This window comes from Nonomuraea sp. NPDC049421 (assembly GCF_040677005.1).
GTDB classification, from domain to species: domain Bacteria; phylum Actinomycetota; class Actinomycetes; order Streptosporangiales; family Streptosporangiaceae; genus Nonomuraea; species Nonomuraea salmonea.
The window spans coordinates 1-440,050 of sequence record NZ_JBFAQA010000002.1 but is presented as its reverse complement, the minus strand read 5'-3'; the positions used below and the strand labels follow the sequence as shown (position 1 = coordinate 440,050).

446 protein-coding genes and 7 pseudogenes (1 of these 453 cut by a window edge) are annotated in these 440,050 nt (G+C 72.2%); 223 read left to right on the top strand and 230 right to left on the bottom strand.

The window, feature by feature from the left end; translation table 11 throughout:
- From AB0K18_RS05805 to AB0K18_RS05790, 4 genes are all read left to right on the top strand, one after another.
- On the top strand, positions 1–381 hold the 3' end of the coding sequence (locus AB0K18_RS05805; protein WP_364910379.1) for a carbohydrate ABC transporter permease. 492 nt of this gene lie to the left of the window's left edge; only the last 381 of its 873 coding nucleotides appear in the window; its start codon lies off the left edge, out of view; it ends in the stop codon at positions 379–381.
- A 30-nt stretch (positions 382–411) separates the two neighbouring features.
- Entirely contained in the window at positions 412–1,689 is a 1,278-nt protein-coding gene (locus AB0K18_RS05800) for an ABC transporter substrate-binding protein (RefSeq protein ID WP_364910376.1), read from the top strand.
- Between the two features lie 10 nt (positions 1,690–1,699).
- Positions 1,700–3,202: a glycoside hydrolase family 76 protein gene (locus AB0K18_RS05795; RefSeq protein WP_364910374.1), complete on the top strand. Its 1,503-nt coding sequence runs from the start codon at positions 1,700–1,702 to the stop codon at positions 3,200–3,202.
- A 179-nt stretch (positions 3,203–3,381) separates the two neighbouring features.
- Positions 3,382–3,816, top strand: a complete 435-nt coding sequence (locus AB0K18_RS05790) for a hypothetical protein (RefSeq protein ID WP_364910371.1) — start codon at positions 3,382–3,384, stop codon at positions 3,814–3,816.
- A gap of 62 nt (positions 3,817–3,878) precedes the next feature.
- Here the strand turns inward: AB0K18_RS05790 and AB0K18_RS05785 are convergent, their stop codons facing one another.
- The 4 genes from AB0K18_RS05785 to AB0K18_RS05770 form a co-directional block, all read right to left on the bottom strand.
- Positions 3,879–4,544 carry a response regulator transcription factor gene (locus AB0K18_RS05785; protein ID WP_364910368.1) on the bottom strand — a complete coding sequence of 222 codons (666 nt, stop codon included), beginning with the start codon at positions 4,542–4,544 and terminating at the stop codon, positions 3,879–3,881.
- Positions 4,541–5,689: a histidine kinase gene (locus AB0K18_RS05780; protein ID WP_364910366.1), complete on the bottom strand. Its 1,149-nt coding sequence runs from the start codon at positions 5,687–5,689 to the stop codon at positions 4,541–4,543. Before AB0K18_RS05780 ends, AB0K18_RS05785 begins: the two co-directional genes overlap by 4 nt.
- 77 nt (positions 5,690–5,766) lie before the next feature.
- Positions 5,767–6,171, bottom strand: coding sequence for a hypothetical protein (locus AB0K18_RS05775; RefSeq protein WP_364910364.1), 405 nt, complete (start codon positions 6,169–6,171; stop codon positions 5,767–5,769).
- 84 nt (positions 6,172–6,255) lie between these two features.
- Entirely contained in the window at positions 6,256–7,476 is a 1,221-nt protein-coding gene (locus tag AB0K18_RS05770; RefSeq protein WP_364910361.1) for an MFS transporter, read from the bottom strand.
- Positions 7,477–7,576: 100 nt separating this feature from the next.
- Between AB0K18_RS05770 and AB0K18_RS05765 the strand changes: the two genes are divergently transcribed.
- Positions 7,577–8,653, top strand: a complete 1,077-nt coding sequence (locus AB0K18_RS05765) for a DUF5937 family protein (protein WP_364910358.1) — start codon at positions 7,577–7,579, stop codon at positions 8,651–8,653.
- Here the strand turns inward: AB0K18_RS05765 and AB0K18_RS05760 are convergent.
- Positions 8,634–9,623 (bottom strand): hypothetical protein, encoded by a 990-nt coding sequence (locus tag AB0K18_RS05760; protein WP_364910355.1) that lies wholly within the window; start codon positions 9,621–9,623, stop codon positions 8,634–8,636. The two genes, AB0K18_RS05765 and AB0K18_RS05760, sit on opposite strands and share 20 nt — an antisense overlap.
- A gap of 174 nt (positions 9,624–9,797) precedes the next feature.
- On the opposite strand from AB0K18_RS05760, the gene AB0K18_RS05755 reads away from it, so the two are divergent.
- The 5 genes from AB0K18_RS05755 (at position 9,798) to AB0K18_RS05735 (ending at position 14,219) form a co-directional block, all read left to right on the top strand.
- Positions 9,798–10,934 (top strand): histidine kinase, encoded by a 1,137-nt coding sequence (locus AB0K18_RS05755; protein ID WP_364910354.1) that lies wholly within the window; start codon positions 9,798–9,800, stop codon positions 10,932–10,934.
- 1 nt (position 10,935) lies between these two features.
- On the top strand, positions 10,936–11,616 hold the full coding sequence (locus AB0K18_RS05750; RefSeq protein ID WP_364910349.1) for a response regulator transcription factor: 681 nt from the start codon (positions 10,936–10,938) through the stop codon (positions 11,614–11,616).
- Between the two features lie 147 nt (positions 11,617–11,763).
- Positions 11,764–12,675 carry a hypothetical protein gene (locus tag AB0K18_RS05745; RefSeq protein ID WP_364910348.1) on the top strand — a complete coding sequence of 304 codons (912 nt, stop codon included), beginning with the start codon at positions 11,764–11,766 and terminating at the stop codon, positions 12,673–12,675.
- Positions 12,676–12,746: 71 nt separating this feature from the next.
- A complete protein-coding gene (locus AB0K18_RS05740) occupies positions 12,747–13,442 on the top strand; it encodes a hypothetical protein (RefSeq protein WP_364910346.1) in 696 nt (231 codons plus the stop codon).
- 42 nt (positions 13,443–13,484) lie between these two features.
- Positions 13,485–14,219, top strand: coding sequence for an alpha/beta hydrolase (locus AB0K18_RS05735; protein WP_364910344.1), 735 nt, complete (start codon positions 13,485–13,487; stop codon positions 14,217–14,219).
- Here AB0K18_RS05735 and AB0K18_RS05730 read toward each other — a convergent pair.
- Together AB0K18_RS05730 and AB0K18_RS05725 are read right to left on the bottom strand one after the other, a co-directional pair.
- Complete coding sequence (locus AB0K18_RS05730; RefSeq protein ID WP_364910341.1) at positions 14,216–14,629, bottom strand: PPOX class F420-dependent oxidoreductase; 414 nt, start codon at positions 14,627–14,629, stop codon at positions 14,216–14,218. The genes AB0K18_RS05735 and AB0K18_RS05730 overlap by 4 nt on opposite strands.
- Positions 14,630–14,665: 36 nt before the next feature.
- Positions 14,666–15,631 (bottom strand): WYL domain-containing protein, encoded by a 966-nt coding sequence (locus AB0K18_RS05725; protein WP_364910338.1) that lies wholly within the window; start codon positions 15,629–15,631, stop codon positions 14,666–14,668.
- 96 nt (positions 15,632–15,727) lie between these two features.
- Between AB0K18_RS05725 and AB0K18_RS05720 the strand changes: the two genes are divergently transcribed.
- Complete coding sequence (locus tag AB0K18_RS05720; RefSeq protein WP_364910335.1) at positions 15,728–17,086, top strand: MFS transporter; 1,359 nt, start codon at positions 15,728–15,730, stop codon at positions 17,084–17,086.
- Between the two features lie 91 nt (positions 17,087–17,177).
- Here the strand turns inward: AB0K18_RS05720 and AB0K18_RS05715 are convergent, their stop codons facing one another.
- Positions 17,178–17,660 (bottom strand): Rrf2 family transcriptional regulator, encoded by a 483-nt coding sequence (locus AB0K18_RS05715; RefSeq protein WP_364910332.1) that lies wholly within the window; start codon positions 17,658–17,660, stop codon positions 17,178–17,180.
- A gap of 91 nt (positions 17,661–17,751) precedes the next feature.
- Here AB0K18_RS05715 and AB0K18_RS05710 point away from each other — a divergent pair, with 91 nt between their 5' ends.
- Both AB0K18_RS05710 and AB0K18_RS05705 read left to right on the top strand, forming a co-directional pair.
- Positions 17,752–18,945, top strand: coding sequence for an MFS transporter (locus AB0K18_RS05710; RefSeq protein WP_364910329.1), 1,194 nt, complete (start codon positions 17,752–17,754; stop codon positions 18,943–18,945).
- 1 nt (position 18,946) lies between these two features.
- The gene (locus tag AB0K18_RS05705; RefSeq protein ID WP_364910326.1) at positions 18,947–19,480 is read left to right on the top strand and encodes a GNAT family N-acetyltransferase; all 534 of its coding nucleotides are present in this window, start codon (positions 18,947–18,949) and stop codon (positions 19,478–19,480) included.
- Positions 19,481–19,515: 35 nt separating this feature from the next.
- On the opposite strand, the gene AB0K18_RS05700 is transcribed toward AB0K18_RS05705, so the two are convergent.
- Positions 19,516–20,535 (bottom strand): aldo/keto reductase, encoded by a 1,020-nt coding sequence (locus tag AB0K18_RS05700; protein ID WP_364910323.1) that lies wholly within the window; start codon positions 20,533–20,535, stop codon positions 19,516–19,518.
- 150 nt (positions 20,536–20,685) lie between these two features.
- On the opposite strand from AB0K18_RS05700, the gene AB0K18_RS05695 reads away from it, so the two are divergent.
- Positions 20,686–21,519, top strand: a complete 834-nt coding sequence (locus AB0K18_RS05695; protein WP_364910321.1) for a helix-turn-helix transcriptional regulator — start codon at positions 20,686–20,688, stop codon at positions 21,517–21,519.
- A gap of 89 nt (positions 21,520–21,608) precedes the next feature.
- Positions 21,609–21,995: a hypothetical protein gene (locus AB0K18_RS05690; protein ID WP_364910318.1), complete on the top strand. Its 387-nt coding sequence runs from the start codon at positions 21,609–21,611 to the stop codon at positions 21,993–21,995.
- 203 nt (positions 21,996–22,198) lie between these two features.
- On the opposite strand, the gene AB0K18_RS05685 is transcribed toward AB0K18_RS05690, so the two are convergent.
- The 3 genes from AB0K18_RS05685 to AB0K18_RS05675 all read right to left on the bottom strand — a co-directional run bounded on the left by AB0K18_RS05685 (position 22,199) and on the right by AB0K18_RS05675 (position 24,591).
- On the bottom strand, positions 22,199–23,392 hold the full coding sequence (locus AB0K18_RS05685; protein WP_364910315.1) for an FAD-dependent oxidoreductase: 1,194 nt from the start codon (positions 23,390–23,392) through the stop codon (positions 22,199–22,201).
- Between the two features lies 1 nt (position 23,393).
- Complete coding sequence (locus tag AB0K18_RS05680; protein ID WP_364910312.1) at positions 23,394–23,948, bottom strand: TetR/AcrR family transcriptional regulator; 555 nt, start codon at positions 23,946–23,948, stop codon at positions 23,394–23,396.
- Positions 23,949–24,270: 322 nt separating this feature from the next.
- Positions 24,271–24,591 carry a helix-turn-helix domain-containing protein gene (locus tag AB0K18_RS05675; protein ID WP_364910310.1) on the bottom strand — a complete coding sequence of 107 codons (321 nt, stop codon included), beginning with the start codon at positions 24,589–24,591 and terminating at the stop codon, positions 24,271–24,273.
- 159 nt (positions 24,592–24,750) lie between these two features.
- Here AB0K18_RS05675 and AB0K18_RS05670 point away from each other — a divergent pair, with 159 nt between their 5' ends.
- Positions 24,751–25,383, top strand: coding sequence for an NAD(P)H-binding protein (locus tag AB0K18_RS05670; protein ID WP_364910308.1), 633 nt, complete (start codon positions 24,751–24,753; stop codon positions 25,381–25,383).
- Between the two features lie 83 nt (positions 25,384–25,466).
- A complete protein-coding gene (locus AB0K18_RS05665; RefSeq protein ID WP_364910306.1) occupies positions 25,467–25,661 on the top strand; it encodes a hypothetical protein in 195 nt (64 codons plus the stop codon).
- Between the two features lie 243 nt (positions 25,662–25,904).
- Here the strand turns inward: AB0K18_RS05665 and AB0K18_RS05660 are convergent, their stop codons facing one another.
- Positions 25,905–27,434: a hypothetical protein gene (locus AB0K18_RS05660; protein ID WP_364910303.1), complete on the bottom strand. Its 1,530-nt coding sequence runs from the start codon at positions 27,432–27,434 to the stop codon at positions 25,905–25,907.
- Positions 27,435–27,694: 260 nt separating this feature from the next.
- Here AB0K18_RS05660 and AB0K18_RS05655 point away from each other — a divergent pair, with 260 nt between their 5' ends.
- Positions 27,695–28,225: a transposase gene (locus AB0K18_RS05655; protein WP_364910301.1), complete on the top strand. Its 531-nt coding sequence runs from the start codon at positions 27,695–27,697 to the stop codon at positions 28,223–28,225.
- 93 nt (positions 28,226–28,318) lie between these two features.
- Here AB0K18_RS05655 and AB0K18_RS05650 read toward each other — a convergent pair whose 3' ends face one another.
- From AB0K18_RS05650 to AB0K18_RS05640, 3 genes are all read right to left on the bottom strand, one after another.
- Positions 28,319–28,477 (bottom strand): hypothetical protein, encoded by a 159-nt coding sequence (locus AB0K18_RS05650; protein WP_364910298.1) that lies wholly within the window; start codon positions 28,475–28,477, stop codon positions 28,319–28,321.
- Positions 28,478–28,482: 5 nt separating this feature from the next.
- Positions 28,483–28,818, bottom strand: coding sequence for a hypothetical protein (locus AB0K18_RS05645; protein WP_364910295.1), 336 nt, complete (start codon positions 28,816–28,818; stop codon positions 28,483–28,485).
- A gap of 256 nt (positions 28,819–29,074) precedes the next feature.
- Positions 29,075–29,647, bottom strand: coding sequence for a TetR family transcriptional regulator (locus tag AB0K18_RS05640; RefSeq protein WP_364910292.1), 573 nt, complete (start codon positions 29,645–29,647; stop codon positions 29,075–29,077).
- 70 nt (positions 29,648–29,717) lie between these two features.
- On the opposite strand from AB0K18_RS05640, the gene AB0K18_RS05635 reads away from it, so the two are divergent.
- Both AB0K18_RS05635 and AB0K18_RS05630 read left to right on the top strand, forming a co-directional pair.
- The gene (locus AB0K18_RS05635; protein ID WP_364910289.1) at positions 29,718–30,608 is read left to right on the top strand and encodes an SDR family NAD(P)-dependent oxidoreductase; all 891 of its coding nucleotides are present in this window, start codon (positions 29,718–29,720) and stop codon (positions 30,606–30,608) included.
- Positions 30,605–31,444, top strand: a complete 840-nt coding sequence (locus AB0K18_RS05630; protein ID WP_364910287.1) for an SDR family NAD(P)-dependent oxidoreductase — start codon at positions 30,605–30,607, stop codon at positions 31,442–31,444. The genes AB0K18_RS05635 and AB0K18_RS05630 overlap by 4 nt, the downstream gene beginning before the upstream one ends.
- 170 nt (positions 31,445–31,614) lie before the next feature.
- Here the strand turns inward: AB0K18_RS05630 and AB0K18_RS05625 are convergent.
- From AB0K18_RS05625 to AB0K18_RS05605, 5 genes and pseudogenes are all read right to left on the bottom strand, one after another.
- Positions 31,615–31,767, bottom strand: a pseudogene (locus AB0K18_RS05625) (MarR family transcriptional regulator); the annotation flags it as partial.
- A 400-nt stretch (positions 31,768–32,167) separates the two neighbouring features.
- Positions 32,168–32,320, bottom strand: coding sequence for a hypothetical protein (locus tag AB0K18_RS05620; protein WP_364910284.1), 153 nt, complete (start codon positions 32,318–32,320; stop codon positions 32,168–32,170).
- A gap of 394 nt (positions 32,321–32,714) precedes the next feature.
- Positions 32,715–33,461, bottom strand: coding sequence for a glucose 1-dehydrogenase (locus AB0K18_RS05615; RefSeq protein ID WP_364910281.1), 747 nt, complete (start codon positions 33,459–33,461; stop codon positions 32,715–32,717).
- Positions 33,458–34,438, bottom strand: a complete 981-nt coding sequence (locus AB0K18_RS05610) for an alpha/beta hydrolase family protein (protein WP_364910279.1) — start codon at positions 34,436–34,438, stop codon at positions 33,458–33,460. Before AB0K18_RS05610 ends, AB0K18_RS05615 begins: the two co-directional genes overlap by 4 nt.
- Positions 34,435–35,358 (bottom strand): zinc-binding dehydrogenase, encoded by a 924-nt coding sequence (locus tag AB0K18_RS05605; RefSeq protein ID WP_364910276.1) that lies wholly within the window; start codon positions 35,356–35,358, stop codon positions 34,435–34,437. Before AB0K18_RS05605 ends, AB0K18_RS05610 begins: the two co-directional genes overlap by 4 nt.
- Before the next feature lie 88 nt (positions 35,359–35,446).
- Between AB0K18_RS05605 and AB0K18_RS05600 the strand changes: the two genes are divergently transcribed.
- A complete protein-coding gene (locus tag AB0K18_RS05600) occupies positions 35,447–36,382 on the top strand; it encodes a LysR family transcriptional regulator (protein WP_364910273.1) in 936 nt (311 codons plus the stop codon).
- A 263-nt stretch (positions 36,383–36,645) separates the two neighbouring features.
- Positions 36,646–39,526 (top strand): annotated as a pseudogene (locus AB0K18_RS05595) (Tn3 family transposase).
- Between the two features lie 166 nt (positions 39,527–39,692).
- On the opposite strand, the gene AB0K18_RS05590 reads toward AB0K18_RS05595, so the two are convergent.
- Together AB0K18_RS05590 and AB0K18_RS05585 are read right to left on the bottom strand one after the other, a co-directional pair.
- Entirely contained in the window at positions 39,693–40,367 is a 675-nt protein-coding gene (locus AB0K18_RS05590) for a response regulator transcription factor (RefSeq protein WP_364910270.1), read from the bottom strand.
- On the bottom strand, positions 40,364–41,701 hold the full coding sequence (locus AB0K18_RS05585) for a histidine kinase (RefSeq protein WP_364910267.1): 1,338 nt from the start codon (positions 41,699–41,701) through the stop codon (positions 40,364–40,366). The genes AB0K18_RS05590 and AB0K18_RS05585 overlap by 4 nt, the downstream gene beginning before the upstream one ends.
- Positions 41,702–41,919: 218 nt before the next feature.
- On the opposite strand from AB0K18_RS05585, the gene AB0K18_RS05580 reads away from it, so the two are divergent.
- Both AB0K18_RS05580 and AB0K18_RS05575 read left to right on the top strand, forming a co-directional pair.
- On the top strand, positions 41,920–43,047 hold the full coding sequence (locus AB0K18_RS05580; protein ID WP_364910264.1) for an alpha/beta hydrolase: 1,128 nt from the start codon (positions 41,920–41,922) through the stop codon (positions 43,045–43,047).
- An 18-nt stretch (positions 43,048–43,065) separates the two neighbouring features.
- The gene (locus AB0K18_RS05575; protein WP_364910261.1) at positions 43,066–43,992 is read left to right on the top strand and encodes a tyrosine-type recombinase/integrase; all 927 of its coding nucleotides are present in this window, start codon (positions 43,066–43,068) and stop codon (positions 43,990–43,992) included.
- A gap of 90 nt (positions 43,993–44,082) precedes the next feature.
- On the opposite strand, the gene AB0K18_RS05570 is transcribed toward AB0K18_RS05575, so the two are convergent.
- The 3 genes from AB0K18_RS05570 to AB0K18_RS05560 all read right to left on the bottom strand — a co-directional run bounded on the left by AB0K18_RS05570 (position 44,083) and on the right by AB0K18_RS05560 (position 45,927).
- Positions 44,083–44,280, bottom strand: a complete 198-nt coding sequence (locus AB0K18_RS05570; RefSeq protein ID WP_364910258.1) for a hypothetical protein — start codon at positions 44,278–44,280, stop codon at positions 44,083–44,085.
- A 230-nt stretch (positions 44,281–44,510) separates the two neighbouring features.
- Complete coding sequence (locus tag AB0K18_RS05565; protein WP_364910256.1) at positions 44,511–44,681, bottom strand: hypothetical protein; 171 nt, start codon at positions 44,679–44,681, stop codon at positions 44,511–44,513.
- Between the two features lie 214 nt (positions 44,682–44,895).
- Positions 44,896–45,927 (bottom strand): YafY family protein, encoded by a 1,032-nt coding sequence (locus AB0K18_RS05560; RefSeq protein WP_364910254.1) that lies wholly within the window; start codon positions 45,925–45,927, stop codon positions 44,896–44,898.
- A 170-nt stretch (positions 45,928–46,097) separates the two neighbouring features.
- Here AB0K18_RS05560 and AB0K18_RS05555 point away from each other — a divergent pair, with 170 nt between their 5' ends.
- Positions 46,098–46,547, top strand: coding sequence for a carboxymuconolactone decarboxylase family protein (locus AB0K18_RS05555; RefSeq protein WP_364910251.1), 450 nt, complete (start codon positions 46,098–46,100; stop codon positions 46,545–46,547).
- 172 nt (positions 46,548–46,719) lie between these two features.
- Positions 46,720–47,325 (top strand): YdeI/OmpD-associated family protein, encoded by a 606-nt coding sequence (locus AB0K18_RS05550; protein ID WP_364910249.1) that lies wholly within the window; start codon positions 46,720–46,722, stop codon positions 47,323–47,325.
- Between the two features lie 247 nt (positions 47,326–47,572).
- Here the strand turns inward: AB0K18_RS05550 and AB0K18_RS05545 are convergent, their stop codons facing one another.
- The 3 genes from AB0K18_RS05545 to AB0K18_RS05535 all read right to left on the bottom strand — a co-directional run bounded on the left by AB0K18_RS05545 (position 47,573) and on the right by AB0K18_RS05535 (position 51,832).
- Positions 47,573–48,775: a serine hydrolase domain-containing protein gene (locus AB0K18_RS05545; RefSeq protein ID WP_364910246.1), complete on the bottom strand. Its 1,203-nt coding sequence runs from the start codon at positions 48,773–48,775 to the stop codon at positions 47,573–47,575.
- Between the two features lie 176 nt (positions 48,776–48,951).
- Positions 48,952–50,478 (bottom strand): serine hydrolase domain-containing protein, encoded by a 1,527-nt coding sequence (locus AB0K18_RS05540; RefSeq protein ID WP_364910244.1) that lies wholly within the window; start codon positions 50,476–50,478, stop codon positions 48,952–48,954.
- 223 nt (positions 50,479–50,701) lie between these two features.
- Complete coding sequence (locus tag AB0K18_RS05535) at positions 50,702–51,832, bottom strand: FAD-dependent monooxygenase (RefSeq protein WP_364910241.1); 1,131 nt, start codon at positions 51,830–51,832, stop codon at positions 50,702–50,704.
- 119 nt (positions 51,833–51,951) lie between these two features.
- Here AB0K18_RS05535 and AB0K18_RS05530 point away from each other — a divergent pair, with 119 nt between their 5' ends.
- On the top strand, positions 51,952–52,848 hold the full coding sequence (locus tag AB0K18_RS05530) for a LysR family transcriptional regulator (protein WP_364910238.1): 897 nt from the start codon (positions 51,952–51,954) through the stop codon (positions 52,846–52,848).
- Between the two features lie 305 nt (positions 52,849–53,153).
- Here the strand turns inward: AB0K18_RS05530 and AB0K18_RS05525 are convergent, their stop codons facing one another.
- The 5 genes from AB0K18_RS05525 to AB0K18_RS05505 all read right to left on the bottom strand — a co-directional run bounded on the left by AB0K18_RS05525 (position 53,154) and on the right by AB0K18_RS05505 (position 57,183).
- Positions 53,154–53,357: a hypothetical protein gene (locus AB0K18_RS05525; protein WP_364910235.1), complete on the bottom strand. Its 204-nt coding sequence runs from the start codon at positions 53,355–53,357 to the stop codon at positions 53,154–53,156.
- A 48-nt stretch (positions 53,358–53,405) separates the two neighbouring features.
- On the bottom strand, positions 53,406–54,083 hold the full coding sequence (locus tag AB0K18_RS05520) for a response regulator transcription factor (RefSeq protein WP_364910233.1): 678 nt from the start codon (positions 54,081–54,083) through the stop codon (positions 53,406–53,408).
- On the bottom strand, positions 54,080–55,168 hold the full coding sequence (locus AB0K18_RS05515) for a sensor histidine kinase (protein ID WP_364910230.1): 1,089 nt from the start codon (positions 55,166–55,168) through the stop codon (positions 54,080–54,082). The genes AB0K18_RS05520 and AB0K18_RS05515 overlap by 4 nt, the downstream gene beginning before the upstream one ends.
- A gap of 10 nt (positions 55,169–55,178) precedes the next feature.
- A complete protein-coding gene (locus AB0K18_RS05510) occupies positions 55,179–56,564 on the bottom strand; it encodes an alpha/beta hydrolase (RefSeq protein WP_364910228.1) in 1,386 nt (461 codons plus the stop codon).
- A 286-nt stretch (positions 56,565–56,850) separates the two neighbouring features.
- Complete coding sequence (locus AB0K18_RS05505; RefSeq protein ID WP_364910226.1) at positions 56,851–57,183, bottom strand: hypothetical protein; 333 nt, start codon at positions 57,181–57,183, stop codon at positions 56,851–56,853.
- Between the two features lie 40 nt (positions 57,184–57,223).
- On the opposite strand from AB0K18_RS05505, the pseudogene AB0K18_RS05500 reads away from it, so the two are divergent.
- Positions 57,224–57,529, top strand: a pseudogene (locus AB0K18_RS05500) (TetR-like C-terminal domain-containing protein); the annotation flags it as partial.
- A 143-nt stretch (positions 57,530–57,672) separates the two neighbouring features.
- On the opposite strand, the gene AB0K18_RS05495 reads toward AB0K18_RS05500, so the two are convergent.
- On the bottom strand, positions 57,673–59,151 hold the full coding sequence (locus AB0K18_RS05495) for a carboxylesterase family protein (protein ID WP_364910224.1): 1,479 nt from the start codon (positions 59,149–59,151) through the stop codon (positions 57,673–57,675).
- Positions 59,152–59,245: 94 nt separating this feature from the next.
- On the opposite strand from AB0K18_RS05495, the gene AB0K18_RS05490 reads away from it, so the two are divergent.
- Complete coding sequence (locus AB0K18_RS05490; RefSeq protein WP_364910222.1) at positions 59,246–59,845, top strand: TetR family transcriptional regulator C-terminal domain-containing protein; 600 nt, start codon at positions 59,246–59,248, stop codon at positions 59,843–59,845.
- Between the two features lie 17 nt (positions 59,846–59,862).
- Here AB0K18_RS05490 and AB0K18_RS05485 read toward each other — a convergent pair whose 3' ends face one another.
- Positions 59,863–60,765: a LysR family transcriptional regulator gene (locus AB0K18_RS05485; RefSeq protein WP_364910219.1), complete on the bottom strand. Its 903-nt coding sequence runs from the start codon at positions 60,763–60,765 to the stop codon at positions 59,863–59,865.
- A 127-nt stretch (positions 60,766–60,892) separates the two neighbouring features.
- Here AB0K18_RS05485 and AB0K18_RS05480 point away from each other — a divergent pair, with 127 nt between their 5' ends.
- Positions 60,893–61,198 (top strand): DUF1330 domain-containing protein, encoded by a 306-nt coding sequence (locus AB0K18_RS05480; protein WP_364910218.1) that lies wholly within the window; start codon positions 60,893–60,895, stop codon positions 61,196–61,198.
- Between the two features lie 55 nt (positions 61,199–61,253).
- Entirely contained in the window at positions 61,254–61,460 is a 207-nt protein-coding gene (locus AB0K18_RS05475) for a hypothetical protein (protein ID WP_364910215.1), read from the top strand.
- A gap of 10 nt (positions 61,461–61,470) precedes the next feature.
- Here AB0K18_RS05475 and AB0K18_RS05470 read toward each other — a convergent pair whose 3' ends face one another.
- Positions 61,471–62,358 carry a haloalkane dehalogenase gene (locus AB0K18_RS05470; RefSeq protein WP_364910212.1) on the bottom strand — a complete coding sequence of 296 codons (888 nt, stop codon included), beginning with the start codon at positions 62,356–62,358 and terminating at the stop codon, positions 61,471–61,473.
- A gap of 116 nt (positions 62,359–62,474) precedes the next feature.
- Here AB0K18_RS05470 and AB0K18_RS05465 point away from each other — a divergent pair, with 116 nt between their 5' ends.
- Complete coding sequence (locus tag AB0K18_RS05465) at positions 62,475–63,329, top strand: MarR family transcriptional regulator (RefSeq protein WP_364910210.1); 855 nt, start codon at positions 62,475–62,477, stop codon at positions 63,327–63,329.
- An 18-nt stretch (positions 63,330–63,347) separates the two neighbouring features.
- Here AB0K18_RS05465 and AB0K18_RS05460 read toward each other — a convergent pair whose 3' ends face one another.
- The 13 genes from AB0K18_RS05460 to AB0K18_RS05400 all read right to left on the bottom strand — a co-directional run bounded on the left by AB0K18_RS05460 (position 63,348) and on the right by AB0K18_RS05400 (position 77,782).
- Positions 63,348–64,697 (bottom strand): carotenoid oxygenase family protein, encoded by a 1,350-nt coding sequence (locus AB0K18_RS05460; RefSeq protein WP_364910207.1) that lies wholly within the window; start codon positions 64,695–64,697, stop codon positions 63,348–63,350.
- A gap of 123 nt (positions 64,698–64,820) precedes the next feature.
- On the bottom strand, positions 64,821–65,444 hold the full coding sequence (locus AB0K18_RS05455) for an amino acid transporter (RefSeq protein WP_364910204.1): 624 nt from the start codon (positions 65,442–65,444) through the stop codon (positions 64,821–64,823).
- Positions 65,438–65,794: a hypothetical protein gene (locus AB0K18_RS05450; protein WP_364910201.1), complete on the bottom strand. Its 357-nt coding sequence runs from the start codon at positions 65,792–65,794 to the stop codon at positions 65,438–65,440. Before AB0K18_RS05450 ends, AB0K18_RS05455 begins: the two co-directional genes overlap by 7 nt.
- A gap of 14 nt (positions 65,795–65,808) precedes the next feature.
- Complete coding sequence (locus AB0K18_RS05445; RefSeq protein WP_364910198.1) at positions 65,809–67,353, bottom strand: arylsulfatase; 1,545 nt, start codon at positions 67,351–67,353, stop codon at positions 65,809–65,811.
- Complete coding sequence (locus tag AB0K18_RS05440) at positions 67,350–69,044, bottom strand: glycoside hydrolase family 13 protein (protein ID WP_364910195.1); 1,695 nt, start codon at positions 69,042–69,044, stop codon at positions 67,350–67,352. The genes AB0K18_RS05445 and AB0K18_RS05440 overlap by 4 nt, the downstream gene beginning before the upstream one ends.
- A complete protein-coding gene (locus tag AB0K18_RS05435) occupies positions 69,037–69,945 on the bottom strand; it encodes a dihydrodipicolinate synthase family protein (protein WP_364910192.1) in 909 nt (302 codons plus the stop codon). The genes AB0K18_RS05440 and AB0K18_RS05435 overlap by 8 nt, the downstream gene beginning before the upstream one ends.
- On the bottom strand, positions 69,945–71,555 hold the full coding sequence (locus AB0K18_RS05430; protein ID WP_364910189.1) for an FAD-dependent oxidoreductase: 1,611 nt from the start codon (positions 71,553–71,555) through the stop codon (positions 69,945–69,947). The genes AB0K18_RS05435 and AB0K18_RS05430 overlap by 1 nt, the downstream gene beginning before the upstream one ends.
- A gap of 26 nt (positions 71,556–71,581) precedes the next feature.
- Positions 71,582–72,376, bottom strand: coding sequence for an ATP-binding cassette domain-containing protein (locus AB0K18_RS05425; RefSeq protein ID WP_364910186.1), 795 nt, complete (start codon positions 72,374–72,376; stop codon positions 71,582–71,584).
- The gene (locus AB0K18_RS05420) at positions 72,373–73,389 is read right to left on the bottom strand and encodes an ABC transporter ATP-binding protein (protein ID WP_364910184.1); all 1,017 of its coding nucleotides are present in this window, start codon (positions 73,387–73,389) and stop codon (positions 72,373–72,375) included. Before AB0K18_RS05420 ends, AB0K18_RS05425 begins: the two co-directional genes overlap by 4 nt.
- The gene (locus AB0K18_RS05415) at positions 73,386–74,912 is read right to left on the bottom strand and encodes an ABC transporter substrate-binding protein (RefSeq protein ID WP_364910181.1); all 1,527 of its coding nucleotides are present in this window, start codon (positions 74,910–74,912) and stop codon (positions 73,386–73,388) included. The genes AB0K18_RS05420 and AB0K18_RS05415 overlap by 4 nt, the downstream gene beginning before the upstream one ends.
- 28 nt (positions 74,913–74,940) lie before the next feature.
- Positions 74,941–75,807: an ABC transporter permease gene (locus AB0K18_RS05410; protein ID WP_364910178.1), complete on the bottom strand. Its 867-nt coding sequence runs from the start codon at positions 75,805–75,807 to the stop codon at positions 74,941–74,943.
- Entirely contained in the window at positions 75,804–76,730 is a 927-nt protein-coding gene (locus tag AB0K18_RS05405) for an ABC transporter permease (protein WP_364375190.1), read from the bottom strand. Before AB0K18_RS05405 ends, AB0K18_RS05410 begins: the two co-directional genes overlap by 4 nt.
- A complete protein-coding gene (locus AB0K18_RS05400) occupies positions 76,727–77,782 on the bottom strand; it encodes a LacI family DNA-binding transcriptional regulator (protein WP_364910174.1) in 1,056 nt (351 codons plus the stop codon). The genes AB0K18_RS05405 and AB0K18_RS05400 overlap by 4 nt, the downstream gene beginning before the upstream one ends.
- A gap of 209 nt (positions 77,783–77,991) precedes the next feature.
- Here AB0K18_RS05400 and AB0K18_RS05395 point away from each other — a divergent pair, with 209 nt between their 5' ends.
- Positions 77,992–79,782, top strand: a complete 1,791-nt coding sequence (locus AB0K18_RS05395; RefSeq protein ID WP_364910171.1) for a glycosyl hydrolase family 28-related protein — start codon at positions 77,992–77,994, stop codon at positions 79,780–79,782.
- A gap of 5 nt (positions 79,783–79,787) precedes the next feature.
- Positions 79,788–80,792: a GDSL-type esterase/lipase family protein gene (locus AB0K18_RS05390; protein WP_364910169.1), complete on the top strand. Its 1,005-nt coding sequence runs from the start codon at positions 79,788–79,790 to the stop codon at positions 80,790–80,792.
- Between the two features lie 3 nt (positions 80,793–80,795).
- Here AB0K18_RS05390 and AB0K18_RS05385 read toward each other — a convergent pair whose 3' ends face one another.
- Both AB0K18_RS05385 and AB0K18_RS05380 read right to left on the bottom strand, forming a co-directional pair.
- A complete protein-coding gene (locus tag AB0K18_RS05385) occupies positions 80,796–81,737 on the bottom strand; it encodes a hypothetical protein (RefSeq protein ID WP_364910166.1) in 942 nt (313 codons plus the stop codon).
- A 36-nt stretch (positions 81,738–81,773) separates the two neighbouring features.
- Positions 81,774–83,792 carry an SUKH-4 family immunity protein gene (locus AB0K18_RS05380; protein ID WP_364910164.1) on the bottom strand — a complete coding sequence of 673 codons (2,019 nt, stop codon included), beginning with the start codon at positions 83,790–83,792 and terminating at the stop codon, positions 81,774–81,776.
- 99 nt (positions 83,793–83,891) lie between these two features.
- On the opposite strand from AB0K18_RS05380, the gene AB0K18_RS05375 reads away from it, so the two are divergent.
- The 5 genes from AB0K18_RS05375 to AB0K18_RS05355 all read left to right on the top strand — a co-directional run bounded on the left by AB0K18_RS05375 (position 83,892) and on the right by AB0K18_RS05355 (position 85,628).
- The gene (locus AB0K18_RS05375) at positions 83,892–84,158 is read left to right on the top strand and encodes a hypothetical protein (RefSeq protein ID WP_364910162.1); all 267 of its coding nucleotides are present in this window, start codon (positions 83,892–83,894) and stop codon (positions 84,156–84,158) included.
- Positions 84,159–84,222: 64 nt separating this feature from the next.
- Positions 84,223–84,435, top strand: a complete 213-nt coding sequence (locus tag AB0K18_RS05370) for a hypothetical protein (RefSeq protein WP_364910159.1) — start codon at positions 84,223–84,225, stop codon at positions 84,433–84,435.
- Between the two features lie 39 nt (positions 84,436–84,474).
- A complete protein-coding gene (locus AB0K18_RS05365; protein ID WP_364910156.1) occupies positions 84,475–84,711 on the top strand; it encodes a hypothetical protein in 237 nt (78 codons plus the stop codon).
- Positions 84,712–84,714: 3 nt separating this feature from the next.
- Entirely contained in the window at positions 84,715–85,158 is a 444-nt protein-coding gene (locus AB0K18_RS05360; protein ID WP_364910153.1) for a helix-turn-helix transcriptional regulator, read from the top strand.
- 20 nt (positions 85,159–85,178) lie between these two features.
- A complete protein-coding gene (locus AB0K18_RS05355) occupies positions 85,179–85,628 on the top strand; it encodes a VOC family protein (RefSeq protein ID WP_364910150.1) in 450 nt (149 codons plus the stop codon).
- On the opposite strand, the gene AB0K18_RS05350 is transcribed toward AB0K18_RS05355, so the two are convergent.
- Entirely contained in the window at positions 85,573–86,217 is a 645-nt protein-coding gene (locus tag AB0K18_RS05350; RefSeq protein WP_364910147.1) for a TetR/AcrR family transcriptional regulator, read from the bottom strand. The genes AB0K18_RS05355 and AB0K18_RS05350 overlap by 56 nt on opposite strands.
- Before the next feature lie 118 nt (positions 86,218–86,335).
- Here AB0K18_RS05350 and AB0K18_RS05345 point away from each other — a divergent pair, with 118 nt between their 5' ends.
- Positions 86,336–87,250 carry an NmrA family NAD(P)-binding protein gene (locus AB0K18_RS05345; protein WP_364910145.1) on the top strand — a complete coding sequence of 305 codons (915 nt, stop codon included), beginning with the start codon at positions 86,336–86,338 and terminating at the stop codon, positions 87,248–87,250.
- Positions 87,251–87,295: 45 nt separating this feature from the next.
- Here AB0K18_RS05345 and AB0K18_RS05340 read toward each other — a convergent pair whose 3' ends face one another.
- Together AB0K18_RS05340 and AB0K18_RS05335 are read right to left on the bottom strand one after the other, a co-directional pair.
- Complete coding sequence (locus tag AB0K18_RS05340) at positions 87,296–87,550, bottom strand: hypothetical protein (RefSeq protein WP_364910142.1); 255 nt, start codon at positions 87,548–87,550, stop codon at positions 87,296–87,298.
- A 4-nt stretch (positions 87,551–87,554) separates the two neighbouring features.
- Entirely contained in the window at positions 87,555–90,335 is a 2,781-nt protein-coding gene (locus AB0K18_RS05335; protein ID WP_364910140.1) for a BTAD domain-containing putative transcriptional regulator, read from the bottom strand.
- Positions 90,336–90,502: 167 nt separating this feature from the next.
- Here AB0K18_RS05335 and AB0K18_RS05330 point away from each other — a divergent pair, with 167 nt between their 5' ends.
- The 5 genes from AB0K18_RS05330 to AB0K18_RS05310 all read left to right on the top strand — a co-directional run bounded on the left by AB0K18_RS05330 (position 90,503) and on the right by AB0K18_RS05310 (position 94,537).
- A complete protein-coding gene (locus AB0K18_RS05330; protein ID WP_364572749.1) occupies positions 90,503–90,739 on the top strand; it encodes a hypothetical protein in 237 nt (78 codons plus the stop codon).
- Positions 90,740–90,881: 142 nt separating this feature from the next.
- Entirely contained in the window at positions 90,882–91,505 is a 624-nt protein-coding gene (locus AB0K18_RS05325; RefSeq protein WP_364910138.1) for a class I SAM-dependent methyltransferase, read from the top strand.
- A gap of 29 nt (positions 91,506–91,534) precedes the next feature.
- Positions 91,535–92,005 carry an SAM-dependent methyltransferase gene (locus tag AB0K18_RS05320; protein WP_364910135.1) on the top strand — a complete coding sequence of 157 codons (471 nt, stop codon included), beginning with the start codon at positions 91,535–91,537 and terminating at the stop codon, positions 92,003–92,005.
- Between the two features lie 76 nt (positions 92,006–92,081).
- On the top strand, positions 92,082–92,378 hold the full coding sequence (locus tag AB0K18_RS05315; RefSeq protein WP_364910133.1) for a hypothetical protein: 297 nt from the start codon (positions 92,082–92,084) through the stop codon (positions 92,376–92,378).
- The gene (locus AB0K18_RS05310; RefSeq protein ID WP_364910130.1) at positions 92,375–94,537 is read left to right on the top strand and encodes a prolyl oligopeptidase family serine peptidase; all 2,163 of its coding nucleotides are present in this window, start codon (positions 92,375–92,377) and stop codon (positions 94,535–94,537) included. The genes AB0K18_RS05315 and AB0K18_RS05310 overlap by 4 nt, the downstream gene beginning before the upstream one ends.
- Here AB0K18_RS05310 and AB0K18_RS05305 read toward each other — a convergent pair.
- Positions 94,497–96,659, bottom strand: a complete 2,163-nt coding sequence (locus AB0K18_RS05305) for an MMPL family transporter (protein WP_364910126.1) — start codon at positions 96,657–96,659, stop codon at positions 94,497–94,499. The genes AB0K18_RS05310 and AB0K18_RS05305 overlap by 41 nt on opposite strands.
- Before the next feature lie 137 nt (positions 96,660–96,796).
- Between AB0K18_RS05305 and AB0K18_RS05300 the strand changes: the two genes are divergently transcribed.
- Positions 96,797–97,363, top strand: coding sequence for a TetR/AcrR family transcriptional regulator (locus AB0K18_RS05300; RefSeq protein ID WP_364910123.1), 567 nt, complete (start codon positions 96,797–96,799; stop codon positions 97,361–97,363).
- On the opposite strand, the gene AB0K18_RS05295 is transcribed toward AB0K18_RS05300, so the two are convergent.
- From AB0K18_RS05295 to AB0K18_RS05240, 12 genes are all read right to left on the bottom strand, one after another.
- Entirely contained in the window at positions 97,338–98,471 is a 1,134-nt protein-coding gene (locus tag AB0K18_RS05295) for a thiopeptide maturation pyridine synthase (protein ID WP_364910121.1), read from the bottom strand. The two genes, AB0K18_RS05300 and AB0K18_RS05295, sit on opposite strands and share 26 nt — an antisense overlap.
- Positions 98,459–99,448, bottom strand: a complete 990-nt coding sequence (locus AB0K18_RS05290) for a lantibiotic dehydratase C-terminal domain-containing protein (RefSeq protein WP_364910119.1) — start codon at positions 99,446–99,448, stop codon at positions 98,459–98,461. Before AB0K18_RS05290 ends, AB0K18_RS05295 begins: the two co-directional genes overlap by 13 nt.
- The gene (locus AB0K18_RS05285; RefSeq protein WP_364910116.1) at positions 99,445–102,069 is read right to left on the bottom strand and encodes a lantibiotic dehydratase; all 2,625 of its coding nucleotides are present in this window, start codon (positions 102,067–102,069) and stop codon (positions 99,445–99,447) included. The genes AB0K18_RS05290 and AB0K18_RS05285 overlap by 4 nt, the downstream gene beginning before the upstream one ends.
- A gap of 120 nt (positions 102,070–102,189) precedes the next feature.
- Positions 102,190–102,369, bottom strand: a complete 180-nt coding sequence (locus AB0K18_RS05280; protein ID WP_355413690.1) for a hypothetical protein — start codon at positions 102,367–102,369, stop codon at positions 102,190–102,192.
- A gap of 42 nt (positions 102,370–102,411) precedes the next feature.
- On the bottom strand, positions 102,412–103,947 hold the full coding sequence (locus AB0K18_RS05275) for a SagB family peptide dehydrogenase (protein WP_364910114.1): 1,536 nt from the start codon (positions 103,945–103,947) through the stop codon (positions 102,412–102,414).
- Positions 103,948–103,970: 23 nt separating this feature from the next.
- Positions 103,971–105,875, bottom strand: coding sequence for a TOMM precursor leader peptide-binding protein (locus tag AB0K18_RS05270; RefSeq protein ID WP_364910111.1), 1,905 nt, complete (start codon positions 105,873–105,875; stop codon positions 103,971–103,973).
- A gap of 34 nt (positions 105,876–105,909) precedes the next feature.
- Positions 105,910–107,838: a hypothetical protein gene (locus AB0K18_RS05265; protein ID WP_364910108.1), complete on the bottom strand. Its 1,929-nt coding sequence runs from the start codon at positions 107,836–107,838 to the stop codon at positions 105,910–105,912.
- 142 nt (positions 107,839–107,980) lie between these two features.
- Positions 107,981–109,759: a hypothetical protein gene (locus tag AB0K18_RS05260; RefSeq protein WP_364910106.1), complete on the bottom strand. Its 1,779-nt coding sequence runs from the start codon at positions 109,757–109,759 to the stop codon at positions 107,981–107,983.
- 238 nt (positions 109,760–109,997) lie between these two features.
- The gene (locus tag AB0K18_RS05255) at positions 109,998–110,747 is read right to left on the bottom strand and encodes an SDR family oxidoreductase (protein WP_364910104.1); all 750 of its coding nucleotides are present in this window, start codon (positions 110,745–110,747) and stop codon (positions 109,998–110,000) included.
- A gap of 17 nt (positions 110,748–110,764) precedes the next feature.
- Positions 110,765–111,352, bottom strand: coding sequence for an NAD(P)H-dependent oxidoreductase (locus tag AB0K18_RS05250; RefSeq protein WP_364910101.1), 588 nt, complete (start codon positions 111,350–111,352; stop codon positions 110,765–110,767).
- A complete protein-coding gene (locus AB0K18_RS05245; protein WP_364910099.1) occupies positions 111,349–111,960 on the bottom strand; it encodes a DsbA family protein in 612 nt (203 codons plus the stop codon). The genes AB0K18_RS05250 and AB0K18_RS05245 overlap by 4 nt, the downstream gene beginning before the upstream one ends.
- Before the next feature lie 8 nt (positions 111,961–111,968).
- Positions 111,969–113,459 carry an MDR family MFS transporter gene (locus AB0K18_RS05240; RefSeq protein ID WP_364910096.1) on the bottom strand — a complete coding sequence of 497 codons (1,491 nt, stop codon included), beginning with the start codon at positions 113,457–113,459 and terminating at the stop codon, positions 111,969–111,971.
- A gap of 86 nt (positions 113,460–113,545) precedes the next feature.
- Between AB0K18_RS05240 and AB0K18_RS05235 the strand changes: the two genes are divergently transcribed.
- Together AB0K18_RS05235 and AB0K18_RS05230 are read left to right on the top strand one after the other, a co-directional pair.
- The gene (locus tag AB0K18_RS05235) at positions 113,546–114,289 is read left to right on the top strand and encodes a TetR/AcrR family transcriptional regulator C-terminal domain-containing protein (RefSeq protein WP_364910093.1); all 744 of its coding nucleotides are present in this window, start codon (positions 113,546–113,548) and stop codon (positions 114,287–114,289) included.
- A gap of 115 nt (positions 114,290–114,404) precedes the next feature.
- Entirely contained in the window at positions 114,405–118,115 is a 3,711-nt protein-coding gene (locus tag AB0K18_RS05230) for a WD40 repeat domain-containing protein (RefSeq protein ID WP_364910090.1), read from the top strand.
- On the opposite strand, the gene AB0K18_RS05225 is transcribed toward AB0K18_RS05230, so the two are convergent.
- Positions 118,076–118,963, bottom strand: coding sequence for a hypothetical protein (locus tag AB0K18_RS05225; RefSeq protein WP_364910089.1), 888 nt, complete (start codon positions 118,961–118,963; stop codon positions 118,076–118,078). The genes AB0K18_RS05230 and AB0K18_RS05225 overlap by 40 nt on opposite strands.
- A 75-nt stretch (positions 118,964–119,038) precedes the next feature.
- Positions 119,039–119,410, bottom strand: coding sequence for a hypothetical protein (locus AB0K18_RS05220; RefSeq protein WP_364910086.1), 372 nt, complete (start codon positions 119,408–119,410; stop codon positions 119,039–119,041).
- A gap of 89 nt (positions 119,411–119,499) precedes the next feature.
- Between AB0K18_RS05220 and AB0K18_RS05215 the strand changes: the two genes are divergently transcribed.
- Both AB0K18_RS05215 and AB0K18_RS05210 read left to right on the top strand, forming a co-directional pair.
- Complete coding sequence (locus AB0K18_RS05215; RefSeq protein WP_364910083.1) at positions 119,500–119,733, top strand: hypothetical protein; 234 nt, start codon at positions 119,500–119,502, stop codon at positions 119,731–119,733.
- Positions 119,734–120,160: 427 nt separating this feature from the next.
- Positions 120,161–120,766, top strand: a complete 606-nt coding sequence (locus AB0K18_RS05210; RefSeq protein ID WP_364910081.1) for a hypothetical protein — start codon at positions 120,161–120,163, stop codon at positions 120,764–120,766.
- Here AB0K18_RS05210 and AB0K18_RS05205 read toward each other — a convergent pair.
- The 3 genes from AB0K18_RS05205 to AB0K18_RS05195 all read right to left on the bottom strand — a co-directional run bounded on the left by AB0K18_RS05205 (position 120,741) and on the right by AB0K18_RS05195 (position 123,820).
- Positions 120,741–121,892 carry a hypothetical protein gene (locus tag AB0K18_RS05205; RefSeq protein ID WP_364910078.1) on the bottom strand — a complete coding sequence of 384 codons (1,152 nt, stop codon included), beginning with the start codon at positions 121,890–121,892 and terminating at the stop codon, positions 120,741–120,743. The genes AB0K18_RS05210 and AB0K18_RS05205 overlap by 26 nt on opposite strands.
- Positions 121,893–121,991: 99 nt before the next feature.
- Entirely contained in the window at positions 121,992–123,137 is a 1,146-nt protein-coding gene (locus tag AB0K18_RS05200) for a hypothetical protein (RefSeq protein ID WP_364910075.1), read from the bottom strand.
- Positions 123,138–123,229: 92 nt separating this feature from the next.
- Positions 123,230–123,820 carry a TetR/AcrR family transcriptional regulator gene (locus AB0K18_RS05195; RefSeq protein WP_364910072.1) on the bottom strand — a complete coding sequence of 197 codons (591 nt, stop codon included), beginning with the start codon at positions 123,818–123,820 and terminating at the stop codon, positions 123,230–123,232.
- 93 nt (positions 123,821–123,913) lie between these two features.
- On the opposite strand from AB0K18_RS05195, the gene AB0K18_RS05190 reads away from it, so the two are divergent.
- On the top strand, positions 123,914–124,888 hold the full coding sequence (locus AB0K18_RS05190) for an oxidoreductase (RefSeq protein WP_364910069.1): 975 nt from the start codon (positions 123,914–123,916) through the stop codon (positions 124,886–124,888).
- Here the strand turns inward: AB0K18_RS05190 and AB0K18_RS05185 are convergent.
- Positions 124,845–125,726, bottom strand: a complete 882-nt coding sequence (locus tag AB0K18_RS05185) for a helix-turn-helix transcriptional regulator (protein WP_364910067.1) — start codon at positions 125,724–125,726, stop codon at positions 124,845–124,847. The two genes, AB0K18_RS05190 and AB0K18_RS05185, sit on opposite strands and share 44 nt — an antisense overlap.
- A gap of 130 nt (positions 125,727–125,856) precedes the next feature.
- Between AB0K18_RS05185 and AB0K18_RS05180 the strand changes: the two genes are divergently transcribed.
- The 5 genes from AB0K18_RS05180 to AB0K18_RS05160 all read left to right on the top strand — a co-directional run bounded on the left by AB0K18_RS05180 (position 125,857) and on the right by AB0K18_RS05160 (position 129,360).
- The gene (locus AB0K18_RS05180; RefSeq protein ID WP_364910064.1) at positions 125,857–126,549 is read left to right on the top strand and encodes an SDR family oxidoreductase; all 693 of its coding nucleotides are present in this window, start codon (positions 125,857–125,859) and stop codon (positions 126,547–126,549) included.
- A gap of 32 nt (positions 126,550–126,581) precedes the next feature.
- Positions 126,582–126,902, top strand: coding sequence for a PadR family transcriptional regulator (locus AB0K18_RS05175; protein ID WP_364910061.1), 321 nt, complete (start codon positions 126,582–126,584; stop codon positions 126,900–126,902).
- On the top strand, positions 126,899–127,756 hold the full coding sequence (locus AB0K18_RS05170; protein WP_364910058.1) for a hypothetical protein: 858 nt from the start codon (positions 126,899–126,901) through the stop codon (positions 127,754–127,756). Before AB0K18_RS05175 ends, AB0K18_RS05170 begins: the two co-directional genes overlap by 4 nt.
- A gap of 234 nt (positions 127,757–127,990) precedes the next feature.
- A complete protein-coding gene (locus AB0K18_RS05165; protein ID WP_364910055.1) occupies positions 127,991–128,539 on the top strand; it encodes an RNA polymerase sigma factor in 549 nt (182 codons plus the stop codon).
- On the top strand, positions 128,539–129,360 hold the full coding sequence (locus AB0K18_RS05160; RefSeq protein ID WP_364910053.1) for a hypothetical protein: 822 nt from the start codon (positions 128,539–128,541) through the stop codon (positions 129,358–129,360). The genes AB0K18_RS05165 and AB0K18_RS05160 overlap by 1 nt, the downstream gene beginning before the upstream one ends.
- Before the next feature lie 418 nt (positions 129,361–129,778).
- Here AB0K18_RS05160 and AB0K18_RS05155 read toward each other — a convergent pair whose 3' ends face one another.
- Both AB0K18_RS05155 and AB0K18_RS05150 read right to left on the bottom strand, forming a co-directional pair.
- Positions 129,779–129,934: a hypothetical protein gene (locus AB0K18_RS05155; protein WP_364910050.1), complete on the bottom strand. Its 156-nt coding sequence runs from the start codon at positions 129,932–129,934 to the stop codon at positions 129,779–129,781.
- Positions 129,935–129,938: 4 nt separating this feature from the next.
- The gene (locus tag AB0K18_RS05150) at positions 129,939–130,223 is read right to left on the bottom strand and encodes a hypothetical protein (protein WP_364910048.1); all 285 of its coding nucleotides are present in this window, start codon (positions 130,221–130,223) and stop codon (positions 129,939–129,941) included.
- 46 nt (positions 130,224–130,269) lie between these two features.
- Here AB0K18_RS05150 and AB0K18_RS05145 point away from each other — a divergent pair, with 46 nt between their 5' ends.
- Positions 130,270–130,836: a hypothetical protein gene (locus tag AB0K18_RS05145; RefSeq protein ID WP_364910045.1), complete on the top strand. Its 567-nt coding sequence runs from the start codon at positions 130,270–130,272 to the stop codon at positions 130,834–130,836.
- Here the strand turns inward: AB0K18_RS05145 and AB0K18_RS05140 are convergent.
- Together AB0K18_RS05140 and AB0K18_RS05135 are read right to left on the bottom strand one after the other, a co-directional pair.
- Positions 130,808–131,296 (bottom strand): hypothetical protein, encoded by a 489-nt coding sequence (locus AB0K18_RS05140; RefSeq protein ID WP_364910042.1) that lies wholly within the window; start codon positions 131,294–131,296, stop codon positions 130,808–130,810. The genes AB0K18_RS05145 and AB0K18_RS05140 overlap by 29 nt on opposite strands.
- 147 nt (positions 131,297–131,443) lie before the next feature.
- Positions 131,444–132,349 (bottom strand): MBL fold metallo-hydrolase, encoded by a 906-nt coding sequence (locus AB0K18_RS05135; RefSeq protein WP_364910039.1) that lies wholly within the window; start codon positions 132,347–132,349, stop codon positions 131,444–131,446.
- A 93-nt stretch (positions 132,350–132,442) separates the two neighbouring features.
- On the opposite strand from AB0K18_RS05135, the gene AB0K18_RS05130 reads away from it, so the two are divergent.
- Complete coding sequence (locus AB0K18_RS05130) at positions 132,443–133,393, top strand: AraC family transcriptional regulator (protein ID WP_364910036.1); 951 nt, start codon at positions 132,443–132,445, stop codon at positions 133,391–133,393.
- Here the strand turns inward: AB0K18_RS05130 and AB0K18_RS05125 are convergent.
- Positions 133,350–134,099 carry a hypothetical protein gene (locus AB0K18_RS05125; RefSeq protein WP_364910034.1) on the bottom strand — a complete coding sequence of 250 codons (750 nt, stop codon included), beginning with the start codon at positions 134,097–134,099 and terminating at the stop codon, positions 133,350–133,352. The genes AB0K18_RS05130 and AB0K18_RS05125 overlap by 44 nt on opposite strands.
- Before the next feature lie 46 nt (positions 134,100–134,145).
- On the opposite strand from AB0K18_RS05125, the gene AB0K18_RS05120 reads away from it, so the two are divergent.
- The gene (locus tag AB0K18_RS05120) at positions 134,146–134,505 is read left to right on the top strand and encodes a hypothetical protein (RefSeq protein ID WP_364910032.1); all 360 of its coding nucleotides are present in this window, start codon (positions 134,146–134,148) and stop codon (positions 134,503–134,505) included.
- The gene (locus AB0K18_RS05115; RefSeq protein WP_364910030.1) at positions 134,502–135,341 is read left to right on the top strand and encodes a methyltransferase domain-containing protein; all 840 of its coding nucleotides are present in this window, start codon (positions 134,502–134,504) and stop codon (positions 135,339–135,341) included. Before AB0K18_RS05120 ends, AB0K18_RS05115 begins: the two co-directional genes overlap by 4 nt.
- Before the next feature lie 59 nt (positions 135,342–135,400).
- On the opposite strand, the gene AB0K18_RS05110 is transcribed toward AB0K18_RS05115, so the two are convergent.
- From AB0K18_RS05110 to AB0K18_RS05095, 4 genes are all read right to left on the bottom strand, one after another.
- Positions 135,401–136,636 (bottom strand): MFS transporter, encoded by a 1,236-nt coding sequence (locus AB0K18_RS05110; RefSeq protein WP_364910027.1) that lies wholly within the window; start codon positions 136,634–136,636, stop codon positions 135,401–135,403.
- Positions 136,633–137,691: a GNAT family N-acetyltransferase gene (locus AB0K18_RS05105; RefSeq protein WP_364910024.1), complete on the bottom strand. Its 1,059-nt coding sequence runs from the start codon at positions 137,689–137,691 to the stop codon at positions 136,633–136,635. The genes AB0K18_RS05110 and AB0K18_RS05105 overlap by 4 nt, the downstream gene beginning before the upstream one ends.
- Positions 137,688–138,422 carry a YqcI/YcgG family protein gene (locus AB0K18_RS05100; RefSeq protein WP_364910021.1) on the bottom strand — a complete coding sequence of 245 codons (735 nt, stop codon included), beginning with the start codon at positions 138,420–138,422 and terminating at the stop codon, positions 137,688–137,690. Before AB0K18_RS05100 ends, AB0K18_RS05105 begins: the two co-directional genes overlap by 4 nt.
- 89 nt (positions 138,423–138,511) lie before the next feature.
- Positions 138,512–138,661: a hypothetical protein gene (locus AB0K18_RS05095; RefSeq protein ID WP_364910019.1), complete on the bottom strand. Its 150-nt coding sequence runs from the start codon at positions 138,659–138,661 to the stop codon at positions 138,512–138,514.
- A gap of 39 nt (positions 138,662–138,700) precedes the next feature.
- Here AB0K18_RS05095 and AB0K18_RS05090 point away from each other — a divergent pair, with 39 nt between their 5' ends.
- Both AB0K18_RS05090 and AB0K18_RS05085 read left to right on the top strand, forming a co-directional pair.
- Positions 138,701–138,844, top strand: coding sequence for an AsnC family protein (locus AB0K18_RS05090; protein WP_364910016.1), 144 nt, complete (start codon positions 138,701–138,703; stop codon positions 138,842–138,844).
- A 32-nt stretch (positions 138,845–138,876) separates the two neighbouring features.
- A complete protein-coding gene (locus AB0K18_RS05085; protein WP_364910013.1) occupies positions 138,877–139,410 on the top strand; it encodes a MarR family transcriptional regulator in 534 nt (177 codons plus the stop codon).
- Positions 139,411–139,415: 5 nt separating this feature from the next.
- Here AB0K18_RS05085 and AB0K18_RS05080 read toward each other — a convergent pair whose 3' ends face one another.
- Positions 139,416–139,781 (bottom strand): SgcJ/EcaC family oxidoreductase, encoded by a 366-nt coding sequence (locus AB0K18_RS05080; protein ID WP_364910010.1) that lies wholly within the window; start codon positions 139,779–139,781, stop codon positions 139,416–139,418.
- Positions 139,782–139,870: 89 nt separating this feature from the next.
- On the opposite strand from AB0K18_RS05080, the gene AB0K18_RS05075 reads away from it, so the two are divergent.
- The gene (locus tag AB0K18_RS05075; RefSeq protein ID WP_364910007.1) at positions 139,871–140,515 is read left to right on the top strand and encodes a TetR/AcrR family transcriptional regulator; all 645 of its coding nucleotides are present in this window, start codon (positions 139,871–139,873) and stop codon (positions 140,513–140,515) included.
- Here the strand turns inward: AB0K18_RS05075 and AB0K18_RS05070 are convergent.
- Together AB0K18_RS05070 and AB0K18_RS05065 are read right to left on the bottom strand one after the other, a co-directional pair.
- Positions 140,465–140,686, bottom strand: a complete 222-nt coding sequence (locus AB0K18_RS05070) for a hypothetical protein (RefSeq protein ID WP_364910004.1) — start codon at positions 140,684–140,686, stop codon at positions 140,465–140,467. The genes AB0K18_RS05075 and AB0K18_RS05070 overlap by 51 nt on opposite strands.
- A 204-nt stretch (positions 140,687–140,890) precedes the next feature.
- Positions 140,891–141,442 (bottom strand): helix-turn-helix domain-containing protein, encoded by a 552-nt coding sequence (locus AB0K18_RS05065; RefSeq protein ID WP_364910001.1) that lies wholly within the window; start codon positions 141,440–141,442, stop codon positions 140,891–140,893.
- Positions 141,443–141,561: 119 nt separating this feature from the next.
- On the opposite strand from AB0K18_RS05065, the gene AB0K18_RS05060 reads away from it, so the two are divergent.
- Complete coding sequence (locus AB0K18_RS05060; protein WP_364909998.1) at positions 141,562–142,476, top strand: SDR family oxidoreductase; 915 nt, start codon at positions 141,562–141,564, stop codon at positions 142,474–142,476.
- Positions 142,477–142,775: 299 nt separating this feature from the next.
- Positions 142,776–143,741 carry a hypothetical protein gene (locus AB0K18_RS05055; RefSeq protein ID WP_364909995.1) on the top strand — a complete coding sequence of 322 codons (966 nt, stop codon included), beginning with the start codon at positions 142,776–142,778 and terminating at the stop codon, positions 143,739–143,741.
- Here AB0K18_RS05055 and AB0K18_RS05050 read toward each other — a convergent pair.
- From AB0K18_RS05050 to AB0K18_RS05035, 4 genes are all read right to left on the bottom strand, one after another.
- Positions 143,734–144,978 carry a hypothetical protein gene (locus AB0K18_RS05050; protein ID WP_364909992.1) on the bottom strand — a complete coding sequence of 415 codons (1,245 nt, stop codon included), beginning with the start codon at positions 144,976–144,978 and terminating at the stop codon, positions 143,734–143,736. The two genes, AB0K18_RS05055 and AB0K18_RS05050, sit on opposite strands and share 8 nt — an antisense overlap.
- Positions 144,979–145,098: 120 nt before the next feature.
- Positions 145,099–145,902, bottom strand: coding sequence for a class I SAM-dependent methyltransferase (locus tag AB0K18_RS05045; protein ID WP_364909989.1), 804 nt, complete (start codon positions 145,900–145,902; stop codon positions 145,099–145,101).
- Between the two features lie 9 nt (positions 145,903–145,911).
- Positions 145,912–146,367: a transcriptional regulator gene (locus tag AB0K18_RS05040; RefSeq protein WP_364909986.1), complete on the bottom strand. Its 456-nt coding sequence runs from the start codon at positions 146,365–146,367 to the stop codon at positions 145,912–145,914.
- A gap of 33 nt (positions 146,368–146,400) precedes the next feature.
- Positions 146,401–146,547, bottom strand: coding sequence for a hypothetical protein (locus AB0K18_RS05035; protein ID WP_364909983.1), 147 nt, complete (start codon positions 146,545–146,547; stop codon positions 146,401–146,403).
- Between the two features lie 287 nt (positions 146,548–146,834).
- Between AB0K18_RS05035 and AB0K18_RS05030 the strand changes: the two genes are divergently transcribed.
- The gene (locus AB0K18_RS05030; protein WP_364909981.1) at positions 146,835–147,527 is read left to right on the top strand and encodes a hypothetical protein; all 693 of its coding nucleotides are present in this window, start codon (positions 146,835–146,837) and stop codon (positions 147,525–147,527) included.
- Here AB0K18_RS05030 and AB0K18_RS05025 read toward each other — a convergent pair.
- Genes AB0K18_RS05025 through AB0K18_RS05000 form a run of 6 tightly spaced genes read right to left on the bottom strand, consistent with a single transcriptional unit; the run spans position 147,496 to position 155,686 of the window.
- Positions 147,496–149,244: a hydantoinase B/oxoprolinase family protein gene (locus tag AB0K18_RS05025; protein WP_364909978.1), complete on the bottom strand. Its 1,749-nt coding sequence runs from the start codon at positions 149,242–149,244 to the stop codon at positions 147,496–147,498. The two genes, AB0K18_RS05030 and AB0K18_RS05025, sit on opposite strands and share 32 nt — an antisense overlap.
- The gene (locus tag AB0K18_RS05020) at positions 149,241–151,286 is read right to left on the bottom strand and encodes a hydantoinase/oxoprolinase family protein (protein WP_364909975.1); all 2,046 of its coding nucleotides are present in this window, start codon (positions 151,284–151,286) and stop codon (positions 149,241–149,243) included. The genes AB0K18_RS05025 and AB0K18_RS05020 overlap by 4 nt, the downstream gene beginning before the upstream one ends.
- Entirely contained in the window at positions 151,283–152,176 is an 894-nt protein-coding gene (locus AB0K18_RS05015) for an LLM class flavin-dependent oxidoreductase (RefSeq protein WP_364909972.1), read from the bottom strand. Before AB0K18_RS05015 ends, AB0K18_RS05020 begins: the two co-directional genes overlap by 4 nt.
- Positions 152,173–153,138, bottom strand: coding sequence for an ABC transporter permease (locus tag AB0K18_RS05010; RefSeq protein WP_364909969.1), 966 nt, complete (start codon positions 153,136–153,138; stop codon positions 152,173–152,175). The genes AB0K18_RS05015 and AB0K18_RS05010 overlap by 4 nt, the downstream gene beginning before the upstream one ends.
- Positions 153,135–154,664 carry a sugar ABC transporter ATP-binding protein gene (locus tag AB0K18_RS05005; RefSeq protein WP_364909966.1) on the bottom strand — a complete coding sequence of 510 codons (1,530 nt, stop codon included), beginning with the start codon at positions 154,662–154,664 and terminating at the stop codon, positions 153,135–153,137. Before AB0K18_RS05005 ends, AB0K18_RS05010 begins: the two co-directional genes overlap by 4 nt.
- Positions 154,664–155,686: a sugar ABC transporter substrate-binding protein gene (locus tag AB0K18_RS05000; RefSeq protein WP_364909963.1), complete on the bottom strand. Its 1,023-nt coding sequence runs from the start codon at positions 155,684–155,686 to the stop codon at positions 154,664–154,666. Before AB0K18_RS05000 ends, AB0K18_RS05005 begins: the two co-directional genes overlap by 1 nt.
- 187 nt (positions 155,687–155,873) lie before the next feature.
- Between AB0K18_RS05000 and AB0K18_RS04995 the strand changes: the two genes are divergently transcribed.
- Positions 155,874–156,104 (top strand): hypothetical protein, encoded by a 231-nt coding sequence (locus tag AB0K18_RS04995; RefSeq protein WP_364909960.1) that lies wholly within the window; start codon positions 155,874–155,876, stop codon positions 156,102–156,104.
- On the opposite strand, the gene AB0K18_RS04990 is transcribed toward AB0K18_RS04995, so the two are convergent.
- From AB0K18_RS04990 to AB0K18_RS04980, 3 genes are all read right to left on the bottom strand, one after another.
- Positions 156,092–156,871 (bottom strand): MerR family transcriptional regulator, encoded by a 780-nt coding sequence (locus AB0K18_RS04990; protein WP_364909957.1) that lies wholly within the window; start codon positions 156,869–156,871, stop codon positions 156,092–156,094. The two genes, AB0K18_RS04995 and AB0K18_RS04990, sit on opposite strands and share 13 nt — an antisense overlap.
- A 39-nt stretch (positions 156,872–156,910) precedes the next feature.
- Entirely contained in the window at positions 156,911–158,101 is a 1,191-nt protein-coding gene (locus tag AB0K18_RS04985; RefSeq protein ID WP_364909955.1) for a cytochrome P450, read from the bottom strand.
- Between the two features lie 95 nt (positions 158,102–158,196).
- Positions 158,197–158,625 (bottom strand): MarR family winged helix-turn-helix transcriptional regulator, encoded by a 429-nt coding sequence (locus AB0K18_RS04980; protein ID WP_364909952.1) that lies wholly within the window; start codon positions 158,623–158,625, stop codon positions 158,197–158,199.
- Positions 158,626–158,720: 95 nt separating this feature from the next.
- Between AB0K18_RS04980 and AB0K18_RS04975 the strand changes: the two genes are divergently transcribed.
- The gene (locus AB0K18_RS04975; protein ID WP_364909949.1) at positions 158,721–159,173 is read left to right on the top strand and encodes a MarR family winged helix-turn-helix transcriptional regulator; all 453 of its coding nucleotides are present in this window, start codon (positions 158,721–158,723) and stop codon (positions 159,171–159,173) included.
- On the opposite strand, the pseudogene AB0K18_RS04970 reads toward AB0K18_RS04975, so the two are convergent.
- Together AB0K18_RS04970 and AB0K18_RS04965 are read right to left on the bottom strand one after the other, a co-directional pair.
- Positions 159,139–159,663, bottom strand: a pseudogene (locus AB0K18_RS04970) (prolyl oligopeptidase family serine peptidase); the annotation flags it as partial. The gene AB0K18_RS04975 and the pseudogene AB0K18_RS04970 sit on opposite strands and share 35 nt — an antisense overlap.
- A gap of 25 nt (positions 159,664–159,688) precedes the next feature.
- The gene (locus tag AB0K18_RS04965) at positions 159,689–160,681 is read right to left on the bottom strand and encodes a sugar-binding transcriptional regulator (protein ID WP_364909946.1); all 993 of its coding nucleotides are present in this window, start codon (positions 160,679–160,681) and stop codon (positions 159,689–159,691) included.
- Positions 160,682–160,922: 241 nt separating this feature from the next.
- On the opposite strand from AB0K18_RS04965, the gene AB0K18_RS04960 reads away from it, so the two are divergent.
- The 7 genes from AB0K18_RS04960 to AB0K18_RS04930 all read left to right on the top strand — a co-directional run bounded on the left by AB0K18_RS04960 (position 160,923) and on the right by AB0K18_RS04930 (position 166,843).
- The gene (locus AB0K18_RS04960; protein ID WP_364909943.1) at positions 160,923–161,186 is read left to right on the top strand and encodes a hypothetical protein; all 264 of its coding nucleotides are present in this window, start codon (positions 160,923–160,925) and stop codon (positions 161,184–161,186) included.
- Positions 161,187–161,299: 113 nt separating this feature from the next.
- A complete protein-coding gene (locus AB0K18_RS04955) occupies positions 161,300–162,298 on the top strand; it encodes a sugar phosphate isomerase/epimerase family protein (protein WP_364909940.1) in 999 nt (332 codons plus the stop codon).
- Positions 162,295–163,194, top strand: coding sequence for a transketolase (locus AB0K18_RS04950; protein ID WP_364909937.1), 900 nt, complete (start codon positions 162,295–162,297; stop codon positions 163,192–163,194). Before AB0K18_RS04955 ends, AB0K18_RS04950 begins: the two co-directional genes overlap by 4 nt.
- Positions 163,194–164,150: a transketolase family protein gene (locus AB0K18_RS04945; protein ID WP_364909935.1), complete on the top strand. Its 957-nt coding sequence runs from the start codon at positions 163,194–163,196 to the stop codon at positions 164,148–164,150. Before AB0K18_RS04950 ends, AB0K18_RS04945 begins: the two co-directional genes overlap by 1 nt.
- The gene (locus tag AB0K18_RS04940) at positions 164,143–165,669 is read left to right on the top strand and encodes an FGGY family carbohydrate kinase (protein ID WP_364909932.1); all 1,527 of its coding nucleotides are present in this window, start codon (positions 164,143–164,145) and stop codon (positions 165,667–165,669) included. The genes AB0K18_RS04945 and AB0K18_RS04940 overlap by 8 nt, the downstream gene beginning before the upstream one ends.
- The gene (locus AB0K18_RS04935; RefSeq protein ID WP_364909929.1) at positions 165,666–165,803 is read left to right on the top strand and encodes a hypothetical protein; all 138 of its coding nucleotides are present in this window, start codon (positions 165,666–165,668) and stop codon (positions 165,801–165,803) included. Before AB0K18_RS04940 ends, AB0K18_RS04935 begins: the two co-directional genes overlap by 4 nt.
- An 89-nt stretch (positions 165,804–165,892) precedes the next feature.
- Positions 165,893–166,843, top strand: a complete 951-nt coding sequence (locus tag AB0K18_RS04930; RefSeq protein ID WP_364909926.1) for a sugar-binding transcriptional regulator — start codon at positions 165,893–165,895, stop codon at positions 166,841–166,843.
- Between the two features lie 10 nt (positions 166,844–166,853).
- Here AB0K18_RS04930 and AB0K18_RS04925 read toward each other — a convergent pair whose 3' ends face one another.
- Positions 166,854–167,471, bottom strand: a complete 618-nt coding sequence (locus AB0K18_RS04925; RefSeq protein WP_364909923.1) for a maleylpyruvate isomerase family mycothiol-dependent enzyme — start codon at positions 167,469–167,471, stop codon at positions 166,854–166,856.
- 58 nt (positions 167,472–167,529) lie between these two features.
- Between AB0K18_RS04925 and AB0K18_RS04920 the strand changes: the two genes are divergently transcribed.
- Positions 167,530–168,144 carry a TetR/AcrR family transcriptional regulator gene (locus AB0K18_RS04920; protein ID WP_364909920.1) on the top strand — a complete coding sequence of 205 codons (615 nt, stop codon included), beginning with the start codon at positions 167,530–167,532 and terminating at the stop codon, positions 168,142–168,144.
- A gap of 4 nt (positions 168,145–168,148) precedes the next feature.
- Here AB0K18_RS04920 and AB0K18_RS04915 read toward each other — a convergent pair whose 3' ends face one another.
- The gene (locus tag AB0K18_RS04915; RefSeq protein ID WP_364909918.1) at positions 168,149–169,084 is read right to left on the bottom strand and encodes a LysR family transcriptional regulator; all 936 of its coding nucleotides are present in this window, start codon (positions 169,082–169,084) and stop codon (positions 168,149–168,151) included.
- 100 nt (positions 169,085–169,184) lie between these two features.
- Here AB0K18_RS04915 and AB0K18_RS04910 point away from each other — a divergent pair, with 100 nt between their 5' ends.
- A complete protein-coding gene (locus AB0K18_RS04910) occupies positions 169,185–170,372 on the top strand; it encodes an MFS transporter (RefSeq protein ID WP_364909916.1) in 1,188 nt (395 codons plus the stop codon).
- A gap of 85 nt (positions 170,373–170,457) precedes the next feature.
- Positions 170,458–172,884, top strand: coding sequence for a toll/interleukin-1 receptor domain-containing protein (locus AB0K18_RS04905; protein ID WP_364909914.1), 2,427 nt, complete (start codon positions 170,458–170,460; stop codon positions 172,882–172,884).
- A gap of 23 nt (positions 172,885–172,907) precedes the next feature.
- Here AB0K18_RS04905 and AB0K18_RS04900 read toward each other — a convergent pair whose 3' ends face one another.
- The 6 genes from AB0K18_RS04900 to AB0K18_RS04875 form a co-directional block, all read right to left on the bottom strand.
- Positions 172,908–173,438 (bottom strand): ATP-binding protein, encoded by a 531-nt coding sequence (locus AB0K18_RS04900; RefSeq protein ID WP_364909911.1) that lies wholly within the window; start codon positions 173,436–173,438, stop codon positions 172,908–172,910.
- A 58-nt stretch (positions 173,439–173,496) separates the two neighbouring features.
- The gene (locus AB0K18_RS04895) at positions 173,497–173,727 is read right to left on the bottom strand and encodes a helix-turn-helix transcriptional regulator (protein ID WP_364909908.1); all 231 of its coding nucleotides are present in this window, start codon (positions 173,725–173,727) and stop codon (positions 173,497–173,499) included.
- Positions 173,727–174,344: a DUF2975 domain-containing protein gene (locus AB0K18_RS04890; RefSeq protein ID WP_364909905.1), complete on the bottom strand. Its 618-nt coding sequence runs from the start codon at positions 174,342–174,344 to the stop codon at positions 173,727–173,729. Before AB0K18_RS04890 ends, AB0K18_RS04895 begins: the two co-directional genes overlap by 1 nt.
- Positions 174,345–174,420: 76 nt before the next feature.
- Entirely contained in the window at positions 174,421–174,930 is a 510-nt protein-coding gene (locus AB0K18_RS04885) for an SMI1/KNR4 family protein (protein WP_364909902.1), read from the bottom strand.
- Positions 174,927–175,676, bottom strand: coding sequence for an ABC transporter permease (locus tag AB0K18_RS04880; RefSeq protein WP_364909900.1), 750 nt, complete (start codon positions 175,674–175,676; stop codon positions 174,927–174,929). Before AB0K18_RS04880 ends, AB0K18_RS04885 begins: the two co-directional genes overlap by 4 nt.
- A complete protein-coding gene (locus AB0K18_RS04875; protein ID WP_364909897.1) occupies positions 175,673–176,377 on the bottom strand; it encodes an ATP-binding cassette domain-containing protein in 705 nt (234 codons plus the stop codon). Before AB0K18_RS04875 ends, AB0K18_RS04880 begins: the two co-directional genes overlap by 4 nt.
- 88 nt (positions 176,378–176,465) lie before the next feature.
- Here AB0K18_RS04875 and AB0K18_RS04870 point away from each other — a divergent pair, with 88 nt between their 5' ends.
- From AB0K18_RS04870 to AB0K18_RS04855, 4 genes are read left to right on the top strand one after another with little or no spacing between them, the layout of a single operon-like run.
- Positions 176,466–177,569, top strand: coding sequence for a sensor histidine kinase (locus AB0K18_RS04870; protein ID WP_364909894.1), 1,104 nt, complete (start codon positions 176,466–176,468; stop codon positions 177,567–177,569).
- Positions 177,566–178,213, top strand: coding sequence for a response regulator transcription factor (locus tag AB0K18_RS04865; RefSeq protein ID WP_364909891.1), 648 nt, complete (start codon positions 177,566–177,568; stop codon positions 178,211–178,213). The genes AB0K18_RS04870 and AB0K18_RS04865 overlap by 4 nt, the downstream gene beginning before the upstream one ends.
- A gap of 18 nt (positions 178,214–178,231) precedes the next feature.
- Complete coding sequence (locus tag AB0K18_RS04860) at positions 178,232–178,978, top strand: beta-phosphoglucomutase family hydrolase (RefSeq protein WP_364909888.1); 747 nt, start codon at positions 178,232–178,234, stop codon at positions 178,976–178,978.
- Positions 178,975–181,317, top strand: coding sequence for a glycosyl hydrolase family 65 protein (locus AB0K18_RS04855; protein ID WP_364909885.1), 2,343 nt, complete (start codon positions 178,975–178,977; stop codon positions 181,315–181,317). Before AB0K18_RS04860 ends, AB0K18_RS04855 begins: the two co-directional genes overlap by 4 nt.
- A 3-nt stretch (positions 181,318–181,320) precedes the next feature.
- Here AB0K18_RS04855 and AB0K18_RS04850 read toward each other — a convergent pair whose 3' ends face one another.
- Positions 181,321–182,613: an NB-ARC domain-containing protein gene (locus AB0K18_RS04850; RefSeq protein WP_364909882.1), complete on the bottom strand. Its 1,293-nt coding sequence runs from the start codon at positions 182,611–182,613 to the stop codon at positions 181,321–181,323.
- A 177-nt stretch (positions 182,614–182,790) separates the two neighbouring features.
- On the opposite strand from AB0K18_RS04850, the gene AB0K18_RS04845 reads away from it, so the two are divergent.
- The 5 genes from AB0K18_RS04845 to AB0K18_RS04825 all read left to right on the top strand — a co-directional run bounded on the left by AB0K18_RS04845 (position 182,791) and on the right by AB0K18_RS04825 (position 190,712).
- Complete coding sequence (locus AB0K18_RS04845; RefSeq protein WP_364909879.1) at positions 182,791–186,327, top strand: AAA family ATPase; 3,537 nt, start codon at positions 182,791–182,793, stop codon at positions 186,325–186,327.
- Positions 186,318–187,013 (top strand): hypothetical protein, encoded by a 696-nt coding sequence (locus tag AB0K18_RS04840; RefSeq protein ID WP_364909877.1) that lies wholly within the window; start codon positions 186,318–186,320, stop codon positions 187,011–187,013. The genes AB0K18_RS04845 and AB0K18_RS04840 overlap by 10 nt, the downstream gene beginning before the upstream one ends.
- Positions 187,010–189,610 carry an NACHT domain-containing protein gene (locus AB0K18_RS04835; RefSeq protein ID WP_364909874.1) on the top strand — a complete coding sequence of 867 codons (2,601 nt, stop codon included), beginning with the start codon at positions 187,010–187,012 and terminating at the stop codon, positions 189,608–189,610. Before AB0K18_RS04840 ends, AB0K18_RS04835 begins: the two co-directional genes overlap by 4 nt.
- 81 nt (positions 189,611–189,691) lie before the next feature.
- Complete coding sequence (locus tag AB0K18_RS04830) at positions 189,692–189,865, top strand: FAD-dependent oxidoreductase (protein WP_364909872.1); 174 nt, start codon at positions 189,692–189,694, stop codon at positions 189,863–189,865.
- Positions 189,866–189,920: 55 nt separating this feature from the next.
- A complete protein-coding gene (locus AB0K18_RS04825; protein WP_364909869.1) occupies positions 189,921–190,712 on the top strand; it encodes a hypothetical protein in 792 nt (263 codons plus the stop codon).
- On the opposite strand, the gene AB0K18_RS04820 is transcribed toward AB0K18_RS04825, so the two are convergent.
- Both AB0K18_RS04820 and AB0K18_RS04815 read right to left on the bottom strand, forming a co-directional pair.
- The gene (locus AB0K18_RS04820) at positions 190,684–191,082 is read right to left on the bottom strand and encodes an FAD-dependent monooxygenase (protein ID WP_364909866.1); all 399 of its coding nucleotides are present in this window, start codon (positions 191,080–191,082) and stop codon (positions 190,684–190,686) included. The genes AB0K18_RS04825 and AB0K18_RS04820 overlap by 29 nt on opposite strands.
- Positions 191,079–191,711, bottom strand: a complete 633-nt coding sequence (locus tag AB0K18_RS04815; protein WP_364909863.1) for a nuclear transport factor 2 family protein — start codon at positions 191,709–191,711, stop codon at positions 191,079–191,081. The genes AB0K18_RS04820 and AB0K18_RS04815 overlap by 4 nt, the downstream gene beginning before the upstream one ends.
- A gap of 108 nt (positions 191,712–191,819) precedes the next feature.
- Here AB0K18_RS04815 and AB0K18_RS04810 point away from each other — a divergent pair, with 108 nt between their 5' ends.
- Complete coding sequence (locus tag AB0K18_RS04810; RefSeq protein ID WP_364909860.1) at positions 191,820–192,395, top strand: helix-turn-helix domain-containing protein; 576 nt, start codon at positions 191,820–191,822, stop codon at positions 192,393–192,395.
- Positions 192,396–192,439: 44 nt separating this feature from the next.
- Here the strand turns inward: AB0K18_RS04810 and AB0K18_RS04805 are convergent, their stop codons facing one another.
- From AB0K18_RS04805 to AB0K18_RS04790, 4 genes are all read right to left on the bottom strand, one after another.
- A complete protein-coding gene (locus AB0K18_RS04805) occupies positions 192,440–192,994 on the bottom strand; it encodes a carboxymuconolactone decarboxylase family protein (protein ID WP_364909857.1) in 555 nt (184 codons plus the stop codon).
- A complete protein-coding gene (locus AB0K18_RS04800; protein WP_364909855.1) occupies positions 192,991–193,590 on the bottom strand; it encodes a helix-turn-helix domain-containing protein in 600 nt (199 codons plus the stop codon). Before AB0K18_RS04800 ends, AB0K18_RS04805 begins: the two co-directional genes overlap by 4 nt.
- Before the next feature lie 265 nt (positions 193,591–193,855).
- A complete protein-coding gene (locus tag AB0K18_RS04795; protein WP_364909852.1) occupies positions 193,856–194,008 on the bottom strand; it encodes a hypothetical protein in 153 nt (50 codons plus the stop codon).
- Positions 194,005–194,676, bottom strand: coding sequence for an NAD(P)-binding domain-containing protein (locus AB0K18_RS04790; protein ID WP_364909849.1), 672 nt, complete (start codon positions 194,674–194,676; stop codon positions 194,005–194,007). The genes AB0K18_RS04795 and AB0K18_RS04790 overlap by 4 nt, the downstream gene beginning before the upstream one ends.
- A gap of 113 nt (positions 194,677–194,789) precedes the next feature.
- Between AB0K18_RS04790 and AB0K18_RS04785 the strand changes: the two genes are divergently transcribed.
- A complete protein-coding gene (locus tag AB0K18_RS04785) occupies positions 194,790–195,371 on the top strand; it encodes a helix-turn-helix domain-containing protein (protein WP_364909846.1) in 582 nt (193 codons plus the stop codon).
- 185 nt (positions 195,372–195,556) lie between these two features.
- A complete protein-coding gene (locus tag AB0K18_RS04780; RefSeq protein WP_364909843.1) occupies positions 195,557–196,672 on the top strand; it encodes an FHA domain-containing protein in 1,116 nt (371 codons plus the stop codon).
- On the opposite strand, the gene AB0K18_RS04775 is transcribed toward AB0K18_RS04780, so the two are convergent.
- Positions 196,588–197,544 (bottom strand): serine/threonine-protein kinase, encoded by a 957-nt coding sequence (locus AB0K18_RS04775; RefSeq protein ID WP_364909840.1) that lies wholly within the window; start codon positions 197,542–197,544, stop codon positions 196,588–196,590. The genes AB0K18_RS04780 and AB0K18_RS04775 overlap by 85 nt on opposite strands.
- 41 nt (positions 197,545–197,585) lie before the next feature.
- Here AB0K18_RS04775 and AB0K18_RS04770 point away from each other — a divergent pair, with 41 nt between their 5' ends.
- The 4 genes from AB0K18_RS04770 (at position 197,586) to AB0K18_RS04755 (ending at position 200,814) form a co-directional block, all read left to right on the top strand.
- The gene (locus AB0K18_RS04770; RefSeq protein ID WP_364909837.1) at positions 197,586–198,761 is read left to right on the top strand and encodes a serine/threonine-protein kinase; all 1,176 of its coding nucleotides are present in this window, start codon (positions 197,586–197,588) and stop codon (positions 198,759–198,761) included.
- A gap of 62 nt (positions 198,762–198,823) precedes the next feature.
- Complete coding sequence (locus tag AB0K18_RS04765; RefSeq protein ID WP_364909834.1) at positions 198,824–199,162, top strand: hypothetical protein; 339 nt, start codon at positions 198,824–198,826, stop codon at positions 199,160–199,162.
- A 100-nt stretch (positions 199,163–199,262) separates the two neighbouring features.
- Positions 199,263–199,670 carry a YciI family protein gene (locus AB0K18_RS04760; protein WP_364909832.1) on the top strand — a complete coding sequence of 136 codons (408 nt, stop codon included), beginning with the start codon at positions 199,263–199,265 and terminating at the stop codon, positions 199,668–199,670.
- Between the two features lie 7 nt (positions 199,671–199,677).
- Positions 199,678–200,814, top strand: coding sequence for a DUF6596 domain-containing protein (locus AB0K18_RS04755; protein ID WP_364910498.1), 1,137 nt, complete (start codon positions 199,678–199,680; stop codon positions 200,812–200,814).
- Here AB0K18_RS04755 and AB0K18_RS04750 read toward each other — a convergent pair.
- Both AB0K18_RS04750 and vanY-N read right to left on the bottom strand, forming a co-directional pair.
- Positions 200,811–201,542 (bottom strand): VOC family protein, encoded by a 732-nt coding sequence (locus AB0K18_RS04750; RefSeq protein WP_364909830.1) that lies wholly within the window; start codon positions 201,540–201,542, stop codon positions 200,811–200,813. The two genes, AB0K18_RS04755 and AB0K18_RS04750, sit on opposite strands and share 4 nt — an antisense overlap.
- Positions 201,543–201,563: 21 nt before the next feature.
- Positions 201,564–202,124, bottom strand: coding sequence for a D,D-peptidase/D,D-carboxypeptidase VanY-N (gene vanY-N / locus AB0K18_RS04745; protein WP_364909828.1), 561 nt, complete (start codon positions 202,122–202,124; stop codon positions 201,564–201,566).
- Between the two features lie 211 nt (positions 202,125–202,335).
- Here vanY-N and AB0K18_RS04740 point away from each other — a divergent pair, with 211 nt between their 5' ends.
- The 3 genes from AB0K18_RS04740 to AB0K18_RS04730 are packed head-to-tail and all read left to right on the top strand — an operon-like array spanning position 202,336 to position 204,965.
- Positions 202,336–203,001, top strand: coding sequence for a response regulator transcription factor (locus tag AB0K18_RS04740; RefSeq protein ID WP_364571866.1), 666 nt, complete (start codon positions 202,336–202,338; stop codon positions 202,999–203,001).
- Positions 203,002–203,016: 15 nt separating this feature from the next.
- Complete coding sequence (locus tag AB0K18_RS04735) at positions 203,017–204,495, top strand: HAMP domain-containing sensor histidine kinase (protein WP_364909825.1); 1,479 nt, start codon at positions 203,017–203,019, stop codon at positions 204,493–204,495.
- Positions 204,492–204,965, top strand: coding sequence for a hypothetical protein (locus AB0K18_RS04730; protein ID WP_364909822.1), 474 nt, complete (start codon positions 204,492–204,494; stop codon positions 204,963–204,965). The genes AB0K18_RS04735 and AB0K18_RS04730 overlap by 4 nt, the downstream gene beginning before the upstream one ends.
- On the opposite strand, the gene AB0K18_RS04725 is transcribed toward AB0K18_RS04730, so the two are convergent.
- A complete protein-coding gene (locus tag AB0K18_RS04725; protein WP_364909819.1) occupies positions 204,913–205,881 on the bottom strand; it encodes a MarR family transcriptional regulator in 969 nt (322 codons plus the stop codon). The genes AB0K18_RS04730 and AB0K18_RS04725 overlap by 53 nt on opposite strands.
- A 168-nt stretch (positions 205,882–206,049) precedes the next feature.
- Between AB0K18_RS04725 and AB0K18_RS04720 the strand changes: the two genes are divergently transcribed.
- From AB0K18_RS04720 to AB0K18_RS04710, 3 genes are read left to right on the top strand one after another with little or no spacing between them, the layout of a single operon-like run.
- Entirely contained in the window at positions 206,050–207,654 is a 1,605-nt protein-coding gene (locus tag AB0K18_RS04720; protein WP_364909817.1) for a serine hydrolase domain-containing protein, read from the top strand.
- 32 nt (positions 207,655–207,686) lie between these two features.
- Entirely contained in the window at positions 207,687–208,277 is a 591-nt protein-coding gene (locus AB0K18_RS04715; protein ID WP_364909814.1) for a TetR/AcrR family transcriptional regulator, read from the top strand.
- Complete coding sequence (locus AB0K18_RS04710; protein ID WP_364909811.1) at positions 208,274–209,062, top strand: SDR family oxidoreductase; 789 nt, start codon at positions 208,274–208,276, stop codon at positions 209,060–209,062. The genes AB0K18_RS04715 and AB0K18_RS04710 overlap by 4 nt, the downstream gene beginning before the upstream one ends.
- Before the next feature lie 142 nt (positions 209,063–209,204).
- On the opposite strand, the gene AB0K18_RS04705 is transcribed toward AB0K18_RS04710, so the two are convergent.
- The gene (locus AB0K18_RS04705) at positions 209,205–209,654 is read right to left on the bottom strand and encodes a TetR family transcriptional regulator C-terminal domain-containing protein (protein ID WP_364909808.1); all 450 of its coding nucleotides are present in this window, start codon (positions 209,652–209,654) and stop codon (positions 209,205–209,207) included.
- On the opposite strand from AB0K18_RS04705, the gene AB0K18_RS04700 reads away from it, so the two are divergent.
- On the top strand, positions 209,653–210,675 hold the full coding sequence (locus AB0K18_RS04700) for an LLM class flavin-dependent oxidoreductase (protein WP_355413554.1): 1,023 nt from the start codon (positions 209,653–209,655) through the stop codon (positions 210,673–210,675). The two genes, AB0K18_RS04705 and AB0K18_RS04700, sit on opposite strands and share 2 nt — an antisense overlap.
- Before the next feature lie 78 nt (positions 210,676–210,753).
- Positions 210,754–211,413, top strand: coding sequence for a restriction endonuclease (locus tag AB0K18_RS04695; RefSeq protein WP_364909805.1), 660 nt, complete (start codon positions 210,754–210,756; stop codon positions 211,411–211,413).
- Positions 211,414–211,558: 145 nt separating this feature from the next.
- Here AB0K18_RS04695 and AB0K18_RS04690 read toward each other — a convergent pair whose 3' ends face one another.
- From AB0K18_RS04690 to AB0K18_RS04680, 3 genes are all read right to left on the bottom strand, one after another.
- Entirely contained in the window at positions 211,559–212,650 is a 1,092-nt protein-coding gene (locus AB0K18_RS04690) for a hypothetical protein (protein WP_364909802.1), read from the bottom strand.
- The gene (locus tag AB0K18_RS04685) at positions 212,643–213,236 is read right to left on the bottom strand and encodes an RNA polymerase sigma factor (protein ID WP_364909799.1); all 594 of its coding nucleotides are present in this window, start codon (positions 213,234–213,236) and stop codon (positions 212,643–212,645) included. The genes AB0K18_RS04690 and AB0K18_RS04685 overlap by 8 nt, the downstream gene beginning before the upstream one ends.
- A 99-nt stretch (positions 213,237–213,335) precedes the next feature.
- On the bottom strand, positions 213,336–214,199 hold the full coding sequence (locus AB0K18_RS04680) for a LysR family transcriptional regulator (RefSeq protein ID WP_364909798.1): 864 nt from the start codon (positions 214,197–214,199) through the stop codon (positions 213,336–213,338).
- A 95-nt stretch (positions 214,200–214,294) separates the two neighbouring features.
- Between AB0K18_RS04680 and AB0K18_RS04675 the strand changes: the two genes are divergently transcribed.
- Positions 214,295–214,843 (top strand): SDR family NAD(P)-dependent oxidoreductase, encoded by a 549-nt coding sequence (locus AB0K18_RS04675; RefSeq protein WP_364910495.1) that lies wholly within the window; start codon positions 214,295–214,297, stop codon positions 214,841–214,843.
- 57 nt (positions 214,844–214,900) lie between these two features.
- The gene (locus AB0K18_RS04670) at positions 214,901–215,656 is read left to right on the top strand and encodes an ABC transporter ATP-binding protein (protein ID WP_364909795.1); all 756 of its coding nucleotides are present in this window, start codon (positions 214,901–214,903) and stop codon (positions 215,654–215,656) included.
- A 278-nt stretch (positions 215,657–215,934) separates the two neighbouring features.
- Here the strand turns inward: AB0K18_RS04670 and AB0K18_RS04665 are convergent, their stop codons facing one another.
- Together AB0K18_RS04665 and AB0K18_RS04660 are read right to left on the bottom strand one after the other, a co-directional pair.
- Positions 215,935–217,149: a cytochrome d ubiquinol oxidase subunit II gene (locus tag AB0K18_RS04665; RefSeq protein ID WP_364909792.1), complete on the bottom strand. Its 1,215-nt coding sequence runs from the start codon at positions 217,147–217,149 to the stop codon at positions 215,935–215,937.
- Positions 217,142–218,485 (bottom strand): cytochrome ubiquinol oxidase subunit I, encoded by a 1,344-nt coding sequence (locus AB0K18_RS04660; protein WP_364909789.1) that lies wholly within the window; start codon positions 218,483–218,485, stop codon positions 217,142–217,144. Before AB0K18_RS04660 ends, AB0K18_RS04665 begins: the two co-directional genes overlap by 8 nt.
- A gap of 220 nt (positions 218,486–218,705) precedes the next feature.
- Here AB0K18_RS04660 and AB0K18_RS04655 point away from each other — a divergent pair, with 220 nt between their 5' ends.
- On the top strand, positions 218,706–219,464 hold the full coding sequence (locus tag AB0K18_RS04655; protein ID WP_364909786.1) for a hypothetical protein: 759 nt from the start codon (positions 218,706–218,708) through the stop codon (positions 219,462–219,464).
- Positions 219,465–219,542: 78 nt separating this feature from the next.
- Here AB0K18_RS04655 and AB0K18_RS04650 read toward each other — a convergent pair whose 3' ends face one another.
- Positions 219,543–219,692: an Arc family DNA-binding protein gene (locus AB0K18_RS04650; RefSeq protein WP_364909784.1), complete on the bottom strand. Its 150-nt coding sequence runs from the start codon at positions 219,690–219,692 to the stop codon at positions 219,543–219,545.
- Positions 219,693–219,729: 37 nt separating this feature from the next.
- On the opposite strand from AB0K18_RS04650, the gene AB0K18_RS04645 reads away from it, so the two are divergent.
- Together AB0K18_RS04645 and AB0K18_RS04640 are read left to right on the top strand one after the other, a co-directional pair.
- Complete coding sequence (locus tag AB0K18_RS04645; RefSeq protein WP_364909781.1) at positions 219,730–220,881, top strand: transposase; 1,152 nt, start codon at positions 219,730–219,732, stop codon at positions 220,879–220,881.
- A gap of 137 nt (positions 220,882–221,018) precedes the next feature.
- A complete protein-coding gene (locus AB0K18_RS04640; RefSeq protein ID WP_364909778.1) occupies positions 221,019–221,696 on the top strand; it encodes a hypothetical protein in 678 nt (225 codons plus the stop codon).
- Positions 221,697–221,698: 2 nt separating this feature from the next.
- Here the strand turns inward: AB0K18_RS04640 and AB0K18_RS04635 are convergent, their stop codons facing one another.
- Positions 221,699–221,824, bottom strand: a complete 126-nt coding sequence (locus tag AB0K18_RS04635; RefSeq protein WP_364909775.1) for a hypothetical protein — start codon at positions 221,822–221,824, stop codon at positions 221,699–221,701.
- Between the two features lie 131 nt (positions 221,825–221,955).
- Here AB0K18_RS04635 and AB0K18_RS04630 point away from each other — a divergent pair, with 131 nt between their 5' ends.
- Positions 221,956–222,687 (top strand): ABC transporter ATP-binding protein, encoded by a 732-nt coding sequence (locus tag AB0K18_RS04630; protein WP_364909773.1) that lies wholly within the window; start codon positions 221,956–221,958, stop codon positions 222,685–222,687.
- Entirely contained in the window at positions 222,684–223,400 is a 717-nt protein-coding gene (locus AB0K18_RS04625; protein WP_364909770.1) for a hypothetical protein, read from the top strand. The genes AB0K18_RS04630 and AB0K18_RS04625 overlap by 4 nt, the downstream gene beginning before the upstream one ends.
- Here the strand turns inward: AB0K18_RS04625 and AB0K18_RS04620 are convergent.
- Positions 223,397–224,290, bottom strand: coding sequence for an SDR family oxidoreductase (locus tag AB0K18_RS04620; RefSeq protein WP_364909768.1), 894 nt, complete (start codon positions 224,288–224,290; stop codon positions 223,397–223,399). The two genes, AB0K18_RS04625 and AB0K18_RS04620, sit on opposite strands and share 4 nt — an antisense overlap.
- 97 nt (positions 224,291–224,387) lie before the next feature.
- Here AB0K18_RS04620 and AB0K18_RS04615 point away from each other — a divergent pair, with 97 nt between their 5' ends.
- The 3 genes from AB0K18_RS04615 (at position 224,388) to AB0K18_RS04605 (ending at position 226,725) form a co-directional block, all read left to right on the top strand.
- On the top strand, positions 224,388–224,945 hold the full coding sequence (locus AB0K18_RS04615) for a helix-turn-helix domain-containing protein (RefSeq protein ID WP_364909765.1): 558 nt from the start codon (positions 224,388–224,390) through the stop codon (positions 224,943–224,945).
- Positions 224,946–225,014: 69 nt separating this feature from the next.
- Positions 225,015–225,872: a TrmH family RNA methyltransferase gene (locus AB0K18_RS04610; protein ID WP_364909762.1), complete on the top strand. Its 858-nt coding sequence runs from the start codon at positions 225,015–225,017 to the stop codon at positions 225,870–225,872.
- A 124-nt stretch (positions 225,873–225,996) separates the two neighbouring features.
- Entirely contained in the window at positions 225,997–226,725 is a 729-nt protein-coding gene (locus AB0K18_RS04605; protein WP_364909759.1) for an rRNA methyltransferase, read from the top strand.
- 40 nt (positions 226,726–226,765) lie between these two features.
- Here the strand turns inward: AB0K18_RS04605 and AB0K18_RS04600 are convergent, their stop codons facing one another.
- Both AB0K18_RS04600 and AB0K18_RS04595 read right to left on the bottom strand, forming a co-directional pair.
- Complete coding sequence (locus tag AB0K18_RS04600) at positions 226,766–228,079, bottom strand: MFS transporter (RefSeq protein ID WP_364909757.1); 1,314 nt, start codon at positions 228,077–228,079, stop codon at positions 226,766–226,768.
- A 60-nt stretch (positions 228,080–228,139) separates the two neighbouring features.
- A complete protein-coding gene (locus AB0K18_RS04595) occupies positions 228,140–228,592 on the bottom strand; it encodes a hypothetical protein (RefSeq protein ID WP_364909755.1) in 453 nt (150 codons plus the stop codon).
- A 371-nt stretch (positions 228,593–228,963) separates the two neighbouring features.
- Between AB0K18_RS04595 and AB0K18_RS04590 the strand changes: the two genes are divergently transcribed.
- From AB0K18_RS04590 to AB0K18_RS04560, 7 genes are all read left to right on the top strand, one after another.
- The gene (locus tag AB0K18_RS04590) at positions 228,964–230,010 is read left to right on the top strand and encodes a tripartite tricarboxylate transporter substrate-binding protein (protein ID WP_364909752.1); all 1,047 of its coding nucleotides are present in this window, start codon (positions 228,964–228,966) and stop codon (positions 230,008–230,010) included.
- A 2-nt stretch (positions 230,011–230,012) separates the two neighbouring features.
- On the top strand, positions 230,013–230,471 hold the full coding sequence (locus tag AB0K18_RS04585) for a tripartite tricarboxylate transporter TctB family protein (RefSeq protein WP_364571808.1): 459 nt from the start codon (positions 230,013–230,015) through the stop codon (positions 230,469–230,471).
- 21 nt (positions 230,472–230,492) lie between these two features.
- Positions 230,493–231,998 (top strand): tripartite tricarboxylate transporter permease, encoded by a 1,506-nt coding sequence (locus AB0K18_RS04580; protein WP_364909749.1) that lies wholly within the window; start codon positions 230,493–230,495, stop codon positions 231,996–231,998.
- 61 nt (positions 231,999–232,059) lie between these two features.
- Complete coding sequence (locus AB0K18_RS04575) at positions 232,060–232,818, top strand: NAD(P)-binding domain-containing protein (RefSeq protein ID WP_364909747.1); 759 nt, start codon at positions 232,060–232,062, stop codon at positions 232,816–232,818.
- Positions 232,819–232,877: 59 nt separating this feature from the next.
- Positions 232,878–233,435 (top strand): winged helix-turn-helix domain-containing protein, encoded by a 558-nt coding sequence (locus AB0K18_RS04570; RefSeq protein WP_364909744.1) that lies wholly within the window; start codon positions 232,878–232,880, stop codon positions 233,433–233,435.
- Positions 233,432–234,700 carry an MFS transporter gene (locus AB0K18_RS04565; protein ID WP_364909741.1) on the top strand — a complete coding sequence of 423 codons (1,269 nt, stop codon included), beginning with the start codon at positions 233,432–233,434 and terminating at the stop codon, positions 234,698–234,700. Before AB0K18_RS04570 ends, AB0K18_RS04565 begins: the two co-directional genes overlap by 4 nt.
- A gap of 154 nt (positions 234,701–234,854) precedes the next feature.
- Positions 234,855–238,301, top strand: coding sequence for a glycoside hydrolase N-terminal domain-containing protein (locus AB0K18_RS04560; protein ID WP_364909739.1), 3,447 nt, complete (start codon positions 234,855–234,857; stop codon positions 238,299–238,301).
- Here the strand turns inward: AB0K18_RS04560 and AB0K18_RS04555 are convergent.
- Entirely contained in the window at positions 238,270–238,698 is a 429-nt protein-coding gene (locus AB0K18_RS04555; protein WP_364909737.1) for a hypothetical protein, read from the bottom strand. The genes AB0K18_RS04560 and AB0K18_RS04555 overlap by 32 nt on opposite strands.
- Positions 238,699–238,717: 19 nt before the next feature.
- On the opposite strand from AB0K18_RS04555, the gene AB0K18_RS04550 reads away from it, so the two are divergent.
- Positions 238,718–238,933, top strand: coding sequence for a hypothetical protein (locus AB0K18_RS04550; RefSeq protein ID WP_364909735.1), 216 nt, complete (start codon positions 238,718–238,720; stop codon positions 238,931–238,933).
- Positions 238,934–239,003: 70 nt separating this feature from the next.
- On the opposite strand, the gene AB0K18_RS04545 is transcribed toward AB0K18_RS04550, so the two are convergent.
- Positions 239,004–239,399, bottom strand: a complete 396-nt coding sequence (locus AB0K18_RS04545; protein WP_364909732.1) for a VOC family protein — start codon at positions 239,397–239,399, stop codon at positions 239,004–239,006.
- A gap of 95 nt (positions 239,400–239,494) precedes the next feature.
- Between AB0K18_RS04545 and AB0K18_RS04540 the strand changes: the two genes are divergently transcribed.
- Both AB0K18_RS04540 and AB0K18_RS04535 read left to right on the top strand, forming a co-directional pair.
- Complete coding sequence (locus AB0K18_RS04540) at positions 239,495–240,463, top strand: YafY family protein (protein WP_364909729.1); 969 nt, start codon at positions 239,495–239,497, stop codon at positions 240,461–240,463.
- 146 nt (positions 240,464–240,609) lie between these two features.
- On the top strand, positions 240,610–241,437 hold the full coding sequence (locus AB0K18_RS04535) for an alpha/beta hydrolase (RefSeq protein ID WP_364909726.1): 828 nt from the start codon (positions 240,610–240,612) through the stop codon (positions 241,435–241,437).
- On the opposite strand, the gene AB0K18_RS04530 is transcribed toward AB0K18_RS04535, so the two are convergent.
- Positions 241,418–242,998, bottom strand: a complete 1,581-nt coding sequence (locus tag AB0K18_RS04530; protein ID WP_364909724.1) for a helix-turn-helix domain-containing protein — start codon at positions 242,996–242,998, stop codon at positions 241,418–241,420. The genes AB0K18_RS04535 and AB0K18_RS04530 overlap by 20 nt on opposite strands.
- Positions 242,995–244,065 carry a DUF917 domain-containing protein gene (locus AB0K18_RS04525; protein WP_364909721.1) on the bottom strand — a complete coding sequence of 357 codons (1,071 nt, stop codon included), beginning with the start codon at positions 244,063–244,065 and terminating at the stop codon, positions 242,995–242,997. The genes AB0K18_RS04530 and AB0K18_RS04525 overlap by 4 nt, the downstream gene beginning before the upstream one ends.
- 155 nt (positions 244,066–244,220) lie before the next feature.
- Here AB0K18_RS04525 and AB0K18_RS04520 point away from each other — a divergent pair, with 155 nt between their 5' ends.
- Positions 244,221–244,823 carry a helix-turn-helix domain-containing protein gene (locus AB0K18_RS04520; RefSeq protein ID WP_364909719.1) on the top strand — a complete coding sequence of 201 codons (603 nt, stop codon included), beginning with the start codon at positions 244,221–244,223 and terminating at the stop codon, positions 244,821–244,823.
- Entirely contained in the window at positions 244,820–246,073 is a 1,254-nt protein-coding gene (locus AB0K18_RS04515; RefSeq protein ID WP_364909716.1) for an MFS transporter, read from the top strand. The genes AB0K18_RS04520 and AB0K18_RS04515 overlap by 4 nt, the downstream gene beginning before the upstream one ends.
- On the opposite strand, the gene AB0K18_RS04510 is transcribed toward AB0K18_RS04515, so the two are convergent.
- The 6 genes from AB0K18_RS04510 to AB0K18_RS04485 all read right to left on the bottom strand — a co-directional run bounded on the left by AB0K18_RS04510 (position 246,060) and on the right by AB0K18_RS04485 (position 253,293).
- Complete coding sequence (locus AB0K18_RS04510) at positions 246,060–247,175, bottom strand: DUF917 domain-containing protein (protein WP_364909713.1); 1,116 nt, start codon at positions 247,173–247,175, stop codon at positions 246,060–246,062. The genes AB0K18_RS04515 and AB0K18_RS04510 overlap by 14 nt on opposite strands.
- Positions 247,172–248,236 carry a DUF917 domain-containing protein gene (locus AB0K18_RS04505; RefSeq protein ID WP_364909710.1) on the bottom strand — a complete coding sequence of 355 codons (1,065 nt, stop codon included), beginning with the start codon at positions 248,234–248,236 and terminating at the stop codon, positions 247,172–247,174. The genes AB0K18_RS04510 and AB0K18_RS04505 overlap by 4 nt, the downstream gene beginning before the upstream one ends.
- Before the next feature lie 5 nt (positions 248,237–248,241).
- The gene (locus AB0K18_RS04500; protein ID WP_364909708.1) at positions 248,242–249,801 is read right to left on the bottom strand and encodes a hydantoinase/oxoprolinase family protein; all 1,560 of its coding nucleotides are present in this window, start codon (positions 249,799–249,801) and stop codon (positions 248,242–248,244) included.
- A 35-nt stretch (positions 249,802–249,836) separates the two neighbouring features.
- Positions 249,837–251,165 (bottom strand): cytosine permease, encoded by a 1,329-nt coding sequence (locus tag AB0K18_RS04495; protein WP_364909705.1) that lies wholly within the window; start codon positions 251,163–251,165, stop codon positions 249,837–249,839.
- 139 nt (positions 251,166–251,304) lie between these two features.
- A complete protein-coding gene (locus AB0K18_RS04490; RefSeq protein ID WP_364909701.1) occupies positions 251,305–252,609 on the bottom strand; it encodes an aspartate aminotransferase family protein in 1,305 nt (434 codons plus the stop codon).
- Positions 252,610–252,645: 36 nt separating this feature from the next.
- On the bottom strand, positions 252,646–253,293 hold the full coding sequence (locus AB0K18_RS04485) for a TetR/AcrR family transcriptional regulator (RefSeq protein WP_364909698.1): 648 nt from the start codon (positions 253,291–253,293) through the stop codon (positions 252,646–252,648).
- 96 nt (positions 253,294–253,389) lie between these two features.
- On the opposite strand from AB0K18_RS04485, the gene AB0K18_RS04480 reads away from it, so the two are divergent.
- Positions 253,390–253,776: a nitroreductase family deazaflavin-dependent oxidoreductase gene (locus AB0K18_RS04480; protein WP_364909695.1), complete on the top strand. Its 387-nt coding sequence runs from the start codon at positions 253,390–253,392 to the stop codon at positions 253,774–253,776.
- Here the strand turns inward: AB0K18_RS04480 and AB0K18_RS04475 are convergent.
- Positions 253,761–254,036 (bottom strand): cupin domain-containing protein, encoded by a 276-nt coding sequence (locus tag AB0K18_RS04475; RefSeq protein ID WP_364909693.1) that lies wholly within the window; start codon positions 254,034–254,036, stop codon positions 253,761–253,763. The two genes, AB0K18_RS04480 and AB0K18_RS04475, sit on opposite strands and share 16 nt — an antisense overlap.
- 128 nt (positions 254,037–254,164) lie before the next feature.
- Between AB0K18_RS04475 and AB0K18_RS04470 the strand changes: the two genes are divergently transcribed.
- Positions 254,165–255,148 carry a helix-turn-helix domain-containing protein gene (locus AB0K18_RS04470; protein WP_364909690.1) on the top strand — a complete coding sequence of 328 codons (984 nt, stop codon included), beginning with the start codon at positions 254,165–254,167 and terminating at the stop codon, positions 255,146–255,148.
- A gap of 36 nt (positions 255,149–255,184) precedes the next feature.
- Here the strand turns inward: AB0K18_RS04470 and AB0K18_RS04465 are convergent, their stop codons facing one another.
- Positions 255,185–256,081, bottom strand: coding sequence for an alpha/beta hydrolase (locus AB0K18_RS04465; protein WP_364909688.1), 897 nt, complete (start codon positions 256,079–256,081; stop codon positions 255,185–255,187).
- A 96-nt stretch (positions 256,082–256,177) separates the two neighbouring features.
- Here AB0K18_RS04465 and AB0K18_RS04460 point away from each other — a divergent pair, with 96 nt between their 5' ends.
- The gene (locus AB0K18_RS04460) at positions 256,178–257,299 is read left to right on the top strand and encodes a helix-turn-helix domain-containing protein (RefSeq protein ID WP_364909686.1); all 1,122 of its coding nucleotides are present in this window, start codon (positions 256,178–256,180) and stop codon (positions 257,297–257,299) included.
- A gap of 54 nt (positions 257,300–257,353) precedes the next feature.
- Here the strand turns inward: AB0K18_RS04460 and AB0K18_RS04455 are convergent.
- A pseudogene (locus AB0K18_RS04455) lies at positions 257,354–257,821 on the bottom strand (class I SAM-dependent methyltransferase); the annotation flags it as partial.
- A 37-nt stretch (positions 257,822–257,858) separates the two neighbouring features.
- On the opposite strand from AB0K18_RS04455, the gene AB0K18_RS04450 reads away from it, so the two are divergent.
- Complete coding sequence (locus AB0K18_RS04450) at positions 257,859–258,290, top strand: MerR family transcriptional regulator (protein ID WP_364909684.1); 432 nt, start codon at positions 257,859–257,861, stop codon at positions 258,288–258,290.
- A gap of 3 nt (positions 258,291–258,293) precedes the next feature.
- Here the strand turns inward: AB0K18_RS04450 and AB0K18_RS04445 are convergent, their stop codons facing one another.
- Positions 258,294–259,091 (bottom strand): MBL fold metallo-hydrolase, encoded by a 798-nt coding sequence (locus AB0K18_RS04445; protein ID WP_364909681.1) that lies wholly within the window; start codon positions 259,089–259,091, stop codon positions 258,294–258,296.
- A 130-nt stretch (positions 259,092–259,221) separates the two neighbouring features.
- On the opposite strand from AB0K18_RS04445, the gene AB0K18_RS04440 reads away from it, so the two are divergent.
- From AB0K18_RS04440 to AB0K18_RS04425, 4 genes are all read left to right on the top strand, one after another.
- Positions 259,222–260,484 carry an NAD(P)/FAD-dependent oxidoreductase gene (locus AB0K18_RS04440; RefSeq protein ID WP_364909679.1) on the top strand — a complete coding sequence of 421 codons (1,263 nt, stop codon included), beginning with the start codon at positions 259,222–259,224 and terminating at the stop codon, positions 260,482–260,484.
- A 124-nt stretch (positions 260,485–260,608) separates the two neighbouring features.
- On the top strand, positions 260,609–262,114 hold the full coding sequence (locus AB0K18_RS04435; protein WP_364909677.1) for a PQQ-dependent sugar dehydrogenase: 1,506 nt from the start codon (positions 260,609–260,611) through the stop codon (positions 262,112–262,114).
- Between the two features lie 131 nt (positions 262,115–262,245).
- Entirely contained in the window at positions 262,246–262,845 is a 600-nt protein-coding gene (locus AB0K18_RS04430; protein ID WP_364909674.1) for a hypothetical protein, read from the top strand.
- A gap of 109 nt (positions 262,846–262,954) precedes the next feature.
- Positions 262,955–263,167: a hypothetical protein gene (locus AB0K18_RS04425; RefSeq protein WP_364909671.1), complete on the top strand. Its 213-nt coding sequence runs from the start codon at positions 262,955–262,957 to the stop codon at positions 263,165–263,167.
- Positions 263,168–263,170: 3 nt separating this feature from the next.
- Here the strand turns inward: AB0K18_RS04425 and AB0K18_RS04420 are convergent, their stop codons facing one another.
- From AB0K18_RS04420 to AB0K18_RS04390, 7 genes are all read right to left on the bottom strand, one after another.
- Entirely contained in the window at positions 263,171–263,548 is a 378-nt protein-coding gene (locus AB0K18_RS04420) for a hypothetical protein (protein ID WP_364909668.1), read from the bottom strand.
- Between the two features lie 110 nt (positions 263,549–263,658).
- The gene (locus tag AB0K18_RS04415) at positions 263,659–263,847 is read right to left on the bottom strand and encodes a DUF4236 domain-containing protein (protein ID WP_345405966.1); all 189 of its coding nucleotides are present in this window, start codon (positions 263,845–263,847) and stop codon (positions 263,659–263,661) included.
- A gap of 77 nt (positions 263,848–263,924) precedes the next feature.
- A complete protein-coding gene (locus tag AB0K18_RS04410) occupies positions 263,925–264,560 on the bottom strand; it encodes a response regulator transcription factor (RefSeq protein ID WP_364909666.1) in 636 nt (211 codons plus the stop codon).
- Positions 264,545–265,810 carry a sensor domain-containing protein gene (locus AB0K18_RS04405; RefSeq protein ID WP_364909663.1) on the bottom strand — a complete coding sequence of 422 codons (1,266 nt, stop codon included), beginning with the start codon at positions 265,808–265,810 and terminating at the stop codon, positions 264,545–264,547. The genes AB0K18_RS04410 and AB0K18_RS04405 overlap by 16 nt, the downstream gene beginning before the upstream one ends.
- A gap of 46 nt (positions 265,811–265,856) precedes the next feature.
- Positions 265,857–268,388, bottom strand: coding sequence for an FtsX-like permease family protein (locus AB0K18_RS04400; RefSeq protein WP_364909660.1), 2,532 nt, complete (start codon positions 268,386–268,388; stop codon positions 265,857–265,859).
- Entirely contained in the window at positions 268,385–269,152 is a 768-nt protein-coding gene (locus AB0K18_RS04395; protein WP_364909657.1) for an ABC transporter ATP-binding protein, read from the bottom strand. The genes AB0K18_RS04400 and AB0K18_RS04395 overlap by 4 nt, the downstream gene beginning before the upstream one ends.
- Positions 269,153–269,241: 89 nt before the next feature.
- Positions 269,242–269,886: a class I SAM-dependent methyltransferase gene (locus tag AB0K18_RS04390; protein ID WP_364909654.1), complete on the bottom strand. Its 645-nt coding sequence runs from the start codon at positions 269,884–269,886 to the stop codon at positions 269,242–269,244.
- Between the two features lie 109 nt (positions 269,887–269,995).
- Between AB0K18_RS04390 and AB0K18_RS04385 the strand changes: the two genes are divergently transcribed.
- Entirely contained in the window at positions 269,996–270,910 is a 915-nt protein-coding gene (locus AB0K18_RS04385; RefSeq protein ID WP_364909652.1) for a neutral zinc metallopeptidase, read from the top strand.
- A gap of 78 nt (positions 270,911–270,988) precedes the next feature.
- Here AB0K18_RS04385 and AB0K18_RS04380 read toward each other — a convergent pair whose 3' ends face one another.
- Entirely contained in the window at positions 270,989–271,291 is a 303-nt protein-coding gene (locus AB0K18_RS04380) for an STAS domain-containing protein (protein WP_364909649.1), read from the bottom strand.
- The gene (locus AB0K18_RS04375; protein ID WP_364909645.1) at positions 271,288–275,484 is read right to left on the bottom strand and encodes a SpoIIE family protein phosphatase; all 4,197 of its coding nucleotides are present in this window, start codon (positions 275,482–275,484) and stop codon (positions 271,288–271,290) included. The genes AB0K18_RS04380 and AB0K18_RS04375 overlap by 4 nt, the downstream gene beginning before the upstream one ends.
- Positions 275,485–275,781: 297 nt before the next feature.
- Between AB0K18_RS04375 and AB0K18_RS04370 the strand changes: the two genes are divergently transcribed.
- From AB0K18_RS04370 to AB0K18_RS04335, 8 genes are all read left to right on the top strand, one after another.
- A complete protein-coding gene (locus AB0K18_RS04370) occupies positions 275,782–276,138 on the top strand; it encodes an STAS domain-containing protein (protein WP_364909642.1) in 357 nt (118 codons plus the stop codon).
- A 101-nt stretch (positions 276,139–276,239) separates the two neighbouring features.
- Positions 276,240–277,103, top strand: coding sequence for an STAS domain-containing protein (locus tag AB0K18_RS04365; protein ID WP_364909640.1), 864 nt, complete (start codon positions 276,240–276,242; stop codon positions 277,101–277,103).
- Positions 277,103–277,483: an STAS domain-containing protein gene (locus AB0K18_RS04360; RefSeq protein ID WP_345405949.1), complete on the top strand. Its 381-nt coding sequence runs from the start codon at positions 277,103–277,105 to the stop codon at positions 277,481–277,483. The genes AB0K18_RS04365 and AB0K18_RS04360 overlap by 1 nt, the downstream gene beginning before the upstream one ends.
- Positions 277,480–277,881 carry an anti-sigma regulatory factor gene (locus AB0K18_RS04355; RefSeq protein ID WP_364909637.1) on the top strand — a complete coding sequence of 134 codons (402 nt, stop codon included), beginning with the start codon at positions 277,480–277,482 and terminating at the stop codon, positions 277,879–277,881. Before AB0K18_RS04360 ends, AB0K18_RS04355 begins: the two co-directional genes overlap by 4 nt.
- Positions 277,878–278,879 carry a SpoIIE family protein phosphatase gene (locus tag AB0K18_RS04350; protein WP_364909634.1) on the top strand — a complete coding sequence of 334 codons (1,002 nt, stop codon included), beginning with the start codon at positions 277,878–277,880 and terminating at the stop codon, positions 278,877–278,879. The genes AB0K18_RS04355 and AB0K18_RS04350 overlap by 4 nt, the downstream gene beginning before the upstream one ends.
- Entirely contained in the window at positions 278,876–280,555 is a 1,680-nt protein-coding gene (locus AB0K18_RS04345; protein WP_364909631.1) for an ATP-binding protein, read from the top strand. The genes AB0K18_RS04350 and AB0K18_RS04345 overlap by 4 nt, the downstream gene beginning before the upstream one ends.
- Positions 280,548–282,152: a fused response regulator/phosphatase gene (locus AB0K18_RS04340; RefSeq protein ID WP_364909628.1), complete on the top strand. Its 1,605-nt coding sequence runs from the start codon at positions 280,548–280,550 to the stop codon at positions 282,150–282,152. The genes AB0K18_RS04345 and AB0K18_RS04340 overlap by 8 nt, the downstream gene beginning before the upstream one ends.
- A 100-nt stretch (positions 282,153–282,252) precedes the next feature.
- Positions 282,253–283,686, top strand: coding sequence for an RICIN domain-containing protein (locus tag AB0K18_RS04335; RefSeq protein ID WP_364909626.1), 1,434 nt, complete (start codon positions 282,253–282,255; stop codon positions 283,684–283,686).
- On the opposite strand, the gene AB0K18_RS04330 is transcribed toward AB0K18_RS04335, so the two are convergent.
- Complete coding sequence (locus AB0K18_RS04330; protein ID WP_364909624.1) at positions 283,687–284,595, bottom strand: aminoglycoside phosphotransferase family protein; 909 nt, start codon at positions 284,593–284,595, stop codon at positions 283,687–283,689. It abuts the gene before it with no gap.
- Positions 284,596–284,709: 114 nt separating this feature from the next.
- Between AB0K18_RS04330 and AB0K18_RS04325 the strand changes: the two genes are divergently transcribed.
- The 3 genes from AB0K18_RS04325 to AB0K18_RS04315 all read left to right on the top strand — a co-directional run bounded on the left by AB0K18_RS04325 (position 284,710) and on the right by AB0K18_RS04315 (position 288,455).
- Entirely contained in the window at positions 284,710–286,677 is a 1,968-nt protein-coding gene (locus AB0K18_RS04325) for a serine/threonine-protein kinase (protein WP_364909621.1), read from the top strand.
- Between the two features lie 66 nt (positions 286,678–286,743).
- On the top strand, positions 286,744–287,196 hold the full coding sequence (locus AB0K18_RS04320; protein ID WP_364909619.1) for a MarR family transcriptional regulator: 453 nt from the start codon (positions 286,744–286,746) through the stop codon (positions 287,194–287,196).
- Positions 287,193–288,455, top strand: a complete 1,263-nt coding sequence (locus AB0K18_RS04315) for an MFS transporter (protein WP_364909617.1) — start codon at positions 287,193–287,195, stop codon at positions 288,453–288,455. Before AB0K18_RS04320 ends, AB0K18_RS04315 begins: the two co-directional genes overlap by 4 nt.
- Positions 288,456–288,513: 58 nt before the next feature.
- Here AB0K18_RS04315 and AB0K18_RS04310 read toward each other — a convergent pair.
- Both AB0K18_RS04310 and AB0K18_RS04305 read right to left on the bottom strand, forming a co-directional pair.
- Positions 288,514–289,088 (bottom strand): annotated as a pseudogene (locus AB0K18_RS04310) (cytochrome P450); the annotation flags it as partial.
- A gap of 45 nt (positions 289,089–289,133) precedes the next feature.
- Positions 289,134–289,286 (bottom strand): annotated as a pseudogene (locus AB0K18_RS04305) (LysR family transcriptional regulator); the annotation flags it as partial.
- A 143-nt stretch (positions 289,287–289,429) separates the two neighbouring features.
- Here AB0K18_RS04305 and AB0K18_RS04300 point away from each other — a divergent pair.
- Together AB0K18_RS04300 and AB0K18_RS04295 are read left to right on the top strand one after the other, a co-directional pair.
- The gene (locus tag AB0K18_RS04300) at positions 289,430–291,787 is read left to right on the top strand and encodes an FHA domain-containing protein (protein ID WP_364909614.1); all 2,358 of its coding nucleotides are present in this window, start codon (positions 289,430–289,432) and stop codon (positions 291,785–291,787) included.
- 241 nt (positions 291,788–292,028) lie between these two features.
- Complete coding sequence (locus tag AB0K18_RS04295; protein WP_364909611.1) at positions 292,029–292,922, top strand: sulfotransferase; 894 nt, start codon at positions 292,029–292,031, stop codon at positions 292,920–292,922.
- Here AB0K18_RS04295 and AB0K18_RS04290 read toward each other — a convergent pair.
- The 3 genes from AB0K18_RS04290 to AB0K18_RS04280 are packed head-to-tail and all read right to left on the bottom strand — an operon-like array spanning position 292,919 to position 295,487.
- Positions 292,919–293,530 (bottom strand): methyltransferase domain-containing protein, encoded by a 612-nt coding sequence (locus tag AB0K18_RS04290; protein ID WP_364909608.1) that lies wholly within the window; start codon positions 293,528–293,530, stop codon positions 292,919–292,921. The genes AB0K18_RS04295 and AB0K18_RS04290 overlap by 4 nt on opposite strands.
- A complete protein-coding gene (locus tag AB0K18_RS04285; RefSeq protein ID WP_364909606.1) occupies positions 293,527–294,183 on the bottom strand; it encodes a TIGR04282 family arsenosugar biosynthesis glycosyltransferase in 657 nt (218 codons plus the stop codon). Before AB0K18_RS04285 ends, AB0K18_RS04290 begins: the two co-directional genes overlap by 4 nt.
- A complete protein-coding gene (locus AB0K18_RS04280; protein WP_364909603.1) occupies positions 294,180–295,487 on the bottom strand; it encodes a hypothetical protein in 1,308 nt (435 codons plus the stop codon). The genes AB0K18_RS04285 and AB0K18_RS04280 overlap by 4 nt, the downstream gene beginning before the upstream one ends.
- A 129-nt stretch (positions 295,488–295,616) precedes the next feature.
- Between AB0K18_RS04280 and AB0K18_RS04275 the strand changes: the two genes are divergently transcribed.
- Positions 295,617–296,597, top strand: coding sequence for an NAD-dependent epimerase/dehydratase family protein (locus AB0K18_RS04275; protein WP_364909601.1), 981 nt, complete (start codon positions 295,617–295,619; stop codon positions 296,595–296,597).
- The gene (locus tag AB0K18_RS04270) at positions 296,594–297,256 is read left to right on the top strand and encodes a glycosyltransferase family 2 protein (RefSeq protein ID WP_364909598.1); all 663 of its coding nucleotides are present in this window, start codon (positions 296,594–296,596) and stop codon (positions 297,254–297,256) included. The genes AB0K18_RS04275 and AB0K18_RS04270 overlap by 4 nt, the downstream gene beginning before the upstream one ends.
- A 127-nt stretch (positions 297,257–297,383) precedes the next feature.
- Here the strand turns inward: AB0K18_RS04270 and AB0K18_RS04265 are convergent, their stop codons facing one another.
- Genes AB0K18_RS04265 through AB0K18_RS04250 form a run of 4 tightly spaced genes read right to left on the bottom strand, consistent with a single transcriptional unit; the run spans position 297,384 to position 301,021 of the window.
- A complete protein-coding gene (locus tag AB0K18_RS04265) occupies positions 297,384–298,232 on the bottom strand; it encodes an ABC transporter permease (protein WP_364909595.1) in 849 nt (282 codons plus the stop codon).
- A gap of 37 nt (positions 298,233–298,269) precedes the next feature.
- Positions 298,270–299,235 (bottom strand): ATP-binding cassette domain-containing protein, encoded by a 966-nt coding sequence (locus AB0K18_RS04260; RefSeq protein ID WP_364909593.1) that lies wholly within the window; start codon positions 299,233–299,235, stop codon positions 298,270–298,272.
- A gap of 46 nt (positions 299,236–299,281) precedes the next feature.
- Positions 299,282–300,097 carry an AraC family transcriptional regulator gene (locus tag AB0K18_RS04255; RefSeq protein WP_364909589.1) on the bottom strand — a complete coding sequence of 272 codons (816 nt, stop codon included), beginning with the start codon at positions 300,095–300,097 and terminating at the stop codon, positions 299,282–299,284.
- Between the two features lie 30 nt (positions 300,098–300,127).
- On the bottom strand, positions 300,128–301,021 hold the full coding sequence (locus AB0K18_RS04250; protein ID WP_364909586.1) for a TIGR03564 family F420-dependent LLM class oxidoreductase: 894 nt from the start codon (positions 301,019–301,021) through the stop codon (positions 300,128–300,130).
- Positions 301,022–301,114: 93 nt separating this feature from the next.
- Between AB0K18_RS04250 and AB0K18_RS04245 the strand changes: the two genes are divergently transcribed.
- Positions 301,115–301,660, top strand: a complete 546-nt coding sequence (locus tag AB0K18_RS04245) for a TetR/AcrR family transcriptional regulator (protein ID WP_364909583.1) — start codon at positions 301,115–301,117, stop codon at positions 301,658–301,660.
- A gap of 82 nt (positions 301,661–301,742) precedes the next feature.
- On the opposite strand, the gene AB0K18_RS04240 is transcribed toward AB0K18_RS04245, so the two are convergent.
- Positions 301,743–302,189: a DUF1801 domain-containing protein gene (locus tag AB0K18_RS04240; protein WP_364909581.1), complete on the bottom strand. Its 447-nt coding sequence runs from the start codon at positions 302,187–302,189 to the stop codon at positions 301,743–301,745.
- A gap of 52 nt (positions 302,190–302,241) precedes the next feature.
- Complete coding sequence (locus AB0K18_RS04235; RefSeq protein ID WP_364909578.1) at positions 302,242–302,697, bottom strand: carboxymuconolactone decarboxylase family protein; 456 nt, start codon at positions 302,695–302,697, stop codon at positions 302,242–302,244.
- Positions 302,698–302,872: 175 nt separating this feature from the next.
- On the opposite strand from AB0K18_RS04235, the gene AB0K18_RS04230 reads away from it, so the two are divergent.
- Together AB0K18_RS04230 and AB0K18_RS04225 are read left to right on the top strand one after the other, a co-directional pair.
- Positions 302,873–305,347 (top strand): tetratricopeptide repeat protein, encoded by a 2,475-nt coding sequence (locus AB0K18_RS04230; protein WP_364909575.1) that lies wholly within the window; start codon positions 302,873–302,875, stop codon positions 305,345–305,347.
- Positions 305,348–305,436: 89 nt separating this feature from the next.
- Positions 305,437–306,654 (top strand): cytochrome P450, encoded by a 1,218-nt coding sequence (locus tag AB0K18_RS04225; protein WP_364909574.1) that lies wholly within the window; start codon positions 305,437–305,439, stop codon positions 306,652–306,654.
- Between the two features lie 21 nt (positions 306,655–306,675).
- Here the strand turns inward: AB0K18_RS04225 and AB0K18_RS04220 are convergent, their stop codons facing one another.
- The 5 genes from AB0K18_RS04220 to AB0K18_RS04200 all read right to left on the bottom strand — a co-directional run bounded on the left by AB0K18_RS04220 (position 306,676) and on the right by AB0K18_RS04200 (position 311,135).
- A complete protein-coding gene (locus tag AB0K18_RS04220; protein WP_364910493.1) occupies positions 306,676–307,941 on the bottom strand; it encodes a cytochrome P450 in 1,266 nt (421 codons plus the stop codon).
- A gap of 41 nt (positions 307,942–307,982) precedes the next feature.
- Entirely contained in the window at positions 307,983–308,591 is a 609-nt protein-coding gene (locus AB0K18_RS04215) for an ATP/GTP-binding protein (RefSeq protein WP_364909572.1), read from the bottom strand.
- Entirely contained in the window at positions 308,572–308,910 is a 339-nt protein-coding gene (locus tag AB0K18_RS04210; RefSeq protein ID WP_364910490.1) for a DUF742 domain-containing protein, read from the bottom strand. The genes AB0K18_RS04215 and AB0K18_RS04210 overlap by 20 nt, the downstream gene beginning before the upstream one ends.
- A 122-nt stretch (positions 308,911–309,032) precedes the next feature.
- Positions 309,033–309,449 (bottom strand): roadblock/LC7 domain-containing protein, encoded by a 417-nt coding sequence (locus AB0K18_RS04205; protein WP_364573843.1) that lies wholly within the window; start codon positions 309,447–309,449, stop codon positions 309,033–309,035.
- A gap of 114 nt (positions 309,450–309,563) precedes the next feature.
- Entirely contained in the window at positions 309,564–311,135 is a 1,572-nt protein-coding gene (locus tag AB0K18_RS04200) for an ATP-binding protein (protein ID WP_364909569.1), read from the bottom strand.
- Positions 311,136–312,004: 869 nt separating this feature from the next.
- On the opposite strand from AB0K18_RS04200, the gene AB0K18_RS04195 reads away from it, so the two are divergent.
- A complete protein-coding gene (locus AB0K18_RS04195) occupies positions 312,005–312,778 on the top strand; it encodes a SigB/SigF/SigG family RNA polymerase sigma factor (protein WP_364909566.1) in 774 nt (257 codons plus the stop codon).
- 35 nt (positions 312,779–312,813) lie between these two features.
- On the opposite strand, the gene AB0K18_RS04190 is transcribed toward AB0K18_RS04195, so the two are convergent.
- The 4 genes from AB0K18_RS04190 to AB0K18_RS04175 form a co-directional block, all read right to left on the bottom strand.
- Positions 312,814–313,329 (bottom strand): XdhC family protein, encoded by a 516-nt coding sequence (locus AB0K18_RS04190; RefSeq protein ID WP_364909563.1) that lies wholly within the window; start codon positions 313,327–313,329, stop codon positions 312,814–312,816.
- Positions 313,330–313,370: 41 nt separating this feature from the next.
- Positions 313,371–314,162 (bottom strand): MerR family transcriptional regulator, encoded by a 792-nt coding sequence (locus AB0K18_RS04185; RefSeq protein ID WP_364909560.1) that lies wholly within the window; start codon positions 314,160–314,162, stop codon positions 313,371–313,373.
- 15 nt (positions 314,163–314,177) lie between these two features.
- Positions 314,178–315,536 (bottom strand): serine hydrolase domain-containing protein, encoded by a 1,359-nt coding sequence (locus AB0K18_RS04180; RefSeq protein WP_364909557.1) that lies wholly within the window; start codon positions 315,534–315,536, stop codon positions 314,178–314,180.
- Between the two features lie 61 nt (positions 315,537–315,597).
- On the bottom strand, positions 315,598–315,915 hold the full coding sequence (locus AB0K18_RS04175; RefSeq protein WP_364909554.1) for a winged helix-turn-helix domain-containing protein: 318 nt from the start codon (positions 315,913–315,915) through the stop codon (positions 315,598–315,600).
- A 223-nt stretch (positions 315,916–316,138) separates the two neighbouring features.
- Between AB0K18_RS04175 and AB0K18_RS04170 the strand changes: the two genes are divergently transcribed.
- Positions 316,139–316,504 (top strand): STAS domain-containing protein, encoded by a 366-nt coding sequence (locus tag AB0K18_RS04170; RefSeq protein WP_364909553.1) that lies wholly within the window; start codon positions 316,139–316,141, stop codon positions 316,502–316,504.
- A 2-nt stretch (positions 316,505–316,506) separates the two neighbouring features.
- Here AB0K18_RS04170 and AB0K18_RS04165 read toward each other — a convergent pair whose 3' ends face one another.
- The 3 genes from AB0K18_RS04165 to AB0K18_RS04155 form a co-directional block, all read right to left on the bottom strand.
- The gene (locus AB0K18_RS04165) at positions 316,507–317,661 is read right to left on the bottom strand and encodes a DUF3500 domain-containing protein (protein ID WP_364909551.1); all 1,155 of its coding nucleotides are present in this window, start codon (positions 317,659–317,661) and stop codon (positions 316,507–316,509) included.
- 321 nt (positions 317,662–317,982) lie between these two features.
- A complete protein-coding gene (locus AB0K18_RS04160; RefSeq protein ID WP_364909548.1) occupies positions 317,983–319,212 on the bottom strand; it encodes a phospholipase D-like domain-containing protein in 1,230 nt (409 codons plus the stop codon).
- Between the two features lie 214 nt (positions 319,213–319,426).
- Entirely contained in the window at positions 319,427–320,359 is a 933-nt protein-coding gene (locus AB0K18_RS04155) for a squalene cyclase (RefSeq protein ID WP_364909545.1), read from the bottom strand.
- A gap of 105 nt (positions 320,360–320,464) precedes the next feature.
- On the opposite strand from AB0K18_RS04155, the gene AB0K18_RS04150 reads away from it, so the two are divergent.
- The 4 genes from AB0K18_RS04150 (at position 320,465) to AB0K18_RS04135 (ending at position 323,950) form a co-directional block, all read left to right on the top strand.
- Positions 320,465–321,334 (top strand): alpha/beta hydrolase, encoded by an 870-nt coding sequence (locus AB0K18_RS04150; protein WP_364909542.1) that lies wholly within the window; start codon positions 320,465–320,467, stop codon positions 321,332–321,334.
- Between the two features lie 428 nt (positions 321,335–321,762).
- A complete protein-coding gene (locus tag AB0K18_RS04145; protein WP_364909540.1) occupies positions 321,763–322,182 on the top strand; it encodes a hypothetical protein in 420 nt (139 codons plus the stop codon).
- Positions 322,179–322,517, top strand: coding sequence for a transcriptional regulator (locus tag AB0K18_RS04140; protein WP_364909537.1), 339 nt, complete (start codon positions 322,179–322,181; stop codon positions 322,515–322,517). Before AB0K18_RS04145 ends, AB0K18_RS04140 begins: the two co-directional genes overlap by 4 nt.
- 164 nt (positions 322,518–322,681) lie before the next feature.
- Positions 322,682–323,950, top strand: coding sequence for a pyridoxamine 5'-phosphate oxidase family protein (locus tag AB0K18_RS04135; protein WP_364909535.1), 1,269 nt, complete (start codon positions 322,682–322,684; stop codon positions 323,948–323,950).
- A 16-nt stretch (positions 323,951–323,966) separates the two neighbouring features.
- Here the strand turns inward: AB0K18_RS04135 and AB0K18_RS04130 are convergent, their stop codons facing one another.
- On the bottom strand, positions 323,967–324,359 hold the full coding sequence (locus AB0K18_RS04130; protein WP_364909533.1) for a hypothetical protein: 393 nt from the start codon (positions 324,357–324,359) through the stop codon (positions 323,967–323,969).
- Positions 324,360–324,509: 150 nt separating this feature from the next.
- Between AB0K18_RS04130 and AB0K18_RS04125 the strand changes: the two genes are divergently transcribed.
- Entirely contained in the window at positions 324,510–325,001 is a 492-nt protein-coding gene (locus AB0K18_RS04125) for a hypothetical protein (protein ID WP_364909530.1), read from the top strand.
- A 52-nt stretch (positions 325,002–325,053) separates the two neighbouring features.
- Here AB0K18_RS04125 and AB0K18_RS04120 read toward each other — a convergent pair whose 3' ends face one another.
- Positions 325,054–325,728, bottom strand: coding sequence for a TetR/AcrR family transcriptional regulator C-terminal domain-containing protein (locus AB0K18_RS04120; protein WP_364909527.1), 675 nt, complete (start codon positions 325,726–325,728; stop codon positions 325,054–325,056).
- A gap of 284 nt (positions 325,729–326,012) precedes the next feature.
- Between AB0K18_RS04120 and AB0K18_RS04115 the strand changes: the two genes are divergently transcribed.
- The 4 genes from AB0K18_RS04115 to AB0K18_RS04100 all read left to right on the top strand — a co-directional run bounded on the left by AB0K18_RS04115 (position 326,013) and on the right by AB0K18_RS04100 (position 329,518).
- Positions 326,013–326,501: a DUF6326 family protein gene (locus AB0K18_RS04115; protein WP_364909525.1), complete on the top strand. Its 489-nt coding sequence runs from the start codon at positions 326,013–326,015 to the stop codon at positions 326,499–326,501.
- 155 nt (positions 326,502–326,656) lie between these two features.
- Positions 326,657–327,775 (top strand): sensor histidine kinase, encoded by a 1,119-nt coding sequence (locus tag AB0K18_RS04110; protein WP_364909522.1) that lies wholly within the window; start codon positions 326,657–326,659, stop codon positions 327,773–327,775.
- Positions 327,776–327,894: 119 nt separating this feature from the next.
- Positions 327,895–328,488, top strand: a complete 594-nt coding sequence (locus tag AB0K18_RS04105; RefSeq protein WP_364909519.1) for a response regulator transcription factor — start codon at positions 327,895–327,897, stop codon at positions 328,486–328,488.
- 64 nt (positions 328,489–328,552) lie between these two features.
- A complete protein-coding gene (locus tag AB0K18_RS04100) occupies positions 328,553–329,518 on the top strand; it encodes a hypothetical protein (protein WP_364909517.1) in 966 nt (321 codons plus the stop codon).
- Here the strand turns inward: AB0K18_RS04100 and AB0K18_RS04095 are convergent.
- Positions 329,511–330,107: a helix-turn-helix domain-containing protein gene (locus AB0K18_RS04095; protein ID WP_364909515.1), complete on the bottom strand. Its 597-nt coding sequence runs from the start codon at positions 330,105–330,107 to the stop codon at positions 329,511–329,513. The genes AB0K18_RS04100 and AB0K18_RS04095 overlap by 8 nt on opposite strands.
- Positions 330,108–330,215: 108 nt before the next feature.
- Between AB0K18_RS04095 and AB0K18_RS04090 the strand changes: the two genes are divergently transcribed.
- Positions 330,216–331,004 (top strand): oxidoreductase, encoded by a 789-nt coding sequence (locus AB0K18_RS04090; protein WP_364909512.1) that lies wholly within the window; start codon positions 330,216–330,218, stop codon positions 331,002–331,004.
- A 48-nt stretch (positions 331,005–331,052) separates the two neighbouring features.
- On the opposite strand, the gene AB0K18_RS04085 is transcribed toward AB0K18_RS04090, so the two are convergent.
- The gene (locus tag AB0K18_RS04085; RefSeq protein ID WP_364909509.1) at positions 331,053–331,994 is read right to left on the bottom strand and encodes an AraC family transcriptional regulator; all 942 of its coding nucleotides are present in this window, start codon (positions 331,992–331,994) and stop codon (positions 331,053–331,055) included.
- A gap of 74 nt (positions 331,995–332,068) precedes the next feature.
- Between AB0K18_RS04085 and AB0K18_RS04080 the strand changes: the two genes are divergently transcribed.
- A complete protein-coding gene (locus AB0K18_RS04080; RefSeq protein ID WP_364909506.1) occupies positions 332,069–333,082 on the top strand; it encodes an SDR family NAD(P)-dependent oxidoreductase in 1,014 nt (337 codons plus the stop codon).
- 11 nt (positions 333,083–333,093) lie between these two features.
- Here AB0K18_RS04080 and AB0K18_RS04075 read toward each other — a convergent pair whose 3' ends face one another.
- On the bottom strand, positions 333,094–333,549 hold the full coding sequence (locus AB0K18_RS04075; RefSeq protein ID WP_364909503.1) for a ClpX C4-type zinc finger protein: 456 nt from the start codon (positions 333,547–333,549) through the stop codon (positions 333,094–333,096).
- A 95-nt stretch (positions 333,550–333,644) separates the two neighbouring features.
- On the opposite strand from AB0K18_RS04075, the gene AB0K18_RS04070 reads away from it, so the two are divergent.
- The 4 genes from AB0K18_RS04070 to AB0K18_RS04055 all read left to right on the top strand — a co-directional run bounded on the left by AB0K18_RS04070 (position 333,645) and on the right by AB0K18_RS04055 (position 339,260).
- Positions 333,645–334,997 carry an alpha/beta hydrolase domain-containing protein gene (locus AB0K18_RS04070; RefSeq protein WP_364909501.1) on the top strand — a complete coding sequence of 451 codons (1,353 nt, stop codon included), beginning with the start codon at positions 333,645–333,647 and terminating at the stop codon, positions 334,995–334,997.
- A gap of 69 nt (positions 334,998–335,066) precedes the next feature.
- Positions 335,067–336,869 (top strand): serine/threonine-protein kinase, encoded by a 1,803-nt coding sequence (locus tag AB0K18_RS04065; RefSeq protein WP_364909498.1) that lies wholly within the window; start codon positions 335,067–335,069, stop codon positions 336,867–336,869.
- Between the two features lie 97 nt (positions 336,870–336,966).
- Entirely contained in the window at positions 336,967–337,857 is an 891-nt protein-coding gene (locus tag AB0K18_RS04060) for a TIGR03620 family F420-dependent LLM class oxidoreductase (RefSeq protein ID WP_364909495.1), read from the top strand.
- 26 nt (positions 337,858–337,883) lie between these two features.
- The gene (locus AB0K18_RS04055) at positions 337,884–339,260 is read left to right on the top strand and encodes an MFS transporter (protein ID WP_364909493.1); all 1,377 of its coding nucleotides are present in this window, start codon (positions 337,884–337,886) and stop codon (positions 339,258–339,260) included.
- Positions 339,261–339,502: 242 nt separating this feature from the next.
- On the opposite strand, the gene AB0K18_RS04050 is transcribed toward AB0K18_RS04055, so the two are convergent.
- Positions 339,503–340,000: a MerR family transcriptional regulator gene (locus AB0K18_RS04050; RefSeq protein ID WP_364910487.1), complete on the bottom strand. Its 498-nt coding sequence runs from the start codon at positions 339,998–340,000 to the stop codon at positions 339,503–339,505.
- Positions 340,001–340,419: 419 nt separating this feature from the next.
- Here AB0K18_RS04050 and AB0K18_RS04045 point away from each other — a divergent pair, with 419 nt between their 5' ends.
- The 5 genes from AB0K18_RS04045 (at position 340,420) to AB0K18_RS04025 (ending at position 344,343) form a co-directional block, all read left to right on the top strand.
- Positions 340,420–341,886, top strand: a complete 1,467-nt coding sequence (locus AB0K18_RS04045) for a SulP family inorganic anion transporter (protein ID WP_364910484.1) — start codon at positions 340,420–340,422, stop codon at positions 341,884–341,886.
- Between the two features lie 95 nt (positions 341,887–341,981).
- Positions 341,982–342,218, top strand: a complete 237-nt coding sequence (locus AB0K18_RS04040) for a hypothetical protein (RefSeq protein ID WP_364909490.1) — start codon at positions 341,982–341,984, stop codon at positions 342,216–342,218.
- Between the two features lie 371 nt (positions 342,219–342,589).
- The gene (locus tag AB0K18_RS04035) at positions 342,590–342,781 is read left to right on the top strand and encodes a hypothetical protein (RefSeq protein ID WP_364573774.1); all 192 of its coding nucleotides are present in this window, start codon (positions 342,590–342,592) and stop codon (positions 342,779–342,781) included.
- Positions 342,782–342,844: 63 nt separating this feature from the next.
- The gene (locus AB0K18_RS04030; RefSeq protein ID WP_364909487.1) at positions 342,845–343,735 is read left to right on the top strand and encodes an aminoglycoside phosphotransferase family protein; all 891 of its coding nucleotides are present in this window, start codon (positions 342,845–342,847) and stop codon (positions 343,733–343,735) included.
- Between the two features lie 32 nt (positions 343,736–343,767).
- The gene (locus tag AB0K18_RS04025) at positions 343,768–344,343 is read left to right on the top strand and encodes a GNAT family N-acetyltransferase (protein ID WP_364909485.1); all 576 of its coding nucleotides are present in this window, start codon (positions 343,768–343,770) and stop codon (positions 344,341–344,343) included.
- A 117-nt stretch (positions 344,344–344,460) separates the two neighbouring features.
- Here the strand turns inward: AB0K18_RS04025 and AB0K18_RS04020 are convergent, their stop codons facing one another.
- Positions 344,461–344,955 carry an SET domain-containing protein-lysine N-methyltransferase gene (locus tag AB0K18_RS04020; RefSeq protein WP_364909482.1) on the bottom strand — a complete coding sequence of 165 codons (495 nt, stop codon included), beginning with the start codon at positions 344,953–344,955 and terminating at the stop codon, positions 344,461–344,463.
- A gap of 22 nt (positions 344,956–344,977) precedes the next feature.
- On the opposite strand from AB0K18_RS04020, the gene AB0K18_RS04015 reads away from it, so the two are divergent.
- The gene (locus AB0K18_RS04015) at positions 344,978–345,574 is read left to right on the top strand and encodes a hypothetical protein (protein ID WP_364909479.1); all 597 of its coding nucleotides are present in this window, start codon (positions 344,978–344,980) and stop codon (positions 345,572–345,574) included.
- A 1-nt stretch (position 345,575) separates the two neighbouring features.
- On the opposite strand, the gene AB0K18_RS04010 is transcribed toward AB0K18_RS04015, so the two are convergent.
- A complete protein-coding gene (locus AB0K18_RS04010) occupies positions 345,576–346,259 on the bottom strand; it encodes an SDR family NAD(P)-dependent oxidoreductase (RefSeq protein WP_364909476.1) in 684 nt (227 codons plus the stop codon).
- Here AB0K18_RS04010 and AB0K18_RS04005 point away from each other — a divergent pair.
- Positions 346,258–346,659: a hypothetical protein gene (locus AB0K18_RS04005; protein WP_364909472.1), complete on the top strand. Its 402-nt coding sequence runs from the start codon at positions 346,258–346,260 to the stop codon at positions 346,657–346,659. The two genes, AB0K18_RS04010 and AB0K18_RS04005, sit on opposite strands and share 2 nt — an antisense overlap.
- A gap of 4 nt (positions 346,660–346,663) precedes the next feature.
- Here the strand turns inward: AB0K18_RS04005 and AB0K18_RS04000 are convergent, their stop codons facing one another.
- Positions 346,664–347,014, bottom strand: a complete 351-nt coding sequence (locus AB0K18_RS04000; protein ID WP_364909471.1) for an SgcJ/EcaC family oxidoreductase — start codon at positions 347,012–347,014, stop codon at positions 346,664–346,666.
- Between the two features lie 117 nt (positions 347,015–347,131).
- Here AB0K18_RS04000 and AB0K18_RS03995 point away from each other — a divergent pair, with 117 nt between their 5' ends.
- Together AB0K18_RS03995 and AB0K18_RS03990 are read left to right on the top strand one after the other, a co-directional pair.
- Positions 347,132–348,025: a LysR family transcriptional regulator gene (locus AB0K18_RS03995; RefSeq protein WP_364909469.1), complete on the top strand. Its 894-nt coding sequence runs from the start codon at positions 347,132–347,134 to the stop codon at positions 348,023–348,025.
- 145 nt (positions 348,026–348,170) lie between these two features.
- The gene (locus AB0K18_RS03990) at positions 348,171–348,365 is read left to right on the top strand and encodes a hypothetical protein (RefSeq protein WP_364909466.1); all 195 of its coding nucleotides are present in this window, start codon (positions 348,171–348,173) and stop codon (positions 348,363–348,365) included.
- On the opposite strand, the gene AB0K18_RS03985 is transcribed toward AB0K18_RS03990, so the two are convergent.
- Entirely contained in the window at positions 348,362–349,384 is a 1,023-nt protein-coding gene (locus tag AB0K18_RS03985) for a zinc-dependent alcohol dehydrogenase family protein (protein ID WP_364909464.1), read from the bottom strand. The two genes, AB0K18_RS03990 and AB0K18_RS03985, sit on opposite strands and share 4 nt — an antisense overlap.
- 162 nt (positions 349,385–349,546) lie before the next feature.
- Positions 349,547–349,921 (bottom strand): helix-turn-helix domain-containing protein, encoded by a 375-nt coding sequence (locus AB0K18_RS03980; RefSeq protein WP_364909463.1) that lies wholly within the window; start codon positions 349,919–349,921, stop codon positions 349,547–349,549.
- A 160-nt stretch (positions 349,922–350,081) separates the two neighbouring features.
- Between AB0K18_RS03980 and AB0K18_RS03975 the strand changes: the two genes are divergently transcribed.
- Positions 350,082–351,047 (top strand): NADP-dependent oxidoreductase, encoded by a 966-nt coding sequence (locus AB0K18_RS03975; RefSeq protein ID WP_364909460.1) that lies wholly within the window; start codon positions 350,082–350,084, stop codon positions 351,045–351,047.
- A gap of 141 nt (positions 351,048–351,188) precedes the next feature.
- Entirely contained in the window at positions 351,189–351,956 is a 768-nt protein-coding gene (locus AB0K18_RS03970) for a glucose 1-dehydrogenase (protein WP_364909457.1), read from the top strand.
- Positions 351,957–352,132: 176 nt separating this feature from the next.
- On the opposite strand, the gene AB0K18_RS03965 is transcribed toward AB0K18_RS03970, so the two are convergent.
- Positions 352,133–352,852, bottom strand: a complete 720-nt coding sequence (locus AB0K18_RS03965) for a VOC family protein (RefSeq protein WP_364909454.1) — start codon at positions 352,850–352,852, stop codon at positions 352,133–352,135.
- A gap of 100 nt (positions 352,853–352,952) precedes the next feature.
- Positions 352,953–353,540 carry a TetR/AcrR family transcriptional regulator gene (locus tag AB0K18_RS03960; RefSeq protein WP_364909451.1) on the bottom strand — a complete coding sequence of 196 codons (588 nt, stop codon included), beginning with the start codon at positions 353,538–353,540 and terminating at the stop codon, positions 352,953–352,955.
- A 70-nt stretch (positions 353,541–353,610) separates the two neighbouring features.
- On the opposite strand from AB0K18_RS03960, the gene AB0K18_RS03955 reads away from it, so the two are divergent.
- A complete protein-coding gene (locus AB0K18_RS03955; RefSeq protein WP_364909448.1) occupies positions 353,611–355,140 on the top strand; it encodes an FAD-dependent monooxygenase in 1,530 nt (509 codons plus the stop codon).
- Between the two features lie 22 nt (positions 355,141–355,162).
- On the opposite strand, the gene AB0K18_RS03950 is transcribed toward AB0K18_RS03955, so the two are convergent.
- On the bottom strand, positions 355,163–356,527 hold the full coding sequence (locus AB0K18_RS03950) for an APC family permease (protein WP_364909446.1): 1,365 nt from the start codon (positions 356,525–356,527) through the stop codon (positions 355,163–355,165).
- Positions 356,528–356,529: 2 nt separating this feature from the next.
- Positions 356,530–357,408 carry a carbon-nitrogen hydrolase family protein gene (locus tag AB0K18_RS03945; RefSeq protein ID WP_364909444.1) on the bottom strand — a complete coding sequence of 293 codons (879 nt, stop codon included), beginning with the start codon at positions 357,406–357,408 and terminating at the stop codon, positions 356,530–356,532.
- Positions 357,409–357,498: 90 nt separating this feature from the next.
- Here AB0K18_RS03945 and AB0K18_RS03940 point away from each other — a divergent pair, with 90 nt between their 5' ends.
- On the top strand, positions 357,499–358,218 hold the full coding sequence (locus AB0K18_RS03940; RefSeq protein WP_364909442.1) for a GntR family transcriptional regulator: 720 nt from the start codon (positions 357,499–357,501) through the stop codon (positions 358,216–358,218).
- Between the two features lies 1 nt (position 358,219).
- Here the strand turns inward: AB0K18_RS03940 and AB0K18_RS03935 are convergent, their stop codons facing one another.
- Genes AB0K18_RS03935 through AB0K18_RS03925 form a run of 3 tightly spaced genes read right to left on the bottom strand, consistent with a single transcriptional unit; the run spans position 358,220 to position 360,995 of the window.
- On the bottom strand, positions 358,220–359,344 hold the full coding sequence (locus AB0K18_RS03935; RefSeq protein WP_364909439.1) for a PQQ-dependent sugar dehydrogenase: 1,125 nt from the start codon (positions 359,342–359,344) through the stop codon (positions 358,220–358,222).
- Complete coding sequence (locus AB0K18_RS03930; protein ID WP_364909436.1) at positions 359,341–360,228, bottom strand: SDR family oxidoreductase; 888 nt, start codon at positions 360,226–360,228, stop codon at positions 359,341–359,343. The genes AB0K18_RS03935 and AB0K18_RS03930 overlap by 4 nt, the downstream gene beginning before the upstream one ends.
- Positions 360,229–360,257: 29 nt before the next feature.
- Positions 360,258–360,995 carry an SDR family oxidoreductase gene (locus tag AB0K18_RS03925; RefSeq protein WP_364909433.1) on the bottom strand — a complete coding sequence of 246 codons (738 nt, stop codon included), beginning with the start codon at positions 360,993–360,995 and terminating at the stop codon, positions 360,258–360,260.
- Positions 360,996–361,082: 87 nt separating this feature from the next.
- Here AB0K18_RS03925 and AB0K18_RS03920 point away from each other — a divergent pair, with 87 nt between their 5' ends.
- Positions 361,083–361,688: a TetR/AcrR family transcriptional regulator C-terminal ligand-binding domain-containing protein gene (locus AB0K18_RS03920; protein ID WP_364909430.1), complete on the top strand. Its 606-nt coding sequence runs from the start codon at positions 361,083–361,085 to the stop codon at positions 361,686–361,688.
- Between the two features lie 58 nt (positions 361,689–361,746).
- Here AB0K18_RS03920 and AB0K18_RS03915 read toward each other — a convergent pair whose 3' ends face one another.
- Positions 361,747–365,364, bottom strand: coding sequence for a LamG-like jellyroll fold domain-containing protein (locus AB0K18_RS03915; RefSeq protein WP_364909427.1), 3,618 nt, complete (start codon positions 365,362–365,364; stop codon positions 361,747–361,749).
- Positions 365,365–365,722: 358 nt separating this feature from the next.
- Here AB0K18_RS03915 and AB0K18_RS03910 point away from each other — a divergent pair, with 358 nt between their 5' ends.
- The 7 genes from AB0K18_RS03910 (at position 365,723) to AB0K18_RS03880 (ending at position 375,368) form a co-directional block, all read left to right on the top strand.
- Positions 365,723–366,751, top strand: a complete 1,029-nt coding sequence (locus tag AB0K18_RS03910) for a LacI family DNA-binding transcriptional regulator (protein WP_364909425.1) — start codon at positions 365,723–365,725, stop codon at positions 366,749–366,751.
- 77 nt (positions 366,752–366,828) lie between these two features.
- The gene (locus AB0K18_RS03905) at positions 366,829–368,103 is read left to right on the top strand and encodes an extracellular solute-binding protein (RefSeq protein ID WP_364909422.1); all 1,275 of its coding nucleotides are present in this window, start codon (positions 366,829–366,831) and stop codon (positions 368,101–368,103) included.
- 7 nt (positions 368,104–368,110) lie between these two features.
- Entirely contained in the window at positions 368,111–369,064 is a 954-nt protein-coding gene (locus AB0K18_RS03900; protein WP_364909419.1) for a sugar ABC transporter permease, read from the top strand.
- Entirely contained in the window at positions 369,061–369,879 is an 819-nt protein-coding gene (locus tag AB0K18_RS03895) for a carbohydrate ABC transporter permease (protein WP_364909416.1), read from the top strand. Before AB0K18_RS03900 ends, AB0K18_RS03895 begins: the two co-directional genes overlap by 4 nt.
- A gap of 17 nt (positions 369,880–369,896) precedes the next feature.
- Positions 369,897–371,810, top strand: a complete 1,914-nt coding sequence (locus tag AB0K18_RS03890) for a beta-L-arabinofuranosidase domain-containing protein (protein ID WP_364909414.1) — start codon at positions 369,897–369,899, stop codon at positions 371,808–371,810.
- A gap of 4 nt (positions 371,811–371,814) precedes the next feature.
- The gene (locus tag AB0K18_RS03885) at positions 371,815–373,512 is read left to right on the top strand and encodes a CBM35 domain-containing protein (RefSeq protein WP_364909412.1); all 1,698 of its coding nucleotides are present in this window, start codon (positions 371,815–371,817) and stop codon (positions 373,510–373,512) included.
- Between the two features lie 104 nt (positions 373,513–373,616).
- On the top strand, positions 373,617–375,368 hold the full coding sequence (locus AB0K18_RS03880) for a SpoIIE family protein phosphatase (protein WP_364909410.1): 1,752 nt from the start codon (positions 373,617–373,619) through the stop codon (positions 375,366–375,368).
- A 7-nt stretch (positions 375,369–375,375) separates the two neighbouring features.
- On the opposite strand, the gene AB0K18_RS03875 is transcribed toward AB0K18_RS03880, so the two are convergent.
- Positions 375,376–376,137, bottom strand: coding sequence for a class I SAM-dependent methyltransferase (locus tag AB0K18_RS03875; protein WP_364909408.1), 762 nt, complete (start codon positions 376,135–376,137; stop codon positions 375,376–375,378).
- Positions 376,138–376,281: 144 nt separating this feature from the next.
- Between AB0K18_RS03875 and AB0K18_RS03870 the strand changes: the two genes are divergently transcribed.
- The 3 genes from AB0K18_RS03870 to AB0K18_RS03860 all read left to right on the top strand — a co-directional run bounded on the left by AB0K18_RS03870 (position 376,282) and on the right by AB0K18_RS03860 (position 378,557).
- Positions 376,282–377,043, top strand: coding sequence for a helix-turn-helix domain-containing protein (locus AB0K18_RS03870; protein WP_364909406.1), 762 nt, complete (start codon positions 376,282–376,284; stop codon positions 377,041–377,043).
- A 72-nt stretch (positions 377,044–377,115) separates the two neighbouring features.
- The gene (locus AB0K18_RS03865) at positions 377,116–378,273 is read left to right on the top strand and encodes an erythromycin esterase family protein (protein ID WP_364909403.1); all 1,158 of its coding nucleotides are present in this window, start codon (positions 377,116–377,118) and stop codon (positions 378,271–378,273) included.
- A 53-nt stretch (positions 378,274–378,326) separates the two neighbouring features.
- Positions 378,327–378,557, top strand: coding sequence for a hypothetical protein (locus tag AB0K18_RS03860; protein ID WP_364909400.1), 231 nt, complete (start codon positions 378,327–378,329; stop codon positions 378,555–378,557).
- Here the strand turns inward: AB0K18_RS03860 and AB0K18_RS03855 are convergent.
- On the bottom strand, positions 378,542–380,341 hold the full coding sequence (locus tag AB0K18_RS03855) for a cytochrome c oxidase assembly protein (protein ID WP_364909398.1): 1,800 nt from the start codon (positions 380,339–380,341) through the stop codon (positions 378,542–378,544). The genes AB0K18_RS03860 and AB0K18_RS03855 overlap by 16 nt on opposite strands.
- Positions 380,342–380,395: 54 nt before the next feature.
- Entirely contained in the window at positions 380,396–380,770 is a 375-nt protein-coding gene (locus AB0K18_RS03850) for a MerR family transcriptional regulator (RefSeq protein WP_364909396.1), read from the bottom strand.
- 78 nt (positions 380,771–380,848) lie between these two features.
- Between AB0K18_RS03850 and AB0K18_RS03845 the strand changes: the two genes are divergently transcribed.
- The 3 genes from AB0K18_RS03845 to AB0K18_RS03835 all read left to right on the top strand — a co-directional run bounded on the left by AB0K18_RS03845 (position 380,849) and on the right by AB0K18_RS03835 (position 382,336).
- Complete coding sequence (locus tag AB0K18_RS03845) at positions 380,849–381,247, top strand: hypothetical protein (protein ID WP_364909393.1); 399 nt, start codon at positions 380,849–380,851, stop codon at positions 381,245–381,247.
- A gap of 20 nt (positions 381,248–381,267) precedes the next feature.
- On the top strand, positions 381,268–381,600 hold the full coding sequence (locus AB0K18_RS03840; protein ID WP_364909390.1) for a YnfA family protein: 333 nt from the start codon (positions 381,268–381,270) through the stop codon (positions 381,598–381,600).
- Positions 381,601–381,676: 76 nt separating this feature from the next.
- Entirely contained in the window at positions 381,677–382,336 is a 660-nt protein-coding gene (locus AB0K18_RS03835; protein WP_364909388.1) for a maleylpyruvate isomerase family mycothiol-dependent enzyme, read from the top strand.
- 60 nt (positions 382,337–382,396) lie between these two features.
- On the opposite strand, the gene AB0K18_RS03830 is transcribed toward AB0K18_RS03835, so the two are convergent.
- Positions 382,397–382,870: a hemerythrin domain-containing protein gene (locus tag AB0K18_RS03830; RefSeq protein WP_364909386.1), complete on the bottom strand. Its 474-nt coding sequence runs from the start codon at positions 382,868–382,870 to the stop codon at positions 382,397–382,399.
- 108 nt (positions 382,871–382,978) lie between these two features.
- Positions 382,979–383,128, bottom strand: a complete 150-nt coding sequence (locus AB0K18_RS03825) for a GPGG-motif small membrane protein (protein ID WP_345405630.1) — start codon at positions 383,126–383,128, stop codon at positions 382,979–382,981.
- 214 nt (positions 383,129–383,342) lie between these two features.
- Here AB0K18_RS03825 and AB0K18_RS03820 point away from each other — a divergent pair, with 214 nt between their 5' ends.
- Positions 383,343–383,747 (top strand): peptidase inhibitor family I36 protein, encoded by a 405-nt coding sequence (locus AB0K18_RS03820; RefSeq protein WP_364909383.1) that lies wholly within the window; start codon positions 383,343–383,345, stop codon positions 383,745–383,747.
- Positions 383,748–383,839: 92 nt separating this feature from the next.
- On the opposite strand, the gene AB0K18_RS03815 is transcribed toward AB0K18_RS03820, so the two are convergent.
- Entirely contained in the window at positions 383,840–384,412 is a 573-nt protein-coding gene (locus tag AB0K18_RS03815) for a dihydrofolate reductase family protein (protein WP_364909380.1), read from the bottom strand.
- Between the two features lie 101 nt (positions 384,413–384,513).
- Entirely contained in the window at positions 384,514–385,029 is a 516-nt protein-coding gene (locus tag AB0K18_RS03810; protein WP_364909377.1) for a hypothetical protein, read from the bottom strand.
- A gap of 56 nt (positions 385,030–385,085) precedes the next feature.
- Between AB0K18_RS03810 and AB0K18_RS03805 the strand changes: the two genes are divergently transcribed.
- Entirely contained in the window at positions 385,086–385,652 is a 567-nt protein-coding gene (locus AB0K18_RS03805; protein WP_364909375.1) for a TetR family transcriptional regulator, read from the top strand.
- Between the two features lie 27 nt (positions 385,653–385,679).
- On the opposite strand, the gene AB0K18_RS03800 is transcribed toward AB0K18_RS03805, so the two are convergent.
- Positions 385,680–387,971: a polysaccharide lyase 8 family protein gene (locus tag AB0K18_RS03800; protein WP_364909372.1), complete on the bottom strand. Its 2,292-nt coding sequence runs from the start codon at positions 387,969–387,971 to the stop codon at positions 385,680–385,682.
- 107 nt (positions 387,972–388,078) lie between these two features.
- Here AB0K18_RS03800 and AB0K18_RS03795 point away from each other — a divergent pair, with 107 nt between their 5' ends.
- The 4 genes from AB0K18_RS03795 (at position 388,079) to AB0K18_RS03780 (ending at position 391,426) form a co-directional block, all read left to right on the top strand.
- A complete protein-coding gene (locus AB0K18_RS03795; protein WP_364909369.1) occupies positions 388,079–388,864 on the top strand; it encodes a FadR/GntR family transcriptional regulator in 786 nt (261 codons plus the stop codon).
- A 248-nt stretch (positions 388,865–389,112) separates the two neighbouring features.
- Positions 389,113–389,343: a hypothetical protein gene (locus tag AB0K18_RS03790; RefSeq protein WP_364909367.1), complete on the top strand. Its 231-nt coding sequence runs from the start codon at positions 389,113–389,115 to the stop codon at positions 389,341–389,343.
- 28 nt (positions 389,344–389,371) lie between these two features.
- Complete coding sequence (manD, locus tag AB0K18_RS03785; protein WP_364909363.1) at positions 389,372–390,571, top strand: D-mannonate dehydratase ManD; 1,200 nt, start codon at positions 389,372–389,374, stop codon at positions 390,569–390,571.
- 96 nt (positions 390,572–390,667) lie between these two features.
- Positions 390,668–391,426, top strand: a complete 759-nt coding sequence (locus tag AB0K18_RS03780; protein ID WP_364909360.1) for an SDR family oxidoreductase — start codon at positions 390,668–390,670, stop codon at positions 391,424–391,426.
- Here the strand turns inward: AB0K18_RS03780 and AB0K18_RS03775 are convergent.
- Positions 391,423–391,821: a hypothetical protein gene (locus AB0K18_RS03775; RefSeq protein WP_364909357.1), complete on the bottom strand. Its 399-nt coding sequence runs from the start codon at positions 391,819–391,821 to the stop codon at positions 391,423–391,425. The genes AB0K18_RS03780 and AB0K18_RS03775 overlap by 4 nt on opposite strands.
- Before the next feature lie 123 nt (positions 391,822–391,944).
- Entirely contained in the window at positions 391,945–392,907 is a 963-nt protein-coding gene (locus AB0K18_RS03770) for a transcriptional regulator (RefSeq protein WP_364909354.1), read from the bottom strand.
- 96 nt (positions 392,908–393,003) lie between these two features.
- Between AB0K18_RS03770 and AB0K18_RS03765 the strand changes: the two genes are divergently transcribed.
- Positions 393,004–394,182 carry an MFS transporter gene (locus AB0K18_RS03765; protein WP_364909352.1) on the top strand — a complete coding sequence of 393 codons (1,179 nt, stop codon included), beginning with the start codon at positions 393,004–393,006 and terminating at the stop codon, positions 394,180–394,182.
- Here the strand turns inward: AB0K18_RS03765 and AB0K18_RS03760 are convergent.
- The 5 genes from AB0K18_RS03760 to AB0K18_RS03740 all read right to left on the bottom strand — a co-directional run bounded on the left by AB0K18_RS03760 (position 394,124) and on the right by AB0K18_RS03740 (position 399,040).
- Positions 394,124–395,593 carry a HAMP domain-containing sensor histidine kinase gene (locus AB0K18_RS03760; RefSeq protein ID WP_364909349.1) on the bottom strand — a complete coding sequence of 490 codons (1,470 nt, stop codon included), beginning with the start codon at positions 395,591–395,593 and terminating at the stop codon, positions 394,124–394,126. The genes AB0K18_RS03765 and AB0K18_RS03760 overlap by 59 nt on opposite strands.
- Positions 395,590–396,270 (bottom strand): response regulator transcription factor, encoded by a 681-nt coding sequence (locus AB0K18_RS03755; protein WP_364909346.1) that lies wholly within the window; start codon positions 396,268–396,270, stop codon positions 395,590–395,592. The genes AB0K18_RS03760 and AB0K18_RS03755 overlap by 4 nt, the downstream gene beginning before the upstream one ends.
- 90 nt (positions 396,271–396,360) lie before the next feature.
- Positions 396,361–396,879: a hypothetical protein gene (locus AB0K18_RS03750; RefSeq protein WP_364909343.1), complete on the bottom strand. Its 519-nt coding sequence runs from the start codon at positions 396,877–396,879 to the stop codon at positions 396,361–396,363.
- Positions 396,880–396,890: 11 nt separating this feature from the next.
- On the bottom strand, positions 396,891–398,021 hold the full coding sequence (locus AB0K18_RS03745) for an acyltransferase (protein WP_364909340.1): 1,131 nt from the start codon (positions 398,019–398,021) through the stop codon (positions 396,891–396,893).
- A 206-nt stretch (positions 398,022–398,227) separates the two neighbouring features.
- On the bottom strand, positions 398,228–399,040 hold the full coding sequence (locus AB0K18_RS03740) for an SGNH/GDSL hydrolase family protein (protein ID WP_364909337.1): 813 nt from the start codon (positions 399,038–399,040) through the stop codon (positions 398,228–398,230).
- Positions 399,041–399,139: 99 nt separating this feature from the next.
- Between AB0K18_RS03740 and AB0K18_RS03735 the strand changes: the two genes are divergently transcribed.
- On the top strand, positions 399,140–400,132 hold the full coding sequence (locus AB0K18_RS03735) for a pyridoxal-phosphate dependent enzyme (protein WP_364909335.1): 993 nt from the start codon (positions 399,140–399,142) through the stop codon (positions 400,130–400,132).
- Between the two features lie 17 nt (positions 400,133–400,149).
- Here the strand turns inward: AB0K18_RS03735 and AB0K18_RS03730 are convergent, their stop codons facing one another.
- From AB0K18_RS03730 to AB0K18_RS03720, 3 genes are read right to left on the bottom strand one after another with little or no spacing between them, the layout of a single operon-like run.
- Entirely contained in the window at positions 400,150–400,944 is a 795-nt protein-coding gene (locus AB0K18_RS03730) for an ABC transporter permease (protein ID WP_364909332.1), read from the bottom strand.
- The gene (locus tag AB0K18_RS03725; RefSeq protein ID WP_364909329.1) at positions 400,941–401,822 is read right to left on the bottom strand and encodes an ATP-binding cassette domain-containing protein; all 882 of its coding nucleotides are present in this window, start codon (positions 401,820–401,822) and stop codon (positions 400,941–400,943) included. Before AB0K18_RS03725 ends, AB0K18_RS03730 begins: the two co-directional genes overlap by 4 nt.
- Positions 401,819–402,175 (bottom strand): hypothetical protein, encoded by a 357-nt coding sequence (locus AB0K18_RS03720; RefSeq protein ID WP_364909326.1) that lies wholly within the window; start codon positions 402,173–402,175, stop codon positions 401,819–401,821. Before AB0K18_RS03720 ends, AB0K18_RS03725 begins: the two co-directional genes overlap by 4 nt.
- Positions 402,176–402,246: 71 nt before the next feature.
- Between AB0K18_RS03720 and AB0K18_RS03715 the strand changes: the two genes are divergently transcribed.
- Both AB0K18_RS03715 and AB0K18_RS03710 read left to right on the top strand, forming a co-directional pair.
- Positions 402,247–402,480 carry a hypothetical protein gene (locus AB0K18_RS03715; protein ID WP_364909323.1) on the top strand — a complete coding sequence of 78 codons (234 nt, stop codon included), beginning with the start codon at positions 402,247–402,249 and terminating at the stop codon, positions 402,478–402,480.
- Positions 402,477–403,625, top strand: a complete 1,149-nt coding sequence (locus tag AB0K18_RS03710; RefSeq protein WP_364909321.1) for a hypothetical protein — start codon at positions 402,477–402,479, stop codon at positions 403,623–403,625. The genes AB0K18_RS03715 and AB0K18_RS03710 overlap by 4 nt, the downstream gene beginning before the upstream one ends.
- Positions 403,626–403,780: 155 nt before the next feature.
- Here the strand turns inward: AB0K18_RS03710 and AB0K18_RS03705 are convergent, their stop codons facing one another.
- Positions 403,781–404,458: a TetR/AcrR family transcriptional regulator gene (locus AB0K18_RS03705; protein WP_364909318.1), complete on the bottom strand. Its 678-nt coding sequence runs from the start codon at positions 404,456–404,458 to the stop codon at positions 403,781–403,783.
- A 97-nt stretch (positions 404,459–404,555) separates the two neighbouring features.
- Between AB0K18_RS03705 and AB0K18_RS03700 the strand changes: the two genes are divergently transcribed.
- Positions 404,556–405,410 (top strand): SDR family oxidoreductase, encoded by an 855-nt coding sequence (locus tag AB0K18_RS03700; protein ID WP_364909315.1) that lies wholly within the window; start codon positions 404,556–404,558, stop codon positions 405,408–405,410.
- A 327-nt stretch (positions 405,411–405,737) separates the two neighbouring features.
- Here the strand turns inward: AB0K18_RS03700 and AB0K18_RS03695 are convergent, their stop codons facing one another.
- A complete protein-coding gene (locus tag AB0K18_RS03695) occupies positions 405,738–406,604 on the bottom strand; it encodes a sigma-70 family RNA polymerase sigma factor (protein WP_364909312.1) in 867 nt (288 codons plus the stop codon).
- Positions 406,605–406,686: 82 nt separating this feature from the next.
- On the opposite strand from AB0K18_RS03695, the gene AB0K18_RS03690 reads away from it, so the two are divergent.
- The 6 genes from AB0K18_RS03690 (at position 406,687) to AB0K18_RS03665 (ending at position 410,330) form a co-directional block, all read left to right on the top strand.
- A complete protein-coding gene (locus AB0K18_RS03690) occupies positions 406,687–407,136 on the top strand; it encodes a carboxymuconolactone decarboxylase family protein (protein WP_364909309.1) in 450 nt (149 codons plus the stop codon).
- Between the two features lie 62 nt (positions 407,137–407,198).
- Positions 407,199–407,465 carry a YciI family protein gene (locus AB0K18_RS03685; protein ID WP_364909307.1) on the top strand — a complete coding sequence of 89 codons (267 nt, stop codon included), beginning with the start codon at positions 407,199–407,201 and terminating at the stop codon, positions 407,463–407,465.
- Between the two features lie 119 nt (positions 407,466–407,584).
- Positions 407,585–407,893, top strand: coding sequence for a hypothetical protein (locus AB0K18_RS03680; RefSeq protein WP_364909304.1), 309 nt, complete (start codon positions 407,585–407,587; stop codon positions 407,891–407,893).
- 102 nt (positions 407,894–407,995) lie between these two features.
- Entirely contained in the window at positions 407,996–408,907 is a 912-nt protein-coding gene (locus AB0K18_RS03675; RefSeq protein WP_364909301.1) for an oxidoreductase, read from the top strand.
- Positions 408,908–408,947: 40 nt separating this feature from the next.
- Entirely contained in the window at positions 408,948–409,778 is an 831-nt protein-coding gene (locus AB0K18_RS03670) for a toll/interleukin-1 receptor domain-containing protein (RefSeq protein ID WP_364909298.1), read from the top strand.
- Between the two features lie 93 nt (positions 409,779–409,871).
- Positions 409,872–410,330: a hypothetical protein gene (locus AB0K18_RS03665; protein WP_364909296.1), complete on the top strand. Its 459-nt coding sequence runs from the start codon at positions 409,872–409,874 to the stop codon at positions 410,328–410,330.
- Positions 410,331–410,444: 114 nt separating this feature from the next.
- On the opposite strand, the gene AB0K18_RS03660 is transcribed toward AB0K18_RS03665, so the two are convergent.
- The 3 genes from AB0K18_RS03660 to AB0K18_RS03650 all read right to left on the bottom strand — a co-directional run bounded on the left by AB0K18_RS03660 (position 410,445) and on the right by AB0K18_RS03650 (position 414,797).
- On the bottom strand, positions 410,445–411,761 hold the full coding sequence (locus AB0K18_RS03660) for an AI-2E family transporter (protein WP_364909293.1): 1,317 nt from the start codon (positions 411,759–411,761) through the stop codon (positions 410,445–410,447).
- Positions 411,762–411,909: 148 nt separating this feature from the next.
- A complete protein-coding gene (locus AB0K18_RS03655; protein WP_364909290.1) occupies positions 411,910–413,736 on the bottom strand; it encodes a sugar-binding domain-containing protein in 1,827 nt (608 codons plus the stop codon).
- A gap of 23 nt (positions 413,737–413,759) precedes the next feature.
- Positions 413,760–414,797 (bottom strand): LacI family DNA-binding transcriptional regulator, encoded by a 1,038-nt coding sequence (locus AB0K18_RS03650; RefSeq protein ID WP_364909286.1) that lies wholly within the window; start codon positions 414,795–414,797, stop codon positions 413,760–413,762.
- Positions 414,798–414,980: 183 nt separating this feature from the next.
- Here AB0K18_RS03650 and AB0K18_RS03645 point away from each other — a divergent pair, with 183 nt between their 5' ends.
- Positions 414,981–415,994: a DUF4331 family protein gene (locus AB0K18_RS03645; RefSeq protein ID WP_364909283.1), complete on the top strand. Its 1,014-nt coding sequence runs from the start codon at positions 414,981–414,983 to the stop codon at positions 415,992–415,994.
- Positions 415,995–416,000: 6 nt separating this feature from the next.
- Here the strand turns inward: AB0K18_RS03645 and AB0K18_RS03640 are convergent, their stop codons facing one another.
- The 6 genes from AB0K18_RS03640 to AB0K18_RS03615 form a co-directional block, all read right to left on the bottom strand.
- The gene (locus AB0K18_RS03640; RefSeq protein WP_364909280.1) at positions 416,001–416,882 is read right to left on the bottom strand and encodes a carbohydrate ABC transporter permease; all 882 of its coding nucleotides are present in this window, start codon (positions 416,880–416,882) and stop codon (positions 416,001–416,003) included.
- Complete coding sequence (locus AB0K18_RS03635; RefSeq protein WP_355424502.1) at positions 416,882–417,736, bottom strand: sugar ABC transporter permease; 855 nt, start codon at positions 417,734–417,736, stop codon at positions 416,882–416,884. The genes AB0K18_RS03640 and AB0K18_RS03635 overlap by 1 nt, the downstream gene beginning before the upstream one ends.
- A gap of 170 nt (positions 417,737–417,906) precedes the next feature.
- On the bottom strand, positions 417,907–419,301 hold the full coding sequence (locus AB0K18_RS03630) for an extracellular solute-binding protein (protein ID WP_364909278.1): 1,395 nt from the start codon (positions 419,299–419,301) through the stop codon (positions 417,907–417,909).
- A gap of 155 nt (positions 419,302–419,456) precedes the next feature.
- The gene (locus AB0K18_RS03625) at positions 419,457–421,580 is read right to left on the bottom strand and encodes an alpha/beta hydrolase-fold protein (RefSeq protein WP_364909275.1); all 2,124 of its coding nucleotides are present in this window, start codon (positions 421,578–421,580) and stop codon (positions 419,457–419,459) included.
- Positions 421,581–421,764: 184 nt separating this feature from the next.
- Positions 421,765–422,781 (bottom strand): LacI family DNA-binding transcriptional regulator, encoded by a 1,017-nt coding sequence (locus AB0K18_RS03620; protein ID WP_364909272.1) that lies wholly within the window; start codon positions 422,779–422,781, stop codon positions 421,765–421,767.
- 96 nt (positions 422,782–422,877) lie between these two features.
- A complete protein-coding gene (locus tag AB0K18_RS03615) occupies positions 422,878–423,918 on the bottom strand; it encodes a substrate-binding domain-containing protein (RefSeq protein ID WP_364909269.1) in 1,041 nt (346 codons plus the stop codon).
- A 169-nt stretch (positions 423,919–424,087) separates the two neighbouring features.
- On the opposite strand from AB0K18_RS03615, the gene AB0K18_RS03610 reads away from it, so the two are divergent.
- Genes AB0K18_RS03610 through AB0K18_RS03595 form a run of 4 tightly spaced genes read left to right on the top strand, consistent with a single transcriptional unit; the run spans position 424,088 to position 428,837 of the window.
- Positions 424,088–425,395 (top strand): sugar ABC transporter substrate-binding protein, encoded by a 1,308-nt coding sequence (locus tag AB0K18_RS03610; protein ID WP_364909266.1) that lies wholly within the window; start codon positions 424,088–424,090, stop codon positions 425,393–425,395.
- A 28-nt stretch (positions 425,396–425,423) separates the two neighbouring features.
- The gene (locus AB0K18_RS03605; protein WP_364909263.1) at positions 425,424–426,323 is read left to right on the top strand and encodes a sugar ABC transporter permease; all 900 of its coding nucleotides are present in this window, start codon (positions 425,424–425,426) and stop codon (positions 426,321–426,323) included.
- A 16-nt stretch (positions 426,324–426,339) separates the two neighbouring features.
- On the top strand, positions 426,340–427,191 hold the full coding sequence (locus AB0K18_RS03600; RefSeq protein WP_364909260.1) for a carbohydrate ABC transporter permease: 852 nt from the start codon (positions 426,340–426,342) through the stop codon (positions 427,189–427,191).
- 23 nt (positions 427,192–427,214) lie between these two features.
- A complete protein-coding gene (locus AB0K18_RS03595; protein ID WP_364909257.1) occupies positions 427,215–428,837 on the top strand; it encodes a beta-xylosidase in 1,623 nt (540 codons plus the stop codon).
- Here the strand turns inward: AB0K18_RS03595 and AB0K18_RS03590 are convergent.
- Entirely contained in the window at positions 428,834–429,616 is a 783-nt protein-coding gene (locus AB0K18_RS03590; RefSeq protein WP_364909254.1) for a FadR/GntR family transcriptional regulator, read from the bottom strand. The genes AB0K18_RS03595 and AB0K18_RS03590 overlap by 4 nt on opposite strands.
- A gap of 135 nt (positions 429,617–429,751) precedes the next feature.
- On the opposite strand from AB0K18_RS03590, the gene AB0K18_RS03585 reads away from it, so the two are divergent.
- The 5 genes from AB0K18_RS03585 (at position 429,752) to AB0K18_RS03565 (ending at position 435,902) form a co-directional block, all read left to right on the top strand.
- Entirely contained in the window at positions 429,752–431,011 is a 1,260-nt protein-coding gene (locus AB0K18_RS03585) for an extracellular solute-binding protein (protein ID WP_364909251.1), read from the top strand.
- A 2-nt stretch (positions 431,012–431,013) separates the two neighbouring features.
- Entirely contained in the window at positions 431,014–431,910 is an 897-nt protein-coding gene (locus tag AB0K18_RS03580) for a sugar ABC transporter permease (RefSeq protein WP_364909248.1), read from the top strand.
- Positions 431,910–432,737 (top strand): carbohydrate ABC transporter permease, encoded by an 828-nt coding sequence (locus tag AB0K18_RS03575; RefSeq protein WP_355424471.1) that lies wholly within the window; start codon positions 431,910–431,912, stop codon positions 432,735–432,737. Before AB0K18_RS03580 ends, AB0K18_RS03575 begins: the two co-directional genes overlap by 1 nt.
- A gap of 35 nt (positions 432,738–432,772) precedes the next feature.
- Positions 432,773–433,864 carry a mandelate racemase/muconate lactonizing enzyme family protein gene (locus tag AB0K18_RS03570; RefSeq protein ID WP_364910481.1) on the top strand — a complete coding sequence of 364 codons (1,092 nt, stop codon included), beginning with the start codon at positions 432,773–432,775 and terminating at the stop codon, positions 433,862–433,864.
- 88 nt (positions 433,865–433,952) lie between these two features.
- Positions 433,953–435,902: a right-handed parallel beta-helix repeat-containing protein gene (locus AB0K18_RS03565; RefSeq protein WP_364909244.1), complete on the top strand. Its 1,950-nt coding sequence runs from the start codon at positions 433,953–433,955 to the stop codon at positions 435,900–435,902.
- Between the two features lie 231 nt (positions 435,903–436,133).
- Here the strand turns inward: AB0K18_RS03565 and AB0K18_RS03560 are convergent, their stop codons facing one another.
- On the bottom strand, positions 436,134–437,567 hold the full coding sequence (locus AB0K18_RS03560; RefSeq protein WP_364909241.1) for an MFS transporter: 1,434 nt from the start codon (positions 437,565–437,567) through the stop codon (positions 436,134–436,136).
- Positions 437,568–437,923: 356 nt separating this feature from the next.
- Positions 437,924–438,802 (bottom strand): MBL fold metallo-hydrolase, encoded by an 879-nt coding sequence (locus AB0K18_RS03555; RefSeq protein ID WP_364909238.1) that lies wholly within the window; start codon positions 438,800–438,802, stop codon positions 437,924–437,926.
- Between the two features lie 87 nt (positions 438,803–438,889).
- Here AB0K18_RS03555 and AB0K18_RS03550 point away from each other — a divergent pair, with 87 nt between their 5' ends.
- Positions 438,890–439,477, top strand: a complete 588-nt coding sequence (locus AB0K18_RS03550; protein WP_364909234.1) for an ABATE domain-containing protein — start codon at positions 438,890–438,892, stop codon at positions 439,475–439,477.
- Between the two features lie 183 nt (positions 439,478–439,660).
- On the opposite strand, the gene AB0K18_RS03545 is transcribed toward AB0K18_RS03550, so the two are convergent.
- Positions 439,661–440,050, bottom strand: a 390-nt coding sequence (locus tag AB0K18_RS03545) for an RICIN domain-containing protein (protein ID WP_364909231.1), incomplete at its 5' end; no start/stop codon positions are given.

Sequence of the window (440,050 nt, the reverse complement as noted above, 5' to 3'; positions counted from 1 at the left end):
TTCGCGGTGTTCATGATGCGGCAGTTCTTCCTGTCCCTGCCCAAGGACCTCGGCGAGGCGGCCCGCGTGGACGGCTGCCCCGAGTTCCGCATCTTCTGGAAGATCTACCTGCCGCTGTGCCGGCCCGCGCTGGCCACGCTCGCGGTGTTCACGTTCGTCGCGGGCTGGAACGGCTTCCTCTGGCCGCTGATCGTGCTCAACGACCCCGACATGAACACCATCCAGATGAGCCTGGCCGCCTTCTCCTTCAACCGGCAGACCGACTACGGGCCGCTCATGGCCGGATCCATCGTCGCGATGGCGCCCACGCTCCTGCTGTTCGCCTTCGCGCAGCGCCACCTCACCCGGGGCCTGGCCTTCACCGGCTCCGGCCTGCAATGACATGACTCTCACGAAAGGAATGAGCCGCCGATGCACGCGACCCTGACCAGGCGGCTGGCGGCCGCCGCCCTCGCCGTCGCGACGGTGATCACCACCGGCTGCGCCTCCTCCGGCACCACCTCCTCCTCAGCGGACAGGGTCATCAGGCTGAAATTCTGGGGCGACTGGTCGGGGGAAGGCGAGCAGCAGTTCAGGACGATGACCGCGGCCTTCAACAAGACCCACCCCAAGATCCAGGTCGAGTACGTCGTCCAGGAGGACATCCTCACCAAGTTCCTCACCGCCTCCACCTCGGGCCAGGCCCCCGACGTGATGTTCTGGGACCGCTGGCGCACCGCGAGCTACGCCCCCAAGAACGTGCTGCTCCCGCTCGACGACCTGCTCAGGAAGGACGGCATCCCCAAGGAGCGCTTCTACGGCGAGGCCGTGCGCGAGCTCACGCACGACGGCAAGCTGTACGGCCTGCCGCTCACGGTCGACGCCCGCGCGCTGTTCTACAACAAGGCCCACCTCAAGGAGGCCGGCATCGAGCCGCCGCGCACCTGGGACGAGCTGGAGAAGGCCGCGGTCAAGCTGACCAGGCGCGAGGACGGCAAGCTCGTACGGGCCGGGCTGTCCATGGACGACACCGGCCTGTTCAGCATGTACCTGCGCCAGGCCGGCGGCCAGATGGTCACCGACGACTGCTCCCGCACCGCCTTCAACGGCCCCCAGGGCCTGCGGACGCTCGACCTGTGGAGCCGGATGGTCAAGGCGGGCGTCTACCAGAGCGGCTTCGAGAAGGGGCTCGGCGAGGGCACCGACGCCTTCGCCACCGGCAAGGTCTCCATGATCCTGACCGGGCCGTGGAACATCACCACGTACAAGAAGTACGGCAAGGACCTCGACTTCGGCATCGTGCCGCCGCCGAGCGGGCCGCAGGGCGACCAGGCGAGCCTCATGGGCGGCTTCGGCCTGGTGATCCCGCGCGCCGGCAAGCAGCAGGACGCGGCCTGGGAGTTCGTCAAGTGGTGGACGGCCGAGAAGGACAACGCCATGTTGTGGGCCAAGACCAGCCTGAACATCCCCGGCAACGTCGAGGCCGCGCAGGATCCGTTCTTCTCCGGCGACCCGTTCTGGAAGCCCGTCATCGACACGCTGCAGTACGCCAAGATCCGTCCCGCCTGCGCCGGCTACCCGCCGATGGAGGAGGAGGCGGTCATCCCGAACCTCCAGCTCTTCATGGAGGGCAAGGTCAGCGCACAACAGGCCCTCGCCCAGGCACAGCAGCAGGGCGACCGGGTCCTGAAGGACAACAACCTCAACTAAGGAAGCGCCGGTGAGATCACGACTCGCGGCTGCCTGTGTCCTGTTGTCGGCAGCTCTCGTCCAACCCGTCCTGCCTGCTCAAGCCGCCGTCCGGCACGTCCCCGCGGACGCCGACGCCGCCATGCGGGCCTTCGTCGCGACCTTCTGGGACCCGGCGAAGAAGTACTTCTACACCAACAGCGACCGCCGCATCCACGAGCACGCGCACGGGCCGGAGGACGGCCTCTACACCGACTTCTGGTGGGAGGCGCAGCTGTGGGAGCTGGTGATGGACGCCTACGAGCGGACCCGCAGCGCCGAGTACCGCCGCATGATCGACGACGTCTACGCCGGGTTCGTCGCCGCCTATCCGGAGTTCGAGAACGACTTCAACGACGATCTCGGCTGGTGGGCGCTGGCGAGCGCGCGGGCGTACGAGATCACCCGCGACGCCAGGTACCTGAACCGGTCGCGGGAGCTGTTCGACCGCATCTGGGCCTTCCACGACTCGACGTACGGCGGCGGCATCTGGTGGCGCAGGAGCGTGCGCGACCAGAAGAACGTCGCCACCAACGCCCCCGCCGCGCTCACCGCCACCAAGCTCTACGCCGCCACCGGCGAGGCGAGCTACCTGGAGCGGGCGCGCGACCTGTTCGCCTGGATCAAGGCCAACCTCCAGGAGAACGGCCACGTGTACGACCACCTGGAGGGCTCCGGCACCCTCGTCAAATGGGACTTCAGCTACAACTTCGGCACCTACATCAGCGCCGCCGCCGCGCTGCACAAGGCGACCGGCGCCGCGTCCTACCTGGCCGACGCCCGCGCGGCGGCCGACTGGGTCACCACTTACCTCACCAACGGCGGCACGGTGATGCAGGAGGGCGTCAACGACGGCGGCGGGTTCAAGGCGCGGCTGATCCGCGGGCTCAACACGCTCGTCAAGGAGCACGGCCAGCGCCGGTACCTGCCGTTCCTGCAGCGCAACGCCACCCAGGCGTGGCAGCACCGCCGCAGGTCGGACGACCTGGTGGGGCCTGACTGGTCGGCGCCGGCGCCGAGCACGTACCTGCAGAGCCTGACCGCGGCCGCCGCCGTCAGCACACTGCAGATCGTCCAGCCGGACGGCAACGCCGGGCTCCAGCCCGAGAACGGCGTCTACGAGGCCGAGAACGCGGTGCCGGTCGGCATCGGCGGCGAGAGCAGCCAGCCCGGCTACAGCGGCCGCGGCTACCTGGCCGGCTGGAACAGCTCCGGACAGACGCTCACCTTCCACGTGAACGTCGCCTCCGCCGGGGCGCACAAGCTGACCTTCCGGTACGCCGCGGGGGCGGGCGACGCCACCCGCCGCGTCCTCGTGAACGGCGCCCAGGTCGCGGCCGGCCAGCCGTTCCCCTCCACCGGCGGCTGGGGCACCTGGAACACGGCCGTGCTGGACGGTGTCACCCTCGCCCGGGGATACAACACGATCCGGCTCGAGATGGGCTCGAACTTCCTCAACCTCGACCGCCTCGACCTCTCCGGCCCGGCCTCGTAGAAAGACGGTCACAGCGCCCGGCGTCGCGCTCCGCAAGGGCGCAGCCCCGGCGCTTCGCGGGGGTGCTCACCTGCGGCTTGGCGGACATACTTCGCGCATACCGGCGATCTTTAGCCTTTCAGGCGTTGTTCCGCGCAGCGGAGCACCGCACTTTCCCATCGACTGGCAAAGGATCACTCATGCCGAAGTTCTCCGCCCCGAAGACGCTCGTCACGGTCATCGGGGTCGCCGCCGCGCTCAGCGTCGTGGCGCCCGCGACGACCGCCTCAGCCGCCTCGGCCGGATGCCGCATCGCGTCGGGCAAGATCAGCACCAAGGACGGCAACGTCAGTTACCGGCTGGAGCTGTGCACCAACGGCTTCGGCAAGGGGAGCGGCACCGTGCGGGACACCAAGAGCGACGTCTGGACGTCCGTGGTCGAGGTCTCCTTCAAGAAGAAGAACGGCGACGAGATCGACGGCGGCTACAAGGAGGCCGGGCGGAAGAAGGGCACGAAGGACTTCAGCTTCTCCACCAGCCGCACCAACCTCGACCGCATCACCATCAGGGCCAAGCGCTGCCTGCCGGGCACGATCGTCTGCAACAACACCAAGACCTTCACGCTCTACCCCTGATCCTCGAGCGCCCGGTCCCGTGGCTGCGGACGGGGCCGGGCCGCACGCTCTGACGCCGCCGGTCACGTGCCGGGACGCACCAGGCCGCTCTCGTAGGCGAGGATGACCAGCTGGACCCGGTCGCGGACATTCAGCTTGGCGATGGCCCTGGTGATGTGGGTCTTGGCGGTGAGCGGGCTGATGACGAGGCGTTCGGCGATCTCGCCGTTGGACAGGCCGAGCGCCACGAGCCTGACCGCCTCCAGCTCCCGCGAGGTCAGGGCGGCCAACCGCCGGTCCGCGCCGGGCTCCGGGACCTGCCGGTGGGCGAACTGCTCGATGACGCGCCGCGTCACGCCCGGCGACAGCAGCCCGTCTCCCCCGGCGACGGCGGCCACCGCGCGGCGCAGGTCGGCGGGCTCGACCTCTTTGGTGAGGAACCCGCTGGCCCCGGCGCGCAGGGCGGCGAAGACGTGCTCGTCGGTGTCGAACGTGGTGAGGATGATGACCCGGCAGCCCGACGTGACCGGGTCGGTGACGATGCGGCGGGTGGCGGTGATGCCGTCGGTGCCCGGCATGCGGATGTCCATGAGGATCACGTCGGGGCGGGTGCGCGCGGCCAGGCGTACGGTCTCCTCGCCGTCCTGGGCCTCGCCGACGACCGTGATGTCCCGCGAACGGGCCAGCAGGCTGCGGAAACCGGCCCGTACGAGGGCCTGGTCGTCGGCGAGCAGCACCGTGATCGTCATGCCGTCGAGCCTGCGACAGGAAGCTCGGCCCGTACGGCGAAGCCGCCCCCGGGGACGGGCCCTGCGGTGAGCGCGCCCCCGAGTGCGCTCACCCGCTCGCGCATGCCGGACAGGCCGTGGCCCTCGGCGATCGCGGCGCCGTCGGGGACGCCGCGGCCGTCGTCGACGACCTCGACGGTGATCGCGTCCGGCCGGTGGCCGATCGTCACCGTGGCCGAGCCCGCCTCCGCGTGCTTGAGGGTGTTGGCGAGCGACTCCTGCACGATGCGGTGCACGGCGATGGCGGTCACGGCGGGGACGTCCGTACGGTCACCGTCCTCGTCGAGGCGCACGTCGAGCCCGCCCGCGCGGGCGTCGGCGATGAGCAGGTCCAGGGAGGCCAGGTCCGCCTGGGGCGCGGTGTCCTCCGGGCTGTCGCGCAGGACCGTGATGAGGGAGCGCAGGTCGGCCATCGCCCGGTTCCTGACGTCCTTGGCCACGCGCAGCGCGGCGGCGGCCTCCTCCGGGTCCTCCTCCAGGACGTCGGCGGCGACGTTGAGCTGCACGCCGACGACGGCCAGCGTGTGCGCGATGACGTCGTGGACCTCGTGCGAGACGCGCAGCCGTTCCTCGGCGGCGTGCGCGCGGCGGTCGGTCTCGCGCAGCCGCTCGCGCCAGCGCAGCGCGGCGGCGTAGGTGAGGCCCGCGGCGATGAGCAGCGCCAGCAGCACTCCTTCGCCTGCGACGTGGACGACGTAGCGGGTCAGGTTCCGGTCGATGACGATGCGCGCGTCGAACGCCGAGTACGCCAGCTGGGCCACGCCGACGGCGGCCACCCAGCGGACGCGGGGCGTGGTGGCGGCGGTGAAGTACGCGACCGCGGCCGGCCAGATCCACCCGGCGGGCGGCCAGTGCCCGGTGAGGTGATAGGCGAAGACGCCGGCGACCGACAGCAGCAGCACGGTCATCGGCCATCGGCGCCTGACCAGGAGGAGCCCTCCGAGGAACAGGCCGAGCGGGATCGTGCCGTCCCAGGGGTCGCGCACCCCGGTGGCCAGGGCGACGGCGACGAAGAAGACCAGGGTGAGGACGGCGAGCGTGATGTCGGTGATGCCGGCGAGGTGCCGGAGGGGCGCGGGTTCGCGGCGCGGGGGCGGCTCGGCCATGTGGGGGCTCATTCTCGAAGGTGACGGGTGAGCCGGCCGGGCGCCGGCCGGCTCTGGACGTGTCTACCAGTCCCGGATCAGACGTGGGTGACGAGCAGGGTCACGCCCGCCTCGCCGCCGCAGTCGACGAACACGGGACCGACCCCGTTGCCGATCTTGGAGTCGAGCTTCGCCTTGGCCACGAACCCCTTCGCGTCGTCCTTGACGATGCGGATGTTCCGCAGCACCGGGTTCTTCCTGTCGAGCCCGGCGAGCACGCCCTTGAGCCCCTTGCCGCCGCCGCAGTGACCGGTGATCGTCACCTCCTGGCCGCGCTCGGTGGTGGGGTTGGGGCTGACCTGGACCACGGCCCGCGCGCCCTTCGGCGGCTTGGGCGCGGCGGTCTGGGGACCCGCCTGGGCGCCGGCCGGTGCGCCGGCCACGGCCAGGAGACCCGCCGTCAGGCTCAGCCCGGCGATGGCGGTGGTCATTTTCCTGTTCATGCTGGTTCCTCCGGATTCTCGGCCGATCAATTCGACGAGCAACGCTAGGCCGGGCGGCGGTGGGAGCGCGTCGTCCGTCGATCGTCACTTGGCCGTGCTCCGTTCGCCGTACGCGCTACTGCGATCGGAGTAGTTCGCGACGGCGGAGGCGGACACGAGCGTCGCGCCGGCGAGGCCGCCCCAGAGCGCGGACGGGCCGTGGGCGGCGAGCGCGGTGATGACCGCCGGGGACACGGCGAGGCCGAAGCCCGTGGAGAGCTGGAAGCGGGCGAGGGCCCGTCCCATGACCTGCGCGGGGGTGGTCGCGGCGACGAGCGCGGTGGCGCTGCCGGCATACAGGATCTCGCCGATCGTGCAGACCACGGACACGAGGACGACGGCCGGCGCGCCCCAGCCGGGTCCCAGCGAGGTCGCCGCGAGAAAGCCCAGGTAGGACGCGGCGAGCACCACCCCGGACAGCGCCAGCACAGTGCGCCGCGAGAAGCGCGACGTCAGGACCGTCACCGGCACCTGCAACGTGATCACCAGCACGGTGTTGGCGACGTAGATGACGGCCGGCCACACCGGCGAGGCGTGCAACTGGGTGACGAGGACCAGCGGGAGCGCGATCTCGGGGACGTTGAGGCAGAAGGCGTAGATCACGTTGGCGGCCAGCAGGGCGGCCATCCGGGGTGCGGGCTCGTCGTTCCCGTCCGTGGCTTCGGCCGGCTCGGCGCGTACGTGCACCGACCACGCCAGCGCCGCCGCGGCGAGGTACGCGAGCCCGGTGACCACCGCCAGCACCTGCAACGCGGCGACGCCGCCCGCCAGGAACGCGGTCGCGATGAGCGCGCCGGCGCCCAGACCGGCGTTACGCAGCGAGCGGCCCGCCGCGAGGGCGGCGTCGCGGACCCGGCCACGCGCGACGGTCGTGATGAGGGCCGCGTGGGCGGCCGGCCACGCCTGGTTGCCGATGCCGAGGAACAGCGCCGCCGCCCCGAACAGCCAGGCGTTCCCCGCGGGCGTGGCCGTCAGCAGCGCCACGCCGAGCACCCGTACCAGCATCGACGCCGCCACGACCGTGCTGCGCGCGCCCCGGTCCAGCCACCGGCCGACCCCGGGCATGCACACCAGGCCCATGACGATGCCGGCCGTCATGGCGACGCCCGTCGCCGCCGCCGACAAGTGCAGCACCAGCACCCCGTACAGCAGCAGGAAGGGCCGCAGCAGGCCGGTGCCGAGCGCGTCCACGGCCAGGGCGGCGGCGTAGCGCGGGCCTCCCGAGGCGCGGATGAGGTCGCGCGGCTTGAGCGTGGTGGTCGCCATGGCGTCAACGGTGCGTCCCGTCGCCGGGCCGGCCCGCGACGATTGACGGAAACCGTCAACCGGTGCGGGGCCGCACCCGGCCACCGGCCATGATGGGGGGATGACGGTGCGGATCGACATCAGCGGCCTGCCCGCGGAGCGGCTGCGGTTCGCGGCCTCCCCGCTGGCCGAGCTGACCGCGATGCTGCACGTGCTCGCCGAGCCCGGGCACCACCCGCAGCTCGCCGGCTGGGCCGCGGACGTCTGGGCCGGGCTGCGGCCCGAGCTGGCCGAGCGGCTGCGGGAGGCGGAGTTCCTGTGGCGGTCCTCGCGCGCCGACTTCCTCGTCCCCGCCCGGCCGCGGCCGACGCTCGCCGAGGAGCTCGACGACGTGGACCTGATCGACGACGAGACGTACGTGACCGCCGCGCTCGTCACCACCTGCGGCAGCAACCGGGTGCACTTCGGCGCGCCGTCGCCGCTCACCGACGCGACCGCCCGCGAGCGGGCACTCGACCTGGCGCAGGCGCGCGGCGCGCTCCAGGAGGCCTTCGCGGAACGGCTGCTCGCGGACCCCGCCGCCGTCCGTGCCCGCGTGCGGCAGACCCTGGAGCAGTGCGCGGACGCCTTCTTCGACGCCGCCTGGGCGGACGCCGCCGTGCGACTCGCCACCGACCTGCGCCTGAAGAACGACCTGCTCAGCCGCCAGGGCATCGCGGCGGCGCTCGCCTCGGTCTCCGAAGCCCTCACCCTGGCACCCGGCGGCGACCGCATCGAGGTGGACAAGCTGCAGGACAACGCGACCACCGCGCGCGGCGGGCTCACGTTCCTGCCCACCGTCTTCGGCCACCCGCACCTCGTGGTGATCCACGCCCCCGGCTGGCAGCCGGTGGTCCAATACCCCGTGACACGCACGCCGCAGCCGGTCCCGCTGGACACGGTCACCCAGCGGCTGGAGGCGCTCGCCCACCCCGTACGCCTGCGGCTGCTGCGCACCCTGGCCCGCGGTCCCCATACGACCGGCGAACTGGCCGACGCCTGGGCGCTCACGCCCCCTGAGGTCTCCCGCCACCTCGCCGTGCTGCGCCGCGCCGGCCTGCTCATGTCCCGGCGCGACGGCCGTTACGTCCGCTACACCGTGAACGTCCCCGACCTCACGGCCCTGGGCAGCGACCTGCTCACGGCCGTCCTGCGCTGAGCGGCCTGCGGCGGCGGGCCAGCAGCGCCAGCAGGATCACCACGAGCAGGCCCAGTGCCGACAGCTCCAGCTTGTCGGTGAGGGTGGCGGCGTTGGCCGGCACGCCGAAGGCGGTGTGGCCGGTCAACGCCCCGCCGGCCAGGCAGACGCTGTGCCGGTCGGTCCACGCGGTGCTCGCCGTCCAACGGCGTACCAGCCGGCCGGCCACCACAGCGAGCAGCGCCGCGGCCACCATCGGCACCGCCACCCAGCCGCCGTGCGTGAAGGCGGGCTGATCCGCCCCGCCGAAGGGGAACAGCAGCGCCGGATAGCCGAACCCGGCCACCAGCCCGAGCGCTCCGGCCGTCCAGGGCACGGGGACGGGCGCTCGCGTTCGTCCGCCGGCCGGCACCCGCAGCGCCACCACCGCCAGCAGCACCACGGCGGCCACGCAGCCGACGAGCACCGTGGCGGGCGCCTGGTAGCCGGGGTCGATGGAGGTCGCCACCGTCACCCGCAGCAGCAGCCCGCCCAGCACGAACACGACCGCGGCCACGACGAGCCCGGTGCGCTTGAGGTAGGGCCGCTCGCGCAGCGACGGGACGGCCAGGTCGGTCAGCAGGATCGGCAGCGCCACACTGAACACCGCGTGATAGGGCAGGTTGAGCTCGGTGTAGGCGGTGTTCAGCCCGAGGAACCTGGGCGCCCAATCGGCCGCCCCGTACATGGTCGGGCTGCTGAGCGCCTGCAGCACCAGGCCCTCCTCGACGATGCCGTACGCCAGGCCGAGCAGCAGGATCGACGGCCAGCCCCCGCGGCGCCGTCGGACCAGCTCCCGGATCAGCACCGTGCCGGCGCCGTAGATCGGGATCCACAGCAGGAGCAGCCAGATCTGGCTGAGCGGTGGATTGCCCAGGGTCAGTTCTGCGACGACGGGAGTGACCACCGCCAGCAGCAACGCGGCACGCCGGCCGCCCTTCGGTTCGTCCATGAGGCCAGCGTGGCGGGCGGCCGGGCCCCGTCTCTGCCGGCGATCGGCCGGACCTGGGCAGCCCCGGTCGCTTTCCTCCCGGACCTCTGGCCGCCCGGTTGATGACTTTGGTCGGGGCCGCCGGTGACCAGGGTTGCTCACGCGGGGTGATGCGGCGAACTACGATCGGCGGTTGTGTTTCTGACCAGCGTGGACGACGAGCGGCCCGGCTGGGTCGTGAGCGTGACCGGTTTCGTGCCCGCCCTGGCCGGGGCGGTGGCCGTGGTCTGGGGCGACCTGGCGGGCGAGCTGGCGGGCGGCCTGCAGCCGGCCGTCGACCTGGTGGGCGGCGCGCTGGCCTGCGCGGGCGTGTGGTGGTGCCGCAGGTGGCCCGTCGGCGTGGGGCTGGCGGTGATCGCCATCTCGGTGGTCGCCGCGTCCGCGTCCGTGGCGGCGGGGATCGCCGCGCTGTTCGCCGCCCTCTACCGGAAGCCGCAGGTGGCTCTCGCGGTGGGTGCGGCGGGGGTGGCGGCGACGCTGGTCAGGTTCGCGCTGCGGCCGCCCGGCCTCGCGCCTTACCCGGTGTGGGCGCTGGTCGGGGTGCTGTTCGGGGCGGCGGTGACCGCGTGGGGGATGCTCGCGCGTACCCGCAGGGAGCTGGTGCGGTCGCTGGCGGAGCGGGCCCGCCGCGCCGAGGCCGAGCAGCGGCTGCGCGCCGAGGAGGCGCGCCGCGCTGAACGGCTCGGCATCGCCAGGGAGATGCACGACGTGCTCGCCCACCGGCTGTCGCTGCTGGCGGTGCACGCGGGAGCGCTGGAGTTCAACGCGGGCGCGACGCCGGGCGAGGTCGCGGAGACGGCCGGGGTGATCAGGTCGAGCGCCCGCCAGGCGCTGGAGGAGCTGCGGGAGGTCATCTCCGTCCTGCGCGACCCCGCGTCGCACACCGGGGAAACGGATCTTGGGGCGCTCGTGAAGGAGTCACGGCGGGCGGGGACGCGGGTCGAGCTGCGGGATCACGGCGTACGCCTGTCCGAGGCGCCCGGCGCGGTGGGCCGCGCGGCGTACCGGATCGTGCAGGAAGGGCTCACGAACGCGCGCAAGCACGCGCCGGGCCGGCCCGTCACCGTGCTCGTGTCGCACGCGGACGGCGAGCTGGTGGTCGAGGTGCGCAACCCGCTGCCCGGCGCCCCCGCCCCGCTGGCGCAGGCCGGGGCGGGGGCGGGGCTCGCAGGGCTTTCTGAACGGGCGGCGCTGGCCGGGGGCCGGATCGAGTACGGGCCGGCGGCCGAGGGCGCGTTCGTGCTGGCGGCCCGGCTGCCGTGGCCCGGCTAGCATGATCCGGGTGGGAGCCGACTCGAGCGCGCCGATCCGGGTGCTGATCGTCGACGACGACGCGCTCGTCCGCGCCGGGCTGACCCTGATGCTCAAAGGCGCCCCCGGCCTGCACATCGTCGGCGCCGTGGCCGACGGCAGCGAGGTCGAGCCCGCCGTCGCCGAGCACCAGCCCGACGTGGTGCTCATGGACATCAGGATGAACGGCCTCGACGGCATCGAGGCGACCAGGCGGCTGCGGGCCCGCGCGGGAGCGCCCGAGGTGGTGGTGCTCACCACGTTCGACGCCGACGAGCTGGTGTTCAGGGCGTTGCGGGCGGGGGCGAGCGGGTTCCTGCTCAAGGACACCCCGCCCGAGGGCATCGTGGACGCCGTACGCAAGGTCGCGGCCGGCGAGCCGACTTTGTCGCCGAGCGTCACCCGCACGCTCATCGCCCACCTGATGCCGGAAGAGGAGAACCGGCGGCGCGACGACGCCCGCGAGGTGCTGGCGCGGCTGAGCGAGCGGGAGCGTGAGGTGGCATTGGCGGTCGGCCGGGGGAAGCCGAACGCGGTGATCGCCGGTGAGCTGCACATGAGCGTCGGCACCGTGAAGGGCTACATCTCCCGCATCCTCACCAAGGCAGGGCTGGACAACCGCGTCCAGCTGGCCCTCATCGCGCACGACGCCGAGCTGGACTGATCACCTGGGCAGACGATCCGGCAGCAGCGCTCGCCGCCCGGGGCCGGATCGCCGGGCTCCCGGCCTCCTGGGTGCTTCCCGGCCACCGCGCGTGGCGGAGGGGGTCAGGGGCGCAACTTTTCGCGTACCAACAGCATCCGATAGATCATGAAATTTCGGACGTCACTCGCGGCACTCACCGTCACCGCCCTCGCGGCGACCGCCCAGCCCGCACTCGCCGAGGCGCCGGCCACCATCGCCTACGCGCAGCGCACGAAAGGCTGGGAAGTGGTGTTGACCAGCGGCAAGGTGGTGAAGGTGCCGCAGGCGCTGACCGCGGCGCCCAAGGACGCGGTCAACGCGGGAGCGCGGGCGCCGTTCCTCATCAGCGGCGACGGGCGGCACCTGTTCTACTACCGCACGAAGGACGGCCTGTTCGTGGAGCGGACCGTCCACGGCAAGGAGCGGGTGGTGGCCAAGGGCATCAAGGCGTACGCGATCGGCGAGGAGTGGCCGGTCGTGGCCCCTGACGGGAGCTATGTGATCATGCAGACCTCGGGGCCCGGCCTGAGCGACCTCACGAACCTGCGCACGCGCAAGACCATGGGACTGCCCGAGAAGACCGACGTGTGGGCCCTGCTCGGGTTCAGCCCGGACGGCGAGCGGCTGCTGCTGAGCGGCGAGCGGGTGTGCGTGTTCGACCGGGCACTGCGCTCCCGCCTGCGGCTCAAGACGCGGCTGTCGCCGAGCGCGCTCGCGGGCGACTACACCACCGCGGCCGTCCTGGTCGGCAAGCACCAGAAGTACCGGCAGCTACGCCTGCTGAACCTGCGCACCGGTCGCGCCGCCGGGGTGGTGAACGTGAAGCTGCCGCGCGGCCAGTACATCGACGACGTCGACTTCGACCGCTCCGACCGGCTGGTCGTGCGGTCGAAGACCGCGACGGGCGTGGCCGTCTACCAGGTCTCGCGCAAGACGGGCGCGGTGAAGCCGTTGAAGAAGATCAGGCGGCCGAACGTGGCGACGTGGGTGCTCCCCGGCGACGAGTCGTACGAACGGTGGACGGAGAAGCGTTCTTAGTGCCAGGACCACCCTCGATCCTCGCCCGTCCGCCCGTGCGCACGCCGGCCCGCGCCGGTTGGATCTTCACCATGACGAACGAGAGTTTTCCCGGCAGGTGGATCGAAGGCGTCGGCTTGGTCGCGGGGCCTGTGCTGGTGATGGGCGGGGTGCTGCTGAAACTCGGGTACGACGCGTTCTTCCCCGAGCAGCTCGCCGCCTTCGCCGGCAACCCCGCCCAGCTGACGGCCGCCTACAGCTGCTTCGCCGCCGGAGTCGTGCTGCTGGCGGCCGCCGTCCTGGGCCTGGTCAGGCGGATCGCCGCCACCCACCCGCTGCTCGCCCAGTGGGGCCTGGCCCTCACCCTGGCGGGGCTGTTCGCCCGCGCCTTCCACGCCGGCGTCTCCCATCTGGCCTTCCAGCTGGTGGACGTCCAAGGTCTGCGGACGGCCCAGCAGGCGATCAGCGAGCAGTACGGCTCCTTCCACATCTTCCAGACGATCAATCTGGCCACCATGGCAGGCTGGGTCGTCCTCGCCGCCGGCACGTGGCGCTCGGGCGCGCTCGGACGGGTGCAGTCGGTGGCCCTGGCGCTGATGGCGGCCATGCCGCTCGGGGTGCTCAAGGGCACCGGCGTGACGTCGATCATCGCCGCGGCCGGCCTGTGCGTCGCGCTCGTCCCGCTCGGCGTCAAGGTGCTCACGCGGGGACCGGCGCCCAAGTGGTGGACGTACCCCCTGGCCGCCGTCATCGCCGCCGGCGCCGCCCTGGTCAGCCTCGCGGGATAAATCGCTCGCCGCCCGCGCGGAATACCGATGTAATCCATTGCCATGCGCATCACCTCGGACACCGTGACCGACGGCATCCGCGAGCAGTCGTTCACCATGGGCGAGATCCCCGGGGTGCTGTGGACGCCCGCCGGCGCCTCAGGGCCCCGTCCGCTGGTCCTGATCGGGCACGGCGGCGGGCAGCACAAGAAGGGCTGGGAGGTCGTCTCCCGCGCCTTCCCTTACGTCACCACCTGCGGCTTCGCGGTCGCCGCGATCGACGCCCCTGGCACCGGCGACCGGCCCGAGCACCCGGAGATCCGGCGGCTCGTCGCGGAGATCCAGGAACGCGAGGCCGCCGGTCTGCCCTTCGGCCCGGCTTGGCCCGCACTGAACGAGACCGTGGCGGCGCAGCTCATCCCCGACTGGCGCACCACCCTGGACGCGCTGCGGGAGCTGGACCACGTCGGCGACCGGCATCCGGTCGGCTATTACGGCCTGTCGGCGGCCGGCGAGATGGGCATCCGCCTCGTCGCGGCCGAGCCCCGCATCACCGCCGCCGTCCTCGGCCTCGTCGGCAGCGACTGGCTCATCGACACCGCGGCGCGGATCACGATCCCGGTCGAGTTCCTGCTGCAGTGGGACGACGAAGGCAGTCCGCGCGCGTCGGTCATGAGGCTGTTCGAGGCGCTCGGCTCGGCCGAGAAGACCCTGCACGCCAACCCCGGCGGTCACTTCCGGGTGCCGGCCTTCGAGATCGACAGCTCGATCCGGTTCTTCACCCGGCACCTGACCTAGCGATGGACGGCCCGGCGGGCCTCGTACCAGGTCTCGCCGACCGGCTCGCCCGCCATGTTCCAGCTCCACGAGATCGTCGGGGTGATGCGCAGGTAATGGCCGGGCCCGACCATGCCCACCCGCTCCACCGGCCCGTCCGCCTCCCCGTAGACGCGGACGCCCCGCGCCACGAACGGGTTGACGGACACCATGTCGTCCACGACGAGGGAGACCTTCGTACGGCCCTGGCCGACGTTGCGGAACTTGCGGGTGTGCAGGACCGACTCCCCCGAACCTCCCACCCAGAACAGGCTCCCGTCGAACTCGAAGGCCACCGGAACCACGTCCGGCTGATCATCGGCTGAGACGGTGGCGAGCCTGGCGAGCGGCTGCGACTGCAGGAAAGCGATCTCTTCGTCAGTGAATGACACGACCCATCCCCTCGGACTGTGCAGGATCACGCCAGGCTAGCCGAGCCCTCTGACGATCCTGGCGCGCAAGGAGTGCAGGGCCTGGCGGAGTTCGGCCGGCTCGACGTCGGTGAGGTCGGCGTCGAAGGTGAGCAGCAGACCGGCGATGCCCGGCCAGGACCAGGCGCCCAGGGTGAGGCGGCAGGTGGTCTCCGTGACGGAGGTGACGATCGAGCCGCCGGGAGCGTAGCGGGCGACGGTGGCGGCGGGCAGCGCGAGGGTGGCCGAGCCCCGGCACGGCCAGTCGGCGAGGGCGTCGCCCCGGTCGGGCGCGGTCATGACGAAGGCGACGGGGTCGCCGTGCGGGATGTCGCGCCGGTCGAAGGGGGTGTGCGTGGGAGCATGCGCCTGGATGCGGTCCATGCGCATGGCTCGCCAGCGGCTGCCTTTCAGGTCGAAGGCGACCAGGTACCAGCGCGCCGCCCACACCACGAGGTCGTGGGGTTCGAGCGTGAGCGTGACGGGCCGCTCCCCGTCGCCGGTGTAGCCGACGCGTACGAGGTGCCGCCGGTTGATCGCGCTGCCCACCGCCCGGACGGTCTCGGCGTCGATCGGCGGAGCCGGGAACTCCCAGTAATTACGGGCCGCTGAGACGGTGAACGCCTCGGCGTGCAGGCGGCTGCGCGCGGGCATCGCCTGGTGCAGCGTGGCGAGCGCCCGGGCCGCGTTCTCCCTGATGCCGGACAGCACCGCGGGGACGGTCTGCAGCGCGACCGCCGTCGCGACGGCCTGCTCCTCGTCGAACACGACCGGCGGCAGCCGCGCGTCGGGGCCGAGCCGGTAACCGCCGCCCGTGCCGCGCACGGCCTCGATCTCGTACCCGAGCTCCCGGAGCGTGTCGATGTCGCGGCGGACGGTCCGCACCGACGTGCGGAGCCGGGCGGCGAGCTGCTCGGCGGTCAGGGTCGCGCCGATCCCGAAGATGGACAGCAGTTTGAGCGTACGCGCGGAGGTGGCAGCCATGGTTCTCCGATTCTCTCCCCAGTAGCGGCCACTCGGCGGCAACTATGTCCGCCATGGTTCCGGGTCATGACTGCTCATCGGACTTCGTCCGTACCCATGGCGGCACTGCTCGTGGTGCTGTTCGGGTCGTTCATGGACCTGCTCGACGCGACGATCGTCACCGTCGCCGCCCCGGCCATCTCGCGGGACCTCGGCGCCGACGACGCCCAGATCCAGTGGACGATCGCCGCCTACACCCTCGCACTCGGCGCGGGCCTGATCACCGGCGGCCGGCTCGGCGACCAGTACGGCCGCAGGCGGCTGTTCCTCATCGGCCTGGCCGGGTTCATGGTGACCTCGGCGCTGTGCGCGCTGGCCGCCGACCCGGCGATGCTCATCGGCATGCGGGCCGCGCAGGGACTCACCGGCGGCATCATGGTGCCGCAGGTGTTCGGGATCATCCGGGCCTCGTTCCCTCCGGAGGAGCGGGCCAAGGCGTTCGGCGCGTACGGGGCCGTCCAGGGTCTCGCCTCGGTCGCGGGGCCGCTGCTCGGCGGGCTGCTCGTCGAGGCCGACCTGTTCGGGCTGGGCTGGCGGACGATCTTCTGGATCAACGTGCCCGTCTCCGTCGTGGCCCTCGTCGTCGGCGCGAAGGTGCTGCCCGAGTCCCGCTCCGCCTCGACCGCGCGGCTCGACCTGGTGGGCGCGCTCCTGGCCGCCGCGGGCATCCTGCTCCTGCTGCTGCCGATCATCCAGTCCGAGACGTGGGACTGGGGCTCCTACGCGCTCCTTGCGGCCGGGGTCGTCGTGCTCGCGATCTTCCTCGCGTACGAGCGCCGCCTCACCGCCCGCGGCGCCGAGCCCGTCTTCGACCCCGCCCTGCTGCGCATCCGCGCCTTCACCGTCGGCCTGGCCGCTTCCGTGCTGTTCTTCGGCGGCATCGGGCCGTACTTCCTGACCCTCTCGGTCTACCTGCAGAACGGCACCGGCCGCACCGCCCTGGAGGCCGGCCTGGTGATCCTGCCGTACGCGCTGGGCTCGATGGTCACCTCCGGCCTCGGCGTCGCGCTGGCCGCCAGGGCCGGCAGAACGCTGCTGGTCGCCGGCTCGCTCACGATCGCGGCTTCGCACCTCGTCCTGTGGTACGTCGTCAAGGACGGGAGCGATCCCGGCTACTGGCTGCTCGCCCTGGCCCTGTTCGTCGGCGGTCTCGGGCTCGGGCTCGCGGCACCGATCCTCGTCAACGTGGTCCTGGCCGGCGTCCCAGGCCGCAACGCGGGCGCGGCGGGCGGCGTCCTGTCCACCGTCACCCAGCTCGGCGGCGCCGCCGGCATCGCCGTCCTCGGCACGGTCTTCTTCACCGCGGCCGCCGGCCCGGCCGGCTTCAGCCACGCCCTCGCCGTCGTCCTGCTCGCCTCGGCCGCGCTCTACCTGATCACGGCCGTGGTGATGCTGGCACTCCCGAAGACCGCTTAGAGGCCGGTGCCCCCGGCTGGTCGGTCGCCCGAATGCGCTCGATCAGGGCGTGCAGCCGTCGGGCGTCGCGGCAGCTCGGGGCGTGCCGGCTTCAGCTCCTGGTCGTGGTCAGCCAGCGGCGTACGTCGGACATGGCGGTGCCGTCGCTGTCGGCGTCGATGTCGGCGGCCAGGTCGGCGATGGAGATCTCGGCGAGCGCGCGTGACCAGGCGTCCTGGGCGGCGGCCATGGCGCGGGCGATCGCGCACGGTCGTGAGCACCGCTCGGCGGGGATGCCGAGCGGGCCGCGCTGCCTGATCTCGGCGCATCGGTACGCGGGCTCGTCCCCGTCGATGGCCCGCACCACCTCAAGGGCGCTGATCTCCGCGGCGGGCCTGGTGAGGGTGTAGCCGCCGACCTGCCCCATGGTGGAGCGGACGATCCCGGCCCGCGACAGCGCCTGCAGGTGCTTGGCCGTGTACGCCGGCGGCGTGCCGTGGAGTTCGGCCAGTCGTGCCGCCGGCACCGGTTCGTGGCTCTGGCTGAGCGTGACGCAGCTGTGCAACGCCCACTCCACCCCGCTCGACATCTTCATGTCTCCCACCCTACCCATCCCGGACAACTGATGTCCGAGTTGTGATATGAACTCGGATGGAAAACATCCGAGAAGAAGGGGCGGAGTGCCCATGACGCAGACAGCACGGCAATCCAGCAGCACCTCTCTGGGAGTGGCGGCCTTAGCGCTGTTCGTCGCGGCGGCGAACCTGCGACCGGCCATCGCGGCCGTCTCACCGCTCGTCGACCAGATCCGCGCCGACCTGGATCTGTCGGCGACCGGCGTGTCGCTGCTGACCACCGTCCCGACGCTGGCCATGGGCGTGTGCGCGCCGCTGGCCGCCTACGCGGGCCGCCGGTACGGCCTGCAGTCCGGCGTGCTCGCCGGGCTCGTGATCATCGCCCTCGCCACGGCGGCGCGCCTGCTCGGCGAGTCCACCTGGCTCCAGCTGAGCAGCGCGGCCATCGTGGGAGCGGGGATCGCCATCGCCCAAACCCTGCTGCCCGCCGTGGTCAAGACGCGCTTTGCCGCCCGCGCCGGGCTGGTCACCGGCCTCTACACCGCCGGGCTCGGCCTGGGCGGCGCGGTGGCGGCCGGAGTGAGCGCGCCGCTGGCCGACGCCCTCGGCTCCTGGCCCGGAGCGCTCGCGTCGTGGGCGGTGCTCGCGCTGGCGGGCATCGCGCTGTGGTCCGCCGCCAAGGGCTCCCTGAGCCTGGACGACGTCCCCGCCCCCGCCGGGCCCGTGACCCGGCAGATGCCCTGGCGCAGCGGCGTGGCCTGGCACATCACCATGTTGTCGGCCGTCAACTCCGCCCTGTACTACTGCGAGCTGGCCTGGGTGACGCCGCTGCTGCACGACGACGCCGGTCGCGACGCGGCATCAGCCGGGGGCATGCTGACCGTGATGATCTCCATTCAGGTCGTGGCGATGCTGGCCGTACCGGCGCTGCTGGGAGAACGCCGCGGCCCATGGGCGGGCCTGGCGCTCACGATGACGCTGACCGCCGCCGGCTTCCTGGGCCTGGCGTACGCGCCGGCCACCGGGACATGGGTGTGGATCGCGGCGCTCGGCGTAGGGCACGGCGGGCTGTTCACGCTGGTGCTGACCCTGCCCGTGCTGGCCGGCCGCGACCCCGGCGAGGCCGGGCGGATCAGCGCGATGGCGTTCTTCGTCGGCTACGGCTGCGCCGCGCTGGCCCCCCTCCTGGTGGGCGCACTGCGCGACGCCACGGGCGACTTCACCCTCGCCTTCAGCGTGCTGGGTGTGCTCGGCCTGCTCATGCTCGTGCCCATAGCCCGCCTGCGCCGCACCGTGGAGCGCTGACATGCAGGCCGACCGCGTGACCCTCGAACGTCTCACCGGCCAGGAGGCCCTGGCCCGCACCTCCCACCTGGCGAACGTCTACCGGGCCGCGTTCGGCGGCCCGCCCTGGCACGAGGACCAGCGCGCCGCCGATGCCTTCGCCGCACGCCTGACCGCAGACGCGCGACGCCCCGGATTCGCGGCGGTGCTGGCCAGTGGCGACGACGGCGAACCCGTTGGTCTCGGTACGGCATGGCGCACCCCCAGGCCCTTCCCCACGGGCCGTGCCTACGACCTCGTCCGCGCCGAACTCGGTGACGCGGTGGAAACGCTGCTGGTCGGAGCGGTGGAGGTGGACGAACTGGCCGTGCACCCGCACGCCCGCGGACAGGGCCTCGCGGGAGGAATCCTCGACCTCCTGTGCGGCCGTACCGACCCTTGCTGGCTGCTGACCGCTCCGCACGCGACCGCCGCGATCAGGCTCTACGAACGGCTCGGCTGGCGCCGCCTGACCGGGCCGAGGGCGACCATCGTGGTGTTCCTGCGTTCGCCGTAACGCACTCATCCCGAGCCTCCCGCCGGGGCCTCGGTTCAGGCTGCCGACCGGAGCCCGGCGGGACGACGCCGGAGAGCGGGGTCGAGCAACGCCGGGGGCTTGTACTCCTGGTCGAGCGCGGTGACGTCGGTGCCCGGCGGGACGATCTTGTCGATCCGGTCGAGGAGGTCGTCGGACAGCTCGACGTCGGCCCCTGCCACAAGGTCGTCGAGGTGCTCCATGGTGCGCGGGCCGAGGAGCGCGGCGGTGACACCCGGGTGGGCGATGGCGAACGCCATGGCCAGGTGCGTCATGGGCAGGCCGGTCTCCTGGGCGAGCGGGATGAGCTGTTCGACGACGTCGATGCGGCGCTCGTCCGACAGGTGGCGGGAGAACTGGACGCGTTTGAGGTCGTTCGCACCGCCCTTGCGCACCCGGCCGGTCAGCAGGCCCTGGCCGAACGGGCCCCACACCATGACGCCCATGCCGTACTCCTGCGCCAGCGGCAGCACCTCCCGCTCGATCCCGCGGTTCAGGATCGAGTACGGTGGCTGCTCGGTGCGGAACCGCTGCAGCCCGGCGCGTTCTGCCGTCCACTGCGCCTGGACGATCATCGAGGCGGGCGCGGTCGAGGTACCGATCACGCGCACCTTGCCCGCCCTGACGAGGTCGGTCAGCACGGAAAGGGTCTCCTCCAGGTCGGTGTCCGGGTCGGGCCGCTGGAGCTGATAGATGTCGATGTAGTCGGTGCCGAGCCGGCGCAGGGAGTTCTCGACGGCTGTGGTGATCCAGCGGCGGGAGGCGCCCTGCTGGTTCGGGCCCTCACCCATCGGCATGCCGACCTTCGTGGCCAGGACCACCTCGTCACGGCGGCCCTTCAAAGCTCTTCCGACGATGTCCTCGGAGTCGCCATAGCGGTCGGCGGTGTCGATGAGGTTGATCCCGGCATCCATCGCCTTGTGGATGATCCGGACCGACTCGTCCGGATCATTGCCCATCAGGCTGGCGAACATCAACGTGCCAAGCGCGTAAGGGCTGACCTTGATCCCGGTCCGGCCGAGGTTGCGATACTTCATGAACGTGCTCCTTGGGTCCCGGCGGCGAGTGGTCCCCGCCGGCCGGCACGTCCACCTTCCGCGGACGCGCGGACATCAACCAGTACCCGCCGCAACCGGTGGACCGGGAGTACCACGACGGGACGCCGGCGGTTGCCCGATACTGGGGAAATGACCGGTTCAACGAATCTTGGCAGGGCCCTGCACGCCTGGCGGGATCGTACGAAACCGGCCGAGGTCGGCCTGCCGGACGAGGGAGGCCGGCGCGCGCCGGGCCTGCGGCGTGAGGAGCTCGCCCAACTCACCGGCTTGTCCGTCGACTACATCGTGCGGCTCGAACAGGGCAGGGCGACGAATCCGTCTCCCCAGGTACTGTCCGCGCTGGCTCGGGCGTTGCGGCTGACGGCGGCGGAGCGTGAGCACCTCTTCGTACTCGCCGGTCAGGCGGTGCCGGGCCCCGGGCAGATCTCCGACCATGTGCCGGCCGGTGTCCAGCGCCTGCTGGACCGGCTGACCGGCACCCCGCTGAGCGTGTACGACGCCGCATGGAACCTCATCACGTGGAACCGGTTGTGGGCACTGCTGTTCGGCGACCCGCCCGCGGCACGCGGCTTCGCGAGGAACGCGGTGTGGTGGTCCTTCGTGGAACCGCCTGCCGGCTACCCGCAGGCCGTGAGCAGAGAGACAGGCCACCGCGCCGCCTTCGTCTCCGACCTGAGAGCGGCGTCGGCCCGCTACCCGAAGGATGCCGGACTGGCCGCACTGATCGACGAGCTCCGTACCCGAAGCGGCGACTTCACGGCGCTGTGGGACTCCGGCGTGGTAGGCGTGCACGAACCCCTGACCAAGACGGTCCGTCACGCCGGCGTCGGCGAACTCACCCTCGACTGCGACATCCTCGCGGCGCTCGGCGCCGACCTGCGGATCATGGCCTTCAGCGTGGCGGAGGGCAGCGAAACCGCCGAACGCCTGCGCCTCCTGGAGGTCGTCGGTGTCCAGCTCTGACGAACGTCGCCGCGTCCGGAACGGACAGGCGCTTGAGGTCGGGCAGATCAGGCCCTGACGCCCGGCGGCCCCTCACCCCCCAATGCCGCGTGCAGCACGGCCATGGCGGGCGCGCCGTAGGGGTGGCCTGGGGTCCGGGCGGCGTACGGGATCTCCGGTATGCGGTGGACGGCGAGGAGATCACCAGGTTCCGCGTCACCATCCCCGATCGGCGGTCCGGCCGCGTCCCTGACGCCCTGGACGCTGCCGCCCAGAATCTGCTCTTCGACCTGGACGACTCAGGTTGGCGTACGGACCCGGAGTTGCCGCCGGCTTGGACCGCCTTCGAGGGATGGTTCATCGCCCTCCAGGAAGGCGGGGGCGTGGAGGGCCACCTGGAAGGCCAGGAACCGCTCCCACCGGAATTCGCCACCCTCTATGCGTGGTCGCTCAACGGTTACCATCCCGCCTGGCGACCAGCATCACCTCAACACTGACACTCATCGGCAGGACCACCGGCAAGGAGATCGACCGCGAGTGGCTGGACGGCAGCCACCCCTGCATGTCCATCCCTTGGAAGAAGTGAGGCTCGTGGCGGCGCCCTTGCGCCGGCGGCCACGACCCACCGCCTACGCGGCACCGCCGGTACCTGGTCCGTCTCCCCTTGTGCACGTGAAGACGCGGAAGAGGATGGTGTCAGCTATGTGGCGATGTGCTCCGGACGGACGCCCATGCCGATGAAACGTCCCAGGACGTGGCGCAGCGGCGGCAGCGTTCGGAACGCTGTGAAGATCGGGGGCGCGTGCTGGGTGGTGTCGTCGCCCAGGTCCTTGGGATAGAGGTCGCGCAGGATGCCGAGCTGGAAGGCCTGGGTGATCCTCGCGGCGCGTTCTCTTCGTGCCTGCACCCGGGCCAGGTCGGCGTCTTGTGGTTCGCCGCCCCGGCCGAGAAGCGGGCCCAGCAGGTTGGCGGTGGCCACCGCGTCCTGCACGGCCAGGTTGATGCCCACGCCGCCCGCGGGCGACATGGCGTGGGCGGCGTCACCGATGCAGAGCAGCCCTGGCCGGTGCCAGCGTGTCAGCCGGTCCACCCGGACGCTCAGGTGGTGCACCGCCTCCCAGTCTTGGAGGTGTTCCACGCGGTCGCGCAGCGCGGGCGCCAGGTGCGCCACCCGCTCCTGGAACGCCGGCAGCCCCGCGGCCTTGAGCTCCTCGAAGGCGTCCGCCGGGATCGCGTAGGCCATCTGCCAGTAGTCGCCACGGTCGATGGAGATCAGTGCCCCCTTGCCGCCCTGGAAGAAGGGCACGCGGTCCTGTGGGCGGCGGGGCAGGTGGAACCACAGCACGTCCATGGGAGGCGAGGAGCTGACGGGGATGAGGCCGGCGCGGGCTCGTACGGTGGAGTGGCGGCCGTCGGCCCCGATCACCAGGTCGGCCCGCACCTCCACGGGGCCGTCCTCGGTGTCGGCCAGGACGCCGGTCACCCGCCCCTGGTCGGTGAGCAGTTCCGTGGCCCGGGTACGGCGCAGCAGCCGGAAGGACGGATACGCGGTGGCCTTGCCGGCCAGAAAGTCCAGCACGTCCCACTGCGGCATGAACGCGATGTAGGGGCAGCGCACCTTTAACCGGCTGAAGTCGGCGAAGGTGACGTCCCGGCCGCCCATGTTGACCGACACCTGCGGCATCTTGGTGTGCGGCAGGTTCAGGAACTCCTCGATCCAGCCCAGCTCCGCGATCAGTTCCAGGGTGGAGGGATGGACGGTGTCGCCGCGGAAGTCACGCAGGAAGTCCGCGTGCTTCTCCAGTACGATCACCTCCACGCCGTGACGGGCCAGCAGCAGCCCGGCCATCATGCCCGCGGGGCCGCCCCCGACGACACAACACTGTGCGCGCATCTCATCCTTCTTCCGGAAAAAGCAGCCCGACCAGGGCCGCAACGCTGACGGGGGTGCCCAGCCGCCGGTTGACGGCGACGGTGGCGAACAGGGTCCTGGCGGCCGTGACCGTGTCGTGCGGGCGCAGCTCGCCGGCATCGATCCGTTCGGCAAGGAAATCGCCGATGAGCCGCTGGCCCTCACCGACCAGCGCCGCCAGCGGCGCGCGGGCCTGGGCGGAGCTGAAGAACACGGCCATCAGCTCGGCGTTGTCGGCCAGCAGCCGATCGAACGCCTCCAGCAGCTCGGCCAGCACCACGACAGCCGGCCGGGTGTCGTGGTGCTGTACCCGCAGCTCCCGCAGCCGTGGCAGGAAGCCCCGCTCGGACAGCAGCGTCTCCACCATCGCCTCTTTGCTGTCGAAATAGCGATACAGCAGGCCAGGTGTCACCTCGGCGGCCTGGGCCACATCCTTGATGGTGGCCCCGTCCACGCCCTTGGCGGCGAACACCCGCAAGGCCGCGTCCAGCAGTTGCTCCCGGCGCCATACCGCCTGCTCGCTTCGAGTCCTTGCCACTACCCGCTCCTATTGAGTAAACGTTTATTCAACGTATCACGCAATTCGTCCTGTGGTACGGCACCGGGCGCTCGCGCGTTCGCGGGGTCACCACCTCGGGCGCGGCCTCGGGCCGGGATCAGCCCCATCCCCGGCAGGCCAGGGACGTGAACGGCACGGAGCCACCATGGTCATCTAGCTCGTCAACGTTCGATGGGCCGGGGCGTTCCTGGAGGATTCCGACGCGCCGACCTCGGTCGTCAACTTCGTGGCCGAGCAGCTCGGCATCGTGGATCCAGTACGTGAGGAGGTACACCGAGCGGACCAGGACGCGCTTCGACCATCAGCGGGAGATCCGGTGGTCGTAGGCTTCACGTGCCTTGAGCAGTTGGGGAAGATGGTTCTGTGCCCAGACGCGGCAGGCCGCGATCGGTTCGAGCAGCGTGCGGCCCAGCGGCGTCAGCTCGTACTCGACCCGGGGTGGGATCTCCAGGTAGGCGGTGCGGCTGATCAGCCCGTCGCGTTCGAGCGCGCGCAGTGTCTCGGTGAGCACCTTCGGCGTGATCCCGCGGAGCGGGGTGCGGATTTCAGTGAACCGGCGAGGGCCGTGCTCAAGGCAGATGAGGACCATCGCTGACCATTTCTCACCGATCCGGATCGGCATGACGCTGGATGGGCAGGCTGGGTCGAACATCTCAGGGTCGAGTGGCACAGTCACTATCCAGACGCTAAGTGAGTACCGTTGAAGTAACAAGTTCCTCGTGGATACCGTCTCGGAGCAGCGGCGGGTGGCCTTGCCCGCCGGAGAGAACGGATTATCCAGATGAACAAGATCGTTATTGTCGGTGCCGGTGGCAGGGCTGGCCGCGCGGCGGTTGCCGAGGCTCGCATGCGTGGCCACCAGGTCACCGCGGTGGTCCGTGATCCGGCCAAGTACGGCGACCTGGCGGCCGATGAGGTGGCGATCGTGGCGGGTGATGTCACGGACGCGGACAGCGTCGCCGCGGTCGCCGTCGGCCACGATGCTGCGATCAGCGCCGTCTATGACGTCGAGGCGTCGCCCGACAGCTTCTATGCCGGCGCGGCCACGGCCTTGCTGGACGGATTGTCCCGTGCCGGAGTCGGCCGGTTGCTGGTGGTCGGTCTCGCCACCCTCCTGGAGACCGAACCAGGGGTGCGGCTCATGGACACGGACGAATTCCCGCCCGAGTATCGGCCGTTCTCCGAGGGCCATGCCGCGGGACTGCAGGTTCTGCGCTCCACCGCCGGCAGCCTCGATTGGCTGTACGTCAGCCCCACCGGAAATTTCGACCACGACGGGCCACGAGTCGGCCGCTACCGGACCGGTGGCCCTGCGGGCACCGGCCTCATCTCCTACGCCGACTTCGCCATCGCCCTGCTCGACGAAATCGACACCCCCAAGCACCACCGCACCCAGATTGCTTTCACCAACTGACCCCACGGGCGAATCGGCGACCGACCAACGACTCAGCGGTGGCGGCACCCAGATCCCGGCCCACCACGTCGAGCGAACAAGCGATGAGTCAGGTCACTTCAGGAGACAGCCCCTTCCGCGAAGCAATCTGGCCGCATCCCGTCCTCCACGCCCAGCTCGGCCGCTCGGCCCGGCTCTGGATCGCGGCCCCCATCGTCGGCAGGATCACCGGCAAGGAGATCGACCGGGAGCGGCTGAACGGCAGCCACCCCCGCATGTCGATCCCTTTGAAGAAGTGAGGCTTGTGGTCGGAACACAGTTCCGGTGCCGCAACCACTCGACATCGAAACCGGCCTGCATCGACTCCGCGCGACAGAGCCGGCCGCACCGCATGAGGCCGGCCCGCATGGCCGCACTCGACAGAGCCGGCCGCAGCGCATCGAAATCGGCCCGCGTAACCGCACGCGGGCCCGGCCTGGCCGCTCTCGTGCCCGGCGTCGCCAGGAGGGGACGCCCGGTCGTACCCGACCCCGGGCACCCGCCTATGACGACCGCAGTTCCGCCGCCACCGCTCGTTCGCGCAGTTGCGCGGCCTCGCCCCGTACCGTCTCCAGCTCCGCCCGCAGATCCTCCAGCCGTACCCGCTCCAGCCGCAGCTCCGCCTGCGCCCGGTCGCGTTCCTTGACCGCCGCGTCCACGCGCGACCGCTCCCGCGACGTCAGCTTGCGCTCGCGCGTCAGCGCGGCGGTGCCTTCCTCCTCCGACGCCGCCAGCCGCTCGGCCAGTTGCTCGGCTTCGGCTGTGGCTCGGGCGGCGTCCTTCAGCGCCACCGCCCGGTCCCGCTCCGCCTCGGCAGCGGCACGTTCCGCGGTGACGGCGCGCTCGACCGCCCGTTCACGCTCCTGCACCGCCACCTCCTCCCGCGCCTTGGCGCGGGCGGCCTCCCGCTCGGCCTGCTCCCGCTCCCGTACGGCCGCCGCCGCCTCGTCCCGCGCCCGATCCCGCTCCTCACGCGCCGACGCCACATCCTCCTTCGCGCGTACGACCTCCGCCCGCGCCTCGTCCTTCACCCGCATGACCTGCGCGTCCGCCTCTTCCTGCGCCCGGGTGATCTGCGCCTGCGCCCGTTCCTCAGCCTGTACGACCTGCGCGTCCGCCTCCTGCCGCGCCCGCAGGACCTCGGCCTGAGCCTCCTCACGCGCTCGCTCGATCTCGGCCCGGGCCGCCTCCTGGGCTTGCGCGATCTCCACCCGAGCGCGTTCCTCGGCCTGCTCGACCTCGCTCCGGGCCGCCTCCTGAGCTTGCGCGATGTCCACCTGAGCCCGGTGCTCGGCCTGCTCGACCTCGGCTCGGGCGCGCTCCACGGCCTCGGCGGCCTGGGCCTGCGCCTCGGCGATCTGGCGGTTGGCCAGCTCGACGCGTTCGGCGAGCTCCTGGACGGCCTGGTCCCTGGCCAGCGCGTTCAGCTCCGCCTCACGAACCGCCTCAGCGGCGCGCCGCTCGGCCAGCTCAGCCCGCCGCTTGGCCTCCTCGGCAGTCTGCAGCGCCTGCCGTTCGGTGCTGGCCGCCTCTCGCAACGCCGCCAGCGCCTGCTCCCGCGCCCGCTCGGCGTCACCCAGCGCGGTCTCCCGCTCGCTCTCGGCCTCCTCCAGCCGCTGCCGCATCTCCGCCGTCTGCCGGCGGGCGTGCTCGGCCGCCTCGCGTGCCAGGCGTACCTGCTCGAACGCCTGCTCCCGCTCCGTACGCGCAATCGCCACCCGCGTATGCGCCTCGGCCTGCACCGCACTCAGCTTCGCCTCGACCCCGGCGGGGCTGAGCTCCTCGGCCAGTGCCTTGGCCAGCGGCTCGATGGCCGCCGCCAGCCCACTCTCCATCCGGTCGTACAGCTGCTCGGCCCTGGCCAGCGCCCCCTCAAGTCCTGGGGTGGCCCGCCGCAGCTCCCGCTCCCGCTTGGCCGCCGCCTGACAGTCCTTCTCCGGACAGTACGCCTTCGGCCGCCCTCTCCCCCGCCGCTGCTCGATCGGCGATCCACAGTGCTTACAAGGCGTTACGACACTGGTCTCCTCAGTCACCGAGCCAGCCTATCATTTTCGATTTTCCAGAAAATATAAATCAGAAAAGCAGTTCTGTTGCGTGCTGAGGATCCCGGATCTACTTGCGAGAAGGCAGAATTCCCGCAAGTAGCTATGGGTGAGTTTCCCGCTACGGTTCGCGCGAGGTCGCCGTTGTCTGTTCCCCCCTGCAGAAGGCTGAGCGAAGTCTCATGGAACCTGGACGCTCGTCTGCTCCTGCCTCAGGAACGGTGGCATGAAGACTTCCGGGCCAGCAGGGCGTGCCGTCTCACGGAAAGTCAGCGCGTGAGCAAGCGCTTCACAGGGGCTCTCCCCTGGGACGAGCCATCCGCCACACCCTTGCAGGGGGTTGGTCACCTCGTTGCAGGGTGCGACGTGGTGAGCTGACCGGTAAGGCGTGGGCACGCATCGAGCCGTTGCTGCCGGCTGTCGATGGCCGGGGACGTCCCTGGCGGGATCATCGGCAGGTGGTGGACAGGATCTGGTTGCGGCTGCGGACCGGTGCGCCGTGGCGGGACATTCCCAAGCGGTACGGGCCCTGGCAGACCTGCTTCAAGCGGTTCAAGCGCTGGGAACAGGACGGCACCTGGGCTCGGCTGCCGGAAGAGATGCAGGTCAAAGGACGACGCGATCGGCCAGGTCGAGTTCACCGTCAGCATCGACTCCACCATCGCCCGCGCTCACCAGCACGCGGCCGGCGCCCCTATAAGGGAGACGCCGGTGAGACGATCGATACCAAGCACTCGCAAAACCGGCATACGCTCGGACGGTCCCGTGGCGCGGATGGCTGAGGAGATGCACTCAGTGTGGGACAAGCCGTCCCAGCGATGTCTGCGAGCAGGTCCCGGCCGATCGCCGGGCGGAAGGACCGGGGCGCGGCGTGGTCAGTGGCCGTCTGATCCGGGGATATGGATTCCGGCGGCGCGGAGCTTGGCCTCGACGAGCATGACTCCCTGGGCTGCGGCCGACCCCTGCTCTTCGCCGTGGAGGGCGATCAGCTTGTACCGGGTCGCGGCCTCGGTGCCCGCTTGCAGGCCGATCACGATCTTCAGGTGTTCGGGGTTGGCGAGGAGTGGTCGGCCATGGCGGTGGCGAACTCGGCGATGCGTAAGTCGTCCAATTCCCAGGTCACGGCTTCGGTTGCGCGCTTGATCAAGGCGACGGAGCGGGTGTCGTCGAGGGCGTGCTCGACGTGGGTGAGGTGGTCGTCGAAGCCGTCGGGGACCAGGGCCTTGGCCAGGATCCAGCCTTCCCTCGTCGCCGCCACCTCGTCGGCGGGGAAGCCAAGGCGGGACATCCACTCCAGCAGCGTCACGGCGCGGTCGGACAGCAGGGCCCGGTCGCCGTCGGCGAGCCGGTGCAGCGTGTTGCGCCGCGCGGTCAACTCTTCTATCCGTTCGGTGAGCTGCCGCTCGACGTCGGCGAGCGCCGCTGCGAAAGCGCAGGACGCGGTTCGTGATCGTGCTTCCTGGTCGCCTAGTAGATCGTGGTCTACCGGCCGTGACAATTTCTCCGATCTTCGAGTGGCGTGTCCAGGGCGATGGGGCCGTCGCTCAATTCGGCGTGCCTCTCTTCGCACAATCCTGGGGTAGGCGTGGATGTCTCGACGACCTTCGTCTGGAAAGCCGATGCTGCCCGGATCAGGCGCCCGGGGCCGGGCAGCAAGCAGGGCGGGCGAGGGCGAAGGCCCGGTCGACGAGCTCAGCGCGCTCGGTCTTTCCGCCCAGGCGGTGCCACTCGCGGGACGCGGAGTCGAGGGCAGCCGCCGCGCAGGCCGTGACGAGTTCGGCGGCGAGGACGTCGAGCCCGAACTTCCGCTGGACGACGTCGGCGAACTGCCGTCGGATGTCATCACGTGTCTGGTGGAAGCGGGCACGCAACGCCGGCGTCGACGCGATTAGCCGGTGGCGTTCGTCGGTGATCTCTTGACTCCAGTCCCGCAGTACGGCATGCAGTGCCTCCCACGGTCCGAGGTCGGAGGGCTGCCCGGACAGCTCCTCGACGATGTCGTCGCCCAGCGCGCGGACACCCTCGAAGACCACGTCCTCCTTGGTGGGGAAGTAGCGGAAGAAGCTGCGTTTGGAGATGCCGGCTGCCTGGGCGATGTCCTCGACCGTGGTCTCGTCGAACCCGCGTGAGGTGAACAGCTCCATGGCCACGTCGGCGAGCTGCATGGTCACCGCTCGCCTGGTGCGCTCTCTCAATCCTGTCACGCAACCGAGTGTACACAGTGGCACCAGATGTATAAGCTGACACCAAGTGACAGAAATGGATGGAGATGTCATGCAGGAAAAGACCGTTGTGATCACGGGCAGCACCGGCGGGATCGGCAAGGAGATCGCCCGCGGCCTCGCCATGCGAGGAGCCTCGGTCGTCCTCGTCGGCTTGGACCCAGTGGAGGGCCGTCAGGCCATGACCGAGCTCAGACGAGACGCGGGACATGACCGGATCGAGGCGCTCGTCGCAGACGTCACCACCCTGGACGGCCTCGCCAAGCTGGCTTCGCAGATCGCCGAACGCACCGATCAGCTCGACGTTCTGGTCAACAACGTGGGCGTGAACCCGCCAGCCAGGCAGCTCACGGCCGACGGCGTGGAGAAGACCTTCGCCGCCCATGTGCTCGCGCCCTTCACCCTCACCCACCTGCTGCTGCCGCAGCTGCGCCAGGCAGGCAGCGCGCGGATCGTCAACGTCACCGGCGGGATACCCGGCGGCCCGATCGAGCGAGACAACCTGCAAGCAGAGAAGCGTTTCATGGGATGGACGTTCAGCCAGTACAACCACACCAAGACAATGACGATGGCGATGACCCATCGGCTGGCCACGGAACTGTCCGGCACCGGCGTCTGCGTCAACGTGGTCTACCCGGGGCACGGCTACACCCCGATGAACAGATCGACGTCGATCAAGGCGTTCCCGAAGCTTTACCGGCCCATCGCGCCCCTGGTGCTGAAGGTCATCGCGCCGCTGTTCCTTGCGGACCTGGCCAGGTCCGCCCGTCCGAGCGTCTACCTGGCCTCCAGCCCCGAGGTGGAGGGCATAACCGGCGCCTACTTCGACAGCAGCTGCCGCCACCGGCCGTGGCCGGCCAGCGTCCTCGATCCGCGCAACCGCAACGCCGTCTGGGACCTGTGCACCTCGTTGAGCCCGCAGAGCGTGGGAGGCAAGGCATGAGGACCGTCATCATCACCGGCGGCACCGACGGAATCGGCAAGGGCCTGGCCCTGCATTACCTGCGCCAGGGGGCGCGTGTCATAGCCGTCGGCAGCACCCCTGCCAAGGGCGAGGCATTCCTGGCAGAGGCCGCCAGCGAGAACGCCGCGTTCGTGCGCGCCGATCTCACCTCGGTCGCGGCGACCAAGGACCTTCTCGCCACGATCAAGGCCACGTGCGCCTCGCTGGACACGCTCGTCCTGTGCGCCCAGCGCTACCGGCTCTTCGGGTCCCGCGTCACCACCCACGAGGGTTTCGAGCACAGCTTCGCTCTGGCCTACCTCAGCAGGCACATCCTCAGCCACGGCCTGCACGACCTGATGACGCTCGCGCCCCGCCCCGTCATCATGAACGTGGGCACACCGGGCGTCCCCCTGGGCCGCATCCACTGGGACGACCTGCAACTGACCCGCCGCTACAGCGGCACCCGCGCCACGCTGCAGTCTTTCCGCGCCAACGACCTTCTCGGCATCGCTTTCGGCGAGTTGTACGGCGGTGCGGTCCGCTACGTCGGCTACAACCCCGGCGTCGTCTCGACCGGAATGCCTACGCACCTCCCCCCGCCGCTGCGTGCGCTGGTGAAGGCGACCTTCCCGCTGCTGGCCACCTCCGTCGCCAAAGCCATCACGCCCATGACGACTCTCCTGGACGATCCACCGGCCGAGGCCTTCAGTGCCTACTTCACCAAGCGCCGCCTCTCCCTCGACGGCAGCGCGTTCGACCGTGAGCAGGCGATACGCCTGCATCGCCTCACCCAGCGCCTGACAGACGCCACGGAGCCGATCCTGCCCAGCTGATCGCCCGCGGCCCGGCGATCTCCATATCGAGGGACCACCTCAAGGCGATCAGCAGCCGACGGGACCTGGTGCTCGCTACCCGGCGAGTGCCGGGCCCACCTCCCCGGGCAGACTCTCGCCATCGTCATCACACGCAAATAGACAAACGGCTCACCCGCTTCATCGCCGGGGGTTCGTTCCCGTTTGATGAGTCCCTGCTGTTCGAGGAAGGCGACGGTCTGTGAGAGCGGCGCGGGGCTGACGCCCAGCCGATGGCCCGATTCGGCGGCGGTGAGGTTGCCGGAGTCGGTGACGTACAGGCAGGCCAGCACCCTGGCCGTCATCCGGGGCATGCCCTGCTGTTCGAGGAGCGTGGCGAAGGATTCGGTGAGGTCCTGAACCGCCCGGGGATCGCGCCCATGGCTGCTGTCGGTGCTCGGGGCTGACACCCCGGCCGGCGCCCGCTTCGGCGTTGATGGCGCTCTTGCGCCGGGTCTTGCCCATGATGAGCTGAAGCGGGACTTCGGCGTCGCCGAGGTGGGTGGCGGCCTGTGGCGCAGGTGGTGCAGATCGAGACCGGCGTGCTTCTCCAGCAGGACGCGGGCGCGGTCGTAGCCCAGGCGGGCGCTGCCGGTGTGCGGGCAGATGTCGGCGGCCGCGGGGCGGCTCGGCAGGGACCGGGCGGCGTTCGGACAGGAACAGCGGGCCGTGCGTGCGCGTGCTGCCGTCCGGGAGGCGGAGCAGTCAGGGCAGGAGGTGGGCGGTGCCGCTGTCCCAGAACACCCACTCGATCGCGCCGCCCTTGGACCGGACAGGCGCCCGTCGATGCTCCAGGTCCAAGTCCTCGACGTCAAGCGCCAGGATCTCCGCGGCCCGAGCGGCGGTCTCGTACAGCATCCTCCACAGCGTCTTCTCGCGCAGCGAGATGTCGCGGCGGGACAGCAGCCGGTGGATGGGTGGTCCTGGCGACCGCGCGGGTCTCGTCGGGGCTTTCCTTGCGGCGTTCGGCCTCGGCTGGGACCGACGGGGCGGCCCAGTGCTTCTTGGTCTGGCACCAGGCGAGCCAGGAGGTGATGGCGGCGCGGCGTTCATGCCAGCCGCCCGGTGAGCTTGGTGCGCGGCGCGGCGCTCGCTGCGATGTACGGATAACGTGCCGGAGTCGCGCATCGCTCGGGGGAGGGGTTGTCCTGGTCGCCGCTCCACCGTGATCGCTCATGTACATGAAATAGGCAGTTATCGCGTACATGAGAGGAAAGATCAACCGCCCGATGTCTACGAGGGCCGGCGGTGATCAGGCAAGGATCGCATTCACGAGGCCGCCGTCGATGACCAGGTCCTGGCCATTGATGTAGGACGCCTCACGGGAGGCGAGAAACGCCACTGCTGTGGCAATCTCCTCCGGTTGCCCGAACCTCCCCGCCGCGATACGACCGGTGATGGCCGCAGTCTCCGTCTCGCTCAACGCCGCAGCGGGATACATCGGTGTGTCGATGTATCCGGGACTGATCGAGTTGACGCGGATGCCCCGGGGTGCGAGATCCGCCGCAAGGGTGCGGGCCAGGTTGTGCACGGCCGCCTTGGTAGCCGAGTACAGCGTGAGAATGCCGTTGCCGCGGTGCAGGGTCCAGGAGGCGTTGATGACAATGGAGCCGTTCTCGGCGATCAGCGGCAAGGCCTTCTGGATCGTGAAGAACACGCCTTTGAAGTTCACGTCGACGGTGTGATCGAAGTCGGTTTCGGTGATATCCCCGAAGGGTGCGAAGGCGCCCACTCCGGCGTTGGCGAAGACGACGTCCAGGCTGCCGAAGCGCGTCCTGATCGTGTTCATCAGGGCGTCCAGAGCCTTGAGGTCGGTTGCGTCCGCCACCACGCCGAGAGCGCGCGGGCCGAGCACGGCGGTGGCCTGGTCCACGCGTTGCCGGGTACGGCCGGTGACGATCACGTGGGCGCCCTCGGCGATGAGGCGGTGTGCGGCGGCCAGTCCCATGCCGCTCGTGCCGCCGGTGATCAGGGCGGCCTTGTCGGTGAGACGTGTCATGCGAGTGCTCCGGAGATCCAGTCGACGGCCATGGCCAGCCAGTCGGGGCGGGCGTTGCCGAGCAGGTGGTCGCCATGTGGCAGGGACACGTAGCGCCCGTGCGGTGCCAGGCAGGCCAGCGGCTCGCCGTTGGTCACGCCGGGGATGACGTCCTGGCCGCCGTCGATGATCAGCAGCGGGCAGGTGATCTGCGGGGCGAGGGCGGACAGGTCCACCTGGCCGGCGAAGCGGCGGGCCGCTTCTTCGCCACCGGCCCGCTGGATGAGGAGATCCCGCACGGGAGGTGGCAGGACGTCCCAGTGCAGCCGGAAGGGGCCACTGACGGTGACGGCGGCCGCGACGCGGCTCTCCCGGGCAGCGCTTTCTGCGACGTAGTAGCCGCCGAGGCTGAGCCCGACGAGTCCCACGTTCCGCGCGCCGAGTGTGTCGATGACCTGACCGATCACGTGGTGGTAGTCGGCGCGGACGGTGCTGGTGGCGGCGAGCGCGCCCTGTCCCGGCCCGTCCATGGCGAACACGGCCAGGCCCCGGCGCAGCAGGGCGGTGACGAGGTCGTGGAACTCCTCCTTGCCGGAGTCCAGCCCCGGAACCACCACCACCGTCGCGGCGGCATCGGCTGGGCCGCGCAGCCAGCCGGTGAAGCCCGGCCCTTCGATCCGGCGCGCCTGCGGCTCCAGCAACTCCAGCGCCCGCCTCATGGCCGTGTCGGCCTCGGCCGCCGCGAGCGCGTTCTGGCGGTTCGGTCCCAGGGTGGCGAAGTGGAACCAGCGCGCCGCCGCCCGGAGGTGCTCGCCCGCTGAGATCGCCGTGGCCGCCTGCCCGGCGCGCGCCAAGTGCTCGCGTGCGGCGCGCATGAAAGCCTCGCCCCACTGCTCCAGGTCCGTCAGTTCGCCGGTGACGCGCAGGTACTCGTGCGGGTCCAGCCCGGCTCCGGTGGCGCGTGACAGGTTGGCGGCGGCGAAGTCCGCGGCGCTCATCGCGATGCTCCGATCGTCAGGACGGCCTTGCCGCGGATCCGGCGTTCCCGCAGGTCGACTAGGACGTCGGCGGTCCGGCTCCAGTCGGCGGTGCGGCCGATCTCGGGGTGCAGCCGCCCGCCGGCCGCCAGACGTACCAGGGTGGCCAGGTCAGGACCGTACGGCGTGCCCGCGTAGTGGAAGTGCCGGATCACGGCGTTCTGCGGCCCGGCCAGCAGGTCGAAGAAGTTCACCGTCGCAGGGGTACGGCTGGCCTGCCCGAACCACACCAGCAGGCCGGCTGGCGCCAGCCGGGCCAGCGCGGCCGGGAGCGCGTTGCCGCCGGTGGACTCCAGCACCACGTCGAACGGCCCGTCCGTCTCGTCCGCGTCGTGCACGATCGCGGCGGCGCCCAGCTCGCGCAGGCGCGCGCCGCGCTCTGCCGTGGCGGTCACCGCGGTCACCTCCGCCCCGGCTGCGGCGGCGAGCTCGGTCAGGTAGTGGCCCACCCCGCCGGAGGCGCCGGTCAGCAGCAGTCGCCTGCCCGTCACGGCTCCGGCAGTACGAAGCAGCCGCAGCGCGGTGATCCCGGCCAGTGGAAGGGCGGCCGCCTGCACGGCGGCGAGCCCGTCGGGTAGGACGGCGATCGAGTGGGTAGGCACGGCCGCGTACTCGGCCCAGCCGCCCATGGGTGGATGGCCCACCACCCGGCTGCCGGCCGGTGGGCCCGAGCCGTCGGCAGCGGCCTGCACGACCAGTCCTGCGACGTCCTTGCCCGGCTGCAGACCGGGCTCCGGCGTTTCCAGCAGGAACGTCTCCCCCCGATTCGGGGAGAACGCCTCAACTTTGATCAGCACCTCGTCCGGGGCGGGCACGGGCTGAGCGGCCTGGGCGAACTCGACCGGCCGCGAGGCATCTCCCGTAGGGATCAATCTACGCATGCGGCCATGAAACCGGCGAGCGGATCGCCTGAGCCAACAACGGACGCGAGGAGCCGACAACCATAGGTTGTCGCCTATGGTGACAGCCGTGGACTTGGACCTGGCGCAGGTGCGCGCGTTCGTACAGGCGGCAGAAGAGCTGCACTTCGGCCACGCGGCCGAGGAATTGTCGATCTCCCAGCAGGCCCTGTCCAAACGGATCGCCCGCCTGGAGTCCACGCTCGGCAGGCGCCTGCTCGACCGCGGCGGCCAGGGGGTGCGCCTCACCGAGGCCGGCCAGCGTTTCTTGAAGCCCGCCCGGCAGGCGCTGGCCGCTGCCGACCTGGCCGTGGCGGCTGTGCTGGACACACACCGCCCGCTACGGATCGACGTGTGGGGCCACCTGTACGCGCCCATGCGCACCCTGGCCCAGGTGACGACCGGCGAGCCGCGGCTGGAACTGGGCCACGGCCGAGACCTGCCGTCGGTGATCACCGCGCTGCTGCACGGCGACATCGACGCCGCCTTCGGCCGCGTCCACGCGCCGCTGCCCGCCGGGCTGACCCATCGCCTGGTACGGCTGGAACCCGTGGACGCCATCCTCCACGTCGATCATCCGCTGGCGAACGCGCCCGCGATCCGTCCGGCGCAGCTGCGCGACGGCGTACTGTGGACCCCCGGCGCGCTCCACCGACTGGACTTCCTGCACCGCTTCGCCATGGCCTTCGGCATCCACCAGCACGCCGAAGGCACGAACCTGGGACTGGACCACTTCCTGGCCGATCTGGCAGCCGACATGCACCGCTTCAGCCTGCTGCCCGCAGACATTCCCCTCCCTCCGCACCCGGCGATCCGCTCGATCCCGCTGATCGACCCCACACCGCTGTACGCCTGGTCACTGCTCTGGCGCGACAACGGCGGCCACCCACTGCTGGACACCTTGACAAGCGCCTTCGTGACGGAGGCCGAGCACAACCGGTGGCTGGAACACGATCCCACCCGCGATTGGCTACCGAACGCCACAGCACGGACGCCAGCGCATTGACTGCATCATGAGGAGCCTGGTCGGCTGACGGGCCACGCGCGAGTAAAGGTGATCGCATAGTTAGTCGGCGGCGCAGAAACATGAGCTGGCGCCAGAACCATCGCACCGGCCCGCCCGGAGGTCCGCTCACGGGGGTGAGGAACCGGCGGACAGCCCTTGGCGCTGAGAAGGATCAAGAAGCACTTACGGCTGGAAGATCCTCACTTGTAACGCGTCAATCACTATGAGTTGATCGCGACCGATATGGCTCTACCGTGCGGGCTATGCCTGCGGAATTTCTGTCTGCCGAGCAGAGGGCCGCCTACGCCTCGTTCATCGAGGTGCCATCGCTGTCAGACCCGGAGAAGTTCTTCTTCCTGGACAGCTTCGACCGGAATGTGATCGCGCAGTCGAGGGCCGATTCTCACCGGCTGGGCGTTGCCGTCCAGATCGGGACCGTTCGGTATAAGGGGTTGTTCTTAGAGGATCCGCTGGCGGTGCCCTGGCCGGTGGTGGACTACCTGGCCGAGCAGCTGGGGATCGGTGACGCGTCGCAGGTCAAGAAGTATGCCGAGCGGCTCAAGACGACGTACGAGCATGCGTGGATGATCCGCGACGCCTACGGTTACCACACCCTTGATGACGCCAACAGCTGGAGCGAGCGGCAGCTGACGCGCCAGTTCCGGACCTTCCTGCACGGCCGGGCCTGGACACACGCCGAGGGGCCGGTGGCGCTGTTCGAGCAGTCGGTGGCGTGGCTGCGGCGGCATCGGGTGCTGCTGCCCGGGGTGACCGTGCTGGAACGCCTGGTGGGCAGCGTGCGGGAACGGGCCGACGTGCGCATGTACACCGTGGTGACCAAACAGGTGCACCGTGCCGATCCAAACCTGCCGGCCGCGTTGTCGGGTCTGCTGGTGGTGCCGGAGGGCTCGCGCATCTCGGAGTTGGAGAAGCTGCGGCAGGCGCCCAAGCGCACGTCGGGGACGGAGATGGTGAGGGCGCTGCAGCGGGTGGACAAGCTGGCCGCCTTCGGGCTGGGCCGGGTTGCGGTGTCGAAGGTACCGGTACGGCGGATGAAAACCCTGGCCAAGTACGGGGCAGGCAGCAAGGCGCCGGCCCTGGACCGGCTGATCGAGCCGCGCCGGACCGCCACGCTGCTGGCGGTCACCCGGAGCCTGGAAGCCGACGCGATCGACGACGCCCTCGATCTGTTCGCGCTACTGATGGCCACCCGGTTGATCAGCCCGGCCCGCCGCAAGTCCGCCGACGAACGCCTACGCGTGTTGCCCCGGCTCGAGCGGGCCTCCAAGCTGGTGGCCAAGGCCGGACGCGTCCTGGTCGACCAGCTCGACCTGATCGACCAGCAAGAAGCCACTGCTGCCCAAGGAGATCGACGCCGCGCTGGTGACCGCGTCGTGGAAGCGGGCGGTGTATGCCAACCCGGACCTGCCGCAGGGCGCGGTGGATCGTGACGCGTACGTCGTGTGCGTGCTGGAGCACCTGATGCGGGCACTGACGATCAGGGATGTGTTCGCCTCGCCATCGCTGCGCTGGGCCGACCCGCGCGCCCACCTGCTGGCCGGCTCGCAGTGGGAGGCGATCGCCGAGGACGTGCTGGCCTCCCTGTCGCTCACCGAACCGGTCGCGGAGCATCTGAACGGCAAGGTCCTGGCCCTGGATGCGGCCTGGAAGCAGATGGCCGCCCGTCTGGAGGAGGCGGGCGAGGACGCGCTGGTCTCGGTGGTGGCCCCGGCCGGCGGCGGGCGGGCCCGGCTGTCGGTGGAGAAACTCGGCGCGCTCCGCGAGAGCGAGTCGCTGGCCTGGCTACGGGCCACCTGCCAGGCCATGCTGCCCCGCATCGACCTGCCCGAGCTACTGCTGGAGGTGCACGCATGGACCGGGTTCCTGGACGCCTACGTGCACCTGGCCGATATCTCCACCCGCATGAACGACCTGCCGAGATCGCTGGTAGCACTAATGATCAGCGAGGCGTGCAACGTCGGATTGACGCCGGTGATCAAGGCCGGGGATGAGGCGCTGACCCGTGGCCGGCTCTCGCACGTGGACCAGAACTATGTGCGCGCCGAGACGCACGCCGCGGCCAACGCGATCCTGATCGCGCACCAGGGCAAGGTGCCGATCGTCGCGGCGTGGGGCGGTGGCTTGCTGGCGTCGGTGGACGGGCTGCGGTTCGTTGTCCCGGTTAAGACGATCAACGCCGGGCCCTCACCTAAGTACTACGGTTACAAAAGGGTCTTATGTGGCTCAACGCAGTCAATGATCAAGTTGCGGGAATCGGGCAGATGGTGGTGCCGGGGACGCCCCGCGATTCCCTGTACATCCTGGACTGCCTGATCAACCTGGACGCCGGGCCGAAACCCGAGGTGGTCACGACTGACCAGGCCAGCGACAGTGACATGGTGTTCGGGATCTTCTCCATGCTCGGCTACCGGTTCGCGCCCCGCTTTGCCGATCTGGGCGATCAGCGGTTCTGGCGGGCCGCCCTGCCCGACGGCAGCACCGGCGACTACGGGGTGTTGGAGGCGATTGCCCGGAACAAGCTGAACCCCAAGAAGGTGATCACCCAGTGGCCGTACATGCTCCGCGTCGCCGGATCGCTGGTGACCAACCAGGTACGCGCCTACGACCTGCTGCGCATGTTCGCCCGCCAGGGCAACCCGACTCCTGCTGGGGCAGGCGTTCGCCGAGTACGGCCGCATCGACAAGACGATGCACCTGCTCAGCATGCTGGACCCGATGGATTCCAGCTACCGCCGGAGCCTGGGCAAGCAGTTGTCGGTCCAGGAGTCCCGGCACCGGCTGGCGCGCAAGATCTGCCACGGCAACGCCGGCCGGATCCGGCAGGCATATCGGGAAGGCCAGGAGGATCAACTCGCAGCTCTTGGACTCGTCGTCAATGCCGTCGTTTTGTGGAACTCACGGTATCTGTCGGCGATCGTGGACCAGCTGCGCGCCCAGGGTGTGCCGGTCAAGGACGAGGACGTGGCGCGGCTGTCCCCGCTGGGCCACGCCCACCTCAACTGCCTGGGCCGCTACGCGATCGCTTCCTCGGCCCCGGACAAGGGCCTGCGGCCGCTTGGCACGGCGGCGTTGCCCAAGGCCAGCACCGGCAATGCCGCTGTCGTGGACGAGGACGGCGTCTGAAGCGCGGACCGTTCGAATCCCGGTGACGTGAAGTGCCCGCTGGTGAGAAGGTGTCTCGATCCCGCTAAGCGATCTTGGGACGGTGCAAAAGACCTTCCCTGTCAGAGGCTGTCACGTCCTGTGATCAGGAGCATGCTTGAAGTCGGTGGTCCGCCTCCGTGCACGGTCACGTCGCGCCCGGGGATACCAGCCCGGTCTCGTACGCGAGCACGACGGCCTGGACCCGGTCCCTGAGCCCGAGCTTGGCCAGGATACGGGCCACGTGGGTCTTCACCGTCGCCGGGCTGAGGGTCAGCCGTTCGGCGAGCTCGACGTTGCTCAGCCCGGTGGCCAGCAGCCGCAGCACCTCCAGCTCCCGCGCGGTCAGCTCCGACAGGTCACGGTGCGGGGCCGGAGGACCGGCGTCGTCCCGGCGGGCGAACCGCTCGACCAGGCGCCGGGTGATGGCCGGGGCGAGCAGGGCGTCGCCGGTGCGCACCAGGGTCACCGCGGCCACCAGGTGCTCGGGGGTGACGTCTTTGAGCAGGAAGCCGCTGGCCCCGGCGGCGAGCGCGGTGTAGACGTAGTGGTCGAGGTCGTAGGTGGTCAGGATGAGCACGCGGGTGCCGCCGGCCGCGTCGTCGGCGAGGATGCGCCGGGTGGCCTCGATGCCGTCCATGCGCGGCATCCTGATGTCCATGAGGACGACGTCCGGCCTGGTACGCCGGGCCGCCTCCACCGCCTCGGCGCCGTCTGCCGCCTCGGCCGTCACCTCGATGCCATCGGCGGCCAGGATCATCCGGAACCCGGTGCGTACCAGGGCCTGATCGTCGACGATGATCACGCGGAGAGAGTGGCTCATGAGGCTCGCCACGGTACACGGGCCAAGATCCGGTAGCCTCCCGCAGGGGTGTGTCCCGCGTTCAGGGTGCCGCCGTAGACGGCCAGCCGTTCGCGCAGCCCGATCAGCCCACGCCCGCCCGGGTGTGACGGGCCGCGCCGCGCACCGCCGGTGTCGGTGACCTCGATCTCCAGCCGGTCGCCCTCGTGGCGGATCGAGACGGACGCCGCCGCGCCCGCCGCATGCTTGATCGTGTTCGTCAGGGCCTCCTGGACCACGCGGTAGGCGGCCAGATCGACCCCGGCGGGCAGCGGGCCGGTCGGCAACGACAGCTCGACGTCGACCGGGATCCCGGCGGCCCGAACCCGGGTGACCAGCGCGTCGAGCTGATCGAGCCCGGGTTGCGGACCGGGCGGCCCGCTCTGCGCAACTTCGTTCTTCATCCCCCCGTGGCCCATGGCCTCGTTCTCGGTGGCCAGCAGGCCCATGACGTGACGGAGTTCGGACATGGCCGCCCGGCCGCCCGCCTCGATCGCGAGCAGCGCCCGCTTCGACTCCGCGGGCTCGGCGTCCATGACCTTGCGCGCCGCCCCGGCCTGGATCACCATCACGCTCACGTTGTGGGTCACGATGTCGTGCAGTTCGGCGGCGATCCTGGCTCGCTCCTCGTCGACGGCCGCGCGCATGGCCTCCGCCTGGGCCCGCTCGAGCGCGTCGAGGCGATCCCGGGCGGCCCGCAGCCGCCCCTGCCAGAAGCGGACGGCCACCGCCAGCGCCCCCGCCGCAGCCAGCACGACGATGGGGCCCAGCCAGGACGGCAGCGCGGGAACGACGTCCTGGAAGACCACGCCGGTCAGCACGGCCGCCGCCGCCAGCCCGCCCGCCGCCGCCAGCCGGTGACGGCTGTAGGCGAGCGAGCCGTAGGCGGCCACGGCGCAGGCGAGCACGGTGATCCACGTCGCGGCCTCGTGGGTGGCCAGCGCGGCGAGCACGACCATCCAGAAGGCGGCCAACGGGTACCGGCGCCGCACCGCCAGCGGCAACGCGGTCAGAACCACCAGCAGCGGGTGCGGCCCCTGCTCCGAGCCGGACCGCGGGCTCGGCGGGGCCGGGCTCACCGGCCGGGCGGGTGGCTCGGGACGCAGCCGCAGGGACACGGCCGTCGGCCCCTGCCGTCCCTCGGCGGAGGCGTCGTGCAGATCGGCCACCGCGGCCACCGCGAGCACGGTCAGCAGCAGCGCGAGCACGACGTCGGCCACCAGCGCTCCGCGTGACGGCCGGGCGCGCGCCTCCTCCGGACGCAACACCTCCCGCACATACTGCCGCCACATCCGCCGCCTTCGTTCCACCGTCATCGGGACATTGTCACGGCTGCGCGACCGGCCACGCATCCGTCTCGATGACGGCAGCGCCGTCCGCCGGGACTACATCGCAGGGATGACACCGGGCTCGGATCGTTCCTCGGAGCTACCCAGAATCGGCACGACGGCCGACGCGCCCGCCGCATGACCGCGCCTAGCGTCGTCCCGTCCGCGGACGACCGCGGCCTCTGGAGAAAAGGCGACACACACTGATGCATCTTGCGAGAACGACGGCCCTCGCCCTGGCCGGGCTACTCACCCTCACGGCCCCCACTCCCGCCGCCGCTGCGGCGCCGGCGGCACCGCGGCTGCCCGAGCCGACCGGCTCCCACGCGGTCGGCGTCACCTCCCTTCACCTGAAGGACGCCTCCCGGAGCGACCCATGGGTCCCGGCGGCAAAGTCGAGGGAACTGATGGTCTCCCTGTGGTACCCAGCAGCCGGGACGCGAGGCAGACAGCAGGCCCCGTACGTGACGTCGAAGGAGTCGGAACTGCTGATCAAGGACGCGGAGCTGCCCATCGCGCCCGACACGCTGAGCAAGGTGCGGACCAACGCCTTCACCGACGCCGTGCCTGCAGGCCGCAAGCACGACCTGCCCCTGGTGGTGCTCTCCCCCGGCCTCGGCTCCCCGCGCAGCTCACTCACCAGCCTGGCCGAGGACCTGGCCAGCAGAGGCAACGTGGTGGTCGGGATCGACCACACCTACGAGAGCGCCGCCACCGCCTTCCCCGACGGGCGGGTCACCACGTGCGTCGCCTGCGGGAACAAGGACCCGGACTTCGGGGAGCAGGTGGTCCGCAGCCGCGCGGCGGATGTCTCCTTTGTCCTCGACCAGCTCACCGGCGCGAAGCCGAAATGGCGGGGAGCCGCGCTGATCGACCGGTCGCGCATCGGGATGGCCGGTCAGTCCGTCGGCGGCGCGAGCAGCATCGCGGCCATGGTGCGCGACCAGCGCATCCGCGCCGGGGTCAACCTGGACGGCACCACCTTCGCCCCGATCCCCGAGCGCGGCCTGGCCCGGCCGTTCCTGTTCATGGGATCGCCGACGATGCACAGCCCCGGCGGCAAGGACGGGAGCTGGGGACGCGACTGGAAGAAGCTGACCGGCTGGAAGCGGTGGCTGGTGGTGACCGGAGCGGAGCACGCGTCCTTCACCGACGTCCCGCTGCTGGCCGAACAACTCGGCATCGACCTCGGGTTCGCCATGACCGGAGCCCGATCCGTGAAGGTCACCCGCACCTACGTCGCCGCCTTTTTCACCCGCCACCTCACTGGGAAGCCGCAGCCCCTGCTGGACAAGCCGTCCGCCCACTATCCCGAGGTGACGTTCGGCGGCTAGGCCCGATTTATCCAAGCCGTGGCTGGTGCACCAGCTCGGCCGCACCCACCCGCTCGCCCGCCATCTCGACAACTCCTCACCGACCTGGCTAACGCCGGCGCCTCCGCACACACCCGGCGCGCCTACCGCGGCGACCTGATCGCCTTCGCTGCCCACCACGGCGAGGAGATTGCCGAGCTGACCGCGATGCCCATTCGCGCCTACCTGGCCGAGCTCGCCGACCTATCGCCGGCCAGCCGCAAGGGCAAGCGCGCCGCCGTCGCCTCCTTCACCAAGTGGGCGGTCCGGCACGACCTGCTGCAGGCCAACCCGATGGACCGGATCGATACCGTCAAAGTCCCGAAGGCCCTGCCCCGTCCGGCCGCAGCCGCCGACGTGGCCAAGGTGCTGGCGGTGATCTGCTCGCGGCGGCCGCGCAAGGAGGTGCCGCTGGACCGGCTGCGGGATCGGGTGCTGTTCGAGACCGCCTACGTGTGCGGCGCCCGCGCCTCGGAGGTGCGCGGCCTGTACGTCGAGGACCTGGACCTGCGCCTGGACGACGAACACGTCCGCGTCCACGGCAAGGGCGGCAGCGTCCGCACCGTCCTGCTGGACGACCGCGGCTACGTCACCCTGCTCAAGCTCTACCTGGCCCGCGCCGGCTACGGCGCCGGGCCGCTGTTTCGCGCCTCCATCAACGGCCGCGGCGGTCCGCTGTCCTACGACGCCGCCCACCACCGCTGGCAGACCTACTGCGCGCAGGCCGGCGTCGAGATCGACATCCACCAGCTGCGCCACGCCCACGCCACCGAACTCATCAACGCCGGCGTCTCCATCGAGGCCGTCCGCCGCCGCCTCGGCCACGCCTCCACGGAGACGACGCAGCTGTACGCGCTGCTCGACGACAAGGTCGCCGACGCCGAGATCCGCGCCGCACGTCGACGCCGGGACCAGGAAACGCGCTAGGGATGCTTCGCAACCAAGAACAGCCTCAGCTCCCTGCAATCAAGATCCATCTGAGCGCCAACGGCTGTCCGCCGGTTCCTCGCCCCCGGCTCACGCCGCGGTGAGATCGAGCCGGGTCTCCATGTCCAGCCGGAACAGGTTGTAGGGGTTCACATAAGCCCAGAACAGCGAGCTGAGGGCTCGCCGGTCTTCCTCCGTCAGCTTGCCGACCCACTGCGGACCTCGCAGGACGGCCTGCAGGAGCTGGGTATCTACCTGAACACCAATGAGGACTACAGCAGGTGCCACCCGGCTCCGCCGTCGACTCTTCGGACGGCCCGGCGGAAGGTGTGTGCCGGTCGGGAGCGGGCTGCGGGTCCATCGGGGGCCTCGTGTCTGCTGGGGTCAGATCGGGTCAGGCGGGATTGGCAGGCGAGCGGAAGACGTTGTGCTGGGTGAGGTTCTCACCGACCTGGACGCCGTGGGCATGCCGCAGGTCCACCACGTACTTGCCGGTGGCGATAGACGGCTCATCGGCGTCATCGGGCCGGGGGGCGTCGCTCGTCGCCCCCGTTGTCGCCCGCGTCGGCGGGTGCGGGGACCGGTCGCCGGCCGTCGGCCGCCACCTGCGGGGTCTGCTGCTCGGCTGCTGTCGTCTCGGGCGGGGCGATGCCGGTCGGGATGCGGTCGGCGCGGGTCTGCGCGCGCAATAGCCATCACCGCGACCACGAGCCCGGCCGCGCCCAGCAGCATGCCGGTGAACATGCCGATCACGCTGGACCGCTGGTCCAATGTGTCCAGCAGTTGCGGGGGCAGGTTCAGCGGGTCGGCGAAGAACCACAGAGTCCCGACGCCAGAGAGCCGCCAGCACTACGAGCGCGATCCGCGAGTGGGGCCGAAAGTAGCGAACCTCGATTGAGACAGTCAAGATCGAATTCGCACTTCATGGTGCCGGCAACATCCGTCACTGCAGGTAGCCGTGTCGGCGATCGGCGGGTGTTTGCGTTCCTGGTTGTCGTTGAGGAGCTGTTGTGTGCGGGTGAGGAATGCCTGGCGGACCTCTTCTGGGTGCAGTATCTGGAGTGGTCGGCCGAGGCTGAGCAGGTAGCGGGCCAGGCCGTCGGCGTCTGGCCCGCCGATGTCGATGATCGTTGCGTCATCGCCGTCCGGGTGGTGGACGCCGACCGTTGGTGGTACCAGCCTGCGGGCCTCATCGGCCGGTACGTGCAGGCGGATGGTCACCCGCACCGGGTAGGGCCTCCGCGCGATGCCCGTGCTGATCATCTGTGCTGGGTCTGGCGGGTCGGGCGGGGCGGTGGCCTGCCCGGTGGCTGTGGCATCGATGATGCGGTCGGTACGGAAGGTGCGCCAGTCCTCTCGCATCAGGTCGTAGGCGAGGAGATACCAGCGGCGGCCGGTGTAGAGGAGCCGGTAGGGGTCCACTCGTCGGGTGGACGTCGTTCCGGCCCCGTCGCGGTAGGTCAACTGGGTGCGTTCGCCTCGCCGGCACGCGGTGGCCAGGTCGAGCAGCAGCGCCGGGGAGATCTGGTTGTCGTCGGGTCGTGCGGTGTGGGTGAACGCGGCGTCCAGCTCGCCGAGCCGGTCGGCGATCCTGGCCGGCAGTACCTGGCGTAGTTTCAGCAGCGCCGACAGGGCTGCCTGGTCGCTGCCGGAGACTCCGCTGAAGGCGGCGGTGCGCAGCCCGACAGCGACCGCGAGGGCCTCCTCCTCGTCGAGGATCAGTGGCGGAATGCTGGTTCCGGGCCCGAGGTGGTAGCCGCCCCATGGGCCCATCTCCGATTCGATGCCGTAGCCGAGTTCACGGAGCCGGGCGATGTCCCGGCGAACCGTCCGTTCGGTGATCTCCAGCCGGGCGGAAAGCTCAGCGCACGTCCAGGATTGCCGCGTTGACAGCAAAGACAGCAACTGCAGCAGCCGCGCCGAGGTGTTGACCATGACTCACAGTCTGCTCGATAACCAGGACCGTTTCTGACCGGGTCATACCGTAACGTCGCCGGCACGACCGAGAACTCCTCGGCCGAAAAATCCATGACGACGACCTCCGCCAAGGTGCGTTAGATGACGGAACCGGACGGGCCGAGGTAACCGATGAAGGAGCAACACTGATGGAAGCACGCATGAAGAGCGTGGCGAATTCCGACGTGATCACAGCGGTCCAGCATCTCCAGAAGGCGATCAACGCCGGTGGCGTCGACCCGCTCGTGCTCGAGCTGGTCCATCTGCGGGCCAGCCAGATCAACGGCTGCAGCCCGTGTGTGTTCGCCGGCGTCCAGTCGGCGAAGAAGCATGGAGAGACCGACGAGCGGCTGCACAACGTGGTCGCCTGGCGCGAGGCCCCGTTCTTCACCGAGCAGGAGCGGGCGGCGCTCGCGCTGACCGAGGCCGCCACCCGGATCCAGGACGGCGCGCCGGGCGTGACCGACGAGATCTGGGACGCCGCTGCCACCCACTTCGACGAGAAACAGATGTCGGCGATCATCTTGAACATCGCAATCACCAACTTCTTCAACCGCATCAACCACACGATCCGGGAGCCAGCCGGCAAGGCCTGGTGAAGGCGGACGGTCGTCATCCGTCCAGAGGGACGCGGTGGCGACGTGGCGAAGGACGAGATCGGCCGGCTCCACCGCCGGCCGATCCGGCGTCACTTACGGCAGTCCCCGGCCTGGGCTCCCGCCTTCGGGTGACCGCCGACAACCATCCCTTTGGATGATCATCAGGGGCACAATGACGATGAGCGACGAACTACTGGAACTGACCGTTACCGATGCCCGAGCCTGGCGGGAGTGGCTCAGCAAGCACCACGACAGCTCGGCAGGGGTGTGGCTGGTCCTCGCCAAGCAGAACACGACCCGGCCCACCAGCCTGACCTATGACCAGGCGCTCGACGAAGCCCTGTGCCACGGCTGGATCGACGGCCGGCTACGACGGCGGGATGAGATCACCTTCTGCCGGCGCTTCACCCCTCGCGGAAGGCAAAGTCCCTGGTCAGCGCGGAACGTTTCCCTCGTCACCCGTCTGATCGGCGAGGGGCGGATGCATCCGGCCGGAATGTCCGAGGTCCAACGCGCCAAGGCCGACGGCCGCTGGGACACGGCCTACGCGGGACAAGCCGGCATCGAGGTACCGGCCGACCTGGCCGCCGCATTGGCCGCGAACCCCCAGGCACAAGCGATGTTCGACATCCTCACCGCCCAGAACCGCTACGCCGTTCTCTATCGGATCACGAACGCCAAACGCGCCGAGACCCGAGCCCGCCGTATCACCCGGTTCGTTGACATGCTCGCCTGCGGCGAGACCATCCACCCACAAGAGCGCGCCCTCGGCAGGTGAACGCCGGACCACTCCTCTCCCCGCCTCGCTCCTCCACGCTCACGCGCATGGCGGCGCGGCGTCCGGCCAGAGCCGGAACCTTACCCAGCCCTCAAGAACCCATCATTGGCATGCTCCACGTCATCGTCGCGCTCACCCAGACCGGCCGGTAAGCACCAAGGGTTGGCGTGGCCCGGTTCGCGCTCTTCCTGAGGCACGAACGCACGGAGTTCACCCTCGAAGGCGTACCCGCGGTGCTCGGCCGCGCCTACTGAGACGGCCCGGCCTGCCCGGTGCAGAAGACCTGTTCCACGAGCGCGTCCACCAGCTTCTGGAAGTCCTTCGCCGGTCCTCTGGTGGCCTCGTCCACCCAGGTCACTGAGCCGGTCACGGTCGTCTTGCCGTCGGGCGAGCTGTACATCAGCGCCCCGTAGCCGTGCGGGGGGCTGCCGTTGTGCTGGTAGACGGTGCCGCAGCCCGGGCCCAGGTCCTGGACGAACAGTCCGAGGCCGTAGCCCATCTTGGGGTGCGGCGTGCGCATCTCGGCGAGCAGAGGGGCGGGCAGGAGCTTGCCGCCGTTCAGCGCGGAGATGAAGGTGTGCAGGTCACGGGTGGTGGAGATAAGGTCACCGGCGCCGGCCAGCAGGGACAGGTTCTGCCGGCTGATGTCGACCACCTGCTCCTGGCCGGCGGCGTCCTTGTAGCGGTAGTAGCCGTGGGCGTGCGGCCCGGGCAGCCGCGTCCGGTCACCCGGCACCGAAGTGTCATTCAGGCCGAGCGGCCGCAGGATGCGCCGCCGCAGTTCCTCGGCGTAGGAGCGGCCGGTGACCTTCTCGATCAGCAGCAGGGCCAGGGTGTAGTTGGTGTTGGTGTACTGCTGGTCGCTGCCCGGCTCGAACCGTAGTGGCTTGGACAGTGCCACCCTGACCAGTTCCTCCGGCCGGTAGGAGCGGAAGCGCTCGGGCAGCCAGGCGTCGCCGTTGGCGGAGATGCCCGGCACCCATGTCCCGTCGGGGTCGAGGTCGCCGGTGTAGTTGAACAGGCCGCTGGTGTGCCGCAGCAGCATCCGCACCGTGATCCGCCGGTCCAGGCCGAGCTCGGGCAGGTAGCCGGCCACGGGGACGTCCAGGGCGATCCTGCCCTCGGCCACCAGTTGCAGCACCAGGGTCGCGGTGAAGGGCTTGACGACGCTGCCCGTCCAGAACCGCCCGTTCGTGGGCGGCTTGGCGGCCTGGCCGAGCGCGCGTACCCCCGCCCTGCCGGTCCACTCGCCGCGCTCATCGTGCACGCGCAGCTGCACCCCCGTGAAACCGGCGTCGACGAACGCCTGCATGGCCTTCAGCAGCTCCGGGCGCTCCTCCCTGGCAGCGGCCTTCGGCCCGGTCGCGCTGCTGTCCGCGGTGGCCGGCCCGGGGGTGGCCGTCCCGGCCAGCAGCGCGGCGGCCAGCACTGTGATGGCTACGCGCCGCACGGCCTTGATCGTGGGTGGTGGGTGGGTTCTCATGGTTCCTCGTCTTCACTATCGTGCTCAGGGCGAACCGTTCGCCGGGCACTGCTGGGGTGGGCAGGCCGGGTGCCGGTAGGCGGCCGCGTGCTCGTCGGCTCGCCCGCCGACACGTCCCCGGCGTGCTTGGCGCTCAGGTCGGGCTACTGAGCCGGTCGGGTCTGCTCGTTGCCGAAGACTTCCGCGACGAGGCGCTGGGTCGCCTGCTGGAAGGCCGCTCCCAGGGACAGGGCGGCGTCGTCGACGTAGTTGAGCGCGGCGGTCAGGGTCTTGCTGCCGTCAGGGGTGCTGTACAGGAGCGCGGCGTGACCGGCCATGCCGCCGTTGTGGGTGATGACGGTGCCGCCGCCGGGCGCCTCCTGCACGAACACGCCCAGGCCGTAGCCGGCCTTGGCCTCCGGGGTGCACATCTCGGCCAGCAGCTCGGCCGGCAGCAGCTTGCCGCCCAGCAGGGCGGAGATGAACGTGTGCAGGTCACGGGTGGTGGAGATCATGTCCCCGCCGCTGGAGATCCAGGACGGGTTGTGCCGAGTGACATCGACTATCAGGGTCTGACCGTCCTCCTCGTAGCGGTAGTAGGCGTGCGCGTGCGGCTCGGGGATGTCCGTCTCGCCGGCCGGCTGGACGGTGCCGGTCAGACCGAGCGGCCCCAAAATCAGCCGGTGCATCTCCTCGGCGACCGGGCGGCCGGTGACCTTCTCGATCAGCAGGCGGGCCAGCACGTAGTTGGTGTTGGCGTAGCTCCAGTCGGTGCCGGGCTCGAACCGGGCCGGCTTGGACAGCGCCAGCCGGACCAGCTCTTCGGGCCGGTAGGTGTGGAAGCGGTTGTCCACCCACTCCTTGCCCGCGGGGGTGGCGGGGATTCCCGGCGCGAACGTGCCGTCGGGGTCGAAGTCGCCGGTGAAGTTGAAGATCCCGCTGGTGTGCTGCAGCAGCATCCGCACGGTGATGCGCCGGTCCAGCCCGAACTCGGGCAGGTAGTCGTCCACGGAGGAGTCCAGGGCGATCCGGCCCTCGGCGACGAGTTGCAGCACCACGGTGGCGGTGAAGGTCTTGGTGTTGCTGCCGATCCGCACATGCCCGTCAACCGGGGGCTCAGTGTTCTGGCCCAGCTCGGCCACTCCGGCGCTGCCGGCCCACTCACCCCGCTTGTCGTGCACGCGCAGCGACACTCCGGTGAAACCGGAATCGACGATCTCCTGGATGACCTTCTGCAGCTCCGGGCGATCCTGGGCGGCAGCGTCCGTCTGCACGCCCCTGCTGCCGGAGGTGGCCGAGGCGACGTCGAGGGCTTCGGTGATCTTGCGAGCCATCTCCGTCATGGCGGGGCCGGCTTCGCCCCTGGTGGTTGCCTCGACGGCGATCAGGACGGTGCGGCGGAAATCGCCGGCCTCGGCCGGATCCTGCCGCTTGAGCAGGGTCATGGCCGCTGTCAGGGCCGGCAGCACCTGGTCGGCGAGGTCGGCCACGGTCTTGCCGTACTTCACGCCCTTGGGCGCCTTGGCGAGCACATGACCGATGCGGCCGGTCGCCGATGCCAGGGCGACAGATCCTTCGGTGGCGGCCCGGTGCGCCGAGCCGGCGGCACCAGCCGCGGACATCAGCGACACGGCGCCCCACGCGGCGGTCTGCAGGGTGAGCCGGTCCTGCTCGGTAAGGGTGAGGGACATGGTGACGTATTCCTTCTGAAGGTGAAATCTCACATGAACGGACACATGATGGAAGGGTGTGCTGATGGCTAGCGGGGTCTGGATTCGAGGGGATACCGCCCGGTTGCCGTCCTGGCGTCGCCGCTGACATGGCAGCGTCTGGCCGGCGGTAAGCACGATGGCTGTCCGCGCCTTGGGGGAGCGCGCGCACGCCGGTGGGGACCGGGCCTTCGGTTGCCACCGGTCACGGCGGCCACTGTGCGGCGAAGCTGGGCGCGTAGTCCTTCAGCCTGACGAGGTGCGTGCGGGCCGTCGCCCGTGTGCCGGCTGCGGTCATGCCCGGCGCCTCCTGGGTGGGCATGCCCATGAAGAACCGGTCGGCGCCTTCGCGTCCTATCTGCTGGTGTTCGGCGACGAAGCCGCGCATCTCCCGCTCGTAGGCGGCGAACGCCGCCGGGTGCTCGCCGCCGGCGACGGCCAGTTCGCCGGCCAGGATGTAGGCGCCGATCAGCGCCTGGGAGGCGCCCAGTCCCGAGGTCTGCGCCGCGCAGTAGCCGGCGTCCCCGAGCAGCACCACCCGGCCCGAGGACCAGCGGTACATCTCCACCTGGGCGTTGGCGTCGAAGAAGAAGTCCTGCGCCCTGCTCATCTCCTCCAGCAGGAGCGGGATGGGCCCGCCTTCGCCGGCGAACTGTCCGGCCACGATGCGCTTGTGCTGCGCGACGTCGTCACGGTCGTAGGCCAGAGCTCCGGAGGTGAAGTGCAGCGCCGCGTACGCCTCGGCGTTGTCGCGGATTCTGAGGATGTCGGCCGCCTTGCCCGGCATGCCGGGAAGCCGGTCGAAGCCGGGCAGGCCGAGGTCGAGGGGAAGACCGAAGGTCGCCGTGTAGATGCCCAGGTGCCGGATGAACCGCTCGCGCGGCCCGAAGGCCAGCGAGCGGGTGCGCGAGTGCAGCCCGTCGGCGCCGGCCACCAGCGCGAAGCGGCGCGGCCGGCCGCGTTCGAAGGTGACCCGCACGCCGGCAGGGTCCTGCTCCACCGAGGCGATCGAGTCGCCGAGGATGTACTCCACCTCCTGGCGGGTGGCCTCGTACAGCGGGCCGATCAGGTCGGCCCTGAGGATCTCCAGGTGGTACGGGCTCCCGCGACGGTCCGCACGCGCCGCGCCGCCCGGCCGCGTGTTCAGCTCCTGGACCCGCTCCAGCAGGGCCATGCGATCCAGCACGTCCAGAGCCTCGCCGCGCAAACCCGCCACGCCCCCGCCCGCCCGCAGCCGAGGGGCCCGCTCGACCAGGGTGGGGGTGAAACCGTGATGGCGCAGCCAGTACGCCAGAGCGGTCCCCGCGAGGCCGGCGCCGGAAATGAGGACGTCCATCACCCTGCTCCCTCGAACCAACGAATCGTGCGCTTCGAGGATCAAGTACGGTGAGCACCCAGAACAATGATGAGTGCTGAAAGATCACCTTCAGCGGGAGTAAACGGAGCAGGTCAGGCGTGGAGCTGCGCGACATCGAGATCTTCCTGACCCTGGCCGAGGAACTGCACTTCGGCCGTACCGCCGCCCGGCTGTGCCTGTCGCCCGCTCGCGTCACCCAGGCGATCCAGAAGCAGGAACGGCAGATCGGCGCGCCACTGTTCGAGCGCACCAACCGCACGGTACGGCTGACACCGGTCGGGCGGCAGCTCCGCGACGACCTGCGGCCGCTCTACGCCGGGCTGAAGCACAGCGTGGAGCGCGCCCAGCTCGCCGGCCAGGGCATCACCGGCATCCTGCGTGTCGGCATGCTGCCCGCCAACGCCTACGACCTGCGCGCCTACTGGGACGTCTTCCGCCTCCGGCACCCGCAGTGGAGGCTGCGCGTTCAAAGCACCCAGTTCAGCGACTCCTTCGCCACGCTGCGCCGCGGTGACATCGACGTCCTGATCACCTGGCTGCCCATCGACGAGCCCGACCTCACCGTCGGACCGGTCCTGCTCGCCGAACCCCGGGTGCTGGCCGTCTCCACCGGCCACGAGCTCACCCGCCGTACCTCCGTCTCCCTGGAGATGGCCGCCGACTTCCAGCACCCGCACTCCGACACCCCGCCCGACTACTGGTACGACGCCTTCATCCCCCGCGAGACCCGTCGCGGCCGCACAATCGAGCGCGGCCCCGTGGTGCGGAACACCGAAGAAGCCATCACCCTCGCCAGCATGGCCGAGATCGTCGTGCTCTTCCCCTCCCACATGACCCGCTACTGGGCACGGCCGGACATCACCTACCTGCCCGTCACCGACATGGGCCCGCTGCCGTACGCGCTGGTGTGGCGCAGCAGCGAAACAACCAACGAACCCATCCGCGCCCTGGCCGAGGTCGTCCGCGACCTTGGCCCCCTCACGCCACAGAGCTGATCGCCGAACAACAGGGTGAACCCGGAAACGCCTCGCCAGACCGGACGTCATCAGGTTCAGCGCCCCTGGGAAGAGCCGCAGCACATTTCAGCCGATCGACGGCAGGGGGGACCGGCGAGGCGGCGTCGTCTGAGCGAACGTGAGCACGGGTATCTCCCACCGGTGGCGTAGCTGGCTACGGGCCGCTCGCAAATGTCACTCACATTGCGGGCGGACCGCCCGAGGAGGGCTTCGCCCGATGTCCGGACTGGCGGCGCTGACATCGGGTTGGCCCAGGCGACGGTGAACACGGTGAACGTTCGTGGTCACTGCGCCGGCGAGGAGCGCGTGGACGACCGGTCGGAGGCCGGCCGACTGCGCGATTCGGCGCGTACGTGGCCCACGGGCGGCAGCGCCTGCGCGAGCAGCGTCCGCCCGACGTGGTTGACCTCGATGTGGCCGCCCACGACGACGTCGGGCGAGCCGTCACCGTCGTCGTGGCCGTAGGAGTGGGTCGTAAATCGTGACAACCCCTGGCAGGCAAGGTCTTTTCGCCTCCTCCAAGCAACGTTGCACGATCACTCATGGGGATCGCGTACACCCTCTGAGTGGCGCGGTGCCAGGCCGTGCTCGTAGGCATAGATGACGGCGCGCACCCGCGTGGGCAGCCCGAGTTTGCGCAGCAGACTCGCGACGTGGTTCTTGACCGTGCCTTCCTCGATGGCCAGGGCTCGGGCCATCTGCGCGTTGCTCAGCCCGCGAGCCAGGTGCCGGAGCACCTCGAGCTCACGAGCAGTGAGCCGCTTGTGCGCGTCGGCGGGAGACGCGGGCGACAGGCTCGCGAATCGGTGGATCAACCGGGTGGTGACCTGAGGGTCCACCAGCCCGTGCCCGCGGTGCAGCGCTCGCACCGCCTCCAGGAGCAGTTCGGGGTCGCTGTCCTTGAGCAGGAACCCCGAAGCCCCCGACTGGAGTGCCCCGAAGAGGTACTCGTCGGTGTCGAACGTGGTAAGCGCCAGCATCCCCGGCGGAGCTTCGGTGCCGGCCAGTTGCCGGATCGCGGAGATCCCGTCGACGTACGGCATGCGCAGGTCCAGCACCACCACGTCGGGGCGCCGCCACAGCGCCTGGTGGACGGCCTCGGCTCCGTCGGCCGCCTCACCGACCACCTTGATGTCGGGCTCGCCGTCCAGCGTCACGCGCAACGCGTCACGTACGGCCGGCTGATCATCGGCGATCACCACTCGAATCGTCACGCCGCCCTCCTTGAACCGATGGGCCCGAACGGCACGACGGCCTCCACCTGCCAGCCGTGATCCTGCCCCGGGCCGGCCACGAACGTGCCGCCGTGTTGGTTTACACGCTCGCGCATGCCTCTGATGCCCCGCCCCTCCGCTCCGGCACGGCCGTGGCCGTCGTCGGTGATCGAGACCGTCACGGCGGCCGGGTCGCACACCACGTGCACGTCCACGTGGCCGGCTCCGGAATGGCGGACGGCGTTGGTGAGCGCTTCTTGTACGACGCGGTAGACCGTATGGCCGACAGCGGGCGGCGGCGTGATGCCGGCCCCGGCGCGGCGGACCGAGATCGGCAGCCGCGGGGTGGAGAGCCGCTCGGCCAGGTTATCGATCTCTTCCAGGTCCGGCCCGGTGGGTGCCTCACGTAGGGAGTCGAGAAGGGCGCGCACCTCGTTCAACGCGGTTGCGGACAGCTCGGCGATGGTGCCCAGGGCCTTGTCGGCGGTCTGCGCCTGGCCACGCAGTGCTCGGCGGGTGGCGGTGGCCTGCATGCGGATGGCGGTGAGGTGGTGGCCGACGCTGTCGTGGACGTCGCGGGCGAGCGCGGCGCGTTCCTCCGCCATGGCGCGGCGCGCCTCGGCGTGGTCGAGCCGTGCCGCCTGCGCGGCCCGCTCACCGTACAGCTGCAGGGCGAGGCCGATCGCGACCGGGGCGACACCCATGATGACCAGGTCGGTGACCACGGAAAGCCCCGCCTGTGCCCGCGGGATGAGCAGGCCGTAACCGGTGGTCCAGACGATGGACAGGCTCATCACCAGCCAGGCGCGGCGCGGCAGGCGAAAGGCCGCCGCGCCGAACATGACCATGGCCACCAGCCGGCCTTGCCACCCTGGGATCGCCAGCCCGAGCAGAGCTGTCGCCGCTGACAGCAGCGCTCCTGTCAGCGGAAGGCGGGCACGCAACGTCAGCGGCAGGGCGGCGGCGAGACTGGCACCCGCCAGGAGGGGCAGCTCAGGCCACGGTGGCGGCTCGCCGTCGAGTATGGCGAATGCGGTGAGCGCGGCCGTGGCCGCGAGCACGAAGAGTCCCTCTCTGGCGTACACAGCGGCAACGCTACTTCGCCGGTCCGCAGGAGGCGCCGCGCGGCGGCATCTGGCCCGTGGTCAGGTAGCGGTGTACGTGCTCGCGTACGCACGGGTGGCCGGAGAGGTAGAGCGCATGCCCGCCGATGGCCGGCAGGAAGCGGGCCCCGGGAAGCTGGGCGGCCAGCCGGCGGCCGTCCGCGGTCGGGGTGTTGTCGTCGTATTCGCCGCCCGCGATGAGCACGGGGGGCAGGCCGGGCGCCTTAATGGGGTGAGGCGCGTACGTCCTGGTCGGCGGGAGGCCGGCGCAGTGGTTGGCCATCAGCCACACGGCTCGCCACCCGATGTGGGGCGTATCGCGACGCAGGACGCTCTCCAGCTTCTTGACCTTTCCGTATCCGGGGTAGGGCAGATCCGCGCAGAGGATGACGCGCGACAGGTCGGGGTCCGGTGCTCCTTGCACCTTGGCGAAGAACGAGGCGTCGCCGGCCTGCGCCCGCGCGAGCCCGGCGGCCAGGCGCTCCCAGGTGGCCTCGTGGGTGAAGTGGGCGCGGGAGGCGATCTGGGTGTCGCTGATGCGTACGCCGGGACCGGCTTCGGGGGCGGGGATGGGCTCGCGGCGGGCCTCGGCCATCACCTCTTCCCAGACGGCCACCGGATCCTTGCCGTGCAGCGCGCAGGTGGCGGTGCTCTGGCACCAGGCGGCGAAGCGCTTGAAGTTGGCCTCCAGGGCCTTGGCCCGTGGCTTGAGCCAGGTGCGCAGGTCGGGGGTGGTGTGGTCGAAGACGCTGTCGAGATACATCCGGCCGACCCGGCGGGGGAACAACTCGGCGTAGGCCTGCCCGAGTACGGTGCCGTGTGAGTTGCCCAAGTAGGTCAGCTTGGCCTGTCCCAGTGCCTTTCTGATCGCCTCCATGTCGTGCGCGATCTGCCAGGAGTTGAGGCTTCCCGACAGCGGCCCGGCCTCTTCGGCGCATGCCTGCCCGAAAGCGCGGTTCTTCGCAGCGTACGCGTCGTATGCGTCCTTGTTCGGGAACACCCACTCGGTGGCGAACGGTGCGGAGATGGGGCAGTTGATCGCGCTGGACTTGCCGAACCCCCGCGGGTCGAAAATCACCACGTCGAACCATTTGGTCAGATCCGCAAAGGACTCCTTCGCCTGACGGAGAAGCGCGATCTGCTCGCCAGGCCCACCGGTGTTGACCAGCAGCACGCCCTTCTTGCCGGCCTGGTCCTGAGCGGACAGCTTCGCGAGACCGATCGTGGCCTTTCGCCCTGATCGGCGGGCCCAGTCGGCCGGCACCTGGATCTGTGCGCACTGCAGACCGTCCCCGCAGTCCTGCCATGACAGCGGCGTGGCCGAGACCGGAGCGACGGCGGTGACCGCGCCGACGACGAGTGAGGCAACGATGTTCATGCCGGAAGGATCGCCGGAGCCGCTCCGTCCACGCGTCCCCCTTTCTGCATATCTTTGCCGCGCCGCTGGACGACGGCACCCGCCGCGCCTACGCCGCAACGCCCACCTGGCCGCGCTCGACCACTTCTACGGCCACTGCGGGCTGGGCCCGGTCCAGGTCCGCCGCGGCACCCCGCCCAAGCTCGCCCCCAGGCGCTGGACGCCCGGGGGCAGAGGCGCTTCCTGCACGCCGTGGAGGCCCGCGGCGATGGCTGCGGTGAGCCTGTCAGGATCGAGGGCGGCAGCGTCAGGTGACGTTCGAGAACGGACGCGGTGGCGAAGGTGCGTCTCGCCGGCGAATGCGGACGTCTCGACGCGTTCGAGGTCGACGAGCTTTCAGAGTCCTGCGAACAGCGAGACCGCCCTCACCCGGCAGAATCGGCACGATATGCAGCTGGACCTCGTCGACGAGCCCCAGTGCGAGGCACTGTCGCGAGATGCTGCCTCCCAACGGACTGACCCGCTTGTTTCCGGCTGCCTGCTTGCCGGACTCGACCGCCTGATCGATGTCGTCGACCACGCAGGTATACGTGACGCCATCTTCGAGCGACACGGTCGCATGGGTGATCGTCTTCGCCATGTTCTGACCCTTCTCCTCACCTGACGTCGACCTCCTCACCAACCCACGTACGGGACTGGCTCTGGTGGGCGTGCTCACCGACACCCAGCACGACCCCGAGCTGGCCCGGTGCCTGCGCGACCGGCTGATCCATCCGCGCATCGAGGAGTTCCGCGCGCGCCTGCGCACAGCCCAGGACCACGGACAGCCGTCCCCCGACGCGGACCTGGACGTGGCGCACGACCTGCTGTTCGGGCCGATCTACGTCCGGCCCACCTTGCACCTCGGCATGCCCGCTCCGGACCATCTCACCGAGCTAATCGACAGCGCGATCCAAGGCGTGAACCGCGGCCCACGCCACGGTTGACGCTCAGCGCCGCCGTGGCCAGGCGAAATGAGCGACCTTCCCGGGTCCGGCTCGGGCGTCACCCCATCACCTTCGATGTCCATGATCCGGGCGAACCAGTGGACGCTCCCTACCTTGAGATCCCGCTCACGACATCCCCTGGATCAGGGGAGATCGAAGGGGGCCGGGAAGTGGCCTTCCCAGATCTGGCGGGATGCCTGTTCGGGGTAGGGCAGGGTCTTCGGCTCGGCGTCCAGGACGCGGGTGAGGTGCTCGCCCGGCCGGTGGGCGGGCCAGCCCGCGTCGCCGGTGGTGATGAAGCGGACCCATGCCTCCTGCAGTTCGCGGGAGAGCGCGACGGCTTCGGGCGTGGGCTTCTCGCCGATGAGCCGGGTGCCGACGGGGCTGTCCAGCGTGCCGAACGCCAGGGGCACGTCGAGGCTGTGGCAGGCGCCCAGGATGCCGCCGAGGGCCGGGGCGGCCCAGCACAGTTCGAACAGGTACGAGGTGCCGCCGGCTGCGGCGTTCGCCTCGGCCAGCTTCTGTGACGGCATGCGGAAGAGGGCGTCGGAGTACACCGTCTCCACCAGTTCCTCCGGGCCTGCCTGCGGGAACGCGGCACGGTAGGCCCGCGCGCCGTCCGGCTGCGGGGCGAGCAGTTCCAGGGCCGCGTCGGCGTCCTCCTCGGTGAAGGTGCCGTACCGTCCGCTCATGACGCTGAAGTACCGGAACTCGTCCCGGGTGTGGCCGACGAGCAGTTCGGTCCCGCTCGCGCGCCCGCCGGTGAACGCGGGCCAGGGCGTTTCCTGGAGGACCTCGCCGTCGACGACGGGACACAGGGCGGTGCCGGTCTCCGTGAGACGCCCCCAGCTCTCCCGGTGCGCGTCGAGGCCGGCGTTGAAGGAGGTGAGCTCCGCGGCCAGGTGCCAGGGGTCGATGTCGCGCAGGGCCTCGGCGGTGGGGGCCGCCGCGCCGAGCCGGTCCGCGAACGCGGCGGTGACCTGCCGGGCCAGCGCGGGGGTGCTGTGCAGTCCCGGCACCGAGTGGGCGATGGCCCGCCGGAACAGGCCGCGGGCTGACTTCATCGTCAGCAAGGCGGCGACCGAGCCCGCCCCTGCGGACACCCCGCCCACGGTGACCCGGCCGGGGTCGCCTCCGAAGGCTGCGATGTTGCGCTGCACCCACTCCAGCGCCGCGATCTGGTCGAGGAAACCGCGGTTGGGCGGCGCGTCGTCGAGGAACGCGAATCCCTCCGCGCCCACGCGGCAGTTGATGGTCACCACGACGACTCCCGCCTCGGCCAGCGCCGCCGGGTCGTACATCGGGTCGCTCGAGGCCGCCGAGAGGTAGCCGCCCACGGGGATCCACACCAGCACCGGCAGTCCCGCCGCGCCGGGATCCGGCGTGCCGACGTTGAGCGTCAGCCAGTCGCTGCCCTGCGGGGGCACGTCGATCGGCAGGGACAGCGGCACCACGGGGCCGAACTCGACCGCCGGTCTCGTCCCCTCCCAGCGCTGCGGCGGCGCGGGCGCGGCGAAGCGGAGCGCTCCTACCGGGGGCCGGGCGTACGGGATGCCGCGAAACACCGCGTGCCCCTGCCGCCGGCGCCCCTGCACCACGCCTTCTGTGGTCCGTACCTTCATCCGGCTCCTTCCCTCGCCTGGTTCCTGGGATATAGGTCAACTGTATTATGTCGACTGTATTGGAATGGTCTTGGGTACGAGGGAGCAGCCGGCGATGCCGAAGCAGGTGGATCACCGCGAACGCCGCGAAGCGATCGCCCGCGCACTGTGGCGGGTGGTGGAGCAGCGCGGCGTCACCCAGCTGACGATGCGCGTGGTGGCGCAGGAGGCGGGCATGTCGCTCGGGCAGCTGCAGCACTACTTCGGCTCCCGTACCGCCATGCTCTCCTTCGCCATGGACTTCGCGTCCGAGCAGACCTCAGTGCGCGTACGCCAAGGGCTGGAAAAGCTCGGTGACCGTCCGCACCCCCGTGACGTGCTGCGACTGACGCTCGCGGAAATGCTCCCCCTGCACGCCGACGCCCGCGCGACCAGCCGGATGAGCGCCGCCTACGTCCTGGAGGCGCTGCACGACGAGGCCGTGCACGAGCAGGCGCGCCGCGGCCTCGTCCAAGGGCGGGCCCTCGTCGAGCAGGTGGTCCGCCAGGCGATCGCCGACGGGCACATCGACCCCGGCCGCGACCCGGCGACCGAGACCAACCTGCTCCTCGCCCTCACCGGCTTCACCTCCCTGATCGAACTCGACGTGATCGAGCCCCAGGACGCGCTCGCCGCGATCGACGTGCATCTGGACCGGCTGTTCAGGAGTACGTGACCGTCTCGTCTTGCGCGTCAGCCCGGCAGCCAGTGCAGCTCGTGCGCCAGGGCTCTGGCGACGGCGCGGATGCGGCGGTGCAGCGGCGACTGCTCGCGTGGGAGGACCAGGTGGATCGTCAGGCTGGGCGCGCCGCGCAGCGGCCGCCAGGTGAGACCGGCCGGTTGCACCGCGACCGCCGCTTCTCCTGCCGGGGCGAGGGTGAGCCCGTCGCGCAGGTCGCGCTGGGACATGTCGTACGAGACCGCGGGCGTGTGGAAGCGCGGGTGCGGCCGGGCATCGTGGAACAGTGCGGACAGCTGATCGTGGATCACGGGGTTGGCCGCACGGTCCGGGAGCCTCAGCGGGTACGCGGCCGCGTCGGCGATCTCGATCTCCGGGTGTCCGGCCAGCGGATGGTGCTCCGCCAGCTGGACCCCGACGCGCAGACGCCGCAGCAAGTACCTATGGACGCCGCGGCCCGGTTGTTCGCCGCGGGTGATCCCGGCGTCGAGGCGGCCGTCCGCGACCGCCGGGGTGATCTCCGGTGTCGCCATCGGGACCGCGCCGATCTCGAGTCCGCTGGTGCCGCGCATCAGTCTGTCCACCAGGGCCGGTACCGTCTCGGCCCCGGCGCTGAGGCTGTAGCCGATGCGCAGCGCGCCCAGTTCGCCGGCGGCCGCGCTCCTGGCGGTGTCCCATGCCCGGTCCAGTGCCGCCAGCGCGGGGGGCGCGGCCTCCGCCAGAGCCGCACCTGCCGCGGTCAGTTCGACGCTTCGCGTGTTGCGGACCAGCAGGGGCGTACCGAGCTCCGACTCCAAACGGCGCATCCGGGCACTGAGAGCGGGCTGGGCGATGCCGATCCGTGCGGCCGCGCGCGTGAAGTTCAGCTCCTGCGCCAGCACCAGGAAGTACCGCAGGCTCACCGTGTCCGGCGCCACGAGCCCTCCCCCGCCGATTAATAACGATTCGTTCTGAGTCTAGCCCGAACTGGTCTTTCCCTCGGCCGCACATCAAGCCCTAACCTGCGCATATATCGATCGAGCTCTGACCAGAACAGGAGATTTCATGGCGAAGGGCTACTGGGTCAGTGTCTACCCCGACACTCCCGACCTTGAGCGGCTGACCACTTACGACAAACTGGCCGGTCTGGCCGTCCAGGCCGGGGGCGGGCGCAACCTTGCCCTCCTCCCGTCCCGTGGCGGTCGGATCGTCGCCCACGAGGCCGGAGTCACGCAACGCGTCGTTCTCATCGAGTTCGACAGCTTTGAGCAGGCCGTCGCAACGTACGAGAGCGAGGCGTACCAGAACGCGCTGGTGGCCCTCCCCGACGGCTTCGAGCGCGACTTCCGCATCATCGAAGGCGTCGACTGACCGGCTTGGCCCGAGGGAGCCGGGTTGCTCCGAGCTCGCAGGTGGCCTGACCACGATGGGACGATCCGACGAGACTGTCGCCGCCTACCAGCAGGCCGCCGACGATTTCCGCGGGGCCGCGTCCCGGTGGAGCAGCGCCGACGATCTCATGGCGCTGATCCACCGGGACGCGGCTCGCAGAGCCCGCAACCCCATCAAGACAGCCCTGACCAGGCTGCGCAGCGACCGACCGAGATCCCGCGGGAACGACGGCCCGGCCTGACGGCAGGCGATCACACCGACGGCGGGAGGAGGCGGTGGCGGTTCAACCAGCCGGCGATGGCCTGGCCGATGGCGTGGGGCTGGTCCTCGGGGGCCTGGTGGCCCGCAGGTCCGATGCCTTCGATTTCGAGGGCTGCGATGTTCTGGCGGGCCCAGTCCACGATCTGCGGGGAGGCGATGCCGACGCCGTCTTCGACCGTGAGGAGCAGTTTGGGCACCTCTGGGCTGGTGGCGAGCCATACGCCGTAGGCGTCCATGCGTTCGGCCACGTCAGCCGGTTCGCGGTCGAAGGGGATCTCGCGCGGCCACTGGAGCAGCGGGCGACGGGACGACGGGTCGGGGTAGGGCGCGCGGTAGACGTCGTGGTCGTACGGGCTGAGGCCGGTCTTGATGGCGAAGGGGTGAGGCAGGGCGTACTCGATGGCGGCGTTCTCCTCCAGCAGCAGCCGCTCGCCAAGGCCGGGGGTGCGCAGCGCTCGGGAATGGTCGATCACGTCCTGCGGCAGTTCGGCCCACATCTGCGGACGCAGGAACGTCTCCAGGAGGGCGATGCCGCGCACCTGCCCGGGGTGGCGGGCGGCGCGGTCCATGGCCAGCGCGCCGCCCCAGTCGTGGCCGACCAGGACGGCCTCCTCCAGCCCCATCGCTTCGAACCACGCGTCCAGGTAGCGGGCGTGGTCGGCGAAACGGTAGCCGATGTCCGGTTTCCCTGAGGCGCCCATCCCGATCAGGTCGGGGGCCAGGACCCTGGCGCGATCGGCGACGTACGGGATGACGTTGCGCCAGATATGGGACGACGTGGGGCTGCCGTGGAGGAACACCACAGGCCACTCCCCCTGCCCGGTCTCTTGGTAGGCGAGGTAGGAGTCGATGACGGCGACAGAATTCATGATTTTCAAGTCCTTCGCTGAGTTGCGCCTGGACTCTAGATCCGCATCATCCCAACTGTCAACACCCCAACTATTTATAAGACAACCGTCATCGGCAGAACGATCAGACTGCTAAGGTGAGGAGCGTGCCCGACCAGGTGAGCAACGTCGTAGACGACGAGTCAGGACCGCTGCACGCGACCATCGGCCATCTGGTGCGCCGCGTGTTCACCGCCGTCACCGCTCATGCCGTGCAGGACGGGCCGCAGTCGCGGGAGTTCGTGGTGCTCGACGTCCTCGCCGACGAGGACTCCCCCTCACAGCAGGATCTCGCCCATCGGCTCGGCATCAATCGCACGATCATGGTCAGGTTGCTCGACCGGCTCCAGGAGAAGGGCTACGTCGTCCGCACCCGCAACCCGGCCAACCGCCGCACCTACGTACTGTCGCTGACCGAAGCGGGCCGCAGCGCCCTGGACGGCATGCGCCACGCCGTCGCCGTCCGCGACGCCCGGCTCACCGGCGCGCTCACCGAGCATGAGAGGCGGCGCCTCACCACGCTGCTGACCACGATCGTCGCCGACGACGGGCCATCCGCCATCCGCAGCATCGAGCACCTGATAGCGCAAGCCCACTACCGGCTGCGGCGTCTCGGCGATCACCGGCTCGCGGCTTACGGCCTGCGCACCCGCCACTTCGCCCTGCTGCCGGCCCTGGACCGGCTCGGCCCCTGCCCGCAGGAGCAACTGGCGCGATACCTGCACCTGACCGAGCCGGCCACCGCCTCCCTCATCGACGAGCTGGTGCAGGCCGGCATCGTGTCCCGCGGCCAGGACCCGCACGACCGGCGCCGCTACGCCCTCCAACTCACCGACCTCGGCCGCGACCGCATCCCGGCGGTGCGTGAAGCCCTGGACGGCATGGAACGCGACCTCGACGGCCTCCTCGGCCCGGACGGCGCCCGGGAACTTCGCGCCCTTCTCACCAAGCTCTTGCCGTAAGCCTGCGATCCTCGATGCTCAGGCCGGGATCCAGTTGCCGTGGAAACCCGCGGGGATGCGTACCGGGACGTGCACCTCGGCGAGCGGGGGTGCGGCCAGGTCGGCGGCGTTGAGGATGGCCAGGTAGCTCGTACCGGCGCGCCGATCGTGCGCGAACGTCATCAGGTAGCCCTCGTTCTCACCGGTCCCGGCCCGGGGTACGAAGACGGCCTCGCCGCAGGTGTGGCCGGGAGGGAGACGGTGCACCGTCCGTTCGCCGCCGCCGGTGAGGTCGTAGGCGTAGATCTCCGACCGCTCGGGCTCGGCGTCCAAGGAGAAGCTCGTCGTGTAGCCGAAACGGTGGGGCAGTCCGAGCACCGAGTCGGCCACGCGGGGGTACTCACTGGGCGCGTCGTCGAGCGGCTCCTCGGTGACGGCTCCCGAGGTCAGGTGCAGCGTCCAGCGGTACACGACCGGGAGCCCGCCCTCCAGGTCGCCGGCACCGTCACGCCACAGCGTGGGGACGCGGGTGCCGATGACGGTGATCGTGTCGCCCTGGGGGTCCTCGAAGGCGTTCATGCTGTGCCACACGTAGCACGGGGCGACGTCGAACCAGCGTACGGGCGCGTCGTCGCCGGCCGTACGCGCCAGCACGCCGAACCTGGCGCGGTGCCCGTCGTCCCAGCGCCACGGCGGCCCGCCCGCCGCAACCTGCGCCGGGTCGAAGACGACCGGCAGGTCCATGAAGATCACGTGGTTCCGGGTGACGGCGAAGTCATGCATCATCGTCGCCCGCGGCACGTCCACGACCCGCGTCTGCACCACCTCGCCGGCGGCCGAGGCGCGGTAGTAGGTCAGGTACGGCGGGCGCATCCGGTAGCCGAAGAACAGCAGCTCACCGGTGATCGGGCAGGTCTTCGGGTGCGCGGTCATCGGGGTCCGCAAGGCGCCGTCGAAGGTGTGCGCCCCGATCGTGGCGAGATCCGGCGTCACCTCGTACGGGAAACCGCCCTCTTCCAGGGCGAACAGCCGGCCCGCGTGCGCGATCAGGTGGGTGTTGGCGGTGGTGACGCGGTAGTCGATCCGGCCGGTCTCCTGGTCGAAGGCGAGGGCGAAGCGGGACCGGCCGGGGTGGTCGTAGAGCGGGGTGCGTACGTACCGGTTGCGGTACCAGCGCGCCCTGCCGCCCTCCAGCGCGATGGTGTGGATCATGCCGTCACCGGCGAAGGAGTGCGGCGACCAGCCGGTACGCGGATTGGGCCCGTTGCGGAAGAACTGCCCGCTCAGCTCGGCCGGGATCGCGCCGACGACCTTGGACGGCTCCAGGGTCACCTCGTCGGCGACCGGTGCGTTGTTGCCCGCGAGATGCAGCGGCACGGTTTCGGACATGCTGGAGCTCCTGTCGGTGTGGGGTGGAGACGCCGACAACCGTGCCGGAGAAAGTCCGTGGATGACAGTCTTGTTCTTCCCGCCCGCCTCAGCCGACCGACGAAGCCGCAGGTGAGAGCAGCCTCAAAAACCCTGGCGTTCATGGCGCAGGCGCTCGCGCCAGGGATGCGTGCTGTGCGTCTTCTCCAGCGCCTCGTCCAGCCAGCATCGCTGCTCGTCGCTCAGCATCGGAAGGACCGTCTGGAAGTCGGTCTCGTCCTTCGGTCGCATGCCCTTGGACTTGTAGAGCAGCTGCACCTCCGGGGCGAGCCGCCGGAAACCGTCCTCCTCGATGGTCAGCCGGGCCAGCGGGCGGCGGATCCGAGGGTCACGCCGGTAGATCCATTCCTCTCCTTCGGTCTCGTCCAGCATGAGCTGGAACCGCCATGGCCCTTCCGGGTGCTCGCGGACCCAGATGTCGTGCGCCTGCTCGGGCAGCACCTCGTCCAGCGCCCACGGCCGCAGCGTCTGGGCCACGGCCGCGACGTGGACGTCCCAGCCGATCAACAACCGCCGCACGGCGAGCTGGTCCCGACGCGGCAACGCGATGTCCACGTCCCCATGGTCGCGATACGAATGCCCCACGGCCAGCTCGATCGCGTACCCGCCGGCCACCCACCACGGCGCCGCCAGCCCGCGCATCAGCGCGACGACCTCGCCGAGCGGAGCGGCGTCCCAGGGCCCCCACGGCGTCTCGATCCTCACCATCCGACAATCATGCTTGATCGCAACCCCCGTCCAAGGAAACCGAGAGGTATCGCCGTTCGCACGTCGCCGACGGGTCCCCTTGTTCCTCCTCCTGGCTTGCTCACGAGCGTGAACGACACCACACACGAGATTTGGTGGAAGCCGGGGCCGGAGCAAAGGTGCCCTTCAGATTTCGTCGAAGCAGCGCCGGAGAAGTTTACGTCCGCGTAAGCGGGGTCGCAGACGTAGGTCGCATGTGGGTGCTCGCTCTGGCTGTCGAGCAGGGCCTGCAGGGTCAGCCATTTCGCCTCGTCGCTGAAGTCGGTGCGCAGCACGAGGGAGGTCAGGTCGGCGGGTTGCGGAAGGGTCATGGAGATGATTCTTTTCAGCGGGGCAGGACGCCGACGCGGTCGGCCCACTGCTGGTACGCCTCGGCCAACTCCTCGGCGAGGGCAGGGTGGTGGGGGGCGAGGTCGGTCAGTTCGGAGCGGTCGGTGTCCATGTTGTAGAGCTCCCATGGTCCTGCGTGTTCGCGGACCAGTTTCCACGGGCCCTGGCGGACGGCGGCGTTGCCCAGGTGTTCCCAGAACAGCCACGCTTCGGAGACGGGCGTGCCGCGGAGGGCGGCAAGCATGGAGCGGCCCTCGTAAGGGGGGATCGCGTGGCCCCGGCGTTCTTCTGGGTACGCGGCGCCCGTGGCGTCGAGGAGGGTGGGCAGGACGTCGGTGAGCTGGAAGGGGGTGCGGATGATGCGGCCGCCGGCCAGGTCGCCCGCGGGCCAGTGCGCGATGAACGGGGTGGCGATGCCGCCCTCGTGGACCCATCGCTTGTAGAGGCGGAACGGGGTGTTGGACAGGTTGGCCCAGGCGGGGCCGTAGCTCGCGTAGGTGTTCTCCGGGCCGGGATCGATGCGGGGCAGGTTGCCGACGTGCAGGTCGGCGCCGTCACGGGTGCGGGCGGGGACGATGTGCCGTCTGGAGCGGAACTCCTCGGGGTCGCCGAGCGGGAGGATCTCGGCGCAGCCGCCGTTGTCGGACAGGAAGATCACGAGCGTGTCGTCCAGGACGCCGGAGACGGTCAGCTGGTGGAGGATGCGGCCGATGCCGCGGTCCATGCGCGCCACCTGGGCTGCGTACACCTGCATGCGGCGGGCCTCCCACGCCTTGTCCGGCGCCTCCGCCCAGGGTGGTTGCGCCGGGTCACGGCCGGACAGCGCCGATTCGGCTCCCAGCAGGCCTTCGGCGTGGAGCCGGTCGAGGCGGTGGGTGCGCAGGTCGTCCCAGCCGGCGGTGTAGACGCCGTCGTAGGCGGCGATGTCCTCTTCGGGGGCGTGCAGGGGCCAGTGGGGTGCGGTGTAGGCGACGTACGAGAAGAACGGGCGGGCGGCGGCGGCCTCCCGGCGGATGAACTCCACCGCGTGGCCGGTGATCGCGTCGGTGTAGAAGAAGCCCGGGTCGCGGGTTTCTGCGCTCGCGTCCGTCTCGCCCCGGTGGAGGGTCGCCGGGTCGTAGTAGCTGCCGCAGCCGCTGAGCGTGCCGAAGAAGTCGGTGAAGCCGCGGCGGGTGGGCCAGGACGGGTGTGGCTCCCACAAAGGGCCGCTCAGGTGCCATTTGCCGGACATGCCGGTGGCGTATCCGGCGTCGGCGAGCAGTTCGGCCACGGTGACGCAGCGGTCGCCGAGGCTGCCCGGATAGCCTCCCGGCCTGTTGCCGCCGGCCAGCACGCCGATGCCGGTCTGGTGCGGGTGCAGGCCGGTGAGCAGGGACGCGCGCGACGGGCTGCAGCGGGCCGTGTTGGCGAACTGGGTCAGCCGCACCCCCGACCGGCCGAGCCGGTCGAGGTTCGGGGTGCGGATCTCGCCGCCGTAACAGCCGATGTCCGAGTAGCCCAGGTCGTCGGCGAGGATCAGCACGATGTTGGGCCGCTTCATGGCATGCGGTCCAGCCGGGCGGCAGTGTCGGGCTCGAATGGCGTGCGGTTCAGCCGGGCGGCCGTGTCGGGCTCGAATGGCGTGCGCTCCAGCCAGGCGGCCGTGTCGGGACCGAGGGGGTCGCCGGGGGCGCGGGTGTCGCTGCGCAGGAGGGTCTTCGCGCCTTCGGGCAGCGGCACCTCGGCGGGGCCGAAGTTGACGACGCACTCGAAGCCGGGCCCGCGCCGGAAGCGCAGCACGGAGCCGTCCCGGCCGGTCCACCGCAGCTCCTGCGGGACGTCCAGCTCGCGCCGGAGCCGGAGCGCCCGCGCCACGAGGGTGTAGGTGGAGCCGGGGTCGTCGATCTGGACGGCCACCGACAGCCGCTCCCAGCCGGGCGGTTGCGGCAGCCACGGGTCGGCGGCACCGAAGCCGGCGCCGCCGGGCTCCGGGGTCCAGGGCAGCGGGATGCGGCAGCCGTCGCGTCCCCGGCGCAGCCCGCCGGAGCGCGTCCAGATGGGGTCGCGCAGGCGGTCGTCGGGGATGTCCAGGTGGTCGGGCAGGCCGAGCTCCTCCCCCTGGTAGAGGTAGGCGACGCCGGGCAGCGCCAGCATGAGCAGCAGCGCGGCCCTGGCGCGGCGGCGGCCGAGGTCCTCGTCCACCGGGCCCAGCTCGTGGCCGGACTTGCCCTGGTGTTTGCGGGTGTCGGCGCGGCCGTAACGGGTGACCGTGCGTTCGACGTCGTGGTTGGACAGCACCCAGGTCGGCGGCGCGCCGGACAGGGCCATGGTGGCGAGGGTGGAGTCGATCACCGCGAACAGGTCGCCGGCGTCCCACGCGGACTGCAGGAACGGGAAGTTGAACGCGGTGTGGAGCTGGGCGGGCGCCACGTACCTGGCCAGCCGTTCGGGGTCGGCCACCCAGGCCTCGGCCACGAAGATCCGGGGCGGGTCGTAGGCGTCGGCCAGCGCGCGCCAGTCCCGGTAGACGGTGTGCACCTCGTCGCGGTCGCGGTGCGGATGGTCCGGTACGTCGGTCAGGACGAGCAGGTCCTCCTCCCGGTATCCGAGGTCGGGGTAGCCGGGGTGCTTGACCAGGCCGGTGGCCACGTCGATGCGGAAGCCGTCCACGCCGCGGTCGAACCAGAAGCGCAGCAGGTCGAGGAACTCCGCCCGCACCTCGGGGTCGGACCAGTTGAGGTCGGCCTGGGTGGGGTCGAACAGGTGCAGGTACCACTGGCCGTCGGGCACCTGGGTCCAGGCGGGGCCGCCGAACGTGCTGCGCCAGTCGTTGGGCCTGACCCCGTCGGCGGGGCCGTCCATGAAGTGGTAGCGGGCGCGTTCCGGGGAGCCGGGCGGGGCGGCGAGCGCGGCCTGGAACCAGGGGTGCTCGGTGGAGGTGTGGTTGGGCACGATGTCGAGGATCACCCGCAGGCCGTGCCGGTGCGCCTCCGCGACGAGCTGCTCGGCCTGGCGTACGTCGCCGTACTCGGGGGCGATGGCGCGGTAGTCGGAGACGTCGTAGCCGCCGTCGTTGTTCGGCGAGGCGTACCAGGGGGTGATCCAGATGGCGTCCACGCCGAGCCCGGCCAGGTAGCCGAGGCGGCTGCGGATGCCGGCGATGTCGCCGATGCCGTCGCCGTCGCCGTCGGCGAAGGAGCGGATGTAGATCTGGTAGATGACCGCGTCGCGCCACCATGCGAGGTCACTCATGGGCGGCTCCGATCAGGTCGGGCTCGAACGGCGCCAGGAAGTCGCCCAGCGCCGCCAGCTCGGTGTGGTCCAGCGTGCGCAGCGGCGGCGCGACCGTGGCGGAGCACAGGCCGCGCAGGGCGAGCGCCGCCTTGACGACCGGGACGCCGGGGCGGATCCGGTGCACGGGCAGCAGCCGTTCGATGCGTTTCTGGGCCAGGGCGGCCCGCATGCCGTCGCCGGCCCGGTACGCGGCGACGAGGTCCAGGGCGACGCCCGGTGCGAGGTTGGCGATGCCGGGCGTGACCCCGTCGGCGCCGGCGGCCAGAGCGGCGAGCATCGCGCCTTCCGCGCCCTGGTTGACCCCGAAGTCGGGCCGCCGGCGTCTGACGTCGAGCCAGCGGCGCAGGACGTCCGCGTCGCCGGAGCTGTCCTTGACGGCCGCGACGTGCTCCATGTCGCCGACGGCCGCGATGGCGCCGGGTGAGAACGGCGCCGCGTACCGGGGGATGTTGTAGGCGATCACCGGCAGCGAGGTGGCGCGGCTCGCCCGGTAGTGCTCGACGACGTCGCGCTCGTCGTGGTGGAAGTAGCAGGGCGGGCTGAGGGCGACCGCGTCGCAGCCGGCGTCGGCGGCGAGCTCGGCCCGCGCGAGCGACTCGCGGGTGCCGGCGGCGGAGACGTTGACGATGACGACGCCGCCGGGCACGAGTGCGCGCCAGCGGGCGACGGCCTCGCGCAGGAACGGGCCGATCTCCCCCGTCTGGTGCAGCGGTCCTTCGCCGTTGGTGCCCAGCAGCATGATCTTCTCGATGCCCGCGGCGGCCAGCGCGCCGAAGTAGCGGACGCCGGCCGCGAGGGCGGGACGGCCGTCGGCCCCGATCGGGGTCACGGCGGGGACGATCACATCGGAGACGAACATCAGTACCCCTTGATCTCCGGCCAGGCCAGCTCGACGCCGTCGGCCTTCAGCGCGCTCTGGAACGCTCGCAGGTGCACGTCCTTGCGCCGGACGTCGTGCGGTTCCATGGTCTCCTTCAGGCAGTAGGCCACCAGCGAGGCGGCGGCCTCGCCGATGTTCCACTCGACGGGGTGCAGCCGGTAGCAGCCGTTGGTGATGTGCGTGGTGCCGATGTTCTTCCCGGCCGGCAGCAGGTTGCGCACGCGTACGGGCAGCAGCGCCCCGAGCGGGATCTGGAACGGGCAGCTGGGGACGTCGATGTAGTTGTCGCCGCCGGTGGAGGGGTGCAGGTCGATCCGGTACATGCCGATCCCGACCGTGTCGTCGTACGGGGCCGCGCCCGCCCCGCCGCGTACGGCGAGGGAGACGTCCTGTTCGACGACCGTGTACTCGGCTCTGATGCGGCGCGACTCGCGGATGTAGGGCGCGGCGGCGAAGCCGTCGGGGGTGTCCATGACGTCGGGCCGCAGCCGCAGGCCGGGCCAGCCGCGCCCGCCGTCCGGCCGCGGGGCCTCGGTCTGCAGCCAGTAGAGCATGCTCTGCGACAGCTCACGGGCGCCGGCGAGGTGGCGTTGCCTGTCCTGTTCGCTCACCCCGATGATCGGCCCCTCCACGTAGTCGATCATGGGCCAGTTGACCAGGGTCACGTCGCTGGTGACGAAGCCGGGCTCGTACTGCTCGCGGGCGACGGCCCGGCGGAACTCCCACAGCTCCCGGTCCCCGGGGTCCTGGCTCTGGTCGGCGAGCACAGGCCCTGAGGTGAGGTTGGGGGTGAAGGTGCGGGTCAGCGGCTCGCGCGTGCGGGGGTCCGGCGCGGTCAGCCCGATCTGGCCGCCGGGCCAGTAGTCCGGCCGGTACGCGCGCCAGTGGTCGTAGCGGGCCGGCCGGTCGATGACGTGGTCCTCCCCCTCCCGGTGGTCGATGGCGAACACCCAGGAGAAGGCCTGCATGTTGGCGGGCTGCGCGACGTCGGGCGCGCTCGGCTCCCCGGTGTCGTGCCGGGACTCGAAGCCGGTCACGTGCTCCACGTCCGCCAGCGGCAGCAGGTCGCCGAGCTCGGTGGCGTCCAGATAGTACGGAGCCGTGAGGTGCACCAGGCCCCCGTCCGCGCGCCGCACGGTCACGCCGCTGACGCGGTCGCCGGAGGTCTGCGCGGCCACCGGCCGCGCGCCGAGCAGGATGCGCAGCCGGCCGCTGCTCAGGTAGGGGTCGACGAGGGCGCGCAGCACCGCCCCGCTGACCCGCGGCTCGTGGCAGAGGGCGCCGACCCGGCCCAGCCCGGGATTCAGGTGGGGGTCGTTCCTGGCCGCCGCGGTGAGCGGGTACCACGTCCGGTAGTGGTCGCGGACCGCGTCGCGGTAGCGGCGGTAGGAGGCGGTGCAGCCGAACTGCTCGATCCACCTGTGCTCGTCCGGGGGCACGCCCTGGCTGGTGAACTGCCCGCCGATCCGGTCGCCTTCCTCGGTCAGCACCACCCGCAACCCGTGCCGCAGCGCCGCCAGCGCGGCGGCGACTCCACCGACACCGCCGCCGATGATGGCGAGGTCCGCGTCAGTGATCCGCGATTCCACCGTGTTCCCCCTGATCGCATGTGTGTTCACGCGCCCTCGAGGTCGAGGGCGGCTTCGAGCAGTTTCTTCGTGTACGGATGGCCGGGGCGGTCGAACAGGTCGTCGGCGGTCGCGGTCTCGACCAGGACGCCCCGGTTCATGACCGCCACCCGGTCGGCGATCTGCCTGACCACTCCGAGGTCGTGGGTGATGAAGAGGATGGCCAGGCCGCGGGCGGCGCGCAGGCCGGCCAGCAGCCGCAGGATCTGCGACTGCACCGACACGTCGAGCGCCGAGACGGCTTCGTCGCAGACCAGCAGCCGGGGGCGCAGGGAGAGCGCGCGGGCGATGCTGACCCGCTGGCACTGCCCGCCCGACAGGGCCGCGGCGCGCCGGTCGGCGACGCCGGGGTCCAGGCCGACGTCCGCGAGCAGCTCCCCGATCGCGGCGTCCCACGATGGGCCGTCCGGCGCGACCGAGGGGTGGGTCCGCCAGGTCTCGGAGATGATCGACCGGACGGTCATCCTGGGGTTGAGCGAGGCCGCGGGGTCCTGGAAGACCATCTGGATGGCCCGCCGGGTCGCCGGTGACCGCTTCGACACCGGGCCGATCGCGGCTCCGTCGTACCGGATCACGCCGTCCTGCGGGGCCTGCAGCCCGACGACGCAGCGGGCGACCGTGGTCTTGCCCGAGCCCGACTCCCCCACGATCGCCAGCGTCTCGTCGGGACGCAGGGCGAAGGAGACGCCGTCCACGGCGTTCGGCTTGCCGGCTCTGCGTTCCCTGCGGGAGTGGAAGTTGACCACGAGGTCGCTGACCTCGAGCAGGGCCGATGCGCTCATGTCTCCTCCGGGAAGTGGCAGGCGACCTGCCGGCCCGCGGCGACCTGCCGCATGCGCGGCACCTCGCTCGCGCACCGGTCCTGCGCCTTGGCGCAGCGCGGGTGGAACGGGCAGCCGCTCGGGCGTTCCGCCGGGCCGGCCGGACTGCCGGGCAGCGGTTCTGCGATGGCGGTCTTGCTGCGGACGGCGGGGACGCTCACGACGAGCGCCCGCGTGTACGGGTGCGCCGGCCGGTTGAGCACCTCGCGTCCGTCGCCGATCTCGCAGATCCGGCCGGCGTACATGACGACGACCTCGTCGGCGACGTGCGCCATGACCCGCAGGTCGTGGCTGACCAGCAGCATGGCCGTGCCCTCCTCGTCGCGGACGCGCCGCAGCAGGGCGAGGATGCGGGCCTGCACGGTGACGTCGAGCGCGGTGGTGGGTTCGTCGGCGAGGATCAGCTCGGGCGAGCCGGCCAGCGCCGTGGCGACCATGGCGCGCTGGCGCAGCCCGCCGGAGTACTGGTGCGGGTATTGGGCGTGCCGGGTCTGCGGGTCGGGGACGCCGACCCGGTCGAGCAGGTCGATGACGGTCCTGCGGACCTCTTTCCTCGGCATGCCGCCGCGCCGCAGGATCTCGCCGACCTGCCGGCCGATGGTCTGGGTCGGGTCGAGCGCGGCCTGGGGGTCCTGGAAGATCATGCCGATGCCGCGTCCGCGCAGCCGCCGCCGGCCCTGCTCGGTCATGGTGACCAGGTCGTCGCCGTGCCAGAGCATCCGTCCTGTGACCGCCGCGCCGGGCGGCAGCAGCCCGATGATCGCGGTCGCGGTCATGGTCTTGCCGCTGCCCGACTCGCCGATCAGCCCGGTGGTACGTCCAGCGGCCACGGTGAACGAGACGTCGTCCACCACGCGGACCGGGCCGTCCCTGCCCGGCAGGTCGATCGACAGGTGCTCGACGCTGAGCAGGGGCGCCGGCTGCGCGCCGCGTGCGGCCGGCGCCTGATCGGTCATGTGGGACGACCGGCTCATGATCCACCGTTGCCGATGCGGACGGTGGAGAAGTCCGGGGTCATGTCCGGCGGGATGGCCAGGCCCTGGACGGACTTGCTGCGGACGTACACGTTGCGCACGAACATGGGGTACATGCCGACCGCGTCATCCCAGATGATCGTGCTGGCCTGGGCGTAGAGTTCCTGCCGCTTGGCGTTGTCGCTGGTGGAGCCGGCTTCGGCGAGCAGCTTGTCGAGGTCGGGGTTGCAGTAGCCGGTGCGCTTGGCGGCGCAGGTGTAGAGCCGGCCGAGGTTGGTCGCCGCGTCGAAGCCCGCGGTGCCGAGCTGCTGGATGTTGAGGTCCCACTTGAGGGCCAGCAGGTCCTGCAGGAAGACGGCCGGCTCCTTCTGGGCCGGCTCCGCCTTGACGCCGATCTTGGCCAGGTCGCTGGCCACCGCGTCGGCGAACTGCTGGAACTGCGGCTGGGAGAACTGCATCTTGATCGTCTGCCCGTAGTCCCAGCCGGCCTCGTCGAGCGCCTTCTTGGCGGCGGCCGGGTCGTAGCGTACGGGGGTCTGCGGCGCGTAGCCGAGCACGCTGGGCGTCACCACCGAGTCCGCGGGCGAGCCGGTCTCGGGGAACAGGGATGTGATGATGGTGGGGAAGTCGACCGCCTGCCACAGCGCGCGCCGGACGGCGGCCTCCTTCAGTCCCTTGACCGAGCCGTTCATCCACATGGTGATGACGCCGTTGCCCGCGCTCTTCTCCACCACCAGGTCCGGGCTGCCCTTCAGGCCCGGCAGCTGGTCGTCGGGGACCGCCCACGTCATGGAGACCTCGCCGGTCTTCAGCGCGGTCATCTTCGCCGCCATCTCGCCGATGCTGCGCAGCTCCAGGCGGTTCAGCGCGGGCTTGCCCGCCCAGTAGCCGGGGTTGGGGGCCAGGACCAGGCTCTGGCCGGGCGTGAACTGCTGGACGACGAACGGGCCCGAGCCGATGGGCTTGGTCCAGCCGTCGTTCAGGTGCGCCTTCGGGGTGACGTAGAAGCTGATGAGCTTGCCGAGCAGCGCGGGGTCGGGGTCCTCGGAGGTGATGACGACCGTGCCGGCGTCGCCCTCCTCGGCCTTGTGACCGGCGTAGTTGGCGGCCATCGCGCCCTTGAGCTCCAGCACCCGCTCGAACGAGGCGACGACGTCGGCGGCGGTGACCGGGGTGCCGTCGGAGAACGTCACGCCGCCGCGCAGCTTGAACGTCCACTGCGTGGCGTCCTCGTTGGCCTCCCACGACTCGGCGAGCACGCCGTCGAACTCCCCCTTCCCCGACATCTTGATCAGCGGGCTGAAGATCGCCTTGGCGGCGACCTGGGTGCCGTTGTCCATGCCGGACGCGCCGTGCGGGTCGAGGTTCTCGATCGGGGTCCACACGGCGACGGACAGCTCCTGCGGCGCGTCACCGGCCGCGGTCGAGCCGCCGCCGGTGGTGGTGCTGCAGGCGACCAGCCCGACGAGGGAAAGTGCCGCGGCGGCGAGTGCCGCCGCACGACGAAGCCGTACGGGCCTCATGGGGTTCCTCCTGACCTTGCTGAGCTTGTCAGCGGCTCGAGCCGAGCCGCTGGGTGAGGTGGTCGCCGAGCAGGCCCGTGCTCACCACGAGGCCGGTCAGCGCCAGCCCGGGAAGTGCTGAGATCCACCAGGCGGTGTCGAGATAGTCCTTGCCGTTGGCGATGACCTGGCCCCAGGAGACGGTGGCCGAGGGCAGGCCGAGACCGAGGAAGCTGAGACCGGCCTCCGACAGCACCGCGCCGGCGAACTCGGTGGTCGCCAGCGCCGTCACGGGACCGATGACGAACGGGATGACGTGCCGGACGATCACGACCGGGGTGGGCACCCCGATCAGCCGCGCGGCGTCGACCCAGGGCCGCTCGCGCAGCGACAGGGTGATGCCGCGGGCCAGCCGGGCGAAGCCGACCCAGCCGGCCACCGACAGCGACAGCACCACGACCAGCATGCTGCGCTCGAAGAGGCCGGCGATGACGATCGCCAGCAGGATGCCGGGGAAGGCCATCAGGATGTCGATCAGCCGGGAGATCGCGACGTCGGTCCAGCCCGCCAGGTAGCCGGCGAGGGTGCCGAAGGCGAGCCCCACCGCGACGCAGGCGGCCACCACGCAGACGCCGATGATGATCGACGTCCTGGCGCCGTAGACAAGCTGGCCGAGCATGTCCCGGCCGGCCCCGTCGGTGCCGAGCAGGGCGAGCGTGCCGTCCGCCCGGGTGGCGCCGATCGGCAGCAGCCGGTCCGCGACGCTGGTCGCGACCGGGTCGTACGCGATCAGCAGCGGGCCGATCAGCCCGACCAGCAGGTAGCAGGCGAGCACGACCGTGGCGGCCGTGGCGACGGCGGGCGTGGAACGCAGGCGGACGGGCCACAGCCGGGGCCGTACGGTGATGGCGCTCATGCGCTCGCCCCCAGACGTACGCGCGGATCGAGCCGGGCGGCGATCAGGTCGGCGGCGACGTTGCAGCAGACCACGATGACCGCGATGAGCAGCACGGCGGCCTGCACGATCGAGTAGTCGCGGTTGGCGACCGCGGTCACCAGCAGCGAGCCGAGTCCCGGCCAGGTGAAGACGCTCTCCACGATCACCGCGCCGCCCAGCAGCGTGCTCACGTGCAGCGCGCCGACGGTCACCACGGGCGTCGCCGCGTTGCGCACCACGTGTCCCGTCACGACCTCGCGCGTGCTGAGCCCCTTGGCGTAGGAGCGCTGCACGTAGCTCTCGGCCATGGTGTCGGCCACGCTGCTGCGGGTGATCCGGGTGAGCAGCGCGGTGAAGGGGGCGGCGAGCGTGAGCGCGGGCAGCACGATGTGGGCCGGGGTGCCGGTGCCGGCGCTGGGCAGCAGCCGCAGCTGCAGCGCCATGACGAGGATCAGCATGATGCCGATCCAGAACGGCGGCATGGAGTAGAGGAACAGCGCGAGACCGGAGATGCCGCGGTCGATCCACCGGCCGCGGTAGGCGCCGGCCAGGGCGCCGAGCACGACGCCGGTCATCGCGATGAGGGTGGCCACCAGGGTCAGCTCGACCGAGGCGGGCAGGCGGGACAGCACCAGCTCGAACGCGGGCCGGCCGAAGCGGTAGGAGTCGCCGAAGTCGAGCGTGACCAGCTGGGTCAGGTAGTGCCAGTACTGCACCGGCAGCGGCTGGTCCAGGCCGAGCCTGGTCCTGGCGGCCGCCACCTCGGCGCTCGTGGCGTCGGGTCCGAGCAGCACCAGCGCCTGGTCGCCGGGGGCGATGCGCATGATGAAGAACACCAGCGTGGCGGCGCCGAAGATGATCAGGACGCCGGTGGCCGCGGTGCGCAGCGCGTACCGGGTCATCGGCGTACCACCCGGCTGATCGAGTTGCCGCGAACGTCGGTGCACGGCACCACCAGCTGCAGCGGCGTGCGTTCCGCGTCCTCCAGCAGGGTGACCAGCAGTTGCACGGCCGCGCGGCCGATCTCCACCCGGGGGATGCCGAACGACGTCCAGATCCTGGTGGCGGTGGGCGGCGGGGCGGAGCCCAGGAAGGCGACCGACAGCCGGTCGGGGATCCGCACGCCAGCGGCCTCGGCCGCGTCGGCCAGGGCGAGGCCGGTGGCGTTGTCCTCGGAGGGTTCGACGAGCACGGCCGTGACGCCGTCGTCCACCCAGCCGGTGACCCGGTCGGCGCCCATGTCGGCGGCGCCAGAGGAGTATTCGACCAGCAGGTCGTCCTCGTGCAGGCCCGCGGCCTCGGCGCCGCGGCGCAGCCCGAGCTCGCGGTCGTCGCCCGGCTCGGCGCCGTCGTCCTGCCGCAGGAGCAGGATCCGCCGGTGCCCGAGCGCGGCCAGCTCCTCGACGAGGGCGGCGGTGGGTGCGACGTAGTCGGGGGCGACGTAGGACAGCTCGGTGCCGTCGATGTCGCGCCGTCCGATGAAGACGAAGGGGAAACCCTCGTCGACCAGGTTCGTCAGGTCGTCGCGCGAGATGTGCCGGCCGAGCAGCACGCAGCCGTCGGCCTTCAGCAGCGCGTTGCGTCCTCTGGCGTAGACGCCGCCCTGGGCGTTGTTGGCGGAGGTGAACAGCAGCAGGTCGTAGCCGAGCCTGGCCGCCTCCTCCTCCACGCCGACCAGGAACGGGTGGTAGAAGTCGCGCTGGTCGACGGGGAAGACCGACTCGAACGTGTAGAGGCCGATGGTCTTGACGCTCATGCCGCGCAGCGCCCTGGCGGCGGGGTTGACGGCGTACCCGAGCTCCTCGATCGCCCGCTGCACGCGCCGGCGGGTCTCCTCGGCGACCGGCACGCCGGGGCGCTCGCTGAGCACGAGGGAGACGGTGGCCTGGGACACGCCGGCTCGCTGGGCGATCTCGACCTGGGTGGGGCGTCGTGGCCCCGCTCGTTTGCGCATGGGGATCCTGTTGGCTAATACGTAACGACTTCGCGGCACTCTAGACATCCGGCGACGGTTCCCACAAGAGGGAAATTCCACGAATGTTGCCGCCAGATGTCGAGATGTCGTCTGATTATCAGCATTTATTAGCTCTTGTGAGCCCCTGAGGCCGTCTGTACGATCCCCGATCAATACGTATCAACCCGCCCAGTCGGAGGTAAACGGCCATGCCCGAGTGGACCGATCGCCGAGCGCTCCTACGGATCGGCGGTGCGGCGCTCGGCGCCGCCGCGGCCACCGCGACGTTAGGTGCCGCACCCGCGGCCGCCGCGGACCCGGAGGACGTCATCACGCCCCAGCAGTTCGGCGCGCTGGCCGACGGGCAGCACGACGACACCGACGCCATCGAGCAGGCCATCAACGCCACGCTGACCAAGACCACCAGGATCGTCGTCTTCCCGCCCGGCACCTACCGCATCACCAGGACCATCGTCATCCCCGACGTGCCCGGCGAGTCCTTCAACCGCATCCAGCTGCGCGGCTACAGCACCATGACCAACCGCGCCTCGATCATCCAGGTGACGCACGACGGCGTCGGCATCGACGTACGCTGCTCGCTCGCCGCGATCTACGGCCTGGCCTTCGTCGCCCCCGCCAAGACCGAGCACAACGTGGCGCTGCGCTTCGCCGGCGAGGCCAACACCGACGACACCGACGCCGCGATCCTGGAGTGCACGTTCGTGTCGTTCAAGCTCGCCGTCGACCACGTCGGCCGCGGCCTGTACTTCTCCCACAACCTCGTCGCGCTCTGCACCACCGGCGTCAGCCTCGCCTGGCCCACCGAGGGCGTGGAGGGCGGCGGCGTCCACCTCCCGCCGTACGGGCTGCGCAAGTGGCTCATCACCAGCAACCACTTCCACAGCCCGTTCCAGGCCGTCGTCGCGCAGGGCGCGGAGAGCAGCGACTTCCGCGGCATGATCATCCAGGGCAACCTGCTCGACATCGGCCGGCGCCTGTTCATCGGCAGCATCTCCAACTCCACCATCAGCGGCAACGTGGTGGAGAACGCCGACAACGGCGCCATCATCGAGGTCACCGGCGGCGGCCACAACCTGACCATCGGCGACAACGTGCTCGGCGGGTTCGAAGCGCCGCAGGACAAGGGCACCCGCGCGATCCAGTTCTCCAGCGGCGTCAAGGCGCACAACGTCACCATCAGCGGGAACACCTTCAACTGGCTCAAGGGCACACCGATCCGCTTCGAGAACGACGCCGACAGGATCACCATCGCCAACAACTCCTTCGACAACTGGAACCTGTCCGGCCGGAACGACAACGCCGCGATCTCGGTGGCCGGGAAGGCGAGCGCGTTCAGCGTCATCGGCAACGTCATCTCGGCCGATCCGGCGAACCGGCCGCCGATCACGACCACCGGCGGGCTGCACGGCTCCCACGTGATCGGCAACGCCTGCGAGCGGGTGCCGCTGGTCGCGGGGCCCGTGGGAGCGGACTCGTTCGTCCAGGCCGCCCCCGGCAGGTTCAACCGGATGGAGGTGGCCGGGCCGCTGGGCGCGGCGGCGAAGGTGGTCAGCACCTCGACCGAACCGGTCAAGGTGGGCACGGACCGGTACGGCTCGTTCGTCGTGGAGGCCAGCAACGCCAACCCGGGCGTCAAGGGCGGGGTGCGGGTGGTGCCGGTCAACCAGTCGGGATCGGCCGCCACCGAGCTGCTCTGCTCGACCACCTCCACCAACGAGCTGGTGTCGATGGCGGCCAACGCCACCGGGCTGGTCCCGCCCGCCGACAACGCGCGTGACCTGGGCAGCGCCACGCAGCGGATGCGGACCGTCTACGCGCACCAGGTGGTCCTGGCCGAGCACACCCCCGGCAGCCTGCCGGACGCGGCCGGCCAGGCCGGCGGGATCATCCTGGTCCGCGACCCGAAGACGGGCAAGCGCGGCCTGGCGCTGTCCGACGGAGCCGCCTGGCGCAACGTCGTCCTCGGCCCCCAGGTCTGAGCGGCATGCGACCGATCCTGCTCACCCCCGGCGCCCGGCCGGGGGTCTGGCGGGGCGCCCTGGCCTGGACGGAGGAAGACGGCGGGTGGCAGCCGTGGCGGCTGCCGCCGGAGCGGATCGCCACCGCCCACGCGCCCGTCCTGGCCACGCGGGCCCGCATGCCGGCCGGCGTCCGCGCGGCCGTCCGTACCGACGCCGCCGCGCTGGAGCTGCGCACCTGGGCCGCGGCCGGCGACGTCACCTCGCTCGACGTCACGGTGGACGGCGCGCTGTGGCGGCGCACGGCATTGGCGGCGGGAGCTGCGACGAGCCACGTCGAGCTGCCGCCAGGCGCCAAGGCCGTCGAGGTCTGGCTGCCCCAGTTCGGCGAGGTCAGGATCGGTCCCCTCGTCCTGCACGGCGCGACGTACGCCACCGCGGCCCCCGGTGCAGGGCCGCGGTGGGTCACGTACGGCAGCTCGATCACGCAGTGCCGCTCGGCGGCCGGGCCGAGCGAGACCTGGCCCGCCCTGGTCGCGCGGCGGCTCGGCTGGGAGCTGACCTGTCTGGGGTTCGCCGGAGAGTGCCACCTCGACCCCGTCGCGGCCCGCGCCATCGCGCGCACGCCCGCGGACCTGATCTCGCTGTGCCTCGGCGGGAACGTCCACGGCTTCGCCAGCATGAGCGCGCGCACGTTCCCCGGCCAGGTGTCGGGATTCGTCCAGGCCGTCCGTGACGCGCACCCGTCGGTGCCGATCGCCGTGCTCACCCCGATCACGTCACCGCCCCGCGAGCGGCTGCCCAACCAGGTCGGGATGACCCGCGACGAGGTCCGCGCCGCCGTCGCGGACGCCGTACGGACGTTGCGGAGGTGCGGCGAGACCCGGCTCCACCTCATCGACGGCCCCGGCGTCCTCGGCCCGGGCGACGCCCACCTCCTGCTGGACGACGCCCTCCACCCGGACGCCGACGGCTACCGCCTCATGGCCGACCGCCTCACCCCCCGCCTGGCCGCCGTCGCCGCCCACTAGCGGTCAGGCGGGGCGCAGGAGGTCGCTGCGGCGGGTCAGCAGGCGGGCGCGGTCGGCCGTCAACTCGGTGCGGCGCTGCTCCAGGTAGGTGACGGTGCCGCGGGTCCACTCCGCCAGCTTCTTCACCCCGGTGCGGCTCTTCTCGATGCGCTGGTGCTTGATCGCGTCGAAGATGATGTTGTCGAAGAAGACGTCCACGAACCATCGCGTGTCCACCTTCGGCATCACCGGCCGCGCCGTGACGCCGACGTCGGCCAGCTCGCGGGAGAAGACGTCCAGCGCCCGCTGCGCGTGCCAGGCGGCCTGGTCGGCGCTGGTGAGCTTGCCGTGTTCGTAGGCGTCGAAGAGCAGGCCGCCGCCGAGCACGTCGAAGGTGGAGGCGTTCCTGGCGGAGTCGAGGAAGCCCAGCACGACGTCGAGGGCCTGGCGCGCGTCGCGCCCCGCCCGGTGGGCTTCCTCGCACTCGCGCAGGTCGGCTTCGACCTGGTCGAGCGCCGTGCCGAGGTCGGCCAGCTGCCGCGCGCGCGGATCGCCGCCGCGGATGAGCTGCTGCTCCTTCTCCGCCAGCAGCCGGGCGTGCTCCAGGGAGGCCGAAGCCAGCGCGGCGAGCTCCGCGTCGGCCGCCGCCGCGTCGGCCTCGAGCCGGGCGAGCCTGGCCCGGTGGCCGTCCACGCGTTCCCTGGCCACCAGCGCCTCGGCGCGCTCGCGCTCCAGGCGCTCCTCGCGGTTGCCCAGCAGGCGGGCCAGGACGGAGGACGGACCGCCTTCCAGCGGGGCGACGTCCCGCTCCTCCTGGGCCAGCGAGAGCTCCAGGTCCTTCAGGGTGGCGCGGACGTCCGCGACCTGCTGCCCGATGCTTTCGCGCAGGCGCCGGACGTGCTCGGCGCGGTGCATTCCGGCGGACGCGTCACGAAGCCGCTCGTCGAGTTCCCTGAGTACGGTCACACTCTGAGGACGAACGGGCCGCGCGTCGTGTTCCGTCTAGGTGAGGAGCGTGTAGTCCTCCAGCGCCGGCGGCCAGAGGGCGTCCTGGCCGACCATGGCCTCCGGCTCGTACGTGTGCAGCTCGAGCACGAGGTCGTCGGCGCACCAGTAGGCCGCCTCGCGGTGCGCGTCGCGGCCCTCGCACCACAGCCTGCGTTCCCGGTGGACGACGTAGACGAAGTAGGCGTACGACTCGACGCACCGGTGGGCGACGCGGGCGCTCTCCAAAGCTTCGTGCACCTCGTACACCAGGCCGGTGCGGCCGTCGAGGAAGAGGTACCAGGTGTCCATGGCGTCGAGCTTGAACAGGGCGCCGAGGTCGTCCGGCAGGCCCGGGCAGGCGCGCAGCTCGTCCAGGCCGTCGGACCAGTACTCGGACATCGGCCGGGCGAAACGGCGATGCTCGCCCGTCCAGTCGGGCTCGTGGAGGCCGCCGGCGGGCAGGCCGACCTCGGTCAGGAAGCGGCGGGTGGGCGCGTGCGCGATCGCGGGGTGGATCTCGCCGTCGTGCGGCCTGAAGACGCCGTCCTGGCCGTAGAGGTCGTCGAGCAGCCGGCGGGTGACTCTGGTCGCGGGGCGGCGGAGCGGCAGCGGGGTGACGGCGCCGGGCCCGCCTGCCAGGCGTTCGTGGTGGGCCAGGTGGCGCGTGAGGTAGTCGGGCGGGGACAGCTCGGCCGAGACCGGCCAGCCGCGCATGACGGCGGCCAGCTCCCCGTGGGCTTCGGCCGGCGGGGCGAGGATCTCGGCCAGGCAGGGCAGGCCGATGGCGTAGGCGGGCAGGCCGGGCTCGGCGAGAGGCAGCCGGGCGGCGGCCTCCGCGACGCCGCGGGCGGCGGCCTCCGGCTCGTCGCGGTGCCGGCCGCAGTGCAGCAGGCGCCACGTGTACGGGCCGATCGGGCCGAGGGCGAGGGCGAGGGTGCCGGCGGCGGCGCGGGCGTCCGGCGACAGGCCGTCCAGCCAGGCACGCGCCACCCGCCCGTCGATCGGCTGGTCAGGACCGGGATCGGCGCCCTCGGCCCGGGCGGCGAGCGCGGCGATGCCCGGCGAGGGGTAGACCTGGCCCGCGGTGAACGGCGAGCGCGGCACCCGCTCGGCGTCGTACCAGGCGGTGAAGGCGGCGCGGTCGGTGGCGCGCGGGTCGTCCAGGTCCAGCACGAACGCCGCCGGCCCGAGCCCTTCCTCGGCGTCGGGGCGGGTGAGCTCGACGAGCAGGCGGACGTGCGGGTTGACGGCGAGGGGAAGGACGAGCTCGGTGAACGCTCGTTCGGGGTCGTTGCCGCGGTGGGTGTCGGCCACGGTGACGAGCACGGGACGGTCGATGGCGTCCAGGCCGGCGCCGTCGAGCTTCAGCTGCCCGGCCAGGTCGCGTACGGCGTCGTCCGCGTCCATCCCGCGCAGGAGGATCGCCACCTCGTCCTGGCCTGGACAGCCCGACCAGTCCCAGACGCCGGAGTAGGCGAACCAGGACAGCAGCCGGGTCTTGCCGGCGGCGGGCGAGCCGGTGACGACGCAGACGCGCGGCCCGTAGGGGTCCTCGCGCCAGCGCAGCAGCGCGTCGGCGGCGGGGGCGCGGCCCGCGGTGACCTCGTCGCGGATGCCGCGCTCAGGACGCGGCTCCACCCAGGCGGGTGCGGCGGCCAGGTAGTCGGGGATCTCGCGCGGCCCGCCCAGCAGCTCACGGACGAATGTGGTGAGGGCCGCGTGGAAGCCGGGCATCAGCGCCGCGGGCTCGGCCCAGTCGTCCCGTACGCCGCTCACGCAGGGCTCGTCCCTGTGCCGCGCCAACTTCATGGGGTCGTCGTCGTGATCGTCGGCCAGCTCGCCCAGGTGCCCGAAGAACGCCTCCTGGATGGTGCGCAGCCTGCCGACGTGCTCGCGCAGCCGCGGCGTCTCCGCGTGCTCGCCGAGCGCGGCCAGCACGCCGTCGAAGTGGGCGATCCGCACGTCCGGCCAGGGCAGGCCGACGGCCAGGAACGCGCCGGACAGGCGGGAGGGGAGGTCGCGCGGTATGTCCATGATCCACCGAGTCTAGGGCGCGGCCGCGTCGCCGCCGTCGGACACTCGGCCGGCGGACACTCGGCCGGCGGGCACACGGCCGGCGGGCACACGGTCGGCATGGTCTCTGGCCAGACGATCACCGTTGACGGGTCGCCGGTCGCAGCGGTGGACGAGCGCTTCGCCGCCCGTGTCATGATCGCCGCCCCGGGCCGCGGCGAGGACATGAACGGCCCGGCGGCGCAGCCGTACGCCGCCCTCACCACCACCGGCTTCTCCGGCATGACGCCGAAGGTGCTCGCCGTCGTCGGCCGGGCGTGTCCGGTCCACGTAGCCGAACCGGTCACGAATCGAGAAGCGCCGCCTCCTGAGCCGCGCCTAGCGTGAGCTGCCAGAGAGCGCACGAGGTGCGCTCCGGCCTGAAGCCGCCCGTCCAGCAGAGGAGGTCTCGATGACCGGGAACACGTGGGTTCGGCAGACGCACCGCTGGCTGTCCATCGTCTTCACGGTGACCGTCCTGGCCGCCATCGTCGCCGGGGTCCTGGAGGTCGCCGAGTGGGTGTTCTACCTGCCGCTGCTCCCGCTCGCCCTGCAGATGTTCACGGGGCTGTACCTGTTCGCGGCGCCGTACGCCGCCAGGCGGCGCAGCCCCCGGGAGACCTGACCGGCCCGCGGCCGGCTCACGGCCTTCCTGACGAGGCCGGTGATCGTCTCGACGGCTTCGTCGCTCAGCTCGGTCACGGCGAAGGACGTGGCCGTCTTGCCGCCACGGCCGCTGGTCGCCTCCTTCCTCAGCTCCTCGGCACGTTCCTTGATCGCCCTGCGTTCTTCCTCGGAGAAACCGTCCGTGCTCATCACTGTCACCTGTCTGTTCGCCGTTGGTGGTTACGTGCTCATGACGCTGACCCTGCCGTACCAGCCGGCGCTTCTCGATTCTTGATCGATGGTGTCCATGGACGGCGGGCGTGCGCAGGCGCAACGGTTGCGCGACATCGTCGTGATCCGGCGGGTCCGCGACCGGATCGACCGCGAGTACGCCAAGCCGCTCAACCTGGAGGCGCTGGCCCGGGGAGCGCACCTGTCGGTCGGGCACCTGAGCAGGGAGTTCCGCCGCCTCTACGGCGAGTCCCCGTACGCGTACCTGATGACCCGGCGGATCGAGCGGGCGATGACGCTGCTGCGCCGCGGCGACCTGAGCGTCACGGACGTGTGCTTCGAGGTGGGCTTCTCCTCGCTGGGGACGTTCAGCACGAGGTTCGCCGAACTGGTCGGCGTGCCGCCGAGCGTCTACCGGCGTGACCAGTCCCAGGCCGCGGCGGGCATCCCGCCGTGCCTGAGCAAGCAGGTGACCCGACCGGTCAAGAATCGAGAAGCCCGCGCCCGGTGATCGTGCCTAGCGTGAGCGGCATGAACGTCAGCATCCAGCACACCTTCCTGCCCCACACCGACCCCGAGGCCGCGCTGCGTTTCTACCGCGACGTCCTGGGCTTCGAGGTCCGGGCGGACGCCGGTTACGAGGACATGCGGTGGATCACCGTCGGCCCCGCCGGGCAGCCCGGCACGTCCATCGTGCTGCATCCGCCGGCGGCCGACCCCGGCGTCACCGACGAGGAGCGCCGCACCATCCTGGAGCTCATCGCCAAAGGCGTCTACGCCGCCGTCACCCTGGCCACCGACGACCTCGACGGGTTCTTCGACCGCCTGCAGGCCGCGGGCGCCGACGTGGTGCAGGAGCCCATCGACCAGGACTACGGGGTCCGCGACTGCGCCTTCCGCGACCCCGCCGGCAACCTCGTCCGCGTCACCGGCGCGCCTTTTCCGGAACCGGCAGGCCGAGCCCGTCGCCCACGCTCATGATGAGCACTCCGGTCAGCGCCAGGGTGAGCAGCCGGTCGGCCTGGGCCGCCCCGTCGGGTTCGTGCTCAACGGCCAGGCAGATGGCGTTGACGAGGGTGAGCAGATCCGTGATGGAGACGTCGGGCCGTACGGCGTCCGCCCGGCATGCGCGGGCCAGCAGGTCCGCTCCCGCGTCGGTGATCATCGTGTGGCAGGTGGCGCCCAGGCTCGGATCGCCATCGTGGGCTGCGTCGTGGGCTCCCCGCATCAGCGAGGCGGCCAGGCCCCGGTTGGTCACGGCGTGCCTGGCGACGGCTCCCAGCCAGGTCGCCAGCGCCTGCCCGGGGTCGGGCTCGGCGGCCAGGCCGGCGGCGGTGGCGCACAGGGCCTCGACCTTGTCGCGGAAGACGGCCTCCAGCAGCAGTTGCCGGGAGGGGAAGTGCCGGTGCAGCGTGGCCGAGCCGACGCCGGCGCGCCGGGCGATCTCCTCCAGCGACGCCTCGGCTCCGTGCTCGGCGACGGCCTCGGCGGCCGCGGCCAGGATGCGGTCGTAGTTGCGGCGGGCGTCCGCGCGCATCGGACGTGTGGCCGTACGGCTGTGGGGCGGCATGTGTTCTCCGGCGGGCTTGCAAAAACGGGGTGGCCCTCCATATCGTACTCGCACAGAACCGGAGGGCCACCCCACTTAAGCGGGTGGTCTCCGCATGCCTTCCGTCTGGAGACACATCGTGAAGACCATCGTGGTGATGGGAGCCACCGGCCTTCAGGGCCGGGCCGTCACAGCACACCTGCTCGCCGGCGGCCACCACGTACGGGCGGTGACCCGCGATCCGGACGCCGCAGCCGCCCAGGCGCCGGCGCGGGCGGGCGCCGAGCTCGTCCGCGCCGACATGGACGACCCCGCCTCACTCGCCGCCGCCGCCGAGGGCGCCGACGGCCTGTTCAGCGTGCAGCCCACCGTCGGCTCACCGGGCACCCCGGCGGGCTTCTCGGCCGAGGACGAGGTCCGCTGGGGATGCAACGTCGCCGACGCGGCACACGCCGCCGGCGTGCGGCACCTGGTCTACGCCTCGCTCGCCGGCGCGGGCCGCCACGACACCGAGAAACTGCCGGCCAACACGATCAGCAAGTGGCGGATCGAACAGCACATCACCCGGCTGGGCCTGCCCGCGACCTTCCTGCGCCCGGTGTCGTTCATGGAGAACTACACCGGCGCCTACCACCTGCACGACGGCGCCGTGGCCACCGCGTTCGCCGCCGACACACCGCAGCAGGTCATGGCCGTCGACGACGTCGGCGCCTTCGCCGCGCTGGCCTTCGCCCGGCCGGGCGAGTGGATCGGCCGCGCGGTCGACCTGGCCGGCGACGAACTGACCCCGCGCCAGATCGCCGCCGCCATCTCCGAAACCGTCGGCCGGCCGCTGCCCTACGTCCAGATCCCCCTCGAGGCGATCGCCCGGCTCGGCGCGGACTTCGCCTACGCCTACACCTGGCTCAACGAGCGCGGCTACCGCGCCGACGTCGCCTTCACCCGCGCCCTGCACCCCGGCCTGATGGACCTGCGCACCTGGCTGCGGCGGACGGGAGCCGCCCAGATCGCCGCCTTCCTGGCCGCCCAGGAGGCCGCCGGGCAGAACTCATGAACGCCCTGGGCCGCCAGGCCGGCAAAGAAGCCGGCCACTCAGGCGTCAGTCGTTGTGGTACCCGCCGTCGGGCTGGTAGCCGCCGTCCGGGGTGGCGATGGAGGCTTCCCAGGGGAACTGGCGGGCGACGCCCGACGTCGCCGCTGCCGCCGTCCCGCCGGACAGCATCACGCCGGCGGCCAGCAGGCCCGCGATGGAGGTGGCGGTAGCGATCTTCTTGAGCATCTTCTCCCCCGTTTCTCCGGTCGTCTCCCGCAGAGTGTAGGAAGCCGTCGCCTGCCAGGGTGTGACCACGGGCACAGCCTCAGGGTGGAAGCAGTTTCCGCCGCACCCGCTCGCTCTCCGCGCGGCGGTGCTGGGCGTCGTACAGCGTCAGCGCCTTGCGCCAGGCGGCCCTGGCCTGCGCGGTGTGGCCGAGCGCGTGGTGGGTGTCGCCGAACGCCACCAGCGTGTCGGCGCTCTGCGAGGCGTTGCCGGTGCCTTCGCGCAGGTCGAGGCAGCGCCCGTAGTACTCAAGCGCGCGTTCGTAGGCGCCCTGGTGGAAGGCGAGCAGGCCGAGGCTGTCGAGGGTGGCCGCTTCGCCGCCGCCGTCGTGGTGGCGGCGGAAGAGGGTGAGTGCCTGCTCGCAGGCGTCGCGCGCGGCGTCGTACTCGCCGAGTTGCAGGCGGATCCAGCCGACGGCGCTGAGCGCGTTCGCCTCCCAGATCGCATCGCCCGCCTCGCGCTGCAGGCGCAGCGCGGTCTGGGCGTGGCCGAGCCCGCGCCTGGGCTGCCCGTGAACGCTCCACATCCAGCCGAACGTGTGGTGCACCTGGGCGAGCATGGGCCGGTCCTCGGCCTGGCCGAACAGCTCCAGCGCCCGGTCGAGGTGGCCGGCCGCCTCCTCGATCCGGCCGGCCGCGGCGTGGGCGTAGCCGGTGTGCCAGTGGACGACGGCGGTGGTGTACGGCAGGCGCAGCCGTTCGGCGGCGGCCAGCGCGATCTCCCAGGAGGTGAGCCGTTCGCGGGTGTAGGAGCGGCGCAGCAGGAAGGTGTTCATGCCCCAGGCGAGCTGCCACGCCTCGGCGTCCATGCCCAGCTCGGCGGCCAGGACCTGCGCCGGCAGCAGGCACGGCAGCTCGGTCTCGAACCAGGCCAGCGCGGCGGCGGCGTCGGCGAACACGTGCCGCCCCGCGCGCCGGGGAACGGCGGGCCGGTGCGGGTAGAGCGCCCGGTCCGCGGCGCAGGCGGTGTCGGTGTACGTCTCGACGAGCCGGGTCAGGGCTTGCCTGCGAACCTCGGCGGGCAGGTCGGCTTCGGCCCGTTCCGCGGCGTACAGCTGGATCAGGTCGTGCATCGAGTAGCGGCCGGGGGCGTGCTGCTGGATGAGGGTGGCGGTCTCCAGCATGGAGATCAGCGTGCGCGTCGCGGCGGGCGGGAGCCCGGCGAGTGCGGCGGCGGCGGGCAGGCCGATCTCGGGGCCGGGGACGGTGCCGAGCAGGAGGAAGAGCCGCGCGGCCGGCGGATCGAGCGCCGCGTGGGAGGAGGCGAACACGGCGCGCAGGTCCGCGCCGAGGTCGCCGGTCTGCAGGGCGTCGAGCCTGGTGGCGGGGTCGCGCAGCTCCCTGGCGAGGACGGCCAGGGGGAAGCCGGGGTGGGCGGTGGCGCGGGCGGCCAGCACCCCGAGCGCCAGGGGCAGGCCGCCGGTGTGCTTGAGCAGCACGGCGACGGAGTCGGGGTCGGCGGCCATCGTGTCGGGGCCGAAGTGGTGGGCGAGCATCCGGTGCGCCTCCTCGTCGGAGAAAGCGCCCAGCTCCAGCAGCCGGGCGTCGTGCGTGGTGTGCAGGCTCACGAGCCGGTTACGGCTGGTGACCAGGACGGTGCAGCCGGGCCGGCCGGGGATGAGCGGCGTCACCTGGGCGCTGTCCCTGGCGTTGTCCAGGACGATGAGCACGCGCCGGTCGGCCAGGACGGACCGGTAGAGCGCGGCCTGCGCCTCCTGCTCGCCGGGGATGACGGCGGGCGGCACGCCGAGCGCGGTCAGGAAGTGGCGCAGCACGGTGCCGGGCGGCACCGGTTCCTCGGCGGCGTCGAAGCCGCGCAGGTTCACGTAGAGCTGGCCGTCGGGGTAGCGGTCGCGGTGGGTGTGCGCCCAGTGCAGGGCGAGCCATGTCTTGCCGCCGCCGCCGGGGCCGCTGATCACGGTGACGCCGACGTGGCCGGTCTCGGCGCTTCGGCGGCGGTCGAGTTCGGCCAGCTCGTCGCTTCTGTTGGTGAACGAGGCGGGCGCGGCGGGGAGCTGACTGGGCACGGGGAGCGCGGGCGGCCCGTCCTGGCGGTGCGGCCGGCGCGGGTTGGCCTCGGAGCGCAGGATGCGGTGCTGCAACTGCTGGAGCTCGTCGGTGGGTTCCAGGCCGAGCTCGTCGACCAGCCGGTAGCGGAACTGGCGGTAGACCTCCAGGGCCTCGCTGGGGCGGCCGCTCTCGTACAGGGCCTGCATGAGCTGTTCGTGGAGGCGTTCCCTGAAGGGGGCCTCGCCTGAGAGCGCGCGTGCCTCGGTGACGACGTCGGTGGTCCTGCCCAGGGCGAGCAGCACCGACAGCCGCTCTTCCAGCGCGTCGAGCCGTAGCCCGTCGAGCCATCCGGCCTGCGTCTCGGCGTAGGAGCCGGTGATGCCGGCCAGCGGGGCGCCGCGCCACCAGCGCAGCGCCTCGTCGTAGTGGCCGAGCGCCTGTTCGGCCGGCGCCTGCCTGGCCAGCGCGATCTGGTCCTGGAAGCAGGCCAGGTCGAGCCTGGACGGGCCGAGCCGTACCAGGTAGCCGGGCCGTTGCGTGTGGATGACGTGGGCGCCGAGCGCCGCGCAGGCGCGCCGCACTTCCGACACCAGCGTCCTGACCCGGGAGGCCGCGCCGCTGGGCAGCGGCTCCGCCCAGATCGCCTCCGCCAGCCGCTGCGTGGAGACCACCCGGTCGGCCTGCAGCAGCAGCGCGGCCAGCAGAGCGCCCTGTCTGCCGGAGAAGGTGACCTTGTCGGCGCCCACTTCCAGCTGCACGGGGCCGAGCAGGCGGAACAGTATCGCCGGTGCGTCACCGTCCGGCTTCTCCATCAGCGATCCTCCCGTTTCACACCCTGCACGAGTGTACGGGCGCGAAGATCAGGAACCGTGCGGAAATCAGGCGGAAAACAGACACCTGATCTTTAGGCTCGCCTCGAAGTTCCGCAGATGGAGCCGCTCGCGATCCCCGCGGCTCCGCATCTCGAAAGGATTGGCGCATGAAGCTTGCCATGAGGCGCGTCTCCCTGGCGATGTCGACCGCTGTCGCTGCCGCCGCCATGACCGCTGTCCTCGCACCGGCGCCGGCTTCCGCGGAAGTGATCGTCCGCTGGTTCCCGTACACCACCGCGGGCGCGAAGTCGTGCAACAGCGCCGCCAACGCCGCCGGCCCCGAGTACTACTGCACCACGGTGAAGATCGGCTCCACGAAGATGTACGCCCTCGCCCGTCCGTAAGGGCGCATCTCCCCATCCCGATGCCCGTCCGGTCCGCGTGATCGGGCGGGCATCGGCATGTCACCGGGCTTGACTTCCTCCATCGCAAGAGTGTAACTCTAGAGCCCATTACTAGAGTTTAACTATAGTCATTGGAGGAACGATGACCCGGCACCATGCCGAAGAGGAGACCATCCACCGCACGCTGGAGCGCTACTACCGCAACGGCAAGGCTCCGTGGGACACCGGCGTGACCCCGCCCGAGCTGACCGACCTGATCGAGGGGCCGCGGAGCCTGCCGCCCGGCCGCGTCCTGGAGCTGGGCTGCGGCACCGGCACCAACGCCGTCTACCTGGCGCGGCACGGCTGGCAGGTGACGGGCGTCGACCTGGTCGCCGGCGCCGTCGAGCAGGCCAAGCAGAAGGCCGCCCAGGCGCAGGTGGCGGTGAAGCTGCTGCACGGATGCGTCACCCGCCTCGACGACCTCGACGCGGCGGGCCCGTTCGAGTTGTTCTTCGACCTGAGCTGCTACTGCGGCGTCGCGCTGCACCGCCGCGACGCCTACGCCGCCGGCCTCACCCGCCGCGCCGCTCCAGGGGCGCGGCTGCTGATGTTCGGGTACGGCCCCGAACCGGCCGGCGGCCCGGCCACTAAGATCGCGTCGTGGGCGGCCGGCGTCACCGCCGACGAGCTCCGCGCCAGGTTCGACGGCTGGGAGCTCCTCGACGTCACGCCGGGCACCAACCCGTTCCCGACCTTCTGGTTCACCCTGCGCCGCACCGCCTAGCGGCGCCCCCGACGCATAGGGAGAGCAGCATGACACCCGGCCCCGTGACCCTGCGACCGGTCGGCCGCGTGGTGGGCGGCCGCAGCGAGTGGGTCGAAGACGACTGGCACGACGTACGAGCGGTGATCCGGCTGGACGACTCCGCCTTCACCCCTTCGGCGGTGCTCGGCCTGGAGGACTTCTCCCACCTGGAGATCGTCTTCCTCTTCGACCGGATCGACCCCGCCGAGGTGCGCACCGACCCCCGTCCCCCACGGGGGAACCCGACGGCGGCGCCCGTGGGGATCTTCGCCCACCGGGGCCCGTACCGTCCCAACCGGCTGGGCGTCTCCCGCTGCAGGCTCCTCGCCGTGGACGGCCTTGACCTGCACGTCGCCGACCTGGACGCGCTGTCGGGCACCCCCGTCCTGGACATCAAGCCGTACCTGACCGAGTTCGCCCCCCGCCACCCGGTCACCCAGCCGGCCTGGGCGACCACGCTGATGAGCTCCTACTACTGACCGCGCGGGCTCAGCGCGCCAGCGTCACCTCCTCGGCGGCTGGACGTAACGGACGTGCTCGACCTGGCGGAAACCGTTGCGAGCCCAGAACGCGGTGGTCTCCGGCCTGCTCTCCACCAGGGCGAGCACCGGCTGCTCGCCTCTCGCCGCGGCCTCGGCGAAGACGAGCTCCTCGGCGTGCGCGAGCAGCGGCCGCGTGCCCGCGGCCGCGCTCGCCGGGAGCAGTCCCGGTGGTCATCGCGTCCTCGGCCCTCGGCTCGGCAATCGAGCGCCGCGTCTCGCTCCCGGCCTCGCGCTGTACGGCGGCCTCAAGGCGCTGCTCGGCGCGGGCGTGATCGGGCTTGAGGATCATGCCTTTAGGATCATGCGATGAGCGACATCCCCCCGATCGCCCGCGTGGACGTGGTCCGCGACGTTCTGCACGGTGTCACGCTCGACGACCCCTACCGGTGGATGGAGGCCGGCGGCGAGGAGTTCGACCACTGGCTCGACGGCCAGGCCCGCCACGCCGGCGCGTACCTGGACGGCCTGCCGGGCCGGGCGGAGCTGCTGGCCCGCATCCGCGAGCTCGGCGGCGCGCTGGCGCAGTACGCGAGCTTCACCCCGGCCGGGGAGCGCCTGTTCTACCTGGCGCGCGAACCGGACGCCCGCGTACCGGTCCTGATGGTCCGCGAGCCCGACGGGGCCACCAGGACGGTGTTCGACCCCGCCACCCTGCCCGGCGAGGCCCACCAGGCCATCGACTGGTTCGTGCCCTCGCCCGACGGCCGCCACGTCGCCTGCGCCGTCTCCGCCTCCGGGTCGGAGGAGGGCTCGATCCAGGTCCTCGACGCCGGCTCCGGCGCCGTCCTGGAGGCGATCCCGCCCACGGCCCGCTTCGCGTTCGTCAGCTGGCCGGACACCGGCTCGTTCGTGCACCACCGCTTCGACGCCGCGCAGGGCGCCCCGCCGGAGCGGCGCCGCCTGGACAGCCGCTCCTTCCTGCACAGGCTGGGCGAGGACCCCGCCCGCGATGAGGTGGTGCTGGCGCGCGGACTCAACCCCCGCATCGAGCTGACCCCGCGCGACCGGCCCTTCCTGGTGCTGCCGCCGCACGGCGCGTGGATGCTGGCGCTCGTCTCCCACAGCGCGCTCGGCCCCCAGACCAGCGAGCAGCTCAGCGACTGCTCCCTTTACGTGGCGCCACGCGCCGGGCTGGCCGACCCGGCGACCTGCCCGTGGCGGAAGGTCGCGGGCGTGGACGACGGCGTGACGGCCTTCGCCGTCGGCCACGACACCCTCTACCTGGTCTCGCAGCGGGACGCGCCCCGCTCCCGGGTGCTGGCCGTCCCGCTCTCCGGCCCGCTCGCCGCCCCCGACCTGGCGCGAGCCGAGGTGGTGGTGCCGGAGAGTGAGCGCGTGGTGGAGGCGGTGCTGGTGGCCGGCGACCGGCTGCTGGTGCGCGACCTCGACGGCGGCGTGCACCGCATCCGCGAGGTGCCCCTGTCCGGCGGGGCGCCGGCCGACGTGCCGCTGCCGGTGGAGGGCGCCGTCTGGGAGTGGGCCGCCCACCCGGAGCGGCCCGGGGCGCTGCTGCTGATCTCCGGGTGGACGGACGCGCCGCGCCTGTACCGCTACGACGGCGCCACCCTCGAGGCCACCGGGCCCGCGCTCCGCACCCCGGCCGGGTTCGGCGAGGTGTGCGCCCGCGTCCTGCGCGTGCCCGCCAGGGACGGCACGCGGATCCCGCTCACCGTCGTCCACCGCAAGGACCTGCGGCTGGACGGGAACAATCCGGCCCTGCTCACCGGGTACGGCTCGCACGGCGTGGCCGACCTGCCGTGGTTCCGTCCCGAGATGCTCGCCTGGTACGAGCGCGGCGGCGTCTTCGCCATGGCGCACCTGCGCGGCGGCGGCGCCTACGGCCGGCAGTGGCACGAGGCCGGGCGCGGCCCGCGCAAGGAGACCACGATCACCGACTTCGTCGACTGCGCCGAGCAGCTCGTCGCGCTCGGCTACACCCGGCCCGGCCTGCTCGCGGGCGAGGGGGTCAGCGCCGGCGGCATCCCGGCGGGCGGCGCGCTGGTGCGCCGGCCGGAGCTGTGGTCCGCCATGGTGCTGCAGGTGCCCACGGTGAACACGACACGGACCGAGTTCACCGAGAACGGGCCGATCAACGTGCCGGAGTTCGGCAGCGTCGCCACCGAGGAGGGTCTGCGCGGCCTGCTCGCCGCCGACGCCTGCCTGCGGGTGGAGTACGGCGTGCGGTATCCGGCGGTGCTGCTGACCGCCGGGCTCCGCGATGCGCGGGTGCCGCCGTGGCAGCCGGCGAAACTGGCCGCCCGCCTCCAGGCGGCCACGTCCTCGGGGCTGCCGGTGCTGCTGCGGGTGGAGGAGCACGGCGTGCACGGCGCCGGCGCGACCCGCGAGCAGGACCATGCGCTGCTCGCCGACGTGCTGGCCTTCCTGCTGCACACCGCCGCCCCGGTCAAGGATGCCGTCACGGGTGCCGTCACGGGTGCCGCCGGGCCGGGCGGCGGGGCCACCAGTTGAGCGGGCCGGCCAGCCGCATCAGGCTCGGCACCAGCACCGCCCTGATCAGCGTGGCGTCCACCAGCACCACGACGGCCATGCCGACGCCGAGCATCTGCACGAACGACACCGACGCGCCGGCGTAGGCGGCGAACGACAGCGCGAGGATGCCGCCCGCGGCGGTGATCAGCGGGGCGCCGTCACGCAGCCCGGCCACCACCGCCCGGCCGGTGTCGCCGGTCCTGTCGTGCTCCTCCTTGATGCGGGCCAGCAGGAACACCTCGTAGTCCATGGACAGCCCGTAGGCGACGCACAGCATGAGGATGGGGATGCTCGGGTCGAGCGAGCCCGTCGGCGTGAAGCCGAGCAGCCCCGACAGGTGGCCCTGCTGGAAGACCCACACCAGGGCACCGAACATGACGCCGAGGCTGAGCACGGTCAGCAGCGTCGCCTTGACCGGCAGCAGGACGCTGCGCGTCATCGCGAACAGCACGACCAGGCTCACGCCGAGCATGAGGGCCACCACCAGGGGCAGCCGGTCGACCACGGAGGCGCGGTAGTCGGCCAGCTCCGCCGGATAGCCGCCGGTCAGCGTCTCGAACGGCGCCGGGACGGCCCGTACGGCTTCGACCAGCTCGACGGGGTCGCCCGCGAGCGCCTCGGCGGACGCCACCACCGACAGCCACGTCCCCTCGCCGCGGAAACGGCCCGGCTCGCCCTCGCCCGTCCGCTGCCCGCCGGTGAAAATGCCGGCGGCGGAGTCGACCTGGGCGACGCCCGGCACGCGCGACAGAGCCACCGCGTACGCCGTCACGTCCCCGCCGAAGGGGCCCGCCGAGACGATCTGCACGGCGTCGCTCTCCTCGGCGGTGAAGGACTGCCTGATGATCTCCTGGGTCTGGCGGGGCGCGGCGTCCGGCGGCAGGATCCGGTCGTCGGCGACGCCGAAGCGCAGGCCCAGGGAGGGCGCGGCGAGCAGGAGCAGCAGCGCCGTGGCCGCGCCGCCGTACGCCAGGGGCCGCCGCATGACGCGGCCGGCCAGCGCGGCCCAGAACCCGCCCGCCCTGGCCGGCCGCTCGCGGCGCGGCAGCATGGCGCCGCCGGCGACGGCGAGCACCGCGGGCAGCACGAGCACCGCGGCGACGACGCCGCCGATGACCACGGCGATGCCGGCGTAGGCGAAGGAGCGCAGGAAGTCGAACGGCAGCGCGAACAGCACCGCCAGGGAGGCCGCGACGGTCAGGCCGCTGAACAGGACGGTGCGGCCCGCGTGCTCGACGGCCCCGGCCACCGCGGCGGCCCGCTCCCGTCCCGCGCGCACCTCCTGGCGGAAGCGGGCGATGACGAACAGGCTGTAGTCGATGCCCAGCCCGAGCCCCATGGCCAGGGTCAGGTTGAGCGCGAAGGTGGACACGCCGGTGTAGGCGAGCGGGATCCACAGCAGCGCCAGCCCGGCCGCCATGGCGAACACGCCGGCCAGGATCGGCGCGAGCGCGGCGGCGGCCCTGCGCAGGTAGAGCCAGAGCAGCGCGAACGCCAGCGGGAAGATCACCAGCTCGGCCCGGGTGAAGTCCTGCCTGGCCAGCGGCACGGTGGCGCGGAACACCTCCTCGCCGCCGCCGGAGCGCACCTGCAGCAGGCCGGTGCCGGCGGTGATCTCGGGGACCAGTGAGGGCAGCACGGTGGCGCGCACGTGTCCCGCGTCGCCGGGGATGCGGACGAGGATCAGCGCGTGCCGGCCGTCCCGGCTGCGCAGGGTGGCGGGCCGTCCTCTGCTCCAGTAGGACTCCACGCCGGCCACGCCGTCGTGGCGGGCCACGCGCCCGGCCAGCTCGCGGCCCTCCGCGGCGACGGCCGCATCGTCCACGGTTCCGGTGCGGGCCGTCACCAGGAAGATCATGTCGGGGCTGCCGGCGGCGAACCGTGCGGCCAGCTCGGCCGCCGCCCGGTCCGACTCCGACCCCGGCGCCTCGAACCTGGCCAGCGACAGCCGCGGCACCGCCCCCGCCGCCAGGGCCGCGGCCAGCACGAACAGCGCCAGGGCCAGCCCCAGTACGGCCCTGGCGCGTCGTACGAGCACGAAACCCAGCCGGCGCAGCGGCGGCGCGGCTCCGGCCGTCGCGCGCTCCGTGATCAGCACCACGTCCCACCCCCGAAAAGTCGGTAAACTACTCGTGTTTTGCTCGCCGACCCAGAAATACAAGTGAATGCTCGTATTTGTCAACGGGGGATGCCATGACTGAACGGCCCGTACGCAGACAGGCACGCGGCCTCAAACGCATGGAACAGATCCTCGACGCCGCCGAAGACCTCATCGCCGACATCGGCTACCCCGACCTGACCACCAACCAGGTCGCCGCCCGCGCCGGCATGTCACCCGGCTCGCTGTACCAGTTCTTCCGCAACAAGGACGAGATCCTCGACGGCCTCGTCACCCGCTACACCGACGGCCGCCTCGGCTTCTGGGCCGAACGCCTGGCCGCCGTCACCCCCGACATCCCCCTGGAAACCCTGGTCGACGGGCTGGTCGACGAGAGCGTCGCGTTCAAGACCCGCTCCCCCGCCTACTGGTCCCTGCTGTACGGCTCGGCCACCGGCGACCGGCTCGCCACCGCCTCCGCCCGGCTGCACGACGCCATCGCCGCCCAGGTCGCCGCCCTGCTGCGCCGCCGCTCCCCCGGCCTGGACCAACAGCGCGCGCTGCTCATGGGCACGATGGCCGTCGCCATGGTCAAGGCCGTGATGCCGCTGGCCTCCGCCGCCGAACCGGCACGCGCCGCCGACCTGGTCGCCGAGCTGAAACGCGCACTCACCGCCTACCTCAGGAACCCGCCGCGGACCCCGTGACGCCGGTGAAGCGGCGCAGCGCCTCCACCCCCGACACGCCGTAGACGTCCTCCACCGCGTCCGCCAGCAGGTGACAGGTCCTGAACCGGTCCAGCGGGGTGAGCCCGAGCCGCGTCAGATGCAGATACGTGTAGTTCAGCAGCACCCGATACCGGCGGAAGGCCGGGCTGCGGAAGATCGCCTCGTGGTAGGCCGGGTTGTCGAACACGAGCCGCTGCAGCTCGCTCGGCTCCCGATGCGGCGCGGCCGGCTCGCCCGGCCGGGCCGCGAACGCCTCACCGGGCTCGAGCGCCGGCTGCACCAGCCGGCCGTCGTCCATCATCGCCGCGATCCGCGGCCGGTAGCGCTCCAGCAGCGCCGCCCACTCCCGCACGAACGGCACCGCCGCCGCGCCCGGGTCGTCCAGGCAGGCCACGACATCGCGGACGCGCCCCGTCAGCGCCGCCCGCCGTTCGGCGAACACCCGCTCGAACGACGCGCGGGCCGCCGCCGGGTCGGCCGCCCACGTCAGGTACCCCTCGGCGTGCATCCGGAACGACAGGTAGCTGCGGTCGACGCGCTGCGAGGTGTGCGCGATGGTCAGCATCAGGCTCAGCGCCAGCCCCGTCTTGCCGTCCCGGCCCGCCCGCACGTGCTCCAGCATGTCGAACAGCAGCGGGGTCGCGTCGGTGTAGAACGCGGCCAGCAGCTCGGCCTCCTCGTCGGTGCCCAGGACGTGCCGGCGCGAGTCGTAGGCGGCGTCGCGGATGGAATTGTCCGGCGGCCACGGCGTCAGCGGGCCGCGCTCCTGCTCCCGCATCGCCATCAGCCGGTGCCTGGGCAGGCTCTCGGCCGGATCGAGCACCACCGTGGAGGGGTGCTCGCGCAGGTACGCGCCGACCACCTCCGCCACGCGCGGCCGCACCACCCGCTCCCACACCTCGGGCGCCGCCCTGACGTTGATCCGCAGGTGCGGGCCCTGCCGCCAGTGACGCAGCACGTACGCCTGCTCGATCTCGCCGCGCAGCCCCTCCAGCAGCGGGCGCACCGCGTCCAAAAGCAGGGCGTCCTTGTCGGGCGCGTGGTAGTAGACGTGCACGCAGTGCCAGACGGGAGTCAGGGGGACCACCTCCGGGAGTCGGCGAGGCCGGCCACGGCGCGGCCCGCCAGGAACGTCGTGTGCTGCTCGGCTCCGGCACGCAGCCCCAGCCGGTTGTGGAACAGATGAACGCACCGCATTAGGATCAGCGCCACCGTGCGCCGCTCGGGCGGCGCCGCCAGCGCGAGAGCCGCGTGCGGCGAACCCGGGTCGCGCGGCACGCACCGGCCTTCGGCGTGCAGCACGTCCAGCTCGTCGCGCAGGGCCCGCAGCGACGCCGCCCACGCGGCCAGCAACCCGCCGGCCGACTCCGGCCCCTCCCACAACCTGCGAGTCTGAGCGAGCAGCGCCTCCTTCCGCCGCCGCCAGTCCTCCTCCGCCCCGGCCGCCGCCGTGGCGGGGCCGCGCATGGCGGCGGCCAGGCGGTGGGCGGCCGAGGGCAGGTCGGGCTCGCACGCGGCGACCGCCATCGTCAGCGCGGCCAGCCCGATCGCGGTGCGGCGGCCCATGTCCGTGCCGGCGGCCAGCACCTCGAGGGCGAGGCGGCTGGAGACGGCGAAGTGACGCTCGGCGGCGGCCACGCAGGCGGCGTCACCGTACGCCTCGTACTCCGGCAGGTACCCGATGAACGCCACCGTGCCCGGCTCGTGCAGCCGATCGTCATAGTCGGTACGGCGCTCACCCCTGGCCATGGCGGCGGCGAACGCCCGGTAGGCGGCCGCGTCCACCGCCGGGGACGGATGGCCGGCAAAATGCGCCGCGGCACGCTCGCGTACCAGGTTGCGGACGTCCTGCTGGCGGGCGGGGTCGGGCACCTGCAGCCGCAGCCGCACGTGCTGGCCGCCCTCCCAATAACGCAGGAAGAAGGCGCGGCGGATCGTGCCGCAGGCCACCAGCTCCCGCGTCACCGGCCGCACCACGCCCGTGATCAGCGGGTCCAGGTCGCCGAAGTGGAACAGGTGCGCGCTGACCCACCGGTCCTCACCCGCGATCGGATGCGCCGTCATGACGCCGGCCTGGCGGACAGCTGGACGACGTACTCGGTGACCCGCGCGTCCTGACCGTAGCGGGGGGCCTGGGAGGGGTCGGGCAGGGCCTCCTCCAAGACCAGCAGCGCGCCCGGGTCGCGCAGCGTGCGCACGAAGCCGGTCAGCAGCAGCAGGTCGGCGACGTCCACGTACATGGGCTTGCGGTCCTTGCTGAGCAGCCCCGCCAGCAACCCCTGCCCCACGTCGACGACCCGGGCGAAGAAACGGCGCGGCACCCCGTGCCCGGCCAGCCACTCGGCCAGCCTCGGCAGGTACGCCGCCTCGCTCTCCCCCTTGGCCGGCACCGGGAACGCCCCGGCCCGCATCCGCCACGCCGCCCGCGCCACCGTCACCCGCCCCACGTCCATGCGCGGCCAGCACTCCACCACGCCCTCCTGCGGCGGCTCACTCCGGGTGCGGAACACCCAGCCGGGCACCATCGCCGTGGACGGCTCCCCGAACACCCGCACCAGGAACTGCAGCCACGGCGGCAGCCAGTACTGAGCCGTCATGCCCAGATGCACCGGCCTGACCGGCCGCCCGGACCCGTCCAGCAGGGTCAGGCGGTCGTGCTCCCGGTCGTAGCCGACGGTCAGCTCCGCCGGCGTCACCGCCGGCAGGCGCGCGTCCGGCGCGGTGAACGGGTGATCGAGCGCGACGTCCGCCGTGGCGGGCCGCACGTTGAGACCGCCGCCGGCCAGGCCCCGGCACTCGGCCACCAGCACGCCGCCCTGCGCCGCCCGCAGCTCCCCGACGGGCGGCGCCTCGCCGCCGGCCAGCGTGACCAGCCGGTGCAGCCGCGACAGGCCGCGCCCGTACCCGGCGGAGACCGAGTTGACGACGGCCCGCACACCCCCCGCGCCGGGCACCGCCTGCACGTAGCAGCAGATGGAGCCGGGCGGCCGCACGAAGCCCGGCCAGGTCTCCGCCAGCGCGGCCAGGCGGGCGGCCGTGAGATCCACCACCGGCACCTCGCCGTTCGTGCGTGGTCCGGTGCCGACCGGGTCCGGTGGCGTGGGGTCCGTGATGGGGCCCGCGCCGAGGCGGTCCCAGAAGCCGCGCCGCAACTCGGTCAGGCGCCGCAGACCGGCAGGCGGGTCGACGTCGGGCAGGGCGCGGGTGCCGGCGACCGGGTCGCGCAGCATCGCCCGCAGCAACCCGCCGCCCGCGCCAGGCGCGCCGCTGTGGACGTCGCGGTACAGGGCCATCGCGTGCAGGCGGCTGGTGGGGCCGTACCGGTCCACGAAGTACGCGGCGGCGGCGACCTTCACGGGCAGGTCGGGGTCGAACAGGCCCAGCAACCCGCGCAGCGCGTCGAGGTCGTCGCACACGCCCCGCCAGGCGGAGACGTTCAGCCGCCCCGCGACGCCGGGGATGACCGCGCTGTGCCACAGCAGGTTCTTCTCCGGCAGGGACGGCCCCGGCGGCAGCACCTCCCGCAGCGCCGCCCGTACCACGCCGGCGCTCCTCGCGGGCTCGGCCCGCAGCGCCTGCGCGACGCGGGAGACGGCCGGCGCGTACGGGGCCGGCCCATCGGCCGCCAGCCACGACGCCAGCTCCCCCATCGGATCAGGCCCCTGCTCGTCATACGGCGGCACATACTCCACAAGCCCCGCCTCGGCCAGCGGCTCGATCCCCGGGGCGGCGGCCAGCGTGGCGTCGTCCCGCCGCCGCACCCACTCCAGAGCCTGCCGCACCTGCGCCGTCGCGGGCACCGACGACAGCGGCTCCCCAGGCCCGGGGCTGAGGAACCAGACGCGCTCCCCGTCGTCGGCGGCGGACGGATTCACCCGCAGCCGAGCCCGCTCACGTACCCGCCGGTGCCGCGTCAGCACCGCCCACAGCGGGCGCAGGACCGCCCGGTCGAGCTCGGCCATGACCAGCCAGGACGGCTCACCGCCCGTGGCCACCGCCGGCCCGTCCGTCTCCCACCGGCCCAGCCCGCCGGCCGTGAACGTCGCGTACGGACTCGTCTTGACACTCGCCCTGGCCAGATAACGCGCCAGCCGCAACACCTCCTGCCGCTCCGGCGGCCGACCGGCCAGCCACGCCTCAAGCCGCTCGGCCAGCACCGCGCTGCCCTGCGCGAGCCCGTGCCGGAACCCGGCATCGGACACCGCCTCCTTGAGCACCGCCGTCTTCTCCCGCGCCTCCTCGGCGAGCACACCGGGAAGCGCCGCCCGCAACTCGTCGGCGCGCCGCCGCAACACCGTCCACGCCCCGATCCTCGCCGCGAGATCCGCCGGCAGCGCGCCCAGCACCTCGGCGGACACGGCCCGCCCGGCCAGGCGCCGGCCCGCGAACACCGCGCGCCGCAACGCCACCAGCCCGGCACGCAGCGGCCCCGCCGCCACACCGCCGATCACCTCGTGCAACGACTCCGACAGCTCCGCGCCCTCCCGCCGCAACCGGGACGACACGTCCGCCAGCTCGTCCACCAGCCGCCACGTACGCGTGCACCGCATCCGCTCCAGCCCCGCCACCGGCAGCCCCGCGACACGGACCGCGACAACGGGCGACAGGGCATAATCGGGGTCAGCGAGCCTTGAAGAGTCACCGTCCCCCGCGACGGGGACGGCGGCGTGCGCAATCTGGGTCAAAGGAAACGCGCTCCTCGAAGGGGTTCGTCAGGGGCCGAGGGCGCTCACGGCACGGGCGCCCTCGGCCCTGCTCGTCATCCCGGTGGCCGCGGCGGGCTCACCGGAGGACCGGCACCGGCGCTACAGCTCCGGAGCCCAGCAGCTCATCGCCGTCAGGTACGACGAGCAGTAGCCCGGGGACGACGACGCCCCGGTCTCGATGCTGCCGTGACCCTCGGCCACGATGGAGTCGGCCGACACGACGTCGATCGAGTCGACCTCCAGGCCACGCAGGTCGAGCTTCAGGTTCTCAGCGGACATGTGCACTTCTCCTTCTGGTGGTACGTATCCGTCGAAAAGGGGTCACGCTTGTGGGTCGGGCGGCATCACCTCCTGGCTGACGAGGCCGTGGATCGGGCGGGTCACCAAGGGCCCGCCGGTCGGTGGAGTGCCCATCACCAGGAACGACAGGCTCCTCAACGGGCCCGCCGCGAGACCGAGCACCTCGTCGGTGGTCCCGTTCGCGCCGTCGGAGTGGATCCGGGCGGCCAGGCCCAGCGCGGTGGCGGCCAGCGCCGCCCGCTGCACCATCAGGCCCGCCTCCATCTGCTGCATCCGGTACCAGCGGTCACCGAACACCGGCGCGCCCGCCACCGGGTCGCCCACCGGGATCAGGACGGCGGCCGCCCCGCGCAACGCCACCCGCGTGTTCGCCAGCAGAGGGCCGGCGGTCACCGCGTCGATCGGGATGGTCGCGGACGGCTCGTGCAGGGTGTGGCCGGCCGGGTCGTACCAGTAGGCACCGCACGGCAGGCCGTCCACCCGCAGCGACAGCAGGCACAGAGCCGTGGCGGCCGGGCCCTTCGCGGTGCCGGGCAGGTCGGACGGGTAACCGGCACAGGCCGCCCCCAGCACCGCGCCGAGCGCACCACCCGCCAGCGGGACCGGGCGGTAGCCGGCCAAGGGTGAGGCACGGCGTTCCCAACCGGCCTGGCGCGGCATGGGCGCGGGCTCAGGGGCCGGGCGGGCCGCACGCGCGGCCGGGCGGGGCGGGGCAGGCGGATCCGACGAGACAGGGGCTGCGAGCGTGCCCGCCCGGTGCAGGGCCGCGGCGAGCCCACCGGCAGGCATGGGCCGGGCAAGGGGCCTGCTCTCCTCCGCCGTCGGCCGCGACACCAGCTCATCGAGCGACGGCGGCTCAGCCCGCGAGTGCTTCGTGGACGGCAGGGACAGCGTGAGAGCGGCCAGGGTCGCTTCGCGAGCGCCGTCGAGACCGAGCAGCCGATCCACCTCGCCGTCCGCGAACCGCAGATGCGCCCGGCCCGCCACACCCAGCCGCTCGGCCACCGCCAGCGCCTGCGCGATCAGCACCCCGGTCTCCTGGCAGACCAGCCGGTAGCCGAAATCTCCGTACTTGAACATCGACCGCCAGAACACCGCCGACAGCACGACCACCACATCCGCCCGGCCACCACCGCCGAGCAGCCCGGTCAGCGCCGGGACATGGTCGCCGCCCCGGACCCGCTCCACAACGTGGTGCACCGGGTCGTAGTGGTACAACGCGGCGGGCAGGTGCGGCTCGCCCGCGGCCACGTACGCCTCGACCGGGTACAGACCCCCGCCCGACGGGGCGGGCCGGCCCGCGAGCAGCATCGGGGGCCGTCCCAGAGGCCGGCCGCCGTCGCCGAGGTGGTGGGACCAGACGATCCGGGTCAGGCCGAGCAAATTTCGCAGCAGCTCGCCCACCAGGTGGTTCCAGGGGAGCGGCACCCGTTCAGCGCCTGGGTAACGCTTGTGGCGGGTCGGGGCGGCGGCCCAGTCGATGTCCAGCGGGCGCCGCCTCCGCATGGCGGCCAGGTAACGGCCGGTGGCCGCGCCAGGCGCCGTAGTCGTGTGCACGCGGGCTTCCTCTCGGTGACCGGTCACGGGAACGGATGCGGGTAGGGATTCAGCTCGTCGGGACGCAGGTCGCGATCCCGATGACCGAGAAGCCTGGGCAGCGCGAGCAGCCGCGGCAGGCCGTGGACGCGCCGGTAGCGGTGACCGAACGTCATGGAGAGCGTCCCCGGCACGATGACCTTCGCCACGTACATGCCGGCCGCCCGCGCCTCGGGCGAGGTGATGTCCACGGCGATCACGTCCAGCCCGGTCGCCAGGTAACGACCGGCCAGCTCCGCCACGTCCGCGCAGAGATCGTCATGGCGGGGCCAGGCGGCCCGGGCCCTGATCTCCGGCAAGGACAGCGCGGGCCCGTCCACCGGCAGGAAACCCAGCCTGCCGGCCGCGTCCGGGTGGGCACAGGCGAGAGGATGGTGCTCCAGCAGCCGCACCTGGTCGGAGTCGGCCACCAGCCGCGCCGACGCCTCGGGGTCGTAGCGTTCGAGATGGCCGGCCAGCATGGGGCTCACATCCTCAAGCGCCCGGCGCAGCGCCCGTTCCGGGTCGAGGTGCGAGGCGGAGCCGCACAGCGCGTACGGACGGCCCGGCCCGCCCAGCGCGTCCACCGCCATCACCCAGAACACCGGCACCCGCTGCTCCATCAGCGCCGCGAACGCGTGCACGTCGTAGCCGAGCCGGTCACGAACCCGCTGGGCGAGCATCGGGATGCGCCGGTCCGCCGCCGAACCGAGGTCAACGCGCGGGACGGGCATCCGCGCGTACCAGGTGGCCAGCGCCGCGTCACGCTCGGCCACCTCCAGCAGCCCGTACAGCACCGCCTCCGCCGGATGACCGCCCAGGGCGCAGCCGTTGGAGCACTCGTAGGCGAAACCGAGGTCGTTCTTCGGGCGGGGCCCGAAGAACGCGTAGCTCTCCGGCACCAGCACCGGCGCGTCCCGGCCGAACGAGTACCCCCACACCCACGTCGTCGGACGCCCCGGGTCGAAACGGGTGAACAGGAAGCCCGGCTGGTCGTACCAGTCGTCCGGATACAAGCCCAGCGCACGCGGATCGAGCGCCCGATCGGCGACCTCGCTGTACGCGGCACGGACGGTGGTCCGGCGGCTGCGCGGATGAATGCCCGCGATCCGCTCCAGCGCCTCCGCCAGCGCGGTCGCCCGCGCCGAGGCGAAATCATCACTGCGGCCATAACCGTGATGGCTCTCGTGCTCGGTACGCGACGGGCTCAGCCGCGCCACCGCCATCGGCCCGCCACCGCGCTCCTGAGCCACCACCGCCTGCACGATGCCCGTCTCCACGTCCACGAACAACCGCTCCAGCCGCGCGCCGTCGATCTCCCCCACCCTGAACGTCCCAGGGTCCGGCTTCGGCGCCGGGCGCGGCACGTACCGTCCCGCCTCCGGCCCGTCGTCCGCCCGCCTGCCGCACTCGGGGCACAACGGATCCGGCAGGAACGCGTGCCGCCGCACCGCGCCGCTCGTCAGCCGCACCCGCAGCAGCGCGCCGACCGTACGCGCGGAGCCAGGATCGCGCCGCAACCGGCGCACCTCCTCGGCGACCAGCGCAGCCACCGTCCGCGACACCAGCGGCGTGAGCAGCGTCGTCGCCCGGGACTCAAGATCGCGGCCCCACTTCGCACGCAGGGCATCACGAGCCGGCGCATCAAGACGATTACCGGCCCGCCTACGCGCCACACACGTCGGACAACCCGGCCGGCCCGGACGCACAACCGGACCCACCAGCACCCACCCGGCCTCGACCCGCACCGGCAACCACGCCACGCCCCGCTCCGCCGCCAGCCTCGCCACCGCCGGATACGGCCGCACATCATCGGCATCACTCACCACGACGATCGCAGCCCCGGCCGGCTCGGCCGCGAGCGCCCGCCTGATCGCCGCACGCAGCCGCCCCTCCCCCAGGACGGTCACCAGGTCAGGATCCGCGACGGACCCCATGACCGCCTCAGCCATCGACCAGAACGACTCGGGCCACGAACGGCAACCGCCGCGACACCTCATCATCACCGTGCAGCGGCACCGCAACAGGCACCTTCCCGATCCGCCGCAACGCCCCGGCCATCACCCGGACGGCCTCCACCGGATCACCACCCGGCGGCCACAGGGGATGAATCCGCCCCCCAAGCGCTGGGGACTGCCACCGCAGCAGCAGCCGTTCCAGCCCGTCCCGGACCGCATCGGTGAACGTAGGACCGACGGACACCAGCACCTCCTGACCGGGAACCGCGAGCGCGACGGCGGGCACACCGAGCACGGCGGTGTGATCATGAACGTCCGGGCTCTCACCCGCGAGGGCAAGCTGCCGCATCAACGCCTCAACCTCAAAATCCTGCGGCGGCTCGATCAAGGTTGCCGTCCGAGCGGGTGGCGACGCGTCCGAGAGAAGATCCTCGCAGTGGGCCCGCAGACCGGCGGCCACCGCCTCCATCCAGCTCAACCCGGCACCGGTCCCGACCGGCGGCCGTGACGCGTTCTGCGGGGTGCGGAGGCCGGCGAAGCGCACGGTGCAGGGCAGGCCATCGGGCAAGGCCACCCCCCGGACCGCCCCCTCCCCATCAGGGCGCAGAGCCAGCACGCCGTACGTGGCCAGCGCGGCGAGCAGGCAACGCAACCGAGCCGTCCGCTGATCGGCGCCCCAGCCGAACACCTCCCGCGCCGGCGCCCAGCCGGGCAGCACACCGAACGGATCGGAGACCGCCGCCCGGCACACCGCCACCGGCGACTGCACCAGCGCCTGCTCATCCAGCATCCCGAGCACGCCCAGCCGGGAGTCGACCAGCTCGGCGGCAAGGGCGAGCACCCCGTCCACCTCGGCAGCGCCCACCGCCTTCTCCGCCGCAGGAGCCGCGGCGAGCGCCTCCGCCAGCTCTTCGACCGGATCAGAGCCGCCCCCTTGAACACGGGTGGCGCGGGGGTGAGCCAGGAAGCGGTGCGGAAGCGTGTCGAGGGTGCGCAAGTCCACCCGGATCAGCTCACGTTCCGAGCCCGTGTCGAGCCCCGTGACGCGGCTGAAGCAGGCCAGCGCCACGATGGCGGCCACCACCGCGGGCACCGGCCCCGTCAGCAGGTCCTCGCCGGGCGGGGCCGGGGACGCGGCGGGCAGGCCGGCGAGCCGGTGCCAGCCCGACTCGGCCGCCGTCTCCGAGGGCCGCCCCACCGGGCCGACCCAGACCTCCGCCGGGCGGACCAGCGCCTGCCCCAGCACGATCCCGGCCGCTTCGCAGGCTCGGGCCGCCGCCACCAGCTCATCGAGGTCCGCGCTCACCTGGAGCACGATGTCGGCGTCCCCGGCGATCGCCCGCATGTCGCCGGGCAAGGGCAGCGTACGTATCTCCTGGGCAGGATCACGGCGAGCGGCATCCGCGACCCGCCGCGCCCGCTCAAGCCCGCCCCGCTCACCGTCCTGCTCAGAGTCAGGGGCGATCACCGTGACGTGCCGCCATCCCGACCCCACGCACGCCTCCGCCAGCGCCTCCAGCAGCGGCCCCGAACCCACCAGCGCCAGCCGCGCGCGCCGGACCCGCTCGAAGCGCTCCTCCGGCGAGTCGAGTGCGTAGCCGATGAAGGCGATCTCCTCCGCGTACGCCCGCAGCTCCATCTCGCTCAGCCCATGGGATCGGGCCTGCCGGGCGTCCACCACGAAGCGCCACTCGGCGAGCTGCCCCACCAGCCGCTCGACCATGGTCTTCCGGTCGCCGGACAGGTTCGCGGTGAGCTCGCCCAGGGTGTGGTGACCGGTCAGCGCGGGGGCCAGCCGGAGGAGCCATGCGTACGCCTGCCGCCCGCGCAACGTGCACGCACCGTAGTCGCTGTGAACGTAGGCGCCGTCGGGGCATTCGACGAAGCGAACGTCGTCTCTAAGCTGCGGTCTCATCGCCGAATCGGCTTTTGGGAGCGCTCCCATGAAGTGGATATTACGAACGGAAAGCCTTTATGTAAACCCCATATCACCCCTTTAAAGGAAGCCGGATGCCGGTTATAATCCCCAATTCCCCTTCACCGTCACGGAATGTCACTTACCGAAAAAAGGAAGCCTTACGGATCGCGACCACGTACAGCACGAACGACGCCACAACGAGAACGACGATGACCGGAACCTGCAACGCAGCCGGAAGACCGAGAGGAAAGGTCCAGAAGGTACGACTAGGCGCACCAGTCACCAAATTGACCAGGGACAACACCGCGGACAACAACGGAGCCCACGCAGTCCCCAAGCACAAACCCACCAGCAACCTGCGCCGACCATGACCCGGCACCGCGACAACAACCCTCCCAGCCGAGGCGGACCGGCCAGTACGCAACCGAAACAACAACTCAGGCCCAGCCGCCTCCAACCGGCGATACGCCATCCGGCCGAACAACCACGCGCAACCCACCCCCATCACCACAGCAAGCGCCACACCCACCCACAGCAACACCACCACATCCAGCAGAAAACCGACGGCGACCACAGCGGCCGACGGCAACGCGCACACGACGATCAGACCGACCATCGCCCAAACCAACCCGACGATGTTCGGACCATCCGCAGCCGCATTACCCGTACGACGATGCGCATCCGGCATCCGCACCGGCGCCACCACCGACAACAACACCATGAGACCGGCACCCGCACCGAGCGCGACAGCCTGCACAGCCAGCGCCGGCGCCCACGCCCACGCAAGCCCCGACAAAGCCGTCCCCGCGACCGTGGCCACGACACTCAGCGGAGCCACCTTCACCAGCCACGCCACCTGCCGACCACGCACATCCGTCCGCTCCGCCCCCGGCCGCATCAAAGTCAGCCACAAAGCCGTGCCATCAGTGCTGAAAAGCGTCGCCGCGCCGGCCGCCGCCATCCACGTCACCACGACACCCGTCCACGGCAGATACCACGTCAGATCAACAGCCAGCGGCATCAAACACAGCGACAAGCCGAACGCCACCGCGAAATACCAGTGATAAGAACGCAACGTGTCCCGCGACCACTCCCGCAACTCCTTCGCCACGACCGCACCCAGCGGCGTCGCAGGCAACCGCGGCACCAAAAACCCGCCTCCCGCCGCACGCCGGACCCGCTCAGCCAGAACACCGCTCATACGCCGATCGAGCAACCGAGCCCAAGCCCCCAGCAACACGACGATCATCAACCCGAGCCCGGCCAACGCGCCGACACACACCAGCCAGTCAGCCCTCGCCGCCGCCTGCACCGCGACGACCCCCCACCCGGAGGGCAGAACCAGCAACCAACGACCGACGTCCACCTCAAAGCGCGCCAACGCGAGCGCGACGATACCGACGTTGGACGCCGCCGCGATGACCACCGCCCACGGCAACGCCACGAACGCGGCACCGAGCCGGGTACGCATCACCTCGCCCAGCAAACCCACGACCACCCGCGACGCCAGAACCACCAGCACGACCTGCGCAACCGCCGCAGGCACCGCGACCAGCCCGGCAACCACACCGAGCCGAGCACCGAACACCGCCAACGCCGCGAACGCCACCACAGTGACCACCGGCCCCGGCCCGGCGAACCCCGCGACCAGCAGCCCCCTGGCAAGCCCGCGCGCCGTCATCGGCAACCGGCTGAAGTACTCAGGACGCAGACCACCGTCACCACCACCGGTGAACAACGGCCCGACCAGCCACCCGAACGACCACCCGGCGAACGCGGCGGCGAGAACGTCCGCCGACGTCCCGAACACCCAAGTGGCGACGGCGAGAAGAAGCCCCGCCACCACACCGGCGACCAGCATGCCGTTCGTGACCCGCCACAACAGCAACAACCGCATCCGAGCCAGGACGACAGCCACGACAGCCCTCCCGTCACCGTGCTCCGCGCGGATACCACCACAATATGGCCCCATCACGCGGCCCGGCGGCCCAGCGGCTTGCCGCCCTTCCAAAGTGAACAGCGCCCGCCTCAGGAACTCCGACAACCAAGGGCAACCGCGGACGCGCCTTGGTTGTCGGAGACGGTACGGGCGAAGCCCGTGGATTTGTTATGACGGGTTTTGCAAAGATCCGGCGCCTTTACAAAGTAAGTTACGACTACATGGTCGTCCCGCCTGAGGCGTCGAGCCGGTGACCGGTGACGTAGCCGCTGTCGTCGGAGGCCAGGAAGGCCACGGTGCCGGCCACGTCCTCCGGCGTGCCCAGCCGGCCCAGGGGCGTCTGGGACGTCAGCCAGGCCAGCGCGGGGCCGACCAGCCGCCCTTCGTGCATGTCGGTGTCGATGACGCCAGGAGCGACGAGGTTGACCGTGATCCCCCGCGGCCCGAGCTGCTTGGCCAGGGCGACGGTCATGACGTCGAGCGCGGCCTTGGACATGGCGTAGTCGATCGCCCTGGGCATGGCCGCTCCCCTGGTCAGCATGGTGCCCACGGTGATGATCCGCCCGCCGTCGCGCAGCCGCGGCAAAGCCTGCTGGGTGATGAGGAACGGGGCGGTGGTGTTGACCGCGAACAGGCGCTCCAGGCCCTCCCGGGTGACGCCGTCGATCTCGCTCTGGTCGCCGAGGACACCCGCGTTGTTGACCAGGATGTCCAGCCCGTCGGCGTGCGCGTCGAAAGCGGCCCACAGGGCCTCTGCGTCGCCGGGCGCGCCCAGCTCGGCCTGGACGGCGAAGGCCTGCCCGCCGGCCGCTTCGACGGCGGCGACGGTGTCCTTGGCGGCGGCGTGGTTGGCGCCGTAGTGCACGGCGACCCGGGCGCCTTCGCGGGCCAGCCGGGTGGCGATCGCGCGCCCGATCCCCCGGCTCGCCCCGGTCACCAATGCCGTCTTGCCGGTCAATCTCGTCATGGGAGTGCCTTTCTGCGTCATGCGGTGTAGGGGGTGGCGGCCTTGGCGTCGCGCAGCACGCGCGCCCACCAGGTCACCTGGTCGAGGAGGGTCTTGGCGGCCGCGGCCGGGCCGACCGGGTCCTTCGGCTGCCCGTTGCCGTCGAAGCACTCCCAGGCGCCGTGGAAGCTGACGGTGTCGCGGGTGGTGACGGCGTGCAACTCGGCGAAGACGGCACGCAGGTGCTCCACCGCGCGCAGCCCTCCGGAGAAGCCGCCGTAGGAGACGAACGCCACCGGTTTCGCATGGAACTGCTGGTTGTGCCAGTCGATGGCGTTCTTCAGCGCGGCCGGATAGCTGTGGTTGTACTCGGGGGTCACCACCACGAACGCGTCGGCGGCCGCCAGGCGAGGGGTCAGTCCGCCCAGGGCCTCCAGCACCGGCGCCGGCGCGGCCGCCGACGGGGCCGCCCCGCCGAGCGGCACCTCGGCCAGGTCGATCACGTCGACGTCCAGGTCGGGGCGGGACGCGGCCTGGCCGGCGAACCAGTGGGCCACGGTCGGGCCGAAGCGGCCCTCACGGACGCTGCCGACGATGACGGCCAGCCGCAGCGGGTCGGTGATCATGTTTCTCCCTTCGTGGTGACGGCCTGTCGCAGGGCCGCCAGCAAGGTCGTCTCGCTCTGGGATCCGGTGAGCGGGGGCAGGTTCTCGATGAGGAAGACCGGAACGCCGGTGCTGCCGAGGCGGCGTACGCGATCAAGCCGGGCGCGCAGCTCGGCGGCGGGCACGTGACCGGTGGTGATGCCGATCTCGGCGGCCAGCCGGGCGAGCGTGGCGGGGTCGCCGACGTGCAACCCGTCGGTGAAGTGGGCGCGGAACAGGCGTTCTGCCATGAGCTCTGCCTTGCCCTGCAGGGCGGCGTCGGCGATGAGGCGGTGGGCGTCGAAGGTGCCGGTGGCGATCGCCTTGCCGTACTCCAGTCGCAGGCCCTCACCGGCCACGCGTTCCGCGAACGCGAGCGCGCCGGCGGCGGCTCGCGGGCCGAAGGTCTGCTCCAGGACCTCCAGCAGCGGACGCCCGCCGGCCGGCGCGCCAGGAGCGAGCTCGAAGGGCAGGAACTCGACCGTCACCGGCACGCCCTCGGCCCTGAGCCGGTCCGCGGCGCGGGTGAAGCGGGTGAAGCCGAGATAGGAGTGGACGCAGATGACGTCCATCACGAGATTGACTCTCATCAAGCGCCTCACGCCGCCGCGGGGGCGGGCTCGGCCGAAGGCGTACCGTCACGCAAGGGGACCTCGCGGATGAACCAGGCCAGGACGAAGGCGAGGGCGCCCAGCGTGGCGGCCCCCAGCGCCATGGCGTGGACGCCGTCGGAGACGGCGACGCGGACCGCCTCCCGCGCGGCCGGCGCGAGCCCGCCGAGCGCCTCGGGCGTCAGGGCGATCCCGTCTGCGGTCTGCGCGCCGAGGCGGTCGATGAGCGTGTCCTGCAGCCGGGCGGTGTAGAGGGCGCCCAGGGCGGCCACGCCCAGTGAGGCGCCCATGGTGTGCCAGAGGGTGACCGAGCCGCTGGCCGCCCCCATGTCGCGCGGCTCGGCGGTGTTCATGGTGATGATCGTGGTGGACTGCATCAGCAGGCCCACCCCGGCGCCGCCGATCAGCGTCAGCGCGGAGGCGAGCGCCAGGTCGACGCCGGGCCCCAGCGCGAGGAGCGCGAGCATCCCGGCCGTCACGGCGGCGCCGCCGAGGAGCGGGTAGATCCGGTAGCGGCCGGTGCGGCTGATCAGCCGTCCGCTGCCGATGAGCACGGCGACCATGCCGAGCATGGCGGGCAGGATCAGCAGGCCGCTGGCGATCGGTGAGGCGCCGTGGACGAGCTGCATGTACTGGGGCAGGAAGGTCGCGGCCACCACCATGCCGACCCCGCCGAGGAACCGGATGACCTGGGCGAGGGTGAAGTTGCGGTCGGCGAACAGGCGCAGCGGGACGATCGGCTCGGCCGCGCGCCGCTCCACCACCAGCAGGACGCCCACCGCCGCCAGCCCGATCAGCGCCAGGGCCAGGATCGCCGGCGAGGTCCAGGCGTACCGGGTGCCGCCCCAGCTCGCGACCAGGCTCAGCGCGACCAGGGCCACCGTCAGCAGCAGCGCCCCGAGGTAGTCGATGCGGGCCCTGATCCGCCGGGGCTCCAGCCGGATCGCACCGATGAGCAGCAAGGCGACCGCACCGATCGGCACGTTCACGAAGAACGCCCACCGCCAGCCCACGTCGGCGAACAGCCCGCCCAGCAACGGCCCCGCGATGAACGCGATCGGCATCATCACCCCGAACAGCCCCATCAGCCTGCCGCTGTGCCGGGGCGGCACCAGCTCACCGATCAGCGCCAGCGCGCCGGTCATCAGCCCGCCCGCGCCCAGCCCCTGCACCATGCGGAAGCCGACGAGCTGGATCATGTCCTGCGACATCCCCGACAGCGCGGACCCCAGCAGGAACACCGCGATCGCGGTCATGTAGACGGCCTTGCGGCCGTACAGGTCGCCGAGCTTGCCCCAGATCGGCGTCGAGGCGGCCATGCAGATCAGGTAGGCGGTGGCCACCCAGGAGAAGTACTCCAGGCCGCCGAGGTCCTTGATGATCGCCGGCAACGCGGGGCCGAGCATCATGCCGTCCAAGGGCGCTGTGATCATGCCCAGCAACACGCCGAGCACCCCCCAGCGGAGAGATCTGTCCACGCTTCCTCCAATTCGCGTACCTCGTACGAGAAATGGACCATAACCATTCAGGTACCATGTACGCAAATAGCGGCGGAGGGACGCGCATGGCCGACGAGGAAGTGACCAGCATCTGGATGCAGCCGGAGGTGCACGTACGCTCCGGCCCCGGGCGGCGCCCCGGCTACAGCCGCGAGCAGATCACCCGCACGGCCGTCCTGATCGCCGACGCCGAAGGCGTCGAGGCCGCCACCATGCGGCGGATCGCGGGCGAGCTGGGCACCGGCGCCATGTCGCTCTACCGCTACGTCCCCCGCCGCGACGACCTGTTCGACCTCATGATCGACCTGGCGATGGGCGAGATCGAACTCCCCGACGGCCCCTCAGGTGACTGGCGCGCCGACCTGACACTGCTGGCCGAACGCACCCGCGCCACCGGCCTGCGCCACCCCTGGCTGATCACGCTGCTCACCAGCCGCCCCACGCTCGGCCCCCACCTGCTGCGCGTGCACGAGTACGCGCTCGGGGCCTTCAACGGGACCGGGCTCGACATCGACGACGTCACCGGCTTCGCCGGCATGCTGGACGACTACGTCCACAGCGCGATCCGCCGCGAGATCGGCTGGCAGGAGGAGGCCCGCCGCACCGGCCTCGACCCCGAGCGCTGGAAGCGCGACTACATGGGCCCCTACGTCCGCCACGTCGTCGCATCCGGCGCCTTCCCCCTGTTCAACCGATCGATCCTCGACTCCCGAACCGCCCACCTCTCCCCCGAGGAACGCTTCAGGCAAGGACTCGACCGCATCCTCGACGCCATCGCCGCACTCATCCCCTCGCGTCACGCTCAGTGAGCGAAGAGGTCCTGCAGCACCACGACACGGCTCAGGGATGTCCCCGGCGGGTTGACGCCGACCGGTCACTGATCACGATGGAGTGGGGGCCGGACATCGGGGAGCGGGGAACGACATGACCGGACGTGGCAGGAACAGGGCAGGCCGGCCGGAACGCCCGGTTGATCCGGACTCGGGGCCCGTCGCCCGCTTCGCCGGGCAGTTACGCCAGTTACGGGAGGAGGCCGGCACCCCCAGCTACCAGGTGCTGGGCAGGAAGGCGCACTACGCGGCCAGCACGTTGGCGGCGGCCGCCAAGGGCGACCGGCTGCCGTCGCTGGAGGTCACGCTGGCGTATGTGGCGGCGTGCGGCGGTGACGAGGAGGAGTGGCGCGTACGGTGGCAGGCCGCCGCCGATGCCGCCGCCGGACAGGGCAGGTACGCGGCCGGGCCGTGTCCCTACCCCGGGCTCGCCCCGTTCACCGAGCAGGACGCGCCCGTGTTCTTCGGCCGCCAGGACCTGGCCGACCACATCCGCGAGGAACTGCGCCGGCCGGACGCGCAGGGGATCCTCGCGGTGTTCGGCGCCTCGGGCAGCGGCAAGTCGTCACTACTGCGGGCGGGGGTGCTGCCGTCGCCGGGCCCCGGGTGGCGGCACTGCCTGCTGACGCCGGGCGACCGGCCGGCGGCCGCCCTGGAGTCCGCTCTCGCCGAGGCCGGCGAGGATCAGGATTCCCGGCTGGTGGTGGCGATAGACCAGTTCGAGGAGATCTTCACGCTGTGCGCCGATCCCGGCGAACGGGAGTCGTTCCTGAACACCGTCGCCGGCCTCGCGGGCGACGTCCGCGTCCTGATCACCGTACGGGCCGACTTCTACCCGCACTGCTCACGCCACCCGCGGCTGGTCACCGCCCTGCGGGAAGGGACACAGATCCCGCTGGGGCCGCCGAGCCCGGCGGACCTGCACGACATGATCACCCGGCCCGCCGGGCTCGCGGGGGTCGAGCCGGACGGTGACCTGGTCGCCACCCTGCTCGCCGAGGCCGCCGACCAGCCGGGAGCCCTGCCGATGCTGGCGCACTGCCTGCGGCAGACCTGGCACCGCAGGACGGGGACGGCCCTGCGCCTGGCCGACTACCGCGCCGTCGGCGGCCTGCGCGGCGCGATCGCCCAGACCGCGGAGGAGGTCTACGTCCGCAGCGACCCGGCCGGTCAGCTGCTCCTGCGCGACCTGTTCGTCCGCCTGACCGCGCTGGGTGACGACACCGAGGACACCCGCCGCCGCATGTCCCTGGCCGAGCTGCGCGGATGGGGGCACGGCGCCGACGTGGAACGCCTGCTCGACGAGCTCGCCAGAGCCCGGCTGATCGTTGTGCAGGACGACACCGTCGAAGTCGCCCACGAGGCCGTCATCTCCGCCTGGCCACGGCTGCGCCGCTGGCTGCACGAGGACCGCGAGGCCCTGCGCGTCCACCGGCAGCTGACCGAGGCCGCCACCGCGTGGGAACGGCTCGGCCGCGACAAGGACGCCCTGTACGGGGGCACCCGGCTCGCCCTGGCCCGCCGCTTGGTCGAGCATCGCGCCCCGCGGCTCAACGCGGTGGAGCGCGGTTTCCTGGAAGCCAGCGTGGCCGCGAGCAGGCGGCGCAGCAGGCGGGCCCGCCAGTCGGTCGCGGCGATGGCGGTCCTCCTGGTACTGGCGCTCTGCACGACCGCGCTGGCCGTACGAGAGCAGCGCGCGGCCACCCGCCAGCGCAACGTCGCCATCGCCGAGCAGGCCGCCGAGCAGGCCGCCGGGCTGCGGGCCCGCGACCCCGCCTTGGCCGCCCAGCTCAGCCTGGCGGCCTTCCGCCTGGCCCCGACCACCGGCACGCGCGGCGGCCTGCTCAGCACCCTGCCCGGCCCGTACGCCACCCGGCTGACCGGGCACAAAGACAATGTCACCTCCGTGGCCTACGTCCCAGGCGGCAGGCTGCTGGCCACCTCGGGCCGGGACCGCACGGTCCGGCTCTGGGACGTCGCCGACCCGCACCAGCCGCGCCGGCCGGCGAGGCTGACCGGGCACACCGACGTCGTCAACGCGGTCGCCGCCAGCCCGGACGGCCGCACCCTCGCCAGCGCCGGCTGGGACGACACCATCCGGCTGTGGGACGTCGCCGACCCACGCAGGCCACGCGCGGCGGCCGTGCTCGGCGGGCACACCGGCGACGTCAACGGCGTCGCGTTCAGCCCCGGCGGGCGGCTGATGGCCAGCGCGAGCACCGACAGGACCGTGCGCGTGTGGGATGTGACCCGCCCGTGGACCCCCGAGCCCGCGGCGGTCCTGACCGGCTCCCGCGACACGGTGGTGCGCGTCGCCTTCAGCCGCGACGGGCGCACGCTGGGCGCCGTCGGCTGGGATCGCACGCTGCGGCTGTGGCGGCTGGACGCGGACGGGCACGCCGTCGCCGGGGCCGCCGTCCCGACCGGGCACACCGCGCCCGTCGGCGGGCTGGCCTTCTCCCCCGACGGCCGCACCCTCGCCACCTCCAGCGCGGACCGCACCGCCCGGCTGTGGGACGTGGACGGCCTGCGGACCAGGCACCTGGCGACCCTGACCGGGCACCGCGACTCGGTGCGATCCGTGGCGTTCGGCGCCGGCGGCCGCCTGCTGGCCACCGCAGGGCTGGACTACGACGTACGGCTGTGGGACCTGTCCGACCGACGCCGCCCGTGGCGCTCGGCCACGCTCTCCGGCCACTCGGGCGCCGCGGTGTCCGCGGCCTTCAGCCCCGACGGGCGCGTCCTGGCGACCAGCGGGGACGACCACACCGTCCGGTTGTGGGACCTCGCCACCGTGCCGCCGGCCGGGCACCGCGACACCGTCAGCGCCGTGGCGTTCAGCCCGGACGGCAGTCTGCTGGCCAGTGGCGGCAGCGACCACACCGTACGGCTGCACGCCGCGGACGGCACGGGGCCGCTGACGAAACCCCTGACGGGACACACCGGGCACGTCAACGGCCTGGCCTTCCGTCCCGACGGCCGCCTGCTGGCCAGCGCCGCCTTCGACGGCACCGTACGACTGTGGGACCTAGCCGACCCGCGCCGTCCCGAGCCGCTGACGAAGCTGACCGCCGACACAGAGCACGCCAACGCGGTGGCCTTCCGCCCGGACGGCCGCGTGCTGGCCACCGCCGGCTCGGACGCGGTGGTGCGCCTCTGGGACGTCACCGACCCGCGCCATCCCGCCGAACTGGCGGAACTCATCGGCCACACCGACGGCGTCAACGCGGTCGTCTTCCGTTCGGACGGCCGCCTGCTGGCCAGCACCGGCTGGGACCGCTCGGTACGGCTCTGGGACGTCACCGACCCGCGCCGCCCCACCGAGCAGGCGAAACTGACCGGCCACACCGACGGCGTCAACGCCGTGGCGCTCTCCCCCGACGGCCGCACCCTGGCCACCGCCGGTTTCGACGGCACCGCGATCCTGTGGGACCTCCGCCGCCCGAGCCGCCTGGCGACCCTGGCCTTGGAGGCGGGCACCATGTACGCGGTGGCGTTCGCCGCCGAGGGCCGCGTCCTGGCCACCGCGGGCGCCGACGGCATGATCCGCCTGTGGGACCCGGCGGCCCCGGGTTCCGGTCCCACCGCCGTCCTGAGCGGCCACACCGATCGCGTGCACGCGGTCGCGGCGGCCGCGCGCGGCTCCGCCCTCGCCTCCGCCGGCGCCGACCGCACCGTGCGGCTGTGGGACGCCGACCCCGGCCGCGCCGCCGCCGCGATCTGCGACCGCGCGCATCCCCGCCTCAGCCACGCCGCCTGGCGGCGCTACTTCCCCGACGTGGCCTTCCGCTCCCCCTGCCCCTGACCGGCCGCCACGACGTCCGCGGCGTTCCGCACGATCCGATCCAGCCTGCGGCGGTGGCGTTCGAGCAGGTCGAGGTGGCGGGCGGCGAGCGTGCGCTGCGCCGCCAGCTCGGCGTCCACCGAGGCCCGGACGAATCCCGACACGTTCTTGCACCTGATGTCGTCGAGCGCGGCACGGCGTTCCGCCGCCGTCGGGTGCGGGTTCCCGTCCCTGGCCCTGCTCCAGTGGACGTACGGCGCCTTGACCGGATTCTCCAACCGGTGCCCGGCCTTCGCCATGCAGCTCTTCCATGCGTCGGCCGCCTTGAGCACCGCCGGGTGCCGCTGCGCGATCTCCCAGCCCTGCCTGTCGAGCCGGGGAACCGGGTTCCCGGCGTCCGGGGGCGTGCCGCGTTCCAGCACGCGGTTCGCGGCCGCCCTGCACCCGCCGGCGGGCAGGCCGTCGATGCCGGCCGGACGTCCCCGGCCGTCCGTGCCGTTGACGACGAGGTACGCGGGGGACCCGACGTCGATCATGCCCTCCCACGGAGGGGCCACGACGCCGGGGACGCCGAGGCGGTATCCCCATTTCCTGGCCGTGGCCTCGTCGTACAGGCCGTAGCGGTCCAGGTACGGCACCCGCCGGGGGCCCTGGGGCAGGGCGGGGAGCACGGCGCCGAACTTCGCGGCACACCGGCCGGTGAGCAGGTATCTGGCCCGGATCGTGGTCTCCAGCTCGGCATCGGTGAGGTCGTAGGCGTCCAGTGGGTAGCTCACGCGGCCGAGATCGACCGGCGCGGGTTCGCGCGCGTTTCCCGCGCAGCCGGCGGCGAGCAGCGCGACGAGGATGAGGAGCCCGGTGCGGGCCATGGCGAGGACCTCCTCGGGAAGCTTCCGAAGCCCGCGCCGGGACCCGCTCGGGACGGGTCCCGGCGCGCGCGGTCACTAGCAGATCCTGGCCGTCGCGCTCCGGTCGTTCTCCCAGGTCGCCAGGTCACGGACGCCGGTGTTGGGGTACGTGCGGAAGGCCAGGCTCCCATTGGAGTCGTACACCCTCGCGTACGCGCCGCCGGTCTGCCGGTCCCAGTAGGAACTGACCCGGTTGTACAGGTAGCCGAAGGTGATCCACTCGCAGACGGTGTAGCGCTCGACCGCGCCACCGCAGCCGGAGCTCTCGTAGAAATGCACCCAGCCTGCGCTCGGCGTGCCACAGGCCTGGCGCGCGGGCGCCGCCTGCGCCGTCGCGGCGGCCGGCGCCACACACAGAGCGACCGCGAGCGCCGCGCCGACGGCTCCCAGCCTCGAAACTCTTGGCATTTCTTCTCCTCTTTCCCGATGAAGCTCGGACGCCGCCGACTTTGTCACCAGAAAACGCACTCCAGCAAGACGCCCTCAAGGCACGATAAATGACGGTCAATCCGATGAGCTGCACGAACACCTTTGTCCACGGTTTATACGATGCATTATCCGGCGATTATCCGACGGCCATCAGCCGCGCCACCCGTGCGGGCGCCCGCCCCAGAAAGCGATATTCCAGCTTTGCCGTGACGCGCGCCTGGACGCTCCTGGAGCACCATCGCGCGAGCGTCTACGGGTGGACTTGGAACGATCTCGTCCCTAGCATCACCTACGTTGGTTGATCTTCGGCTTCGGCTGCTCGGTGAAGGTTCTCCTTTTGGCTGATGATGCGTACAGGACGCCGCTCCTCCTCGATGACCCGCGGATGGTCGGTGCCTACCGCGCTTACGCATATGAACCGGGTGCCTTTACAAAGTAGATCACTTCGCGGCTGTACGGTCTTCCCCCCTTGAGGCGAGACGCAGCGCGGTCGAGCGCCTCCGAACGGGCCCCGCCTCCGACCAGGTCCGCTGTCGGCACGTCGCAAACAGTGGACACTATGCCGGAGGTGCCGATCGACCCGATCGCGCCACCCGGCTCGGCACCGACACCCGGGGCCGGTACGCAGAAGCCCGGCCTGACCGGTCGGCCCGAGGTCTGAGCGAGGGGCAGGCGTATGCTCGTGCGTCGTCACGGGTGTGCGGTGCCGGGGTCTGAGAAGGTGGAGACGTGAGTGGACTCCCCCAGGCCGTCGCCGGCGCACCGGGCCTCGCCCTGAGCCGGGCTTCCGCGTCGTGCGTGGTCCTGCAGGGCGCCTCGGTCGTGCTGCACCATGAGCCGGTCCAGGCCGAGCTCGATCGGCGGCGGCGCTGCGGACTGGGGGCCATCACGTCACCGGACGCGTTGCGCCTGCTGTCGGATCTGCCGGTGAACGCGCCGATGCCGCTGTCGGTCATCGATCGGGCTGCGCTCGACCTGGTCCCGAACGGGGCCGTCCAGGTGGACCGGGGCTGGGTGAGGCGGTTGGCGGTGGCGCCGATCGAGGCGCGCCTGGCGGTCGTGCCGGCCCGATCATGGCGTGCGGGGCTGGGGCGGGCGGGCCGGTTCGCGCCGTTCTGTTCCCGCGCGATGCTGCTCCCCAAGCCGCCGCGTGATCTCGACGTCGTACGGATGGAGGCCGACTTCTACGGCATCGGCGTGATCGTCGGCACCGAGGACGAATCGTGCGTGCTCGTCCCGCCGGCGCCCTTCGAACGCCGCCGGCGCACCGCCGCGGGGTGGCTGTTCCTGGAGCAGGCCTACCGCCAGATCACTCGGTCGCCTGCAGAGGCGTGACCGGCAGATCGGCCCACTTCTCCAGCGACTTGGGCGGTTTGAGGCGATGGGGCTGCTTGAGGCGGGCGTTCTCCAGTTCGTGCGCCTGCACGGCCTGCTTGCATCGGGCGCGCCACCAGATCTGCCGGTCGGCGGGGGTGGGTTGTTGCAGCAGCTCAGGTAGCCACGCGTTCCAGGTGGCGCTGTTGTGCGCGTGCGCCGCCGCCTTCATGGCGTTCGTGAGTCCGAGGAAACCGTCCAGCGCTCTGCCCTGGCACCGGCTGCACGGGCAGGTGGGCGGGACGGTGTTGGCATAGAGATCGGCGATGAACTTGGCGCTGCTGAAGCGCAGCAGCTCGGGCATGAGCACCGACGGATAGATCGCTGCGCCGCCGGAGGTCTCCGCGGCTTCACCGGCGGGCACGAGGTGCCGCAAGGAGCCGCCCGCGCCGATGCCGGCGAAGCCGGCGCCGTGGGCGAGCGCGTCGAAGCCGGCCAGGTCGGTACGCCACAGCCCGGTGCCCGGCACGTCGGCCAGCAGCCGGCGAAGCTGTTGCGGGGCGGCCGCGAACTGCTGTAGCGGGTCGTACTGCCCGCCGAGGACGAGCGCGACCGGGTGCTCCATCGCGCGGATGGCGGCCACCAGCGTCGGGCGCGTCTCTGGCCGCAGCCAGCCGATCGAGACGGGGAGCGTCACCACGACGTCGTCGCGCCGCAGTGCTTCGACCTGCCTCACCACGGCTTCCAGGGGCGCGGGATCGCCGGCCCTGATGTAGCGGGTCGGGGTGATGGCGAAGGATGCCCCGTTGTCGAGCTGCTCCTGGAGCGCGCTGTCCAGGTCACCGCCGAACAGGGCGTCCTCCGGCAGGCGGAACGGCGCGTCGGGGGTGGCGACCTCTTTCTCGTAGGCGGCGCGATCTTCGGCCAGCACTCCGCTGAAGGTGCGGCGCAGCGTGTTGAGCCGGGCCGAGGAGCCGGCGCCGCACACCACCAGGCCGCCGTAGTCGGGATGCAGGTGGTCGGGTGCTTCCGGCAGGAGATCGGCGCGCTCCAAGGTCAGGGCGCGCCCGCCGACGGCGCGCCCGGCCGGCGAGGTGAGCGAGGAGTTCGCGACGGTACGGATCGATGCGCTGGTGCGGTCGTCCATGTCCTCACCTCGTGAGACAGCTCCAGGCCGGATCTCGCCATGCACCGCTGTTCCGTTTCTCAGGTTACGACGACGCGCTGTTCGTCCCGGCAGAAAGGATCAAGAGGGTGTCTTCAGAGGAAGGTGGTCGGGGAGGGAGAAAGCGGTGTGTTCGCGTACTGCCTCGGCCAGGGAAGGGACCAGGGTGCGGCTCACGCGGCGGCGGGCGAACCAGGAGCCGGGGTCCGATTCTGCGGCGGTGTCGCACAGGTCGCGCAGGCGGGTGCACGCCTGGACGTACTCCGCGGCGGCCGGCCAGTCGGCGCAGTCGGCGAGTTCGATCAGGCGTTCTGCGGTCCAGACGTGGCCGGTCAGGCAGGCGGCCAGGTTGCGGACCTGCTGCGTTTCGCGGGTGGAGAGCGGGCGGCGCGGGCCGAGGCGGCGCATGATGGCGGTCAGCCGGCCGGCCGTGTCGCGTACACCCCGGTCGGCCGCGTCCAGGACGGCGGCGATGTCGGGACCGCGGAGTTTGTCGCGGGCGGAGTGGACGAAGTGGAGACTCGCGGCGGTCGTCAGGATCTCGATGACCTTCTTGGTCATCTCCTTCGCCAGGGGCTCGTCCACGGCGAGGACGGTGAACGCGACGGCGATGATGCCGACGATCAGCGTCACGATCAGTTCCCAGATCGTGGTCAGGATCGTGCGTGCCCGGTCGATCCACCTGTCGTCGTGGACGTCCTGGGTCTCCAGCAGGTCGTCGATCGCCGTGACGGCGTCGTCCAGCAGCCTCTCCAGGTCGCCGCCGGGACCGCCGGCCTGCTCGGCGGGATCGGGGCGGCCGCCCGCCCGCGGCTCGATGAGCCGGCGCCGCAGCCGGGCGAGGCGGTCCGTGAGGCCGGGGTCGAAGGTGATGCCGTGGCGGGCGAGCTCCTCCACGACGTCGTAGCGCAGCAGCATGTCGGTGCCGGCCGAGCGCTCGTCGCGCTCCGTCAGGCCCCAGACGGCCAGCTCGGTGCGCAGCCCCTCGACGGCGCTCCTGGCGTTGCGCAGCGAGACGACCAGGGTGTCCGGCGGGCCGACGGCGGCCTGGCGCAGCGCCTCGGTGTGCCGCATCAGCCCCGCGACCTCGGTGCGGAGCCGGGCGGCGACCCAGGGCTGCCGTAGCCGGCGCTGGAAGTAGGTGCGCGCCGGCAGGGGCCGGGCGGGGGTGGGCGGCACCGGTCGCGCCACATCAGAGCGGGCGTCGCGGGAGCTCTCGTACACCATCGTCGCCTCCGGCCGGCGTCACGGGGTGATGCGCGTGCTCGAAATCGTACGATGGCTCCCCGGTTCACGCGGAGATGAGCCTCGTTCCCGATCTAGTCCAGGGCACCGCCGCGCGCGGCCGTCAGCGCGACGCGCACGGCCCGGTCGGCGGTCGTCTCGTCAACGGGATCGGCGGTGATGAGCAGGCGGAGATAGATCGGCGCGGCCAGGGTCTTCAGCAGCTCGGCGGGATCCGTGGCCGCGGGCAGCTCGCCGCGCTCGATCGCACGGACGACCACCGGCTCGGCCCTGGTGAGCCGGTCGTCGAACACCTGCCGCCGCGCCGCCGCGATCTCCGGCAGGTGGGCCGCTCCCGTGAACATGGCGGCGAGGATGGCCTGGCCGGTCGGGCTGGTGAACGTCCGGACGAGCGAGTTGGCCAGTGCCCGCAGGTCGCCCTCGATCGTGCCGGTGTCGGGGACGGGGACGTCCATCGCCATGTGCTCGGCCAGGGCATCGGTGAGCAGGCTCTCCCGGTCCTTCCAGCGCCGGTAGACCGTCGTCTTGTGCACGCCGGCGCGCTGGGCGACGTTCTCGACGGTCAGCGCGGCGTAGCCCTTGTCCACGAGTTCGGCGAGCGTGGCGGCGTGGACGGCGGCGCGCACCTTGGCGCCACGGCCGACAGGGCGGCGATCGGACTGCATTGCAACTCCAAGTTGCGATAGCTGGGAGGCGGATGTCATGATCAGCGTATCGCAACTCGGAGTTGCGATATCTGCTTCGTGAGGTGGCACATCATGCGTAACTCCTGGACCTTTGACGACATCCCCGACCAGAGCGGGCGGATCGCGGTGGTGACCGGCGCCAACAGCGGCATCGGCTACGTCACCGCTCGCGAGCTGGCCCGGCGTGGCGCGCACGTCGTCCTGGCCTGCCGTGACCCCGGACGCGGTCAGGCCGCGCTCGGCCGCATGCGGGACGAGCTGCCCGGCGCGCGCCTGGAGCTGCGCCGCCTCGACCTCGGCAGCCTGGCCTCCATCCGCGCGTTCGCCGCCGCCTGGGACCACGGGCGGCTCGACCTGCTGGTCAACAACGCCGGGGTGGCGATGGTGCCGTACGCGGTGACCGCCGACGGGTTCGAATCGCAGTTCGGCATCAACCACCTCGGCACCTTCGCGCTGACCGGTCTGCTGCTGCCGTACCTGCTGGCCGCGCCCGACCCTCGGGTGGTCACCGTCAGCAGCGAAGGCCAGCGTTTCGCCCGGTTCGACCTCGGCAACCTCAACGCCGAGCGGCGCTACCGCACGGCGTTCGCGTACGTGCAGGCCAAGCGCGCCAACCTCTACTTCGCCATGGAGCTCCAGCGCCGCGCCGGGCGGCGGCTGCGCAGCATGGCCGTCGCCCCCGGCCTCACCCGTACGAACGTCCTCACCGGCGGCGCCAACAGCAGCAGAGGCCGCCTGTACGCGACCCTCACGGGACTGCTGGTCCGCCTCGCCTTCCGCCCCACCGAGGAAGGAGCGAAGACCTCCCTGTACGCCGCGACCCTCCCCGGCCTGCCCGGCGGCGCCTACATCGTCCCCGACGGCTTCCTGCAGCTCCGCGGCGAGCCCACCCGCCGGACCCGCGAACGCGCCATCCGCGACACCGCCACGGCCGCCCGCCTCTGGGAGCTCTCCGAACGCCTCACCGACGTCACCTACGCCCTGCCCGCAGATCAGGACGGAATCATCGGTGGGCGGCGGACGCGGTCCAGCTCGCGAGGAGCTTGAGGCGTTCCTCGGTGGGGGTGCCGGGCTCGGCCGTGTAGATGATCAGGTCGTGGACGGCCCGTTGCGGCAGCGGCAGGTCCAGGTGCCGGAACGTCATCTCCAGACGGCCGGCCTCGGGATGGTCCAGCCTCTTGTCGCCTTCGTGACGGATGCGGACGTCGTGACCGGCCCACATCGCGCGGAAGCCGGGACTGAGCGTGGACAGCTCGCCGACGAGTTCGCGCAGGGCCTGATCGTGGGGTTCGCGTCCGGCTTCGGCGCGGAGGATCGCGACCGTGGCCCTGGCGCCGTCCTCCCAGTCGACGAAGAAGCCCTGCGAGCCGGGATCGAGGAAGAAGTAGCGAGCGAAGTTGGCGCGGCCCCGGTCGGCGGTGGTGCCGCTGGCGAACATGGGCGCGTACACGGCCCTGCACAGCGCGTTGCTCGCGACGATGTCCAGCCGCCCGTTGCGGACGAAGGCCGGGGCCATGGTCATGGAGTCCACCATCCACTGGACGGAGGGCGGGAGTGTGACGTCCTTGCGGCGCCGCGGCCTGCGGCGGGCGGGGCGGGCCGCCCTGGCCAGATCGAGCAGGTACGTGCGCTCGTCCTCGTCGAGCCGCAACGCCTGCGCGACCGCCTCCAGCACGCTCTCGGAGACGCCGCCGACGTGCCCCTTCTCCAGCCGGGTGTACCACTCGGTGCTCACGCCGGCGAGCACCGCGACCTCCTCGCGCCGCAGCCCTGGAACCCGCCTGCGCCCGCCGGCGGGCAGCCCGACCCGCTCGGGGGCGAGCTTGGCGCGCCGGCTGACGAGGAAATCACGGATGTCCGACCGGTTGTCGGCGGGGGCCTCCATGCCTCCACCGTAACCGCGGTCCCGCCGCCAGGGAGGTTGCGTTCGTACCCCCCATAAAGGCGACCTTGGCCCCCTCGGACGGCGCCGCTTCCATGAAGGTGTCTTCCTCACCTCACAAGGAGCCCTGACCATGACCGGCAAGACCGTACTGATCACCGGCGCCACCAGCGGCATCGGCGCCCGCACCGCGCGCTCGCTCCTCGACCGCGGCCACCGCGTGGCCGTCACCGGCCGCGACGAGAGCAGGCTGAAGACCTTCCTCGACGAGGCGGGCCACCCCGACCGGCTGCTCGGTCTCGTCGCGGACGCATCGGACTGGGCGGACACCGAGTCGGCCGCCACCCAGACGGTGGCGCGCTTCGGCGCCCTCGACGCGGCGGTGGCCAACGCAGGATTCATGTCCGGCGACTCCATCGGGGCCGGCGACCCGGCGTCGTGGGCGCCGATGATCCTCACCAACGTCCTCGGCCCCGCCCTGCTCGCGCACGCCGCCCTGCCGCACCTCGAGGCCGGTGGCGGGCGGCTGGTGCTCATCGGTAGCGTCGCCGGCCTCAAGAACTCCCCCGGCAACCTCTACTCCGCCACCAAGTGGGCCACGACCGGGCTCGCCGAGAACCTCCGCCTGCTCGCCACGTCCCGGGGGGTCGGCGTCACCCTCGTCAACCCCGGCATGATCAACACCCCGTTCTGGGGCGGCGCCGACGTCCCGCCCTTCGCCCTGCCACCCCAGCCCATCGCCGAAGCCATTTGCTTCGCCCTCGACCAGCCACCCGGCGTCGACCTCAACACCCTGACCATCCGCCCCCTCGGCCAGCCCGCCTGACGATACTTCGATGGCCGATATATAGTCCGTGCATGATCGGGATGACCGAGGCGACGTACTTCATCCTCGCCGCCCTGATGGAAGAACCGCTGCACGGATACGGGATCATCAAACGGGCCCGTACCAAGTCGCTCGGCGAGGTCGACCTCGCCGTCGGCACGCTGTACAGCGCGCTCGACCGGCTCTCCGAAGCCGGCTGGGTGCGGCTCGACCGCGAGGAGACCGTCAACGGGCGGCCGCGGCGCTACTACCGGATCACCGACGACGGCGTGCACGCCGTCCGGGCTCAGGCGGCGCGGATGCAGCGCGCCGCCGCACTCGTCCTGCGGCCGGGGGGAGCGACCGGCGGATGAACGACGATCTCGAACGGCGCTACCGCCGCCTCCTGCGGGCCTACCCGAAGCAGTACCGCGCCGCGCACGGCGAGGAGCTGATCGGCACGTTGATGGAGGCGGCCCGGCCCGGCTCCCGCCGGCCGTCGCTCCGCGAGACGCGGCATCTCCTCGCCGGCGCCTTCGCCGTCCGCGTCCGGGCCGCCCGCGCGGCCGGCGTGCCGCCGTGGGCCGACGGCCTGCACCTCGGCGCCCTGGTCGTGGCGTTACTCACCTTCGCCCGGTTTCCCGTCCTGCCCTACTTCACCTACGAAGTGTGGACGGTGCTGGGGGTCGTCCTGATGGTGGCACTCGTACGGGGCTGGATGTGGGTCGCGGCTCCTCTCGCGCTGTCCGCCGCGTTGTGGGCGAGCCGGCCCATGATCGCGGGCGGGTTCTTCACCCCGGCGCCCGACATCGGCCCGCTGTTCGGCGACCTCGCGCCCGTCGCGCCGTACTGGGTGATCGCGGCCGTGTCCACGACCCTGGCCGTCCGGCGGGGCGCGACGATGCCCGCCCGGTCCCTGTGGTGGCTGCTCGTCCCGCCGGCCGGCTGGATGCTGCAGCTCATCCAGGTGCCGACGTGGGAGCCGGCCTGGGTCGTCTCGCGAGCCGGTCTGGAGGTGGTGGCCTTGCTGCTGGTGCTGGCCGCCACGATCGCCGCCAGGGACGGCCGCTGGGCGCTGGCCGCCGCCGTCCACCTGTTCCCCGGCCTGGTCTACCTCGCCGAGGACCTGCCGCACACCAGCGCCCGCGGTTTCCTCTACTGGGGAGTGCTCACCGCCCTCGTCCTGGCATCCTTGGCCGCAGCCCGCCGGGCGCACGCCAGGGTGTGAGCGCTTCACCGTAGAAGGCGGAACCACGACCTGGTACGGCGGAGCAGGTCGATGCAGGGGTTCCGTTCGGCGATGGCGTGGCCCTCGTGCCTCACTTCACACCCATGGGTCGCTCTCACCGGGGTCCTGTGACACCCGGCCCTGCGGGGCATCACGCCGCAGATCGGGGTGAAACCATCGGGCGGGTCCGGACAAGTACTCGGTGTCGGACTCGTACGGAAGAAGGCAGGCGACGTGGACCGTAAGCAGCGCTTCGAGGTGATCTACGTTGCTCATTACGCCGACATCCTCGCCTACGTCCGGCGGCGTACCGAGTCCCCCGAGGACGCCGCCGACGCGCTCGCCGAGACGTTCGCCACCGCCTGGCGGCGCTTCGACGACGTTCCTGAAGGGCGGGACGCGCGCCTGTGGTTGTTCGGGGTGGCTCGCCGGGTGCTGGCCAACGGCCGTCGGGCCGAGTCGCGCCGGAGTGAGCTGGTCGAGCGGCTCGGACAGCAGCTCGCCTTGTGGGCGGCGGAGTCCGCGCAGCCCGGCGACGAGCTGCGCGGCGTGCGGGAGGCGTTCGGCCGGCTGAGCCCGGGCGATCGGGAGATCCTCGCGCTGGCCGGGTGGGAGGGGCTGAGCGCCGACGAGATCGCCGCCGTGCTCGGCTGTACGCGCGGCAACGCCCGGTTGCGGCTGCACCGGGCCAGGAAACGGCTGGCCAAGCAGCTGGCGGCGAAAGGCGTGGACGTGACCCGCATCGGCCTGCGTGCCGTCGCGATGACGAAGGGAGCTTTGTGATGCACGAGATCGACCGCCTGGTGGCCGGCATCGCACCCGACCCCGGTCCCGGCCTGACACCGATCGCCAGGGAACTGCTGGACGAGGTCACCGCCGTCCCCGTCGCCGCGCGCCGTCGGCCGAGCGTCCCGAGGCTGCGCAGGTGGGCGGCCGTGCCGGTGCTGGCCACGCTGACCGCGCTGATGTCGTTCGGCGTCGCGCAGGCGCCCGCGTCGGCCGCGCTGGACATCAAGCTGGTGGACGACCACTACGTGATCACGGTCAAGGACCTGGCGGCCGAGCCCGAGGTGTACGAGCGGGAGCTGCGGGCCAGGGGGATCAACATCACGCTCACGCTGGCGGCCACGTCCCCGACCCAGGCCGGACAGCTGTTCGTGATCAACGACATGGACCGGCTGCGGTCGGGCGAGCCGGTGCCCGCTGAGGGGCCGATCAAGCCCATCGACGGTCCCGGGCCGTGCGAGCGGCCCGGCGGTTGCCCTGTGGGCCTGAAGGTGCCGGTCGGCTTCGACAAGAGCGCGCGCGTCATCCTCGGCCGCCGGGCCGAGCCCGGGGAGCGGTACGCGATGCCGACCGGTCTGGCCATGCCCGGCGAGCCCCTGCACTGCGTGGACTACGCCAACCGGACCGTCGCCGAGGTGACAGCTCTGCTGCGCGAGCGCGGCGTCACCCCGTCGTACACCTCCCACGCCCGGCAGCGCAGCTTCACTCCTCCGGACGACTGGTACGTGCTGGACGGCGTCATGAGCGCCGACGGCCAGGCCCTGCTGCTCGTCGGCGACAAGCCCGGCGACGAGCGCCCGCTGCCGGCCGGCTGCTGACTCCTCCCCGGCCGCACGTCCCCCGTGCGGCCGGGCGCTGACTCCCCCATCGCACGGCCCTCCGGCCGCCGTGCGTTCCCCCGGCATGCCCGCACACGATCGGATGCACCGTGCTCGCCGACACTCGCGTGGCGCTGCCGTCGCCGCGCCCTTCCCCTCTCGCGGGCCACCGGCTCTTCGCCGTCCTGCTGGCCCTGGCCGCCGCGCTGCGGGTGCTGACGATGCTCGGCTACCGCCCCGCCACCCTCTACTGGTACGACTCCTTCACCTACCTCGACATGGCCGTGCACCCGGCCCCGTCGGGCTCGTTCCACCCGATCGGCTACTCGCTGCTGCTGCGGGCCCTGCTGCCGTTCCACAGCGTGGAGCTGGTCGTGGCCGTGCAGCACGCGATGGGCCTGGCCACCGGCCTGATCCTCTACTCCGTGCTGCGCCGCAGGTCGGTGCCCGGCCGGGTGGCGGCGGTCGCGACGGTGCCGCTGCTGTTCGACGCCTCGTTCCTGCGGCTGGAGACGGGGATCCTGTCCGACACGCAGTTCATCCTGCTCGTCGTGGCCGGCCTGGCCGTGCTCATGTGGTCACCGCAGCTGTCGGTACGGGCGGCGACCGGCGCGGGCCTGCTGTTCGCCGCGGCGGCGCTGACCAGGACGATCGCGCTGCCGCTGCTGCTGCTCGTCGTGCTGGTGCTGGCGGTGCGGCGGGTGGGGTGGCGGCCGGTGGGCGCGCTGGCGCTGGCGGGTGCGCTGCCCCTGGCCGTCTACGCCGGCTGGTACGCCCAGCACCACGGCCGGTTCGCGATCAGCGGCGCGGACGGTGTCGCCCTGTGGGCCCGCACCATGACGTTCGCCGACTGCGCCCCGCATCCAGCCGCCGCCCGGCCTCGCCCGCCTGTGCCCGAACGGCACGAAGGTGGACGCGGCCTCCGAGTACGTCTGGGCACCAGGGGCCTCGCTCAACCTGCTGCCCGGCGACCGGTTCGCGCACAACGACCTGGCCCGCGCGTTCGCCGTGCGGGCGATCCTGGCCCAGCCGCTGGACTACCTGGGGAACGTCGCCCGCGACACCGCCATCGCCTTCTCCTGGACGCCGATCCCCCACCCGGACCGGACGACGCCCGCCTTCGGCTTCGCCAAGGGCCGATCGGAGTTGCCCGCCCAGCCGCTGATCGACAAGGTCAAGCGAGAGTACGACCCGGACATCCGGGGCCTGACGTCGATCTCGCCGTACGCGGACGTCCTCATCGCCTACCAGTACGTCGCCTACCTGCGCGGCCCCTTCCTGGCCGCGATCCTGCTGCTGGGAGCGCTGGCCGCGATCCGGCGGCCGGGCGCGGCGCTGCTGCCGTGGGCCGTGTCCCTCGGCCTGCTGATCGGCCCGGTCGCGGTTCTGGACTTCGACCACCGGTACGTGCTGCCCGTCATCCCCGTCGCCTGCCTGGCCGCCGCCCTCACCTGGTCGAGACCGGTGCAAGCCTGAAGTAGGCGTTGGCCCGGGGCTGGAACATCAACGTCAGCGCCCCGGCCACGGCCAGCACGTGCAGAACACGGCTCGCGGCGAAGACCCAGCCCACCGCGTCCAGACCGGCCACGGCTTCGACGATCGAGCCGCCCGCAAGCAGGTACTCGATCGGCTCCTTGACCAGCGAGATCGTGCCGAACACGCCGAGGGTGACGGTGAGGGTCCAGCGCGCCCAGTTCGCGCCGCGCCGCAACCGCAGTGCCAGGAACGCCGCCCCCGCGAACACGGCCACCCGGAACCCCATGCCCGGCAGCAGGTCGGTCACCTGGACGCCGTCGTACAGCATCGTGACGGCCATGAGCGCGGCCTCGAAAGCGCCGCACGCCACGGCCGCCAGCCACAGCGTGGCGGCGGTGCGGAGGACGGGCGGAGGGGTGGCGGGTTCGGCGGGGGTGGCGCGGGGTTCGGTGACGGTCATGGCGGCCTCCTCAGGTGCGTGTGATAGCTCCTGAAGTCTTCACGAGGCGACCGGCCCTGATCATGCCCGCGGTCCCCCGACTTGCGGTAGGGAACGCCCTACCTTTGACGGGTGCCGGCGGTGAGGAGTCCGCCCCAGGCCGGTGCCTCAGGTGGTCGCCCAGGGGCCGAGGGCGAAGGCGGAGCCGTTGCGCTGGACCTCCAGGGCGCCCGAGCCGCCGAAGTGGGCGGGGATGAGGAGTTCGCGTTCGTCGGCGGCGCGGGCGAGGATCCGGTGGCGGCTGGCCTCGGCCTGTGCGGGGTTCAGGCACGCGTTGCTGTTGAGGCAGGGGTCGAGGATCTGGACCGGGCTGTGCAGCAGGTCGCCGGCGAAGACCGCGCGCTCGCCGCCCGAGGCCAGCCGCAGCACCGACGAGCCGGGGGTGTGGCCGGGCGCGGACTCCAGGGTGAGGTGGTCGTCGATGCGGTGGTGCCCGTCCCACAGCACGGCCTGCCCTGCCCGGTGGATGGGCGCGACGCTGTCCTCGTAGAGCAGGCGGTCCGCTTCCTGTACGCCGCCGCCGTACGCGTTGGCCGGCCCGTAGTGGAAGTCGTCGGCGGCCGGGATGAGGTACTGGGCGTTGGGAAAGGCCGGCGCCCACTCCCCGTCCGCGTCCACGGTGTTCCAGCCGACGTGATCGAGGTGCAGGTGGGTGTTGACCACGACGTCCACGTCCTGCGGCCGGACGCCGGCCCGCTCCAGGAGGGCGAGGAACTCGCTCCTGGCCCGGTGGAACAGTCCCATGCCGGGCCGCTCGCGGTCGTGCCCCACGCCGGTGTCGACCAGTACGGTACGCCCGCCGCTGCGCAGCACCCAGCTCTGCAGGGCGCTCACCATGCGGCCGGTGCCGGGCTCCCAGTGGTCGGGCGCCAGCCAGTCCGCGTTGGCCTTCCACACCTCGTCGTCGGCGTTAGCGAAGAACTCTGAGGTGGGCAGGAAGGGTGCGTGCCACTCGAGGACCCGGATGACCTCGACGTCGCCCAGGATGATGCGCTGTGGGTTCTCGTTCGTCATGGTCAATGACCCTAGGAAGCGGCGAGTGATCCGCTCAATGCCCGTTCGGCTCAAGAAAATACGAATGCGTATCACTCGAGATATCGTGGATGGATGGACGTGGTCAGTGACGCGATCTCCGCCGTTCATCTCGGGCACCCGCGGTTCGATCGGGTGGGGTTGGACGGGAGCTGGTGCGCGCGGCTGGACCCGTACGACGGCGCGGGCTTCCACGTCGTCCTCAAGGGCGGCTGCTGGCTCCGCACCGACGGCGGCACCGCCGTATCCCTCAATGTGGGCGACGCGGTGCTGCTTCCCCACGGGACCGGCCACGTGATCGCCGACTCCCCCGGCGACCCGGAGAAGGCGATGTCGTTCGAGCGGTGGCTCGCCACGGCGGAGCCGCGCCGGCACGGCGCGACGGAGCTGCTCTGCGGCAAGTACCGGCTCGACTGCAGCCGCATGCACCCGCTGATGACCGAGCTGCCCGAGGTCGTCCACCTGCCCAGCCGCGTGGGCACCCACCTGGAGCTGCGCGCCGCGATCGACCTGCTCGCCGGCGAGCTGGACGAGGTGCGGCCCGGCTCCTCCATCGCGCTGCCGAACCTGCTCGACCTGCTCCTCGTCTACATGATCCGGGCCTGGATGACCCAGACCGCCGGCGGCGCCTGGCCCAGCGCATTGGGCGACCCGGTGACGGCCGCCGCGCTGCGGGCGATGCACTCGCGGCCGGCCGCGCCGTGGACCATCGACCGCCTGGCCGCCGAGGCGGGCGTCTCCCGTCCCACGCTGGCGCGCCGGTTCACCGCCCTGGTCGGGCGGCCGCCGATGGCGTACCTCACCTGGTGGCGGGTGATCAGGGCCGCCTCGCTGCTGCGCGACACCAAGGACACGCTGGCGGCCATCGCCGAGCGCGTCGGCTACAGCAGCCCGTACGCACTCTCGCACGCCTTCGAGCGGGAGTTCGGCACCACGCCGGGGCGGTATCGGGAGATCGTGCGGTCGGGTGCCTTCCCGGCGCCTACTGCGGCGTCCGGCCGCCGACCGGTCGATCGGAGAGCGTGATCTCGACCGTGACGCGCGGGTTGTCCGGCTGCGGGAGCCGCAGGTCACGCTTGAACGCCTCGGCGTCGTCCGGCCGCTCCTTCGGCTGAACGGTGACCTTGACCTGGCCGGTCTCCTCATCGGCGTGGACCGTCATCGTGGCCACCTCGGGACGGCCTTGCAGCCGGGAGGAGATCGCCTCCCGGGCGCGCTGAAGGTCCGCGTCCGAGAAGCCCTTCCCGCCGATCAGCGTGACCTCCAGGGGCAGGGTCCTGGCCAGCTCGATCGCGCGCGCCGGGACGGGGCCCTTGAAGCCGACGCGCAGCCCCCGCTGGTCATCGACGTACGCGATCCCGGAGATCTCGTCGGGGAACTCCGCGCGCAGCTTGGCGAGCACCTCGCCGTTGGACGACTGCGAGCCGTAGCGGTCGATCGCCTCCTCGTAGGAGATGCCCATCGACCGGGCGGCGCTCGCGAGGTCGACCAGTTCGGCGTAGGGGATGCCGTCGATCGTCACGTCCGGCTCGGTCACCGCGGGGTCGTACCCCTCGAAGTCGGTCGGCCTGGGCGATGAGGTGGCGGCCAGCCGGTCCGCGTACCGCTTGACGACCTCCTCCAGCGGCCGGCCCGAGGCCGCCGCCTCGCGCTTGAGCCGCTCCAGCGTTGGCCGCTCCGCGCGGGGCTGCTCGGCCCGCGGCAACACGATGGTCTCCGTCGCGGAGATCACATCGGCCCCCGTCTGACCGCAGGCACATAGCGACGCGAGCACCACGATGACCGGCAAGCGCGACATTCTCCTGCCAAGAAGACGCGCCGGCGGGCGGAAAGGTTCAACTGCTTTTCTCACCACTTCGCTCACGGAAAGTGAAGAAGTCGAGGTAAAAGCCATCGCGCCCTTCTCGGACTTTCCCGTGAAGGATGCCGGGCGTAAAAAATCATCAGGCCCCGGCGCTTTGTTCGGGATTCCTGGGTATGGAGTTGTCTCACCACCCAGGAAAGGAGGTTCAGGCAGCTCGGGCGCGGCTTTTCCGAAGGCCTTCCCTCGCTGGGAGCATGCGCTCATAAACCCTGCTCAGGCAGGCGATGAAACGTCCGCAAAATCCTGCATCAGAATTCCGGAGAAAAAGGCATGACGCAAACCGTGCATCGCCCGTACAATGGCCGGACCGCGCAGACGAAAGAAGCCATCCGGCAGGTTTACGAATTCATCTCCACCGAGTACGACGACCGCATTCCCGGCCTCACTCCGGCCGACCGCCGATTCATCGACACCGAGCTCGACTTCATTCTCGGCCGGGTCGGTCCCGAGGACTCCGTGCTCGACCTCGGCTGCGGCACCGGCCGGCTCACCATCCCCCTCGCGGGGCTGGCCAAGGAGGTCATCGGGCTCGACCTCTGTGACGGGATGCTGGCCGTCGCGCGGCGCAAGGCGGCGGAGGAAGGGGCCGACATCCGGTTCGACCAGGGCGACATGTGCGACCTGCCGTACCCGGACGACAGCTTCGACGTCGTCACCAGCACGCTGGCGCTCATGCACATCCCCCTGGAGGCGCGGGGGACCGCGTTCGCCGAGATCGCCCGGGTGCTGCGGCCCGGCGGACGCCTCCTGACCGGGGTGAAGAACGCCGCGTTCGAGCAGCTCACCCGGGCGGACCGGTTCGCGACGGTGGACATCACCGATGTCGACAACAAGACCCTGGTGTTCACCGGCACCCGCGACGGCGAGCAGCGGGAGGCCCCCTGGTTCAGCTTCACCCCCGACGAGCTGGAGGAGCTGTTCTCCGACGCCGGCCTGCGGCCCGCGCGGCTGCGCGGCAACTGCGTGGTCGCGGCGTGGATGGCCGACCAGATCCTCGCCGACCCCGGCATCTACTCGATCGTCGAGCGGCTGGAGACGGCGCTGAACGAGACGCCGCCGTTCAGCCGGTTCGGCTACTACATCCTGGCCGAAGCGGTGAAGCCCGCCTGACGGGCCGACGGCCGGGAGAGACCGGGAGGACGGTGCCCGTCCTCCCGGTTCTCGCGTGCTCAGGCGGAGGTGGACTCGCGCACCGGCGGCCCTGAGTCGTGCAGGAACGGCGCGCGCAGCCAGGGGAAGGCCGCCGCGCCCAGCGCCGACGCGGCCAGCGCCACCACCGCGAGCAGCGCGAAGCTGCCGCCGCCGAACACCTGGTACGCGGCCGTCGCGACGAGCGGACCCGCGACCCAGCCGAGGTCGGAGATCAGCCCGAACCAGCCGAACGCCCATCCCTGACGTCCCTCCCCGAGCCGTCCGATGACCGCCCGCATGTTGACGTAGACCAGTGGCTGCACCGCCATGAGCCCGATGAAGGCCGCGGTGAACACCCCGTACGCGCCGGTCAGCCAGGCCACCGCCAGGGCCGCCGCCTGCACGGCGAAGACCGCCGCCGCCAGGGGGAAGCGGCGCGACAGGTGCATGACCCGGCCGCCCACCCAGGAGAAGGCGGCGAAGACGGCCAGCCCGGCGAAGAAGCTGAGCGAGACCGCCCGCTCCCCCGCCCCGAGCGGCCCGGTGCCGTGCAGCGGGAACAGCGGCTCCAGCGCCGCGTACACCGCGTTGTTGGCCAGATCGAGCAGGCCGAGCACGACGACGAGCGGGATCAGCGGCAGCCGGGAGAGCCGCTCGGTGGGCGCGCGCGACGGATCGCCGCCCGCCTGGCGCTGTTCGGGCCGTCCGGTACGGCGGAACGCCAGCGCCACCAGCGCGGTGGCCAGCACCGTCAGCACCGCGCCGCCCGCGAACGCGGACCGGAAGTCGATCACCCCGGACAGCGCCGCGATGAGGCCGGGCCCCACGGTCATGCCGGCCACCGCCGCCGTCCCGAACCAGCCCAGCGTGCGGTCGGAGCCGTGCCCCGACTCGGTGCCGAGCTGCGCGGTGAGCCGGTAGAGGGCCGGCATGGCCAGCCCTTCCCCGATCCCCCACACGAACCGGCAGGCCACCACCTGGCCGGAGGTGGTGGCCAGGGCCAGCGCCCCGGTGGCCGCGGCGGTGACGGCCAGGCCGGCGATCGCGATGGTCCTCCCGCCGATCCGGTCCACGAGCCAGCCGCCGAGCGGCTGGCAGAGCGCCTTGGTCGCGGCGAACCCGGCGAAGGCCACGCCGATGAGCACCGCGCTCATCTGGAAGACCGTGTTGAGCGTCGGGACGAACGGGATCAGGACGGTGTACGCCACGTTCGCCACGCCGACGGCGCCGAGCAGCGCGACCAGCCGTAACCGCACGCCGGCCCGGCCGCTCATCCGGGTCTGCCCAGGAAGTCGCTGATGCGGCGGTGCATCTCGGCCAACCGTCCGGCGTAGGCGGCCCTGCGGGCGAGCAGGTAGACCGGGCTCCACAGATCGACCGGGTGGAAGCCGAGGCGCTGCTTGAACTCCAGGTTGCCGCGCCCGAAGTCCACCCACCGGCAGCCGCGCTCGGCGGCCGCCGCAATCGCCTCATAAATCAGGAAATAGTACGGGAAATGGGTCTTGAGCAGCGCGTAGTCGATCCCGGCCGCCCACAGCACCAGGCAGCCGTCCCACTCGAAGGAGAGCAGCCCGGCGGCCGGCCGCCCGTCGAGGTCGGCGCTGAGCAGCCGGGTGCCCGGCACCTCCAGCAGCGCCCGCAGCGCCGCCTCGCTGTAGAGCGGCGGGGTGCCGTGCCGCTCGGCGGACTGGCGGGTAAGCCGGGCGAACGCGGCCAGCACGTGGCCGGCCTCGGCGAGGTTCCTGTCGTGGTAGGTCAGCCCGGCCCGCGCACCGCGCCGGTGGTAGCGTCGCAACCGGCCCCGGTGCGAGGTGGCCAGCCCGTCGAGGTAACCGCCCATGCCGCCCATGCCGCCCGTGCCGTTCGTGCCGCCCGTGCCGCCCGTGCCGTCCGCGCCGTCCGCCAGGCGGACGCGGCACGTGGCGTCGAGCCGGACGAGCGCGTCGGGCCGTGGCAGGGACTCCAGTGCCGGGCCGGGCTCCAGGTTGGTGACGACCAGCGCCTCCGCGCCCCACTCCCCGGCGATCTCCAAGGCTCGTGCCACCGTCCCCGACGCGTCGGGCACCTGGTTGAGGGGGTTGGCGACGGCGTACACGGTGGACAGGTACGCCACCGGGCCCTCCCACACGGGCGGCAGGTCCGCGTCGCCCTCGTACCCGCGCCACAGGGGCGAGTCCGTGACGAGCTGCAGCGTGACCGGCACGTCCCCGGCCCGCAGCCGGACATGGGCGACGGTCGCCTCCATCCCGCCGGCCAGCCAGGCGTCCTGCCAGCGCCCGGTGGCGAAGATCCGGCCGCAGTCGGTGCCGGGGTCCGCGATCGTGGTCACGACGGTCTCCCTTCCTGCAACGGGCAGCGGTCCACGAGCGGGACATTGGCGTCCGGCAGCACGTACTGCTTCCACTCCCGCATCTCCGTGTCGCCATAGGCCAGCTCGACCAGCTGGGGATGCGGCGGCAGGTCGTCCCAGCGGCCCACCCGCTCGTAGATGCGCTGCCGGATGCGCTCCCCGCCCGGGTCATCGCGGTTGGTGCCGAAGAACACCCTTCTGGGCTGGAAGCACATGAGGAAGTGGTCCCCCATGCGCCGGCTGTGCCGCTGCCGGTAGGCGGGGATGCAGGGGAAGACGAACATGGGGTCGCCGGCGAAGCAGAACTCCCACTCCGGATGGTCGGGGTCGCTGGGGATGTGCGCGGGCCACGGCTCCGGGTCCTGCTCGCGCAGCCGGCGCAGGATCTCCCAGAAGCGCCGCTCGTGGGCGGCGAAGTCGCGCTCGCCGTCGTCGGGGAAGAAGGCGATGAGCAGGTGGCGGCGGCGCGGGTGCGCGCGGGAGAGCGCGATGAAGTCGGTCAGGGTCGGGGGCAGCACGCCGAGGTCCTGCTCGCCGGCCACCCAGGTGTAGCGGATGTGGCCCTGGGCCTCGGCGGTGGTGCCGAAGGTGCAGGGGAAGTCCGGGTCGCTGATCACGGCCCGGTAGTCCTCGTACGCCTCCCTCACCCAGCCCTGGCAGGCGCCACCCGTCAGGTCCTCTCTGGTGAGCAGGCGGGATGTTCTGGCCATGGGGGCTCCTCCAGATGCGCCGCGATGCACATTGTTTGCGTGCGTCAAGCACATATACCGCGCAGGGAGGCGCCCTAACATGAGGCCGCTCAGCGGAAGAGGTCGCGCTGGTCGTGGGCCCACTGGCGGAAGGTGCGGGGCGGCCGGCCGGTGAGGTCCTCGACGGTGGAGGTGACCAGGGTCGAGGGCGAGCGGACCTCGGCCGCCGCCAGGAGGGCGTTCACCAGGGCGTAAGACAATAAATCGACACTGAATACGCTTTGACCCTGAAATCCGACATGGCCGATCAGCTCGACCGGCGGCTGATCCACGCGCTCCAGCTCGACGCGCGCGCCCCCGTCGCCGCCCTGCCCGCCATCACCCACGTGGAGACGACCCCGGTTGCCGAGGCCCGCGAACGGCTCGGCCGGCTCCCGCGCTGACGGGCGATTCCCCGTGTCGTTAGACTCGCACGGTGAGCCTGGAGCGAGCGGTCAACCTGTACGGCGCCTCCGCGCTGGTGGCCGAGGACGCCGTCCGCCGCGCCTGGCAGAGCGCGTTGCCCGGTAAGTCCGAGTCGCTGACCGCTGGGCTGGTCGCGCTGGCCACGTTCGGAGACCTGTTCGTCGACGAGCTGAGCAGGGCGTTGTTCCTCACCCACTCGGGCACCACCCGGCTGGTCAACCGCCTGGAGGAGTCGGGCTGGGCGACGCGCCGCGCGGGCGACGACGACGCCGACCGGCGCCGCGTCCTCGTCTCGCTCACGCCGGAGGGCCGGAAGGTGGTCGGCGACGTGCTGGCCGTCCGGCAGGAGGCGCTCACCGCACTGCTCGCCCCACTCAGCGAGACCCAGCGCGAGCAGCTGTCCGGCATCCTGGAGACGATCCTGCGCAGCCACGGCAGCAACGGGCGCAGCCTGCACACCACGTGCCGGCGGTGCGACCACCAGGTGTGCGTGCCGTGCCCGACGCTCGAGGCTCACCGGGCGGCCACCGCCACGGAGGCCTGACGCGCTCAGGCCGCGACCATCGGGGTGGTCTGCGCCAGCGCGATCCGCCAGTCGCCGTCCTCCTTGACCAGCGCGAACGTCAGCGCCCCCTTACGCCCGTCGTTGACGTGCTTGACCAGGTGGGCCAGCGCCACGTCGGGTCGCAGGAACGTCACGCCGAGCAGCTCGTTCGTGGTCAGCACGTCCTTCAGCGGCGTGTTCAGCGCCTTGGACATGACCTCCTTGACCTGGTCACGCCCGCGCAGCCGGACGCCGGTGAAGTTGACCAGCGCCACCTCCTCTGTCAGCAGCCCCGTGAACCCGGCCACGTCGCTCTGCAGCTCCTCGGCGTCGCGGACGACCCGCTCGATGGCCTCGATGTCGGCGTTCATGATGCTCCTCCTCAAATAGCGGAGCGATTCGCTCCGCTCAGCACGTTACTGCGGAGCGAATCACTCCGCAACTGCTAGGATCCGTGACGATGAGCACGCGAAAAGACCGCGCGGAACGCAACGACCGCGCCTTGCTGCAGGCCGCCCGCGACGTGCTGGCGGAGGACGGCGCCCACGCGTCCGTGGCCGCCATCGCGGCCAGGGCGGGCGTCGGCGTCGGCAGCCTCTACCGCCGCTACCAGACGAAGGAGGAGCTGTTCCAGCGGCTCAGCCTGCTCTCCCTCGACCACTGGAACGAGGCCGCCGAGCAGGGCCTGGCCGGTCCCGACCCGTGGGCGGGTCTGGCGGGGTTCGTCCGCGCCTGCATCGAGTTCGGGCAGGGCTCGCTCGCGCCCGTCGCCGGCACCATCCAGGTGACCGAGGAGATGAGCGCGAAGTCCCGTCGCGGCGACGAGCTGCTCGACGAGCTGGTACGCCGCGCGCACGCGTCCGGCGACCTGCGCGCCGACGTGACCGCGATCGACATCTCCCTGCTCATCGAGCAGCTCGGCCGCTCCCCCGTGGTCGACCAGCTTCGTAAGCAGGGCAGGGACGACCTGCTGCCCGCCGCCGCCGAGGCCCGGCGGCGGCTGATCGCGATCGCGCTCGACGGCCTGCGGCCAGGGCACGACCCGCTGCCCGGGTCACCTCCGGGCGATGAGCTGTTCACCGGCCGCTGGTCGGTGCAGGAGTAGCCAGGAGGCGGGCGCGAGCGCGAGCCCTGACATGGCCGGCGCGGCCGGGACGAGCCTGCCCGCGTCGAGCAGCGGTGTCACCAGCGCGACGCCGAGGGGCGGCGTGGCGTGCATGAGCGTACGCGGCCAGGCGAACCCGCGCCCCCGCCACTCGGCGGGGATGCGGGCCACACGCTGTCGGCGGCGAGCACGTGCCGCTTGTCGAACCGGTCGAGGACCGGCCACCAGGCCGCCGACGAAGACGGGCAGGGTGCTCTACCCGAGCGCGCGGCCGCCGTGATCAGGATGCGTGCCCTGCACGATCCGGACGCCGTCCTCCCGGGTGTCTCGGGCGCGGACCGGTGGCGTCCGTGGCGCTCGTACGCGATGCAGCACCTAGAGGGTGCGCAGGTCGTCGAAGGTCTGGACGAGGTGCGCGTCCAGGCTTTGTGACGGGTCGTCGATCCAGGCCTGGAGCGCCTCGTGAAAGGCGGCCCACCCGGCTCGGGCGGCCAGGACGGCCGGCCGTTCGGGGACGCCGCGCTTCCGCAGCGCCTCCGCCATGGCCTCGGCCATCGACGCGCCCTTGGCGAGGTCGCGCTCGCGCAGCGCCGGCGTCTCGGCGATGATCTGGAGCCGCGGCTCGGCGAAGGGCCGGGTGCTCTCGGGGATGTGCCGGACGTCGCGGAAGGCGTGTTTCAGCACGTCGAGCGGGCCGAGGCCGTCGGGTGCCGCGCCCACCGCCTCGACCACGGCCGTGCGCAGGTCGGCCTCGCCGTCGAAGAGCACCTCGCGCTTGTCGGGGAAGTGGCGGAAGAACGTGCGTTCGTTGACGCCGGCCCTGGCGGCGATCTCGGCGGTGGTCGTCCCGTCGTACCCGCGCTCCAGGTACAGCTCCAGAGCCGCCTCCCGGAGGCGGCGGCGCGCTTCTGCTCCGCTACGTGGCACGCAGGAAGACTACCTCAGATGTCAGCCACTGGCCTAACTTGACGCCAGTCACTGACACTACTTATGGTCAGTCAATGGCGCTAAGAAACGCCAGTCACTGACATCATCGGGAGAGCGTCATGCATGTCTTCGTCACCGGCGGCACCGGCCAGACCGGCCCCGCCGTCGTCGCCGAGCTCGTCGCCGCAGGTCACACCGTGACCGGCCTGGCCCGCTCGGACACCACGGCCGCCCTGCTGAGGTCGCTGGGCGCCGAGCCGGTCCGCGGCTCCCTGGACGACCTCGACGTCCTGCGCGCCGGCGCCGAGGCCGCCGACGGAGTCCTGCACATGGCGTACGGCGGCGACTTCTCCGACCCCGACGCCATGAGGCGGCGCGACGTCACCGCGATCGAGACGCTCGGCCGGCCGCTGGAGCACACCGGCAAGCCGCTCATCATGACCTCGGGCACGCTGGTCATGCCCGAGGGGCGGGAGTTCACCGAGAAGGACGAGCCCGACCCCGACGGGCTCGCCTCCTTCCGCATCGCCGGCGAGCGGGCGTGCCTCGACTTCGCGGCGCGAGGGGTGCGGGCGATCGCCGTGCGGCTCGCTCCCACCGTCCACGGGCCGAAGGATCACGGGTTCATCCCCATGCTGATCGCCACCGCGCGGGAGAAGGGCGTCTCGGCGTACGTGGGCGACGGCGCCAACCGGTGGCCCGCGGTGCACCGGCTCGACGCGGCGGTGCTGTTCCGGCTGGCGCTGGAGCAGGCGCCCGCGGGCAGCGTGCTGCACGGCGTGGCCGAGACCGGCGTCACGTTCAGGGACATCGCCGAGGTCATCGGCCGCCGCCTGGGCGTCCCGGCGGTCTCGCTCACCCCGGAGGAGGCCGCCACCCACTACGTCAGCCCGTTCATGGCCAAGGTGTACGCCTTCGACGGCCCCGCCTCAGGCCGCCACACCCAGGAACTGCTCGGCTGGTCCCCCGTCCACCCGGCCCTGCTCGACGACCTGGAGCACGGCGACTACCTGGCCCCCGCCGCAGCGGCGTGACCGCCGCCGGACGGGTCCTGGCGCGAGGCAGCGGACGGGTTCCGAGGTGGTGCGGGACCGTGCGGTGACGATGCGGCGCAGCGTCTCGGCGGAGGTCCTGCCGAGCAGGTCCACCAGGGGGTCGTCGCGGACGGAGGAGCCGGATCACGACGCCATCGGTACGGCTGGCCCTACCCCTAGGGGAAGGGCTGGCCGTCCTGCGGTTGGGGGGTCGCCCGGGTGGGGCGGAACCACCCCGGTTCCTACCGTTGGGGATGTTCCTTCCCCCCCTGCGGCTCCCGCTTCGAAAAGGCAGGCCGATGCCCGAGGTACTCGAACCCGTCCGTCCCGCGGTACGGCGCCTGCACCGCCCGCTCCTGATGATGGTCGCCTCCATGACGCTGCTGCTGGTCGTCTCGGCCGTCGGCATGGTGGCCGACGACCGCGTCCTGCTCGGCGCGTCCGTCTGGGCGAAGCCCCTCAAGTTCGCCGTGTCGTTCATCGTGTACGGCCTCACCCTGGCCTGGATGCTGAGCCTGCCGCACAAGGCGGGCCGCTGGACCTGGTGGATGGCGACGCTGCTGGCCGTCACCGGCATGGTGGACGTCGGCGTCGTCGTGGTGCAGGCGGCGCGCGGCACGTTCAGCCATTTCAACCAGGCGGACGACCCGTTCACCGACGGCATCATGCTGATCTTCGGCATCGGCGTGCAACTGCTCATGCTCGCGAACTTCGTCCTCGCCGGGCTGCTGATCTTCCAGCGGGTCGGCGACCGGGTGCTCGCCTGGGCGATCCGCGCGGGCCTGGCCTTCGTGATCGCCGGGATCGGCCTCGGGTTCTGGATCCCGGCGAGGTCCGCCGAGGTGTGGACGGCCATCGACGCGGCCGGCCACGCGATTCCGCTGGCCTCCCAGCACAACGTGGGCGTCCCGGACGGCGGTCCCGGGCTGCCGCTCACCGGCTGGAGCACGGTCGGCGGCGACCTGCGCATCCCGCACTTCGTCGGCCTGCACGGGCTGCAGGTCATGCTGGTCGTGGCGCTGGTGCTCGGGCGGCCGGCCGGCCGGGTCGCCCGGCTGCGTGCCGAGCGGACCCGGGTGGGCCTGACGCTCGTGGCCGCCGCGGCGTACGCGGGGCTGATCGTCCTGGTGACGTGGCAGGCCGTACGCGGTCAGCCGCTGATCCACCCCGACGGTCAGACGCTGGGCGCGCTGGCCCTGCTCGTGGCCGCCACGGCGGCGGCCGGCTGGGCGGTCGTCGCGGCGGGCGGCCGCCGCCTCAGTTGAGCCAGCTCGCCACCTGCGAGGCGACCGAGGAGTGCCAGCCGAGCGTCAGGTGGTTGGCGGTGGCGACGAGCGCGGTGCCGGCCACGTTGGCAATGCCGGTCCTGGACAGCGCGCTGGTGGTGAACACGACGCCGTCGCTGGGCCCGCGGTTCTCGTTGTAGATGCCGACGACCGTGGGCGACCCGCCGGCCAGCAGGTACGTCGCCACCGACGACGGCACCCCCGCCTGCCGGATCCGCGAGATCAGCGACCCGGCGTCGATCGCCGCCTGGATGCCCGGCCCCGCGGTGAAGAAGCCCTGGCCGCCGTAGTAGGTGGTGTACCAGTCCTGCTGGGTCTGGTCGATCCCGTACGTGCCGTCGAAGCGGGCCAGCATCTGCCGCTGTCCCGGGTAGGCGTCGTACCCGCCGGCCGGCACGAAGGAGAACTCGGGACGGTAGGCGTAGACGCCGTAGCAGGTCATGTGGGTGTGCGGCGCGGGCGAGTTGACCTGGCCGCCGCACTCGGGCCAGATCGACAGGTCGTGCGCCCAGCCGTGCGCGAACGGGTAGTCGTAGCCGGCGTTGGGGCCGCCGATGGTGACGAGCCTGCGGACGTCGCCGGCGTACGAGCGGCCCCAGCTCGGCTTGACGGACGAGACGTACATGCGCGTGGACATCATGCCCTTGCTCCACCCCACCAGGTCCACGGACGGGACGCCGAGCCTGTCCTTGATGACCGCGATGGCGTCGCCGACCTGCTGGGCCTGTATGAAGTTGTCGCCCTCCTTGTGGGCGAACCCGATCGCGAACACCCGGTGACCGGCGTCGACCAGGCGCTGCATCAGCCCGGTACGCGGACAGGTGACGGCCCCGCAGCCGAAGCCGCCCGACTCGCCGGGGTTGGCCCAGGCCCTGTCGGGGTTGTCGTTGGCACCGTGCACCAGCAGCACCGGCGCGCTCTTCGGGTTGGTGTTCCAGCCGGGCGCGTAGTAGAGCAGGAACCGGCCGGAGAAGGGCCGCTTGACGCCGCCGAAGAAGGTCAGCCGCTGGCCGTCCTGGTCGCCGCGGCCGTCCGGCGGGTAGCTCTCCTGGGTGAAGCCGGAGGTGGTGTCGAGGTAGCGCTCCACCCTCGACCAGCCGTTCGCGACGCTGGTGTAGGTGGCCTCCAGGGTCAGGTACGACGGGGTCGCCGCCTGGGCGGGCACCGGCACCAGCAGCGCGGCGAGCAGCACCGCGACCGTCCAGAGGTAACGCATCGAATCTCCTGTCCGCAGGGCACCGGCGACGCCCGCCATCGTCGCCGGATCCCGGCGGCCGATCCAGCGCCGCCCGCCACACTTTCGCCGCGCCGCACGTGTGCGCCCGGCACACCGGACTCAGAACCGGTAGCGCAGCACCCTGACGCCTTGCCGCGACAGCGCGGTGCTGCGGGCGGTGAGCCGGGTGAGCGCCCGCAGGGGCTGCGGGAAGCCTGCCGTCTCCGGGGCGCGGGTGAGGATCTGCTCCTCCTCCAGTGCGAGGCCGGCGCCCCAGGACTCCGGCTCGCGCGGGTCGTCGAAGCCCTGGGCGGCGCGGATGCCGAGCGCTCTGATCGTCGGGTGGTACTTCATCGCCCAGGCCGCGAAGCGGGTGTAGCCGTTGAGCGCGAGCTCTCCCGAGGGCAGATGGCGGGTCAGCGCGCGGGTCATGGCCTGGAAGGTGTCGCCGGGCATGAAGGGCAGCAGCCCCTCGGCGACGATCATCGCGGGCCGGTCGGCGGGGATCTCCTGCAGCCAGTCGGAGCCGGTGAGGTCGGCTCCGACGAGGTGGGAGCGGCCGGGCAGGCAGGCGTCGCGCAGCTTCACCACCTCGGGGAAGTCGACGTCGTACCAGTCGACGCCGGGCGGCGGGTCGCAGCGGTGCACTCGCGGGTCGAGCCCGCAGCCCAGGTCGAGCACCACGCAGCCGGGATGGGCGGCGACGTACGCGCGGACCGCGTCGTCGAGCCTCTTGGTGCGCAGGGCCGTGGCGACGACCAGGTTGGGCTTGATCTTCAGCTTGGCGAAGTCGTAGTCGATGCCGGCGGCCAGCTCGGCCGACAGCGTGTCGCCCAGGATGGGGGCGGGCCGCCCGGCGTCCAGGGCCTTGGCATGAAGGGTGAGCAGCAGCGTTTCCTGGATCAGCCCGAGTCGGGGATGCATGGTGGTTCCTCAGCGGCGTAGGGGATGACGGGTGGCGAGGTCCTGCAGCCAGGTCAGCGAGTCGTGAGCGGCCTTGATCCGCTCGGCGCGCCGCTCGTCGCCGCCCGCGATGGCGAGCCCCTCGTCGGCGATCTCGCCGAACGCGCTCAGGCTCTCCAGCTTGCGCTGGATGACCTTCTGCCAGGCGTCGTCCTCGATGCGGTGGTAGGCGGTGCGATCGCCCGGCCTGCGGACCTTCTTGACCAGGCCGATGGCCGTGAGGAAGCGCATGTTGGAGGTGAGCGAGGCCCGGCTGGCCTGGATGACGTCCGCGATCTGACCGGCGGACTGCTCGGCCGGGTCGCAGATCATCAGCCAGCCGAGGATGCGCCCGGTGATGGGCGGCAGCCCCCACTCCTCGACGCAGAACGCCGCCACCCGCTCGACCCAGCGCAGCGTGCGGTCCTGCTCTTCCTCAGTGGTCATCGTCGTTTCCTTCTGTGGTGATCGTGTGCCGGTTCACTGTGCCACGGCGGCCACCGACCCGTACCTGGGAGCCGGGGTGCTGTCCGCGACCCTGGTCCTGCGCGGATACCGGTCGAACCAGTCGACCGCCAGCGCCTCCTCCATGGCGTACTCCTCTTTATTGCTAGTGATTTCAATCATGACTGAAATAACTAGTATTCTCAAGCCGAGAACCGGTTCGCGCGGCATTTGCGATAGAGAGGACGTGAGATCGTTTCCCTTCCGGCGGCGCGCGGCCCCCGGCGTCACCGCCGACAGCGTTCGGCGGGGAGCTTCCGCGGCGACGACCCGGTCGGCTGGTTGTGGACGATCGCCGTACGCCGGCTGATCTCCGCTCTGCGGGGCCGGGGTTCGATGGGAGCCGAACCATGCCGGTGACCCTGTTCGGGGCGGCCCGAAGCCGCAATTGCGCCGATGGGAGCCGAACCATGCCCGTGACCCTGCTCGAACGCCCCGCACTCACCACGCCCGTCCCCGTCTCGCCGCCGTCCCGCCAGCGGGTGGCGCTGCTGCTGGTGCGCCCCTTCGTCCGGGCCATCGACTGGGCGCCGCTGATCGCGGTCACCGTCTTCACCGCCGGCCTGGTGAGCCTGGTGCGGCACGGGGAGCCGCTGCCCCCGGGCGACGCGCTCGTGCTCCTGCGCGTCTGCGGCACCCTGCTGGGCGCGGCGGCGGCCTTCGGGCTGGTCGACGCCATGTCGGCCGACCTCGGCGCGACCGCCGTCCCCCGCTGGGTCCGGCAGGCGCTGCGCTGCCTGCTGCCCGGCGCCGCCGCCGTGGCGATCTGGTCGGCCGCCTACGCCGCCGTCCTGAGCCGTCTGCCGCAGGGCGCCCTGTTCCCCGTCGGCGACCTGCTCGTCGAAGCGGGCGTCTGCCTCGGCATCGCGCTGGCCGCCGCGGCGACCGCCGTCCGGTTCGCGCCAGGACGGCAGGCCGCCATGGCCGCGGTCGTGGTCCAGCTCGGGCTGGTGCTCGCCACCCTCCTGCTGCCGGAGCAGGTGTGGCTCTGGCCGCCGACCTGCGGCTTCGGCCACTGGGACGAGGCGCACCTGTTCTGGCGGGCGATGCTGCCGCTGCCGTACCTCTGGCTCATCCTCGCCGGGCGAGACCTGCGGCGCTGACGCGCAGGCGCCTGGTGGCCTCCTGGTTCACCTCGAACGTGACCGAGTCCACCACCACGCCGTAGTCGCGGGCCGCGGACTCCACGCTGACGAAGCCGTTGCGGACGTCCGCGGCCACCTGGGCGGGCTCGCGTTCGAACGGGTCGCCGTAACCGCCTCCGCCGCCGGTGTTGTTGACCAGCACCTCGCCGGCGTCCAGGCGGTTGTAGCTGCCGCCCTGCCGCACCTCCCGGTCGGTGCCGGGGTTGAGGATGACGTGGTTGCTCTCGCCGGGCATGCCGTCGCCGATCGGCCACGGCTGCGTCCTGGTCTTGTAGACCAGGCAGATGCCGGTCGAGGGAGCGGTGAAGCGGTACGTACGGCCCACGCCGACCCCGCCGCGGTGCCGGCCGGGGCCACCGCTGTCGGGGCGGTAGCCGTACGACTCGATGAACATCGGCGACTTGGTCTCCAGCACCTCCACCGGGTTGTTGCGGCAGCCCGGCTCCGACAGGTGCATGATGCCGTCCTCGCCGTCGCCGCCCGCGTGCGCGCCGAATCCGACCGCCTCGTTGGTGGCCTCCAGCCACGCCTCTCCGGTACGCGGGTTGACGCCGAGCCCCATCATCGAGCACACGTCACCGCCCGAGCAGGCGGGCACGCGGTCCGGCATGCCCTGGGCCAGTGCCTTCAGCACGACCTCGCCGCCGAGCAGCCCGGTCCACAGCGTGAACGTCGGCATCGGCGGCACCGCGTGCATCACCGACCCTGGCTCGGTGACCACTCGCAGCGGCCGGAAGTTGCCCGCGACGACCGGCGTGTCCGGCGTGGTCAGCGCTTTGAAGACGAGGCTGCAGAACGCCTCCGTCTGGCCGACGGGCAGGTTGATGGGGCCTTTGACGTCGCGTTCGCTGCCGGTCCAGTCGATGACCATCTCGTCGTCGCCGATGGTCACGGTGACGTTCATCTTGATGAGGCGGTCGGCGTCCACGCCGTCGCTGTCCACGAAGTCGTGCGCGGTCCACGTGCCCTTCGGCAGCTTGGCCAGCGCGAGCCGGGCGAGGCGCTCGCCGTGGTCGTTGATGGCGTCCATCGCGGCGGTCAGCACGCCGGCGCCGTACTTGGCGGCGATCTGCTGGGTGCGGCGCACGCCGGTCACGCACGCGGAGACCTGCGCCTGGATGTCGCCGATGGTCCGCTCCGGCATCCGGCTGTTGAAGCGGATGATGTTGAACACGTCGTCGTTCTGCACCCCGCGCCGGTAGAGCTTGGAGCAGGGGAAGAACAGCCCCTCCTGGTACATGTCGGTGGAGTCCAGGACGTAGCCGGGGTCCTTCTGCTTCAGGTCGAGCACGTGGATCCGGCAGGAGGCGAAGCCGATCAGCTCGTCCTCGTGGTGGATGGGCGCGAACACCAGCGGGTCGAGGGTGTGGGCCGAGGCCCAGTACGGATAGTTGAGGATGAACACGTCGCCCGGCTCCAGCGCGTCCCGGCCGAGGAACTCGACCGCCCGCTTGATGCCGTGGTCGTTGCCCCGGGTGAACACCGCGATGCCCGGCGCGTCGGCCACCACGTCGCCCTGGGCGTCGTGGATGCCGATGCCGTAGTCGTGGATCTCGTACACGACCGTGTTGTACGCGGTGCGGCACAGGTTGCGGGCCATCTCCTCGGCGGCGGCGAGCAGGCCGTGCCGGATGATCTCCGTCGTGATGGAGTCCGTCGTGGTGGTGGGGCTCACTGCTGCCTCCCGGTCCTGTCGTTCACGGAAATGACCAGCTCGCCGTAGCGGCCGACGTGCAGGGAGTCGCCGGCGTGGATGACGGACGTGGCCGTGTGCTCGGTGATCACCGCCGGCCCCGCGACGACGTCGCCGGCCAGCAGGTCCTCGCGCGTGTAGACGCGGTATTCGACGTCCGGCTCGTCCGCCGACAGATGGACCTGGCGGGTTCCGGCCGGGTGGGGCTCGCCCGACGTACGCTCCGCCACGGTCGGCAGCGCCGGTTTGTCGACGGTGCCGGTGGCGCGCAGGCGCAGGGTGGTGACCTCGACCGGGTCGTCCATCGTGTGGCCGTACTGCCGCTCGTGCAACCCGGCGAAGGCGGCGGCGACGTCGGTGGCGAACGCGGCGGGATCATCGGGGAAGCCGACGGTGACCGAGTGCTCCTGCCCCTGGTAGCGGACGTCGAGCGTGCGCGTGAGCGCGCGCCGGTCGGGGCCGAAGCCCTCCGATGCGAGCTGTTCGACCGCGGCCGCCTCCATCTCCCGGTAGACGGCGTCGGCGGCGGCCGCGTCGAGCGTGGCCAGCGGCGTGACGAGGGTGCGGGCGAAGTCGTGCTGGACGTCCGCGAGCAGCATGCCGAACGCGGAGAACGCGCCCTGCCCCGGCGGCACGATCACGGTCGAGATGCCCAGCTCCCTGGCCACCTCGACGGCCACCAGGCCCCCTCCCCCGCCGAAGGACAGCAGCGCGAAGTCCTTCGGGTCGCGGCCCAGCTCCACAGTGATCGCACGGACCGCGCCCATGATCTTCATGGTGGAGATCTGCACGATGCCGCGGGCCAGCGCCTCGGTGGTCAGGCCGAGCCGGGTGGCGATGGGCTGCAGCGCCTTGTCGGCCAGCTCGCGGTCGAGCGCCAGCTTGCCGCCGAGCGGGCTGTCGGAGCCGAGGTGGCCGAGCACCAGCGCGGCGTCGGTGAAGGTGGGCGCGGTGCCGCCCCTGCCGTACGAGGCGGGGCCCGGAGCCGCGCCCGCGCTCTGCGGGCCGACCTGCAGCGCGTCCGCCTCGTCCAGCCAGGCGATGGAGCCGCCGCCGGCGCCGATGGTGTGGATGTAGAGCGACGGGGTGTTGATCGGCAGCCCCTCGAACTCCGCGCCCTGGTAGAGGACCGGCTCGTGGTCGAGGATCAGCGAGGCGTCGAGGCTGGTGCCGCCCATGTCGATGGTGATGAGGTTGGGCTCGTCCAGCAGCCTGGACAGCGCCGCCGCGCCGATGACGCCGCCCGCCGGGCCCGACAGGATGAGGCTCACCGGCTGCTCGCGGGCCGCCTGCGCGGTCATCGCGCCGCCGCCCGAGCGGGTCATCAGGAACCGTCCCGAGAAGCCGCCGCCGGCCAGCTCGCCCTCCAGCTCGCGCAGGTAGCGGTGGACGATCGGCTTGACGTACGCGTCCAGCACGGCGGTGCTGGTCCGCTCGTACTCGCGGTACTCCCTGGACAGCTCGTGCGACAGGGTGACCGCGACGCCGGGGGCGACCTCGGCCAGCACCTCGCGCATGCGCAGCTCGTGCCCGGGGTTGGCGTAGGAGTGCAGGAACGCCACCGCCACCGAGCCGTACCCGCGCTCGGCGACGACTTCGGCCACCCGGCGGGCGTCCTCGACGTCGAACGGCGTGTGCACGCTCCCGTCGAACCTGCACCGCTCGCGCACCTCGAACGTGTCGTAGCGCTCCAGCAGCGCGGGCGGCTTGCGGTAGGTGATGTCGTAGTTCGTCCTGCGGTCGGTACGGCCGAGCAGGTAGACGTCGCGGAACCCCTTCGTGCCGATCACGGCGGTGCGCGCGCCCGTGCGGGTGAGCAGCGCGTTCAGCCCGAGCGTCGTCCCGTGCGTGAACATCGTGATGGCCGGCGTGCCGGACTCGGCCAGGCCGAAGGCGTCCATGACGCCGCGCGCCGGCGCGTCGGGGGTGGTCGGGACCTTGCCGAAGCTGAGCGCGCCCGTGCCGGGGTTCAGCTCCACCACATCGGTGAACGTGCCGCCGACGTCGATCGCAAGCCTGCTCATCGTTCCGCCTTTCTCGGTAGTGCGTGCGTGGCCGCGACGTGCTCCAGCGCCTCGGACGGCATCCCCCTCGCGTCGTCCCGGCGCGGCCAGTGCAGAGTGATCTCGTCGAAGCCCGCGTCGCGCAGCCGACCGGCGAAGTCGGCGTAGCGGCCCGGGCTCTCGAACGGCCAGGTCATGTCCAGGGCCACCTGCGCGATCCGGCGCAGCGCGCCCAGCGGGCGGCCTGCTGCGTCGAGCACCGCGTCAAGCCTGCGCCCCTGCTTCTCCACGGCGGCGAACCAGTCCGCCGGCGCGTCCTGCCTGCGGTAGGCGCCGTAGGTCACCCAGCCCTGGCCGTGCCGCGCGGCCAGGGCCATCGCGCGGGGTCCCGTCGCGGCGACGGTCAGCGGCACCCGCGGACGCTGCAGGCAGCCGGGGATCTGCCTGGCCTCCACGGCGCTGTAGCGCTCGCCGCGTACGGTGCTGACGTCGTGGGTGAGCAGGTGGTCGAGCAGGCCGAGCCATTCGGCGAACCGCTCGGCCCGCTCGGGCAGCGAGCGCGGCGGGTCGCCGAGCACGGCGGCGTCCGCGCCCTCGGCGCCGGCTCCGACACCGATGTCCAGCCGGCCGCCGCTCAGGTGGTCGAGCGTCATGATCTCCTTGGCGAAGGTGACCGGGTGGCGGTAGTTGGGCGTGGCCACCTGGGTGCCCAGGCGTACCCGGGTGGTGGACGCGGCCGCCGCCGCCAGCATCGGCACGGCGGCGTGCCAGGGCCGGTCCTTCAAGGGGGTCCAGGTCAGGTGGTCGTAGGTCCAGACGGTGCGGACGCCGAGCTGCTCCGCGGCCCGTACGTCGGCGACGAAGGCCGCGGGATCCCGGTCGGGCAGCACCAGGACGGACAGGTCGATCATCGTCGTCTGCTCGCCACGCTCAGCGCCACCGCGGCCAGGATGACCACGCCGGTCGTCAGGTCCTTGAAGAACGGGTTCGCGTTGAGGATGTCGAACCCGTTGTCGATCAGCGCCAGCAGGTACACGCCGCAGACCGAGCGCCAGATCGCGCCGACGCCGCCGTAGATGCTGGTGCCGCCGAGGATGACCGCGGCGATGGCGAGCAGCTGCATGCCGTCGCCGGCCTGCGGCTGCCCGGTGCCGATCCGCGAAACCCCGATGGCGGCGGCGATGCCGGCGGCCAGGCCGCTGTAGAGGAACGTGTACAGCTTGATCCGGTTCACCCGGATGCCGGACAGCTCGGCGGCCTCGGCGTTGCCGCCGACGGACAGGACGTACCTGCCGAAGGTCGTGCGGTTCAGCAGGAAGCCGGACAGCAGCGCGAAGAGGGCGAGGATGACGATCGCGTAGTAGACCGGGCCGATGCCGCCCCGCCCGAGCGCGGTGAACCCGTCCGCCGGGACGCTGATGAGGAAGCCGCCGGTGATCAGCACGGCGAGCCCGCCGTACACGAGGCTGGAGGCCAGCGTGGCGAGGAACGAGTGGATGCGCAGCCGGGTGATCGCGGCGCCGTTCACCAGCCCGAGCGCGGCGCCGGCGAGGGGCGCGGCGAGCAGGCCGAGCACGGGGCTGCCGAGATGCACCGCGACCCAGGCGGCCACCACGTTCGCGACGCTGAAGATGGCCCCGGTGGACAGGTCGAAGCCGCCGCAGATGACTACGAGCGTCCCGGCCACCGCGATGATCGCCAGCGGGGCGTTCTGATTGAGGATGTTCAGCAGGTTCGTGAGGGTGAGGAACGACGACGTCGACACGCTCAGCACCACGAAGAGCGCGATGAGCATGATCAGGACGGCGTGGTGGCGGACCAGGGCCGGCACGTTCACGCCGGATCCCGCTCGCGCCTGTGCGGTGGCGGTCATGGGGTTCCTTCTGTCGCTGGGGGTGGCTCGACCTCGAAGAGGCGCTGCAGGAGCCCGTCCACGGTCGTCCCCGGGCCCGGCACCTCGCCGATGACCGTGCCGCCACGGACGAGGTGGATCCGGTGGCTGAGGCCGGCGACCTCCTCCAGCTCCGACGAGATGAGCAGGATGCCGGTGCCCGCGGCGGCGATCTCGACGACGAGCTGGTAGATGCGGGACTTGGCGCCCACGTCCACGCCCCTGGTGGGCTCGTCGAGGATGAGCAGCTCTGGCCGGCCGAGCAGCCATTTGGCGAACAGCACCTTCTGCTGGTTGCCGCCGGAGTAGACCGACACGTCGCCGTCGAGCGCGGCCGGGCGTACGCCGAGGCGTTCGACCAGCTCGCGCACCGCGGCGCGCTCGCCGCCGCGCGACAGCACCCCGGCGCGGGAGAAGCGGCCCAGGTGCGGCAGCGTGACGTTCTCCAGGACCGGGCGCAGCAGCACCAGGCCCTGGGCGCGGCGGTCCTCGGGGATCATGGCCATGCCGCGGGCGATCGACGCGCGCGGCGAGGCGCCGGTGACCGGTTCGCCGCGGAACAGCACCTCCCCCGATTCGACGGGGTCGCAGCCGAAGAGGGCGCGGGCGATCTCCGTACGGCCGCTGCCGACCAGCCCCGCCAGCCCGACGATCTCGCCGGGCCGCACCCGCAGGGACACGCTCCGGACGGCGCCGCCGCGCACGTCGCGCATCTCGGCCACCGGCGGCGTGTCTGGGGGCGGCGCCGGCGGGCGGCCGGGCAGCAGCATGTCGACGGGCTCGCCGAGCATGGCCTCGACCAGGCCGGCCTTGGTCTCCTGCGCGGCGGGAGCCGTCCTGATGACCCGGCCGTCCCGCATGACCGTGACGCGGTCGCAGTTGGCGAGCACGTCGTCCAGGAAGTGGGTGACGTAGACGACGGTGGTGCCGCGCTCGCGCAGCCAGCGCATGATCTCGTGCAGGCGCTCGCTCTCGTCGGCGGTCAGCGAGGACGTCGGCTCGTCCATCACGATGACGCGCGCGTCGCGGGCGAGCGCCCGCATGATCTCCACCTTCTGCTGGTCGGCGATCGGCAGCGTCTGGACGGGCGCGTCGGCGGGCAGCCCGAAGCCGCAGATCTCCTCCAGTTCCCGGTAGCGGGCGCGCAGGTCTCCGTGCAGGACGCCGAACGTGCGGCGTTCCCTGCCGAGGAACACGTTCTCCGCCACGGTCAGCGCCGGGACCAGGCACAGCTCCTGGGCGATGATCACGACGCCGGCGTCCTGCGCCCGCCTGGTGTCCCAGCGGTGCACCGCCTGGCCGAACACCTCGAGCTCGCCCGAGTCCGGCTGGTAGAGCCCGCCGACGACCTTGCCGAGCGTGGATTTGCCGGCGCCGTTCTCGCCGACGAGGCCGTGCACCTCGCCTTCGAGGAGGGACAGCGAGACCGCGTCGAGTGCCTGGGTCGAGCCGAAGCGGACGGACAGGTCGCGGACGGTGACGGCCACCGCCGGGGCCGGTCCGTCCATCAATCGGCCCACTCGCCCGCGAAGTCGGGGTGCTCGTCGAGGATCTCCTTGGTGACGATCACCGGTACGGGGCCGAGCGTGTTGGCGTCGACGACCGGGGTGACCGGTTTGCCGCGCACGGCGTTGACCAGCTGCTCGACGGCGGCCTTGCCCATGCTGTTGGGGAAGTCCACCTGGTCGGCGGCCCATTTGCCGGCGCGTACCTGCTTGATGGCCTCCTGGTTGCCGCCGCCGCCCGTGACGTACATCGTGCTCAGGTCGACTCCCGCGCTCTCCAGCGCGACCTGGGCGCCGATGGTCTGCTGGTCGGCGTTTGACAGCAGCACGTCGAGCTTGGGGTTGGCCTGCAAAATGTTCTGCATGGCCTTGAGCGAGGTGTCGCGGTCGTAGTTGCCCTGGCCGGTGGCGACCACCTTGATGTTGGGATGCCCGTCCAGGACGGACCGGTAGGCCTTGTTGCGCAGGTTGTCGAAGGGGAACTGGAGCTGGCCGATGAGGATCGCGACCCGGCACGGGTCCTTGTCCTCGCAGTACTTCACCGCGCCTTCGGCGAGCTTCTTGGAGTTCTCCTCCGTGTTCGCGGCGACCGTGGACACGATGCCCTCGACCTGGGGTTTCAGCTCGGTGAGGTTGGGGCCGACGGGGAAGAGCGTGGTGACGACCGGGATCTTGGCCTGGGCGGCCGCCGGGATCGCGGCGGCGATGCCCACGTTGTCGTTGGGGACCAGCAGGATGCCGTCGTAGGTGCCCTGGCTGGCGACGTTCTGGACCTGGTTGAACTGGGTCTGGCTGTCGAACTTGCCGTCGAAGACGGTCACCTCGACGTCGCCGTACTCTTTCGCCTTGGCGACGGCGCCGTCGTAGACGGCCTTGTTGAAGCCGTTCTGGCTGGAGGAGGCCAGCAGGGCGATCTTCACCGGGCCGGTCTTGGCGCTGGACGGGGTGCTGGAGGAGTAGACCTGGGACACGTCCGAGTTGCAGCCCGCGAGCGTGAGGCTCAGGAGCGCACCGGCTGCGATCACCAGCCTCCGATGGGGATTGGACAGTGACTTCACTTGCACCTCTATCTCATGGTGCGTCTGTTTCCGCAGGTGACGAGCTGTCTTGAGGCAGTACAATGTCACACTGCAACTGGATGGTCAACGGTCCGATTCCAACTCCTTGCCCGCGATCACGCGCCCGACGCGCGGAACTGAGCATGGGGTACTGATGCCGTCAGGCGCCGCGCGGCCGATCCTCGAAGGGTCTCAGCAGCCAGACCCCGTCCTCCACGACGCGCGGCAGAACAACGAGCTGGTGGAGGTGCACGTCTTCGTCGTCCGCCAGCCGGACATCGCCTTCGGCATCGGCGTCACCGTGCTCGTCAGCAACACCTCGCGCACGACCGGCAGCGAGTTCTTCCTCAGCAGCTTCGGCGGCGACTTCTTTCACAACCTCTGACGCTGGGCGCGGTCGGCGTTGGCCATGATGGCGTCGTGGACGTACCGGGACAGGCCGGGCGCCATGTCGTCGTAGTTGCGGCCGACGCGCTCGTTGGCGAGGTACGCCCGCGCCAGCCCCCGATGCACGTCGTGGCCGCAGTCGTGGAAGCGCCGGTGCAGGTGCAGCCGGTGCTCCTCGGCCAGGTCCATGACGGCGGGGTCGCCGGCGGGCAGGCCGGCGTTCATCGCGTCGAGCAGCCGCTGATGGATGCCCGCCTGCTCGTCGCGGATCTCCGCCCAGTCCGCCGCCGAGTACGCCGACGCGCGCCGCCGACGCTGCTCCCACAGCTCAGAACCGCCGAACCGCTCCTCCGCCCGATCGGCGCGGTCCTCCAGCCGGGTGCCGCCGAGGATCTCCAGCCGTTCCCGCGGGGTGAGGGTGAGGCCGAGCCTGCGCGCGTTCAGCTCCCTGTCGATGGCGGCGACCATGGCCCGCTGCCGCTCGATGCGCTGGAGGAGCAGCGCGCGCTGCTCCTCCAGCCGGTCGGCGTCCCCGCGGGCGGGGTCGGCCAGGATCGCGCCGATCGCGTCGAGGCCGAAACCGAGCTCCCGGTAGAACAGGACGCGCTGCAGCCTGCGCAGGTCGTCCGCCGAGTAGAGCCGGTAGCCGGCGGGGCTGCGCTCGCTCGGCTCCAGCAGGCCGATCTCGTCGTAGTGGTGCAGCGTGCGGACCGAGACGCCGGTCAGCTCGGCGATGGCGCCGACGGTGTGCTCTGAAGTGGTCATGCGGTCACTGTGCCGCCTGACGTGGCGTGAGAGTCAAGATCACCAGGTTACGCGGAGCCGGTGCAGGCCGTACACGATGCTGGAGGCGCGGAAGTCAAGCCGGTCCTCGGCGAGGGCGAGGGCGGGGAAGCGGCGCAGGAGGGCGGGGAAGGCGATGCGCAGCTCCATCCTCGCCAGCGGCGCTCCGAGGCAGTGGTGGACGCCGTGGCCGAAGGCGACGTGGCCGGCCGCTCCCCTGGTGACGTCGAGGGTCTCGGGGCCGTCCACCAGGGCGGGGTCGCGGTTGGCGGCGGGGAACGAGCAGATCACCAGCGAACCCGCCGGGATCCGCTGACCGGCGATCTCCACGTCCGTCGTGGTCGTGCGCGGCGGCAGTGACTGCACGATGGACAGCCAGCGCAGCAGCTCCTCGACGGCGGGCTCGACCATGGCCGGGTCGTCGCGGATCAGCGCCGCCTGGCCGGGGTGGCGCAGCAGGGCCAGGGTGCCGAGGCCGAGCATGTTGGCGGTCGTCTCGTGGCCGGCCAGCAGCAACAGCCCGGCGATGCCGATCAGCTCGTCGGTGGTGAGGTCGTGGCCGTGCTCGCGGACGAGCATGCCCAGCAGGTCATCGCCCGGGTCCGCCTGGGCGCGGGCGACCAGGCCGGCCATGTACGCCCGTTCCTCCCGCTGCTCCTGGACGCGCTGCTCGATCGGCAGGGAGGTGTCCAGCAGGCGTACCGAACGCGCGTGGAACGCCGCGCGGTCGGCGGGCGGCACGCCCAGCAGCTCGCAGATCACCAGCGACGGCACCGGCAGCGCGACGTGCTCCACCAGGTCGGCCGGCTTGCCGGCCCGCTCCAGGTCGTCCAGCGCCGCCTCGACGATCTCGGCGATCCGCGGCTCCAGCCTGCGCATGCGCCGTACGGTGAACTCGGGGGTGAGCATCCGGCGCAGCCGGGTGTGCTCGGGCGGGTCGGCGGCGAGCAGCTGCCCGGCCCGCATCCTGGCGCGCTCCTCGGCGTCCATCCGCTCGGTGCCGGGGATGGGGGTCAGGGCGCTGCTGAACCGGGCCGGGTCCGCCAGCACCCGGCGGACGTCCTCGTAGCGGCAGACCACGTACGCGGGCACGCCGAACGGCGTCATCACCCGCACCACGCCCTCGCCGTCGCGGGCCAGGGCCAGCTCCCCGACCGGGTCCAGCCCGTTCCTCCGCATGTGCAGGGGCAGTTCCAGAGCCTGTGTCATCATCCGTCCTCTCGCGTCGTTCGCGGCATGCTGACGACCACGAGACGGCGGCGCCCCGGCCCTTGTGACGGCGCGGCCCTGTGAGGTGGGCCACTCGTTCAGGCGGCGGACAGCAGCGTGTTCGCGCGGGACAGGACGATGTCGAGGACGCGGCCCGCGGTGGCCAGGTCCTCCGGCGGCAGGTCGCCCCACAGCCGGCCGGTGATGCCGGTGATGGCGGCGCGGACCCTCGTCCACTCGGACTTGCCGTGCTCGGTCGGCTCGACGACGCCGTCCTGCGTGGTGCGGACCAGGCCGGCCGCCGTCAGCTCGGCGAGGAGCCGGTGCACGGTGGCCTGGTCGACCTTCAGGGAGTGGGCGACGCGTTCGGCGAGGGCGTCCGCGGACGGCGTTTTTTCGCTGACGACGGTCAGGGTCAGCGTCACCCACTGAGGTTCGGTGATGCCGGTCCCGGCCAGCAGGCGGTCGAGGAGGGCGTTGAGGGCCTTCTCGGTCTGGCCGATCACCTGGGTGCTGAAGGCGGGCATGAAAGTACTCCCTAACTAGTTGGTTAAGCCAACGTTGGCTGCACCAACATTAACACCATTCGTGGGTCACACCAACCATTTGTTAGAGTCGGCTCGTGAACACTCCCGAGGGGCCGCAGGCGGAGCGGCTGCGCAGGCTGCCGAGCAGGCTGACCAACGGTGCGGCGCTGATCGCCAACCGGCTCGTGGACCAGGCGCTGGCCGGGGCCGGCGCCCGCCGCTACCACTACGCCCTGCTCGCCACCCTGGAGGAGTTCGGCCCGGCCAGCCAGGCCGAGCTCGGCCGCCGCACCGGCATCGACCGCAGCGACGTGGTCGCGGCCGTCAACGACCTCGCCGACCAGAGCTTCCTCCAACGCGCGCCCGACCCGGGCGACCGCCGCCGCAACGTCATCACCATCACCCCGGCCGGCCGGAAGCAGCTCGCCGACCTCGACCGGCTGCTCACCGCCGTCCAGGACGACTACCTCGCCCCGCTGTCCGCCACCGACCGGCGGACCTTCGTCGACCTCCTCACCCGCCTGACCGAGCACCACTCCGGCCGCTGAGGAAGTCGCGGACGAGCCGGTCGTAGCGGGCGCGGTCCACGTTCCACGCCTCGGTGTGCCCGCCCCGCTCGAACGGCTCGAACCGGATCGGCCAGCCCAGCCGGGCGCCCGGGGTGACGAGGTCGCACGCCTCCTGGATCGGGTGCTCGGTGTCCGGAACGGTGTGGATCAGCAGGAGGGGCGGCCTGACCCGGGGCGGGTGGCGGATCAGGCTGAGCCGATCGGTGTCGACGCCGGTGCGCCACTCGGTGACCAGCCCGGCCGGCCCGGCCACGAACGCGGGCAGGCCGGCGTTGCGTGCGCCCTGTTCCGCGGTCATCCGTACGTCGATCATGGGCGCGTCCATGATGACGCGGTCGACCAGGGTCGCGAGCGGTGACCGGCCGAGGAGCTGGCCGACGATCTGGCCGCCCATCGAGGTGCCGTACAGGATGAAGCGCCGCGCCCCCATGGTCATGGCGTGCCGCAACGCCGCCTCCAGGTCGCGCCACTCCGCGTCCCCCCGTACGTCCCCGTCAGGCCGGCGGGTCTCCGTCGAGCAGCGCGCGGGCCGTCGTGACGTCGGTGATGATGACGTTGACCCAGCCGCCGGTGATCGCCGCGCGGATGGCCGCGTGCTTGCGCTCGCCGCCCGCCATGCCGATGCGGCGCGGGATCGCGCGCAGCACCTCCGGGTCGATGCCGACGACGCGGCTGTCGAGATCGCTGTGGATCAGCTCGCCCGTCGCGTCGAAGAAGCGCTGGCAGACGTCGCCGACCGCGTGGGCGGCGATGAGGTGGTCCTGGTCGGCGGGAGCGATCGCGTTGCCGCTGTCGCGCAGCAGCGGCGAGGGCTGCACGCTGCCGATGCCGACCAGCGCCATCGTCAGCCGCTGCCACTCCTCGGCCACCGGCTGCATGGCCGCGTCGCCGATCAGGCTCTGGCGGATCTCGGAGCTGCCGACCAGGCCGGGAGCCTGGACGTAGAGCGGCTCGGCGCCGATCAGCTCGGCGAGGTGGCCGAGCAGGCGGTTGGCCTTGGCCTGGACGGCGCCCTCACCGACGCCGCCGAGCAGCTGCACCACGCGGTCGGCGCCCGGCACGCGCAGGGGGTGCAGCCGCTCGGCCACCGACAGCAGGGTCTGGCTCCACGGTGAGATGCCGATCCGCTCGCCGCCCGCCAGGGTCGATTCGAGGTAGGCGGCCCCGGCGGAGCCGATGCCGGCGATGATCTCCGACTCGTCGCCCTCGACGTCGACGACGACCGCCTCGCGCAGCCCGTAGCGGGTCTCCAGCTCCTGCTCCAGGGTCAGGTGCACGCCCTGGGAGACGACGACCACCGTACGGACGATGCCGATCTCGCCGGCCCGCTTGAGCAGCCTGGAGACCTTCGTCTGCGAGATGTGCAGCGCGTCGGCGATGTCGGCCTGCCGGATGCCGAGCTCGTGGTACATGTGCGCGACCTTGGTGATCAGCCGCAGCCGGCCGTCGGTAACGAACCGGCCGGCGCCGCCCGCGTTCACAGCCATCAGGACCCGTCCCCCTCGCCGCCGTGCGGTCTCGTCGCCTGACATTGTCCATCCGGAAGGTCACTTCGTGATGCCGAGCGCGGGTGGCCCGCGGCACGCCGTCGCGGGCTACGGCGAGAAGAAGCAGTTCGCACCGCCGAAGGTTGCTGAACGTTATTGACACGCATCGCGTGGATCAGCCAATCTACGAGCGCGGGAGATTATGCACTATCGAATAATTATGCACTACCGGGAGACTGCGATGCGCCAGCGCAGAGTCATCATCAACACGGACGCCAAGAACGAGGCCGACGACCAGTTCACCGGCGGCTCCCCGGCGATCGCGCTGACGCTCTTCCCGCAGAGCGGCAACCGGCGCGTACGGCCCGCGCCCCGCTTCGGCGCCGACGGCTCCTACCTGCCCGGATCGAACCACCCGATCCGGGGCTGCGAGGAGGTCGACGTGCGCTTCCTGCCGGCGGACATGTTCGCCAAGATCCGGGCCTTCGGCGGAGAGCACCACTAGGACCGCATGCCAGAGGAGATTCGAAGTCGTGCCCATCCTCATCGCGTACACGCTGCTGCAGCGGTGGATCGTCGCCGGGCTCAACGCCGGCGCCACCAAGGGATAAGGGAGTGATGACCATGCCGACCTTCGGCGCAGGTATCTGGCACTTCGCCACCTACAAGGACCGGTACGCCACCGACGGCTACGGGCCGCCGGTCGGGCTGCTCGAGCAGATCGACCGGGCGGGAGCCGTGGGCGAGCTGTCGGTGGTGGACCTGAACTGGCCGTTCGTCGGGTTCGACGGCACTTTGGACGACGTCAAGGCCGCCCTGGCCAAGAACGGTTTGAGCGCGATCGCGATCACCCCTGAGATCTATACGCGCGACTTCGTCAAGGGCTCGTTCACCAACCCCGACCCGGCCGTGCGCAAGAAGGCCATCGCGTTGATGCACGACGCCACCGAGGTGGCCCTGGAGCTGGGCTGCTCGTACGTGAAACTGTGGCCCGGCCAGGACGGCTGGGACTACCCGTTCCAGGTGAACTACCACGACGTCTGGCAGCTCGCCCTCGACGGCCTGACCGAGCTGTGCTCCGCGCACCCCGAGATCAATTATGTGATCGAGTACAAGCCGCGCGAGCCCCGCGTGAAGATCATTTTCCCGGGCGTGGCCCGCACGCTGCTCGGCATCGAGCGCATCGGCCTGCCCAACCTGGGCATCCTGCTCGACTTCGGCCACTCGCTCTACGGGCAGGAGACCCCGGCCGACGCCGCCCAGCTCGCCATCGACCACGGCCGGCTGTTCGCCATCGACGTCAACGACAACATGCGCGGCTGGGACGACGACATGGTCGTCGGCTCGGTGCACCTGGTGGAGACGTTCGAGTTCTTCCACACCCTGCGCAGGAACAACTGGGACGGCGTCTGGCAGCTCGACCAGTTCCCCTTCCGCGAGGACAGCGTCCAGGCCGCCAAGCAGGCCATCCGCTTCCTGAAGGCGATCGACCGCGCGCTCGGCGTCCTGGACGACGAGGCGCTCGCCCAGGCACAGGCCGCGCACGACGCGCTGGCCGCCCAGCGGCTCGTCCAGAACGCGCTGCTGACCTCGATGGCGGGCCTGGAGGAGGCATGACCGACCTCGCCGAGGCCGTGCGCGGCCACGTCACGCTGCCGGTGTTCGGCAGGGTTGACCGGCGCGCCGGCCGCGCGGAGCAGATCGCGCATCTCGCCGAGGCGGCCAGGCAGATCAGGATCCAGGACCTCAAGCTCATCCATCACGCGGGAGCGGGGCACATCGGCGGCGACTTCTCCGCCGTCGACATCCTGACCACCCTGTACGGGGCGGTGCTGGACATCAGCCCGGAACGGGTCGCCGACCCCGAGCGCGACCGCTTCATCCTCAGCAAGGGGCACGTCGCGGGCGCGCTCTACACCACGCTGGCGGCGTTCGGCTTCCTGCCGCCGGCCGAGCTGGCGACGTTCCTGCAGCCGCTGTCGGCGCTGAACGGGCATCCCAACCGCACCAAGGTCGCCGCGGTCGAGGCCAACACGGGGCCGCTCGGGCACGGCCTGCCGGTGGCGGTCGGGCACGCGCTGTCGGCCAAGCTGGACGTGTCGCCGCGCCGGACGTACGTGCTGGTCGGCGACGGTGAGCTGCAGGAGGGCAGCAACTGGGAGGCGATGATGGCCGCCTCCCAGCACCGGCTCGAACGCCTCACCGTGATCGTCGACCGCAACCGGCTCCAGCAGGGCGCCACCGTCAAGGAGACCAACGACCTCGACCCGCTCGCGGACAAGGCGGCGGCGTTCGGCCTGGCCGTGGTCGAGGTCAACGGGCACGACCACGGCGAGCTGCTGGACGTGCTGTCGTCGGTGCCGTACCGGCCGGGCCGGCCCACGTTCGTGATCGCCCACACCCACAAGGGACATCCGATCTCTTTCATGAGCGGCGACGTCGCCTGGCACCACAAGGTGCCGGACGAGGCGCAGTACCGGCAGGCGCTGAGCGAGCTGGAGAAGGAGCGTTGATGCCGCGTACCTCGGTCGCCGACCTGCCCCGCTTCGACTGCAGGGACGCCTACGTCGCCACCCTGTCCGAGCTGGCCGGCGCCGACCAGCGGATCGTCGGCGTGGTCAACGACTCGGTCGGCTCCAGCAAGCTGGCCGGCTTCCGCCGGTCGTTCCCCGACCGGCTGATCAACGTCGGGATCGCCGAGCAGGACATGGTCGGCGTGGCCGCCGGGCTGGCCAACGGCGGGCGCATCCCGTTCGTCTCTGCCGCCTCCTGCTTCCTCACCGCCCGCGCGCTGGAGCAGATCAAGGCCGACGTCGCCTACTCCAACCACAACGTCAAGCTGTGCGGCATGAGCCCCGGCGTCGCCTACGGCGAGCTGGGACCGACGCACCACTCCATCGAGGACATCGCCTGGCTGCGGGCCATCGCCAACCTGACCGTCATCGTCCCGTCCGACCCGGTCGAGACCAGCGCCGCGCTGCGCTGGGCCGCCGCCGTCGAGGGGCCGGTGTTCGTCCGGGTCAGCCGCATGAGCGTGCCCCAGGTCAACCCCGACGACTACGCCTTCGTCCCCGGCCGGGCGGTCACCCTGCGCGACGGCGGCGACGTCACGCTGATCGCCAACGGCACCGTGCTGTGGCGGGCGCTGGTCGCCGCGGAACGGCTGGAGGCCGAGGGCGTCTCGGCCCGGGTGCTGTCGATGCCGACGGTCAAGCCCCTGGACACGGACGCGGTCGTGGCCGCCGCGCGGGAGACCGCCGGCATCGTGACGATCGAGGAGTCGACCATCGCCGGCGGCCTCGGAGGCGCCGTCGCCGAGACCGTCGTCCAGCACCATCCGGTCCGGGTCGCGATCCTCGGCATCCCCGAGTTCGCGCCGACCGGCTCGGCGGCGTACCTGCTCGACCGCTACGGCATGTCGCCTGAGGGCATCGCCGATGCCGCACGGAGGCTGCTGCGCCATGGCTGACCCGCTCATCCTGGCCGTCGACCAGGGCACAAGCTCCACCAAGGCGCTCCTCGTCGACGCGCGCGGCCGGGTCGTCTCCCGCGCGGCCGCCCCCCTGTCCGAGTCGCAGCCGCGCCCCGGCTGGGTGGAGCAGGACCCGGCCGAGCTGTGGGAAAGCGTGCGGCGGGCGGTCGCCGAGTGCGTCACGCCCGCCTGCGCGGGACGTGTCGCGGGCATCGGGATCAGCAACCAGCGCGAGTCGCTGGTGCTCTGGGAGCGCCGCACCGGCGAGCCCGTCGGGCCGCTGCTGAGCTGGCAGGACCAGCGCACCGCCGACCGCTGTCACGGGCTGGCCGGCGCCGCCGAGCTGGTCCGCTCGGTGAGCGGCCTGCCGCTCGATCCGATGTTCTCCGCGCTCAAGGCGCGCTGGCTGCTCGACACCTACGACCCCGACCGGCGGCGGGCGGGCGAGCTGTGCCTGGGCACGGTCGACTCGTGGCTGCTCAGCCGCTTCGGCGGCGAGCACCTCATCGAGGCCGGCAACGCCTCGCGCACCCAGCTCCTCGACGTCGCCACCGGCGACTGGGACGACCGGCTGCTGGAGCTGTTCCGCGTGCCGCGCGAGGTGCTGCCGCGGGTGGTGCCCTCGTGCGCCGCCTTCCCCGCCGCCCGCGGGCTGGCGCCGCTGCCGGACGGGGTGCCGGTGCTGGCGGTCATGGGCGACTCGCACGCCGCGATGTTCGCCCACGCCGGGTGGCGGCCGGGCGTGGTCAAGGCGACGTACGGCACCGGCTCGTCGGTGATGGCCATCGGCCAGGCCGGTCCGACTGGCCAGACCGGCGAGGTCCGCCTCGCAGGCGAGGTCGGCGAGGTCGGCCTGGCCGGCGAGGTCGGCGAGGCGCGGGGCCTGTGCCGCAGCATCGCCTGGGACCTCGGCGACGGCCCCGCGCTGTGCGTCGAGGGCAACATCCGCGCCACCGGCCGGATGGTGAGCTGGCTCGCCGACCTGTTCGGCGTCCCCGTCCCTGAGCTGCTCAAGGAGACCGAATCCGCAGAAGGCGTGCACTTCGTCCCCGCCTTCGGCGGGCTCGGCGCCCCCTGGTGGGACCCCGGCGCCACCCCGGTCATCACCGGCTTCTCCCTGGGCACCCGGCGCCCCCAGCTCGCCGCCGCCGCCCTGGAGGCGGTCGCCTTCCAGATCGAGGACGTCCTGGCCGCGATCGAGCAGGCCGTCGGGCGGGTCCGCGTGGTCATGACGGACGGCGGGCTGACCCACAGCGACCGGCTGATGCGGCTCCAGGCCGACCTGAGCGGACGCGTCGTCGCCCGCTCGGGCGAGCACGACCTGTCCGCGCTCGGCGCGGCCGGCGCCGCCGGGCTGGCGGCCGGGCTCTGGACCCTCGGCGAGCTCGAACGCCGGCCCAGGCCCGCCGACACCTACGAGCCCGGGCTCGGCGAGGCGGAACGCCGCGCCAGGAAGCACGCCTGGCACGAGGCCGTCCGCAGAGCCCGCCCCGCGCAGGAGAGGAGCGCCAGATGACCACGGCGGCCGCCGCGCCCGAGACGTTCGACGCCGCCGGCCACATCACCGGCCAGGAGGAGAGGCAGTCGATCGACTGCGAGCCGGTCACCGCCGGCAACGCCGCCGAGTTCGGGGTCTTCGCCAGGAAGTAGGCGTCACGCCCGCACACCCGCCCGCCCCTAAACTTGGAGCGACGATCAGCGACGATCAGCGACGATCAGCGGCGTGAAGGGCGGGTACGGTGGTCCGGGACTCGGATGGAGTGGGCGACGTCTCCAAGGATCATCTGCGGCTCCTTGCCCGCGTCGCCCGCATGTACCACGAACAGGGCATCCGCCAGCCGGAGATCGCCGCCGCGCTCCACCTCTCCCAGCCGCGCGTGTCCCGCCTGCTGAAGGAGGCGGTCACGCGAGGCCTGGTCCGCACGGTGGTCACGCTCCCCGAGGGCGTGCACACCGAGCTGGAGGAGGAGCTGCAGCGCCGCTACGCGCTGCGCGACGCCGTGGTGGTCGACGTCGAGGACTACCAGGACGACGTCGTCCCCTCACTCGCGACGGCGGCGGCCGCCTACCTCGACGTCACCTTCACCGGCGGCGACGTCATCGGCCTCGCCGCGTGGAGCCAGACGCTGCAGGCGGTGGTGCAGCGGCTGCCGCAGAAGAACGTGCAGGTCGCCGACCGGGTGATCCAGCTCGTGGGCGGCCTCGGCAGCGCCGGCGACCAGGTGCGGGCCACCCGGCTCATCGCCCGGCTGGCCGACCTCACCAATGCCCATCCCGTCTTCGTGCCGCTGCCCGGCCTGGTCGCCACCCCCGCCACGCGCGAGGCGCTGCTCCAGGACCCCGACCTGGCCGAGGTGCAGGCGCAGTGGCGTGAGGTGACCGTCGCCCTCGTCGGCATCGGCGAGCCGGCCTCCGCGCCCGTCAGGGAGGCCGACCGCGACGAGCTCCGCGCGGTCGGCGGGGTCGGCGAGGTCTGCCTGCACTTCTTCGACGCCACCGGCAAGCCCGTCGCCTCCGATCTCGACCGGCGCGTCATCGGCGTCGACACCGCCTCCTTCGGCGCCGTCGGGCGGCGCGTCGCCGTCGCGGGCGGCCTGCGGAAGCTGCCCGCGATCAGGGCGGCGCTCGAAGGCGGCTGGGTCAACATCCTCGTCACCGACCTGCGCGTGGCCCGCCGGCTCTGCTCCTGACCTCCGAGGCTCAGGCGGCGACGTAGCGGTCGCTCACCTCGCCGCGCAGGTGCCCCGGCGGCAGCTTGCGGCCATAGGTCAGCAGGAGCAGGTCCTGCGCCGAGCCGATCAGCGGGACGCCCGTGCCGAAGGACCAGTCGAGGTCGTCGGCGCGCAGCTGCACGCCGTCGAGGTGCGCGCCGAAGAACCGCGCGGTCCTGGGGGTGACCTGTTCCAGGAGGAGGCGTACGCGCTCTTCGGGGACGCGGCGGCCGAGGCCGAGGGCGACGGTGATGTCCAGGCCGTGCACGACGTCGTGGCCGAGCGCCGCCGCGATGCCGCCGACCGGTGGCCGCCAGGGGTGGCGGGCGTTGTCGCGGAGCGCGGCGGCCATCTCCGACGTGGACATGGCGGCCGCGTCGAGGCGGGCCCGCCGGTCGGCCATTCTGTTGACGCCGCCGCCCGCCCTGACCAGCTCCCACAGCATCCTGGGCAGCGGGTAGCGGAAGCCCATCGACATGTGCGCCGCGACCTCCCGTACGCGCCAGCCCGCGCACAGGGTGGGTGCGTCCCACTGCTGGGGCGGCAGGTCGTCCAGGAGCGCCGCCAGTTCCGTACGTTCTGCGGCGATGGCGGAGGTGATGTCCATGTGGCGCTTCTTCCTCGTCGGCTGACTTTCATAACGAGATTACGGTAATAATGAGATTATGAGAAAAACGAGGGCGGAGGCCAAGGACAGGAACCGGCAGGCCCTGCTGGAGGCCGCGCACCGCATCGTCGCCCGCGACGGTCATCGGGCCAGGCTGGACGAGATCGCCGAGCAGGCAGGACTGACCACCGGCGCCGTCTACTCCCTCTTCGGCAGCAAGAACGGCCTGCTGATCGCCCTGGTCACCGACTACCTCGCGCCGCACTACGACGGCCTTGAGCAGGCGGTCTCCCCTGACCTCGGGGCGGCCGAGGCGGTGGAGGTCTTCGCCCGCCACTACCGCCGCACGTGCGACGACCCCGACGCGCTGCGGCGGCTGTCGTTCGAGATCAGCCTCCAGGACCTGGCGCTGCGCGATCCCGAGTTGCGCCCCAAGCTCGCCGCCTCCGTACGAGCCCACGAGGAACGCCTGACCGGGTTGTTGTCCGGCCGCTCCCATGACGGCGGCGCCCTCACGCCCGGGCAGGCGCGACGGCTGGCCACGGCGCTGCGGGCGCTGCTGGTCGGGCTGAGCCAGGGCGTCATCCTCGGCCTGGCCGACGCCGCCTCCGCCGACTACTTCGCCGCCGCCGCCCGCGCCCTGGTCACTCCGGACGTCCTCGGCGCGCCTTGAGAGGTCAGCGCGGGATCGCCCAGCTCGGCGTCCAGGTTCCGGCCGGGTCCGGCCCGGCCCCCGTGGTGGCGAGGTAGGCGCGGAGGGTGGCGAGCGCGGGGTGGGGGCCGTCGCGGCGCCACAGCAGCGCGTGCGGGTAGACGGGGGTGGGGCCGGTGACGGGGATGCGGCGCAGGCCGTGGCCCTCGGGCCAGACCAGTCGGGTGCGCTCCCCCATGAACGTGGCCAGGGCCGGGGTGTCGGCGATGGTGTCGAGGAGCGCGTCCGAGCCGAAGTTGGGCCCGGTCACCTCGATGGTCAGGCCGAACTCCGCGACGAGGTCGTCGTAGAAGGTGGCCCACTCGGTGCCGGGGACGATGCCCGGCATCCAGATCCGGTGCCCGGCGAGCCGGGCGACCGTGACCGACTTCGCGCCCGCCAGCGCGTGGGCGGGGCCGGTGAGCAGCTGCAGCGGCTCGTCGAGGACGCGTTCCGCCGCGACGTCGTCCGGCAGGGGCCGGCCCGGCATCGTGACGGCGCGGAACGACGCGTCGATGGCGCCCGACCTGATGGCGGCGATGGCGTCGTCGATGCCGAACAGCATCACCACGTCCAGCTCGATCTCCGGGTACGCGCGATGGAACGCCCGCATCACGCCCGACGCCGCGCTGCGTGAGGCGAGCATGTCGACGCGCAGCGGGCGGCGGCCGGTGCGCACGGATGCCACCGCTCGTTCGGCAGTCCGCAACAACTCGCGGGCGTGCGGCAGGAACGCTTGACCGTCGATGGTGAGCTCGGCGCCGCGCGGTGCGCGGGTGAACAGCCGTACGCCGAGGGCGCGTTCCAGGGCGGCGATCCGCTTGGAGACGGCCTGCTGGGTGACCCTCAGCTCGGCGGCGGCCTCCTGGAACTGGCCCGCGTCGGCGGCGGCGACGAAGGTGCGTACGGCGTCGAGGTCCATGCCCGGCACTGTACAACCGATCGTTGTACCCGGAGTTGTTTGATCTTCCTGCCCCGCACGCGCTTCGCTGCTGGCGATCATCCATCGAGCAAGGAGCGTCATGCGGGAGTTCAGGTGGTTCTGGGCCGCGTACGGCACCAGCGCGCTCGGCACGTGGCTCGCCTTCGGCGCGTTCCCGCTGATCGCGATCCAGGTGCTGCACGCGGGACCGGCGCAGGTCGCGGCGCTGTCCTCGGTGGGCGCGCTGGCGGGCGCGGCGCTGGCGGTGCCGCTGGGGCCGTGGGTGGAGTTCCGCCGCAAACGGCCGGTGCTGGTCGGGACCGACCTGGTACGGTTCGCGGCCCTGCTGACGATCCCGGCCGCGTACGCGCTGGGCGTGCTCTCCTTCGTCCAGCTCCTGCTGGTCTCGGTCGTCGTCGCGGCGGCCGACCTCACCTTCCGCGCGGCCTCAGGCGCGTACCTGAAGACCCTGATCCCGGCCGAGCACCTGCTGGTCGCCAACGCCCGCCTGGAGTCGACGACCTGGACGACCACGATCGCCGGTCCGCCCCTGGGCGGCGCCGCGATCGCCATGCTCGGGCCGGTGGCGACGGTGGTCGCCGACGCGGTCAGTCACCTCCTCTCGGCCCTGTGCCTGCGCGCGACGAGCGGCCGGGAGGCGCGATCGGAGCGTCCCCGGGACACCGGGCTGCGGGCCGGTGACCTGCTGGAGGGGTGGCGGTTCATCCTCGCCGACGCGGCACTGCGCCCGCTCTTCCTCAACACCGCTCTGTTCAACGGCCTGCTGATGGCGATGGACGCGCTGCTCGCCGTGCTGATGCTGGGCCCGCTCGGGTTCACGTCCTGGCAGTACGGGCTCGCCTTCGCCGCGCCCGCGATCGGCGGGCTGCTCGGGGCACGGCTGGCCAGGCCGCTCGCCGCCCGGTACGGGGCGCACCGGGTCATGGTCGCGGCCGGGACGCTGCGCGCGTTCTGGCCCCTGGGCCTGGCCTTCGTCGGGCCCGGCACCGGCGGGCTGCTGCTGGTGATGGGCGTCCAGCTCGGGCTGATCTTCTGCTGCGCCGTCTTCAACCCCCTCCTCGCCACCCACCGGCTCGCCCGCACCCCGTCCGATCGCATCGCCCGTACGCTGTCCGCCTGGTCGGTGACGACCAAGGTCACGACCGCGCTGCTGACGGCCACCTGGGGCGTGCTGGGCGGTCTCCTCGGCTCTCGCCAAGCCATCGCCGTGGCCGGCGTCCTCCTGCTGGCGACCCCGCTCCTCCTCGCCCGCCGCCCCGCTTCGTGATGGGCCCCTACCTCTCTTGCTTTCGCAAGGCCGCCGAAAGGGAATCGGCGACGGGGCGGATATCCGGCCACTAAAGTGTGGCCCCATGCAGCAACGCACCGGCGCGCTTCCTGCCATTTTGCTGATCATCGCACTCGGGCAGGCGAGTTGGGTGCTGTACAGCACGGTCACCGGATTCGAGGTGGACATCGATCACGGCCGCCAGTGGGCCAGAAATCTCACTCTCGGAATGGTGACGGCCGCCGAGACGACCGGCATCCTGCTCGTTCTCTTCCGGCGCGGCGCGGGATTCGTCATCGCGCTGATCGCCGAGGTATTCCGGGCGCTCATCGCCTGGTGGACGAGCACATCGTCGGACGACGCATTCGTGTACTTGGCCGCCGTCGGCGCGGGGGCGCTGATTTACGCCCAGCTGCTACCCGGTGACCGGAGTGCCGAGGCGAGTCGCGTACCACCCGAGCCGGATCTCGAACCGGCCGGGCGAGAAAGCCGAACGAGCGACACCTTTCTCAGTTATTCGCGCCGACAGTACTATTTCGCCGAATCCTTGATGCTTCGCCTGGAAAGTCAGGCGCTATCCGTGTGGTTCGACACGCGGCGGATCCACGCGGGAGCGGACTGGAAAGAGAGCGTGGACCAGGGCCTGTCGGCATGCACCTCCCTGGTGCTGGTGGCGTCACGTGACGCTCTCGCCTCTCCGAGCGTGGACTATGAGTGGCGTACGGCCTTGGAGAACGGAAAACCCATCCATGTCGTCCTCTTCGAGAACGTCGGCCTGCCACCCGAGCTGAGCCGCGAAGCCGTGGCGATCCTCGACATGCGCAGCCGGTTCGAGTCGAAGGCGAGAATGCTGGCGCGGCTGCTCGCCCGGCCGAAGCGCTACCGCGACAGGACCGCGACGGCGCTGATCCTGCCGCCGAGCGTCCTCTTGGTGACGACCGCTCTGCTCCTGATACTCGCGGCGAGCCTGTTCTTCGACGTCCTCAATGCGCGGACGCTGGTGGCGATCACCACGCCGCACCCGAAGAACATCCCGGAAAGCAGCTCCGCGGGCTTCACGACCCACCTCCTGGGTTTCACTTTTCATGGCTTGCCCAGCAAGGTATTCGCGTTTCTCGGCATCGCCGCGGGCACGTTGCTGCTCACCACGTTGACGGCGTTCCTGCTGACGGCGGTCCTGCGCCGACGGCGGTTCGCCCCTTCCCTGCTCCCCTTGACGCTGCTCGGCTCAGGCTGGCTCTACCTGAACACCAGCTTCCTTCAGCATTCGACCGACCACATCGTCACCAGCATCAGCAGCGGCTGGATGACGGCACCCGCCAACCTGCACTCCTCGGCCTGGCGAGATCTGGACGACATGCTCCTCGGCCGGCACGTTCCTTACGACTCGTCGTCTTCCTTCGACTATGGTTCTCCGTTTCTCTCCGTGGGCGACGCGGCGCCGTTCCTGACGGCCACGAGCGCGCAATGGCGCTGGCCGGCTCTGGTGCTTCTCGCACTCGGCGTGGTCGCGTTCCTGACGGCACAGAACTCCGACTCCTGGTATCGCCGGCTCGCGACAGGAAACGCGTCAGAGAAGGCGCGCCTGCGGCACAACAGGTCTTCCGGCGCCCGCAAAGGGAGCAGTCCCATCCGCGCCGGCCGCCCACCGCGCCTGCTGCATCATCCCGCCGACAGCCACATCGCGGCGGAAATAGCGGACGCACTACCCGAGGGCGTGCACACCGACGGCGACATCGTCCTGCTGACCCAGCACACGGAACTCGCCTGGCTGGAAGACCTCGAACGAGAGAACGCTCACCTCATCTACGTGGTCTGCACCGACATCCAGCCGGCTGACACCTGGGAACGTCTTCATCGTTACCAGTGGTTCGACTATCGCAGCCGCTCGTCCGACAGCCTCGCCCTGCTCGCGCAGGGCTCGGGCCGGCTCTTCCCGGCGCTGCCCGAGGCGTTGACCAGAAGGGTTCTTCCCGGTCCTGTGCGGTACAAGAGCCTCGCCATGAAGCTGTGTGCGACGTGGCTGCTCGCCCTGGCCCTGTTCGGACAGGGCCGGGTGTACAGCGGCTCCGAGCAGGACGCGGTGCTGAGCCGTGTCATTCCGGCGCTGAGCGAGCTGATGTTCTGGATCTGCGTACCCGGCTGCCTCTACCTGTTCTGGCTGGCCACCGAACTCACCTCGTCCCGCACCACGTACGCGCGTTTCCAGCGGCGCCTGAACATCGTCATGGCCGTGCTGTACGTCACCCAGCTGCGATTCCTGCTGTCCTTCGACGACCAGTTCAGCCTCGTCCTGCTCGGTACGCTGGCCAACGTCTTCATGGCCATGGTCTGGTTCACCCCCGACGCCGACCGGATACGACGATGGCTGCCGGAGCAGCAGAGCCAGGCGACCGGCGGCACCCTCGCCGTGCCGTTGCGGCACCGGTTCGCCAGGGAGTCCGGGATCTACCTGGCCCTGTTCGTGTTCTTCTACCTGTCGAGCGCGGCCTTTTTCGCGGACATCGCGTGATCGCCGAGCTGAACGACGTACGGTCAGCGCTGAGCCGCATCATCGGCGCCGGCAAGGCCCTCGCGAGCAGGTGAGCCCGCGAGGGGCGGGTCGTAGAGCGCGAGTTCGGCCGCGTCCGGGGCCTCGAAGAGCGTCACGTACGTCTCCATCCTCGCCCGGCTGATCACCGCCGCCCCCGGCTGACCGTTGCGGGCCTCGACGCGGCGGCACAGCTCGTCGAACGGCGCGGAGAGGTAACGCAGCTCAACGAGTGCACCGGCGTCGCGCCCGACCGCGCGCATCGCGTCCCGCTCCCCCCGCGTCCAGAAGCCGGACTCCATGACCACGCTCTGGCCGAGCCGCAACAGCTCCTGGGCGTGCTCGGCGAAGCGCCGCTCGAGGCGGGCGCGGGTGGGCTCGTCGAACAGGTCGATGCCCAGGCCCTCCAGCCACTCGTCCGGGCACAGGCGCACGGCGGGCACCTCCCGCGCCAGCCGTCTTGCCAGCGTCGTCTTCCCTGACCCGGGCAGCCCGCACAGCAGGATCATCCTGGGCCACGCCTTGATGGACGTCACCCCGGCATCCTCGCGTAACGGGCACCGTCCGGAAAAGGCCTTCCACGTGGTGCGGCGGTCACTCCGTCCGGCGGTGGCTCAGCAGGTCGCCCGGCTGGCAGCCGAGGACCTCGCAGAGCCTGGTCAGGGTGGTGAACCTGATGGCCTTGGCCCGGCCGTTCTTCAGGATGGACAGGTTGGCCACGGTCACCCCCACCCGGTCTGCGAGCTCGGTGAGCGTCATGCCGCGCTCTTCCAGGAGCCGGTCGAGGTGGACGGTGATGGCGTGGGTGTCCGCCTCGGCGGGCATCAGACGGTGCCTTCCAGGTCGTCCCGCATGCGCACGCCCGTACGCAGGACGCTCGCCAGCGCCAGCAGCCCGGCCCCGACGAGCGGCACGATCACCGGGATCTCCCGGGGGAGATGGTGGGACTCGTTCGCGGCCATCGTGTCCAGCAGCGCCATCATCGCGACGTGCTCTATCTGCGGGGCCAGCAGGCCGCCGACGAGCAGCCACCAGCCCAGCAGCCGCACCTGGCGGGCGACCTGCGGCAGGTAGGCGCCTTCGCGCGCCCGCCACAGCAGCCGCCAGAGCAGGAAGAACGCGACGGCCGCCACGACGAAGCCGGGGAAGGTGGTCAGGGCCTGGAGGATGTACTGGCCGGCGTCGGGCGTGCCGTCCACGAAGTGGAGATCACCCGTCATGGCCTTGACACCGGGCAGGACGCCCGCGGTGAACGCCGGCTCGTCCAGGCCGATGCCGTAGCGGCCGGGCGACTGGGCGACCACTTGCGGGTAGGTCAGGCCGAAGAGACCGGCCCTTGAGTAGAGCACCATCCCCGTGACGGCCCCGGTCACCGCGACGAGACCCGCGAAGACCGCAGGTCGCCGGGCCGCTCGACCGAGGATGCTGGGCAGTGCAGCCATCAGCTGAACTCCGTTCCATATCGTTTTTCGATGCTATCGAAAAACGATAGCATCGAAAAACGATATGGCAAGTCGTTCAGGCCACGCCGCCCCAGGCCCTTCGATGCTCGTCCTCCATGAGGTCCAGGAACGTCCGGTAGCGGTTCGCGCCGGGTAGCCAGGGTGCGTGGAACCACGCCTCCCACTCCCCCTCTGCGGTCCTGACGCGCGGGTTGAGCAGCACCCACCCGTCGTCCCAGTGCCCGACCAGCAGGAGGTCGGGCAGGTACTCCTCCCTGATGTGGATGCAGTCCTGCCCCTCGCCGTAGACGAAGTAGAGCTCGTCGGGCACGCTCCGGGGCGTGTGGTCTTCGGGCAGGCAGTAGTCGACGAACCAGGACTCGAGGTCGCGCAGCCAGCCGACGGTGGCGGCGGACCGCAGGCAGTGTTCGTCGTCGGGGTCGCCGTAGCCGTCGGCGAACAGGAGGAACCGCCGGTAGCTCGGCGGCAGCTCCACGTCCAGGCGTGCTTCGAGCGCGCGGACGTCCGCCTCGGTGGCGGGCGGGCGCGGCGGGAACTTCTCCGGGAAGAAGGTGGACCAGGTCATGATCGGGGACGGTACCCGCCGAAGCGGATCGCGAGCAGCAGCGGGACGACGGTCCAGGCGGCCAGCAGGGCGAAGGCGGCCGGGTCCGGCATGATGTCGGGCACCTGCTCGATGAGCTGGAGCGCCGGATAGCCCGGCAGGACGCGGTTGGCCACGTCGCCGCCCGGCAGCACCTGACCGGCGAAGGGGACCAGCCCAAGGAGCACCACCAGCACGGAGATCGCCACGGCGCCGTTGCGGAAGAGCGCGCCGAGCGCCAGCCCGAGCAGCGTGGCCATGACGATCATGAGCGTGCCGCCGGCGACCACCGCCCAGGCTCCGGCCGGTGGCGCCGCCGGGTGGAACTCGGCGGCCACCGTCAGCCCGTACAGGTATCCGGGGATCGCGATGAGCAGCGAGGCGGCGACGGCGAGCCCGCCGAGCACGCCCGCCTTGGCGAGCAGCACCCGCGAGCGCGACGGCGTGGCGACGAACGTCGTGTCGATCATGCCGGAGGTGTGCTCGCCGGTGATCGACATGGCGCCGAGCATGCCGAGGGGCAGCTGGGCCAGCACGACTCCCACGTAGACGGCCACGACGATCCCCATCGCGGCCTGCTCGCCCGCCTGACCCGCGTCCCAGCGCGAGATCACCGTGTAGGCGCCGAGCACGGTGAGCGCGAGCGCCGTCAGCACCCCCGCCCCGAGCGACCACCAGGTGGAACGCAACGAGCGCAGCTTGATCCATTCGGCGGCGACCGCGTTCACGCCGTGCTCCCTTCGATGACCCGCATGAACGTCTCCTCCAGCGACATCCCGGGCCGGACGAACCGGCCGATCTCCGTGTCGGCGACCAGCCGGCCCCGCGCGATGACGACGAGGTGGTCGGCGGTGACCGCCATCTCGTGCATGAGGTGGCTGGAGACCAGCACGGTCCGCCCCTCGGCCGCCAGCGACTTCAGCAGCCCGCGCAGCCACCTGATGCCCTCGGGGTCGAGCCCGTTGAGCGGCTCGTCGAGCAGCAGCACCTCGGGGTCGCCGAGCAGCGCGGCGGCCAGCGCCAGCCGCTGCTTCATGCCGAGGGAGAAGCCGCCCGCCCGCTTGCGTCCGGCGCCGGCGAGCCCGACCAGTTCCAGGAGCCCGCCGATGCGCGCGGGGGAGATCCCGTTGGTCCTGGCCAGCCACCGCAGGTGCGCCTCGGCGCGCCGCCCGCCCTGCACGGCGGTGGCGTCGAGCACCGCGCCGACGTGGGTGAGCGGCCGCTTCAAGCGCGCGTACGGCACGCCGTTCACGGTGGCCAGGCCGGAGGCGGGCCGGTCGAGTCCGAGGATGATGCGCAGGGTCGTGGTCTTGCCCGCGCCGTTCGGCCCCAGAAACCCGGTGATCTTGCCGGGCGTCACGGTGAAGGAGAGGTCGTCGACGGCGGCGCTCCCTCCGAAGCGCTTGGTCAACCCGATGACTTCGATCATGCCGACCACGATCCCCTAGGAGACCCGGCCCGCGTATCGGTCCTGAGACCGATACGCGCCTCCAGGCCCGCTGGTTAGGGTCGATGATGTGCGTGTTCAGCCCCGGCTGCCCCTGCTGAGCCGGATACCAAGCCTGGTCTGGGTGTCCCTCGACACCGTGGTGGCCCTGCTGCTGGCGACCGGCTTCCTCGGGCTCATCCACTGGCGTAATGCCACGTCGCCCGGCCTGCTCGACTTCGCGGTGGCGCTGGCCACCAGCCTGCCGCTCGCGGTCCGGCGGCTGTGGCCGCGGACGGTGTTCGCCGTGGTGCTGATCGGCGGGCTGGGGATGCAGGAGTTCCTCATCCCGCACGCGGATCCGTTCGGCCTGCCGCTCGTGCTCTACACGCTCGCCACCCGGCGCAGGGCGGTGCCGGAGCTGCTGGTGGCCGTGGCGGTCACGCTCTACGGGGTGGTGGAGCTCCCCCTGGGGAGTCAGAGCCTCGATTACGTCGGGCTGGTGCCGGCCATCGTGGTGGCGGCCTGGTCCACCGGCACGGCCGTACGGCAGCGCCGGCTCTACACCGAGCAGCTGGCCGCCCAGGCCGAGGAGCGGGCTCGTACCGAGGCGGCGCGGGAACGGCTGCGCATCGCCCGCGAGCTGCACGACGTCATCGGGCACAGCCTGAGCACCATCGCCGTGCAGGCGGGCGTCGAGCGGCACGTCGGCGACCCCGAGGAGATGCGCCGCACGCTGGGCTCGATCGAGGAGACCAGCAGGTCGGCGCTGCGCGAGACCAGGCGCCTGCTCGGAGTGCTGCGCGACGACGGCCCGGCGGACCTGACGCCCGCTCCCGGGCTCGCCGACCTCGACGACCTCGTCGCGAAGACCAGGGCCGCGGGCCTGGAGGTCGAGCTGCGCGTGAACGGCGAGGTCCAGGGCGAGATGGAGCTGACGGTCTACCGGATCGTGCAGGAGGCGCTCACCAACGTGCTCAGGCACGCCGAGGCCGGGCGGGCCACGGTGCTGATCGAGCGGCGCGACGAGGAGCTGGTCGTGGAGGTCGCCGACGACGGCAGGAACGCCCGCGAGCGGCCCTACGGCCACGGGCTGACGGGGCTGCGCGAGCGCGTGCGCGCCTTCGGCGGCGAGTTCGAGGCGGGCGTCCGCCCGGTGCGCGGATTCCAGGTGAGGGCGAGGCTACCGCTGTGATCAAGGTGCTGGTGGCCGACGACCAGCCGCTCATCAGGACGAGCTTCCGCCGGCTGATCGACGGCGTGCCGGGGTTCACCGTGTACGCGGAGGCCGCCACCGGCACGCAGGCCGTGGCCGTCGCCGCGAGCCAGCCGCCCGACCTGGTGCTGATGGACGTACGGATGCCCGAGATGGACGGCATCGAGGCCACCCGCCGCATCTGCGCCGCGCATCCGCGGGCCCGCGTGCTCATCGTCACAACCTTCGACCTCGACGAGTACGTCTACGGAGCACTCCAGGCCGGCGCCGCGGGCTTCCTGCTCAAGGACACCCCGCCGGCGGAGCTGACCAGGAGCGTGCAGATCGTCGCCTCCGGCGACTCCCTGCTCGCGCCCAGCACCACCCGGCGGCTGATCGAGCGGCACGTACGCCCGCCGGCCCGCCGGCTCGACGTCACCGAGCGCGAGCGTGAGGTGCTCGTCCTGGTGGCGCGCGGCCTGTCGAACGCGGAGATCGCGGGCACCCTCCACCTCTCGATGAGCACGGTCAAGACGCACGTGAGCAGCCTGCTGCTGAAGCTCGGCGCGCGCACGCGGGTGCATCTGGTCATCGCGGCCTACGAGGCCGGCGTGGTCCCGGATATTCGCAGGCCGGGAGGGTAGGGGCGGGGAGGAGGATGCATGCTGGGGTTGCCTGAGGGCATTCGCGGATGCCTGTTCGACATGGACGGTGTGCTGACACGCACCGCCACCGTCCATGCCGCCGCCTGGAAGTCGATGTTCGACGAGTTCCTGCACAAGTGGGCCGGCCGGACGGGGACGCCGTTCGTGCCGTTCGACGCCGCCGCCGACTACGACCGCTACGTGGACGGCAAGAAGCGCGCGGACGGCGCGCGCGGCTTCCTGCGATCGCGCGGCATCGAGCTGCCGGAAGGGACGCCGGACGACCCGCCTGACGCGCTGACCGTGCAGGGGCTGAGCAACCGCAAGAACCAGCTCGTGCAGGCCGTCATCGAGCGGGACGGCGTACAGGTGTTCCCCGGCTCGGTCCGCTACGTGGACGCGGTGCGGCGGGCGGGGCTGCGTACGGCGGTGGTGTCGTCCAGCGCGAACACCGCGCAGGTGCTGGACGCGGCGGGCATCGCCGGGCGGTTCGAGGCCAGGGTCGACGGCGTGGTGGCGCAGGAGCGGCGGCTGGCGGGCAAGCCGGCCCCCGACATGTACCTGGCGGCGGCCGAGGCGCTGAAGCTGCAGCCGGGGCAGGCGGCGGTGTTCGAGGACGCGCTGGCGGGGGTGGCGGCGGGCCGGGCGGGCCGGTTCGGCTTCGTCGTGGGCGTCGATCGCGTGGGGCAGGCGGACGAGCTGCGCGAGAACGGCGCGGACATCGTGGTCACCGACCTGGCCGAGCTGCTGGAGGAGGCGCGATGATCCGGCATCCGGCGTTCACGATCGAGCCGTGGGCCCTGCGCGAGCACCGCCTCGACCTCGACGTGCTGGCGCAGACCGAGTCGCTGTTCGCGCTGTCCAACGGGCACGTCGGGCTGCGCGGCAACCTGGACGAGGGCGAGCCGCACGCCGAGCCGGGCACGTACCTGAACGGCTGCTACGAGCTGCGCCCGCTGCCGTACGCGGAGGCGGGTTACGGCTACCCGGAGTCGGGCCAGACGGTGGTCAACGTCACCAACGGCAAGGTGATCAGGCTGCTGGTCGGCGACGAGCCGTTCGACCTGCGCTACGGCACCCTGCACCAGCACGAGCGGGTGCTGGACCTGCGGGCGGGCACGCTCACCCGCACCGCGCACTGGAGCTCCCCGACCGGCGCCCCGGTGCGCATCACCTCGACCCGGCTGGTGTCGTTCACCCATCGCGCGATCGCCGCGATCAACTACGAGGTCCAGGCCGTGGACCGCCCGATCCGCGTCGTCGTCCAGTCGGAGCTGATCGCCAACGAGACCCGCACGGCCGCCTCCGGCGACCCGCGGGCCGCGGCTCCGCTGCGCTCCCCCCTCATCGAGGAGGAGAACGTCACCGGCGACGACGGCCTGGGCATCATGGTGCACCGCACCAGGGAGAGCGGGCTGCGGCTGGCGGCCGGCATGTGGCACGAGATCGAGGGTCCCGACGAGACGCTGACCGAGGGGCGCGGCGGCGACGACGTCAGCCGCCTGACCGTCGCCACCCGCCTGTCACCCGGCCAGACGCTGCGGGTGGTCAAGCTGTTCTCCTACGGCTGGTCGCGCCGGCGCTCGCGGGCCGCGCTGCACGACCAGGTGGCGGCGGCGCTGGCGGCGGCCCGCCTGACCGGCTGGGACGGCCTCTGCGCCGACCAGCGGCGCTTCCTCGACGCCTTCTGGGACGGCGCCGACGTCGAGGTGGAGGGCGACGACGAGGTGCAGCAGGCCGTCCGGTTCGGGATGTTCCACCTGCTGCAGTCGGCCGCGCGGCTGGAGTCGCGGCCGATCCCGGCCAAGGGCCTGACCGGCACCGGGTACGACGGGCACACGTTCTGGGACACCGAGATCTTCGTGCTGCCGGTGCTCACCTACACCTATCCCCCGGCGGTCGCGGACGCCCTGTCGTGGCGGCGTTCCACGCTGCCGCTGGCCAGGGAGCGGGCCACGCAGCTCGGGCTGGGCGGCGCCGCCTTCCCCTGGCGGACGATCCACGGCGAGGAGTGCTCCGGCTACTGGCCGGCGGGCACTGCGGCCTTCCACGTCAACGCCGACATCGCGCACGCCGTCACCCAGTACGTGGACGCACTCGACGACGCCGTCTTCGACCGCGAGACCGGCCTGCCGCTGCTGGTCGAGACGGCCCGGCTGTGGTGCTCGCTGGGCCACCACGACGCGTCGGGGCGCTATCGCATCGACGGCGTGACGGGGCCGGACGAGTACACCGCCGTCGTGGACAACAACGTCTACACCAACCTGCTGGCCCAGCAGAACCTGCGCGCGGCGGCCGACGCGGCCGAACGCCATCCCGGCCCGGCGGGGCGGCTCGGCGTCACCGAGGAGGAGATCCGCACCTGGCGCGCGGGGGCGGAGGCGATGACCGTCCCCTTCGACGAGCGGCTCGGCGTGCATCAGCAGAGCGAGGGCTTCACCCAGCACGCGCTCTGGGACTTCGACGCCACCGGCGACCGTTACCCGCTGCTGCTGCACTTCCCGTACTTCGACCTCTACCGGCGGCAGGTGGTCAAGCAGGCGGACGTCGTGCTCGCCATGCACCTGCGCCCCGACGCCTTCACGGCCGAGCAGAAGGCCGCGAACTTCGCCTACTACGAGGCGCTGACCGTGCGCGACTCGTCCCTGTCGGCCTGTACGCAGGCGGTCATGGCCGCCGAGGTCGGCTACCTGGACCTGGCCTACCGCTACCTCGGCGAGGCGGCGCTGATGGACCTCGCCGACCTGGAGAAGAACACGGTGGACGGCGTGCACATGGCCTCGCTGGCGGGGGCGTGGATCGCGCTGGTGTCGGGGTTCGGCGGGATGCGCGCGGGCGGTGGGCGGCTGCGGTTCGCGCCGTGCCTGCCCGCGGGCATCACCCGGCTGGGCTTCCGGCTGCGGTACCGGGGCAGCCTGGTGTGCGTCAGCGCCACGCGGGAGGCGACGACGTACCGGCTGCTGGACGGCCCGCCGATCACGGTGCTGCACTGCGGCGAGCGGGTCGAGCTGGGCGAGGAGCAGGTCACCCGGCCCAACCCGCCGCGCGAGGAGCCGGATCGGCAGGTACGCCAGCCGCCCGGCCGCGAACCCCGCCCCCGCTGACGGTCACGCCACGCGGCTCGCCCGGCAGGCGTGGTCACGGACGAGGTCGTGGAACAGGTACCGCCCTGGCGCGGCCTCGCGTAGCAGGCGCGCGTCCAGCAGCCGCTCCAGCAGCCGTTCGGCGTGCGGGGCGCTCGTCCCCAGCAGGGTGGCTGCGGTGCGCGGGTCCACGTTCGCGCCGGCGCCGGTGCGCGCCCCCAGCAGCCGGTACGCGCGCCGCAGGTCGGCCGGCAGCCGGTCGTAGGACCGGTCGAGGGCGGCGGCGACGTCGTGCCGTCCCGCCTTCAGCGCGGCCAGCCGGTCACCGGCGAGCCGGTCGAGCAGGTCCCGCACCCGCCACGTCGGGCGCGCCCGCAGCCGCTCGGCGGCGATGCGGACGGCCAGCGGCAGCGCCCCGCACCGCGCCACCACCTCATGCAGCTCGCCGCGCGGCGCTCCGGCCACCCGCTCCCGCCCGGCGACCTCGGCGAACAGGGCGACCGCCGCAGCAGGGAGCAGGACGTCCAGCGACAGCGCGCGGACGTCCCCCAGCCCGCTCAGCCGCCGCCGGCTGGTGACGATCACCCGGCAGCCGGGGCCCGCGGGCAGCAGCGGCTGGACCTGGTCCTCGTCGGCGGCGTCGTCCAGCACGACCAGCACCCGGCGCCGCGCCAGCACGCTGCGGTAGAGCGCCGCGCGGTCGTCGAGCTGGTCAGGCAGGTCCGCGCCTGGCACGCCGAATGCGCGCGCCATCCTGGCCAGGGCCTCGGCGGGCCCGACCGGGGCCGCGCCCGGCGTGTGGCCGTGCAGGTCCACGTAGAGCTGCCCGTCGGGGAAGCCGGGCGCGAGCCGGTGGGCGGCGTGCACCGCGAGCGCCGTCTTGCCCGTTCCCGCCATGCCGTCGATGGCGACGACCGGCGCCGGTTCCGCGCGGTGCGCGTTCTCGACGACCGTCAGCTCGTGCTCGCGGCCGGCCAGCGCCGCGAGGCCGGCGGGCAGCTGGCGGGGGACGATCGGGCTGACGGCCGGCTCGTCGGCCGGAGCGGCGGGCGCGCCGCGGGCGGCTGCGGCCAGTTGCTCGCGCTCCTCGCCGCACAGCCCGAGCGCCTGCGCGATCAGCAGCACGGACCTGCTGCGCGGCTGGAGCCCCCCGCTCTCCAGCCGCCGCACGGTCCTGACGTTGAGTCCCGCCTGCTCGGCGAGTTGTTCCTGGGTCAGCAGCGCGCGCTTGCGCCATCCCCGGAGCAGCGCGCCCGCCGGGTGCCCGTCGCCGGTCTCCCCTGCGGCGCCGGGCAGAGTGCATCGTGCCGAGTACAAGACGTCTCCCGCGATCCCCCATGAAGGGCTCCGGCGCCGGGCCGGGCCTCTCGATCAAGTGGCAGCACGTCCATCAGAACCGCGTTTGAGCCGTTCAGACCACGGATGGGACGACATTGGACGAAATCGGACGCAACCCGTTTGATGCCCGTGGCCCCCTTTGTCAGAATGACCGCCATGGGCGAGCGGGGCGGTCATCCCAACGACATCTGCCCCTACCAGGGTCTCGCTCCGTTCGAAGCGGGAATGTCCGAGCTGTTCTTCGGCCGTACGCGGGCGACCCGCGATCTCCTCGACCGGCTCGGCCGGCGGCTGGCAGGACGCGGCTCCGTCCTGCTCGTCTCGGGCGCATCGGGCGTCGGCAAGTCGTCCCTGTTACGCGCGGGCCTGCTCCCCGCGGTGGACGAGGGCGAACTCCCGGCCGCCGGGCCGCGAAAGTGGCGGTGCCTGCTCACCACACCGACCGCGACACCGTTCCGCACGCTGGCCGAGGTCTGGGCCAAGGAGTTCGGCGGCGACGCGGAGACGGTGGCCGCTCGGCTGCGCGCCGAACCGTGGCGGCTGCTCGGCGAGGCCGACGGGCGGCCGCTGCTGGTGGCCGACCAGTTCGAGGAGCTGTTCACGCTGGTGGGCGACGAGCACGAGCGCCAGGCGTACGTGGCCACGCTGCACGCGCTCACCGGCGGCCCGCACGGCGCCGGCGTGGTCGTCGGGGTCCGCGCGGACCACTGGGACCGCTGCGCCGCCTACCCGCGTTTCGCCGAGGCCATCCAGGACGGGCAGGTCATCGTCGAGCCGATGACGGAGGCCGACCTGCGCCTCGCCATCACCGGCCCGGCCGCCGCGGCCGGGCTGCGGATCGAGCCCGGCCTGGTGGAGACCATGCTCGCCGAGCTGCGCACGGGCTCGGGCGACCGTCCCCTGGCCGGCGCGCTGCCGCTGCTCTCGCAGGCGCTGCGCAACACCTGGGAACGCCGTACGGACGGCACGCTGACCCTGCGCGGCTACGAGGAGTCGGGCCGGGTCCGCGACTCCGTGCGCCGCACGGCCGACGAGGTGCTCGGGCGGCTGTCACCGGAGGACCGCAAGGCCGCGCTGCGCATCTTCCGCCGGCTGACCCTCATCACGGCGGGCGGCCGGGTGGCGCGGCGCGGGGCGCGGCTGGCCGAGATCCACGCCGCCGCGTCCGCGCACACCCCGCGGCGGCGCGAGCAGGTGGGGGCGCTGCTGTCGGCGTTCGCCGACCGGCGGCTGCTCACCCTGCACGAGGACGGCGCCGAGATCTCCCACGACGCGCTGCTGACCGCCTGGCCCACGCTGCGGCAGTGGCTGGAGCCCGACCTGGCCGCGCAGGGGGTCTACGACCGGCTGGTGGAGGCCGCCGCCCAGTGGGCCGACCACCATCGCGACCCCGCGTTCCTCTATCGGGGCGCGCGGCTGCTCGCCGTCCAGGACAGCAGGCCCCGCTGGGAGCGCGACCCCGACAGCTTCCCGCCGCCCGGGCCCGTCGTGGACGGCTTCGTCGCGGCATCCGAGAAGGAGGAGCGGCGCACGAGCCGCCGCCGCAGGCTCGCCGTCGCGAGCCTCGCCACGTTGTCGGTGCTCGCCCTCATCGCCGCCGCCCTCGCCGCCGGCGCCGCGGACGAGGCGGGACGCCAGCGCAGGGTGGCGCTCTCCCGCCAGCTCGCCGCGCAGAGCGAGGTCACCGGCGACGTCGCCCTGGCCTCGATGCTGGCCGTCGCGGCCTGGAAGATCGCCCCCACCGACGAGGCACGCAACCGCCTGCTGACCGCCGCGACCGGCACCGGCAGGGGCGAGCTCACCGGGCACGTGCGCGGCATCAGGTCACTCGCGCTCAGCGCCGACGGCAGGATCGCGGTGACCGGCGGCGACGACGGCACCGCGCGCATCTGGGACGTCGCCACCCGCGAACAGCTCGGCGCCCCGATCACCCGCGCCGAGTTCGAGTGCTCCGGCGTCCAGGTGGCGCTCAGCCCCGACGGCAGGACCCTCGCCACCGGCTGCATCAGCACCGTCCGCTTCTACGACGTGGCCACCCGCCGCGTGCTGGGCCCCGATCTGAAGCACGACGCGGTCGTGTCGGCGCTGGCCTACAGCCCCGACGGCGGGACGTTCGTGACGGGCGACTTCCGCGGTGTCGTCCGGCAGTGGGACCCCGTCACGCACCGCCCGAGCGGCCCCGCCATGGGGCGTCCCGACCACGGGCCCGAGCTGGCGAGCATCGTGCAGCGGGTGATGTTCAGCCGGGACGGCAGGGCCATGGCCGTCGCCCGGGGCCTGGCCGTACGGCTCTGGGACCCCGCCACCGCCCGCCCGCTCGGCGCCCCGTTCGCCGAGCAGAGCGAGGGCCCCCTCTACGACATCGCGCTCAGCCCCGACACCAGGACGCTCGTGACCGCCGGCGGCGACGGCGCGATCCTGTGGGACACGGCGTCGGGCCGGCGCGCGGGCGCGCTCAAGGACCGCGAAGGCGGCTTCTCCTCGGCCGCCTTCAGCCCCGACGGCACCAGGATCGCCACCGGCGGGACCTCCGGCCGTACCGTGCTGTGGGACACGACCAGCCGGCAGCAGGTCACCGCGCTGCAGGCCAACTACGCGGGCGTGGGGCGGGTGGCGTTCAGCGCCGACGGCGAGCTGCTGGCCGCCGCGAGCGCCGACGGCGTCGTCCGCTTCGCAGAGCCACGCGTCCATCTGCAGGTCGGCACGCCGATGCGGGCGCAGCACGCGGTCGCGCTGAGCCGCGACGGACGGACGCTGGCGACCGCGGGCCCCGGCGCCCGCGACCCCGGCGTGCTGTTGTGGGACGTCGCCACCCAGCGTCCCAGCGGCCCGCCGCTGCGCGCGCCCGGCGCCCGCGGCCCGGTGATCAGCATGATGTTCACGCCCGACGGGCGCACGCTGCTGACGTCCGCCATGGACGGCCTGCGGATCTGGGACCTCGCGAGCCGCCGCGTGCTCGCCCATGACCCCGTGTTCAAGGGCGTGGCCGCCTTCAGCCCCGACGGCAGGTTCGTGGCCGTGCAGCACGAGCAGGAGATCGCGTTCTGGGACGTCGCGAGCCGCCGCGAGTTCGGGCCGCGCATCCGCGTGGACGACCACACCGACGTCATCACCGGCATGGCCATCAGCCCCGACGGCAGGACGCTGGCCAGCGCGGGCTTCGACGCCCGGGTACGGCTCTTCGACATCGCCACCCGCCGCCAGATCGAGGGCACGCCGCCAGCGGTCGCCGGCGGGCTGGTCAACGACCTGGAATTCAGCCCCGACAGCACGGTCCTGGCGTACACGGCGGACGACAACGCCGTGCGGCTGTGGGACGTGCCACGCCGCCGCACCAAGGGCGTCGCCCTGGTGCCGAAGGACGCCGCGCCCACCACGGTCGCGTTCAGCCCCGACGGCCAGGTGCTGGCCACCGGGCTGCAGGGCGGCGACGTGCTGCTGTGGGACCTGCGCGTGTACCGGCCGCTCGGCCATCCGATGACCGGCCACACGCGCGGCGTGGCCGCGCTCGCCTACTCCCCCGACGGCACGAAGGTGGCCTCGGTCTCCGGCGACGGGACCGCGCGGCTGTGGGACGCCCGCACGCCCGCCGACCTCGTCGCCGCGGCCTGCGCCAACGCCGGCCGCTGGCTCACCCGCGGCGAGTGGGCGACGCTCGTGCCCGAGGAGGAGTTCCGCCCGACGTGTACGTGACGCTCGATCGCACCCATCACATCAGGGGAAGGGCCGGCATGTTCCTGCGAGGGCTGAGACGGCGGACGGGCAGGCCGGTGCCCGAGCTGGTGGACCTGTTCCGGTCGATCATCGACGGGGGCCGCGACTTCCATCCGATCGCCTCCGACTTCCTCGAGCACTTCATGGACGGCGCCGGCGAGTCGCGGACGATGTCGCTGCGCTGGCTGCGCTCGTTCAAGGTGATCAAGAAGGCCGAGCGCAAGAACCAGCGCCGCTTCGAACGCCAGCTCCTGCGCCGGGCCGGCACGCTGGAGGAGCACGGGTCGGCCTGGCTGCACGACTACTGGGACGCCCGTATCAACGCCTTCATCGGCACCGAGCTGTTCTACGTCAGCCGCATGAGCCTGCTGCGCTCGCAGGGCTCGTTCATGCTGACCAGGCAGGGGCGGGAGGTGCGGGTGTCCGGCACCGTACGGCACCGCTGGTTCGACCCCTACGACTGGGACCGCGGGCGCTGGGTCTACATCCCCCGGCACGGGTTCGTGCCCATCGCGGTCGGGCGTGACCTGGTGGAGGCCGACGAGGCGCGCAACTTCCTGATGGAGGCGCGGCACGTCCAGACTGTGGAGGGGGTGTGCGTCCCCGGCCGGTGGCGGGGGCGGGCGACGTTCACGTGGGCGCTGGTCAGGACGGGAGAGCAGTGAGCGAGGATCGTCCCCTTCCGCCCGATCCGGCGCAGGCGGGTGACACGGCGGAGTTCGTCGCGGCGCTCGTACGGCTCAGGCAGTGGGCGGGCGAACCGTCGCTGAGCCGGCTGCGGGCGCTGGGCGGGCAGGTCACGGCGGCGGACGGCGCCCTGGTGGACGCGCTGCCGAAGAGCACGACCTCGCACGTGCTGCGGCAGACCGATCGGCTGCCGCGCTGGGAGTTCGTACGGGCGTTCGTCACGGCCTGCCTGCGGTCCTGCGAGCATCCCGAGGAGCTGATCGGGGGGGAGCTGGAACGCTGGCGCGCGGCCAGGGCCGCCCTCGCCGGCCCCGCCACTCCCCCGTCGGCCGGCTCCCCAGCGACCGCTCCCCCTCCGGACGCTCCCCCTCCGGACGCGGCTCCTTCCCCAGCGGCTCCTCAGGACGCGGCTCCTTCCTCAGCGGCCCCTCCCCCACAAGGCCCTACGCCGGAGGCGCCGCCGCCGCAGGCCCTTTCGCCGGAGGCCCCCTACGCGGGCTCCGGCCGCGACCCGGCGGTCGATCTGCTCGTGCGCCGGGTGCTGCGCGAGGAGGACAGGGCACGGAAAGGACTGCTGGGCGGTTACGACATCGCGCCCGTCTCCTTCGGCCCGAGCCTGGACGACCTGCACACCATCGGCCGGTTCTTCACCGCCCTGCACCCCCAGCGGCTGCTGGTCGTGGGCGAGTCGGGCGCAGGGAAGACGGTCCTGGCGATCGAGCTGGTGCTGCAGCTCCTGGAGTCGCCGCTGGCCACCGGCCGCCCCCCGCGTACGGTCCCGGTCCGCCTGAACGCCGCCCGCTGGACCCCGGGCAGGCCCTTCGAGAGCTGGCTGGCCGAGCAGCTCGTGCATGACTTCGGGCTCGCGGCCGGCGACGCGCACCGGCTCGTACGCGACCGCAGGGTCCTGCCCGTGGTGGACGGGCTGGACGAGCTGGACCCCGACCCGCCCGCCGGCCCGCCGCGCCGGGCGATGGGCCTGCTGGGCGAGCTCAACCGCTACAGCGACCTGTCCGGGCGCCGGGCGGGGGCGGTCGTCGTGACCTGCCGCGCCGACCGGCACGCCGAGCTGCGCGCGGCCGGCGTGTGGCTGGACAACGCGACCGTGATCCGGCTGCACGACCTGAGCGTGGAGCAGATCGCCGTCTACCTGAAGGCGCGCTGGCCCGACGGCCACCCGTGTGCCGACCATCGTGACGGCATCCAGGCGGCGCTGTCGGGGCCCGACGGCCGGGCCGTGCACCTCGCGCTCGCGACGCCGTGGCGGCTGCTGCTGACCGCGACGGCCGTGGAGTCCGGCGCGGACCCGTACGAGCTGCTGCGGGTCGACCCGCACGCCGACTCGCGCGCCGGGGCCGAGGTGATCGCCCGGCGGCTGCTGGAGGCGTACGTGCCGGCCGCGACCCGGCTGACGCCCAGGGCCGCGTACGGGACCGCGTACCAGCCGGAGCAGGTGCGGGCGTGGCTGGAGCACCTGGCGGCGCACCTGCGCCGGCAGGCCGGACACGACGCGCGCTCCGACCGGCCGCCCCCGGGGCTGACGGCGATCGACCTCGTCCCTCACCTGCTGTGGCCGATCGGCGGCCGATTCCTGGTGCGGGCGCTGCACGGCGTGTGCGCGGTGACGCTCGCGGTCGTCGCCATGGTCTCGTTCTGGACCGGCTCGGCGGCCGGTGACGTGGGCGGTGACGTGGGCGGTGACGTTGGCGGGGGCGCCGAGCAGGCGCTCACCTTGGCGCTCATGACGTCCTGGGTGGCGATCGTGACCGGCCTGTCGCTGTCGCCGTGGCCGGCCGCCGCCGGCGGGCGGGCCAACGTACCGCGACGGCGGCGGTTGATCGGCGCGCTGCTCGGCGGGCTGGCCGGGCTGCCCGTCGGCGTGCTGGGCGGGCTGGCCGGGCTGCTGCTCACCGGCGGGACGGTGTTCGGGCCGCTGTTCGCCGTCGTCGCGGGCGGCACCGGCGGGCTGGCGCTCGGGACGGTCATCGGGCTGACCGCCGCGGGCCGGGTCGGCGCCGGCCGCATGACGGTGGCCGAGGCGATCCGCGCCGAGCCGATCACGCTGATGGGGTTCGGGCTGTGCGGGGCGCTCACCGGGCTGGCGCCGCTGCGGCTGGCGCACGCCGGGCCGGTGGAGCTGGTCGCGGGGCTGGGCGGGGCGTTCGTGCTGGCGTTCGCGCTCGGGGTCGTCTTCAAGATCACTACTGGTGGGTGGAGCATGGACGCCGAGCTGGCCCATCCGCGTGAGGCCCTGCGCCGCAACCCGACCATCGGGATGGCCTTCGGGCTGACCGGCGGGATCGCGGCGTTCCTGGTGTTCGTGATGAGCCAGGATCTGGTCGTGTCGCTGCTGTGCGCGGTCGTCGGGGGTGTCTCCTTCGGTTTGAGCTTCGGCGCCGTGGCGTGGACCCGTACGATGATCGGCCTCATCGTCGCGGCCACGCGGGGGCTGCTGCCGCTGCGGCTGTGGAGCTTCCTCGACTGGGCGTGCGAGGCTCGGCTGCTGCGGGTCAGCGGTGCGACGTACCAGTTCAGGCACCGCGAGCTGCAGGACTTCCTGACGCCCGCCGACTGAGGAACAATCGTCCAATCCATCCCGGGCGCCGGGCGGTGACACTGGTTCCCCACATCTGTCGTTCTGAAGGGGTGGTTGCTCATGCGCGTGCTCATCTCCGGCGCGGGGGTGGCCGGGCCGGTGCTGGCGTACTGGCTGGTCAGGCATGGTCTCTCGGTGACCGTCGTCGAGCGGTCACCGGAGCTGCGCAAGAGCGGGGGGCACGCGGTCGATCTGTTCCGGCCGGCGGTGGATCTACCACGATGCCGCCTCTGACGACGTCGAGTACGTCTTCGGCGACGCCATCACCGCCATCTCGCCCGACGGCGAGGTGCGGTTCGAGCACGCCGGGCCGCGCCGCTTCGGCCTCGTCGTCGGAGCGGACGGGCTGCACTCCGGCGTGCGCCGTCTCGTCTTCGGCGACGCCGCAAGCAGCTTCATCGGCGCCTACTTCGGCGTGCTGTCCCTGCCCGGCCGCTGCGGCCTGGACGGCGAGCTGCGCATCCACGTCGGCGTGGGCCGCACCGCCGGCGTGTACGGCGCGCGGCACCTCGACGAGGCGCGGGTGCTGTTCCTGTTCCGCGGTGAGCCGCTCGACTACCACCACCGGGACGTGGCCCGGCAGAAGGATCTGCTGCGCGCCGCCTTTCAGGGCATGCACCCCGAGGTGGACGGCTGGCTCGCCGGGCTCGGCAAGGCACCCGCGTTCTACTTCGACTCGATCACCCAGCTCCGCATGGACACCTGGTCACGCGGCCGGGTCACGCTCGTCGGCGACGCCGGCTACTGCCCCGGCCCTGCCGTGGGCGGCAGCACCAGCCTGGCCGTCGTGGGCGCGTACGTGCTCGCCGGGGAGCTGGCCCGGGCGGACGGCGACCACGCGCGCGCCTTCCCCGCCTACGAGCGGGCCATGGCGGAACACGTACGCGGCAGCCGCGAGGTCGCCCTGAGCGCCGCCCGCACCCTGGTCCCGACGTCCCGGCTGGGCGTGTGGGGCCTGGCCCAGGGCGCCCGCCTGATCTCCGCCCTGCCCGCCGGCCCCAGCCGCGCCCTGACCCGCCTGGCCAGCAAGACCGCCCGCCTCCACGACTCCATCACCGTCCCCGCCTACCCCGGCCGCTGAGGGCCGTGACACGGCACGGACGAACGTGCGGACGGCTCACCGGCGGGATTATGTCGAGCAGTCCTGGTCCCGCCTCGCCGCGCAGGACGTAGGCCGGCTTCCACGCCAGGTTGTGCGCGTCCGCGACGCCGGTGTTCAATCCGAATGCGCCCAGCGGCGGCACGGCGTGGGCGGCGTCGCCCACGAGGAACACCGGCCCGGCGGAGAACGAGTCGGACACCTGGGCGCGGGGCCGCCACGGCAGCACGCTGACGATCCCCACCTCCACCGACGGGTCGCCGATGGCTCCAAGCACCAGGTCGGTAGCACCAGAGGCGTCGCCGGTGGTGTGGAAGACCCATTCCTTCTCGCCGTCGATCGTCACGATCACGCCGCGGCCACCGGGATGCCGTAGTCCCGCGAGTGCACGATGAGCCCGTCGCGGACGGTGATCACCATGATGTACGCCGTCGCGAACGGCTCGCCGGTGGCGATGACCGTGCCGTACAGGGTGTATTCGGCGATCACGACCTCCGGGTCCGCGGCCGGCCGCACGCTCACGACCTCGGCCCGCTCGAACCTCCGCAGCCCGCGCACCCCTTCGAGCCGGTCGCGGAACCGGTCACGGCCGGCCGACCGGGTGGGCACGCCCGGCGGCGCGAACGGGATCTCGATGACGACGTCGGGGGCGTAGAGCGCGAGCAGCGCCTCATGGTCGTTCGCTGCCGACGCGCCGATCATCTTCCTGACGGTGGCTTCGGCGGGTGCCGTCGTGCGCAGCCGGAACTCCATGACGCGGACGTCGTCGAAGGCGAGCAGCCCGGCGAGGCCCCCGGAGACGCCCTGTCGCATGTGCTCGCGGATCGCCCGCACCCCCTCGTACCGGCCCGGCTGCCCCGGCATGCCGAACCGCAGCTCGTAGACCGCGTCGTCGGCGAACACGTCGGTGAACGCGTCCACCTCCATTCCCCGCAACGCCTGGCGCAGGCGTTCGATGATCGTGTGAAGTTCCTCGGACATGGTGGGCTCCCACAGAAGGACTAGAATCGGAACGCGCGCCCCGCTTTGCCTTGGCGACAATACGGAACGCGCGCCCCGGTTGTCCAACCCGACTGAGAGGAACGCCGCATGAGCGACCAGTCCGCGCCCGGCAAGCCGCTGCGCGCCGACGCCCGCCGCAACCGGGAGCGGGTGCTGCGCGCCGCCGAGGAGGCGTTCGCGGACGAGGGCATGGCGGTCCCGCTGGACGAGATCGCCCGGCGGGCGGGCGTCGGCGCGGGCACGGTCTACCGGCACTTCCCCACCAAGGAGGCGCTGTTCGAGGCCGTCATGGACGAGCGGATCCGGCAACTGGGCGAGGAGGCCAGGCGGCTGGCCGCGTCCGAGCAGCCCGGGCAGGCGTTCTTCGCCTTCCTGGCGCGGGTGGTGGATCAGGCGATGCTCAACAAGGCCCTGTGCGACGCGCTGGAGGCGGCGGGGTCGCCGGTCGATCCGTACGACGGGGCCAAGGGCGACATCTGGCGGGCCTTCGAGGCCCTGCTGACCGGCGCCCAGCGGGGCGGGCTGGTGCGTACCGACATCGACGTCCACGACCTGCGCGGCCTCACCTTGGGCGCCCTGACCATGGAACGCCACGCCCGCGACGGCGCCCGCCCGCCCGGCCGCATGACCACCCTCCTCCTGGACGCCCTCCGCCCGACGTGATCACCCCCGGCTCCAGAGTGGAGGGGGCGGAGTGGCCGGCGCGATCAGACCCGGCTCCACTCCTGCTCGGCCCAGGCCGGGTCGAGGGGGGTGGAGGCGATGTGGTTCGTGTAGTTGGACAGGGTCTTCATGCCGACTCCCAGCACGATGTCCAGCACCTGGCGGCGGGTGTGGCCCGCGGCCAGGAACGCCTCGACCTCGGTGTCGTCCACCCAGCCACGCCGCTCCACCACCGCCTCGGTGAGGCGGCGGACCGCCTCCAGCGCCTCGTCGGCCAGCGGCCGGCCCGCGCGCAGGTCCTCGACCACCTCGGCGGGCACCCGGGCGCGCAACGCGAGGGTGGAGTGCGCGGCCACGCAGTACTCGCAGCCGTTGGCCACGCTGGCCGTGATCAGCACCACCTGCTTGGCCGCCGCCGGCAGCGACGACCTGCCGAACTGCTCGGCCAGCGCGTTGTAACCGGCCAGCAGTTCGGGCGACTCGGCCATCACCCCGTTCAGCGTGGTCACGAAACCCATCCGCTTCTTGGCCGCCACCAGCATGGGGCGGGCCGCCTCGGGGGCGTCGCTCTCGTCGTACATCCGGAAACCGCTCATCATCTCTCCTCGGTAGTGGTGAAACCGTCGAGCACGGCGCGTACGGCCGCCAGCAGCGCGGCCGGCTCGGCACCGGCTCGCGAGCGCAGGTTGACGGCATACGCCTGAAGGGCCAGCGCTTCGGCGGCGGCCTCCACGTCCACGCCCGGCCTGAGCCGGCCGCCGGCGCGCGCGGCCTCCAGCGCGGCCCGCATCGCCGACCGCAGCGCGTCGTGGTGCCGGTCCAGGACGTCCCTGATCTCCGGCAGGCCGCCGATCGCCGTGGCGTGGGTGTTGGTGACCAGGCAGCCCCAGCGGGCGTGATCGCCCGAGCAGCGCGCCGCCACCAGCCGTTCGAAGAACGCGGCGATGGCCGGCAAGCCGCGCCCGTCGGCGGCCAGGGCGTCGAACACCGGCCGTGACCGCCGCTCCAGGTAGCGTCGCAGGGCGGCGGCCTGGAGCTGCGCCTTGCCGCCGAAGGTGGCGTACAGGCTGGAGCGGCTGAGCCCGGTCGCCTGGACGATGTCGGCGATCCCGGTGGTGTCGGCGCCGCGCTCCCAGAACAGGTCCACCACCTGGTCCAACGTCGCCTCGGGATCGAAGTGCTTGACATCGGGCATCCCGCGACCTCCTAACTTGGAATAGTCGTTCCAAGATAAGAGCGGCCGGCCTTCAGCACAACCCCCCCCCAGGAGGACATGGCGGCGTGGTGGACGGCGACGGCGAGCCGGTCGTGTTCGGGGTAGGACCAGGCGAAGCCGAAGCGGCGGCTGGCCCTTGGCGAAGGTCATCCGCCGGGTCAGCGCGAGCCAGGGGGCGATGGCGCAGTTCAGGGTGGCGGCGACCACGATCGGGTCGGCGCCGGGCGGCAGGGGGACGGCGCGGCTAGTGCGAGCCGGCCGCCTGCATCCGGACGCGCGGGTGCAGGCCGGCGGCGAGTACGTCCACCACCAGCTGATGCTCGCCGGCCGGTCGCGGGTCGGGGACGTCAAGAAAGTGCGGCGGTTCGGCGTACGAGGTGACGACGGCGGCCTTCATCGGGCCTCCCCGAGCAGCTCGACCAGGCGGGCGGCGGCCACCGGGCGGCCCGGGGCGGCGAACATGCCGGCCGGGTCGAGGTGGGCGAGCTGGGCGGGCGTGCCGGGTGCGAAACTGCGGCTCTCGGCGAGCAGGCCCAGGTCGTACGTGTCGTAGCCGAGCGAGTCGATCAGGGCGGCGACCGTGCGCTTGGCCGCCGGGTCGTCGCCCGCGATCGGCAGACAGCTGCGGTCGGGGGCGCCCGCCGGGCGGCCGAGGGTGGCCAGGTGCCTGAAGAAGACGGTACTGAACGCCTTTACGACGTACGACTCAGGAAGGTGAGCCTGCAGCAGCTCGTACGGCGGGATGCCGGCGGCCTCGATCTCGGGGACGACGCCCTGGCGGGCGGGGTCGTAGTTGAGCGTGTCGATGACGACCTTGCCGCGCAGCGGCCCGGCGGGCACCTGCCGGTAGGCCCGGACCGGGACGGACACCACGACGACGTCCCCGCCGGCGGCGGCCTGCTCCGTGGTCGCCGCGCGGGCGCGCGGCCCCAGCTCCCCGACCAGGTCATGAAGGGTGTGGGGGTCGCGGCTGTTGCTCAGCACGACGTCGTGGCCGGCGGCGACGGCGAGACGCGCGAGCGTGCCGCCGATCTTCCCGCTGCCGATGAAACCCATGGTGGTCATGTACGTACGTCCTCGCAGATAAAATGAAGGAGTGCCTGCGTTTAACCGCAGGGCCTCCTTGACTTTAACGAAGGGAGCCCTGCGGCTGCAAGGCCGTGGCCGCGGAGAGGGAGATGATGGACGAGACGTCACAGGCCGAGTCGCGCTACAAGGTGCGCCGCCCGCAACGGGCCGACGCCCGGCGCAACTTCGACGCCTTGATCGAGGCCGCGCGGCAGGCATTCGCCGACGACGGCGCCGATGCCTCGCTGGAGGGCATCGCCAGGAAAGCCGGGGTCAACATCGCCACCCTCTACCGCAACTTCCCCACCCGCGGGCACCTGTTCGAGGCGGTCTACCTCGACGAGGTCGAGGTCCTGGCGAAGATGGCCGGCGAGCTGCACGACCGCGACCCGTGGGACGCCCTGGAGATTTGGCTGACCCGGTTCGTCAGCTACGCCACCACGAAGAAGGCCGTCTACGACGCGATCGCCCACAACGCGGAGATGTTCACCACCTGCCGCAACGTCATCCACGCCGCCGGCCGCCCGCTGCTCGAACGCGCCCAGGCCGCCGGCGTTGCCCGCTCCGACGTGTCCTTCGACGACGTGCTCTTCCTGGTCAACGGGGTCAGCGGGACGAACTTCGTGGTCGAGGCCCAGCGCGAGCGGGTGCTCACCATGGCGCTCGACGGGATCAGGGGTCCCCACCACTAGACCGCGGCGAGCCCGGCTCTCACGGCGCCGCCGCGCTCGCCGCCGGAGATCCGCCCGACGTGATCGAGCGCCACGTCGAATCCGCGACGCAATGGCTGGAAAAAGCCCTTGCACAACCCCCGACACCTGAAAAATAGGGGCGGCAAGCCGAAATAACACCCCCGAAGACGTGAGGTGTCCTCGAAATGAAGGTTGTGGGTGCCGCCGTCGATGTGTCGAACGTCTGCTGGTCGCCGCGCATCGATCCCCTCGGCCGGCAAGAACCGCTGCTGTCGAGACTGGACGTGATTCGGCAGGCGTGGCATCGCCTGCATGGCGATACCGCACCTCTCACCTTGATCGGTGACCTCTCACTTCTGCACCAGCTATCGCAACAGGACGTCGATCGATGTCGTCAGCTGGTCGATTCGGGGGAGCTTATCCTGGTTTCCTACGCCGACCCGGACATTCTTGCGCTCGCACATGACAAAGGGCTCCACGTCATCAGCGCGGACCAGTTCATCGATCACCGCCGTGCGCACCCCTGGATCGTGACCGCGCCTGAGCGGTTTCTCACCTGGACTCAGGAAAGCGACGGGTTGCGCCTCGTACCCAGCGGCATTCGCGCAGTTCCGCAACAGGAGATATCGCGCCGCGAGGAGGCCAAGGAACTCGGCTACCAATTCAAGATCGACGTCCGCAGGTCCTCGCACAAGCGTGTCCTGCGCTCGGAATGGCGCTGTACGACGGCCTCCTGCCTGGCAGCGATGTCGTCACCCGACCGGCTGCTGTCCTGGCCGAAACTCGGCACAGGAGGCGCGGTGTTGTGCCCGTCCTGCGCGCAACCATTGCAAGAGCTCGGAGCGCGTGGTCTGACCGTGGTGATCGTGATCGCGGATCGCGACACCGGGCAGGAGCTCCTCCGCTTCCCCATGGGAGAGAACGGCGCGATCGTCATCGGACGCGGAAACCTGCCGTACGGGATCAACCTCGCCGCGAGCGGCCTGCCTTTCTCGCGCGCCGCCGGGCGCGTGAGCAGGCAACATGTGAAGCTCCAGGTCACCGCGTGGGCCAAGGGGGCGCGGGTCACGGCGGTCGATCTCGGGTCGAAGAACGGTACGGCGGTCAAACGCTTCGGATCGCCCGCCGAACGGCGTCTCGCCCACGGTGAGCAGGTCTTCGTCGGCGACAAGGACGAGCTCGTGCTCGCCGGCGGGGTCGTGGTGCGCCAGTCGGGTCAGCGGTTCTTCTCGGGCAGCCCGCTCGCTCCCGATCTGGACGACGGCGGAGGCTTCGCCACGTCGACCGCACATGAGGGTTGACGCAGACGGCCGAGGGCGTCCGCATACATCCGCAGCGGATGCGGAATGCCGGTGTCCACGTAGCCGGGGAACGGCGGCAACTCGCCGCAGAGCCCGACCAGGATCTCGTGGGCGGCCGTCGCGGAGGGCGGCCGCTCGGCCGGTGAGGTCGCGAGCAGCTTGGTGAGCAGCCCCTGCAAGGAGCCGGCCAGGAGCGAGTCGTCATCGGTGGCGGGCTCGGTCGGGCCGGCGGCCCCTGCCGGCCCGGTCAGCATCTCCCGCAGGACGACTCCCAGTGCATAGAGGTCGCTCTGCGGGCTGGTCGTGCCCGACATCGCCTGTTCAGGGGCCATGTAGCGAGGCGTGCCCAGCACGATTCCGGTTTCGGTGAGTTGGGTGGCCGAGGGCGTCAACAAGGCGGCGACGCCGAAATCCAGAACTTTGACCGAGCCGTCACGGCAGAGCATGAGATTGGCGGGCGTGATGTCGCGGTGCACCAGCTGATGGTCGTGTGCGACGGCGAGCACCGAGCACACCTGTGCGGCGATGGCCACGGCCCAAGGCGCGGGCACCGCGCCCGCCGCGCGCATGATCTCGTCAAGCGAACGACCGTTGACGAGTTGCAACACCATATAAAGGTCTTCGCCCCATGTGCCGCAGTCGTATACCGCTGGCACGCCTGGATGCTCCAGCCGTGCCGTCGCCCTTGCCTCCCGAACAAAGCGGCGAATAAGCTCGCGTTTCGGCTGCCCTTCGGAAAGCCGGTCAACGCGAATGATTTTCACAGCTACCGAACGATCCAGGCGCTTGTCATAGCCGGTCCAGATTTCCCCCATGCCACCTTTGCGGCACGATTCAGGATCGAGTGCATACCGCTTGTCGATGACCAGCATCCGGGGCGCTCACCCGCTGACGTCTCCGTATCATCCTTAATGTGTCGTCGCAGCTTACCCCGAACACCCTGACCCCTCTCCGGCAGACGCTCAGCATTGTGTGGGCTCTTGTGCCGTTGCTCAGTTTCGGCATCGGCACGATCTTCGTCATCGGCTCGGCGGCCGCACGATTGGCGCGGCAGAAACTGTGGCTGGCCGCGAGTGGTTATCTCGGCTATTTCATCCTCGTCATGATCCTCGCGCCTGGAGTGAACCCGCCTCCGGAGGATCGGCTGCGCGACACGATCGCCATGTGGCTCTGGGTGCTGGGAATGTGCGTCGGCGGGACCGTCCATGCGTTCTTCCTGCGCAAGGAGGTTTTCCTTCCCAAGGTGAAGAGCCCGGAGACCACCGGTTCTGCTCCAGCGAGCGATCCGTGGGCGACCGCCACACGTACCCGATCGTCCGTCGGCCTCGGCAGGGTCGGGTCGTACACGCTGCTGGAGAAGATCAGCCAGGGCGGCCAGGGCGTCGTCTACCTCGGCAGGGCGCCGGACGGCCGGCAGGTCGCCGTGAAGGTGGAGCGGTTCCACGGAGGCGACAGGGAGCGCCTGTTGTTCATGCGGGAAGTGGACGCCGCCCGGCGGATCCCGCCGTTCTCCACGGCTCCCATCCTCGACATGGGCATCGAGGGCGACACCGCGTTCATCGTCAGCGAGTACGTGCCCGGCCGTTCGCTGCAGCAACGCGTGCGCGACGACGGCCCGCTCGACGGCGGCGGGCTGATCCGGCTCGCCATCGCGACCTCGGCGGCACTCAAGGCCATCCACGCCGCCGGGGTCGTCCATCGCGACTTCAAGCCCGCCAACGTGCTGCTCGGTCCTGACGGTCCGCGGGTCATCGACTTCGGCATCGCCAAGGCCCTGGACCACATCACGATCACGTCCGGCGCGCTCAAGGGGACGCCGCCGTACATGTCGCCTGAGCAGGTGTCCGGCGGTCGGATCAGTTTCCCGTCGGACGTCTTCAGCTGGGCGTCGTCGATGTACTTCGCGGCCACCGGCCGTCTGGCCTTCGGCGGCTCGACCGATGCGCAGATCTACCAGGCGATCCTGCATCACCGGCCCGGCCTGCACGGCCTTCCCCAGCCGCTCGGCGCCCTGATGACCGCCTGCTTCGATCAGGACCCGCGGAAGAGGCCGACCGCCGAGCACCTGCTGATGTCCCTCCCGACCTGACCGGGGCCAGGGCTGCGGCAGTTGGGGCGATCAAGGCCGTCGGCGGGGCCTAGGGTGGGCGCATGAGTCATGCGAAGACGTCGTTCGTCTGCTTGCCGTGCCGCGCCTCGTACAAGCAGACCTACCCGCCCCAAGGGAGCGAGCCGCGCAGCTGCCCGGGATGTGGCGGGGAGCTGATTCATGCGGGGTCGGCGTTCGCGGCCCCCGCCAGGCGCGACACCGAGGGGTGGCGGGTGCTGTCGGTGCTGCTGCACGCGGGCGTCCGCTTCCACAAGGGCTGCTGCACCGGGCCCGGCTACCGGCCGCGCACCCTCTCCGAGGTACGCGCCCGGCAGACGTACGCGCGAGCGACGGGAGAGCCGCTCGCCCGCGCCCTCGTCCGCGAGGACCTGCCGCACTGAAAATCGTCGAAAAAGTTCGCGGCGGGATGTCGAGAACGCGGCGGCGGCTCCGTCCCCGCTGTGAACACCGCGACGACGCGGACGGACGAAGGAGACCACGATGGCCAGATACCTGCTGCTCAAGCACTACCGAGGCGCTCCGGCGGCGGTCAACGACGTGCCGATGGACAAGTGGACGCCGGAGGAGGTCACCGCCCACATCCAGTACATGCGGGACTTCGCCGCCCGGCTGGAGAGCACCGGCGAGTTCGTCGACGGCCAGGCGCTCTCCCCCGAGGGCATGTTCGTCCGCTACGACGGCGAGGGGCGGCCGCCGGTCACCGACGGCCCGTTCGCCGAGACGAAGGACCTGATCGCCGGCTGGATGGTGATCGACGTCGACAGCCAGGAGCGGGCGCTCGAACTGGCCGCCGAGCTGTCGGCGGCGCCTGGCGCGGGTGGCGAGCCGATCCACGAGTGGCTCGAGGTGCGGCCGTTCCTCACCGAGCCCGAGACCATCACGGAGTGATCTCATGGTGGACGAGGCCCTGCTGCGCACCCTCACCCCCATCGTGATCGGCATCCTCGTCCGTCGCGGAGCGGATTTCGCGGCGGCCGAGGACGCCGTACAGGAAGCCCTGGTCGAGGCCGTACACGCCTGGCCGGACGGCGCCCCGCGCGACCCGCAGGGGTGGCTGGTCACGGTGGCCTGGCGCAAGTTCCTCGACGCCGCCCGCGCCGACACCTCGCGCAGGAACCGCGAGGCGCGCGTGGAGGTCGAGCCGCCGCCCGGTCCGAGCACCTCGCTGGACGACACGCTGCGGCTGTACTTCCTGTGCGCGCATCCGTCGCTGACGCCGTCGTCGGCCGTGGCGCTCACGCTGCGCGCGGTCGGCGGGCTGAGCACGCGGCAGATCGCTCAGGCGTACCTGGTGCCCGAGGCGACGATGGCGCAGCGCATCAGCAGGGCCAAGCGGACCGTCGCGAACGTCCGCTTCGACCGGCCGGGTGACGTCGCCACCGTGCTGCGCGTGCTCTACCTGGTCTTCAACGAGGGCTACTCGGGCGACGTGGACCTCGCGGAGGAGGCGATCAGGCTCACCAGGCAGCTGGCCGGGATGATCGGCCACGAGGAGGTGGCGGGCCTGCTCGCGCTGATGCTGCTGCACCACGCGCGGCGCGCGGCCAGGACGGACTCCGGCGGCGGTCTCGTCCCGCTCGCCGAGCAGGACAGGAGGCTGTGGGACACCCGCATGATCGCCGAGGGCGTCGAGGTGCTGCAGGCGGCGCTCGCCCGCGACCGGCTGGGCGAGTTCCAGGCGCAGGCCGCGATCGCGGCGCTGCACGCCGACGCGCAGAAGGCCGAGGAGACCGACTGGGTGCAGATCGTCGAGTGGTACGACGAGCTCGTCCGCCTCACCGGCAGCCCGGTGGCCCGGCTCAACAGGGCCGTCGCGGTCGGGGAGGCGGACGGGCCGCGCGCCGGGCTGGCCGCCCTGGCCGAGCTGGACCCGGCCCTGCCCCGCTACACCGCCGTGGCGGCGTACCTGCACGAACGTGACGGTGACCCGGCGACCGCGGCCCGGCTCTACGCCGAGGCCGCCAGGTCGGCGCCGAGCCTCGCGGAGCGCGACCATCTGATCAGGCAGGCGGCCCGGCTGCGCTCCTCCTAACCGAGGACGCAGAACTCGTTGCCCATCGGGTCGGCCATCACCGTCCAGGACACCTCGCCCTGCCCCACGTCGGCGAGCGTCGCCCCGAGGGCCTGCAGCCGGGCCACCTCCGCCGTCTTGTCCTCGCGCCGGTAGGGCGCCAGGTCGAGGTGGAAGCGGTGCCACGCCGCGGGCTCGCCGTACGTGCGGATGAACTCGAGGTACGGCCCGACCCCCTTGGACGAGCGCAGCCTGGCGTAGACGTCGGTCAGCTCGTGCACGGTCCAGTCGATCGCCTCGCCCCAGAAGCCGACCATGGCCCGCGGGTCCTCGCAGTCGACGACCACCGCGGCGATCGGCCCGGTGTCGCGGTAGATCTCCCGCGGCTCCAGGACGCAGAAGACGTTGCCCTCGGGGTCGGCCAGCACCGTCCACGGCACGTCGCCCTGCCCGACGTCGGCGGGGGTCGCGCCGAGCTCCTTCAGGTGGGCGACCAGTTCGGCGTGGTGGGCGTCGGAGGTGGTGGCGAGGTCGAGGTGGACGCGGTAGCGCACCGTCGCGGGGTCGGGGACGGCGACGAGGTCGATGCACACGGCCGACGGGTCGGGCCAGGAGAAGCCGACGGGCTCGAGGTTCGTCACGCCGGGCGCCTCGCTGTCCATGCCCCAGCCGAGCGCCTCCGCCCAGAAGCGGCCCAGCGCAGCGTCGTCCTTGGCCTTGAGGTTCACCTGAACGAGTTGCAACGACATGCGGCCCACCCTATCGGGAGGTCATCGGGACCTCTCGGAATGATCGCCGGGGTGCGGGCGGCGGCGCGGGGGGTGGCCGCCGAACTCGGGGTGGTGCTCGAAGTGCCACCACTCGTTGTCGTACATGCGGTAGAGGTCGTAGCGGGCGCCGTGCTCCTCCAGCCAGCGCGCGCCCTCACGAGGCCTGATGTCCAGCGCGACGCCCTGGACGTGGCACGACTCCGCCGGCGGCAGCACCAGCATGCGCGCCGAGGCCGGGGAGCCGGAGCGGCGTACCTCCTCGTCGAACAGCCGCTGCTGGGCGGCGGGGTCGCGGTAGCCCGATGTGAGGCCGATGAGCTGGCCGTGCCGCCACAGCGCCTCGGTGCGGGCCGCGCTGAACGCCGCCCTGGCGCCGCCGGTGAGCCCGGCCAGGTTCTCGGCGGGGAAGCGCAGGCCCAGCGCCCAGCCGCAGGCCAGCTCGCGGGCGCGGCCAGGGCGGCGGGCGAAGGCCGCGGGGAGCAGGAGAACGGCGAGCACCAGCGTGGCCACCGCGTACAGCCGGTCTCGGAGCCGAGGTGGGAGGGTGTGTGGTTCGTCCATGGCGACTTACCATGGGCGGCGAATGTGCGCGCGCCGTCCGTCATATGTCATGGTTCGACGACGCCCGTGTCGGCTGGTCAGCGCCGGTGAGATCGTGACACGACCATGACATGGCGCGGACCGTGCGGGCACATGACCGGTCGATAGTGGAGGGGTTGACCGGCGGGTGGGATGACGGAGTGTGCCTTTGAGACAGGGCGGCGGATCGCGAGTGTTGTTGATCGAGGATGATCCCGCCGTGCGGGAGGGCCTTGAGCTGGCCCTGAGCCGGCACGGCCACCGGGTGCGCGCGGTGGAGTCCGGCGAGCAGGGGCTGGAGCGGCTGCGTGCGGACCCTCCGGACGTCGTCGTGCTCGACCTGATGCTGCCCGGCATCGACGGGTTCGAGGTGTGCCGCCGCATCAGGGCGGCCGGCGACGTGCCGATCATCATGCTGACCGCGCGGGGCGACGACTTCGACGTGGTGGCCGGGCTCGAGGCGGGCGCCGACGACTACGTGGTCAAGCCGGTGCAGCCGCGGGTGCTGGAGGCGCGCATGCGGGCGGTCTTGCGGCGCGTCGGCCGCGAGCAGGCGGAGCTGGAGCGTTACCGCGACCTGACCATCGACCGTGCGGGGCTGGTGGTGACCAAGCGGGGCGAGCCGGTCGGCCTCGCCCCTACCGAGCTGCGCATGCTGCTGGAGCTGTCCGGCACGCCGGGGCGGGTGCACAGCCGCCAGCAGCTGCTGGAGTCGGTGTGGGAGCACGGCTACTTCGGCGACTCGCGGCTGGTGGACGCGTGCGTGCAGCGGTTGCGCGCCAAGATCGAGGACGACTCGGCGGCGCCGGTCTACGTGCAGACCGTCCGCGGGTTCGGCTACCGGTTCGGGCCCGTGTAGATGGCGGCGGCGTCCTTGGGGTTGCGTGCCCGGCTGCTGTCGGCGTTCGTGCTGCTGTGCGTGGTGACGGCGGCGGCGGTGGCCGGCATCGGCTACGTCAAGGCGCGCAACGAGATCCTGCAGCGGGCCCAGGACGCCGCGGTGGACGCGATGCGCGACCGGCTGGCGGCGCTGTTCCCGCTGTCCACCGACACGCCCGGCCAGGACGACCTCGCGAGGATCGCCGCCGGCCTGCACGACACCAACTCCTCGGCGGTCGCCTTCTTCCGCGGGCAGCTCTCGCCGGGCCGCCCGGCCCCGCCGCCGGGACGATGGCGGTCCGGCGGGCCGCCGCCGAGGCCGCACCTGGATGAGGCCGACATTCCTGCCGAGCTGCGGCGTGCGGTCGCGGGCGGCACCATGGCGTGGCAGCGGGTGACCTGGCGGGGCCAGCCCCTGCTGATCATCGGCGCGCCGCTGCTGATCGCCGAGCCGGACGAGACGACCCGCAACTCCGGCATCGAGGTCTACACCGCACACAGCCTGCTGCCCGAGCAGCACAGCATCGACGGGCTCGCCCTGTGGGCGTGGCTCACTGGTGCCGCGGCGCTGGTGTTCGCGGTCGTGCTCGCCACGGTGGCGACCCGTGGCGTGCTGCGCCCGGTGCGCGAGCTGGGGCGGGCGGCGCGGCTGCTGGGCCAGGGCGAGCTGCGGACGAGGATCGCGGTACGCGGCTCCGACGAGCTGGCCGACGTGGCCCGTACGTTCAACGACACCGCCGCCGAGCTGGAACGGCACGTCGAGCAGCTGCGCGCGATGGAGGCCGACGCGCGCAGGTTCGTGGCCGACGTCTCGCACGAGCTGCGGACGCCGCTGGCCGCGCTGACGGCGGTCGCCGACGTGCTGGACGAGGAGGCGGCCGGGCTGCCAGAGCCCGCCGGCCGGGCCGCGCGGCTGGTCAGCCAGGAGACGCTCAACCTGACCGGGCTGGTGAACGACCTCATCGAGATCAGCCGCTTCGACTCAGGCGTCGCGGCTCTCGCGCTGAACGACGTGGACGTGGCCGAGCTGGTCCGCGCCACCCTGCGGACGCGCGGCTGGACCGAGTCGGTGGAGACCGAGCTGCCCGCCGGGGTGACGGCCCGCCTGGACCCCCGCCGCGTGGACGTCATCCTCGCGAACCTGGTCGGCAACGCCCTGCGCCACGGCGAACCCCCGGTGTCGGTACGCCTGTCCGCCGACCCCTCGTCCGTCACCCTCGACGTCCGCGACCACGGCCCCGGCCTGGACGAGGAGGTGCTCCCCCACGTCTTCGACCGCTTCTACAAGGCCAGCGCGGCCCGCGCCAGATCCGAGGGCAGCGGCCTGGGCCTGGCGATCGCCCGCGAGAACGCCCGCCTCCACAAGGGCGACCTGACCGTCATGAACGCCCCGGACGGCGGCGCCCTCTTCACCCTCCGTCTCCCCCGCACCCCGGACGAGGACCTTGCCGAACGGGATGGGGGTGCCGAGTGACCAGGACGCTCAGGAGGCTGGCGGCCGGGCTGGCGCTGGTCGCCGTGGCGGGGTGTGGGGTGCGGCCGAGCGATGTGATCCCCGTCGGCCGGCCGCCGAGCGGCGCCGTCGCGCCGGCCAGGGCGACCAAGCTCTACCTGGTGAAGGACGACCGGCTGCAGGCGGTGACCCGTTCCGGGGGCCGGTGGCATCCGGCGGACGTCCTGGCGGTGCTGGCGTCCGGCCCGACGGCGAAGGAGCAGGCGCAGGGCTACACCACGGACATCCCGCTGGACGCGGCCCCGTTCACGGTCGTCTCCGAGCCGGGCGGCCGCCTGGTGGTGACCCCGTCGGGCTCGTCCGGCGAGCTGTCGGAGCTGGCCGTCGGTCAGATCGTGTGCACGGTCGCCGCCCTCCTGCCGGGCGGCCTCGGCGAGATCACGGTCGCGGACGCCGAGCCGACCGTGGACCCCCGTACCTGCCCGAGGTGACCGTGAGCGCCGCACGCTGAGCGGCGCTGAGCCGGTCAGGCGCCGCCTCGACGGCGTACGTCCCGAGCCCCGGCCGCCCCAGGACGAGCGGCCAGGAGAGTTCAGGACGCCGCCCGGCCACGTCAAGGGCATCGGCGGCCCGCTGAACAGGCCAGCCCAGCGCCTTGGCGAGGGCATCGGCGGTGAGCGGCCGAGCAGCATGCACAAGAGCCGCGACCACCGTCATCGCGTCGCTCGCCTGACGGCTGTCATGGTGCTGCTGGTCGTCGCCGTCCATGTGGTGGCTGATCCGGGCGAAGAACAGACCCATGGCGCGGAGCCTGGTGCCGGGTGGGGTCTCGGGGCCGAGCAGGTGCGTTCCGCGTTGTGCGGCCTCGGCGAGGCGGGCGTGGGCGCCGGTGTCGGCGCGCCAGACGCGGTGCCAGACGTCGTCGTCCACCCGGTAACGCTCGCGGCGCCCGCCCGGGTCCTGACCGCGTTCGACCAGCTCGACGGCTTCGAGGTAGCCGATCGCCTTGGACACCGAGGCCGGGCTGACCCGTAACCGGCGGACGAGATCGGCGGAGGTCAGGCTGCCGGAGTCGGTGAGGAGCAGGCTGACGAACACCCGTGAGGCCATCCGGGGCAGACCGGTGCCGGCCAGCAGGGCGGCGAACTCGTCGGCGAAGCGCCGCGCCGCCTCGCTCTGCCGCGCGTCGGGCGCGGCGACGGGACGTTTTCCCGGCCGCCGGGTGCGCCGCTCAGTGTCCTGCTGGGCGTGATCAGGGTCGTAGCCGGACGGGCCGCCGTTGCGGGCCACCTCGCGGGTGACGGTGGAGGTCGCCCTGCCGAGCCGCCGCCCCATCTCGGCGTATTCGAGGCCGTCGGCCAGCCAGGCGGCGATGTTCCTGCGGTCTTCGTGGGTCAGCCTGGCCATCGAGGCTCCTCCTCCCTTGCGTTCACCCACCTTACATTGCAACGAAGGCAACGGCGGAATTGCATTTACCAGCAGCATCACTGCAACGATTACCCGAAAACGGCCTCTCTGAATTCACAAGTGACAAAACGCAACGTAGCATTTCTCTATCTCGAAAGGAGAGACTCCATGGGGAACAACGTGCGAGCGAGGGTCGAAGAACTCCTCGCCGACTACCGGATCCCGAGCGCCGCGATCGGCGTCTGGCAGGACGGGCGAATCACCGACCTCGCGGCCGGCGTACGGAACGCGGTGACCCGCGAGCCCGCGCGGCCCGACACCGTCTACCAGTGCGGCTCCATGACGAAGACCTGGACCGCCCTCGCCTTCATGCAGCTCGTCGACGAAGGCAAGGTGGACCTGGACGAGCCGGTACGCACCCACCTGCCCGCCTTCCGGGTCGCCGACCCAGAGGTGAGCGAAGGTCTCACCCCCCGCCACCTCCTCAACCACACGAACGGCATCGAGGAGGCGTACGGCGACCCGGGCGAGGACGACGACGTCCACGAACGCATGGTCGCGAACATCACCGCAGCCCCCCAGGTCTTCCCCCTGGGCCACACCCACGGCTACAGCGCCGCCCTCGGGTACGCGATCCTCGCCCGCGTCATGGAGGTGATCGACGGCGAACGGTGGGACGCCGTCATGCGGCGCCGCCTCTTCGCTCCTTTGGGCCTGACCGGCACCAGCACCGGGCCGGCCGACCCGGACCGCGCCGCGACGGGTCACCTGGTCGGCCCCGACGGCCCCGTGCTTTCGCCCGTGCCCCGGCTGCCGCGCGCGTTCGGTCCCGGCGGCGGCATCAGCTCGACCGCCAGGGACGTGCTGACGATGGCGCACGTCCTGCTCGACGGCGGCCGGGCGCCGGACGGCACCCGCATCCTGTCGGAGCAGGCCATCACGACGATGCTGGAGTCACGCGTCCCCGTGCCCGACGCGTACGGCTTCGGCCCGGAATGGGCGCTCGGCCTCATGGTGAGCGACTGGCACGGCAGGACGGTGTACGGACACGACGGCAGCACCGTCGGCCACAGCGCCCGGCTGCGCATCCTCCCGGACGCGGGCCTCGCCCTGGTGCTGCTGACCAACGCCGGCCCGCGGGAGGCGTTCTTCAGGGAGGTGTGCGACGCCGTCCTCCCCGAACTGGGCGGCCCCGCCATCCCGGAGCTGCCCCGTCCGACGACGGAAAGCCCGTCACGGTACGAGGGCGTCTACGAGCGCCCCGGCACCCGCTACACCCTCTCGGCGGAGGACGGGCAGCCGCGCCTGACGTACACGGTGAACCCGGTGCTCACCCGCGAGCCTGAGCACCGCACCTGCGAGCTGCTTCCCATCGACGACACACACTTCCTGGTCATCGACCCGGTCGAGGACCCCTGGACCATCGCCCTGTTCGACGTCCGCGACGGCGTCCCGCAGTACCTGCACGCGAATTGCCGGGTCTTCCCGCGAGCGCCGGACAAGAGCGCGGGCGTGCACGTGGTGGCGGTCTCCACGGTCAGCGACGGCGACCGGTTCTGGGACGCGCTGAAGTCGGCATACGGGCAGCTCCCGCGCGGCGCGGCGTGGACGGTGGCAGTGGCCGGCGCCGACGGCACGAAGGCGGTGAACGTCATCGTCCACGACTCCGTGGACGGCGTCAGAAGCTTCGTCGAGCGGCACGTCGGCCCCTACGCCACCACGGAGTACTTCGAGGCGGACGCGGCCAACGCCGTGGGCCTGCCGGCCGTTTGACGCTCGTTATCCAAAAGGATAATGTTATCCGCATGGATAAACGCCAGGCGGCGACGGCGGCGCGCAAGGAGCAGATCACCCGCACCGCCATCACCCTGCTGGCCGAGCGCGGCTACCGGGCGACCACCTTCGAGGCGATCTGCACCGCGGCCGGGCTGAGCAGCAAGCGGCTGATCACCTACCACTTCTCCGGCAAGGACGATCTGCTCGCCGCCGTGGCCGACCAGATCGTGGCCGACAGCGAGCGCTACATGCTGGCCGCGCTGGACGGCGTGACCGGCGCCCGCGAGCTGCTCGCCGCCGTCATCAGGGCGAACGTGCGGTTCATCGCCGACCACCCCCAGGAGGTGGAGGCGCTGCGGCAGATCCTGCTGAACGGCGGCCTCGGCGACTACGAGCGTCACGACGCCGACTCCCAGCACCGGCTGGCCAGGCTGCTCGAAGAGGGCCGGCGCACCGGCGTGTTCCGCCCGTTCGACGTGCGGGTCATGGCGGCGGCGCTGCGGGCCTCGATCGACGGCGTGGCCCCGCTCATCGCCGGCGGCATGGATCCCGGCCTGTGCGCCGACGAGCTGGTCGAGCACTTCGACCGCAGCACACGAGCAGGAAAGGCAGAACGATGACCGCTACAGAGCATGCCGGGCGGACGTACGTCGTCACCGGCTCGGCGTCGGGCATCGGCGCCGCGACCGCGGCCCTGCTGCGCGAACGCGGTGCCACCGTGATCGGCTGCGACCTCGACGGCGCCGACGTCCGCGCCGACCTGTCCGCCGCCGAGGGACGGCGGTCGCTGGTCGAGCAGGTGAGCGCGCGCGGTCCGATCGACGCCGTGCTCGCCGTGGCGGGCGGCGGTAAGACGGGGCTGCTGGAGACGAACTTCTTCGGCGCGGTCGCGACGCTCGAAGGGCTGCGCCCGCTGCTGGCGCGCAGCGCGGCGCCCAGGGCCGTGGCGGTGTCGTCCACGTCCTCGCTGGAGCCCGCGGACGAGCGCATCATGAAGGCGTGCCTCGACGGGGACGAGGACGCCGCGCTCGCCCTGCTGCGTGCCGAGCCCGACATGGGCGGCCCGTCCGGCGCCTACGGCATCGCCAAGCGGGCGCTCAACGGCTGGGTGCGCAGGGCCGCGCCGTCACCCGCGTGGGCTGGGGCCGGCATCGCGCTCAACGCCGTCGCGCCGGGCGTCGTGGACACGCCCGCCGCCGCGTACATCACGGAGAACGACGAGGTGCGCCGGGCCGTGGAGGCCGTGGCGCCGCAGCCGTACGGCGGTTTCCCCGGGCGTCCCGAGTGGGTCGCCGAGCTGATCTGCTGGCTCGCCGGGCCGGCCAACAGGTTCGTCACCGGCCAGATCGTCTTCGCCGACGGCGGCGCCGAGGCGACGCTGCTCGGGGACCGTCACTGGAGCTGACGTCACCGAGGAGGTCCCCGACGAGATGGCCGAGGTGGTGCTGCCCTTCCTGGCCTCGGCGGGGCGGTCACCGCGGTGGTCGTCCATCATCCTCGATGAAGCCTTTCTGGATCGTACGTTACAGATTCCGGACAGAAAAAGCTCACTCGAGAGTGCCCAGGGCGACCTCCACGAGCGACTCAAGGGCACGGGCGTCGGGGGTCACCTTCGAGGCGACCAGCAGCCCGTTGAGGAACGTCACCAGGAACGCGGCGAGCGTCTCTGGGCCATGCCGCGACGACAGCTCGCCGCGCTCGGCCGCCGCGCGCAGCAGGGTGGCCGGCGCCTCCTGGTTGGCGGTCAGCACGTCGCGGACGATGCGTCCGGTCGGCTGGTCCTGCGGCAGGCGCTCGGTGGCGGCGTTGATGAGCAGGCAGCCCCGGCCGCCGCCCTCGACGGCGACGCGGACCCGCTCGGTCAGCAGCGCGCGGACGGCCGCGCGGACGTCGGACTCGCCTTCGAGCGTGCGCAGCGTGGCGGTCGCGTACGTGGTGCGATAGTGCCCAAGCGCGGCCAGGAATGTCTTTGTCTGGGGGAAGGTTGAAGTCTGCATGAAGAAGATCGGTTTCCTGAGCTTCGGGCATTGGTCGGAGTCGCCGTATTCGAAGGCGCGCAGCGCGTCCGACACCCTGCTGCAGTCGATCGAGCTGGCGGTGGCCGCCGAGGAGCTCGGTGCCGACGGCGCCTACTTCCGGGTGCACCACTTCGCCCAGCAGCTCGCCAGCCCGTTCCCGCTGCTGGCCGCCGTCGGCGCGCGGACCAGCCGGATCGAGATCGGCACCGGCGTCATCGACATGCGCTACGAGAACCCGCTCTACATGGCAGAGGACGCGGGCGCCGCCGACCTCATCGCGGGCGGGCGGCTGCAGCTCGGCATCAGCCGCGGATCACCCGAGCAGGTCATCGACGGCTGGCGCTACTTCGGCTACGCCCCGGCCGAGGGCGAGACCGAGGCGGACATGGCCCGCAAGCACGCGGAGGTCTTCCTGAAGGTGCTGGAGGGCGAGGGGTTCGCCGAGCCGAACCCGCGGCCGATGTTCCCCAACCCGCCGGGCCTGCTGCGCCTCGAACCGCACTCCGAGGGGCTGCGGCGGCGCATCTGGTGGGGCTCCAGCTCGAACGCCACCGCGCGCTGGGCCGCCGGGCTCGGCATGCACCTCATGAGCTCCACGCTCAAGGACGACGAGAACGGCAAGCCGTTCCACGTCCAGCAGGCCGAGCAGATCCAGGCCTACCGTGAGGCGTGGAAGGAGGCCGGGCACGAGGGCGAGCCGCGCGTGTCGGTGAGCCGGTCGATCATGCCGATCGTGAACGACACCGACCGCGCGTACTTCGGGCACGAGCGCACCAGCTCCGACCAGGTCGGCTTCATCGACGCGACGACCAGGGCCATCTTCGGGCGCACGTACGCGGCCGAGCCGGACGTGCTGGTCAAGGAGCTGGCCGGCGACGAGGCGATCGCCGCCGCCGACACGCTCCTGCTGACCGTGCCCAGCCAGCTCGGCGTCGACTACAACGCCCACCTGCTGTCCTCGGTGCTGACCCACGTCGCCCCCGCACTCGGCTGGCGCTGACGCGGCGAGCGATCCCGGTTTCTGTCGGTCCCGCCGCACACAATCGCCTTGGACACCACTCTGGTACGGGGAGGCGCCATGGCGAGGGGTTCCAAACGAGGGAGGCGGCGCGCGAGGCGGTGGCAGGGGCTGATCGCGGCGGCGGGCGCGCTCGGCGTCGCGGTCGTCTGGTTCGCCCGCGAGCATCCCGGCTGGGCGGCGGCGATCGGGTGCCTGCTGGCGGTGCTGTTCGTCGGCGGGCTGGTGTTGCGGCACCGGATGATCGAGGCGGAGCGGCGGCGGTTCCTGGCCGCCAACGCCGAGCTGGAGCGCGTCGATCGGCTGACGGGGCGCGCCTTCGAGCACCTCGTCGCCGAGCGGATGATCGCCGACGGGTTCCGTCAGGTCCGCGAGCGCGGCGGCGCCGGCGACGGCGGGGTCGACATCACCGCCGTCGCCCCCGGACACGGCAGGATCGCCGTTCAGTGCAAGCGGTACGCCAAGACGGTCGGCGCGCCCGACGTGCGCAACTTCCTGGGCGCGCTGGCAAACACCTTCGCCGGCCACAAAGGCGTCCTGGTCACCACCAGCACCCTCACCCGCCAGGCCAGGCAGGAGGCCTTAGGCGCGCGCGAGCCCCTGATCCTCGTCGAACGCGACCACCTGGCCGACTGGCTCCTGGGCAAGGCCCCGTTGCTGCCCAGAAGCCGCCCGGCCAAGGGCGTGCTGCCGACCGGCGACGAGACCCCTGCCGGCTGAACGGTCGAGGCGGGGGCTGCGGCGTGGCCGGCCGCAGGGCCGCCGGTCGTGAGGCGGGCAGCCTGGGCCCGTAAGCCCTGGGGCGGTCGGTCGTGAGGCGGTCGGTCGTGGGCGGTCAGTCGTGGGGCGGTCGGTCGTGAGGCGGTCAGTCGTGGTGGGGTTCTTCGTCGGTCCAGCCCGCCGACTTGACGACGAGCTGCGCCAAGGGAGTGCCGGGCCCCAGGCCGCGGAACGACCCGTCCTTGACGACCTCGCTGCCGCCCTTGAGCCGGTAGGTCGTCGGGTCGAGCACCATCGTGTACGTGTAGGTGATGCCTTCGAGCTCGCCCTCGGCGGTGATCGCGATCCCGCCGTCGCCATGGGAGGCCGTCACGCCCGGCAGATCGGCGAGCAGGCGGAACGTGGCGGCCCTGACCTCGGCGGAGGGCGCCTCGTACAGCAGGAAGGTGACGCCCCGCCGCAGCTTGTCCGCCGCGCCGCGGTTCTCGGTGCCCGGTGGGAAGAGCAGTTCCTCGAACCGGCTCGGGTCGGCGGCCGTCCGCGCGCGCTCCGCGGCCCTGGCGGGGGCCTCGGCGCGGGCCTTGGCGGCCCGCTGCTCGCAGCCCTCGGGGTCCGGGTCCTGGGCGCAGATCCGCTGGACCGCCCGATCGCCGTCCTCGGGGGTGGTCCGCTGCTCCTGCCAGCCGGCGCCGGCGGGGTCGTCGCCGGGCACCCACCGGCCGTCGCGCCGGACGAAGGACGTGGGCGAGCCCGCCCGTTCCCACGCCTGCCTGTCACGCGACGTCAGCGGGCGCGCGGGCAGCGTCCGCTGGAACTTGGTGGCGGTGCCGTCCGGCTTGCGGGGAAGCCAGGAGTCCAACTCGGACGAGACGAGCACCGTGTACGGCTCGGCCCCGTCGACAGGGGCCGGGCGCGACTCCACGACGTGGACGCGCCGGAACCGCCCCTCCGGCTCCGCCGCGCTACGCTCCGCGGCGGCGAGCAGGATCGTCCTGGCCGAGAGCCCCTTGTCCACGCCCGGCGCATCGGTGCCGGTGACCGTCACGGTGAGCGCCACGGCGACCGCGGCGGCGGCCCCCAGCCCCACGGCCCGCCTGCCCCATCGGGGACGGGCGCGGGCCACGACCGCGCCGCCCGTCTGGGCCTCCAGGGCGAGCCTGGCCCTGATGCGCTGCTGGAGCCGCGGGTCGGGCTCGATCTCGCCGTACGCTTCGCGCACCATCGTCAGGTCATCCATGGCCGGAGCTCCTTTCCGGGTCGTGCAGGGGGTTGGCGTCGCCCAGTGCCGCGCGCAGCTTCTTGCGCGCGCGGTTCAGGCGGGACCCGACGGTCCCGTACGGGATGCCGAGCGCGGCGGCGACCTCGTCGTGGCTCAGCTCGGCCAGGGCCACGAGCAGCAGCACGTCACGGTCGCCGTCGTTCAGCCCGGCGATGGCCTTGGCGATGGCCGGCTGTAAGCCCTGGGCGGTGACGCGGGTGACGACCCGGTGCTCAGGCCCCTCGGCGGCGGGGTCGGGCGGCTTGCGGGCCATCGCGCGCAGGGCGCGCAGCTCGGCGCGGCGCTGGGTGCTGATCTGGTTGGTCGCGATGCCGTACAGCCAGGTCCTGACGCTGCCGCGGGCGGGGTCGTAGCGTGACCTGTTGCGGAACGCGGTGAGGAAGATGTCGGCGACGACGTCCTCGGCGGCGCTCGCGCCCAGCCGGCTCGCGACGTAGCGGTGGATCTCGGCGAAGTGCGCGTCGAAGATCGCCGCGAAGCGTTCCGGGTCCGTGGCGGAGAGCAGCAGCTCGGTGGAGTCGTCCAGCTGGTGGGGGGCCGTCACGTGGGGGGCCTGGTCATCGATCGCCTCTCGACGAGGTGGGCTGTGTCAGTGGGTATAGTCCGCAGCCGCCCCTCGCTTTCACGGGCTCCCGCGGGCGGCCTATCCGGCCTCCTGGAGGCGGGCGGCGACGCGGGCGAGCCTGGCCAGGGCGAGCGAGCGGCTGTGGGAGGGCCAGGCGAGCAGGGTGGTGACCAGCGGCGCGTCGACCACGGGGACGCAGGCGTAACCCCGCCACAGCAGCGCGTACGCCGACCCTGGCGTGACGACGAGGACGCGGCCGAGCGCGACGAGCTGGGCGAGCTGCGCCTGCTCGCGCACCTCGGGGCCGGGCCCTGGCGGATAGCTGCCGTCGGGGCGCGGCCAGCGGGCGAGCGGCAGGCCGGGCACGTCGCGCACGTCGTCCATGGTCAGCCGGTCGCGGGCGGCGAGCGGGTGGCCGGGCGGCAGGACGGCGACCTGCCCCTCGGTCAGCAGGTCCTGGCCGTCGAACCCGGACAGGTCGTCGTAGGGCCGGTGCATGAGCGCCACGTCGGCGCGGCCGTCGCGCAGGTAACGGGGCTGCTCGCCGATGCCGCACAGCACCACCTCGACCTCGGCCGCGCCGGGTTCCGCCGCGTGCGCGGCGAGGAGCCCGCTCAGCACGTCGTTGGCGGTGCCGGCCTTGGCGACCAGCACCAACCGCTCCCCCGGCCCTGCGGCAGCGCGCCGGGTGCGGCGGGCGGCGGCGGTGACGGCGTCGAGCGCGGTACGTCCCTCGCGCAGCAGCACCTGACCGGAGGCGGTGAGGGCGACGCCGCGGCGGTCGCGCTCGAACAGGGTGACGCCGAGCCGGCGTTCGAGCCGCTGGATGGCCCGCGACAGCGGCGGCTGGGCCATGCCGAGCCGTTCGGCCGCGCGCCCGAAGTGCAGCTCTTCGGCGACGGCCACGAAGTAGCGCAGCTCGCGCGTCTCCAGGGTGTCCACGCGGCCAGCTTACGCAGCGCTGATACCCGCCGGGTATGACAGGGCAGGCGATCGGTGTTGGAGCCGCCGGGCGGGCGCTCGGCAGGATCGTCGGCATGACGAACGACACGAAGACCGCGCTGGTCACCGGCGCGAACAAGGGCATCGGACACGCGATCGCGGCCGGGCTGGGCGCGCTCAGCTACCGCGTGGGCGTCGGCGCCCGGGACGCGTCCCGCCGCGAGGCCGCGGTCGGCAAGCTGCGCGCGGACGGGGTGGACGCGTTCGGCGTCATCCGGGTGATCAACGCGATGCTGCCGCTGCTGCTGCGCTCGCCGGCCCCACGCATCGTGAACGTCTCCAGCACCCTCGGCTCGGTGACCCGCCAGGCGGACGCGGACGCCGACGCGGGCCCGATCATGGGCGTCTACGCGCCGTCGAAGTCGTTCCTGAACGCCCTCACCGTGCAGTACGCCCGCCACTTCGCCGGCACGAACCTGCTGATCAACGCCGTCTGCCCGGGTCTGGTCGCGACCGACTTCAACGGCTTCCAAGCCTCCCGCACCCCCGAGCAGGGGGCGGCCGTCGTGCTCCGCATGGCGACGCTGCCGGACGGCGGCCCGACCGGCACGTTCATGGAGGACGCCGGCGCCCTGCCGTGGTGACGGCTGAGGCCCTTAGGATCATGGGCGACACCCCCTTCTCGCCCTCCGGAGTAGACCATGACGCCGGCCTTGGAGATCAGCGGGCTGACCAAGTGCTTCGGCGACACCCTCGCCGTCGACGCCATCGACCTCACCGTCCCGCCCGGCTCGTTCTTCGGCCTCGTCGGCCAGAACGGCGCGGGGAAGACCACCACCTTGTCCATGGCGGTCGGCCTGCTGCGGCCCGACGCCGGTGGCGCCCGCATCTTCGGCCAGGACGTCTGGTCGGAGCCTGAGCGGGCCAAGGCCCTCGTCGGGGTGCTGCCCGACGGGCTGGCCATGCCCGAGCGGCTGACGGGGCGTGAAGTGCTGACGTACCTCGGCCTGTTACGCGGCCTGGACAAGGACGTGGTGGCGCAGCGGACCGGCGACCTGCTGGACGTGCTGGAGCTGGACGGCGCGGACAAGACCCTGATCATCGAATACTCGACCGGCATGCGCAAGAAGATCGGGCTGGCGACGGCGCTGCTGCACGCGCCGCGGCTGCTGGTGCTCGACGAGCCCTTCGAGGCCGTGGACCCGGTCTCGGCCGCCACCATCAAGACGATCCTGCGCGGCTTCGTGGCGGGCGGCGGCTCGATCGTGCTGTCCAGCCACGTGATGGCTCTGGTCGAGCAGCTGTGCGACCGCGTCGCGGTGATCGACAAGGGCCGGGTGGCGGCGGCCGGCACGCTGCAGGAGGTACGCGGCGCGCGCACGCTGGAGGACACCTTCGTCGAGCTCGTCGGCGACCAGGGCGCCGGCGTCAAGGAGTTGTCGTGGCTGTCCAGCTGACCATGGCCCGCATTGAAGGTCGCCCTGCTGCGGCACGATCTGCGCGGCCTGCCGCCGCGCCGGCTGGCGGGCGGGCGGCCTGCTGGTGCCGCAGGGCATCGTCGCCGCCTCCTTCGTGGCCGGCGGCACGGTGTGCCACAGCTGGTTCCTGGCGACGTACATGGAGCCTGGGCTGCGCTACCCCGTGGCGGCCGGCTTCATCCTGCTAGGGCTGGCCATGTACGGCGCGGGCTACTGGGCCGTCAGGCCCGCCGTGACCTGGCGGGACCCGCACTGGCTCACGGCCGCTCCGGCTCCGCGGTGGCGAGGGCGAACGTCGCCACGGCGCCCGCGACGAGACACACGACGCCGAGCCCGAGCAGCAGGCCGGGCTCGGCAAGGAGGGCCAGGGCCAGGCCCGCGACCAGGGTGACGACGGCGAACCCGCCGAGCCGGCGGCGGCCCGCGCGGCGCTCGGCGGCGAACCCGGTCCGCCGCTCGGCCTCGCCCGGGGCGCCGTGGTCGAGGTCGCCGCGCAGGAACAGCCGGAACAGCAGGATCAGCGAGGGCAACAGCACGACCGCGCCCGCCGCGACCGCGACGACGACCGCCCGCAGTGCCGGCGCTCCCGCGGCGGCCTGGTCGAGCGTGAGGCCGGGCAGGAAGCGGGGCCGCTGCGCCAGTGCCCACCCGGCGATGATCGCCGCCACCGCGAGCGCGGCCGACGCGCGGGCCGGCTCGAAGCGTTCGCGCCACACCAGCAGCAGGGTCGCGATGCCGGCCAGGCCGGAAAGAGCGACCATGACGGCGCCGGCGCCGGTGGTCAGCCCGGTGAACAGCGCGGGCGCGTCGAAGCGGGCCACGATGAGCCCGGCCAGCGCCAGCGCCCCGGCGCAGCCGCCCGCCGCGAGCGCGCGGACGCGGAAGTCGTGCTCCAGCCGGGGCGATCCGGCCCTGCGGGCGTCGGCGGCGAGGTAGACGGCGGCCAGGTAGCCGCCGGCGGCGACGGCGAGCGCGCCGATGAGCAGCGAGGTGGGGTTCAGCCAGCTGGTGACCAGGTCGCCCGCGGCGTTGCCCACCGGGACGCGTCCCGTGGCGATCGCGCCCGCGACCGTGCCCAGCGCGAACGGGGTCAGGATCGAGGAGAGCGCGAACAGGTACTCGATCGGCCGCTCGCCGGGCGCGCCTTCGAGCCGGCCGCGCAGCGCGTACGCGGCGCCGCGCAGGATGATGCCGACCGCGGCGGCGAACAACGGCACCGCCAGCGTCGAGGTGATCGACCCGAACGCCACCGGGTACGCCGTCCAGCACACCACCAGCACGAAGATCAGCCAGACGTGGTTGGCCTCCCACACCGGCCCCATGGCGTGCCTGGCGTGGTGCCGCATCGCCCGGTGCCCGGCCTCGCCCCGGCCGGCCAGCAGCGTCCAGAGGCCGGCGCCGAAGTCCGCGCCGGCGAGCACGGTGTAGGCGGCCAGACCGGCCAGAATGAAGATCATCGGCAGCTCAGTCATCGTGGTCCGCCTCGATCGGGACGCGGCTGAAGCGGTGCAGCAGCCAGGCGACGCCGCCGGCCAGGCCCAGGTAGACCACGATGAGCGTGCCGTAGCCGAGCGGGATGCCGGGCGCGCCGGTGACGGCCTGGCTCGTCCGCATGACGCCGTACACGATCCAGGGCTGGCGGCCGACCTCGGTGGTGACCCAGCCGCAGATGAGCGCGACGACCGCCAGCGGGCCCGCGGCGACGACCGCGCGGTAGAACCAGCGGGAGCGGGGCAATCGGCCGTGCCGCAGCCTGGTGTAGAGGTGGATCACGCTGAGCAGGGCGAGCAGCAGGCCGATGCCGACCATGGCCTGGAACGCCAGCCGGACGACGTTGACCGGCGGCTGGTCGGCCACCGGCACGGCGTTCAGGCCGGTCACGGTGGCGTCGGGGTCGTGGAAGGCCAGCAGCGACAGCAGGCGCGGGATGGCGACGCCGTACCTGACCTCCTCGCCGTCGTACCAGCCGAGCAGGTGCTCGGGGGCGCCGCTGGTGGTGCGGCCGAGCCCCTCCAGCGCGGCCAGCTTGACGGGCTGGTGCTGGGCGACCTCGCGGGCGGCCCAGTCTCCGACGATCACCTGCACGGGCGCGGCGACCGCCGCCGCCGACAGTGCGATCGTCAGCGCGGTACGCCGGTAACGGTCGCGGCGGCCGCGCAGGAAGCCCCACGCGTACGGGACGGCGACCAGGAAACCGGCGACGACGAACGCGGCGACGTACATGTGGACGAACTCGTGCCAGAAGAACCCGTTGCCGAACAGCGCCTCCCACGGCCTGGCATCGGTCACCCGGCCGTCGCGCAGGGTGAAACCGGCCGGGTGGTTCATCCAGCCGTTGACGGAGATGACGAACAGCGAGCCCGCGACGCCCGCGAGCGCCACGGGGATGCCGGACAGGAAGTGCGGCAGCGGGCGCAGCCGGTCCCAGCCGTAGACGTAGATCGCGATGAAGATCGCCTCGGTGAAGAACGAGAAGCCCTCCAGCGTGAACCCCAGCCCGAACACCTCGCCGAAGCCCGCCATCCAGGCGGGCCACAGCAGGCCCAGCTCGAAGCTGAGGATCGTCCCGGTGACCACGCCGATCGCGAACAGCGCCAGCATCACCTTGGCCCACCGCCGGGCCAGCGTGCGATACAGCGGGTCGCCGCTACGCAGGTGGCGCCACTCGCAGAACAGCACCATGGCGGGGAAGGCGATGCCGAAGCACACCAGCGGGATGTGCACGGCGAGCGACAGCGCCTGCATCTGCCGCGCCTGGAACAGGTACTCCTGGTCGATCGCGCCCAGCACTGTGATCGTGCCGCTCATGTCGTCTCTTCACCCCTGCCCGAACCCCCGGAGATCGACACTATAAGCAGGCTTTCGTCACCGTCCGTGAGACTCGCCGTTGGGGGTGACGGCTCCAGGCCGGCCGGAGTGACAGGTCCAGGCCGTTCGGGGTGGCGGGTGCAGGCCGGCCGGGTGGGTGGCCGCCGGGGGTCGGAGACGCCTGCCCGGCCTTTTGGCCGCCCGCCACTAGCATTCCGCCATGTCTTTCGATCTTTCGCTTCATCTCGCCACGGTGATGATGTTCGTCCTGTTCGTGGCCCTTCCGCTGATGATCGCGGCGCTGGCCGTTCCTGCCGCGCTGTTCTCCGCTCCGCGTCACCGCCACGAGCGGATCCGCCGGAGGGCCGTCGTCCTGGGGCTGCTCGTCGCGTCGGCGGGCGTGTGCCTCATGGGGGTCGGCGCGTGGCTGGCGCGTGAGGATTCCCGCTACGGCGTACTCGAGTTCGTCGGGATGTCGCTGAGGACCGCCCTCGGTGCGGGCCTGCTGGTCGCCGGTCTCGGCCTGCTGCCTTCGCGGCTGCTGGAGTTCCTCGGCCCGCCCGCCGAACGGCTGCCGGTCCCCTTACGCCTGGCCGTCCGCGACCTGGCCCAGCGCCGGGCGGTGGCGGCGGTGGCCATCACGCTGACCATGATGGCCACCGCCGCCGGCGTCGGGCTGACGGTGGTCGTGGCCGGCCAGACGACGCAGAGCAGAGCCCAGTACGCCCCCCTGGGCAAACCGGGCACCTTGCTGGTCCGCCCGAACCCTCCCGCGCTGGGACCCTTCTCGGACGCCGACACGGCCACGGTCCGAGCGGCGATGGAGCGGGCACTGCCGGGCGTGCCGATCATCCAGAGCGAGACCATCGCGGACATCGGCTGGTTCTTCCACGCCGATGCGAAGAACGTGGAGATTCCTGAGGACGCCTTCTTCCCGATCCAGGCCATCGGTGACGAGAAGCTCCTTCGCTACCGATGATGCCCGCAGTGCTCCGGCTTTCAGGCCGGGGTGGAGCGGGTCGTCCCGCGTAGCGGGGCAGGGAGAGGTGAATCGCCGTCAAGGCGATTCACCGTGTGTCTGGTCGGTGGTGAGCGCGATCTCCAGCAGGTGCACGATCTGGGAGTTCAGGGATCGCCGCTCGGTCTGGGCGCGGGCGGCCACCTGGGCGTGCACGTCATCGGGAAGCCGGAGCGTAATCCTGATCATGACATCATTGTAGTGTCAGGCTGGGTATGATCGGAGCGTGCAGCTCCGGTACAACGTCCGCCTCTACCCGACCCCGGGCCAGCAGAGCGCGCTGGCGCGGGCGTTCGGGTGCGCGAGGGTGGTGTTCAACGATGGGCTGCGCGCACGGCAGCAAGCCCACGAGAACGACCTGCCGTACATCTCGGATGGCGAGTTGTCCAAGCGCATCATCACCGAGGCGAAGAAGACGCCGGAGCGGTCCTGGCTGGGCGAGGTGTCGGCGGTCGTGCTCCAGCAGGCGCTGGCCGACCTGAACACCGCCTACCGCAACTTCTTCGCCTCGGTGTCCAGCAAGCGGAAAGGGCCGAAGCTCGCCCCGCCCCGGTTGCGGTCCCGCAAGGACAACCGGCAGGCGATCCGCTTCACCCGCAACGCCCGCTTCCAGGTCACGGCGGGCGGGAAGCTGCGCCTGCCGAAGATCGGCGACGTCACGGTGCGCTGGTCGCGTCGCCTGCCGTCCGAGCCGTCCAGTGTGACGGTGGTCAAGGACGCGGCGGGCCGGTACTTCGCCTCGTTCGTGGTCGAGGCCGCCGAGCAGCCGCTGCCGCAGACGGCCGCCGAGGTCGGGATCGACCTGGGGCTGACGCATTTCGCAGTGCTGTCGGACGGCCGCAAGATCGGCAACCCCCGGTTCCTGCGCCGCGCCGAACGCCGGCTGCGCAAGGCGCAGCAGGCCCTGTCCCGCAAGGCGAAGGGGTCGAACAACCGCGCCAAGGCCGTGGTCAAGGTGGCCCGCGCCCACGCTCGGGTGGCCGACGCGCGCCGGGACTTCGCGCACAAGCTCTCCACACAGATCATCCGCGACAGCCAAGCGGTGATGGTGGAGGACCTGTGTGTGAAGGGCCTGGCCCGCACGAAGCTGGCCAAGAGTGTGCACGACGCCGGATGGTCGGCGTTCGTGACCATGCTGGAGTACAAGGCCGCCCGGTACGGCCGGACCCTGGTGAAGATCGACCGCTGGTTTCCCAGCAGCAAACGGTGCTCGGCGTGCGGGGCGGTCGCCGGGTCGATGCCGCTGAACGTCCGGTCGTGGACCTGCCCGTGCGGGGCGGTCCATGACCGGGATGTCAACGCCGCGAAGAACATCCTCGCCGCCGGACGGGCGGAGAGGCGAAACGCCTGCGGAGGGACCGTAAGACCCGCCGCCTAGCGGAGGGCAGGACCCGGTGAAACAGGAAGCCACAGAGGTGCCGCACACGCGGCACGGGCTGAGTCCCCGGCCTTTCGGGCCGGGGAGCACGTCAACTCACAGGCGACCCCTCGCCGCCGCCCTATGACGAGGGCACGGTGGTGGTGATCACGTCGGGCGACGTGCGGCTCGACTCGGTGGACATCGTCTACGAGCTCGACGAGGACGACGAGAGCACGCAGGTCAAGACCGTCCCCGCGCTCCTCGTGCGGGCCACGGAACCCGGCACGCAGACGATCTTCGTCCCCTCGAAGATCGTCCGCGACCTCGGCTACTCCCTGGTCACGAGCGAGCTGTTCGTCGACCCCGCCGTCCACCGGGCCACGCCCGACGAGCAGCGGCGTCTCGACGACCGGCTGGACGACGAGCTCGCGGAGGTCCACGTCGAGCGCGGCTTCCAGGCGCCCATGGGCTGGGCGCCCTTCGCCGCCGCGTCGCTCCTCGCCGCGATCGCGTGCGCGCTGGCGGCCGGCTTCGGCGCGGCGGCCAACGTCCGCCAGGCCCGCGTCATGCGGCGGACCGGCGTCGCGTTCCGGTGGTTCTGCGCCGCCCGCGCGGGAGTGACCGCCCTGTGCGGCACGGTGCTCGGCGCGGTCGCCGGTTGCTCGGCCGGGATGTCGCTGCTGTGGCCGTTGACGGTGAGCATGTCGTGGGAGGACCCGCCGCGGGTGCCGTTCGAGACGCCCTGGCTCACGATCGCGGCGATCGTGCTCGGCCTCCCCTTCATCGCCACCGTTCTCGGCGCCCTCTTCGTCCGCGGGCGTTCGAGGGCATGACCTCAGGCCAGGCAGAACTCGTTGCCCTCGATGTCCTGCATCACGATGACCGACTCGTTGACCTCGTCGGCGGGCAGGAGCCGTACAGCCGCGGGCCCGCACCCAAGGGATCGACGCAGGCCGACCATGAATCCTGCTGCTCAGGCGGCAGCGTGCTGGTGAAATCCTCCCAGCTGGGGCGTGCCCACTGCGCTCGGCTTTCCCCGGCGTGAACCCTCCCGGCCACTCCCCCGACTGTGCTGGGTGATGGGAGGACGAGATGACCGAGACTGAGGAGCGGGATCCGCTGCGGAAGGCGCCTGCGCTGGAGGTTCGCGGGCTGGGAAGGCGTTATGCGCGGCGATGGGCGTTACGGGAGGCCGACGTCAGCGTGCCGGAGGGGGCCAGGGCGGCGCTGGTCGGGCCCAACGGGGCCGGCAAGTCGACGTTGCTGAACCTGGTGGCGGGGCTGCTGGAGCCCACCACCGGGCGGATCGAGGTGTTCGGCAGTGCGCTGGAGCCGGCGGCGGTCGCCTTCGTGGCTCAGGACAAGCCGCTGTATCGCCGCTGGAGCGTCGAGGATCTGCTGCGGTTCGGCGCCGCCACGAATCCTGGGTGGGACGGGGATGCCGCGTGGTCGCTGCTGGACGGGCGCGGCATCGGGGCGCGCGACCGGGTGGACCGGCTGTCCGGCGGGCAGCGCACGCTGGTGGCGCTGGCGCTGGCCGTCGGCAAGCGGGCCGGTCTGGTGGTGCTGGACGAGCCGCTGGCCGAGCTGGACCCGCTGGCCCGGCTGGAGGTGATGGACGTGGTCCGCGACCTGCCCGCCACCGTGCTGCTGTCCTCGCACATCCTGGCCGACCTGGCGGAGGTATGCGATCACCTGGTCCTGCTGGACGCCGGCCGCGTCCGGCTGTGCGGCGGCTTCGACGACCTGCTGCGCGACCACCCCGCGACCGGCTTGGAGGCCCTCGTGCTCGACCACCTGCGCGACTCCCGGGAGGTCCGGTGAGCAGGCCGACGTGGAGAAGGAGCCGGGCCGCCGCCGTCACGGCACCACTGCGGCCCGCGTACCGCAGGCGTCCCCGGCTGTTGTGGGTGGCGTGGCGAGGGCAGCGGGCGCAGGCGGCGGCCATCGCGGGGCTGCTCGTGCTGTACGCGGCCGCCGTGGCGGCCGAGCGGCTGGAGCCCGGCCTGGCGGGGCTCTCCTTCCAGCTGGCGGGGTTCCTGGCCGGTGCGATCTGCCTGATCTGGGGTGCGCCGCTGATCGCCCGCGAGTTCGAGGCCGGCACCCACAAGCTGGCCTGGACGCAGAGCGTGTCGCGGGGGCGCTGGCTGCTGGCCGTCGTCGCGGTGGCGGCGGCCGGGGCCGTGGCGGCGACCGCCGTCCTGGCCGGGATGCTGGGCTGGCTTCTGCCGGAGGTGGGGGGTGAGGTCATGGCGTGGCCGTACTACGAGAGTCACGGGCCGGTCCCGTTCGGCAGGTCGCTGCTGGCGCTGGCGCTCGGTGTCGCGCTCGGTGCGGCCACCCGGCACACCCGGATCGCGATGCCGCTGTCGGTGCTGCTGGTGGGGGCCGGGCAGCTGGTGGCGCGGGCCTTGCGTGCGCGGTCGGAGCTGCCGTTCTGGCCGTTGCAGTGGGCCGAGACCGCCGTGCACCTGGTGCTCGCCATGGCGCTGGTCGGAGTGGCGTACGTGGTGATCCGGGCTCGTGCCCGGTTCTAGCCCCGGCCGTACGCTCCCGCGTCCAGGTCCTCGATGAGGGTCGGGCCCGTGGGGTGCCAGCCGAGGAGGTCCTGGGTGATGGCGTTGGAGGCGATGAAGTGGCCGGAGAAGAAGGCGGCGATCCAGCCGAAGTGGCCGGGGACGTCGTCCGGGTCGATGGAGGCGACGGGCAGGCCGAAGACGCGGCCGATGGCTTCGGCGATCTCGCGGGTGGTGACGCCCTGCTCGGCGATGGCGTGGACGCGGCTGCCCGCGGGCGCCTTGTCGAGTGCGAGCGTGACCAGGCGGGCGGCGTCGGAGACGTGGACGGCGGACCAGCGGTTGGCGCCGTCGCCCGGGTAGCCGGAGACGCCCTTGTCGCGCGCGACGCCGGCGATGACGGAGATGAAGCCGTGGTCGCCGGTGCCGTGGACGGTTGGCGCGAAGCGCAGGCTCACCGCGCGGACGCCGCGTTCCGCGTACTCCAAGGCGAGGTTCTCGGTGCCGCCGCGCGGCGAGTCGGGGCCGTGGAAGGGCGAGGGGACGTCCTCGGTGAGGAGCGCGTCGGTGAAGCCGGCGATGCCGGAGGCGAGCAGGAACGGCCGGTCGCTGCCTTCGAGGGTGTCGCAGAGGGTCTGGACGGCGGCGCGCTCGGCGGCGTTGGTGCCGGCCAGGTCGCTCCAGTCGTGCTTGTTGGCCAGGTGGATGACCGCCTCGGCCGCCTCGGCGCCGGCGCGCAGGCCAGCGAGGTCGTCGAGGTCGCCGCGGTGGACGTGGGCGCCCTTGGCCTCCAGCGCGACGGCGGAGGCGTCGGACCTGGCCAGGCCGGTGACCTTGTGCCCGGCGGCGAGCAGGTCGTCGACGACGGCCGAGCCGATCCAGCCGGTGGCTCCGGTGACGAAAACATGCATGGGTGTACTCCTCGCAAGAGTCATGTCAGCGACTGACGTCAGTGACTGACATAGCTTAACCCTCATGTCGGTCGCTGTCATCACTAGACTCGGGCGCATGGTGCGTTGGGAACCGGGAACCCCCGAACGACTGCAGCGTGCGGCGCTCGAGCTGTTCGCCACCCGTGGCTACGAGGAGACGACGGCCGCGGAGATCGCGCAGGCGGTCGGGCTGACCGAGCGCACGTTCTTCCGCCACTTCAAGGACAAGCGCGAGGCCCTCTTCCACGGCCAGGACCTGCTGGAGAAGGCGTTCCTCGAGGGCGTGGCGGCCGCGCCCGAGCAGGCGTCGCCGCTGGAGATGGTGAGCGCCGCCCTGCGTGCGGTGTCGTCGTCGTTCCCCGACGAGCGCCGCCCCCTGTCGCGCACCCGCCAGGACGTCATCGACCGCAACCCCGCCCTGCAGGAGCGCGAGCGGCACAAGCTGGCGTCGCTGGCCGCCACGATCGCCGAGGCGCTGCGCGGGCGCGGCGTCGGCGAGCCGGCGGCCACGCTGGCCGCGCAGTCGGGCATCACGGTGTTCACGGTCGCGTTCCTGCGCTGGATCGACGAGGAGCGCCCGCTCGACGCCATCATGCAGGACGTCCTCGGCGAACTGCGCACCGTCCTGCGCTGACACCCGCACGCCCGGCGGCCCGGTAATCGAGTTGTCGTGCCCGGTGGAACTGCTCCTATCCTGTACGGCGTGATCGATCGGGGGCAGCCGGTGCCGGCGCATGTACGCATCACGCGGGCGAACGCGCGCTTCCAGCAGTGGCAGGCCCTGCTGGGCAACCGGAACAAGCGGCAGCGGGCCAGGGAGTTCATCGTCCAGGGCGTGCGGCCGATCAGCCTGGCGGTCGAGTTCGGCTGGCCGGTGCGGGCGCTGCTGTTCGACGCCGAACGCCCTCTGTCGGGCTGGGCCAGGGAGATGCTGGAGGCGGCCGGGGCCGAGCGGGTGGCCACCGCGCCCGAGCTGCTGCGGCTGCTGGGCGAGAAGGACGAGGACGTTCCCGAGCTGATCGCGGTCGCCGAGCTGCCCGACGACGACCTGTCGCGCATCGAGGCAGGGCCCGCCTTCCTGGGGGCGGTGTTCGACCGGCCGAACAATCCCGGCAACATCGGCACGATGGCCCGGTCGCTGGACGCGTTCGGCGGCACCGGGCTGATCGTCACCGGGCACGCCGCCGACCCCTACGATCCCCGCTCGGTGCGGGCGTCCACCGGGTCGCTGCTGGCGCTGCCGGTCGTGCGCTGCTCCTCGCACCGCGAGGTGCTCGCCTGGGTGGACGACCTGCGCGCCCAAGGGCTGCCGCTCACGGTGGTGGGCACCGACGAGAAGGGCGACCGCGACCTCGCCGACCTCGACCTGACCGGCCCGACCCTGCTGGTCATCGGTAACGAGACCAGCGGGCTGAGCGCGGGGTGGCGGCAGGCGTGCGACATCATGGCGCGCATCCCGATGGCCGGCGCCGCCAGCTCGCTCAACGCCGCCAGCGCCGCCACCGTCACCCTGTACGAGGCCGCCCGCCAGCGCCGCACCAGCGGGACGGGCCCCGCATGACCTCCCGCCGGCGCCACAGCGAGGTCGAACGGTCCCGCATGAACTCCCGCCGGCGCCGCAGCGAGGTCGAGCGGTCCCGCATGAGCTCCCGCGCCTGCCGTGGCGGGGCGAGCGGGTCGTTCCTGTGAGTTACCGGCACGCGACCGTTCCGCGCGACTACCAGGATCTGGCCAGCGGATCGGTGTTGCATTCCGCGCCGGGGTTTCCCGCGTTCCCGGTCCGGCTGGCGAGTGAGATCTTTCAGCGGGCGCTGGACCTGCGCGGCGGCACCCGGCCGGCCGCGCTGTGGGACCCGTGCTGCGGCAGCGGCTACCTGCTGACCGTGACGGCGCTGCTGCATCGGCCGCTCATCGCGTCGGTGCTGGCCTCCGACCTCGACCCCCGGGCGGTCGATCTGGCCGGGCGCAACCTCGCGCTGCTGAGCGGGACCGGGCTGGCCGCTCGTGCCGCCGACCTGCGCGAGCGCTCCGCCCGGTTCGGCAAGCCGGCGTACGGCGACGCGGCCCAGGCCGCCGACCGGCTCGCCATCGGTCTCGCGACCGACGGCGGCGACGTCCCGTACGCGGCCCGCCAGGCGGACGTGTTCGACGCCGGCCAGGTCGGACAGGCGCTCGGCTCCTGCGCGCCGGACATCGCGATCACCGACGTCCCCTACGGCGAGCAGACCCACTGGGGCGGCCCTGGCGCGGCGGCGGGCATCCCCGGCATGGTGGAGGCGCTGACCGCGGTGCTGCCGCGGGGCGGTGTGCTCGCGGTGACGGTACGGGGCCGCAAGGTGCCCATGGACGGCGGCCGCCGCCCGGACACCGCGTTCAAGATCGGCACCCGCACCGTCGCGCTGTTCCGCGCCTGAGAACGCGCCTGAGAACGCGCCTGAGAACGCGGCCGCCCGCTCAGTCGTGGGCGATGTGCAGGAGCTGCCGCCACAGCAGCACCACGAACGCGGCCGACCCGGCGAAGGCGAACCAGAACGGCGCCGCCACCCCCAGGTGAGTGGCCAGGGTGCCGCCGATGAGCGAGCCGACGACCAGGCCGAAGTAGACGCAGATGGTGTTGACGCTGCCCACCCGGCCCTGCAGCTCCTGGGGGACGGCGCGCTGGCGGACGGTGACCGACGTGGTGCCCCAGATGAAGGCGTGCGCGCCGAAGACGAGGAAGATGCCGCCGGCGACCCACGGCGAGTGGGTCAGGGCCAGGCCGAGGTGGGTGAGGGTCTCGATGACGAGCCCGATCCGCATCAGCGCGCCGAGGCTCACCTTGCGGGTGATGGCGCCGTACAGGCTGGTGCCGATGAGGCCGCCGATCCCGCTGATGGTGGTCATCAGGCCGAAGCCGATGGGGCCGAGGCCGAGCTGCTCCTGGGTGTAGAGGACGAGCACGGACCAGGCGGCGCCGAAGGTGAAGTTGAAGATCAGGATGGTGAGCGCGAGGGTGCGGACGGCGGCGTGCCTGATCGTCCACCGGAACGCGTCGAGGAGCTCGCGCACGACGCCGCCCCCGGACCCGGCGACGGGTCCGGCGGTGGGGTCGGCGGCGGGTCCGGGGGTGGCGTCGGCGGCGGGGTCGGCGGCGGGGTGGGGGCCTGTTTCGGCGGCGAGCGTGCGGCGGCCGTGGGGTGGCAGCGTGACCCGCGAGACCAGCACCATCCCGGCCAGCACCAGCAGCAGCTGCCCGGCGAACGGCCAGGTCAGGCCGAGCCCGATCAGCGCCGCGCCGACGGGCGGCCCGGCGAGCTGGTTGAGCGTGATGAACCCGGTGCCCAGGCGGGCGTTGGCGACTGTCAGGTCGTCGCGGGCGACCAGCATGGGCGTCAGCGTGGAGGTGGCGTTGTCGGCGAACACCTCGGCCACCGACCGCAGCGACAGCGCGATCAGCGCCGTCGTCACGGTGAGGGTGCCGGTCAGCAGCAACACGACGAGCACGGCCAGCACCACCGCTCGGGCGGCGTTGGCGGCCAGGACGATCGTGCGCCGGTTGTGCCGGTCGGACAGCACGCCCGCGTACAGGCCGAACAGCAGTGGCGGCGCCCAGCTGACCAAGGCCGACAGCGAGATGAGCAGCGGGTCACGGGTGAGCGTGGCGATCAGCAGCGGCCCGGCCGCGGCGGCGAGCCCGTCTCCGAGATTCGTCAGCCAGCTCGAGGCCAGCAACCATCGGAAACCTGTGCCGAGGCGTGCGGGCAGCACGCGTTCCATCACTGTGATCACGAGCGCACAACCCTACGATCCGGCCCTGAGCGGGGGCAACGCGTTTTCCGGGGGCCGGGCTCAGGAAAGGACGAGGGTTTCTTTCGCCCGGCGCGACCGCGCGAGATAGGCCATGCCCACGATGCCGGGCAGCGAATCGATGACGACGCCGAGCGGTGACTTCATGCCGAGGAAATACCAGATGAGCAGGAAGACGACCGTGGAAATGGCCCAGACGGCGTTGTTGACGACGGCGGACTTGCGTTTGTTGAGGATGAGCCGCATCACCACGACGCTGAATGCGGCGAGGAAGACGTTGCTGACGACGTAGAAGATGATGGAGCCCCACGGCGCGGGCTCGCTGAGGCCGCCGAGCGCGGGGTTGGCGTTGACGATGACGGCGGCCAGCGCCAGCCCGAGCCCATGCACGATGAGGATGCCGTGGGCGACGACGTAGGCGGCCAGCAGGCCGCCGACCCGCCGCGGCGCGGGCCCGGCCGGCGCTTCGGGCTCGGCTTCGTACGGGCGCGGCATGACTCGTGCGTCCCCCTTCGGGCCCCGGGGCGAAAGGCGGCCACGGGTCGGCGTCTTTCGGCAGCCTGTCAGAGTTCGCGGCGCCGCACAATCCCGTGCCGACATTGCCGGAAGTCGTTTCCGGATCGTTTCACGGCCCGTATTGCCTGGCCGGGCGCGGCCGGGGATGATGTCGCCGTCAAGGCGCCGCCGGCGGCTCAAGGCACGTCCTAAATCAACGCTTGTGTTGACCCGTTAATCTTGCGATTCTTCTCCCATCCGGCGCATTCAAGAAACCATTCCTCTCCACCCCCCGGACGCGTCCTCGCAGGAGCCTGCGGGGCCGCGCACGCACACGACCCACGGGCATGCGCTGACGAGGAGGTCGCGATATGACATGGACCAGCAGGTACCGGACCGCCGCGCGGGCGATCGCGGTGATCGGCGCGGCGGCGCTCGTCTCCGCCTGCGCCGGGAACGGCGGCGCGGGAGGCACAGGCGGCACGGGCGGCACGGCGAGCGGCGGCGGCGGTGCCTACCCTGACCGCACGATCACGTTCGTGGTGCCGTTCAGCGCGGGCGGGCCGACCGACACCGTCACCCGCATGATCGCCGAACCGATGGGCGCCAAGCTCGGCGGCAAGATCGTCGTGCAGAACGTGGAGGGCGCCGGCGGCACGGTCGGCGCGGGCGAGGTGGCGCGCGCCGAGCCCGACGGCTACACCGTGCTCATGCACCACATCGGCATGTCCACCGCGCCCGCCCTCTACCAGGACCTCGGCTACCAGCCGCTGGAGAGCTTCGAGATGGTCGGGCTGGTCACCGAGGTGCCGATGACGGTGGTGGCGCGTAAGGACTTCGAGCCCGCCACGCTGCAGGACCTGGTGACGTACGTGAAGGCCAACGCGAGCAAGGTGACGCTGGCCAACGCCGGCATCGGCGCCGCCTCCCACCTGTGCGGGCTGCTGTTCCAGACGGCCGCGGGCGTCAAGCTGCAGGAGGTCCCGTACGAGGGCACCGGCCCGGCGCTGACGGACCTGGTCGGCGGGCAGGTCGACTTCATGTGCGACCAGACCACCAACACCAGCGGCCAGATCTCCGCCAAAGAGGTGAAGGTGTACGCCGTCACCACCCCCGAGCGGGTCGGCAGCCTGCCTGACGTGCCCACCACGACCGAGGCCGGGCTGCCGCAGCTCAAGGTCAGCGTCTGGCACGGCCTCTACGTCCCCAAGGGCACCCCGCCCGACGTGGTGAGCAAGTTGTCGGAGGCGTTGAAGACGGCGCTGGCCGACCAGAAGGTCATCGACCAGATGGCCAAGCTCGGCACCGCGCCCGTCCCCGCCGAGGACGCCACCCCTGAGGCGCACAGGACGAAGCTGCAGGAGCAGCTCGGCACCTGGGCCAAGGTCATCGCCGACGCGGGCGTCAAGGCCGGCTGAGCATGCGGGCACGACGCTCCTGGCCGGACGTCCTGGCCGGCGCGATCTTCGTCGTCATCGGCGCCGTGTTCGCGGCGGGCGCGCTCGGCTACGAGCTGGGCAGCCCGCTGCGGATGGGGCCGGGCGCCTTCCCGCTGCTGGTCGGCGTCATCGTGGCGGGGCTCGGCCTGGCGATCGTGGTCAAGGGCCTGATCGCGGGCGAGGTGATCACCTTCGGCGGCGTGCCGTGGCGGGCCATCGCCGCCATCACGATCGCGCTGGTGTTCTTCGGCTTCACCGTACGCGGGCTCGGCTTCGTGCCCACGGCGGCGGTGACCGCGCTGCTGACCACGCTGGCCGGCCGCGTACGGCTGCTGACGGCCGTCGCGGTGGCGGCCGGTCTGACGGTGGCCGCCACCCTCATCTTCGTCGTCGGACTGCAGCTGCGGATCCCGCTCGTGGGCCCGTGGCTGGGCGCCTGACGCGCAACCGGATCTTGGGGTATGGACCTTCTCGACAATCTCGCGCTGGGCTTCTCCACGGCCCTCCTCATCCAGAACGTCCTCTACTGCTTCGTCGGCGTGCTGCTCGGCACCGCCGTCGGTGTTCTGCCCGGCATCGGGCCGACGGCGACGGTGGCGATGCTGCTGCCGATCACGTTCACGTTCGAGCCGGTCACCGCGCTGATCATGCTGGCCGGCATCTATTACGGCGCCCAGTACGGCGGCTCGACCACCGCCATCCTCATCAACCTGCCCGGCGAGTCGTCGGCGGCGGTCACCGCGCTCGACGGCCACGAGATGGCCCGGCAGGGCCGCGCGGGCCCGGCGCTGGCCACGGCCGCGATCGGGTCGTTCATCGCCGGTACGGTCGCCACCGTCGTGCTCGCCGTCGCCGCGCCGCCGCTGGCCAGGGTGGCGCTGGAGTTCGGGCCCGCGGAGTACTTCTCGCTGGTGCTGCTCGGCCTCATCGTCTCGATCGCGCTGGCCCGCGGCACCGCGCTCAAGGCGCTGGCGATGATCGCGCTCGGCGTCCTGCTGGGCACGGTCGGCCAGGACCTCTACACCGGCACGCCGCGGTTCGTGCTCGGCCGGCGCGAGCTGTACGGGGGGATCGACTTCGTCTCGGTGGCCGTCGGCATGTTCGGCGTGGCCGAGATCCTGCGCAACCTGGAGAGCGGGCAGGCCCGTACCGCGATCGTGTCGCGGGTGCGGCACCTGTGGCCGACCCGGGAGGACTGGCGGCGCATCGCCGGCCCGATCCTGCGCGGCACCGGTCTGGGCTCGGCGCTCGGTGTGCTGCCGGGCGGCGGTCACGTGCTGGCCTCGTTCACCTCTTACGCGGTGGAGAAGCGGATCTCGCGGCGGCGGGAGGAGTTCGGGCACGGCGCCATCGAGGGCGTGGCGGGGCCCGAGTCGGCCAACAACGCCGCCGCGCAGACCTCGTTCATCCCGCTGCTGACGCTGGGGCTGCCCGCGCATCCGGTGATGGCGCTGATGGTGGGGGCGTTCATCGTGCACGGCATCACGCCGGGCCCGAACGTCATCGTCGAGGAGCCGGCGCTGTTCTGGGGGCTGATCGCCTCGATGTGGATCGGCAACGTGCTGCTGGTGCTGCTGAACCTGCCGCTGATCGGCATGTGGGTGCGGATGTTGCGGATCCCGTACCAGGTGCTGTTCCCGATGATCGTGCTGTTCGCGGCGATCGGGACGTACTCGCTGGGCTTCAACGCCTTCGACGTGTACGCGATCGTGCTGTTCGGGCTGCTCGGCTATATCCTCATCAAGTGCGGCTGCGAGCCGGCGCCGCTGCTGCTCGGCTTCGTGCTCGGCCCGCTGCTGGAGGAGAACCTGCGCCGTGCGCTGATCATCTCGCGCGGCGACGCGTCGGTGTTCGTGACCCGCCCGATCTCGGCGACCCTGCTGGCCCTGACGGTGCTGGCGCTGGTGGTGGCGGTGCTGCCGGCGATCCGCCGGCGCCGCGAGGTGGTCTTCACCGACGACGACTGATCCCGGCCGAGCGGTACGCGATGATGGTCCTCACCCATCACCCGTACCGCGAGGAGCAGTAGTGCGCATCGGCATCATCGGCGTCGGCGAGATCGCCCGGGCCATCGTCACCGGCCTGCTGGAGGGGGACGGCCCGCCGCCCGAGGTGCTGCTGTCGCCGCGCGGCGCGGCCACGGCCGCCGAACTGGCCGCCCGCTACGGCACCGTACGCGTGTGCGGCGGCAACCAGGAGGTGGCCGGCGGCTGCGACGTGCTGATCGTCGCCGTGCGCCCCCAGGACCGGCAGGCCCTGGCCGGCCTGGCCGTCGCCGCCGGCACGGTCGTCGTCAGCCTGATGGCCGGCGTCTCCCTCGCCGAGCTGCGCCGCCTGCTGGCCACCGACGCGCCGCTGGTGCGCGCCATCCCGCTGCCTCCCGTACGCGAGCGCCGCTCGGTCACGGTGACCTGCCCGCCGCACCCGGTGGCCGACGCGCTGTTCGACCGGCTGGGCGGGACGCTGCCGGTGGACGACGAGGACGCCTTCAACGTCTTCTCCGCGCTGACGGCCACGCTCACCACCCACTACGCCTACCTGGCCACGCTCAGCTCCTGGGCGGCCGGCCACGGCATCGCGCCCGATCAGGCGGAGCGCTACGTACGTGGCCTGTTCGCCGACCTCGGCCGCTCCTTGTCCGACGAGACCCGCTCGCTCGATCGGCTGGCCGCCGACCACGAGACGCCGGGCGGCACCAACGAACGCATCCGCACGACGTGGTTCTCCCCCGCCAACGCCACCGCCCTCCGCGAGGCCCTCGACGCCCTCCTGACCGACCTCACCTGACATCCGGCCGATTCGAAAGAGCTGTTGCGAAACAGTTCTTTCGAATATAGCGTGGCGACGTGGAGATCAAAGATCCGAAGGCGATGCGTGCGCTCGCCCACCCTCTGCGCATCCGGCTGCTCGAACTGCTCGCCATCGAAGGCCCCGCGACCGCCGCCCGGCTGGCCGAGCTCGTGGCGGAGAGCCCGTCCAACTGCTCCTTCCACCTGCGGGTCCTGGCGAAGTTCGGCTACATCGAACGCGCCCCGGGCCGGAGCAGGCGCGACCGGCCCTGGCGGCTCGTCGACATCGAGCAGACCTGGGACGCCGAGCAGCCGGACGAGGACGGCCGCTCCGCCGCCTCCGAGCTGAGCCAGGCCTTCCTTGAGTGGGAGACCGCACGGATGAAGGCGGCCGTCACCGCGAAGGTGCCGGAGGAGTGGAAGGGCAGGCTGCCGGGCTGGGGCGCCACGCTCTGGCTGACGCCGCAGGAGGCCGAACAGCTCGGGCAGGCCTTCGCCCAGCTGATCAAGCCGTACGTCGGACGCTGGCAGGAGCCGGACGCGCGCCCCGCGGAGGGCCGTCCCGTCCGGATCTTCCACAACGCCTACCTCCTGCCCGAGCAGGAGGAGCAGTGAGGGCCGCGCTGGCCGATCCGCCGTTCCGGCGGCTGCTCGGCGGCTGGACCATCGGCAACCTCGCCGACAGCGCCCTCTACCTCACGCTGGGGGTGTGGGCCAAGGACCTGTCGGGCAGCAGCAGCGCCGCCGGCCTGGTCTTCCTCGCCCTGGCCGCCCCGGTGGTGCTCTTCCCGCTCATCGGGCTGCTCGCCGACAAGGTGCACCGCAAGCCCTTACTGATCTGGGCGAACCTCGCGGGCGCCGCCGTCGCCATGACGCTCCTGGCCGTGCAGACGGCCGGGCAGCTGTGGCTGCTGTACGGCGTCGCCTTCGCGTACGGCGCGCTGGGCCTGGTCAACTCCGCCGCCCAGACCGGCCTGGTACGCGACATGCTGCCGGCCCGCCACCTCGACACCGCCAACGGCCTGCTGACCACGATCGACCAGGGGCTGCGCATCTTCTCCCCGGTTCTCGGCAGCGCCCTGTACGCCGCGTGGGGCGGCGGCGCGCTCGCCGTCGGGGTCGCCACCTGCCTCATCCTCACGGCGCTCGTGCTCCGCACCGTCCAGGTACGCGAGTCCGCCCCGGAGCCCCGCCGGCCGGAGCACAGCAGGCGGCAGGAGACTGTCGCCGGCCTCCTCCATCTGCGGAGTGTCCCGCTGCTGTGGCGCATGGTGGTGGTGAGCGCGGCGGCCTTCGGCGTCGTCGGCGTCTTCGACTCGTCCTTGTTCGAGCTCGTGGACAAGGGCCTGGGGATGGACGCCGCGTTCTTCGGGGTGCTGATGACCGTCCAGGGTGCGGGCAGCGTGCTGGGCGGCCTGATCTCCGCGCCGGTGCTGCGCCGCCTGGGGCCGGTGGCCATGATCGCGGCCGCGCTCGCGCTGCTCGGCTCCGCCGGCCTGGCGATGACCGCCGACCTGGCCGGCGTCCCCCTGCTGCCCGTCGCGGTGGGCGCGCTGTTCGTGGCGGGCGTCGCGATCCCCTGGCTGTCCGTCGCGATGGTGACCACCCGGCAGCGGCTCACGCCCGCCCGGCTGCAGGGGCGCGCCGCCGCCGCGACCAACGTCGCCGTCACCGTGCCGCAGATGGCCTCCATCGCGGCGGGCGCCGCGCTCGTCGCCGTCGTCGACTACCGGTGGGTGATGATCGCGGCAGGTGCGATCCTGCTGCTCTGCGCGCTGGCTCTGATCACCCCCTCAAACCGGCGTCTCGGGCGGGGCGAGGCCGGCCCGGATGAGGGACGCGAGGCCGCCACGTACGCGTCCCCCTCGACCTCCTCCTGACATCGGATCTCTGCAGCGGACACCTCCGCAACCGTCCAGCTCACCGCCACATGCCGGGCGTGTATGGGGGAAAACATCGGATGCCGCCCTTGTAACGAGCGCGTTACCGGTGTTATCTCTTCGGGGAAGCCCGCATGTGATCGGAGGACCCCGCGTGGCACACCCCCCGTTACGACGACACGCCACCGCACTCGTCACCGCGTTGTCGCTGCTGCTGTGGCCACAGGCACTGCCGGCAGCCGCGCACGCCGGCCCCGCACCCGAAGCGAGCACCGTGCAGACACCCGATGACTTGACCCTCTGGTACGACGAGCCCGCCACCGACTGGGAGACCCAGGCCCTGCCCATAGGCAACGGCCCCCTGGGCGCGATGATCTTCGGCGGGGTGTCGTCGGAGCGCATCCAGTTCAACGAGAAGACGCTGTGGACCGGCGGCCCCGGCTCGCCCGGCTACGACTTCGGCAACTGGACCGGCCCGCGCCCGGGCGCGATCGCCGAGGTCCAGGAGCAGATCGACCGGGAGGGGAAGATGTCCCCCGAGCAGGTCGCCGCCAGGCTCGGCCAGCGCAAGACCGGCTTCGGCGCCTACCAGACCCTCGGCGACCTGCACCTCGACCTGCCCGCCGCCGAGGCGAGCGACTACCGGCGCGAGCTGGACCTGTCCGAGGCGGTGGCCCGTGTCACCTACACCGCGGGCGGCGTCCGGCACGAGCGCGAGTACTTCGCCTCCAACCCCGGCGACGTCATCGTGGCCCGGCTGGGTGCCGACCGGCCCGGCCAGGTGTCGTTCACGCTGCGCCACACCTCGCCGCGCGACGACAAGACCGTCACCGCCGCGGGCGGCCGGCTCACCATCCGGGGCCGGCTGGCGGACAACGGCATGCGCTTCGAGGCCCAGGTGCAGGTCATCACGACCGGCGGCACCCGCAGCGACCAGGGCGACGCCGTACGGGTCGAGGGCGCCGACAGCGCGATGCTGGTGCTGTCGGCCGGCACCGACTACGCCGACACCTACCCCTCCTACCGCGGCGAGGACCCGCACGAGCGGGTGACCGCGGCCGTGGACAAGGCCGTGGACAAAGCCGTGGACAAAGCCGTGGACAAAGCCGTGGACAAAGCCGTGGACAAGGCCGTGAATGAGGCCGCCGGCGCCGGGTACGCCGCGCTGCGCCGCGCCCACGTCGCCGACTACCGGGCCCTGTTCGACCGGGTCCGCCTCGACCTCGGCGGGACGATGCCGGCCGTACCGACCGACGAGCTGCGCAGGAACTACACCGGCGGCGCCGGCCCCGCCGACCGGGCACTGGAGAAGCTGTTCTTCGCCTACGGCCGCTACCTGCTCATCTCCTCCTCCCGCGAGAACGACGTGCTGCCCGCCAATCTGCAGGGCGTGTGGAACCACTCCACCAGCCCGCCCTGGTCGGCCGACTACCACGTGAACATCAACCTGCAGATGAACTACTGGCTCGCCGAGCAGACCAACCTGCACGAGACGACCGCGCCGTACGACCGCTACATCACCGCGCTGATGCCGCCCGGCCGCGAGAGCGCCCGCAGCATCTACGGGGCGGGCGGCTGGGTGGTGGGCAACGAGACCAACCCGTTCGGCTTCACCGGGGTGCACGACTGGGCGACCGCGTTCTGGTTCCCCGAGGCCGCCGCCTGGACCACCCAGCACCTGTACGACACCTACCGCTTCACCGGCGACGTGACCTACCTGCGCGAGCGGGCGTACCCGGTGATCAAGGGGGCGGCGGAGTTCTGGCTGGACTTCCTGCACACCGACCCGCGCGACGGCAGCCTGGTGGTCTCCCCCAGCTACTCCCCCGAGCACGGCGACTTCTCCGCGGGCGCCGCGATGTCGCAGCAGATCGTCGGCGAGGTGCTCGGCAACGCCGTGGCCGCCGCCGAGAAGCTCGGCGTGGACGAGGAGTTCAGGGCCAAGGCGCGCGCCGCGCTGAAGAAGCTCGACCCGGGCCTGCGCATCGGCTCGTGGGGGCAGTTGCAGGAGTGGAAGAGCGACTGGGACTCCCCCACCGACACCCACCGGCACGTCTCGCACCTGTACGCGCTGCACCCCGGCAACGGGATCAAGCCGGGCTCGAAGGAGGCCGAGGCGGCCAAGGTGTCGCTCAAGGCTCGCGGCGACGGCGGCACCGGCTGGTCCAAGGCCTGGAAGATCAACTTCTGGGCGCGGCTGCTGGACGGGGACCACGCCCACACCATGCTGGCCGAGCAGCTGAAGGGCTCCACGCTGGACAACCTGTGGGACACCCATCCCCCGTTCCAGATCGACGGCAACTTCGGCGCCACCTCGGGCATGGCCGAGATGCTGCTGCAGAGCCAGCACGACGTGCTGCACGTCCTGCCCGCGCTGCCGTCGGCGTGGAAGGACGGCTCGGTACGCGGCCTGCGCGCCCGCGGCGACGTCACCGTGGACGCCACCTGGTCCGGCGGCGCCCCGGCCACGGTCACCCTGCATCCGGGCAGGACCGGCCGGCTGAGCCTCAAGAGCGCGGTCATCGAGGGCCGCTACCGGCTGGTGGACGGGCGTGGCCGCGAGGTGAACGCCCGCCGCGACGGCGACACCCTCACCTTCGACGCCCGCGCGGGGCAGAGCTACACGCTGCGCAACGAGGCGGCCGTCTCCCTGGACGCGCCCGCCTCGGCCCAGCCCGGCGTCGCCTTCGAGACCGAGGTGACCGTGCGGGCGTCGGGGCGGCGGGCCGTACCGGCCGCCGAGGTCGCGCTGACCGCCCCGAGCGGCTGGACGGTCACACCGGCCACCCGCCGTCTGCCGGGCGTGCCGGCCGGTGGGAAGCGGACCGCCGCGTTCACCGTCACCCCGGGCCCCGCCGACGGCGGCCGCACCGCCCTGCTGTCCGCGGCGGTCACCGGCGGCTCGTGGAAGGGCGCCGCCACGGCCGTCCTGGCCCTCGACCCCTGCGCCCCGGCTCCCGCCGGTTCGACCGTGGTGGCCTGGGACGCCCGGGAGGGCGCCACGGTGGAGGACACCTCGGGCAACGGCCGCCACGCCACCCTCACCGGCGGCGACCCGGCCTACGACGCCACCGCCCCGTCGGGCAGCGGCCTGCTGCTGGACGGGAGCACCTACCTGACCACCGAGCCCACCGCGCTCGGCCTGCTGCGCGAGGCCACCTTCGCCGCCGAGGTCAAGGTGGCCGGCAGCGGCTACCGGCGGTTGTTCGACGCGCAGCCGTCCGGCGACCCGGGCACCGACGGCGTGCTCATCGACCTCACCCCCGACGGCAAGGTCCGCTTCATCGGCGCCGGCGCCGGCGTCACCCTGGACGCGGCGCTGCCCACCGGCCGCTGGCTGGACGTGGTGGTCACCTTGGACCGCACCGGCGCGCTGACCCTCTACGTGGACGGCGAGCGCGCCGCCACCGGCCAGGTCACCTCCGGCGGCATCGCCGGCTGCACCGCCAGGCCGCTGCGGTTCGGCGCCGACCAGAACGGCGGCCAGCGCCTGACCGGCGGCGTCGACCGGGCCGCGATCATCGCCCGCGCCCTGACCGCGCAGGAGGTGGGAAACTGGCGTGAGCTGATCACGCCGTCCGGCCGATCGGCCGGACGGTGATCGTGTTGAGGTCCACCCCGTCCGGCCGGCCGAGCGCGTGGCAGATCGCCTCGGCCACCGGGCCGGGCGGCAGCGCGAACGGCGGCACCTCACCGTCCATCCAGAACGGCGTGTCGATGATGCCGGGGTTGACCAGGGTGACGCCGACGCCGCGGTGGATGGCGTGCAGGCGCAGGTTCTCCGCCGGCTCGGCTCGGGGTCGCCCTCGGCCAGCGGGACGCGGCCGCCGCGCACGTGGTCGGCCGAGGTGACGCGGCTTGGCCACCGCGCCGTGCAGCGCGCCGAACCGCTCCACGGTCGCGGCCACCGCCCGCCGGGTGTACTGCCAGTCGGCGGCGTCGGCGATGAGGCCGAGCAGCCGGCCGGGATGACCGGCCTCCTCCAGGAACGTCTTCATCCGCGCCTCGTTGCGGCCGGTGGCGGCCACGTGGTGGCCGCGCTCCAGCAGCAGCCACCTGATGTTCCTGGTGATGTCCCTGGCCAGCTACTGGTCGGCGGCCCCGCAGATCGCCCGCATGCTCACCGGCAATCCCGGCCACCCCGGCGACCCCGGCGGCTCCGGCGGCTCCGGCGGCTCCGGCGGCTCCGGTGACTCCGGCGGCTCCGGTGACTCCGGCGAGCGGCCTCGATGACGGCGCCGAGGCCGCTCGCCGCCGCGCCGCCGTCGTCCACGCCGCCCGCCGCCTCGCCACCCCCTGACCGTTACCGGCCGAACCGCCGCCGGGCGGCGTCGGTGACCGGGGTGAAGAAGTTCACCAGGTTGCCGTCGGGGTCCCGGACGAGCAGCGAACGGTTGCCCCACGGCATCGTCTTCGGCTCGTTCACCACGTCGGCCTCCTCAGGCAGGCCCTTGAACGTCGCGTCCACGTCGTCCACCAGGAACTCGACGATGACGCTGCGGTTCTCGGCCGGGCGCGCCGAGTTAGGGGCGAACAACGCGACCGTACGCACCCCGCCGATCGCCAGCGTCCCCGTGGCCGTCCTGAGCTCCGCGAAGTCCTCGTTCGCCCACGCCGCCCGCACCCCCGTGACCTGCTCGTAGAAACCCACCAGCCGCGCCACGTCGGCGGTGATGATCCGGGTCGAGATGAAATCCATGACAGCTCCCTGCTGATCAGTCGATCGCGAACACCCCACAAGCTAGACCCGATACCGGGCAGAACCCGCCCGGTATCTACAGCAGACTTGAGAACATGCCGCGACCCACCACCCGCGTCCTCACCCTCCTGGAGCTCCTTCAGGGGGGCGGTACCCGCACCGTGACCGAGCTGGCCGATCGCCTCGGCGTCAACGAACGCACCGTGCGCCGCTACATCGACCACCTCATCGACCTCGACATCCCGGTCGAGTCCGTACGCGGCCGCCACGGCGGCTACCGCCTCACCCCCGGCTACCGCCTGCCGCCCCTCATGCTCACCGACGACGAGGCGCTGGCCGTCCTGCTCGGCCTCATCACCGCGCAGGGCACCGGCACGGCCTCGGAGACCGCCACCGCGAAGATCCGCCGCGTCCTGCCCAGACGCCTCGCCGACCGGCTCGACACCCTTCTCGGCACCCTCGCCTTCACCACCCCGGCCCGGCCCGCCGCCGCGCCCGACACCGGTGTCCTGCTCACCCTCGCCGACGCCGTCAGCCACCACCGCCCCGTCACCATCCGCTACACCACCGCCGACGGTCACCGCAGCGAACGCGCCCTCCACCCCCACGGCCTGGTCACCCACAACCGCAAGTGGTACGTCACCGGCACCGACCCCGCCATCGGCGAAGAGCGCACGTTCCGCCTCGACCGCATCGCCCAGGCCACCACCCGGCCCGGCGCCTTCACCCCACCCGCCGGCCTCCAGGACCCGGCCCAAGACCTGCTCACCAGGCTCGCCACCGCCCCGCACCGGCACCACGTCATCCTGCACATCCAGGGCACCGCCGCCCAGGTCCACACCCGCCTGCCGCCCGGCTTCGCCCTCGTCACCGAATCCCCGCAGGACGGCTGGTCCCGCGTCGAGCTCCACGCCGACCACCTCGACGAGTTGCCTCCCGTCCTGGCCGCACTCGACCTGCCCTTCGCCGTCGAGCAGCCCGCCGCGCTCCGCGACCTCGTCATCGCGCTCGCCGACCGCCTCACTCAGTCGGCCGAGCGGAAACCCACAGGCCGGCCCGGGTAAGCACCTCATCCGCCGGGCGAGGGCCCCCGCCCGCCGTTTCTCACCATGATCGGCACGTTGTTCGACGCACAAGAATCCATCAGTTTTGATATATCAAGTTTGATGGATTAAGGTCGGTCTTCGCACTCCCGACGAAGAGGACCACCATGACCACCGGCCACCTGCCCGTCCCCGGCGCCACGCTGCACTACGAGGTGCGCGGCACCGGGCCCGCCCTGCTCATCTCCCAAAGCGGCGAGGGCGACGCCCGCCGCAGCACCGACCTGGCCGATCACCTGGTCGACAGCTACACCGTCATCACCTACGATCGGCGCGGCCTGTCCCGCAGCGCCCTCGACCGCCCCCGTCCCGTCCCCTTGAGGCAGCACGCCGACGACGTCCACCACCTGCTGGCCGCGCTCACCGACCGGCCGGCGGCGATCCTCGGCTGCAGCATGGGCGCCGCCATCGGGCTTCACCTGGTCCTCGACCACCCCGGCCAGATCGCCACCCTCATCGCCCACGAACCGGTGTCCCCCGGCCTCCTCCCACCGGCCGAGCGCACCCGCCACCTCGCCGAGCTCGCCAGCATCCAGCGGCTCTACCGCCGCGAAGGGCTCACCCCCGCGCTCAAGGCCATCACCGAGGCCCTGGGCATCGACCCCGCCACCCCCGACGCCGAACCCGGCCGCACCCCGCACCCCATGACCCCCCAGAGGATCGCCGACTTCGGCTTCTTCCTCGAACACGACTTCACCGCCGTCATCGGCGACACCCTCCGGGTCGGCGGCCTGGCCTCAACCGGCGCCCGCATCGTGCCCGCCGTCGGCCGCACCACGCCGCCCGCCGCCTTCGACCGCCGCTGCGCCCAGGAGCTGGCCGCCCTGCTCGGCACCCAGCCGGCCGAGTTCCCCGGTGGCCACAACGGCAACCTCACGCATCCACGCGCCTTCGCCGCCCGCCTGAAGGAGGTGCTCAGCGAGCCGGCCCGCTGACCGTGCGGCAGGCCAGGTGCAGGGCCAGGCGTTCGTCGCGGTGGCGCAGGTCGATGCCCAGCAGCCGCTCCACCCGCTGGATGCGGGCGGCCACCGTGTTGCGGTGCACTCCCAGCACCGCCGCCGTCTCCGCGATCGACGACTCGGCGTCCAGGTAGGCCGACAGTGTGCGGATGAGGTCGCCCGGCTGGTCGCGCAGGGGCGCGAGCAGGGCGCGGGCGGCCGGTTCGAAGGTGTCGGTACGCGCCCACTCCAGCAGCAGCTGCGCCATCCCGAGCTGGTCCACCTGCAGGAAGAAGCCCGCCTCAGGACGGGTGGCGGCCAGCCGGGCGGCGTCGGCGGCCTCCGCGACCGTGCTGATCAGGCCGCTCGTGCCGGGGTGCGGGCGGCCCACCCCCATGTGGGCGCCGGCCGAGCGGGGCAGGGCCCGGTTCGCGGCGCGCAGGGTGTCGGCCAGCGCGTGCACGCGAGCGGCGGTGGGCTCCTGCGCGAACGTGGTCCACCCCGTCCAGCCGTCGCCGTGCTCGACGACCACCGCGTCCACGCCCTCGCCGCGCAGCACGCGGGTGACCTGCGCCGTGGACGCCACCGTGTCCAGCCCCGGCGGCGCCCCGATGCGCAGGCCGACGTGCCAGCCGCCGAGCTGCCAGCCCGCGTCGGCCGCCCGCCTGCGCAGCTGCGCCGACGGCTCGCCGTCCAGCCGGAGCAGGTCGCCCAGCAGCGCCGAACGCGAGCGCGCGTCCCGTTCCAGCTCCAGCCGGTGGCTGAGCAGCCAGCGCTGCACCGCCGAGGCCGCCACCGACAGCGCCGCCGGCACCACGTCCGCCCGCGCGGCCGCCGTCCCCCGCAACTCCACCACCAGCCAGAACGCCGGCCGCGGCGCCCCCGGCAGCGCCGCCGGATGCGCCAGCAGGACCCCGTCGCCGAGCGGGACCCGCTGCGGCACCACCTCCTGCGCCCGCACCGCCTCCGGCTCACGTACCTGCCCGGCCAGTGGCTGGCCCCGCTCGTCCAGCAGCGCGGCGGGCGCGTTCAGCAGCTCGCCCAGCCGGGCGACGACGCCTTCGGGCGCGAGTGTCCGCTCGTCGAAGGCGCGATGCGCCGACAGCACCAGCCGCGCCCGGTCGATCTCCGGCTCCGCCAGCATCATCCGCGCCGCCACCAGCAGGTCAAGCGGGTCGGCCGCGGCTCCGAGCAGGGGCACTCCCAGCCGATCAGCCAACCGCAAGGTTCCATAGGCCACCCCGCCGGTCACCCCGCCGGCCGTCCCGTCGGGTGTCATGTCGGCCGGCCGATCCGTGGTCCGGGTGGCCGCGGTCACCAGGATCGCCGCCCCTTCAGCGTCCACCACGCGGCGGAGCAGGGCGTCCAGGCGCCAGTCGCCCGGCTCGACCGGCGTGCTCACCATCACCACCTCGCCCGGCCCGGCGGGAGTGTAGGCGCCGGGGTCGGCGAGAGGGCGGACGGTTCGTGCCGTGGCGTCCAGTCCGGCCTCGCCGGCCAGCACCTGTACCGCGCCGGTCCACTCCGGCAGGGCCAGCAGCCTGCGTACGGTGGTCATCGCCCGCCTCCCAGCAGCACCGGCTCGCAGTCGATCCCGTACGCGCGGGGCGCGACCAGGGCGATCCGCGCCGGATCCGTCCAGAACGGCGCGATCGGCACCTGCAGCACCATGACCTCCATCCCCGCCCGCACGGCGTCGCCGGAGATCGGCGTCACGGTGCGCCGGTCGAGCACCGCCAGCACGTCGGGCGTCGAGGCGACGACCCGGCCGTCGCGCAGCGCGAGCAGGTATTCGTTCTCCATCTCCAGCCGCAGCAGCGCTCCCGTGGCGTGATCGGCCACCGTGACACCACCACGAGAGAACCCGGCGCGGCCGTGCAGGCGCGGCCCCGGCCTGCGGACCACCTCGATCACCCGGCCCAGCGCCAGCACCCGCCCGCCGGCCTCGCCCAGCCGGTCGGGGGCGGGCGACTCGCCGAGCGCGAGCAGCCGCCGCCCCAGCTCAAGCGCCGCCGACACCGACCCGACGACGCTGCAGCAGGCCAGCTCGTACGCCGGGACCGGGGCCAGCGCCAGCGCCGCCCACCCGCCCGCGCTCGGCAGGAACGCCCGCACCGTACGCTCCAGGTCGGCCGCCGTGCCGGTGGCCTGCACGAGCACCTGCCCGCCCGGCTCGGCCAGCGCGACGGGGGTGACCGGGCGGCCGCAGGCGTTGAGTGAGAGCTGGTCGAGCCGGGGCACGCCGCGCCCGGTCAGGTCGGCGTCCACGACCGGCAGGCCCAGGTCCCAGGCCAGCGGCAGCATGCCGTTCAGCCCGCCGATCTCCAGGGAGGCGACGGCGCCCGCCCGCACGCCGGTCCACCGCTCCACCGCGGCCACGGCGGCGGCGAACTCCTGCCCGCCCGGCAGCTTCTCGTTGAACACCGGCGTCGCCCCGACGACCCCCACCGGCACGACGTACGCCTGCGGCGGCAGCGCGTCCAGGGCGTGCACGACGACCTCCGCGCCCGCGGCCAGGCGGCGGCGCAGCAGCAGCGCGGCGGTACGGGTGTCCCCGCCGCCACCGGAGCCCAGCACCGCCACGCCCCGCTCCAGCGCCGGCACGTCCGGCGGCTCGATGCGCATCTGTCCAGCTTGCCGCACCGGACCCGCCCGTCGTGCCATCCGCCAGGCGGAAACAGCAGGTCGAAGCGGGGATGACCGTAACTCCGCCGGGGTGGCGCCGACATCACCGGGCTGAACGACTTGCGCAATGGTCAAGAATCGTTGACCATTGACCGGTGCCTACCGACGATCTTCCTGAGACTTTTCACGTCACCACCGACGAGCAGCTCCGCGCCGTCTCCAACCTCACGCGTCACCGGATCATGGCCGTGCTCCGCTTCGAGCCGGCCACCATCACCCAGATCGCCCAGCGGGTGGGCCTGGCCAAGGGCAGCTCCAGCTACCATGTACGGCTCCTGGAGCGGGCCGGCCTGGTGAAGGTGGTACGGACGCGGAAGGTGCGCGGGGTCACCGAGCGCTACTACGCGATGGCCGCCCGCTCGATCCGGCTGCCGGACCCGGGACAGGGACAGCCGGACGTGCTGCTGCGCAACGCGGTGGCCGACCTTGAGGCCTCCCCCGCCGACGGCGAGCGGCACGTGCGGATGGCGCACCTGCGGCTCACCGACGAGCAGTTCGCGGAGCTGGGGGCCCGCCTCGAGGCGCTGGCGGACGAGTACCGGGCGCTGTCGGACCCGTCCCTTCCCGACACGTCGCTCGTCTTCGCACTGTTCCACCCGGCCCAGCCAGAGCGGGCCGGGCTGGATGAGGAGGGCGACCGGCCTGAGCGGGCCGAAGAGGACGAGCAGGTTGAGCGGGCTGAGGAGAGTGCGGAATGACGGCGAAGGTGAGCATGCCGGCCGGGTTCGGGCGGTTGTGGACGGCGCAGACGGTGTCGTCGCTGGGCGACGGTGTGACGCATGCCGCGCTGCCGCTGCTGGCGCTGACGCTGACCCGGGATCCGATGGCGCTGGCCGTCGTCACGGCCGCGGGGACGCTGCCGTGGGTGCTGTTCGGCGTGCTCGGCGGGGCGCTGGTGGACCGGTGGGATCGCCGGCGCACCATGTGGATCACGGATGCCGGGCGTGCCGCGCTGCTGGCCGTCCCGGCCGTCGCCGCGGCGTTCGGCGTGCTGACCGTTCCGCTGCTGGCGGTGGTGGCGTTCCTGCTGGCACTGGGCGGGTTGTTCTTCGACACGGCCGCCACGGCGTACCTGCCGGATCTGCTCGGCCGCGACCCGGCCCGGCTGGAGCGTGCCAACGCGCGCCTGCGCGGCGCCCAGACCGCGGCGTCCGGGTTCGCCGGGCCGCCGGCGGGCAGTGCGCTGCTGGCGCTCGGGCGGTCGGTGCCGCTGGTCGCGGACGCGGTGTCGTTCGCGGTGTCGGCGGTGCTGGTGCGGTCGCTGCCCGCGGTGCCGCGGCCGGTCGCCGGCGCCCGTGAGTCGCTGCTGCGCCAGGCGCGGGCGGGCGCGTCGTACGTGTTCAAGGATCGGCTGCTGCTCGGGCTCGCGCTGCGGCCCGCCGTCGGGAACATCGCCTTCCTCGCCGTGGAGACCGTGCTGGCCCTGTTCGCCCACGAGCGTCTCGGCGTCGGTACGTTCGGGTTCGGCCTGCTGCTGACCGCCGAAGCGGCCGGCGGCCTGCTCGGGGCGGGCCTGGCCACCTTCCTCGGCCGGCTCCTGGGCACCGGCACCGCGCTGACCTGCACCGCCGCCATCGAAGGGCTGGCCATCCTCGGTCTCGCCGCGGCGCCGAACGCGTACGTGGCCGGGCTGGCGCTCGCCGTCTGCGGGGCGGGCATGGGCGCCACCATGGTGCTCGCGCCCTCGCTGCGGCAGGCCATCGTCCCGGCCCACCTGATGGGCCGCGTCGCCTCCACCTCCCGCATGCTCGCCATGTGCGCCGCCCCGCTCGGCGCCGTGCTCGGCGGCTGGCTGGCCACCGCCTACGACCTGCGCACCCCGCTGTACGCCGCCGCCGGCCTGCTGCTCACCATGACCGCCGTCACCGCGACCATGACCAGCAACCGCCGCGTCGAAGCGGCCCTCGCCGACGCACGTCCCGAAGCCGTGCCGGTCACGGTCGGCTGACGGTGACCGGGTTGCGCTCCTCGACCGGGGTGAACGGATGCGGCAGCCCGAACGCCGCCGGCCCGAACACCTCTAGCGCCTGCGGCGTGCGCATCAGGGCCGGCGTGGAGATGCCGACGACCGTCACCCGCTGCCCGTAGCGCAGGTTCTCGGTGGTGATCGGCTCGGCCAGCTCCGACTCCAGCACGCACACCAGGTCGGGCACCACGCACCGCACCTCGCCGTCCACCAGCGCCACCAGGTGCTCGTTCTGGAAGGCCAGCTCCAGCTCGTGCCGCCCGTCGAACGACACCGCGGTCGCCCGCCCGCGCGCGAAGCCCGCCTCGGTGCGCCGCTCCACGTCCGACACCTTGCCGCGGAACAGCACCCGCAGGTGCGCGTACAGGGTGTCCGACAGGGCGGCGGCGAGCGCGGCGACGGGGTCGGCGCCGGCCTGCCTGGCCTGCCGGATCGCCCGGCCGATGGCCAGCGCCAGGGACAGCGTGCGCGGCACGGCCGTCCGCTTGACCTCCGCTCCGGTCATGGCGTACTCGGCGATGTGCGCCACCCCGCCCAGCCGCACGGTCACGCCTCTGGCCAGCCACTCCATGCGCCGGTTGTCGGCGCCGGTGTCGATGATCGTGGTCTCGCCCCGCTCCCCCGCCACCGCCATGGGCGAGCCCGGCACCCCGTACACGCCGAAGGTCTCCATCTGCAGCTCGGGGAAGGCGCGTCCCATGCCGTCGGCGTCCACGACGGGCAGCCCGGTGACGGCGGCCACCACCAGCGGGATCATCGAGTTGATGCCGCCGCACTCGATCGGCATGGTCGCCCCCGCCGGGCGGCCGAGGTGGCGTTCCAGGGCGCGCAGCGCGGCGACCGGCTCGGTGCCGCGCGGCAGCTTCTCGTGCACGACGGTCGGCGCGCCCATCTGCGCGGTGGGGATGACGAGCGTGTCGTCGTCGAGGTCGCCGGGGTCGAGCACGGTGATCGGGCCGTGCTCGCGGATCGCCTGCCGCACCAGCAGCCGACCCACGTACGGGTCGCCGCCGCCGCCCGTGCCCAGCAGGGCCGCGCCGCGGGCCAGGTCGGGCAGGTCGTCCTCGGTCAGCAGCCGGCTCACCGCCCCACCCCCACCGGGTCGAGGTCGTAGCCGAAGTAGCGCGGCCCGGCCAGCGCCAGCCCCGCCTCGCTGTGCCAGCGCGGATCGCACGGGGCGAGGATGACGCTGACGCGCTGCCCGAAGCGCAGCGCCTCGGTGGTGACGGCCTCCCCGCTGTCGCGGTCGAGGGTGCAGATCAGGTCGGGTACGGTGCCGCGCACCTCGCCGTCCAGCTCGGCGACCAGGTACTCGTTCTGGAAGCGCAGCACCAGCTCGCGCCCTGCGTCGCCGTCCATGCCCGACAGGGTGGCGGTGCCGCGGGCGAAACCGGTCGTGGTGCGGCGTTCGACGTCGACCACCTTGCCGGTGAACAGCCGCCGCCCGCCCAGCCGCGCCGCCACCGCCCCCACCGGGTCGTCGTGGCGGGAGCGGCGCACCAGCGCGCCCAGCTCGGCGCACAGGCTCAGCGTGCCCGGCACGAGCGAGTCGCGGGCCTGGGCGCCGGTCATGCCGTACAGGGCGATCATCGTCGAGCAGCCCATGTCGATGGTGGCCGAGCGGGCCAGGCGCTCGGCCCAGTGGTTGTCGGCGGTGTCCACGACGACCTTGTTGCCCTTCTCGTCGGCGACCGACATGGGGGTGGTGGAGACGCCGTACAGGGTGGGCAGCACCATCTGCAGCTCGGGGAAGGCGCGTCCCATGCCGTCGCCGTCCACCAGCGGCAGCCCGAGCTGGGCGGCGGCGACGACGGGGATGAGCGAGTTGACGCCGCCGGCCTCGATGCAGGCGATGTGGGTGACGCCGCGCCCGAGGTAGCCCGACAGCGCCTCGGTGGCCTTGGCCACCTGCTCGGTCGAGGGCAGCTTCTCCACCATCACGGTCGGCGCGCCCATCATCGCGACGGGCAGTACGGACGCGTCCGGCGGCAGCTCCTGCAGCGGGCACAGCTCGACGGGGCCGTGCGCGGCGACGGCGGAGGCGGCCAGCAGCCGGCCGATGTGCGGGTCGCCGCCGCCTCCGGTGCCGAGGATGGCGGCGCCGACGGCGAGGTCGCCCAGATCGGCCGCGGTGATCGTGCTCACCTGGGTCACCGTCCCTTCGCGTCGGTGAGCTGCAGCTCGCCGACGGCCTTGGCTCTGATGCGGGTGGCGTTGCCCGGCAGGTACGGGATCGGCACCTCGTCGAAGTCCACGATCTGCACGCTGGAGGGCGAGGCGCCGGCCGCGACCGCGCGGTCCACGGCCTCCTGCTTGGCGGCGTCCACGACGGCGTCGCGGCGGCCCGGCTCCACGGCGTAGACGCGGTCCACCTCGCCGCCGATCTGCGCGATGGCGGCGCCGATGGCGTTGGCGACGGCGTAGTGTCCCGGCCGGTGCACCGTGCCGGAGCCGGCCAGCTCGTCGGGCAGCAGCATCGAGCCGCCGCCGACCGCGACGACGGGCAAAGGCTCGGCGGAGGTGCGCATGCGCTCGACCGCGTCGGCCACGTCGGAGGCGATGCGCCGCAGCGCGGCCTCGGCCAGGTCCTCGCCGATGTGGGCGACCAGGGCGGGGTCGCCGATCTCGGCGCGGCCGGCGGCCACGGCGATGTCGGTGGCGGTCAGGGTGTCGCCGCCGAACACCAGTGCCTTGGAGGTCAGCTCGTAGCCGACGCTGTCCGGGCCGACGCTCACCGCGCCGTCGTGGCGGACCCGGCTGCCGCCGCCGATGCCGATCGACAGCACGTCCGGCATGCGGAAGTTCGTCCTGATCCCGGCCACGGTGACGTCGGTGGTGGCCTCGCGGGGGAAACCGTGCCGCAGCACCCCGACGTCGCTGGTCGTGCCGCCCACGTCGACCACCGCGCAGGTGTCGAGGCCGGACAGCACGGCCGCGCCGCGCATCGAGTTCGTCGGCCCTGAGGCGAACGTGGCCACCGGGTAGCGCCGGGCGAAGTCGACGTCCATGAGCGTGCCGTCGTTCTGGCTGAGGTAGAGAGGCGCGGTGATGCCGGCGCCCGTGACCGAGGCGGCCAGCCCGTCCACGATGTGCGCGGCCAGCTCGCGCAGGGCGGCGTTGACGATGGTGGCGTTCTCCCGCTCCAGCAGCCCCACCCGGCCGATCTCGTGCGACAGCGAGACCGCCGCGCCCGGCAGCCGCTCGGCGATGATCTCGGCGGCGCGCTCCTCGAACTCTGCGTTGACCGGCGAGAACACCGACGTGATCGCGACGCTGCGCACCCCGGCCTGCCCCATGTCGTCGGCGGCCTTGCGCACCTCGGCCTCGTCCAGGTCGGCGATGTGCCGGCCGTCGAACTCGTGCCCGCCGTGCACCAGGTAGGCGCGCCCCGACACCGCGTCGATGAGCCGCTGCGGCCAGTCCACCATCGGCGGCAGCGACGCCCCGGCGGGCAGGCTGAGCCGCAGCGCCGCGGTGGGCGCCAGGCGGCGGGCCTCGACGAGCGCGTTGATGAAGTGCGTGGTGCCGATCATCACCGCGCGCACGTCCGCCGGGTCGAACGCCCGCTGCTCCTGCAGCCCCCGCAGGGCGCTGACGATGCCGGAGGTGACGTCGGCGGTGGTGCCGGTCTTGACGGCGGCCAGCACCTGCCGCCCGTCCAGCAGGACGGCGTCGGTGTTGGTGCCGCCCACGTCGATGCCGATGCGCACGTAGAACTCCCCTGTGTGTCGTTGGTCGATGATCGTCAGACGGCCGAACCGGCGGGTACGGCCTCGGCCGTGCGGTGCGAGCCCACGCCGCGCACCCAGCCCAGCTTCCCGGCCACCACGTAGAGCACGAACGCCAGCACCAGCGAGTTGATGCTGCCGAGCCCCACCTCCACGAAGCGGCCCACCAGCGCCGCGGCCAGCCAGATCAGCAGCGTCGCCGGCACCCAGCCGGGCGCCGACTCCGGCACCGCGCCGCGCTGCCTGGCCCGCTCAAGCTCGCCGCGCCAGCGTCGCACCACGAAGTACTCGGCCACCATGATCCCGGCGATCGGCGGGAAGACGACGCCGAGCACCGTCAGGAAGTCCACGAACGCGTCGAGGATGCCGGCCGCGGCCAGCACGCTGCCCAGCAGGCCGATGACGGCGGTGGCGGCGCCGCGGTGCACCTTCCTGCCCAGCACGGTGCCGACGAAGTTCACCAGGCCGAGGCCGGAGGAGTACAGGTTCCAGTCGTTGATCTTGATGGTGCCGGCGACGATGACGAGGATGCCGACCCACCCGACCGACGAGGTGACGATCGTGGTGATCTCGCTCGTGCCGACCGCGTGCGCCAGCAGCACGCCGGCCATGCCGATGACGTACTCGCCGAGCGTGACGCCCACCAGCGTCTGCTTGACCACGTCGGCCACGCTCCTGTTGAACCGGGTCATGTCGGGGGTGACGATCGCCCCCACGATGAACCCGCCCGCCACCAGCGTCGTGCCCTGCAACAGGGTCAGCTGCGGGCCCGGCGGCGCCGAGGCGACCAGCGCGCCCACGTCGTGCCGCGACAGCTCACTGATGATCGACCAGCCGACCAGGATGAGGAACGCCGGCACCGTCACGTACGCGGTCCAGGCCATCGACCCGAACCCCCACAGCACGATCGCGGTCACCAGCAGCCCGAACACCAGCGACCACCCCCACTCGGGCAGCACGCCCACCAGGCTCGCCAGGCCCTGCGCCGAGACCGCCGACTGGATGCCGAACCAGCCGATGAGGCTGATCCCGATCGCCAGCCCGATCACCGCCGACCCGGCCCTGCCGAACCCGGTCCAGCGGGCCAGCATGGAGGTCGACAGCCCCTCGCGCACGCCGATCACGCCGACGAACACCGCCACCACCTCGAGGATGACCGCGCCCAGCGTCAGCGCCAGGAACGCCTGCCAGAACCCCATCCCGAACCCGAGCGTGGCGCCCAGCAGGAACTGGCTGAGCGCCGAGATCTGGCCGAACCGCTGCACGGCCACCGACCACCAGGAGTAGCGGGCGCCGCTGGGCACCCTGGACAACGCGTAATCGTCGACACCGACGGCCGAGGCCATGCCGACCTCCCTTACCTCAAGCGAGACCTGTGGTTGGACGCCAACGGTAGGAAGCGGCAGCCGGGCTGTCAGTGTGGACATTCCACAGCCGGGAGGCCGCGACTGTGCATAGTGCACGGTCGCGGCCGTCGTGGCTCCTTCACAGCGTACGCGCGGCCCCGGTGAGCGCCTCGTCCAGGATGGCGGCGCCGCGGCTCAGCTCGTCCTCGCCCGCGGTCAGTGGCGGCGCGATGCGGAACGTGCCGCCCATGCCGGGCAGCTGCACGATGTTCATGTGCAGGCCCAGCTCGTAGCAGCGGCGGGTCACCTCAGCGCCGAGCCGGTCCGCGCCGCCCGGCCCGAGCACGTCGTCGCCCACCAGCTCCATACCGAGCAGCAGCCCGCGCCCGCGCACGTCGCCCACCACCTCGTGCCGCGTGGCCAGCTCCTCCAGGTGGCCGCGCAGCAGCTTGCCCAGCCGGCGGGCGCGCTCGTCCAGCCGGTCGCGCTCCAGCACGTCCAGCACGGTGTTGCCGACGGCGGCCGGCAGCGGGTCGCTGACATGGGTGGTGAAGAACAGAAAGCCCCGCTCGTGGGCGCGCTGCTCGATCTCCGCGCTGGTCAGCACCGCCGCCAGCGGCAGCCCCGCGCCGAGCGTCTTGGACAGGGTGAGGATGTCGGGCACGACGTCCTCGTGCTGGAAGGCGTACCAGTCGCCGGTACGGCACAGCCCCGTCTGCGCCTCGTCCAGGATCAGCAGCATCCCCCGCTCCCTGCACTTCTCGGCCAGCGCCGTCAGGTAGCCGGCCGGCGGCTCGACCACGCCGCCCGAGCTGAGGATCGGCTCGACCAGGCAGGCCGCCAGGCTGCCCACCGACTGGGCGTCGATGAGGTCGAAGCCCAGGTCGAGCTGGCGGCGCCAGTCCAGCTCGCCCGAGGCGTCCACGATGGCGGGACGGAACCGGTCGGGCACCGGCAGCGCGAAGTTGCCCGGCGCGGCAGGGCCGTACCCCTTGCGGCCGGCGCTGTAGGTGGCGTTCGCGGCGGCCTGCGTCATGCCGTGCCACGAGCGGGCGAACGACACGATCTCGTGCCGGCCGGTCACCAGCTTGGCCAGGCGGACGGCGGCCTCGTTCGACTCGGCGCCGGTGGTCAGCAGCAGGACCTTGTCCAGCGGGCCGGGCACGCTCGCGGCCAGCCGCGCCGCCAGGTCCACGACCGGGCGGCTGAGCATGGCGCTGTGCAGGTGGTCGAGGCGGGCGATCTGCTCGCGTACGGTGGCGACGATCTCGGGATGGGAGTGGCCGAGGATCGCGCTCATCTGGCCTGAGGTGAAGTCGAGCAGCTCCCGGCCGCTCTCGGTGAACACCGAGGTGCCCGACGCGCGGGCGATGACGTCGGGGGAGAACGCGGCGTGGCCGCTGTAGCGGATGAGGTGGCGGTCGGGGGGCGTCTGGTGTGCCATGTGATCGACGGTAGGGACGCGGGCCTGGCCCGTCCATCACCCGCCGGCGCGCCGCCGCTCTTCGAGGCCGTCGAGGATGAGGTCGAGGCCGTAACCGAACTCCTCGGCGTAGTCGTAGCCGGGCCGCAGCGCGTGCTCCACGATCAGCTCGGCGAGATGCGGCCACTGCGCCGCGGCCTCACCCCGCAGGATGTTGCCCGCGACCTCCTCCCTGTCGTCGGGGGTCGTGACCGGCAGGACCGACTCCTGCAGCACGAACCCGTAGACGTAGGCGTCGATCGCCGAGACCGCGTGCGCGGCCATCGCCACCGAGAAGCCCGCCCCCCGCAGCACCCCGAGCACCGCGTCGTGGTGGCTCAGCGTCGCGGGGCCCGGGTCGCGGCGGGAGTCGAGCAGGCTCAGCGCCCAGCTGTGCCGGCCCAGCACCGCCCGCGCGGACACGGCCCGCGCCCGGATGGCCGCCCGCCAGTCGCCGCCGCCGGAGGGCAGCTCGATCATGGCGAACACCTTGTCCACCACGCCGTCGAGCATGGCCTCCTTGTTCGGCACGTGGTGGTAGAGCGACATCGCCTCCACCCCCAGCTCCTGCGCCACCCGCCGCATCGTGATGGCGGACTGGCCACCGCGATCGGCGACCCTGATCGCGGCCTCCAGCACGCGGTCGCGGCTCAGCGATGGTGACACGGGCGGCTCCGGTACGGGGGGATTGACAGCCTTACAAGCGTAAGCCAACCTTACACCTGTAAGCAGCCTTACGCTCGTAAGCCTGAGGAGGCCCCCATGCCCATGCCGCTCTGGTGGGGACACATCAACAAGCGCATCTTCAACCCCATGTCCATCCGCCGCGGCAGCTACCCGGTGCTCACCCACGTCGGACGCACCTCCGGCCGCGCCTACCGCACCCCGCTCGACGCCTTCCCCGTCCCCGGCGGCTACCTGTTCATCCTCGTCTACGGCTCACGCTCGGACTGGGTGCGCAACGTCCTCGCCACCGGCCACGCGCGCTTACACGCCGACGGCAAGGACATCGACCTGACCGCCCCGCGCATCGTCGGCCGCGACGACGCGTTCCCCGACCTGCCCGACAGCGCCAAACGCGCACCCCGCCTGCTGCGCATCACCGAGTTCCTCCGCATGGACACCGCCGACACTCAGCCCTCCGGATAGAACAGGAACAACGTGCACCCCTGCGCCGACTGCGGCACGTGCGACGAACCCGCCGGAGCATGGATGAACGTCCCCGCCGGATAGTCCCGCTCACCGTCGTTGAACACCCCGGAGACCACGAACACCTCCTCCGGCCCAGGATCGTGCACGTCCACGCCCTCCCAGCAGGAGCCGGCGTCCATCTCCAGCACGTACGCCCCCGCCCCGCGCTCACCACGCCACAACGGGCGCAACCGGATGCCGGGGAACACCTCACGCACCGGGGCATCCTCCACGGAGGACCACACGTACCCCGGAAAATTCTGATGTGTCGTCATGCCCCCACCCTGACAGCCGCCCACCGCCCCCGCCGAGTGTCAGAAAAGACATCCCGCGCTACTTTTCAGACATGCACCGCGTCACCGCCCTCGTCCGCCCAGGACAGTCCACCTTCGAGCTCGCCTGCGCCGCCCAGGTCTTCGGCATCCAGCGGCCCGAGCTGCCCGCCGCGTACACCTTCGGCGTCTGCACAGAACACCCCGGCCCCGTCCCCACCCGCGCCGGCTACGACATGCTCGTCACCGACGGCCTCGACGCCCTTACCCACACCGACACCGTGATCATCCCCGGCTGGCTGCCACCCGCCGACCCGCCCTCCCCCGCCGTCACCGACGCGCTGCGCCGCGCCCACGCGCGCGGCGCCCGCCTCGTCAGCATCTGCTCCGGCGCCTTCGCCCTCGCCCACGCCGGCCTCCTCGACGGACGCACCGCCACCACCCACTGGGGCCTGACCGCCGAACTCGCCACCCGCTTCCCGCACGTCCACGTCGACCCCGACGTCCTGTACGTCGACCACGGCGACCTCGCCACCAGCGCCGGCGCGGGAGCCGGCATCGACCTGTGCATCCACCTCGTGCGCCGCGACCAAGGCGCCCGCCACGCCGCCCACATCGCCCGCGCCATGGTCATGCCGCCCCACCGCGAAGGCGGCCAGCTCCAATACACCGCCCCACCCCGCCCCGCCCAGATCGACGGCACCCTCGCACCCCTCCTCGACTGGGCCACCGCCCGCCTCGCCGAACCCCTCACCGTCGAGACCATGGCCGCCCGCGCCGGCCAGTCCGCCCGCACCCTCACCCGCCGCTTCATCGACCAGCTCGGCATCAGCCCAGGCCAATGGCTGCTCGCCCAGCGCATCGCCGCCGCCCAGGACCTGCTCGAAACCAGCGACCTGCCACTCGACGCGGTCGCCCGCCGCTCAGGACTCTCCTCGGCCACCAACCTACGCCGCCGCTTCCACACCGCACTCGGCACCACCCCCGGCGCCTACCGCCGCGCCTTCCGCGGCCGCACCACGAAGGGACCGGCCCCTGCCGAAGAGCCGGCCCCTTGAGAACCCGCCATGCGCTACGGCGGCCAGACACGAACGTCAGCGAGCCAGCGCCCGGCGCAGCACCGCCGCCGCCTCGGCGAGCTGCCGCTGCGACACCTCGGCCGACAGCAACGCCTGCGAACCGTGGAAGGTGCCCGCCCACTGGTGCAGCTCCACCGGCACCCCCGCCTGCAACAGCCGCAGCCCGTACTCGATGGCCTCGTCCCTGTTCGGGTCGAACTCCGCCGTCGCGATGTACGCCGCCGGCAGCCCCGACAGATCCTCGGCCCGGCTCGGAGCCGCGTACGGCGTGGCCGGCGCCCCACCCAGATAATGCCGCCAGATCGCCGACACCTTGTCCCGGTTCATCCAGGGCGTCTCGGTGAACGTCCGCCCCGACCAGGTCTCCTGCCGATCATCCAGCCCCGGCTGGTTCAGCAGTTGGAACCGGATCGGCGGCCCCTGCTCGTCCCGCGCCCGCAACGACACCGCCGCCGCCAGGCACGCCCCCGCACTGTGACCGCCCACCGCCAGCCGCTCCGGGTCGAACCCCAGCTCGCCCGCATGATCGGCGGCCCACCGCAGCACCGTCCACACATCGTCCAGCGCCGCCGGGTACGGATGCTCCGGCGCCAGCCGGTACCCCACCGAGATCACCACCGCGCCCGACCCCTCCGCCACCCGGCCGGCCCATGGATGCTCGGTGTCCAGATCGCCCATGACGAACCCGCCGCCGTGCAGCCACACGATCCCGCCCTGCGCGTCACGCGGGCGATACACCCGCACGGGAACGTCCGGATCGGCCGGCACCGTATGGTCCGCCACCTCCATGTCCTTGAGATCGGGCGCGGGCAACGACGTGGCCAGCGCCGTGAAGTTCTTCCGCTCCGCCACCGGGTCCGACAGGTCGGCGCGCGGAAACAACGGGATGAATGGTTCGAGTTCGGGATCCATGCCAGCCATCCTCGCCATCCCACCCCTTCGCATCATCCGCCATCCGTCGCACATCACCCCCGCCCCACGCACCGAACGGCGCATACCCTGGCAGACGTGGAGGCTCTCGCCGTACGGCTGTCCCAGCTCGACTCCCAAGCCGGAGGCGCCATCAGGGTCGTCATGTTCTACGACACCCTCATGCGCCGCCGCGTCGATCTGCCCGCACTCACCCGCGCCTCAGCCGGCCTCGCCGAATGCGTCACCGGCATCCGCCTGCACGGCACCGGCCAGGCCATCCGCTTCGGCCCCGACGGCAAACAGGTCACCGGCCCGCCCCAGCCCCCGTCCACCAGCACCCCCATCCTCCTCGACGACGAAGAGATCGGCACCTGCTGGCTCGAACGCCACGACACCCCCCGCACCCTCGACGACCTCCTCCTCGACCGCCTCGCCATCGCGGCGGCCGCCGTCGTCGAACGCTACGGCCCCGCCCGCACCACCATGGCCGACCCCGCCCTCGTCGAACTCGCCATCAGCACCGACACCGACGAGGCCGCCAGAGCCCGCGCCCTGCGCCTGCTCGGCTTCGCCCCCGGCCTGCGCCTCCACGTCGCCGCCGTCCACACCACACTCCCCCTCGACCAGATCGGCACCGCCATCTGCCCCGCCCGCCCGGTCAAAGCCGCACCCCTCGCCGGCGTCGGCGCCATCCTCGCCACCACCCTCGACCCCACCCGCTTCCCCGCGGACGTACGCGCCGGCATCGGCACCGCCCCCGACCCCGCCCGCGCCTGGCACGAAGCCCGCACCGCCCTCCGCTTCACCACCACCCGCCGTCCCGTCACCCACCACGACGACCTCGGCGTCGTGGCCCTGCTCGCCCACATCCCGGAAACCGCCGCCCGCGACAACCCCGACGTCACCGCCGTCGCCGCCCTCGCCCCAGAAGACCTCGAAACCCTCGACGCCTACTGCGCCACCGGCTCACTCCGCCGCGCCGCCGACCTCCTCCACCTCCACCACAGCAGCGTCGCCCGCCGCCTCGACCACCTCGGCCGGACGCTCGGCCTCGACCTCACCACGCCGACCGGCCTGATGCGCGCCCACCTGGCCCTCACTACCTGGCGCCTCCTCACCACCCGGGGCAGCGGCGAGAACGCAGGCCACCGGCGGACGCAGCCCCAGGGTCTCCACCCGGAACCCCACGAAACCGGCCTCAGCCAGCAAGCCCTGTAGCTCCTGCGCCGCACGTGCCGTCGTCTCCCGAGTCGCGCCGGGACAACGAGGCTGGCTGACGAGCGCGATCCGCCCACCCGGCCTGAGGCGTCCCCGCAGCTCACGCAGCCGATCCACCGGCTCAGGCCAGAACCCCACACTGTTCACAGCGAGGATCACATCGAGCGGCCCGCCGAAATCCGGCAACCGCTCCACAGAAGCCACCACGAGCCGCACCCGACCGGCACGCACGGCGGCGGCGTTACGCCACGCCGCCTGCCGCATCATCGTCGCCGAATGATCGGCCCCGAACACCCGGCCGCCACGACGCGCGAGCTCCGCGATCGCCACCCCAGGCCCGAACCCGATCTCCAGCACCCGCTCGGCAGGCCGCACGTCCAGCAACGACACCGCCCACCGATTCCGCCGCCTGTTGGAAGGCCGGTACGCGAACAGCGCCCCCTCCAACCACCCGACCACACCCCGAGGGCGATGCGCCTGACTCACCAGCGCCGCGATCACCCGATCCCTGAAAGTCGCCATGAACGAAGTCAACGACTTCAAGTACGCTTGACGTCAAATGCCCCGGCACCTGACCATCGGCGAACTGGCGAGCCACACCGGCGTCGCCACCTCCGCCCTGCGCTACTGGGAAGAACTCGGCGTGCTCCCCGCCCCCACCCGCGTCTCAGGCCGCCGCCGCTACCCACCGTCAGCCGTCGAACAGGTCGGCCTCGTGCTCCTGCTCCGCGGCGTCGGCTTCACCCTCCAAGAGATCGCCACCTTCACCTCCGCCCGCACCTCCGACGGCTGGCGCGAGCTCTACCAACGCAAACTCACCGAGCTCGACCACCGCATCGCCCAGGCCCAGGCGGCCCGCACCGCCGTCGAACACGGCCTGGCCTGCTCCCACGAGCACATCACCGACTGCCCCCGCTTCGCCGGCGGCATCACCGCCCTCCTCGAAGGCGCCACCCTCGAAGAGGCCCACCAACGCGCCCACACGACCTGACGCTCAATCGGCCAACGGGACCCAGGCGCCATGCGCGGCCAGGTGAAGACGCGACGACAAGCCGGCCTCGTCGAACGCCCTCACCAGATCATCCGCCCCCTCACTGAAGTGCGCCCACCCGTCGTAGTGCGCGGGAACGACCCGCGGAGCGCCCAGGATCGCGGCGGCCGCCGCCGTACGCACGCCGTCCAGACTCAACGGCCGGTCACGGAACTTGCCCGCCACCCGCGCCGCCCCCGCATGCAACACCGCCACGTCCACCGCCGGAAACCGCCGCGCCACCTGCACCACGACGCGGATCGACGCGTTGTCCCCGCTGACATGCACGGTCGGCAACCCCGCACCCTCCAGCACGAACCCGACCACCTCACAGTTCACGAACCCGTCGGCGTCCCGCTCCCCGTCCTCAGGCCCGTGCACCGCGGGCACCGCCGTCACCACCAGCTCACCACCGCCCGGACGCGGCACCGACCGGCTCTCCCACGCCGCCAGCCCCACCGCACCACCGCCCAGCCGCTCGCTCGCCCCGCGCGTGGTCAGCACCAGCGGCGCCGCCTGCGCGAACGCGCGTCCCCGGTCGTCCAGGTTGTCGGGATGGACGTCATGGCTGACCAGCACCAGGTCCACCGGCCCCAGCCGGTCCTCGCCGACCGCGGGTCCCTCGACCTTGGTGAGGTAGCCGTGCGGACCAGGGTCGTCGAACGTCGGATCGCTCACGATCCGCAGCCCGCCCAGATCGAGGACGACGGTCGGCCCGCCCACCACCATGACGGCGCTCTCCTGACGCGGAATCTCCCCCATGAAGGGAGGTCTTCCCAATCGTCGGCCTTTGAAGGGTGGAGAGAATGAGGTGCACCACCAGCCCGGCGCCTTTACATTGTAGATTCGTAAGGGGATGTTGGAGGGCGGCACGCGCGGGCAGAGGCCCCGCATGGACAGCGACCGGGGAACGCGAGAGCCCGTCATCGTCGTCGGCGCCGGGATGGCGGGACTCGCCTGCGCCCTCCGTCTCCACGAGGCCGGGGTGCCGGTGCGGGTCCTGGAGGCGTCCGACGGGGTCGGCGGCCGGGTGCGTACGGACCTCGTGGACGGGTTCCGGCTGGACCGCGGCTACCAGGTGTTCATCAGCTCCTACCCCGAGGCCCGCCGCGTCCTCGACATCGACGCGCTCGACCTGCGCCCGTTCTCCTCCGGGGTGATCGTGCGGGGCAGGACCGCCGAGGCCCGGGTGATGCTGCCGTGGCGGCACCCGGGGCACGCGTTCAGCGCGCTGATGGCCGGGGTCGGGACGCTCAAGGACAAGGCCGTGCTGTCCGCCGTCACCGGCCGCGACCTCGCCCTGCCCGCCTCGGTGCTGCGCAAAGGGGCCGAGCGGCGTACCGACGAGGAGCTGCGTGCCTGGGGCATGTCCCCCAAGATGATCGACTGCCTGATGCGTCCCTTCCTGGCCGGCGTGCTGCTCGAACGCGAGCTGGAGACGTCCAGCCGGGTCTTCCACCTGCTGTGGCGGTCGTTCGCACGCGGCACCATCGGCCTGCCCGCGCACGGCATGGGCGAGATCCCCCGCCGGCTGGCCGACCGGCTGCCGCCCGGCACCGTCACGCTCGGCGCGCGGGTGGAGGAGGTGACGGACGGCGGGGTGCGGCTCGCGGACGGCACCGCGATCAGCGGCCCGGCCGTCGTCGTGGCCGCCGACCCGCACACGGCCGCACGGCTGCTGGAGGAGATCGAGGCGCCGCCGATGCGCGCGGTGACCACCTTCTACCACGCCGCTCCCCGTTCGCCGATGGGCGAGGCGACCCAGATCGTGGACGCCACCGGCGTCATCACCGACACACTCGTCGTCACCGACGCGGCGCCGGAGTACTCGCTGGACGGGCGGGCGCTGGTGTCCACCTCGGTGCTCGGCCTGGACGTGGACGAGCGTACGGTCCTGCGGCGGCTGGGCGAGATCTACGGCGGCACGTCCGGCTGGGAGCACATCGCCACCTACCCGATCCCGGCCGCGCTGCCCGCGATGCCGCCGCCGCACCCCCTGCGCAAGCCGGTGCGCCTGCGCGCCGGCCGGTACGTGTGCGGCGACCACCGCGACACCGGCTCGCTGCAGGGCGCCCTGGTGTCCGGCCGGCGCGCCGCGGACGCCGTGCTGGCCGACCTGCCGTCGCGCGTGCGGCCCCGCTCCCCCGCGATGTAAGTTTCATCGGCCTGCGTCAGGCGTAGCCGTATCGCCACAGGTCAGCGAAGGGGTCCGGCGAGGCACCGCGCGTCTTGATCGCGACCCTGGTAACGGCGGCGGACGATCTTATACCGTCCCCGGCATGCCAGGAAAACGCTGGGCCGCGTCCACACTGCTCGCCCTGTCCCTCCTCGCTGTCAGCACTCCGCCGCAGGCCGCCGCGAGCGCGGCACCGGCGGTGCCGCTGGAGGAGATCAACGCGGTCACCACCCAGGTCGCCTTCGGCCTGCGCCGCCCCGTCGCCATCGCCGCCCCGGACGACGGCACGGACCGGCTGTTCATCGTGGAGAAGCGCGGCACCGTCCGCGTCTACCACCCCGACACCGGCCTCGCCCCCGACCCGATCATCGACATCACCTCATCGGTGGACGAGTCGGGCAACGAGCGCGGCCTGCTCGGCATCGCGCTCTCCCCCGGCTTCGCCGACGACCACGAGATGTACCTCGCCTACACGGCGCTGCCGGACGGCGCGGTCACCCTCGCCAGGTACGACATGGACGACGACGGCCTCGACCCGCTGCTCGCCCAGGAGCACGGCGAGAACACCAACCACAACGGCGGCGACCTCGCCTTCGGCACCGACGGCATGCTCTACATGAGCATCGGCGACGGCGGCGGCTCGGGCGACCCGTTCGACAGCGGCCAGCGCCTGGACACCCTGCTCGGCAAGATCCTGCGCATCGACGTCAGCAGGACCTGCGGCGACCTGGCGTACTGCGTGCCCGGCGACAACCCCTTCGCGGACGTCGCGGGCGCGCGGGGCGAGATCTGGATGTACGGCGGCCGCAACCCCTGGCGCTTCTCCGTGGACCACGCCGACGGCTCGATGTGGATCGCCGACGTCGGCCAGGGCCGCTGGGAGGAGATCAACCACGTCAAGCCGGGCGACCAGGCGGGCGCGAACCTGGGCTGGTCCTGCTTCGAGGGCTTCGAGGTGTTCGACGAGGCGCAGTGCCGCCAGGACGAGACGTACACCAAGCCCGTCTTCACCTACTCGCCGCACACCGGCGGCTGCGCGGTGATCGGCGGCGAGGTGTATCGGGGCGAGCAGTTCGCCGACCTGGTCGGCGGCACCTACATCGCCACCGACTACTGCTCCTCCACGGTGTGGGCGCTGCGCGAGGACGGCGAGGGCGGCTACCAGCAGGCGGAGCTCGGCCAGACGCCGACCCAGGTCACCGCGTTCGGCGCGACGCCGGAGGGCGAGCTGTACGTCGTCAACGACCTGCCCGGCGGCCTGCACCGCGTCACGTTCGAGCGGGCGACGCCGACCTGCCACGTCCGGTACGTCAAGCAGGCGTGGGGCACCGGCATGAAGGTGGACCTCACGATCACCAACACCGGCGCCGCCCCGATCAACGGCTGGACGCTGCGCTTCCCGTTGCCGCGCGGCCAGCAGGTGATCTCCGACTGGAACACCGACCTCACCCAGTCCGGTGACATGGTCACCGCCGCGTCGGCGGCCCACAACGCCGCGATCGCGCCGGGCGCCACCGTCACCATGGGCTACCTCGTGAGTCACACGGGTGACGCCTCGCTGCCCAGCCGGATCTCGCTCAACAGGGACGCCTGCAGCGTCACCCGCTGAGCCGGAGGGGCCGAGATGCGGCGCGGCTCGCGTATGGATAAGGTTCTTGATCAAATGCCGGGTGTGCCGGCGGGGCGCTCCCCCGCCGGCCTGCCCTGCGCCGGTGCAAGAGCGATGACCAGGGAACGTGAGTGGCCAGCCAGAGCAGGGGACGGCCGGGTTGGCTCCATGTCGGCGCGCTCGAGGACCGGGTGCGCAGGGCGTGGGATCCTGGCGCGTTCCCGCCGGCCGAGACCCTGCTCGCGATCATGACGTTCTCGGCGGTGCCGCGCGTCCTCGGCACCCGGCTGGCCGGCCACCTCCACGGCGGCATCATCGTGGGGCCCGGCTCGGTGCCCGACTTACCGGGGTTCGAGCACCTGCGCGGCACCTCGCTGCCAGTCCAGCAGGGCTGGTGGGACCGCAGCGCCGGCGTCTACGACCCGGCGCGGCGGATCATCGGGGTCGGCAGCGTGCCGTCACCGTCGGCGAGCGTGGCGGCGCACGAGCTGGGCCACGCCACCGACGACATGGACGGCATGCCGTCGCAGAGCCCGTTCTGGCTGCACCTGCACGCCAGGAGCGCCCGCTACCTGGCGCCGCCGTACCGGGAGACGGTCACCGAGCTGTACGCCGAGGCGTTCGCGTGCGTGCTGGTGCGGCGGGCGCGGCGGCTGATCCAGCTGTTCGACGACGAGCACACCGCCCAGCAGGTCTACACCTGGTTCGCCAGGCGGTACGGCATCGGCTGACCGAACGACTCCCGGCGGCGGCGCATCCGGCCGCTATGCTGGGGTACGAGACTGTGGTGATCGAAGTGCACGCCATCACACGCGGCATCACACGGAGGGGATGAAGCACATGACCGCGATTCTGCTGGCCGGCGGCGTCCTCCGCGTCCCCGCCGCCACCATGCTGCCCGACGGCACCCACGTCGACGGCACCCGTGACATCACCCCCGAGGCGCCCGACTATCAGGAGTGGCTGCCGCACGCGATCGACGAGAAGGCGTCCTGGCACGGCGACCGCGACGACGAGGCCATCCTGCGCCGCTGGCGCTCATCCGACGACTGACGCTCAGGTCGTCACCCTGACCTGCAAGGTGCGCGAGTCGCCCACGAGCGGAGCCACCGCCATCCCGGCCCTGGTCAGCGCCTGTACGCAGGCCACGATGCGGCCGGTCGCCACCGGGTAGGGGTCCGTACACGTCACCAGGAACAGCCCGGCATCCCCGGCCGAGACGATGAAACCGGCGCAGCCCGCCCGGCGCAGCAGCGCGCGGATGCGCTCGCTGTCGCGGTCACGCTCGCTCCACAGCGGCCGCCCGCCGGCGCCCACCCCGTAAGTCGGCCCGTCGTCCTGCATGGGCGTCCCCGGGTGCCCGCCGCCGGTCACGTGCGGCGCGCCTCCGCGTACGCGCCCGTCGTCGTCGCCCTCGTATCCGTGCTTCCGCATGGCGGTCACCTCCCGCCGCCGACTTCCCCCAGAGCGAGTGGCGAAACGGCGGGCCCGGTAAAGACGGACACGGTGAAGGGGCGGGCCGGAGCCCGCCCCCTCACGACGTGTCAGCGGCTGCTGCCGATGGTCTTGCGCCAGTGCAGGCCGCCGGGCAGGTTGATCGACAACGTACGGCGTCCGTCCGCCGACCGGGTGACGCGGAACAGCCGGTTGCCCCAGCTGTGCCCCACACCGCGGCGGGACAGGTTCAGCCGGAACGGGCCGAACTTCTTGGACTTCCGGTAGCTCCAACCCATATCGCTTTCCTCCATGAGTGTGCGAGAAGCCTCCGCTACCCACAGAAGGCGCGATATATCGCCTTGAGTAAAATCCGCTAGCGCCCGAGGTAGGTGAGGACGGCTTGGACGCGCTTGTGCACGGAGTCGTCGGTGCCCAGGTCCAGCTTGGTGAAGATGCGGTTGATGTGCTTGGCGACCGCAGCCTCGCTGACGACGAGCGCTTCGGCGATGGCGGTGTTGGTCTTGCCTTCGGCCATGAGGGCGAGCACGTCGGTCTCGCGCGGGGTGAGCTCGTCGACGCGTGATCGCCGGCTGAGCAGCTTGCGGACGACGTGGGGGTCGATGACCTCGCCGCCGGCGGCGACGGTCTCGATGGCGGCCAGGAACTCCTCGACGTCGCCGACGCGGTCCTTCAGCAGGTAGCCGAGCCCGCCTTCGCCGGTGGTGAGCAGGCCGGCGGCGGCGCGGCCCGAGACGATCTGCGACAGGACGAGGATGCGGGCGGCGGGGTTCTCCTCGCGCAGGCGGTGGGCGGCTCTGATGCCCTCGTCGGTGTGGGTCGGGGGCATCCGGACGTCGACGATGGACAGGTCAGGGGTGTGGGCGCGGACGGCGGCCACGAGCGCGCCGGGATCGCCGACGGCGGCCACGACGTCATGACCCGCCGCGTCGAGAAGGCGGGCGAGCCCTTCGCGGAGCAGGACGGAGTCCTCGGCTATGACGACGCGCACGGAACCTCCACGCTCACCCGGGTGGGCCCGCCCTCGGGGCTGGAGACCGCGACACGGCCGCCGAGCGTCTCGATGCGGTCGATGACGCCGACCAGCCCGGTGCCCCTTCCCGGTGCGGCTCCACCGTGCCCGTCGTCCTCGACGGTGACGAGCAGGGTCCGCCGCGGTGTCGGGGCGGCGTGCAGCGTCACGGTGGCGGCTCCGCTGTGCCTGGTGACGTTGGTGACCAGCTCGCTGACGGCGAAGTACAGCCCGACCTCGACGTCCGTCGGCAGGTCCGGCGGGATGGCGAGGTCGACGCCGGTGGTCAGGCCGGCGCGCTGGGCGCGGGAGAGGAGGTCGTCGAACGCTTCGGCGAGGTCGTGCTCGCGCAGCGCCGACGGGTAGATGCCGTGCACGATGTCACGCAGCTCGTCGACGGCCTGCCGAGCGTCGGCGCTCGCCTGGTCGACCAGCGGGCCGATGTCGTGGCCGCGGCGCAGCTCGTACTTCATGGTTCCCAGCGTCATGACCAGGGAGGTGAGGCGCTGCTGCGCCCCGTCGTGCAGGTCGCGCTCGATGCGCCGCCGCTCCTCGTCGAAGGCCGAGGTGATGCGGGCGCGTGACCGCGTCACCTCGTCGAGGCGCGCCCGCAGGGGTTGCGAGGGTTCGCTGACGAGCATCCTGCACAGGCGGCGCCGGCCTTCCGCGGCGAGGGTCACGGCGTACAGGCCGGCGGCGAACCAGACGACGCCCAGGCACGCGAACCCGAGCTGCGCCCCCACCGAGGCCGGCAGGTCGGGCACCGTGGTCACCGCGCCGGAATCGACGCCCAGGACGAGCAGAACGAGCAGGGCGGCGCCGGAGCCGACCATCATGACCGGCATGAGCAGGGCGACCGACGCGAGCGCGAGGTCGAGCAGCGACAGGGGCAGCAGCAGGGCGCCGTGCAGCAGCTCCGTCCAGGTCGATCGCTCGCCGGCGCGCAGGCGTGCCCATCCGGCGAGCCCCCGTGCCGTGGCGGGCGCGTGCGGGCTGGGCGTGGCGCGCCGGTCGATCCACCGCAGCCGCCGGCGTTCGACGTGCCCGAGCGGCAGCCCGGCGAGAACGAGCAACGGCCAGCACGTCACCAGCCACGAGAACGCGACCAGGGGCGTGGTGGCGAGGTAGGCCAGCGACCTCCACGGCCAGGACGTCACCAGCAACCGCACCGGATGCCGGCGGAGCGCGGCCCCCGGGCCGTCGACCGGTGTCCAGGCCGTCCCTGCCACGGCTCCCGTCCTCGCATGCTCGCCTGCCGTTTCCCGGAGCATCATCTCAGCGCACCGCCTCCAGCGCGGCCACCTTCATGGCGGTGTGAGCGGGGGCGAGCGTGCCGATCGCGGCGGCCAGGTAGGCGCACGCGACGATCGCGAAGAAGGTCGCGCCCGTGAAAGGCAACCAGATCGTACCGGTGAGCAGGTATCCGTACGCGGTCATGGTCGCCGCCGCGATGGCCGCGCCCGTGACGACGGCGGTGGTGGCGACCAGCATGCACTCGACCATGAGCGCGCCCGCGATCCGCGACCGTCGTGCTCCCGCCAGCCTGAGCAGGGCGAACTCGCGCCGCCTGGACAGGGTGGAGCCGATCAGCACGTTGACGGCGGAGGCGCCCGCGTAGCCGCCCAGGATCGCCACCACCATGAGGATGATCCACTCGTCCTCGCCGGCCTGCGCGGCCACCTGTGCCAGATGCGCGTCCCGGTCCGTCGCGTGCGCGCCGGGGGCGACCGCGGCCAGCTGCTCGTTGATCGCGGCCAGGGTCGCGGCGTGGCCGGCTCCGGGGGTGAACGTGACGTACACGGCGGTCGCGAAGGGCTCCAGGAGGTGCGGCACGAGCGCCGGCAGCGGCATGATCAGGTCGCTCACCCCCATCGGGTCGCGGTACGTCGTGCGCACCACCGCCGTGCCCGGCGTCCCGTCCGGGTACAGGAACCGAACCCTGTCACCGATCCGCCAGCCCTTGTCCTCGGCCACGAGGTGCGACACGCCGATGCCGCCCGCACCGAACTCCGCCCAGCTCCCGGAGACGACCTCGTAGGACAGCACCGCACGGAAACCGGCGGGGTCGACGCCGGTCACGGTGCCGTTGGAGCGGGAGGTGGGCGGGTCGTCGATGACGAGGCGCGCGGAGACGCTCGCCGACGCCGCCGCGACCCCCGGCGTGCGTGCGACCGCACCTGCGGCGCTCAACGGCACGCCGAGCTGGACGCCTCCGGCCACGACCGCGTCCGCCGTGACCTGCTCGGCGTACACCCTGGAGCGCGCCTGCGCGTTCGCGCCGTCCTGGAGCAGCAGCACGGAGCCGACCGCGACCAGGAGCGTCAGCGGAACCGACACGCCCGCCGCCCGGCGCAGGTCGGAGCGGATCGCCCGCTCGGCTAGGAATCCGCCGGACCAGCGGCGCAGGAGCGGACCGGCCGGCGCCAGCGCGCCGCGCAACAGGTGCGGGCCCACCAGCGCGGCGGCCCCGGCGAGCAGCGGGAACGACGTCACCACGAGCAGCATCGCGATCGTGCCGCCGAGCGTCGGGACCGGGCCGCCCAGGGCGAGCGCTCCGGCCAGGCAGGCCACGGCCGCCGCCGCCAGCACCCCGCCGGACACCGCGCGTGCGCGCCCCGGCTGACGGGCGGGGACCTCGGACTCGCGCAGCGCGTCGAGCGGCGCGACGCGCGTGGCGCGGCGGGCCGGGAGCCACGCGGCCACCAGCGCCGAGAGCACCGCCGCGCCGAATCCGGCCACCAGCGCCACCGGCTCTGCGCCCACCGCCGAGCCCCGGGCCATGAGCCCCTGACCGACGAAGAACCGCCGCGCCAGCTCGGCCAGGGCGACGCCCGCGACCGTGCCGGCGACGCCACCGAGGGCACCGATGAGGACCGCCTCCCAGACGATCATCCGGCGGATCAGCCGGGGCCGGGTGCCGACGACGCGCAGCATCGCCAGCTCCCTGCGCCGTTGCCCGATGGAGACGGTCAAGGTGCTGGAGATGACGAACACGGCGAGCGTCAGCGCCAGCGACGCGATGACCGTCAGGAACCCGCTCGAGCCGCCCGCGAGCTCGGCCTGACGCAGGTCCAGCTGCAGGCTGCCGGCCCGCGCCGCGCCGGTCACCACCAGCAGGCCGGGGACGGCGTCGCGCAGCGCCGCGACGTCCGTCGTGGACACCAGCGCCAGCACGGGCGCGCCGCCGAGCCTGGCGGCCGTGTCCGGGGCGAAGAACAGCGCGTGCTCGAACTGCTCGCCCGCGCGCCGCGCGACTCCGCTGACGGTGTACGTCTCCGTCCCGTTCGCGAGCCGGATCCGCACCTCGTCGCCCACGCCGGCGCCGGCTGCCGCCGCCACGGACCCGTCGATCACCACGTCGCCGGCTCTCCTGGGTGCGTGCCCGTCGATCAGTGCGGCGCCGTCCGCGACCGCGGTGGACCAGGGATGCCCCCACGAGCGGGTGAACGCGTCACCCACCACCGTGCCGTCCCACGCGACGAGGTAGGCGGGGAACGGGGTCTCCAGGGCGGCCGAGGTCACCCCCGGGGCGGCGCGGACGGCGTCGATCTGCCGCTCGGTCAGCCGGGGCGGCGCGGGCAGGTCGAGCGTGAGTCCGCTCGTCAGCCGGACGCTCGGCGGTGGCTTCACCACCGCGTCCACCGCCGTGAAGCGCCAGCTCGTCACACTCGCCGCCCCCTGCCGGTCCTGGGCGTGGGCGATCAGAAGGGTCGCCGTGACGAGCGCGGCTCCTGTCATGACCGAGAGCAGCGCCGCCAGGATCGCCGTCTTGCGGCCCGTCAGGCTCCGCCAGGCCAGGGTGATCATGCGGCCGGCCTTCCCTGGGCGAGGCGGCGCAGCACGTTCCCGGGTGACGGGTCGTCCATCTCGTCCACGACGCGTCCGTCTCGGAGGAACACCACGCGGTGCGTGGCCGCGGCGGCGGCTGGATCGTGCGTCACCATCACCACCGTCTGCCCGAACTGCTCGACCGCGAGCCGCAGGAAGCTCAGCACCTCGCCGCCCGTGTGGGAGTCCAGGTTGCCGGTGGGCTCGTCGGCGAACACCACGGCCGGGCGGTGCGCCAGCGCCCGCGCGATCGCGACCCGCTGCTGCTGGCCGCCGGACAGCTCGCTCGGGCGGTGCCCCAGCCGCTCGCCCAGCCCCAGCACCCGTACCAGCCGCGCCGTCCACTGCCGATCGACGCGGAGGCCGCCGATCCGCTCGCTCAGCGTGATGTTCTCCTCCGCGGTCAACGTCGGGATGAGGTTGAACGCCTGGAAGACGAACCCCAGCCGGTCCCGCCGCAGCGTCGTCAGCCTGCCGTCCCGCAGCCGTGCCAGGTCGGTCTCCCCGATCAGCACCGACCCCGACGTCGGCCGTTCCAGCCCCGCCAGGCAGTACAGCAGCGTGGACTTCCCCGATCCCGACGGCCCCATGATCGAGGTGAACCGGCCCGCCTCGAACCCGATGGAGACCCGGTCAAGAGCCGTCACCAGCGAGCCGCGGTGGCCGAACGTGCGCGTCAGATCGACCGCGCGGACGACGACAGGCCGCCCGGCGACGCCTGCGTGCGAAGACGAAGAAGACATGCCTCCCATCTCAGGGGAGGCGCCCCGCCCGGCGCGATCACGAAGGCGACCCTCTTTGGGGTAACGCAGGCGTTACCCCCGGCGGACCCTCAGCCCGGGCTGCGAGCGAAGACGAACGCCTGCGGCCGCTCACCGTCCGGCTCCAGCAGCAGCTGGGCCTCGATCTCGAACCCGGCCGCACGCACCCAGCCGGCCACCTGCCCGGGGTCGCGGCGGTGCACGCGGACCTTCATCGGGTGCCCGCCGTACCCCTGCGTCTTGAGCCGTACGTCGCCGCCCACGTGGAACAGCAGATGCAACGGCGCGCCCGGCCGCAGCGCGCGGTGGAAGCGGGCGAGCACGCCCGGGACCTCGTCGTCGGGCAGGTGGATCAGGGACTGCCAGGCGATGACGCCGCCCAGGGAGCCGGACTCGGCGTCGAACTCGGTCATCGAGCCGACCTCGAAGCGCAGCCCGGGATGCTCGCGGCGGGCCAGGTCGATCATCGCGGGCGACAGGTCGATGCCGTACGCGGCGACGCCGAGGCGGTCGAGGTGGGCGGTGACGTGGCCGGAGCCGCAGCCGACGTCCGCCACCGGGCCGCCGCCCGCCGCGCGCACGCTTTCGGCGAAGAGCTCCAGCGGAAGGCGCAGACAGGGGCGCTCGGGGACGGCGTCACGCACGTACGCGGCGTAGCTTTCGGCGACGGTGTCGTAGGAGTCGCGGGTGTCGGTCAGCCAATCATCCATGCCCATGCGACAGCACTCTAAACCCTCCCCTCGCCTACGCATCGTGAGTCTCTTTGTACGTATTTTGTCAATCTCGCCCCAACCTGCCATAACTTGACCTACTGTTTGGGCACATATGAACAACCTTCCTCATTCCAGACTCGCGGCCATCGCGGCCGCGGGCGTGGCCCTCACCGTGGCCACGTCCTCGCAAGTGTTCGTCATGGCCGGCTCCGCCTCGGCCTCCACCTCCGCGGTGAGCCGGCAGAGCCGGCAGGCACTGCCGGCTCCGGCGCAGGCGGTCCCGGCTCCGGCGGCCGTGAACAGCGCCGCGCAGAGCAGTGCCGCGCTCGCCAACAAGTCGCTGGCGACCGCCAACCGGATCTACCGGTCCGGCCGCTTCGTCGACGTGAACTGCCGGCCGGGCTCGCTGCCCCGTGGCAGCACGGCCGCGTACAAGCGGTTCCTGACGCGCGTGACCACCTGCCTGAACAACGCGTGGTCCCGCCAGTTCCGCAAGGCGAAGCTGCCCTTCTCCAAGCCGCGGCTGCGCATCGTCACCCGTAAGGTGAACACGCCCTGCGGCAAGTGGAACGCCGGCGCCGAGGCGGTCTACTGCTCCGCCGACCGCACGATGTACATGTGGATCAGCAAGACGCAGCTGCGCCAGCCGTTCCCGCTGGGCATCACGCGGCTCGTCGCCCACGAGTACGGCCACCACGTGCAGCAGATCTCCAAGATCTGGAGCTACTACTGGACGGCCCGCGCCAGGGCGGGCAAGTCGCAGCAGCTGGCGCTCTCGCGCCGCTCCGAGCTGCAGGCCGAGTGCTTCTCCGCGGTGTTCATGTCCACCCTGCAGGGCCAGCCGGACTTCACCGACCGCGAGTGGGACTACACCGTGGACTGGTTCAGGAAGAACGGCGCCAAGGGCTGGCCGCAGAACGACCACGGCAGGGGCCCCACCCAGGCGAACTGGATGACGCGCGGCTACAACAGCGGCTCCCCCGCCGCCTGCAACACGTGGAAGGCCTCCGCCAGGGCCACCCTCTAAGCGTGCAGCCGCAGCTCACATGAGCTGAACAAAGGGCCGGACCCCGCTCGGGTCCGGCCCTTCTCCGTGCCCGTGGGGTCAGCCCTCGTCCTCGCCCCTGGTGACGGTGGTGACGTCCACGAGGCCCGAGATCTCCAGGACGGGCTCCAGCAGCGGGTTGGCGACCACCCTGATCCGCCCGGCATGGGAGAACAACACGGTCAGTCCCGCGCTGTCGAGGTACTCAACCGCGCTCAGGTCCACCAGCACGGTGGCGCCCGACGTCCTGGTGAGCGCGTCGTCCAGGGTGGCGGCGTTGCTCATGTCCACCTCGCCGGTGACGGCGAGCACCGGGGTGCCGTCGGGCAGCTCTGACGTGACCAGGCTCAGGGGTGCGGTCATCGGGCGATCCTCGCATGCATGTCGACGATGGTGCCGGCGGCGCCGGGCTGGATGGTGACCTCCTGCATGAGGGCGCGCATGAGGGCGACGCCACGGCCGCGGTGGGGATTGGCCTCCGGCTGCGGCGCCTTCCACCGGCCGGTGTCGGCGACGGTGAGGCGGACGTCGTCGCCGGTCGCCACCGCCCGCAGCCGGATCGTCTCCCCCGGGCTGTCGCGGTGGCCGTGCTCGATCGCGTTGGCGCACGCCTCGCCGGCCGCGACCAGGATGCTCTGCGCCTGCGCCGAGGTGACCTGGCAGCGGCTCAGCCAGGTGCGCAGCGCCGAGCGCACGGGGGCGAGCTGGCTGGACTCGGCGGGGAAGGCGACCTCCAGCGGCGCGGGCTGCCGGTAGAGGAGCAGGGCGACGTCGTCGCTGTAGCCGCCGTCGGGGGCGAGCCTGGCCATGACGTCGGTGGCGAGGTCCTCGATCGGGGTGGACCGTCCGGCCTGGACGGCGGCGCTGGCCTGGTCGATGCCCGCCGTCAGCGGCCGGCGGCGCCGCTCGACCAGCCCGTCGGTGTAGAGCAGCAGCGTCGAGCGGGGCGGCATCGTGCACGTCGCCTCGGAGCGGGGCCGGGCCGGCCGGACGGCGAGCGGCGTGGAGCGGCCGCCCTCCAGCAGCGTGGTGCCGCCGTCGGCGCGGGCCAGGATGCCGGGCGGATGTCCGGCGCTGGCGTAGACGAGGTCGCCGGTGGCGGTGTCGAGCACGCCGCAGAAGACGGTGGTGCACTTGGCGCCGGGGATGAGCGCGGCGAACTCGTCGAGGGTGGTGAACATCTGGGCGGGGCTGGAGTTCTGCAGCAGCAGGGCGCGGCAGGCGCTGCGCAGCTGGCCCATGACGGCGGCGGCGCCGAGCCCGCGGCCCACGCAGTCGCCGACGACGATGCCGATGCGGGCGCCGTCCAGTGGCACGATGTCGTACCAGTCGCCGCCGACCTCCAGGGGACGGCCGGCCGGCTCGTAGCGGACCGCGAAACCGTCGGGCAGCGTGGACGGGCCGAGAATGGCCCGCTGCAAGGCCACGGCGGCCTCCCGCTGCTCGTCGAGCTGGTGCACGCGGTGCAGCAACTGCCCGAGGTGGCCGGCCAGCAGGGCGAGCAGCGTCTGGTCCTCGGTGGAGAAGGGCCGGTTCTGCCCCAGATCCACCCACACGGCCAGCAGCCCCTCGGGGTGTTCGAGGGTGATGCCGGCGCCATCGGTCTCGGAGGCGACCGGCCGCAGCGGCGGCTGCTCACGCAGCCCGCTCAGCGCCCCCTGAAGCTGCTCGGGCAGCTCGTCCCAGCCCCCGCCGTCCGGAACGCCGTCCGGAACGCCGTCCGGAACGCCGTCCAGAACACGGACGAGAACGGGCGGCCCCTCCACGGGGGCAAGCGGTGCCTCCGCGTCCTTCCAGAGGGCGGCGAGGACCTGGCGGGCGCGCCAGACTTCCTGGAGGGCGGCGAGGCCGCCGGTGAGGGCCCCGGCCAAATTGTCCGCCTGGGAGGCGCGCATGCTGAGCGCGGCCAGCGCGCTCTCGCGCTGCACCAGGTAGTGCTCGGCGGTGACGTCGCGCAGCGTGCCGACGACCCGGCGGCGGCGGGTGTCGGGGTCGGCGACCTCGTTGAAGGTGACCGCGATCCAGACCTGGTGGCCGTCGCGGTGGACGGCCGGGATGACGCCGCTCCCCCTGCCCTCCCCGACGAGCCGGCCGAACAGCTCGCCGGCCAGTGCGTGGCCCTGCGGGTCGGCGTCCTGGTCCGGCCACCACGGGTGCAGCGGCGCGTACGGCAGGCCGTCGGGCCCGTAGCCGAGGATGTCGGTGAACGCCGCGTTGATCTCGATGACCGCGCCGTCCTCGTCGGTGACGAAGAACGCCTCCTGCAACGAGTCGATCATGGCGTTGCGCCAGCGGGTGTGGTGGTTGCGCATCCGCGCCAGCTCCACGTTGGCCCTGGCCCGCGCCAGCAGTTCGGCCGCGGAGAACGGCTTGACGAGGTAGTCGTCGGCGCCCGCCGACAGCCCCTCGATGGCGGCCTCCTGCCCGGCGCGGGCCGACAACAGCAGCACCGGCACCCCGGCCGTACGGGGGTCGGAGCGCAGCGCCGCGACCAGGGCGAGCCCGTCGAGGTGCGGCATCATGACGTCGCTGACCACGAGGTCGGGCGCTTCGGCGCGGACGGCGTCCAGGGCCCGCAGGCCGTCGCCGACGGCGCTGACCTGGTAACCGGCGCCCCTGAGCAGCCTGACGAGGTATTCGCGCATGTCGCCGTTGTCGTCGGCGACCAGCACCCGGGGCGGCGCGCCGTCGCCGGGCGCCGCGGAGCGGGCGTCGGCGGGCAGCTCGCCGCCGGGATCGTCCTCGGGCAGCCAGCGCATGACCTCCTGCACGTACGCGTTGCCGAGTGCGGGGACCGGCTCGGCCGGGCGGGCGGGCACGACGCTGCCGGCGGGCAGGTGCGCGGAGCCGAACGGCAGCCGGATGGTGAAGGTGGTGCCCTCACCCTCGGCGCCCGCGGCGGTGATGGTGCCGCCGTGCAGCCCCACCAGCTCCTGGACGAGCGCGAGACCGATGCCGCTGCCCTCGTTGGACCGCGAACGGGCGCTCTCGATGCGGTGGAAGCGCTCGAACAGGCGGGGCAGCTCGTCGGCGGCGATGCCGATGCCGGTGTCGGAGATCGTCACCTCGGCCTGCCCGTCGCGCGCGGTGACGGCGACGGTGATGGAGCCGTCGAAGGTGAACTTCAGCGCGTTGCTGAGCAGGTTGAAGACGACCTTCTCCCACATCTCGCGATCGACGCAGACCGGCTCGGGCAGCGGCGGGCAGTCCACGCGGAAGACGAGGCCGGCCTTGTCGACGGCGGAGCGGAAGACGCTGGCCAGCTCGGCGGTGACGGCCGCGAGGTCGACCGGCTCGTAGCGGGCCTGCATGCGGCCCGCCTCGATGCGGGAGAAGTCGAGCAGCGTGTTGACGAGCTTGCCGAGGCGCAGCCCGTTGCGGTGGATGACCTCGAGGTCCTGCAGCACCTGAGGCTCGGCGTCGGCGAGCGCGGCGCGCAGCTCGCTCACCGGCCCCATGATCAGCGTGAGCGGGGTGCGGAACTCGTGGCTGATGTTGGAGAAGAAGACGGTCTTGGCGCGGTCGAGCTCGGCCAGCTCCTCGGCCCGCCGCTGCTGGGCCTCGTAGCTGCGGGCCGAGGCGATGCCGGCCGCGACGTGGCCGGCGGCCAGCTCGATGAAGCCGCTGTAGCGCTCGTTCAGCGGCCGGTAGCGGTTGAGGGCGACCACCAGGAACCCGTACGGCGCGTTGCCCTGCTGCCGCAGCGGCACGACCAGCGCCCGCGCGGGCGGCTGCGTCCAGGCGCCGCACGGCAGGTCGTGGAACGGGTCGCCGTCCAGCTCGACCAGCGTGGCCTCGCCCGCCGCCAGCGCCTCGGCCGGCCACACTCCTGCCGCGTCGGCGGGGGCCGCGGGGTGGTCCGCCGCGATGCCGGTCGACGCGGCCAGCCGCGCGCGGCCGTCCTCGTCGAACAGGTACGTCAGCGTGAACGGCAGGTCGCGCGGGTTGTGGCCGAACTGCCGCCCCGCGAAGGCCAGCATCTCCTGCTCGGTGCGCACGACGCTGGGGTCGGAGCCGAGGTCGCGCAGGGTCGCCATGCGCCGCTCGCCGGTGACCCGCTCGGTCTCCTCGCTGACCACGCAGAGCATGCCGACGACCGCGCCGCCGTCGTCGCGCAGCGGGCTGTAGGAGAACGTGTGGTACGTCTCCTCGGGGTAGCCGGCCCGCTCCAGGAAGAGCAGCAGCGCCTCGTCCCAGGTCGCCTGCCCGGTGTGCAGCACGGCGTCGATGCGGGGGCCGATGTCGCCCCAGATCTCCGCCCACACCTCGGCGGCGGGCCGGCCGAGCGCCCACGGATACTTGTGGCCCAGCGTGTCGCGGCGGTAGGCGGCGTTGCAGAAGAACGTCAGCTCCGGCCCCCACGCCATCCACATGGAGAAGCGGGACGACAGCAGGATGCTGACCGCCGTGCGCAGGCTCTGCGGCCAGTCCTGCGGCGGGCCGAGCGGGGTCGCGGCCCAGTCGACGGCGGCCAGGTCGCGGCCGACCTCGTCGTCGGCGGAGAAGATCGCCGTGCCGGCCGCGGGCGCGGGCCCGCCGTCGTCCTCGGGTGCCATGCGGACCCTTTCCTCCGCGGCGAGCGTAGGGCTCGCCACCAGCTGGTGATCGTGGGGTCGCCGACCGCGGCCTAGGGATCCGGTGTGCGGCCTCGGTGCCACGGCCGTACGTAGAATAGAGCAATTCCCTCCATGCAGGGCCGCGTCGACCGGCCCCGCACCTCAGGCCACCGGCGATCGATCCGCCACGGTGCGTAAACTGAGCGCACCTCTCGGCCAAGGCGCCCGCACGTTTCGCCACGGCGTCCGCCGCGTCCGCCTCGTCCGTCCCGCCCCTCCCTCCCCTCAGGAGCCTTGGTGCAGCACGACCACGGTCTGACCGTCACCTACCAGCCGCATTCTGCTCGCATCCATGTCCTGGTCGTGTCAGGAGACCTCGACCACCACACCTCCTCGCGTCTGCTGGCGGCGCTCGACGACGTGACGCTCGCACCAGGTGACGCGCTGGTGGTCGATCTGTCGGCGCTCACGTTCTGCGACTCCACCGGCGTCTCGATCCTGGTCACGGCGCATCAGCGGGCGCGAGAGGCGGGCGCGCGGGCGGCGCTGGCCGGGCTGGCCCCCGACATCGCCCACGTCTTCAAGATCATGGGTCTCGACCGGCTGCTCTCCTTCCACGACACCGCCGCGGACGCCATCGCGGCCCTGGGGTGACGCCCTCCTCGCGCGGGGAGCGGAAGCGATAGTTCCACCGTGGAAAGCCCGATACCCTTCGTTCCAATTCACCGCAAACCACCCACAATGGGGAGCGCACTTTGACCGCACACGCCGACGCCGGCCGGCTCCGGATGGAACAGCTCCTGCGTGAGCAGGACGAGACGATCCTCAAACGCTGGACCGACCTCGCGCTCGCCACCGTCGGAGGCCGCGCCGACCGGGGTGTGCTGGCGGGCCGCCTGCGCGACATCTACCAGGCCCTGCAGCACTCGCTCGGCGAGGGCGCCGACACCGGCGACCTGCGCGGCCTGCTCGCCGACCTGTCCAGGGCGCAGGCCAGGGAGGGCTTCACCCCGTCGGAGACGGCCACCGTCGTCTTCAGCCTCAAGGAGGCCGTCTACGCGCTGCTGGAGAACGAGGAGGACTTCGCCGGGCTGCGCGGCTACATCTGGCTGTCGCGCCTCATCGACGACCTCGGGCTGTTCACGTTCGAGACGTTCGTCACCGCCCGTGAGCGGATCATCTCCGACCAGGCCGAGCAGCTGCTGGAGCTGTCCACGCCGGTGGTCAAGCTCTGGGACGGCATCCTCGCGGTGCCGCTGGTCGGCACGCTCGACTCCGCCCGTACGCAGGTCGTCATGGAGAAGCTGCTGCAGGGGCTGGTCGACACCGGCTCCGAGCACGCCGTCATCGACATCACCGGCGTGCCGGCGGTCGACACCCAGGTCGCCCAGCACCTGCTCAAGACCGTCGTCGCCGCGCGGCTGATGGGCGCCGAATGCGTCATCTCCGGCATCCGCCCGCAGATCGCCCACACGATCGTCACGCTCGGCATCGAGTTCGGCGACATCGTCACCAAGGCGACGCTGGCCGACGCGCTGGCGTACACGCTGCGGCGCAGCGGCGTGCAGTTCAGGCGGTCGGCGGACAAGCAGGTCGTCGTGGGGCTGGAGCAGGCCTGATGGAACGTGTCCCCGTTCTCAAGCTCGGCGATCTGCTGATCGTCTCCATCCAGATCGACCTGCAGGACCAGAGCGTCCTCATGCTGCAGGAGGACCTGGCGGACGCGATCGTGAACAACCGGGCCCGCGGCGTGATCATCGACATCACCGCCGTGGAGATCGTCGACTCCTTCATCGGCCGCATGCTCGCGACCATCGCCTCCATCTCTCGCATGCTCGACGCCGAGACCGTCGTCGTGGGGATGCGCCCCGCGGTCGCCATCACGCTCGTCGAGCTGGGGCTCTCGCTCGGCGGCGTGCGTACCGCTCTCAACCTCGAAAAGGGCGTGGCCATGCTCAAGGAACGCGACGAGACCGGCGCTGCCGCGGTGCAGGAGTGACCTCACCCATCGAGCTCGCCATCGCGGGCAACAGCGACGTGGTCATCGTGCGCCAGCAGGTCCGCACCAGCGCGCAGCAGGTGGGGCTGTCGCTGGTGGACCAGACCAAGCTGGTGACCGCGGCCAGTGAGCTGGCCCGCAACGCGCTCACGTACGCCGGCGGCGGGCGCGTGCTCATCGAGGTGGTCAGCAACGGCCTGCGTGACGGCCTGCGCCTGACCTTCACCGACGAGGGCCCTGGCATCTCCGACCTGGACCAGGCGCTCACCGACGGGTGGAGCACCGGCGGCGGGCTCGGCCTGGGCCTGAGCGGCTCGCGGCGGCTGGTCGACGAGTTCGACCTGCACTCCAAGGTGGGCGAGGGCACGCGGGTCACGGTGGTCAAGTGGGCCAGATGATCCGCTCCCGGGACGAGTCCTGGGTACGCGTGGAGGACGCCAGCGCCATCGGGGCGGCCCGCAGGGCCGCGATGACGCTGGCCGAGTCGTGCGGTTTCGACGAGCACGACCGCGGCAGGGTCGCCGTCGCCGTCAGCGAGGCGGCGTCCAACCTGGTCAAGCACGCCGCGGAAGGGGTGATGCTGATCCGGTCGCATCCGGAGACGGACGCCGCCGTCGAGGTGATCGCCATCGACAGGGGTCCTGGCATCCACGACCTGTCCCGCGCGGCGCGCGACGGCTACTCCACCACGGGCACGCTCGGCCTCGGCCTGGGCGGCATCGCACGGATGGCCTCGGCCCACGACGTCTACACCGTCTTGGGGCGCGGCACCGTGGTCGGCATGTGCTTCACCGCCACGGGCACCACGCCCCCCGTCGCGCTCGCGAGCGGGCTGGCCCGCCCGATCGGCGAGGAGGTCGTCTGCGGCGACGCCTTCGCCTACGTCGAGTCGGGGAGCACGGTGATCGCCATGCTGTGCGACGGCCTCGGCCACGGCGAGCCCGCTGCCGTCGCCTCCCGCGAGGCGGTGCGGGTCTTCCAGGACCATTACCACCTGCCCGCGGTGCAGCTGCTGGAGCGCATCCACCACGCGCTGCGCGGCACCAGGGGCGGCGCGGTGTCCGTCGCCCGTCTCGACCGGGCGGCCGGCGTGATCCGCTACGCCGGGCTCGGCAACGTCTCGGGCTGGATCTTGCACGCCGACGGCCGCCAGGGCATGATCTCCCTGCCGGGCATCGCTGGCCACCAGCGCGACAAGCTGCGCGAGTACGACTACGCCGTCCCCCCGCACAGCCTGCTCGTCCTGCACTCCGACGGGCTGACCGAGCGCTGGGACGTCACCGGTCTCCCCGGCCTGTCCGCGCACACTCCGGCGGTCGTGGCCGCCACCCTGCTCAGGGACGCCGGCACCCGCAGGGACGACGCGACCGTGCTCGCCGTGCGGGCCGCGCCGTGAGCGGCGACCGGCTCACCACCATCCGGGTCGACGACGACCAGGGTGTCTACGCCATGCGCCGGCTGGGCCGCGAGGTCGCCGCCGCGCTGGAGATGTCGGAGCAGGACCAGATCAGGGTGGCGACCGCGCTCAGCGAGCTGGGCAGGGAGATCGCGATGGAGCGCGGCGCCGGCATGCTCGTCACGTTCACCCTCGACCCCGGCGAGCTGGTGGTCGAGCTGAGCTTCCCGGAGAAGACCGGCGTGCACGACACCGAGGGCGTCACGCTGGCCGGCCGGCTCATGGACGTCGTCGATCGCGCCCGTCCCGGCCGGCTGGTGCTGCGCAAGCGGCTGCCGCGCGGCGCGGGCACGCTGTCGATCGCGCGGCTGCGCGCCAAGGTCGGGGCCCTGGCGCCGGCCAGCGCCATGGACGAGTTGCGCCAGCAGAACCGCGAGCTGGCCGCCACCCTGGAGGAGGTCCGTCAGCTCAACGCCGAGCTGGAGGAGACCAACCAGGGCGTCATGGCGCTGTACAACCAGCTGTCGGCCGAGCTGGAGGAGACCAACCGGGGAGTCGTCGCCCTCTACGCCGAGCTGGACGAGAAGTCGACGCAGCTGCGGCAGGCCAGCGACGCCAAGAACCGCTTCTGGGCGACGGTCAGCCACGAGCTGCGCACCCCGCTCAACTCGATCATCGGCCTGGTGCGGCTGCTCACCGGCCCGGGCGGCGAGCCGCTGGGCGCCGAGCAGGCCCGCCAGGTCGAGCTGATCGGCTCCTCGGCCGAGACGCTGCTGGCGCTGGTCAGCGAGCTGCTCGACATCGGCAAGGCCGAGTCGGGCCGCCTCGATCCGCAGGACACCACGGTCGATCTGGTCGCGCTGGCCGAGCGGCTGCGCATGACGATGTGGCCCGCGAAGGGCAGCGAGCGGGTGACGCTGAGCGTACGCATCCCGCCGCCGCCGTTCACCATGGTGGCCGACGAGGCGATGCTGACCAGGATCCTGCGCAACCTGATGGCCAACAGCCTGAAGTTCACCCAGGAGGGCGAGGTGCTGCTGGAGGTCTCGCACGACGTGGCGGCCAGCGAGGTGGTCTTCACCGTGACCGACACCGGCATCGGCATCCCTGCCGAGCACCTCGAGCGCGTCTTCGAGGAGTTCTACCAGGTGCCTGGGCCCGAGCAGACCCGGGTGAAAGGCACCGGGCTCGGCCTGCCGTACGCGCGGCGGCTGGCCGAGGCGATGGGCGGCACGCTCACCCTCGCCAGCGAGCCGGGCGCGGGCACCACGGCGGTGCTGCGGCTGCCGTACGAGCCGGACGACGTGCCCGTGGTGGGACGGGTGCTGATCGCCGACGACGACGAGAACTTCCGTGCGGGGGTGCGGCGCATGCTGACCGGGTTCGCCGAGCACATCGACGAGGCCCCCGACGGCGCCGCGGCGCTCGCCGCGATGACGACGGCCCCGCCCGACCTGGCGCTGCTCGACCTGCTGATGCCGGGCCTGGACGGCGCGGCCGTGCTGCAGCGCATGGGCGACGACGAGCGGCTGCGCGACGTCCCGGTGATCGTGATCACGCTGGCCGTCGCGAACCGCCACCCCGAGGGCGCCGCCGCGGTGCTCGGCAAGCAGGGGCTTCGCAGGGACATGCTGCTCGGCGCGATCCGCCAGGCGATGGGAGGCGGCCATGCCTGACACCACGCCGTTCGCGGCGACGGTCCTCGTCGTCGACGACACCCCCGCCAAGCTGTACATCCTGTCGAGCTGGCTGCGCAGGGCCGGGTACGCGGTGGTGGAGGCGTCCGGCGGCCTGGAGGCGTTGCAGCGCATCGGCGAGGTGTCGCCCGACCTGGTCGTGCTGGACGTCCGCCTGCCCGACCTCTCCGGGTACGAGGTGTGCGAGCGCATCAAGAGCGACCCGGCGACCGCGTCCATCCCCGTCATCCAGATCTCCGGCGCCGCCATCACCGCCGCCGACCGGGCACTCGGCCTGCACCGGGGCGCCGACGGCTATCTGGCTGAGCCGATCGAACCGGACGAGTTCGTCGCCACCGTGAAGGCGGCGCTGCGCTACCACCGGGCGCGGCAGCGGGCCGAGCGGCTGGCCGGGCGGCTGCGCGCGCTCACCGATCTCACGCTGGAGATGAACGCCGCGCAGACGTTCGACGAGCTGCTGTCCATCGCCGTCTCGGGCACCTGCCGCATCCTCGACCGGCACTCCGGGGTGGTGGCGCTCGCGCCGGACGGGCGTACCCGCAGGCTGACCGCCGGGCCGCCGGACGCCGACGCCGTCACCAGGACCGCGCCGCCGGCCGCCCTGGAGACGCTGGGCGAGCAGGCGCTCGGCCAGCAGCCCGGCACGGAGCTGCTGACCATCCCGTACGCCTACTGGTCGCTGGTCGCGCCCGACACCCCGGCGCGGCGCGACGTCGTGGCCGTCATGTCGCGCACCAAGCGCGACCGGCCGCCCGTCCTGCTCGGCGTGGAGCCCGACCCGCCGCTGGAGGAGGACGAGGAGAGCATGCTGCGCCAGCTCGGCCAGGCGGTCGCGCTGGCGGTGGAGGCGCTGCGCGCCTACGCCGAGGAGCACGCCATCGCCCTGACGTTGCAGCGCAGCCTGCTGCCGTCGCGCGTGCCGCAGGTGGCGGGGCTGGACATCGCCTGGCGCTACCAGCCGGCGGTGGACAACGTCGAGGTGGGCGGCGACTTCTACGAGGTGCTGGAGCTGGACGGCAAGGTGCTGTTCGCGGTGGGCGACGTGCAGGGGCACTCGCTGCTGGCCGCCACCGTGATGGCGGAGCTGCGGCACGCGCTGCGCGCCTCGCTGATCGGCAAGATCGAGCTGGACCAGTCGCTGGCGCTGCTCAACGACGTGCTGCGCCGCTACCACCGGCGGATGACCGCGACCGTGTGCCTGATGCTGCTCGACCCGGCCACCGGGGAGGCGCAGATCGCCAACGCGGGCCACATCCCGCCGCTGCTGCTGGACGGCGAGGGCGAGGACGACGGGGCGGCCCGCTACCACGAGAAGTTCGGCAACCTGCTGCTCGGCGTGGCCGAGGAGGTCTACAGGATCGACCGGGTGACGGTGCCGCCGGGCGGGGCGGTGCTGATGTTCACCGACGGGCTGGTGGAGGACCGCGACAAGTACCTCGACGACAGCCTGGAGATCGCCCGCCAGGCCGCCTCGGCGATCAGCGGCGACGTGAACGAGGCCGCCGACCGGCTGATCGCGGCCTTCGGGGCCCGCGAGGACGACGTGGCGCTGGTCATCGTCCGCCGCCACCGGTAGGACGCCGGCCGCCTGCCCGAGTGATCCGCGGGCGGCCTCCGGTTGCTGAAAAGTTGCAGCCGTTCGTTGACAGCGGTGATCGCCAGGTCAACACTCGGGCATGCTGAGATCCCTGTGGCGGACGCTGACCGCCGCCCTGCTGATCGCCGCCGCGCTGGTGGTCCCCTCGGCGCCGGCGCAGGCCGCGCCGCTGACGATCACGAACGGCACCCAGTTCCGTGACACCGCGGGCAACGTGCTGCACGCCCACGGCGGCGGGGTGCTCAGGTCGGGCAACTACTACTACTGGTTCGGCGAGAACCGCAACGCCGACAACACCTTCCGCGCCGTGTCCGTCTACCGCTCGACCGACCTGGTCACCTGGGAGTTCCGGCGCGACGTGCTGACCAGGTCGTCGCACTCCGAGCTGAACGTGGCCAACATCGAGCGGCCGAAGGTCATCTACAACGCCTCGACCGGCCGCTACGTCATGTGGATGCACAAGGAGAACGGCCGCGACTACGGCGAGGCGCGGGCCGCCGTCGCCTCGTCGGCCACGGTGGACGGCGACTACACCTACCACGGCAGCTTCCGGCCGCTGGGCCGGCACATGTCGCGCGACATCACGCTGTACGACGACGGCGGCACCGCGTACATGATCTCGGCCGCGGACGAGAACTACGACCTGCACATCTACCGGCTGACCTCCGACTACCTGAACGTCGCCGCGCTGGTGGGCAACTTCTGGAACGACGCGCACCGGGAGGCGCCGGCGATGTTCAGGCGCGGCTCGACGTACTTCCTGCTGACCTCCGGCGCCACCGGCTGGAACCCCAACCAGGCCAAGTACGCCACCGCGTCCAGCGTCTCGGGCCCGTGGACGGGCTGGACGAACGTGGGCGACGGCACGACGTACAACTCGCAGCCGGCGTACGTGCTGCCGGTGCAGGGCGGCTCGACGACGAGCTACCTCTACATGGGCGACCGGTGGGCGGGCGCGTGGGGCGGGCCGGTGAACGACTCGCAGTACGTGTGGCTGCCGATCACGTTCCCGTCGGCGACGAGCATGAGCCTGAGCTGGCACGCGCAGGTGACGATCGACGCCGCGACCGGCGAGATCACCGGCTCGGGCGCGGGGCCGTCGTACCGGATCACCGCCCGGCACAGCGGCAAGGTGATGGACGTCGTCGGCGCCTCCACCGCCGACAACGCCGAGGTCAAGCAGTATCCGTGGAACGGCGGCGACAACCAGAGGTGGCAGTTCCAGGACCTCGGCGGCGGCTACTTCCGGCTGGTCAGCGTCAACAGCGGCAAGTGCCTCGACGTCGCGAGTAACTCCACCGCCGACGGCGCCAACGTCATCCAGTACACCTGCGGCAGCGGCACGAACCAGCAGTGGCAGTGGGTCCAGACCGGCGGCTACTACCAGCTCAGAGCCCGCCACAGCGGCAAGTGCCTCGACGTGGCGAACGTGTCCACCGCCGACGGCGCCGACATCCAGCAGTACGCCTGCGGGACCGGCGCCAACCAGCAGTGGACCCGCACCCTGTCGTGATCAGCCGGACCGCCACTGGTCGATGGCGGGCTTGAGGTAGTCGTGCAGCGCGGGCAGCTGCGGGACGAGGTCGAGGCAGGCGATGACGCGCAGCATGCCGATGGCGTCGGTGAAGCGCAGCACGTCGGGGTCGAGGGGCCGCAGGCCGCGGTCCTTCGCCCCGCGGTCGTAGGCGGCGGCGAGGTCGGGGCCGAGGCCCGCCATGTCCCACTCGACGGGGCCGAGGGTGACCAGCTCGAAGTCGGCGTAAAGGTCGCCCTCGGCGCCGGGGAAGATGTTGGCGGCCGGCGCGTCGCCGTGCACGGGCCGCAGCTCGATGCCGGGGAAGCGCTGCTCGAAGGCGGCTCGGGAGCGTACGAGGGGTTCGAGCTCCTGCCACTCGCGGCGGGCCCTGCCGAGGTCGGCGGCGCTGATGAGGTCGGGCCTCCCGGCGAGCCGGTCGAGGGCGCCCGCGACGAACTCGGGCTCGGCGGCGGACAGGAACTCCAGCGGCACCGGGCAGTCGCGCAGCGCGGCGTGCAGGCCGGCGACGCTCTCGGCGTTGGCCGCGTAGTCGGTCTCCTTGCCGCGGTCCTCCTCGACGTACTGCCACAACGTCAGCGAGAACCCGTCGCGCCGCACGGGCGCATGGGGCACGAGCGGGCTGGGCGGGATCACCGGCGTGCCCTGCTCGGCGAGCCAGCGCGTGACGTCCAGCTCCGTCTGCTGGCGCCGCGCGAGCAGGTCGAGGTCGACGTACGCCGGCAGCACCACCGGCACCCTGGCCACGACCGGCGCCGGCGCGAGGTGCACGACCACGGAGAACAGGTCGTGCAGCACCTGCGCGTCGGTCACGGTGAGCCCGAGGTCGCGGCCCGCCCCCACGGCGGCGTCGAGGGCGGCGGCGGTGCGGCTGGCGAGGTCGGTCATGATCCGATCGTTTCACGCCGGGCGACCGGGCGCGGACGCCGGCGCCCTCCGCCACCGGCCGGTTATCGAATAGTAAGGTTCCAGGAGATCCGGAACGTGGTATCACAATGACGCATGGCTGACTTCACGCCGCTCCTGCCCGGTGACCCTCAGCAGCTGGGCGGTTTCGAGCTGCTCGGCAGGCTGGGCGAGGGCGGGCAGGGCGTCGTCTTCCTCGCCAGGACCCCCATGGACGTGCGGGTGGCGGTCAAGTGGCTGCGCCCGTCCGACGACGCCGACACCGTCGAGCGGTTCCTGCGGGAGGCGGAGGTCGCCCGGCGGGTGGCGGCGTTCTGCACGGCGGCGGTGCTCAGCACGGGCACCGAGCAGGGCCGCCCCTACATCGTCAGCGAATACGTCGAGGGCCGCTCGCTCGACCGGCAGGTACGCGAGGACGGCCCCCTGCCGGGCGGCGACCTCGAACGGCTGGCCATCGGCACCGCCACCGCGCTGGCCGCGATCCACGAGGCCGGGGTGGTGCACCGCGACTTCAAGCCGGGCAACGTCATCATGGGCGCCAGCGGGCCGCGGGTGATCGACTTCGGCATCGCCCGCACGCTCGACCCGGCCACGATGACGAGCAGCACGCAGATCGGGACGCCCGCGTACATGGCTCCCGAGCAGATCATGGGCCACGCGGTGGGCCCGGCGGCCGACCTGTTCTCCTGGGCCGGGACGATGGTGTTCGCCTCCTGCGGGCGGGCGCCGTTCGGCAGCGACGGCACGCACGCGGTGATGAGCCGGGTGCTGCACGAGGAGCCCGAGCTGGGGCTGCTCGACGGGCAGCTGGCCGACCTCGTACGCCGCTGCCTGAGCAAGGACCCGGCGAACAGGCCCGCCGCGATGGAGGTGATCACCCACCTGCTGCGCGCTCCGCAGCCGGGCGCGAACCCGCTCGCCGAGGGCACCAGGCAGGCCGAGCCGGTGCCCGCCGCACCTCCGGCCGACCCGCCCATGACCCCTCCAACGGGTCCGTCCGGGCGCGGGCGGCGCGGGCTGCTGCTCGCCGCCGGCGCGGTGGTCGCGGCGGCCGTCGTGACCGCCGCGATCACGCTGCCCGGCATGCTCGGCAAGGACGCCACCCCGCGCGCCTCCGCCGCGCCCGCGACGACCACGCCCGCCTCCAACACCGCCACACCGACACCGACACCGACACCGACCAAGCTGCCCGGCGACGACATCACCCTCTACGAGAGCCCGTCCGACCCGATCACGCTCACCGCGTACGAGGTGGACGACGACGACTACGCCCGAAGGTCGCTGGACGGCGAGTTCGAGAAGTTCCCCAAGAACGTCGACTCGAAGGTCTCCCCCGACGGCCGCTACCTGGCGGGCAGGCCCGAGGACTACACCTCCGACGGCTACGACTCGATCCTCATCACCGACCGGCGCGACGGCTCCAGCTTCCGGGTGAAGACCGTGCGCAAACCGCTGGACGCCGGCATCCGCACCTGGTCGAAGGACGGCTCGAAGATCCTGCTCAACGTCAACAAGCCGGTCGAGGACGGCGACGGCGAGGAGACCTGGCTCACCACGGGCTTCGCCGTCATCGACGTGGCCGCCGCCAAGGCCGACGTGGTGCAGGTGCCCGACAAGGACATCCGCGACAGCGACTTCGGCTGGGACGCCGGCGAGCGGGGCGTGGTCATCGTCTACGGCGACGACGAGGGGCTGCGCTTCTTCGACCCGTCGGGCAAGCGCGCCCGCGACCTGCCGGGCGTCGGGCGGCTGGCGTCCGGCACGATGGACCTCTTCTCGCCGTCGGGCCGCATGTTCACCACCGAGTGCCCCAAGGGCGCCGACGGCGAGACCTGCCTGTGGGACTCGTCCACCGGCAAGGAGGTGCGCCGCTTCTCCTCCGACTGCGACAAGATCCTCGGCTGGTACGACGAGTCGCACCTGTACTGCTGGGAGCACGACAACACCAGCAGGGACGAGGTCCGCGTGGTGGCCTTCGACGGCAGGCTGGTCGGGCGGCTGCTGGACTCGCCGGCCAAGTCCGACGTGGAGCCGTACTTCACCATCGACCCACCCACCTCCTGACATGTCCGGGCACAGGGCCACCCCCACCCCGCGGGAGCATACATAAGCAGGTGATATAAATGTCTTATGCAAGCTGATCCCCCTTCTCATCAGGTGGACGAGCTGGAGCTCGCGGCCGGGCTGGCCAGGATCAGGACGATGATGCGGATGTTCGACGTCCCCCGCGACCTGTCCATCACCGCGCTGTCCACGCTGGCGAACCTCGAACGCCTCGGCCCGCGCCGCCTCACCGAGCTGGCCGTGATCGAGGGCGTCACGCAGCCCGCGATGACCCAGCTCGTCTCGAAGCTCGAACGCGAGGCCCTGGCCGAGCGCCGGCCCGACCCCGAGGACGGCCGCGTCGTGCTGGTCCGCCTGACGCAGCACGGCCGCGACGAGCTGGCCAGGCGGCGCGCCGCCCAGGCCAAGCGGCTGGCCGAGCTGGTCGCCGAGCTGCCCGAGGCCGACAGGGCCGCCATCGCCGCCGCGCTGCCCGCGCTCGAGCGGCTGACCTCCCGGGCGCTCGGAGGCGGCGCATGAGCGGCGGCACCACCGGCAGTCCCTTCAAGCAGCCGAAGGCCGTGTGGGCGGTGGCCTTCGCCTGCGTGATCTCGTTCATGGGGATCGGGCTGGTCGACCCGATCCTGCCCGCCATCTCCTCCGACCTGAACGCCTCACCGAGCCAGGTGACGCTGCTCTTCACGAGCTACCTGGTCGTCATGGCCGTCGCCATGCTCGTCACCGGCTGGGTCTCCAGCCGCATCGGCGCCAAGTGGACGCTCATCGCCGGTCTCGTGCTGATCGTGGTGTTCAGCGCGCTGGCCGGCTCCTCGGGCAGCATCGGCGGCATCATCGGCTTCCGCGCGGGCTGGGGCCTCGGCAACGCGCTGTTCGTGGCGACTTCGCTGGCCGTCATCGTGGCCGCCGCCAGCGGCGGCTTCTCCGGCGCGATCATCCTGTACGAGGCCGCGCTCGGTCTCGGCATCGCCGTCGGCCCGCTGCTCGGCGGCGCACTCGGGCACGTCAGCTGGCGCGGCCCCTTCTACGGCGTCTCCGTGCTCATGGCCCTCGCGCTGCTGGCGACGATCCTGCTGGTCCGCCCGCAACCCGAACCGGCGCGCAAGACGGGCCTGCTCGACCCGCTCAAGGCGCTGCGGCACCGTGGTCTGCTCGCCATGAGCCTGACCGCGCTCTGCTACAACTGGGGCTTCTTCACCGTGCTCGGCTACGCCCCGTTCCCCATGGAGCTGGACGCCATCCAGCTCGGCCTGGTCTTCACCGGCTGGGGCCTGATGGTGGCGATCTTCTCGGTGGCCGGCGCGCCCTGGCTGCAGCGCAGGCTCGGCCTGGCCCGCACGCTCTACGGCAACCTGGCGTTGTTCGCGGTCGTCATCTTCGTCATCGCGGCCTTCGTGGAGAACCGGCCGGTGCTGATCGCGGCGGTGATCGTGGCCGGCGTCTTCATCGGCGTCAACAACACGCTCACCACGCAGGCCGTGATGATGGTGGCGCCCGTGGAGCGGCCGGTGGCCTCGGCGGCGTACGGGTTCGTCCGGTTCATCGGCGGCGGCCTGGCGCCGTTCGCGGCCGGCAAGCTCGCCGAGCACTACAACGTGCACGTGCCGTTCGTGGTCGGCGCCTGCGCGATCCTCGTCGGCATCGCGATCCTCGCGACCGGCCACCGCGACCTGGTCCGCGCCGAGCGCAACCAGAACGAGGTGGACGCGCACGCCGAGCAGGGCGAGCGCGGCGCCGAGCTGGCCGAGGCCGCCGAAGCCGGCACCGGCACGCCCAGCTGACCGCTTCACCTGCGTGAACGACCCGCCGGGAGCCGCTCCCGTCGGGTCGTTCACGTGGTCACCAGCGGACGGGGACCTCCTGGAGGCCGCCGACGAGCAGGCCCTCCATGCGCTTGAGGTCCGCGGGCGGCACGGCCGGCTCCAGCGTGGGCAGCTTGCGCAGCAGGGTCTCCAGCGCGACCTGCAGCTCGGTGCGGGCCGGCGCCTGGCCGAGGCAGGAGTGCGGGCCGGCGCCGAAGGTCAGGTGCGGGTTGGGGCTGCGGCCGAGGTCCATCTCGCCGGCGTGCTCGAAGACGGACTCGTCCCGGTCTCGTGCCCGGCGACCAGCAGCCCCATCGCGGTGCCGAGCAACTCGGCGTCGGACATGCCCCGCCCCTCGCCGGCGCTCTCCCTGATGAGCATGCCGATGAGGTCGTCGGTGTCGCCGGCCCGCTTGTCGGCGATGTGCGCGGACATGTACGCGCTGAACTCGGCCATCCCCGCCCGCGCCTCCTCCTGGGAGTGGCGGGTGACGCTGAGCATCATGTCCGGCCAGCGGGAGCAGCGGTGGCGGTCGTCGGCGGGCACGCCGAGCATGTCGCAGATGACGTACACGGGGAGCGGGAAGCTCAGCGCGGCCTTGAGGTCGGCGGGGGCGAGGATGACCTTGGCCTCCTCGTGGAGCTGCTCCCCTGCCGGGGTCAGCGCGACGCTGCGGGTGGTGCGGACCAGCAGCGGGCAGCCCAGCTCCTGCTCCAGTGCGCGGATCTGGCGGCTCAGCACCGGCTGCGCGATGCAGAGCTGCCGGGCCGCGGCCGTCCTCCGCTGACCCGGCTGGGCGGTTTCCGCCAGGCAGGCACAGTACGAGCATTTTTGAAACGTCCACTCCCTCGCCTTCTTTCCCGGGACGGTGGCCTACGATCATGGGTTTCCGGGGTGCCGCGGCGGGGCCCTCACCCGTCTCCGCGCGTCCCGAGTGAAGGGAAGGCGGTTTCGTGACGCAGCTCGTCATCGTTGGCCCTGCCGGGTCGATGATCCTTGACCCGGGGCGGTCGTACCGGTTGGGCCGCGACCCGGGATCGGACATCGTGGTCGACGCCGACCGGGTCTCGCGTCACCACGCCGTGCTCTGGTTCGAGGCCGGTCAGTGGCTGCTGCAGGACGCGGGCAGCCGCAACGGCACGTACGCGAGCGGCCGCCGTGTCCAGCGGGTGGTCGTGCACGCGGGCACCAGCGTCGGGCTCGGCCAGGCCACCGGCGCCGGGATCGTCCGCTTCCGCGCCGCCGCCCTCGTTCCCTCCCCGCGTACGCCGGTCCTCTCGGAGGCCGCGGGGACGGTCCCCTCGGAAGCGGCGGGGACGGTGCCGTTCCCGCGCGCAGGTCAGTGGCGGGAGCCGGTCTCCGTCACCAACCTCACCGGCGCGCAGATCGTCCGCATCGGGCGGGCGCCCGACAACGACATCGTGGTCTCCGACCTGCGGGTGTCCAGGCGGCACGCCGAGCTGCGGGTCACCGGCGGCGTGCACGAGATCGCGGACCTGGGCAGCCGCGGCGGCACGTACGTCAACGGCCGCCCGGTGCACCGGGCCCGCATCTCGCCCGACGACTTCGTCGGCATCGGGCCCTCGACGTTCCGGCTGTCGGGCGGCACGCTCACCGAGTACGCCGACACCGGCGAGGTCTGCCTGCAGGCCCACGGCCTGACCGTCACCGTGGACGGCGGCAAGGTGCTGCTCGACCACGTGACGTTCCCGGTGGGCGAGAAGTGCCTCCTGGCGATCGTCGGCCCGAGCGGGTCGGGCAAGTCCACGCTGCTGCGCGCGCTCACCGGCCTGCGCCCGGCCGACGAGGGCGTGGTCACCTACGACGGGCGCGACCTCTACCGCGACTACGCCGAGCTGCGCTCCCGCATCGGGCTGGTGCCGCAGGACGACATCCTGCACAGCGTGCTGACCGTGCGCCGCGCCCTGCTCTACGCCGCCGAGCTGCGCTTCCCCGACGACACCAGCGCGCCTGAGCGGGAGCGGCGGGTGGACGAGGTGCTGGCGCAGCTCGGGCTAGACCACCGCGCGGAGACCCGCATCTCGGCGCTGTCCGGCGGTCAGCGCAAGCGGGTCAGCGTCGCCCTGGAGCTGCTGACCAAGCCGTCGCTGCTGTTCCTCGACGAGCCGACGTCGGGGCTTGACCCCGGGCTGGACAAGTCGGTCATGCACCTGCTGCGGGAGCTGGCCGACGACGGGCGTACGGTCGCGGTGGTCACGCACAGCGTCGCCAACCTCGACGTCTGCGACCGGCTGCTCGTGATGGCGCCCGGCGGGAAGATCGCCTACTTCGGCCCGCCCGGGCAGGCGCTGCCGTTCCTCGGCTTCGGCGACTGGGCGGACGTCTTCCTCGCCTTCGACGACCCGAGCCGCGACTGGGCCGGCGAGTACGCGCGCTCGCCGCTGCACCGCGAGTACATCACCGCCGACCTCATCGTGCCGGCCTCCGCGCCCTCCCCCGTGCGGCGGGCCGCGCCGCCGAAGCAGCAGAGCTGGTCGGAGCAGCTCGGCACGCTCGTACGCCGCTACTGCCGGGGCATCGTCGCCGACCGGCTGTTCCTCGGCATCACGCTCGTCCTGCCGGTCCTGATGGGCCTGCTGGCCAGGGTCGTGCCGACCGGCGACCTGACCGGGCCGCCCGGCACCAATGCGAGCGCCGCCAACCTGCTGCTGATCCTGTGCGTGGGCGGCTGCCTGACCGGGGCCGCCAACGCGGTGCGCGAGCTGGTCAAGGAACGTCCCATCTACCAGCGCGAACGCGCGGTCGGGCTGTCCAGGTCGGCCTACCTGTGCTCGAAGTTACTCGTGCTCGGCCTGATCACCGTCGTGCAGGGCGTCGTGCTGACGCTGGTGGCGATGGTGAACGTCGGGACGCGCGACGAGGGCGTGTTCACCGCGCCGATGGCGGAGCTGGCGGCGGCCGTGGCGCTGCTGTCGTTCACCGCGATGGTGGTGGGGCTGCTCATCTCCGCGCTGGCGCGGACCAGCGAGACCACGATGCCGCTGCTCGTGCTGGTCACGCTGGTGCAGCTGGTGTTCTGCGGGGCGCTGGTGCACCTGGACGGCAAGGCGGTCATGGAGCAGGTCGCCTGGCTCGTCCCGGCCCGGTGGGCGCTGGCGGCGCTGGCGGCCACGCTCGACGTCGGCCGGCTCATGCCGCCCGGCGAGGACGCGCCCGACCCGCTGTGGAGCCAGGAGGCGGGCACGTGGCTGCTCGACATGGGGGTGCTGGCGGGGCTCGCGGTGGTGTGCTCGTTCGCGGTGGCCCGGCTCCTGCGCCGCCACGAACCGGCCGTGATGCGCGCCCGCTGAACACCTCCGGCGAGGCACGCGCGACTCGTCCGGCCCGCGCGGCGCTCCCGGCTCTCCCGGCTGCCCAGGGGCCGCGCGCCGGTGGGTATCAGGGCTTCTACCGGGGGTTTTCTTCGCAGGAAATCCTCAGTTTTGCCTTATATGGTGACAAGCCCCCGAGGAGTCACCATGCCGCCGTGACCCCTGTCAGACGCCTGCGCGGGCCCAGGGGCACGGGGTGAAAGGATCAGGAAATCGCGCAATGGGAGTCGTACACAAAGGGTTCAAACGGCGGGCACGACTTCTCCGCGAGGCGCTGCGCCCACCGCGGCAGCTTCCGAGTTCGGAGCCGGCCAACTCCGGGCTCGCCGAAGGGCTCAAGGCGCGCCGCCCCCCGAAGCGCACGCAGGCCGTCGACCACAACGTCCCGGCCGTGCCACGGCTGGTCCGCTCCCCCGTCTTCGTCATCGCCCCCGTACGCTCCGGCTCGACGCTGCTGCGCATGCTGCTGAACAGCCACTCCCGCATCCGCTCCCCGCACGAGCTGCACCTGCGCACCATCGGCGTGGAGCTGACGCCCGGCTTCTCCGAGGCGTCGATGGAGGAGCTGGAGCTGGACCGGGTGGAGCTGGAGCACGTCCTGTGGGACCGCATCCTGCACCTGGAGCTGCTGCGCAGCGGCAAGGACATCATGGTCGACAAGACGCCGGGCAACGTCTTCATCTGGGAGCGGCTGCGCTATGTCTGGCCTGATGCGAAGTTCCTGTTCATGCTGCGCCACCCGGAGGGCGTGATCTCCTCGCTGCAGAAGCGCAAGGACAACACCGCCACCAGGGAGTCGCTGGAGGCCACGGCGCTGAAGTACTTCAAGCCCCTGGAGAAGGCGCGCAGCACGGTCGGCGGACTGAGCGTGCGCTACGAGGAGCTGACCGCGCAGCCGGAGCAGGTGACCAAGGAGATCTGCGCGTACCTGGGCGTGGAGTGGGAGCCCCGCATGCTCGACTACGGCCGCCAGTACCAGGGACAGTTCGCGCCGAACCTGGGCGACCGCAGCGACACCATCAAGTCGGGCCGCATCCAGGCCGCCCGCAGGTTCGACGACGTCACGCTGCCGCCCAAGCTCGAAAGGTACGCCGCCGCCTGGGGCTACCGCTAGGAGACGCGGGCCAGCCAGCGGCCGTGCGCCGTCCAGCACTCGGCGCCGGAGAAGCCGGCCGCCAGCGCGATGCGGCGCACGTCGTTGGCCGAGACCGTGGCCCAGCCGAACCACTCCCCCGCCTGCGCACCCCGCCGCAGCCGCAGCCGGTCCACCCTGCTGCGGGTGCCGGGCGGCGCGACCTCGGCCAGGATCGTGCCGCCCGGCCGCAGCAGCTGCCTGAGCCGGTGCAGCAGCGCCTCGGGGTTGCCGCCGATGCCGATGTTGCCGTCGGCCAGCAGCGCCGTCGCCCACCGCCCGCTGCCCGGCACCTCGTCGAAGACGTCGCGCAGCAGCGCGAACCCGCCCGCCCGCCGGGTCAGCGCGACCGCGCGCGGCGTGATGTCGATGCCGAGCGTACGGATGCCGCGCCGTGTCAGTTCGGCCGTCAGCCGGCCCGGCCCGGAGCCCACGTCGAGAGTGGGGCTGTCGCAGCGGCTCAGCAGTTCCTCGTCGCCGTCGATGAGCCGGAACCAGCGGGCCGCCTCCAGCGGGACGAGCGTGCCGTCCACGTACTCGATCTCGGCCGTCTCGCCCGCGAGCGCGTCGGCGTACAGGTCCCCGATCATCGGCCCAGCTCCTTGACGGTGGCGGCGAAGCCGGAGCCTGGCGCGGCGGCGGCCACGACGGCGGCGTCGGCGGCGCTGTCCACATCGATCAGCTCGGGCAGGTGATGCACGCTCAGCTCGGCGCGGTCGAGCCGGTCGAGCTGGTGCTTGCCGGTCTCCGGGTGCGACATGGGCACGCCCAGCAGCAGCGACGGGTCGGGCTCGCGCAGGCCGAGCAGCCAGAAGCCGCCGTCGGCCGCGGGCCCGTACACCGCGTCGTGCTCCTCCAGCGCGTACGCCGCCTCGCGCAGCAGCTCCGGCGTGACCTGCGGGGTGTCCATGCCGATCAGCACGACGGGTCCCGGCCGCAGCCGGTGGGCGTCGATGAAGGCCGCCGCGAGCCGCTCGTCGAGCCCGGCGCCGCGCTGCGGGATCACCACGACGTCCGGCGGCAGCCAGCGGCCCGGCAGCCCGTCGAGCGCCAGGACCGGCCTGGCGGCCACCGCCGACGCGGCGCGCAGGCTGTCGCGCAACGCGGCCTCGGCCAGCGCCGCCGCCTCCTCCTGGCTGTACGGCGGCGTCAGCCGGGTCTTGACCTTCCCCGGCAGCGGCTCCTTGGCGATGATCACGATGTGCGGCTCGCGGGGGGTGTCGGAGTGGTTCAGGGTACTCATTCCTTCGCTGAGAGCCCGGCCGGGACGGGCCGCCTGGCGAGCAGCGCGACCATGACGGCCAGGGCGGACGCGGTGTAGAAGGCGGTGGCGAGGACGCCGGACCCGGCGGGGCCGTCGGCGTAGGCGATGGCGCCGGCCAGGGCCGTCCCCAGCCACTCCAGGCGGCCCGCCATCGCGGCCAGCGCGACGACGAGCAACGCGTACCAGGAGTAGCCGGGGGTGAGCAGCAGCAGGAACGCGCCGCTGACCAGCAGCGCCCCATCCCACGGCCGTTCGGGGTCCCCGTAGCGCAGGACGAGCAGGGCGACGGCGGCGAGCAGCACGATCGCCGCGTACGGCGCCCACGGGTCCGGCAGGAGCAGGCGCAGGACGGCGTAGCGGTTGCCGTCGCCGGCCGCGTCGTAGCGCTCCTCCTTGAGGTAGCCGGGCAGGTAGCCGATCACCGAGGGGCCGGAGGCCAGCACGTACGGCACGTACGACAGCGCCACCACCAGCCCGGCCGGCCCGAGCATGGTGAGGGCGCGGCGCCGGCGCAGGGGGCCCGCCAGGGAGCCCGCCAGGGCACCCGGCAGTGCGGTGACGGGCAGCAGCTTGGCCGCGACGGCGGCGCCGAGCAGCGCGCCGCGCCCGCGTACGACGCTGAAGGCGAGCACCACCAGCAGCACGCCCAGCATGTCGACGTGCGCGTTGTTGACCGCCTCCACCGGCACGGCCGGGCACCACGCCCACGCCGCGGCCCGGCGCGGCCCCGCCACCCGGTGCAGTGCGAGCAGCGCCCCCACGGCCAGCAGGAACCCCGCCACCTGCAGCGGCTTCTGCCCCGCGCCCTCCGGCGACAGCCAGTGGACGAGCAGGAAGTAGCCCTGTGCGAGCGGCGGGTAGATGGTCGGCACCGTGGGCCGGTTGATCCGCGTGCAGCCCCCGTCGGGCAGCGGATACAGCCCTTCGCAGTCCTTCGGGAACAGCCAGGGGTCGCGCAGCCCCGCCAGCGCCGGGTCGGACGGCGGATAGGCGTACGGGGAGATGCCCGCGGCCTGCACCTGGCCGTCCCAGACGTAGCGGAAGGAGTCGGTGCTGCTGCTCGGCGGCGCGGTGAGCCCGGTCGCGGCCAGCACGATCCCGCCGGCCAGGACCAGCGGGCCGAGCCGCCGCTCCGGCAGGCGCCGCGCCGCCCACAGCGCGGCTCCGAACAGCGCCCACGCGGCCAGGTACCAGCCCAGGCGGGGCGGCCCCGAGACCGTCACGACCAGGACGGCCGCCAGGGCGGCGAGCGCCGCGCCGGCGGCGAGCATGCTTCGACTCACGCGCCGCAGCCTGGCACCCCGCGGCGGCTGCCGGAACGCGTCCGCGGCTGCTGTTCCGGGTCCGTAAGAACCCTTACGAACCCCTTACGCGCCGTCGCGCCGCGGTGGCGGACGGCTAGCGTCGGCGGCGTGAGAGTCATGGTCACCGGCTCGGCCGGTTTCATCGGGCGGCACGTCGCCGGCGCCCTGGAGGACGCCGGGCACGACGTCGTCGGCCTGGACATCAGCGACGGCACGGACGTACGCGACCCGCGCGCACTCGACGAACTGCTGCCGGGCGTCGAGGTCGTGGTGCACCAGGCGGCCAAGGTGGGGCTCGGCGTGGACGTCTCCGACCTGCCCGACTACGCCTCGATCAACGTGTACGGCACGGCGGTGCTGCTCGCGGCCATGGCCAGGCACGACATCAGGCGGCTGGTGCTGGCGTCCTCGATGGTGATCTACGGCGAGGGCCGCTACGCCTGCGCCGCCCACGGTGTCGTCAGGCCGGGCCCGCGCACGGTCGGGGACCTGGAGCGGGGCCGCTTCGACCCGCCGTGCCCGCACTGCGGCGAGCCGCTGACCTGGGCGGAGGTCGGCGAGGACACCCCGGCCGACCCGCGCAACGCCTACGCCACCAGCAAGCTCGCCCAGGAGCACCTGGCCGCCAACTGGGCCAGGGAGACCGGCGGCAGCGCGGCGGCCCTGCGGTATCACAACGTCTACGGGCCGCACATGCCGCTCGACACCCCTTACGCGGGGGTTGCCGCGATCTTCCGCTCCGAGCTGCGGGCGGGGCGGGCGCCGCAGGTGTTCGAGGACGGGCGGCAGCAGCGCGACTTCGTGCACGTACGCGACGTGGCCAGGGCGAACCTGGCCGCCGTCACCGCGCCCGTCCCCGAGGGCACGCTGCGCGCCTGGAACGTCGCCTCCGGCAGCCCGCACACCGTGGGCGAGATGGCCGCCGCGCTCGCCGCCGAGCGGGGCGGGCCCGGCCCGCAGGTCAACGGCCGCTACCGGCTTGGCGACGTGCGCCACATCGTCGCCTCGCCCGCGCGGGCCGCCGACGAGCTGGGGTTCCGGGCCGAGATCGGGTTCGACGCCGGGATGAAGGAGTTCGCGCAGTCATGACCGTCGATGTGATCCTGCCCTGCCTCAACGAGGAGGCCGCGCTCGCCTGGGTGCTCGAACGCATGCCGGGCGGCTTCCGTCCGATCGTCGTGGACAACGGCTCGACCGACCGGTCCCCGCAGATCGCCGCCGAGCTGGGGGCCGAGGTGGTGCGCGAGCCCGTACGCGGCTTCGGCTCGGCCTGTCACGCCGGGCTGCTGGCCGCGTCCGCCGAGGTGGTGTGCTTCATGGACGCCGACGCCTCGCTCGACCCGGGCCAGCTGTCCCGGGTGACCGCGCCGGTCGTGGGCGGCTCGTCCGATCTCGTGCTCGGGCGGCGGGTGCCCAGCGAGGCCGGCGCCTGGCCGGCGCACGCCCGGCTGGGCAACGCGGTCCTGGCGGGCAGCCTGCGCCGGCACACCGGGGCGCCGCTGCACGACCTCGGCCCGATGCGGGCGGCCAGGCGCGAAGCGCTGCTCGCGCTCGCCCTGGCCGACCGCCGGTTCGGCTATCCGCTGGAGATGGTGCTGCGCGCGGCGGCGGCCGGGTGGCGGATCGGCGAGGTGGAGGTGGACTACCTGCCGCGCAAGGGCCGCTCCAAGGTGACCGGCACGCTGCGCGGCACGCTGACCGCCATCTCCGACATGCGCCGCGTGCTGTCCGAGGTCCGCGCCGGCTGACCCGGATCGCACGCCGGCCGCTCACCTCCGCGGCGCACGCCGGCTCAGGGGTGCGCGGGCCGGCTCAGGAGTGCGCGGGCCGGCTCAGAAGTGCGCGGGCCGGCTCAGGAGTGCGCGGGCCGGCCGGTCACGCTCTTCGGTAGAGGGCGAGCGCGACCGGGGCGAGCGCGAGCGTCAGCACGCCGGACACGGCCAGCACGAAGGCGATCCGACCGAGGTCGGGGGCGCCGTCCAGGAGGCCGCGGGCCGCTTCCACGAGCCGCGTCACCGGGTTGACCGCCACGAACCCCCGCAGCCAGCCGGGCATCGTGTCCGGCGGCGCGAACGCCGAGCTGACGAACGTCAGCGGGAACAGGATCAGCGTGGAGGCCCCCATGACGGCGGCCGGCGTGCGTACGGTGAGGCCGGCGATCAGCCACAGCCAGCTCAGCGCGAAGCAGAACGCCAGCAGCAGTGCGACGGCTCCCGCGACACCCGCGAGCCCGCCCGGCGGCCGGTAGCCGATGGCCGCCGCGACGCCCAGCACCAGCGCGGCGGCCAGCCCGTAGCGCAGGGTGTCGCCGAGCAGCGCGCCGACCAGCGGGGCGGGCCGCCAGACGGGCTGCGCGCGGAACCGGTCGAAGGCGCCCCGCCCGATGTCGGTGTTCACTGTCACCGCCGTGTACATCGTCATGAACACGACCGTCTGCGCGAGGATCCCGGGCAGCGCGTACGCCAGGTACGCCTCGGGCGAGCCGACCATGGCGCCGCCGAAGACGTACGTGAACATGAGCGTGAACAGGATCGGGAAGAGGGTCGCGTCCAGCAGCTGCTCGGGGACGTGCCTGATCTTCAGCAGGGCCCGCCAGGTGAAGGTCAGCGTGGCCGCGACGGGCCCGGCCCCGGCGCCCGGCGGCGGCGCGTCGCGGACGACGGCCGCGACCAGGCGCGCGTCCTGCTCGGCGGCACTCATCCCGCGGCTCTCAGGCCCTGCCATCCGCCGCCTCCTCCGGAACGGCTCGGTCCGCCGCCGATCACGCCGCCTCCTCGGGAACGGCCCGGTCCGCCGCTCTGCCGGTGAGGGCGAGGAAGACCTCGTCCAGGCTCGGCTGGGCGAGCGCGTACTCGCCGACGGCGTAGCCCCGCGCGGCGACGGCGGCGAGCGCGGGCGCGACGGCGTCCGGCCGCTCCACCCGCAGCGTCAGCGCGACCGGATCGGCCTCCAGCACGGGTACGGCCCCCAGCAGCCCGCCGAGCAGGCCGGCGACCGGCGCCCGGTCGGCGGGGTCGGCGACCCGCACGCGCAGCGCGCCCGACCCGGCCAGCGCCTTGAGCCGGCCGCTGGTGCCCTCGGCGATGACGCGGCCGTGGTCCACGACGGCGATGCGGCCGGCGAGCCGGTCGGCCTCCTCGAGGTACTGCGTGGTCAGCAGCACGGTGGTGCCGGCGTCGGCCAGCGCCCTGACGCTCTGCCAGACCTGGCCCCTGCCGCGCGGGTCGAGGCCGGTGGTCGGCTCGTCGAGCAGCAGCAGGCCGGGCCGGACGACGAGGGAGGCGGCGATGTCGAGGCGGCGACGCATCCCGCCGGAGTACGTCTTGACCTCCTTCCTGGCCGCCGCGCCCAGGTCGAAGGCGTCCAGCAGGCCGGCGGCGCGGCTCCTCGCCGCCCTGCCCCGGTGGCCGCGCAGGCGGGCGAGCAGGGTGAGGTTCTCCAGCCCCGTCAGGTCCTCGTCGAGGGAGGCGAACTGGCCGGTGAGCGCGAGCCGCTCCCTGACTCTGGCCGCCTCGGTGACGACGTCGTGGCCGAGCACGCGGGCGGTGCCGCCGTCGGGCCTGATGAGCGTCGCGATCATCTTGATCGTGGTCGTCTTGCCCGCGCCGTTCGGGCCGAGCACCGCGTACACGCTCGCCGCCGGCACCTCCAGGTCGATGCCGTCCACCGCCCGGTGCGCGCCGAATCTCTTGACCAGGCCCCTGGCCTGGATCGCCGGTGATGTCATGACGGCAGCGTGGCCGGGCGGCGGTGCGGCCGTCTTGCACGAATGTTCAGGCGGTGGTGTAGGCGGTGCCGTCGACCGACCAGAGCGGGTCGGCGGCGATCGCGCCGGGGGTGCGGCCGGTGCAGGCGAGCACGTCGCGGTGCAGGTGGGACTGGTCGGTGTAACCCAGCTCGGCGGCCACCTCGGCGACGCCGCGCGCGGTGGCGAGCCCGCGCAGCGCCCGGTCGAAGCGGACGATCATCGCCGCCCGCTTCGGCGGCACGCCGATCTGCGCCTTGAACCGGCTCCAGAACCGGGTGCGGCTCCACCCGTAGCGGGCGGGCAGCGCGCCGATCGGCACCTGCCCGTGACCGGCCTTGATGCGCCGCCAGGCGTCGGCCACCTCGGGGTCGAGGCGGGCCGTCGTCCGGTCGCGCCGGGCGAGCGCCGCGCCGACCAGCGCGAAGCGTTCGTCCCACGAGCGGGTCTCGATGAGCCGCGCCCGCAGCAGGGCCGCCTCGGGGCCCCACACGTCGGCGAGGTCGAGCGGCGCGCCGTTGAGCTCGGCGGGCAGCACCCCGAGCAGGGCGGGCGCGACCGCGAGGTCCACCTGCAGCTCGACGCAGTCGACGCCGCGCCCGGCGATGCGGGCAGGCGCGGGCGCCAGGCCGGTGACGATGCCGCCCTCGACCCTGCCGGCCAGGGGTTCGAGGCTGCCGTCGGTGCAGTCGATGACGATCGCGACGGCGGGACCCGGCGGTACGCGCTCCTCGAACGTCCCGCCGGCCAGGTCACGGAAGCCCGCCATCAGGACACCGGGGATCTCGCGGGCCGGGCCGGCCACCTCCCAGGTGCCGTGTCGGCGGACGCCGGGTGCTGCCATGAGTCGAGCCTACGTCCGCGCGGACGGGGTTCAGCGGCTGAAGAACTCCCAGGTGCGGGCCTGCTCCTCCGGGGTGCCGATCGGGATGACCGTCAGGTCGGTGGCTCCGGCCGACGCGAACCTCTCGATGCCCTTCTCCACGTCGCTCTCGTCCCCGCCGATGAGCAGCTCGTGCACACCCGACAGGCCCTGCCGGTCGAGCACGGCGCGGTAGGCGGCGAAGTCGCCGGTGAAGCCCATCTGCGCCTGGAGCTCGCCGCGCACCCGGTCGGGGTCGGAGGTGACGCAGACCATGGCGGAGGCGACCACGCGCGGCGCGGGCCGGCCGGCCGCCTCGGCGGCGGCGGTGATGCGGGGCACGATGTAGTCGCCGATGAGCGGGGCGCCCACCCAGGTGAGGATCGTGCCGTCCGCCAGCTCGCCGGCGACGCGCAGCATCACGGGGCCGAGCGCGGAGATCAGCACGGGCGGGGGCTCGGCGCCGGGCGCGGGGATCTGGCCGGCGACCGACAGCGTCTCGCCCTGGAAGTCGACGGGCTCGCCGCGCAGCAGCGGGCGCAGGGCGGTGAGGTATTCGCGGACGTGGACGGCCGGGCGCTCGTACGGCACCCCGTACATGGCCTCCACGAGATGCTTGTGGCTCGGGCCCAGGCCGAGGGTGAAGGTGCCGCCGCTGATGGCGTTCGCGGCGAGGGCCTGCTCGGCCATCGCGTACGGGTGCCTGGCGTAGGTGATGGCCACGCTGGTGCCCACCTCCATGCCGGGGTTCAGCCGGCCGGCCAGGCCCGCCACGCTGATCGCGTCGAGCGAGGCATATTGGTTGAAGAAGGCGCTCTCGAACCCAGCCGTGCGGGCGGCGCCCACCTGCTCCAGCAGGGTGTCCAGGTCCGCGCCGCCGGTCGCCAGGGCGATGCCCAGTTTCATGTTGGCGTTCCTAACGTGAAGGGGAGATTCCGGTTCCGCTCTTGCACGGTACACTAACCTGAATCCAGGATTCACGTTGAGAGGATGAACCGGATGATGCGGGCCGATGCGCGGCGCAACCGCGAGCGCATCCTGATGACGGCGCTCGAACTGTTCACCGAGCGCGGGCCCGGCGTCTCGATGGAGGAGATCGCCCAGACCGCCGGCCTGGGCGTCGGCACCCTCTACCGCCACTTCCCCGACCGCCGGGCCATGGTGGAGGAGCTGGCGGAGATCACGCTGGAGGGACTGCGGGCACACATCCATGGCCGGCTGGAGGAACAGCCGGAGACGTACTGGGCGCTGCTGCTCGACGTGATGAACTACTGCGCCTGGCAGCCGCTGACGCTGATCGCGTCGCTCGCCGGGTCGGCGCCGGTGCCGCCGTCCTGCGCGAAGCTCTGGGACGAGGTGAGCGAGCTGCTGGCGCAGATCGCCGGGCGGGCGCAGCAGGAGGGCTCGGTGCGCCGCGACCTCACCCCCGAGCAGGCCGTGGAAGTGCTGTACGCCACCGTCTGCCGCCCCGCCTCGCGCCTCGACGACCCGCTCACCACGGTCGTCCTCGACGGCCTGCGGGCCACGGCCCCCCAGGAGCCGTAGCCGCCCACCGGCCGGAGGCCCGCACGATGCCGCCGGCGGAGCGGCGCCCGGCTCCGCACGAGCCGGGCCGCTCGCGGGGCGATCAGCCGGCCGCGCGCCGGACGAGCTCGGCGATCCGCTCCTCGGTGCCGGCGTCGAGCCCCGTCAGCGCGTAGGCCGAGGGCCACATGACGCCGTCGTCGAGGCTCGCGGCGTCGTTGAAGCCGAGGGTCGAGTAGCGGGTCGTGAACTTCGACGAGGGCTGGAAGAAGCAGACGACCTTGCCGTCCCTGGCGTAGGCGGGCTGGCCGTACCAGAGCTTGGAGGTCAGGTGCGGCGCGTTCTCCTTGACGATGGCGTGGATGCGCTCGGCCAGCTCCCTGTCGCCCTCGGGGAACTCGGCGATCTTGGCGAGCACGTCCGCCTCGCCGTCGGCCTTGGCCTTGGAGCCGCGCCGCGCCGTCTTCTTCAGCTCCTGCGCGTGCTCCTTCATCGCGGCGCGCTCTTCCTCGGTGAAGCCTTCGTAGCCCGTGGTGCTCTTGGTGGCCATGACAATGGGTCCTTTCTGAACAGATATGACAAGTGAGGGACAGTATGGAGGTTCAGCCCCACGCGCCCGCGATCTGGCGGGTGCTCGCGTTGAGCCGGTTGAACAGGTTGGTGACGCCGACCATGAGGATGATCGCGGCGAGCTGCTGCTCGTCGAAGTAGGTGGCGGCGCGGTCCCAGACCTCGTCGCTCACCGCGTCGGCCCGGTCGGCCAGCCGCGTGGCGGCCTCGGCCAGTGCGAGCGCGGCCCGCTCCTCGTCGGTGAAGTACGGCGCCTCCCGCCAGGCGGCGACCGTGGCGAGCCGCTCCTCGTCCACCCCGGCCTTGCGGGCGGTCTTCACACCGGCGTCGACGCAGGCGCTGCACCCGTTGATCTGGCTGGCCCGCAGGTGCACCAGCTCCAGCGTGGTCGCGTCGACGCCGCCGGAGTGCACGGCCTTGAACAGCGCCTGGATGCCGTCGGTCGCGCCGGGGAGGACGAAGGCGGGGTTCTTCATTCGGGGCTGCATGGTGGTTCCTTTCCGGTTGCCGGCCCTGTCGGCCGGGGCGATGACTCCATCACAGCCGTACCGGCGTCCCGGCACGATGCCCGTGGGACAGCGTGGGACAGCGGCGACGGCGTTGGCCTGCGGAGATCCGTTCCGCTAGATTTGCCGCGCGATGGGACAGAAAGGCGGGCATACGGTGCATCAGCGGACGGCGGCGGACCCCAGGGACGAGCTGGCCGCCCGGCTGCGGCTCATCCAGGAGCTGTCCAAGCGAGGCGTGCGCGCGCTCGCCCGCGACAGCGGCCTCAGCTCCTCTTCGCTGTCGCGCTACCTCGCCGGCCAGTCGGTGCCGCCGTGGCCCGCCGTGGTGGAGCTGTGCCGGCTGGTCAAGCGCGACCCCCGCCAGCTCCGCCCGCTGTGGGAACGCGCCACCAGCCCGCTGCCCGCCCCGCCGAAGGCCACCCGCCAGGTGCAGCCGCCCGCACCGCCCGCCGGGGCCCCGCAGGCGCCGCGCAACGACCTGCCGCGCGACGTGCCCGACTTCACCGGGCGGCAGGAGCAGCTGGCCGCCGTGCTCGCCGCCGTGGACGCCGGCCGGGTGGTCTCCATCGACGGCATGGCGGGCGTCGGCAAGACCTGCCTCGCGGTGCACGCCGCGCACCGGCTCGCCGCCGACTATCCGGACGCGCAGCTCTACATCGACCTGCACGGCTTCACCGAAGGACGCGAGCCGCTCGGCCCCGACCCCGCGCTGCGCACGCTGCTCTCCGCGCTCGGCGTCGCCTCGGAGAAGATCCCGCAGGAGGGCGGCATCGAGCCGCTGGCCGCCTGCTGGCGGGCCGAGCTGGCCGGGCTGCGCGCGGTCGTGGTGCTCGACAACGCCGCCGACGCCGAGCAGGTACGCCCGCTGCTGCCGGGCGCCGGCCCGTCCGTCGCGCTGGTCACCAGCCGCAACCGGCTGCTGGGCCTGGAGGAGGTGCCGCCGGTCTCGCTCGGCGTGCTGACCCCTGAGGAGAGCGCCGAACTGCTCGCCCGCGCCAGCGGCGACCCGGCGGGCCCCGACGGGCGGCTGGCGCGCGACCCCGAGGCGGCGGCCGAGGTGCTGCGCATGTGCGGGCACCTGCCGCTGGCGCTGCGGCTGGCCGGCGCGCGGCTGCGGCATCGTCCCGGGTGGACGGTGGGGGTGCTGGCCGAGCGCCTGGCGGAGGGCGGCAGCGAGTTCGACACCGCGCTCGCGATGTCCGTACGCCAGCTCGACCGGGCGCAGCGCCGGCTGTTCCGGCTGCTCGGCCTGCTGTCCGGGTCGTCCTTCGACGAGTACGTGGCCGCCGCGCTGTCCGGCTTCCCGCTGCGCGAGGCCCGCACGATGCTGGAGGACCTGCTGGACGCCCACCTCGTCCAGCAGCCCGCGGCAGGCCGCTACACCCTGCACGACCTGGTGCACCAGCACGCGCGAAGGGCCTGCGAGGAGCAGGACTCCCCCGCCGACCGGCAGCAGGCGCTGCGCCGGCTGCTCGACTACTACGTGCACGCGGCCGCCGCCGCCGACGCGGCCATGCCGTACGCCTCCGGCAGCCGCCCCGCCACGGCGGGCCCGCCCCCGGCCGCGCTGCCCCGCTTCACCGGCAAGCACGCCGCGCTCGCCTGGTTCACCGCCGAGTACCCCAGCCTGATGGGCGCCTTCGAGCTGGCGATCACCACCGGCGCCGACGCCCACGCCTGCGAGCTGCCGCGCTTCATGCGCGCGTTCTTCGCCCGCCGCTGCGGCACGACCCATCTCAACCTGCTGTTCGAGCGGGCGGTGCCGGCCGCCGAGCGGCTGGGCGATCCGTGGCAGCTCGCCGAGGCCCACAGCGACCTGGGCTTCGCCCGCTACAACGCGGGCCGGATGGCGGAGGCGGCGGCCGCGTACGAGGCGGCGGCGCCCCTGGTGGCCCGGGCGGGCGACCTGCGCTCCCAGGCCGACCTGCTCATGCGCCGCGGCTACCTGAGCTGGGAGGACGGCAGGGGCGACCCGCCGCTGACGCTGTTCGGGCAGGCCCGCGAGCTGTACGAGCGGGCCGGCTGCGCGGAGGGCGCGGCGCACGCGACCGCGTACGAGGCGTGGGCGATGCTCCAGCTCGGCCACCGCGCGGAGGCCGCCAGGCGGGCCCGCGAGGTGCTGGCGGTCGCCTACGACGACCCCGCCTGGCCGGCCGGGCTGACCGCGCTCATCACGCTCGGCATGGCCCTGGCCGACGAGCGGCCCGACGAGGCCGCCGAGCACCTGCGCCGCGCGCTCGACCTGGCCCGTGGCGACGGTCACCGGCACAACGAGGCGTGGTGCCTCAACTGCCTGGGCGTCGCGCTGCGCCGCATGGGACGCCACGAGGAGGCGCTGGCCAGCCACCGGCAGGCGTTCGCGCTGCTGGACGAGCTGTTCGAGGAGCAGTGGAAGGTGCACTTCCTCGACGGGTACGGCGAGACCTGCCGGCAGGCCGGGCTGCCCGGCGAGGCGCTGCGGCTGCACCGCCAGGCGCTCGACCTGGCCGCGCGGATGGGCCACCGGCACAAGGAGGCGCTGGCCCACGAGGGCCTCGCGGCGGTGCTGGCCGACAGCGACCCGGCCGCCGCGGCCGAGCATCGCGCGGCGGGTGAGGCGATCAGGCAGGACCTCGAACTCGGCGCCTGAGTCACCCCGGGGACGCTGTACCGTACGGAAGCCGCGACTTAGGGTAAAGGGCGGCCCTGCCGGTAACGACCGCGTAGCGAGGGAGCGTCATGACCGCGCCTGTCAACACGCCCGACATCCTCTCCCCGGAGTTCATGGCCGACCCGTACTCCGCCTACCGCGTCCTGCGGAACGAGGCGCCACTGCTGTGGCACGAAGGGATGCAGAGCTACATCATCTCGAGGTACGAGGACGTCGAGCGTGCCTTCAAGGACGAGGTGTTCACCACCGCCAACTACGACTGGCAGCTGGAGCCCGTACACGGGCGCACGTTCCTGCAGATGAGCGGCCGCGAGCACGCGGTGCGCCGGGCGCTGGTGGTGCCCGCGTTCCGCGGCGCCGAGCTGCGCCGCACGTTCCTGCCGGTCATCGAGCGCAACGCGCGCGAGCTCATCGACGGCTTCCGGCACGCGGGCGAGGCGGACCTGGTGGCGCAGTTCGCCACCCGTTTCCCCGTCAACGTCATCGTCGACATGCTCGGCCTCGACAAGGCCGACCACGACCGCTTCCACGCCTGGTACACCTCGATCATCGCCTTCCTCGGCAACCTCAGCCAGGACCCTGGCGTCACCGAGCGGGGGCTGCGCACCCGTGCGGAGTTCGCCGCGTACATGATCCCCATCGTCCGGCAGCGGCGCTCCCGGCTGGGCGACGACCTGCTGTCCACGCTGTGCCGGGCGGAGATCGACGGCACCAGGATGAGCGACGAGGACATCAAGGCGTTCTGCAGCCTGCTGCTGACCGCCGGCGGCGAGACCACCGACAAGGGCATCGCCAGCCTGTTCGCGCAGTTGCTGCGCCACCCCGACCAGCTCGAGGCGGTGCGGCGCGACCGGAGCCTGATCGCGCGGGCGTTCGCCGAGACGCTGCGTCACTCGCCGCCGGTCCACATGATCATGCGGCAGCCGGCCCAGGACGTGAAGCTGAGCGGCGGGGTGGTGCCCGCGGGCAGCACGGTGACGTGCCTGATCGGCGCCGCCAACCGGGACGAGGAGCACTACGCCGACCCCGACGCGTTCGATATCTTCCGCCGCGAGCTGGACGAGTCGACCGCGTTCTCGGCCGCCGCCACCCACCTGGCCTTCGCCTTAGGCAGGCACTTCTGCGTGGGCGCGCTGCTGGCCAAGACCGAGGTCGAGGTGGCGGCGAACCAGCTCCTCGACGCCATGCCCGGTCTGCGGCTCGCCGGCGACTCCGAGCCCGGCGAGCAGGGCGTCTTCACCCGCGGCCCGGCCTCCCTGCGGGTCCGCTTCACCCCCGCCGCCTGACGGGAGCGGCGCCGGGCGGTGTCATGCGCCGCGCCGCCCGGCCACCGCCGGCACCAGCGGCAACGTCGGCGTGAACACCACCGGCAGCCCGAACAGCCCGCGCATCCACAGCGACGGCCGCCACCGCAGGTCCTTGGCCGCCACCGCCAGCGTCACGTCGGGCAGCCGGTCCAGCAGCACCTCCACGGCCGTCCGCGCGATGATCTCGGCCAGCTCCGGCGCCGGGAACGGGCAGCCGTGCTCGCCGTGCCCGAACGACATGTGCGCCCGGTTGGTGCTGGAGTCGCTGTGGGTGCCCGGCTGCACGTTCGGGTCGGTGTTGGCCGCCGAGAAGCCCAGCACCAGCAGGTCGCCCTTGCGGATGCGGCGCCCGCCGAGGTTGCAGTCCTGCACCGCCCAGCGGCCGATGAAGTTCTGGGTGGGGGTGTCCTTCCACAGCACCTCGTTGAGCGCCTGCGCGGCGCTGCTGCGCCCGCCCTGCAGCGTGACCGAGAACTCGTCGTCGACCAGCATCAGGCGCAGCGTGTTGCCGATCCAGTTGCTGGTGGGCGCCTGCGCGGCGGCCATCACCACGAGCAGGTCGATGACGATCTCGTCGTCCGACAGCCGGGCCGGGTGGGCGAGCAGCGCCGACGGCACGTCGGGGCCTGGACGGGCGTGCTTGTCGGCGACGAGCTGCGCCATCCTGGCGTGCAGGCGCTGGTGGGCGGTGACCGCGTTGTCGCCGACGTCGAGGGAGTCGAAGACGTCCTGCACGAGCGCGGGGATGTCGCCGTCGGGCAGGCCGTACAGGCGGGCCACGATGCGGGCGGGGATCTGGTAGGCGTACTGGGTGATCAGGTCGGCGCGGCCGTCGCCGGCGAAGGCGTCGATCAGCCGGTCGGCGACCTGCTCGCAGGTGGCGATCAGGTCGATGCGGTTGACCGCGTCGAGCGCGTCGCCGATGGCGCCGGCCCGCCGCTGGTGCTCGCCGCCCTCGGCGTACATGACCGAGGGGGTCCAGCCGACGTACGGCATCAGCGGCCAGTCGGCGGGCAGCCGGTCGTAGATGTTCCAGCGGCGGCAGTCGCGGCCGAACCACTGCGGGTTGGCCGTGATGTGGTGCACCTCCCGGTAGCCCAGCACGAACCAGGCCGGCAGGTCGCCGTCGAGCAGCACCGGCACGACGCTGCCCTGTCGGCGCAGCTGCTGGTAGAGCGTGCCGGGGTCCTCGGCGATGGCCGGCCCGTACAGCCGCACGGCGCCGGCGTGCTCGGGGTAGCCGGCGGCGAGCACCGGGTCGGCGATGGGGCCGGTGGACGGGTGATGCTCGGGCGGGGAGAGGTCGGTCACGGCGTGCTCTTTCTCGGCGATGGGGCATGCAGGCACAGCAGGTGCCGGACGAGGGTGATCAGGACGTTCTTGCACGATTCGCGGTCGCGGGCGTCGCAGTCGAGCAGCGGCACCTCGGCGGGCAGCGTCAGCGCGTCGCGGATGCGGTCGAGCCCCGGGCCCGGCCCGAACCGGTTGACGGCCACCACGAACGGCGCGCGGTGGGCTTCGAGCCGGTCGATGGAGTACCACGAGTCCTCCAGCCGGCGGGTGTCGGCCAGCACGACCGCGCCCAGGCTGCCGCTGAACAGCTGGTCCCACAGGAACCAGAACCGCTGCTGGCCGGGCGCGCCGAACAGGTAGAGCACCCGGTGCGCGTCGAGCGTGATGCGGCCGAAGTCGAAGGCCACCGTGGTGGAGCGCTTGCCGGTGACCCGGCTGACGTCGTCGATGCCGGCCGCGGCCTGCGTCATGATCTCCTCGGTGCTGAGCGGCCTGATCTCGCTCACGGCGCCCACCATGGTGGTCTTGCCCACGCCGAACCCGCCGACGATCACGATCTTGAACGCGTCGGTCGCGGTGGCCGGCAGCGACGTGCCCGGCTCGTCAAAGGTTGCGGAGTCCAATGAGCACCTGCTCCAGGGTTGCGATGTCGGGGACCGAGGCCCGCGCCGCGACCGGGTGACGGGCGGTGATCCGGCCGCTGTCCAGCAGGTCGCACAGCAGGATCTTCACCACGCTGACCGGCAGGGCGAGCCGGGCGGAGATCTCCACCACGGCCACCGGCCGCCGGGCCATGCGCAGGATCCGTACGTGCTCCGACTGCATCCCGGGCCGGGGATCGCCTTCGGCGACGATGAGGGTGACCGTGTCGAACGCGTCGCTGCCCGCGTGCGCGCGGCCCCCGGTGATGGTGTAGAGCCGGTCGGGGACCTCCTTGTCCAGCGCGCGCCCGCGCCCGGCGGCTGCGCCCGGTGCGCGGCGCTGCCGCGGGACGGGGGCGTCGGGCCCCGGCTCCCCCGGCCGGTACGGGCCAGGACCGTCGGGGCCGGGCGGGCGGCGTTCGGTCATGCGTGGCCGCCCTTGTGCGCGGGCTCGCGCGGCGGCGCGGTGAGCAGCCGGCCGATCTGCTCGACCACCTCGTTCATGTTGTGCGCCACGACGCCGACGTCGGCGTCGTCGCTCGCCACCACGGCGAGGTGCGCCCCCTCACCGGCCGGCACGACCACGAGCATGCCGCCGCCGAACTCCAGCAGCGCCTGCCCGAACCCGCTGCGGTCGCCGAACTCGCCCGAGGCGGCCAGCCCGAGGCTCTGGATGCCGGCGGCGATGGCGGCGAGCTGGTCGGCCTGGTCGGGATGGAGGCCGGGCGCGCCGGACATCGCCAGCCCGTCGCGCGACAGCACCAGCACGTGCCTGATCCCTGGGGTGTTGTCGCGCAGGTCGCCCAGGAACCAGCCGAGGTCGTGCTCGGCGGCACTCAAGGAATCTCTGGAGCTCATTGGTACGGCGGGGCTCGCGGGCGGGCCCCTTGCCTCCCATCGGTGATCGCGGCTGCGGGGAAGAGGTGAGGGTGGTGTGCCCGGGACGGCGGGTCGTCACGTGAGGTCGTCGTCCGCCGGGGACGTCCGCTGCCTGCGGAAGGCGGCCAGCCGGTCGGCGGCGGCCTGCGGGTCGCGCATCCGCGCCGGCGGCTGGGCGGGCAGCGGCTGCGCGGTGGCGAGGGTGCCGCCGCGCGGCCTCTTCGGCAGGTACGCGTCCGGCCCCTCGCCGGGCGGCGGCGCGGCGTGCCGGGCGGGCACGGGCTCCTCGGCGCGCGGGTCGAGGCGGCCCGGCGCGTCGTCGTCGACCGGCGGGTAGACGACGAGCTGGCGGGCGATGAGGACCACCACGCCGATGCCGCCCCTGGCCGACGGGCGGAAGCTGACCGTCAGCCCGTACTTGCCGGCCAGGCGGCCCACCACGGCGAGGCCGAGCCGGGTGCCCGACAGCGTGGTCAGGTCGAGGGGGCGGCTGATCAGGCTCTCGGCCAGGCGGCGCTCGCGGGTGCGCATGCCGAGGCCGCTGTCCTCGATGGTGACGACCACGCCGGCGTCCTCCTCCTCGACGTACACGTGCACGGCGGTGCCGGGCGGCGAGAACTTGGCGGCGTTGTCGATCAGCTCGGCGAGCGCGTGGATGACGCCCTCGGCGGCGTAGCCGACGACGGCGGCGGTGCTGGTGGAGTGGAGCTGGACGCGGCGGAAGGCGCCGATGCGGCCGGCCGCGCCACGCAGCACGCTCTCCATGGAGATGGGCTTGGTCCAGCGGCGCCCGGAACGGCCGCCGCTCAGCAGCGCGATGTTGTCGGCCAGGCGGCCCATCTGGGAGATGCGGTGGTCCATCTCCAGCAGGTGGGCGAAGACGGCCTCGTGCTCGCCGTACTCGTCCTCCAGCTCGCGCAGCCGGCCCAGCAGGCCGGTCACCTGCGCCTGGATGCGGGCGGCGGCCTCGGCGCAGGACGCCATGGCGGCGGCGCCCTGGCGGTTGCCGTCCTCCAGCTCGCGGGCGATCTCCTCCCACAGCCGCTGCACGGCCTTCTGGCTGGGCTGCAGCTCGTCGGGCAGCGCCGGCTCGCCCACGCCCTTGCCCGCGTGCAGCCGGGCGAGCAGGGCGGGCAGTTGCTCGTCCGCCAGCCTGCCCAGCTCGGCCTCCATGGCCGTGCACGCGGCCACGGCGGCGGCCCGCCGCTGCCGCTCCCCCTCCACGGTCTGCGCCAGCGACTGCACCAGCGCCTGGGTGGCCGGGTGGGACGGCTGGCCCATCTCGGCGAGCACGCCTGGCACGGTGGCGCCGTTCCTGATGCGGTGGCCGAGCGCGGGCAGGATCTCGTGCGTCAGGCGTTTCAGCTCCTCCTGCAGCAGGCTCGTGGCGGCGTCGGTACGGCGCAGCCGGTCGCGCGACTCGCGGGCGGTCGTCGAGCAATAGGCGGCGACCGCGACGGCGATCGAGAACAGCGCGACGGCGCCGCCGCTGCCCACTCCCACGAGCGTCTTGCCTTCCGCGGGGATCCTGGTGACGAGCCAGCCGCAGGCGGTGCTGGAAATGAGCGCCGCCGCGAGAAAGTACAGCAGGGCCCGCCCCATGGGCGAGGTCTGGAACCGCGGGCGTTTGGAGGCGTGTACTGACATCAATCAGGTCCTCGTGGGGTGTTGACGGCCAGGCACCGCAGGCGCATCGACCTGCCGATGCGGGGGACGGCAAGCCTTTTCCGGGATGTGCCGCGCGGTACTGTCCGCACGGGATCAGGTACAAACCGTAGCATCCCTGCAAATGGCGTGGACCCCTTAACGGCATTTCTTCAACGCCGATCCCAGGGAATGCGTCATCGTCGAATGTCATTCACATTCCTCGCCATTCCGTACGCCCTTCTGCGGCGTTTATGAATTTCTTTCGCCTTCCTCGCGAAGAGCTCTCGGAGGATCGCCATTCCGGATATTCCGGGCATTTCTCCCAAGATCCTTCACTTCTTGGCGAAAATCTTGTCAATAAGCGGGCGTGGCTGGTGTGAGGCTTGGTGCTTCAGGGAACAACACCGTGCGGCGCCGCCCCTCTGCTCACGCACGGGAAGGGGGCGGCGCCAAACCCGTCCCTACGCCGGGACATCCGCACGCCGCGCCCCGCACGCCGCGGCGTCGCGCCTGGCGCTGGCCAATAGCGCGCGGGCCGCCCGCACCGCGCAACCTGCGCCCACGCCATCGCGATCAACGCCTTGCACCTCTTGCATCCCTTGCGCCCCTCGCGCCCTGCACCCCGACGCCCGCCTCCGCCGCCCGCTCCAGCGCGGCACTACGGCCGCCCACCCGCTCCCACCTGGCCGAGTCGTGACAGAGACCCAGTCGTGACCTTTTCGTTACCAATTTCGGGTGATTGGCGGAGATTTGCGGGCATCCTTGATCTCGAAGTCCAGCAGAGGGCTTCGTCACACGCGAACTAAGCGTGCCTCTGCCTGGGCTTTTTGTGTTCTCAGGCGAGGCCGCCGCACCTTCTGGAGCAGCAGATGCCCGTCCTGAACCCCGCACTCGAGCAGTTCACCGCCGAAGAGCTCCTCCTCGAGCTGGCCGACCCCCAGATCTCCGAACTGCACGCCGTCCGCATCCGCGAGCGCCTGGTGGAGATGCACGAGGGACTGGTCAACGAGGTCACCCGCCGCTACCGCTACCGCGGTGAGCCGATGGAGGACCTGCGCCAGGCCGCGTACGTGGGCCTGATGAAGGCCGTCAACGGTTACGACCCCGAGCTCGGCCACGAGTTCAGGGGCTACGCCATGATCACGATGATGGGCGAGGTCAAGCGCCACTTCCGCGACCGTACGTGGGCGATCAGGGTGCCGCGCGTCTACCAGGAGCGGCGCATCGAGCTCAACAAGGCGACCGCCGAGCTGACCCAGACCCTCGGCCACTCCCCGACCGTGGCCGACCTGGCCGCGAAGATGGGCATCTCGGAGGAGGACGTCCTGCTCGCCCTGGAGGCCTCCACCGCGTACAGCACGCTCTCGCTGGACGCCCCCGTCAACAGCGGCGACGACGACGCGGCCGAGCTGAGCGACTTCCTGCCCGCGCAGGACGAGTCGCTCAACACCCTGCTCGACAAGCACGCGGTCAAGCCGCTCATCGACGCCCTGCCGGCCCGCGAGAAGAACATCCTGCTCATGCGCTTCTACGGCAACATGACGCAGTCGGAGATCGCCAAGGAGTTCGGCATCTCCCAGATGCACGTCTCCCGCATCCTGCGGGCCGTGCTGACCCAGCTGCGCACGGCCCTGTCGGAGTGAGGGCCGCAGGCGTCCAGAAGTCCGGCGTCCAGAAGTCAGAAGGCGAAGCCGCCAGGGCGGCCGTTGCGGTCGGCGATCAGCCCCGCCACGGTCGCCAGGGCGATCTCGGGAGGGGTGCGCGAGCCGATGTTGAGCCCGATCGGCCTGTGCACCCTGGCGATCTCCTCCGGCGCCACGCCCAGCTCGGTCAGCGCCCGTACGTGCGGGCCCTCGTGGCGCGGGCTGCCCATGATCCCGATCCACCGGGCCGGGGACTTGAGCAGGTCGCGCAGCACGGGCCCGATCTCGTCGCGGTGGTGGTCGGTGAGCACGACGTCGCAGGTGGCGTCGATGACGTCGTCCAGCCGGGCGACCGCGGGACGGTCGCCGGGATGCCGCCCCGGGTCGGGCTCGAAGAGCACCGTACGGAAGCCCAGCTCGTCCCCGAACCGCAGCAGATGCCCGGCCACGGGGGAGGCGAAGACGGCGACCAGCGTCCGGCCGGTCTCCTCAGCGGGGCCGGCGCCGTGGGCGACGTCGCAGGCCGGGTCCTCGTCGTGGATGTGCGTCATACCGGCAGTCTGACACGAGGCCCGCGGCCAGGGGAGGCCGCTCAGCCCGGGGTGTCGCCTCCGGATGGGTGCACGCGTTCCAGGCGGGTCCAGCCGGTCCAGCCGCGCCGTTTGAGCAGCTCGATCAGCCGGCGGGCAGGCGGCGCCGCGTCGAAGGCCAGCGTGTCCATCAGGTGGACGAGCTGCGGTTCGAGCCCGCCCTCGCCGAGATGCTCGGCTCCCTGCTCGTCGGCCAGCTCGGCGATGAACCCGGCCAGCTCGTCGGCCACCGCGACCAGCCGGGGGTCGTCGCCGGTGTGATCGAGCGCCCGGCCCAGCGCGAGGTAGAAGCCGATGAGCCGGGGATCGGCGAGCTGCTCGTGCTTGCGCGCCGTCCACCGCTCGACCCGTTCCGGTGAGTGCGCGGCCAGCAGGATCCAGCCGTCGCGCTCGACCCGCACGATCCGCTCGTCCACGCCGAGCCCCCGCAACCGGTCGAGGACGGCCACCACGCCGGCCGGCAGCGCCAGGCTGTCGCCCGCCGCCAGCCGGGCGATCCGCTCGCGGTGCCGCTGCCGCTGCCTGATCTCGGCGCGCAGCCGCCGGTCGATGTCGGCGACCGCCGCGGCGAACTCCTCGTCGCCGGCCCGCAGCAGCTCGCGTACGCGGGCCAGCGGCACCCCCGCCTCGGCCAGCGTCCTGATCCTGATCAGCTCGACCACGGCGGCGGCGTCGTACCTGCGGTAGCCGGAGCGGTCGCGGCGCGGCTCAGGCAGCAGGCCCTTGGCGTGGTAGTGGCGCACGGCCCGCACGGTCACCCCCGCGTACGAGGCCAGCTCACCGATGGTCAGCATCCGGCCAGTCTCCCATCACCCGGCTTTGCGGGCCGCCCGCATGCCGGTGTAGACGTACGGGGTGCCGTCGGGCAGCGTGCCGAACACCAGCGGCAGCCACGGCACGGCGACCGGCCCGAGCCCCGGCATGGCGAGCACGGTGTCCGACACCGCCACCAGGTCGGCCTCGATCGGCGCGGCGAAGCCGGCGTTGCCGCCGGTGAGCTGCCAGCGCACGCGCGGCCGTCCGTCCCGCTCGGTGATCGTGATGCGCACCCCGGCCCGCTCGTACGTGCCGGTCAGCGGCCCCACCTCGATCTCGGCCGGGTTCGGGCCTGGCGCGAACAGGCCGGGCATCCGCACCCCCGCCAGCTCGCCGAGCAGCTCCTGGAACAGGCCGGCGAACAGCTCGCCCGCCCGGCCCCCGTTCGTCAGCAGCGCGGCGGCGACCCCGCTGCCGGGCACCACCCGCAGGTAGGAGAACTGGCCGAGCGCCGCGCCGTCGTGGCCGAAGCCGGTGACACCGTCCCAGTCGTACAGCGCCCACCCGTGCCCCCAGGCGTCGGCCATGAACGACCACGTGTCCAGGCACTCGACGGCCCGGCTGCGCATGAGGGCGGCGGATCCGGCCGACACCACGGGCGTACCGCCGTCGAGGTGGGCCCGCGCGAACCGCACGAGGTCGCCGGCGGTGGCGAGGACGCGCCCCGACGGCCCCGCCGAGCGGGGCAGCAGGTCCCACACCGGCGCGGGCTCCGGCCAGGCGCCCGGCTCGCCGAGATGGCTCATCGCGGTACGGAAGCGCAGCGCCTCCTCCGGCAGCGTCATCGTGTGCGCCAGGCCGAGCGGCTCCAGCACCCGCTCGCGCAGGGCCGCGTCCCAGGTCTGGCCGGTGAGCACCTCGACGACGCGGCCGAGGAGGGCGTACCCGGTGCTGCTGTAGGAGATGACGGTGCCGGGCGGGCAGTCCTGGCCCGCGTCCGCGCAGGCCGCCACGTAACGGGCGAGGCAGTCGTCGCCGCGGCCGGTGTCGAGCGTGAAGTCGCCGGCGATGCCGCTGGTGTGGGTGAGCAACTGCCCGATCGTCACGCCGCGCGTGACGTCAGGGTCGGCGACGGCGAAGCCGGGCAGCACGTCGGCCACCCTCGTGTCCAGGCTCAGCAGCCCGGCGTCGGCGAGCTGCAGCACCAGCGTCGCGGTGTAGACCTTGGCGATGGAGCCGGCCTGGAACACCGAGTCGGCGGTCGCCGCCACGCCGGTCCCCCGGTGCAGCACGCCGCTCGCCAGCTCATGCAGCTCGCCGCCGGCCAGCACGGCGAGCGTCGCGCCCGGCACGTGGTGGCGGGCGCGCAGCGTGTCGAGCCGGTCCTGCCAGTACGCGTGATCGAATCCCATGGCGTCCCCCTGATCGTGGTCGTGGTGGCGACCATGGTGCAGGGTTGACGCAGGGTCAGGGTCAACCCTCGGCTTCGCTCAGGTCGTGGTCCACGAGGATGTCGATGAGCAGGCGGACGGGCAGGCCGGCCTCGGTCGGATAGCGGAAGTGCTGCTCCAGGTTGAGCCGGTAGTGGTTGCGCCGGCCGATGCGCTCGCGCTGCACGTAGCCGGCCTCGTAGAGGTCGGAGACGATGTTCTGGACGGCGCGCTCGGTGATGCCGATTCGCTCGGCGATGTCCCTGAGCCGCAGCTCGGGATCGCGGGAGATCTCCACCAGCACGCGGGCGTGGTGGGTGAGGAACGTCCAGGTGGACGGCCGGTTGTCCGCGGCGCTCAATGCCTCTCCTACGACCTCTCCGCCTGAGTGCGGGCGGGACGAGAACCCTTGTGGCAAAGATCTTATGACGAAAAGCCTTTCCTGTAACCGGGTTCGGCCGTAGCGTCATAGACGGAGGCAGTCGCCGCCCGCGTCCAGTGCCGTGTTCTCTTGGAGGTTCCCCTTCCATGCTCGCCGTTCACACTCGTCCCCCCGTCCGCTGAACACCGCTCGCGAGACCGCGGTGTCTCCTCTCACCGTCCACCGCCGGCCCTCGACCTTCGGCGTGCTCATCGCCGTGTCAGGCGAGCTGGACGCCACCAACGCCGGCCACCTGGAGCCGTTCGTCGCCCGCGAGCGCATGCCCGGCCGGCCGCTCATCCTCGACCTGGACGGGCTGACCTTCATGGACAGCATGGGCCTGCACGTGCTGCTGCGGGTGCACGCCGACGTGCGTCAGGAGGGCGGGACCCTGCACCTGGCCGCCGTGCAGAACCTGCCCGCCCGGATGCTGCAGCTCACCGGGGTGTGGGACGTCCTCAACATCCACGCCGACGTGCACGAGGCCGCCATGGCCCTGGCCACCGGCCGGCTGCGCCGCCCGTCCTGACCCTAGTGCCGGTGCGGCGGGCCCGACCGGTGCGCGGCGAGCAGGTCGAGCCCGAAGTCGCCGTCCGGGTCGCGCCACACCGAGTGCGCGTGGTTCGCGCCGCGCTGCGTGTTGTCGTACTCGATGAGCAGGCGCGGCCCCGACAGCCGGTAATAGTGCGGCTCCCCCGGCTCGACGGCGCCCGCCCACCCGAAGCGCACCTGGTCGAGGTGGTCGTCGGCGAGGTAGTGACGCCGGTACGCCGCCGCCACCGGCTCGGGTGCGCGGCCGGTGTAGGCGTCGAGCAGGGCGCGCAGCACCTCGCACTGAGCGGCGGTAAGATCGGCGGCCGGCAGCCCGCGCGGCTCGCGGGTGAGCGCCATCGCCGCGTGATCGTCCTCAGTGTAGCCGGAGCCGCGCTCGGCGGTCTCGTCGATCCTGGCGGCCTGCGCGGCCAGCCGCGGCTCCCGCAACGGGCCGCGGAACAGCTCGGGGACGCGGATCATGCGGTCGCCCGGACGGACGCGGGCGCGGTTGCCCGAGACGATGTCGGAGATCGCGCGCGGGTGCAGCAGGGCCCGTGCCCGCTCCTCGCGGCCCAGGGAGGTCATGAGGTCGCGGGCGAGGTCCTCCGTACCGCCGAGCGGGCGCAGCGTGCCGCCGAGCAGCGGCGCCGTGGCGGGGTCCGCGCCAAGGAACGACGGGGTCGCGGCGGCGATCGTGCCGTCGTGGATCAGAACGTTCACCGACAGGTGGTGGCCGCCCACCCGCCAGCCCCACAGGCGCTCGCCCGGCCGGCCGAAGACGCGCACCCAGTACAGGCCGGGGTCGCGGCCCCGCTCCCTGCCCCAGTCGGTGCCCCAGCCCTCCACCGCGTCGAGCACGTTCTCCAGGCCGATCACGGTGCAGGCCGTGACGTACGCGGGCCGGCTCAGACCGCTCGCGAGCAGCCGCATGACCAGGCCCTGCCGCCGGGGGTCCAGCTCGTTCAGCGGCACGCCGCCGTGGTCGGTCGGGGTGTAGAACCAGCGGACGCGCTCCTCCTCCACGTCCTGGTCGCCGAACGGGGCCAGCATCGCCCGGGCGGCCGGTTCCTGGGGCAGCCCGTCGAGCAACTCGGCCGCGACGGCCGCCATCTCCGACACCAGCTCGCGTTCGGCGTCCTTCTCTGTCTCCATCGCGTCCATCCTGTCATCAAGCATGATCGGTACACGGGTATCCGATGGGAAGGCGGACTATGGCGACGATCGGCAGGACCACCCGGGGTGTGTACGCGATCGCGCCCGACGCGCATCTGCCGCTGATCAGGGACGAGCAGCGGGCCCGCGTGGGGCTGGCCGTGCGCAAGCACGTCATGTGGCGGCGCGGACTGCTCGCCTCCGACGCGCGGCAGGCCCCGGCGTACGCGCTCAGCGCGGCCGAGCGCGGCGAGATCGACCTGCTGCTGCGCCGGCTCGCCCGCCGCGACGACGCGGGCCAGGCTGCCCTGACGTCGCCGGTCAGCAGCGGGCGGCGGTGCCGTTCCCGGCCGGGCGGATGCCGCTGCCGACGCGTACGGCGTAGTAGTTCGACCGGAACCGGTCGAAGATCGTGTTGTCCTCCAGCTGCAGCAGCGCCTCGTCGGCCTGGCGCAGGGAGTTCCAGCTCCAGTTGTGGCTGCCGGTCCACACGATCTTCCGGTCGGGCACGCCGTAGTACTTGCCCTCCACGAGCAGGTACTTGGAGTGGATCCAGATCGGGTCGGCGGTGCAGTAATAGCGGACGTTGATCCCGTTGTACGCGCCCGTCGTCTTGACCAGCTCGTTCATCGACGACACCTCGGAGGCGCTGTCCTTGTTGTAGTTGACCGCCACCTCGACGTAGCAGCCCGCCCTGTCGAGGGCGAGCAGCTTCTGCGCCAGGTGCGTACGGCTGAAGATGCCCATCGCGACCCGCACGATCGTGCGGTGGGTGCCGTCCACCGTGCCGACCTCGCTGTTGCCGGTGCACGCCACGTGGTCGAGCACCGTGCTCAGGGTGTCCTCGGCCGGGTCGGTGGGGCTGCCGTTGCCCTCCTGGCGCGGGTAGAAGTGCACCTTGGCGGCGCCCGAGGTGACCGGCGGGCGGGTGTCGTAGTAGTTGTTGTCGACCCGGCGGTTCTTCAGGTCGGTGAAGTAGGCGGCGTAGGCGTTGTAGATGCCGGCGTTGCCGGCCAGCACCAGGGCGGAGTTCCAGCCCTTGAAGCCGTCGCGGCCGGTGTGCAGGTTGGCCGACGACTGCACCACGACGTTGTCGGTGCCGCCGGTGCGGGAGAACAGGAAGAACTTGTTGTGGTTCAGCGACTCCGACCCGTACAGCGGGCGGTCGCCGATGCAGCCACGGCCACTCGGGCACACCAGCACCCACGAGCTCTGGCCGGTGTCGGTGCCGAGCGCTCCCGCCAGCGCGGCCTGGATGGCCGTGCCCGCCATCTTCTTGTCGAAGACGACCTGGACGTTACGGCCGGCGTTCCTGGCCGCGATCAGGGCGTTGGGGATGGTGGCGTCGGTGGCGTAGTACAGCGACACGCGGATCGTGCTGCCGGGGTCGGCACCCTCGATGAGCCGCACGATCCGGTCCTGGATGGCGGAAGGGGCGCTGACCGGGTCGTTGAAGACGGCTTCCGTGGCGACGGCCGCGTGGGCGGGCGCCGTCGTCAGGGATAAGAGGGTGGCGGCGGTGGCGAGCAGGGCGAGGAGGCGGCGGAACAAGGGCTGTCCTTTCCCCGGCGACTATGAAGATCGCTCCATGACGCTAGCAGCGCACGCCGCCGCCGGCACCGCGTTCACGCGAGTCGTTCGTGGCGCGCTTCCGCTTTCGTGCGGCGCTTTCGTGCGGCGCTTTCGTGCGGCGCTTTCGTGCGGCGCTTTCGTGCGGCGCTTTCGTGCGGCGCTTTCGTGCGGCGCTTTCGTGCGGGCGCGGCCCTCAGCTCTGCCACCAGGCGAGCACCCGGAGGGCGCGCAGGGTGTTCCAGCGGCTCGGCAGCCCGACGCCCTCCTCGTACGCGAAGTGCACGCGTCCCGGGTGGACCCGGTCGAGCGGCCAGCGGCCGTCGGGCTGCCGCTTCGCCTCGACGATCTCCACGGCCCCCGCCATCCGGGGGTCCGGCGCGGCCCCCGACCGGCGGAAGTAGTCGAGCGCGCGCAGCACGTCGTGCCGCCAGTAGTAGGGGAAGGCGAACTCAAGGAACGCCGGGTCGGCCACCTCGCCGGTGCTCCTGCGCCGGAACAGGCCACGCTCCAGCAGGTACTCCTCCCCCGCGCGGCGCGCCTCCCGCACCTTCCCGTCGGCGTCCGTCGCGCGCTCGTACTCGAGCAGGCCGTCCAGCACGCCGAGCGTGGTGTGGAACGACGAGCGCACGGAGCCGTTCTCCGCCTCGCAGTTCCAGCCGCCGTCCTCCAGGCGCTCGGTCAGCAGGCGCGCGACGATCGCCGAGACGTCCACTCCGAAGTAGGCGCCGGCCTCGACCGTCCTGCCGTTGATGCACGGCTCGACCTCGCCGTCGAAGTAGCGCTGCCCGGCATGCTCCCACCGGCCGTGCTCGCCGACCAGCGCGACCGCCTGCCTGGCCTGCGGCGACCGCGGGTCGAGCCCGAAGATCTGCAGGGTCTGCAGGGTGTGCATGGTCGTCGTCCAGGGCTGACCCGGCTCGCCGCCGGTGTAGCCCTTGGGGAAGCAGGCGCCGCCGTCCCACATCCCGTCGGCGCCCTGCAGGGCCAGCAGCCTGGCCCCCCAGCCTTCCGTGGCCACGCGTTCCCGCTCGGCGGCGACCTCTTCCTGCGCGGCGCCGGTGAGGTCGCGCAGCACCTGCCAGCGGATGGCGGGGTCGGAGTCGAGCAACCAGCCGATCACGTCCATCGCCGCACCGTACGCCAAGCGGGGACCGCTATCAATGGGCATCCCGTACGCGGGGTAGATTCGGTCGCCCGGCACCGATGAATTCTTCGAACAGCGGAGGTCTCCATGGGCATGACGACACACCTGCTCAAGACTGACGAAGCCGATCTGGCCTACGACGTCCACGGCCCGCTGCCGGCCGAGGGCGGGCACCGGCCGCTGTTCATGATCGGCCAGCCCATGGACGCCAGTGGGTTCAGGGCGCTCGCCGCGCGCTTCACCGACCGTACGGTGATCACCTACGACCCGCGCGGCCTCGGCCGCAGCGTCCGCAAGGACGGCCGCGACGACCACACCCCGCAGACGCAGGCGGGCGACGTCCACGCGATCATCGAGGCCGTCGGCGGCCCGGTGGACATGTTCGCCAGCAGCGGCGGCGCGGTGACCGCACTGGCCCTCGTGACCGCCCACCCCGGCGACGTGCACACCCTGGTGGCGCACGAGCCGCCGGTCCTGCCGCTGCTGCCCGACGCCGAGGCCGCCCTGCGCGCCCGCGCCGGGGTCAAGGAGGCGTACGACGGCAAGGGCTGGGGCGCCGGCATGGTGGCCTTCATGGGGATGACGTCGTGGCAGGGCGAGTTCACCGACGACTACTTCGCCCAGCCCGCCCCCGACCCCGCCGCGTACGGCATGCCGACGGAGGACGACGGCTCCCGCGACGACCCGCTCCTGTCGGAGCGCTCGTGGGCGGTCAGCGACTACCGCCCCGACACCGCCGCCCTGCTCGCCGCCCCCACCCGCGTGGTGATCGCGGTCGGCGAGGAGTCGACCGGCATCCTCACCGCCCGCACCGCCGAAGCCCTTGCCACCCTCCTGGGCCAGAAGGCCACCGTCTTCCCCAGCCACCACGGCGGCTTCCTGGACGGCGAGTTCGGCTACGCCGGCCAGCCAGACGCCTTCGCCGTCCGGCTCCGCGAAGTCCTCGACTCCGCCTGACCTCCGACTCCCCACGGCGAGCCTCCTCCCCCTGAGAGGAGGCTCCCCCTGGCACGGGCACGCGACGCTGCATCCCCGCTTGAGCCGAGCCGCCGGGCGAGGGCTCTCCCCCTGGCAAAGGCCGGAAGCCGAGACCCTCCCCACCTGAGCTAGACCACACGCCGGCCACCTCCCGCCTGGCACCGGCCACCCGGCGGGAGGCACGGCACTCCCCTCGCCGCGCAGGAAGTCGAACGGCAGCGCGAACAGCACCGCCGGGGAGGCCGCGACGGTCAGGCCGCTGGACAGGACGGTGCGGCCGGCGTGCTCGACGCCCCGCCGCGCGGCCTGAGACGCCGGGCCTGCCCCCATCGGCCGCACCCGTGCGTTGACTTTCCGTGTTGGAAAGTGATTGACTTTCCAACATGGAAAGTCATGGTGCCGACGGTTTGGCCGCCATTGCGAGCGTGCGTGCGGCGCTGGCCGATCGGCTGGTCACGCCGTGGTGGTATCACCCCGGCTTCGCGGCGCTGCTGGGCGGGTGCGTGCTCGCCCTCGGGCTCGGCGACGTCTTCGTCAAGATCGGCGGTTTCCTGCTGCTGATCGCGTGCAGCGCCCTGCTGGCCCGCGCCTATCGCCGGATGACCGGTGTCTGGGTGTCCGGGTACGAAGCCGGGCAAGCCGGCCGGTGGCTCGGCATGCTGGGCGTGCTCACCGGCCTGACGTTCGTCGGAGCGCTCGCGGCCGGGGCGGTGAGCGGCCTGCAGTGGCTTGTCTACGGCCTGGCCGTGGTCGAGTGCGCCGGCACCGTCGTGCTGTGCCGGCGGTTCGACACCGAGCTTCGCGCGGGCCTCAGGGCGGGCGCATGACCGGGCGGTTCGATGAGATCGTGCACGCCCCGAACCGCCTGCGCATCTGCGCCCTCCTCGCCGCGTCCTCCAGCGCCGAGTTCGGGATGCTGCGCGACGTCCTCGGCGTGGCCGACTCGGTGCTCAGCAAGCATCTCAAGGTGCTGCAGGAGGCCGGCTATCTGACGATCTCGAAACCGACCGGCCGTGGCCGGGTCCGCACCTGGGTACGCCTCACGCCGGAGGGCCGCCGCGCCTACGCCGACCACGTCGAGGCCCTCAAAGCCCTCTTCGACACCCCAGCCGAAGCGACCTCGCCCGCCGGGTCGTCCCCCGAGCCCGGACGGCGCCGGTGACGATCACCTCCACCGGCCCCACCGCTGCCGCCCTGCCCTGACCAGATCCGCCGGCGCGAGCGCATGGCGCGCCCCATGGGAAGTGGGGGCCGCTGTCGTGCTGTCCCGCGCCCGGACAGCGTGACTCCACACCGTCCTGTCCATCCCGACCCCTGAGGTCTCTCATGACGAGCAACGCCATGCCTCCGACCGCCCGAAAGACGGCCACCGTCAAGAACCGGATCACGACGGTCGAGCAACTCGAAGCGATCATCGGGCGTCCGTCCGCGATGGTACGGAAGAAGGAACTCGCCGAGCTGGACGACGCCTGCCGCGACATGCTGGCCGTCGCGTCACTCGCCGGCTTCGGCCACCTCGACGCTGACGGCCGCCCCCGGACGACGGTGATCGGCGGCTCGCCGGGCTTCGCCCGCCCCGAATCACCCACCCGCCTCGCCATCGCCACAGACCTGGACGTGACAGGGCCCGTCTCGTTCGTCTTCCTGATGCCCGGCGTCGGCGAGACCCTGCGCGTGAACGGCACGGTCGCCGAACGGACACCCGGCCGCCTGGTCATCACCGTCGAACAGGCATATGTGCACTGCGCCCGCGCAATCCTCCGCTCCCGCTTGTGGAGCCCCTCAGGCCAGCAGCGGCTCACCACCGACGACCCCGCTCAGCGGGGCAAGGACGCTCCCGGCCAACCGGCGGCTGACCCACCGCCAGAGGCCGTGGGCGATCACCTACGGCCACCGGCTCACGCAGGAGCCGCAGGGCAGCAGCCTGCGGATGCGGAAGATCCCGGCGGCCCGTTGTCAGAGCCCGGTGTCCGTGAGGTGCTGGCGGCGACGCCGTTCCTTGTCCTGTCCTCCTGGGACGGCGAAGGAAGTTGTGACACGAGTCCGCGCGGCGACGTGCCCGGATTCCTACGAGTAGTGGACGGGCACACACTCGCCGTCCCCGACCGCCGGGGCAACAAGCGCGCGGACACCCCCCGCAACCTCCTCACCGACGGCCGGTTCTCGGCAGCCGCGCTGGTGCCGGGGAGCACCGACGTACTGCATCTCAGCGGCACCGCCGTACTGACCGGCGACCCGGACCTGCTGGCAGGCATGGCGCAGGGCAGCGCCGTGCCCCAGCTCGCCCTGGTCGTCACCGTGGAACAAGCCGAGGTACGCCACAACCGGGCCCTGGCCGACGCGAACATCTGGGACGCGTCCGGACATGCCGACGACGCCACGCGCACCGAGCTGATGGCCTCGGCGACGCGGCAACTCGCCGCGAAGACACCCGCCCTGCGCGGCCTCGCGAAGCTGCTCGCCGTCTTCGCGCGGCTGCTCCGGCGCGCCATCGACGCCACCTACCGGCGGGCCCTGCGCAAGGAGGGCTACGACCTGCCAACCCCTGATACGGCGACCGGTGCGAGCGACCGGCGCGAACGGCAGAACGGCTGAGGCCGCCAAGACCCCATCAGGGTGCACCACCCAGCCCAGGACCGCCGGCCTGGCCGGGCCCGCCATCTTGCCCAGAAGCGCCGCCCTGCCCGGCGTTGCCGCCATCCGTGCGGCCGGAGGGGGCGCACCTGCCCTTGCAGTAGCCGTTGGCGAGGATCAGGCGTCCGCGCGCCACCGTGTAGGCCCCGGCCGGCACCCCCACCAGGACTCCCCGGCAGACGGTGCAGACGAGCGGCTGATCGGCGCCGGCCGGGGTGGCGAGGTCCGGCGGGCCGTGGCTCGCTTCGGGGGCGACGGGGGTGGCGGGGGTGACGTCGGCGGAGGTGGGGGCCGGGGTGGGGGCCGGGGTGGGGGCCGGGGTGGGGGCGGCGGGGTTGGACATGGCGATGCCGGCTGGTGACTCGGTCATGCGGTCACTCTGCCCAACGCCACCGACAAATCTCCTCCGGAGCATCTCCTTTTCCCGGCGACCCCGTCATCCGACGCGGACCTCCCGTACGAATGTCCCGCGAACCACACGGCATGCAGGAAGCAGGACACCGAAGTACGGGGAGAGGCCATGAAGAAGACGATCACCGCTGTGCTGGCCGGGGGCGCGCTGCTGCTCACCGCATCGCCCGCGCTCGCCGAGACCGCCGGGCCCACGCTGGGCCCCTACGGCTACGGCACGGTCAAGCTCGGCATGAGCGCGGCGAAGGCCAGGGCCACGGGGAGGATCATGCTCAAGCGGCGGGTGGGGGCGTTCGGCTGCGCGGGCTATGACCTGCGGGCGTTCCCGACCGGACGGAACAACGTGGGCGTCTACGTCTCGAAGCGCGTCGGCGTGGCCGTGATCCTGGCGCGCAAGGGCATGCGTACGCCGCGCGGCATCGGACTCGGCTCCACGATGAGGCAGGTCAAGAGGGCGTACCCGGGGCTGAGGACGGCGCCGAGCGGGTTCCGGTTCGTGACGGTGCCCGGCAACCCGCGCGCGTACTACGCGTTCCTGCAGTCCAAGGGCAAGGTGCGCCAGCTGGTGCTGGCCCTCGACCGCCAGGACTGCGTCAACTGACGACGCGGCGGCCGGGCTCGCGCCCCCCGAGCACGGCATCACGGGTGGAGGCTCACGTGGGCACTCTCAGGGGCTCGAGGGCGGCCAGGACGAGGTCGAGGCCGAAGGTGAATTCCTCCGCCGGGTCGTAGCCGGCAGCGGCGAGCACCGCGGCGGACTCGTTGAGGTAGGGAAACTCGTCAGCAGGAAGCTGGGGCAGATAAACGTCCTCGGTCATGTCCGCGAACTCATCGGCGGTGTCGAACGGCAGGCTGGCTTCCTGCAGTGCGAAACCGTAGACATAGCTGTCGAGCAACCAGTTGGCGTGCGTCGCCATCAAGACCGGGAAGCCGGCCCTTCGCAGGCAGGCGGTGACCGCTTCGCGGTGGCGGAGGTTCGCGGGCCCCGGCGATGTCCGCGACTCCATCAGGCCGATCGCCCACGGGTGGCGTGCGAGGACCTGCCGGGCGGATACCGCCCGGCGTCGCATCGCCGACTGCCAGTCGGTCTCTTCGGGCGGGAGCTCGATCTCCTCGAACACGACGTCGATCATGGCGTCCAGCAGCTCCTCCTTGCTCGCCACGTAGTAGTAGAGCGACATCGCGCCCGCGCCGAGCGCGCCGGCCAGCCGGCGCATGCTCAGCCCTCCGACCCCCTCGCGGTCGGCGAGCCGGACCGCCTCGGCCACCACCCGTTGCTTGCTCAGCGCCCCGTCCGACGCCGCCTGGCGTTTTTCCCTCGCAGCCACGGGTCTCCTCTCGCTCGCTCGAGCGCCTTGACAGTCGTCTAGCGCACGGTCCTGGTACAGCGTACTATTCGTAGTACATCGTACGACGTACGATGTACGAACCAGCGAGAATCGCAGCTCGGACCTGCAAAGGCTGCTGCGGGGAATCGAACAGCGATCGAGTCGTCCGAGGTCCGGGCTACCGCTGCCCGGTCGAGGCGAGGTGCTCGTCCAGGTGGGCGCGGCCTCGGTACATCCCTGGCGCCACTCCGGCGGAGGGACCGCTCCTCTCGAAAGAAGAACCGATGACCATCCGAACGAAAACCCCGAACCTGCTCGACGACCCGCCGGTCCCCGTGCAGGCCAAGCTCGCCGCCGCATGGACCAGCTTCATGTTCCTCTACATCTACGTCGACTACTTCGCCCTCTACAAGCCCGGCGTCATCGACGACCTCCGCGCCGGCGTCGTCTTCGAGTTCGACATCAGCCCGACGTTGTTGACCATGATGCTCGCGTCCGTGGCGATCCCGGCCCTGATGGTGATGCTCTCCATGGCGCTGCCCGCGCGGGCGAACCGCGCCACGAACCTCGTCGTCGCATCGCTCTGCATCCCCTACTCGGTGTTCAACGCGGCAGGGGAGTCCTGGAACTGGGCCTCCTTCTACGCCCTCTCCATCGGAATCGAGGTGCTGCTCCTGGCCTTCATCCTGCGCTCCGCCTGGACCTGGCCTCGAACCCCCGCCGTCCAAGCCGCTCCCGCGACGACCGGCCTTCGACAGGACCTCCGACAGTAGGGGTCCGGGTAAAGCCCGGTATACGCAAAGAGCCGGTATCTCCCGACGGCTCCCGGGACCAGCGGACGTGACCGCCTCCCGCACGTCTCAACGGTGCGAGGCTTTGTGACATTCGTCAGGTTCGTACGGGTGAGCTGCTGGTTAGGGTGGCTGGCATGAAGGCCCGGTTCTGGACCTCCGTTTATCTCGTCGTCCTGGTGTGGCCGATTCCCGGGTTCCTCGTCTCTGGGCCGTCCCCTGCCGGGATCGTGGCGGTGGTGGCGGGGGTGGTGGGGTTCGCCGGGCTTTATCTGCGGGTCGCGTGGACGGCGCTGGAGCGGCCGCATGGCAACGCCACCCCGTACGCGCTGATCCTGCTGTACGCGGTCGCGGCGGCGATGACGCCGGCACTGGGCGTGATGTGGGTGTTCGCGACCTCGTTCTTCCTCATCACGGCGGTCGCCACGGCGCTGCCCGAACGGGCCCTGCCGACGGCGGCGGGCGCGACGATCGCGGCGGGCACGGCCGCTCTGCCGCTGCTCGGCGAGTCGCCGGCGGAGCTGTGGTGGATCCCGCTGCAGGCGGCGGTGTTCACCGCGGCCATTCGCGCCTTCCTCCGGCTGAACGCCGCCAACCGGGCGCTGAGCGAGGCCAACGTCAAGGTGGAACGGCTGGCGGTGGACAACGAGCGGCTGCGGTTCGCCCGCGACATGCACGATCTTCTCGGCCACAGCCTGGCGGTCATGACGGTGAAGAGCCAGCTCGCCACCCGGCTGGCCGACGCCGACCCGGCACGGGCCAGAGCCGAGATGGAGCAGGTGGAGGAGCTGTCGCGGCAGGCGCTCGCCGAGGTGCGCGAGGCGATCTCGGGCTACCGGGAGCTGTCGCTGCCCGACGAGCTGGACGGCGCGCGCCGCGCCCTCGGCACCACCGGTGTCCGGCTGGAGGTGGCGGCCGGGCCGCTCCCCCCGGCCGCGGAACCCGTGCTGGCCTGGGTGGTCAGGGAGGGCACGACGAACGTCGTCCGGCACAGCGGCGCCCGTACCTGCCGGATCAGGCTCGGCGTGGCGGACGGGGAGGCGTACGCGGAGGTGCGTGACGACGGCCGGGGACCGGAGGCCGCAGCCGACGGGTGCGGCGGCAACGGCCTGCGCGGCCTCGCCGAGCGCATCGAGGTCGCGGGCGGCACCCTCACCGGCGGCCCCGCGGAGGACGGCGGCTTCCTGCTCGGCGCGCGCATCCCGGTGCCCGGCACCGCGCCACTCGACCGCGCCTGCCCAGCGGACCTGTCGTGATCCGCGCGTCCCGTGGGGGGCGGGTCCAGCCGCCGGTCCGCACCGCTCCCAGGGATCCGTCATGATCCACGTCCCGCCGTCCGGCGGCGTGTCGCTCACTTCGCCTTCAGGGGGTCGCCGTGATTCGTGTGCTGCTGGCCGATGATCAGCATCTGGTCAGGGAGGCGTTGGCGGCGTTGCTGGGGCTGGAGGAGGGAATCGAGGTGGTCGGGCAGGTCAGCCGGGGGGACGAGGTCGCGGGGGCGGTGGAGCGGTGCCGGCCTGACGTGGTGCTGCTCGACATCGAGATGCCGGGGCTGGACGGGCTGACCGCGGCGGGCCTGCTGGACGGCGTCAAGGTGATCATTCTGACCACGTTCGGCCGGCCGGGGTATCTGCGGCGGGCGAAGGACGCGGGCGTGGCCGGGTACGTGCTCAAGGACGCCCGAGCCGGTGAGCTGGCCGACGCGGTACGCCTGGTGCACGCCGGTGGCCAGGTCTTCGACCGCGGGCTCTCCGCCGCCAGCCTGTCCATCGGCGCGAACCCGCTCACCAGCCGCGAACGGGACGTTCTCCGCGCTGCCGCCGAGGGCGGCACCATCGCCGACATCGCGGGACGCCTCTACCTGTCCGACGGCACCGTACGCAACTACCTGTCGTCGGCGATCGGGAAGCTGGGCGCGCGCAACCGGGCCGAGGCGGCGCGTGCCGCGGAGGCCAGAGGCTGGCTCTGACGACCGCGGCACCCCCTGACGATCGTCACTACCGGCCCGATCCGGCGCTCGCGAGGCTGGAGACATGCTGAAACGTGTCGCGCCCGCCATCGGGCTCTTCTTCCTCTCGCCGCTGGCCGGCGAGTTCCTGCTGGGCAACCTGCCCATCACCATGCTGCCGGCGCTCGTGGCGCTGGCCCCGCTGTACGGCGGCGGCGCCCTGCTCATCCGCGAACTGGCCAGGCGCACGGGCGCCGGCTGGCCGGGCATCGTCCTGCTGGCGCCGGCGTACGCGCTGATCGAGGAGGGCCTGGTCACCCGCTCCCTGTTCGCCCCGAGCTTCGCGGGGATGGACCTGACCGCTCAGGCGTGGATTCCCGGGGTCGAGATGAGCGCCTGGTGGGCGAGCTTCGTGCTCGGCGGCGTGCACGTCGCGGGCAGCGTCTGCGCCCCGATCGCGGTCATGGAGGCGCTGGTGCCCGCCAGGGCGTCGGAGCCGTGGCTGCGCGTGCCCGGCCTGGTGGGGGCGGGGGTGCTGTTCGTGCTGGGCGCGGTGATGGCCTCCGCCTTCGATCCGGGGGCGTACGTGCCGTCGGTCGCGCAGGTCGTGGGCGTGCTGGTGGCGGTGGCGCTGCTCGCGTTCGTGGCGCTGCGCCGCAGGACGGCGGGGACGGACGCGGGCCAGGCGCCGGGGCCGTGGCCGGTGCTCGGCTGCTCGATGGCGGCGGGCGCGGTGTTCTGGCTGGCGAACCTGGCCTCCGGAGCGATCGGCGCGTGGCCGACGGTGGCGATCAACCTGGTGGTGTACGCCGTCGTCTGTGCCCTGGTGGTCCGCTGGTCTCGCCGATCGGGCTGGGGCCTGCGCCAAACGTTCGCGCTGGGGGCGGGAAGCATGCTCACGTACGCCTGGCACGGTTTCCTGCAGCCGCCGGCCGTACCGGCGGCGCCGGCGGCCGACCTGGTGGGCAACGCCGTCTTCGCCGTGGCCGCTGTCGCGCTCCTGGCGGTGATCGCCGCCCGCCTGCGGACGAGCGTCATGGAGCTCAGCTGACGTCGGCCCCCTTGCGCGTCAGGCCCTGGCCGGTGCCGACACCGCACAGCAGGGTGTCGACCACGCGGGTGGCGGCGGCGTCGATCTCGCACTCGCGCATCCGCGCCGCCACCCCGATCAGCGCGTAATAGACCCACTTGGCCCAGGCCAGGTCCGCGCCGGCGCGCAGCACGCCGTCGTCCTTGGCCCGCTGGAGCAGGCGGTCGCAGCGCAGCTCCACCTCGGCGTGCGCCCAGGCGGGCTCGCTGCCGCCGGGCCTGTCGAGCTCGAGCGCGAACGGCCACCGCCGTTTGACCCGCAGCACGTTGACCGTGACCTGGTAGAGCGCGACCAGCGGCGGGGTGGTCTCGGGGTGTGCGGCCTCCACGGCCGCGCCGAACTCGCGGGCCGCCACCGCGGCCAGCGCCTCCAGCAGCGCCTCGCGGGAGGCGAAGCGGCGGTGGACGGTCGTGCGCGCCACCCCGGCCGCCTCGGCGACCTGCTCCATGCTCGCCGCCGGGTCCGCGGCGAACACCCGCTCCGCGGCCTCCAGGATCGTGCGTACCGTGCGCTCGGCGTCGGAACGCAACGCCCGGGTCGTCCCACTCACGCCCAGAAGAATACGTGATTGCTCCGATTACGCGCGAACTTGCAACAAATCTGTGCAAGATCTATGGTCGTCGCAACGACATTGATGCGACTAGCACGTGGAGATGACATGGAGCTGCACCTCAACGGCAAGACGGCCGTGGTCACGGGCGCGAGCAAGGGCCTCGGCCTGGCGATCGTGCGGACGCTGACGGCCGAGGGCATGCGGGTCGTCGCGGCGGCGCGTACGATCACCCCTCAGCTCAAGGAGACCGGCGCGGTCACGGTGTCGGCCGACCTCGCCACCCCCGGCGGGCCAGGCGAGCTGATCGCGCAGGCGCTCGCCGAGCTGGGCGAGCTCGACCTGCTGGTCAACAACGTCGGCGGCGGCGACGCGACCCCCGAGGTCGCCGGCCCGTTCGCGGACATGAGCGACGACCTCTGGCAGCGCACCTACGAGCTGAACCTCTTCAGCGCCATCCGCGCCACCCGCGCCGCCCTGCCCAGCCTGCTGCGGCGTCGCGGCGGCGTGGTCAACATCTCCTCCATCTCGGCGCGGATGCCGAGCGGCGGGCCGATGCCGTACGCGACGGCCAAGGCGGCGCTGACCGTGTTCGGCAAGGCGCTGTCGGAGGAGGTCGGGCCGCAGGGGGTGCGGGTCAACACGATCTCCCCCGGCGCCGTCCGCACCGCGATGTGGGAGGAGCCGGGCGGGTACGGCGCTCTGCTGGCCGGGATGCACGGGGTGGAGCTGGAGCAGTTCCTCGCCGGCCTGCCGGCGGCCACCGGCGTGACGACCGGCCGTCTCATCGAGCCCGAGGAGGTCGCCTCGCTGGTGGCGTGGCTGGCCTCACCCCACGCGGCCAGCGTCACCGGCGCCGATCACATCATCGACGGCGGCGTCATCAAGACCGCCTGAGCCGCGCCGGGCTCAGGGGGCGGCGGCGTGCGGGCGATCGGGGGTGTTTCATGCGGGTGCCGCGGCGGGGCGGGGCTCGCCCGCCTGGCGGGCGCGGGAGCGGTAGCGCAGGGGCGACATGCCCACCTCGCGCTTGAACGCGGTGCTGAACGCGCTCTCCGACCCGTAGCCCAGCTCGGCGGCCAGCGACCCGACGCGTACGTCGCCGTCGCGCAGGGCCCGCTGCGCCAGCAGCATCCGCCACCGGCCGAGGTACGTCAGCGGCGGCACCCCCGCCAGCGTCCTGAAGCGTTCGGCGAACGAGGTGCGCGACATCGCGGCGGCCCTGGCCAGCTCCTCCAGGCTCCAGGGCCGGCCAGGCTCGGCGTGCATGAGGGTGAGCGCGGGGCTCAGGCGTTCGTCGGTCATCACCCGCAGCCAGCCAGGGGGCAGGTCGGCCTGGTCGACGTAGGCGCGCAGCAGCTCCAGCACCAGGAGCTGGGCGTACTGGCGGATCGCGAACGCCGACCCCACCCGGCCCGCGCCCGCCTCCTCGGCCAGCAGGCGCAGGTTGCGGTGCAGGGCGGAGGCCTCGGCGGCGCGCACGTGGCCCACGGGCGGCAGCGCCTGCGCGAGCAGCGTCCGCCCGACGTGGTTGACCTCGATGTGGCCGCCCACGACGACGTCGGGCGGGCCGTCGCCGTCGTCGTGGCCGTAGGAGTTGTAGCCGGGTCCCGGCAGGAACTCGCACACCGGCCCGCCGCCGGTGCCGCCCTCCAGGTGCAGCCACGAGCGCCCGTTGAGGATGGCGACCTCGCCCGGCCCGAGCTCGACCGGCGTGTCGAGGCCGTCGGTGCGCAGCCGCCCGTGCCCGTGGACCATCGCGATGAGCTTCAGCGGGTCGCCGATCTCGTGCTGCGACCGCCAGGGGCCGTACACCTGGAACGCGCCCGTCATCTGGCCGCGCACCTCGACGAGTTCGAACACTTCCGAGAGCTGGTCACCGCGCATGGCCGTACTATCGAGCAGAAAATCTGGACTGTCAATTATTCAGAGTACGGATGGCGGCGGCCACAGTGGGAGGCATGAATGACAGACACCACCCCATCGGGTCAGGATTCACCGCCGCCTCCACCGCCGACGACGTGCTCAAGGGCATCGACCTGTCCGGCAGGAACGTCATCGTCACCGGCGGCCACAACGGCATCGGCCTGGAGACCACCCGGGCGCTGAGCAGGGCGGGCGCGTCGGTCCTCGTGGGCGCGCGCAGCCCCGAGCGTGCGGCGCCCGCGCTGGAGGGCATCGAGCGGGTCGAGGTCGACCGGCTCGACCTCCTCGACCCCGCCTCGATCGGCGCCTTCGCCGCCCGCTACCTCGCGTCGGGACGTCCGCTGCACATCCTGATCAACAACGCCGGCATCATGTCCGGGCCGCTGGTCAGGGACGCGCGCGGGTACGAGTCCCAGTTCGCCACCAACCACCTCGGCCACTTCCAGCTCACGCTCGGGCTGCTGCCCGCCCTGCGCGCCGCGCACGGCGCCCGCGTCGTGAACGTGACCTCCGGCGGGCACCGGCTCTCCGACATCCGGTGGGACGACCCGCACTTCACCACCGGCTACGAGGGCATGCTCGGCTACGGCCAGTCCAAGACGGCCAACGTGCTGTTCGCCGTCGAGCTGGACCGCCGGTGGCAGGCCGACGGCATCCGCGGGTACGCCGTGCACCCCGGCATCGTCCACGGCACCGACCTCGGGCCGCACCTGGCCGTCGGCGAGGAGCGCCGGCAGTGGCTGAGCGACGCCGAACTGCGGGCCATGGGCATCATCGACGAGTCCGGCCGGCCGGTACACGACCCCGACCGCGAGCTGAAGACCCCGCAGCAGGGGGCCTCGACCAGCGTCTTCGCGGCGACCAGCCCGCTGCTCGACGGCATCGGCGGCGTCTACCTGAAGGACAACGACATCTCACCGGTGGACGAACCGACTGAGATCAACTTCGGCACTGACGACGACATCCGCTCCTACGTCGTCCCCCACGCCCTCGACCCGGAGTCGGCCCGCCGCCTCTGGGACCTGAGCGAACGCCTGCTCGACGCCTGACCCCGCGGCGGTCAGCCGGTGCGTTCGTCGTCGGGCGCGCCGGCGACGTCGGCCGCGAACCGGTCCCACGCGGCCTGCCGTGACACCCCCAGCGTCTCGCCGATCCTGGCCCACGTCACCCCGCGCTCGCGCAGCAGCCGCACCCAGGCGCGCAGGTCGCGCTCCGCCTGCTCCACGGTGAGGGCCTGGCGGGGCAGCATGGCCAGCATGTCGTCGTCGGACATGGTGGTCAGGTAGGCGTCGGTGCGGGGGTCGGGGCCGCGGTGCACCGGCAGGGGAGCGTCGCCGGGTTCGGCCGGGGTGCCGGCGATGATCTGGGCGGCGAGGTCCACGCAGGCGTCGCAGATGTAGACGCCGGGGCCCGCGACGACGCGGGCGGCCTCGGCGTACGGCTTGCCGCAGAACGAGCAGCGGGTCGGCAGGCCGTCGGCCGCGCCCACGGGACGGGTTCGTCTGCTGCGTGTCACGGCAGGATCATCCCACGGCGGCTTGTCAGCCCAAGCTTGACAGCTTGGCTTGTCAAGGGCAGGCTGACACGGCTACCCGGCGGAAGGACCCCCCCATGCCCACTCCCCTGCCCGACCTTCGCCCCTGCCACGGCGGGCGCGGCCGGCCCTTCGACGCCGCCCGTCCCGGCGACGTGCCCGGCGGCCACGTCGAGGAGGAGTACGTGATCAGCGGCACCGCCGCCGCCTACCAGGAAGGCGGGGCCGGCGTGCGGGCGCGCGCCCCGTACGTCACCCGCCTGCTCGCCCGGGCCCCCGAGCGGGGGTTCAACGGCGTGGTGATCGTGGAGTGGTTCAACGTCTCGGCGTACATGGACGCGGGCGTCGAGTGGGTCTACACGCACACCGAGCTGGTACGCGGCGGCTACGCCTGGGTCGGCGTCTCCGCGCAGTGCGCCGGGGTGACCGGCAGCGCCCTGCTGCCCGAGGGCCCCGCACCCGGCGGTCTCCAGGCATGGGAGCCCGCCCGGTACGGCGCGCTGCAGCACCCGGGCGACGACTTCTCGTACGACATCTTCTCCCAGGCCGGCCGGGCGATCGCCGAGCTGTTCCCGGGAGCGCGGCTGGTAGCGGCGGGGATGTCGCTGGGTGCGCACCGGCTCACCACCTACGTCAACACGATCGACCCGTTCGCCCAGGTCTACGACGGGTTCCTGATCCACAGCCGCATGGGCGCCGCCGCACCGCTCGTCCTGTCCGATCCGCCCGCGTTCGACCCGACGCCCGTGCCGTTCCGCGACGACCCGCGCGTACCGGTGCTGGCGCTGCTCACCGAGACGGACGTGGTCACCCTCGGCTACCGGGCGGCCAGGCGCCCCGACGGGCCCGCCCTGCGGGTGTGGGAGATCGCCGGCGCCGCCCACGCCGACACCTACGCCGAGGCCGGCGCCGCGCACGACATGACCCGCCTCGACCCGGCCCGGCTGGCCGCCGCGCTCGCTCCGCGCCGGCGGGCGGCCGGGTTCGACATCGGTCACACCGTGAACGCGGCGCCGCAGCACCATTACGTGGCCAACGCCGCCGTCCACCACCTCGCCCGCTGGGTGCGCGACGGCACGCCCCCGCCGCACGCCCCCCGCCTTGAGCTGCGGCCCGGAGCGTCGGCCGCGCTGGCCAGGGACGCGTTCGGCAACGCGCTCGGCGGCGTGCGCACCCCCTGGATGGACGCGCCCACCGCCGTCCTGACCGGCATCAGCCCGAACGACGGGCTCATCGAGCGGCTCTTCGGCGAGACCGTGCCGTTCGACGCGGCGACCCTCGGGACGCTGTATCCGGGCGGGATCGCCGACTACCTCAAGGCGTTCGGGGCGGCCACCGACGCGGCGGTGGCGGCCGGCTTCCTGCTGCCGGCCGACGTCGACGAGATCAAGGCGCTCGCCGCCACTTCATACCAGACCGCAAATGTGTGATCTTGCTCGGACCGCACCCGCCCTGGCTATTGTTGATCTCCACAATGCGGCGGAGGGGGATCACGACAGATGGCTCAGGACGAGTCCGAGGCGTCGCTGGGGAGCCGGTACGTGCTGCTGGAGGAGATCGGCGGCGGCGCCATGGGGACGGTCCGGCGGGCGCGCCTGCGCGACACCGGCGAGATCGTGGCGGTCAAGCTGCTGCGCGACGGCCTGGCCGCCGACCAGGACCTGGTGCTGCGCTTCGTCCAGGAACGCAACGTCATGCGCAGCCTGCGCCACCCCCACATCGTGCCGGTACGCGACTTCGTCGTCGAAGGCGACCGGCTCGCCCTGGTCATGGACCTCGTCGAGGGCGGCGACCTGCGCGGCCTGCTGCGACAGCGCGACACCCTGCCGCCGTCGGAGACGGCCCGGCTGATGGCGCAGGTCGCCGAGGCGCTGGCCGCCGCGCACGCGCTCGGGGTCGTGCACCGGGACGTCAAGCCGGGGAACGTGCTGATCGACACCGCCGGGCGGGCGCGGCTGAGCGACTTCGGCGTGGCCCGCATCGTGCACGGACCCGGCCTGACCGGCACCAGCTCGATCATCGGCACCCCTGCCTACCTGGCCCCCGAGATCGCCGAGGGTGACGCCGCCACGGCCGCCGTGGACGTCTACGCGCTCGGCCTCATCCTGTACGAGCTGCTCGCCGGTCGCCCGCCCTTCGCCGGCGACCACCCGATGGCGCTCCTCCGTCAGCACGCCACGGCCATGCCCCGCCGCCTCCCCGGCATGCCCGACGCCCTGTGGACGCTGATCTGGGCCTGCTCGGCCAAGGACCCGGCCGTCCGCCCGACCGCCGAAGCCGTCGCCGCCGCCCTCCACCAGGCGGCTCCGGCCCTGACCGGCCTCCCCGCCCTGCCCCCTGTCCCCCGCACCGACCCCGCCTCCTCCACCTCAGAGCCCCTCCCCACCCCACCCAAGCCGACCCCCACCCCGCCGCAACCGGCCCCCACCGCCTCCCATGCGTCCGGGCACCACGCCCCCATCACCCCGGAACCCCACCCTCAGACGGTGCCTTCGCAGCCGCCGTCCTCGGCTGAGCCGTCCACCTGGCCGCAAGGGGCCGGTGGCGGAGGCGCGGGGAGTCCCGCTCGGCCGTCGAGGAAGCGGGGCGTGCTCGTGGCGAGCGGGGCTCTGGCGGTGGCCCTGGCCGGAACGGCGCTGGTCGTCGCGGCACCGTGGCGGCAGGAGGTCACTCCCGTGGCCGCGCCCACGACGCCGCCGTCCGCTCCGTCCACGCCGCCCGCCACGCCGTCCGGGGCCGCGGCCGTGGACATCGAGACGCCGTCGCCGAAGTCACTGGCCAAGCCCAAGGAACGCCAGGAGACCCCGAAGGTGGTCGTCACGGTCACCTCCACCCCGCCGAGCCCGGCGACCACCGCGCCGACGCGGCCCGTACGGACGAAGTCGAGCAGGCCGAAGCCCCGGGAGACCGAGCGTGAGACCGAGCCTGAGAGCGAGGCGCCGCCGTCGGAGCCGCCGGCGCCGCAGTGGCGCTGCCGCTCCTGGCTCACCACGGCCGGCGGGGTGGACATGTCGCCGTGCATGGCGGTGACCGGCGACGTCATCCACCTGAAGGGCCAGGTCAGAGGGTCGGCGCGATCCGACGTCCACGTCCAGCTCTACGACACCGACGCCGACACGAACCTGTCGCAGCCGTTCATCTGCGCGGATGTGCTCGCGCCGGCGGGCGGGGTCGCCACATGCGGCCCGTTCACGATCAGCGTCCCGCGCAAGGGGGCGAAGACGGACATTCGGCAGCGCTGGCGGCGTACCGGCAGCGTGTCGTGGAGCGGCGGCGCGGAGAGCCCGTACGTCGTCTGGTGAGCCTCTCACCGTGCACGCCTGCCCGGGGCACGCCAGAACGAATCGACAATATGCGATATGTTGATCCGACTTGATGATGTGATCGAGGAGGATTGCCATGAGCGAGAACGACCGCCTTGACCTCGGGCCTTTCGGCGTCTACACCTTCGACTTCGAGCACCTGCCGGCGGCGCGGGTGCGGGATGCGGTCCAGGAGCTGGAGGAGCTGGGCTGGCCGGCCGTGTGGGTCCCCGAGCTGCTCGGACGCGAGGCGCTCTCGCACGCCGGCTTCCTGCTGGCGAGCACCGAGCGGCTCAAGGTGGTGAACGGCATCGCGCAGATCTGGTCGCGCGGGGCCCGGTGGGCGCACGGCGGCGCGCTCCTGCTGGCCGACGCCTACCCGGGACGGCACGTGCTCGGGCTGGGGTTCGGCGGCGAGCCGAAGCCGGGGGTCAAGCCGCTGGGGGCGATGGCGGCGTACCTGGACGAGATGGACGCGCTGGCGACCGTGAACCCGGCGCCGCGGGGTCCGGTACGGCGAATCCTGGCCGCGTACGGGCCGAAGATGCTGGAGCTGGCCCGGGACCGGACCTCGGGCGCCCAGACCTACCACGTGAACGTCGCGCACACCGCGCAGTCGCGCGAGCTGCTCGGGCCTGAGGCGTTCCTCGCGGTCGAGCACCCCGTGCTGTTCGAGTCCGACCCCGAGAAGGCCCGGGCGATCGCGCGCGAGCACCTGAGCCCCTACCTGTCCCAGCCCTACAACATGGCCAAGTTCCGGCGGCTCGGCTACTCCGACGAGGAGATCGGCGGGGGCGGCAGCGACCGGCTGGTGGACGACTTCGTGTTCTGGGGCGAGCCGGACGTCATCGCGGACAAGCTGCGCGCCCATCGCGAGGCCGGGGCCGACCACGTCACGGTCCAGGTGATCGGCGTGGAGCCGGGCGGCTCGGCGATGCCGCAGTGGCGGCTGCTCGCCGAGGCGCTCCTGCCCCTCAGTACGATGTGAACACATCGATTTGACCAGGAGGCGGGGTGCCGATCGTCCTCGCGCTGCTGTGCGCGGCGCAGTTCATGGTCGTCCTGGACGTGTCCGTGGTGAACGTGGCCCTGCCCTCCATCGCGGAAGCGCTGGCCGTCGGGCCTCGGGAACTGGCCTGGGTCGGGAACGCGTACGCGCTGACCTTCGGCGGGCTGCTGCTGCTCGGCGGGCGGCTGGCCGACCTGTACGGGCACCGGCGGGTCTTCGTCACGGGCCTGGCCGTGTTCTCCGGGGCCGGCCTGGCCGGTGGGCTGGCGGGCACGGCCGGGCTGCTGATCGCCGCGCGGGCCGGGCAGGGGGTGGGGGCGGCGATCCTGGCGCCGGCCACGCTCACCGTCCTGACCTCCGTCTTTCCCGAGGGGCCGCGGCGTACCCGGGCCATCGCCGTCTGGACGGCCGTCAGCCTGGCGGGCGGCACGGCGGGCAACCTCATCGGCGGGGCGCTGACGCAGTACCTGTCGTGGCGGTCGATCCTGCTGGTCAACGTGCCTATCGGGCTGGCCTGCCTGGTCGCCGCCCGCCGGCTGACCGCCGGTCCCGGGCGGCGCCGCGGGCGGCTGGACGTCCTGGGCGCGCTGACGGCCACCGGCGGGCTGGTGGCGCTGGCGTACGGGGTGTCCGGGTCGGTCGTCGCCGTCGTCGGCGGGTGTGTTCTGCTGGGGTTGTTCGTGCTGGTGGAGACGCGGGTCGCGGCCGTTCCGCTGATCCCGCCCTCCCTGGTGCGGGCGCGGGCGATCTGGCTGGGCAACGTGGCGATGCTGCTGGCCGGTGCGTGTCTCAACCCGATGTGGTACTTCCTGACGCTGTCCCTGCAGAACGTCCTCGGTTACGGGGCACTGCTGACCGGGCTGGCGTTCCTGCCGCACACGCTGCTGACCATGCTCATCGGGCTGCGGGTGACGCCTTGGCTGATGCGGCGTACCGGTGATCGGGCGCTCATCGTCGCGGGCGCGCTGATCGGGGCGGCCGGCTTCCTGTGGCAGAGCCGCCTCGGGCCGGGCGGCGACTACGTGACCGCCGTCCTGGGGCCTGCCGTGCTCATCTCCCTCGGCGGCGGCCTGCTGAACACCCCGCTGACCGTCACCGTCACCTCAGGCGTGGCCTCGGAGAACGCCGGGGCAGCCGCCGGCCTGATGAACACCGCCAAGCAGATCGGCGGCGCCCTGGGCCTGATCACCCTGGTCGCCTTGACGTCCGCGCAAGGGGCCGACGCCGGCCCCGCCGCCCTGGCGGAGGCCTACGGACAGGCGTTCGTGCTCATAGCGGCGGCGCTGGCCGGCGTCGCCGTCCTGGCCCTCGCTCTACCGCACCGCCGCGATCACGCCACCACCCCCGCCGTTGAACCGGCGGCTGAGGAACACACCCACTGACCACAGCCAGGCGACGGCCGGCTCGGGACATCAGCCGCCGTCGGAGCTGATGGCCTTTGGGGGAAGGGGGGTGGGGGCGGCGCCGAGGTGGGGCCGGCGTGCGAGCCGGGGCTCCGCCCGGGCCGGGGCGGCGTTGGAGGGCGGGTCGGTGCGCAGGCTGAGCCGGCGTTCAAGGCGGGTCGGTGCGCAAGCTGAGCCGGCGTTCAAGGCGGGTCGGCGTGCAGGCTTGGGGGGAGCGGTGTTCAGGTGGGGTCGGTGGAGAGTTGTTCGGCGCGGTGTCGGAGGTCGGTGGCGAACTCTTCGGCGCGGGCCAGTTGGGTGCGCAGGGCGGCGCAGCGGTCGCGGGCCGCCTCCTCGAAGCGGGCGAGTCTTACCGCCAGGTGAGCGCGTTCGGCCGGTGACAGCGCCGGCCGCTCGGCCGGTTCTGAAGCCGGTGCCGGCCGCTCGGCCGGTTCCGTGGCCGGTTCCGTGGCCGGTTGTGGGGTCGGTGGGGTCGTTTCGTCGAGGCGGTCGGTGATGGAGAGCAGCTCGCCCATCTCTTCCAGGGTGAAGCCGAGTGGCTTCATGCGGCGGATCACCATCAGGCGGGCGACGTCGGCCTCCGTGTAGAGGCGGAAGCCGCCCAGGCTGCGGGCGGACGGCCGGACGAGGCCGACCTCGTCGTAGTGGCGGATGGTGCGCAGCGACAGCTCGGTGCGGGCCGCCACCTCGCCGATGTGCATGTGACCTGATGTCTCCATGACGGGCGGCGCAGGCTCGTCCATCTCTCGTACGACCTCACTGCCCGGCGTGGTGTGGGAGCGGCGTGCCAGGCCCCGCCAGATCTCTACCTTAACGTTAAGGTAGAGTTGCCGGTGGCCGCGCCGGGAGAGGCGCGGACCCGACATCCCCGGCGCTCCGGCCACGACGACGTGTGCCGCCCCCCGCCATCCCCAAGGTCAGGACTCTCGACGCGCGCATGCCTTTGATCACCACCGCCTGCTGCCCACCGTGACCTGCCCACCGTGACGTGCCCGCGGCGCGCATCGCCGCCCCGTCTCTCCCCCTGTCTCTCTCCCACTGCGCCGTACGCTCCGGCGCCGCCTCGCCCTCGTCAGAAGGACGTTCGTTGCCCAGCTCTTCCGTGCCCGCCCGCCCGTCCGCGTCCCTGGCCGCCCGGCTGCGGCCCGGCCGGCCCGCCTGGCTGTCGCCGTCGGTCGCGCGTACCGAGTTCCTGTCCGGCCTGGTCGTCGCGCTGGCGCTGATCCCTGAGGCGATCTCGTTCTCGATCATCGCCGGGGTGGACCCCAGCGTCGGCCTGTTCGCCTCGTTCACCATGGCCGTGGTGATCGCGTTCGTCGGCGGCCGGCCCGCGATGATCTCCGCGGCGACCGGCGCCATCGCGCTGGTGGTGGCGCCGCTGAGCCGCGAGTACGGCTTCGGCTACCTGATCGCGACGGTCATCCTGGGCGGGCTGATCCAGATCGTGCTGGGCGCGCTCGGCGTGGCCAAGCTGATGCGGTTCGTGCCGCGCAGCGTCATGGTCGGGTTCGTGAACGCGCTGGCCATCCTGATCTTCATGGCGCAGGTGCCGGAGCTGATCGACGTTCCGTGGGTCGTCTATCCGCTGGTGGGCGGGGCGCTGGTGCTGATGGTGCTGCTGCCGCGCCTGACCAGGGTGGTGCCGGCGCCGCTGATCTCGATCGTGGCGCTCACCGCGCTCACCATCGGCGCCCACCTGGCGGTGCCGACGGTCGGCGACCGCGGCGCGCTGCCGGCCTCGCTGCCCGTGCCCGGCTTGCCCGACGTGCCGTTCACGTGGGCCACGCTCACCCTCATCGCCCCGTACGCGCTGGGCTTCGCGCTGGTCGGGCTGATGGAGTCGCTGATGACGGCCAAGCTCGTGGACGACATCACCGACACCCGCTCGTCCAAGACGCGCGAGTCGATCGGCCAGGGCGTCGCGAACATCGTCACCGGCTTCTTCGGCGGCATGGGCGGCTGCGCCATGATCGGCCAGACGATGATCAACGTCAGGAACGGCGCCCGCACCCGGCTGTCCACGTTCACGGCCGGGGTCATGCTGATGGTGCTGTGCGTGGTGTTCGGGCCGCTGGTGTCGCAGATCCCGATGGCCGCGCTGGTGGCGGTGATGATCCTGGTGTCGTTCGGCACGTTCGACTGGCACTCGATCGCGCCCGCCACGCTCAGGCGGCTGCCGGTCGGCGAGACCACCGTCATGCTGGTCACGGTCGCCGTGGTGGTCGCCACGAGCAACCTGGCGATCGGCGTCGCCATCGGCTCGCTGACCGCGCTGATCATCTTCGCCCGCCGGGTCGCGCACCTCGCCGACGTCACCGCCTGCCTCGACCCCGAAGGCAGGCAGGTCGTCTACGCGGTCACCGGGGAGCTGTTCTTCGCCTCCAGCAACGACCTGGTCTCGCGGTTCTCCTACGCGACCGACCCCGACGACGTGGTCATCGACCTGACCGACGCGCACATCTGGGACGCCTCATCGGTCGCCGCGCTGGACGCCGTCGAGGCCAAGTACGCCGCCCGCGGCAAGAGCGTGCGCATCGTGGGACTCAACCAGCCGAGCGCCCGCATGCACGAGACCCTCTCAGGCGAGCTGTCCGGCAGTCACTGAGCCGGCGGCGAACAGCAGGCGCGTGCGCCATCGGCCGTCATGGTCGCCATGAGGACGACACGGACGGCCGGGGCTCGTGCGGGCGCGCCGCGACGGTGCTGCGCGAGCGGCTGCGGATGCTGCTGGAGGAGACCGCGCTGGGGCGGCGGGCGGGCACGCACGTCGTGGTGGTGGGCGGCGGCGCTGCAGCGGCGCGGGGTGCGGCTGCTGGCGCGGGGTGCGGCTGCTGGCGCGGGGTGCGGCTGCTGGCGCGGGGTGCGGCTGCTGGCGCGGGGTGCGGCTGCGGCTCGGCTGCACGGTCGCGGCGGTGGAGCAGGACGCGGTGGTGCTGAGCGACGGCCGGCGGGTACCGAGCGACCTGACCGTGTGGGCGCTGGGGGTGACCGCAGTGACGTCAGCCTGGACACCACGCCGTCCTGCCGCGGGGTGTGCGGCCTGATCAGTGCTTGCGCTTGTTCCGCTCGCTGCGGTAGGCGATGCCGATCGCGATCAGGATGGCGATGGCGGAGATGATCCAGACCGGTTCCACCGGGTTCCTCCCAACGCTGCGGATGGTGCGGCGCTCGCCCTACCCGGAGAGAGGCACGCAAACGGATATGTAGGCATTGACGTGCATTGTCCTGATGTGACGGTTTCAACGCTCACTTTCAGGAAAGAACCTTGCCCGCTGACCGCTACCCCACCTGACCCCCGGGAGACCTCCATGCTCACACCCACCGCCCCTGTTCCCGCCGGCCCCCATGACGCGGCCGCGGGTGGAGGGGCGCGGGTGCTCTGCTCCGGCGACCCGTACGACCTGACGGGCACCGCGCACTCGTGGAGCGAGTTCGGCGAGGACGATCTGGGCACCCTCTACCGCTGCGACGTGTGCGGCGTGACCGACGTCGCTCCCTGACCACGCGCCGCAAAAGGATTTGCGGGCCGCGACCGGCATCGGGCAGCCTTGCCCCTCGTGAAAATGCACGCCGACCAACTGACGATCGAGGCCGAGACCGTACAGAAGCTGGTGGACGAGCAGTTCCCGCAGTGGCGCGGCCTGCCCGTCGCCATGCTCGCCACCCAGGGCACGGTCAACGCCATCGCCCGCATCGGCGACCGCCTCGCCGCCCGCTTCCCGCTGCAGCCCGGCGACCCCGAGGCCGTGCGAAGCCTGCTGGAGGCGGAGGCGGGCGCGGCCCGCGAACTGGCGGCGGCCACCCGCTTCCCGGTGCCTGAGCCGGTCGCGCTGGGCGAGCCGGGCGCGGGCTACCCGCTCCCCTGGTCGGTACAGACCTGGCTGCCGGGCACGGTGGCCACCGACGCCGACCCGCGCGAGTCGTCCGCGTTCGCCCGTGACCTGGCCGCCCTCATCGGCGACATCCGCTCCATCGACACCCGCGGCCGTACGTTCTCCGGCCGGGGCAGGGGCGGCGACCTGCCCGCCCACGACGAGTGGATGGAGACCTGCTTCCGCAGCAGCGAGCACCTGATGGACGTCCCACGCCTGCGCCGCCTCTGGGCGGACCTGCGCGAGCTGCCCCGCGAGTCCCCCGACGTGATGAACCACGGCGACCTCATCCCCGGCAACGTGCTCGTCGCGGACGGGCGGCTGGCCGGCGTGCTCGACACCGGCGGCCTCGGCGCCGCCGACCCGGCCCTCGACCTCGTCAGCGCCTGGCACCTGCTGGAGGCGGGGCCGCGCGAGGAACTGCGGGCCGCGCTCGGCTGCGATGACCTGGAGTGGGAGCGCGGCAAGGCGTGGGCGTTCCAGCAGGCGATGGGCACGGTCTGGTATTACGTCGACAGCAACCCGCCGATGAGCCTCATGGGGCGGCGCACCCTGGAACGCATCCTTGCAGAAACCGGGTGATTTTCCGCCCGCCAGCCCTGAAGAATACGGGCATGTCCCAGGCGAAGTTGCGTACTGACCGGATCGATCTCGTCCCGCTCGCCGACGAGCACCTCGAGCACGAGATCGAGCTCGACTCCGATCCCGAGGTGATGCGCTACCTCACCGGGCGCGCTCGCACCCGCGAGGAGGTCGAGGCGGCGCACCGGCTGCGGCTGGAAACCGCCGGCCGGGTCCCCGGGCTCGGGTTCTGGGCGGGGTTCGTGGCCGGGGAGTTCGTCGGATGGTGGATTCTGGAGCCGCCAGAGCGCGCCGACCAGGGCCCGGTCGCGGGGCAGGCCGAGCTGGGTTACCGGCTGCTGCGCCGCTTCTGGCGCCAGGGCCTCGCCGGCGAGGGGGCACGCGAGCTGCTGCGGCACGGCTTCGAGGACCTCGGGCTCGACCGCGTCTTCGCCGAGACGATGGCGGTCAACGCCGCCTCCCGCGCCACGATGGCATCCCTCGGCATGACGTACGTGCGCACGTTCCACCAGGACTGGGACGACCCGCTGCCCGGCGGCGAGCAGGGCGAGGTCGAGTACGCCATCACCCGCGACCAGTGGCTCTCCCACCGCGCCACCCACACCTGACCACCCGGCCCGCCGCGACCCACGCCTGAGCCCCGCCATCCACCGCGACCCACGCCTGAGCACCCCACCCGCCGACGACGACGCCTGACCGGCCCGCCCGCAGCTGCTCGGCGCCCGCTACCCCGCCCTCATCCTGGCGAGCAGCGCCGGGCTCCAGTGCGTGCCGTAGACCTGCCGCAGCCGTTCCGACCGCCAGTCGGCGCCCGTGACCACCCCGCGGCACGACGGCGCCCCGCATCGGCACGCCATCGACCACCCCTCGACGCCGGTGTGCGTCGCGTAGTCGATGGTCAGCTCCTCCCCCGGCTCGATGTCGCGGCGGGCGGTGAGCGTGGTCGCGTCCTGGTGCCACAGGGCCGGGTCGCAGGAGTGGTTGCCGTACCGGACGGGGTGCGCGGGGTCGAGGAGCAGGTGGACGCCGTCCTCGACGGTGATGCTGCTGTAGGGCGGCGTGAGGGCGGCCAGCGTGTCGTCGTCGATGACCCGGCCCCCGAGCCGCATCACCACCTCGCCCCGGCGGATCCGCCCGACCGCGAACAGCCCGGTGCCCTCGATCGGCGAACGGCGCGGTGCGGCGGCGGGGCTCAGCCAGCTCTCGGCGTCGTACGTCACAGGGTGATCGTAGGGTGCTGAGATGAGTACGTCCCGAGGATCCTGGCGCAACACCACCCACGACTGGGCGACCGACGTCGACCACCGCCATCTCGCCCATATCCGCGAGGACCCCGCCGCGTACGCACCCGGCGGGGTCCTGCACCTGGTCCTCGAGGTCCTCGCCTACCCCGCGGACGAGGCGGCGGCCACCGGCGCCGGGCGCTGCACGGTCACCCTCCACCCCGACGGCTCGGTGTCCGTCGCCGACGAAGGGCGTGGCACCGACACGCGGTTCGACGAGCACGGCAGGCCCGTCAAGAAGCCCGTGATGGCGTCCAAGGACCTGCGGTTCTTCGATCATCCGGGCGCGCAGACACTGCCCGACGGGCACCCGCGGCGCGGCATGTCCGTCGTCGCCGCACTCAGCGACTGGCTCGTCCACACCAACCGCAGGGCGAACGGGTCGTGGACGCAGCGGTACGAGCACGGCGTGCCCGTCACCGGCCTGGAGCCCGTTCCCGACGACGGCACCACGGGCACCACCGTGCACTTCCTGCCCGCTCCGCAGGTGCCGCCCCTGGCCGGTGATCTGCGGAGCTTCGTGTGGCCGAGCCTGGCCGTCGCCTTTACATCGTAGATCACCAGGCGAGTATGCCGTCCTGCTCCTGGAAGGTGCCGGTGGGGCCGTCCTTGCCCATCATCGCCACGCGGGCGACGACCTGCGCGCTCACCTCGGCGGGCCGGCCGCCGGGGTGGTCCTTGGTCAGGTCCGTGTCGGTGTAGCCGGGCTCCACCGCGTTGAACGTGATGTCCGGCATCGCCTTGGCGTACTGCAGGGTGAGCATGGAGACGGCGGCCTTGCTGGAGCCGTACACGAGGGACGGCACGTGGAACGCGGGCCGCTCCGGGTCGGTGACGGCGTGGAACGAGCCGAGCGCGCTGGACAGGTTCACCACCACCGGATTGTCCGACCTGCGCAGCAGCGGCAGCGCCGCCTGGTTCACGCGGATCACCCCGACCACGTTGGTGTCGAACACCAGCAGCGCCTCCGGCCCGGCGAGGCTCTCGAGCCCGAGGCCGGCGTTGTTGATGAGCACGTCCAGGCGGCCCTGTTCGGCCTCGACGGTCTTCACGGCCGCCGCCACGGAGGCGTCGTCGGTGACGTCCAGCCGGACGAACCGCGCGCCCAGTTCGGCGGCGGCGCGGCGGCCGCGCTCCTCGTCGCGGGCGGCGGCGTACACGGTGTGGCCGGCCGCGACGAGGAGACGGACGGTCTCGTAGCCGATGCCCTTGTTCGCACCGGTCACCAGGGTCACAGTCATGATCGTTCCTCTCTTCGGTACGGGACGATCGTCCAGCGCCGGAGAGGGGTGGTGGCAGTGTCCCGGCGTTCCTGGGGGTGACAGGACCAGTCAGCATCAGGCCCGGCTGCATAGGCTCGATGCCAGAACGGATGACGCGAACGTCCTGGGCTCCTACCTGCGCGCCCGCCGCGAGCAGGTCGCGCCGGAGACGGTCGGGCTGCCGAACGCCGGCCTGCGGCGGGTGCCCGGGCTGCGGCGGGAGGAGGTGGCGATCACCGGCGTCACGGGGCAGTTGCTCGTCATGTACCACGCCGAGCCGGGGACCGAGCACGCCGACAAGCTCGCCCTGCTCTCCTCGTACGCGCTCCCGGACGGCGAGCCGGCCCGGATCGCGTCCCGCGCCGTCGTCGCCTCCTGAGCGGTCAGTTCTCCTGGTCGACCGGGACAAATTCGGGCTGGTCGAGGACGCGGAGCCAGCTGCCGTCGGGCTGGCGGCGGACGACCTGGGCGCGAGCGCCCGCCCCGTCCTTGGGCGGGGTCGAGGTGAGCGCGATGTCGCCGCTGATCAGCGTGGGCAGCGGCGGCTCCTGCTCGAAGTGCGGCCGACCGGCCAGCACCTTCTCCCACAGCTCGCGGATCGCCTCCCGGCCCTTCGTCCGGCTGCCGGGCGGGTAGGCGAGGACGGCGTCCTCCTCGTAGAGGGCGGCGACCCCGGCCGCGTCTCCGGCGTTGGACCGCTCGACGAACAGGCGGGTGATGTCTTCCGGACGCATGGCCTTCTCGTACATATATGTCCTCGTTTAGTGGTCTTTTCCGCTTTTCTTCAGCATGGCAGCGGGCACTTCGAGAAGTCCAACAGCTAGTTCTGATGGCAACTAGAATCAGCAGTCATGGAACTGCGCCAGCTCGAATACTTCGTCGCCGTCGCAGAAGAGCGGAACTTCACGCGTGCGGCCGAGCGGGTGCACATCAGCCAGTCCGGGGTCAGCGCTCAGATCAGGCAGCTCGAACGCGAGCTCGGCGCCGACCTCTTCGACCGTTCAGGACGTACGGCCACGCTCACCGTCGCCGGCAAGGCCGCGCTCGAACACGCCCGCGCCACCCTCGCCGCGGCCGCCGCCGTCGGCCAGGCGGTGGGCGAGGTCACCCACCTCATCAAGGGTCGTCTCGTCGTCGGCATGGTCAACGGGTGCACGATCACGCCGCTGTTCGACGCGCTGGCCGCCTTCCATCGGGCGCATCCCGGGGTGGAGATCTCGCTGCTGGAGGGCGACTCGGATGCGCTCGCCGAGTCCGTCCGCGCGGGGAGCGTCGACCTCGCCCTCGTCGGCACCGCCGCCGCCACCGCCCCCGAGGGGCTGTCCGAGATGACGATCATCAGCGAACGCCTCGTCGCCGCCGTGCCGCCCGCCCATCCCCTCGCCGAGCCGGGGCAGGTCACGCTGGCGGACGTGGCGGCGTACCCGGTCGTGTGCATGCCGCCGGGGACCGGACTGCGGCAGGCGTTCGACCGTGCGTGCGCGGCGGGCGGGTGCCGGCCGGCGATCGCGTTCCAGGCCGGTGCCTCCGACGCCATCGCCACCCTGGCCGAACGCGGGCTCGGCGTCGGCATCCTCAGCGAGTCGATGGCGGCGGTCTACGCCGACCGGCTCACCGCGCGGGTGATCGACGACTCGCAGGAGACCGCCCGGCTCGCCCTGACCTGGAAGACGCCGTACGGGCCCGCCGTACGCGCCTTCCTCACCCACGCCCGCCGCGCCTTCGCCCTCCCGGCCACCGCCTGACCCACCCTGCGGCGGGGAAGGCTTTGCCCCATGCTGGGGGATTTCGCAGGGCGCGGTCGCTAGCGTGGGAAGCGTCTCGCGCCGAGATGGCGCCTTCCGGGAAGCCGCATCGTCCATGTGCTCGTACGTCATGGAGGAGATCCCGATGTTCCCACGCCTGCTCATAGCCGCCGCCGTCACCCTGTCCGCCCTGATCGGTCCGGCCTGGACCAGCGTGGCCGGAGCCGTCACGGTGGCGCAGGACCCGGTCCCGCTGCCGCCCGTGCCCGGCGGCTCGGACGACCCGTACCTCGAACAGCCGCCCGACACCGAGCACAACGACCGCCGGGGACAGCGCTAGGCGGTGGTGACGACGATCTTGCCGAACTGGGTGTTCGACTCCATGTGCTGATGTGCCTGCACGATCTGCTCAAGAGGGAACACCCGGTCCACCACCGGCCGGAACGCTCCGGCCCGCAACCCTGAAGTGATGAACGCGGCCGCGCGGCGCAGCCGTTCCTGATCCTTGGCGACCTCGAGCATCGTGTACGTGCGCAGGTTGAGCGCCGGCATGCCCAGCTCGAACCCCGGGTACGGAGTCGGCTGCCCGCTTAGCGCACCCCACAGGAACAGGGTGCCGTCGGCCGCCACGGCCCTTGCCAGGTCCACGACGCCTGGTCCGGCGACCGCGTCGAAGACGTACTCGGCGCCCTTGCCGCCGGTCAGCTCCAGTACGCGCGCGGTCACGTCCTCCTCGTCGGAGACGATGACCTCGGCGGCGCCCTCCTCGGCCAGTTGCCGGGCCTTGGCGCGGGTGCGGGTGACGGCGAGCGGCCGCGCGCCCAGCCGGTCCGCGGTGTGGATGGCGGCCAGGCCGACGCTGCTCGACGCCGCGTTGATCACCGCCACGTCCCCCGCCCGCATGCGGGCGACCTCGGCCATCGCGCCGTACGCGGTCAGGTAGGGCATCCAGACGGCGGCGCCCGAAACCGCGTCCACCTGCTCGGGCCGCGGAACCAGCGAGGTCACGGGCACGACGGCCTGCTCGGCATAAACCCCATAGTCGTTCTGCGAGAAGTTGGGGATCACGCTGACCCGCTGCCCGGACGCGAACTCGCTCACCCTCGGACCGACCGCCTCGATCACACCCGCGGCCTCGTTACCGAGCCTGCCCGGCAACCGCTTGACCGGCTCGATGTACTGCCCGCTGCGAAACAACGCCTCCGCCCGATTGACCCCGATCGCTTCGACCCGTACCCGCACCTCACCGATGCCCGGCTCTCCCGGCTCCTCGTCCTCCAGCCGCATCACCTCGGGCCCGCCGAGCTCGTGAAAACGCACCGTCCGCGCCATGCCATCCCCCATATGTACGATCATCATCGAACATTCCATGCCGATCGTATCCCCCGCACGCAGAACCCCCGCACGCCATCCCGGCGCCATCGCGATCGTTTCCTCGTCGCGGCGCCGTGGCTCATCGGGTCACGTCTTAGTGAGCCGCACCCGCGAACGGTCAGGCGCGGCGGGGGTTGCGGGTTCGGCTCATTTCGCGTCGAAGGACGACCTGGCCTCCAAGATGCCGGCCGCGTTCTCCTCGGCCCAGCCGGCCAGGTCGCGGACGATCTGCAGGAGGCTGGCCCCGCGCGGGGTGAGCGCGTAGTCGACCCGCGGCGGCTTGGTGGCGTGGACGGTCCGCGAGACCAGGCCGTCGCGTTCGAGCCCCTGCAGGGTGGCGCTGAGCATGCGCTTGGTGATGGGCTCGCTCAGCCGGCTCAGCTCGTTGAAGCGCCGCGTGCCGTCGCCCAGCTGGCAGATGACCACCACGGACCACTTGTCACCGATGCGTTCGAGCACGTCGCGGATCAGGGCGCGGCGGGCCTGCTCGTCCAGCTCGGCCTCGGCGATGGGTGGTGACATGGAAGGCAGTATACGTCAGATACCTGGTTCTGACGTGCTGGTGGTTCTCCCGGTGATACCAGGGCAGGTCAAAGTGCCTACTTGTGGCCGTAACAGGAGGAGTGCGAGGGTGTCGATGACGGACTAGGTATACAATAAGAACCATTAAGGAGCTGGGACTTTGCAAGCGATCGGCCTATACCAGTACGGCGGCCCTGAAGTCCTGCGCGTCCTCGACCTGCCGGAGCCACACGCCGGCCCCGGCGAGGTACGGGTACGCGTACACGCCGCCGCCGTGAACCCCTCCGACACGCTGCTGCGCGCCGGCGTCAGCGCCCCGTTCCTGGAGGGGTCGCCGCCCCCGTGGGTGCCCGGGATGGACGTCGCCGGCGTCATCGACGAGATCGGTCCCGGCACCGACACCGACACCGACCTGACCGTGGGCGACGCGGTGATGGCGATGGTCATCCCGCTCGGAACGGCCGCCGGCGGCTACGCCGAGCAGGTCGTCCTGCCGGCCGCCCGGGTCGTCCGCGCCCCGGCCGGCATCGATCACGTGGCGGCTTCGACGTTGCCCATGAACAGCCTCACCGCGCTCCTGGCGCGCGACCTGCTGGCGCTCTCCCCCGGCTCGGTGCTGGCGGTGACGGGAGCCGCCGGAATGCTCGGCGGCTACCTCGTGCAGCTCGCCAGGCACGCGGGCCTGACCGTGGTGGCCGACGCCGCGCCCACCGACGAGGATCTCGTACGCTCGCTCGGCGCGCACGTGGTCGTGCCCAGAGGCGCCGACGTCACCGACCACATCCTGGCCGCCTTCCCTGACGGGGTGTCGGCGGTCGCGGACACGGCACTCATAGGTCCCGTGCTGCTCGACGCCGTACGCGACGGCGGCACCTACGCGCGTTTCCGCAGCCCGGGCGAGCCCGGATTCAAGAACGTCGAGAGCGTCCGAGGCATCAGGATCGCCGCCGTGTTCGTCCCCGAGTACACGAACCGCCCGGACAAACTGCACGAAATCCTCCAGCTAGCCGAGGCAGGCGTCCTGACCCCGCGCGTCGCCGCAACCCTGCCCGCCGCCGAGGCCCCCGAGGCCCACCGCCTGCTCGCCAAGGGCGGAATACGCGGCCGCCTGGTCCTCACCTTCTGACCACGCCGGCCGAGCGGCCCGCCCGCTCACCGCGGCGACCGGCGAGGACCCCGGTCACCCGGCCGGTCGCCCCGGCCTCGCCACCGACTCCCCCCAACCTCCCGAACCCATTGGAATCTCCACTCATCACTAGGAGTCATCGTGTCCACACGTTTCACCGACAAAGTCATCCTGATCACCGGCGCCACCTCCGGCATGGGCCGTGCCACGGCGGAGCGGCTGGCGGCTGAGGGCGCCAAGGTGGTGCTGGCCGCGCGGGGCAAGGAGGCCGGCGACGAGGTGGTGGCCGGCATCCGTGACGCGGGCGGCGAGGCGACGTTCGTCCGTGCCGACGTCACCGTCGAGAGCGAGGCTGCCGAGGTGGTCAGGCAGGCGGTCAGCCGGTACGGCCGGCTCGACGGCGCGTTCAACAACGTCGGCGCCGCCACCGCGATGGGCGAGCTCACCGGAATCGACGCCGACGCCTGGCAGACCGAGCTGGCCCTGAACCTCACCAGCGTCTTCTACGGCCTCAAGCACCAGATTCCGGCGCTGCGGGCGTCCGGGGGCGGCGGAGCCATCGTGAACAACGCCTCCGTCGCGGGCGCGAGCGGCCAGCCCGGCATGGCCGCCTACAGCGCCGCCAAGCACGGCGTGATCGGCCTCACCCGGTCGGCCGCGCTCGAGACGGCGACGGCGGGCATCCGCGTCAACGCCCTGGTCACCGGCGGCGTCGACACGCCGCTGACCCGCTCGAACCTGGGCCCGAGCCCCGAGGAGTCGCTGCGAGCGGCCGCCGCCATGCACCCGGTCGGCCGGATCGCCCAGCCAGAGGAGGTGGCGGCGCTGGCGGCGTTCCTCCTGAGCGACGAGGCCTCGTTCATCACGGGCGCCGCACTCGCGATCGACGGCGGCATGACCGCCCGCTGAATCGCCCCAGCTCAGCGAAGCCGACACGCAGCACAACAGCCGGCCGGCCACCGGGGCAACACACAACGCCCCCGGCCGGCTCACCACAGCAGAACGCCCACCGAACTCGCTGAGGCAGAACGCCGAACGCCTCCCCCGAGCTCACCGGGCCAAGGCGCTGAACTCCCCCGCCGGACTTACTGGGGTAGGACGCAGAACTCGTTGCCGTCCGGGTCGGCGAGGACGGCCCACTCCGCGTCGCCCTCGCCGATGTCGATGCGGGTCGCGCCCAAGGCGAGCAGGCGCTCGATCTCCGCCTCCTGATCTCCGCCGGCGGGCGGGGCGAGGTCGAAGTGGAGGCGGTTCTTGCCCTTCTTGGGGGCGATGGGCGGGCCGCCCCAGGTGATCTTGGGGCCGCCGTGCGGAGAGCGGATCGCGGTCTCCTCGTCCTGGTCCCACACCAGCGGCCACTCTAGGGCCGCGCTCCAGAAGTAGCCGACCTCCTGGGAGCCGTCGCACGACAGCGCCCCGATGAAGCCGCACTCGGCCAGGAACTTGTTGCCGGACTCGATGACGCAGAACTCGTTGCCCTCAGGGTCGGCGAGCACCACGTGGTCCTCGTCGGGGCCCTGGCCGATGTCGATGTGCCGGCCGCCGAGCGCCAGCGCCCTGTCGACGGTGGCCTGCTGGGCGTCGGGGGAGGCGCTGGTGAGGTCGAAGTGGATCTGGTTCTGGCCGATCTTCTCCGCCTCGGTCGGCTGGAACCGGATGCGGAAGCCGGTGTCGTCGGGCGGCAGCAGGGCCACGCCGCCGCGCGGGTCGTCGGCGCTCTCCCAGCGCAGCACCCCGGCCCAGAAGCGGGCGAGGGCGGCGGGGTCGTGTGCGTCCCAGCTGAGTGCGACGAGCTGTGCCGTCATCCCGGCGGCTCCCCTCTTGCAGGTTCGAACGGGCAGGCCGACGGCCTCCCGGCGCGGAACGCAGCCACCCTAGCCCGCGCGGCGACCGCCGTACCAACGATTAAAACCACCCGCCCAGCAGGGGCAGCCACACCACGTCGACGATCTCGACGATCTTCTCGTACGGCACCGGCCGCATGGTCATGAACAGGTCGTGGCGCAGCAGGTCGAGCGGCAGGTTGACGACGCGGGACGGGCGCGGCACGTCGGGCAGCTCGCCCCGGGCGACGGCGCGGCCCACGATCGTCTCGAAAGGGGCGGGCCGGCCGGGCTCCAGGAGGGAGTCGCGCAGGCGGGACAGGCTGCTGCCGGTCTCGTGAAAGTAGTCGCCGAGCTGCACGCTCATCAGCGTGATCATGCCGCTCCTGTCGGCGTCGGCGTTGCGCAGGAACCCGATGGCGTCCTCGCGCAGGCTGCCGGTGTCGGGGATCTCCATCGGCCGCCAGTAGGTGGTGAGGGTGGCGAGCAGCAGGTCCTCGCGCTGGGGCCAGCGCCGGTAGAGGACGGGACGGCTGGTGCCGGCGCGGGCGGCGACGGCCTCGTAGGTGAAGCCGTGGTAGCCGTGCTCGACCAGCACGTGCCAGGCGGCGTCGAGGATGGCCTCCTCCAGCCGGGCCCCCCGCCGCCGCGAACCGCTCTCAAGACTCACTTGTGTATCTTATCGCGCTGCTCTACGGTCTCCCTCGTTAGATACACGTGCGTATCCTAAGGAGACGTCCTTGACGTTCGACGTCATCATCGTCGGCGGCGGTCCCGCCGGCCTCTTCCTCGCCGCCGAGCTGCGCCTGGCCGGGGTCAGGCCCCTCGTCCTGGAGCGGCGGCCGCAGCCCGACCAGGCCGACAAGGCGCACGGCCTGGCCGGGCAGGTCGTCCGGCTGCTGGACCACCGTGGCCTGCTCGGCCGCTGCGGCAGCCCGGGGGCGCCGCGCCCGGCGCCGGGGTTCTTCTTCGGCGGCCTGCCGCTGCCGCTGCACCTGCTCGGCGCGGACAACCCGATGCACCTGCTGCCGATCAACCAGCGCGACCTGGAGCGGGTGCTCGCCGAGCGGGCGGCCGAGCTGGGCGCGGAGGTACGGCGAGGCTGGGAGGTGCGCTCGTTCACCCAGTACGGCGACCGGGTGGAGGTCCTGGCCCGCGGCCTGGACGGCACCGAGACCACGCTGACGGCCCGCTACCTCGTGGGCTGCGACGGCAGCCGCAGCACGATCCGCAAGCAGGCGGGCATCGCGTTCGCCGGCGGCGAGGACGAGCACACCGTCGACAGGTCCGCGCTCATCGGGCCGAGCGACCGCATCCGGTTCCTGCCGGGCGGGCGGGTGGCGATCGAGGGGCTGGGCGAGATCTCGGCGGCGTTCCACCGTACCGGCAGGGGCGTCTTCACGCTGCTCGGGCACGATCCGCAGCGGCCGCTGATCAACACGGCCGAATGGGAGGAGCACCCGGACGGCGATCACCCCGGTCCCGGCACGCCGATGACGCTGGCCGAGATGGAGGCCAGCGTGGAGCGGGTGCTCGGCGTGCGGCTGCCGCTGAGCCCGCCACCGCAGGGCGCGCCCACGATGCTGCGCCGCATGTCCGGCCGCAGCTACCGGATCGCCGAGCGCTACCGCGCCGGCCGGGTCTTCCTCGCCGGCGACGCGGCGCACGTCAGCCATGGCCCGACGCTGAACCTCGCACTCCAGGACGTGGCCAACCTGGCGTGGAAGCTCGCCGCCGTCGTATGCGGCAGCGCCGGGGACGGCCTGCTCGCGACGTACGAGAGCGAGCGGCGGGCCAGCGCCGAGCGCGTCATCATGCACACCAGGGCGGCGAGCGCGCTGCTGGCGCCCGGCGACGACGTCACCGCGCTGCGCACCCTGTTCGCCGAGCTGCTGACCGGCGCCGGCAACCTGCGGCTGGTGGCCGGCCTGGTGGCGGGCTCGGACGTCCGCTACGACATGGGCGGCGACCAGCAGGCCGAGCCCACCGGCCGGTTCGCGCCGCCGCTCGACGTGACCACCGCCGACGGCCGGACCGGGCGGCTGGCCGAGCTGCAGCACGACGCCCGCCCGCTGCTGCTCGACCTGACCGGCGGCACCGCCCTGGCCGCCGTCGCCGAGCCCTGGACCGAGGTACGCCGGGTCGCCGCGACCGCCACGGGCTCCCCCGCGCCCGCGCTGCTCATCCGCCCCGACGGCTACGTGGCGTGGGCCGGCGACGACCCCGACGGGCTGAAGGCGGCGCTCATCCGCTGGTTCAGCCCGAGCTGACCGGCACGGCCTGCTCTCTGGTTCAGCCCGAGCTGACCGGCGCGGCCTGCTGCTCGGTGAAGTCCAGCTCGGGCGGCGGGACGCGGAACAGCCGGGTCAGGTAGGCGAGGTAGACGGCGCCGGCGGCCAGCCAGACCAGCCCGAGCGTGATGGCGTGGCCGTCGAGCTGCGTGAGCAGGTAGAGGTCGATGACCGCGCCGATCGCCGGCGCCACCGCGTACGCGAGCACGCCGAGCCGCCGCCCGGCCCGGCGCTCGCGGACGTAATGTGCGATCACCGCCACGTTGACGAACACGAACGCGGTGAAGGCGCCGAAGTTGATGAACGACGTCGAGGTGGCCACGTCCATCCTGACCGCGATCAGGCCGACCAGGCCGGTGAGCAGGATGGAGAAGACGGGGGTGCGCAGGCGCGGGTGCAGGTAGCCGAAGATCCGGCGGGGCAGCACGGCGTCGCGGCCCATGGCGTACAGCAGGCGGGTGGTGCTGGCCTGGGCGGCCAGGCCGGAGGTGAACTGGGCCACCACCAGCCCGGCCAGGAAGACCGCGCCGAACAGGCTGCCGCCGATGGTCCGGGCGATCTCCGAGGCCGCCGCCGATGAGTCGGCGAACGCGCCGCCCGGGTGGACGAGCTGGGTGACGTACGAGACGACGACGAAGATGCCGCCGCCGATGAGCGCGACCAGCAGGATCGCCCGCGGGATCGTGCGGCGCGGCTCGACGGTCTCCTCGGTGAGCGTGGTGACGGCGTCGAAGCCGAGGAAGGAGTACGCGGCGATGGCCGCGCCCGCGGCGACCGTGGACAGGCTCGCGCCCTGGCCGGTGAACGGCGTCAGCTCGAACAGCGCCCCGGGCCCGCTGCCGCTGATGAGGTGCCCGGCGGCGAGCAGTACGAAGAAGGCGAGCACGAGGATCTGGAAGACCATGAGCAGCGAGTTGGCCCGGTCGGCGACCTTGATGCCGGCCAGGTTGAGCCCGGTGGTGAGCACGACGAACGCGACGATCCACACCGGCACCGGCACGCCGGGGAACTGCGCCGCCAGGTAGGACCCGCCGATCAGCCAGATGACCATGGGCAGGAAGAAGTAGTCGAGCAGCACGGCCCAGCCGACCAGGAACCCGGCGCGGGCGTCCACGGTACGGCGGACGTAGGTGTAGGCCGAGCCGGCGACGGGGTAGGCGGCGGCCATCCGGCCGTAGCTGAGCGCGGTGAACAGCATCGCGACCAGCGCCAGCGCGTACGCCGACGGCGCCGCGCCCGCCGTGGTCTCGGCGACGACGCCGAAGATGCCGAGCACGATGAGCGGCGTCAGGTACGCCAGCCCGAACAGGACGACGGACCGCAGGCCGAGCGTACGCCGGAGCGTGGGGTGCGGGGTGGGTGGCATGGTCACTCCGGGGGTGCGCCGGCCGGCCTCCACCGGCCGGGGTCGATACGCCCCTGGTAGAGGGGCAGGTCGATGGGCCGGTCGGCGTCGGTGAACTGCGACCAGACGCGGTTGAGCCCGGCGGTGCCGTGGCGGCGGACGCGGGTGACGTCGTCGAGGTCGAGCACGTCGGTCAGCACGGTGGCCGCCTCCCCCGCCTCGGCCCTGACCCGGCCTTCCGGGTCCACGACGAGGCTGCGTCCCGTGCCGGTGGGGGCGGCGGTGTTGACGGAGACCACGTACACCTGATTGACGATCGCGTTGGCGCGGGCCAGCACGAGCTCCTGCGCGCGGTCGGCGGTGGTGGTCATCACGGGGTTGACGATCACCTCGGCGCCCATCCAGGCCAGGTGCCTGGCCACCTCGGGGAACCAGGCGTCGTAGCAGATGGACAGGCCGACGCGGCCGGCGCCCGGCAGGTCGCAGACGACGAAGCGGTCGCCCGGCAGGTACGGCTCGTACGGCCGCCAGGGGAAGACCTTGCGGTAGCAGGCCGTCAGCTCGCCCTCGGGGGAGAGCACCAGAGCGGTGTTGTGCAGCGCGCCGCCGTCGCCGCGCTCGCAGATCGTGCCGGGCAGCAGCCAGACGCCGAGGTCACCGGCCAGCTCGGTCAGCTGCCTGACCAGGGGGCCGTCGAGGGGCTGCGCCGTGGCGGCCAGCTCGGCGTCGCGTTCGGCCGGGCGGACCCGGGTGCCGAATAGGTGCAGCTCCGGAAACATCACCATTTGGGTGCGGGGGAAGTTCGCCAGGACGTCCTCCACATGCGCGGCGAACCGCGACACGGGCGCGCCCGCGGGCAGCGGCTCGCTCTGCGCGAGCGCGACGGGGAGGGGCCTGGGCATCGTCCACCTGCCTTCTGACCAGCACATCTGTGCGGTGGTGCCCCAAAATAGCTCATATTGAGCTTTTTAAGCAACGTACGGTGGTGAGCCATGGACACCCTGACCGCGCTCAACTCGGAGGCCCTGGAGGGACTGCGGCGGCTCACCGCGCTCGACACCGTGCGCGCCCGCATCGCCCTGGCCGTCGACCTCGGGCTGCTCAAGCCCGGCGAGCGCCTGCCCCCCACCGCCGACGTCGCCCGCGCACTGGACGTCGGGGAGATCACCGTGCGGCGCGCGCTCACCGCACTGTGCGAGGAAGGCGTCCTGGTACGCCGCCGCGGCCGCTCGGGCGGCACCATGGTCGCCGACGAGCCGGCCATCGGGAAGGTGGCCGAGACCGCGGCCTACCGTACGGCCGCGGCCGAGGTGCACCGGCTCATCGACCAGCGCCTGCTGCTGGAGTGCGGCCTGACCCACCTGGCCGCGACCGCCGTCACCGCCGAGCGGCTGGCCGAACTGAAGGCCCTGGTCACAGAGATGGACCAGGCGGCGGGCTGGGCCGACTTCCACACCTGCGACGAACGCTTCCACCTCGCGCTCGCGGCGGCGTCGGGCGTGGAGTCGGCGACGGCGCACTACGGGCCTGTGCTGCGCCGCCTCTACCGCTACTACCTGCCCTATCCCCTGGACTACCTGCGCGAGTCGAACAAGGAGCACGCCGCGCTGGTGACGGCGCTGGAACGGGGCGACGCGGTGGAGGCGGTCCGCGTGGCCAGGGCCCACGTGGAGGTCCTGCACCGCACGATGTTCGTCGGCCTGCTCCGCTGAGTCAGCGGCCTTCCTGGACCTCGACCCTGAGCACGCGGTCGTCGCCTGGGCGGGGGTCGGTGCCGCCCCAGGTCGCGTGGTCGGTGTTGGAGGTGACGAGCCACAGGGCGCCGTCGGGGGCGACCTCGACCGTGCGGATGCGGCCGTAGTCGCCGTGGAAGTGGGCGATGGGGCCGGAGGTGGCGGTGCCGGCGGTGACCGGGAGCTGCCACAGGCGCCGGCCGCCGAGCGCGCCGATCCAGAGCGAGCCTTCCGCGTACGCGACGCCCGAGGGGCTGGCGTCGTCGGGGTGGAGGGTGGCGATCGGGGGGACGCCGGTCGAGCCTTCCGTGCCCTCGGTCTCCGGCCAGCCGTAGTCGGCGCCCGCGCGCAGCACGTTCACCTCGTCCCAGGTGCGATGGCCCAGCTCGGAGGCGTACGCGGTGCCGTCGGGGCCGAACGCGATGCCCTGCACGTTGCGGTGGCCGCTGGAGTAGATGGGTGAGCGGGCCGGGTTGTCCGCAGGGATGGAGCCGTCGAGGGCGATGCGGAGGATCTTGCCGTTGAGCGAGCCGGGGGTGGCGGCGTTCTCGGGCTCGAACGCGTCGCCCGTCCCGATCCACAGGTGGCCGTCGGGGCCGATCACGAGGCGGCCGCCGTGGTGCCTGTCGGCGGTCTGGATGCCGTCGAGCAGCACCCGGTCCACGCTGAGCGCGTCGTGGCCGGCGGCGATGGTGAGGGCGACGATGCGGTTGGCGTCCTGACCTGAGACGGAGGCGTAGACGGTGCGGTCGGTGGCGAAGCCCGGTGAGGCGACGATGCCGAGCAGACCGCCCTCGGAGCTTGCGTGCACGCCGGGCACGACGCCCACCTCGCGGGCCGCGCCGCCGGCGGCGGGGATGCGCAGGATGCGGCCGCTGATGCGCTCCGACACCAGCGCCGAGCCGTCGGGCAGGAACGTCAGGCCCCACGGCGCCTCCAGACCGGTGGTCAGCTCGACCGGCTCGCCTAAAGTCGCCACCGGGCCCGCCGGTAAGGTCACCACCAGCCGGGACGGGTCCGCCACCGGAGCGGGTGCGGGCGCCGCCGAGCAGGCCCCCGCCACCAGCACCGCGACCACGGCCGCCGTAACGGTGCGGGCGGTCATCGCTTCAGCTCCAGGGTTTCTGCGAAGCCGAGGCGGCGGACGAAGGCTTCGCGGGTGAGGTCGCTGAGGGCCATGACGTGGTCCACCCCGGCCCGTGCGGCGTCCACCACCGAGCGGAACGGGCGGCGGCCGGCGGGCAGGGCGAGGATGCGGCGGATCTCGTCGGCCACGTCCTGCGGGTCGGCGGTCGTCCCCGCCTCGAACAGCAGCTCGTGCGCCTCGTGGGTGCGCTCGACGAGCGGGTCCAGCTCGGCGTACTGGGCGCTCACCTGCCGGTCGCTCGCCCTGGAGGCGTTGGCGAAGTGGCCGGTGCCCCGGGTGATCGCGCCGGGCATGACGATCGAGGTCTCGATGCCGAACTGCGACACCTCGTACGACGTCACCACGGCCAGCGCGTCGAAGGCCGCCTTCGAGGCCACGTACGGGCCGAGGAACGGCGGGGTGGTGACGAGGCTGGTGCTGCTGACGTACACGAGCGTCCCCGAGCGGCGCTCGCGCAGGTGCGGCAGCGCCGCGCGGTTGACCCGCTGCGCCCCGATCGTGTTGACGTCGAACAGGTGGGCCACGTCGTCGTCGGTGAACGCCTCGGCGTACCCGATGAACAGGTGGCCGGCGTTGTGCACGACGACGTCCAGCTCGCCCGCCTCGTCCAGCACGGTGCGCACGGCCGCGTCGGCGGAGGTCTGCGAGGTGACGTCGAGGGCGACGACCCGCAGGTCGTGACCCCGGTCGCGGGCGCGCCTCGTCAGCTCGGCCACGGCGGCGGCGTCGCGGCCCTCGGGGTCGCGCATGGTGGCGTAGACGGTGTGGCCGGCCGCGGCGAGGGTCTCGGCGGTCAGGCGGCCGATGCCGGTGGACGATCCGGTGATGAGCACGACGGACATGGTGGGGGCTCCTTTCCGGCGCGCCGGGCTCAGGCGGCGCCGCCGTTGACGTAGAGGACCTGGCCGTTCACCCAGCGGCCCGGCCCGGCGAGGAAGGCGATCACCTCGGCGGCGTCGGCGGGCTCGCCGAGGCGGCCCATCGGGTTGAGCGAGGCGAGGCGGTCGATGGTCTCCTGGCTCTTGCCGGCGAAGAACAGCGGCGTGGCGGTCGGGCCAGGCGCGACGGCGTTGACGGTGATGTCGCGGCCGCGCAGCTCGCGGGCGAGGATGAGCGTCATCGCCTCGACGGCGCCCTTCGACGCGGCGTACGCGCCGTAGGCCGGCGTCTGCAGCCGGGTGAGCGAGGAGGACAGGTTGATGATCGCGCCGCCGGCGCGCAGGCGGCGGGCGGCGAGCCGGTCCACCACGAACGTGCCGCGCACGTTGACGCGCTGGATGCGGTCGAAGGTGTCGAGCGGGGTCTCCGCGATGGGCGCGGTCGGCATGATGCCGGCGGCGTGGACGAGCACGTCGACGCCGCCGAACTCGCGCTCGGCGAGGTCGAACGCCTCCGCCATCGCGTCCTCGTCGGCGATGTCGCCGGCCGCGACGACGGCCCTGCCGCCGGCGTCCCGCACGGCCTGTGCGGTCTGCTCGGCGCGGTCCTTGCCGCCCGCGTAGTGCACGACGATGGAGAAGCCGTCGGCGGCCAGGCGTTCTGCGCTCGCCCGGCCGATGCCGCCGGACGCGCCGGTGATGAGGGCGACTCGCTGGATCTTGTCGGACATGCTGGATGCCTTCCGCTACGATATGGACTGTTCGTTCATTTCAACGATAACAGTTAAATGAACATTCCGTCCATAAGTGAGGTGCCGATGTCCGAGAGCGCAGCCGTACGACGGGGCCGGGGCCGCCGGCCCGCCGCCGAGGTGCGCGCCGCCGTGCTGGAGGCGGCGGGGCGCATCCTGCTGCGCGACGGCATGCAGGCGGTCACGTTCGAGCGGGTCGCGGCCGAGGCGGGCTCCAGCAAGACGACCCTCTACAAGTGGTGGCCGTCGCCGGGAGCGCTGGCCGCCGAGGCGTACTTCACGCACAGCAGGGCGCTGCTCGACTTCCCCGACACCGGCGACCTCCGCGCCGACCTGATCACGCAGCTCGGCGCGTTCGTGCGGTGGCTGAAGGAGTCGGGCGCCGAGGGGCCGGTGTCGCAGCTCGTCGGGGCCGCCCAGCTCGACGCCGACCTCGCCCGCGCCTGGTCGCAGAGCTACGCCGTCCCCCGGCGCGACCTCGCCGTCGAGCGCCTGCGCATCGCCCAGCGCCAGGGCCAGCTGCGCGCGGACGCCGACCTGCACGTCATCGTCGACCAGCTCTGGGGCGCCTGCTACCACCGGCTGCTGGTGCTCAAGGTCGACTTCGACACCTCGATCGTCGAGCGCCTGGTGGACCACGCCCTCTACGGCGCGGCCCCGCGCACGACGTGAAGGACCGCCCGCGGGGTGCGGGCGGTCCTTCAGCGGGCGGTCCTTCAGAGGAGGGGTGTCAGCGGCTGTAGCGCGCGACGGTGATCTTGTCGATGATCGGCGCGAACTGCGAGCGCAGCAGCACGCCGGGGAAGGTGTCCGAGGCGTACGTCTCGCCGTCGAAGTTCGGCAGCTCCTCGCTCGCGAAGCCGATCGTGTTGACCCCCTTCTTCAGCTGCACCGGGACGGTCAGCTCCCAGAAGTTGTTCTCGTGGAAGGTGTGCGGGAACGACACCCGCCGCGCCGTGCCGCCGTTGACGCTGATGTCGGCGTGGCGGGCCAGCGGGTCGGGGTTGTAGTGGGTGGCGGGCGACTGCTCCGGGTTGGAGTAGCGGACCCGCATCGCGTACGTGCCCGCCGCGTCGGCCCGCACGGTGAAGGTGAGCGTGTTGCCGTTGCCGGGCGGCCCGCCGACGCCGGTGACCGCGGACCCGCCGTCGGCCAGGGTGAGCGGGGCGGCCTTGGCGGTGCCGGCGAGCCGGGCCGACTCGGCCTGGTACGCGGTCTCCGGCAGCGTCCCCGGCCGCACGTCGAGCCGGTCGATGACCGCCTTGCCCGAGCGGCCGGTCACCGTGACCTTGTTGACGCCGCCCGACAGCGACACCGTGGCGGTGGCATGGCCGCGCGTGGCGTTGCCCACCACCTCGACCCCGTTCACGGCCAGCTTCGCCGTGCCGGAGAGCACCTTGAGGTCCAGGACGGAGGCGGCGTCGCGCGCCGAGTACACCCAGAACGTCGCCGGCTCGCCCTTGCCGAGAGACGCGCCGCCCGAGCCGGACACTTTGGCGCCCTTGATGTCATAGACCGTCCGCGCATCGGTCAGCTCGGCCTCGTAGACGGCCGTCGCCGCCGCCGGGTTCGGCAGCCGCAGCACGATCCGGTCCACGATCGCGTCGCCCTTGGTGGCCCGCTTCCCGTCGAGGCTGCGCGCGGCCAGCGAGATGACGTGCCGGCCGGCGGTGAGCCGTACGGTGGTGTCGGCGTGGTCCCAGACCACCCACTTGTACCCGAGCGGCAGGAACACCTCCTGCTCCGCTCCCCCGTCCACGCGCACGAAGACGTTCGTGGGGCCCTGCTCGCGCACGAGGTCGTAGGTGTTGAGGGAGTTGGCGAACACGCTCAGGTCGTAGTCGCCGGTCTCGGGCACCTCGACGGTGAAGTCGAGCACGCCGTCGGAGCCGGTGCGCAGCCCGCCGACGTCGTAGCCGCCCGAGGTGTAGAACTTCGACACGTCCGACGGCGAGCCCTCGGGCCCGTTGCGGGTGTAGCCGGAGCCGGTGTAGCGGGCGTCCTCGGCCTCGTACGAGCCCTCCCACCGCTGCGGCGCGGGCGCGGTCAGCGTGCCGGTCCCCGCCGGGGTCAGCACGATCTCGTACGCCGACGACTCCGCCAGCCTGGGCAGGTCACCGGAGCCGAAGTCGAGCGCCACGGCCCCGCCGGAGACGGTCAGGTCGCGCTCGGCGACGACGCGCGGCTGCGGCGAGTCGCCGATCTGCCCGGTCCAGGGGATCTCCTTGATCCACGCGTGCACCTTGCGCCCGAAAACCTGCTCCGGCACGTGCTCGAAGCGGATGTGCCCGGCGCTGCTCGCGCCGCCGACGATCGCGCGGGCCTGCCGCTTGCCGGTGTCCAGCGTCGCGACGCCCTGCAGCGTGTAGTTCTGGCCGGGGTACGGCGGCGTGACCGCGACGGTGTGCCCGCTCATCTGCCCGTAGGCGTGCAGCAGCCACCACTGGCCGTTGCCGCGGTTCGCCTGCACGGCCGAGTCGCTGAGGTTGCCGTCGATGTTCCAGTACGCGATGTCGGCGTCCACCTTCGACTCCTCGATGGCGGAGATCCACTGGATCATCTGGCCGGGCACCGAGGTGTGGTAGTTGAAGGCGTACTCGTTGATGTTGATCGGTAGCTTCCTGCCCTCGTGCGCGGTGCCCGCGAAGACCTCGGCCTCCATCTCGCGGTAGCGCTTGACGCTGGAGCGCACCTGCTCGGGGTGGCTGAGCTCGTGCCAGGTCATCACGTCGGGCACGGTCCCGGCCTCGACGGTGTGCTCCAGGAAGCCCTTGACCTGGGAGTAGAGCACGCTGGTGTTCGGGCCGGCGATGCGCGCCGAGGGCAGCTTACCCTTGATCAGCCGGTAGAAGTCATCCCACGTCCGGAAATAGTCGGTAGGGTCGCTCAGCCAGCTGACGCCGTTGTAGCTCCACTCGCCGGTGCCGAACATGTTGCCCTCGGGCTCGTTGAACGGCACGAACACCACGTGCTCGCGGTACTCCGGGTCGAGCGTGAGCACCTGGTCGACCTGCCCCGCGATCTTCTCCCGGTACGTCGCGAGCTTCTCCTGTGGCGTGTCGCCCGGCCACTGGTAGGGGAAGCCGCGGTGGATGTCGGTCATGTAGATGTACACGTCGCCGCCGGTGCTGTCGGCCAGCGGCTTGACCACCTCCAGGGCGTCGGCGCCGGGATGCTGCGGCCCGTCCTGCGCCTTGGTGGAGACCGTGCGCAGCTTCATGCCCTCGATGAGGTTGTTCGTCGGGACGCCGGGTCCGTACAGGCCGTAGAGCGTGCCGGACGCGCCGCCGTGGAAGGCGCCGGTGTCCTTGGCGAGGTCGATGACGAGCTGGCCCTCGCGAATCACGGTGACCGACGCGGTGACGGGCCGGCCCCCGGCGGCGCCGGTGACGGTGAACGTGCCGGCGGCGGCGTAGTCGTCCGGGTCCACGGGCTGCCAGGTGATGGGGACGTCGCGGTCGTAGCCGTCGGAGTAGGCGGCGCGGACGGCGGGCGGCAGCGCGGGCGCCTTGCCGATGACCGTGCGCACGTCGAAGGCGTCCGTGCTCGGCTCGCCCGGCTCGGGCGGCGGTCCGGCCAGCGCGGCGACCTGCTCGGCGGTGAGCGCGGCGCCGTAGATCCGGAAGTCGTCGACGGCGCCGTCGAACAGCGGGTCGGGGTAGAAGGAGCGGCCGATGAAGCCGGCCGAGGTGGTGGCGGCGTCCACCAACCGGCTCGCCGTGATCGTGGTGGGGGCGGAGGCGACCGCGGCGCCGTCGAGGTAGCTGGTGACGCGCCCGGCCGCCGTGTCGAGGGTGACGGTCAGCGTCTTCCAGGCGTTCGCCGGGAGCGGCGCGTAGCCGGTGACCTGCGCCTCCCCGCCGCCGCCTGCGGTCGTGACCGCGGTGCGCAGCCGCCCGTCCCCGTTGTACGGGGTACTGAACAGGTAGCGGGAGTTGTCCTTCCCGAGGGCGTAGATCCACTGCCAGGGGGCGGTGGTGCCGTCCCACTTGACGCGGGCGGACACGGTCAGGTCGGTCCTGCCCTTGATCGCGTCCAGGGGCAGCTTGACGTAGGCGCCGTCCGAGGTGGGGGCGCCGCCGGGCAGGCTGAGCGCGTGCCCGCCTGAGGCGCCGTCCACCAGCTCGGCGGTGCCGGCGTTGACCAGCTCGCCGTCCAGGCCGTTGCCCGAGGAGTCGGTGACGGCGCCGGTGGTGACGTCGTCGGCGTCGAACTGGTAAGCGAGCACGGGTTCCGGGACGGCGGCCGCGGTCGAGGGGGTGGCGGTTAACGGGAGGGCGAGGGCGGCCGGGAGCAGCGCGGCGAGCACCGCCCTCCGGCGAGTAGCGGTCAGGCGCGGGAATGGCATGCGTACGTCCCTGGGGATGTGAGCGCTAACAGAGCCGAGGGAGCTTCAGCGCAACGCGACCGCAGGGTTGCCGGTACGTTACGCAGCCCCGCCCTCACCCGTCAATGGGCACGGCTCCCCGTTTCCGACATGTCACAATTCGGTATCGCCGCCCTCGTTCCTCCTTGACGTCCGCCGTGCGGCGGAGCAACAGTCGAGCCACATCGTTCGAACCGGTTCGCCGCCTCCGGTGCCCACCGGCGGTCACCGTCACGGTGCCCCCCGCCCTGGAGCTCCAAGGAAGGCGACATCGGAGCGACGATGCGAGGGAGCAGTGCAACGCGACCGTCGAACCGGTTCGATGAATACGGAGGTGAGAGTGGCGACGATCGGAGACGTGGCCCGGGAGGCCGGGGTGAGCCGCAGCACGGCGTCGTACGCGCTGTCGGGCAAGCGGCCCATCTCGGAGGAGGTGCGCCGGCGCGTGCTGGCCGCCGCCGAGGCGCTGGCGTACACGCCGAACGCGGGCGCCCGCGCCCTCGCCACCGCCCAGACCAAGGTCCTCGGTCTGCTCGCCCAGTTCCACGAGGACGAGTTCGCGCCCGCGATGATGCAGTACATCCTGGGCGTCACCAACACCGCCCGCGACCTGGGCTACGACACGCTGCTGGTCACCGAGGCCGACGGCGTGCGGGCGCTGCGGCGGGTCACCGACTCGCGCATGGTCGACGGCGTCGTGCTGATGAACATCGCCGAGGACGACGCCCGGCTGCCCATCCTGCGCGCCGCCCCGCAGCCGGGCGCGCTGGTCGGGCTGCCGGGCGACTGCTCGGGCCTCGACGTGTTCGACCTCGACTTCGAGGAGGCCGGCCGGGTCATGGTGGACCACCTGCACCGGCTCGGCCACCGCGAGCTGATCCTCATCTCGCAGCCCGAGCACGTGGTGGAGCGGGGCGGCGCGTACGTCTGGCGCCTGCGCGACGCGGCACTGGAGCGCGCCCGCACGCTCGGCCTCACCCTGCACGCCGTCTACGGCGAGTCCCGGCAACCGGCCGTGGGCCGGCTGCTGCACGGCCTGCTCGACGCCTACCCGGCGGCGACAGGACTGCTGATCAACAACGAGGCGGCCGCGGCGGCGCTGCCCTCGGTCACCTACGAGCGTGGACTGCGGGTACCCGGCGATCTGTCGGTCATCGGGCGCTACTCCGCCGAGTTCGCCGCGACGTTCTCGCTGCCCTACTCCTTCATCGAGAGCGCGCCCGACCGGCTCGGCTCCATGGCGGTGCGCCAGCTCGTGCGCCGCGTGGAGTCGGCTTCGGCCAGGAAGGAGCCGTTCGTGGTGCGCTTCATCTCGCCCGAGCTGGCCGATCGGGGCAGCACCGCTCCCCCGCGCCCGCACGCTTCCTAGCCATCCGTCCATCCACCCCCCATCAGTCCGGCACGCTCACCGTGTGAGACATGTGAGCGTTAACATTGGAGGAATCGATGAACCGTCCGTCGGTGTCCGCGAGGGCGGCGGTCTTCGGAACCGCGGTCCTGGCGCTGTCCGCACTCGCCGCCTGCGCGTCCGCCCCTCAGGGCGGGCCCGGCACGGATTCGGCGAGCAGTTCCGGCGGGGGCGCGTACACGTGGTGGGACCCGTACCCGCAGCACGACAAGTCCTCCGCCTGGGGCGGACGGGTGAACGCCTGCGGCAAGGAGGCCGGCGTCACCATCGAGCGCACCGCCTACGACACGACCGCGCTGACCAACCAGGCCCTGCTGGCGGGGCAGGAGGGCAACGCACCGGACGTGATCCTGCTCGACAACCCGGCCGTCTCGACGCTGGCGGACGCCGGGATGCTGGCCACGATGGCCGACTTCGGCCTCGACACCTCCCGCTTCGACAAGAACCTCATCGCGGCGGGCGAGCTGGACGGGCAGACGTACGGCATCCCCATCGGCGCCAACACCCTCGCCCTCTACTACAACAAGAAGATCCTCGACGCGGCCGGCGTGGATCCGGACTCCATCAAGGACTGGGCCTCGCTCGACGCCGCGCTGAAGAAGGTCGAGAAGGCGGGCAAGAAGCCGATCACGTTCGCCGGCATCGGCACCGAGGAGGGCTCCTTCCAGTTCCTGCCCTGGTTCTGGGGCGCCGGCGCGCAGCTCACCGCACTCGACTCGCCGCAGGCCGTCGCGGCGCTGGAGCTGTGGACGTCATGGGTCAAGAGCGGCATCGCCCCCAACTCGGTCATCAGCAACTCCCAGAACACCACCTGGGAGGAGTTCCTGACCGGCGAGTTCGCCTTCGCCGAGAACGGCACCTGGCAGATCGACAGCGCGAAGAAGGCGGAGTTCCCGACCGGGATCGTGCAGATCCCCGGCAAGGACGGCGGCGTCGCGCCCACACCGACCGGCGGCGAGTTCATCACCGTCCCGGTGCAGAAGGACACCAAGCGCTACGACGTCACCAAGAAGATCCTCGAGTGCATGACCACCCCCGAGGGCCTGGTGGAGACCGGCACGACGTTCGCGTACTACATCCCCTCCACCGCCGACGGGCAGCAGCGCATCCTGCAGTCGGAGCCCAGCCTGAAGCCGTGGGTGGACGCGGTGCGCTCGGCGAAGGGACGTACCAGCGACAACCTCGGCACCGACTACCCGAAGATCTCCGAGGCGCTGTGGAGCGGCGTGCAGAAGGCGCTGAGCGGCTCGGCGAGTCCGGCCGACGCGCTCAAGCAGGCGCAGGCGCAGGCCAAGCAGGCGACCGGCGGCTGAGTGGCTCATGACCTCGCTGCACACCCGAACGGGCGCGGTGCGGGAAGCGAGCGGGCGACACCAGCACGCCGCTCCCCGCCGGCGGCGGAGCGGGCGGTGGACCGCGGCCGCCTTCCTCGCCCCGCTCATCATCTACTTGATCGTCTTCTACGCCTATCCGCTCTACCGCAACATCGACCTGAGCCTGCACGACTACACGCCGCGGGCGTTCATCCAGGGGAATCCGGAGTTCACCGGCCTGGCGAACTACCGCGCCATCCTCTCCGACGACACCTTCCTGCGGGCGCTGCGCAACACCGCCGTGTTCACGCTGGCGTCCATCGCCGCGCAGTACCTCATCGGGCTGGCGCTCGCGGTCTTCTTCCACCGCAACTTCCGCCTGTCCGGCGTGCTGCGGGCGCTGTTCCTGGTGCCGTGGCTGCTGCCGCTGATCGTCTCGGCGTCCACCTGGTCGTGGCTGCTCAACAGCGACAACGGCATCGTGAACGCGGCGCTGCAGGCGTTCGGCATCGGCCAGATCAACTGGCTGACCTCGCCGGGCACCGCGCTGCTCGCGGTCACCGTCGCCAACATCTGGCTGGGCGTGCCGTTCAACCTGGTCATCCTGTACGCCGGGCTGCAGAACATCCCCGGCGACCTGTACGAGGCCGCCGGCCTTGACGGGGCGGGGCCGTGGCAGCGCTTCACCCGCATCACGTTCCCGCTGCTGCGGCCGGTGACGCTGATCACGCTGCTGCTCGGGCTGATCTACACGCTGAAGGTCGTCGACATCATCTGGATCATGACGCGCGGCGGTCCGGCCGACGCCTCGACGACGCTGGCCATCTGGTCGTACCGGGAGGCGTTCGGCACCGGACAGCCCGACTTCTCGCCCGCGGCGGCGGTCGGCAACCTGCTCATCCTCATCGCCTTCGTCGCGGGCCTCGTACACGTGCGCCTGCAGAGGGAGGAAACGGCATGAAGACCCGCAGAAGCGGCTGGAAGACGGCGCTCGGCGTGGTGCTGGCGGGCGTGATGCTCTTCCCCGTCTACTGGATGGTCAACGTCTCGCTCACCAAGACGCGGGACCTGCGGGCCGACCCGCCGCACTGGTTCCCGTGGAACCCCACCTTCGAGGGGTACGCCGCCGCGCTCGGCCAGCAACTGCCCGCCCTGGCGACCAGCCTGTTCATCGGCCTCGGCACGGTCGTGCTGACCCTGGTGGTGTCGCTGCCGGCCGGGTTCGCCCTGGCCAGGCTGCGCCCGCGCGGCACCCGGCTGCTCGACTTCCTGCTGCTGGCCGCACAGATGATCCCCGCGGTCGTGATGGCCATGGGCTTCTATGCGATCTACCTGCGGCTCGGGCTGCTCAACACCGTCTGGGGGCTGATCGTGGCCGACTCGACGCTGGCCGTGCCGTTCGGGGTGCTGCTGTTCCGCGCGTTCATGGCGGGCATCCCGCAGGAGGTGCTGTCGGCGGCGCAGATCGACGGGGCGAGCACGTGGCGGTCGTTCCGCTCGATCGTGCTGCCGCTCAGCCGCAACTCGGTGATCACCGTGTCGCTGTTCGCGTTCCTGTGGGCGTGGTCGGACTTCATCTTCGCCTCCACGCTCAACCGCAGCAGCGACATCATCCCGATCACGCTCGGCATCTTCCGCTACATCGGCAACAACACCACGCAATGGAACTCGATCATGGCGACCGCCGTGATCGCGTCGCTGCCCGCGGCGTTCCTCCTCGTCCTCGCGCAGCGTTACATCGCCGCCGGGGTCACCGCGGGCGCCGTCAAGGACTGAAAGAAAGGTAACGCCGTATGACCAGCCCCGTGCTGCCCTCGCACGGCCGGGTACGCCCGCTCGGGCTCACGCAGGTCTCGCTCACCGGCGGGTTCTGGGGCGGCCGCCAGACCGTGAACGCCACGGCGACGCTCGCCCACTGCGAGTCGTGGATGGAGCGCCTCGGCTGGCTCGCCAACTTCGACCGGGTCGCCGACGGCAGCACCGGCCCCGACCGGCCCGGCTGGTCGTTCTCCGACTCGGAGGTCTACAAGCTGCTGGAGGCGCTGTCCTGGGAGAGCGCCAGGTCGGGCGACCCCGAGGCGGAGTCGGCGATCAAGCGGCTGACCGCCCGCGTCGCCCGCGCCCAGGACCCGGACGGCTACCTCAACACCTGCTTCGGCCATCCCGGCAGGCCGCCCCGCTACAGCGACCTGGAGATGGGCCACGAGCTCTACAACACCGGCCACCTGCTGCAGGCCGCGGTGGCCAGGCTGCGCACCGCGGGCGACGACGACCTGGTCCGCGTCGCCCGGCGGGCCGCCGACCACGTGTGCCGCACGTTCGGCCCCGGCGGGATCGACGGCGTCTGCGGGCACCCGGAGATCGAGGTCGGGCTGGCCGAGTTCGGCCGCGCGCTCGGCGAGCCGCGCTACGTCGAGCAGGCCCGCCTGTTCATCGAGCGGCGCGGCCACGGCAGGCTGAAGGACATCCCGCTCGGGCGCGCCTACTTCCAGGACGACATTCCCGTACGCGAGGCGGACGTGTGGCGCGGCCACGCGGTGCGGGCCCTCTATCTGGCCGCCGCTTCGGTGGACGTCGCCGTCGAGACCCGCGACTCCGGGTTGCTCGACGCCGTGCGGCGGCAGTGGGAGCGCTCGGTGTCGCGGCGCACGTACGTCACCGGCGGCATGGGCTCGCGCCACCAGGACGAGGGCTTCGGCGAGGACTGGGAGCTGCCGCCGGACCGCGCCTACTGCGAGACCTGCGCCGGCGTCGCCTCGATCATGGTGTCCTGGCGGCTCTACCTCGCCACCGGCGACGTCCGCTACACCGACCTCATCGAGCGCACGCTCTACAACGTCGTCGCCACCTCGCCCAGCGCCGACGGGCGGGCCTTCTTCTACGCCAACCCGCTGCACCAGCGCGCCGCCGGACGGCCCGCCGACCCGGACGAGGTCAGCCCGCGGGCCGAGGCGGGCGTGCGGGCCGCGTGGTTCGACGTGTCCTGCTGCCCGACGAACGTCGCCCGCACCCTGGCCGGCCTGCACACCTACCTCGCCACGGTCGACGACGACGGGCTGCAGCTGCTCCAGTACGCCGCCGGCGAGATCCGCGCCGAGCTGCCCGGCGGCCGTCCGGTGGCCCTCGACGTCGAGACCGCCTACCCCGACGACGGCACCGTCCGCGTGCGCGTCGTCGCCGGCCCCGACGAGCCGTGGACGCTGTCCCTGCGCGTGCCCGGCTGGGCGGACGGGGCCACGCTCACCGAGGGCGGGCGGACCACGACGGTCGCGCCGGGGCTGACCCGGGTGCGGCGGGCCTTCGCGGCCGGGGACGAGATCGTCCTGGAGCTGCCGGTGACGCCCCGCTTCACCTGGCCCGACCCGCGCATCGACGCCGTACGCGGCTGCGTCGCCGTGGAGCGCGGGCCCGAGGTGCTCTGCGTGGAGTCGGCCGACCTGCCCTCGCCCGGCGTCCTCGACGCCCTCACCATCGACGCCGGCTCCGCGCCGCGCGCCGTCCCCGGCGGCGCCGTGGTCCGCGGCCGGGCCCGTGGCGTGCCCGACCAGGCCTGGTCCTACCGGGACCGGCCGCTGAGCGGCGACGGCGGCGACTGGTTCGACGTGCCGCTGCGCCCGTACCACGCCTGGGCGCGGCGCGGACCGTCCAGCATGCGGATCTTCCTCCCCATCGCCGACCCGCACCCCCCAACCCAGGAAGGAGCCTGACCCCATGGCCCGTACGCTCACCGCAATCGCGTTAGCCCTGGTCACCACGGCCGCCACCGTGGTGACCGGCGCCACACCGGCCGCGGCGGCCGGCGCGACGCTCACCGTCGACGTCGCGCGCCCGTTCCGCCCGGTCACCCACGCCGCCTCAGGCGGCCTCTACGGCCTGGCGGAGAACAACCGCCCCGCCGACTCGACCCTGCTCCCCATCAAGGTCAACTCACTCACCCAGCCCGCGCCCGGCGTCGGCCAGCGGCCCAACGGCCAGCCGCCCGGCGGTGACTCCCTGCTCATCGCCCCGCAGGCCGACCGCGTCGGCGCCGGCCAGTACATCCGCATGCCGGACATCTACCCCGACTTCCCCTACCGGTGGGTGAGCTGGGACGACTGGCTGGCCAAGGTGAACACCATGGTCAGGGCGCGGCTCGCGGCCACCACCGTCACCAACGTGCTGGGCTGGGAGCTGTGGAACGAGCCCGACTACACCTGGAACACCAGCGCCGCCGGGTCGTTCAACGAGGGCTGGGTGCGGACGTACCGGGCGGTGCGGGCGCTCGACACGCTCACCCCGATCGTCGGCCCCAGCACCGCCACCTACAACCGCTCGTGGATGCAGGCGTTCCTGACCCGCGCCCGCGACACCGGCACGCTGCCCGACATCATCTGCTGGCACGAGCTGCAGAACCCCGACCGCATCGCGGCCGACATCGCCGACTACCGCAACCTGGAGGCGTCGCTGGGCATCAGCCCGCGCCGCCTGTCGATCAACGAGTACGCCGCCCCCGCCGAGGTGGACGTGCCCGGCCGCATCGCCGGCTACGTCGCCAAGCTGGAGCGCGGCGGCGCCGAGTCGGCGCACCGGGCCTTCTGGTACGAGTACGGCACCATGAACGGCCTGGTCACCGGCAACTCCCAGCCGACCGGCACGTGGTGGCTGTACAAGTGGTACGGCGACATGGCCGGGAACATGGTCACGACCACCACCTCCTCGTCCGGGCTCGACGGGTTCGCCGCCTACGACCCCACGCGCAGGATCGTCAACGTGGTGTTCGGCAACGAGTCCGGCACCAACACCGTCAACCTGACCGGGCTCGGCGCGCTGGGCTCCAGCGTGCGGGTCACGCTGCTGTCCACGCCGTCCAGCGGCCGCTTCACCGCCGTCGGTGCGCCGGCCACGGTCTCCACCACGACCAGGACGGTCAGTAACGGGCAGCTCAGCGTGTCCGTGCCGAACATGGTCGCGACCAGCGCGTACCAGCTGCTCGTCGAGCCCGCCTCCGGCGTGCCCGCCTTCCAGCAGCGGTACGAGGCCGAGAACGCCTCCGTCTTCCGCGCCCAGCGGCTGACCTCCTCCAGCGCGTCGGCCGGCGGGTACGTGGGACGCATCGACAACTCGGGCACGCCGCGTACCGACAGTTACGTGGACTTCGTGGTGAACGTGCCGAGCGCTCGGGCGTACACGATGACCATCGGCTACGCCAACGGGACCGGGGCCACCGCCACGCAGGGGCTCGCGTACAACGGCGGGGCGTGGAGCACGGTCAGCTACCCGCCGACGGCGGCGTGGGGCCAGTTCGGGGCGACCGTCAGCACGACGGTGACGTTGCGGGCCGGCTACAACGTCATCCGCCTCGCCAAGGGCTCCCCGCACTTCGCCGGCGGCACGGGTTACGCCGAGCTGGACTACATCCAGCTCACCTGACCACGGCCGGACGCGCCGCCGCACGGGTTCACGCGACTCTGTGCGGCGGCGCATCCGCGCAGGTCATCCCGCATATCCGCGCATGGGGTGGAAATGGGTCCATCATGGGCACACCCGTGAACCGGCCCGGCGGGGAGCCGGCGGAATCGCCCAGCGACGTGGGCGACGAGCTTGCCGCTGTGCGGCCCTTTCTCGAGCCGATGTTGCTGCGGACCCCCATGGCGATCGCCATCTGGGACCGGGACCTGCGGTGCGTCTGGCGTAACGAGGCGGCCAGGGCGTTGCAGCACGTGTTCCCCTACTACCAGGTCGGCCGCAGGCTCTCGGACCCCGAGCCGGGCCTCGACACGCGCAGCGCCAGGCAGGCGATGCTGCAGGTGCTCGCCGACGGCGTCCCGCAGATCGACCGTGAGGCGCATTGGACGTCGCCGGGCCGGCGCTCGGAGCACAAGCTGTCCACCTCGTTCTTCCGCCTGGAGGACGCGGACGGCCGCCCGGTCGGCCTGTGCTCGATGGTGCTGGACATCGGCCACAGCCACACCCGCGACCGCCTGACCCTCCTGCACGAGGCCAGCATCCGCATCGGCAGCACGCTCGACATCCGCCGCACCGCCCAGGAACTGGCCGACCTGGCGGTGCCCGCGCTGGCCGACTACGTCACCGTGGACCTGGCGGAGGCGGTGCTGCCGGGCGCCGAGCCGCTGCAACGGCTGGAGGCGACGGAGGACAGCGTGCCCGCCTTCTACCGGGCGGGCGTGGCCTCCATCCACGACGGCCTGCCGGAGTCGCTGTGGGAGCGGGGCCAGGCGGTGTTCGTGCCGCCGTCGTCGCCGTTCACCATGGTGCTGGGCTCGGGCCGCTCCCACTTCGAGCCGTTCCTGGTCACCACCCCGGGCACCTGGCTGGACCAGGACCCCGACCGCGCCGAGATCATCCACGCCGTCGGCATGCACTCGCTGATCATCGTGCCGCTCAAGGCGCGCGGCGACATCCTGGGCGTCGCGGTGTTCGTCCGTACCGACAACAAGGTGCCGTTCACCAAGAGCGACCTCGCGCTCGCCGAAGGGCTGGGCGCGCGGACGGCGCTCGGCCTGGACAACGCCCGCCAGTACACCCTGGAGCGCACGGCCGCCCTGGCGTTGCAGCGCAACATGCTGCCGCCGCGCCTGACCGGCACCCGCGAGGTCGAGCTGGCCTCCCGCTACATGCCGTCCGACGTGCACGACGTGGGCGGCGACTGGTACGACGCGATCCCGCTGCCCGACGGCCGGATCGCGCTGGTGGTGGGCGACGTGACCGGCCACGGCATCCACGCCGCGGCCACCATGGGGCGGCTGCGGATGGCGGTGCGCACGCTCGCGTACGTCGATCAGCCGCCCTGCGAGCTGCTCGACCACCTCGACGACATGCTGGTCAGGCTGGCCGACGAGAGCGCCGACGCGTGCGGCACCCGCCTCGGCACGGCCGGCGCGACCTGCCTGTACGCCGTCTACGACCCCGCCGCAGGGCGTTGCAGGCTCGCCTCGGCGGGCCATCCGCCGCCCGCCGTCGTGCACCCGGACGGCACCGTCTCCTTCCCGCGCCCGCCCACCGGCACCCCGATCGGCCTCGGGTTCGGCATGTTCGACTCGCTGGACGTGGACCTGCCGCCGGGCAGCAGCATCGTCCTCTACACCGACGGCCTCATCGAGACCAGGGAGGCCGACATCGAGGCGGGCATCGACCGGCTCGGCGCCGCGCTGGCCGCCGCCGCGCGGCTGCCGCTGGAGGACTTCTGCGACGCGGTGGTGCGGACGATGGTGGGCGACGGCGCCGAGGACGACGTCGCCCTGCTCGCCGCCCGGATCCGCCGCTGACTGCCCGTCATGGAACGCGGCGGGCCAGGTGGACGATGAGGTCGCCGGTCATCTCCACGGTCGCGGGCAGCACCTCCAGGATGCGGGCCAGCACCTGCTCGCGCTGCTCGTCCGGCAGCATCAGGTAGGCCGAGACGGTCGACAGGTGGCCGGCGTAGTCGCGGGCGCCGAGCACGACACGCCGCTCGATCACGTGCTGCTCCACGTCGCCGAACCACTCCGACCGCTCCAGCTCGCTGCCCGGCCACTGCATGGCGGCCTCGGGAGGCGTCCCATCGGGTGCCGGGACGGTGTCGTCGGCCAGGTACGGCTCCCGCGCCGCCGCCACGGCCGCCGCCACCGCGGGGTCGGCGAGCAGCAGCGGCCCGCCGCACGAGGCGAACACCCCGCCCGGCTCCAGCAGCGCGGCCACGCGCGCCCACCGCTCGCGCGGGTCGGTCCAGTGCAGCGCCGCCGCCGCGAACACCAGCGGGTACGTCGCGCCGGGCCGCAGCTCCTCGAACGCGGCCCGCACCGGCGTGACGTTCTCCGGGACGTGTTTGCGCAGCTCGGCCAGCATGGCGGGGTCGGGCTCCGTCGCGGTGACGGCGACGCCGTGCCGGGCGAGGACGCGGGTGGCCTTGCCGGTGCCCGCGCCGATCTCCAGCGCGCTGGTGACCGGCCGGCCGGCGTACTCCAGGACCAGGCGGGCCAGCTCGTCGGGATAGCCGGGCCTGTACCGTTCGTAGGCTTCTGCGATCGTGCCGAAGCTCAGGGCGCGTTGCGACATGCCGAGCATCCTGGCACGCGGGCAGGCCGCAGAGGCGGGCAAGGGGCGTCGTAGCATGTCGGCGTGCGATCAGCGCGACCGGTTCGCGGACCACGATGGGACATCACGGTCCCTTCGCGGCCGGGCCGCCTGCCGGGGGTCACGATGGCGGGCTTCAGCGACCAGGCCAACGAGTACCACGAGCTCGCGCTGGTGCCCCACCCCGCGGTGACGGTGCTCATCGAGCTGGGCGAGCCGTCGTTCGTCATCGAGGACGACCACGGCGCCCGGCAGAGCGAGCGCGTCGTGGCCGGGCTCGCGCCCAAGGGCATCAGGGGGCGGGGGCTGACCAGGAAGACGGCCTGCCTCCAGGTGCGGCTGTCGCCGCTGCTCGCCCACGAACTGCTGGGCGCGTCGTCGGAACTGGGCGGCTCGGTGCTCTCGCTCGACGACCTGTGGGGGCGCGCGGCCGTCCACCTCCAGGAGCGCCTCACCGCCGCCGCCACCTGGGAGGAACGCTTCACGATCGCCGAGGACGCGCTGGTCAGGCGGCGGGACGACGTCCGCAGGACGGTGGATGCCGAGGTGGCCCACTGCTGGCGGCAGATGGTGGCCCGGCGGGGCCGGGTCCGCGTGGAAGCGCTCGTCACCGAGGTCGGCTGGAGCCGTAAGCGCCTGTGGTCGCGCTTCCGCGCGCAGGCGGGCCTCACGCCCAAGCGGGTGGCCCAGCTGATCCGCTTCGACCACGCCGCCCACCGGCTGGCCGCCGGTCACGCCCCCGCCGCGGTGGCCGCAGACAGCGGCTACGCCGACCAGTCGCACCTGCACCGGGACGTGATGGCCTTCACCGGGATGACCCCGGCGGCGGTGGCGGCGGCGCCGTTCCTGGCGGTGGACGACGTCGCCTGGCCTGACCTGTACGGTTGAGACTTTTTCCGGAACTTCCTTGGTAAAACTCCGCCAAATTTCCATCGAAGGTTCAACGATACCGTTGAAGGCATGGACATCAAGGACATCGCGCGCCCTCTCGACGGCGCCGCCCTGTCGGCGTTTCTCGGCTCTCTGCCCGCCCGCCCCCGGCTGCTCGGGCTCGGCGAGGCCACCCACCGCGTCAAGGAGCTGCGCGACCTGCGCAACGAGCTCTTCCCCCACCTGGTCGAGCACGACGGCTACCGCGCGATCGTGCTCGAGATCGACTGTCTCAAGGCCCGCATCGTGAACGACCACGTCACCACCGGCAAGGGCAGCCTCGACGAGGTCATGGCGCACGGCTTCAGCCACGACTTCGGCAGCCTGCCGGGCAACAGGGAACTGGTGCGGTGGATGCGGGCGTACAACGAGGAGCATGACGAGAAGCTGCGCTTCTTCGGCTTCGACGGCCCGCTCGAATACTGGGCGCACAGCCCGCGCGAGGCGCTCACCGGCCTCTACGACCTCCTGCGCGAGCCGTACCCCTGCACCCGCGAGACCCTCGACGCGCTGCTCGGCGCCGACGAGCGCTGGTCGGACGAGGAGTCGGCGATGAACCCCGCCCGCTCGATCGGCCGCTCCCCCGAGGCCGTCCGGCTGCGGGTGATCGCCGACGACCTGGTCGCCCTGCTGGAGACTCAGAAGCCGCGGCTGAGCGACGAGGACAGGGAGCAGGCCGAGCTGTACGCGCGCACCGCCACCGGCCTGCTGCGCTACCACTATTGGCTGGCCGACGACTCCCCCGTCCGCTGGACCAGGCTGTCGGCCCTGCGCGCGGTGATGATGGCGGACAACCTGTGCGCCATCGCCGAGCGCCACGGCCCCGCCCTGGTCTTCTCCCACAACCTGCACCTGCAGCGCAACGAGTCCACCATGCCGTTCGGCGACGACGTGCTGCGCTGGTCGAGCGCGGGCGCGATCACGCAGACCAGGCTCGGCTCCGGCTACGCCTTCCTGGCCTCGGCCCTCGGCACCGTCGCCGGCGAACCCCCCGCACCCGACACCGTGGAGGGCCGCATGGCCACCCTCCCCTGGGACCGCTCCCTCCTCGACGCCGGCCGCCTCGCCACCCTCCCCGGCATGAGCACCCGCGTCCCGCCCGACTTCGCGTACTTCCCCCTCGACCCCGCCCACCTCGCCACGGCCGACGCCGTCGTCTTCATCAGGGAGACCACCCAAGAGATGTGACGTCCGGCCCCGACGCCTTTACGATGTAGATCTGTCTAGGAAGGAGAGCGTGCGTGGCCCGCCGCTCGCGGGACGGCTGGACGCACGCCGAAGGGCTCCCCCTCGCTCTGTGCCGGCTCGCGCCGCTGGCGGCGATCTTCCACCCGGCCGTCCGCAGCTCGGGCCCTTCAGGCGCGGGCAGCCGGGACTTCGGCCGGCCGCTGCCGTCAGGGCTCCGGGTGGAGACGTTCCTAAGCATTCCGCCGTACACCGTGTTCGACGCCTGGTTTCACTGGACGGACTGAGCCTTGCGCAGCGCCGCCAGTGTGAGCAGCGGGATGACCAGGAGCAACGCTCCCGCCAGGTACTGGTCGGTGATGAGGTCGGGGGCGTCGTGGGGTCTTGCCAGGGCGAACCAGCGGGCCGCGACGGGGGACGCCAGCAGCAGGTACGCCCCCACCCCCGCGTACGTCAAGCCCGCCACCGCCGCCAGCCGGCCCCGCCACCCGGGCGGGAGCACCGGCCGATCCGCGCCCACCAGCGCCCACGCCGTCACCAGGCCCACGGCGAGGAACAGCAGCTCGGTGCCCAGGTGCTCGGCGTAACCGGTCATCGACCAGGCCAGCCAGCCCGTTCCGTACAGGAGCAGTGCCATGGCGGGCCAGGCGACGGCCAGGCTCACGGCGACGCGCGGGCCGAACCGTTTCCTGAGGGCGTCGGAGCGCGCCGCCAGCGTGACCGGCGCCCCGGCGGCCAGCAGCAGCGGCACGACCAGCGCCAGCACCACGTGCTGCAGCACCTGCGCCGACAGCATCGCCCGCGCGTACCCGCTCACCCCGCCGAGCAGCACCAGCGCGGCCAGGGCGAGCCCGGCGTACCAGGCGGTCGTGCGGGCCCGCGGCCAGTCCCTGACCCGGCGCAGGCCGGCCAGGTAGGCGACGGCGGGCACCGCGAGCAGCAGCACGACCAGCGGGTCCAGCCGTATCTCGGTGATCAGCGCGGCCGGGGAGAAGGGCGCGAGCGCGTACTCCAGCGCCGGATGGGCGTGCGCGCCGGCCTCGCCGCCCGCCGGGGGCGGGGTGCGGGCCAGGCCGACCGCCAGCCCCATCGCCACCGCCATCACGACCAGCTCGCCCGCCGCCAGCCGGACGAACGTCCTGCGCACGCTGCGGTCGGCGACGCCCGCGACCGTGCGCCGCCGATGCGTCCACCCGAACCACCCCAGCACCGCCAGCGTGGCGACCTTCGCGAGGAGCAGCATCCCGTACGGGCTCTGCCACAGGTCGGACGGCGTGCCCAGCCGTACCCAGCCGCTGACCGCGCCGGAGAAGGCGACGGCGGCGAAGCAGCACAGCGCGATCGCGCTGAAGCGCCGCAGCACCACCGGCAGGTCGCCGGAGCGGCGGAAGTGCAGCAGCACCGCGCCCAGCCCGCCGGCCCACACCGCCATCGCCGCCAGGTGCACCATGAGCCCGGACACCGCGAGGTCGTGGTCGCCGGCGGAGGCGGCGTGGCCGACGTACGCGGGAGGCAGCAGCCCCGCCGTCGCGATCACCAGCGGCACCCGGCGCGGCAGGCGCGGCGCCATCGTCGCGGTCGCCACCATGAACGTGATGGCCACGACCAGCAGCAGCGCCCGCGTCTGCGGCAGCCCCGCGCCGAACCCGAGCATGTCCGGCTGGGCCAGCAGCTCGCCGACCGGCATCGGAATGAAGCTGGACAAGGTGAGCAGATAGGTCGCCAAAGAGGAGAACGCCCAGGCGAGCGCCCACCACCCGGCGGCCCGCAGACACGACTCCCGCTCGGGCGCCGCGGCCGGCGCCAGCACGGACGCCGCCAGCAACGTCCCCACACAAGCCGCCGCACACACCTCGTACACCAGCCGGGCCAGCGGCAACCCCCACTCGGTGACCGGCCCGGCGGTCGGCAACCCGGCGATCTGCGGCACCCCGGCCCCGCCCCCGAACCGCAACGCCGCTACCAGGACCAGCGTCCCTGCACCGGCCAGGGCGACGACGTAAGCCTTCGCATACCACCGGGTGCTCAGCCGCGCCCCCGCCCGAGCATCGAACCGTGCATGAACCGTCATCAGGCACCACTCCCAGCCGCGTACACACGGGTACGCACGAGCGGCGCCTCCGGTTCAAGGACTCTCGAAGCGGAGGCGGCAGTGGCCCGAGTGGCAGTCCCGGAGGGCCTGCGCGGCGGCCTCCCTGGCGCGCTCCAGCTCGGCGATGCGGGCGTCGAAGCGGGCCACCACCGCCTCCAGCCGCCAGCGCTCGCTGTCACAGGTGGCGCCGCCCCCGTCGTGGGCGGTCAGGGCGGCGGTGACCTCGTCGAGGGTGAAGCCCAGCTCCTGCAGGGCCTTGGCCGTACGGATGCGTTCGACGGCGGCGGGGGCGAACTCGCGGTAGCCCGAGGGGCGGCGCGCGGCGGCGGGGAGGATGCCGCGGCGTTCGTAGAAGCGGACGGTGTCCACGCTGACCCCGGCTTCGCGGGCGACCTGACCGATCTTCACGGCGCCTCACCTCTTGACTCTGGACCCGGGTCCAGACTCTACGGTTGCCTCTACCGACGTCACAAGAGGGAGGACATCATGGACACCCCTGCCCCCGACACCCCGGTCGTCTGCGACATGAGCACCGCTTCCGACACGCCCCGGCAGCGCCTGGGCGAATACCACGAGCTGTTCGGCCGGCACCTGATCGCCCGGGAGCGCACCGCCCAGGGCATCCGGTTCCGGCTGCGCGCCGAGCCGGGAGTGGCCGCGTGGGTGCGGGATCTGGCCGCGCGGGAGAAGGCGTGCTGCGCGTTCTTCGCCTTCGACGTCACCGAGACCGGCGAGGAGGTCGCGTGGGACTGCGCGGTCATCGACGACGACACCGCCCGCGCCGTCCTGGACGAGTTCTGCCACCTCACCGACGACCTCGAAGGAGCGATGGAACGCCTCACCGCGAGGGGCCTGCGGATCACCCCGCGGACGAGCATCCCCTGACATGCGATGTACTACCTGCCATGACCGTCCTGCGCTCGCTGCTGCTGTTCGCCCTGGCCGCCCTCGCCGAGATCGGCGGCGCCTGGCTGGTCTGGCAGGGCGTCCGGGAGCAGCGCGGGCTGCTGTGGATCGGCGCCGGCGTCATCGCCCTCGGCCTGTACGGCTTCGTCGCCACGTTGCAGCCCGACGCGAACTTCGGCCGCATCCTGGCCGCCTACGGAGGGGTGTTCGTGGCCGGCTCGCTGGCCTGGGGCATGGTGGTGGACGGCTTCCGCCCCGACCGCTGGGACGTCATCGGCGCCCTGGTCTGCCTGACCGGCGTCCTCGTCATCATGTACGCCCCACGCACCTGACCCGGCGAGCGATGATTTCGAGCCGCCGCGCGAGTCCGTACCTGCTGACCGATACAAGCTCATGAAGAGGGACGATATGACGGACGCACGACGGCAGGCCGCTCCCCCGGACGGCGGCTGGGCGCTGGTGCACGCCGAGCGGGCGGCGCTGGCCGACGACCTGGCGGGGCTGACCGGGGAGCAGTGGGCGACGCCGTCCCTGTGCGAGGGGCTGAGCGTGCGTGAGGTGCTCGCCCACCTCACCTCAGGCGCGAGCCTGAACGCCGTGCGGTGGCTGGCGGGCGTGATCCGGTGCCGGTTCGACTTCGACCGGCAGGTCGCGATGCGGCTGGCCGAGCAGCTGGGCGCGGACGCCGGTGAGACGCTCGGCCGGTTCCGGCGGGTCGTCACCAGCACCACGAAGCCGCCGCTGCCGGTGATCGCGATGCTGGGTGAGACGATCGTGCACGGTGAGGACATCCGCCGGCCGCTCGGCATCCGGCGCGCCCACCCGATCGGCGCCCTCACGCGCGTGGCCGAGTACTACCAGGGCACCGACATGGTGTTGCCCGGCAGGAGGCGGATCGCCGGGCTGCGGCTCGCGGCCGAGGACGGCCCGTTCGCGACGGGGTCGGGGCCGCTGGTGTCGGGGTCCACGCTGGCGCTGGTGATGGCGATGACCGGGCGGGCGGCGTACTGCGACGAGCTGACCGGCGACGGCGTGGAGGTCCTGCGCGAGCGGCAGGGCATGCGGTGATCGCAACGGGACCGCGCCGGATGCGGCGCGGTCCCGTTGCGAGCGGTCCTGTTCAGATGGTCATTGGGTGGCGCTGGGGATCTTCAGGGGGTCCCGGGGCGCGTCGCTCTTGGCCTGGGCCATCTGCTCGCCCAGCTCCTGCAGCCGCTTGCGGCCCAGGGCCTCGCGGACCTGGGGGAACCACTCCTGTTCCTCCTCCTCGACGTGGTGACGGACGTTCTCCATGAGAACGGTCATCTTCGCGTCGTAGCGTTCGTCGGCGGGGTCGAGCTTCTTGAGCTCCGACAGCATCCAGACGACGACGTGGTGTTCCTCGACGCTCTCCAGGACGTGGTCGTCGGTCTTGGGCACGTCGGCGCGGACGGCCGGATAGAAGATCGTCTCTTCGATGTACGTGTGCGCGGTCAGCTCTTCGATGACCTGGGCGACGATCTTCTCTTTTTCCTTGTGGGCCTTCGGCCCGGCCTTCTCGAACTGCTTGAACAGCTTCTCCACGGTTTTGTGGTCGTCTTTGAGCAGCACGATGGCGTCCATGGAGCGCTTTCTCCTCAGGGGGTGTGCGGGGGACGTGTTCGTGGGGCGGGCCGGCCGCACGCTCCGCGGCCGGACGTGGCCCGCGTGGGGGCCCGGTCGTGCCGGGCGTCAGACGTTGAAGATGCTCACCCCGCCGGGGCCGACCAGCAGTCCGACGACGATGAGGACGATGCCCCAGAGGATGTCGCGGCGGGCCAGCAGCACGTAGACACCGGCGACGACGAGGATGACGGCGAGAATCCAAAGAAGAGTAGCCATGGGACCGCGACTGCCCTGAGGCCGGGCCGGGAAACGGCGGAAGCCGGCGCAACCGATAACGCTTCGATCACGGGCGGGGCAGGTCGTGGCCGTCGGGGCAGGTCGCCGTACCGCTGCCATCTGCGCATTGTCACTGTAGGCAACTGTTCAACTGCAAACAGCTACGAAAGGGTGGAGGGGTCCTGACAGCGCTTCCTCCGGAGGTAACACCCCCATGTCCGCCACCACCCGCCTGCTGACCGGCCTGGCCGTCGCCGCCGCCGTCGCGGTTCCCGCGCTCCCCGCTCAGGCCGCACTGCCCCTGCCACCCGGCGTGACCGACCTCGGGGTCGGCCGGCCGTGCCCGCCCAGGCTCCTGTGCATCTACCGGGACTACGACTGGCAGGGCCCCGCGTACGGCATCGAACCCGGCCGCCACGTCGATCTCAACCTCCTGCCCATGGCCGGCAGCGGCGGCCCCACCGCCGCGAACAACGTCAGCTCCTGGGTCAACCGCAGCTTCCGCGTCGCCCACCTGCTCGACCACGACGGCCCCCGGATACAGCCGCTCTTCCCCGGCCAGGACCTGGAGGAGCTCGACGAGAACAACGACACGGTGGACTTCGTGCTCTGGCCCTGATCGTCAGGTGAGACGGTCCACGCGCTCGGCGACGCCCGGGTGCGTGGACCACCAGGAGAACCGGGCCGGCTTGGCGGGCACCGGGCCCGTCCTCAAGCCTTCTTCACCCGGTAGCGCAGGTGGGTCGCGGCTCCCCCGACGGGCTCGCCCACAGGGATCAGCTCGGCCCGCTCGCCGGCGAACAGCGGCGTCCCCTCCCCCAGCAGGAACGGCATCACGTGCAGGTGCACCTCGTCCAGCAGGCCCGCCCTGAGCAGGCTTCGCGCCACCTCCGCGCCCAGCACCAGGACGTCCTTGCCGCCCGCGGCCTCCTTGGCGCGGCGCGCCGCCGCCTCCAGCCCGTCGAAGGCGAACCGGCCGCCGTTGTCGCCGATGAGGTCCTCCCTCGCGTGGTGGGTGACCACGAAGCCGGGGGCGCCCGGCCACGGCGTGCCGCCCCACGGGCGCAGGCCCAGCTGGAACGTGCGGTGGCCGATCAGCGCGGCTCCGACGGACGCGTCCACCTCCTGCCGGATCGCGAGCTCGGCCGCGCCGCCGGGGCCCTCGCCCGCCATCCACGCGTGCAGCCGCTCGCCGCCGTCGCCCATCGGCTCGTCCATCCGCACGTTGGGGCCGGCCGAGAAACCGTCGAGGGAGATCGACACGTCCAGCACGATCCTGCTCATGGTGCACCTTCTTCCGTTCGGACCGGCGCCGTCTCTCGGCTCCGTCATCTGTTAGTCGGAGCCCTCCCGGCCGCCTCTACACGCCGGCCGGAATCTTTTTCTCAGAGCGCGAGGCTCACGGTCAGTTCCTCGCACAGCGCCCAGACGGCGTCCTGCGCGCGGCGGTCGAGCGCGGCCGCCGGCCAGTCCGTACGCCGGCACTTCGCGTCGAAGTACGCCCCGTTGACGCCCTCCACCTCGGGACTCGACGCGAGGTGGATGCTGGAGCGGGCCGGTCTCGCCAGGTCGGCGAGGAGCCGGGGCGCGGCCAGGCGCAGGAGCGGGACGAGCGGGCGGTAGGCGCACGGGAAGCCGGCCATGGTCATCGACCGGTTCATCGGGGTGTGGGCGTGGCCGGGGTAGGCGACGTTCACCGTGACGCCGGTGCCGGCCACCTCCTCGGCGAAGCGCAGGCTCATCGCCATGAGCATGGTCTTGATGTGGTCGTACTGGCTGAACGTCCAGCCCAGGTAGCGGCGCTCGGCCTGGAGGTCGCCGGGGTCGATCGGGGTGCCGGGGATGCCGCCGGTGCTGCCGGTGATCAGGACGGTCTTGGCGGTTCTATCGCTTGAGAGCATGGGCCCAAATGTGACACTGAGTGCCACACATAGCAACTGGTGTAGGGTGTGGGGACATGGAAGGTCTGCGAGATCGCACCAGGCGTGCCGTCCGCGCCGAGCTGGCCGGGCGGGCGCTTGAGCTGTTCATCGAGCGCGGGTTCGACGAGACGACCGTCGACGACATCGCCAGGGCGGCCGGGCTGTCGAAACGCAGCTTCTTCCGCTACTTCCCGGCCAAGGAGGACGTGCTGTTCGGCGGCGTCGAGGCGCTGGCCGAGGAGGTGGCCGCCGAGATCGCCGCGCGGCCCGCCGGCGAGGGGTCGTGGGAGTGCCTGCATGCGGTGCTGCGCGACTGGGAGGCGCGGATCACCACCCAGGTCGAGGTGATGCGGCTGATCGAGGACACGCCGGCGTTGCGTACCAGGCTGCTGCAGAAGCGCGATGAGGCGCGCGGCCGGATCATCGAGGCGCTGACCGGGCGCGGGCTGCCCGAGCTGGAGGCCGACCTGGCGGCGGCCGCCGCCGGGGCGGCGCTCGACGCGGTGGCCCGCGAGTGGCTGCGCACCGGCGGCACTGCCGACAGGACCGCCCTGACGGACCGCGTCTTCACGATGCTCCGCCCCGCCTTCCTCGCCTCCTGACCTCGCGTTCGCCGCCCGCGAAGGCGGTCAGACGTTCAGCACGGCTGTGCGGGTGTGGCCGCGGGTGCCGGCGACCTCGATCTTCAGCGCGCCCTTCGACCGGCGCACGCCCCGGTCGGCCTTCCTGATCGACTTGATCCGCCAGGGCAGGGTGAGCTTGAGGTCGTCGGCGGTCCTGGAGGGGTCGGCGACGGCGAGGCGCACCTGGAACTGGTCGCGGCGGAGCACCACCGCGCACGGCCCGTCGGCGCTCAGCAGCCCCTCGTCGGTCTCGACCGTCCCGGCCCGCCAGAAGACGGCGGCCACCAGGTTGTCGCGGTAGATGGCCTGGACGGTGCCGGAGTTGGCGAGGATCTTGACACGGCCCTGGTAGGCGGCGGTCTGGTTGGCCGAGGCGTCGGGCAGCACGGCGTAGGCGTAGCGGGCCTTGCGCGGGTCCACGCCGTGGTCGAGCAGGATCGTCGTGTAGTGCCGGGTGACGGGCGTCGAGTCGCCGCCGGTGGTGGCGCCCTTGTCGATGTCGCGCCAGCGGCCGGTGCGCTTCTCGCGCAGCACCTTCGGCTTGGCGCCGTCGAGCAGCGCGTACCCGCCGACGCCGGCCAGGTGCACCCAGCCGTCGCCCTTGGACAGCGGCGGGTGGGCTCCGTGGGTGTTGCGGTTCTCGACGACGGTCTCGACGCGGCGGCCGTCGGAGGCGGTGATGCCGGTGCCGAGCGCGATCACGGCGTCGTCGAGCAGGAACCACGCCTTCTTGGCGCGCAGCGAGGATCCGTCGCCGATGAGCTTCATGACGGCCAGGCCGTACTCGCCGTCCAGCGCCACCCCGCCCGCCCACGGGGTCGCGGGGCGGCGGCGGGTGCCGTGGCGCAGGTCGCCGCGCTTGCGGCGGTCGACGGTCGTGCCGGGCAGCCGGTACGGGTCGATCGTCGGCCACAGCTCGTCGTTCCAGTGGGTGAGGTCGGCGGTGTAGAGATAGGTCATGCCGTCGCCGGTGTACCAGCCGTGCAGGTTCTCCCTGTTCATGGCCTCGACGGCGCCGATCCGCTCAGAGCTCATGGCGATCGCGTACGCCCACGTGGGCCGGCGGTGCACGACCCGGTCCATGTCGGCGAAGACGTACGTGCCGGTGGTGCGCGCCCCGACCGGCACCGAGGGATCCCGCAGCAGGGCGTCCGCCCGCGCGACGCTCGCCAGCGGCGCGACCGCCTGGTAGGGCACGGCCTGGTTGCGGGTCAGCCACCCCTTGACCAGGGGCCGCCAGCGCTTGGCGTGCTTCTCGGGCGCCGTGTCCAGCAGCGTCAGGATGGCCTCGATCGTCTTCTGGCCCGAGTGGTGGTCGCGGTGGCCCTGCACGGAGATCTGCCGCCCGCGTACGCAGTCCATCATCAGCCCGTCGAAGACGAACGGCACGAAGGAGCGGTCCACGAGGTCGTACACCGCGTCGATGCGGCCGATCTGCCAGGGCGAGCGGGCGAGCATGGCGATCAGCCTGGCCACGCTCTCCAGATAGTCGACGCCGTAGCTGCCGGTGTAGGGGTAGATGTCGTGCTGGATGAACGACCCGTCGCGGTAGAACCCGTCGCCCGGCCCACGGGTGAGGCGCAGCAGGTCGGAGACGGCGTCCTGGGCCTTCCTGACGAGCCGGGCGTCGTGGGTGAGCAGGCCGCGCATCGCGACGGCCATGGCCTTGCCGGCCCGGTTGGCGCCGGTCTCGACGACGCCGGGGTGGCTGATGCGCCGCTCGGGGTCGGGGCACCAGCGGCGCAGCGGGCGCAGCCACCGGTCGAGCCGGTCCTTGGGCAGGCCGTCGTAGAGCAGGGCGCAGGTGTCGGTCAGGGCGCGGGGGACGCCGATCTCCCACCAGTACCAGTTGCTGCCGCGCCGGCCGATGTGCTCGTTGTAGGCGTGCTCGTACAGGAAGTCGAGCGCTTCGACGGCGGTCTCGGCGACCTTGGCGTCGTGGTGCAGGGCGGTTCCGGGGGTGGCCCAGCCGATCGCGAGCGTGCGCATGCGGTTGTAGGAGCGGTTGAAGTTGCCGCTGTTCGGGTCGCCGAGCGGCAGGTCGGGCCACAGGCCGGGGCGGCGCGCGTCGGGCTTGAGCTTGCGCAGCACGGCCCTGGCCGAGCCCTCGACGGTCCTGGTCTTGTCGGCGTACGCGGGGTCGTACGAGGTGCCGGCCAAGAGGCTCACCCATCGGCGGCGGGCGGTGTCGAAAGCCGCCGCGTCCACCACCCCCGCCCCGGCTCTGCCCTCGAGAGCCAGGCCGGCCACGGCCGCGGCGCCGAGCAGAGCGGAGCGGCGGCTGAGCGGGTGGGTCATAAGGGCCTTTCCGGGCAGCTTTCAAACGTAGCGATCATATGTCGTCATCAGGGCCTGCCGTTCCGGCTCCGTACGGGGTCAGGACCGCCTCCTGTATCCTCTGGTGCATGCCCGCCGACCCGCCAGCAGCGATGGGCCAGGACATCGCACAGTCCTACCGGGGGCTGCTCACCGAGCGCATCGCACGCCAGCTGGAGCACGGCATCCGCTCCGGCGAGATCCAGGTGGGTTCCAAACTTCCCTCCGAGCGTGAGCTGGCCGCCCAGTTCGGGGCCAGCCGCAACGTCGTCCGCGAGGTGCTGCGCCGGCTGGAGGCCCAGCACCTGATCGAGGTGGCGCCGGGCCGTGGCTCGTTCGTCAGGGAGCAGACCTCCCAGCACGCCCGCCACTACGACGCCCTCTACCGCGCGGGCCGGCCGACGGTCCGCCAGCTCATCGAGGCGCGCATCCCGCTCGAGGTCGAGATCGTCGGGCTGGCGGCCGAGCGGGCCGACGAGGCGCAGCTCGCGGTCATCAAGCAGGCCGACGACGCGCTGCTCAAGGCCACCGACGTCGTCGACAAGGCCCATGCCGACCTCGATTTCCACGACGCGATCGCGCAGGCCAGCGGCAATCCGGTGCTGCGCATCATGCTGTCGTCGATCAGCGGCATGATGTTCGAGATGATGCTGCGCTCCCACTCCGACCCCGGCATCGGCGAGCCGGGCGTGCCGCACCACCCCGAGATCTACGCGGCGATCGCCGCCCGCGACGTCGAGCGGGCCCGCGACCACATGCGCGAGCACCTCATGCTGGGGCTGCGCACCTACGGCGCCGACCTCGACGTGAGCGTCGACGTGATGGCCAGGCAGCACATCGAGGCGCTGCTGAGCCAGGCCGCCCACCGCCGCTGACCTCCCCTGTCCCCCGTCACCGGGGGTGGCGATCGGTGACGGGAGACTGCTATGGTCCGACTGGTCCTACCAGTTGGACCACGCAGAGGACGTACCGGTGCAGAAAGCCGAACCATGAACGACCACCCCCTCAGCCGCCCGCTGAGCCGCCGGACGTTCGGCAGGCTCGCCGCAGCGGCCGCCGTCTCCCTGGGCGCCACGGCGCTCGCGGGCTGCTCGCGGCCGCGCCCGGCACCACCACCGCGTCGGTGCCGGCGTTCATCTTCAGCTGGAACAACTTCATGTTCGCGCTGATCTTCTCCGACGAGGACACCCGGACCGCGCCGGTGACCCTGTTCCACTTCATCTCCTACGCCGGCACCGACTGGGGCGGCCTGATGGCCGCCGCGTCCCTCATGACCGTGCCGGTCGTCATCGTCGCCGTGCTCGGGCAGAAGCACCTCGTCGCCGGGCTGACCGCCGGGGCCACCAAGGGCTGAGGCCCCCTCTTTCTCGAAAGGCAGAGCATTGAAGATCGTCGACGCCAAGGTGGTCCTGACCAGCCCGGGCCGCAATTTCGTCACGTTGAAGATCGAGACCGACGAGGGCGTCACCGGCCTCGGCGACGCCACGCTCAACGGGCGCGAGCTCGCCGTCGTCAGCTACCTGACCGACCACGTCGTGCCGCTGCTGCCGGGCACCGACCCGCACCGCATCGAGGACACCTGGCAGTCGCTCTACCGGGGCGCGTACTGGCGGCGCGGTCCGGTCACGATGGCCGCCATCGCCGCCGTGGACGTCGCCCTGTGGGACATCAAGGCCAAGGTCGCCGGGCTGCCGCTCTACCAGCTGCTGGGCGGCGCGAGCAGGGAGCGGGTCCGCACGTACGGGCACGCCTCCGGCCGCGACCTGCCCGAGCTGTTCGACTCGATCAGGGCCCGCCTCGACCAGGGCTACCAGGCGATCCGCGTGCAGACCGGCGTGCCGGGGCTCAAGCGGGTGTACGGCGTCCGGCACACCGTGGACACCGCCGCGGGGCCGCGTCCCGTGGTCGAGGACTGGGACACCCCCGCCTACCTGCGCAGCCTGCCCAAGGTCTTCGACGCCGTGCGCCAGGAGTTCGGCCCCGACCTGCCGCTGCTGCACGACGCCCACCACCGCCTCACCCCGATGCAGGCGGCCCGGCTGGGCAAGGACCTGGAGCCGTACGACCTGTTCTGGCTGGAGGACTGCACGCCCGCCGAGAACCAGGAGGGCCTGCGGCTGGTGCGCTCCCACACCACGACGCCGCTGGCCATCGGCGAGGTCTTCAACACCGTCTACGACTACAAGACGCTGATCGGCGAGCAGCTCATCGACTACGTGCGCTCCGCCGTCACCCACTTCGGCGGCGTGTCACCGCTGCGCAAGCTGTTCGACTACGCCGCCCAGTACCAGATCAGGACCGCCATTCACGGGCCCGAGGACATCTCCCCCGTCGGCATGGCCGCCGCGATCCACCTCGATCTCGCCGTGCACAACTTCGGCATCCAGGAGTACGCCGGCTACACCGAGGCGACCGAGGCCGTCTTCCCGCACGCCTACACCTTCACCGACGGGCACCTGCATCCGGGCGAGGAGCCGGGGCTCGGCGTGAGCCTGGACGAGGAGCGGGCGGCGGCGCATCCGTACGAGGCGGCGTACCTGCCGATCAACCGGCTCCAGGACGGCACCATCCACGACTGGTGAGAGGATCAGGCAAGAACCGGCGAGGATCGATCTAGGGTTTCCCCTGGTCGCGCCGCTTGAATGGAGTCATCCCAAGCAAGCGGTGAAAGGACCATCATGAAAGTCGCGATCGTCACGGGCGCCAGTTCCGGCATCGGCAGGAGCGCCGCGATCGAGCTCGCCAGGCGCGGCGCCGGCGTCGTCCTCACCTACGGCGGCAACGCCCAGGGCGGGCTCGACACCGTCGCCGCCATCGAGAAGGAGGGCGGCACCGCCGTCGCGCTGCCGCTCGACCTCGGCGACACGAGCACCTTCCCGGCCTTCCGGGAGAGCGTGGCCGCCGCGCTGCGCGAGACGTGGGGGCGCGGGACGTTCGACGCCCTGGTGAACAACGCCGGTCAGGCCGAGGCGGCGCTGTTCGAGGACACCACCGAGGAGATGTTCGACCGGCTGACGCGGGTCCTGCTCAAGGGCCCGTACTTCCTGACCCAGCAGCTGCTGCCCCTGCTCGCCGACGGCGGCGCGATCGTCAACACCGGCAGCAGCTCGACGGCGACGGCCGGGCTCGAGCCCGGCTACTCGGTCTACGGCTCGATGAAGGGCGGCATCGACGTGCTGACCCGCTACATGGCCAAGGAGTTCAGCGCGCGCGGCATCAGGGTCAACTGCGTCTCCCCCGGCCCGACCCGTACCCGGCTCGGCGGCGACGCCTTCAGCCGCTTCCCCGAGCTGGCCGCGCCGCTCGCCGCGCGTACGGCTCTGGGCCGGATCGGCGAGCCCGACGACGTCGGCGCCATGATCGCCGCCCTGGCCTCCGATGAGGGGCGCTGGGTCACCGCGCAGGTCCTGGAGGTGTCGGGCGGCTTCAACCTCTAGTAGACGCGGTACTTCTTGCCGCAGTTGTCGAACTTCCCGGCCCAGCAGGTGAAGGTGTAGACCTTCTCGATCCCGTGCCCGCTCCACGTGCCGACGACCTTGCCGTCCCACGCCTTGTTGAACTTCGTCCAGTGACCGTTCTGGTAGACCTCGAACCAGACCCAGCCCTTCTTGCCGCCGCGCTTGTCCACGCCGTACCACTTCGTGAACACCTTGCCGTGCGACTTCCAGGTCTTGCCGAACGTGTACGCCTTGTGGTCGCTGGAGAAGAACTTGCCCCAGGACGTCCCGGTCGAGTGCGCGGTCTGAGTGGCGGCCTGGGCCGGAGCGCTCATCGCGAGGCCGGTGACGGCCATCGAACCGGCAAGGGCGGCGATCGCCAGGGTCTTACGCATTTCGGGTTCCTCCCCGTCGTCGGTGTTCTTCGTTGACAGGGACATTACGGAGACCTGCGCGGATCAACTGTGGAGGAATCCACACAGCGCGTGTGATCGGCGCCACATGCCTTTTCCGGCTGGTCAGGGACGTTGGGCACGGACGAGGACGTCCCCGGCGCCGGTGCGGTAGTACAGCACCGACCGCCCGGCACGGCGGCGGCGGACCAGGCGGGCGTCGAGGAGCACCTTGAGGTGGCGGCCCACCGACCCCAGCCCCTGCCCGGTCAGCGCGACGAGCTGGGTGGTGCTCTTCGGGGTGGCGAGCAGCACGAGGACGGCGGCGCGGGCGGGCCCGAGCAGCCGCCCGAGCGCCTCGGGCACCGGCTCGCCGTCGGGCTCGGCGAGGACACCCGAGCACGGGTAGATGACGGCGTACGTGTGCGGCTCGTCCCACGTCACCCAGGCGCCACCTGGAGTGACGGGGACGAACAGCAGCCGCGCCCCTGACCGGATCGTCCTGGGCGGCCGATCGTGGGCGTTGATCCGCAACCGTCCGTCGCCCAGCCACCGCATCCCCGGCCGCAGGTCGGCCAGTGCGGCGGCCCAGCCGCCCTGCCCGAGCTGGGCGGTACGGGCCACGATGTCCGCCTCCATGACCCGGCGCCGCCGCGCCCACTCAGGCTCGACGGCCCGCGCCCACACCCACTGCAGCAGGCCGGCCATGCGCTCGGCCAGGTCGGTCCGGTCCAGCGCGGCCGGCAGCATGCCGTTCACCGCCACGGCCACGTCCGCCCTGGCGACATCGGGCGGGGTCCCACGCACGACCGCCAGCTCCTCGGCGAACGTCCGCGCCTCGGTGCTCGGGGGCGGGGCGCAGAAGTCCGCCATCCACGGCTGCTCGAGCGCACACCGTACGAGGAGTGCCGTGACGGGATCGAGCCGCTCGCGATAGGCGGGCAGATGCTCGGCCAGCCACCGCCGCGCCGCCGGGTGCGTCGCCCGCCCCGAGGTGAGCAGGCACAGGCTCGCCACGGTCTCGGCCAGCGGCGACACCACGAACCTGCCGCCCACCAACGTGTCAGCGTCAAGCTGCCACCACCCCACCACTCCACCTCCCCGACCGGACACGCGACCGCCCTACGTTTCGCCGCCCCGCGAAACTGTAACGCTCGCGCGGGCGGGGGCCGCAGGCTGCGCGGCATGCGTACTTATCGAGAACTGTTGCGCGCACCCCAGTTCGCGCCGCTGTTCGTGGCGACGTCCGCGCACGTGGCGGCCTCGACGGTGAGCGGGCTGGCGCTGGGCGTGCTGGTCTACGGGGCGACGCGGTCGCCGCTGCTGGCCGCGCTGAGCATGTTCGGCCCGTCGCTGGCGCAGGTGGCCGGCGCGGCGGCGCTGCTGTCGGCCGCCGACCGGCTGCCCCCGAGGGCCGCGCTGAGCGGGATCGCCCTGGTGTTCGGCGTGGGCACGGCGGTGCTGGCCGTCCCAGGGCTGCCGGTCGGGGCGGTGTTCGCGGTCGTGCTGGGGCTCGGGCTGGTCGCGTCGCTGAACGGCGGCGTGCGGTGGGGGCTGCTCAACGAGATCCTGCCGCGCGAGGGCTACCTGCTGGGCCGCTCGACGATGAACATGACGGCCGGTCTCCTGCAGATCTGCGGGTACGCGGCCGGCGGCGTGCTGGTGGCCGCCCTGTCGCCGCGCGGCGCGCTGCTGGCCGGGGCCGCGCTGTACCTGGCGGAGGCGGCGGTCACCCGGTGGGGGCTCAGTGCCAGGCCGCCACGGGGCACGGGCCGTCCGTCGGTGACCGCGACCTGGCGGGCGAACGCGCGGCTGTGGTCGTCGGTGCCCCGCCGGTACGTGTTCCTCGCCCTGTGGGTGCCGAACGGGCTGATCGTCGGCTGCGAGTCGCTGTTCGTCCCCTATGCGCCTGACCACGCCGGGCTGCTGTTCGCGGTCGCGGCGGCGGGCATGCTGGCGGGCGACGTCCTGGCCGGTCGTTTCGTCCCCGCCCGGTGGCGTGCCAGGCTCGGCGCCCCCATGCGCCTCCTGCTGGCCGCCCCTTATCTGGTCTTCGCGTTCCGTCCGGGCCTCACGGTTGCGGCGCTCGCGGTGGGCGTGGCATCGGTGGGGTACGCCGCGAGCCTCCTGCTCCAGGAGCGCCTGATGGCCCTGACCCCGGAGGAGCTGAGCGGCCACGCCCTCGGCCTGCACTCCTCGGGCACCCTCGCCATGCAGGGCGTCGGCGCCGCACTGGCGGGCGCGATCGCCCAGGTCACCTCGGCGGAGACGGCCATGGCGGCGATGGCGGTGGTGTCGGTGGCGGTCACCCTGGCCCTGGCCGGCGGCCTCCGTCCGGCCCCTGCGAGCCTCGCGGCAGGGTGAGGGTCATGGTGGTGCCGCCCGCCGGCGGGGTGGTCGCGGTGAGGGTGCCGCCGTGGAGTCGGGCGTTCTCGGCGGCGATGGCCAGACCGAGGCCGCTGCCCTCGCTGCGGCCGCGCGCCGAGTCGCCCTTGGTGAAGCGGTCGAAGACGTGCGGCAGGAGGCCGGCCGGGATGCCGGGGCCGTCGTCGGTGACGATGACGGCCACCCGGTCGGGAGCCGGCTCGACCCGTACGGTCACCGACACGCCGGGCCCGCCGTGCCGCAGCGCGTTGCCGACGAGGTTGGCGAGGACGACGTCCACCCGGCGCGGGTCGAGCCGCACCCGCAGCCCGGCCGGCAGGTCGGTGCGGACCCGCCCGTCCCAGTGCCGCAGCGCCAGCGTCTTGCCGATCAGCTCGCCCAGGTCCACCTCGTCGAGGTGCAGCACGGCCGCGCCCGCGTCGAAGCGGGAGACCTCGATGAGGTCCTCGATGAGGCGGGTGAGCTTGCGGGTCTCGTCGGAGACCAGGTGCAGCGCCTCGGCGGTGACCGGCGGCAGCCGTCCCGAGGCGGCGTCGGCGTCGAGCACGCCGGTCACCGCCGACATGGCGGCCAGCGGCGTACGCAGCTCGTGCGAGACGTCGGCGGCGAAGCGACGGGCCCGCTCCTCCATCGCGCGCAGCGTGGCGGCGTCGGCCTGGAGCGTGGCCGCCATGCCGTTGAACGCCCGCCCCAGGTCGGCCAGCTCGTCGTCGCCGGTGACCGTGACGCGCGTGTCGAGCCCTCCCGCCGACATCCGTTCCGTGGCGGTACGCAGCCGGCGCACCGGCCGCAGCAACCGGCGGGCGGCGAGCAGCGCGGGGATGATCGAGGCCAGCGCGACGGGCACGGCGGCGGCACGGGCGGCGGCGGCCAAACCCTCGACGTCCTGCTGCTGGGAGGCCAGCGACATGGAGGCGTAGACGGTGAGCGGCGGCGGACCCTGAGGCCGGCCCGCCGCGGTGACCGGGACGGCGACGGCCAGCCACGGCGTCTCCCCGTGGTGGAACCGCTGGGCCAGCACGGTCGCCGCCGTCGCCGCCTCGGCCCGCAGCGGCGCGGGCAGCGGCGGCGCCTCCCGCCCTGCGGCGACGAGCGCCCCGCCCCGGTACGACAGCGCCGTACGCCACCCGCGCGCCCCCGCCGCCCGGTCGAGCTGCACCGCCAGCGTCCGCAGATCCGCCGCCCTCGGATCGGCCGGCAGGTCGGGCACCCGCGAGGCCAGGTGGGCACGCAGCTCCTGCACCAGGTCGGCCTGGGCGCGCTCGGCGATCGCGTCCCGGCCCTGCCGGTACGTCACGGCGGCGGCGGTCACCGCGCTGAGCGCCGAGACCAGCAGGAACGCCAGTACGAGCTGAGCGCGCAGGCCACGAGCGAGCCGCGGGCGGATCACAGCGGCCCGAACCGGTAGCCGAACCCGCGTACCGTCTGGATGTAGCGGGGGCTGCGCGAATCGTCCTCGATCTTGGCCCGCAGCCGCATCACGCACGCGTCCACCAGCCGGTAGTCGCCGTGGAAGGCGTGCTCCCACACCTGTTCGAGCAGCTGCTGGCGGCTGAAGGTCTGCTCGGGCGCGGCCGACAGGAACAGCAGCAGCTTCAGCTCCGTCGGCGCCAGCGCCACCTCGGCGCCGTGCTTGAGCACCCGCAGCGCCACCCGGTCGATGAGCAGGTCGCCGTGCTCGGAGCGGGCGTTGCCGGTCACGGCCTGCGTCGTACGCCGCAGCACCGCCCGCATCCTGGCCTCGATCACCTCGGTGCTGGCCGGCTTGATCACGTAGTCGTCGGCGCCGGCCTCCAGGCCCACCACCACGTCCACGTCGTCATCACGGGCCGACAGGATCACGATCGGCACCTGGCTGAACGCCCGGATCCGCCGGCACGTCTCCAGGCCGCTCATGCCGGGCAGCATGAGGTCGAGCAGCACGATGTCGGGCGCGCTCGCGACCAGCTCGGCCAGCCCGTCCTCCCCGGTGCCGACCAGCAGCGTCTCGTGCCCCTGGTGCCGCAGCCCGAGCCCCACACCCCGCCGCACGGCCGGGTCGTCCTCGATCACCAGCACCCGCGTCACAACGCTCCTCCCACCGCGCCGTTCCCGATCACCAGCACCCGCGTCACAACGCTCCTCCCGCCGCGCCGTTCCCGATCGCCAGGACGCGTGTCACGACGTCCGCCTTTCGCCGGCCGGGACCGCCGTGCCGTTCTCGGCGCATCGGACCTCCCACGGCCGGTCTCCCATGCCGGGCTCGTACACCTCGACGACGGGGTCACCGCCGGCGGCGGCCGTGCAGACGAGCTGGCTCACCGCCAGGTGCGGCAGGTCGCGTACCAGCCACGGCAGCCGCAGCTCCACCCGGCCGCCGGACGTCCTGGCACGGACCTGCCCGTTCGTGGCGGGCACCTGGGAGGCCAGGCCGCGCGCCCGCTCGTCGGCGGTGGGGCCGGCGAGCAGCGCGTCCATCGCCTCCTGCACGCCACCGCCGGATGCCGCCGGACGCGACACCGGCCACGTGCCCTCGGTGGTGACGAAGTAGATCCGCAGGAGCTGGCCGCTCTTCCCGGTCAGCCCGCCCTGGACCGGCTCGCCCGCGGGGCGCACTCCGGTGCCGGTGATCCCGCAGCCGGCCGCCAGCGCCGCCGCCGCGACGACGGCCGCGAGGCGGACGGGCGTTCGCGGCATGTGTTCCCCTTTCATCCTTCGAGTCTGCTCACGTCGACGGTCCCCGCGCCGGGCTCCGGCTGAGGGATCGCTGCCCACACCGCCGCCCCGGCCGTGACGGCGGCGACCAGTGCCGCCCAACCGCGGCGGCCGGTGGTCCAGCGGGCGCGCCGGCGTACCGGATCCTCGGCGGCGGCCTTCGACACTACTGCAGCCGCCAGGGACAGCCCGGCCGCGACCGCCGTCCAGACCCAGCCGTCCAGCCAGCTCTGGCGGGGCAGCAGCAGGTAGATCGGCCAGTGCCACAGGTACAGGCTGTAGGACAGCTCGCCGAGCCGGCGCGGAACGGCACTGCCGACCGCCCGGCCCACCGGCCCGTCCGGCGCTCCGGCCAGCAGGACGATCAGCACCGCGCAGGCGAGCGAGTGAGCGAACATGCCGCCCTGGAACAGCCCGGGCGCCTGCTCCCCCGCCGTCACGACCCACGCGACGGCCAGCCCGCCGACCAGCAGTGCGCACGCCACGTCCGCCGCCCTGCGCGGCAGGCGGGCGACGGCCTCGCGGACGGGCGCGGTCGCGGCGGCGGCGCCCAGCAGGAGGGCGAAGGCGCGGGTGTCGGTGCCCTCGTACGCACGCGTGGTGTCCACGGCCGCCCCGAACGTGACCATGAGCAGGAGCGACCCGAGCGCACCGGCGAGCGCGACCACCGCGACCCGCCACCGCCCCTTCCCCAGCAGCACCACGACCAGCGGCCAGACCAGGTAGAACTGCCACTCGACGGCGATGCTCCAAAGGTGCGCGAACGGCCGGGTGTCCGAGGCGTTCCAGTACCCGATCTGCTCGCCGATGTAGTGCCAGTTGACCACCTGCGCCAGCGCCCACGGCGTGTCCTGCTGCACGGCGTTGAGCAGGTCGAGGCGTCCCACCGCCCAGGTGAGCAGCGGGACGACCACCACCAGAACACCCAGCGCGGGCAGCAACCGCCGGGCCCGCCGCTCCAAGAACACCCCCGGCCGGGGCCGCCCGGCCTCCTGCAGCAGCAACCCCGTGATGAGGAATCCGGACAGCACGAAGAACAGGTCCACACCGAGAAACCCGCCACCCAGATGCCCGGCATGAAACAGCAGCACGGCCACCACCGCGAACCCCCGCAGCCCATCCAACGCACCGATGTGCGCCCGGCGCGCGATCTGCGCGGGATGAGAGGCGCCTGCGCCGCCGTGGGCGCGATGAGAGACGTCCGCGGCGGTGTGCCGGCGGCCGGAGGCGGGCGCGTCTTCAAAGGCGGGCGCGTCTCCAGAGACGGGCGCGTCCCCAGAGACGGGCGCGTCTTCAAAGGCGGGCCCGCCATCACGTGCCTTGTAGGGCATCAGCTGCAGCCGAGCTTGGTGAAGCGGTCGTCGCCGGTCCACGCCCCGGTGGCCCACTCGGCGGGTGCGGCCGGGGTGAAGCCGGCCAGCTCGCCGAGGTGCTTGGCGAACCAGGTGGCGAACGCGGCCGAGCCCTGCTGGCAGGAGTGGATGCCGTCCTTGGAGCGCTGGGCCTCGGCGGCGGCGTGGTCGGTGCCCCACAGCTCGGACGCGTCCAGGAAGCGGGCGTTGGTGCCGTCGGCGGCCTTGGCTGCCATCTTGGGGGCGCTCTTGATGGACGCGGCGTGCGGCTGGAAGAACTCGTCGATCTTGAACGGCGGTGCCGACACCAGCACCAGCCGCGCCCCGGCGTCCCCGGCCGTCTTGGCGAGCTTCCGGTAGGCGGTCAGCTGCTCGCGGGCGGTGCCCCAGTCGTACGTGGTGATCTGGTACGCGATCACGGTCGGCCGGAACGACGAGATGTGCTCCTTGAGCGCCTTCCACGTGTCGCGGGCCGCCTTGGTGGTGACCGGGTGATCGCCGGCGACGAGATTGCCGCCGCCGTCGGACGTGGCGTTCTCGACCGTCACACCGGCGGCCTCCAGCGCCGCCTGCACGGCGGGAGCCTGCGCACCGGCGATGGAGTCGCCCATCCAGAGCACCCGTACGCCGGTCCGGGAGGCGCCGGGTTGGGTGGCGGTGCTCTCGGCCCGGTCGTCGGCCCGGTCGACGGCCCGGTCGTCGGCTGAGGAGGAGGCGCCGCAGCCCCCGAGTGCGGCGCCGGCGACCACGGCGAGGGCCAGACGTGCGAAGAGGTGAGAAGTGAGATCCATGGCCCTCAGGCAAACAGACGGATCACCGGCCGGGCCGCGTTGTCATCGTTCCATCACATAACGCGTGATCCGCCGTCACTTATGACAGACTCCGGCACCATGAGCGGTTTCGATCATGTCCGGCTCCGGCTCGACCGCGTCCGCGCAGCGGTGGGCGAGATCGACCCGGTGTTCCTGGACACGCCGGCCATGCCCTGCCTGTCGCTCGGCCGGGCGCTCGGCTGCTCGATGACGCTGAAGGTGGAGACGCTCAACCCGGTCCGCAGCTTCAAGGGCCGCGGCACCGAGACGGTCGCCGCGGCGGCGGCGAGGGCGGGGGCGTCCCGGATGGTGTGCGCGAGCGCCGGCAACCTCGGCCAGGCCCTCGCCTACAGCGCCGCCCGCCGCGGCCTGGACGTCACCGTCGTCGCCGCCACCACCGCCAACCCGCTCAAACTCGCCCAGATCACGGCGCTCGGCGCCGACCTGCGGCTCACCGGCCAGGACATCGAGGACGCCAGGCTGCTCGCCCGCGAGATCGCCGACGCCGGGGACGCGTACTGGGTCGAGGACAGCCTCGACCTCGCCACCTGCGAGGGCGCCGCCACGATCGGCCTCGAACTCGTCCGCGACGACCCGGACCTCGACGTCGTCCTCGTGGCGCTCGGCGGCGGCGCGCTGGCCGGCGGCGTGGGGTACACGGTGCACGCCCTCGCCCCCGGCGCCGAGGTGATCGGCGTCCAGCCGTCCGGCGCGCCCGCGATGTCCCTGTCGTGGCGGCGCGGGACGGTCGTCGAGACCGACCGCATCGACACGATCGCCGACGGCGTCGCCGGCCGCTGCCCGATCCCCGAGGTGCTGGACGACCTGCTCGTGGTCATGGACGACGTGCTGCTCGTGAGCGAGGACGCGATCAAGGCAGGCATGCGAGCCCTGTACGAACACGCCGGCCTCGTCGCCGAACCCTCGGCCGCCCTCGGCATCGCTGCCCTCCTCGACCACCCGGCCCGCTTCACCGGCCGCCGCGTCACCACCGTCATCTGCGGCAGCAACACCTCCCCCACCGACTTCGCCCGCTGGGTCCTCGAACCGGCCGCGAACACCTTTCGCTAGTGGGCCTGTCGGGACGCTCACAGGATGTCTCGCCGCAACGGGGCCGCGACGGCGATGGCAGCCGCGATCACGGCATAGCCGACCAGGAGGCCACCACCGGCCGGCGCGGACAGCAGCCGGGCCGCCGAGGTACCGGTCTGACTGGCCACGGCATCCGCCAGATAAGTGAAGCCGGTCAGCGCGGCGGTGGCGCCGCCCGGGAGATAGGGATAGAGCACTTTGATTCCCGGGACGAGCATCAACACGGTCTCGATCATGTAGAAGTAGGCACCGACGGCGACGAGAGCGGTCACCTGGTTGCGAAGCAGAGCACCCACCGCGGCGCCCAGCAGAGTGTAGACGGCCATGGTCAGCGCGATGCGGGCCAACAAGGCCACGACCATGACGGTCGGAAGAGCGAGCGTGATGCCCTTGAGCATGGCCACCCCGAACAGAGCGCCGCCGGCCACGGCCGCGGCGATCGCGCCGTAGGCGAGCCCAGCCCCCGTGTAGACCCCCAGCTTGGCCACCAGCCAGGTCCAGCGTCTGGGAGCGAACAAGGTCGTGGTGGTGATGGTCCGGTGCCGATACTCCGAGGACACCGCGATGGTGCCCAGCAGGGCGGGGGCGAAGACGGTGAGGCCGAGCAGGCCCAGCAGCACGTGGGTGCCTTGGGCGGTGTCCAGCCCGGGCAGCGGAGGGGTGAAGTTCTCCGGCCCGACAAGGGCGAGCAGGCCCACGAGTGCTCCGCTGCCGAGCGCGGCCAGCAGACCCCACAGCCAGAGCCTGCTGCTGGTCAGGCGCGTCCATTCGGCGGCGAGGAGCGCGGTCATCGGGAACCTCCGGTGAGGTGCAGGAACGCCTGTTCGAGAGTGGGGCGTTCGGGGGTGATCTCCTGCAGGGTGACGGCGTGGGAGGCGGCTGCGGTGGCGACCTCTGCGGCGCTCAGGCCGTGGATGCGCAGGAGGTCGGGTTGCGGATGTTCCACTCGGGTCCCGCGCTCCATCAGCCTGGCGGCGAGCAGGTCAGCTTGCGGGGAGCGGACCAGCACGACGGCTGTGCCGTACAAGCCGGTGATGGGTCCTGTGGTGACCAGCCGGCCGTCGCGGATCACCACCACATGGTCGGCCATGTGCTCGATCTCGCCGAGCACATGGCTGGAGATGAGGATGGTGCGGCCTTCGGCGGCCAGTTCGCGGACGAAGTGCCGCAGCCAGGCGATGCCTTCAGGGTCCAGGCCGTTGCTCGGTTCGTCCAGCAGCAGCACCGGGGGATCGCCGAGCAGCGCGGTGGCCAGGCTGAGGCGTTGCCGCATGCCGGTGGACAGGGTACGCGTGGGGCGATCGGCGAAGGCCGACACCCCGGTCACGTCGGCGACCTGCTTGACCCGGGACGCGCTGTACCGGCCCATGCGGGCGTAGACCCGCAGGTGGTCGCGGGCGGTGTGGGCGGGGTGGAAGCCCGCGCTGTCCAGCACGGCTCCAACGGTGGCCGACGGGCGGGGCAGGTTCGCGTAGCGGCTGCCGCCGAACGTGGCGGTGCCGGAGGTCGGCGTGACCAGGCCCAGCATCATCCGCATGGTGGTGGTCTTGCCGGCGCCGTTCGGCCCCAGGAATCCGGTGACGTTCCCCGCTCCGGCCTCGAAACTGAGGTCGGTGACGGCGGCTACCGGCCCGAACGCCTTGGTCAGGCCATGTACCTCGATGTTCATGCCATCACCGCGATCAGCCGGCGCTGAAGCTGTTCGGCGTCCGGAACACTGAGGATCAACTCGTCGTGGCCCGGCACCCGGTTCTTCAGGACGATCCGCAGGCCGGTGACCTCTCGTCGGGCGGCGACCAGACGCTTGACGCCGGTCAGGGACGTCCAGGTGCCGACCTTGATGACGCCGGAGACGAGCAGGCCGTAGTGCGTGCCCGTGGCGGCCGCGAGCGGCCGGTCGAGCAGGTGCACCTCGGCGATCTCCGCCAGCGGAACATTCACCGCGCTGGTCCTGGTGAACAGCCGTGTCCACGGGGCGAAGCCGATGGTCAGCGTCTCCTGGTGAATCTCTACCTGGAGCATGATGTGTCCTCCATAACTATCTGTTCTATTAGTTGTATATCAGATAGAGTGTCGGCATCAACGTCCATTCCGTGAACAAGGCCTACGCCCTGCTACGACAGCAGGGCGTCATCCGGATCAACCGCGAGAGCGGCGCGGCCGTACGGCGCGATGCCGGCACCGGCCCGCCCGAGGCACCCTTCATCGACGACTGGGAGGAACGCATGCGCGTGCTGCTGGCAGAAGCCACCGTCCACGGCATCGACCGGCAGGATGTGCTGGGCCGGTGCGAGGCTCTGCCGATCGCTTTCGAGGAGAGCGTGTGATCCCGCTCCTCGGCGCCGACCTGATCCTCATCGCACTGGTCACGTCCCTCATGCTGGCGCTCCCGGCGCTGGCCAGGCCCACACTGCCGTTCGGAGTACGCGTCGGCATCCAGCGGGTGGGCGATCCCGCCATCACCACTGCGCGGCGGTTCTACGCTCGCATGACCGGCCTGGTGGCCGCACTCGCCGCAGCGGTCTCGATCCTTGGACTGCTGATCACCGGATCCGCCGTCGCGATCGGCATCGCCACGACGGTGGTGATCGTCGTGGACCTGCTGTTGTTCTACCGCGCTCATCGCATGGTGCGCGCCGCCAAGCTCGCCGGCCGGTGGGCGGCCGAGCGGCGTCAGGGCGTCACCGTGGACACCACCTTCCGCACCGACCCGGTCCGCGTGCCGTGGGTGTGGGGGTTGCCCGCTCTGTCCGTGCTGCTGCTCACCGCGGCCATCGGCTGGGCACGCTACGGCGGGCTGCCCGCCACGCTGCCGCCATTTCTCGGGTACGGCACAGCCTCCTCCCAGCGTGCACCCACAACCGTGCTGAACGCCTTCCAACCGGTGATCTACCAGGTCGTCATCACCGTGACGGTCCTGGCCACAGTCCTGGCCGCGCTACGCGCCCGCCCCGACCTCGATGCCGCCAGACCCCGAGGTTCAGCCCGCCGCTACCGCATCTACCTGCGCGGTATCGCGGTGATGTCGTTGCTGTCCGCGGCCTGTCTGAACCTGGCTCTGTTCTTCGCGGCCCTGCAGCTGTGGGAGATCGTCACCCCCGCGATCGCCTGGCAGGTGGCCGTCCATGTCCCGCTCATCGTGCTGCTGGGCGGCTGGCTGATATGGGAGATCAAGGTGGGCCAGGCCGGGCACCGGCTCCCCGCTCTGCCAGGTGAGGAACTGGAGGACACCGGAGCCGGCCAGCGCGACGACGACCGCCACTGGTTCCTCGCCGGCACCGTCTACGTCAACCGCCGCGACCCGGCTCTGCTCGTGCACGCCCGTCTCGGCTCCTCCTCATGGACCCTCAATCTCGGCCATCCGATCGCCTGGCTCCTGCTCGGTGTCCTCGCCGTCGCCTTGATCGTGTTGGCGGGACTGGCGCTGGCGGGCGTCGTCGACCTGCCGGAGAAGCACAGTCTCTTCCGATGATTCGCCGGTCCGGGCCTCCCTGCTGACGGGTGTCGTCGTTGCGGTCGACGCCCGCGCGCAGCAGCGCGTCGATCGCGGCTGGTGACACGGACCCGAGCGGGGGGTCATGGACGCCGTATGCGAGAACTCCATTCTCATCCGGGTGGTCGTCCACGTCAGCGGCGCAGCCACTCCTCCAGTAGGGCGGCCTCGGCCTTGGTGAGCGTGGACAGGGTTGGCAGCAGGGTGCGGAAGGTGGTCACCACGCCGGCCGGGTCGTCGGCGGGGGCGGGCTCGTCGGTGAGGATGGCGGCGGCGACGGCGCCGAAGGCGGCGTCGGACAGACGGGGGTCGCTGTGCTCGGAGGGCAGGCTCAGCAACGTGTGCACGGTGCCGACGCCGGCCGCGTGGATGAGGTTGACGGCGCGTTCCTCGCTCACCTTGAGGCGGCCGGCGACGGCTATGGCGTGCACCCGCTCGGCCAGCACCCGCAGGCCCTCCGCCTGGGCCGGGGTGTCGCGCGGGCGGCTGAGCAGCAGCTTGAAGACGTGGGGGTTGGCCAGGCCGAAGCCGATCTGGGTGTCCCATCCGGCGCGCAGGTCGGCCACCGGGTCACCGGTGGGCGCGGCGGCCTGCTTGCCCGCCACGTGCTCGGCGAAGACGTGCTCGGCGGCTGCGTCCAGCAGGGCTTCCTTGTCGGGGAAGAAGCGGTAGAGGGCGGGCGGTTGCAGCCCGGCCTCCTGCGCGACGCGGCGGGTGGTCACCGCTTGCGGCCCGTGGTCGCGCAGCAGGCCGGCCGCCGTCGTCACGATGCGGTCGCGGGTGAGGTCTCGCCGCTGCTGGGTCTGCGCCATGCGAGCGATGATATCCGTACCACTGTTGTTGCCAATGGAAATATCAGTGTTAACGTTGTTCTCGTTCCACTGGAAACAGCCAGAACGGGAGTCCCCCATGCTGATCGTCACGGGAGCCACCGGCCGCCTCGGGTCGAAGATCGTCAACCGCCTGCTGGAGCGCGTACCCGCGGAAAGGGTCGGGGTGAGCGTGCGGGACGTGCGCAAGGCCGCCGGCCTGGCCGCGCGGGGCGTACGCGTCCGGGCGGGCGACTTCACCGACCCCGCCACCCTTGAGCACGCGTTCGAGGGCGCCGAGCGCGTCCTGGTGATCTCCGCCGCCATCCGCGGCGACGCCGCCACGGCCGCCAACCTCGCCGCCGTCGACGCCGCCCGCGCCGCGGGCGTGCGGCGCATCCTCTACACCAGCCACCAGGCCGCCTCCCCCGGCTCGCTCTTCCCGCCGCAGAAGGTGCACGCGGCCACCGAGGAGCACCTGAAGCGGCAGGACGTCCCCTTCACCGCCCTGCGCAACGGCTTCTACGCCTCCACCCTCGGCCCCTACATCGAGACGGCCCTCGAGACCGGCACGCTCGCCGTGCCGCAGGACGGCCCGGTGTCGTGGACCGCCCACGACGACCTGGCCGAGGCCGCCGTCCTCGCCCTGACCGAGGCCGGCGCGTTCGACGGCATCACCCCGCCGCTGACCGCCCCGCACACGCTGGACTTCGCCGACGTCGCCGCCATCGTCACCCGCATCACCGGCCGGCGCATCGAGCGCGTCGTCGTGGACGACGAGGAGTGGATGGCGGCGAGCGGGCTGCCCCGGCCGGTGGCGGAGTTCATGCTGACCATGTTCACGGCGTCCCGGAAGGGCGAGTTCGACGTGACCAGCCCGGCGCTGGAGACCGCGATCGGCCATCCGGCGACGTCCGTCGAGGAGGCGTTGCGGGCCGCCTTGAACTCCCGCTGATCCCGGAAGCGCCGAGCGCGTGGCCCTGAGGCGGCCTCGATCTTCCCGGCGGTCCGGTCTCGATCGAGGTGGGGGTCGCCGCTCCACGCCGTCCGGCCAGAACATTCCGTGGGGAATTCGGCGCCGTCTTCGACGTCACCCTTGACGACATCGCCGTCGAGGCCTGCTTCCCCGCCGACGACCACACCGCCCGCTTCTTCCCGGGCAGGAGCCGCGGCACCCTCGGAATGAGAGTCCGCTCATATCGTTGCGAGACCGCTCGTGCCCGGTGAACGCCGACGTCATACAGGTGGGGGGATGGCGAGGGCCGTAGCGTGTCTCGTCGGCTCAGGCCGGCGCCGGCAGGTCGATGCGAGCGAGTTTTTCCGGGTCGATTTCGACCGAGATGGCGGTGATGCGGCCGTCGGTGACGGTGAAGGCCAGCAGCGACAGCGGGGTGCCGTCCTCGTGCCGGGCCACCACGCCCGGCAGGCCGTTGACGAGCACCTCCTGGCTCGGGCCGACGCCTGCGGCCAGGCGGAGGCGGGCGCCGTTGGCCACCGCGGTGGCGCCGAGGACGACGACCGGGCCGCCGGGGGTGCCCACCGTCAGCTTCACGTCGGGGTCGAGGACGCGGAGCAGGCCCTCGAAGTCGCCGTCGCGCGCCGCCGCCAGGAAGGCCTCGACCACCACGCGCTGCTCACGTCCCGTGGCAGCGGGCCGCTCGGACGACTGCACCTTCCTGCGGGCCCGGCTGGCGAGCATCTTGGCGGCGGCGGTGGACTTGCCGAGGATCTGGCCGATCTCGTCGAACGGCACCGCGAACAGGTCGTGCAGCACGAACGCCAGCCGTTCGCCCGGCGTGAGCGTGGCCAGCACGACGAGGAGGGCGAGCCCCACCGAGTCGGCGAGCGCCACGTCGTCCTCCGGTACGGCGCCGTCGTCCACCACCACGGGCGCCGGGCCGTCGAGGAAGGTCTCGGGGTGGGACTGGCGCGAGCGCAGGACGTCCAGGCTGATGCGCCCGACCACGGTGGTCAGCCAGCCGGCGAGGTTGTGGATGGCCGCCGCGTCCTGGCGGGAGAGCCGCAGCCACGCCTCCTGGACCACGTCCTCGGCGTCGGCGTGCGAGCCCAGCATGCGGTACGCGACCGCGTGCAGCCGGTCGCGCTGCGCCTCGAACGTCTCGGCCGGCGCCGGGCTGATGTGGGACATGTTGTTACCTTCCTCGGATCCGCTCCGTCATGGGGATGACGAGCCCGGAAGGGCACAGGTAACCGATGAAGGAGCAAGAGCCATGCAAGCACGTATGAACCGGACGCCGAACCAGGACGTGACCACCGCCGTTCAGCACCTCTACAAGGCCGTCCACTCGGGCGGCGCCGATGCGCGGGTGCTGGAGCTGGTGCACCTGCGGGCCAGCCAGATCAACGGCTGCAGCCCCTGCGTGTACGCCGGGGTCGCGTCGGCGAAGAAGACCGGGGAGACCGACGAGCGCCTGCACAGCGTGGCGGCCTGGCGCGAGACGCCGTTCTTCACCGACGCCGAGCGGGCGGCGCTGGCGCTCGCCGAGGCGGCGACCCGCATCCAGGACGGCGCGCCCGGTGTGACCGACGAGATCTGGGACGCCGCCGCCGCGCACTTCGACGAGGATCAGCTGTCGTCGATCATCTTGCACATCGCCCTGACCAACTTCTTCAACCTGATCAACCACACGGTTCGGGAGCAGGCGGGCAAGACCTGGTGAACGGGTAGAAACCTGCGCCGCCGCCTCCGCCCCGAAGATCGTTCAGTACTAATCTGACGGCTATGGCGAGATTTGTGCTGTACATGGAGTTCAAGAACGAGGATGACCGCTTGAGAGTGCGCCCGGCGCATCGTGAGCATCTGCAGGCGCTGTTCGACCAGGGCCGGTTGATCACCGCGGGGCCGTGGGCCGACGACAAGGGTGCGATGCACATCTATGAGGTCGCGGACGAGGCGGAACTCCGGGAGATCTTGGACGATGACCCGTACACGGCGGTGGACGCGTACGACATCGCGCTGCTGAAGGAGTGGACCCCGATCCTCGGGTGACGGGCGGCGTTCTTCGTGTCAGGGCCGGACGCCCGGCCCTGACACGCGGACCTTCACAAGGAAGGGCGAGACCGGTCAAATGGCCCTGACGAAACACGCGCTTCCAGTACCATTCCGCCATGCGTAAAATGATCATGGCGGTGGTGACGGCCGCGGCCATCACCGCGGTCATCCCGTTGGCCCAGGGCACCGCTCATGCCGACCCTGTGCCGAGCGACTGCCACAGCGGCATCTACTACCAGAAGTACAAGACCTGGGCCAGCTGCAACAGTGGCTCCGGATACGTGCGGGCGGTGGCCAAGTGCCCCACCGGCACCACGTACGGCCCGTGGGTCGTCGTCTCCTCGGGCATCTCGGGACAGTCCGTCGCCACCTGCTCCGGCAACCGCAACGCGACCGGCCACTCCTACCAGATCAAGAAGTACTGACACTTCCCGATCGCAACGATCCCAGCCCGGGTACAGGCCGTGAGCTCCGTACCCGGGCCTCGGCGCGAGGTGACGAGCATGGGCATCCCCCGTCCTTGGAGTTTGACCGATATCTCCGACCAATCTGACCGCATCGTGGTCGTGACCGGCGCCAACAGCGGCATCGGGTACGTCACCGCGCGCGAGCTGAGCCGCCGTGGCGCGCACGTCGTGCTGGCCTGCCGCGATCCCGAACGCGGGAAGGACGCGCTCGGGCGGATGCGGGACGAGGTGCCCGACGCGCGGCTTGAGCTGCGCTCGCTCGACCTCGCGAGCCTGGAGTCCGTACGTGCCTTCGCCGCCTCGTGGGATCACGACCGGCTCGACCTGCTGGTCAACAACGCGGGGATCGCGATGGTGCCGTACGCGCGGACCGCCGACGGGTTCGAGTCGCAGTTCGGCGTCAACCATCTGGGGCCGTTCGCGCTGACCGGGCTGCTCCTGCCGCGCCTGCTCGCCGCGCCCGCCGCGCGGGTGGTCTCCGTCGGGAGCATGGCGCACCGGTTCGCCCGCTTCGACCTGGGCAACCTCAACGCGGAACACTCCTACCGCTCGGCCTTCCACTACGGGCGCACCAAGCGCGCGGTCCTCTACTTCGCCATGGAGCTCCAGCGCCGGGCCGAGGCCGCCGGGCTGCGGCTGCGCAGCATGGCCGTCGAGCCCGGCTTCACCAGGACGAACGTCATGACGGGCGGCGCCAACAGCGCACGCAGCCGGCTCTATCTGGCCGCCATGCGCCTGGCCGAGCGCGCCGCCTTCCGCCCCGCGCCGGATGGTGCCAAGACCTCCCTGTACGCGGCCACCGTCCCCGACCTGCCCGGCGGCTCGTACATCGTGCCCGACGGCCCCCTGCAGATCCGCGGCGAACCCACCCGGCGCACCCGCGAGCGCGCCCTGTACGACACCGCCACGGCCGCCCGCCTCTGGGACCTGTCGGAACGCCTCACGGGCGTCACCTACGACCTCCCCTCGTGAACGGCTTGCCGCTCCCCGCCCGGGACGCTCCAATGAGGAGGTGACACGCGTCTTCGTCAGCTACGCGGCCGGCCCCGACCTCGAACGCGCCCGCAGGCTGGCCACCGACCTGCGCGCGGCCGGGGTCACCGTGTGGATGGCGCCGGACAGCATCGCCCCCGGTACGCCCTTCGCCGCCGCCATCGATGCGGGGCTGGAGGGCAGCGACTGCTTCCTGGCGCTGCTCTCTCCGGCGTCGCTGACGAAGGAATGGGTGAAGCTGGAGGTCGCCGCGGCCGTGGACCGGGCCGCGCAGGGCAAGATCAGGGTGCTGCCCGTCGTGCTGAGCCCGGTGGCGGTGCCGCCGCTGCTGTCGGTCTTCCAGCAGATCGACCTGACCGACTACGAGCGGGGGCTCGCGGCGCTCGGGGCGGCGATCGGCGTCCCGCTGCACGGGCTGCCGCTGTCCGGCGATCAGCCTGCCGAGGCGCCGGGGCTGCGCAGGCCGGTCGTGGACGAGTTCGCCGCGACCGTCACCGGCGACCTGGAGAGGGGCGCCCGGCGCTTCGGCTACCTCGTCCAGCGCACGGGTGGCGGGCTCGCGTGCGTGGTGGAGGTCGCGCTGCTGCGCATCGGCGTCGCGGTGTGGCCGGATCCCTCGACGACCGAGGGGCACATCCTGGGCCAGGCCGAACGCGAGCTCCGTGGCAACGAGCAGCGGGTCGCCGTGGTGCTCGCCGTCCACCGGGGCCCGCACACCCGGATGACGCCGTACCGGCTGCTCGACGCGGAGGCGCCGAACACGTTCCTGATGACCTGGAACGATGCGGACGGAGCGGACGCGCTGGGTGCGTGCGTGGACGTCATCGTGCGGCATCTGGGCGGCGGCTGACGTCCGGCGCTTCGTCCTCGTGCGGGAGCGTCCCGGGCGGCACGTGGCGGTGGCGCGCGCATCCTCCGGGCGGCAGCGGGTAACGCTGAGTGCATGGCATACACACCCGATCAGAACCACCGCCGGCCGGACGGCGCGGACGACCAGGCGGTACGCGCCGCCGGTCTGGTGTCGGAGGCGCTGGAGACGGTCGAGCGCGCACGGGGGCACCTCTACTCCTTCCACCAGCTCACCGGCTCCGCCCACGCGACCCTGCACGAGGCCGTGGGGATGCTGCGCGAGGCCGGGCAGGACGAGCTGGCCAGGCTGCTCGCGGCCGAGCTGGTCGGCCGCGACGTGCTGCCCGGGCGCTGGACGTTCCAGATCGTGGAGGCGTACGACGACGACTACTACGCGACGTTCCGCGCGGTCGAGAAGGAGGTGCGGGACCGGCTGACGGGCGGGCGGCGGCACGTATACGAGGCCGAGCTCAAGCAGCGCTCCCAAGCCGCAGGGGAGGCCGCCGAGCTGGAGGCCCGCTCCCCGGCGGGCGGGGAGGCGAAGCTCACCTAGCGCCGCGCGCTTCGGGCAAGCTCACCCGAAGCTCACCTAGCGCCGCGCGCCTCGGGAAAAGCTCACCCGAAGCTCACCTAGCGCCGCGCGCCTCGGGAAAAGCTCACCCGAAGCTCACCTGGCGCGGCCCGGTGGGCGGGGCGGCGCGGAGCCGACGGCGGGCCGGTCGCCCTTCGCGCCCGCCTTGTCCGCTCCCGCCCCCGTTTCCGGCTCCGAGCCGGGTGGCGGTGGGTCGGCGGGGCCCTCGTCCTCGTCCAGGTACGCCTCCGGCACCTCGGGCATGACCGGCATCATCTCCTTGCGCGAGACGAACGTGTCGACCAGCGACAGCAGCATGGCCAGGACCGGCACCGCCAGCAGCGCGCCCACCGCCCCGAACAGCTGCGCCCCCAGCAGCACGCCGGCGAAGGCGACCCCGGGATGCATGTTCACCGACCGGCCGCTGATGCGCGGCTCCAGCGTCAGGTTCTCCACCTGCTGGTACAGGATCCCCCAGGCCAGCGCCGCCACCCCGACCCAGGGGCTCGGCGAGACCAGGCCCACCACCGTGGGCAGGGCGATCGCGATGTACGTGCCGATCGTCGGGACGAACTGGGCCACCACGCCCGTCCACACGCCGAGCGCCAGCCACGACGGCATGCCGATCAGCGAGAACACCAGGGCCGAGGTGCTGGCGTTGATGGTGGCGAGGATGAGCCGGGCGGAGACGTAGCCGCCGGTCTTGACCAGCGACACGTCCCACACGGTCAGGAAGACCTGCTGGATGCGGCCCGGCAGGAGCTGGGCGAGCCAGCGCCGCAGCCGGGGGCCGTCGGCGGAGAAGTAGAAGGTGAGCAGCAGCAGGGCGAAGGTGTTGAAGAGCGCCGCGGTGATCGTGCCGAGCAGGCCCAGCACGCCGCCGACCAGGTCCTGGGCGTAGTCGGCGGCCTGCTGCGGGGTGAGGTTGATGGAGCTGAGGATGGTGGAGATCTCGTAGCGCGTACCGAATCTGCCGTTGACCCAGTCGATCGCGCCGGTGACCACCTCAGGCAGCGCGCGGACGAGCAGCGCGGCCTGCTCGACGAACAGGTTCCCGAACAGGTAGAGGAACAGCCCGGCGAACAGCGCGATGCCGATCATCACCAGGACGGCCGCGACGCCGCGCCGCATGTGCCGCGACAGGCGGCCGACGGCGGGCTCCATCGCCAGCGACAGGAACCAGGCCATCACCACCACGACGACCAGCGATCCGGCGTCGGTGAGGATGAAGCGGATGAGGTACACCACGACGACGACCGCGACGACGGCGAACCCGACCCGCCACACGTTGGCGGGCGAGAGCAGCACCTGGACGCGCCGCGGCTCCCCGGAACGCTCTTCTGGGCGGAGTTTCCCCGCGCCGCGACGAGGGTCCTCGGCGCGGGGGCCGCGCGGCTCTGCGGGCTTGGTCATGGCGTTCTCCTGACCGGACCTTGGTTCCACCACCAGTCTCTTCCCAGATCCAAGCTCCCATGCACGATCACCGCCATGGGTTCGCATCGGGGGATCGGTGTGCGGGTGGGGGTCGCGCTCGCCGCGGCCGGGTCCCCCGGCCCGGAGGTCAGCCCGCGGCCGGGCGTTCCGCCTGTTCGATCGCGGCCGGGCGCTGCTGGGCGGCACGGATGCGGGCCACGTCGAGCTTCGAGGTGCGGTCGAAGCGGTAGATGCCGTTCTGCTCCTGGAAGACGTCGGTGAGCTGCGTGTAGCAGTAGCCGAACATGCGGGGGTCGTCCAGCAGCACCCCGGTCAGCCCGGCGAAGCGCCGCTGCAGCTCCTCCTCGGTGGCGGGACGCTCGCCGTACCCCCAGGACGACTCGCCCTGCCGTACGCCGGGGTTCCACCAGATGCCGCCGAACTCGCTGCAGAAGTACGGCTGCCCCTGGTACGGCACCGACCACGGCGTCCCGTCGGCGTCGGCGTTGACATGGGGACGGCCCTCGGCGAGCCCGTCCATCATCTTGCCGAACAGCTCGGGATCCTGCTCGTAGCAGTGCGAGTCGTAGACGTCGGCGCCGGGCACGCGGTGGGAGTAGCCGGAGGCGTCGAGGACGGGACGGGTGGCGTCGGCCGCCTTGGTGGCGAGGTACATGGCCTGGGTGACGTCGTCCAGCACGGTGATGCGGTCGTGCCGGCGCTGCGCGGTCTCGTTGAGCGGGCACCAGCCGACGATGGACGGGTGGGAGTAGTCGCGCTCGACGGCCTCCAGCCACTGGGTGACGAACGACGCGGTCGGCTGCTGGTTGTCCCCGGGCGGCCCGCCGACGTCGGCGCCCCAGTCACCGAACTCGCCCCACACCAGGTAGCCCATCCGGTCGGCGTGGTAGAGGTAGCGCTCCTCGAACACCTTCTGGTGCAGCCGGGCGCCGTTGAATCCGGCGGCCATGCCCAGCTCGATGTCGCGGCGCAGGGCCTCGTCGGAGGGGGCGGTCATCAGGCCGTCGGGGTAGTAGCCCTGGTCGAGCACGAGCCGCTGGAAGACGGAGACGCCGTTGATCAGGATGGCGTGCCCGTCGATGGAGACCGAGCGCAGCCCGGCGTAGCTGGCGGCGGTGTCGGCGACCGCGCCTGAGGCGTCGAGCAGGTCGATGCGCAGGTCGTACAGGTGGGGGTCCTCGGGGGACCACAGGCGTACCCGGTCGGAGGGCAGCGGCAGCCACAGCTCGGCGGCGAGGTCGAGGTCGGCGCGGACCCGCGCCTGGACGACCTCGCCCGCCGCGTCGGAGACCGTGACCCGGACCTGGTGTCCCGGCCGGTTCGCCGAGACGGGGACGGTGACGCGGAACGCGGACGCGGCGACGTTCGGGGTGATGCGCGGCCGGCCGAGGTGGACGTCGGGCACCGGCTCGCACCACACCGTCTGCCAGATGCCGGTGGTGCGGCCGTACCACGGGCCGTGCCCCTCGTACGTGCGGACCTGCTTGCCGCGCGCCTGCGGCCCGGTGCGCGGGTCCCTGGCCCTGACGACCACCGTGTACGTGTGCCCGGGATCGGCCGCGGCGGCCAGGTCGCAGCTGAACGGCGTGAACCCGCCCCGGTGCCGGCCCGCCTCGGCGCCGTCCACCCACACGGTGGCGTCGTGGTCCACGGCCTGGAAGTGCAGCAGCACCCGCCGGCCCGCCCACTCCTCCGGCACCCGCACGCTGCGGCGGTACCACACGGCCGGGTGGAAGTCGGGGTCGCCGATGCCGGACAGCGGCGCCTCGGGGCAGAACGGCACGACGATCTCGCCGGACAGGTCCCGTTCCAGCAGCCCGCGCTCCAGCCCTGAGTCGCCGGCGTCCCGCTCGAACTGCCAGGTTCCGTTGAGGCACTGCCACTCGGTACGGACGAACTGCGGGCGCGGGTACTCCGGGCGGGGCACTTGAGGGATGTCGGGCACGATGCTCACTTTCTCGTGGAGGGTGATCGACGTCATGCGCTTCGGCGGCCCGCGGTGCTGGCGTTGACCGCCAGCCGCCAGGGCGCCTCCAGGTGCACGGGCTCGCTCGCGCCGCCCTCGACCCGTTCCAGCAGCCGGGTCACGGCCAGCTCGGCGATGCGCCGCTTGTCGGGCTCGACGGTGGTCAGGGCGGGGTTGGCGTACCGGCCTTCCTCGATGCCGTCGAAGCCGGCGACGGCGACGTCCTCGGGGACGCGCAGCCCGGCGGCGAGGACGGCGTGCACGGCGCCGATGGCGAGCAGGTCGTTGGCGCAGAAGACGGCGTCCGGCGGCTCCGGCAGGGCGAGCAGGTCCTCCATCGCGCGCCGGCCGTCCTCGCGCTGGTAGTGCCGCACCCGTACGGCCAGCTCGGGCCGGAACGGCAGCCCCGCGTCGGCGAGCCCCTGCTCGTAGCCGGCCGCGCGGTGCACCGAGGTCTCCCGCCCGGCCGGCGCGTCGAGGGCGTCGGCCGGCGGCGGGTGCGGCACGCCGATGACGGCGACCCGCGTGCGGCCCAGGGAGGCAAGGTGGGCGGTGACCGCGCGGGCCGCGGCGGTGTCGTCGATGCCGACGTGGTCGACGCCCGGCACCCGCAGCTCCCCCAGCAGCACGGCGGGGCAGTCGCCGGCCCAGCGGCGCAGCTCGTTCCCGGTCAGGCCGATGGGACTGAAGATGAACCCGTCGAACAGCGCCGACCGGTCGCGCCGCATGAGGATCCGCCGTTCGCGCTCGGCCATGCCCTCGGTGCCGTCGACGAGCACCGTGTAGCCGCGCTCCTCGGCCTGGTCGACGACGTGGCCGGCCAGCTCCGTGAAGTACGGCACGTCGAGCGGCAGCACGAGGGCGAGCAGCCGCGACCTGCCCAGGTTGAGGCTGCGGGCGGCGACGTTGGGCCGGTAGTCGAGCTCGTCCAGCACGCGCTGCACCTGGGCGCGGGTCTGCGGCGAGACGTGCGGGAAGTCGTTGACGACGTTGGAGACGGTACGCACGGAGACCCCCGCCAGCCGCGCCACGTCCCGCTGGGTGACCACGACCGCCCACCTCCTCCCAAGACGCTCTTTGCCGCGTGGCAAAGCCCACTTTGCCACGCGGCAACATCACTCCTCAAGACCCGGCGAGCAGCCGACCACGGCTTTCGCCGCCGTTTGCCACCTCCGGCCTAGCGTGACAGGGAAGGTCTCGCGACGAACCAGCAGCCGCTGGGAGGGTCAGCCATGTCCAACCACTTCACCGGCCTCAGCCTCGGGCCGCCACTCGGCGACCAGCGCCTCGACCTGTGCGACCTGTACGCCTTCCAGGCGCCGGGCGACCCGGGCAGGACGGTGCTCATCCTCAACGCCAACCCCAACGCCGACGCCCTGCACCCGGACGCCGTCTACCGCCTGAACATCGACGACGACGGCGACTACCTGACCGACATCGCGTTCAGCTGGGTGTTCGGCGAGCCGGGACCGGACGGCTCCCAGACCTACAGCGTGTACCTGGCGACCGGCGAGCAGGCCCGCGACCCTGAGCCGGGCGGCACCGAGATCGTGAAGGACGCCCGCGTCTCGTTCGGCCCCGAGGCGAACGTGGTGACGGCCGGGCACCACACGATCGCGGCCGGCAGCCGCAGCGACGCCTTCTACTTCGACTTCGACGGCATCAAGAACCTGTTCGACACCAGCGGCAAGCGCAACTTCACCGCGCCGCACCTGGGCGGCACGTCACCGTGGACGGGCGTCGACTCCAACGTCACGGCGAACGTCTTCTCCATGGCCGTCGAGCTGCCCACCGACGCGCTGGCGCCCCGGCCCGAGCTGCACGTCTGGGGCCGGTGCAGCGTCCGGCGCGACGGCCGGCTCGTGCACGCGGACCGGGCCGGGCACCCGTCGATGAGCAGCTTCTTCAACACCGACGACACCAAGGAGGAGTACAACGCGAGCGAGCCGGCCGGCGACCGGGAGCGGTGGACCGACTCGTTCGTGCACCTGCTCGGTCACACCGGCGGCTACTCGCGCGAGGAGGCGATCGCCGCGATCGACGAGCACGGCCTGCTGCCGGACGTGCTGCACTTCGACCCGGCGAAGCCGGCCGCCTATCCGAACGGCCGGACGTTCACCGAGGACGTCATCGACGTCCGCGTCGCGTTCCTCACGAAGAACGAGGCGCCGCCCACCGGCCTGAGCCCGCACACCGACACGCTCGACCGGTTCCCGTACCTCGGCGACCCGCACCCCGCGTCCTGAGAGCTCCTAGCGCAGGCCGCCGACGGACAGGCCGCCGCGCCAGTGGCGCTGCAGGACGAAGAACGAGATGACGAGCGGGATGATCGACACCAGCGCGCCGAGGATGATGAGGCTCCACAGCGAGGTGGTGCCCGCGTTGTTGGCCGAGGCGATGCCCTGCCAGAGTCCGAGCCCGACGGTGACGGGGAAGAGCCGGTTGTCCGACAGCATGGCGAGCGGCAGGAAGTAGTTGTTCCACGAGGCGACGGCCGACAGCAGCAGCACGGTCACCACGGCGGGCCGCATCAGCGGGAACGCGACCCTGATGAACGTGCGGATCTCGCCGGCGCCGTCGGCGCGGGCGGCGTCCAGGATCTCGTTCGGCACGGCGTCGCGCGCGTAGACGTGCATGAGGTAGACGCCGAACGGGTTGAGCAGCGACGGCAGGATGACCGCCCAGATCGTGTTGGTCAGCCCGAACTCCGAGAACATCATGAACGTCGGGATCACCAGCGCCGTCGCGGGCACCATCAGCGCGCCGAGGACGAGCGAGAAGCTGAAGCGCCGGCCGGCGAAGCGGTACTTGGCGAACCCGTAGCCGGCCATGACGGCCAGGACGGTGGCGCCGATGCCGCCGGCCAGGGCGTACAGGGTGGAGTTGAGTATCCACCTGGCGTAGATGCCGTTGTCGTAGGTGAACAGCTGCTGCAGGTTGCCGAGGTAGTCGACGTTGCCCGAGAACCAGAGGGTGTTGCCGCCGGAGAACAGGCCGGCCGCGTCCTTGGAGCTGTTGACGACGACCCACCAGAACGGCACCAGGAAGTACACGACCAGGAAGGCGAGCAGGAGGTGCAGAGGCAGGTTGTGGTTCGGCCGGCGACGGGTGCCGGCGGGAGAGCGGTCACTCATCACAGGAAGGTCCTCCGCTTGCGGGTGAAGAACAGGAAGGCGTAGACGCCGGCGAAGATGACCCCGCCGAGGGCGAAGGAGATCGCCGATCCGTAGGTGAAGTTCGCCAGGCCGAAGGCCTGCTGGTAGGCGTACATGTTGGGGGTGAAGTCGGGGCCGATGGTGCCGGCCGCGAGCGAGCGCAGGATCTGCGGCTCGTTGAAGAACTGCAGGGTGCCGATGAGCGAGAAGACCAGGATGAGCAGCAGCGCGGGGGCGATCAGCGGGATCTTGATGCGCAGCGCGATCTGCCGGCCGCCGGCGCCGTCCATGCGGGCGGCCTCGTACAGGGCCGGGTCGATGCCCTGGAGCGCGGCGTACAGGATGATCATGTAGTAGCCGGCCCACTGCCAGGTGACGATGTTGACCAGGCCGTAAAAGATCAGGTTGCTGCTGAGGAAGTCCGGCGCGGTGGTGCCGAACAGGCTGAAGATGTCGGTCAGCGGGCCGAAGCTCTTGCTGTAGAGGAAGCCCCACATGACCGCGCCGATGACCGTCGGGATCGCGTACGGCAGGAAGATCATCAGGCGCGAGAAGCGGGCGAACCGCGAGGTGACCGAGTCCAGGATCAGGGCCATCACGAGCGCGACGATGATCTGCAGCGGGATGGAGACCAGCGAGAAGCGGATGACGAACCAGGTGCCGGACAGAAAACTGGGGTCGGTGAACGCCTTAACGTAATTGTCGAGGAAGACGAAGCTGGTGCCGCCGATCAGCCGCTTCTGCCACAGGCTGAGATAGAAGGCGTAGCACAGCGGCGCGATGAGCAGCGCCAGGAAGACGAGCCCGAACGGCCCGACGAAGAGCCACCCCATCAGATGCTCGCGAAGGCGCACCTTGCCGCGACTGCTCGATTTCCTGTCCTTGGCGCTTGGCGCACTCTTCTCCATCATGAGGGTCATTTCTGGCTCCGGGAAACGGGGGATGCAGGGAGGTCGGGTACGGGCCGGCCGCCGCGCGCGGGCGGCGGCCGGTTCCCGCGGCGTCACTGGACGGTGAAGCCTTGTTCCTTGGCGTAGCCGGCCACGTCCTCCTGCAGCTTGTCGGCGGCCTGCGCGGCGTTGACGGAGCCGTCGATGAGCGCGCTGACCTGCTTGGTCATGGCGTCGAAGTAGTACTGGCCGAACGGGCTGTAGGTGACGCCCTGGTAGGCGTTGGCCGCCGGGACGTACACCTCCTTGTTCGCCTGCTGGCCGTCGAAGAACTCCACCTTCAGCTCCTCGAACGCCGGGTCTTTGAGCGCCTTGAGGTTCAGCGGGAAGATGATCTGGTTGGTCCAGCCGTCGGTGAGCGACTCCTTGTCGGCGTAGAGCCCGTAGGCCACCTTCGCCGCCAGCTCGGGGTTCTTGGCCTGGGTCGTCACCGAGAACGCCGACCCGCCCCAGTTGACCTGCACCGGGTTGGCGGGGTCCCACTGCGGCAGCGGCGCCACCGCGAACTTGCCGGTGTCCTCGCCCTTGCCGACGCCGGCGCCGGTGAGGTAGCCGGGCGCCCAGGCGGCCGAGATGTACGTGGCGTACTTGCCGTTGATGACGCCGGAGATGTACTCGGGCGTGAACTGGTCCTGCGTCCCGACCAGGCCCTTGCCGGCCAGCCGGCCCCAGTACTCCAGCACGTCCTTGGACGCCTGGTCGTTCAGCTTGATGCCGATCGTGTCCTTCTGCGCCGGGTCGTAGGTGAAGGGTTTGGCGCCCTTCTGGATCTGCAGCGCCATGGTGAGCGCCGAGACGTTGGCGGCGAAGTCGCCGAACGCGGGGCCGCCCGCGTCCTTCACCTTCTGGGCCGCCTCCTCGTACTCGGCCCACGTCGTCGGCGGCTTGATCTTGTACTTGTCGAAGATGTCCTTGCGGTAGATCATCGCCAGCGGGCCGCCGTCGACCGGCACGCCGTAGACCGCGTCGCCGACCGAGACGTCCTTCCACGCGCCCTCGCCGTAGTCGGCCTTGACGGAGTCGTAGCCGTACTGCTTGATGTCGACCAGCGCGTTCTGGATCTGGAAGGTCGGGATGCGGTCCATCTCGATCATGATGACGTCGGGTGCGCCGGTGCCCGCCGCGATCGCGGTCTGGAACTTCTCGTACTCGTCGCTGCCCTGGCCGACGTTGGTCCAGCAGACCTGGACGTCGCTGCTCTGCTTGTTGAAGTTGTCGACGACGAGCTGCGTGTTCGGATACCAGCCCCACATCGTGACGACCGGCAGGTCCTTCTTGGGGATGGTGTTCGTGCAGTTGCTCGCGCTGTTGCCGCCGCCGCCGTTCGTGGCGGCCTTGGTGGCGTTCGCGTCCGTGCCACCGCCGCCGCCCGGGTCGGGAGCGCAGCCCGCGAGCGCGGTCGCGGCGGCGAGCAGGAGCGCCGCGGTGGAGAGCCGTGTCTTCTTCATGTGGTGTTTTCCTTGCGATCGCGGCGCACGCGGGGATTCGTGCGCCACCGGTGGGGCCGAGTGATCGGCGGACGGGGCACGGATGGCTTTCCGTGCCCCGTCGCCGATCCTCATGTGAGCGCTAACACGGCTCTGCCGGGGCAGAGCCGCCGGGCTCAGCGCTTGAACAGGCGGGGTGCCAGGTCGATGAGGTTCTTCTGCCAGACGTCCCAGCCGTGCGGTCCCGGGGTGACGCCGTCGAACTCGTAGCGGATCCCGAGGTCGTCCAGGGTGGCCAGGGTGGAGGCGAACCCCGGGTAGACGAAGTCCGTCTGGTCGCCGATGTAGAGGCGCAGCAGCTTGGTGCCGCTGTTGATCGCCTCGGCGTCGACGCCCGCGCCGCTGCCGAAGCCGGCCGAGAACGCCGCGATGTACGCGAACCGCCCGGGATGCGCCTTGAGCATGCCGAACGTCTGGCCGCCGCCCATCGACAGCCCGGCCAGCGCCTGCTGCGACGGGTCGTCGGAGATGTTGTAGCGGGCCTTGGCCGCCGGGGCGATGTTCTCCAGCAGCTCGCGGTTGAAGTCGGAGACGTTGCCGTTGCCCATCACCACGACCATCGGCACGATCTTCCCGTCGAGGAAGTGATGGTCGAGGATCTGCTTGGCCCGCCCCATCTCGGTCCAGTCGGTGTAGTTCTGGCCACCGCCGTGCTGGAGGAAGAAGACGGGGTACGGCTCCGCCCGGCCGGGGTCGTAGCCCGGCGGGGTCCACACCAGCGCGGTCCGCTCCTGGTTCGCGACCGTGCTCTGGTACGTCAGGCGCTCCACCTTGCCGCCCTGGCCCTCGGGAACGTCCGTGAGCAGGCGGGCCCGCTCACCGTTGACGAGGAAGCTGCTCCAGGTCGGCTCGGTGGTGATCTTGGTCGGGTTCGAGGTGTCCTTGAGCGAGACGCCGTCCACCATCAGCTTGTAGTAGTAGAACCACGGGTCGAGCGGGCCGACGGTCCCCCGCCACCGGTCCCCCGCCTTGGTCAGGTGGATGCGCAGCCAGCTGCCGCCGGGCGCCCAGTTCGCCCACACCTTGACCTGCTTGGCGGCGGCGTACTCGGTGGTGGTCTCGAACGTGACGAAGCCGTCGTCGGTCACGAACGGCGTCGGCGTCGTGCCGGGAGGCGGCGGGGCGAACTCGCCCTTCAGCCTTCCGTGCCCGTCGCTCGGGCCGTGGTCGCGGACGTTGCGGAACAGGCGCGGCAGGAAGTCGATCAGGTTCTCCTGCCAGGCGTTCCAGTTCGCCCCCGCGTCGGGGTTGACCCCGTCGAACTCGTAGGAGACGCGGGCGCGGTCCAGCGCCTTGGTGAGTTTGACGGTCGCGTTGTACGCCGGGTCCGTCACGTTGCCGGTGTAGAGGCGCAGCAGCTTGAGGTGCGGCTTGTGCTTGCCGGCCGCCTCGGTCAGCAGGCCGGAGAACGAGCCGGCGTAGGCGTACTCGGCGGGGTGGCCGAGCGCGGCGCGCAGCGCGTTCGTGCCGCCCTCGCCGGCACCGGCGATCGCCTGGTGGGCGGGGCCACGGTGGACGCGGTAGCGGCCGGCGACCGCCTTCTGCAGCTCCTTGCCGCTCTCGCCGATCACGACCACCATCGGCTCGATGGCCTTACGGGCCGAGAGGTTGTCGAGGATCTGCTTGGCGCGGCCGAGGTCCAGCCAGTCGCCGGCGGCGGCGCCCGCGGTGTCCAGGTAGAGCACCGGGTACCTCTTGGCGCCCTTGCCGGTGTAGCCGCGCGGCGTCCAGACCAGGGCCGAGCCCTTGGCGTAGGTGAGGGTCTCGACCGTGCCGCCCTGCCCCTCGGGCACGTCCGCCAGCAGGGCGGCCTGCTCGCCGGCCACGAAGAACGTGCTCCACAGCGGCTTGGAGGCCACGGTGGTGGCGTTGGTCGGGTCTTTGACGCCCTTGGTCTCGTCGGCCGTCACCTGGTAGGTGTACAGGCCGGGCTTGAGCGGGCCGAGCACGCCGGAGAAGGCGGCACCGCGGCGGGTCAGCCCGAACTCCGCCCACGCGGCGGAGGGTCCGAAGTTCCCCTCGATGAGGACCGATGACACCGAGCCGCCGACGGCGGCCTCGACGGCGGAGACGGGAACGGTGAACGAGGCGTAGCCGTCCTCCGAGACGGCCAGCCACGGAGTGTCGGCGATCGCCGGCCGCGGGGCGAGCACCGCCACCGCGAGCGCGACGAGGGCCGCGGTGATCGCGGCGGTGAGCCGGAGCACGCGTGACCTGCCGTGATATTCTAAAGAAGGCATGCAAAAACTCCCTTGACGGCCGGCCACGGTTGCAGCCCGGATGGTCGGCCTGATTCATGCGGTGGACTCTGTGTTGTGGGTGTTTCGCACCTCCATTCCGTCGTGGGATCCGCTTGCCCGCCTGACGCCCGTTGCCGCGGGTGTCAGGTGCGGTGTGACGCCACTACATCGCGTGGCTTCACGATCACATGGCGCTCCTCGGCGGCGCGGTCGAGCCGCGCACGATCAGCCGGGTCGGAAGCACGATCTGGCGGGGGCCGTCCCAGCCGCCGCGCACCAGCGCCTTGAGCATGCGCGCGGCCTCGAGGCCCATCCGGTACACCGACTGGTCCACCGTGGTGAGCCCCGGCTGGGCCAGCGCCGACTCGGGGATGTCGTCGAAGCCGGCGATCGACAGGTCGCCGGGGACGCTGAGCCCCAGATCCTTGGCGACCTCCAGGGTCTTCAGCGCCATCCCGTCGTTCGCCGCGAAGATCGCGGTCGGCCGGTCGGGGCGCTCCAGCAGCGCCCGCGCGAGCGGCGCCGCGGAGTCGGGGTTGAAGTCGCCCTGCGCGATCAGGGAAGGGTCGGCAGGGACGCCCGCGCGGGCCAGCGCCTTGCGGTAGCCCTCCTCGCGTGACCACGAGGCGGCCAGCTCGGCGCGGCCCGCGATGAACGCGATGCGCCGGTGCCCGAGGCCGAGCAGGTGCTCGACCACTGCGGTGGCGCCCTCGAAGTTGGCCGCCGTGACCGACGGCACCTGCGAGTCCTTCGCCGGGTCGATGGCGACGACCGGGATGCCGCTGCGGATCTCGCCCGAGGGCGTGACCACGATGCAGCCGTCGGTCAGCGTGCCCGCGAGACGGGCCAGGTGCCGCTGCTCCCAGCCCTCGGCGTAGGTTCCGTACAGGTCGCTGTCGGCGTAGATGATCAGGTCGAGGCCCGATCGGCTCAGTGCGTCCATCACGCCCTTGAGCACTTCGGCGGTGTAGGACTGGAAGCTGTGCGTCACCAGGCCGAGCACGTCGGTCCTGCTGCGCCGCAGGCTGGTCGCCACCAGACTCGACTCGTAGCCGAGCCGCTCGATCGCTGAGCGGACCTGGGCGATGGTGCGTGCGCTGACGCCGTACCGCCCGTTGACCACCCGGGAGACCGTCGTGGTCGAGACGCCCGCGAGCCGGGCGACGTCGCTCATGGTCACGGGCGAGCCGCCCAGGGCCATACCGCCTCACTAGGGGGAATCGTTATCGGTTACGTTTGCAGCAGCAACGTAAGCGATAACGTTCACAGAAAACAAGAGTAACTTTCGGCGAGGTGATCAGGCGGGGGCCGGGCCCGTCGAGTCGCGGACGCTGAGGCTGGTCGCGAGCTGCAGGTGCCGGGAGGCGGGCTGGACGCCCTCGGCCATGCCGAGCACGGTCTCCACCGCCATCCGGCCCATGCCCTCCAGGGGCTGGCGGACGGAGGTGAGGCGCGGCGTCGTCCACTGCGTCTGCGGCGTGTCGTCGAAACCGGTCACCGACAGCTGCCCCGGCACGGAGATGCCCAGGTCACCGGCCGCGGCGAGCACCCCGACCGCTATCTCGTCGTTGCCCGCGACGATCGCGGTGGGCCGGTCGGCGAGCGCGAGCAGGTCGCGGCCGTGGCGCCGCCCCGCCTCGACGGAGAACGCCTCGTGGCGGACCAGTGCGCGGTCAGGGGTGAGGCCGGCCGAGTCGAGCGCGGCCTGGTAGCCGTGGAAACGTTCGAGCGAAGGGGCCGAACCCAGCGGGCCGCCGATCCAGCCGATCCTGCGGTGACCGAGCTTGATGACGTGTTCGGTCGCGGAACGGCCGCCCGCCCAGTTCGTGGAGCCGATGCTGACCAGGCGCGACTCGGTGGTGTCGATGGGGTCGATCGTGACGATGGGCAGGCCGAGGTCGTCGGCGGCGTGCAGCACCGGGTCGGGCACGGCGACGGCCAGCGCGATCACGCCGACGACACCGGACGCCTGCTGCTCCTCGACCCAGGTGCGGGCCGCCGTACGGCTGGTGCTGACCGGCTCGACGGGCGGCAGGCGCAGCAGCAGCTCGGCCCGCGCGGTGGTCGCGGCCAGCAGGATGCCCTGCAGCACCGTGCCGGCGTAACGGGACTCGACGATGTCGAGCACGGTGACCAGCGTGTTGTCGCGGGGCTGCTCGTGCCGGACCGCCGTCGGCTTGTAGCCGGTCTCGGCCATGACGCCCAGCACCAGCTCGCGGGTCTTGGCGCCCACGTCGCTGCGCCCGTTGAGCACCTTCGAGGCCGTCGTCGGCGAGACGCCGGCCAGCCGCGCGACGTCGGCCAAGGTGACGCGCTCAGAACGACCCCGTCGTCCCATCAAGGCTCCTTCCGGGCTTCCAGCGAAATTGTTTCGTAAACCTACCATGGCCCCGATCGCGCAGGATCACCCGTTGACATCGGACAGAAACGACACCTATGGTCCTCCGCAACACCGAACATGTTGCGAAATAATTTCGTAACCGGCTCAGGACGAGAGGCGAGACCCCATGCGGCTCTCCCGGAAGCTCAAACTCCTCTGCGCGGCACTCGTGCCGATGCTCGCGCTGACCGCGTGCTCGGGCGGCGGCGGACAGGCAGGCGCGGACGGCGGCGAACAGGTGAAGATCACCGTCTGGAGCTGGGACGGCACCGTCGAGAAGGCCGTGCCCGGATTCCAGGCCGCGCATCCGAACATCAAGGTCGAGGTCGTCAATGCGGGCTCGTCGCAGGACGAGTACAAGGCGCTCGACAACGCCATCCAGGCCGGCTCCGGCGTGCCGGACCTGGTGATGTTCGAGTATTTCGCGGTGCCGTACTTCGCGGTCCCCGGCAAGCTGGCCGACCTCGGCGAACTCGGCGCGGACAAGCTGAAGGCCGACTACGTCCCGGCCGCGTGGAACGACGTGACGGTCAACGGCAAGGTGTACGCGCTGCCGTCCGACTACGGGCCATCGGCGATGTTCTACAACGAGGCCACGCTGAAGAAGGCCGGCATCGACGAGCCCCCGGCCACGTGGGACGCGTACTACGAGGCGGCCAAGAAGATCCGCGAGCTGGGCGACGACTACTACATCGCCCAGGACACCGGCGACATCTTCTTCCTGCTCTCGCTCATCTGGCAGGCCGGCGGCCGCCCGTTCAAGGTGGACGGCACCAAGGTGCACATCGACTTCACCGACCCCGGCACCGCCAAGGCCGTGGCCTTCTGGCAGAAGATGCTGGACGAGGGCCTGATCAACACCAAGGTCACCGGCTGGTCGGACGACTGGAACAGGACGCTCAACGACGGCACCCTCGCCACCCAGACCATGGGCGGCTGGCTCACCTCCACGCTGCCCGAACGCGCGCCGAAGGCCGCCGGCGACTTCAAGGTGGCCCTGATGCCGCAGTGGCAGGAGGGCGAGAAGGTCGGCGCGGCGAACGGCGGCAGCTCCTTCGGCATCCCCGAGGCGGCCGAGCACAAGGAGGCGGCCTTCACCTTCCTCGAGTACTTCGCGCACGGCGGCGGCCTGCAGACCCGCGTCGACGCGGGCGCGTTCGTGCCGAACCTGTCGGTGCTGGAGAACGAGACCTTCACCGGCAAGGCCAACGAGTATTTCGGCGGTCAGAAGGTCGGCGGCGTGCTGGCCGAGGCCACCGAGATCGTCGCCGACGACTGGCAGTATCCGCCGTTCTTCGAGTGGGCGCGCTCGATCTACGGCGACCTCGCCTCGCCGTTCTACACCACCGGCAAGGGCACGCTCGCCGAGGTCCTGGAGCAGTGGCGGCAACGCTGCATCCAGTACGGCAACGAGCAGGGCTTCCAGGTGGACTAGCGGGCCTGCTTCAGGAAGGAACTCCGACATGACCCACGCACCCGCGCCGGTGCGCAGGCGGGGCAGGCCGCAGACCGGGCTGGCGTTCATCGCGCCCTTCGCGGCGCTGTTCGCCCTGGTGTTCATCGTGCCCATCGCGTACGCCGCCTACCTCAGCCTCTTCCAGGACAAGCTGGTCGGCGGCAACGTCTTCGTCGGCCTGGACAACTACACCAAGCTCTTCGCCGACCCGCAGTTCTGGGACGGCGTGGGGCGCGTCGTGCGGTTCACGCTCGTGCAGGTGCCGATCATGCTGCTCCTCTCGACGGCGCTGGCGCTCGCCCTCGACGGCCTGCGCCTGCACGGCGCCCGGTTCCTGCGGGTGACGATCTTCCTGCCGTACGCGGTGCCGGCGATCGTGGCGACCCTCATGTGGGGCTTCCTGCTCGGCGTCAAGTACGGCCTGTTCGGCAGCCTCAACGACGCCCTCGGCACCGACTTCGACCCCTTCTCCCCCGGCACCACGCTCATCTCCATCGGCGTGATGGTGACGTGGGCGTTCACCGGCTTCAACATGCTCATCTTCTACGCCGCGCTCAAGGCGATCCCGCGTGAGCTGTACGAGGCGGCGGCGATCGACGGGGCGAACGAGTGGCAGATCGTGCGGGCCATCAAGCTGCCGGCGCTGCGCGGCTCGCTGGCGGTCACCGTCATCTTCTCGATCATCGGCACGTTCCAGATGTTCAACGAGCCGCAGATCCTGCCGACGATGGTCGCCAACAGCGGCGTCACCAGCTTCTACACGCCGAACCTGTACGCGTACAACCTGGCCTTCACCGGCTCCCAGCAGGGGTACGCGGCAGCGCTCGCGCTCGTCATGGCGGCGATCACGATCGCCGTCGCCTACGCCGTCCAGATCAGAGGGCTGAGGAATGCGACCGACCAGTAGCCCGCGGCTCCATACGGTGGACAACCCCCGCAAGAGCAAGACCCTCACCCTGATGACCGGGCTGTTCACGCTGTACTGCCTGCTGCCGCTGGTGTGGCTGGTCATCAACGCGACGAAGTCGCAGGAGGACTTCGTCTCGACGTTCGGCCTCGCGCCCGGCCGCGAGTTCGCGCTGTGGGACAACGTCGTGCAGGTCTTCACCTACCAGGACGGCATCTTCTCCCGGTGGCTGCTCAACACCGTCCTGTACGTCGTCGTCGGCGCGACGGTCTCGACGTTCCTCGCCGCGCTCGGCGGGTACGCGCTGGCCAAGCTGCACTTCACCGGCAAGCGGGTGTTCCTCCTCGTCATCCTGGGGTCGATCTCGGTGCCCGGCATCGCGCTGGCGATCCCGCAGTTCCTGCTCTTCGCCGAGCTGGGCCTGACCGACACCCCGTGGGCGATCCTCATCCCGTCCTTCATCAACCCGTTCGGGCTGTACCTGATGTGGGTGTTCACGGCCGAGGCCGTGCCGACCGGGCTGCTGGAGGCAGCGAAGATCGACGGCGCCGGCGAGTTCAGGACGTTCCTGCAGATCGCGCTGCCGCTGCTGGCCCCGGCGGGCGTGACCGTGCTGCTGTTCTCGTTCGTGTCGATCTGGAACAACTATTTCCTGCCGCTGATCATGCTGAAGAACCCCGACTGGTATCCGCTGACCGTCGGCATCAACCAGTGGAACAAGCTCGGCTCGTCGGCCGGCAACGGCGCCCTGGTGCAGAACCTGGTGATCACGTCCTCGCTGCTCACCATCATCCCGCTGATCATCGCCTTCCTCTGCCTGCAGCGGTACTGGCAGTCGGGCCTGACCATGGGCGCCGTCAAGGGCTGACGCCCCCTCAAGAAAGAGAGACCATGACGAGATCCCTGCTGCGCATCGACGGGGAGCCGCGCGAGGAGAGCGCGTTCCCGCACGTCTGGAGCGCCTGCGTCGGGGCCGGGCGGGCCAACGAGGCCCTGCGCGCGGACTGGCAGCGGCAGTTCGCCGAGGTGGCGGACACCCTCAACATGAAGTACGTCCGCTTCCACGGCCTCTTCCACGACGACATGTTCGTCTACCGCGAGAGCTACGGCGGCGGCTTCGGCCCGAACAGCCCGCTGCCCTCCCCGGTGCACACCTTCTCCTACGTGGACAAGGTCTTCGACTTCCTGCTGGAGCAGGGCGTGCGCCCGTTCGTCGAGCTGGGGTTCATGCCGCGCGAGCTGGCCACCCAGACGGAGACGCTGTTCTGGTGGGGCGCGCACTGCAGCCCGCCCAAGGACATGCGGCGCTGGAGCGACCTCGTCACCGCGACCGTCGAGCACTGGATCGGCCGGTACGGCCTGGAGGAGGTGCGGCAGTGGCGCTTCGAGGTGTGGAACGAGCCGAACCTCGTCCCCCATTTCTGGACCGGCACGAAGACCGAGTACTTCGAGCTGTACGAGGCGAGCGTGCGGGCCATCAAGGCGATCGACGCCGAGCTGAAGGTGGGCGGCCCGTCCACCAGCGTCTTCGTGCCCGACGACCGCTACAGGGGCGAGGTCGAGGACCGCTCGGCGATGCTGGAGACGGCCGCCGCGACCGACGTGGACGCGCTCGACTGGCGGCCGGTGTGGATCGAGGACTTCCTGTCCTGGTGCGCGGAGCGGAACCTGCCGGTGGACTTCGTCTCGACCCACCTCTACCCCACCGACTACGCCTACGGCGCCGACGGCCAGGCGGTGCAGATCACCCGGTACGCCGACGCCACGTACGACGACCTGACCCTGCTGCGCGCGTTGCTGCGCGAGAGCGCCTACCCGGACGCGGAGATCCACATCACCGAGTGGTCCACGTCGCCGTCGTCGCGCGACTTCATCCACGACACGGTGTTCGCGGCGACCTCCATCACCCGCTCCTACCTGCAGTGCGCGTCCCTGGCCGACTCCATCTCCTACTGGACGTTCACCGACGTGTTCGAGGAGGGCGGGGCCGGCATCGGACCGTTCCACGGCGGGTTCGGGCTGGTCAACGAGGACGGCATGCACAAGCCGACGTTCCACGCGTTCACCATGCTGGAACGGCTGGGCGACCGGCTGCTGCTCGCCACGTCCGACGGAGTGGTGACCCGCGACAGCCGCACGTCGGCCGTGTCGGCGCTGTTCTTCAACTATCCCGACGGCATGGGGCTGAAGGGGCTGAGCGCGCGCGGCTCCTACGAGGCTACCCGCGAGCTGGCGGACGTCGGGCCGGGCCGCAGGATCCGCCACACGATCGAAGGGCTGGAGCCGGGCACCACGTTCCTCGTCGAGGTGTTGGACTGGGAGCACGGCAACGTCGCCGAGGCGTGGCACGCCCTCGGCGGGCCGCTCAACCTGTCGCCGGCGCAGCGCGACCACCTGCGCAGGGTGGCCGACGCGCTGCAGTCGTCCACACTGACCGTGCCCGGCGACGGCGTGCTGGAGCTCGACGTCGAGCTGGCGCCCTGGGCGGTGCTGTCGCTGCGGCAGTCGGCTTAACGTTGCAGGCGCACCGGGGCGGTGGGGGCCTTGCGCCTGACCAGCCAGGCCTCGGTGATGTGGGTGAACATCGCCGCGCTGGCGCCCTCGGGGTCGTGCGCGGCGATGCGCTCGTAGATGCGGCGGTGGCCCTGGTTGGACGCCACGCACAGCGCGCGCTGGGGCTCGCCGAGGTAGCGGGCGGTGTTGACGACCTGGCTCTCCAGCGAGCGCACGACGCCGCGGGCGATGCGGTTGCCGGACGTCTGCATGATCACGTCGTGGAAGGCGCGGTCGTGGTCGGCGTAGGTGACGTGGTCGCCCACCAGCTCGTCCATGCGATCGACCAGGGCGAGCAGGCGCCCGATGGTCTCGTCGTCGGCCAGCCGGGCGGCGAGGTAGGCCATGTCGGACTCGAGCAGGCGGCGCGTGACCACGAGGTCGTCGAGGATGGCCAGGCTCTCGTCCATGTCGATGGTGGCCGCGAGCACCAGTTCGTCGAGCATGTCCCACATCGTGGGCGGGGTGACGGTGGTGCCCGCGCCCTGCCTGACCTGGACGAGGCCCTTCTCCTGGAGGATCTTCACGGCCTCGCGGACGACCGTGCGGCTCACCGAGAACGTCTCGCACAGCACGGGCTCGGGGGGCAGCGGGGTGCCGGGCGGGTGGACGCCGCGCACGATGCGCTCCACCAGCTCCGCGGTCACCGCCTTGGCCAGGCTGGCGGGGCGTCGGACCCAGTTGGGCGGCCCAGTGGGCGGCACCGAGACGCTGCCGGGCGATTCCTGCGATGCCGTCATGTCCCCCTCCACGCTGCGCTGCCGCCAGGGCGGCGCCCCGCCAGTATAGGGCACCCCCATTGACGTCATACGTCATACGAGTTACGTTTTCGGGCACTGCGGCCGGGACGTCGGCCGCGCTCTGGGAGTGAAGCCATGAAGCAGCGAAGCCTTTGGGCTGCCGTGCTCGTCACCGGGCTGGCCCTGACCGGCTGCGGCAGCGCCGCACCGACCCAGCCCTCGTCGAAGGGCGCACCCAGCAAGATCGTGGTCTGGGACTGGAAGTCCGGCGAGCCGGGCGTGGCGTCCTACCTCGAAAAGGCGAAGGCCGACTTCGCCGCGCGACATCCCGGCGTCACCGTCGAGTTCGTGGCCCAGCCGTTCGACCAGTACTACACGCTGCTGGGCGCGGCGGCGCAGTCGGGCAAGGGCCCCGACGTCATGCTGTTCAACGGCGGCGGCCAGCTGCGCGACCGGGTGGACCTGCTGGTGCCGCTCGACGAGTACGTGGCCGCCGACCGGCAGCGGCTGGCCGGCTGGGACGCCTTCAGCAAGGACGGCAAGGTCTACGCCGCCCCGGTGACCCTGCAGGGCCACCCCATCTACTACAACAAGACGATCTACCAGAAGGCCGGGGTGGAACCGGCGAAGACCTGGGACGACTTCGTCACCGGCTGCGCCGCGATCAAGAAGGCCGCCGGCGCCGACTGCCTGGCGCTCGGCAACAAGGAGGGCTTCGGCATCCAGTTCTTCATGTCGGGGCTCGGGCCGGGCATCCTGACGCCGAAGGAGTACGACGACTGGATCGCCGGCAGGCGCGACTGGACGTCCCCGCACGTCAAGGAGATCTTCCGGCTCTGGAAGAAGGCCGGCGACGACGGCCTGAACAACGACGGCGCCAACTCCACCGCCCTGTTCAACGACGCCTTCGCGCTCTTCGACACCGGCAAGGCCGCCCACGTCATCGGGCTGATGTCGGACGTCGGCCACTGGAAGGACTTCGGCGAGTTCCTCGGCCCGGACAACGTCGGCGTCATGGCCGCTCCCGTGGTCACCGAGGGGGCCGAGCCCGTCCTGCCGTACGACGGCGGCATCGGCTACGGGGTCGCCAGGACGGCCAAGGACCCGGCGCTCGCCGCCGACCTCGTACGGTCGCTGACCTCGACCGCCGCGCTGACCGCCTTCTCCACCGGCGCCGGCGCGATCACCTCCGACACCACCATCGACGCCTCCGGCGGCGCGCCCGCCGTGGCCGCGATCGTGCCGCAGATCAAGAGCGGCAAGCCCGCGCTGCACGTCGCGCTGTCCAGCAAGGTCCTCGACCTGATGGGCCGGCTGTCGCAGCAGCTGCTGAGCGGATCGGCCGAGGTGGACGACGTCGTACGGCAGCTGGCCGCCGCGGACGAGGCGAGCTGATCGTGCCGATCGGAAACACGCTCGGCCTGCCCCGGGGGGCGCGGGCCGAGCGGCTCGCGCCCTTCGTCCTGGTGGCGCCGGCCGTGCTCATCATCGTGGCGCTGCGGCTGTGGCCGCTGGTGCTGGGCGTCAACTTCTCCTTCACCGGCGACGGCGAGCGCAACGGCACCCCCGTCGGCCTCGACAACTACGCCGAACTGCTGGCCGACCCGCTGTTCCGGACCGCGCTGGGCAACGTCGGGCTGCTCGTGCTGCTGCTGCCCGTCGCGGTGGCGATCCCCGGGCTGCTGGCCACCTTCATCTACCTTCGGGTGCCGGGACACCGGTTCTTCCGCAGCGTCTACTTCTTCCCCGCCGTGCTCTCCCCGGTAATCGTCGGCGCGATCTTCAACCTGATGCTCGGCTACGACGGCCCGCTGAACACCGCACTCACGCTGATCGGGCTCGGGCCGATCGACTGGCTCGGCGACCCCGGCCTGGCGAAGTTCACGGTCATCGGCGTGCACGTCTGGGCGACGTTCGGGATGGCGCTGGTGGTCTTCCTCGCCGGGTTCTCCACGCTGGACGCCGCGCTCCTGGACGCCGCCAAGATCGACGGCGCGTCGCTGCCCCGGATCATCTGGCACGTCATCATCCCGGGCCTGTCGCGCACCATCCAGTTCGTCGTCGTCACCACCATGATCGGAATGCTGACGTCCATGTTCGGCCTGCTGTACATCATGACCAGCGGCGGCCCGGAGGGCTCGACGTACCTGCCGGAGTTCTACGTGTGGATGCAGCAGGGGCAGATGAACCGCCCCGCGCTCGCCTCGGCGGCGTCCACGGTGCTGTTCCTCATCATGCTCGTGGTCGGCATCGCGCAGGTGGCGCTGCTGCGCCGCGCGGGGAGTGAGGACTGATGCGCGGCCGGCGTCTCGGCCGGTGGGTGGCCGCCGTCCCCATGGCGCTGCTCGCCCTCGCGACCGTCTATCCCCTGGTGTTCACCGCGAACGTCGCCATGAAGACCCGGCGGGAGTACATCCTCGACCGCTTCTCCCCCGCGAGCGGCCTGCACCTGGAGAACCTCACCGCTGCGTGGAGCAGCGTCGGCATGGCCCGCTACTTCGCCAACTCGCTGCTCGTGGTGACCGTCTCGGTGGTCCTGCTGCTGCTCATCGGGTCGATGGCCGGGTTCGCGCTCAGCCAGCTGCGCTTCCGCGGCTCGACGGCGTTGTTCCTCGGCTGCCTGGCGGCGCTGTTCATCCCGTTCCAGGTGATCATGGTGCCGCTGGCGCGGGTGATGGCCGACACCGGGCTCATCGACACCTATCCGGGGCTGATCCTCGCGTACGTCGCGCAGTTCCTGCCCTTCACGATCTTCCTGATGACCAGCCACTACCGGACGATCCCGGCGGACATCGTGCACGCGGCGCGCATCGACGGCAACTCCACCTACGGCGTCTACCGGCGGATCATGATCCCGCTCGGCGCTCCCGCGCTGCTGTCCGTCGGCATCCTGGACGCGCTGTTCTGCTGGAACGACGTGCTCATCGCGCTGCTGATGATGCCGTCGCCCGAGCACCGCACGCTCATGGTCGGCGTCACCTCGCTGCGCGGGCAGTACTCCGACAACATCCCGCAGTTCGCCTCGGGCGTGCTCATCGCCGCGATCCCCGTGCTGCTCATCTATCTCTTCCTCCAGCGCCAGATCGCCGACGGGGTCACCGCCGGCTCCACGAAGGGCTGACATTGCGAATCTCGGGGTATCGGACGTTGACGACGGTGCAGGCGTGGGCCCGTCCCGTCGGTGACGCCAACGGCGTGCACGCCGACGGGAACGTTCCCGTGCCGATCGTCCTGGTGGACACCGATGAAGGGATCACCGGCGTGGGCCTCGGCGCGCACGCCCACCTCGACGCCGTCTTCCCGGCGATCGAGGGCGAGGACCCGCGCGCCGTCACCGCGCTCTACGACCGCATGGTGCGGCGGACGTTCAAGGCCGGGCACGCGGGGGCGGTGTTCGGGGCGATCGGCGCGCTCGACACGGCGCTGTGGGACATCAAGGCGCAGGCGGCCGGCGAACCGCTGTGGCGGCTGCTGGGCGGGCGCGACCGGCGGATTCCCGCGTACGCGTCGGGCCTGGACATCGCGCTGACCGACGCGGAGCTGATCGCCGTGCACCAGGAGTACGCCGCGCGCGGGCTGCGAGCGGCCAAGCTCAAGGGCGGGCTCGACATCGACCGCGACCGGCGGCGCCTGGAGCTCGTCCGCGAGGTGCTGACCGAGGCCGGGCAAGGAGCGCGGCCGGCCCTGATGCTCGACGTCAACGAGTCCTGGACCCGCAAGCAGGCGGTCAGGCACATCGGCGAGCTGGAACGCGCGCTCGACCTGGTGTGGATCGAGGAGCCGGTGCGGCGGTGGGACGCCGAAGGGCTGGCCGCCGTCGGACGCGGGATCCGCGCCTCGGTCGCCACGGGCGAGAACCTCACCGGGCTCGAACAGTACCGCCCGCTGCTGGCCGCGGGCGCGGTGGACGTCGTGCAGGCGGCCGCCGTCTGGGGGGTCACGCACTTCCTGCGGGTCTCCGCGCTCGCGCACGCCCACGACCTGCCGGTCAGCCCGATCGGCACCACGCCCGTCGGGCTGCTGCACGCGGCGGCCTCCGTACCGAATCACCTGGTCAGCGAGCTGCAGGACCTGCAACCGCCGCTGGGGGTCTGCGTCGATCTGACCGTCGAGGACGGCGCCTTCGTGCTCGGGGACGCCCCCGGCCTCGGCATCACCGTCGACGAGGGCGCGATCGCCACGCCCGCGCCGCGCTCGGACGGCACCCCCGACGTACGGCCGGAGCGGGCCGGGCTGCGGCTGCACTGACCCACCTCTGATCATCAGAAATCACGAAAGAAAGGGAAATTTCGTGCGCCCATCGTTCAGGACATCTGTCGTGGCGGCCGCTGCCTTAATGACCGTCAGCGGGCTCCTCGCGAGCCCGGCCGAGGCCGCGTCCGCGCGGACCATCGTGGTCGCCCCCACCGGTGCGAAGAACGCCGACGACCAGGGTCCGGGCAGCGCCGGCCGGCCGCTGGCCACCCTTGAGGAGGCGCAGCGCAGGGCCCGCGCGGCGGCGGCCCAGGGCCGGCACGACGTCACCGTCGAGCTGCTCGGCGGCACCTACCGGCTGAGCGAGCCGCTGCGGTTCGGCGCCGCGGACTCCGGCAGGAACGGGCACGTGGTGACGTGGAAGGCCAGGCGCGGAGCGAAGCCCGTGCTGAGCGGCGCCCGCCCCGTCACCGGCTGGACGCCCGGCGAAGACGGCGTCTACCAGGCGCGGGTCGGCGCCGGCGCCGACAGCCGGCAGCTCTACGTGGACGGCGCCCTGGCCCAGCGGGCCCGCATCGACGTGCCGCGCGACGCCATCACGCTCACCGCGACCGGCTTCACCCTCGACGACCCCGGCCTGGCCCACCTCACCGACCTGCCCGACCAGCAGCGCATCGAGCTGCAGGCCAAGCTGTCGTTCACCAACCGGTTCGCGCCGGTACAGAGCATCTCCGGCACCACGGTCACCATGCAGCAGCCGGCCTGGGACAACAACACCTACGGCTACGACACCATCCAGTCGCCGCTGCGCACGCCCACCTTCTCCCTGCTGAACTCCCGGGCGTTCCTCGACGAGCCGGGCGAGTGGTACCTGGACCGGAGCGCCGGGACGCTTCACTACAAGCCGCTCGCCGGGCAGGACCTGTCCCGCACGCGGGTCGAGCTGCCCCGGCTGGAGCGGCTGCTGGAGATCGGCGGCACGTACGACGAGCCGGCCCGCAACCTGCGCTTCGAGGGGCTGACCTTCACCGGCACCACGTGGCTGCAGCCCGGCACCTCCGAGGGGTACGCCAACCAGCAGACCGGCGTGTTCATCGCCGGCGTCCAGGAGCACCGGCCGGACGACGCGTTCACCTCGTGCGACTTCGGCTGCAAGGGCTTCGAGGGCTCGCGCAACAACTGGTCGCAGACGCCCGCGGCGGTGCAGGTGTCGGCCGCCGAGAACATCGCCTTCACCGGTGACACGTTCGTCAACCTCGGCTCCGTCGGGCTCGGCATCGGCAACGACGCCAACGCCCACGCCACCGGGGTCGGGCTGGGCGCGCACGGCGTGACCGTCAGGGACAGCACGTTCACCGCGAGCGCCGGCGGCGGCATCGTCGTCGGCGGCGTACGGCCCGACGCGCACCACCCGTCCGACCCGCGCATGGTCAACAAGGACATCAGGATCAGCGGCAACCGCGTCCACTCCACCGCCCGCGAGTACCTCGACCAGGACGGCATCTTCGCCAGCTACGTCACGCGGCTGACCATCGAGCACAACGAGGTCGCCGACCTGCCGTACACCGGGATCGGGATCGGCTTCGGCTGGGGCGCCAACGACCCCGGCGGCAGCCCCGAGTACATCAACCGCGGCCTGTACGACTTCCAGCCGATCTACGACACGCCGACCACGTCCACCGAGGTCCGCGTCGTGGGGAACCACGTGCGCGACGTCGTGCACACGATGTTCGACGCCGGCTGCATCTACACGCTGTCGGCGATGCCGCGCAGCCACATCGAGCAGAACTACTGCGAGAAGAGCGGGCAGCTCGGCGTGTACTTCGACGAGGGCTCCCGGTACATGTCCGCCAGTGAGAACGTGTTCGTCGGCACCGCCGCCCAGTGGGCGCACGCCAACAACCAGAACGGCAACCACACCGGCGACATCACGCTGACCGGCAACTACGCCACGAACCCCGCCATCACGGGACTGGTGGACGGCGAACGCGGCAACACCGTCCGCGACAACACCACCGTCACCGCCGACGACCTCCCGGCAGAGGCCAAGAAGATCATCGACCGGGCGGGCCCGCCCGGCAGAACCCGCTGACCCCCCGGCCGGCCTCACTACGAAGCGAGGCCGGCCACCCCGGTACACGACGAAGAACCGACCCTGACCGGCAGCGCCGAGACAGGCCGCTTAGCCAGACGGGCCGGTGGGCCTCTGGGCCGGTGGGCCGGTGGGCCGGTGGGCCGGTGGGCCGGTGGGCCGGTGGGCCTCTGGGCCGGTGGGCCGCTGGGCCGATCAGCACTCACCGGGCGTGCCGCGGCGGGCCGGCGCTCATCGGCTGCGCGCCGCGGCGACCGTCGCCGGCACGACGGCCAACGCCAGGATCCCGCCGCAGATGGCGAGGATGGGGTAGCCCGCGACGGCGACGACGAGGCCCGAGGCCATGCCGCCGGTGGCGCCGGCGACGGAGACGACGACGTCGGCCGAGCCCTGGGTCCTGGCACGGACGGCCGGCGGGACGGCGTCGGTGATGATCGCGGTCCCGGAGATCAGGCCGAAGTTCCACCCCAGTCCCAGCAGGACGAGGGCGACCGCGAACGCGGTGGCGGAGCCGGCGGGGGCGGTGGCGGCGACGACTCCGGCGGCCAGGAGGACAGGCCCGGAGGCGGCGGCGACCACGAGGCGGCCGTAGCGGTCGACGAGCCAGCCGGTCAGCGGCGAGGGCAGGTACATAGCACCGATGTGAATGGCGATGACGAGCCCGGCGGCGGCGGTGCCATGTCCGTGATCGCGCATGTGAACGGGCGTCATCGTCATGATCGCGACCATGACCAGCTGAGTGAAGGCCATGATCCCCGCACCCACCAGCACACCGGAACGTCGCCCTCCCACCACCGGCCCCAACCGTTCGCGCACATCGCCCTCACCCAACGCGACGACACCTTGAACCACCGGCCGCGACCGTTCATCCACATCGCCCTCACCCAACGCGACAGCACCTTGAACCACCGGCCGCGACCGTTCATCCACTTCGCCTTTGCCTGACCCGGCAGCAGCCTTGGCCGCTGCGGGCGGCCGTTCATCGGCCTCGTCCCCGTCCCCAGTGCTGTCGCCTTCGGGTTCAAGAGCGCGGGCCAGCAGCAGCGGGTCGGGGCGGAGCCAGACGGCGAGGACGGCGGCGGCCAGCGCGTACGCGACTGCGGCGAGGAGGAACGGTCCTGCCAGTGCGGGAATGCCCAGAGACCGGGCGAGATCGCCGGCGGGAGCAGCGAGGTTGGGACCGGCGACTCCTCCCAGGGTCGTGGCGACCAGCACGGTGGACACGGCGCGGGCCCGCCCGCCGGGGACGGCCAGGTCGGCGCCGGCGTAACGGGCCAGCAGATTGGTGGCCGTGCCGGCGCCGTAGCCGAACAGCGCGAGGAGCAGCAGGAACGGGCTGCCGACGACGGCGGCGACGACGACGCCCCCGCTGCCGGCGGCACCGGCCAGGTAACCGGCGGCCAGGCCGGGCCGGCGCCCGCGGGCCTGGGACAGGCGCCCGACGGCGACGGCCGCGACCGCGGAACCGGCGGTGCCCACGGCGCTGGGCAGCCCGGCGAGGCCGGTGGAGCTGAACACGTCCTGCGCCAGCAGGGCTCCGACGGTCACACCGGCCGCGAGCCCCACACCGCTGAGGATCTGCGCGGCCACCAGGACGATCAGGGAACGGCGCTGTACCCGGATGAGGGAGACATCCCCGCTCCGCACAGGCGCGTTGGTTGTCACGAAGGCTCTTTTCAGGAAAAGACACGACCCGGAAGCCACCGGCCTACGGTTCCGGCGAGCCAGACACCCACCCCGCCGGCCCAAGACCAGCCGATCGGCCGGGGCTGGCGACGGTTCCAGCGAGCGGAAAGTCAGCCCCACCAGCCCAGGACCGGACGATCGGCCGAGCCCGACGAGTCCGGCGAGTCCAGGAGCCAACCCCACCAGCCCGGAACCAGACGATCAGCCGAGCCCGACGAGTCCGACGAGTCCGACGAGTCCGGGGGCCAACCCCACCAGCCCAGGACCAGACGATCAGCCGAGTCCGGCGAGTCCGGCGAGTCCGGCGAGTCCGGCGAGTCCGGCGAGTCCGGGACTCAGCCTCGCTGGCCCAGGTCCAGGCGGTCGGTCAGGCCGGCGGTGGTGAAGGCGGCGAGCAGGGCATCGCGGCCCTCGGTGAAGTGGGCCCAGCCCTCGTAGTGGACGGGGACCACGCGGCGGGCGTGCAGGATCTCGGCCGCCGTGACGACCTCCCCGCTGCTGAGGACGATCTGCTCGCCGCCGAAGAGGATGTCGAATCGGGGCGCACCGGCGAAGAGGACGGCGGTGTCCACCGGGCGGTAGCGCTCGGCTACCTGCCTGACCGCGTCCAGCGAGGCGTTGTCACCACTCACGTAGACCGTGGGCAGCCCCTCGCCGGTCAGGACGAACCCCGTGACCTCGCCGAGGATCGCTTCGACCTGCTCGCGGGGGCCGGGCCCGTGCACGGCGGGCACGCCGGTGACGGTGACGATGCCGCCGCCGGAACGTTCCACCTCGATCGACTCCCACTCGCCGAGCCCTTTGGCTCCGCCTCCCAGGCGCCGGGCGCCCCCGGGCGTGGTGAGCGTGAGCGGGACGTCGGCGAGCAGCGCCCGGCCTGCGGTGTCCAGGTTGTCCGGGTGCTCGTCATGGGAGAGCAGGACCACGTCGATCGGGCCGAGGTCGGCCGGCGCGGCGGCGGAGTGGGCCGTCTTGGTCAGCCGGCCACCCGGTACGTCGTAGTCACCGGGCGCGTCGAAGGTCGGGTCGGTCAGAAAGCGCAGGCCGCCGTAGTCGAAGAGGGCGGTGGGGCCGCCGATGACGCGAACGGGGAACGGCTCGGGGGCCGGGTCGCGGACCGGGTCGCGGGTCGGGTCCTGGGCCAGGTCGCGGGTCGGGGCGGGGGTCGGGGCGGGGGCCGGGTCGCGGGTCGGGGCGGGGGTCGGGGCGGTCATGGCGAATACCTCACGGATAGGAAGCGGTTCATCCGTGATGAACGTAGAGCAGTCTCACGGATGAGCGCAAGCCGTACCATGAGAGGTATGAGCGAGACCCCGACCGCCGAGCCCGTCCTGCCGCCCGCGCCAGGGGCGGCCGACTACGTCGCCCTCGACTTCGTCAACAGCGCGATCGCGCTGCCGGGCGGGCAGTTCATCGACCTCCTCGGCACGCCGGCGTCGACGAACCAGTGGCTCGCCGAACGCGGCCTCGCTCCACCCGACGCCGGAGTGCAGGAGATGTGCGCCACGCAGCTGCGCTCGCTGCGCGAGCACGTCAGGGCGCTGTTCGCCGCCCGGGCCGCCGGGCTGCCCGCGTTGCCCGCGGCTCTGTCCGCCGTCAACGACGCGCTGACCAGGGCGCCGACGGCCGCCCTGCTGTACTGGGACGAGAAGACCGGCCCCTATCGTGCGGCGCGGTGCCCCGTCAACGAGGTCCTCGACCACGCGCTCGCGGCCCTCGCCGCCGACACCGCCGACCTGCTCACGGGGCCGGACGCCGAACGCCTCACCGGCTGTGGTTCCACCCCCTGCAACCGCTACCTGCTGCGCCACGGCCGCCGCCACTGGTGTTCCACCCGGTGCGGAGACCGCGCCCGGGCCGCCCGCGCCTACGCCCGCCGCACCCGCTGACGCCCCTCATGCCGGCGAAGGCGCTACGGGAGCGCGGCCCGGCCTCGCGTTGCCGCGGGACTCGAGGCCGGAACGCCCGCGCCGGAAGTCGTCCTCTGCTTCCGGCGCGGGCGGGTCTGCGACCCATCCGGCGCGCGCGGGTCTGTTACTACAACCCCCAGGCGCGGGGCCGGGTGGTGGCGGTCAGGTGTGGGTCCAGCGCTGGTTGGCGCCACCGTGGCAGGTGTAGAGCTGCAGGCGGGTGCCGTTCGCGGTGCCCTGGCCGACGGCGTCGAGGCAGAGGTTCGACTGGACGCCGGTGATGCTGCCGTCGGAGTTGAGGCGCCACTTCTGGTTGTCGCCGCCCCAGCACGAGTAGATCTGGATGCGGGCGCCGTTGCCGGAGCCGGCCGCGTCCAGGCACTTGTTGCCGTAGACGCGCAGCTCACCGGATGAGGTCTGGCTCCACTGCTGGTTGGTGCCGGTGTTGCAGTCCCAGAGCTGGACGGCGGTGCCGTCGCTGGTCGAGGCGTTCGGCACGTCCACGCAGCGGCCAGAGCCGGCGCCCCTGATCTGCCCCTCACCCTCCGGGTC

Excerpts from the sequence above, each read along its gene's own strand:
- AB0K18_RS04415 (WP_345405966.1), bottom strand. The coding sequence starts at position 263,847 with ATGGGTTGGAGCTACCGGAAGTCCAAGAAGTTCGGCCCGTTCCGGCTG.
- AB0K18_RS04250 (WP_364909586.1), bottom strand. The coding sequence starts at position 301,021 with ATGAAACTGGGCATCGCCCTGGCGACCGGCGGCGCGGACCTGGACACC.
- AB0K18_RS04490 (WP_364909701.1), bottom strand. The coding sequence starts at position 252,609 with ATGGCACACCAGACGCCCCCCGACCGCCACCTCATCCGCTACAGCGGC.
- AB0K18_RS04100 (WP_364909517.1), top strand. The coding sequence starts at position 328,553 with ATGCTGAAACGTGTCGCGCCCGCCATCGGGCTCTTCTTCCTCTCGCCG.
- AB0K18_RS03875 (WP_364909408.1), bottom strand. The coding sequence starts at position 376,137 with ATGTCGCAACGCGCCCTGAGCTTCGGCACGATCGCAGAAGCCTACGAA.
- AB0K18_RS03800 (WP_364909372.1), bottom strand. The coding sequence starts at position 387,971 with ATGACCCACCCGCTCAGCCGCCGCTCCGCTCTGCTCGGCGCCGCGGCC.
- AB0K18_RS04915 (WP_364909918.1), bottom strand. The coding sequence starts at position 169,084 with ATGGACCTCGACGCCGTACGCACCTTCGTCGCCGCCGCCGACGCGGGC.
- AB0K18_RS05080 (WP_364910010.1), bottom strand. The coding sequence starts at position 139,781 with ATGAACGCCGACATCGAGGCCATCGAGCGGGTCGTCCGCGACGCCGAG.
- AB0K18_RS05710 (WP_364910329.1), top strand. The coding sequence starts at position 17,752 with ATGACGCAGACAGCACGGCAATCCAGCAGCACCTCTCTGGGAGTGGCG.
- AB0K18_RS04190 (WP_364909563.1), bottom strand. The coding sequence starts at position 313,329 with ATGACGCACATCCACGACGAGGACCCGGCCTGCGACGTCGCCCACGGC.
- AB0K18_RS05060 (WP_364909998.1), top strand. The coding sequence starts at position 141,562 with ATGCATGTCTTCGTCACCGGCGGCACCGGCCAGACCGGCCCCGCCGTC.
- AB0K18_RS05055 (WP_364909995.1), top strand. The coding sequence starts at position 142,776 with ATGCCCGAGGTACTCGAACCCGTCCGTCCCGCGGTACGGCGCCTGCAC.
- AB0K18_RS05245 (WP_364910099.1), bottom strand. The coding sequence starts at position 111,960 with ATGAGAGTCAATCTCGTGATGGACGTCATCTGCGTCCACTCCTATCTC.
- AB0K18_RS04000 (WP_364909471.1), bottom strand. The coding sequence starts at position 347,014 with ATGCGTCCGGAAGACATCACCCGCCTGTTCGTCGAGCGGTCCAACGCC.
- AB0K18_RS03880 (WP_364909410.1), top strand. The coding sequence starts at position 373,617 with ATGGGCACACCCGTGAACCGGCCCGGCGGGGAGCCGGCGGAATCGCCC.
- AB0K18_RS04375 (WP_364909645.1), bottom strand. The coding sequence starts at position 275,484 with ATGGCACCCGAGGACGACGGCGGGCCCGCGCCCGCGGCCGGCACGGCG.
- vanY-N (WP_364909828.1), bottom strand. The coding sequence starts at position 202,124 with ATGGACGAACCACACACCCTCCCACCTCGGCTCCGAGACCGGCTGTAC.
- AB0K18_RS04235 (WP_364909578.1), bottom strand. The coding sequence starts at position 302,697 with ATGCAGCCCCGAATGAAGAACCCCGCCTTCGTCCTCCCCGGCGCGACC.
- AB0K18_RS04530 (WP_364909724.1), bottom strand. The coding sequence starts at position 242,998 with ATGACCACCGTACGCAGGCTGCTGGCCCTGCCGGAGTGGACCGGCGCG.
- AB0K18_RS04805 (WP_364909857.1), bottom strand. The coding sequence starts at position 192,994 with ATGATGAGCGGTTTCCGGATGTACGACGAGAGCGACGCCCCCGAGGCG.
- AB0K18_RS04050 (WP_364910487.1), bottom strand. The coding sequence starts at position 340,000 with ATGGAGACATCAGGTCACATGCACATCGGCGAGGTGGCGGCCCGCACC.
- AB0K18_RS04760 (WP_364909832.1), top strand. The coding sequence starts at position 199,263 with ATGGCCAGATACCTGCTGCTCAAGCACTACCGAGGCGCTCCGGCGGCG.
- AB0K18_RS04545 (WP_364909732.1), bottom strand. The coding sequence starts at position 239,399 with ATGGATTTCATCTCGACCCGGATCATCACCGCCGACGTGGCGCGGCTG.
- AB0K18_RS04650 (WP_364909784.1), bottom strand. The coding sequence starts at position 219,692 with ATGATCAGGATTACGCTCCGGCTTCCCGATGACGTGCACGCCCAGGTG.
- AB0K18_RS04515 (WP_364909716.1), top strand. The coding sequence starts at position 244,820 with ATGACGGCGAAGGTGAGCATGCCGGCCGGGTTCGGGCGGTTGTGGACG.
- AB0K18_RS04830 (WP_364909872.1), top strand. The coding sequence starts at position 189,692 with ATGCGCGTGCTCATCTCCGGCGCGGGGGTGGCCGGGCCGGTGCTGGCG.
- AB0K18_RS03890 (WP_364909414.1), top strand. The coding sequence starts at position 369,897 with ATGACCAGCCCCGTGCTGCCCTCGCACGGCCGGGTACGCCCGCTCGGG.
- AB0K18_RS03985 (WP_364909464.1), bottom strand. The coding sequence starts at position 349,384 with ATGATGATCGTACATATGGGGGATGGCATGGCGCGGACGGTGCGTTTT.
- AB0K18_RS05190 (WP_364910069.1), top strand. The coding sequence starts at position 123,914 with ATGCGTAACTCCTGGACCTTTGACGACATCCCCGACCAGAGCGGGCGG.
- AB0K18_RS05405 (WP_364375190.1), bottom strand. The coding sequence starts at position 76,730 with ATGACCCGGTACGCGCTGCGCACCGCGGCCACCGGCGTCCTGATCATC.
- AB0K18_RS04320 (WP_364909619.1), top strand. The coding sequence starts at position 286,744 with ATGCAAGCTGATCCCCCTTCTCATCAGGTGGACGAGCTGGAGCTCGCG.
- AB0K18_RS05370 (WP_364910159.1), top strand. The coding sequence starts at position 84,223 with ATGACCGGGAACACGTGGGTTCGGCAGACGCACCGCTGGCTGTCCATC.
- AB0K18_RS04200 (WP_364909569.1), bottom strand. The coding sequence starts at position 311,135 with ATGTCAGTACACGCCTCCAAACGCCCGCGGTTCCAGACCTCGCCCATG.
- AB0K18_RS04065 (WP_364909498.1), top strand. The coding sequence starts at position 335,067 with ATGGCTCAGGACGAGTCCGAGGCGTCGCTGGGGAGCCGGTACGTGCTG.
- AB0K18_RS04655 (WP_364909786.1), top strand. The coding sequence starts at position 218,706 with ATGTCTTTCGATCTTTCGCTTCATCTCGCCACGGTGATGATGTTCGTC.
- AB0K18_RS05050 (WP_364909992.1), bottom strand. The coding sequence starts at position 144,978 with ATGCGTTACCTCTGGACGGTCGCGGTGCTGCTCGCCGCGCTGCTGGTG.
- AB0K18_RS05280 (WP_355413690.1), bottom strand. The coding sequence starts at position 102,369 with ATGTCCGCTGAGAACCTGAAGCTCGACCTGCGTGGCCTGGAGGTCGAC.
- AB0K18_RS05455 (WP_364910204.1), bottom strand. The coding sequence starts at position 65,444 with ATGGTGAGGATCGAGACGCCGTGGGGGCCCTGGGACGCCGCTCCGCTC.
- AB0K18_RS05330 (WP_364572749.1), top strand. The coding sequence starts at position 90,503 with ATGAAGCTTGCCATGAGGCGCGTCTCCCTGGCGATGTCGACCGCTGTC.
- AB0K18_RS04035 (WP_364573774.1), top strand. The coding sequence starts at position 342,590 with ATGCTCACACCCACCGCCCCTGTTCCCGCCGGCCCCCATGACGCGGCC.
- AB0K18_RS04380 (WP_364909649.1), bottom strand. The coding sequence starts at position 271,291 with ATGACCGCACCCCTGAGCCTGGTCACGTCAGAGCTGCCCGACGGCACC.
- AB0K18_RS05605 (WP_364910276.1), bottom strand. The coding sequence starts at position 35,358 with ATGCGTAGATTGATCCCTACGGGAGATGCCTCGCGGCCGGTCGAGTTC.
- AB0K18_RS03555 (WP_364909238.1), bottom strand. The coding sequence starts at position 438,802 with ATGACCGCCCCGACCCCCGCCCCGACCCGCGACCCGGCCCCCGCCCCG.
- AB0K18_RS04585 (WP_364571808.1), top strand. The coding sequence starts at position 230,013 with ATGCGGGCACGACGCTCCTGGCCGGACGTCCTGGCCGGCGCGATCTTC.
- AB0K18_RS05720 (WP_364910335.1), top strand. The coding sequence starts at position 15,728 with ATGGCGGCACTGCTCGTGGTGCTGTTCGGGTCGTTCATGGACCTGCTC.
- AB0K18_RS03950 (WP_364909446.1), bottom strand. The coding sequence starts at position 356,527 with ATGCCACCCACCCCGCACCCCACGCTCCGGCGTACGCTCGGCCTGCGG.
- AB0K18_RS03585 (WP_364909251.1), top strand. The coding sequence starts at position 429,752 with ATGAAGCAGCGAAGCCTTTGGGCTGCCGTGCTCGTCACCGGGCTGGCC.
- AB0K18_RS05580 (WP_364910264.1), top strand. The coding sequence starts at position 41,920 with ATGCATCTTGCGAGAACGACGGCCCTCGCCCTGGCCGGGCTACTCACC.
- AB0K18_RS03995 (WP_364909469.1), top strand. The coding sequence starts at position 347,132 with ATGGAACTGCGCCAGCTCGAATACTTCGTCGCCGTCGCAGAAGAGCGG.
- AB0K18_RS05010 (WP_364909969.1), bottom strand. The coding sequence starts at position 153,138 with ATGACCGCCACCGCACAGGCGCGAGCGGGATCCGGCGTGAACGTGCCG.
- AB0K18_RS05555 (WP_364910251.1), top strand. The coding sequence starts at position 46,098 with ATGGAAGCACGCATGAAGAGCGTGGCGAATTCCGACGTGATCACAGCG.
- AB0K18_RS05535 (WP_364910241.1), bottom strand. The coding sequence starts at position 51,832 with ATGGACGTCCTCATTTCCGGCGCCGGCCTCGCGGGGACCGCTCTGGCG.
- AB0K18_RS05670 (WP_364910308.1), top strand. The coding sequence starts at position 24,751 with ATGAACAAGATCGTTATTGTCGGTGCCGGTGGCAGGGCTGGCCGCGCG.
- AB0K18_RS04555 (WP_364909737.1), bottom strand. The coding sequence starts at position 238,698 with ATGAAGACGTTCCTGGAGGAGGCCGGTCATCCCGGCCGGCTGCTCGGC.
- AB0K18_RS04270 (WP_364909598.1), top strand. The coding sequence starts at position 296,594 with ATGACCGTCGATGTGATCCTGCCCTGCCTCAACGAGGAGGCCGCGCTC.
- AB0K18_RS03840 (WP_364909390.1), top strand. The coding sequence starts at position 381,268 with ATGACCGTCCTGCGCTCGCTGCTGCTGTTCGCCCTGGCCGCCCTCGCC.
- AB0K18_RS05135 (WP_364910039.1), bottom strand. The coding sequence starts at position 132,349 with ATGACGAACGAGAACCCACAGCGCATCATCCTGGGCGACGTCGAGGTC.
- AB0K18_RS03630 (WP_364909278.1), bottom strand. The coding sequence starts at position 419,301 with ATGAAGAAGACACGGCTCTCCACCGCGGCGCTCCTGCTCGCCGCCGCG.
- AB0K18_RS04150 (WP_364909542.1), top strand. The coding sequence starts at position 320,465 with ATGGGCATGACGACACACCTGCTCAAGACTGACGAAGCCGATCTGGCC.
- AB0K18_RS03795 (WP_364909369.1), top strand. The coding sequence starts at position 388,079 with ATGCCCGCCGACCCGCCAGCAGCGATGGGCCAGGACATCGCACAGTCC.
- AB0K18_RS05695 (WP_364910321.1), top strand. The coding sequence starts at position 20,686 with ATGACCGGTTCAACGAATCTTGGCAGGGCCCTGCACGCCTGGCGGGAT.
- AB0K18_RS03930 (WP_364909436.1), bottom strand. The coding sequence starts at position 360,228 with ATGTCCGTCGTGCTCATCACCGGATCGTCCACCGGCATCGGCCGCCTG.
- AB0K18_RS05155 (WP_364910050.1), bottom strand. The coding sequence starts at position 129,934 with ATGAGCACGGCCAGGCCGGCCACGACGAGCAGGATGAACTGCGTGTCG.
- AB0K18_RS04090 (WP_364909512.1), top strand. The coding sequence starts at position 330,216 with ATGGAGCTGCACCTCAACGGCAAGACGGCCGTGGTCACGGGCGCGAGC.
- AB0K18_RS05100 (WP_364910021.1), bottom strand. The coding sequence starts at position 138,422 with ATGGCCAGAACATCCCGCCTGCTCACCAGAGAGGACCTGACGGGTGGC.
- AB0K18_RS04665 (WP_364909792.1), bottom strand. The coding sequence starts at position 217,149 with ATGACTGAGCTGCCGATGATCTTCATTCTGGCCGGTCTGGCCGCCTAC.
- AB0K18_RS05760 (WP_364910355.1), bottom strand. The coding sequence starts at position 9,623 with ATGGACGAACCGAAGGGCGGCCGGCGTGCCGCGTTGCTGCTGGCGGTG.
- AB0K18_RS05220 (WP_364910086.1), bottom strand. The coding sequence starts at position 119,410 with ATGCCAAGAGTTTCGAGGCTGGGAGCCGTCGGCGCGGCGCTCGCGGTC.
- AB0K18_RS03815 (WP_364909380.1), bottom strand. The coding sequence starts at position 384,412 with ATGAGCAGGATCGTGCTGGACGTGTCGATCTCCCTCGACGGTTTCTCG.
- AB0K18_RS05045 (WP_364909989.1), bottom strand. The coding sequence starts at position 145,902 with ATGCATCCCCGACTCGGGCTGATCCAGGAAACGCTGCTGCTCACCCTT.
- AB0K18_RS04860 (WP_364909888.1), top strand. The coding sequence starts at position 178,232 with ATGCTGGGGTTGCCTGAGGGCATTCGCGGATGCCTGTTCGACATGGAC.
- AB0K18_RS04795 (WP_364909852.1), bottom strand. The coding sequence starts at position 194,008 with ATGAAGGCCGCCGTCGTCACCTCGTACGCCGAACCGCCGCACTTTCTT.
- AB0K18_RS05415 (WP_364910181.1), bottom strand. The coding sequence starts at position 74,912 with ATGAGGCCCGTACGGCTTCGTCGTGCGGCGGCACTCGCCGCCGCGGCA.
- AB0K18_RS05320 (WP_364910135.1), top strand. The coding sequence starts at position 91,535 with ATGACACCCGGCCCCGTGACCCTGCGACCGGTCGGCCGCGTGGTGGGC.
- AB0K18_RS05115 (WP_364910030.1), top strand. The coding sequence starts at position 134,502 with ATGACGCAAACCGTGCATCGCCCGTACAATGGCCGGACCGCGCAGACG.
- AB0K18_RS03680 (WP_364909304.1), top strand. The coding sequence starts at position 407,585 with ATGCGTAAAATGATCATGGCGGTGGTGACGGCCGCGGCCATCACCGCG.
- AB0K18_RS04425 (WP_364909671.1), top strand. The coding sequence starts at position 262,955 with ATGACCGCGATTCTGCTGGCCGGCGGCGTCCTCCGCGTCCCCGCCGCC.
- AB0K18_RS03980 (WP_364909463.1), bottom strand. The coding sequence starts at position 349,921 with ATGTCACCACCCATCGCCGAGGCCGAGCTGGACGAGCAGGCCCGCCGC.
- AB0K18_RS05450 (WP_364910201.1), bottom strand. The coding sequence starts at position 65,794 with ATGACCCTTCCGCAACCCGCCGACCTGACCTCCCTCGTGCTGCGCACC.
- AB0K18_RS04925 (WP_364909923.1), bottom strand. The coding sequence starts at position 167,471 with ATGGACATCACCTCCGCCATCGCCGCAGAACGTACGGAACTGGCGGCG.
- AB0K18_RS04725 (WP_364909819.1), bottom strand. The coding sequence starts at position 205,881 with ATGGCCAGGCTGACCCACGAAGACCGCAGGAACATCGCCGCCTGGCTG.
- AB0K18_RS05410 (WP_364910178.1), bottom strand. The coding sequence starts at position 75,807 with ATGAGCGCCATCACCGTACGGCCCCGGCTGTGGCCCGTCCGCCTGCGT.
- AB0K18_RS05635 (WP_364910289.1), top strand. The coding sequence starts at position 29,718 with ATGCAGGAAAAGACCGTTGTGATCACGGGCAGCACCGGCGGGATCGGC.
- AB0K18_RS04800 (WP_364909855.1), bottom strand. The coding sequence starts at position 193,590 with ATGCCCGATGTCAAGCACTTCGATCCCGAGGCGACGTTGGACCAGGTG.
- AB0K18_RS05475 (WP_364910215.1), top strand. The coding sequence starts at position 61,254 with ATGGGACGATCCGACGAGACTGTCGCCGCCTACCAGCAGGCCGCCGAC.
- AB0K18_RS03615 (WP_364909269.1), bottom strand. The coding sequence starts at position 423,918 with ATGGGACGACGGGGTCGTTCTGAGCGCGTCACCTTGGCCGACGTCGCG.
- AB0K18_RS04785 (WP_364909846.1), top strand. The coding sequence starts at position 194,790 with ATGATGGACGAGACGTCACAGGCCGAGTCGCGCTACAAGGTGCGCCGC.
- AB0K18_RS04955 (WP_364909940.1), top strand. The coding sequence starts at position 161,300 with ATGACCATGCCGACCTTCGGCGCAGGTATCTGGCACTTCGCCACCTAC.
- AB0K18_RS04125 (WP_364909530.1), top strand. The coding sequence starts at position 324,510 with ATGAAGAAGACGATCACCGCTGTGCTGGCCGGGGGCGCGCTGCTGCTC.
- AB0K18_RS04595 (WP_364909755.1), bottom strand. The coding sequence starts at position 228,592 with ATGCCGCGCCCGTACGAAGCCGAGCCCGAAGCGCCGGCCGGGCCCGCG.
- AB0K18_RS05750 (WP_364910349.1), top strand. The coding sequence starts at position 10,936 with ATGATCCGGGTGGGAGCCGACTCGAGCGCGCCGATCCGGGTGCTGATC.
- AB0K18_RS03575 (WP_355424471.1), top strand. The coding sequence starts at position 431,910 with ATGCGCGGCCGGCGTCTCGGCCGGTGGGTGGCCGCCGTCCCCATGGCG.
- AB0K18_RS04265 (WP_364909595.1), bottom strand. The coding sequence starts at position 298,232 with ATGGCAGGGCCTGAGAGCCGCGGGATGAGTGCCGCCGAGCAGGACGCG.
- AB0K18_RS05335 (WP_364910140.1), bottom strand. The coding sequence starts at position 90,335 with ATGGAGAAGCCGGACGGTGACGCACCGGCGATACTGTTCCGCCTGCTC.
- AB0K18_RS04720 (WP_364909817.1), top strand. The coding sequence starts at position 206,050 with ATGGGGAACAACGTGCGAGCGAGGGTCGAAGAACTCCTCGCCGACTAC.
- AB0K18_RS04260 (WP_364909593.1), bottom strand. The coding sequence starts at position 299,235 with ATGACATCACCGGCGATCCAGGCCAGGGGCCTGGTCAAGAGATTCGGC.
- AB0K18_RS05235 (WP_364910093.1), top strand. The coding sequence starts at position 113,546 with ATGGCCGACGAGGAAGTGACCAGCATCTGGATGCAGCCGGAGGTGCAC.
- AB0K18_RS04385 (WP_364909652.1), top strand. The coding sequence starts at position 269,996 with ATGAACAACCTTCCTCATTCCAGACTCGCGGCCATCGCGGCCGCGGGC.
- AB0K18_RS05585 (WP_364910267.1), bottom strand. The coding sequence starts at position 41,701 with ATGACGGTGGAACGAAGGCGGCGGATGTGGCGGCAGTATGTGCGGGAG.
- AB0K18_RS03625 (WP_364909275.1), bottom strand. The coding sequence starts at position 421,580 with ATGCCTTCTTTAGAATATCACGGCAGGTCACGCGTGCTCCGGCTCACC.
- AB0K18_RS04995 (WP_364909960.1), top strand. The coding sequence starts at position 155,874 with ATGCCGTCAGGCGCCGCGCGGCCGATCCTCGAAGGGTCTCAGCAGCCA.
- AB0K18_RS04060 (WP_364909495.1), top strand. The coding sequence starts at position 336,967 with ATGAGCGAGAACGACCGCCTTGACCTCGGGCCTTTCGGCGTCTACACC.
- AB0K18_RS04895 (WP_364909908.1), bottom strand. The coding sequence starts at position 173,727 with ATGCCCGCCGAGGCGGACACCCACGCCATCACCGTCCACCTCGACCGG.
- AB0K18_RS04450 (WP_364909684.1), top strand. The coding sequence starts at position 257,859 with ATGCCCCGGCACCTGACCATCGGCGAACTGGCGAGCCACACCGGCGTC.
- AB0K18_RS05160 (WP_364910053.1), top strand. The coding sequence starts at position 128,539 with ATGCACGAGATCGACCGCCTGGTGGCCGGCATCGCACCCGACCCCGGT.
- AB0K18_RS04780 (WP_364909843.1), top strand. The coding sequence starts at position 195,557 with ATGAAGGTTGTGGGTGCCGCCGTCGATGTGTCGAACGTCTGCTGGTCG.
- AB0K18_RS03740 (WP_364909337.1), bottom strand. The coding sequence starts at position 399,040 with ATGGATCTCACTTCTCACCTCTTCGCACGTCTGGCCCTCGCCGTGGTC.
- AB0K18_RS03920 (WP_364909430.1), top strand. The coding sequence starts at position 361,083 with ATGTCCGAGAGCGCAGCCGTACGACGGGGCCGGGGCCGCCGGCCCGCC.
- AB0K18_RS03590 (WP_364909254.1), bottom strand. The coding sequence starts at position 429,616 with ATGACGGCATCGCAGGAATCGCCCGGCAGCGTCTCGGTGCCGCCCACT.
- AB0K18_RS05665 (WP_364910306.1), top strand. The coding sequence starts at position 25,467 with ATGAGTCAGGTCACTTCAGGAGACAGCCCCTTCCGCGAAGCAATCTGG.
- AB0K18_RS05620 (WP_364910284.1), bottom strand. The coding sequence starts at position 32,320 with ATGCTGTACGAGACCGCCGCTCGGGCCGCGGAGATCCTGGCGCTTGAC.
- AB0K18_RS03690 (WP_364909309.1), top strand. The coding sequence starts at position 406,687 with ATGCAAGCACGTATGAACCGGACGCCGAACCAGGACGTGACCACCGCC.
- AB0K18_RS04420 (WP_364909668.1), bottom strand. The coding sequence starts at position 263,548 with ATGCGGAAGCACGGATACGAGGGCGACGACGACGGGCGCGTACGCGGA.
- AB0K18_RS05360 (WP_364910153.1), top strand. The coding sequence starts at position 84,715 with ATGGTGTCCATGGACGGCGGGCGTGCGCAGGCGCAACGGTTGCGCGAC.
- AB0K18_RS04920 (WP_364909920.1), top strand. The coding sequence starts at position 167,530 with ATGAGAAAAACGAGGGCGGAGGCCAAGGACAGGAACCGGCAGGCCCTG.
- AB0K18_RS05630 (WP_364910287.1), top strand. The coding sequence starts at position 30,605 with ATGAGGACCGTCATCATCACCGGCGGCACCGACGGAATCGGCAAGGGC.
- AB0K18_RS05440 (WP_364910195.1), bottom strand. The coding sequence starts at position 69,044 with ATGAGTGACCTCGCATGGTGGCGCGACGCGGTCATCTACCAGATCTAC.
- AB0K18_RS05180 (WP_364910064.1), top strand. The coding sequence starts at position 125,857 with ATGACCGGCAAGACCGTACTGATCACCGGCGCCACCAGCGGCATCGGC.
- AB0K18_RS04660 (WP_364909789.1), bottom strand. The coding sequence starts at position 218,485 with ATGAGCGGCACGATCACAGTGCTGGGCGCGATCGACCAGGAGTACCTG.
- AB0K18_RS03965 (WP_364909454.1), bottom strand. The coding sequence starts at position 352,852 with ATGACGGCACAGCTCGTCGCACTCAGCTGGGACGCACACGACCCCGCC.
- AB0K18_RS04115 (WP_364909525.1), top strand. The coding sequence starts at position 326,013 with ATGACCATCCGAACGAAAACCCCGAACCTGCTCGACGACCCGCCGGTC.
- AB0K18_RS05250 (WP_364910101.1), bottom strand. The coding sequence starts at position 111,352 with ATGATCACCGACCCGCTGCGGCTGGCCGTCATCGTCGGCAGCGTCCGT.
- AB0K18_RS05400 (WP_364910174.1), bottom strand. The coding sequence starts at position 77,782 with ATGCGCAAACGAGCGGGGCCACGACGCCCCACCCAGGTCGAGATCGCC.
- AB0K18_RS04965 (WP_364909946.1), bottom strand. The coding sequence starts at position 160,681 with ATGGCTGTGAACGCGGGCGGCGCCGGCCGGTTCGTTACCGACGGCCGG.
- AB0K18_RS04715 (WP_364909814.1), top strand. The coding sequence starts at position 207,687 with ATGGATAAACGCCAGGCGGCGACGGCGGCGCGCAAGGAGCAGATCACC.
- AB0K18_RS05490 (WP_364910222.1), top strand. The coding sequence starts at position 59,246 with ATGCCGAAGCAGGTGGATCACCGCGAACGCCGCGAAGCGATCGCCCGC.
- AB0K18_RS03640 (WP_364909280.1), bottom strand. The coding sequence starts at position 416,882 with ATGAGTGACCGCTCTCCCGCCGGCACCCGTCGCCGGCCGAACCACAAC.
- AB0K18_RS05205 (WP_364910078.1), bottom strand. The coding sequence starts at position 121,892 with ATGGACGACCGCACCAGCGCATCGATCCGTACCGTCGCGAACTCCTCG.
- AB0K18_RS04590 (WP_364909752.1), top strand. The coding sequence starts at position 228,964 with ATGACATGGACCAGCAGGTACCGGACCGCCGCGCGGGCGATCGCGGTG.
- AB0K18_RS03660 (WP_364909293.1), bottom strand. The coding sequence starts at position 411,761 with ATGACCAAGCCCGCAGAGCCGCGCGGCCCCCGCGCCGAGGACCCTCGT.
- AB0K18_RS04690 (WP_364909802.1), bottom strand. The coding sequence starts at position 212,650 with ATGGATGACCTGACGATGGTGCGCGAAGCGTACGGCGAGATCGAGCCC.
- AB0K18_RS04245 (WP_364909583.1), top strand. The coding sequence starts at position 301,115 with ATGATGCGGGCCGATGCGCGGCGCAACCGCGAGCGCATCCTGATGACG.
- AB0K18_RS05225 (WP_364910089.1), bottom strand. The coding sequence starts at position 118,963 with ATGGCCCGCACCGGGCTCCTCATCCTCGTCGCGCTGCTCGCCGCCGGC.
- AB0K18_RS05040 (WP_364909986.1), bottom strand. The coding sequence starts at position 146,367 with ATGACCACTGAGGAAGAGCAGGACCGCACGCTGCGCTGGGTCGAGCGG.
- AB0K18_RS05395 (WP_364910171.1), top strand. The coding sequence starts at position 77,992 with ATGCCCGAGTGGACCGATCGCCGAGCGCTCCTACGGATCGGCGGTGCG.
- AB0K18_RS04790 (WP_364909849.1), bottom strand. The coding sequence starts at position 194,676 with ATGACCACCATGGGTTTCATCGGCAGCGGGAAGATCGGCGGCACGCTC.
- AB0K18_RS03945 (WP_364909444.1), bottom strand. The coding sequence starts at position 357,408 with ATGCCCAGGCCCCTCCCCGTCGCGCTCGCGCAGAGCGAGCCGCTGCCC.
- AB0K18_RS03565 (WP_364909244.1), top strand. The coding sequence starts at position 433,953 with ATGACCGTCAGCGGGCTCCTCGCGAGCCCGGCCGAGGCCGCGTCCGCG.
- AB0K18_RS04540 (WP_364909729.1), top strand. The coding sequence starts at position 239,495 with ATGCCGCGACCCACCACCCGCGTCCTCACCCTCCTGGAGCTCCTTCAG.
- AB0K18_RS05120 (WP_364910032.1), top strand. The coding sequence starts at position 134,146 with ATGACCGGCAAGCGCGACATTCTCCTGCCAAGAAGACGCGCCGGCGGG.
- AB0K18_RS05435 (WP_364910192.1), bottom strand. The coding sequence starts at position 69,945 with ATGTTCGTCTCCGATGTGATCGTCCCCGCCGTGACCCCGATCGGGGCC.
- AB0K18_RS03820 (WP_364909383.1), top strand. The coding sequence starts at position 383,343 with ATGTCCGCCACCACCCGCCTGCTGACCGGCCTGGCCGTCGCCGCCGCC.
- AB0K18_RS03780 (WP_364909360.1), top strand. The coding sequence starts at position 390,668 with ATGAAAGTCGCGATCGTCACGGGCGCCAGTTCCGGCATCGGCAGGAGC.
- AB0K18_RS04465 (WP_364909688.1), bottom strand. The coding sequence starts at position 256,081 with ATGGATCCCGAACTCGAACCATTCATCCCGTTGTTTCCGCGCGCCGAC.
- AB0K18_RS04285 (WP_364909606.1), bottom strand. The coding sequence starts at position 294,183 with ATGAGTACCCTGAACCACTCCGACACCCCCCGCGAGCCGCACATCGTG.
- AB0K18_RS04110 (WP_364909522.1), top strand. The coding sequence starts at position 326,657 with ATGAAGGCCCGGTTCTGGACCTCCGTTTATCTCGTCGTCCTGGTGTGG.
- AB0K18_RS05310 (WP_364910130.1), top strand. The coding sequence starts at position 92,375 with ATGAGCGACATCCCCCCGATCGCCCGCGTGGACGTGGTCCGCGACGTT.
- AB0K18_RS05150 (WP_364910048.1), bottom strand. The coding sequence starts at position 130,223 with ATGCGGGGCGCAGTCGGCGAACGTCATGGTGCGGGCCCACAGGGCGAC.
- AB0K18_RS04525 (WP_364909721.1), bottom strand. The coding sequence starts at position 244,065 with ATGCGCATCGAGCCGCCGGACGTGCCGGCGCTGGAGCGGGGCGTGGCG.
- AB0K18_RS04340 (WP_364909628.1), top strand. The coding sequence starts at position 280,548 with ATGCCTGACACCACGCCGTTCGCGGCGACGGTCCTCGTCGTCGACGAC.
- AB0K18_RS03940 (WP_364909442.1), top strand. The coding sequence starts at position 357,499 with ATGGACACCCTGACCGCGCTCAACTCGGAGGCCCTGGAGGGACTGCGG.
- AB0K18_RS03810 (WP_364909377.1), bottom strand. The coding sequence starts at position 385,029 with ATGCTCTCAAGCGATAGAACCGCCAAGACCGTCCTGATCACCGGCAGC.
- AB0K18_RS04980 (WP_364909952.1), bottom strand. The coding sequence starts at position 158,625 with ATGCCCGCCTTCAGCACCCAGGTGATCGGCCAGACCGAGAAGGCCCTC.
- AB0K18_RS05325 (WP_364910138.1), top strand. The coding sequence starts at position 90,882 with ATGACCCGGCACCATGCCGAAGAGGAGACCATCCACCGCACGCTGGAG.
- AB0K18_RS04195 (WP_364909566.1), top strand. The coding sequence starts at position 312,005 with ATGCCCGTCCTGAACCCCGCACTCGAGCAGTTCACCGCCGAAGAGCTC.
- AB0K18_RS04535 (WP_364909726.1), top strand. The coding sequence starts at position 240,610 with ATGACCACCGGCCACCTGCCCGTCCCCGGCGCCACGCTGCACTACGAG.
- AB0K18_RS03845 (WP_364909393.1), top strand. The coding sequence starts at position 380,849 with ATGGACACCCCTGCCCCCGACACCCCGGTCGTCTGCGACATGAGCACC.
- AB0K18_RS05745 (WP_364910348.1), top strand. The coding sequence starts at position 11,764 with ATGAAATTTCGGACGTCACTCGCGGCACTCACCGTCACCGCCCTCGCG.
- AB0K18_RS05175 (WP_364910061.1), top strand. The coding sequence starts at position 126,582 with ATGATCGGGATGACCGAGGCGACGTACTTCATCCTCGCCGCCCTGATG.
- AB0K18_RS04695 (WP_364909805.1), top strand. The coding sequence starts at position 210,754 with ATGGCGAGGGGTTCCAAACGAGGGAGGCGGCGCGCGAGGCGGTGGCAG.
- AB0K18_RS04080 (WP_364909506.1), top strand. The coding sequence starts at position 332,069 with ATGAATGACAGACACCACCCCATCGGGTCAGGATTCACCGCCGCCTCC.
- AB0K18_RS04810 (WP_364909860.1), top strand. The coding sequence starts at position 191,820 with ATGAGCGACCAGTCCGCGCCCGGCAAGCCGCTGCGCGCCGACGCCCGC.
- AB0K18_RS05355 (WP_364910150.1), top strand. The coding sequence starts at position 85,179 with ATGAACGTCAGCATCCAGCACACCTTCCTGCCCCACACCGACCCCGAG.
- AB0K18_RS05610 (WP_364910279.1), bottom strand. The coding sequence starts at position 34,438 with ATGAGCGCCGCGGACTTCGCCGCCGCCAACCTGTCACGCGCCACCGGA.
- AB0K18_RS05685 (WP_364910315.1), bottom strand. The coding sequence starts at position 23,392 with ATGCGCGCACAGTGTTGTGTCGTCGGGGGCGGCCCCGCGGGCATGATG.
- AB0K18_RS05705 (WP_364910326.1), top strand. The coding sequence starts at position 18,947 with ATGCAGGCCGACCGCGTGACCCTCGAACGTCTCACCGGCCAGGAGGCC.
- AB0K18_RS05200 (WP_364910075.1), bottom strand. The coding sequence starts at position 123,137 with ATGGTGTACGAGAGCTCCCGCGACGCCCGCTCTGATGTGGCGCGACCG.
- AB0K18_RS04395 (WP_364909657.1), bottom strand. The coding sequence starts at position 269,152 with ATGTCTTCTTCGTCTTCGCACGCAGGCGTCGCCGGGCGGCCTGTCGTC.
- AB0K18_RS04935 (WP_364909929.1), top strand. The coding sequence starts at position 165,666 with ATGACCACGGCGGCCGCCGCGCCCGAGACGTTCGACGCCGCCGGCCAC.
- AB0K18_RS04635 (WP_364909775.1), bottom strand. The coding sequence starts at position 221,824 with ATGGTCGGCCTGCGTCGATCCCTTGGGTGCGGGCCCGCGGCTGTACGG.
- AB0K18_RS04295 (WP_364909611.1), top strand. The coding sequence starts at position 292,029 with ATGGGAGTCGTACACAAAGGGTTCAAACGGCGGGCACGACTTCTCCGC.
- AB0K18_RS05215 (WP_364910083.1), top strand. The coding sequence starts at position 119,500 with ATGACGGTCAATCCGATGAGCTGCACGAACACCTTTGTCCACGGTTTA.
- AB0K18_RS03700 (WP_364909315.1), top strand. The coding sequence starts at position 404,556 with ATGCTGATCGTCACGGGAGCCACCGGCCGCCTCGGGTCGAAGATCGTC.
- AB0K18_RS04130 (WP_364909533.1), bottom strand. The coding sequence starts at position 324,359 with ATGACCGAGTCACCAGCCGGCATCGCCATGTCCAACCCCGCCGCCCCC.
- AB0K18_RS05020 (WP_364909975.1), bottom strand. The coding sequence starts at position 151,286 with ATGAGCAGGCTTGCGATCGACGTCGGCGGCACGTTCACCGATGTGGTG.
- AB0K18_RS04960 (WP_364909943.1), top strand. The coding sequence starts at position 160,923 with ATGCGCCAGCGCAGAGTCATCATCAACACGGACGCCAAGAACGAGGCC.
- AB0K18_RS03550 (WP_364909234.1), top strand. The coding sequence starts at position 438,890 with ATGAGCGAGACCCCGACCGCCGAGCCCGTCCTGCCGCCCGCGCCAGGG.
- AB0K18_RS03990 (WP_364909466.1), top strand. The coding sequence starts at position 348,171 with ATGTTCCCACGCCTGCTCATAGCCGCCGCCGTCACCCTGTCCGCCCTG.
- AB0K18_RS03635 (WP_355424502.1), bottom strand. The coding sequence starts at position 417,736 with ATGGGGTGGCTCTTCGTCGGGCCGTTCGGGCTCGTCTTCCTGGCGCTG.
- AB0K18_RS04815 (WP_364909863.1), bottom strand. The coding sequence starts at position 191,711 with ATGTCCGAGGAACTTCACACGATCATCGAACGCCTGCGCCAGGCGTTG.
- AB0K18_RS04950 (WP_364909937.1), top strand. The coding sequence starts at position 162,295 with ATGACCGACCTCGCCGAGGCCGTGCGCGGCCACGTCACGCTGCCGGTG.
- AB0K18_RS04765 (WP_364909834.1), top strand. The coding sequence starts at position 198,824 with ATGAGTCATGCGAAGACGTCGTTCGTCTGCTTGCCGTGCCGCGCCTCG.
- AB0K18_RS04855 (WP_364909885.1), top strand. The coding sequence starts at position 178,975 with ATGATCCGGCATCCGGCGTTCACGATCGAGCCGTGGGCCCTGCGCGAG.
- AB0K18_RS05015 (WP_364909972.1), bottom strand. The coding sequence starts at position 152,176 with ATGATCGACCTGTCCGTCCTGGTGCTGCCCGACCGGGATCCCGCGGCC.
- AB0K18_RS03805 (WP_364909375.1), top strand. The coding sequence starts at position 385,086 with ATGGAAGGTCTGCGAGATCGCACCAGGCGTGCCGTCCGCGCCGAGCTG.
- AB0K18_RS04620 (WP_364909768.1), bottom strand. The coding sequence starts at position 224,290 with ATGCATGTTTTCGTCACCGGAGCCACCGGCTGGATCGGCTCGGCCGTC.
- AB0K18_RS04015 (WP_364909479.1), top strand. The coding sequence starts at position 344,978 with ATGAGTACGTCCCGAGGATCCTGGCGCAACACCACCCACGACTGGGCG.
- AB0K18_RS04940 (WP_364909932.1), top strand. The coding sequence starts at position 164,143 with ATGGCTGACCCGCTCATCCTGGCCGTCGACCAGGGCACAAGCTCCACC.
- AB0K18_RS04140 (WP_364909537.1), top strand. The coding sequence starts at position 322,179 with ATGACCGGGCGGTTCGATGAGATCGTGCACGCCCCGAACCGCCTGCGC.
- AB0K18_RS04495 (WP_364909705.1), bottom strand. The coding sequence starts at position 251,165 with ATGGCCTCGGCCGTCGGTGTCGACGATTACGCGTTGTCCAGGGTGCCC.
- AB0K18_RS04675 (WP_364910495.1), top strand. The coding sequence starts at position 214,295 with ATGACGAACGACACGAAGACCGCGCTGGTCACCGGCGCGAACAAGGGC.
- AB0K18_RS05615 (WP_364910281.1), bottom strand. The coding sequence starts at position 33,461 with ATGACACGTCTCACCGACAAGGCCGCCCTGATCACCGGCGGCACGAGC.
- AB0K18_RS03900 (WP_364909419.1), top strand. The coding sequence starts at position 368,111 with ATGACCTCGCTGCACACCCGAACGGGCGCGGTGCGGGAAGCGAGCGGG.
- AB0K18_RS03665 (WP_364909296.1), top strand. The coding sequence starts at position 409,872 with ATGGCATACACACCCGATCAGAACCACCGCCGGCCGGACGGCGCGGAC.
- AB0K18_RS03720 (WP_364909326.1), bottom strand. The coding sequence starts at position 402,175 with ATGCTCCAGGTAGAGATTCACCAGGAGACGCTGACCATCGGCTTCGCC.
- AB0K18_RS05540 (WP_364910244.1), bottom strand. The coding sequence starts at position 50,478 with ATGTCCCTCACCCTTACCGAGCAGGACCGGCTCACCCTGCAGACCGCC.
- AB0K18_RS05230 (WP_364910090.1), top strand. The coding sequence starts at position 114,405 with ATGACCGGACGTGGCAGGAACAGGGCAGGCCGGCCGGAACGCCCGGTT.
- AB0K18_RS05790 (WP_364910371.1), top strand. The coding sequence starts at position 3,382 with ATGCCGAAGTTCTCCGCCCCGAAGACGCTCGTCACGGTCATCGGGGTC.
- AB0K18_RS04910 (WP_364909916.1), top strand. The coding sequence starts at position 169,185 with ATGCGGGAGTTCAGGTGGTTCTGGGCCGCGTACGGCACCAGCGCGCTC.
- AB0K18_RS04255 (WP_364909589.1), bottom strand. The coding sequence starts at position 300,097 with ATGGCAGCACCCGGCGTCCGCCGACACGGCACCTGGGAGGTGGCCGGC.
- AB0K18_RS05375 (WP_364910162.1), top strand. The coding sequence starts at position 83,892 with ATGGTCTCTGGCCAGACGATCACCGTTGACGGGTCGCCGGTCGCAGCG.
- AB0K18_RS03645 (WP_364909283.1), top strand. The coding sequence starts at position 414,981 with ATGTCCAACCACTTCACCGGCCTCAGCCTCGGGCCGCCACTCGGCGAC.
- AB0K18_RS04185 (WP_364909560.1), bottom strand. The coding sequence starts at position 314,162 with ATGCTGACCATCGGTGAGCTGGCCTCGTACGCGGGGGTGACCGTGCGG.
- AB0K18_RS04180 (WP_364909557.1), bottom strand. The coding sequence starts at position 315,536 with ATGGGATTCGATCACGCGTACTGGCAGGACCGGCTCGACACGCTGCGC.
- AB0K18_RS05725 (WP_364910338.1), bottom strand. The coding sequence starts at position 15,631 with ATGGCTGCCACCTCCGCGCGTACGCTCAAACTGCTGTCCATCTTCGGG.
- AB0K18_RS05030 (WP_364909981.1), top strand. The coding sequence starts at position 146,835 with ATGCCCGTGACCCTGCTCGAACGCCCCGCACTCACCACGCCCGTCCCC.
- AB0K18_RS05445 (WP_364910198.1), bottom strand. The coding sequence starts at position 67,353 with ATGAAGCGGCCCAACATCGTGCTGATCCTCGCCGACGACCTGGGCTAC.
- AB0K18_RS04335 (WP_364909626.1), top strand. The coding sequence starts at position 282,253 with ATGCTGAGATCCCTGTGGCGGACGCTGACCGCCGCCCTGCTGATCGCC.
- AB0K18_RS04315 (WP_364909617.1), top strand. The coding sequence starts at position 287,193 with ATGAGCGGCGGCACCACCGGCAGTCCCTTCAAGCAGCCGAAGGCCGTG.
- AB0K18_RS03695 (WP_364909312.1), bottom strand. The coding sequence starts at position 406,604 with ATGTCCCACATCAGCCCGGCGCCGGCCGAGACGTTCGAGGCGCAGCGC.
- AB0K18_RS05740 (WP_364910346.1), top strand. The coding sequence starts at position 12,747 with ATGACGAACGAGAGTTTTCCCGGCAGGTGGATCGAAGGCGTCGGCTTG.
- AB0K18_RS05035 (WP_364909983.1), bottom strand. The coding sequence starts at position 146,547 with ATGATTGAAATCACTAGCAATAAAGAGGAGTACGCCATGGAGGAGGCG.
- AB0K18_RS05290 (WP_364910119.1), bottom strand. The coding sequence starts at position 99,448 with ATGACGGCGCATCCGATCGCGGGTGAGGACCGGTGGGTCAGCGCGCAC.
- AB0K18_RS05075 (WP_364910007.1), top strand. The coding sequence starts at position 139,871 with ATGAGCACGCGAAAAGACCGCGCGGAACGCAACGACCGCGCCTTGCTG.
- AB0K18_RS04705 (WP_364909808.1), bottom strand. The coding sequence starts at position 209,654 with ATGCAGACTTCAACCTTCCCCCAGACAAAGACATTCCTGGCCGCGCTT.
- AB0K18_RS05765 (WP_364910358.1), top strand. The coding sequence starts at position 7,577 with ATGACGGTGCGGATCGACATCAGCGGCCTGCCCGCGGAGCGGCTGCGG.
- AB0K18_RS04710 (WP_364909811.1), top strand. The coding sequence starts at position 208,274 with ATGACCGCTACAGAGCATGCCGGGCGGACGTACGTCGTCACCGGCTCG.
- AB0K18_RS05090 (WP_364910016.1), top strand. The coding sequence starts at position 138,701 with ATGGCCGATCAGCTCGACCGGCGGCTGATCCACGCGCTCCAGCTCGAC.
- AB0K18_RS05390 (WP_364910169.1), top strand. The coding sequence starts at position 79,788 with ATGCGACCGATCCTGCTCACCCCCGGCGCCCGGCCGGGGGTCTGGCGG.
- AB0K18_RS05775 (WP_364910364.1), bottom strand. The coding sequence starts at position 6,171 with ATGAACAGGAAAATGACCACCGCCATCGCCGGGCTGAGCCTGACGGCG.
- AB0K18_RS04085 (WP_364909509.1), bottom strand. The coding sequence starts at position 331,994 with ATGCGCGGTGACCAGCTCTCGGAAGTGTTCGAACTCGTCGAGGTGCGC.
- AB0K18_RS03895 (WP_364909416.1), top strand. The coding sequence starts at position 369,061 with ATGAAGACCCGCAGAAGCGGCTGGAAGACGGCGCTCGGCGTGGTGCTG.
- AB0K18_RS05715 (WP_364910332.1), bottom strand. The coding sequence starts at position 17,660 with ATGAAGATGTCGAGCGGGGTGGAGTGGGCGTTGCACAGCTGCGTCACG.
- AB0K18_RS05300 (WP_364910123.1), top strand. The coding sequence starts at position 96,797 with ATGGAACAGATCCTCGACGCCGCCGAAGACCTCATCGCCGACATCGGC.
- AB0K18_RS03685 (WP_364909307.1), top strand. The coding sequence starts at position 407,199 with ATGGCGAGATTTGTGCTGTACATGGAGTTCAAGAACGAGGATGACCGC.
- AB0K18_RS05780 (WP_364910366.1), bottom strand. The coding sequence starts at position 5,689 with ATGGCCGAGCCGCCCCCGCGCCGCGAACCCGCGCCCCTCCGGCACCTC.
- AB0K18_RS03925 (WP_364909433.1), bottom strand. The coding sequence starts at position 360,995 with ATGTCCGACAAGATCCAGCGAGTCGCCCTCATCACCGGCGCGTCCGGC.
- AB0K18_RS05480 (WP_364910218.1), top strand. The coding sequence starts at position 60,893 with ATGGCGAAGGGCTACTGGGTCAGTGTCTACCCCGACACTCCCGACCTT.
- AB0K18_RS04875 (WP_364909897.1), bottom strand. The coding sequence starts at position 176,377 with ATGATCGAAGTCATCGGGTTGACCAAGCGCTTCGGAGGGAGCGCCGCC.
- AB0K18_RS05675 (WP_364910310.1), bottom strand. The coding sequence starts at position 24,591 with ATGCCGATCCGGATCGGTGAGAAATGGTCAGCGATGGTCCTCATCTGC.
- AB0K18_RS05350 (WP_364910147.1), bottom strand. The coding sequence starts at position 86,217 with ATGCCGCCCCACAGCCGTACGGCCACACGTCCGATGCGCGCGGACGCC.
- AB0K18_RS05700 (WP_364910323.1), bottom strand. The coding sequence starts at position 20,535 with ATGAAGTATCGCAACCTCGGCCGGACCGGGATCAAGGTCAGCCCTTAC.
- AB0K18_RS05505 (WP_364910226.1), bottom strand. The coding sequence starts at position 57,183 with ATGGCGAAGACGATCACCCATGCGACCGTGTCGCTCGAAGATGGCGTC.
- AB0K18_RS04990 (WP_364909957.1), bottom strand. The coding sequence starts at position 156,871 with ATGACCACTTCAGAGCACACCGTCGGCGCCATCGCCGAGCTGACCGGC.
- AB0K18_RS05005 (WP_364909966.1), bottom strand. The coding sequence starts at position 154,664 with ATGGACGGACCGGCCCCGGCGGTGGCCGTCACCGTCCGCGACCTGTCC.
- AB0K18_RS03610 (WP_364909266.1), top strand. The coding sequence starts at position 424,088 with ATGCGGCTCTCCCGGAAGCTCAAACTCCTCTGCGCGGCACTCGTGCCG.
- AB0K18_RS04070 (WP_364909501.1), top strand. The coding sequence starts at position 333,645 with ATGCCCACTCCCCTGCCCGACCTTCGCCCCTGCCACGGCGGGCGCGGC.
- AB0K18_RS05510 (WP_364910228.1), bottom strand. The coding sequence starts at position 56,564 with ATGAACATCGTTGCCTCACTCGTCGTCGGCGCGGTCACCGCCGTCGCT.
- AB0K18_RS04330 (WP_364909624.1), bottom strand. The coding sequence starts at position 284,595 with ATGACCGACCTCGCCAGCCGCACCGCCGCCGCCCTCGACGCCGCCGTG.
- AB0K18_RS03725 (WP_364909329.1), bottom strand. The coding sequence starts at position 401,822 with ATGAACATCGAGGTACATGGCCTGACCAAGGCGTTCGGGCCGGTAGCC.
- AB0K18_RS05785 (WP_364910368.1), bottom strand. The coding sequence starts at position 4,544 with ATGACGATCACGGTGCTGCTCGCCGACGACCAGGCCCTCGTACGGGCC.
- AB0K18_RS05560 (WP_364910254.1), bottom strand. The coding sequence starts at position 45,927 with ATGGTCAACACCTCGGCGCGGCTGCTGCAGTTGCTGTCTTTGCTGTCA.
- AB0K18_RS03605 (WP_364909263.1), top strand. The coding sequence starts at position 425,424 with ATGACCCACGCACCCGCGCCGGTGCGCAGGCGGGGCAGGCCGCAGACC.
- AB0K18_RS04005 (WP_364909472.1), top strand. The coding sequence starts at position 346,258 with ATGATCGTTCCTCTCTTCGGTACGGGACGATCGTCCAGCGCCGGAGAG.
- AB0K18_RS04775 (WP_364909840.1), bottom strand. The coding sequence starts at position 197,544 with ATGCTGGTCATCGACAAGCGGTATGCACTCGATCCTGAATCGTGCCGC.
- AB0K18_RS05425 (WP_364910186.1), bottom strand. The coding sequence starts at position 72,376 with ATGAGCGCATCGGCCCTGCTCGAGGTCAGCGACCTCGTGGTCAACTTC.
- AB0K18_RS03730 (WP_364909332.1), bottom strand. The coding sequence starts at position 400,944 with ATGACCGCGCTCCTCGCCGCCGAATGGACGCGCCTGACCAGCAGCAGG.
- AB0K18_RS05195 (WP_364910072.1), bottom strand. The coding sequence starts at position 123,820 with ATGCAGTCCGATCGCCGCCCTGTCGGCCGTGGCGCCAAGGTGCGCGCC.
- AB0K18_RS04165 (WP_364909551.1), bottom strand. The coding sequence starts at position 317,661 with ATGGAGACAGAGAAGGACGCCGAACGCGAGCTGGTGTCGGAGATGGCG.
- AB0K18_RS03865 (WP_364909403.1), top strand. The coding sequence starts at position 377,116 with ATGGACATCAAGGACATCGCGCGCCCTCTCGACGGCGCCGCCCTGTCG.
- AB0K18_RS04030 (WP_364909487.1), top strand. The coding sequence starts at position 342,845 with ATGCACGCCGACCAACTGACGATCGAGGCCGAGACCGTACAGAAGCTG.
- AB0K18_RS04905 (WP_364909914.1), top strand. The coding sequence starts at position 170,458 with ATGCAGCAACGCACCGGCGCGCTTCCTGCCATTTTGCTGATCATCGCA.
- AB0K18_RS04440 (WP_364909679.1), top strand. The coding sequence starts at position 259,222 with ATGGACAGCGACCGGGGAACGCGAGAGCCCGTCATCGTCGTCGGCGCC.
- AB0K18_RS04945 (WP_364909935.1), top strand. The coding sequence starts at position 163,194 with ATGCCGCGTACCTCGGTCGCCGACCTGCCCCGCTTCGACTGCAGGGAC.
- AB0K18_RS04580 (WP_364909749.1), top strand. The coding sequence starts at position 230,493 with ATGGACCTTCTCGACAATCTCGCGCTGGGCTTCTCCACGGCCCTCCTC.
- AB0K18_RS03775 (WP_364909357.1), bottom strand. The coding sequence starts at position 391,821 with ATGCGTAAGACCCTGGCGATCGCCGCCCTTGCCGGTTCGATGGCCGTC.
- AB0K18_RS04470 (WP_364909690.1), top strand. The coding sequence starts at position 254,165 with ATGCACCGCGTCACCGCCCTCGTCCGCCCAGGACAGTCCACCTTCGAG.
- AB0K18_RS03915 (WP_364909427.1), bottom strand. The coding sequence starts at position 365,364 with ATGCCATTCCCGCGCCTGACCGCTACTCGCCGGAGGGCGGTGCTCGCC.
- AB0K18_RS04750 (WP_364909830.1), bottom strand. The coding sequence starts at position 201,542 with ATGTCGTTGCAACTCGTTCAGGTGAACCTCAAGGCCAAGGACGACGCT.
- AB0K18_RS04630 (WP_364909773.1), top strand. The coding sequence starts at position 221,956 with ATGACCGAGACTGAGGAGCGGGATCCGCTGCGGAAGGCGCCTGCGCTG.
- AB0K18_RS04135 (WP_364909535.1), top strand. The coding sequence starts at position 322,682 with ATGACGAGCAACGCCATGCCTCCGACCGCCCGAAAGACGGCCACCGTC.
- AB0K18_RS04480 (WP_364909695.1), top strand. The coding sequence starts at position 253,390 with ATGCCCATGCCGCTCTGGTGGGGACACATCAACAAGCGCATCTTCAAC.
- AB0K18_RS04845 (WP_364909879.1), top strand. The coding sequence starts at position 182,791 with ATGGGCGAGCGGGGCGGTCATCCCAACGACATCTGCCCCTACCAGGGT.
- AB0K18_RS04155 (WP_364909545.1), bottom strand. The coding sequence starts at position 320,359 with ATGGACGTGATCGGCTGGTTGCTCGACTCCGACCCCGCCATCCGCTGG.
- AB0K18_RS04240 (WP_364909581.1), bottom strand. The coding sequence starts at position 302,189 with ATGGCCACCAAGAGCACCACGGGCTACGAAGGCTTCACCGAGGAAGAG.
- AB0K18_RS04350 (WP_364909634.1), top strand. The coding sequence starts at position 277,878 with ATGATCCGCTCCCGGGACGAGTCCTGGGTACGCGTGGAGGACGCCAGC.
- AB0K18_RS04390 (WP_364909654.1), bottom strand. The coding sequence starts at position 269,886 with ATGGGCATGGATGATTGGCTGACCGACACCCGCGACTCCTACGACACC.
- AB0K18_RS05495 (WP_364910224.1), bottom strand. The coding sequence starts at position 59,151 with ATGAAGGTACGGACCACAGAAGGCGTGGTGCAGGGGCGCCGGCGGCAG.
- AB0K18_RS03620 (WP_364909272.1), bottom strand. The coding sequence starts at position 422,781 with ATGGCCCTGGGCGGCTCGCCCGTGACCATGAGCGACGTCGCCCGGCTC.
- AB0K18_RS04700 (WP_355413554.1), top strand. The coding sequence starts at position 209,653 with ATGAAGAAGATCGGTTTCCTGAGCTTCGGGCATTGGTCGGAGTCGCCG.
- AB0K18_RS03830 (WP_364909386.1), bottom strand. The coding sequence starts at position 382,870 with ATGGACGCCATCGTGCTGCTCAAAGACGACCACAAAACCGTGGAGAAG.
- AB0K18_RS03885 (WP_364909412.1), top strand. The coding sequence starts at position 371,815 with ATGGCCCGTACGCTCACCGCAATCGCGTTAGCCCTGGTCACCACGGCC.
- AB0K18_RS05770 (WP_364910361.1), bottom strand. The coding sequence starts at position 7,476 with ATGGCGACCACCACGCTCAAGCCGCGCGACCTCATCCGCGCCTCGGGA.
- AB0K18_RS04885 (WP_364909902.1), bottom strand. The coding sequence starts at position 174,930 with ATGACCTGGTCCACCTTCTTCCCGGAGAAGTTCCCGCCGCGCCCGCCC.
- AB0K18_RS03905 (WP_364909422.1), top strand. The coding sequence starts at position 366,829 with ATGAACCGTCCGTCGGTGTCCGCGAGGGCGGCGGTCTTCGGAACCGCG.
- AB0K18_RS03765 (WP_364909352.1), top strand. The coding sequence starts at position 393,004 with ATGCGTACTTATCGAGAACTGTTGCGCGCACCCCAGTTCGCGCCGCTG.
- AB0K18_RS03825 (WP_345405630.1), bottom strand. The coding sequence starts at position 383,128 with ATGGCTACTCTTCTTTGGATTCTCGCCGTCATCCTCGTCGTCGCCGGT.
- AB0K18_RS05255 (WP_364910104.1), bottom strand. The coding sequence starts at position 110,747 with ATGACGAGATTGACCGGCAAGACGGCATTGGTGACCGGGGCGAGCCGG.
- AB0K18_RS05170 (WP_364910058.1), top strand. The coding sequence starts at position 126,899 with ATGAACGACGATCTCGAACGGCGCTACCGCCGCCTCCTGCGGGCCTAC.
- AB0K18_RS04360 (WP_345405949.1), top strand. The coding sequence starts at position 277,103 with ATGGAACGTGTCCCCGTTCTCAAGCTCGGCGATCTGCTGATCGTCTCC.
- AB0K18_RS05550 (WP_364910249.1), top strand. The coding sequence starts at position 46,720 with ATGACGATGAGCGACGAACTACTGGAACTGACCGTTACCGATGCCCGA.
- AB0K18_RS04985 (WP_364909955.1), bottom strand. The coding sequence starts at position 158,101 with ATGATGACACAGGCTCTGGAACTGCCCCTGCACATGCGGAGGAACGGG.
- AB0K18_RS04670 (WP_364909795.1), top strand. The coding sequence starts at position 214,901 with ATGACGCCGGCCTTGGAGATCAGCGGGCTGACCAAGTGCTTCGGCGAC.
- AB0K18_RS05380 (WP_364910164.1), bottom strand. The coding sequence starts at position 83,792 with ATGGACATACCGCGCGACCTCCCCTCCCGCCTGTCCGGCGCGTTCCTG.
- AB0K18_RS04890 (WP_364909905.1), bottom strand. The coding sequence starts at position 174,344 with ATGGCTGCACTGCCCAGCATCCTCGGTCGAGCGGCCCGGCGACCTGCG.
- AB0K18_RS05590 (WP_364910270.1), bottom strand. The coding sequence starts at position 40,367 with ATGAGCCACTCTCTCCGCGTGATCATCGTCGACGATCAGGCCCTGGTA.
- AB0K18_RS03870 (WP_364909406.1), top strand. The coding sequence starts at position 376,282 with ATGGCGGGCTTCAGCGACCAGGCCAACGAGTACCACGAGCTCGCGCTG.
- AB0K18_RS03595 (WP_364909257.1), top strand. The coding sequence starts at position 427,215 with ATGACGAGATCCCTGCTGCGCATCGACGGGGAGCCGCGCGAGGAGAGC.
- AB0K18_RS03705 (WP_364909318.1), bottom strand. The coding sequence starts at position 404,458 with ATGGCGCAGACCCAGCAGCGGCGAGACCTCACCCGCGACCGCATCGTG.
- AB0K18_RS05800 (WP_364910376.1), top strand. The coding sequence starts at position 412 with ATGCACGCGACCCTGACCAGGCGGCTGGCGGCCGCCGCCCTCGCCGTC.
- AB0K18_RS04400 (WP_364909660.1), bottom strand. The coding sequence starts at position 268,388 with ATGATCACCCTGGCCTGGCGGAGCCTGACGGGCCGCAAGACGGCGATC.
- AB0K18_RS04615 (WP_364909765.1), top strand. The coding sequence starts at position 224,388 with ATGGTGCGTTGGGAACCGGGAACCCCCGAACGACTGCAGCGTGCGGCG.
- AB0K18_RS05735 (WP_364910344.1), top strand. The coding sequence starts at position 13,485 with ATGCGCATCACCTCGGACACCGTGACCGACGGCATCCGCGAGCAGTCG.
- AB0K18_RS04225 (WP_364909574.1), top strand. The coding sequence starts at position 305,437 with ATGACCGCGCCTGTCAACACGCCCGACATCCTCTCCCCGGAGTTCATG.
- AB0K18_RS04010 (WP_364909476.1), bottom strand. The coding sequence starts at position 346,259 with ATGACTGTGACCCTGGTGACCGGTGCGAACAAGGGCATCGGCTACGAG.
- AB0K18_RS05185 (WP_364910067.1), bottom strand. The coding sequence starts at position 125,726 with ATGGAGGCCCCCGCCGACAACCGGTCGGACATCCGTGATTTCCTCGTC.
- AB0K18_RS03750 (WP_364909343.1), bottom strand. The coding sequence starts at position 396,879 with ATGCCGCGAACGCCCGTCCGCCTCGCGGCCGTCGTCGCGGCGGCGGCG.
- AB0K18_RS03935 (WP_364909439.1), bottom strand. The coding sequence starts at position 359,344 with ATGACCGCCCGCACCGTTACGGCGGCCGTGGTCGCGGTGCTGGTGGCG.
- AB0K18_RS05460 (WP_364910207.1), bottom strand. The coding sequence starts at position 64,697 with ATGTCCGAAACCGTGCCGCTGCATCTCGCGGGCAACAACGCACCGGTC.
- AB0K18_RS04025 (WP_364909485.1), top strand. The coding sequence starts at position 343,768 with ATGTCCCAGGCGAAGTTGCGTACTGACCGGATCGATCTCGTCCCGCTC.
- AB0K18_RS03855 (WP_364909398.1), bottom strand. The coding sequence starts at position 380,341 with ATGACGGTTCATGCACGGTTCGATGCTCGGGCGGGGGCGCGGCTGAGC.
- AB0K18_RS05420 (WP_364910184.1), bottom strand. The coding sequence starts at position 73,389 with ATGAGCCGGTCGTCCCACATGACCGATCAGGCGCCGGCCGCACGCGGC.
- AB0K18_RS04290 (WP_364909608.1), bottom strand. The coding sequence starts at position 293,530 with ATGATCGGGGACCTGTACGCCGACGCGCTCGCGGGCGAGACGGCCGAG.
- AB0K18_RS05265 (WP_364910108.1), bottom strand. The coding sequence starts at position 107,838 with ATGAGACCGCAGCTTAGAGACGACGTTCGCTTCGTCGAATGCCCCGAC.
- AB0K18_RS05140 (WP_364910042.1), bottom strand. The coding sequence starts at position 131,296 with ATGACCGTCACCGAACCCCGCGCCACCCCCGCCGAACCCGCCACCCCT.
- AB0K18_RS03735 (WP_364909335.1), top strand. The coding sequence starts at position 399,140 with ATGAGCGGTTTCGATCATGTCCGGCTCCGGCTCGACCGCGTCCGCGCA.
- AB0K18_RS04325 (WP_364909621.1), top strand. The coding sequence starts at position 284,710 with ATGGCTGACTTCACGCCGCTCCTGCCCGGTGACCCTCAGCAGCTGGGC.
- AB0K18_RS04445 (WP_364909681.1), bottom strand. The coding sequence starts at position 259,091 with ATGGGGGAGATTCCGCGTCAGGAGAGCGCCGTCATGGTGGTGGGCGGG.
- AB0K18_RS03835 (WP_364909388.1), top strand. The coding sequence starts at position 381,677 with ATGACGGACGCACGACGGCAGGCCGCTCCCCCGGACGGCGGCTGGGCG.
- AB0K18_RS04435 (WP_364909677.1), top strand. The coding sequence starts at position 260,609 with ATGCCAGGAAAACGCTGGGCCGCGTCCACACTGCTCGCCCTGTCCCTC.
- AB0K18_RS05130 (WP_364910036.1), top strand. The coding sequence starts at position 132,443 with ATGGACGTGGTCAGTGACGCGATCTCCGCCGTTCATCTCGGGCACCCG.
- AB0K18_RS05110 (WP_364910027.1), bottom strand. The coding sequence starts at position 136,636 with ATGAGCGGCCGGGCCGGCGTGCGGTTACGGCTGGTCGCGCTGCTCGGC.